Raw genomic sequence first — 461,373 nt, forward strand, 5'->3', positions numbered from 1 at the left:
CTCCCGTTCATGGCGGCCATCCAGCTGATCTGCGCCCGCATCGGCAGGGTCACCGGCAAAGGCCTCGCCGCCAACATCGGCACCGCGTTTCCACCCGCCGTGCTGCGCATCGTCGTGGCACTGCTTCTCGTGGCGAACACCCTCAACATTGCTGCGGATCTGGCCGCCATGGGCGAGGTGGCGGAGCTCACCAGCGGCATCGACCGGCACTGGATGACGATCGGCTTCGCCCTCGGCACGCTGCTGCTCCAGGTATTCGTGCCGTATCACCGGTATGTGATCTTCCTCAAGTGGATGACCATGTCGCTGCTCGCGTACGCGGCTGTCCTGCTTACCGTGCACGTGCCATGGCACACCGTGGCACTGCGAACGGTATGGCCGGCGTTTCGCCTCGATTCCGCCAGCGCGGCCGTGATCGTCGGGGTCTTCGGTACCACGATCAGTCCCTATCTCTTCTTCTGGCAGACGTCGGAGGAGGTGGAGGAAATGGCGAGGCATCCGGACGCTCGCCCCTTGCGAGACGATGTCGCTGCCGCGCCCGACGAGCTGCGCCGCATCGGATGGGACACCTGGACCGGCATGTTCTACTCGAATATCACGGCGTTCTTCGTCATTCTGGCAACGGCGGTGACATTGCATGCGGGTGGGGTCACGAACATCGAGACGGCGGCACAGGCGGCCAGCGCGCTGCGCCCGCTGGCCGGCGACCTGGCGTACGCGCTTTTCAGTCTCGGCATCGTGAGTGTGGGGCTGATCGGCGTGCCGGTGCTCGCGGGCTCGGGCGCCTATGCGCTGGCCGAGACCCTGCACTGGGAAGAAGGGCTCGAGCGCAAGCTCACGAGTGCGCAGGGTTTCTACGCCATCATTGCCCTGAGCATCATGGCCGCCACCGCCATTCAGTACTCCCCCATCAGCCCCATGAAAGCGCTCTTCTGGAGTGCCGTGATCAACGGCGTGGTGGCCGTGCCCGTGATGGCGGTCGTACTGCTGCTGGCAGCTCGGCGTTCGGTGATGGGACCGTTCACGGCCCGCTGGCCGATCCTTGCGCTGGGCTGGATCGCTACCGCGGTGATGGGCGCGGCCGCCGTCGTGATGTTGGTCGCAAGTTGAAGGTTGCGCCGCCGCCGCAAAGCGCGGCGGCGGCGCAAGGACGAGAAGACCCGGGTGCCAAGTCTCAGTGGGACAGCAACACGGGCGTGGACATGTGCTTGAGTACCGTGCGGGTGGCGCCGCCGAAGACGAGCTCGCGGGTTGGTCCGTGTCCGTATGCGCCCATGACAAGCAGGTCGGCCTCGTAGGCTTCGGAGACGGACAGGAGTTGCACACCGTCGCTGGCGTCCGTGTCCTCGCGGATGGATACGGGCTTCGCGCGCAGGCCGTGCGATTCCATGAGCCTCACGATGTCGGCCAGCGAGGGGTCGTCTCCACCGGGCGAGCGATTGATACCCACCACGAAGATATCCTGGGCCCGGCCCAGCATTTGCCAGGCATCCCCGATGGCGCGGCGCGCTTCGCGCGAGCCATTCCATGCCACCACGATGCGACGAATCTCCTGTGGCAACGTCACGTTGTGCGGCAGCCCCATCACCGGCACGCCGCATGAGACGATCACGTCGCCAAGGCCGTCGACACCCAGGGCGCCAACGCCTCCCGGAGCATCCGGCTGACCAACGATACACAGGTCGGTGGCCTTGGCCACGCTCGAGAGAATGGCGACGGCCGCCCCATAGGGACTGTGCCAGTCGCCCTCGATATCGCTTTCGGCGCACACTTGAGAAAACAGGTGTTCGGCAGCGTGCAATGCCGTGCGCGAGTGCGCCTCGGTCTGGAAGTGATCGCCCGACGCTTCGCGTTGGCCCGAGTGAACAGCTCCCGGACGGTGTGGCAGGTAGATGCCGCAGAGACTGGCGTCGTGCTGGCGCGCGAGCCGGGCGCTGAAGCGAACTCGCGCCGCGCCCGTCGCCGTGTCGTCCATATGAACACAAATTCTCCGTAGGCTCATTTCGATCTCCCGACATGGGACTTCGCGAACTCGACCGCGACCTCGCGGCGCACCGAAGCCATGGCTACATTTATAGCGCCGCACACCACTTCGGTGCGCTCGCGCGGGCCGAACGGTTGACGTGAATCAAGCGCCGGCAAGACAGGAGCGCGCGGCCAAAGGCGTCGCGCTAAGGTGAAGAGACCGAAGTAACTGCCCCGACACGGAGACACCTCATGAAAACGGATACCCAGCTCCAGCGCGACGTCATGGACGAACTCGCGCGCGACACCAATATTCATGCCACCGACATCGGTGTAGAGGTTCGCGACGGCATCGTCACGCTATCCGGCGACGTGGGGAGCTTTCTGGAGAAGTGCGAGGCCGAACGCGTGGCGAGCCGCGTGGCTGGCGCACGCGCCATCGTCGTTTCGCTGGAAGTCCAGCCGGCATCGCACGATCGCCATACGGATGCCGACATTGCGCGCGCGGCGCTGGCCATCCTGAAGTGGCACGCCGGACTGCCGCCGGACGGCATGCAAGTGAAGGTGGAGAACGGCTGGGTCACCCTCGACGGCAATGTCGAGCTCTACACGCAACGCGTACAGGCCGAGAGCGCGGTGCGCGCGCTCCGGGGGGTGAAAGGCGTCATCAACGACATCAAGGTGCAAGGCAGCCCGCATCGCCGGGAGATCGTCGGGCACATCACCGCCGCGCTCACCCGTCAGGCACAGCGCGAAGCCCAGCATCTCGACATCTCCCTGCTCGGCAACGGTGAGGTGCTGCTCACGGGCACGGTGCATTCGCTCGCCGAGAAGGAAGCGATTCGGGGCGCGGCCATGTCCACGCATGGGGTCAGCGCCGTGGTCGATCGACTGACGGTCGCCTGACGGGCCTGGCGCGCCTGGCGCAAACCGCGCGCAATGCGCGTCGGTATCGGAGAGCAGCGATGAACACAGACCTGGAAGCCGTTGTCCTGGACATTCTCGACAGTTGTCGGGAATTGTCGCTCGCCACGCTCATGCGCGACGGCAACACGCAATCGGACGTCGTGTGCTTCGTGCACCAGGGGCTCGACATCTATTTCGCCACCGCGCGCGACAGCCGCAAGATCGCCAATATCGAACACGCCGCACAGGTCTCGTTCTGCATCTACAAACCGTACACAGGATGGCCCGACATCAAGGCGATCTCGAGCCATGCGTTCGCGGAGATACTGCCGGACGAGTCACCCGAGCGCTCGCTTGCGATACGTCTGCTCGACACTCGCTTCCCGAACGCGTGGACGCGCATTCCCGAGCACGGGTCAAGTCGCACGACCATCGTCAAGCTGGAATCATGGGCGCTCAAGGTGCTCGACTACAGCCGCGGCTTCGGTCACACGGATATGGTCCCGGTGGCGTCGAAACGCCGCTTCGATTAGGCGCGGCGCGACTGGCCGCACGAACTGTTCAGGCGCAGGGGAGGAGTCATCATGTATCGCAACATTCTGGCGGCGTTCGATGCCAGCGAACCCTCGCAGATCGCGCTCACGCACGCGGCGCGGCTGGCCAAGGCGCTGGGCGCCAGCCTCAGAGTCGCGTATGTAGAGGTTGACCCGGCCCTGTATTTCCCATTGATGGCTGCCGCGTTGCCCTCGATCGCCGATGTCCGCGACTCGGTCGGCGCGGAGACGCTGGCAGTAAGGGAAGCGGCGCTGGACTTGCTTGCGCGAGAAGGGGTTGCAGCGGAATTCGCCACCCTGCCGCTGATCGACAGCCACACCCATATTGCCGACCGGTTGCTCTCGGAAGCGACCCGGATGAAGGCGGATCTGGTCATCTCCGGGTCCCACGGCCGCAAGGGTCTGGCGCGCCTCACGCTGGGCAGCGAAGCGAATCGCCTGCTACAGCACGCCTCGTTGCCCGTGCTCATCGTGAAGTCGCACGCCGCCTGACCCGAACGTCAAGGTCGCCCGGCGGGGCCGAACGCTTCATCCGGCGACATTGACCACCATGAGCGGGCGATCGATCTCGCGCGCCACGCGTTCGTTTTCATGCCCCCTGAACCACGAGAACATACCGCCACGGTCCTGAGCGCCGATGACCACGATGTCGGCCCCCCATTGCGCCGCTTCCCGTTTGATGGCGGCTGCCACGTCTTCGGTCATGCGAGTGTGGGATACGAGCCGCTCGACAGCCATGCCGGCGCCGTATTCGGTCATGATGGCGACCGCACGATCCAGCACGTTTTCCGCCGACTTCACGTCCTGTGCCGGGGAGAGCACGAATTTCCTGAGTTCCGCCAGATCGACACCCCGGTCTTCGATGAACATCGCCATCAAATGAGCACGCGCCGGTGCGAGTTGCATGCCCACGCGCACGGCGTGCAACGACGCTTCGCTGCCGTCGACGGCAAAGAGGATACGCTGCGGCATGCGCAGCGTGGATGCCTCGGCAACGCTGGGCACGACCAGAATTGCCCGGTGCGTATGTTCCGCCAATGAGACGGAAACCTTCGAGGCCAGTAGCGAGAGGATGCCGGCAGACGGCTCCGCGCCAACGATGACCAGGTCGGCATTCCACTCCTCGGCCACGCGTGCGAGACCGGCCGAGATTTCGCCTTTCCCAAGCGCGGGCCCCAGCAACCGCAGTTGCACGGAGGCCCCGCTTCGCTGCAATGTCGTGCGTGCGTGCTCCAGCGCCTCGAGTTCGTCCCGTCTGAGTTCCTCGAAGGCCGCGCTGACATCCGCTTGCGTGCGCGAATGCGGCTTCAGATAAGCGGCCGGGTCTTCGAAGAAACCGAGGACGAGCACGTGCGATTGCGGCGAACACAAGCGGCTTGCGTAGTCGACCGCCTTCATTGAGGCGCCGCCGGCGTCGACGGCCACGATCACGCGTTTGAACGGCCGGGGCGCGCCCTGCGGCGACGCGGGTTTCGATTCGGGGTGCATGGTCGATTTCGCCGGGCAGGGCGATCCGTGTGAGGATGTGAACGATTAGAGCATAGATGTCTGGCTGGCCAAAGCATTGCGCTCCGTCAATATCCGGACACCAGCCAGCGGCGCATGCCTTGCGCGGCGTATGCTGGATGCGTTTCCGAACGCGGTTCGGGCAACTTTCGGTGATTTTCAGGGGACGCGATGACCGGAGCCATGCAAGACCTGTTGCCATTCGCCACGGCGCTGGCGGTCGGATTGTTGATCGGCACCGAGCGCGAGCGGCGCAAGGGCGCCACGCGTGAACGCAATGCGGCCGGCATCCGGACGTTCGCGCTCACGGCAGTGCTCGGCGCGGTGGCCATGCGGGCGGGGGGCGTCTGGATCGTCGCATCGGTCGTGCTGGCGGTTGGCGGATTGCTGAGCATTGCGTATATGCGCTCGCACGACGATCCGGGCATCACCACCGAAACCTCCCTGATCCTGACGTTGCTCCTCGGCGTGCTGGCCCATCGTTCGCCCGGCCTGACGATTGCCATCGGCGTCGCCGTGGCCGGTGTGATGCAGGTACGCTTTCATCTGCATCGCCTGGTCACGCGTGTGGTCACGGAGGCCGAGCTGCAGGACATCCTGTTGCTTGCCGTGGCGGCCCTGGTCATAATGCCCGTGCTGCCGGACCACCCGATCGATACCTTCCAGTCGTTCAATCCGTACACGATCTGGCGATTTACCGTCGTCATGCTGCTGATCGCCGTGGCGGGACATTTCGTGCAACGGGCCATGGGGCCCAATGCGGGGTTGTCGGTCACCGGATTCGCGTCCGGATTTGCGTCGAGTATCGCCACCATCAGCGCGATGGGCTCGAACGCGAAACGCAATCCCGAGTTGGTGATGCCCGCAGCGGCGGGCGCGGTCCTGTCGAGCATTGCCACCATGCTGCAACTGGCCGTGGTGATCAGCGCGATCTTTCCACCGATGCTGGTGCATCTGGCGCTGCCGCTCGGCGCCGGGGCGCTCGTGGCGCTCGTCTACGGACTGTGGGTGCTGTGGCGCGCGAGCCGCGTCGTCGCGCCACAAGCGCTCCCGGTCGGCACTGGCATCGATCTCAAGTCTGCGCTGGCACTGACGCTGAGCATTTCGGTCGTGATGTTCGCGTCGGGGGCACTCACGCACTGGTTCGGCAACGCCGGTCTGCTCGTCGTGGCACTGGTGGGGGGACTCGCCGACGCACATTCCGTTGCCGCCAGCGCCACGGCACTCGCCGAGCAGGGCCATATGAGCCTTGCAGGCGCCAGCTTGCCGATCCTCGCCGGCGTATCCTCCAACGCGCTCGTGAAAGGCATCGTCGCAGCGTTCTCCGGAGGCGCGAGATTCTCCCGGATCGTGGTCCCCGGCATTGCCCTGGTCATCGCCGCCATGTGGGCGGGGTACGCGCTCTCCCTGATGCCGGGGTGAATGCGGCGCCGTCGCGTCTCTTGATCTCGGTCAATCGACCGCACGCCATGGCCTCTAGATTGGATATGTTGCGCACCGGTTCAGACCGGATGCGCACAGCGGCCTTTCAACTTACGGAGTCAGCCATGGCAAACATCACCCGATTCGACCCCCTGAGCTTCGACGAACCCTTCGAAAACTTTTTCCGCAATGCATTCTGGCGTCCGCTCGCAATGGAGAGCAGCAAGCGCATGCAGATCAAGCTCGATGTCGAGGAAGACGACAAGCAGTTCACGGTTCGCGCCGATATGCCCGGGGTGAGCAAGGAGAACATCAAGGTGGCGCTCGACGGCAACCAGGTTTCCATCAGTGCCCACATCAGCAATTCGACGGAAAAGAAGGACAACGGCAACTTCGTGCATCGCGAACGCTACGAAGGCGACATGTATCGCAGCTTCTCGCTGTCGCAAGCCGTCGACAAGGATAAGGCACAGGCGAACTACCGCGACGGCGTGCTCGAACTGGTGCTGCCCAAGCGCGCCGACGCTGGCCAGCGTGAACTGACGATTCAGTAATCGCCGCGAACCGCTGACAGCGTCCGGCATAAACGGGGGGGCGCCGCCGAGGACGCCTTCCGTATGAAGCGAGGGCCGAGTCTCATCCGGCGAGGTCGTGGCGGCAAGAGGTGCCCGCCACGCCCTCCCGTCGGCGACCTCGAACGCACCGTACGCCATGACGTGGAACCCGCTTCGCGGGGTAACGGCCTCGGGCGAAGTCGACATCCCGTCTCATGCCGATTGGCATCCGAACTTCAGCACGGTGCGCACGCGACGCTCATCCGAACATGCATCCGCGATGCGTGGGCCGGCCATGATTAGCCGGCTCCTGCAATTGAGCATGGCATGGCTGTGCCTGCTTGCACAGACGTCATCGGCACAGCAAACCCTGACGGCGAGGGTCGTCGATGCCACCTCCCGTCAACCGATTGCAGGGGCAACGGTGGTCGGTGCGGGGGCTATCGTGCACAGCGCGCCGGACGGTTCGTTCGCCCTCCCGCTGGCGCCGACCGGGGGCGGCGCCAGCGTCCCGTTGTCCCTCAAGGCGGTCGGATTCGCCCGGGTGGAAACCTCGCTTCGTGCCGGCGACGCGAACAACGTCGTCGCAATGTCACGGCTGCGCCCGAAAGCCGTCTACCTGTCGGTATATGGCGTGGCAAATCGGACATTGCGCGACGCAGCGCTCGGCCTGCCGGGGCGCACCGCGATCAACGCATTGGTCATTGATGTGAAGGGCGATCGTGGCATGACGTCCTACCGAAGTCTTGCGCGCGAGCGCATCGGCGCGCAGGCGTATGCGCCGCCCAGGACGCCTCGCATCGAGAATTTCGCGGCGTGGCTCAAGTCGCTGCATGCGCACGGCATCTATCTCATTGCACGCATCGTGGTGTTCAAGGACGACCCGTTGGCGCAGGCGCATCCGGAGTGGGCCGTGCGCGACGCGCAGGGCGATGTGTGGCAGGACCGCGAACATCTGCGCTGGCTCGACCCCATGCTGCCCGCGGTCTGGGCGCATAACCTCGACGTGGCGGAGGAGGCCGCCCGACTGGGATTCGACGAGATTCAGTTCGACTATCTGCGCTTTCCCGACGCCCCCGGCCTGAGATTCGCCAGTCCCAACACCGAACCGCAGCGGGTGGCCGCCATTACCGGCTTCCTGTCGGCAGCCAACGCGCGCCTCGCGCCGTACAACGTCTACACGTCGGCCGACATCTTCGGCTATGTCTGCTGGAATCTGAACGACACGATGATCGGGCAACAACTCGAGACACTGCCGCCGCTCGTCGACTACATTTCGCCGATGCTCTATCCGTCCGGTTTCACCTGGGGACTCCCGGGATGCCGGGCCCCGATCGAACATCCCGGCGAGATCGTGTCGCGCACTTTGGCGCAAGCCGTCGACCGCACCGGGTTGCCCGGCATTCGTTTCCGACCGTGGTTGCAAGCCTTTCGCGATTACGCGTTCGATCGCAGGCCGTTCGGTGCCACGGAAATTCGCGCGCAGATCGACGCGTCGGAAGCCGCGCAAACCGACGGCTGGATGCTGTGGAACCCGCGCAATCAGTACGACCCGGCCACGTTACCGCGGCAGTGACCGCGGCAGTGACCGCGGGCGGCGACGCGCCCCGTGCCATGCCGGGCGGCGCAATGCGAGAGGATTTGATCCAGGCCAAATCGCTCGGACTGTCGTCGCCTAGTGTTGGAGTATCCGGCGCGTGAGCGGCAGGCACGCCGGCATTTCAGCCTAGGTAACACGGGCGCGGCCCGCCGGAACCGGTGCGGAGCCCTCGCCAGACACTCCAGGAGTCGCATCATGAAATTCAGAGCCCGGTCGGCCACGGTTCGCCCCGTGAGATGGGACCACTTTCCGGAAGAGACGGTCCCGGACAGTTACAAGCAACCCGAGGCCGCTCCCGCCCTGGCCGCGTGTCCGGTGTGTCACGCGATTTATCTGCGCGGGCGCTGGCAATGGGGCGTGATTCCGCCCGGCGCGGCCTCGCTCACTTGTTCCGCATGCCATCGCATCGCCGACGGCGTGGCAGCCGCGAGCATCGCCCTGGAAGGGGCGTTCGAAGCGGCGCATCGCGACGAAATTCTGGGGCTCATAAGGCACCGCGCCCAGCGGCTGCATCGGGAGCACCCCGTGGAGCGGGTGATGGCCATCACGTCCAATGAATCCGGAACCACTATCACGACCACCGGTGTACACATCGCGCGCGACATCGCCACCGCCATCCATCATGCCTACGGCGGAAAACTCCACTTCGACTATCAACACGCGAAAGCGCAGCTGCATGTGCGCTGGCAGCGGCCCTGACCTTACGCACTCGGCGCCCGCGTCGGCGGGGCCTTGAAAGGATTCCGACCATGAACGAGCTCAGATTCCCACCCTACGATGCCTTGACGCATGTCCCCAAGGCGAAAGCCGCGTCGGGCTCACCCGCGCTCATCGATCTGCCGCCCCCGATCCTGGGGGGTGGCACGCCGTTGATGGTCGCGCTCGCGCGGCGCAAAAGCGTGCGGGAGTTCTCGCAGGCGTCGCTGAGTATCCAGCAGATGAGCGAACTGTTGTGGGCCGCGGACGGCATCAATCGCGCAGATTCGGGCGGTCGTACCGCGCCGTCGGCGCACGGCGTGAACGAGATCGATGTTTACGCCGCGTTGCCCGAGGGCGTGTATCGCTACGACCCGGCGGCCCACAAGCTGCGCCTGAAGCATGCCGTCGACGCCCGCAATCTCACCGGCTATCAGGACTTCGTGGCCAGGGCGCCACTGGACCTCGTGTACGTGGTCAACCACGCCAGGGCCGATCAATTCCCGCAGACCGAGCGCGACACGTTCGCCGGCGTGGCCATCGGCGCCATTTCACAGAACGTATCGCTCTATTGCGCAGCCTCCGGACTGGCCTGTGTCGTTCGCGGCTGGCTGAATCACCGCTTGCTGGCCAACGCGATGTCGCTCAACGAAGACGAAGTTCCGGTGCTGGCACAAACGATCGGGCACGCTGTCGTTCCGGGCTGAAGGGTTGCCTGATCCGTGTCGTGGGCGCGAGGCGGATCACACCTGATCCTCCTCGTCGCTGCGCACGAGCAGCACCGGCTTGGTACTGGCGCTGACCACGCCCTGAGCCACGCTGCCCACCACGAGTCGCGCGAGTCCGCGCCGGCCGTGCGTGCCGAGCGCAATCAGATCCGCGTGCCAGGTCGCCGCATGCGCGAGGATGGTCTGGGCAATGCGCCCCTTGGCAACCGGACGGGCCACGAGTTCGGTCGAGCAGTTCACGCCGGCGGCTTCGCATAGCCGCTCGCAGGTCTCGAGCACGTCGTGGGCATAAGCCGTCATGCTGCGCACCAGACCGGCCTGATCGATCGCGGCGCTTCCCAACGCAGTGTCGCTGTCATCGGCGACGTAGATCGCGCGGATGGTGGCATGGCTCAGTTTGGCCAGCTCGATCGCCTGCAGCGTGGCCAGACGCGATGCGTGACTGCCGTCGACGGCGATCAGTATCCTGTGCAACATGGCCGTACCTCCGCTGAGATTTTCGAACCCCTTCGTCGCCTCGCGGCCTCTCCGCCGCACTGCTCCGGCGGTCCGGCCCCATGAGGCGATACCCGCTATCCGGCGCGCCGCCGGGGCTTGCGATACCCCCAATACAGCATGAGCGCGGCACTGCCGAGCATTCCCCCCAAATGCGCGAAGTGCGCCACGCCGTTGAGCGTTCCCGTGACGCCAAGGGCCAGTTCGGCAATACCGTAGATCAGGGCGAACAGCCAGGCGGGCATGGGGATCGGCGGCATGAGGATGACGACCGTGCGTCTCGGGAACAGCACGGCGAACGCGAACAACATGCCGAACACCCCGCCTGACGCGCCCACCGTCGGGTAGGGCGATGGAAATACGAAGGAAGTGACAAGCAGTTGCGTGAGCCCCGCACTCAATACGCTCGCGACATACAACGCCAACAGATGCGCCGATCCGATTTCATTCTCGATGTCTCTGCCGAAGAGATAGAGACCCCACATATTGAACGCGAGGTGGACCCAGCCGACGTGCAGCAGGCTGTAGGTCAACAGTTGCCAAAGATGAAACGGCGCGACACCCGTCGAGCCCGTGGGCCAGAGGGCGAGCGCGTTGACTGCCGCATCGGCGGCCGCGAGCTGAAGCAGGAAGGCGACGACGTTGACCAGAACGATGACGAGCGTCATGGCAGTGCGCCCCCGCTTGCCTAATGGAGCGTGCGCGGAAACGGGATGCAGCTCGGGGCCAGGACGGTACCGTCGAACTCGGGAAGCTGTATGCCGTCGATCACGCGACGCGCATAGCCGATCGCGCAGCGTATCGCGCGGTACGGGTCTGAATCCAGCCGATCGTTCAGCGTGATTTCGATGACGACGCCATCGGCCACTCCGTCCTCGGACAGGTCGTCGCCATCGCGCGGCGCAACACCGCGCACGACGGCCACCGGCATATAGCGCCGCTGTGCGCTCGGTACGGTGTACCCGCCGTTACCGACGAGCCTCGCGTGGGCTTCGATCACAAATTCCTTGTAATGCTGTCGCAGCGAAGACATGGACGCTCCTTTGAAAATGAGGGGCATCGGGCGCGCCATCCGAGCGGTGGCCAGCGCCCTCGATATCTGCCATTTATAGCGCGCTTTGCGATGCGCGCCATGACGCAGGTCAAGGCCCGTCACCGCCGCCCCGGGAACGACGGATCGACGCCGCGTTGACTTGCGACAAACCGCAACGGCGAATCGGTGCCAAGCTTCAATCGTCGTTCCGCCGCTGTGTGCCAACGCGAGCCGCCGCTCGGCGGGCCGACCCGGCGCGGCGCGATCCGGCGCAGCGCAAATCCACCGGGGACTCAGGAGAAAACCGAATGAAGATCGAGGAAATCTGTTCGCGTCAGCCCGTGCATATTCCGAGCTCGCGCACGTTGCAGGACGCGGCGATGCAGATGCGCGACAAGCATGTCGGCGCGTTGATCGTGACCGAGGCCGCCCCGGCCGGGGAGCGTGCCATCGGCATGCTGACGGACCGCGATATCGCCCTGAACGCGACCGCCAGCGGCCACGATCCGAGCGAGACGGCGGTCGCCGACGTCATGACGCCGGGGCTCGTTTCCATTGCCGGGAAGGACAACGTGAGCGACGCGTTGCAAGCCATGCTCTCCCACGGCGTGCGGCGTCTGGCCGTGCTCGACGGCGAGGCGGTGGTCGGCGTGGTCTCGCTCGACGACATCATGGGTGCGCTGGCCGCGGACTGGAATATGCTCGCGGCGCTCATTCGCAATGAACAGGATCGCGAGCGCGCAGGTAACGTGCAATCGACGCTCCGGGTCTGAGCGCGCCATGCAATTTCTCGACAGAGCGGACGCCGCACGTCAACTGGCCAAGGCGCTGAGTCCCTACGCGGACCAGCACCCGCTGGTGCTCGGCGTGCCACGTGGGGGCGTGCCGATCGCGGCGATCGTGGCGCAAGCCCTCGGCGGCGATCTGGACGTCGTGCTCGTGCGCAAACTCCGGTCACCCTACGATGAGGAACTGGCCATTGGCGCCGTGGACGAGAGCGGGAACACCTATCTGTTGCCCGACGCGCGGCTTGCCGACATCGAGAGCGCGTATATCGAGCGCGAAAGGGCCGTGCAACTCGAGACATTGCGTCGGCGACGTGCGCATCTCACGCCTGGCCGTCGGAGCACCCGAGCGCAGGGCAGGGTGGTGATCGTGGTGGACGACGGCGTCGCGACCGGAGCGTCCATGCATGCGGCCTTGCAAGCGGTGCGTCGGCAGGCACCGGAGAGGCTGATATGCGCCATTCCGGTGGCGCCGCGCGAGGCCGTGCGCGAACTCGCTCACGACGCCGACGAGGTGATCTGCCTGCAAGTGCCATTGCACTTTGACGCCGTAGGCAGCTTCTATCGCACGTTTTCGCAGGTCGGCGACGACGAGGTGCTGGCATGGCTGCGCGACGCATAGCGCCCAGTGTGCTTCGCGGCGGCACGCCCGCGGACCATCCGCGAGCATCGCGGTGAAGCGTCCGGCGAACAAGTCGGCCGGGCGCAAGACAGCGGCAGATGACACCGTTGCAACCGTGACACCCCCGGTCACGATGGCGGCGGGGACTGGCGGCACGACCAATGCGAGGGTCGTCGCCATCTTCAACGAAATCGCGGATCTGCTGGACGTCGAGCATGCGAATCCGTTCCGGGTTCGGGCGTATCGCAATGCCGCGCGCACGATGGGTGGACTCACGCAGGACGTGAGCGTGATGCTGGCCAACGGCGTCGATCTGGACACGTTGCCGGGCATCGGCGCCGACCTCGCGGGCAAGATCGAGGAAGTCGCGCGCACGGGATCGAGCGAGCTTCTCGAACAATTGCGCAGGCAGACGCCGGGCGAGGTCCAGGCGCTGCTCAGCCTGCCAGGGCTCGGGCCGCGCAGGGTACAGCGGCTCGGCCACGACCTGAATGTGCTGACGATGGACGATCTGGCGACGGCTGCACGCGAGCATCGTATCAGTCCGCTGCCCGGATTCGGTCCCCGCACGGAACTCAGGCTGCTCGAAGCCGTGCAGGCGAGGCTGAACCGTCACCGGCGATTCACGCTGGATGTCGCCTCAAGGGCGGTCGCCCCCCTCGTCGATTACCTGAAGCGCTGCCGCCCCGCGCCAGAGGTGGCCGTCGCTGGAAGTTTCCGGCGAGGACGGGAAACCGTGGGGGATCTGGATATCGTTGCCGCATCGTCCGCGCCGCAGGCGCTGATCGAGGCGTTTCTCGCCTACGGCGAGCGTCGCTCCGTGATCTCGGCGGGGCGCACGCGTGCCAGCATCGTGCTCGCGAACGACATGCAGGTCGACCTGCGCGTGGTCTCTGCCGCGAGTTACGGCGCGGCGCTCGTCTATCTCACAGGATCGAAGCCGCACAACGTCGCGCTTCGGAAAATGGCGCAGGCGCTAGGCCTGAAAATCAACGAGTACGGCGTGTTCCGGCAGGGAAGAAAGCTGGCGGGCAGGGACGAGGCGTCGGTGTACGCGGCGCTGGCGCTGCCCTGGATTCCTCCCGAATTGAGAGAAGACGCCGGTGAGCTGGACGCGGCGCGTGACGAAACGCTGCCGCACCTCGTGTGCGCCGGGGACGTCAAAGGCGACCTGCATGTCCACACGTCGTACAGCGACGGCATCGACACACTCGAGGCCATGGCGACGGCCGCGGGTCGACGCGGCTTTCGGTATCTGGCGATCACGGATCATTCGGCTCACCTTCGGATTGCGCACGGCATGGACGCCAGCCGCCTGGCTGCCCAGTCGGATGCCATCGACGCGCTCAACGCCCGGGGCGGGCTCCCGACAATTCTCAAGGGCATTGAGGTCGACATTCTGGAAGACGGTTCGCTGGATCTTCCTGACGGCGTGCTCGGGAAACTCGACCTCGTGGTCGGCGCGATTCACGATCACTTCGACCTGCCCGCGCAAAAGCAGACCACGCGCCTGTTGCGGACCATCGAGCACCCCCACTTCAGTATCCTCGCGCACCCGTTCGCGCGCCTGATCGACGAGCGCCCTGGCTGCCAGTTCGACGTGGGACGTGTCCTGAAGGCCATGGCGGAGCGAGGCTGCTTCGTGGAGGCCAACGGACAACCCCGCCGGCTGGACTTCTCCGACACAGGTTGCCGGCTGGCGAAGTTGCACGGCGTGAAGGTCAGCGTGGCCTCGGACGCACATCGTGTCGCCGATTTCGACAATGTGGCGTGGGCGCTCTCGCAGGCCCGGCGGGGCTGGCTCGAGGCGGCCGACGTCCTCAACACCCGCTCCGTCGCGCAGTTGCGAACGCTGTTGCGAAGGACGATGTAAGCGGGTGCGGCGCGGGATGGCCCACGATGGCATGCCGGGTCGCCCGATCGTGTCGCCCCGACATTGCGCGAATTTGTCCCATGTCATGGTACGTCGGCACCGACTGCCTATATTGGACTGAGCCGGCGCACCCGCTCCAGGGTGCGCCAACCCTCGCTTGCGGAGTCAGACATGAACGACATTCGTCAAAATGATCCACACGATCGCCAGACGCTCATCAACGATGCCGACGCCCTTCTGGCGGACGTGAAGGCGTTCCTCAAGGACCTTGCCGAGCACGACGAGGCCGGGGTCGCCGAACGTCCCGCCTTCGGCGCACGTCTGCGCGAACTCAATTCGCACCTCGACTCGCTGCGTCACACGAGCCGCGAAACCGCCGCCCGGCTTGCCAGGACGACCGACGGTTACGTTCACGAACATCCGTGGAAGAGCGTGGCCGCGGCAGCTTCCATCGCGGCGCTCGCAGGTGTGGCCGGTGCGATGACGATTCCCATGATCGCGCGACGCCAACACAAGGCGGCGTCGGAGGACGTGCGGCTTTGACGCGCCCACCGGCGCGGTCGCGACCCGGGTCGGCCCGACATGAAAAGCATCCCGGCGCCGGAGATATGCCGCGTCCTACTGAATCAGCGCTACCTGGCGCCGGGCGAGACGACTCATGACGACGTCTTTCGTCGAGTCGCGCACGCGCTTGCGGCGCCGGAACGCGTCGATCAGCGCGCTCGCTGCACACGTCGGATCTACGCGAACCTGATTCGGGGCGCCATCGGTGCCGGGCGAATCATGGCCAACGCCGGCACCCGGAAAGACGCCACGATGGTGAACTGCTTCGTGCATCCGATCGTGGCGCCCGGAGTACGCGTCGCGTCGCCTGAAAGCGTGTCGCTTGCCTTGACGCAGGCATGTCGTACGCTGCGCATGGGCGGCGGCGTGGGGTACGATTTCTCGGCGATTGCGCCGGTGGGTGCCCGGACGCACGCCGCGGGCACCGGGATCGGCGGCGTGTGCGCCGTCATCGAGCGCTTCGACGTCGCCTGCCGGTCGCTGCCATTGCCGGACACGCGAGGCGGCGCCCAGATGGCGGTGTTGCGTTGCGATCACCCGGACCTCGAGGACTTCGTGAGCGCAAAGCGCGGTCGTCGGCGTTGGGCAACGTTCAATGTCTCCGTGGCCGTCACCGACGATTTCATGACGGCCGTCGAATGCGACACCGCGTGGCCGTTGCGCCATGCTGCGCCACCCGACGCGCAACGGCTCGCAAACGGCGCCCGGCTTCTGGCCGACGGGGACTGGTGCTACACGAGCGTGCCCGCGAGACGGCTCTGGCAACGGATCGTCGAGGCGGCGCGCGACAGCGCTGAGCCGGGGCTGCTATTCATCGACACGATTCGTCGCGCCAACGACCTTGCCGATATCGAATCCATCGACGCGACAAATCCGTGCGGCGAACAGCCGCTTCCGTCCTGGGGAAGCTGTGTGCTCGGGCCAATCGACCTCGCGCGCCGGGTCCGTCGTCCTTTCGCGATCGGCGGCTCGCCGGCGTTCGATTTCGTCGAGCTGGGCCGCCTCGTCCATACGCAGGTCAGGATGCTGGACAACGCGATCGACATCACGAAATGGCCGCTGCAAGCCCACGAGGTCGAAGCCAGGAGCAAGCGCCGGATCGGCGTCGGAGTGACGGCGCTGGGCGATACCCTCACGATGATGGGGCTGCGGTACGACTCGCAGGCCGCACGGGAACTGGCGAGCGCAATTGGGCGGTGCTTGCGCGACAATGCCTATGCCGCGTCGGCGGCATTGGCGGCGGAGCGGGGGGCCTATCCGTTGTTTCGCGTCGAGCGCAGCCTGTCGCCCGGTCATTTCGCGTCGGCGCTGCCCGAAGCGGTGCGCGATCTCATCGCCCGGCACGGATTGCGCAACAGCCATCTGCTGTCGTTCGCACCGACCGGCAGTGTCAGCCTGGCATTCTGCGGCAACTGTTCCAGCGGGATCGAACCGGCTTTCGACTGGGTGTACCGGCGCCGGTTGCGCCTCTCGAACGACCCCCAAGTTCTGCCGCGCGATTACCTTCTCGAGAATCGCGCCTATCGCATTTTCCGTGAATTGCGGGGCGATCGCGTCGCCTTGCCTGAAAGCTTCGCGACGGCCGCGCAGATTGACGGCCTCGACCATCTGCGAATGCTCGCCGCGCTGCAACCGTTCGTGGACGGCGGCATTTCCAAGACGGTGCCGTTGGCGCCCAATGCGTCGGCGGAGCAGGTCGCGGCGCTGTTCCGGCACGCATGGCGGGCAGGGCTGAAGGGCGTGACGGTCTTCCGTCTGGAAGCCGCCGACGCCGTGATGCACACGCTGATACCGTCGCACGAGCGCCCGATCTGTGATTGCGGACAATAGCGCCTGCCGTCACGTTGGCAATGCGCCCCGGTGCGCGCGACGGAATAGCGTCGGAAAGTCAGGCGACGGAAAGTCAGGCGCCAGAACGTCAGGCGCCGCGAATCGCGCCAGACGCGAGTACCGGCCCCGTCGGAAGGCCCGTCGGGGAGCCGCCCGGCGGCTCCTGGGAGACAGCGAGTACGGCCTTGTCGTCCATTTGCGCAAGAATCTCCGCCGGTATCGGCATCGACGCCGGTTGATTCGAGGGGAAGACGCCCAGTGCGATCGGCTTGCCGTTGTGCGGAATCAGCCAGAGCTCGGTCGTGTGTCCCGCAGCGACGACTGGCGTCTCGATCGGCACGACGACCATGTTGCTGCGGCGGAGATCGACCGTCGCCGTCCACTGCGTCACACCATCCTGCCGCGCCATGGCCGCCACCATGTAGGTGCCGGTCGTCGCGACTTGCTGCGTGGGCGGAAAGATCAGCGAACTCATGTTGACGGCGACCAGCGCCAGGACGGCGGCACTGGCGGCCAATCCGACCCAGCGCCACAGCCTGACGCTGTCCCACAACGAAACGCGCCTTTCCGGGGCGTCGGGCGCGGCCACATCGAAATTCAAATCGCGCTGAATGCGCTGCCAGACGCGCGCCGTCGGCTCGACCGGCGCCACGTCCTCAGCCAGGCACGCGAGGCGATCCTGCCATTGCGCCAATGCACGTTGCAGACGCGGATCCGCATTGGCGGCTTGTTCGAGCGCTCGCCGTTCGGACGCGTCGAGCACGCCGAGCGCATATTCGGCGCAGCGCAGATCATCGTCGTGGTTGATGGGGCTATTCATTGTTCAAGGCACCGCTTCAGTTGCAACAGGCTGCGACGTATCCAGCTCTTCATCGTCCCTTCCGGAACGTCGAGACGGGCGGCCAGCTCGCTGTAGCTCGCCCCGCCGAAGAAGGCCTCGCGCACGGCGGCGCGCGGTTGCCGGTCGAGTCGTTGCAGGCATTCCTCGAGAAGTCGCCGTTGCTCGCTGGCCTCGGCCAGCGCTGCCGGCGTCGGGTCCTCGGATGGCGGGTCGGGATCCTCGGCGTCATCGAGGTGTGTCTCCCGCGTCTCCCGCAGCCGATCGATCGTTCGGTTACGGGCGAGCGCGGTGAGCCAGGTCATGGCGTTGCCTCGCCCGTCATCGAAGGCGTGCGCCCGACGCCACACGCTCACGAAAACATCCTGAAGCAGATCTTCCGCCTCGGCCCGATCCCGCACCATTCTCACGATGACGCCGAATAGCCGCGAGGCGGTCAGTCGGTAAAGCTCGGCAAATGCCGTGCGATCTTCCTGGGCCACCGCCAGCAACAGCTGGTTGAGGAATTCGCGGCGCGCGGTCATGGCAACGCTGTCTCCGGCCGGTACGGAGCCCGAGGCGATGGTGTGGCCGGAATCCTTTGAAATATCGTTCATGCGGACGCGGTGGTGTCTCGGTTCGGGGCTGGGACGCTCCGCGCAATATATCACCTCGGCTGCGCGGCGGCGCGCAGGCATCGGGGAGCCAGGGCATGCTTGCGTCATGGTGTGGATCCGTGGCATCGGTGCCGCCTGCTGGCGCTGAGCCGGTCGTTGGCGACGTTGCGACGTTGTTCCTTGATGTCGATCTTCAAAGGCACCTCGTGTCGGGCGATCCGCGGGAGTCCACACGCGACGCTCCCAGGGTCTGTCCGAGCCATACGAGGGCGGGGAGGAAGACCGCCCATCCGCACGCCAGCAATGCATAGGCCTGCGCTTCCTTCACGAATCGAACCGCCCCCAGCATCGCCCCCGCCCTGAATGACAGGGCACCTCCCACCGCGCCAAGCAGCATCGAGAGCAGGGGATATGGGCGCAGCCACCCGAGCAACGTACCGACCTGCAGCGCGAATAGCGCCCATAGCCCGGCCATCCAATACGGAGCGCCCCACGCCAGAATCCAGCCGTTCGGATACACGAGAACGCCCGTCGCCTGCACGAAGGATTCCCACGTCCAGCCAAGCACGGTCACGACAAGCACGAACCGCGCCTCGCGGGTGGGAAATGGCGCGAGACGCAAATGGCCCGCCGCGAGGAGCGCCACCGCGCAACACCCCACCCAGCCAACGCCACGCGCCGCACTCGACACGCAGACCAGCCACACCAGTTGCCCGAGAATGAAATAGCACCACCTCTTGCGTGAGGACACCACGCGCGTTGTGGACGAATGCGTCGACGCCATCATTCACGACCCTCCACCAAGCAACCGCTCGCGCAGCGATGGAGCACGGGTGCGGGGGTCGAGCCAGATACCGAAGAACGCGCGGGCGAACGCCTCGTCGTCGACTTGAGCCGTGGCCACGCCGTTGGCATAAAATCGCGCACCCCGCCCGGGCAGGTAAACGCCGCACAGTTCGTCGCCTCGCGATACGTCGCCGAAGGCCCGCTTCATGTCGTTGCGCCAGGCTTGCACCGTCGCGCTCGGCAGCGGCTGCGTTGCCAGCCGCTCGATCTCCGAGATGCCTGTCGCGACCATCTTTTCGGCGCTCACGCTGCGCTCATAGTTGAGCACCAGCGCGAAAGGCGCGTCGGGAGAGAACCGGGGCCGCGCCGACCAGAGTTCCGCCTTGTAGAGGCAGAACCCCAGGACGCAAAACTCCCCCGTGCCCACGCGTGTCGTCGCAGCGATGTCGCCACGACAACCGATGGCCGAGGCCACCGGGACATGGGCGCCGGCGAGCAGCAGCGCGATCAGGCTGGCGTGGAGTGCGCGGGCGGCCATGTCACGCCCCTCGCGTGAGCAGGAACTGATTGACGTCGATGCGCCCCTCGTCGAACGCGGCCTCGCAATACTTCAGGTAAAGGCGCCAGGTGCGGATGAACGCCTCGTCGAATCCTTGCGCACGGACATCCTCGATTCGCGACGAAAAGGCCGCGTGCCAATGATTGAGCGTACGCGCATAGTCCATTCCGAATTTCAACGTCTCGCTGGCCTGCAACCCGCAACCGCGCGCCGCCGCGACAAAACGCGACACGCTCGGCAACATGCCGCCCGGAAAGATGAACTCTCGAATGAAGTCGCTGGAACCGCGGTAGGCATCGAACGCCGCGTCGGCAATCGTGATCGTCTGAATCAACGCCCGTCCTGCTGGACGAAGGCGCTCCGCGAGAGCGTTGAAGTACCGCGTCCAGTAGGCTTGCCCGACCGCCTCGAACATTTCGATCGACACCACGGCATCGAACTGTCCCTGAACGTCGCGGTAGTCCGTGAGCGAGACCGTTGCCATGTTCGCCAGGCCGGCGTCGGCGATACGCGATCGCGCGAGGGCCAGCTGCTCGTGCGACAGGGTGATGCCGTGGACCGAAATGCCCTGGCGTGCCGCATGCAGGGCAAAGCCGCCCCAGCCGCAACCAATCTCGAGCACCCGGTCGCCGGGGCGCAGGCCGAGCGTGTCGACGATGCGCTGGTACTTGGCGCGCTGCGCGTCGGCAAGCGAGCGCTGCGCATCCCCTTCGAACAATGCGCTCGAATAGGTCCAGGTCGAATCGAGCCACAAGCCGTAGAACCGGTTGCCGAGATCGTAGTGGGCATGAATGTTGCGCCGGCTGCCGGCGCGTGAATTCCGGCGCAGGGCGTGCCGCAGGCGGAACCAGATCCGGCTCAGACGCGACCCGACGATGGACCTGTCGATCGACGAATGATTGCGTAGCGCCAGACGAAGCAATGCGGCAATGTCGGGCGTATCGATCCACCCGGCAATATAGGCCTCTGCAAAACCAATGTCGCCTGCGCGCATGATTTGCCGGCAGGCTCGCCAGTCGTGGATCTGAAGCGTGGCGCCGGGCGCCTCGCTGGATTTTCCGAAAACCTGTATCGAGCCGTCGGGGGCGACGAGCGTCAGATGCCCGACGCGAATCCGCTGCAACAGGGCGCAGAAAACGCGGGCGCCAAGGGGAATGTCAGTGTGCGGCGAGAGAAGTCGAAGCAGCGTCATGGTCTGATCTCCTGATCGGATGGCGTGGCAGACGGTGACAATTCGCGCACGCGTCCCGCCCCGTGTGTTGGCGTGTCGACAAGCGGGCCCGACGGCGACTTCCCATGGAACGGCACCCGCTTGAGCGATAACCGCAGCGCCTGCCAATGAATTCGAAACATGACGTTCAGCGCATTGAACGGCGCGCGCACCACGGCGTTGAGCATTCCGGCGCCCGTGAACGGCTCGGCACGCATGCCGATGGCGGTTCGAAGGAGCCACTTGTCGTCCACGCGGTAATCGATGCCTACCGACCATGACCGGCCATGCCGATTGACGCGAAAGACATACTCGCCTTCGACCTTGCAGAACGGTGAAACGTGAAATACCTTGCGGCATTCCAGCGCAACGTCGCCGCGGATGGCGGCCGCGCCGGGCGCGCACAAAAGGTAGCCGTGATGCTGGCCGAATGTGTTGTTCACGTCGGCATAGATCGCGCGCAGCTCGCCATCTTTGTCGTGGCAATACCAGAAACTGACCGGGTTGAAGGCATAACCCGCGATACGGGGAATGGTTTGCAGCCAGATGGCACCGTCGGCGGGTATTGCGGCTTCGGCAAGTCGCTCACGCATCCAGGCATCGAGCGGGCGGCCGTCCCTCGGGCCATAGTCGGACGACCGCAGGCTCAAAATGCGGCGTCGATCCACCGCGAACCACCAACTCGACAAGGCATCCATGCGCGCAACGTCGCATGAGACCTGGAACAACGGGTACGTGAACCTGTGCCGCACGGGGGACAGACGCTCGTGCATTACGCGGCCTCGGAGCAGCCAGGCGGCCGGGGCATCGATCGGATCGTTCTGATTCATAGCGAGGCCCATGACGGGAGTACATCGAAATCCCGTGCCACACGCAGTGCGGATTTGAGGCCGTCCTCGTGAAATCCGTAGCCGGTCCAGGCGCCCGCGAACCAGGTCCGTCGACGACCCTGCAACGCCGGAAGGTGCGACTGGGCGTCGACTGCCGCGAGATCGAGCAGCGGATGCTCGTAAGCGTAGCGGCCGAGCACCGTGCAAGGCGCAGGCTCGCGCACCGGGTTGAGCGTCACGACGACGGGTGTGCTGAAGGGCAGGGCCTGTAGCTGGTTGATCAGGTAACTCACACAGACCGGATGATCGGAAGCGGTCGTCCGGGTCGCGTGGCTCACGTAATTCCAGGCCGACCACACGCGCTTGCGCCGGGGGAGCAGTGTCGGATCGGTGTGGAGGACCGCAATGTTCGGTTGATAGCGCACGGCGCCGAGCACCCGGCGCTCCGTTGGGCATGCGTCTCCAAGCAACTGCAAGCTGGTTGGGGCATGGCTGGCCATCACCACCGCGTCGAAGCGCTCCGCCTGAGCGTTGCCGAACCGAACCATCACCCCGTCGGCGTCGCGCTCGACCTGCCTCACCGGGCTTCCGAGTCGAACGTCGTCGAGCGTGGCGCAGATGCGCCTGACATACTCGCGCCCGCCACCGGCGACCGTACGCCACTGCGGCCGATCCCGGATCTGCAAAAGGGCATGGTTCAGGCAGAACCGCAGGAATGTCACGGCAGGAAACCGCAGAATGTCGGCGGCTCGGCTCGACCAGATCGCCGCCGCCATCGGCAGCAGGTAATGCTGCTGGAACGGCTGGCCATAGCCGTGCGCGAGCAACAGCTCCCCGACCGACTGCCGCTCGCGCGAGGCGCTCTCCAGATGCCGTTCGGCCGACGCGTTGAACCTCAGGATGTCGCGCAGCATGCCGAGAAAGCTGGGCGAGCACAGATTCCTGCGTTGCGCGAAAACGGTGTTCAGGTTGGTCCCCGCCCATTCGAGCGCGCCGCCGCCGACGGACACCGAGAACGACATGTCGCTGGCGATGGAGCGCACGCCCAATTCGTCGAACAGGGCGATGAGGTTCGGGTAAGTGCGCTCGTTGAACACGAGGAAACCCGTGTCGACGGGCGCGCGCATTCCGTCGAGTTGGACGTCGACGGTGTTCGTGTGTCCGCCCGCGTATTGCCCGGCCTCGAATACCGTTACCCGGTACTTTCGTGCGAGGAAATACGCGCTTGCCATGCCCGCGATGCCGGCGCCGATCACCGCGATCCGCTTTCCGGGAGGCAGAACGGCCGTCATTGAGCTCATCGCGCGATCTCTCCGTCAGTGTGGGCCGCTCGAACGGCGAAGTCGACCGTAACGAGGCAGTGGGGGCTTGAAGTCATATACGTGTGCGAGGCCATGTCGGATGCAGAAAAATTTCGGAACCGGGTGTGCTGCGTCGGGTTGCGACGCTCAGTCGTCGCGCCCCGGCGTGGCGAATCCGGGCTGACCGAGCTGTTCCGGCAGTTGCGGCACGCGCCGGAAGCGCGATGTGTCGTAGCCCATGGCCTCGAGTCGGGTCAGCAACGAGCGATACGTCGCATCGTCCATCGTCGGCTCGCGCGAAAATACCCAGCCGAGTGATTTGTCCGGGTAGCCGAGCAGCGTGTAGCGATAATCCGGATCTACGTACAGCGTGAGTTGGGAGACGTAGATCGGCCAGAAAAGTCGTACACGCCAATGGCCGCCACCGCTGCCCGGCACGACACTGTCGAGAAACTGGTAATGGCTCTCGGGTTGGTCGAACCCGCCTTTGCGGCCGTAGAAGTGATCGTCGATGCGCCCGTCTTCCCGAAGCACCCATTCGGCGCGGCTCGCGACGAAGCCGCGCTCGGCGAAGTAGGGAATGTTGGCAATGACGTACCAGCGCCCCATGTAACGGGGCAGATCGACCGATGCCACCTTGAGAGGAACATCGGCGAGCGGATTCGGGTTGGGAGGTGCGCCGGAGCAACTGGTCAGCGTGGCACACGCCAGCACGGCGCCGGCCACCCAGACTCCGCACATCGATTGCGACGCGGCACGCTGCATGCGCGGTGCCAGAGCGACGAGCCTGCCCGCAAGCCGGCGAAGGGTCGTGTAATGTCCGGTCATGCCACGTCTCCTGCGTTCGCGCCGCGCTTTTCGAACAGGTAATGCCCCACACCCCACTGTTGGCCCCCCGCGTAGCCGAACAACTCCGCAACGGCCATGTAGAACATGCGCCAGCGCTGAAATTGAAGCCGCGCCTGCGTCCCATAGTTCGCCTCGAGGATCGGCAGCGTCGTTTCTCTGGACGCATCGAGCGCTTCCAGCCAATCGTTGGCCGTGCGCGCGTAGTGCCGCCCGTCCACCCACCAGCGCTCGACGATGCGCAGGTCGTCCTGGAAGTGCAGCAGCAGGTCGGCGCTTGGCATGGTGCCGCCAGTGAAGAAGTGGCGCGACATCCAGTCGGAGCCGTCACGGTCCTGGAAGTGATAGGCCAGATGGCGATGAGCGAAGATGTGCACGAAAAGCATTCCCCGATCGTTCAGCCAGTGGGCGATCTTCTTCATCAACGCACCGTAGTTCTTCATGTGCTCGAACATCTCGATCGACAGGACCCGGTCGAACTGCGCGGGGACGTCGTCCGAAAAGTCGAAGTCGGCCACATTGCCGGTCACGATCCGAAGGTTGCGCAAGCCCCGCTTGGCGGCAGTTGCCTCGATGAAACGGCGTTGACCATGGGAGTTGGACAGCCCGACGATCTGCGACCCCGGGTAGCGCTCGGCCAGCCAGAGCGCGAGCGAACCCCATCCGCAGCCGAGGTCGAGAATGCGCTGGCCGTCGGCAAGCTGAGCGCGCTCGGCATAGCGGGCCAACATCGCCTGCTCGGCCTGCTCCAGTGTCGTCGCCTCACACTCGTAGTAGCAGCACGAATACTTCATCGCAGGTCCCAGGTGAGCGAGGAAGAACTCGCTCGGCACCTCGTAATGCTGGGCATTGGCTTCCTGGGACGCGATCGCGATGGGGCTAGAGCGCAGTTCCTTCACGAGGTCGGCCAGCGCCGACATGCCACGCTCGACATCGTGCGCGTGCTCCTGCTTCAGCCGTTGGCGCATCAACTGACGCATGCCGGCGCGCAACAGTGCGTCGGGCACCACACCCAGCTCGCAAAGCCGAATGAGTCCCGATTCTTCGGTCGGGTCGGCGCTGGCCGAGGGCGGCCGTGTAAGGGAGACAGTCATAGTGTCGAACTCCATGTGTGCGCGACGTCCGTCATGACGATCGCGTCTGACGAGAGGATTTCGGAGGCCAGGGAACCAGCGAGCTGGTGGTTTGCATGTACTCCCGGTATGCCGGGCGCGTGGCCATGAGGTGCGCCTCCAGCAGCGGGATTCCCGACACTTTCAGCAGCAGCCATGCCATGAGCAGCGGGGGAATGAGCGTTGTCCAGCCCCCCGGCATCGAGATCGAGAGCGCGGCATAGCTGCACCAATGCAGGCACTCGAAGAAATAATTGGGGTGGCGCGAATAACGCCACCACCCCTTGCGACAGACCTGTGCGCGATGCGCGGGATCGCTCACGAAGTCGCGCAACTGGCGATCGGCGCTCGCTTCTCCGATGATCGCCCCCGCCCAGACGACGACGGCGACGATCAGGTTCAGTGGCGACGCCGCCTGCACGCTGAACGCTGGAACGAAGAACGCGACGGCGAGCAGCATCGCCACCACACCCTGGAACTGGAAGAACCAGAACATGTTGCGATCGGCCGCCGCCCCCCATCGTTCGCGAAAGACCCGGTAGCGCGCATCTTCCGGCTTGCCCCAGTTGCGGCGCCAAAGATGCAGGGCGAGACGCGCGCCCCACAGTCCGCCGGCCACGCCGACGAACGTTCGGTTGAGCGCGTGTCCGGTGCCTTGCGCCGCCACGAACATCGCCGCCAAAGCGAGTGCGGCAGCCCAGACGGGGTCGACCAGGCCGGCGTTTTTCGTGCGTTTCTGGAGGAGCCACGCCAACGCGAAGGCGAAGATCATTCCGCAGAAGGTCACTACCGCAGTCGATAGCATGGGAGATGTGTCCGGCAATTGAGTGTCGTTGCGACGTATACGTAGATCGGCAGCTTTCGGATGCACGCTCGATAAAAAAATTTTTTGAGGGCGATCGGCGAAGAATGTGCTCGGCGGGTGCATCCGAAAGTCGGTGTCATCCGTATCTGTGATGGCTTCCACATCGGAGAAGCGCCATCAATCGGGTGAACGAATGAAGACAATCAAGTCAGCCGGATTTCTCGCAGTACTCCTGTCTGTCGGGGCCGCTGCCGGCCTCCAGGCGGTCACGGCCACAGCCGCCATGGATGCGAAGGAGCCAACGGTCATGGTGGGCGGTGCGGCCATGTACCCGTCGAAGAACATCGTCCAGAACGCCGTCAACTCGAAGGATCACACGACGCTGGTTGCGGCCGTGAAGGCGGCGGGACTCGTGGACACCCTCTCGGGTCCAGGTCCTTTTACAGTCTTTGCACCGACAAACGAGGCCTTCGCGGCACTTCCCGCAGGGACGGTCGACGGACTGCTCAAGCCGGAAAGCAAGCCAACCCTCGTCAAGGTGCTGACCTACCACGTCGTGCCGGGCCGCCTCTCGGCACAGGATCTGATGAAAGCGGTAAGCGATGGCGGCGGCAAGGCGATACTGAAGACGGTCGAAGGCGATTCGCTCACGGTGATGCAACAAGGCGATCATCTGACCGTGACCGACGACAAGGGCGATACCGCACGCGTGACAATTGGCGACGTCATGCAATCGAACGGCGTGATCCATGTCGTCGACAAGGTATTGCTGCCGTAACGACATGTGACGAAGTGGCGCACGTTGAGTGCGCCGCTTCCAGCCGCCGCGCGATGAGGTGCTTCATCGCGCGCATCCGACCGGCGGGGAAATGGACCGGCGTTCCCTGCTGAATACTTCACCATGCGCATGGCAAAACTTCATTTCTCCAGCATTCTTTCAGCCCTGTCGGCGTGCGCGACACTTTGCGCCTGCGCGCCGATCAACATGGTCAACGCGCTCACGCCAAGCAAGACCTACCATGCCGTCACCGACGTGGCCTATGGCGATTCGGAGCGGCAACGGCTCGATGTCTATGTGCCCACGCGGGCCGAGGCAGCCGTCGGGGGTATGCCGGTCGTCGTGTTCTTCTATGGCGGCAGTTGGCAAAACGGCGACCGTGCGGAGTACCGCTTCGTCGGTGAAGCCTTGGCGTCGCAGGGTTTTCTGGCGATTCTGCCCGACTACCGGACGTATCCCGAGGTCACGTTTCCGGCGTTCATGGACGATGCGGCAAGCGCGGTGCGATGGGCCGCCGATCACGCCAGGGATTTCGGCGGCGATCCGGGGCGACTGTTTCTGATGGGGCATTCAGCAGGGGCGCAAATCGCGACCTTGCTGGCAACCGACGAACGATACCTGCTCGGCGCCGGCCTAACGACATGCGCGGTCTCGGGTGTAGTTGGTCTGGCCGGCCCTTACGATTTCCTGCCGCTGCAAAGCGCGGCGCTTCGCCGGGTCTTCCCGGCGCCCGTGCGTGACGCGAGCCAGCCGATCCGGTTCGTCACGGGACGGGAGCCGCCGATGTTTCTGGGGGTGGGGGACGCTGACCGCATTGTCGAGCCGGGAAACACCACTCGATTCGGGCAGCGGTTGCGAGAGATGCGGGCCAAGGTCGAGATTCGGCACTACGACCTTGGTCACGCGTTGATGCTGGGTGCGATCAGCGCGCCGCTGCGCCGATTCTTCCCGGTGCTGGACGACATCGCCGCGTTCGTGAACGGAAATTCACAGCGCGCAACCCGTGCGGCCTGCACGCAGACGGACCGGGTCGCCGCTGGCCAGATGTCGCCCCGGTGAAGCGTTGGCGCCTGCGCGACCCTTGCGGCCCGGTGTCATGCCGGGGCCCGATGTCGACGACAACGCTCGGAGCAGTACTTCACGTCGTCCCATGTCCTTGCCCACCGTTTTCGCCAGACGAACGGACGACCGCACGTCTGGCAAATCTTGCTTGGCAGAAAAGGCTTGCGATGCATATCACTGCGCAGGGTCGGTGCGATTGTGGCTCACCCAGATCAGCGACGCCGTATCGACGCCCAGCGCCCGCGCGCGCGCCACGATCTGCTTCAGTTGTGCGTCGTCGAGATGCTTCTCCCGGGCCAGGATCCAGCAGTAACCGGTGTCGGGTCCGAGCACCAGCGCCCATCGATAGTCGGGATCGAGGGCGGCGACATGATAACCACCGTAAAACGGCCCGAAGAACGATACCTTCAACGAGGCGACATCAGGCGCGCCAGTGAAGCGGGCCTTGCCGATCGCCTCCTTCCAGCGTCCGCTTGCCGGATCGAATCCGCGATTCTGCACCTTGACCGTGCCGTCCGGCTCACGCGTGTACGTTGCTGAGACGTCGGTCATGCCACGCTCGAACGAATGGTCCAGTCGTGCCAATTCATACCAGCGGCCCTCGTAGCGCCCGATATCGAAAGGCGATACGGGAACGACACCCGGCGGCGGCTTTGTGCTCGCGCAGGCGGACAGGAAAATCAGCGCAAACGAGATCAGACCCAACAGCGGCAAGCGCAATGATGCCTTGGTGCGAATGTTGTCTCTCATGGCGTACCTCAAAGCGTTGATGAAAAGAAAACGTTCGGAATCGGTCCGGAGTCGGCAAGACGCACAGCCCATGGTATCGGCATGATTCATCCCTTGCGACCTGCATGCGCAGGGAGGGCTCAGTCTTCGGACATGTGGCGTGGAGCGGCCGCCGGCACCGACCAGCCCTCTTGCTCGACAATCGCGGCCAGCGCGTCTTCGAACAGCGCCACGGCACGGTTGGCGGCATCGCCCAGATGCTGGTGGAGCAGGGCGTCGGCGGCGGAGCGCGACACGCATTCGTCGCTGTAGCGCTCGAAGGCGGCGATCTGCATCACCAACTCGACCAGGTGCTTCGGACATTCGCAAGCGATCGTCGTCGACTGTTGCGCCAGTCGGGTCAGCGTCGCTTCATCGAACCGACGTGGCGACCTTGACCAGAGCCGTGCTCGACTCGAGCCGACGCCATCCTTGTGCGCCATCGACTGCACGAAATCGAAAAGTACGTCGTGGGCATGGAGCAGGGCATCGGACGTGCGCGCGAGCTGCATGCCTTCAAGGCGCGCAAGATCGACGGCACGCCGCGTGCCGAATGCGTAGACGACAAGCACGTGATCGCAATGCGCCCGACGCGCCGCCGCGACGACGGACATCACCGTGTCTTCGTGCAGCGCCTCGACCCGCACGACCATGCCGCGAGGCGTGCCGCTCGAATCTTCGGCGACAGGAATCTCTTCGGCTTGATGAAATGCCTGATGCGTGACGCCCTCGGGCAACTCGATCGAGACGCCTTCGCCAAAGCCCACGATGAAGAGATTGGCGCCGTGCGACGCGTCCACCGAAGCGGCGGCCACGGCGGCGCCACTCGCCAATCGGCCCAACTGCGCGTTGTCGAGATGCGCGATGGCGCTGATCGCGTGGCCCTTGTCGACCAGCGACTTGATCGTTCTCAGACGGTTCACATCGACGTCGGAATAAAGACGCTGCCCCGAGGCACTCGTGGGCGGCGAAATCACGCCATATCGCTGTTCCCAGATCCGCAACGTGGCGGCCGGCATGTCGACGAGCTTTGCGGCCTCGCCACTTCGATAACGCCGAACTGAATTCACCGTGTCTTCCATCCCGAGCTTGTTGTCATTTCAAAAAATGCACTTTCACTCAAACCTTAACTCGCGAGCCCGATCGAGTCAATAAATTGACTCATTCCATGTGTCGCCTCACGGCGTGAGTTTGAAAATAGACTCGGCGTCGCGGTCAGCAGTGTTCGAAATGCGCGTGTCACGAGGTTACCGTGCGCTGCGGCAGGTGAACGACACCCGGAATCGACGCCGCGCGATACAGGCATATCGGCGTGCGCGTGCGGATCAGGGATAATGGGGACCGGTCGCGGGTGGATCATCGTTTCGCCGAAGCGATCACCGTCGCGCGACGTCTTTTTTCCAGAGATTCGTAATGCGTGACATCATCGACGGCTTCCTGCGCTTTCAGCGCGAGGCGTTTCCTCAACGTGCCGAGCTTTTCAAGCAGCTCGCCACGAGTCAAAACCCCAAGGCGCTCTTTGTCACCTGCTCGGACAGTCGCGTCGTTCCCGAACTGCTGACGCAGCGTGAGCCGGGGGAGCTGTTCGTCATACGCAACGCAGGCAACATTGTGCCGTCGTACGGTCCTGAGCCCGGCGGCGTTTCCGCCACCGTCGAATATGCGGTCGCGGTGTTGGGCGTGCAGGACATTGTGATTTGCGGTCACTCGGACTGCGGCGCCATGGGCGCCATCTCTCGCTGCACCTGTCTGGACCACATGCCGGCCGTCGCCAACTGGTTGCGTCACGCAGACGCCGCGAAAGCGATCAATGCCGCGCACACGTTCGACGATCCGCGCGCCAAGCTCGACGGTCTGGTGCGCGAGAACGTGATTGCGCAACTGGCAAACCTTCGCACCCATCCGTCGGTGGCGCTCGCGCTGGAGCAGGGGCGCATGACCCTGCACGGTTGGGTCTACGACATTGAAAGCGGCGGCATCGTTGCGCTTGACGGCACCACACGCAAGTTCGTCTCGCTTGCGGATTCACCCAGCACGGTGGCCGTCGCGTCCCGCCGCCCCGACGACAATCCGACAAGGTGAGGCCGACATTCGGCATCGCGGGACTGCCCTGACTCAGCATCCGCCGAACCCGCCATGCGGCGGGGGCTGGCCCGACGTGAACCTCAGAGGCCGAGATCGGACAGTCCCGGATGATCGTCGGGCCGACGCCCGAGCGGCCAGTGGAACTTGCGCTCGGACGTCTTGATTGGCAGATCGTTGATGCTGGAATAGCGATTCGACATCAGACCGTCCGGGCCGAACTCCCAATTCTCGTTGCCGTACGAGCGGAACCAGTTGCCGGAATCGTCCCGCCATTCGTACGCGTAGCGCACCGCAATCCGGTTATCGGTGAAGGCCCACAACTCCTTGATCAGGCGATACTCGAGCTCCTTGGCCCATTTGCGTTCGAGGAATGCCTGGGCGTCGGCACGGTTGTTCACGAACTCGGCCCGGTTGCGCCATTTCGTATCGACGCTGTACGCGAGCGCGACCTTGGCGGCGTCGCGGCTGTTCCATCCGTCCTCGGCGAGGCGAACTTTCTGAATTGCGGTTTCAAGCGTGAACGGCGGAAGCGGCGGGCGGGTTTCGTTTGTGGATGACACGATGGGTGACCTCAAAGTTTGGGTTTGGGTTGGGGCACGGCAAGAAGCCGGCACGCTACGCGTGCGGCAGTGTCGGCGGCTTCAGTGCCGCCGAAAACGAGCGCAACCGAAATCGCGCCGTCAATCAGGACAAGCAACTCGTCCGCAAGCGAATCGGGCTCGGGCAAGCCGCTCGCGGCGGTAAGTTCGCGCAGGTAGTCGCGCAAACGCAGTTTGTGCCATTGCGACACCCGCCGGATGCTGTTGGCCGGGTCGCCGATCTCGCCGGCCGCGTTCAGGAACGCGCAGCCGTGGAAGCCCTCGGAGGCGAACCATGCGCGAAGCGCGTCGAAACACGACTGCAGGCGCTCGACGGGATCGTCTCTTGTCGATGTCGCCGCAATGAACCACTGCATCCAGCGCTCGTCACGCCGCAGGAGCGCAGCCTCAACCAATGCCTCCTTGTTCGGATAGTGCCGGTATAGCGTCTTGCGTACCACGCCCGACTCCTTGACGATGGCATCGACGCCCGTCGCGTGGATGCCGCCCGCATAGACCAGGCGCTCCGTCGTGTCGAGGAGCGCGAGTTGAGCGGGAGAGAGATCGGCGGCTTGGCTGGAGGAAGTCATCACGCAACAGGGAGAATGATCGTTCCCCAGAGTGTAGAACGATCATTCTCCCGAGTCAACGCGATTTTCACTGGGCGCTGTAGCAGCGCCGGAAGCGCCGCGGGACGAACAGCATGGCTGCGGCTATTCCATGTCCGGGGAGCGCTTAGTCGTTTGGCGCCGCACGATGCGCAACAATGCATCGAGGTCCGATGCGTGTTGGGCATTCCTGTAGGCGAGGCCAAATCCGATCCAGAATTCCTTTTCCTTGAGCGGCCTGAAAGTCGCCCCGGCGCGCCGCACTTTGGTCATCGATTTCGGGATGAAACCAATGCCCCGTCCGTTCGCCACCTCGGCCAGCAGCAAGTGATGATCCACGGGTTCCACGAGTCTGCGGCTCGGCGCATGCCCTAGCTTTGCAAAAACTTCCTCGTAATGATCGAAGAATCCGGGATTTGTCCGGCGCTGCGGCCAGAACAGTGTTTGGTCCTTCAACTGCGCGATCGACAGGACTTTGTGCCGCGCGAGCGGATGCCGTGCAGGGATGACCGCGACCAGCGGCTCTTTATGCAACTGTTCAACCACCAGTTCCCCTGTTGCGCTGGGCAGTCCGATCAAGGCCACGTCAAGCGCGCCGCGCTGCAGGCGCCGGATAAGTTCGACGGAAACGCCCGCAACGACAACCAGAGCCCCGTCAGGAACCGCCTTCTTGAAGGCGGGCTCGAGAGAAGGGAAGACCTCCGGATCAAACACCTTCGTGTAACCGATCTTGAGCTGCCGGGACGTGCTCGTGGAATACTGCCGTGCGGTTTCGACCGCCTCCGCGGCTTGACGCAACGTCTTCCTGGCTCCCTTCAGGAAGGCGCGGCCCGCCGGCGTAAGTTGCGCGCCCGCCGAGTCGCGATTGAGCAATGTCACTCCGAGTTCGCTCTCGAGCTGCTTCACCTGACGGCTTAGCGGCGGTTGCGACATGTGCAGTCGCTCAGCCGCGGCGCGGAACGTGCCTTCCTCGGCCACGGCAACGAAGCACTCCAACTGGCGCAGATCGATTCGTATCCTCATGCAGAAAAGGTATCACGAATTTGGTCTTAGCCAATGGCCCCTTGTGCCCATATGCTCGGGGCTACTGAATTCAACAAGGAGCTGATCAGACATGGAAACGCGCAATCGCAGAGATACTTTGCAGAGCACTCCCGCAGCCGGAAAGATGCTGGACGCCGAAGGCATGCCACGGATGAGCGAATCCGAGGCCCAGCCAGACTTGGCGACTCTCTTTAGTGCACGCGCTGGCGAAACCCGTGCAGAACGTTATTCCCGAGGTACCGAGGTACTCAAGCGGATCGGTGGCGCGGGCTACGATATCCCGATCCACCGTCTGGCGCAGGTCGCCCCGGATTTGGCACGATTCACGGTTGAATTTGCCTATGGAGACATCCTCTCGCGGCCGGGGCTGGATCTGGGCCTCCGCCAGGTCGCCACCGTTGCCGCATTGATGGCCAATGGCAGCGTGCAGCCGCAACTGAAATATCACATGACCGGCTTCCTCAATGTTGGCGGCGAGCCGGCGGAACTGGTCGAAATGCTTTTCCTGGCGATTGCAATCCTGGGGTTTCCGGTGGCGATCGATGCGGTGGGCATCGTTCGCGAGATTTTTCGAGAGCGCGGTCTTGTTTTCGATCCGCCGGACCCGGCGTCCGACGATGGCGCAGCACGATACCAGCGGGGCCTCGAGGTGCTCGACGAACTGATGGCCAATCCCGAGGCGTACATGGAAGCGCTGCAAGGCACTTCACCTGAGCTCGCCCGCTGGTCGGTCGAGTTTGCGTTCGGTGAGATATTCGGCCGCAAGGGACTCGATCCAAAGGCAAGACAGATCGCGATCGTCTCGATGCTCGGCGCCGCCGGCAATCGCGATGATCTGTTACGCCTTCATATCGAAGCCGGCGTCAAGGCGGGCCTGTCACCCACGGAAATCACCGAAGCGCTGATGCAACTGGCGATCTATGCCGGATTCCCCAGCGCGCTCAATGCCTTTGGCATTGCGAACGCCGTCTTCACGAAGACAGACCCACAAGAGCGGGAAGGGGCACGCGGCGGGGTAGGCGGGAATGCGATCGTCTCTGAAACTCGCGCGGCTCGCCGCGAACGTGGACTGGCGACACTCGCCAAGACTTCTGCCCAAGCGGGCGCGACCGTGGTCAACAGCTTCAACGACCTGGCTCCGGATATCGGCCGCGCGATCATCGAGCACTCCTACGGCGACATCTTCAGCCGTGCGGGGCTCAACGCGATAACGCGCGAACTCGCCGCATGCTCAGCGCTCGCCGCGGTGGGAAGCAAGGCGACGCAGACGCCGCTGCGGGTCCATGTGAATGCGGCCCTAACTGCGGGCGCGACGCCGGCGGAAATCGTCGAGACGCTGCTAAACGTCCTGCCTTACCGAGGATATCCTGCTGTCGAGGAAAGCATGCGTGTCGCCGGCGAGGAATTCAGAAAGCGCGGCGACAACGGCCAAAAGGCGGCGGCAGAGCGGCAATGAATCCCGGTTTTCCAAACGGAAACGCCGGCCGGTCCTAACCCCTTGCAGCCAAGTTGCCGGTTACCCTCCGTTTGCGCTGCGCACTTTCCTCACCCCGCACCCGCATCCGACACTGATCACGGCCGCGGCACTTGGCGGTGCCCGCCGCGCGACGGCGACGCACCGTTCGCCGACGCCAGGCCCACCCGGCCGGGTCGTCGAACCCTCCGCTAAGGGTTTCCCATCATCTTGACTTCCGATTTTCTTTCGCCAATACTTTGTCCGTACAAAGTAATAAACACCGAACAAAGTCGGTAGACCTGGCCAAGCATCGTATTCAGGAGGAGGGAGACATGGACGGACTACAACCCCAGACGGAGACCACCCGACGCATTCGCGCGAGCTACGGGCGCTATCTCGAGGACTTCGAGATTGGCGACATCTATGAGCATCGCCCCGGGCGCACCATCACGGAAGCCGACAATATCCACTTCTCGCTGCTGACGATGAATTTCCATCCGATGCATTGCGATGCCGCGCATGCAGCCAAGAGCGAATTCGGCCAATTGCTCGTCAACAGCGGCCTGACCGTCGCCATCGTGCTCGGCATGACCGTCAACGACGTGAGCGGAAAAGCCATTGCCAACCTGGGCTGGAAAGAGATCAAGCTCACCGCCCCGGTGTTCTGCAACGACACGCTCTACGCCGAATCGCAGGTGCTTGAAAAGCGCGAATCGCGCTCGCGTCCCACGCAGGGTATCGTCACCGTGCATACCCGCGCCTTCAACCAGCACGGCGTGCAGGTCATGGAGTTCGTGCGCAGCGCACTGATTCCGAAACGCGGCCACGGTGTCGGCGACTGAGCAGGGCAGTGCGGCTCACACGGTAGTTCCAATCGACATCACGCGGGGTGCCCTGAGACGCTTGGCACCCGCCGCTTCACACCCGCGTTACGGCTCGCCGTGATGGCGTGGCGATGGAGGTAAGGATGCAAGGCAATATCCCGCAAGGGGGTACAGCGCCGAAATCCGACTCGCTCGGGCAATCCCGAGACGCCGGTCGGACCGCGTACCGTTCCGCGCCCTCTGCCGAAGGATCCGGCGAACCCGACGCCACCAGCGCCGCGCGCTGGGTCGATCAGTTCGGCTCGGCGCCCCTGAGTCCGGTGCATGCGCTCGCACTCGTCAATGCCGCGCATGGCATTACCGACGCCGCGGCAGGGGCCGCGCGCGCGCTCGACTGGCTGACGCCCGATGCCTTCCATGCCACGCTGCGCCAGCAGGAGACAAACGATGCGAACGCTGCACGCCAAGGATAACGGCCCGGCGACGGACGCCGCGGTGGTGCGCGACTTGTCCGGCGCCGGTTGCGTCGAACGCACGACCGTCGCGCTCGATGAGGCGAGGGCGGCCGGCCTGGCGGGCGGCTTCGTGCGCCTGCGCAACGATTCCGCTCTCGATCAGGCACGAGCCGTCGACCATGCGATCCGCGACGAGGTCGCGCAGCCCAACCGCCGCTTGCTTGGGGCAATCCTCGCGCACAAGGACATGTTTTTCCGCGCCGGCGAACTGAGCGAATGCGGCAGTCGCATCCTCGCCGGGCATCGGCCGTCGCAGACGGCCACGGTGCTCTCGCGTCTCGATGCCGCGGGCGCCGTGGACCTCGGTGCCTTGCACATGGCGGAGTTTGCCATGAGCCCGACAGGCTTCAACGCGCATCTCGGGCACGGCCGCAACGCCTGGTCGCCGGATCACGTCAGTGGCGGGTCGTCCAGCGGCAGCGGCGTGGCCGTCGCGCGTGGCCTGGCGTTCGCCGCCCTCGGCTCCGATACCGGGGGCTCGGTTCGAATTCCCGCAGCAGTCAATGGCGTCACCGGCATCAAGCCGACCCAGCACGCGGTCTCCACGCACGGCGTGATGCCGCTGTCGCCGAGCCTCGATTGTGTTGGCGTGCTGGCACGTACCGCGGCAGACGCGGCGGCGGTGCTTGAAACCATCTGGGGGCCGGACGCCAACGATCCTCATTGCCTCGTCAGTCAGGCGCGCGACTTCACGCGCGCGTTGGCGCAACCCTTGAGCGATCGCGATGTCGTTGCAGTGCCCGAGTTCGACGCCTCGGCGCTGATCTCCGACGAAATTCGTGCGGCCGTTGCCGGGGTGAAGCAGGCGCTCGAAGCCTGTGGCGTGACGATTCGCCAAGTCCCGCTGCCCGATCTGCGCGAGGCCGGAGCGCTGGCCACGCTGATGCTCGGCGCCGAGGCCGCGTCGATCCACGGTCCGTGGCTGCGTGAGCGTCGAGACGCCTACGGCGAGCAGGTGTTGCGCCGGCTGGAGCGCGGCCTGCTGTATCCGGCCACCCGTTACGTCGACGCGCTGCGCCTGCGTGCCGGCTACTCGCAATCGTTCGTCGAACGCTATCTGGCAGGGGCACAAGCGTTGCTGCTGCCGACCTTGCCGTATGCGGTGCCGACGATTGCCGAGACGCTCGACGGCGACGCGGACGCGATTGAGCGACGCTTCGGCGACTTCTCGTACTGGACACGCGGCATCAACTACCTCGGTCTGCCAGCGGTTGCCTTGCCGGCGGGACGCACACAGAACGGATTGCCGACCGGAGTTCAGTTGATCGGTCGCGCATGGCGCGAAGCCGCGCTGCTGCGTCTCGCACACCAGTTGCAACAACACACCGGCTGGCATCTGCCGTCGGTGAACCGAGTTGGACCGCTCGACCGCGCAGCGATGCCGGCGGGTCTTGATACGGCGGGATCGCCAGTGTCGCAGTCATCGATGGAAAGGATGGAGTAACGCAAGCCGGGAACGAGGACGCCGTCGTTCGCCGCACGTCATTTTTTGCTCGCATTACGTTCGCTTCAGACGAACGGATGCCGCCAACGTTCAGGAGACAACCGTATGAACGCAACCTCCGTCAACGCAGGGGCCCGGCTCGACCGGCTTCCCCTGGCGAGGTTTCACTGGAAGATTCTCGGACTCATCAGTGGTGGCGCGCTACTCGACGCCTTCGATGTCTATCTCGCCGCCGGGGTACTCGCGGCGCTGGTCAAGAGCGGCTTCTCGACACTAGAGCTCAACGCGGCCTTCATCTCGGCCACGTTCTTCGGCATGCTGATCGGCTCGGCGCTGGCCGGTTACGTGGGTGACCGTTTCGGTCGACGCTATTCCTACCAAATCAATCTCGCCGTGTTCGGCATCGCCTCGCTGCTCGCGTGCTTCGCGCCGAACATGCCCACGCTGATCGTGCTGCGTTTCATCATGGGCCTGGGCCTTGGCGCGGAGCTTGTCGTGGCCGCCGGTACGCTCTGCGAATTCGTGCCGCCGGCCTATCGGGGGCGCTGGATTTCGTTGATGGGGCTCATCATCAATTCGGGCCTGCTGATCGCCACGAGTGTCGGGTACATCGTGATCCCGAACCTCGGCTGGCGCTGGATGTTCGCTATAGCAGGCGCGGGCGCGCTCGCCATCTGGATCATGCGCAAGCGCATGCCGGAATCGCCGCGTTGGCTCGAATCGGTGGGTCGCACCCAGGAAGCAGAAGCCACGCTCGCCGACATCGAGGGCCAGGTGAAGCGTCAGTTCGGCGCGCTCCCGCCGGTGCCGCCCGCACAGCCGGTGATGGCACGCAACGTGCCCCTGTCGGTGCTGTTCTCGAAGCCCGTGATCGGCCGAACGCTCACCGCCGCGCTCACCTGTGTCGCGATCAATGTGGCCGTGTATGGCTTCGTGGCCTGGCTGCCGACGTTCTTCGTCAAGCAAGGCTTGACGGTGGTGCAGTCGCTCGGATTCACGACGCTGATGGCCTTCGGTGCCCCGGGCGGTGCCTTGGTCGGCTATCTGCTCGGCGATCGCCTCGGGAGGCAGCGCGGCCTCGTGTTGTTCTCGGCGGCCACGATCGTGCTCGGCTTCCTGTACCCCCAGATGCGTGATGCGATGTCGATCTCGATCGTCGGCTTCTGCCTGGTGACGGCGATCTACACGATCGTCACGCTCGGTCTGTACGGGTATATCCCCGAGTTGTTCCCCACGGCGTTCCGTCTGCGCGGTACGGGCTTTGCCGGCGTATGCGGCCGTGCGGCATCGATGAGCACGCCGTATCTGGCAGTCGCCCTGTTCCAGCACTTCGGCATTTCCGGTGTGCTGGCGATGGTGAGCGGCGTGCTTGGCCTGTTGATCGTCGCGCTGCTGGTACTGCGCGTGGAAACCAATCAACAGTCGCTCGAAGATATCAGCGTGCCCAGCGACGCCAGTCTCGGTGGCACCGCCACAACCGCTGCCATGCATGCCGAGCACTAGCCCCAACACCTTACATCCGTTCAGGAGGGAGACAGCATGACTTCAGAAGTGAACCACACGCCCCAGGGGATCTCGGCAACGCTGGCCTCGTTCGCCTTGGGCCTGTCGCTGGACGCCGTGCCTGCGGTCGTGCGCGAGCGCGCCAAGCACCTGCTGCTCGACGCGATTGGCCTGGCCTACGCATCGCAGCCGGCCGACTTCACGCGGGTTACGCTCGACGGCCTCACCGCGCTGAGCGCCGGAGACCAGCCGGTCGCGACGGTGATCGGCCGTGGCCATCGCCTCAACACCCGCGACGCGATGGTGATGAATGGCGTGCTGGTGCATGGCCTCGACTTCGACGATACGCACTCGCGTGGCGTGATCCATGCCACCGCGAGCGTATTGCCGTGCGTGTTCGGCGTCTCGGAGGCGCGCGGCGCCGATGGTGCCCAGACACTGGCGGCTTACATCGCCGGCATGGAAGCGGCCACGCGCATCGGCTCGGTGGCGAAGGGCGGCTTCCACCAGGTCGGGTTCCATCCAACCGGCGTGGTGGGGATCTTCGGCTGCACGCTCGCCGCCTCGCGCCTGCTTGGCCTGAACGCGCACCAGACCGCCATGGCGCAGGGCATCGCGCTGTCGATGGCCAGCGGCAGCCTGGAATTCCTGCAGGACGGCGCCTGGACCAAGCGCATGCATCCGGGCTGGGCCGCACAGTCGGCGTTCACCGCCGCAACCCTGGCAGCGCATGGCTATATCGGCGCATCCGCACCTTATGAAGGGCGCTTCGGTCTGTTCTCGAGCTACCTCGGCGAGCAGCGCGGCAATGCCGATCTGTCGCTCGCTACCGAAGGCCTTGGCGAGCAGTGGCAGATCGAGGAAGTGGCGATCAAGCCCGTGCCGGCCTGTCATTTCACGCACGCCTTCGCCGATGCGGGCACTGAGTTGCACAAGCTATGGCAACAACGCGGCGCGAAGATAAGCGAACTGGCCGAGCGGATAGCCCGCATTCGCGTGAAGGTGCCCGAGGCAGTCGTCAAGACGGTATGCGAGCCGGTGGCGAACAAGCGCCGTCCGGCCAACAGCTACGATGCCCAGTTCAGCGTGCCTTATGTGGTGTCCAGCGCGCTGATCAAGGGCCGCTTCACGCTCGACGAGCTGGAGCCGGGGGCACTGCGCAACGACGCGGTGCTCGCGCTGGCCGCGAAGGTCGAGTACGAGATCGACCCGGCCAGCACCTTCCCGCGCCACTACACGGGGGAGGTCGTGCTGGAATTGCGTGATGGCACCACGCTCGCGCATCGCGAGGCCATTAATCGTGGCAGTGCGGATCGTCCGCTCAGCAACGAGGAAATCGTGGAGAAATACGTTGCCAACGCCGCGCGTGTGTTGCCGCAGGCGCGCGTCGACAAGGTGCGAGAGACCGTGCTCTCGCTCGACCGGTTGCCGGCCGGCGCCCTGCACGCCGTGCTCGGCGAGTCGGTCTGAGCCGCGCATGAATGTCTGGAGATAGTGTGATGACGCAAGTGGAAAACAACATCGCGGGGCAAGGCGAGGACGACACCCTGATCCTCGATATGCTCGAGCGATTCCTCAAGGTCGAGGTCAAGCCCTACGTGCATGCCCTGGAGAAGGCTGACGAGTATCCCTCCGAGATCGTCGAGCAGATGAAGGAGATGGGGCTGTTCGGCTGCCTGATCGCGCCTGAGTACGGCGGATTGGGGCTTTCGACGCGCACCTATGCGCGCATCATCGAGCGCATGTCGGCGGTGTGGATGTCGCTGAGCGGCATCGTCAACTCGCATCTGATCATGGCGATGACGGTGCAGCGCAACGGCACGCCGGACCAGAAGGCGGAATTCCTTCCGCGCTTCGCGACGGGCGAACTGCGTGGCGGCATTGGTCTGACCGAGCCGGATTGCGGCACGGACCTGCAGGCGATCCGCACGAGCGCCACGCGCGATGGCGATCACTATGTGGTCAACGGCGCGAAGACATGGATCACCAATAGCCTGTATGGCAACTGCCTGGTGCTGCTCGTCAAGACCGATCTCACGGCTCAGCCGCGCCATCGCGGCATGAGCTTGCTGATCGCGGAGAAGGGCCCGGGGTTCGAAGTTAGCCGCAAGCTGGAGAAGCTCGGATACAAGGGCATCGACACCTGCGAACTGAACTTCGACAACTACCGCGTGCCGGTCGACCGTCTGATCGGAGGCGAGGAGGGGCGTGGCCTGAAGCAGATTCTGAGCGGGCTCGAGCTGGGTCGCATCAACGTCGCGGCACGCGGCCTGGGCATCGCGGTGGCGGCACTTGACGCCTCGGTGGCCTACAGCCAGCAACGCAAGACCTTCGGCAAGCCGATTTGCGAGCACCAGGCCATCCAGCTCAAGCTCGGCGAGATGGCCACACGCGTGCATGCGTCGCGATTGCTCGTCGATGCGGCGGCGCAGGCGTACGATCGCGGCGAACGTTGCGACATGGAAGCCGGCATGGCGAAGTACTTCGCCACGGAGGCCGGCGTCGAGAACAGCGCGGAAGCGATGCGCATCCACGGCGCCTACGGCTATTCGAAGGAATTCGACATCGAGCGTCTGTATCGCGATGCGCCGTTGCTCGTGATAGGCGAGGGCACCAACGAACTGCAACGCATCATCATCGCGAAGCAACTGATCGAGAGGAATCCGGTATGAGCCTGCCACTTTCCGGACTGCGCGTGATCGCGGTCGAGCAATACGGTGCCGGCCCGTTCGCCACGCAGCACCTGGCCGATCTTGGCGCCGACATCATCAAGATCGAGAACGCGAAGGACGGCGGCGACGTTGGTCGCGCGGTCGGCCCCTACTTCTTCGGCGAGGGCGACAGCCACTTCTACGAGGCGTTCAACCGCAACAAGCGCAGCATTGCGCTCGATCTCAAGAGCGCGGAAGGCAAGGAGATCTTGCTCAAGCTGGTCGAGTCGGCGGACGCCGTGTTCGACAATTTGCGCGGCGATCTGCCGGTCAAGCTCGGGCTCGATTATGCGTCGCTGTCGCGCGCGAACCCTGCGCTGGTATGCGTTCACCTGTCGGCGTATGGCCGCACCGGTTCGCGCAAGGCGTGGCCGGGCTATGACTACCTGATGCAGGCCGAGGCCGGCTATCTGTCGCTGACGGGCGAGCCGGACGGTCCTCCGGCACGCTTCGGCCTGTCGATCATCGACCTGATGACCGGCACGACGGCGTCGATGGCATTGCTTGCCGGGGTGCTTGAAGCGCGCAAAACTGGCAAGGGGCGCGACCTCGATGTGAGCCTGTTCGACGTGGCGATGCACAACCTGGCCTATGTCGCCACCTGGTATCTGAACGGCGGGCACATGACGCGGCGCGAACCGCGTTCGAGCCACCCGTCGCTCACGCCCAGCGAGCTGTATCGCACGCGCGACGGTTGGATCTTCCTGATGTGCAACAAGGAGAAGTTCTGGGGGGTGCTGGCGCAGGAGATCGGCAAGCCGGAATGGATTACCGACCCTGAGCTATGCAACTATGCGGCGCGCCTGAAGCATCGCGACCGCGTGCGTCGCGAGCTCGACGAAGTGTTGATGACCGAGGACACGGCGACGTGGATGGAGCGCTTTGCGGGGAAGGTGCCGGCGGCACCGGTGCACGACGTCGCCCAGGCGCTCGACAACCCCTTCGTTGCCGAACAGGCGCGCGTGAGGGACTTCGAGCATCCGGAACATGGCCCGATCAAGGGCGTGGCGTCGCCGGTGAGAATCGACACGCCGCTGCCGGCACGTGCAGCGCCGCGCATGGGCGAGCATACCGACGAGGTGCTGCGTGAGGCCGGATTCGGTGACGACGCGATTGCTTGGCTGCGCGAGCAAGCTGTGGTGCAATGACATCATTACTCCTCACCGGCAATGCCGACCACGCGCATGACCCCATTGCTCAACCAGCAGCCACGCTATCTGCAACTGGCGCAGACACTGATCCAGGAGATCCGCGATGGCCGATACTCGGTCGGTGACTTCCTGCCGACCGAGTTTGATCTGTGCGAGCAGTTCGGCGCCAGCCGCTTCACGGTTCGCGAGGCGGTCAAGCGCCTGGTGCAGATGGGGCTGGTGGATCGTCAGCCCGGCGTCGGCACGCGCGTACTGGCGCGCGAGGCGGTCAGCGGCTACCAGCAGGTGATGCGGCAGTTAAGCGACTTGCAGCAATACACGGCCGACACCGAGCTGGAGATCCTCGCGCGCGATCTGGTCGAAGTGGACGAAACGCTGGCGCCGGTGCTACGTGCCGGCAATGGCGAGTCGTGGCTGCACATTTCGGCACTGCGGCGCAGTGGCGCCGAGCCGGAGCCGATTTGTGTCAGCGACATTTACATCCACCCGGCATTTCGTGCGCTGGAGGGGATCGAGGGCAGTTCGCATGTGCCGATTTACACGCTGATCGAAGAGCAGTTCGGCGAGCACATCGCGGCCGTGCAGCAGGAGATTCGGGCCACATTGATCACAGCGGCACAGGCACGCTGGCTCAACGTCAAGCCGAAGTCGGCGGCCTTGTGGATTTGCCGGCGGTATCTGAATCGCCGTGAGGAAATTGTCGAGGCGGCGATCAGCATTCATCCGGCCGACCGCTTCAGTTATTCGGAAACATTTCAACGCGACTGGCGCGCCACCTCCTGACAACCCGTCAATGCGTGGGGAAGGGCGCCCGCGCAAAGGGGCTCCCATGCAAGCAGCATCGACGTATCTTTTCGTTCCGGGTGATCGTCCGGATCGCTTCGACAAGGCGCTCGCCACCGACGCCGCCTTTGTGATCCTCGACCTCGAGGACGCGGTGTCTCCCGAGAACAAACCCACGGCGCGCGACGCCTTGTTCACATGGCTGGCGCAGCACGGAGAGGATCCGCGTGTGCTGGTGCGCATCAACGGCGTGCATACGCCCTGGCACACCGACGATATGCGCCTGGTCGAAATGCCGGGTGTCGCCGGAATCATGTTGCCAAAGACGGAGCGTGCCGACGAGATGCAGGCGTTGCGCGCCTGCTTGCGCGAGGCACAGACGTTATATGCGCTGATCGAGACGGTCGATGCGGTGGTGCGTCTGCGCGAGATCGCAGGCGCGCCGGGGGTGACGCGCCTGGCCTTCGGTACGGTCGACTTCTGTGCGGACGCGGGTATCGGCGACGACGGCGCCGCGCTCGATGCGATTCGCACGCAGTTCGTGATCGAGTCCCGCTACGCGCGGTTGCCCGCGCCCATCGACGGGGTCACCGTCGCGATCGGTGACGACGCGGTATTGCGGGCCGACGTGCGCCATTCGCGCAAGTTCGGATTCGGGGCAAAGCTTTGCATTCACCCGAAGCAGATCGCGATTGTACGCGATGGATATCTACCGACACCGCAGGAAACCGATTGGGCGATGCGGGTGCTGGATGCGGTTGCCACAGCGGGCGCAGGCGCGATCGCCGTAGACGGCAAGCTCGTCGACCGGCCTGTCGTGGAACGGGCCAGGGCGATCATGGGGCAGTTGAGCTAGCGGTTGGCACCAAATGCAATTCATTAACCAGAATGGCTTCCGCCGAAGAGACAGAGGCCCCGCGTGTCGGCGGGGGCCTCTTGGCTGGCGCTTCGTCACGCCTCATCCTTCAACGCCTGCGGTGCCTGACGCAGCACGCGGCGGGCGAACATCGCGAAGCTCGCCTTCACGATGCTCGGCTGCAACAGGAAGTCGTGTGACTCTTTCGCCAGCACGGGGTTGAGTTCCGTCACCGGCCCCATCGTTTGCGCCATGATCTGGTTGCGCGCCGCCCGCTCGATCAGCATCGACAGATACGCCGTCTCCTCCACCGACGACGTCGCGGCCAGGAACCCGTGGTGTGCCAGCAGGATCGATCGGCACTTGCCCAACGCTGAGGAAATGATCTCGCCCTCGTCATCCGCAATCGGCAACCCCGGCCACTCCTTCAGGAACGCACAGTCGTCGAAGAACGGCGTCGCATCCATATGCGCCACGCGCAACGGCTGCCCCGTCATCGACAACGTCGACACGTACGGCGGATGCGTATGCACAATGCTCTGCACATCCGGCCGGCGGCGGTACACCCACAGGTGAAAACGCACCGCCGGATTCGGCATGCCTACCCCCTCAAGCACCCGCAGCGAATCGTCCATGCGAATTACGTGGCGCGGCTCGACTTCGTCGAACGCCACCGCCAGCGGCGTCGTCAGGAACGTACCGTCGGCACACCGCACCGTGATCTGTCCCGCCAGCGTCTCCGAGTGATTCTCCATCGCAAGCATCCGGCACGTCAGCACGACCTTTTCCTTCTCGGTCCAGTCGCCCACGTCCAGACGCGACGCCATCTCCGTCACTGCACGATCGGTTACCGCCTGTTTGGCTTCATCCAGCATCCCATCTCTCCTTCGTCAGCAATTACTGCAAACTCTCGTCAGGCATTGCATGTCGCTCATGCCGCCTTCGCCGCCGGCAGCCCCGGCATCGACACGTAGCCCGGCAGCGCCGCAACCCGGTCGATCCACGCCATCACATGCGGAAACTCGTCCAGCGGCAACTTACCCTCGCGCGCCATCGCCACGTACGGCAGGCACGCCAGATCGGCAATCGTCGGGCGCGCCGCCGCCAGCCACGGCTGCTGTGCCAGCCTGGTATCGAGCACGCCCAACACACGCAGGCCTTTCGCCGTCACGGCCGCAATGTCGACCTTCTCGCCAAGCAGGTAATACAGTCGCGCCGGCTGCAGGCTGTTGCCAATCTCGTTCGCGGCAAACGACAGCCACTGCACCACGCGGCCGCGCTCCTCTGCCGAATCGCCCAGCCACGCCGGGTCGTGCTTCCACGCGAGATACGTCAGGATCGCCTGGCTGTCGCACGCGATATGGCCGTCGTCGTCGATCGCAGGAATCTCGCGCAGCGGATTGATCTCGCCGTACCACGGCGCGTGATGCGCCTCGTTCGGCACGTCGACAAACTCGCTCTGCCACGTCAGGTCAAGCATCGACATCAGCAGACGCACCTTGTGGCAATTGCCGGACAGCGGATGGTCGTAAAGGGTGATCATGAATAAGGTCCGATTGAAGGCGCGTCAACGCGCGCCAGGGAACATAAGCGCCATCACTTGCGCGGTGCGGGGTCCGACGGGGACGGTTTCATCTTCCACGCACTGAACGCGCCGATCAGCCCGAGCACGCTGAGATAGATGCCCACCGACCCGATGCCGTCCATGCGTGCCACCAGCGTGGCCGCAATCAGCGGGGCAAGGCCGCCACCGAGGGCTGCGGCCACCTGGATGCCGATCGAAATGCCCGAATACCGCAGCTCGGCCGGGAACTGCGCCGCATACAGGCTCGACTGCGGCCCGAAGATGATCGCGTAGTTCAATGCCAGCGTCAGCACGACAGCGAACGTGTACAGCGGCAGCGACCCGGTACCCATCGCGTGGAACAGCGGGATCGCCGTCACGGCCAGCAACAGCGTGCCGAAGATGTACAGCCGGCGTGCACCGATACGGTCGCCCAGCCAGCCGAACAGCGGAATCGTGAAGACCTGGCACAGCGAGCCGATCAGCACCGCGTTCAAGGCATCGCCGCGAGTAAAGCCGAGTCGTGCCGTGGCATACGAAATCGAGAAAACGATGATCGTGTACACCAGCGTGACTTCGGCCAGCTTGCCGCCGATGGCCTGCAACAGCGGACGCCAGTGCTTGATCAGTACTTCCTTCGCCGGCAACGTGGCGACCTTGCGCCGGGTCTTCACCGCGACGAACTCCGGCGACTCCTCGACTTTCATGCGAATGAACACGCCCACCACGATCAGCGCCGCGCTCGCGAGGAACGGCACGCGCCAGCCCCATGACAGGAACTGGTCGTTCGGCAGCAGGTTGACCAGCGCGAAAGCGCCCGTCGACAGCAGGATGCCGATCGGCGCCCCCGCCTGCGGCAAGCTGCCGTAGAACGACTTGGACCCCGCCGGCGCATGCTCGACGGCCATCAGCACCGCACCGCCCATCTCTCCGCCAAACGAGATGCCCTGGCCGATACGCAACGCCACCAGCAGCACCGCAGCCCAGATGCCGATGTCGGCATAGGTCGGCAGCAGGCCGATCAGCGTGGTGCACACACCCATCAGCACCAAACTCAGGATCAGGATCGACTTGCGCCCGATGCGGTCGCCGAAGTGACCGAACAGAATGCCGCCGACCGGGCGCGCGAACAGGCCCGAGGCAAACGCGCCGAACGCGGCCAGTGTGCCCGTCGACGGATCCAGGCTTGGGAAGAACAGCTTGTTGAATACCAACGCCGCGGCCGTGCCGTAGGCGAGGAAATCGAAGGCCTCGATCGCCGTGCCCGCCATCGACGCCGCCGCCACGCGGAACATGCGCCGATCGGATGGGGCACCGCTTTGCGTCATCGTCGACGCCTCGTGCTGGGTCGTGTCCATGTGAGTTTCGTCCTGTCGTACGCGTCGCCGCGCTGTATTGTTGTCCAGTTTCGTCCATAAGACAACTATGTTGTCCTATGGCGCCCAGTCTATTCGTTTAGAATGCGTTATGCCCCCTGTCAAAATAGGTGTTTACGAGTAATTACAAGCCGTTGCGGACGCTGCTGGGGCAGGGCGACGGCACCAAGCGAGAGACAACTTTTGTCCACAGAAAGACGACGCACGCCGGCGCGCAAGGGCGCTCGGGCGACGGCAGGAACGCAGGGCGGAACCACGGACGCTGCCGCGCAGCATCCGGGCGAACTGGTGCGGGCCATCCGTCAGCGACGCGGCCTCACGCTCGACGAGCTGGCCACGCTGGCCGGCATGAGCAAAGGCCATCTCTCACGCTTCGAGCGGGGCGAGAAGACGGTGTCGCTGGCAGGCTTGATGCGCGTGGCGCAGGCGCTCGACACGTCCGCCGCGTCGCTGCTTGGCGAGCAGGTCGACCGCAGCGTCCTGCACATGGTGCGCGCGGGGGATCGCCATTTCCGCAAGGACACGGGCGGCGAGTACGAGTACGCGCCGCTCAGCCGTGCCAACGGCGGCGACGGTCCGACCGCGATGCTGCTGCGCCTGTCGGCCGACGCGAACGTGAAGGAAGCCGCGTTCCACTCGGGAGATGAAGTGTTCTACGTGCTGTCAGGGGCGATCGAGATCGAGCTGGCGGATCAGTCGCTGATCCTGCGCGAAGGCGATTTCGCGCAGTTCCCCGGGCTGGTCAAGCACCGCATTCGCAGCGTGGGAAGCGACGCCGAATTGCTGATCGTGGTGACCGGAAAGGGGCGGGTCGATCACGAGTGAGAGTTGAGGGCGGCGCGTTCGCCGCTTGCGATTCGCCACGCAATGCCCGCGAGATCCGCGTGTTCAGCGTAGAACCACGACGCCCGCATGTCCCACCAGCACGATGATAGGAATACACCATCGAAGCCGGCTTTCGCGACAGCGATCATCTGATCGCGTTGAAGCCCCGGTGTCCAACCGAACCACTGAAGCACTGGGAAGTGGCGCCGCATATCGCGAAGCAGACGTTGCCATGCGCTGACCGGTCGCGTATCCAGATGGCGCAGGCAGAAACCATCGACGCCTTGCTCCGCCAGCGTGATGATGCGCGAGGCGAGCGCGTCTGCGGCGCCGGATTTCGACGCCACCTGGCCGAGAGTCCCGTGAGCCGAATCGGGCAAAGGTCCTGTCCGGCACACCGCCTTAGGCGAACCACGCCGTGGGTCGGGGGGGAGGTCGTCTTCTTCGGTGCCGGTGGGCAGGTCGGCCAAACCATGCCCCGGCTCGGCTTGCATTACGACATCGGTGGCGAGGCCGCCCAGGTGAGAGACGTTGAGATAATCCGGCAGCGCACTCGAACACGCCGATTCATCGATAAGGATTCGGGAAAATCCGAGCGATCCGACACGGTCTACCAGCGAGCGCCAATCCTCAGGGGAGGGGAGCGATCTTGCCATCAGCGCGTAGATGCGCGGCGGCACCATGCGCTTCCGGGAATCAGACGCCGCACCAGACGCCATGTCGGACGCCGCGTTTGAGACGGCTTCAGGAACAGTATTGTGCGACTGCAAGTTAGACATTGCGACGAGCTCCCTGCCCATAACGAGCACGCGATGCCATCGTCGACGCAACATCTATGCCACCGTCCGCACTCAGACGGCGTCGTGTACCCAGATCGGACTATCGGAGACTATTGGCATGCCTTTGTAGAAACTGCGGGGGAACCGCCGGGTCACGAATATGAGCCGGGGGGCCGAGCGCGGGTCGGGCGTCGCGGTCGATGCGCTACGGTTTCGGTAGAACGCTTCGTTCGAGATCAACCGCCATCGGTAGCTGTTGGAAGTGAGGCGCCGCGAACGGGGGCGCTGGCTTGACAAAATTCTGCAAACAGACGGAAGCCGACTCTCATGTCCGATTGTGCTCGCATATTCATCATTTAACATAATGTACATTATGCGAATCAGTGGTACCAATTCAAAGTGTTGCGTTAGCGTTGGTTTTTTCTAGAGAAACGAGCAACACTTCACGTATGATTCGGCACCATTTTGCAATTGGCTCCGATGCCGTATCAGTACCTATCCCATCCTTCGATTCCTCTCGCGCTAAGAGGTCCAACACTCGTCGACACTCGAGGAGTTCCACGCTACTGGGCTAGCGTATGGTCGACCATGTCACTGGAACATCTTGAACCGCACCGGGAATCGTGGAGGCTGGTTGGTTTAAGTTAATGCGGACACGTCAGCGGCATTTCTGAGTTGCCTGTAGTAGTTTGCCTCAGCTTCAGCAGGCGGGATATAGCTGAGCGGTTCCATCAGCCGATGATGGTTGTACCAGGCGACCCATTCCAGCGTTGCCAGTTCGACGGATTCCCTCGTTTTCCAAGGGGCGCGCCGATGAATCAGTTCCGTCTTGTACAGGCCGTTGATCGTCTCGGCCAGCGCATTGTCGTAGCTGTCGCCCCGGCTGCCGACCGACGGCTCGATGCCGGCCTCAGCCAGCCGTTCGCTGTAGCGGATGCTGACGTATTGAGACCCTCTGTCGGAATGATGAATCAAAGTCCCGTCCTCACCCGGTTGGCGGGCGTACAGCGCTTGTTCAAGTGCATCCAGAACGAAGTCCGTGGTCATCGACGAGCTGACGCGCCAGCCAACAATACGGCGGGCAAACACGTCGATCACGAATGCCACGTACAGCCAGCCTTGCCATGTCGAGACATACGTGAAATCCGACACCCAGAGCTGATTCGGTCGGTCAGCCTTGAACTGCCGGCTGGCCCTGTTTGCAGGGGGCAGGTCAGAAGGACTAAGGCATCTGCGGCGGCCACTGATGGGTCTCGGCCTGCCCCTCGCGACACCAGGCGAACAAGGCGTCGTACATCACCATCCCGTGCGCGAGCATTTCGTGATCGTTCGGAAACATAAGCGAGAGCCCCAGCGAGATGCTGTACAGGCCCGCAGATTGGGGCGTCAGGTCCAGACGGGATGTGTCCGCGCCTCGGACGATTGCCGCGAGTTGGAAAAGCCCCGGCGCCGCGAGTTCGTATTTCCGGATAAACGCGTCGAAGCTGCATAGCTCGCCGTCGTGAGTGAGCTCCACGCCCGGAATATCGTATGGAATGGCACCAGTCGATTCGGCCACCCGCAGCACTTCGCCTGCTGGCACATAGAGGAATTCGGGCGACGCGTCGATGAACCGGGCTACCAGCCACGGGCATGCGATGCGGTCGATCTTGGGGTGCTCTCGGGTGATCCATTTCATGATGTCCTCCCGTTTGAGGCGAGGTTAGCGACGTGACTGTGGCGGCCCGACTCAGGCCACCCAACCCAACAGGTAAATCGCAATGCCAGCCGCACAGCACACCCCAAGGGTCGTGATCATGCCGGCCTTCAACCGGAACAACATGAACGTCGCTACGGCGGCAAGCAGCAGCGACCACGGATCGAGACTCGACAGCACAGGCACTTGCAGCGTGAGGCCGTAGGCGTGCTTGATGTCGACCTTCGCAAATAAGGTATGCAGCGCGAACCAGATGGCGAGATTGAGGATGACGCCAACCACCGCGGCAGTGATCGTCGACAGCGTGGCGCTGAGGGCCTTGTTGTTGCGCAGCGCTTCCATGTAAGGCGCACCGACGAAGATCAGCAGGAACGACGGCGCGAACGTCGCCCACTTGGCGGTGATGCCCCAAGCGTGCCGGCGAGCGCTGGATCCAGTGCGCCGTGCTGGCGGTAGGCCGCCATGAAGCCGACGAACTGCACCACGCTGATCAGCGGGCCCGGCGTCGTTTCAGCCATCCCCAAGCCTGCAAGCATTTCGCCCGGAGCAAGCCAATGGAAGTGCTCGACAGCTTGTTGCGCCACATAGGACAGGATCGCGTAGGCGCCGCCGAACGTAACCACGGCCATCTTGCTGAAAAATGCCGCGATATGCGTGTAGACGCTGTCGCTCCCAAGTGTGGCGTACAGGACGGCTAACGGGCCAAGCCAGATCGTCAGGCTGATTGCGGCGATCTTGATCGCACGCCGATGCGACGGTTTGACGTGCTCAGGCACTTCGACGGCAAACGCCGCGTCGATGGCCGCCAAAGGTCCATCATCTTGCGCGGCGCTACCATGGCCTGCCCCGCCCTTGATGCCCTTCCAACCAAGTGCATTGCCCGTCAGGCCAATGATCGCCGCGGCCGCAATGATGAGCGGGAACGGTACGCCCCCGAAGAAGATGGCGATAAAGGAGAGTGCCGCGACCCCCACCATGGTGCGGGTCTTCAGCGCGCGGCGCCCGACGCGCTGCACCGCCTCCAGCACGACAGCCAGCACGGCCGCCTTCAGACCGAAGAACAGCGCCTGCACGATTCCGACATTACCGAAGCTGGCATAGACCCAGCTCAACACACCGAGGGTCAGCAGTCCAGGGAGGATGAACAGAATGCCGGCGACCAGTCCGCCTCGCGTGCGATGCAGGAGCCATCCTATGTAGACCGCCAGCTTGTGGGCTTCCGGGCCGGGCACCAGCGTGCAGTAGTTCAACGCGTGCAAGAAGCGCGTCTCACTAATCCAGCGCTTCTCCTCGACAAGGATGCGGTGCATCACCGCAATTTGCCCTGCAGGCCCGCCAAAGCTCAGGGCCGCAACGCGAACCCATACCCAGAAGGCGTCGTGAAATGAAACGCCGTGGCGCTCATGCGCGGGTACGTCTGCGGTAGATGTTGCGGCTGATTTGGTCGGATCCATCACGTGCGTTTCCATCACTCCATCCCTGTCTCGTTGATCGATGTACTTCGCCGAGTCAGCCCAGAGGCTCCATTCGGCCGCGAAGTCGGCCCACAGAGAGTTGCGGGCATGACGGACCTCATCACTGACTCAATAGCGCTGCGGCTTTAACACCGGCCTCGTAGCGGCTGGCCACCGCATCCCACTGAATGTTCTTGAAGAACGCGTCCACGTAACGAGCCGCTGCAGCACCGAAGTCCATCTGATAGGAGTGCTCGTACATGTCCATGACGAGCAATGGCAGGGTCGCGGCCGGACCGTGCGCGTGGTCGGCAAGCCAGAAGTTTTCCAACTGCGCCGTGTGCGTGTTCAATCCCAACATAACCCAGCCCGGCCCTCCCCCCAATCCGGCGCCAACGCGACGGAACTCGGTTTCCCAGGTGTCGAAGCTACCGAACGCTTCGGAGATTGCCCGCCGCTCTGTCGCACTCGCCTGGCCGTCACCGCCAAGGTTGTCAAAGTAGTACTCGTGCAGCACCACGGAGCCGTGGCGCAGCGAATGCTCGCGCTTGAGATCGTTGTAGATGTAGGGCGGCGTGTCCGGTTGCTCAAGCGCCTCGGCCAAGTGCCGCTTCACCGTGGTAAGCGCTTTGATCGAGCCGCCGTAGTTATTTTCCCAGTGCGACAGGATCAGGCGTTCGGACAGACCATCCAGTCTTGCCGGATCGAACGCCAAGGGTTTAGGGGCGATCCGATTTTCGAAAGCGGTAAGAGACGACATGACTGTGCTCCATGGATACCTGTGGAAGTAAAGATGTGGCCAGGCAACCCGGAGACGCGTGGCGGCCTCAACTTGGCGCGCGCACGTTGTCATCCTTAGCCGAAAAGGCCGTAAGCAAACCGTCGAAGATGTGCCCAGCGGATGCCACCAACTGGTCATCGTCTTCCAGCACTTGCCGTAAGCCGGCAAGCACCTGCTCTACGCCTGCCGCCTCGGGCGGTTGTATGCCACCGGCATCGAGGTAATGCACAAGCGCACCAACGCGATCGAGGGCCGGGTTACCAAGACCGAAGCTCTCCACCAGCACTTCAAAGCTCACCTTGACGCCCACGTGCGTGAAGCGAGCCCCATCGAAATCAAAGCCCAACGCATCTGACGGGCAGTCCGCGGGACTCTTCAGCCAGAGCATCCGCGCGTCCCGATCGATGAATCGGCGAATCAACCACGCACACGCCAGCCGATCCACCCACGGGCGCCTACGCGTGGCCCAAGTGCGCCCCTGAAAATCCTTGATCGACAACTTCACGATCGCTGCATCGGTCGTTGCATGCGGCTCGTTCGGTGACAGCACCTGGTTGGCGAGCGTCTCAAGCGTCTGCAAAGCCGCATCGGCTTGCCGTCGAGCTTCGCCAGGAAAGAAGTCCAGATCCGAAATCGCCTGAAACCCTTTTCGTAACTTGCGACACTGCTTGAGCGTGTCGAGCGCAGTCTCTGCGTTCAGCGCACTGCGGGCCTGTGTCACGTCCGCCATCAAAGTCGCATAGTCATCGCTACGGTCGAACATCGGAATGAAGTCCACCCGTTCCGGCACCTGCACGTCGAGCAAGTAGGCCGTTCCGCCCGAAGACAACACGTCTTCCTCCACCGCTTGCAGCGTCGCGCGGCAAGCCGCCGTCCCTGGCAGCAGGTAGACGCCATCGCGAAGGACCGCCGCGCCTGAGGCTTTGAGCGCACGCCAGGCTCGCATACGGGCCGTGGCGTTCTCCGTCGGCAGGCTGGTAATGAAGAGGATCCATGAGTCCATGTCATTTACTCTACGTTCATGTAGCCAGAGCTACAAATAATTTCACGAAATATGGAAATAGTAATTTATGCTACATCCAAGTAGCGATTACTGCAATTCAACAGTGTCAGTGACGTGCCCCTACAGCGTGTTGATTAGCGACGCGTAGTATTTTTGTATCTGCGCCTACTCGAGCCCCAAACCTAATGTCAGCAAACCACAACGCCGCGCTCACGGCACTCGCAGCGGCCGCTTTGTTCGGCGCGACAACACCGCTCGCCAAAATGCTCGTTGGCTCGTTCTCACCTTTCATGGTGGCGGGACTCTTCTATTTGGGGAGCGGCATTGGGCTCGCTATCGGGATACTTCTCCGGCGCTTAAGTCGCACCTCAGACAAGCAGAAGCACGAAAGCCGCATCGAGTCAGCGGAGATCCCGTGGCTGCTAGGCGCTATTGTTGCCGGTGGTGTCGCCGGTCCGGCCTTGCTGATGCTGGGTTTGAGTACGACCCCCGCGGCAACGAGCTCCCTGCTTTTGAATCTCGAAGGCGTGCTGACGGCCGTGATCGCGTGGATCGTTTTCCGAGAAAACGTTGATCTGCAGATCTTTCTCGGCATGGTGGCCATCGTGCTAGGTGGTGTTGCCCTGTCGTGGCAACCCGGTACCGCAGGGGTTTCGTCCGGCGCACTGCTTATCATCGGCGCCTGCCTTGCCTGGGCAATCGATAACAACCTGACACGTCGCGTGTCGACCAACGATGCGATGGTCATCGCATGCATCAAAGGATTGGTGGCCGGCTCCGTCAACCTCTGCATCGCATTGCTACTCGGCGCGCGCCTGCCAAGCCTGGGCGGCATGGCCGCGGCGATGCTTATCGGGTTTGCTGGCTATGGTGTGAGCCTGGTGCTCTTCGTTCTCGCGTTGCGCAACCTCGGTACGGCGCGAACAGGTGCGTATTTCTCCGTAGCGCCGATCTTCGGCGTCGCGCTTTCACTCATGCTGTGGCCGGAGGTCCCGTCGCTGCTGTTCTGGATTGCGTTTGCGCTGATGGCATTGGGCGTGTGGCTCCACGTTCGTGAAAGGCACGAGCACACACATACGCACGAGCCCATGGCTCACAACCACCGCCATCGGCATGACGAGCACCACCAGCACCCCCATGACTTCGAGTGGGATGGCACGGAGCCACACACCCACCCGCATCGTCATCTACCGATCACTCACTCGCATGCGCATTTCCCCGACATCCATCATCGGCATACGCACTAAGCCTCGTGTTCTCATAGAGACAGACTCGTCCGGCTGGTAACGCCCAAACAGACCAATCGTCGGCCGCTGCAAGTGTTGCGTTCTGCGCCCCTCCCCCCGCAACAAAGCCCTGAAATCCTGGCACGCAACAGTCAGTGCGCGAAAAAATCGATTAATCCCAGAAAATTTGGGAAGTTCGGGCGCGCAACAGCCTCACTAAGTACCAAGTTTGCGAATTACAGAATGAGGCGACCTTCGATGCAGGTCACGGCGTCGCCGCCGATCCAAACTTTGTCGCCGACCTGCGTGACCTCGATGCAGCCGGCACGCCCCATGGTCAGGCCCTGACTCACGCGGTATCGCGCAGGCGCCAATCCGGCCCCGAGCAGCCACTGGGCGATGCCCGCGTTCAGGCTGCCGGTCGCCGGATCCTCCGGCATTCCGTCGCCGGCGATGAAGGCCCGTACCTCGAACTGTGCGTCGCTGTCGTCGCGCCGCGGATCGCAAGGCGCAATCACGCCGACGGCCAGTCCGAGCAGCGCCTGATAGTCGGGTTTCAAATCCAGCACCTGCTGACGATTGGCCAGCATCACGGCCAGCCAGCCCGCGCCGTTGTCGACCCATTGGGCAGCGACGATCGCCCCCGGAGCCAGCCCCAGTCCCTGACGCACGCGCTCCAGAAGTTCGGGCGCCAGCGCTCCGCTACGCAGCAATGGCGGCGCCAGGAACGCCAATTGCCGCCCCTCACGGCGGATGCGCACCAGCCCCACCGCGCATTCCTGAACAATCTCCTCGCCTTTGGGCTCGCCACCCGACTCGAGCCACGCATGGCAACTGCCAAGCGTTGGATGTCCGGCGAACGGCAGCTCCTCCCGGGTGGTGAATATCCGCAGACGGTAATCGGCCCGCGGATCGGTCGGCGCAAGAATGAAAGTGGTCTCGCTAAGGTTCGTCCAGTTGGCAAATGTCGCCATCTGCTGGTCGTTCAGCGCTTCGGCATCGAACACCACCGCCACCGGGTTGCCCTTTAGCGGCACGGAACTGAAAACGTCGACCTGCTTGAATCTCGTTGAACTCATGGAATGCCTGCCTCGTGCCCTCGTAGGATGGCGAGTCTACGCCCAATTCAATCAGCGCTCCTATCCGTCCTATCCGTCCTATCCGACCAGGCAACAAGCGCGAAACGGCGAAACACGGTTCGCTTGACCCGATCCAAAATCAAAGCGAACACGGCAACCGCCAGGATCAAGGCGCCGACGAGCGCTACGGGAACCGCATCCATCAGCGTCCCGGTCACTGCCAACGCACACACCAAAACCACATCGACGACGCTGACCCACGCCATGAGCTCGCCTGGCGCCACGGCCCACATGGGACCGTCGCTGCGCAAAACGTAAATGTTGGCCTGTGTCGTAAAGACAAGCAGCAGGAAAACCAGCGTTTGTCTCTGTGGCTCGCTCAGCCCCAAGAACGAGCGCGCACCGAAATACAGCGACAACGTGAAAACGAGCGAAACCGCGCCGAGCGCGGCAGCAGCCCCCATGAGCTGTCCGACTCGCCAGCGTTGCGGCATTGCCGCCGGCCGCGCACGATCGGCGGCAATACTCATCGTGACGAAATCGTTCGCGAACAACAACAGCACGAGCAACTTCGGGGAAATGGCGAAGCCATCGGTGAGCCACAGCCCTAGCGTGAGGAAAACTACGATCTCCAACGTCTTCACAATCTTGTTCAGCACATACGTGAGCATGCGCCGGTGGACCTCTCGCCCGGTACGAACTACCATCAGCACGCCGCCCAGGCCCGCATCGGTCAGGACGACGCCCGCCGCAGCCTTGGCTACGTCGGTGGCGCTTGCCACGGCAATGCCGAGCTCCGCCTGCCTGAGCGCCGGCGCGTCATTGACGCCATCCCCGGTCATCCCCGTGACATGCCCTGCCCGCTGCAGCGCGACGACAATGGCGTGCTTTTCCTCGGGCAGGACCCGGGCGAAGATGTCGCACTGCTCCGGCTTGTCAAGATCGTTGCCGCCGGGCACGCAGATCCGCGCTCCCAGCCCGAGTCGGGTTCCCATCGCCCGTGCCGTTTCGAGTGCGTCGCCAGTGGCCATGCAAACGCGCACGCCCAGCCGCCGAAGTGCCGCGATGAGTTCCGCCGCATCGTCCCGCGGCGGGTCCGAGAGCCCGATCAGGCCGATCGGCCGAATTGCCCCTGCCGGCCCCGCGGCAACGGCGAGCACGCGTGCGCCGCCGCCGGCCACCTCCCTCCCCTGCGCCTGCGCCACCTGAAGTTGCACCGCATCGGCTGAGCAATGCTCGAATACCGCCCGGGTCGCGCCTTTTAGCGCATGCCACGGCCGCCCCTCCACGTCATAGATGCCTTCGCTGAATCGAGTCTCCGGATCAAACGGCCGAAAGTCCGTACGTACAGGCAAGCTGTCCGCCTTTGCACTCCCGCGATAAGCCGCAAGAATTGCCAGATCCAGCGGATCTTGCGACGCATCGTCGCTGGCCATCGCGGCAGTGCGAAGCACCGTCTGCTCGTCCACATCCGCCAACGTCCTGACTTCGGAAACGCCAAGCGCATTCTTCGTGAGCGTGCCCGTCTTGTCCGAAAGGAGCGTGTCCATTGCCGCAGCCTCTTCCACCGCGGGCAACCGCGTGACCAGCACGCCCTGCTTCGACAGTTGCATGCTTGCCATCGCGGTGGCCAAGGTATAGGTTGCCGGCAACGCAACAGGGACCGAAGCGACGAGCAACAGCAACGCGAACACCACCGTGTCGCCCGGTGCAAGACCGTGCGTGACAGCATGAAGCGTGACCAGCACCACGAGCACGAAGTCGAAGGCCACCAGCCACTTCACGATGGCGAGAATGGTGCGCTGCATGTGGCTGGGCGCGTTGGATGTGCGCACAAGCTCTGCGGTCCGGCCAAAGCGGGTGCGCGATCCGGTGGAAGTCACTTCGCCGCTCGCTTCACCCCGATGCACGATCGATCCGGCATAGGCGGGCTGCCCCGGGCCCGCGTCGACGGGGAGTGACTCACCGGTCAGCGTTGACTGGTCGAGCGTCACGGCGCCGGCGAAAAGCACGAGGTCCGCCGGGACGATATCGCCGGCTCGCAGATGCACCACATCTCCCGGCACCAACTGTTGCGCGGAAATACGCCCCCATCGGGCGTCGCGCAACACGCGAGCGCTGACCTGAAGCTGCCTGCGCAACAAAGCCAGCGCGTCTTGCGCGCGACGCTCCTGCAGGAAAGCGGCCAACGCATTGAACGCGAGCAGAAGCAGAATGATCAGCGCCTCCTGATCGCGGCGCAGCAACACCTGCAGGACGATCACCCCTTCGAGCATCCACGGTATCGGCCCCCAGAGCTTTCCTAGTAGTTGGCGCCACCCAGATGTGCCAACCGCCTGAACGGCATTCGCGCCATAGGATTGCAGCCGGGACTGCGCCTGCGCGGAGGTGAGCCCCGTCAAGCGGTCCGTCGGCGGCAATGCCGCCGCGGCTTGCGCAGGTGGTTCAGCCATGATCGTCATCGTCGGGCGAGATCCGTTTTCCAGGGCCACAAACGCGCGTGATGTCGGCTCGGGCGACCGCCGCCCGCCTTGGCCTAAGCATACTCCGCGGCAAGGCGCCCGCGGTTCGCCCCGCTAAGGTTTTGCTAAGGCTTCACGCCTACGATCGAATCGAAGGCTCTGCGATGGCTTCGATATTCGCACCTTCCTTTTGATCGTCAACGTTAGGAGCTCAATCATGAAGATGTCATATGTTGCCGTCCTGTTCGCCCTGCTGGGATCGTTCGGCGCCGTTCAGGCAAACGCCCAGGCGGCTTCCCTCCCGTCGTCGATGCAATCGACGATGTCCCTTCCCGCCAACGTCGATTCGCTGACGCCGCTGCCCCGGGCGCAGGTGTATCGACAGCTTGTGAGCGCGGAACGACATGACGTTCTTCAACAAGGCGACACCGTCTATCCGAGGACCGCGACGAGCCATCGGCCGAACGCCAACCTCACACGAGCCTCGGTCGAACACAGCCTGCGCCGCGCCGAGCAGCAAGGCTTGCTGACCGAGCCCCGGAACGCGTACCCTGTTCTCCACGTCGCCCCTCGGACAAGCCTGGCCTGGACGCCAAAGATGCAGGTCGCGGGCGAGGCATCGATCCAGCACCTTTATGAGAATCCGTAATCTCCTGGCAGGACTGCGCCGCTCGCCTTGGGCAACGCGGGACCACCGACGCGGGCACGCTAAGTCTTTGCTAAGCGTCGTGCCTCACAATGTGTCCGAGTGAGGCACGACATTCCGCGGGGAGTGTCGATCGGGCCCAATGCCGGCAACGCGCACCGACGAAAGCGCATCGCCGTGTCACCTCAGAGACCAGGACATGCGAATTTTGCTCGTCGAAGACGATCCGATGATTGGCCGCGTCGTGCGCGACTCGCTCAGAGATGCGACGTTCGCGGTCGATTGGGTCAACGACGGACAGGCGGCCCTCGCCGCCACCGAGTGCCAACATTACGATCTGGTGTTGCTCGACCTTGGCCTGCCTCGCGAGGATGGCCACACCGTTCTGCAAAACCTCAGAGCCAAAGGGCAGCGCGTTCCGGTCATCATCGTTACGGCCCGGGACGCATTGCCGGAACGACTCAAAGGCCTTGACGCCGGCGCTGACGACTACATCCTGAAGCCGTTCGAAATGGCGGAATTGCTCGCGCGCATTCGTGCGGTGATGCGCCGCCAGTCCGGACAGGCGTTGCCCGTCATGACGAACGGGGTCGTGACCCTCGATCCGGCAACGCGCGAGGCGCGGACAACCGCATCGGCCGCGGTGCAACTGTCCAATCGGGAGTTCGCATTGCTCGAGGCACTGCTCACTCGCCCCGGCGCGATCCTGTCGCGCAGCGACCTCGAAGACCGGATTTATGGATGGGGCGAGGAAGTCGAGAGCAACGCGATCGAATTCCTCATCCATTCGCTTCGCAAGAAACTCGGCACGGACACGATCCGGAATGTGAGAGGCGCAGGATGGATGGTCACAAAGCGCGACTGAGCGACTCGCTTCGGCTTCGCCTGAGCCTGTGGCTCTCGGTCGCCATCCTGGTGTTCGCCGGCATTGCCGGCGTGATCTCGTTTGGCGCCGCCTTCGACGAAGCCCACGAACTCCAGGACGACATCCTGCGGCAGGTCGCCGCGCTCGTCGACAATAACCATCTCCCCGCGAGCGAGTTTCAGGACATCCAGGCGCCGCAGGCAAACAGCGACGACGCACGCGTCGTCGTCCAGCGCCTCGGGGTCTCCCCGCCGCCCGGCAGCGGTCCAACCGATGGCGACGACAAGCTGCCGCTGCCGTTGACGTTGTCGATTCCGGACGGGCTCGCGACAGTGAAGGTCGGCGGAGAACCTTACCGTGTGCTCGCCAAGACACTGAAATCCGGCGAGCGCATCGCCGTCGCGCAGGAAACCGACGTCCGGGACCAAATCGCACGCACCAGTGCCATTCGCACCGTCATGCCGCTGATCGCCTTCGTCCCGGTATTGCTGCTCGTGGTCGGCTGGCTCGTTCGGCGAGTATTCCGCCCAGTGGCCAGCCTCTCGCGCGAGATCGATCAGCGTCAGTACAGCGAACTGCATGCCGTTCCGACGGAACACCTGCCCAACGAAATTCGGCCGTTCCTTCACGCGATCAACAACCTGTTGGCGCGCGTGTCCACGTCGGTCGATGCCCAGCACCGCTTCGTCGCCGACGCCGCCCACGAGCTTCGCACACCGCTCACGGCGCTTTCCCTGCAAGCCGAGCGGCTCGCCGAAGCGCCGATGTCCGAGTCCGCAAGCGAGCGTCTGGTGGAATTGCGGCAGGGCATCGAGCGAAATCGACATCTTCTGGATCACTTGCTCGCGCTCTCCGGTGTGCAGGCAACACAGCAAGACGCCAATGCGCGCACCGACTCCGCCCTCAAGATATTCCGCCGCACGCTCGAAACCCTGCACCCGCTTGCCGAAGCCAAACAGATCGACATCGGCATCGAGGCGCAGGAGGACGCCGCCCTGCCGGTGAGCGAGACGGACCTGGAGATGCTGATGAAGAATCTCGTCGACAATGCGATTCGCTACACGCCGTCCGGTGGGCGCGTCGACCTCGTGCTCGAGTCGGATTCCCGTCAGGTCGTGCTTCGGGTCAGGGACACCGGCCCCGGCATTGCCCCGGAAGAACGTGAGCGTGTGTTCGATCCGTTCTATCGCGTCCTTGGAACACAGACCACGGGCTCGGGCCTTGGGTTGGCGATTGCGAAGGCCGTCGCCGACAAATCCGGGGCGCGGATTCGTCTTTCCTATATCAACGAAAGCACTTCCGACGAAAGCGCCCGCTACGGCTTGGACGTGAGCGTCATTTTCCCGCCAGTCTCCGTCGCCAATACCAAGGGATAATGCGCTGGCGCGTCTGCCGGCACCGACCGGAATACGGCTACACTGGGCATTCGGTGACGTACGGGCAGCACGAGCCTCGTCGTTCCGCAGCCGCACGGGCGCTCACGAAAACGACGCACATGACGCGCACGGCAACCCGCCATGGAGAGTCCCCACATGAAACGCCATTTGTACGCCGCTGCCGCGGCATCTCCCATTCTTCTGCTGGGCACCCTCGCGCTTGCAGCGTCGGCGCGTGCCAACGATACGCCGCGCCAGATGGATGTGTCGCGACGCGGCGCCGATGTCATGCCGTTCTCCCTTGCGGCGACGACCCACGTCTTCTCGAAAACTGCCGACGGCGGCATCCAGCAGGTCGTGACCAAGACACACGATCCGAAGCAGGTCACGCTGATTCGCGAACACCTGTCGGCCATCGCCCAGCGTTTCTCCGCCGGCGATTTCGGAGCGCCCGGTCAGATCCATGGCGCGGACATGCCCGGTTTGGCCGCACTGCGCGCAGCGAAGCCGGGGGAACTTGACATTCGCTATCGCGACTTGCCCAACGGCGGCGAAATTGCGTACCGTTCGAAACACGGGCGTCTGGTCGCCGCGCTGCACCAGTGGTTCGATGCCCAGTTATCAGACCATGGCCACGACGCAACCGACAAACAGGACGCCGGCATGACCCACCATCACTCGATGGACATGCCGACGAAATAGTCGAAGATCCCGGGCAGACTGCCAACCTCCCCTCGCCTTGCGCGCAGGCCTCGACCAAGCGACGATCGCGCCGTGCCGGGAGGGTTGATCCACATCAACGCGCGATGCCGGGCGTGATCTACGCTTGCGTATCATGCGCTGCGCATGGACAGGAGGTCGCCCGTGAACGCCAACGTTCTGATTTCGCCGGCAGCATTGTCCGCCATGCTGAACACGGAGGCCGCCGTCGTCGTCGACACGCGCGACGCGGCCAATTACGCCGAAGCCCACATCCCGGGGGCCGTCAATATTCACGAGATCTTTACCTATCTTGCGACCTCGACGCCCGAGGGCCTGAATGCGCTTCACGACACGTTTGCCAACGCCTTCGGCAAGGCCGGGCTGTCCGGCAAGGAAACCGCCGTGATCTACGAGCAATCGATGGAAACGGGGTTCGGGCAATCCTGTCGGGGTTATGTCCTGCTGCGCTTTCTCGGCTACCCGCGCGACAAGATCAAGGTACTCCACGGCGGCTTTGCGGCGTGGCGCGCGGCCGGGCTGCCCAGCTCGACCGAGGTTCCGCATCCGGCGCCGGTGGCGTTTCCGGAGAACGCCGGCGCGCGCGACATTCTCGTCGATCTCGCCGCAATGAAGATCGCCGTCGCCGATAAACGCATCGTGAAACTCGATGTGCGTGACGTGGACGAATGGATCGCCGAGAGTTCATCGCCGTACGGCAAGGACTTCTGCCCCCGCAAAGGGCGAATTCCCGGTTCGGTATGGATCGAATGGTATCGAATGATGAAGCCGACCCCGACGGGCAAGATGTTCAAATCGCCCAGCGAAATTCTCGCCGAATGCGCCACGGTGGGCATTTCGCGCGACACGCCGGTCATCGTGTTCTGCTTCAAGGGCGCGCGTGCATCCAACACGTTCGTCGCGCTCGAAGAGGCCGGGATCAGGAATGTTCGGTTGTACTTCGGCTCCTGGAACGAGTGGTCCCGCGACCCCTCGCTCCCGATCGAGGAAGGGCTTCCCTACAGGATGTGACGGGCATATCCCCTGCCCCCGGGCCAGGAGGACATGCCCCGCCGGTCATTTGACCGACCGGATGAATCCCGTGTGCCGGTTCACCTCGTAACGCTGCACGAGCACGTCTTTCTCCGCAGTGACCACATCGGCGGTGATCGTATCGGCATCGCGCTCCGCGACCTTGCCAAGCTTCAGGCGTGAATTGCCGGACCGTTTGAGCCACTGTTCCATGTTGCTCCGAACCTGGTCCACGCTCAGGTTCAGGTTCTCTCGCTGGGGTGCCCCATCCGGCCCCGCACAGGGCCCGCATCCGCCCGACCAGTCCATCATGCCGGGCCCCATCATGCGACCGGCGTACCCATCGCGCATCATGCCGGGGCCATAGCCCTGTGCGCAGCCCCAGCCGCCGCCCGCCGGCTGCGCCATGGCAGGTGCTGCCGCGACGGCCAGGGCGCCCAGGGCGACCCGAAGGGCGACGGAAAAGCCTCGTTGTTTCATTTCACGTTGCATGGCAATCCTCTCCTCTGCGTTGAAGGCGGGGGCATGGGCACCCGCCGCGCGCACCGATCATGGGCACGTGTATCAACGCTAGTCGCGCCACACACGCGCGACTTGAGGCACGTCAAGAGAACAACGCCGAACACGCGCCGACCCTCGCCATGCGTGCGGCAATCCGTCCGGCGTTGATATCCATCAACATGCGACCGGCCGGCGATGTCCATGCTTGAGGTATCGATTCGTCTGGAGAATTGCCATGTTCCGGGAAGCTCGCCACATGACGCGCCTGCTCGCGCTCGCGCTCCTTGCCTGCTGTCTCACGTCGCTGGCGGCAAGGGCGGCGCCAGGCCAGCCCGTTCAGGCCGGCGACGAGGTCAGCTATATCACCGGCGGCATCGGCGAAGACGAGGTGCGCGAATTCCGTGAAGTCGCGCCGAAATACAACCTTCGCATGACGTTTGCCTCGAAAACGGGAAGCTATCTTTCCGACGTCGACGTCACCATCACGACGCTGGCGGGACACCAGATGCTGGCCGTGCGGACCGAGGGCCCGTTCCTTTTCGTCCGCATTCCCGCGGGCGGCTACCGGATCGTGGCGCAAACGGCGCGCAACTCGGAAGTGCGAAAGGTGCGAGTGCCGACGCGCGGCAACCTCGATCTGCACTTCGCATGGGACGATCCCGACTACTTCGGGAATATGTATCTCTGCAAGGGTTGCCCGAAGCCGCGACGCTGATCGGCGAACGGCCTCCCCCCGACATCCGGCGCTCCCGTGCTCAGAACGCGCGAATCGTTGGCACCCCCGCTTCCCGAACCGGCGGCTGGCATGGAATGCGCGCAGCTGCCTTGCGTCGACGCCGATCGCGGGCTCTCGACGCTTCAGGTGACGCAGCAACGCGCCCGCCATGGCAGCAATGTGGTGGACGCCCGAAGTCGCGGCGACTGGCGCTTCGTGCTTGCCGACGTCCTTCGCGAGCCCATGTTCCTGCTGTTGCTCGCGGCCAGCGGCGTCTACTTCGCCCTGGGTGACCGTACTGAAGCGTTGACGCTGTGTGCCTTTGTGCTCGGCGTGGTGAGCCTGACGGTTTATCAGTCCCGCAGGGCCGCGCGAGTCCTCGATTCCCTGCGGGAGCTGTCCGCGCCGCGCGCCGAGGTGCTGCGTGACGGTGAGCGGCGATGGGTGCCCGCCACCGAACTGGTCCCCGGCGATATCGCCTTTGTGGACGAGGGCAACCGCGTTCCGGCCGACGGCATCGTCATCGAAGCCCACGAACTCAGCGTGGACGAAGCCTTGCTCACCGGAGAGTCCACGCCGATCGACAAGCGTGGCGGCGACACACCCGCCGGCGCCGATGCTTCAACTGACCGCCTGCTGTACCTCGGGTCGATGGTCGTGCGCGGACAAGGGCGCATGCGCGTGATCGCCACCGGACCCGACACCGCCCTCGGTCGCATTGGCAAGTCGCTGGGCGACATCTCGGAGGCGCCATCCCCCCTTCAGCGACAGGCCAAATCGTTGGTGAACGGGTTTGCGCTCATTGCGCTGTTACTGGTCGTGGCGCTGAGCGTCATCTATCGGTGGCGTTTCGAGCAGTGGCTGCCCGGGTTGCTCGCCGGCATCACGCTGGCGATGGGCATATTGCCGGAGGAAATTCCCGTCATCTTCGCCGTATTCTTTGCGCTGGGTGCGCGACGCATCGCCGGGGAAGGTGTGTTGACGCGGCGGATGAACGCCATCGAGACGCTGGGACAGACAAGCGTGCTGTGCGTGGACAAGACCGGGACACTCACGCAAAACCGGATGTCGGTCAGTGCGTTGTCGATCGACGGCCGGATGCTCGACATCGGTCCGGACACGGCCCACATTGAAGAACCCTTTCACGAGCTCATCGAATACCTCGTGCTCGCCAGCGAGATCGACCCCGTCGATCCGATGGAGCGCGCGTTTCACGCCGTGGGCCGGTCGGCGCTTGCCGGCACGGGGCGCCTGCACACGGACTGGTCGCTGGTGCACGAATACGCCTTGACGCCTGAGCTGCCCGCCATGTCGCATGCCTGGCGCACGCAGTCGGACAGCGCGTATCACGCCATTGCCTGCAAAGGCGCGCCGGAGGCGGTGTGCGCCCTGTGCCGGATGAGCGTGACACAGACCGGGCAAGTCCTCGAGCGGGCGCGCAACATGGCCGCGCGCGGTCTGCGCGTGCTGGGTGTCGCGAAATCGGAATACCTGCCCGGCGAATGGCCCGCGCATCAGCACGGCTTCGCGTTCGCGTTCGTCGGACTCGTGGGCCTGTCCGACCCGGTTCGTCCAGAGGTCGCGGGCGCCATCGCCGAATGCAGGACCGCCGGCATCCGCGTGGTCATGATGACGGGCGATTACGCCACCACGGCGCAGGCCATCGCATCCGACGTGGGGATCGACAATCGCCGTGTCGTCACTGGACGCGATCTGGCGTCCATGAGCGGCGCGGCGCTTCGCGAGGCGGTGAACGCGTCGGAGATCTTCGCTCGCATCAGCCCCGGGCAAAAGCTGCAACTGGTGAACGCGCTGCGCGAAAACGGCGAAATCGTGGCAATGACGGGCGACGGCGTGAACGATGCCCCCGCCCTCAAGGCCGCGCATATCGGCATCGCCATGGGATTGCGCGGCGCGGAGGTCGCCCGCGAGGTCGCGGCATTGGTGCTGTTGCGCGACGATTTCAGCCCGATCGTCGCGGCGATTCGCCTGGGGCGGCGCATTTACGCCAACATCGTGCTCGCGATCAATTTCACGGTCGCCGTGCATATTCCGATGGTCGCGGCCGCGACCTTGCCGGTCGTCGCCGGTCTGCCGCCGATGCTCGCGCCCGTGCACATCGTCTTCCTGCAGTTGATCATCGATCCCGTCTGTTCGATCGTCTTCGAAAACGAGCCGGGGGCTCGGAACCTGATGCGCTTGCCGCCTCGCCCGGCCCAGGCACGCCTGCTCGACGCGCGTGCGCTGGCGAGCAGCGCGGTGGCGGGCACGTTGAGCGCGCTGCTTGTCCTTGCCGCCTATGCGACGCTCCTGAGACTCGACGGCGAGGTCGCCCGGGCGCGCACGCTCGCCTTCGTGCTCCTCGTTGTCGCCAACGTGGCGCTGATCTTCGTGACCCCCGCCCTTTCCGGCCTTGCAACGACCGGAGACAGACCCCTGGTGCGCAATCGATATCTCTGGATCGTGCTGGTCGGTACTGTCGTGAGCCTCACGCTCGTGACATGCGTGCCGTCGTTGGCGAGGATTTTCGGGTTCGTCGCCTTGTCGGGCGGAGCGTGATCTTCGATACCGGCGGTCAGATGCGCCCCACGAGCCCCCGACCGACCAACCCCGCAGCGCGTTGCCCTCGATGCATGGAAGGCGCTTGCGCCGAGCCAAACAATTCCATAAAATTGGAAATATAGAAACAACTACCTTCCGCAAGCCGTCATGACATCCTGCATTGCCCTGGATTCGCCCCTTCCCGCCATCAAGCCGGCGTTTCTCGATACCGCCATCGCGGCGAAACTCGGCATGCCGGGCGCCGCACCTCCGCGCATTCTGATGCTCTATGGCTCGCTGCGCGAGCGCTCCTATTCGCGATTGCTGATCGAAGAGGCGGCGCGCCTGCTGCAACGCATGGGTGCGGAAGTTCGCATCTTCGACCCACGCGGCCTGCCCATGCCCGACGAAGTCCAGGCTGACACGCATCCCAAGGTGAAGGAACTCCGTGACCTGTCCCTCTGGTCGGAAGGCCACGTGTGGTGCAGCCCCGAGCGGCACGGCACGATTTCCGCCGTCATCAAGAACCAGATCGATCATTTGCCGCTGTCGATGGGCGGCATTCGTCCCACGCAAGGCCGAACACTGGCCGTCATGCAAGTCAGCGGCGGCTCGCAATCGTTCAATTCGGTCAATCAGCTCCGCCAGCTCGGACGATGGATGCGCATGTTCACCATCCCCAACCAGTCGTCGGTCGCGAAGGCGTTCGAGGAATTCGACGAGGCTGGCCGGATGAAGCCGTCCGCGTATTACGACCGCGTCGTCGATGTGATGGAAGAGCTGGTGAAGTTCACCCTCCTGCTGCGCGGCAGGAGTGACTATCTGGTCGACCGTTACAGCGAGCGCGTCGAGGCGCAAACACCGCTCGACGTGTCGACGGATCTGTCGGCGATCGCGATCGGCGCACGCGCGACGCCGCCCTCGGAAGAAGGAAAATGATGCAACGGATCAGCACTTCCGGGGCGACGACGGCTCGCACAGCCCCGGTACGCCCTGGCAGCAATTCTCGGTCAGAAACGCAATGAGCGCGTTCATCCTGTCGATGGACGCCGAATAGAAGACAAATCGGCCCTCCTGACGAGAGGCAATGAGACCGGCGTTGGCCAGCTCCTTCAGGTGAAACGAAAGCGTGGCGTTGGCCAGGCCCAGCGCCTCGGCAATGTGACCGACGCTGAGGCCGTCGGGGCCCGCGACGACAAGCAGCCGGAAGACGGCAAGACGGTGGCCCTGCGCCAGGGCGGCGAGGGCTTTGACGGCGTCGGAATCGTTCAAAGTGGCTTTTGGCAAGGATGGGACGGTGTTTTCAATCGCGAGGCAGCGACACGCCCATGGGTCGTGAAAGGCCTCGTTAAATTTCGATATTTCTGGAATTCTAGTCAAATATGAGTCAAGCGGATACCACCAAACGCAACGTGCTGTTCCTGTGCACGCACAATTCGGCCCGCTCCATCCTGGCCGAGGCCATTCTCAATGAGATCGGCAGCGAACGCTTCGTCGCGTTCAGTGCGGGCAGCCAGCCGTCCGGCAAGCCCAATCCGTATGCCCTCGAGCTGCTGGCTTCGCGCGGCATCGACACGTCGGGCTTGCAAAGCAAGTCCTGGGACGTGTTCGCGCAACCCGGCGCCCCGGTCATCGATTTCATCTTCACGGTGTGCGACAACGCCGCGGGTGAAGCCTGTCCGTTCTGGCCGGGTCATCCGGCCAAGGCGCATTGGGGCGTGCCCGACCCGTCGCAAGCGACGGGTTCGCCCGACGACATTCGCAAGGCATTCGTGCAGGCATACCTGCAACTGCGCACGCGAATCGAGTTCCTGGTGGACTTGCCGCTGGATAAGCTCGACCCGGCTGCCGCTCATGGCGAACTGCAGCAAATGGGCGATGCGCTTCGCGCCAAGGGGCAGTGATGTCAGGATTGCAGCCTTCTCAAGCCCCCGAGGGCGCGCGCCCCGCAGCGATGGGCACGTTCGAGCGATACCTGTCGCTATGGGTCGCGCTGTGCATGGTCGTGGGCGTTGGGATCGGTCATGTCGCGCCGACCCTCGTGGTTCGGCTATCGCACCTGGAAGTCGCGCACGTGAACATCGTGGTCGCCGTGTTGATCTGGGCCATGATCGTGCCGATGCTGCTCAAGATCGATTTCGGCTCGCTCGGCCGGGTTGCCGAACATTGGCGCGGCGTGGCAGTCACGGTGGCCGTAAACTGGCTCGTCAAGCCGTTCTCGATGGCGCTGCTCGCGTGGCTGTTCATCCGCCACCTTTTCGCCACCTGGCTGCCGGCGGATCAGTTGGACAGCTACACCGCCGGGCTCATTCTGCTTGCCGCGGCGCCTTGCACGGCCATGGTTTTCGTCTGGTCGCAACTCTGCAAGGGCGACGCGTACTTCACCCTCTCGCAGGTGGCCCTGAACGACGCCATCATGGTGGTCGCCTTCGCCCCCATCGTGGCATTGCTGCTCGGCGTGTCGGCAATCACCGTGCCATGGGAGACACTGATCGTTTCGGTCATCGTGTACATCCTGATTCCGGTCGCCATTGCGCAAGCCCTCCGGCGAGGGCTTCTGCGCCGCGGCCAGCGGGCGTTCGACACAGCGGTATCGACTGTCGCGCCGTACTCGATGAGCGCCCTGCTCGCGACGCTCGTCCTGCTTTTTGCCTTTCAGGGAGAAGTCCTGCTCGCCGAACCGCGTGTCATCGCACTGCTGGCCGTGCCGATCGTCGTACAGGTCCTGCTCAACGCCGGACTGGCCTATCTCGCGAACCGCAAGCTTGGCGTCGCTCACTGCGTGGCGGGGCCGTCGTGCCTGATCGCGGCGAGCAACTTCTTCGAGCTGGCAGTGGCCACCGCCATCGGCATCTTCGGCTTGCGCTCCGGCGCGGCCCTCGCGACGGTCGTCGGTGTGCTCGTCGAGGTGCCGCTCATGCTGCTCGTCGTGCGCATCGTGAACAGCACGAAGGGGTGGTACGAGGCGACATCGCAGCGCACGCGCTGACGCAGTCGCTCATGGTTGCGTGCACGGGCGGAGGGCCTGCGATCCCCCACGCCGCAGCACCCGGTCCCGGGGCGGCGCTCATCGACGCGTCGAGGGCAAAAGCGGCGCCACGAACCGGGTGGCGACGTCCAGATTGACGCGGGCGAGCGCCCGGAAAGCTTCGGGAATCGCCACCGGCGACTCGCTGCGGTGCACACGCCCCCAGAAGTCCTCCGCAGCCCGAAACGCGCGCTCCCACACGACCGGGCGCGCGCCGATCGTGCCCACGCCTGGCGTGACCGGCAGCAGATCCGGATCGACGTCGCCGCCCAGCGGAGCGTATCGCATCGGCAGCATGTCGTATGCGGGCGCGACGCGTGTAAAGCGCCCGCTTGCGTCCAGGAGCAACGAAATGTTCTCGAAATGGCGGTCACCGTTACCGATCAGTTCGCTGAACGCGGCCATGACGTGAATCTTCGCCGCCTCGCGCTCCGACAAAACGCCCGCCTGTTCGCAACGTGTCGCGAATTGCGACCAGGTATCGCGCCGTCCGAAGCGCTCGTCGTCGATGGCGCCCGCGGACAGCATGCCGATGCGGCCGTAACGGCCCACGCGATCGAAACGCTGTACCTCGAGAAAGACGTAGCGCTCCGACATGAGGACCGTCGTGGATGCGGCCGGCACGTCGGCAAGCGACAACGATTGCTGCGCGATGTGCTCCAGCAGCAGCAGGTCGGCCATGCGTCCACCGCGCTTCGCGAACTTGACGATCACGTGCCCCACGTCCTGCGTGAAGCTCAGGAACTTCGGCTGCTCACCACCGGCGCTGGACCCATACGACGCATCCTTCAACTGGTTCGCCATGCTCTCGTAATAGGCAAGCTTCTCGTCACGCGGCACGGGCGGCAATTCGCGAAACTCCATTTCCCGCTGCAGCGACGCGTCACCATAGACGAGATTGCCGGGCAAGTTCAGCCCCCGCGAGAACAGATACGCGATACGGTGCTCGTCGCTCCAGTCGCGCAAACTCTCCGGAAATTGCTTGTCCATGGCCACTGAGCGGGCCACCTGACGTCCCAGGAAGCCCGACGGCGACGCGAAATGCATGTAAGGCGGCAATCCGTCATAGAGGACATTGCCCCGGTCCGACAGCTCCAGTGTTGCGCCGCCCCCGAGAAACTCGATCCCCGCGAACGGCCCGATGGCCCCGGCTTCGTTGATCTGGTACACCGATTGACGCGGACCCAGCCCTCCCGGCAACTGCCGCAGCAGTCCGTATTTGGGCGTACGCTCACCTGCCACCCGAAAGTTGGTGAATAGTTCAGGTGCGCTTCGAACCAGGCGAGAAAGCGTTGGTTGGCTGATGGCGAGGACTGACGTGATTTCCGCTGCCGTCCTTATTCCATGGGACAAGAGGCGGCGCAGTTCGTCGACTCGCGGCAAAGGATCCGGCATGACTGCCCTCCCGGCGCATTGACCATTGAATAGTTTGTGAATAGTTCAAGAATAGCACAAACGATCCACCGCCTTGTCGCGTCGCGCCAACGCATTGCCCCACGACGCCAATCAGGCGGCCGCGGCCGACCCGGCGGGCGACTGCCTCGGCGACCCATGCTCGTGCAACACCGGAATTCGGTAAACTATCGGTCTTTCCGGGCCGCTTCACCGCCCGCAGCAAATTCAGCCCCCATGTCGAAAACGCCCCTGACACCGCCCGCACCGAACACCCACGAGATCCGCCCTGGACAGTCCGTCGAGTTGCTCAAGGAACTGCACATCCTGACTCGCGACGGCAAGATGAACCAAGACAGCCGTCGCAAGCTCAAGCAGGTCTATCATCTGTTCCAGTTCATCGAGCCGCTGCTTCAGGAAGTCAAGAACGACCGCGGTCGCGTCACGCTCGCCGATCACGGCGCCGGCAAGTCTTATCTGGGCTTCATTCTTTACGACCTCTTCTTCAAGGTGCTCGCCGACGACTCGCATATCTACGGCATCGAAACGCGCGAGGAACTGGTCAGGACGTCGCAGGCACTGGCGCAGCGCCTCGGCTTTCCAGGGATGTCGTTCCTGAACCTGTCGGTGGCGGATTCGATCACGTCGCCCGAGCTGCCGGCGACGATCGATGTCGTCACCGCGCTGCACGCCTGCAACACCGCGACCGACGACGCCATTCGTTTCGCGCTGGCCAAGCAGGCGCGCCACATCGTGCTGGTGCCGTGTTGCCAGGCCGAAGTCGCCGGCGTATTGCGCAAGCACAAAGGCAAGCAGTTGGCAGGCAATCCGCTGACCGAGATCTGGCGGCATCCGCTGCATACGCGCGAATTCGGCAGCCAGGTCACGAATGTGCTGCGCTGCCTCCAACTGGAGGCGCATGGCTACCAAGTGAGCGTGACCGAGTTGGTGGGCTGGGAACACTCGATGAAGAACGAACTGATCGTCGCGCAGTACAAGGATCTGCCGCGCCGCCGCCCGGCGGAGCGACTCGAACACGTGCTCGAATCGCTGGGGCTCGAAGAACTCCGTGAACGGTTCTCGACGGCGCCTGTCGATGCCTGATTCAAGTCGGGTTCAAGGCTGACGCAAACCGGCTTCCCCCTGGTTCACACCGGCTTCGCGCGCGAATCGAGCTTGAATCAGGCCAGAAAGCCAGGCTGACGCTTCGGGTGGGCATCCGCGAACGCTGGCAGCGCGAAGCAGCGCTCGGACAGCGCGGCCACACGCCCAAACGCGCTTACGTCGATACCGTAGAGATCGGCGATGACGACCTGCCCGGCAATGCAGATGTCTGCAAGCGTCGGCGTGTCGCCCATCACAAATGGCGACGCCGGTCGTTGCCCGAGCATACGCTCGTACGTGGCGAGACCCTCCTCGCCCCAATGGCGGCACCACGCCTCGATTGACTCCTTGTCCGCCCCAAACGCCTGCGCCAGATGCTTGCGCACTCGCGGCACGACCAGCGGATGCGAGTCGGCGGCGCTAACCGAAGCCAGCGCGCGAACATGAGCCCGATCCTTCGCATCGCCAGGCACCAGGCGGGGCTCGGGGTACAACTCGTCCAGATACTCGATGATCGCCAGCGACTGGAACACTCGATGCCCATCGTGAACCAGCGTCGGCACCATATGCCCGGCATTCACCTCGGCGTACGCCGCATCGAACTGCCGTCCCGCCAGCAAGTCCACGCCGATTTCTTCGTACGGCAAACGTTTGAGTGCCAGCGCCACGCGAACGCGAAACGCCGCGTTCGAACGCCAGAATCCATAGAGTTGAAGCGCCATTTGAAATGTCCTTATTCAATGTCCGGAGGGAAGGAAACCGGCGACACCCGAGCGCACGCCCGAGTGCACGCCCACCATACGATTGCATTTGCAATTCATCGCCGTCGATCATGCCATGCGCCAATTGCAATTGCAACGCACTCGTTCCCCCTCCGCTTCCGCGTTGCCTTGCGCATTTCCCGCCGCCCCGCCCGCAAGGTGACAAATCGGCGCGCTTCAGACAGAATTTCCCCGGCTGCCGACCGCCCCGAAAGTTCGGCGTGTCAACTCCGGGTTGCACCGACCCAATCAGCTAAAGGCTCAAGACATGTCCCATCCTGTCTTTCTCGAGAGTCCGCCGTGGCCACGCATGCCTGAGGGTCGCAAGGGGGAACTGAAGCCATACTTCGCCGCTGGCGGTCCGTCGCTGGAAGCGAATGCCTGCCTGCCCCTCTTCTGGCGTACGCTGTTCAGTGTTGAAGACGTTCATTTCGCGCATGTCATCGACGACTTCGACCCTGAAGATGAAGCCATCGAACTGGAGGAGTTCCTGGAAAGCGTGCCCCCGGACGAAAGGGATGCGACATATCCCTATCTGGTGACGACCAAGGCGCTGGCACTCGAGCGCACCGCCCGGCGGCGCGAGGCGCTTGTCGCGTTGCTGGGCGAACGTTATCGCCTCATTCATGACGCCTTCGTCGATTACATCCGCACGGCGTATGGGCCTTTCGTTCTGGTGCGCACGAGCGGGCTGCCGGACGTCACGGACGCCACCGGTTGGTTGACGGATCAACTGGAGCGCATGGGCGCACTGGAGCATGGCACGCCGATCGATGCCGGTCTCGCTCGAGACGTCGAAGAGGCGCGCCGCGCGTCCGATGGCAACGCGGTCTGGCTCACCACGGGCGTGGGCGATCCGCGCGCCGAGGTCAACCCGTGGCCGAGCCCCCGGCTCGTGGAAGCCTTCCCCGCCTGTGCGCCCCGCCCTCGCGGCACAGCGAGGGGATCCACCGACGCCCCCAAAGCCGGGGGCAAATACACCTACCGCGACCAGACCTCGCTGGACAAGACGCTCGAGTGGCTGGCAATCCTCCTGTTCGGCGTCTCCGCCGCAGCCACCTGGGTGCTCACGCACTCGCTCTGGAAAGCCGTGCTCGCGACCGTGCTGATCACCGCCGTGATGGTCTGGTTGATGCTGCGCGTGCGGCGTGTCGGGTAAGGCATCCGTCCGCTCCGATCATGCCGTCGAGGCTGATGAGCCTTTGCAGGCGCGCGGCGCTTTCCCCCTCACAGCGCCACGACCTCCAGAATCGCGTCGGCGAAAGCTTTCGGCGCCTCCTGCGGGAGGTTGTGGCCCACGCCGCCGCCAATGTTGCGATGTTGGTACTTCCCGGTGAATTGCTTCGCGTAAGCGGCCGGCGCGGGATGCGGCGCCCCGTTGGCGTCACCCTCCATCGTAATGGTCGGCACGGCAATCTTCGGCGCCGCCGCCAGACGCTGCTCGAGCGCATCGAAGCGCGGCTCGCCCTGCGCCAGCCCGAGACGCCAGCGATAGTTGTGGATCACGATGGCCACGTGGTCGGGATTGTGGAACGCGGCCGCCGAGCGTGCGTAAGTGGCATCGTCGAACTGCCACTTCGGCGACGCCAGTTGCCAGATGAGCTTGTTGAACGCATCGGTGTTCGCCGCATAACCTTGTGCGCCACGCGCCGTGGCGAAGTAGAACTGATACCACCACTGAAATTCGGCCTGCGGCGGCAACGGTGCGCGGTTGGCCGCCTGGCTGCCGATGAGATACCCGCTCACCGAGACTAGCGCCTTCACCCGCTCCGGCCAGATCGCGGCCACGATATTGGCGGTGCGCGCTCCCCAGTCGTAGCCGCCGAGAATCGCCTGATCGATCTTCAGGGCGTCCATGAGGGCAATGACGTCGGCCGCCACCACGGCCTGCTGACCGTTGCGCGGCGTCGCCGCCGACAGCAACCGGGTCGAGCCATAGCCGCGCAGGTACGGCACGATCACACGGTAACCTGCCGCGGCCAGCAACGGTGCCACGTCGACATAGCTGTGAATGTCATACGGCCAGCCGTGCAGCAGGATCACGACCTTGCCGTCTTCCGGTCCCGCTTGCGCATATCCGACGCTCAGGTCTCCCGCTTCGACCTGGCGCATCGCCTCGAACGAGGCATGCCCTCCGGCCGAGCTCGAGACGGATGCCCGCGCAAGCGATGAAAAGCCGAGTTCCGCGAGCGTGGCGCCCGCCAGCGTGGTGCCCAACAGACGTCGACGGCGAAGATTGATCGATTCCGACATGATGGTTGTTGTCCTCAGTAAGTGATGGTCCGGCGCGTGCCGGAAAAGCGAAGCCAACACGCCCTGGGGCCAGCCGTTTCGATGCCTGCCGGGCGCGTAGTCAGAGTTATATCCGCGCGCCCGCCGCCGTTTGTGTCCGAATGTATCCGTTCGAAGCATCGACACAAACGGATTCAAAATTCCCTCGTGATAGCATTCCGGCTTTCCGCTCGCTACGGCATCCTTCGCTGTCCAATGCACCTGACCGCCCACAAACGACGCCTGTTCGCATGGCTTGGCCTCGTCGCCATGTGCCTGGCAATCGGCATGCCGGTCGTGAGTCAGGTAATGGCGGCGCATCGCGCTGAGCAGGCGCGATGGCTGGACGTCGCGCTGTGCCGCGTGGACGGGCCCTTGAGCTCGAAGTCGGCATCGCGCGCATCGGCCATGCATGACAGCCACGAGGCGTCGATGCCCCACGCCTCGCACGACAGCGCCGGGGACGTTTGCGGCTATTGCTCGCTGCTCGCGAATCACCCGCCGCTCACGATGGCGTCGCTCACGGGCGCCGTTGCCTTCGCCTGGGTTGCCCGCGCCGGCCCCGTCGGCGACACGCTCGCGCCCTCCCCCCGCCTCGCCTTCGCGCCGCCAGCACGCGCGCCGCCCGCCCTCTCCTGATCTCGCGCTCAGTCCGACGCCCCACCCACGGCGGTGGTGGCGTCGCTCTTCATTTGCGCCTGCCGTGCACGTCGACGTCTGGACACGACGTCACGCGAGGACGGCATGCGCATGCCGCGGCACTCGCATCGCGCAGCCCGCGGCGACACGAGAGGGAATCGTTGCCTCATGCATCCCCCAAATATCCCCTTTGCCCGTGCGCAACGGGCGCAACCGGGCACAGCCGCCGGACAATATCGCACCCTCTGGCGCTGGCACTTCTATGCGGGCCTCTTCGTCATGCCATGGCTCATGGTGCTGGCCCTCACCGGCACGCTGTATGTCTTTGCCCCGCAAATCGAACCGTGGCTCTATCACGACAGGATGATCGTCGAGGCGTCCGATTCGCCGCGAATCGCCGAGCAGACGCTGATGGAACACGCAGCGTCCGCGTTGCCCACCGGCGCGCGGATCAGCAGCGTCGAAGTCAACCGCGCCCCCGGGCGCAGCGCCGAGTTCATCTTTCGCCTGCCCGACGGCACGCGCCAAAGCGTCTACGTCAATCCCTATACGGGGACGGTGCTCGGCACACTGAGCGTCGAACACCGGCTGATGCAACAAGCGCGCAACCTGCATCGCTCGCTCATGCTGGGCAAACCCGGCGAGTGGCTCATGGAGCTGGCCGGCTGCTGGACGCTAGTGATGCTGGGCACCGGTCTCGCACTCTGGTGGCCGCGCGCCGGTGCGACGTGGGCGAACGCGTTGCGACCGCGCTGGCAACTGCGCGGCCGGGCCCTGCTGCGTAATCTGCACGGCGTGATGGGCCTCTGGCTGGCGGCCGGCGGGCTGGCGTTCGTGCTGACCGGGCTGCCGTGGACCGGCTTGTGGGGCGCCCAGTTCAAGGCACTCGCGACGCAAGCCGGGATGGGCTCGCCACCCGGCGCCTGGGGCAAGGCGCCTGTGCGCTCAACGGTGCCCGAAAAGCCGACGACGATGGACGACCTGCCCCTCTCCCAGATTCCGTGGGCCGTCGGCAATATGCCCGTGCCGCGGTCCGGCGCGCCGGACATGGTGGGTATGCCACATGCCGCGCCGAGGCAGGCGACGCCTCGCGCGGCGGGCGCTCCCACGGACCATGCCGGGCACGACGGCATGGCCGACGCGACAGGCATGACGCCCGCGCGCTTGCGCGCGACGGGCGCGCTTTCCATCGACGAGGTCATGGCCATCGCTGCGCGGCGCGGCGTTCAGAACGGCTACAGCCTCGTCGTGCCATCGACGGCGGACGGCGTGTACACCGTGTCGTACTTCCCGGCCGACCCGCGCGCCGAGCGCACCATGCACATCGACCAATACAGCGGCACGGTACTTCGCGACATCGACTACAGCGCTTACGGCGGCATCGCACAAGCGATCTCCTACGGCACCTCGCTCCACATGGGCAAGTACTTCGGCGCGGCGAATCAATGGCTTTGTGCAGCAATCTCGATGGGGTTGCTCGCGATGTCCGTGACCGGATTCGCGATGTGGTGGATGCGCCGCCCGGCCCGGACGCTGGGCGCGCCCGCTCGTGCGGCGTCGCGCCCGCCAATGCGCGCCTGGGTCGCCGGCATGGTCGCGCTCGGCGCCATCTTCCCGCTAATGGGCGCGACGATGGCACTCGTCTGGGCGGCCGATCGCATCGCGTTCCGGCGCCAGGTCGCGACCTGAAGGGATACCCGAGGCCTTATCGCGTCACACGCGGGAGATCGGCGCGGGTCTTACGCCCACGTACGCCGCGCGCGGGCGAATCAAGCGGGTGCTTTCGCGTTGCTCAAGCGCATGGGCGATCCAGCCAATGGTGCGGCCCAGCGCGAACAGGCCGAACGCCGAGCCCACCGGCAGCCCGAGGTGACGCCGCACCGCCACCAGCGCGAAATCGAGCGACGGGCGCTGCCCGACCAACGTGTCGGCCGCTTCGATCATGGTCTGCCATGTCGGGTGCGACGGCAGCACCCGCGCAAGCATCGCGCTCGCGCGAATATCACCGGCCGGATAAAGGTGATGCCCGAAGCCAGGCAGCTTCTCACCACGCGCGAGCCGCTCTCGCAGGCGCGCGGCAACGTGCGTCTCGCCCACCTCATCCCACATCGCCTCGTTGCGCGCGGTGGTGCCGCCGTGACGCCCCCCGGTCAGCGCCGACAGACCGGCGACGACCGCCGCGCGCAGGCTGGCGCCCGTCGATGCCACGCAACGCGCCGTAAAGCTCGACGCGTTCAACTCGTGATCGGCACACAGCACCAGCGCCATGCGAATCAGATCCGCCCCCGACGCATCGCGAACGCCCCACGCGTGCGCGCATTGCTCGTGAACGGGGGCGTCGCTCGGCGTGGTGCCCAGCAGGCAGGCCGTCATCAACCTCAGCAGTTCGGCGCTTCCCCGCGCGACACGCGTCGCATCGCGCTGCCAGATGCCTGTGGCGGTATCGTCGCTCGCGACCGTAAATGCCGGCAGCAACGCCGATTCGGCACGTTGCCCGCGATATCGATCGAGCAGCAAGGCGGGCCAATCGTCCGGGCCGGATTCGCGGTCCTCGCGCGCGGCGAACGCCGTTGCCTCGTCGCATTGCCACAACCACGCCGCCGTGGCTTCGACCGAGGTCGACTCCGCCATCGTCAGGGCATCACGCCCCCGGTAGTAGCATCGTCCGTCCTCGATCAGCGTGATCGAGGACTCGAGCACCGGCATCCCCCAGTCCAACGCCGCCTTGGCGACCTCCCTGGGCTTGCGACCACGGGTGCGTTGCGCCGCCAGACGCTCGACATCGGCGACGCGATAGCGGCGCTCGCGGTGCGTTTTACCGGGCTCGGCGTGAAGCAATCCACGGCTTACGTAGGCATAAAGCGTCTGGAGGGACACGCCAAGACGCTCGGCGGCCTGTGCGGCGGTGAAGTAGTTCATGTGGCGTGACGGACGTTCCGGGAAGTCCAGGTGAAAGCAACAGATTGATTAATCTAATCAATATTGACAATAAAATCCATCGGCATAAGCTTCCATTCGCCGGCAGTCCTGTATCGCGACGCGTTGCGATGCCCCACATCGAATTCATCGAGGATTCCCCATGTCTCTCGCCGTTTCCGGTCGCGCCATTGCCCTTGCCGACGACACCGGCTTCGTCAAACCCTATCTGAACGAAATGCGATGCGCGCTCGACGCTTCGAGCACCGCGACGCCACCCGAACTGACGCTAAGCGGCCACGGTGCACTTCCCTGCGTATTTCCGTATACCGATTTCGCCACTGCGGCGATCGCCAACGCAACCCTTGCCGTCGCCGGTCTGTCCGCCGGCCCGGCGGCGGATTTCGGACTCGATGGCGCATCTTCGCTGCCGGCGGTCAATGTGGACCGGCGCCTGGCGTCGTTCTGGTTCCAGACATCGTTGCGCGCCCAAGGCTGGACGTCGCCCCCGATCTGGGATCCGATCGCGGGCGACTATCGCACGTCCGACGGCTGGATTCGCCTGCATACCAACGCCCCGCATCATCGTGCCGCAGCGCTGAAAGTGCTCGGCGTGCCGGCCGAGCGAGAGGCCGTGACGCGAAAGGTCGCGAGCTGGCAGGCCGACGCGCTCGAAACGGCCGTCATCGTCGAAGGCGGATGCGCAGCGGCGATGCGCTCGATGACGCAATGGGACGCGCATCCGCAAGGCATGGCGGTTGCCGGCGAACCCCTGCTCCACTGGGAAACGTTCGATGCCGGCGTTCAGGCGCGCGGCCGCGACTGGCAGCCGATGCGCGAACGACCGCTGAGCGGCATTCGCGTGCTCGATCTCACGCGCATTCTCGCGGGACCGACGGCAACGCGGTTTCTGGCAGGCTTCGGCGCGCAGGTACTGCGCATCGATCCCCCCGGATGGGACGAACCCGGCACGGTGCCGGAAGTCGTGCTGGGCAAGCGTTGCGCGCGGCTCGATCTGAAACACGACGATGGCCGCACAGTGCTCGAGGCGCTGCTGCGCGAGGCCGATGTCCTCGTACACGGCTATCGGCCGGATGCGCTCGAGCGTCTCGGGCTCGGCAAGGCGCGACGCCGCGAACTCAATCCCGGACTCATCGACGTCTCGCTCGACGCCTATGGCTGGAATGGCCCCTGGCAGGCGCGGCGGGGATTCGACAGCCTGGTACAGATGAGCGCGGGAATCGCCGACGCCGGCATGCATGCGGGAGGTACCGGGCGGCCAGTGCCGCTGCCCGGCCAGGGTATCGACTACGCAACCGGTTATCTGATGGCCGCGGCGGCCATCCACGCGTTGAAGCGCCGTCAGACCCAGCGCCAGGGCGCCACCGTGCGCGCCTCGCTCGCCAGAACGGCACGACTGCTCGTCGCCCACCGTACGCCGCCCGCCGCGCCTTCACCGCTTGCCCCGGAAACGGCGCACGACCTGTCGGCGCGGATCGAGGATACGTCGTGGGGACCGGTACGTCGCGTGGCCACGCCCATGTCGATCGAGGGCACCTCCGTCGACTGGGCCCTGCCAGCCCTTGCACTGGGAACGGCCACGCCGCGATGGGCGTAAGCGGCCGGGGCCCCGGACCGGGGGCCCGGCCGTCGCCCCGGGCATGGCTTCACACGTCGAAAATGCCGCTCAATCGAGTGCATGCCGCCGCGCCTGACGAGCGGCATGCAATTGACGTTCAGCCTGGCTCAGCAACGCCGACACGTTCGTCGGCATACCGAGCGCCCGACCTTCGGCGTCGAACGTCACCGGATCGGCCATCGCAATACCGAAGCTGGCCGACAATGGCAGCGCATCGCCGTCAGGCAAGGTGAGCGTGGTCGCCTCGATACGCCCGCGCAACAATTCCGCGAACTGTCGTGCCCGGGATTCGTCGAGCACCCGCGCGAGAATGACGAAAGCGTCAGCCCCGAGCCGTGCAACGACATCTCCGGGCTGACATGTGTTCAGGCACACGGCACCGACACGGCGCAGGACGTCGTCGCCAAGCGCATGGCCGTATGTCGCGTTGAGATTCGTGAAGTGGTCGATGTCGAACTTGATCAGTGCCACGCGCCCCGGCGAGTTCGTCGCGCACAGCGCCTGCGCCTGACGCTCGAACGCCCGCCAGTTCATCAAATGCGTCAGTGGATCGGTGTCCGCGCTCATTTCCAGTTCGCCCAGCAGACGGGCCCGCTCGCGGCGCAGTTGCGCCAACTCGACGGCGTTCAGGCGCAGCACCCTCAGCGCATCGAACACCGCACGCACCTGAGGACGACACTTCGGCAGGCGTTCGTCGCGCACCGCGACGTCGAGATTGCCCTGGGCCAGCGCGTCCACGAATCGCGCCGCGGCCTCGAAAGGCTGGACCACGCTGCGGCGGAAATTGCGCAACACGAGAGCGATCACCAGTACCAGCGCGGCTTCGGCAAGCGCCGTGTAAATCACCCGTCGCAATGCGGATGAATACTGCGCGTCGACCTTACCGCGGGCGATCGACAGCATGTTGTCGCGAAAATCGGTGATGGCACGCATCATCGGCACGTAAGTGTGCGCGAATTCGGCCGTCGTCGGCGCCTTCGGGTGCGGCTGGCCGGCCAGCGCTCGCACGGCGGCGACGTAACGCAGACCGGCCCCAAAATACTGGGTGTTCAGCGCATCGAGCGTCTGGGGGCCAAGCACTGCCGTGTCCGTCATGCGCGACGTGATCATGTCGCGCAGTTGCTCGATCCTGCCGAGCGTCCGTTCGATGGCACGTTGATCGGTATCGCTGAGAGACTGCCCCGTCGTGAGTGTGGCGGTGAAATGAGAACCGAGCTGCCCGGCGTACTCGCGCAGATCGGCCGCCAGCCGCGCGAGCACGAGGAAGTGAAGCGCCTCGGGCGCCCCGCGCGAGACCACGTTGATGCGCGACGAGGCCACTGGCGTGAAGTCGGCGATGACCCGGACCATGCGATCGACCGCGTCACGCACGGCGGCGTCGCTGCGCATCTCGCGCGGACGCTGCGCCAGCAAGTCCACGTTGGCGCTGGCGGCGGCGAGGTCAAGCCTGGCCCGCTCGACAGCGCGCAGGCTGGGACCGCACTGTTCGCAGCGGCTGGCCGAGAGCGCCGAGAGCAAGGCCTGCAAGCGTGCGTTGGTCACTTCGCGGGCGCCGCGCAGCGCGGCGACGGATTCGTTGGGAAGCGGAAGATCGGCACCGAGTACCGCGTTGGCCGGGCCACGCTCGGCGGAAGCCTTCTCCATGGCGAGCAATGTGGCTTGCAGCGCATCGAGGGCCGCCCGGGCATCGCTGGCTCGCTGAAACGCACCCCATGCCATCGCAAACAGGCCGATACAGAGGATGGCGACGACAGAGACAACGGCAAGGTTCTGAAGTCGCAGGCGGCCGGTGAGCGAAGCAGCGGAAAGTAACGTGCGTTTCATTGACGACGACACCGTCGGCCACACGGTACGGATTCCCACGGGGACCGCATCGGACGATCCCGCGCGGCAGCGATCTGCGCCCATGCCCGGCACACGGCAATGACGCTTTGACGTCGCAGACACGCCGGTGGAAGGCGAACGCGACGATGCGTAATTGTCGCACAACGATCTGCCGCCGCCCGCGTGGCTCCCTAAAGTTACAGGTCGATCGCGAGCTCCGTTCCCTGCTTGATCGCACGTTTGGCGTCGAGCTCCGCCGCCACGTCCGCGCCACCAATGACGTGCACGCGCGCTCCCGCGGAACGAAGGCCATCCGCCAATTCGCGCAGCGGCTCCTGGCCCGCGCACAAAACTACGTTATCAACGGGCAGCACGTGCGAGGTGTCGTCGATGGTGACATGCAGTCCTTCGTCGTCGATGCGGCGATAGGTCACGCCTGGAATCATTTCGACGCCCCGATGCTTGAGCGACGTGCGATGAATCCATCCGGTGGTCTTGCCCAACGCGTCGCCAACCTTGGATGTCTTGCGCTGCATCAGGTAAACCTTGCGTGGCGACGCCTCCGGCATGGGCGCCCGTAGGCCACCCGCGTGGGCATACGCCGGATCGATTCCCCACTCCGCGTAGAACTTTTCGGGTACCAGGGTGGCGCTCTCGCCGGCTTGCGTGAGGAATTCCGCCACGTCGAAGCCGATGCCCCCGGCACCGATCACGGCGACGGTCTTGCCCACGGCCGCGCCGCCACGCAGGACATCGATATAGCTGAGCACCTTCGAATGGTCGATGCCGTCGATGGCCGGCGTGCGCGGCACGACGCCCGTGGCCAGCACGATGTCGTCGTAACCGCCGTCGAGCAGCGATGCGACGCTGGCGCGCGTGTTGAGGTGGAGTTTGACGCCGGCGGCGTCGAGCTCATGGCGGAAGTAGCGCAATGTTTCGTGAAACTCTTCCTTACCCGGAATGCGCTTGGCCATGTTGAACTGGCCACCGATCTCCGAGTCTGCCTCGATCAGGGTGACGTCGTGCCCGCGGCGCGCCGCCACGGTCGCGGCGGCCAGACCGGCAGGCCCGGCACCGATCACGGCGATCCGGCGTACGCGCTGGGCGGGCTCGATGCGCAGCATCGTTTCGTGGCAGGCGCGCGGATTGACCAGACACGACGTGATTTTGCCGCCGAATGTGTGATCGAGGCATGCCTGATTGCAGCCGATACAGGTGTTGATCGTCTGCGCGCGACCCGCCGCGGCCTTGTTCACGAACTCGGGATCGGCGAGTAGCGGCCGAGCCATCGACACCATGTCGGCCTGCCCCTCGGAAAGCAGGCGCTCGGCCACCTCCGGCGTGTTGATACGATTGGTCGTGATAAGCGGAATGCCGACGTGCCCCTTGAGCTTGCCGGTGACCCAGGCAAACGCCGCGCGTGGAACGCTCGTCGCGATTGTCGGAATGCGGGCTTCGTGCCATCCGATGCCGGTATTGATCAGCGTTGCACCGGCGGCTTCGATCGCGCGCGCCAGTTGCGCCACTTCGTCGAAAGTCGAGCCACCCTCGACCAGATCCAGCATCGACAACCGGTAGATGATGATGAACTCGCGGCCCACCTTCTCCCGCACCCGTCGCACGATCTCCACCGGGAAACGCATGCGGTTCGCGTAACTGCCGCCCCAGGCGTCGGTGCGATGGTTGGTACGCGCCGCGATGAATTCGTTGATGAGATACCCCTCGGAGCCCATGATCTCCACGCCGTCGTAACCGGCTTGCTGCGCGAGCGCGGCGCAGTTCACGAAGTCATCGATGGTCGACTCGATTTCCTGCGCCGAAAGCTCGCGAGGTTTGGCCGGCGTAATCGGCGCCTGGAGCGCGCTCGGCGCCACGAGATCGGGATGGTAGGCGTAGCGCCCGAAATGCAGGATCTGCATGGCGATCTTGCCACCGGCCGCGTGTACCGCGTCGGTCACGACCCGATGCCTGGCAGCCTCCTCCTCCGTACTGAGCTTGGCGCCGCCCGCATATGGGCGCCCGGCGTCGTTCGGTGCAATACCCCCCGTCACCATCAATGCCACGCCGCCGCGCGCCCGCTCGGCATAGAACTCGGCCATCCGGGCGAAGCCGTCGCGCGCTTCTTCCAGTCCGACGTGCATCGAACCCATCAATACCCGGTTTCGCAACGTCGTGAAACCCAGGTCCAGGGGCTGCATCAGGTGGGGATATCCGCTCATCGTTGTCTCTCTCGTCGTCCGGCGAACGCCGTGGGTTTCGGGGGCAGATGCCGGCAAGCATGGGGCACATCGATATCGCGGCTCGATGGTATGCAACCGGTTGCATAGTTGGATGCCGATTCTATGCGGCCATTTTCAACTATGCAACGGGTTGCATAGTTAGTGGCGAGTCTCTACACTGCCGCACATGCCGCTCGCCCATGCCCTGATGACCTCGTTGCTGGAGAAGTCCTCCTCCGGGTATGACCTCGCTCGCCGATTCGACAAGTCGATCGGGTTCTTCTGGCACGCCACCCACCAGCAGATCTACCGCGAGCTGGCGCGCATGGAGGGGGCAGGATGGATCGATTCGATGGCCGCGCCGGACGGCGGGCGCACGCGCAAGCGGATGTACCGGGTGCTCGACGCCGGGCGCGACGAACTCCTTGCCTGGGCCGCCACCGACACCGCGCCATCGGATCTGCGCGACGACCTCATGGTCCGATTGCGCGCGGATGCCGTCGTCGGACCGCTCGGCCTGCAACCCGAACTGCAACGTCGTGCAGCCGTTCATGCCCAGAAGCTGGCGGCCTACCGGGCCATCGAAGCCCGCGACTTCCCCCCCGGGCGAGCGCCGACCCGCGAGGCGGCGCTGCAGCGGCACATCCTCCGCCTGGGCATCCGATACGAACAAGGTTGGCTCGACTGGACGCAGGAAGCGCTGGCGCTGCTGGTCGAGTGGGACGGCGCCGCCGTCGAAAGCACCTCGTCCGCTCCCTGACGGCCGTCGGCCGACCTGGCACGGGCACCTTGCCCGCGCCACAGCGCACTTTCGGAGGCCGGCCCCGTTGCCGCCGACTCGCGGATCGACGCAATTTCGTCCCATTTTCCTGTCAACGAACCGGCGCCATGGCGCGTTTAACGTGAGAATCGGCGTGTCGCTTACCGGCGCGCGTCTCCGTTTTTCGCCCTACCCTAGGCATTCATGGTGTTTTCCTCCAAGCGCTTCACGCTTTCCCGGCTGACCGGCCGCGCTCGCAAACTCGGAGCGCTCTGCGCCCTCGCCGCCGGCTCCCTTCCGCTTCTGCCCGCCCATGCCGGGACAGTCATCGTGCTCGACTCCGGCGCCGCCCAGTTGTCGCTGATCGACCAGGCCTCGCACAAGGTCGTCGGCACGATGCCCACGGGCAAAGAACCGCATCACCTGATGATCACGCCCGACAAGCGCTCGCTGATCATCGCGAACTCGGTTTCGAACAGCCTGATGTTCCTCGACCCGAATACCGGCAAGCTGCAGCGGCAGGTCGCGGACATCGACGACCCTTACCAGCTGGGTTTTTCGCCCGATCGGAAGTGGTTCGTGACGGCCGCGCTGCGTCTGGACCGGGTCGACGTCTATCGCTACGACGGCGAGAACGTGTCCGTCGTCAAGCGCATTCCGCTGGCCAAGACACCCAGCCACATGACTTTCACGTCCGACAGCAAAACGGTGTTCGTCACGCTGCAGGACTCGGGCGAACTGGCGGCCATCGATCTGGCCACCCAGACGGTGAAATGGCGCATGCCGGTCGGCAAGACGCCCGCCGGTCTGTGGATGACGCCCGGCGACAAGTACCTGCTCGTGGGCATGACCGGCGAGGACGACGTGGCCGTGGTCGACTGGCGTGCCCAAAAGGTCATCAAGCGGATCCAGACCGGGCGCGGCGCGCACAACTTCCGCTCGCTGTCCGACGGGCGTCACATCGCCGTGAGCAACCGCGTCGAGAGCACCATCAGCATCCTCGATTACGAATCGCTCACCAAGGTCGCCGACATCACCGGCCTGATGCCGGGCCCCGACGATATGGAATTGTCCGCGGACAAGCGGTATCTTTGGGTGACGTTCCGGTTCGCACGCCATGTCGGCGTGATCGACCTGACGACGCGCCAGCTGGTCGACCGCATTGCCGTGAACCGGTCGCCGCACGGCATCTTTTTCGCCGAGCGCGCGCCCGTCCTCTCGCCGAATCCGGACTGACGAGACTGCCAGATGATTCAGGAAGCGATCAATTTCGTCGATAACGGCATTTCCGCCGCCCAGACGCTCGTCTATGTGGACGTGGTGCAGCCGCTGCTGTTCCACTTCAACCTGATGGGTTACGACGACGATATCTACGACGCCCTGTATTGGGTGCTGATCGGGGTGTTGCAGATCGGACTGACCTACGTGCTGCTGCGCCCGCTCGAGATGCTACGCCCCGTCGAGCGCTGGCAGGACCGCCGCCAGGTGCGCGCCGACGTGATCTACACGTGGATTGCGAAGCTCGGCATCCTGAATCTGCTCTTCTTCATGGTGCTCCGGCCCGCATTCGACGCGCTCCAAAGCCTGATGGTCATGCACGGTCTGGCCAGTATCGACCTCGACAGCCTCTATCCCGGGGTGACCGACCAGCCGCTCGTCTCATTCCTGATGTACCTGACGGTGCTGGACTTCGCGGGCTATTGGTATCACCGTTGGCAGCATCGATTCGGCGTATGGTGGGAATTGCACGCGGTGCATCACAGCCAGCAGCAGATGTCGTTGTGGTCCGACGATCGCAATCATTTCCTCGACGACATCCTGCAAGCCGCCTTCTTCGCCGCGATCGCCCTGTTCATCGGCGTGCAACCGGGGCAGTATGTGGTGCTCGTCGCGGTCGGCAACTTTCTGCAGAGCGTGCAGCATGTCAACGCCCGGCTGCCGTACGGCCCGGTGCTCGAGCGCCTGATCGTGAGCCCGACGTTCCACCGTCGCCATCACGCTATCGGCTACGGACACGAAGGCACCCGCTACGGCTGCAACTTCGGCGTGCTGTTCCCCTGGTGGGACATGCTGTTTCGCACGGCATCCTGGGAACGCAAGGTCGAGCCGACCGGCATTCGCGACCAGCTGCCCGCGCCGCAGGGCCGCTCGCGTCGATACGGCACGGGGGTGATCGCCCAGCAACTGCGCGCCTTCGGCCGCATCGCCAAACGCCTTGCGCCACGGCGCACGGCGGGTCGTCCCGCTGTCTGAGACCGGCATTCCATCGATACATCGGCACTTCGGTAACGCGTTGCGGCAGACCCTCGACGCGTTGCCGCCCGACGCGCGAACAGGGCCGGGGCGGAGCGAATCGGCCCCGTCGAACAGGCGGACAGGGCCACGCGTCCCACGCCCCCGACGAGCGCCGTGATCCGAAGCACGTTCGTGCGCGTTCGCCAACGCGGCGTCAGCGCCCCGGCCCCATGAATTCTCCTGAAACACAGTGCGCCACCGGCTTGTCGACGCCGGGGCGCACTGGACTCTGACGCATCCCAGACGCGTTCTGCTGGTATTCTTCTGCGCTTGGCATGACTGCCCGGCATCGCCGGACTTCCGCGAATATGGTGCAACTGCAATCTCACGCCGGCGATGCCCTCGCCGGTCCTATCGCGTGGTACGTCTATGTGCTGCGTGCGTTTCTCGCGCTGATCGTTCTGGGGGCATGCGCCTGGGGCGCCATGGCCCTCGCCTATCGTTGTCCCGGCCCGGCGCCGGCGCGCTACCTCGTGATCGCCCTGTGGGTGTCCCTCGGCGTGGCCGCCGTGGTGGCATTGCTGCGCGTGCGCGCAGGGGTGCCGCTCAAGGGATGGCCCCTCGCGTTCCTTGTCGCGACGATCCTGCTTGTCGGATGGTGGCAGACGATTCGGCCATCCAACGATCGCGATTGGGCCGCCGACGTCGCCCAGTTACTCGATCCGCGGCAGGACGGCTCGCACGTGACCCTGCACAATGTGCGCAACTTCGCCTGGCGTACCGAGACCGACTTCACTCCCCGCTGGGAGACGCGCACGTACGATCTCGACAAACTCGACAGCGCCGATCTCGTACTCTCCTACTGGATGGGCCCCGCCATCGCGCACACGCTGGTGTCGTTTGGGTTCTCTGACGGCCAGCGCGTGGTGTTCTCCATCGAGATCCGCAAGAAGCAGGGGCAGAAGTTCTCCGCGGTCGGAGGCTTTTTCAAGGACTTCGAAGCGACGCTGGTCGCCGCCGATGAGCGCGACATCCTGCGCGTGCGCAGCAACGTCCGCGGCGAGACCGTCTATCTGTACCGCCTGAACATTCCACCCAGACAATTGCGCGAGGTCTTTCTCGGCTACCTCGAGCGCGCACGCGATCTTCGCCGACACGCGAAGTGGTACAACACGCTCACCAGCAACTGCACAACCATCGTGTTCGAACTGGCTCGCATCATCGCGCCGGGCCTGCCACTGGACTACCGCCTGCTCCTCTCGGGCTACTTCGCCGAGTACGCCTACGACCAGGGCGGCCTCACGCCGGGCTTCACTTATTCACAACTGGCCGAACGCGGCAATTTCGTCGCCCGCGCGCTGGCCGCCGGTGACGCGGCCGACTTTTCGGCACGGATCCGCGAAGGCGTACCGGGCGACGACCCGAAGGTGACGCCATGACGTCGCACCGTCTGGCGGGACCTGCCCGCTTCCCCGGCGGCGCGCTCTGGCGACGCATCGCCCTATTGAGTGCGGCCGTCTGGCTCACGGGAATTTCCGGCTGCGCAATGGTGGAAGTCCGCTCGCTGGGACCGGAGCAGTACATCGCCATGAAGCGAGGCGACATTCTCTCCACCGGCAAGCTCAGCACCTCGACGGATGAAACGATCCGCGTCGCGGGTCTGGACGATACGGTCTGTGCCAGATCGTCGCTCGACTGCATCGACGCGCTGGGTCGCGCGAAGGAAATCGACATCGACCGGCGCCTGGCGGCGATGGCCGAAATGTCGATGCAACTCGCCATTGCGCAAACGCCGACGGGCGACAAGCCCTGGAACGACGCTCAGTTCGATCTCTGGCTGCGCTCCGCGCGCTACGCCTACGCGTATCTCTTCTATAGCGACAGGCCGTCGAGCGAGCGGGCTTTCGAGGATCGGCAGACACAGGTTCGGGACTACTACAACTACGCCGTGCAGTCCTTTGCCGTGGCGCTGTTCCGCCGCGCCAAGACGACCGGCAACGGCACCATTTCGGGTTGGACCCTGCCGGTCGACGCCAGCAGCGTGAACTTCGACGGCCGGCGCATCGACCCGAGAGAGGTCCTGCCGGCTTCCACGCTGTCGTTCGCCGGACTACGCAGCCCGTATCGCCGGGACGGCTTCGGCGCCGAGCTCGTCGCGGTACTCGACGACAAATCGGCAGCCGAAGCCCTGTGGTCGTCGACGACCCGCACGCCGGCGCCGCGCGGCGACGCCTCGACCGGCCCCGACAACGACAACGTCTACTCGACGCGCGAAGACGACCGCGCCCGGGGGGCGCGCAACGCCCGCGAGCGAGAGGCATCGCGCGACTTCCGGCGCGCCATCGACCCGAAGGCCGGGCAGGTCTACAGCGAAATGCCGTCGCCGTCGCTCACGCTGCTGCTGCGCTTCGACGGCACAACGCTCGAGGACGTACTCACCACGCACATCGCCACACTGGTCGTCTATGACCCGTATCGCGAATCGTCCGTCGAGATCAACCATCAGACCGTGCCTCTGGCGGGCAATTTCACGGCTGGGTACGGTCTCTGGCTGGCCCGCTCGGGCTTCGCGGAACAGTCGCTGCGCACACTGTTCGGGCGCGACCGCGGCATTGTTCGCCCGCATATCTACCTGATGCAGCCCTTCGACCCCGGGCGCCGCGTGATTCTCATGCTGCACGGCCTGGCAAGCAGTCCGGAGGCATGGGTGAACCTGGCCAACGAGATCCAGGGCGACGCCACGTTGCGGGAACATTTCCAGATCTGGCAGGTGTACTACCCGACGAATTCGCCGATTCTCGTGAATGCGATGGCGATTCGCAACGCCTTCGAGACCACGCTCAGGCACTTCGATCCGGACGGAGTGTCCGCGGCGTCGCACGACGCCGTCATCATCGGGCACAGCATGGGCGGCGTGATCGCCCGGCTGATGGTCTCGAGCGCGGACGACGAGCTTTGGTCGGTCTTCCAGAACGACTACCACCTGGATGAAGACAAGGTCGACCGAGCGCGCAACCGGCTCGATCCGCTGTTCCACTTCGGGCCGGTGCCGCAGTTCGAGCGCGCGATCTTCATCGCGTCGCCGCATCGCGGCACACCGTTCGCGCGCAACCGCCTGGGTCGCTGGATATCGAACCTTATCAAGTTGCCGGTCACGCTGCTCTCGGGCATCGACGACGTGCTGCATTTCGCCACCGGATCGGAGGACGATCCCTCGGAGGGCAAGACCCGCTACGTACCGAACAGCGTCGACCAGTTGCGCGACACCGATCCGTATGTGGTTGCGTCGGCGGGACTCAAGATTTCCCCCAAGGTCCAGTACCACTCGATCATCGCGCGCCGCTCCGCCAAGGGACCATTGAACGAATCGACGGATGGCGTGGTGCCATACAACAGCGCACATCTCGCGGGCGCGCAGTCCGAGCGGGTGATCGTGGCCGGTCACAGCGTGCAGGAAACGCCGCAGGCGATTCTCGAGATTCGCCGGATCCTGCATGAAGACGTGAACGCGCTCGACCCGATCAAACTCCGTGGGCGCCCGGGACCTTACCAGCCCATCGACCCGCCCGCGCTTGCCGTGCCGGCCGCACCCTCGTCGAAACCGGCAACGGCGGGCACCGCCAATGCCGCTGCCGGTGGCAAGGCCACCATGGGGCGCGCCACGGCCCGTTGACGCCGGGGCGATCGGCCCGGTCAGGACACGGCGTTAATCTGGATGTGGTAAATGCCCCAGGGACACAAGGCGAACCGCTCCTTGAGCGGCTTGTCCGCGAGCGCGGGGATGGCTGCGGGCTCGTAGACCGCCCAGAGCGGGCCGAGGCCGCCAAGCGCCAGCGGCTTGTCGTCCAGATGCGTCGCGAGCAGGAACCGATACTCGGCCAGTTGCTCCAGCGTGCTCGCCACCACGTAACCATCGATGGCGCGCAAAAGCACCTGCGTCAATGGATGACCGGGCACGCCCACCACTGAGAGCACATCGGTCAGGCGCGGGCCTCGCAGCGTGTGCGGCTTCGCATCGTACTCGAGTGTCGGCCGGATCGTCTGCGCGGGAAGGCGCGCCAGCATCCCGAAGTCGAACGCGAACGCGCCGTCGAACTTCACGAGTTGCTTGTGAAACAGCTGATCCAGCGCGGGATCGACCGGGCCGCGATTGCGGTGGTCGATGGCCCCGCTGATCGTGACGAGGGGTGTCGACGCGGGTGCGCCTGACTGGGCGGATGCCCGGCCCGGCCTGGCGAGCGCGGGCGCCGAGGCGCCGAGCGCCACGGCGCCGGCCAGAAAGTCTCTTTTTTTCATGACGTTGGCGAAAACGGTGGATCATCGTGCGCGCGGCATCGAGCGCCGCGCGCGAAGTCGCACGAGCGTACCACCGATGCCGCGCATCCGGCCAATGTCCAGCGTGTCCGCGATCTTGCGGGGACCTCAGCCAGCCGCCGACTCGAACGTGAAATGCACGCGACCGTCGCGAATGGGCAGGATGTCCGGGCGGTCCTCCCCCACTTCAGCGTCGAGCCGGTCGTTGAGCCGGGCGTTCATCGCCATGAGCAACGCGCCGTTGGCGCGCGAGTCGAGCGCGAGGTTGTTCGACTCTGTCGGATCGGCGTGAAGATCGTAGAGTTCGACGTCATTGTTCGCGAAAAGCGCCTCGAGCGATGTCGGTCGGTTGAACTGCGTCGGAGAGAAGTAGCGCGAGAACCGGTAACGCCCGTCGAACACGCTGCGAATCATGCCGCGATGCCGGAAGTCGGGCTGCCGGGCGATCACGCGACGATGAATTTCCTCGATGGGCATGCCCTTCGTGCGCAGCGTCGCATACTCCTGCGCGACCCACTCGCTGTCATAGAACAGCAGCATGGCGTAGTTGAACAAGGCGTCGGCACGAACGGCATCCACCGCGTGCCGCTCGGGACGCCGCAGCAGGGGCGTGAGATCGTGCCCTCTTACGGCGTCGCCCGCGACGCGCGCAATACTGGCCGCGTCGAGGCCGGTCAGGCCGAGCAGCGTCGGGGTGATGTCCACATGCGAGCTGAGGGCCGCGCATTGCTTGCCGCCCGGATAGGCCGGATGACGAATCACGAGCGGCACGTGGTTTTGCTCGCGATACGTCGTCGGCCCCTTGCCGACGAGCTTGTGCGCGCCCACGTGGTCGCCATGGTCCGCGCTCATCACGACGATGGTGTTCTTGTCCAGCCCCAGCTCCCGCAACGTGTCGAGCAGCGTCACCACATGCGTGTCGCAGTCGCGAATGCAGTTGAAGTAATAGTCCTGATACACCTGCAAGCGCGCATCGTCGAGCGGATAGTCGCCGACGAGCACGCCTTCGGACGCGTTGTAGACGCCATGTGCCGCCGGTCGTCCCGGCGCATCGTAGGCCTGCTTGCGGGTGGAGGCGAGCGGCACGTTCCAGTGCGTTTCGTAGAGGCGGTCTTTCGGGGGACGCGCGTTGCCAAGCGTGGGACGGCTGTCGTTCTGCGCATTCACGCCGACCGGATCGGTGTTCAGGAACATGGCGTCGTGCGGATTGACCAGATTGACCGCCATGAACCACGGCTTCGACTCACCGGCGAGCTGAGCGCCACGCCCGCGCAGCCACGATACGGCCGACGACGTCGTCAGCCCATCGTAGGTGTAGCCACCGCGCACGCGTCCGATCAGATCGCCCACGCCAAAGTAATCGTCGAAGCCGTAGGCCTTGATGAGGTCGTGGTATTCCTGCGTCGGCGTGTCGTACGGCGTGTGATTGTGGTGCAGCTTGCCGCTCAGGTGCCATTTGCCAAGATAGGCGGCGTGGTAACCCACGTCGCGCATCATGTGCCCGATCGTGCGGATGTCGGTCGACATGTCCGGTTGCCACGGTATGCCGCAATTGTCGAACACCCGCGTGTGCTGGATGTGCTGCCCCGTGTATACGGTAGAGCGCGAAGGCGAGCAGACACACGCCGCGATCTGATGATTCACGAACGTCACCCCCTCGCGGCGCAGGCGCTCGCGCCCGGGCACCGGGAATGGCCACTTGTCGAAGTGGCGCTCCTGATCCGTGAGAATGAACAGGATGTTGTAGCCCTTGGGCGCCACGGACGGCGCCTCCTGCGCCATGACGTAGCCGTCGTCGTGCGCCCCGCCCGGCGGGCGCGGTCCGTCGGGCGCGGATTTGGCCGCCGCGAGCACTGGCGACGCCAACCCGGCCGAGGCGACGGCCGCACCGGCCTGCTTCAGAAAATGGCGCCGCGATGGGCGACTGCCGGAAAGCGCATCATGGGCTGTCGGCGTGCCTGTTGCCGCACTGGCCTGCGAATCGTCCGACGGATTTCCGGACTCGCCCGGCGTCGATGGGGACTTCCTGAGGGTCATGTGTCTCGCTCCTGAAGGGCGCCCGCGTCGTGTGTCGCGCGGGCTACCGGGATGGGAGTCTCATTATTTGGCTGGACTCGTCACACACCGATGAAAAGTCGCGGTACATTCATTACCAAAATGACATCAATATGTGGCTCGGCCGACCGCCCGCGGCCGCTCCTTACCGCTTCTCGCCAACATGATCGACACCCCCCAAGCGTTGCAGACCGACCCTTCGCACCCTGCCCGCGCAATCCCGGCAGCGCTTCGCAAGCTGCGCATCCGGGATCTGGAAACATTGCGCTGGCTGGGACGAACCCGCAGCTTCGCACGCACCGCCGAAGCCGCCGCCATTACCCAACCCGCGCTCTCCAAATGGCTGCGCGAAATCGAGCAGGCGCTCGGAGTGGCGCTGTTCGAGCGCACCACGCGACGCGTAACCCCGACCGCCTATGGCGATGCACTGCTCGAGCGTGCCGAGCGCATGCTGACAGATCTCGCCGGCGTCGCCCCCGCCCTGGAGGCCTTGCGTGACGGTCTGGCACACCCGGTCAACGTGGGGATTCTGCCGGGCATGGCCAGCGTGCTGATGCCGCAGACGCTCGCCCGGATCGCGCACACTGGCCCGGCCCTGCGCGTCAATCTGTTCGAAGAGACACTCGATCGGCTGCTGCCGCGCGCACGCTGGCACGAAATCGATCTTCTCGTGTGCCGCCTCGACGAGACGGCCATGAACGCGGGTTTCGGCGTCGTTGCGCTCTATGACGACGAAGTCCGTGTCTACGGCGCGAAACACCATCCCCTTGCCGCCAGCACGACACCGAGCTGGGCCGACGCCGCCCGCTACCCGTGGATCGTCCCGCCGCCGGGCACCCCGATGCGGCGCGCCATCGACACCGAATTCGCCCATCAAGGATTGCCGATGCCGAACGTGGTGATGGAATCCGTATCGCTCATGACCAATGCCAGCACCGCGCAAGCCATGCCGTGCCTGTTCCTCGCCTCGACGCTGGGCGTCGCGCGATCACCGCTGCGCGCCGCGCTGCACGACTTCGGACTTCGCTTCGCGCATGTCGCCCCCACCGTAGGCGTGTTGCACGACCCCGCGCCCAATGCGGCGGCACTCACGCTCATCGATCATCTGCGCCATGTCGCCCAAATGCTCTCACCACCAGCATCACGCTCAACATGAATGAAATTGAAGTTAGTTCAAAATAAGAACATTTTCATTCATGAATCGAAGTCTCTATGATCGTCGGCAAGCATTCATTCCAATGGCGACAACGGTCAAGAGAGCACATGGCAAAGACACACAATCTGGGATATCCGCGCATCGGCGCGAAACGCGAACTGAAGTTTGGTCAGGAGGCGTATTGGAAGGGCCAATCGTCACGCGACGAACTCAAGGCGCTTGGCGCGTCGCTGCGCCTGCGCCACTGGCAGGACCAAGCGGCGCTCAATCTGGTGCCGGTCGGCGACTTTGCCTTTTACGATCAGGTGCTCGACATGAGCTTCACGCTGGGCAACCTGCCCGAGCGCGTGCAAGGCTTTCATGGCGATGCACTGGACAATTACTTCCGCGTGGCGCGCGGGCGTTCCGCCCTGGGTACGGATGCGCACGCGCATTGCTGTGGTGGCGTGACCGCCGGCGAAATGACCAAGTGGTTCGATACGAATTATCACTACATCGTGCCGGAATTTACCGCCGCCACGACCTTCGCCCTCGACGCGTCGCGACTCGTCGAGCAAGTTGCTGAAGCTCGCGCCGCCGGCGTGAGGGCGAAGCCCGTGATCATTGGCCCGGTCACGTATCTGTGGCTGGGCAAGGCCAAGGACGACAGCGACAAGCTGGCTTTGCTGCCGAGGCTGCTCCCGGTGTACGCGGCGCTGCTCGAGACATTGGCCGCGCAGGGCGTGGAATGGGTCCAGATCGACGAACCGATTCTCGTCACTGAACTGAGCCCAGAATGGCGCACGGCGTTCGAGACGACGTATGCCGCGCTTGCCGACGCACCGGTCAAGCGCCTGCTGGCCACGTACTTCGGTGAGCTTCAGGACAATCTCCCGCTCGCCTGCCGCCTGCCCGTCGATGGTCTGCACCTGGATGCCGTGAACGCGCGGGGCGAAGTCGACGCTGTTGTCGCCGCCTTGCCCGCACACAGCATCGTGTCGCTGGGCGTGGTCAATGGCCGCAACATCTGGAAGGCGGACCTCGCCGCCACCCTCGACTGGCTCGAGCCGCTCGCGAGCCGATTGGGCGGGCGCCTTTGGATTGCGCCGTCGTGCTCGCTGCTCCATGTGCCCGTCGACCTGGACAGCGAGGAGAAACTCGACGCGGACATCAAGTCGTGGCTCGCATTCGCCCGGCAGAAGCTGGCCGAAGTCGACGTGCTCGCGCGCGCCATCAATTCAGGGCGCGACGCGGTGGCCGCCGAACTTGCCGCCAACGCCGCAGCCATCGCGAGCCGCCGCGCTTCGCCGCGCGTGCACAACCCCGAGGTGAAGACGGCGGTGGCGAAGATCGAGGCTTCGCTGGGACGCCGCCTGAAGCCGTATGCCGAGCGCGCCCCGAAGCAGGCGGCCAGGCTGAAGCTGCCGCTCTACCCGACCACGACCATCGGTTCGTTCCCGCAAACAGCGGAAATCCGTACCGCCCGCAGCCGCTTCAAGGCGGGCGAGCTGGATCAGGCCGGCTACATCGCGGCGATGCAGGCCGAGATCGCGCGCAGCGTGCGCGAGCAGGAGGCACTGGGGCTGGACGTGCTTGTGCACGGCGAAGCCGAGCGCAACGACATGGTGGAGTACTTCGGCGAGCAACTGGAGGGCTACGCGTTCAGCCAGTTCGGGTGGGTGCAGTCGTACGGTTCGCGCTGTGTGAAACCGCCCATCATGTTCGGTGACATTCGCCGTCCCAAGGCGATGACCGTGGAGTGGATCCGGTACGCCCAGTCGCTCACCGACAAACCGATGAAGGGCATGCTGACCGGCCCAGTCACGATTCTGAACTGGTCTTTCGTGCGCGACGACCAGCCTCGGTCGGTCTCGTGCTTCCAGCTCGCCCTGGCGATTCGTGAGGAGGTGCTCGATCTCGAACGCGCCGGCGTGCGCGTGATCCAGATCGACGAAGCCGCCCTGCGCGAAGGCCTGCCGCTGCGGCGCGCCCAGTGGCAGGCGTATCTGGACTGGGCGGTGGAATCGTTCCGCATCACCGCCAACGGGGTGCGTGACGACACGCAGATCCACACGCACATGTGCTATTCGGAGTTCAACGACATCATCGCGGCAATCGCCGCGATGGACGCCGACGTGATCACCATCGAAACGTCGCGCTCGGACATGGAGTTGCTCGACGCGTTCGACTCGTTCCAGTACCCGAACGAGATCGGGCCGGGCGTGTACGACATCCACTCGCCGAACATCCCGTCCCAGGCGCAAATCGTGGCGCTCATGAAGAAGGCGGCCGAGCGCATTCCCGCCACGCGACTCTGGGTCAATCCGGACTGCGGGCTGAAAACGCGCCAATGGTCCGAAGTGGTCCCGGCGCTGCAAAACATGGTGGCGGCGGCAAGGACGCTGCGCGCGCAATAGGCAACAAACGCGGTGCCCGGCACCCCTCGCGCACCGCGACTTTCTCTGCCCCGGGTCGAAGGGCCGGCCATTGCCGGCCTTTCAACGTTCCAACATCCCCAAGGACAACGCTTTCGAGCCGCCACGGCCAGCCCATGCGCCGCCCACGGACGCCATCGGACCCCGGCCGACCGGATCGCAACGCGATTGTCGCGCCACCGAGGCTGCGCTCCCACATGAAATATCTTTGCTAAGTCATTGTTTAAAGGTGAGTTTTCATGGCATAGTCGCGCGAGTGCACGCAGACGAAAACTAAGTTTCTCCTAAGTTTCGCGCGCTATCGTGCGCCCGTACCGTCGTGTCAGGCGGGCAAGGATTGCGCGTGCGCCGCTGGGGCCACGCGGTGGAGCCTTCGGAAAACATGCGGATATTGCTCGTAGAAGACGACGCCATGATCGGCGAGGCCATGATGCAGGCGCTCAAGGACGCCTCGTACGCGGCCGATTGGTGCCGTGACGGCGATGCCGCCCTCGCTGCGCTCGCCGCTCACACGTACGACCTCATGCTGCTCGACCTGGGTCTGCCGGGGCGTGACGGCTGGGAAGTCCTGCGCGCGCATCGCGGTGCGGGCGGACGCACGCCGATCATCGTGGTGACCGCGCGCGACGGTGCGGAAGACATCATTCAGGGTCTCGATCTCGGCGCCGACGACTTCGTCGTGAAGCCGTTCGAAGTCGGCGAACTGCTCGCGCGCATGCGGGCCGTGATCCGGCGCCAGGCAGGGGTCGCCGTGCCGGTGCTGACCAACGGCGCCCTCGCCCTCGATCCCGCGACGCATCAGGCCACTTACGGCGACATCAGCTGCACGCTCTCGGCAAAGGAATACGCGCTGCTGCACGCGCTCATGCTTCGCCCCGGCACGATTCTCTCTCGCGACGCGCTCGAGCACCGTCTGTACGGCTGGGGCGAGGAGATCGAGAGCAACATGATCGACTTTCTCATTCATTCGATTCGCAAGAAACTGGGATCGGACGTGATCCGCAACATCCGCGGCGCGGGCTGGCTGGTGCCCAAGGCATGATGCGCTCGCTGCAGTCGCGCCTGGTGGTCACGCTCTCGGCCTGCGCGCTGGTGTTGGCGATCGTCGCGGGCTTCGTTTCCTACGCTGCGGCCTTTCGCGAAGCCTATCGCTTCCAGGACGACCAACTGCTGCAACTCGCCGCGCTGGTCGACACCCGCAACCTCGCCGGCGCCGATCACGCCGTGCATGGCCTGCCGATTCAGGACCACGATTACCGCCTGACCGTACAACGGCTCGGGGGCACCTTTCCGGTCACGCTGGCCGACGGTTTCCACACCGTCAACACCGGCGGGCACACGTGGCGCGCGTTCGTGCGTACCGTCGAACCCGACTTGCGCATCGTCGTCGCCCAACCGACCGAGGGCCGCAACGAGATCGCCCGCAACAGCGGCCTGCGCACGGCCTTGCCCTTCATCGTCTTCGTGCCACTGCTGATTCTGGCCATCGTGTGGACGGTGCGCCGTGCATGGCGCCCCGTGCAACGGCTGGCGGCCGAGGTCGACACCCGGCGGGACACGGACCTGCGGGCGCTAGCCACGCAAGGCGCGCCGACCGAAATCGAGCCGTTCATCGTATCCATCAACCGACTGCTGGCACGTCTGGCCAAGGCGCTCGACGAGCAGCGCCGGTTCGTGGCGGACGCCGCGCACGAACTGCGCTCGCCGATCACGGCGCTGGTCATCCAGTCGGAGAACCTCGACCGGGCGCTCGCGCCCACGAGCATCGACGCCGAGACCCGCAACCGCCTGACCAAGCTCAAGAGCGGCTTGCAGCGCACCCGCACCCTGCTCGAGCAGTTGCTGACGCTCGCCCGCGCGCAAAGCGCGCCGACGGCGCCCGCCGCGCCGCTCGCGCTGCTGCCGGCCGTGCACGAGGCGCTGGAAGACGTGTTCGTGCTGGCCGACCGCAAGCAGATCGCCCTGAATCTCGTCGGCCCGACGCTCGGCGTGCCGGGCCGGCCGAACCTGCGCGTCGTAGGCGTCAAACGCGACATCGTGACATTGCTGGGCAATCTCGTCGGCAATGCCGTGCGATATACCCCGGCGGGCGGTACCGTCTCGGTTCGGTTGTCATCCTCCGGCCCTGACGTCGTCATCGACGTCATCGACTCGGGGCCCGGCATCGATGCCGACAAGCGCGAGCGCGTCTTCGACGCCTTTTACCGGGCGACCGACCAGCGCGAATCGCGCGAGCATGGCGGAGAAGGCACGGGCCTGGGTCTGGCCATCGTGCGCGCGATCGTCGACCGCCTCGGCGGTCATATGCAGCTGAAAGACGCGAGCCCGACACCGCCACGCGGGCTTCACGTTCGCGTGAGTCTGCCCAATCCGGATATTTCGCAACCGCCAAGTCGTTGATTGCCGCAAGACACCGTTAAACTGCCGTACCCCATTCATCAAGACCGGAAGCCTCGTATTCATGTCCATACGTTCTCAACGTGACGCCGGGTTGGAACCCTGGCCGATCTCCCCCACCGCCCTGCTCTGGCTGCTTGCCGTGTTCGCGTTGGTCTGGTTCGGTGTGCTGAACCTGCGCCACCTGGTCCCCAGCGACGAAGGCCGATACGCCGAGATGGCTCGCGAAATGCTCGCCACGGGCGACTGGGTCACGCCGCGTTACAACGGCTATCTGTACTTCGAGAAGCCGCCGCTGCAGACCTGGATGAACGCGCTCACGTTCATGATCTTCGGCCTCGGCGACTGGCAGGCCCGCCTGTGGACGGCGCTGACCGGCTTCGGCGGCGTGCTGCTCGTGGGCTACACCGGCCGTCGCATTTTCGGCGCACGCGCGGGATTCTTCGCCGCACTCACGCTCGCCAGCGCCCCGCTGTGGGCGCTGCTCGGCCATTTCAACGTGCTGGACATGGGCCTGTCGTTCATGATGGCGCTCGTGCTGTGCTCGCTGCTGCTTGCCCAGCGGCCCGGCCTGACCGACACGCAAACCCGCAACTGGATGTGGCTGTGCTGGCTCGCCATGGGGCTGTCGATCCTCAGCAAGGGGTTGATCGGCGTGGTGCTGCCCGGGGCGGTGCTGGTGATCTACACGTTGATCTCGCGCGACTGGGCGTTATGGAAGCGGCTGCACATCGCGAGCGGCCTGATCGTGATGCTGGCCGTCACGGTGCCGTGGTTCGCCGCGGTAATGGCACGCAATCCGTCGTTCTTCGACTTCTTCTTCATCAACGAACACTTCAACCGCTTCCTCAAGCCGGATCACCATCGTCCCGGCGCGCTCTGGTATTTCGTACCGGTGCTGATCGTGGGCTTCCTGCCCTGGCTGTCGATGATTCCGCGCACGATCTCCGCTTCCCGTGCGGTACCCCGTCAGGCCAACGGCTTCCGACCGGTGTTGATGATCACCGTGTGGACCGTCTTCATCTTCTGCTTCTTCTCGATCTCGCACTCGAAGCTCATCTCGTATGTGCTGCCGATCGCGCCGTCCATCGCCTTGCTGTTCGGGCTGGGGCTTGCCGGCATGTCGCGCGAATCGCTTCGCAAGCATCTGATCGTGTCCGCCGTGCTGTTCGTGGCAACGATCGTGACTTGCCTCGTTTTCCTGTCCCATCATTCGGACAGCCGCAACCCGGTCGAAGCGTATCGTCAGTTCTCGTATTACCTGTACGCGGCAAGTTTCGTGGGGCTGATCGGTCTGGGCGTCACGCGCTGGCTCAGCTCCCGTAGCGCCAAGCAGGCGTTGATCGCTTTCGCCGGCACGTGGCTGGCGTTCACGATGATCGGGGGAACGGGTCACGAAGCGTTCGGGCGCGGCAGCTCGGGCATCGACCTCGTACCCGCCGTGCGCGCGGAAATGGAGCGACTCGGGCCGGACACGCCGTTCTATTCGGTGGGCACGCTCGACCACACCATGCCGTACTACCTGCGCCACACGATGATCATGGTCGCCGTGCAGGACGAACTCGAATTCGGCATATCGCAGGCGCCGGACAGCTGGATTCCGACGCTCAACAAGTTTGCCGAGGTCTGGATGTCAGCGCCCAAGGCGCTCGCGCTGGTCGATCCGGAGAAGTTCACTGTCCTCGAGACGCTGGGACTGCCGATGAAGGTCATCGCCCGCGACAATCGCCGGGTCATCATCGAGAAGCCGATGCCCGCCGACGCGCCGGCACCGGGTGTTGCACCGGCAGCCAACTGAGCCTCACGAGCCCGATGACAGGCCCAATGAAAAATGGCCGGGAGCGATCTTCGCCCCGGCCATTTTTCTTTTCCTTTCAATAAGCTAGCGAGCTTACTTCGCCTTCTTCTTCACGCCGACCGGCTTGGCCGGACCGACCGACACGCCGGCCTCGGCGGTCAGCATCAGGAACGTGAACGTCTCTTCCAGGTACAGACGAACCGTCGTGGCCGTGTGGTCCAGGTAGCCGATCGACACGTCCTGACCGATGTGCATTTCGTAGTCGCCGCCGCGCGTGGAGACGATGCAGCCGCCATCGATGGCCGGCGCCCAGATGATCTCGCCGCTCACGATATGGCCGATGTGCTCCAGAATCGGGTACCCCTGATCGTTGGCCTCGGCCACGGCCGTGTAGGCATCCGCGCCGAGCAGCACGCTGTACGGGCCGTCCACGCCTTCCAGACGCAGTTGCTCGAGCGCCTTGGCGATCACCGTCGGATAGTCCGCGATATTGTCCGGCAGCGGCAGCACCGGGTTCGACGTGCCTTCGCGCACGCCCGTGATTCGGGCAGCCGGATAGCCGTCGAAAATCGCGCGATCCTCGGCATACGCCAGCTTGATGGCGGCGTCCTTGGCTGGTTGCCAATCCGAGTCGTTCGCGCCGCGCTCGACGTCGTCGATCGCTTCGCGCGAGAGTTCGAACGGCACTCGCAGTGCCACGAGCGGCATCACTTCGCGCTGACGCGCGCCCACGCCGTCGAGCGGCGCGTCGATGGCCGTCTGATGGCCGGTGCCCACGCCGGCGAGCGACAGGCCACCGGGACCCTTGACGTCGACGACACGGCGGCCGGCGACGGTACGCTTGAACGTGCGTGCCACCTCTTCTTCGATCTGCGCCCATGCGGCGCTCGAAATGGGGGCCAGTTCGCGATGCAGGTTATTCATGCCTGAGATACTCCTTTAAGCGATCCGATTTGCAGTGAGCCGTCCGCCGGCGCGGGGCTCGGTGAAATGAGAGACGACACCGTCACATCGACCACGGGTGTGGACGTCGACGGCGTGTCGATGAGGGTGCGGATGGATTCCGGTCCGGCTTCCGCCAGCGGCGCCTCGCGCTCGGCGAGCGCTTCGAGCATCGGCACCGAGGGGACGAAGAACAGACCGCCGGTCACGGCGTTGCTGAAGTCGAGCAATCGGTCGTAGTTACCCGGCGGACGGCCCACGAACATGTTTTCCAGCATCTGTTCGATGGGCCGGGGCGAGCGCGCGTAACCGATGAAATACGTGCCGAACTCAGCGGATCCGGGACGACCGAACGGCATGTTGTCGCGCAGGATCTTGATCTCCTTGCCGTCTTCTTCCAGCGTGGTGAGCGCGCTGTGGGACCAGCTTGGCTTGACCCCGTCGTCGAGCTCCACGTCGCTGAGCTTGGTGCGGCCGATGATGCGTTCCTGCGCCTCGACCGGCAGCGCGTTCCAGCCGGCCATGTCGTGCAAATACTTCTGCACCAGCACGTAGCTGCCGCCCGCGAATTCGGGATCTTCGTCGCCCATCACCGTGAACTCGAGCGCCTCCTGGCCCTCCGGGTTCTCCGTGCCGTCGACGAAGCCAATCATGGCGCGCATGTCGAAATAGCGGAAACCGTGCACCTCGTCGACCACCGTGACGGCATCGCCCAGCTTGTTCAGCAACAGCGTGGCGAGTTCGAAGCACAGATCCATCTGCTCGGCACGGATGTGCAGCAGCAGGTCGCCGGGCGTGGCCGGCGCGTGGCGTTTGCCGGCGCCGAACTCGCGAAACGGATGGAGCTCGGCAGGACGCGGATCGCCGAACAGGCGCCCCCAGGCGTTGTCGCTGAAGCCGACGACACACGAGAGGTTGCCGGACGGCACGCGCTTGCCGACGGCGCGGACATAGGCGCCCACATCGGCGCACCAGCCGCGCACGTTCGCATGGGCGGCAGGATCGTCGCGCACGGTGGCCACGAGAAAGATCGCGCTACGGGTGACGGTGCCGGAAACCGGCTGTGGTTCCGGAGGGGAAGTCGGACGTTCGGTCATTGCGTTCCTGCGTGGGGCTTGAGTTCGTGACGCCGGTTGCCGCAACCTCGGATCGAACGGCGACCTTAGGCTATCGGTTGGCGACTTTCAGTACGTCAACTTTATCACGCAACAGACCGTAATACGCCACCGCTGTCGATACAACGTGGCGTAAAGCCTTATGCGACAAGGCTTTGCGCCAGCACGCGGCAATTCTGTCAATTTCGCCATTTTCGCGCCATTTTGGCGTTGGGGCGTCGCCCATACCATGGCAGCGTTCCGTTCCGGCACCGGTGCGGCGCCGCATTGTGCGCGCCGGTCGGCCCTTGTCCTTACGCTTGCGACTGCGCCCGAGCGCGATTGAATCATGTGGATTGTCAACGTTGCGCTCAAACGGCCATACACGTTCATCGTGATGGCCATTCTGATTCTGCTCGCCACCCCACTCGCGCTCATGCGCACCCCGGTCGACGTGCTGCCGGAGATCAATATCCCGGTGATCAGTGTCATCTGGACCTATAACGGCCTGTCCGCGCAGGACATCGCCGATCGGATGATCTCCGGCAACGAACGCGGACTCACGACCACCGTCAACAACATCGAGCACATCGAATCGCAGTCGCTGCCCGGCATCGGAATCATCAAGATCTTTCTGCAACCGACGGCCAATTTCCAGACTGCCCTCGCTCAGGTCGTGGCCGTCGAGCAGGCGCAGGTCAAGCAGATGCCCCCCGGCGCGACACCGCCGCTCATCATCAGTTACTCGGCGTCGTCCATCCCGGTGATGCAGCTTGGCCTGTCGAGCCCCAGCCTGTCGGAGCCCGCGCTCAACGACACGGCCCTGAACTTCCTGCGCCCCCAACTGGTGACGATTCCCGGCGCCGCGGTGCCGTACCCCTACGGCGGCAAGACCCGCCTGATCTCGGTCGACATCGACTCGCGGGCCCTGCTCGCCAAGGGTCTGACGGCGCAGGACGTGGTGGCCGCCGTCAATGCGCAGAACCTGATCCTGCCCACCGGCACGGCCAAGATCGGCCCGCGCGAGTACACCGTCGACATGAACGGCTCTCCGCCAACCGTTGAAGGGCTGAACAACATTCCGGTGCGCACGGTCAACGGCGCGACGACCTACCTGCGCGAAGTTGCCCACGTCCGCACCGGTTTCTCGCCGCAGACCAACATCGTTCGCCAGAACGGCCAGCGCGGCGTGCTGATCTCCGTGATGAAGACGGGCGACGCCTCGACGCTCTCGGTGGTCGACTCGCTCAAGGCCCTGTTGCCCGAAGCACGCGCGGCCTTGCCGGAAGATCTGCACATCTCCGCATTGTTCGATCAGTCGGTCTTCGTGAAGGCCGCCGTGCAGGGCGTGATCCACGAAGCGCTGATTGCCGCCGCGCTCACCGCGGCCATGATCCTGCTGTTTCTCGGCAACTGGCGCAGCACGTGCATCATCGCGATCTCGATTCCGCTGTCGATCCTCTCCTCTTTGCTGGCGCTGCATGCCCTCGGGCAGACCATCAACATCATGACGCTGGGCGGGCTGGCGCTGGCCGTCGGGATTCTCGTGGATGACGCTACCGTCACCATCGAGAATATCGAGCGCCACCTGCACATGGGCACGCCGTTGCACGAGGCCATTCTCGAAGGGGCGGGTGAAATCGCCGTGCCGGCGCTCGTCTCGACACTCTGTATCTGCATCGTGTTCGTGCCGATGTTCTTCCTCACGGGTGTGGCCCGATACCTGTTCGTGCCGCTTGCCGAGGCAGTGGTGTTCGCCATGCTCGCGTCGTACATCCTGTCGCGCACGCTGGTGCCCACACTGGCCATGCTGCTCATGGGGCACGCGCATCAGGCCGATCCGAATGCCCGGCCCGGCGCCTTCCGACGCCTGCATCAGCGCTTCGACGCCGCCTTCGAGCGCATGCGCGGGGCCTACATCTCGGTGCTCTCGACCCTGCTCGTGCGCCGCCGGGTGTTCGCCACGAGCTTCCTGGCATTCTGCGTGCTCTCGATGGGGCTGGTGTTCGTGCTCGGCTCGGACTTCTTCCCGTCGGTCGATGCCGGCAACATCCGCATGCACATGCGCGCACCGACGGGTACCCGCATCGAGGAAACGGCGCGGCTGGCCGACGAGGTCGAGAAAGTCGTTCGGGAAATCGTTCCAGCCAACGAGCTGGAGACGATTCTGGACAACCTCGGCCTGCCGTACAGCGGGATCAACCTGTCGTACAGCAACGCCGGCACCATCGGCACGCTCGACGGCGAGATCCAGATCGCGCTCAGGCCCGGCCACCAGCCCAGCGCGACCTACATCGACAAGTTGCGCGCGATCCTGCCGCAACGCTTCCCCGGCGTGGAGTTCTTCTTTCAACCCGCCGACGTCGTCACGCAGATTCTCAACTTCGGCCTGCCCGCGGCCATCGACATCCAGATCAGCGGCAACCAGCAACTGGCGAACTTCGGGGTTGCAACGAAGTTGCTCAAGCAGGTCCGTCTGGTACCCGGCACGGTCGACACGCACATCCAGCAACGGATCAACGCGCCGGCGCTGCACCTGGACATGGACCGCACCCGCTTGCAGCAACTTAACCTGAATGCCAATGCCGTGGCCCAGAACGTGCTGATCTCGCTCTCGGGCAGCTCGCAGACGTCGCCGGGCTTCTGGTTCAACCACCAGAACGGCGTGGAGTACAGCCTTTCGGTGCAATCGCCACAGTACCGCATCAGTTCCATCGACGACCTGCTGCGCCTGCCGGTCGCGGGCACGGGCAACAACGGCCAGCCCCAGTTGCTCGCCAACTTCGTTCAAGTCCGGCCGCAAGAGCGATTTGCCGTGGTTAGCCACTACAACATCCGGCCGGTCATCGACATTTTCGTGAGCGTGGAAGGCCGCGATCTCGGGAGCGTGGCGCGCGACATCGACAAGCTGGTGGTCCAGGCGCGCAAGGATCTGCCGCGCGGCAGCCAGATCGTGGTGCGCGGTCAGGTCAGCACCATGCAAAGTTCGTATTTCGGGCTGGGCGTGGGCGTGGCGATGGCCATCGTGCTCGTGTATCTGCTGATCGTGGTGAATTTCCAGTCGTGGGTCGATCCGCTCATCATCGTGAGCGCCCTGCCCGCCGCCCTCGCCGGCATCGTCTGGATGCTCTTTCTCACGGGCACGCGACTCTCCGTGCCCGCGCTCACGGGGGCCATCATGACGATGGGCGTAGCCACGGCCAACAGCATTCTCGTGGTCGCCTTCGCGCGGCAACGGATGGAGGCCGGCATGGCGCCGCTCAAAGCCGCGCTGGAGGCTGGCGCGAGCCGGATCCGACCGGTGCTGATGACGGCGCTGGCCATGATCATCGGCATGGTGCCGATGGCGCTTGGGCTGGGCGAAGGCGCCGAACAGAATGCCCCGCTGGGCCGGGCCGTGATCGGCGGCCTGCTGTTCGCCACGATCTCCACACTGTGCTTCGTGCCGCTGGTCTTTGCGGGCGTGCACACCCGACTCGTTCGGCGCAGGGCGCGGCGAGCGGTACAAGGCCAGCGCACCGAGACCGGCGGTTCGGGCAGGCCCGCGAGAGACGCCGGCGATGGCGACGATGGCGACGATGGCGCCACCTGAGCCCAGTTCGCACAACGACCGACACCTCGCCTACCAGATGACAAAGCATTGACGGGTTGAACGACATGACCGAGAAACATCACGCCGAACTGGCCATTCCGGAGCACGACCCCGCCGACGGCAGGCAGATTCCGCCGCGCCAGGGTGAATTCCGCCGCGCGAAAATCGTGCTGATTGTCGTGGCGTTGCTGCTTGCGGCGGGTGCCGCGCGCACCATCGTCGCCAACGTGCTCCAGCGACGGGCCGTGGCCAGCGCCACGCTGGAAAACGCCAGGCAGTACGTGAGCGTTGTCACGCCGCATGCCAGCGCCGCGAGCGAGACCGTGCTGCCCGCCACGCTGCGCGGCGCCGTCGAGTCGCCGATTTACGCCCGGGCGACTGGCTATCTGCTGCACCGCTATGTCGACATTGGCGCGCGCGTGAAGTCGGGGCAGTTGCTGGCCGATCTCGACACACCGGAAATCGACCAGGAGCTCGCCCAGGCCATCGCCCAGCGCAACCAGATCAACGCCAGCCTGGGGCTCGCGAAATCGTCGCTCGAGCGGTGGCAGCAACTGCGCCAGCGCGATGCCGTCTCCCAGCAGGAACTCGACGAGCGTCAGAGCGCCTACACGCAAGGAATGGCGAATCTCGCCGCGGCCGACGCCAACGTCAAACGGCTGCAGCAGCTGGAATCGTTCAAGCGGATCGTGGCCCCGTTCGATGGCGTGATCACGCAGCGCAACGTCGACGTCGGCGATCTCATCGATGCCGGCAGCGGCAACAGCCGCGCGCTGTTCTCGCTGGCACAGACGGACCCGCTGCGGGTCTACGTCCAGGTGCCGCAGGCCTATGCGCAAGGCGTGGCGGTCGGCCAGCCTGTGGTGGTCACGCAGGCCGAACTGCCCGGCCGGCATTTCCACGGCAGGATCACCCACGTTTCCGGAGCCATCGACGTGGCGACGCGCTCGCTGCAAATCGAAGCGGCGCTGCCCAACCCCGACAACGAATTGCGCCCGGGCGCCTACGTGCAACTGGCGTTGCCCAATACCACGCAGGCGCATCTGAGCGTGCCCGCCAATGCGTTGCTGTTTCGCGCGGAAGGCCCGCGCGTGGCGGTCGTGGACGATCGGGGCATCGTGCATCTGAACAAGATCGTGATTGCGCGGGACCTCGGACAGACGCTGGAACTCGCCGACGGCGTATCGGCTACTGATCGCGTCATTGTCAACCCGAGCGACTCGATCGACGACGGCGACCACGTGATGGCCAAGGCGCTGGCCGTCAAGGGGCCGACCGGCGGCCGGGCGTCGGGCACGTCGCAGGGAGACAAATCGTGACCCTCGGCACGCACCGCGCCAAGCGGCCGGGACATTCGAGACGATTGGCCTGCCTTCGGTCATGCGCATCGGTGTTCGCCGCCGCGGCGGCGCTCGCGGGGTGTGCGGTCGGTCCCGACTACCATCGGCCCGACGTTGCCGCCCCGCCCGGCTGGAAGACCGACGGATTCTGGCGACTCGCGCAGCCATCGCACGCACCGTTGCAGCCCGACTGGTGGAAGGCGTTCGACGAACCCGCGCTCGACGCGCTCGAGACGCAGGCGCTTTCGCGCAACCAGACGCTCGCCGCCGCCGTGGCGCACTACGACCAGGCGCAGGCCGCGCTGGCGGGTGTCTCCGCCCAGCGTCTCCCCGAGATCGACGCATCTGTCGGACTGGCGCGACAGCGCATTTCGGCAAACCGTCCGCTCACGAGTTATTCGTCGGCAAGCATGTCGACGGTGCAGAACAACGTGCAGATCGGCCTTGGCGTGTCATACGATACCGATCTCTTCGGGCGAATCCGCCGTCAGGTCGAGGGCGCGCGGGCGAGCGCCGAACAGGCGGGCGATGATCTCGCCAATGCCAGGTTGGTCCTCACGACGCAACTGGCGAGTGCCTATTTCCAGTTGCGCGGGCTCGATGCCGAGATCCGCGTGCTCGACGAATCGGTGGCGCTACAACAGCGCGCGCTCGATTACGTGGGCGCGCAGCACGATCTGGGGGCGGTCTCGGGACTGGACGTTCTCCAGCAAAAATCGCAGCTCGACGCAACGCGCGTGCAGGCCAGGTTGCTTCATCAGCAGCGCGACCAGTACGAGCACGCGATTGCCGCGCTCGTCGGCGTGCCCGCCCCTGCCTTCTCCGTGCCGGTGGGAGCGTTACCCGCGTCGCTGCCGCCGATTCCGCTCGGCGTGCCGAGCGACGTGCTGCAGCGGCGCCCGGACGTGGCCTCCGCCGAGCGCAGCATGGCCGCCGCGAACGCGCAGATCGGCGTGGCGAAAGCGGCGTTCTTCCCCAGCCTGACGCTCAATCCGGGCATCGGCTGGCAAAGCACGGAGTTCGCCAACCTCCTCTCGGCGCCAAGTCTGCTCTGGACGCTGGGGACGATGGCCACGCAGGCGATCTTCGATAGCGGACGCCGTCAGGCGGGGGTCGATTACGCCAGCGCGGGCTACCGCGCCGTTGAGGCGAACTACCGCCAGACGGTACTCACCGCCTTCGAGCAAGTGCAGGACGGCGTGAGCGGGCTGTCGGTGCTCGACGCCGCCGCACATGAATCGCGGGCCGCGGTGGTCGACGCCCAGCGGCTGCTGAGTCTGGCCAACGATCGCTATTCGGGCGGCCTCACCGCCTATCTGAGCGTGATCACGGCGCAACAGGCGCTGCTCGCGAGCGAGCGTCAGGACGTCCAGATTCGCGTGCAGCAATGGGTGCTGTCGGTGGCGCTTATCAAGGCGCTGGGCGGCGGATGGCAACCTTCGGACGCATCCTCTGACTCGTATAATGCGCAAAGATGAGGTGACGAAATGAAAGTACTGATCGTTGAAGACGAACACAAGGTCGTGGACTACCTGCGCACGGGGCTGACCGAGCAAGGGTGGGTGGTCGATGTGGCGCTCGATGGCGAGGAAGGCACGCATCTGGCACTCGAGTTCGACTACGACGTGATCGTGCTCGACGTCATGCTCCCCAAGCGCGACGGCTTCGCCGTGCTCGGCTCGCTGCGCGAGCGAAAGTCCACGCCTGTCATCATGCTCACGGCACGCGATCATGTGAACGATCGCGTGCGCGGCCTGCGCGAAGGCGCGGACGACTACCTCACCAAGCCGTTCTCTTTCATCGAACTGGTGGAGCGGCTCCACGCACTGGCACGCCGCACGCGTGTACAGGAGTCGACGCTGATCTCGGTCGGGGACCTCTATGTCGACCTGATCGGCCGGCGCGCCTCGCGCGAGGGCCAGCGGCTCGATCTCACGGCCAAGGAATTCCAGTTGCTTTCGGTCCTGGCACGGCGTCAGGGCGACATCCTGTCGAAGACGGCCATCACGGAACTGGTCTGGGACGTGAACTTCGACAGCCACACGAACGTGGTGGAAACCGCGATCAAGCGCTTGCGCGCCAAGCTCGACGGCCCGTTTCAGACGAAACTGCTGCACACGGTTCGCGGCATGGGCTACGTGCTGGAGGTGCGCGAGGCCTGAGCGCCACGCGCCCGGATACGCCCAACGCATCGCGCCTCATGGTGAAACACTCGATCTCGCGCCGCCTCGCCGCCATGTTCGCCGTGGTCGCGCTGTCGGTGTTCGCGTTGGTGGGCGCCGCCCTCGACGTGATGCTGCGCGTCCAGCTCGAGCGGCACCTGCGCGAGTCGCTCGACGACCGGGCCCAGATCGCCCATATCATCGTCTATCACGGCAGCACGCCCGAGAAGTGGCAGTTGGTACGAGAGAAGCTGAGCGACATGACGCCGCGCGACGGCACCACCACTTATGCCGTGACGAGCGATGACCCGAATTACACCTATGGCACGCCGGTGATCGGGATGTTCGTCAAGCGACTGTCGAACGGCTACGTGCGGCTGCGGCCGGACGAGGGGGACGACGACATGCTGACCACGCGCGAAATTCTGCCGCCGTATGGCACTCGCCCCGCCGTCACACTACAGGTGGCCGCCAGCTATTCGCCCAATGAGCGCACGCTGCGCGCCTTCGGGCTGGGGCTGGCCGCGCTGTCGGCACTCGGCAGCCTGGCGGTGCTGATCCTCAGCTATTCGGTCACGAGACTCGGGCTCGCGCCACTGACCCGGCTCACGCGCGAGGCTTCCGAAATCCGCCCAGACAACCGGTCACAGCGACTCGACACGCGCTCACTGCCGGTGGAGCTCAACGACCTCGCCCACTCGTTCAACGGCGCGCTGGCCCGCCTCGACAGCGCATACGAGCGTCTGGAATCGTTCAACGCCGACGTGGCGCACGAACTGCGCACGCCAGTCACCATCCTGATCGGCCAGACCGAAGTCGCGCTCACGCGCGAGCGGCCGGTCGAGGACCTTCGCGTGCTGCTGCAATCCAACCTGGAAGAGCTCGGGCGCATGCGCACCATCATCAACGACATGCTCTTCCTGTCGCGCGCCGACCAGGGCGAGCGAGCCACGGGCCTCACCGGGCTGTCGCTGGCGAGCGAAGCTGCCCATACGCTGGAGTTTCTCGAAATTCCGCTGGAAGAAGCCCGGGTCACCGCGCGCTTGCACGGCGCGGCGTTTGCCCAGGTCAACAAGGCGCTGTTCGGACGTGCGCTGGCCAATCTGGTCATGAACGCCGTCGAACACTGCGCGCCCGGCGCCAATATCGATGTCCACATCACGCCGCTCGCCGCCGGAACCGAGGATGCCGGTCAGGTGCGCATCGAGGTGGTCAACCCCGGGGCGCCCATCCCCCGCGAGGTGCTTCGACACCTGTTCGATCGCTTCTTCCGGGCGGAGCCGTCGCGCACGAACAGCCGCGAGAACCACGGTCTGGGGTTGGCGATCGTCAAGGCAATCGCGGAGATGCATGGCGGCACCGTCTGGGCGCGCAGCGCCGACGGTCTCAATACCTTCGGGTTTTCGATCGCCACGGGGCGCGGGACGGGAAGGCCCGCCGGCGATCTCCCCCTTTTCTCCCAGGGGCATGAGAGCGCGGGCGTGCCAGCGCCCGTTGCGCGTCAAACGCCGTGAGATCTTCGGCCGCCCACGGTGTCGGCGTGCGATCCGGTGTGCGCTGGGCGCCGTAGATCCGATGCGCGGCGAGCCAGGCATCGGACAGGAACGCGTCGAGAAATGCGGGGTTGTCGTGAGGGTGCGCCGTGTCCGCATCGCGGGCGGCGGCGAGCAAGGCGACGTAGGTGCCATCGTCGAACTTCAAGGCAGACCGTGCCATGGCGATCTCCGGGACGCCAGCTTTACCAGGGGGCGTCGTCTCGCCGGCTCGCCTGACTGGCGATGCCGGCGAGACGGCCGTGACAGCAGCCGCACTCGCCCATGCCGTCGGGGGGTGCTCGCCGGGAGCGCTCAGGGCTTCGGCGCGGATGCCGGAACCGGCGGCACCCACTTGCGCTTGGCGTCCGGAGCTTGCGTGACGGCCAGGGCAACGGCCTCGGTGTAGTTCACTGTCACGGTATCGCCCACTTTCACCCCTTCCAGCAGCTTGGGATCTTCAACGGCGACATCCACGGTGCGCGAGGGACCGCGCACCGTGATGACGTTCGCGTTGCGGTCGATCTTCTGAACGGTGGCCACGACCGTCAGGTTGCGCGCGGCGTCAGCGCCCGGTCGCTGCCCCGGTGCCGCGCGATCAGCGCCTTCGGTCAGCACGCGGCTGCGAATCCCGTCGTTGCCGGGCGTGACGGAGATGGCCACGGAGCGCCGATACGCCACGACAACCTTGTCGCCCTTGCGCATCTGCTCGAAGTTCTTCACGTCCGGGCCGACGATGAAGGTCACCGGCTTGCCACGGTCGTCCGCGACCTGAATGGTGCGCTTCCTGGTATCGACGCCGAGCAGCGTGGTACGGAACTCGACGATGCCGCCCGCGACGATTGGCGCGGGACGCACAGGCTCCTGTGCGTGCGCCAACGTTCCCAACGACAACAGACCAGCAAGAATCATGGTTTGCGTGAGCTTCATGGAATGTCCTTTTGTTATCAATGCATGCGATTCCGCATTTCTGATTGCATTTTAATTAATTGTCCAAAATAAAACATCCGTCCGATCGCCCGTCAAAACAATCGCGATGTTTCCATCGGATAGTAACAAAATATTTCAAATCCGCGATGCAATTTTAAGCTGCATGCCAAATGCCAGTATTGCCTGCCGCGCCCGGGTCACCATGAAAATCTCGCCTGCAAATCAGGCAAATTCATGATTTTCAAAACATAAAAATATCATTACTTGATGCAAATCAAACTTCTTCCACTCCAGAAGGGAAATTTTTTCTTGGCCCTTCAGATGCCAGACACAATTTGTTACAGAATCACCTTTGGCATTCAAGAAATCCTTGGCTCTTTCGGATGATTGAAAATTTCCATAAAATTTGTCATCCAAATTACTTTTCATTCCGATACCGCTTGCTCCGCTGCCCCGTCTCGAAGGCCAGGCGGGAATTTTTTCCGGAAAGCGCCGGGGGAGATTCCTGCGATGCCGCTTGTACCGACGACAGCGAGAACGTTATCCTTGCGACATGAACCGTCGCATCCTCATCGCGCCCGAAGATGTTGAACTCACTGCCATGCGCGCCCAGGGCGCGGGTGGCCAGAATGTCAACAAGGTCTCCAGCGCCATTCACCTTCGCTTCGACGTAATGCGCTCGTCCCTGCCCGACGACGTCAAGTCACGTCTGCTTTCCCGACTCGATCAACGCATCACGCAGGAAGGCGTCATCGTCATCAAGGCCCAGCAGCACCGCTCGCAGGAACTGAACCGGGCCGACGCGCTCGCGCGTCTCCAGGCACTGGTCGACGCGGCGGCCGTGCCGCCGCGACGCCGCGTCCCTACCCGCCCCACGCTCGCCAGTCAGGTGCGCCGTCGCGATGCCAAGCAGGTGCGCTCGCGCGTGAAAGCGTCGCGAGGCAAGATTCACGCGAGTCACGACTAAAGATCATCATAGTTAGCTTTTATCGAAAAAAGATAATAACCACTATCTTTTCGATGGCAGCCAGCAAGATTGATGCTAATATAAAGCATCATTTTCTGAATAATGCTAATTATCATGAGCTTTATCGAACCGTTGATTGCGGCCCGAAAGGCGGCTGCGCTCACACAGGCGGAGTTGGCCGATCTGGCGGGACTGTCACGCATGACCGTGCAAAAAGTGGAGTCCGGCGCCCTCGACCCCCGCGTGTCCACCGTTCTGGAGATGGCGCGCGCGCTCGGCCTCGAGCCCATGCTCGTACCTGCCACCCTGCGGCATGAAGTCGAGGCCTTTCTGCGCTCCGGCGGCAAATATCTCGCCCAACCGAGCGGCGTGTCCGCCCCGCCCTCCATCGTCGAGACGCTCGCCGGCTGACCCGAGGCCCCGCATCGGACTTCCCGCCTATGAACATCAAATATCTGCGCGCCTACCTGTACATGCCCGACGGCACACGTCGCGCGATCGGATATCTGTCGCAATACGGCGACATCCTGCGCATGTCGTTCGATGAGGACTACATTGCCGATGCTCAGCGGCCAGTGCTCTCGCTCGCCTATCGCGGTGCCAATGAAACCGCCACGCGAGAGATTCTGGCGTCACCGCATGATGCCCGTCTCGTGCGTACCGACGGCCGCTGGCCTGTCTACTTCGAGAATTTGTTGCCCGAAGGACACAATCGGGAACGGCTCGCCGCCGAGCGCCGTTGCCCGCCTGATGACGAATTCGAATTGTTGGCGGCCGCCGGCCACGATCTGATGGGGGCGTTCGAAGTCGAGCCGGTCCCGGAACGCGAAGGCGTGCCCGACGTCGTCCATCGGTGGCACACGGCGCTCGGCCTCGAAATGGTGGAACCCGGCTTCGTGGACACGCCGGTGGAAGATGCCGCGTCGCTGCCCGGCGTCGTGACGAAGTTCTCGGCGATTCGCGACGGACGGCGCTATGTCGTGAAGCGCCACGGTCGCGCGGGATCGGTCATTCTCAAGTTGCCGACGACACGCCACCCCGATCTCGTGGAGAACGAATACACGGGCTATCAGCTCTGCGAAGCCCTGGGACTGGACTGCGCCAAGGCCGAGATCGTCTCTCGGCGCGACGCGGAGTTACCGGAGCAAGTGCCGTTCGAACACATCCTCGCCGTGCCGCGTTTCGACCGTCTGGCCGACGGACGGCGCGTGCACATGGAAGAGTTCGCCCAGGTGCTGCAATACCCGCCGCGAAGCAAATACGGGCGTGGCCTGAACGTCGACTACACGACGATGCTGCGGGTGCTGGACCAGTTGTCCGCACAACCCGTTCGCGATGTGCGAGAGTTCCTGCGACGCCTGATCGCCTTCATTCTGATCGGCAACACCGATGCCCACCTCAAGAACTGGGCGTTGACGTATCCCGACGCCCATACACCGCAATTGGCCCCCGTCTACGATCCCGTGTGCGTTGCTGCCTTCTTCCATGACGTGCCCGAGTCGCACTACGGCGTGAACCGGGCCATCGACAAGACCTTGCGGGCATTCGACTGGACCGCGCTCGACGGTCTGCTCAAAGGCGCCGGCCTGCTTCGCGTGAGCCGGCTGACGGCAATCGCGCGCGAAACGGTGCGCGACGCCCAGGAAAGATGGCCGGCACTGCTAGAGAACGCACCTCCCGCCGTACGCGCGACGGTGCTTGAGCGCCTGAATGGCGGCGTCGCCCTGACTGCCTGAGCTGGCCGACGTTTGCCGAGCACAACAGATCCAAAAAATATTACCCGGGTAATATTGAAAATCAATTAACACCCGGGTAATATTCGTCGGTATCGACATTCATGTCATCGTTACCGGAGTCTGCCGTGCCCTCTGCTTCACTCGGATATACCGTCTTTCGCGACTCGCGCCGTATTGCGTCGGGCTCGCTCGCCGATGCCGCCATCGCCTGCCAGCAGGCACTGATCGCCGACCCGCACGCCAGCGTGCTGATTTTCGACGATCGCACCGGCGATACGCGCGATGTCGACGTGCGCGGCACCGCTGCCGACATTCGCGCACGCTACCCGGCGCCGCACGACGCCGCGCCGCCTCCGGAGGACGCGCCCGCCAAGGGACGCGGCCGCCCGAAGCTTGGCGTGGTCGCGCGCGAAGTCACGCTGCTGCCGAGACACTGGGACTGGTTGGCCGAGCAACCGGGCGGCGCCTCGGTCGCGCTGCGCAAGCTGGTCGACGAAGCGCGTCGCCAACATGCCGGGCGCGACCTGCGCAGGCGAGCGCAGGCACGGACCTACAGCTTCATGTCCACAATGGCCGGAGATCTGCCGGAGTTCGAAGAGGCTTCACGCGCGCTCTTCGCGCACGATCTCGATGCGTTCGGCATGCGGATCGCGGCATGGCCCGATGACGTTCGCAGCCATCTGCTGCGACTGGCCTCCATGGACGATCTGGCAGACGACGTCGCGTAGTCCCCGCCATCGCCGCACCGTATGACGACGTGACCCTGGCGTCCCCGGTCTGATCGCCGGGGCGCCGGTCAACGACCGCCCCACTGATCCGAACACCCCATGCACCGGCGGACCGCCGCACCGGACGGGCCTCGCTTTGCCTGTCGTTTGGCACACGGCTTCGCGCCGCTTCTCCCCATCCCCCCACGATCAAGGATCGCCTCATCATGACACCACCGCTTGCTTCCCCACCCCGCCCGCTTTGGCGCACCTGGCTACTGATTGCCCTGCCGATGATGATGACCAACGCGCTACAGTCCCTGGCGGGTACCGTCGACGGCGTCTATCTCGGCCATCTGATCGGCACCGATGCCATCGCCGCGGTCTCGGCATTCTTTCCCGTCTTCTTCTTTTTGCTGGCGATCGTGATCGGTCTGTCGGCCGGCGCCACCGTGATGATCGGGCAGGCCTGGGGGGCGCGCGACGTGGTTCGCGTGCGCAACATCGCGAGTACTGCGCTGATGATGATGTTGGCTGCGGGCGTTGCCGTCAGCGTGCTTGGTGGCCTGCTCGCGACACCCATCATGCACGCCCTGGGCACACCCGCTCGCGTATTCGACGCGGCGACCGATTACGCCCGATGGATGTTCATCGGCATGCCCGTGGTTTTCGCGCTATGGCTCACGACGTCGATGAGTCGCGGTACCGGCGACGCCATTTCGCCGCTCTTCGCCCTGCTCGTCGCCACGCTGCTGTCGCTGATTCTCACGCCGGCGTTCATTTTCGGATGGGGGCCGCTGCCGCCGTTGGGTGCGACCAGCGCCGCCGCCTCAACCTTGCTCGCGTTCGGGATTTCGCTGCTCTGGATGGCCGCTTACTGGCGTCGCAAAAACCACCCGCTGGCGCTCGCGGCCAAATTCTGGCGCCACGTGAAATGGCATCCCGCGCTGGCGCGGGGCATTCTGCGCATCGGCGTGCCAACGGCCATGCAAATGCTGACGATGGCCGTCGCCGAGATGCTGTTGCTCGGCATGATCAACCGCCACGGCGCTGACGCGACCGCCGCGTATGGCGCCGTCACCCAGGTGCTTGGCTGGCTGCAGTTGCCGGTCATGACGCTGGGCATCACGGCATCGATTCTTGGCGCGCATGCAATCGGCGCAGGCCGAGGCGATCGCGTCGACGCGATCGTTCGCACGGGCATGCTGTGCAATCTGGGACTCACGGGCAGCCTGGTCGCCCTGGTCTACCTGGCGGCACCGACAATCATGGGTGGCTTCCTGACCGATCCGGCGGTGCTCGCTCTCGCCACGCGCCTGCTCCATACAGTGGCCTGGAGCGTGCTGGTCATGGGGATGACGGCCGTCCTGACGGGGGCGATGCGCGCCAGCGGCAAGGTTTGGGTGCCGATGTTGCTCGGCGCCCTCGGGCTGCTGGGCGTCGAGGTGCCGGCCGCCGTGATGTTCGAGCGGATCGCCGGGTTACCGGGCATCTGGTGGGCGTATCCGCTGGCGTTCATTGCAACGCTGGTAATGCAAAGTCTTTGCTACCGCAACTTCCGGCGCGCATCATGGCGCGCCCAGAGGAACATGAGCATGCCGGCACAGGACAGCAAGGCACCGACCCAGCCCGTCGACGTCCAGCCGTAGCCCGCCGAAATCGCCACGCCGCCGAGCCATGCGCCGGCGGCGTTGGCCATGTTGAACGCCGAATGGTTGAGCGCCGCCGCGAGCGTCTGGGCCTCCCCTGCAACATCCATCAGCCGAATCTGTAACGCCGGCCCGATGATGATGATCGTGCCGATCGCGAGCACGTTGACGCCGGCCAGCCATGGGCTCGCCGACGTGAAGGTGAACGCCGCGAGCAGCAACGCGGACCAGATGAGCGTGCCGCCGATGGCACGCATGAGCGACGCCGCGGCGACCAGCCGCGGGCCGATGACCGTACCGGCGACCATGCCGACACCGAACAGGGCCAGATAAAACGGCACCCAAGGTTCGGGTACCCCCGCCACCTGCATGAGCGTGGGCTTGATATAGCTGAACACCGCGAACATGCCGCCGAACCCGATCGCGCCAATCCCCAGCGTAAGCCAGACTTGCGAGCTTCGCAGTGCGCTCAGCTCGCGCAGCGGACTGGCGCCGTGCGGCGCCGGAGCGTCCGGTACCCACCGCCAGACCATCACAGCCGTCAATGCGCCAATCACACCTACCAGCACGAACGCCGCGCGCCAGCCAAGCCATTGGCCCAGACCGGCAGCGAGCGGCACACCAAAAAGCGTTGCCAATGTGAGCCCGAGCATGACCTGCCCCACCGCATGAACACGCCGGTGCGGCGGCACGAGCGACGCGCCCACCAGGGCCGCCACACCGAAATAGGTGCCATGCGGCAAGCCGCTCAGGAAGCGCAACACAATGAGCGCCACGTAGTTCGGCGCCAGTGCACTGGCGAAATTACCGACGGCAAACATCGCCATGAGTGCGATCAGGAAGGCCCGGCGCGGCAATCGCACCCCCAATACCGCGAGCAACGGTGCGCCGATCACCACCCCGAGCGCATAGGTACTGATGGCATGTCCCGCCTGCGGTATGGAAATATCGAGCCCACGGGCAACGTCGGGCAACAAGCCCATGATCACGAACTCACCCGTGCCGATGCCGAAGCCGCCCATGGCGAGTGCGACGAATGACAACCAGACAGGAATGGACGACGGCGGCAAGGCCTCATCCGCGTCAGCGGGAAGAACTTGGGGGTGCTCATTGCGATTCGGTGATGGCCGCCGGCGCGGCGCCGGTCAGACGGTCGATGACGGCAGGAAAAACGGCATCGGGGCGACGCAATGCCGCCACCCCGTTCGAGGGTGCCGATTTTACGTCAACACTTCGCCACCTGCAGGAAACGCTGTGCAACGCAGCATTACCAAAACCTCACAAATCCGGAGACTTTCTCCATTGCTGCGCGCCACATTACCGCATCGCAGCATTCACCCATAAAAAAACCGGCCCAGTGGGTGGGCCGGCAAGGTACGGTTGCGCTCCGGTTGCGGGAACCGGATGCAATCGTATTGGGGGTCTGCGAAGCCTACGAATCGCGGCGCGCGCACGTCGGCGTCGCACCGCGCGCTGGCCCGAGCGTCAGTGGTGATGTTGCTTCGCGTGCCACTGACCGGACTTGTCGTCCTTCTCGTACGTCTTTTTCACAGCAGTCCACGCTACTTTGTGAGCCGTTTCTTCGCGCGATTCATGATCCCGCCTCTCACCGGGATCCTTGTATTCGTCCCAGGCGGAATTGAAGGCCTTCAAGTAGATTTCCTGCGCATGAGACGGCAAATGGTCCTTGACGCTCGCGGGCAGTTCGTGAGTCTGTCGATAAGGCATGACGATCCTCCTTGCATATGCGATTCACGTGCAACTCAAGCACGATCCAAACGCGCCAATCGCTTTACGCACACTTTGCGTACGCCGTTCGTACGGCTTCGATGTCAGGCACCGCACGTTCCGGCCCCGCCGCATTCGCTCATATGTGCCCCATCAGCACCAGCAACACGACGATCAGCACGATCAGCCCAATACCGCCCGATGGGTAGTAGCCCCATCCGCGGCTATACGGCCAGGCGGGTACCGCACCGATCAACGCAAGAATCAAAACAATCAACAGGATGGTGCCAAGCATGACTTTCCTCCCTTGCCGATCCGACCTCAGTGAAGCAAACGCGCCACCACGCCAACCCATCGAGCACGCCTGCCCTCGGAAACATATTTTCCGGGAGGCCGCGTGGGCGGCTCCTCGACGGGCGGATCCAGCGGTCTGTCGGGCGGGGCATCGGCGTCGGTTCGTCGTCATCGGGCGGCGATTTCGGCGGCGGTGTCCCCGGCGGCTTACCCGGGTCATGGGGCTCGGGCAGGTGGGCGTACAGGCGGAGGGCCTGCGTCAACCGGCAAAATTCGAATTGACCCGGCATGCGCAATGTCTCGCCGCGCTCAATGCCAGTAAGGGTCGACGGTGTAATACGTATGCACCTGTTCGGCCCATTGCATGTCAGCCATGCTCGGCCAGTGATCCTTGTCGAACCCGGGCGCCTTCTTGAGCGCCTCCTTGTCGAGATTGAGAATGAAGCGCTTGTGCTCGACGTCGAGCTGGAGCGCATGCCAGGGAATGGCGAAGAGCTTGTCTCCCATGCCAAGAAAGCCGCCGAACGACAGCACCGCGTAGGCAACCGTGCCGCGCTGCACATCGAGCATGATGTGCTTGACCTTGCCGAGGCTCTCCCCGGCGGGATTCACCACATCTTCGGCATCGAGCGAGTCGGCGGCCATCACCGACGGGCCCGGACCGTCGGGCAACTCGTGCGAAGTTCCAACGATGCGGGCGCCTGATTGGGGCGTTTGTCCCCGTTCGGATTGCATGGTCATCATTTCCTCCTTCGTCCAGTGAATTGGGGACGCGCGAGCGCTTGCGGATCGCGAGACCTCGCGCGCCTTCGACGTGGCGAGAATGCGATTACTTGCCCGACACCTTGATGTCGTCCTTGACGTCGACAACCCCGTCAACGCCCTTGACCGTATCCACGACCAGCGTCCTCTGCGCCGACTGCGGCACCGACCCGGTCAGGTGCACCACGCCATGGCGCGTCGTGACGTGGACCTTGGTCGACGGCACGTCCTTCTTGGCGAGCAGCTCGGCCTTCACCTTCGCGGTCAGCGCGGCGTCGTCGATCTTGCGCCCGGTATCGCCCATGGCACCGCTTGCCGTCGCGTTGTCGGCGATCTTGATGATCCCGCCCTGGTCCAGGGCATGCGCGGCAATGCCGGTCGTTGCGAGCGCACCGGCCATAACGAGCTTGAGCAGATTGGCGTGTTTCATTGTTGACCTCCCGAAGTTGAGTGAAAAAAGCAAATGCGGTGTTGCCGCGTCAGATCTTGTGGCCCTCCTGACTCTCGCCGGGCCGGCTCATGGCCTTGCCGCGGCGTTCGTGCAACTGGTTGTCCACGCCTCGCACGCCGGGGACTTTTGAGACCACGGTCTGCACGACGTGCTGCATCCATCGTTCGGGCACATGGCCCGTGAGCAGGGTCAGCCCCGAGGTCACCGTCACGTCGACGTGCGAGACGTCCAGATCGTGCGCGTCGCGCAAGGCCGCGCGCACCTGCTCCCGCACGGCGACATCGGAGGGCGACGGGCCACGCGAGCGGGCCTGAACCGATGCATGAGCCGTCTGCTGCGGCGCTCCCGACACACCGGACACCTTTGCTGCCGTCCCGCTCACGCGCCCTTGCCCACCGCTACGGCCCCGACTCCCTTTTGCCTGTCCGTCCTGTCCCGCCTGTCCCGCCGATCGCGGTTCGGCCTTCGCATGCTGTTGCGCCGTGTCGGCGCCGACCGTTCCCTCGGGCCATTCGACCCGGCGGGCCTGCGAGAGGCTGCTGCCCGGCGGTACCTGGCCCGCGGTATCCCGCCCCGTGCCCGCGTAATCGTCGTGCGGTCCATATGCGCTTTGCCGCCCGAATCGCGGGTGGTCGCCCGGTGCGGCATCCGCGGGCCCGTAGCCGCTCTCCTCGCCATGAGCGATCTCCGGGGCATACCCGTGACCGCCCGCCAAATCCTTTGCGACGCGCTTCGCCTCGCCCGCCTTGGGGGACGACGCCCCCAACCAGGCGGGATCCGATTGCGCCTGCGCATGGGCGATTTGCGCGTCGCGGGCGACCGACTGGCGCGCCTCATGCGATTGCCCTTCGCTTTCGTTGTCGAATGCCGACGCCTGCGCACCGTGCGTCTCGGCGTCTCCATCTTCATGCGTGAGGGCATGCTGCTGGTGCTGCATCCCCTCGTCCTCGTCGGGCAACGACGGCACCGCACGCGTACGCTTCGCCATGACAACCTCCTCGACTGCCGCTCGGGTCCCGGCAATGGCTTCTGCATTCGGATCCGAACTGTTGAAATCGATTGTAGATAGCCAGGTTTCCCAAGCGAATCGGCGGAATCTGAAAGATGTGTAGGTGGACGCTGGCACGCTTCGATGCGTAGAAACGCCATCGAAACGCCCCCATCTCAACGATAGACAAAGCGCTTGAAAATCAAAGGACTGCAAGACCTACTAAAAGTCTTGCTCGAGCATGGGTGCGGGGCCGGGTATGGACGAATCGCGCCCTTCGGATCGTGCAACATCGGAGAATTCCTACAGGCAGCCGCAGGCGCCGCATTGCGCGGCGCCTCCCTCGCCTTCGGCGCGCCGGTTCAGTCCGCGTCCGAAGATGTCGGTGTTGCGTCCGACGGTGCCGCGACAACGCAATTCCGTCCTGCTGCCTTGGCCCGATAGAGGGCCTCGTCGGCCGCCTTGACGAGCGCGTCGACGGTTTCGTTGCCTCGCGGCCGGCGGCATGCCACGCCGACACTTACCGTCACGTGCCCGAAGTCGCTCGAGGGATGCGCCAGATTCAGTTGCTCCACCGAATGCCGGATCGCTTCGGCAACTCGCGTTGCGCCTGCGGCGTCGGTATCCGGCAGCACGGCGATGAACTCTTCTCCGCCGTAGCGGCCCGCCGCGTCCGACGGACGATTGAGCGCCGCCCCAATGGCGCCGGCCACCGCGGCGAGGGCCACATCGCCCGCCTGGTGGCCCTGCGTATCGTTGTAGCGCTTGAACCAGTCGATATCCACGAATGCCACCGCCATCGAGCGCTTCGCGCGGCGCATTCGCCGCCATTCGCTGGCAAGAATCCTGTCGAGCGAGCGCCGGTTCGACAGGCCGGTCAGCCCGTCGGTCCGCGCCAGCAGACGCAACTCCCGCTCGGCGCGCAAGCGCCGCCGCAACTGGGCGGCCAGCAAGATCGACGTCAAGATGAAACCCACGTTGAGCACCACGAAGAGCGCGCCGAATTCGACGGCGCGTCTGTGCCACGGCGCCAGCGCTTCGTTGCTCGACGTGACCACGATCAGCGTGAGCGGCGCATTGCCGAGCATGCGGCGCGACAGCAGGCTCTCGCGACCGAGGAAACGGATGGGATAGATTCGCTGGTCGTCGTTGCCTGATGGGAGCGCTTCGTAGCGACCGGTCTGCGCCATCGTCAGGCCCAGCACGCTGGCGTCGTAAGGCTTGCGCATCAGAATCGCGCCGTCCTTGCCGAGCAACAGGATCACGCCTTCCTTGCCGACCTCGACATGATCGAAGAGTTGCCGAAAGTAGTCGATGTCGACGGCCAGCGAGACCACACCGCCGAACGAACCGTCCGGCCGGCTGATCCGGCGGCTGAGCACCATCGTCGGCCGCCCCTCGCGTAAGCGTGAGCGGATGAACCCGCTGATGTACACGCCCTCATTGGGGTCGTCGCGGGGCACCGTAAAGTAATCGCGATCGGCAAAGTTGTACGGCCGCGGCACTTCGCTCTCCGCATCGATCACGATGTTGCCCTGGGGATCGAGCACCACCAGCGAGCCAATATAGCGCGAGGCGCGCGAGCGCTCGAAGATCAGTTCGCGACGCAGGGCGGGCGACAGCGCGTCGACGTCGCGGCGCGCGAGCAGATTCACCACCGCGTCGAGCGAAGCCTCGTAGAGCTGGAAGTTCAGTTCCAGATCGCGTTCGAGCACAGCGGCGATACTGCGCTGGTTATCGGCCGCGCGCGCGAGCACGAGCAACCGGCCCTCGTAGAGCAGCGCCACGGCAACCGCCGTCACCAGCGCGGAGATGCCCACGCCACTCCAGACGATCAGTGTGGGCGTGCGCGAGACCCACCGCACCGCCGACTTCACCTGCAGCACGATACGCGTCCGCCATCGTTGCATCGACATCCTTCCATCGTCTCCTGTAGTCTCGCCCGGCGATGATCACTGCATCGGGCTGCCCACGCGGCACGCCGACGGCCGCGGGTGAGCGCAGGCGGCACTGGCCCGCCGACGCTCAGGCGGTGAAGTCGGCCGCCATGTCGGCATCCGTGCGCGCCTCGAGCCGGCCGTCACGGCAAGCCTTGCGAAAGATGTCGTAATCGCGCTCGACCTGGTCCGCATACCCCGTCGAATAATGGACCAGCGCCGCACCCAGGCGAGCGCCCTTGCCGACGTATCCCACCAGCTCCGCCGCGCACCCGCCCGCCTTGGCATGCGCGCGCGCCAGCACCCAGCCACACAGGCGGGCGTACTCCCGAAAGCCGTCGGCGCGAAAAAGTTCGAATTGCGCGGATATCTTCATATCGCGCAACTGACGTCCGTAGATGGATCGCCCGAACGGACCGCTGCCCCATCCGAGAAATGCGTCGGATGCCGCCTGCATGAGGCGTTGCCCCTCCACCACGCGCCGCCCGTCATGCCTTGACGCCGTGCCTTTGAAGAAGCGCGAGACTACCGATTTCGATGCCTCCTTGAACTGGAGAAAGAGCGGCTGCTCGTGGGTATCCATCAACAGCAGCACCAGGCATCTCGTGCCCACGCTGCCCACCCCCACGACCTTGAAGGCGAGGTCCTCCCGGGTATAGGCCGAGAGCATGCTCGCGCGATCCGGCGGCAACGAATTCAAATAGCTCTGGTAGACGGGGGAAAACAGCGTACGCCAGTCGCCCAGCCCCAGCCAATCGTCCTCGGGGCCGAACAGGGTCGTGGCGCCGTGCACGTGAAACACCGTTGGCGGCGTATCGCGGATCAGCCATTGGTCGCCGATCTGCTGCGCGAACTTGGGCAGTACGTTCTCGTGCGTACGACCAGACGCCCGGGCAATCCCGCGTTTGACGCCCTCGCGCACCCGCTCGGTCTGTGCGAGATTGAGCATGCGCTCGAAAGTGACCTGCTCGTGCCACAGCGCGATGGTCGGCATGTGCGCGTATTCGTCCAAACGCTTCGCATAGCTGTCAACGGCCGCGCGCACCATCTCCACGCCCAGCGTGTCGCCGAAGCCGAACTGGCGGGCGGCGAGCACCAGACTGACGCATAACCGCTTGAGATCCCACTCCCACGGCCCGGGAGCGGTTTCGTCGAAATCGTTCAGATCGAAGATCAGTGTGCGCTCGGGCGTGGCGAACCCGCCGAAATTGGCCAGATGGCAGTCCCCGCAAATCTGCAGGGTCAGCCCGCTGTTCGGCGTGCCGGCCAGATCGTGCGCCTGCACGATGGCGCTTCCCCGAAAGAAGGCGAATGGCGACGCCAGCATGCGGCCATAACGCAGCGGGACCAGGGCGGCGACGCGTCCTTCGCTGCTGATGCGCAACAACTCGACGGCGTCGCGATCAGTCCTGCCCAGATGCGAGTGGCTGCGTCGAGGCGTCGTCTCACGAAGCTTGCGCCCCGCGGCAACACGCGCCTCGAAAGGCACCGCGGGGGGTGTCGCCGTGCCGGAATCCGCGAGCGCAGACGAGGTATTCGACTGCATCGACCTCGCGGCCGGTTTGAGTTTCAACGCGGCAAGACCGGCCGCCGGCGCCGACGGCGCAGGCAATGGATTAGCGGGCATGTCCGACTCCTTCTTCCAATGGGACCGCCGCGGACTGCGCTGGCGCGGGGTACCACTGGGCCGGTCGAAGCGTCAATGGCGAGTCCGGTTGTGCCTGGAAATGCGGCGACATGATCTGCACGCCGTATTGGTTGAAAACGTCCTGGATGTTCTCATGCAGTGCCGAGATGGCCGCGAACCGGGTGGAGGGATCCCGCAAGGTCGCAAAGACCTCATACTCCACGTAGAAGTCGGACAACGCTCGTTGCAGCACGAACGGCGCCGGTTCAGAGACGACCTGTGGCGTCTTCCCGGCCGCCTCGATCAGCATGGCGTGGACCTGGCGCCAGGGCGTGTCATAGCCGATCGTGAGGGAGGTGCTGATCGCCGCGCCACGCTCGCGCCCCTGCGCCGAAAAATTGCGCACGGTCGACGCCACGACAACCGCGTTGGGAATCGTCAATTCCTCTTTCGCCAGATTCACGATCTTCACCGACAAGGCATCCACCCCCACCACCACACCGGTGGCGTCACCGATCGAGACGAGATCCCCTTTCCTGAGCGCGCGGCTGTATATCACGACCATGCCGCTCATCAGTTGATTCACGATGCCGCTCGAGCCCAGTGTCACCATGAGACCCAGAAGGACCGAAAGGCCCTTGAAGACGTCGCTCTGGGCCCCCGGCATGTATGGGTAGGCGAAGGTCAGCGCCAGTCCCCAGACGACGACCGACACCAGGCGACGCGTCGCACCGGCCGTCTCGGGGTGCATGCCGGGAATGGTCAGACGCCCGCTTTGGACGGCATCGAACACATTGTTGATCAGACTTTGCAACGCCCGCGTGAGCAGGAAGATGACGATGACGGTCACGATCCCCGGAATTGCACCTGCCACGCCAAGGCCGAACCGATCGACCAGCGTCCAGAGAAAGTCGGACAGGCGCCCGGCCAGCGGCTGGCTTGCCGGGAATTGCATCAGCACGAAGATCAGGTAGAGATAGGCGAACGCCAATGCCAGGCAGACCGCACCGATCTGCACGACCTGATGGACCAGATGGACGGCCGAGCCCGTCCAGTCGAAGCTACGGGTGGTTCGCTGAAGGACACGCTTCTCGAAAGCCGTCCGCAAGCGCGTCTCGAGCCGTGTACGCATGCGGCCCACGCCGATCACCAGTAGCGCCAGCACGCCCGCGCCGAGCGCGCTGAGCGCCACGCCGCGCAGGATGGTCGGCCAGTGCAGTTGTTCGCGCCGGGCAGCGAAGGCCACCTGCAGGCGCCCACGGATCTCGTCCGCGACGACGTCCAGCGCGCGTGGATCGCCCGGCGCCAGGTCTTCGGTCGTCAGCGCGAAAAGAATGCGGTCCTGAACCCGGAATGCGACGCCCGACATCCCGCCGAGCGAGGCGTGCAGCACGTCGACCGGCGCGTCGAGCGCCCGCGGCGGCAGGCGCTCGAGGACTGACCGCGCCCGGGCCGCACGCACCGCCGGGGTGGCGCCGCCGAGCGTGCCGCGAAAGGTCGCCACGGGTCGATCCATGAAGCGCAATTCGACCCCGTCCTGAGTGTCGGCGCTCGCGGCCGCGCCGGTCGGTCCGCCAGCAGCAACCTGGACGGGCGCCTCGGCCGCATCCCCATGGGTGTTCGGCGCAGCCCCCGCTGTTGCCGCCATTGCCGGGACGGATCCCAGCCCCGGCGCGACGCTCATTGCACACACCACCAGCACTTGCAACAGCCTCATGCGAAGGCGCATATCACGGCTCCCGCGGGCAAGTTGGCCACCAAGAATTGACGCAGTGCGAGGAAATCCGACGGAAATCAGGCAAAATCGAGGGCTGCCGTATTCTGCCCCCGACCGTTCCCGGATCGTTGTCCCCGAATTCCGAAAATTCCGAATTCGCGGTCCCGACGGTTACCGGTTGCCGCCGGCCCGGCGCATGGGCGATGCACGCTGGATTCAGCCCGGTACGTACATCGCAGGCCACGTCCGGCCGGAGCGGGGTATGGACGGATTATTCACTATGGCATCGGCACTGTCGAGCATCGGCGCAGCACGCGCGCATGCCAGCCGATTCCGTTGTGCCCGCGCCCCGGGAATGTCGGAAAAATTCCGACATGGAATCCTCAACTATGGGCGATATCTGCCGATAAACAGATTGGCGGGACCTTTCAGTCGGTTTTCATATGTCCAGTTCGTACAGTGGTTGGCTCGTAGCGTTATCGCTTGCAGTTGCGGTACTGGCGTCATTCACGGCGCTCGACCTCTCGGGTCGCATCTATCTCATGACGCGCCGTGGCATGCGCCACGCCTGGCTCGCCGTGGGCGCGACAGCCATGGGTATCGGCATCTGGTCGATGCACTTCATCGGCATGCTCGCCTTGTCGCTCTCGCCGTCCTGGTCGCCATTCGCGTCGCACACCGCGATCCCGCTCGGCTACGATCCGGTGCTGACCGCCGCGTCGCTTGCCATCGCCATCGTCATTGCGTGGGCCGCCCTGTGGATGATCGCCAGCGAGCACTTCACCCGCCGGCGCGTCGCGGCCGCCGGTGTCACGCTGGGCATCGGCATTGCCGCCATGCACTACAGCGGCATGGCGGCAATGAAGATGAACCCGGCGATCGAATACGATCCGCTGCTCTTCTCGGCATCGATCCTCATCGCGATCCTGGCCGCCACCGCAGCACTCTGGATCGCGCGCACCCTGCGCGACGGCAGCCTGCGCTACGTGATGTCGAAACGGGTCGGCGCGGCCGTGGTCATGGGGCTGGCGATCACGGCAATGCATTACACCGGCATGGCGGCCGCGAACTTCGCGCCGGGCGCCGTCTGCGGCGCCGCGACCGGCGTGAGCTCTCAATGGCTGGTCACCACGGTAAGTCTGTTCACGTTCCTGATTCTCGCGACCACGCTGCTCGTCTCCCGGCTGGACGCACGCACCAGTTTCCTGGCCAATTCCGTCATGCAGCTCAATTCGCAGATCGCGCGCATGGCGACGTACGACTCCCTGACCGACCTGCCCAACCGCCGGGCGCTGCATGACGCAGCGGCGCGCATGCTCATCAACTCGCGTCGCGACCAGCGTCGCTTCGCGGTGCTGTTCATGGATCTGGACGGCTTCAAGACGATCAATGACTCGCTCGGGCACAACGTGGGCGACGACGTCCTGCGCGCCTTCGCCAAGCGTCTGCGCAAGAACGTGAACGGCGACGATGTGGTCGCCCGGCTGGGCGGCGACGAATTCGTCGTGCTGCTGGGCTCGCTGTCGTCGCCCGAGGTCGCGGGCCGCGTCGCCCAGCGCCTGCTCGATGACATGCGCGACGGCCTGCGCGTGGGCGATCAGTCGCTGCACGTCATGCCGAGCATCGGCGTGGCCCTGTTCCCGGACGATGGCGACAGCATCGATCTGCTGCTCAAGCACGCCGATACGGCCATGTACGAGGCCAAGCGCGCCGGGCGCGGCATCTTCCGCTACTTCGAGCCGCGCATGAACGCCGCCGCGCAGCGCACCTGGGAAATCCAGCAGGCGTTGCACGACGCGCAAGCGGAACAGTATTTCTCGCTTCACTTCCAGCCGAAGTACCGAGGCGACACGGAGGCGCTCGCTGGCGCGGAAGCCTTGCTGCGCCTCACGCACCCGACCTTCGGCGAGCTGCAGCCGGTCGATTTCATCCCGGTGGCCGAACGCACGGGGCAGATCGTGCAGATCGGCTATTGGGTCGTGCGCGCCACCTGCGAGCACATCAAGCAGTGGGACGCGGCCGGACTGCCGCCAGTGAAGGTCGCCATCAACCTCTCACCCCGGCAGTTGGCACAGTCGCAACTGGTAGAGAATATTCTGGAGATCGTGCACACCGCGGGCGTGTCGTGCGACCGGCTGATGTTCGAGATCACCGAGACGGTGGCGATGTTCGACGCCCAGCACACGATCGACGTGATCCGCGCATTTCAGGAGCACGGCTTCGAAGTCGCCATCGACGACTTCGGAACGGGATACTCCAGTCTGGCGTACCTGCAACGCTTTCGCGTCAAGCAACTGAAGATGGACCGCTTCTTCACGAACGGTCTCGATACCTGTGGGCGCGAAGGCAGCGCCGTCGTATCGGCCATCATCGCACTGGCCCACTCGCTGGATATGGACGTCGTGGCCGAAGGCGTGGAGACGGCGTCGCAGCGCGAAGCACTGAAGACACTCGATTGCGACGAGTTGCAGGGCTTCCTGCTGGGCAAGCCGCTTACCGGTGAAGCGTTCGCGCGGCTGCTCGCCTCGCGGCCTGGAATGCCGGGCACTCCGGCGATGGCCTGAGCGGCTGCCGCGCCCATTCGGCATCGCGCTGACGCACACGACCCGCGGGCAATGGCGGCAATCCGCCAGGCAGGCCCTGCCCGGCGGTTGCCGTCGCCAGACCCGGCCACTCAGCGCCCGGCGACTTCCGCTGCCACCGCCGTACCGCTGTCGTCGACCGGTTCTCCGCTGGCAAACGCCGCCGCGCGGGCGAGCCGCGCCTTCATGCTCTCGCTCGCCGCCGGGCCCGCGGCCGGCACATGACGCGCCGGGTCCAGCCGCACCCCCGTCACCGCATCCACGACGACCGGTTCCACCACCTGGCCCGTCTGCCGGTCAATCAACTGCGCCGAGATGCCCTCCGGCGCGAAGTGACGATTTCCCCAGGCGAGCAACGCCCACAGCACCGGCCGGAAGTCACGCCCGGCATCCGTGAGCACGTATTCGAAGCGTGGCGGCCGGTCGGAATACTGTCGGCGCGCCAGCAAGCCTTCCTCCACCAAGGCGTTCAGGCGGCGGGTCAACATGTTGGGCGCGATCTCCAGACGGCGCTGAAAGTCATCGAAACGGGTCGTCCCGTAGCCGGCTTCGCGCAGGATGAGAATGCTCCACCATTCGCCCACCCGTTCCAGGCTTCGGGCGATCGGGCACTGCATGTCCCGGAAGGTCTTTCGTTGCATACGGACTCCTTGCGTGCGGAAGCGAAGAACGCTGCCTATTACCATGCAAGTGAGCATAAGCGCGTCGCCCCCCGGGAGCAAGCCGGTCGACCGCGCTTGGCGTCGCTCATCGGCAGATCACGTCGCCACCTAAAAATATACTCGATATAAATCAATTGATTACGATGCATTCCTGAAGTCGGTTATTTGAAGTGAATTCTTCTGCCGACACACTCAATGCGCGTCGGCACTTGGCGTCGCGGGAGGCGCAACCCGCCGCAGGAGCGGCACCATCAGCGTCACGCAAACGAAGATCACGCCAAGTCCCGTGTAGACGTCACCGAACGTCATCGTCTGGGCCTCGCGCAGCGTCAGCGTCCAGAGCTGGCGCAGCGCCGCCGTGTGCGCGTCGACGGCGTCCAGCCCGGCCACCGACATTCGCGCCCCCACACCGGCAAGCCACTCCCCGACCGCCGGGCTTCCCTCACCCATGCGCTCCGCGAGGCGGAAGAAATGCAGATTGGTGCGATCGTTGAGTACCGTCGTGCACACGGCAATCCCGATGGCGCCGCCGAGATTGCGCATCAGGTTGAACAGGCCGGACGCCAGACGAAGCCTTGCCGGAGGCAGACTGCCCAGCGTCAGCGTGACGATCGGGGCGACGGCAAATTGCTGCGCCGCGCCGCGAAGCGCCTGCGGGAGCATCAATTGCCACGCACCCCAGTCGTGCGTGATTGGCGCGAACTGCCACATCGACAAAGCAAAGGCGCCCAACCCCACCATCATGAGCCACCGCAAATCGATCCGATTGGCGAGCATGGCGTACAGGGGGATCGACATGAGCTGGAACACGCCCGTCGAGAACACCGCCATCCCTATCTCGAACGCGGAAAAGCCGCGCACCCGGCCAAGGAACAACGGCGTGAGATAGATCGTGGCAAAAATGCCGATCCCCGTGGCAAACGAGAAGAAGCAGCCCAGCGCGAAGTTGCGCTGCCGCAAGGCACGCAGGTCCACGATCGGTTGCGCGTAAGTCAGGCTGCGCCAGACGAACGCCACGCCACAGACAGCGGCCAGCCATGCGGTCGTACGAATGGTGTCGTCGCCAAACCAATCCCAGCGAGGCCCTTCTTCCAGCGTGTACTCCAGGCACCCCAGGCTCACCGCCATCAGCGCCATGCCCAGGTAATCGGCGCCGCGCAACAACGACCAGTCGGCCCGGTCGATGCGCACCAGCAGCGGCACGGTAACCGTGACGAAAATGCCGGGCACCAGGTTGACGAAGAACAGCCAATGCCACGAGTAGTTGTCGGTGATCCATCCGCCGATGGTCGGCCCGAGCGTGGGCGCCAATGACGAGAGCCCACCGACCACCGCTGCCGCCAGCACGCGCTGCGGCCCGCTGAAAAACGCGAACGCCGTGGTAAACACCAACGGAATCATCGACCCGCCGAGAAACCCCTGCAGCGCGCGAAACGCGATCATGCTCTGGATATTCCACGCCGCGCCGCACAGCAAGCTCGCCACCGTGAACCCGGCCGCCGAAGCCGCGAAGATCCAACGCGTGGACATCACGCGCGAGAGCCACCCCGAGAGCGGGATCACAATGATCTCCGCGATCAGGTAGCTGGTCTGCACCCATGCCGTTTCGTCCGCGCCGGCCGACAGGCCGCCACCGATGTCGCGCAAGGAGGCCGATACGATCTGGATATCGAGCAAGGCGATGAACATGCCCACCACCATGGTGGCAAAGGCGATCACCTTGGCGCGCGTGGACATGGCACCGGCCGAGTAGCCACCGCCCGGTGCCGGCGCCACGGCCCGCTCACGGCCATCGTTGGCGGACCGGGCCGGGCGCGGCGCGGGAGCCGGATTGCCGACCGGCACCGGCTGCGGCAGCAACCCGCCTGTTTGCGTGGCGCTCATCGTGCGGCGACCTTGGCCGAACCGGCGTCTCGACGTTCGGTTGCTCCGGTGCCGTCATCGCCTCGCGCATCGACCACGGCCGTCACCGACAGCCCGGGACGCAAGGTGCCAAGACGACCGTCGGCATCATCCAGCCTCACCCGAACGGGCACACGCTGGACGATCTTGGTGAAGTTGCCTGTCGCATTTTCCGGCGGCAGGACACTGAACTGCGCGCCCGTGGCCGGTGCCAGGCTTGCCACGCGACCATGGAAGACGCGGCCCGGCAGCACGTCGGCCTCGATCTTCACCGGCATGCCGGGTCGCAGGTGAGCGACCTGTCCTTCCTTGAAATTCGCGTCCACCCAAAGTCCGTGGGCGGGAACGATGGCGAGCAGTTGACTGCCCACCTGCGCGTACGCGCCAGCGCGGGCACGCCGGTTGCCGACGGTGCCGTCCACGGGCGCGCGAAGCACCGTGTCATCGAGATTGAGTTTCGCGATATCGCGCTCGGCCACCGCCTGGGCCAACGCCGCCTGCGCCTGCTGCTTTTGCGTGCCGATGACGTCGAGTTGTCGTTCGGCGGCCGTCACACCGGCGTCGGCCCGCTCGCGATTGGCCACGAGCTGCTGGTAGTCCGCCTCCGCTCTCTGCGCACTTTGGACCGACACCGCCGACTTGGCGACGAGATCCCGGTATCGCGCCTGATCTTCGCGAGCACGACGCGCGTCCGCGGCAATGGCCGCCACACCGGCGCGCGCCTGCGCGATCACCGCCGTCTGCAGCCTTGCCGTGGCGTCCAGATTGGCGAGCAACGCGCGCTGCGCGGCGACAGCGCCTTCTGCCTTGGCGAGCGCGGCACGGTAGTCGCGGTCGTCGAGCCGCACAAGGACATCCCCGGCATGGACAGCCTGGTTGTCCGTGACCAATACCTGCGCGATGTAGCCCGGCACCTTCGGGCCGAGCGCGGTGACGTCCCCCCGACATAGGCATCGTCCGTCGATTCGAGATGCCGAGCCGTCGTCCACCAATACGCGCCGTACCCCAATACCGCCAGGACGGCCACGACCGCCGCGCCGCGCATCACAAGCTGAGACCCGACGCTTGACTTGCGAATCCGGCCGATGGGTTCTCCTGTATCAGGGGTAGGCGTGCTGGGGGATGTCATGGGTCCTTCCTTCTTGCTCTTAAGTGTGTGATGAAGTGCGCAACTCGGTGTTGCTTTCATAATGGAAGTGAGTATAGAGTTGTGACTATCATATTGCAAGTAACTGCGCGAACTCCCCTCCTTCGATCATGAATTCACACGCCTCGACGTCATTCGGCATTCCCCCTTCCGTCCTTCGCGCCGCCTGCCTTGCCGTGTGCGTCGGCTCCCTGGCCGGTTGCGCGGTCGGCCCGGATTACGTGCCACCCGGCAACGCGCTGCCTGACCACTTCGCCGGAGTCGTCCGGCTCGCCCAGCGAGACGCCTTTCGCACCGGGGTATCGGACGCACCGGGCAGTGCGCCGCCGAGCCGCGCTCACGAAACGCTCGATACCTGGTGGACGCGTTTTCACGACCCGGCGCTTACGTCCATCATCGAACAGGCGCTTGCACAGAATCTCGATTTGCAGGCAGCCATGGCCCGTGTCGTCCGGGCACGCGCGCAGGCCAGCGCAGCGGGTGCACGGCAACTGCCGTCACTGCGTCTGGATGGCGACATCAGTCGGGAACATCAATCGCTCGACAGCCCGCAGGGCGTCGTCGCGAGCACGCTGCCGGGATACAACCGCAACATGACCGTGTACGACATTGGCTTGGGCGCAAGCTGGGAGCTGGACCTGTTTGGGGGATTGCGACGCTCGGCGCAAACGGCAAGCGCGCTGGCGCAAGTCGCGCAGGCGCAGCGCGACGGCGTGCGCGTGAGCCTCGTCGCGGAAGCCGCCGATGCGTATTTTCGCGTGCGTGCGGCACAGCGCCGCCTGGCCATCGCACAGGATCAGATCGCCACGGACGAACGCCTGCTGGACATCGTGCGCCTGCGCTTTGGAGATGGCCTGGCCACCGAACGCGAGGTGGCACAGTCCGAAGCACTGCTGGCCCAGGCGCGAACGACGCTGCCGCCGCTTCGCATCGAGCGCGAAAGCCAGCTCAACCGTCTGGACGTACTGATGGGCGTGGCGCCGGGCACCTACGCGCACAAGATCGACGCGACAACGCCGGCGGACGACCGGCACGTACGGCCAATTGCGATCCCGCCGATTGGCGATATCGGCAAGCCGGCCGATCTGTTGCGCCGACGCCCCGACGTGATTGCCGCGGAACGTCGGTTGGCCGCGTCGAACGCCCAAATCGGGGCTGCGCTGGCCGAGTATTACCCCAAGCTCTCGCTCTCGGGGGTGCTGGGATTCGAAACGCTCGCCGGCGGGCGAGTGCCGGGCGCTGATACGTTCCAGCCGCTCGCGGCACTGGGCCTGCGCTGGAGACTGTTCGACTTTGGCCGGATCGACGCCGAAGTCGCGCAGGCACGCGGCGCCAATGCCGAGGCCCTGGCCGAGTACCGGTTGGCCATGCTGCACGCCACCGAGGATGTGGAAAACGCCATCGTCACCCTCGTGGAGATCGAGCAACAGCGCAAGGATCTGGCCAAGGCGGTGGACGCGCAGACGCGCGCACGCGACAGCGCGCAAGCGGCCTACACGGGGGGAGCGGTCAGCCTGTATGAAGTGCTCGACGCCGACCGACAACTACTGACCGTGCGCGATGCCGACGCGCGGGCACAGGCTGACAATGCCCGTGCCGCGGTGGCGACATTCCGGGCGCTGGGCGGCGGCTGGCAGGCCGATGCGCCTGCGCTGGCGCTGACCTCACCGCGCGCATCATCCCCTTCGCGCCCGTCGCAAGACTGACGTCGCCGCCGCGCTCGCGGCGCCTGACCGGCGCCTGCGCCCCGGCGTCGGGCCGCGCGCAATGCCGACGCCCGTCGACGCCGACGCCGACGCCGACGCCGACAGCATCGACTGGTACGTGGCGGCGAGCGCTTCCTGCGTCGTCACCTGCTCGCGCAAACGCGCGATCACCGCATCCTGCAATGCCTTGGCCGACCGCATCTCGTGTTGCGCCTCCGTCATGGCGGCAAGACTGGCCTGCGCCTCCTGCAACTCTCGCTGCACCTGACGGCGCTCCTGCTGAAGCGACTTGACAGACGCTCTCGCCGCATCGAGCTCCAGCATGAGCCGTCGCTCGTTGGCCTCGGCGCGCTCGGTGAGCCGGACACGCTCGGCGTCCCAACCTGCGCGCTGACCCGCGTGCACTTCCTGCAATGCCTGCATCGCGTCGCGCGCCGCGGAGAGTGCTTGCCGGGAGGCCACCGCATCGGCCTGCGAATCGATGAGCTGCGCCTCGGCGCGACGTGCCTGCGCTTGCGCTTCGTCTCGCGCCTGACGGGCATCGGCCGCCGCCGTCTCCGCCGCCGCGATGCGCTCGTGCAGGACGGCGCGCGCCTGCACCAACGCTTCGCGCTCAGAAGCCAGTTCCGCCTCACGGGCATCGAGCGCCGCCCGGCGCTCGGCCGCCTCTTGCGCCAGTACAGCCCGGCTCTCCTCCAGCGCGAGCGTCCACAAATCAATCGCCGCGCGAGCCACCGTATCGGGCATCGAAATGCCCTCCGGCAGTCCGGACATGGCCGCGCCACCGCCCTGCAAACGTGTGCCGAGCCCCGCGAACCAGGCATCGAGATATGGGCTCACGGTATTCGGCGATCCCCGTCCCAACTGTTGACGAATGCGCTCGATGGTGGGGCGCTGCCCTTGCATCAGCAACGCATCGGCTGCGGCCCACACATCCTGCTCGGAGATACCGCGCCCACCCGCTCGGGACGACGGTGCGATCGCGGCGGATTTCAAGCCTTGAGACGTAGTCATGACGCAGCACTCCTTGATTTCGTCGGCATTGCCAAATAACCCTCGATAATGGAAGATTATCGTGACTTATTTGCTTTGTGCGTTATATTAATTACATGTTACATATGAAATCATATGTTCGGTAGAAAAATCATTGATTCCGGCCCGTCGGCTTCCCCATCCGCATCCGACGCGGTTGCAAGCGTCACATCCGGCGAGAAACTGCCCGAGGTCCTCGATCCGGGCAAGCTGAACGACGATGCCCGCAAAGCCGCTCAGGCGCTCGCCCGGGAAGGCGACTCCGCGAATACGCGACTCAGTTATCAATCAGCCATGCGCTATTGGCTGGGCTGGTATCGACTACGTTACGGGGAAGCCTTGCCGACGCCGTTGCCGCCCGCCGTCATCATCCAGTTCGTCGTGGATCACGCCGTGCATCAGAGCAAACAGGGTTTGCGCACGGCGATGCCCGAAGCGCTCGATGTGGCACTTGTCTCGCAGGGCCTCAAGGCGCGGGCGGGTCCCCCGGCGCTCGCCACCCTCCTTCACCGTCTGAGCGTCATGGCCAAACTGCACACGTCGCGCGATCTGCCGAACCCGTGTGCCGAACCCGTCGTGCGGGAATTGCTCGCGAAAACGCGGCGCGCCTACGCCAGGCGCGGCGCGCGGCCAGCCAAAAAGGACGCCTTGACCCGGGAGCCACTGCGCGCGCTGCTTGACACGTGCGACGACTCGCTGCGCGGCAAACGCGACCGAGCCTTGCTGCTGTTCGCCTGGGCGAGCGGCGGACGGCGCCGCTCCGAAGTCGTTCGTGCCACCTGCGAGAACGTCCGCCGCGTGGCGCCGGACCGCTATGTCTATACGCTCGGGTGGTCGAAAACCAATCAGCAAGGTGCCGATCTCCCGGAAAACGAAAAGCCCGTGACCGGTGCCGCCGCGGCCGCGCTCACCGATTGGCTTGCCGCCGCGGGGATCGTCGAAGGTCCGATCTTCCGCCGGGTGCGCCGGGGCGGGCACCTCGGCGACGCGCTGTCAGAGGCGGCGGTGCGCGACATCGTCCGCGAGCGGTGCACGCTCGCCGGCCTGAACGGCAACTTCTCCGCGCATTCGCTCAGGGCGGGTTTCGTCACCGAAGCGGCGCTCCAACAAGTCCCGTTGGCCGAAACCATGACGATGACGGGGCATACGAGCGTCGCGACCGTCGTCGGCTACTTTCGTCGGGCCGACATGCTGCGTTCGCGCGCGGCCGATTTGATGGGCGGTCCGCCCGCCGACGAAGACATCGACACCCCGAATGCGCCGGAGAACAGCGGCATGTGACGATCGGCAGCAACGTCGACGCGCTGCGCAGCGCCAGCGATCGGCCGCGCAAATTCCTGGGGTAGCCGACATAAAGATGCATTTAAGTGATATCTTTTACGGCGTCGGGCGTATGCCATAGTGGACATACCGCCTGCTGTCACTGCCGCTGTTCCCCCCATTGAACACTCAAAGGTGCAGATCGTCATGCCTAGCTCCACCGCTTCCCGCTCGCGCAATCGCGCGCTCATCGAACGACTCGGCCTGCTCGCGCCGATCATCCAGGCGCCGATGGCCGGCACCAGCACCCCCGCGCTGGCGGCCGCCGTCTCCAATGCCGGCGGGCTCGGCTCGCTGGGCGTGGCTTCGGTCAACGCCGATGCTGCACGCAAGTCCATTCATGACACTCGCGCCCTGACCCGTAAGCCGTTCAACGTCAACGTGTTCTGCCATGCGCCGGCCACGCTCGACGCGTCGCGCGACGCCGCTTGGCTGGCCTATCTCGCCCCGGAATTCGCGCGCTTCGGCGCCACCGCGCCGGCGGCACTGAGCGAGATTTACAAAAGCTTCGTGGCCGACGATGCCATGTTCGCCATGCTGCTCGAGGAACGTCCGGCGGTTGTGAGCTTCCATTTCGGGCTGCCGTCGCAGGAGAAGATCGACGCCCTGCATGCGGCCGGCATCCTGCTGTTCGCCACGGCCACGAACCTCGCCGAGGCCCGGGAGATCGAGGCGGCGGGTATCGACGCCATCGTCGCGCAAGGATACGAGGCCGGCGGTCACCGCGGCCGCTTCGAGGATCTCGGCGATCGCGTGCCGACCGACGACGAGCAACTGGGGACGCTGGCGCTTGTGCGGCTGGTCGTCACGCACACCTCGGTGCCCGTGATCGCCGCGGGCGGCATCATGGACGGCGCGGGCATCGCCGCGGTGCTGGCGCTCGGCGCACAGGCCGCGCAACTCGGCACTGCCTTCGTTGCCTGTCCGGAATCGTCGGCAGATGCCGCGTATCGCGAACGCCTTTGCGTCGGACAGCCACCGCGCACGGCACTGATTCGCGCCATCTCCGGACGTCCGGCGCGTGGTTTCGTCAATCGGCTATATGCACTCGAGCAAAAGGCCGAGCGCCCTGATCTCCCGGCCTATCCGGTGGCCTACGATGCCGGAAAGGCGATCAATGCGGCGGCAAAGGCCAAGGGCAATCACGACTATGCCGCGCAGTGGGCCGGACAAGCCGCGCCGCTTGCCCGCGCCATGCCGGCAGCAGAGCTCGTCGGCGTGCTGCGCGCCGAGCTCCACGAGACTTTCGACGCGCTGCGCGAACTGGCATCGACCTTCTGAGCGAGGCCGTCCATGTCTCCAACGCTACGCATCACCCGGCGGCCCGGCCTGTCGACGCCGATCATTCAGGCGCCGATGGCCGTGGCATCGACGCCGGCGCTCGGGGCCGCCGCGTTCAACGCGGGCAGTCTCGGCTCGCTCGCGGTCGGCGACATGGACGCGACCGCCTGAAGCGATTCGCCCCCCAACCGCGCGCACTCGCCGCGCTTCGGAGACACATGACATGTTCAATGCGGTTCTGCTGACCCAATCCGACGGCAAGACGCACGCGGCCGTGGCGGCATTGGATGACGATGCGCTGCCCGCCGATGGCGACGTCCTGGTCGCGATCGACTACTCCACCGTCAACTACAAGGACGGACTCGCGATTACCGGCAAGGCGCCGGTCGTGCGGTCATGGCCCATGGTGGCCGGCATCGACGGGGCCGGGACGGTGCTCGCCTCGAAGCACGCCGCGTGGCGTCCGGGCGAGCGCGTGGTGCTCAACGGCTACGGCGTTGGCGAAACTCACTGGGGATGCCTCGCGCAAAAGGCCCGGCTGCGAGGCGACTGGCTGGTGAAATTGCCCGAGCGTTTCTCGTCGCGCGACGCCATGATCATCGGCACGGCCGGCTACACCGCCATGCTCTCGGTCATGGCGCTGGAGCGCAGCGGTGTCGTGCCGCATCACGGCGACGTGCTCGTGACCGGCGCCTCGGGCGGCGTCGGCTCGGTGGCCGTCGCGCTGCTGAGCTCGCTCGGCTATCGCGTGGTGGCCTCGACCGGCAAGCTCCACGAGGCGGAGTATCTTCAGGCGCTCGGCGCGGCCGAAGTCATCGACCGGCGCCTGTTGTCCGAGCCGGGCAAGCCGCTGCAAAAGGAACGCTGGGCGGCCGTGGTCGACTCGGTCGGCTCACACACGCTCGTCAACGCAATCGCGCAATTGCGCTACGGCGGCGTCGCCACCGCATGCGGACTTGCGCAGGGCATGGATTTTCCGGCGAACATGGCGCCATTCATTCTGCGCGGCGTCACGCTGCACGGCATCGACAGCGTGATGGCGCCGCGCGAATTGCGCGAGGAAGCCTGGCGGCGCCTCGCGCACGACCTCGAACCGCAAAAGCTAGGCGGGATGTCGCATGATGTCGGCCTGGCCGACGCCATTGCCGTCGCGCAACGCATCGTCCGAGGCGAAATCCACGGCCGCGTGGTGGTCGACGTCAACCGCTGAGCGGCTCAGTGACTGCCGCCGAGGTAGGCGGCACGCACCTTGTCGTCGTTGCGCAGGCTCTCGGCCGGACCGTGCACGGAGATGCTGCCGTTCTCCAGCACGTAGCCGTAATCGGCCACCGCCAGCGCCGCGGCGGCGAACTGCTCCACGAGCAGCATCGTCACGCCCTCCGCCTTCAGGTTGCCGATGATGCGAAAGACTTCATCGACCAGAATCGGCGCCAGCCCCATCGACGGCTCGTCGAGCAGCACGATATCCGGGCGCAACATGACCGCGCGCGCCATCGCGAGCATTTGCTGCTCGCCGCCCGAGAGTGTGCCGGCCAACTGATTGCGCCGCTCCTTCAACCGCGGGAACAGGTCCATCGCACGCTCCAGATCGGCGGCGACATCGCCGCGCGGGCGACTGCCTGTCAGGCGCGGGAAGGCGCCCAGACGCAGGTTGTCGGTCACCGACATGGTCGCGAACACGCGACGCCCTTCCGGCGAGTGCGCCAGCCCGAGCTTTGCGATGCGATGCGAATCGAGTCCGTCGATACGCTTGTCGCCCAGCGTGATTTCGCCCGACGTGGGTTTGATCATCCCGGACACGGCGCGCATGGTGGTCGTCTTGCCGGCGCCGTTCGAGCCGATGAGCGTGACGACCTGGCCGCTCGGCACATCGATGTCGATGCCGTGCAGCACCTGCACTTTGCCGTAGCCCGCCTGCAGATTACGAATGGAAAGCATAGGGGTTCCGTTGATGTCGTCAGTGCGTCGTCGATGCGCCGCCCAGATACGCTTCGATCACTTTCTCGTCGGCCTGGATCTGTGCCGGGAGCCCTTCGGCGATCTTCTGCCCGAAGTCCAGGACCGACACGGTCTGGCAGGTGCTCATCACCACGTCCATGTGGTGCTCGATGAGAATGACCGTGATGCCGTGGTCGCGAATCTTGCGAATGATCGCCAGCAACTCGCGAATGTCCGGCGCGGTCAGGCCGGCCGCCGGTTCGTCGAGCAGCAACAGGCGCGGATCGAGCGCCAACGCACGCGCGATCTCCAGAAGACGCTGCTTGCCGTACGGCAGGTTGCGTGCTTCCTCGTCGGCCAGCGAAGCCAGCCCCACGAACTCCAGCAATCGCATCGCCCGCGCCCGGGCCCCGGTTTCCTCGCGCTTGTAGCGCGGCAATCGCAGCGACACGTCGACCAGCGTGGAAGCGAACGTATGGTGCAGCCCGACGAGCACGTTCTCGAGCGCCGTCATTTCTCCGAACAACTGCACGTTCTGGAACGTGCGCGCCACGCCCGAGAGCGCGATGTCCGACGACGTGCGGCCCGCGAGCGACTGTCCCGCAAACTCGATGCTGCCGGCGGTCGGCACGTAAATGCCCGTGAGCACGTTCATCATGGTGCTCTTGCCCGATCCATTCGGGCCGATCAGCCCATGGATCGTGCCGCGCCTGACGGTGAGATCCACCTGGTTGAGTGCCTTGAGGCCGTCGAACTGCATGAGCAATTGGCGCACCTTGAGCAGTTCGTCCGGACCGCTTGCCGCCGCCATGAGCACCGGATCGGTGTCGCCGCCGGCCGATTCGTCGACTTGCGTGGCCGAGACCGAAAGCGTGCGGCGGCGATGCAGAATACGCGAGCGCAGGAAGCCCACGATGCCGTCGGGCAGGTAGTACACGACAAACAGAATCATCAGACCGAAGATCGTCAGACGCCAGTCCGTGATGCTGTCGAGCCACCATGTCACCGCGGCCAGCCCCACGGTGCCGACGACCGGCACGGCGGCCTTGGCCAGCGTGGTGCGCGCCTTGGCAATCGCCGTCACGGCGACCACCGTCGTCAACGCCGCGATGACCGTGGCAACGATACGGAAGATGCCGATGTCGTCAAGCAGTTGCGGCAGCAGCACAATGATCGCCGCACCCAGCAGCGAACCGGAGCGGGTCTTGCGCCCGCCCATGATCACGGCCAGCAGGAACAGGATCGTGAGTTCGAAGTTGTACGTATTCGGCGAGATGTACTGCTCCGAATAGGCGTAGAGACTTCCCGCCAGCCCCGCGAAACCGGCGCTGATCACGAACGCGTAGACCTTGTAGCGGTACACCGACACGCCCATGCAGTCCGACGCCACCGGCGAGTCGCGCAACGCTTCGAAGGCGCGGCCGAGGTGCGACTTCAGAATCCGGTGCGCCACGAGAATACTGACGAGCAGCAGCACCGCGACGAGCCAGTAGTACTCGACTTCGTCGATCGGATGCCCGCCGATGACCGGCTTCGTGAGCGTGATGCCCATCGGCCCCGACGTCAGGAAGTCCATCTCGTTGATGAGAATCTGGATGATGGTGCCGAAGGCGAGCGTCACCATGGCAAGATACGGGCCGATCACGCGTAATGCCGGCAACGCGAGAATCGCCCCGAACGCCGCCGTAATCAGAATGGCCGCCGGCAGCGCGAACCAGAACGACAGCCCGAGCTTGGCGAAGAAAACCCCCGCCACGTATGCGCCGATACCGAACAACCCGGCATGGCCCAGCGATACCTGCCCCGTATAACCCACGACGATATCCAGCCCGAAGAGCAGGATCGCATAGATCATGATCGTTTCGATCATGTGGATATAGTACGGATTGCTGACGGCAACGGGGAAGCCGAACAGCGCGACGATACCCACGATCGCCGCGAGCTTCGTGGTCACGCGCAGGCTGCCGGTGTCGGCGGCCCCGCGTGCATGGGAGGACTGTGCGGTCATGGTTACACCTTCTTGATGGCGGTCTTGCCGAACAGGCCCGCCGGCTTCACGGCCAGCACAAGCAGCAGCAGTACGAGACCCGGCACGTCTTTGTAGCCGGTCGAAATGTAGAACGCGGTGGTCGTCTCCGCCACGCCGAGGATCAGGCCGCCCACGAGCACGCCCATGCCGCTCGACAGACCGCCGATGATCGCCACGGCGAATGCCTTCAGGCCGAGCACGGCCCCCATGGTGGCGCCGGTCAGCGTGAGTGGCGCCACGAGCACGCCGGCAAATGCGGCGGCCATCGACGACAGCGCGTACGAGAACGTGATCACGAGACTCGTGTTGATGCCCATGAGTCCGGCCGCGTCGCGGTCGTTGGCCGTGGCCACGACCGCCTTGCCGTAGATGGAGCGACGATTGAAGAGCTCGACGGCCGCCATCATGAGCAGCGCGCCGACCACGACAAGCAGTTCCATCGGCAGGACGTTCGCGCCCATGAGCTTGATCGGCGACTCCGGCAGCGGCGACGGGAACTTCAGGTCGTCGCGGCCCCAGAGATTTTCGGCGACGTTGCGAAAGATGATGCCCAGCGCAATGGTGGACATGATCCAGCCGAACTCCGATTTGATGCGCAAGGCCGGCTTCACGCCGATGCGCTCGACGAAGGCGCCTTGCACCAGGCCGAACAGGCAGACGATGGGGATCATGAGCCAATAGTTCAGTCCGAGCGTTTCCACCAGGGTCAGGCCGACCAGTGCGCCGAGCATGAGCGCCTCGCCCTGGCCGAAGTTCAGGGTGCCGGACGTCGCGAACGTCAGTTGGTAACCGAAGGCGATCACGGCGTAGATCATCCCCAGCGCGATACCGCTGTAGATGAGTTGAATCAGGATGGTCATGCGGTCCTCTCTCGCGAGTGCGAGCCTACGAGCGATGCACGGGAGGCATTCAATGCATGTGCCGCGCGCCGGTCCCGCGTGCCGGCGTCTGGCGCGGGTGCAAAGACGGCGCGCGTGCCGCTCCCGGACGCCCCGTTGCCAGGGGCCCGGGTCACGAGCGGCGCGCGCCGTCGTTCACCCGTCATGGCTGCAAGGTGCAGCGTCGGGACGACGCCCGGTTACTTCGAGGCCTTCTCGCGAACCTTGCTGCCGGCCTTCAGATCGGTGTCGTACGCGTACACGACTCGGCCACCCTTCACCTCGCCCATCACCGGGATATTGGCGGTAATGGCATCGTGATCGTCATGCGTGAACGGATGATCGTAGGTCGTGACCACGCCCTCGACCGGCGTCTTCAGATCTTCGAGCGCCGCGCGCACCTTCGGGCCATCGGTCGTGCCGGCCTGCTTGATGGCCGCGGCCAGCAGATAGACCGAGTCGTAGCCCTGCGCGGCCGAGACCGCCGAATCGATGCGATTGTTCTTCGGCTTGAACATGGCCAGGTAGGCGTCGATGAAGGCCTTGCGCTTGGGCGTGTTCGGCTCCTGGATGAACGTCTGCGGCATGCGCGCACCTTCGCCGTTCGCACCCGAGTTGTCGATGTAGTTCGCCATCGCCAGCGTCCAGCTGCCCACGAGCGGCAGCTTCCAGCCGAGTTTGCCCATGCCGTTCGCGATCTGCGCGAGCTCAGGTCCGATGCCGTACGTGAGAATCACGTCGGCGCCGGCCTGCTTGGCCTTGAGCAACTGGGCCGTCATGTCGACGTCCTTGATGTTGAACTTCTCGACGGCCACCGGCGTGATGCCCTTGGCCTTGAGCGCCTTTTCGAGATCCTCGCGACCCAGTTGCCCATAGTTCGTCGAGTCCGCCAGAATCGCCGGCTTCTTGAAGCCGCGACGCGTGATCGCCTCTTCCACGATCATCGGCGCCTGGATGCTGTCCTTGGCCGAATTGCGGAAGACATAGTTATCCGGATACTTGGGCGGCTTGAACTGCTCGGTGATGACCGTGCCCGTGGCCACGTTGTTGAACACCGGAATCTTGGCGTCCTGATAGAAGCGCTGCGACGCCAGTGCCACGCCGGTATTGATGAAGCCGACGGTGGCGACCACCTTCTCCTTGTTGATCAGCTCCTGCGCCACTTGTACGCCACGCTCGTTTTTGGCTTCTTCGTCGCGCTCGACCAGCACGATCTGACGACCGAGCACGCCGCCCGACTTGTTGATCTCCGCAGCGGCCAGACGTACGCCATCGCGCATGGAAACGCCCATCGACGACGAGCCGCCGGTGAACGGGCCGGACACGCCGATCTTGATCGGATCGGCCGCGATGGCCATCGAGGCGGACAGGGCGAACGCCACAGCGCCGGCCATGAGCTTGAATCGGAATTGCATAAGGGTCTCCTTCGGTGCGATGCGTTTCGGTATGACGCTTTTCTCTTGCGATTTCCTGATGTCGCAGGCCCTGCCGAGGAATGCATGCGCACGGGATCTCACAGCCCCGCTGCACCGCCCCGGTGTTGTATTTCGTGTCAGGGCGATACCCGTAACGCACGCTTCGAACGACCAACCTAGCGCGCCGATTATGTGTTCGCTGAGTTTCGCGCGCAAAGGCGGGAATACCCCTACCGGGACGCGGGTTTACGCGTTGCCATCGCCATTTGGCGCGGGTTTCCGGAGGGTTTTGTGGCACGCGCCTTGTACGGCGCGTGTCTGGACATCGGCACGGAGTGCCAAAGAGTTCGACTCGGGCGGCGGGTCGTAAGGTAGATGTAAGCGACGCGGATTAGTCGCCGGAGACGATCACTTCGCGCGCCCCGTTTCGCCCCATCGGACTGACGAGCCCGGCGGTCTCCATCTGCTCGATCAAGCGCGCCGCACGGTTGTAGCCGATGCGCAACTGGCGCTGCACGGCGGAAATCGATGCGCGGCGGGAATTGAGCACGAATGCGGCAGCCTCGTCGTACAGCGGATCGGCCTCGGCGTCGCCCGACGTCTCGCCGAAGAGATCGGCCGACGCCGCATCGCCCGGATCGCCCGCGAGAATCGCCTCGTCGTAGTCCGGCTCGCCGTACTGTTGCCAGTGCTGCACGACCCGGTGCACTTCGTCGTCCGCCACGAACGCCCCGTGCACGCGCTGTGGATACCCGGTACCGGGCGGCAGGAACAGCATGTCGCCCTGACCGAGCAGCGACTCCGCGCCCATCTGATCGAGGATCGTGCGCGAATCGATCTTCGACGAGACCTGGAACGCAACACGCGTCGGAATGTTCGCCTTGATGAGCCCCGTGATGACGTCGACCGACGGTCGCTGCGTGGCGAGAATCAGGTGAATGCCCGCCGCGCGCGCCTTTTGCGCCAGTCGCGCGATCAGTTCTTCGATCTTCTTGCCCGCCACCATCATGAGATCGGCAAGCTCGTCGATGACCACCACGATGAACGGCAGACGGTCAAGCGGCTCGGGGGCGTCGGGGGTGAGCGAGAACGGATTGCTCACCTTCTCGCCCGCCGCGCGTGCCGCGTCGATCTTCTCGTTGTAGCCCGCCAGGTTGCGCACGCCGAGCGCCGACATCAGGCGATAGCGCTTTTCCATTTCTCCCACGCACCAGTTCAGGGCATGCGCGGCCTGCTTCATGTCGGTGACGACCGGCGCCAGCAAGTGGGGGATGCCGCCGTAGACCGAGAGCTCGAGCATCTTCGGGTCGATCATGATGAGCCGAACGTCGTCCGGCGTCGCCTTGTAGAGCAACGAGAGGATCATCGCGTTGACGGCGACCGACTTGCCCGAGCCGGTCGTGCCGGCCACCAGCAAGTGGGGCGCGCGCGCCAGATCCGCCACGACCGGCTCCCCGGTGATGTCCTTGCCCATCGCCAACGCGAGACGCGAACGATGTGCGTCAAACGCCGAGGCCCTCAAAATCTCCGACAGGCGGATCATCTGGCGCTGCGCATTCGGCAGTTCGAGCCCCATGCAGGTCTTGCCCGGAATGGTCTCGACCACGCGGATCGACGTGACGCCCAGGGCCCGCGCCAGATCCTTCATCAGACCGACGACCTGGGCGCCGCGCACGCCCACCGCCGGTTCCACCTCGAAACGAGTAATGACCGGGCCGGCCGACGCGCCCACCACCGTGACCGGCACCTTGAATTCGGCCAGGCGCTGTTCGATCAGTTGGCTCACCGCAGCCAGGGATTCGTCGGACACGACGCTCGCCACGTCCTGCGACGTGGCCGGCGCAAGGAGGTCGAGCGGCGGCAGGTCGTAATCGACGGGCACACGCGGAGACGGCAATTCGTAGGGCGTGTCCGATGAAAAACTGGCGCTCGGCGGCTCAGCCGCGCTCGCGGCGGCGAACGACGGGATGGCGGGAACTGCCGGGGACGACAAGATCGGCGGCGCCGCGTCGGGCGTGGCGACTACCGGCGAGACCTGAACCGCCGGCGAAGTCGTGTGCAGCGACACCGGTGTCTCGTCGGCGCGCGCCCAGGTGCCGTCCGCGCGCAGGACATAATGCGGCTTCGATGCGCCGCCCTCCCCCTCGTCGTGCGGATCTGTCACCGGCTTCGCCTCGGCGGCGTCAGCGGGAATTGCGTCGGATAGCGCTACGGGCAGCGCGTCGGACAGCGCATCGGGGAGCTCGCCGGGGGCTGCGCCCGGCACCAGTGCTGGCAATGCCTGGGACAAGTCCCTCACGTCCGAAGCGACATACGACGGGCTCGGCGTGGGCACGGCAGCGCGTTGACGCGCATCGACAGGTTCCACGCTCGCCGGCACATCGGCAAAAACGAAGGGGCGCGGCAGTTCGACAGGTATTTCCGTCGACGGCGCGTCGGGCGCATCGACGACCGGCGTTCCCGCGGTCACGGACGAGACGTCAGGCACGTCGAGCGCGCGGCTCGCGGCATCCGCGTGTGGCGGTACGTCGGCCGACGTCCACTCGCGCAAGTCGCGAAGCAAGGCCTGCGCCTCATCCCGCAACGCAGCCATCGCCCTGGCGTGCGCCAACGCTGCCAGTTCAGCCTCACGCGCGGCCAGGCGCTCGGCTTCGCGCGCCGCTTCCTGCTGCGCCAGCATTTCGGGTGTCGGTGCCGGCGGCAGCACGTTGGCGCCGGTCCCGGCATCCCCGCTCGACAGTTCAACGGGTGAGAACGCCGCGAATTCGGAAGACAGTGGTGTCGCCGCATCCGTGGCCGACCACCGAGCGGCCCCACGAATCACAGGGGCGGCCGGCGGCGGCGCCGGCCGTGCGTCGACGGCAGGTGCTCCGGACGTCGCCACCGCATCATCTGCCGGCATGGTCTGCGCAGACGTCGGCGGCGCGGCCGCCTCGCGGGCGCGCAACGCCATGGGGGCCGCGCCGCGCGGCGGCACGTCTTCGAGCCCCAGCTGAGGCTTGCGGAACGGACTGTGGACGATCGTGCCTCGCAAATGCGCGGGCGCCATGCCAACCGGACGGCGATATCCGCTCACACCGGGAATCGACGTGGAATGCAGCGGATCGGCAGATGCGTTGGGCGCAGCCGAATTGGGCGCGGCAGCGGCATTGGATACGCCGGGTACGTTCACGGCACCCGACGTGCGGGGCCCACCCTGGGGCGCTGCTGCCGGCGACGCGGTACGCGTATCTCGTGCGGGCAAGCCGGGTTCGCGACGCACGAACTCGGACACGCGCAGGGCATCGCCAACGCTGTCGTCCGATGCGTAACTGCCTCGTGACGGCACAGCACGCGCGCCTGCGGAGGCTGAAGCACCGACACTCGCCACTGCGCCGGTCACCGCCGCGACGCCCGGTCGAGTCGCGGACACGCCCTTGCCCGGGGTGGCCACGCCCCGAGGTGTCCTTGCGAAGGCGGGCTCCGCACGCGGCGCGCCGCGCGGCGCCAACGGCGGTGGCTGCATCGCGTCCAGACGCGCGCGCTCTTCGTCGGAAAGCTTCCATCGCGGCTGCGCGGCCAGACCGCGACGACGCGGCACCGGCGCTTCCGTCAGGCTGCCAACGTTGTGGTGCCCTTGCCCGAGTGTCGGTTGATACCGCTGCGCGCGCTCGCCCCGCTCGCCGATATCGAACGCCGCGCGCGACATACCGCGCACCGGTTCACGGGTCGCGCCGTCGAGACGTGTTTCGTAGGACGGCTCGTCGACGCCGCCGTCATCGGGACGACGGCGCATGAACATGCCCCACCAGGTGGTGCCGAAGACCATCGGAATGGAAAACAACAGGACGAGGCCCGCAACGCCCATCGCGAGCGTACCGCCCAATGCGACGTGCAGGCCGTGAGAGAGCGATTGGCCGACGCTGCCGCCAGCCGTATTGCCGTCGCCGCCCGTGAGCGCGGCGAGCGTGGCGCTCGACACCATCGCGAGCGGAACGCCAAGCAGCATGCGGAGTGTGCCGGGGCCGAAGATCCGTATCTCACCGCCAAGCAGACCCCGTACGCCAGGCCAGCAAAGTGCCAGCAACCAAAACGTCGACAGTCCGAACCAGCCAAACCCCATAATCGCTCATGCTTCAGGAAAACCCGGAGTGCGATTGTATCAGGTAGGCCGCGGCGCGGCGGCCCTGTCACCCTGGGGCGGCAACATGGCTGAGCCCGCAGCACTTCGTTACGCGTGACCGTGCGTGCCGGTGGAACGACGGGGCGATGTCGTGCCGGCGTCCGTCGCGGCCATCGAGGGCAGTACCGCCTCATTCGGCACGACCAGGCTCAGATTGCGACGACGCAGCGAGCGCCAGTCGACCTTCGCAAAAATGTCTTCGCCCAGGGCGCTGGTGCTCGAGAGATTCTCGACGCGCACGCCGCGCGCACGCAGAATTTCCGACGCATGACGGAAGGACGGTTCGATAAGATCGGCGAATTCGGCGTCCAGCTGGGTCGGTGCGCGGGTTTGCATCGTCTCGTAGAAGCGCGGCGTTTGCGCGGCCTGCCGCAAGTCAACGCCGTGGAGATAGATTTCGGTAAAACCGAGCCACGTCGCCACCTGAAGCGCGAAATACGCCACGGTGCCGCCATGAAAGAAACCGTTGTCGATGTCGAAGCTGAAGCCGAGACGGCCGTCGTCGCCGAGAAACGTCGAACTCGCGGCGACCCGCGCATTCGCGCGTAGCGTGCGGGGGGTACTCGCCGCCTCCATGCCGCGCTTGAAAATATCGTCCACGAGATAGAAACGGCACCCGAATGCCGACGACGGAAACATTTCCAGCAAGCGGGCCAACACCACCGGCGTGACGAACAGCACGAGATCGCGTGCCACGATGCGCCGCGCAAGATCCGGGCGCTGGCGCACGAAGCCCGCATCGAGGATGCAGTAGTAATCGAATTTGACCGCGGCGCGCTCGGTAAGCGCGATGGCGCCATTCACGCCCATGACGTGATGCATCGGCAACGCGTCGTAATCGATCTCGGCAATCGACGGACCGCTGGCGATGAGATGGCAGGGAAAACGTCGCAGGCGCTGCAGTTCGGCGCGCCGCGCGAGCGGCACATTGCGCCCGCGCCACGTAAAGCGCTCGATGGCTCCCATGGCGTCGCGCTCGATACGCGCGTGCGGCCACAGCCGCTCGTTATGCCGCCACTGCGCCGAATGGCTGTAGCGGTAAACGAGCTTCAGAAAAGTCGAGATCATTGTCATTGTTCTTGGTTAGGTCATCCGGTTGCGCCAACGCCATCGCATGGATGACGCCGGTCCTAACCCCGTTGCATATCGCGTGTCTGTCTTGATGGAACCCCCGACGAGCCTTGTCGAATTTCACGTTTCCCCCCGCATGCGGAAACGACTCGTCGGTTCATGGAGCGTTGCCCCATCACGTCGATGGACAAATTCTGCCACCCGAGCTTCGCCCCGGACAAGATTTATTCCAACTGGAAATCTTACTTCGGGTTACGTCCCAACGACGTCCACGGCGAAATCGCTTGACACCGAAACCCTGTGTACATGCGGGTTTTCGCCAGATTGTACGGCACGTCCCCACGCAAGATGGGCAATTGGCGGTGAAATACAGCATTGTGGGAAATACAGACAATTCGCCACGCGGATCACCGATCGATGCACCAAACGACGGGATCCGCGGGGTCGCTCAATGCAGCGTTGCGCTGCTGCCAGGGCGCGGATAGAACGCCTGACCCAGTTCGACGAGCAATGTGGCGAGTTCCGGATCGCGAACGAAACTCGCCGCCGAATCCGCCGCCAGAATGGCCTCGGGCGTCTGCGGGCGGGCGATGAGAAAGCCCTGCACATAATCCACACCGAGTTCCGAGAGGGCTTCGAGCGTCGCGGCGTCTTCCACCCATTCCGCCACGCTTCGGATCCCCAAATTCTTGGCCAGCGCCACGATCGCCTCGACGATGGCCAGGTTGGCCGGGTGCGCCGCCATGCTCTTGACGAAGGCGCCGTCGATCTTGATGGCGTCGACCGCGAGATCCTTGAGGTAGGAAAACGAACTGAAGCCCGCACCGAAGTCGTCGAGCGCAATGCGCCCGCCCAGTTGATGGATGCGGTCGACGAAGCGGCGCGTATTGTCCAGATCGTGCAACGCCACCGTCTCGGTGATTTCGATGCACAACAGGGCAACCGCGCGCTCGTGCGCGGCCAGCGTGGCGAAGATGTCGCGTACGAAATGCTCGTCGTTGAGCGATGCACCGGACAGGTTCACACAGACGAACCGCGTCTTGCCCAACTGCTCGCGATGCGTATCGATCCAGGTCAGCGTGTTCGTGAGCACCCATTTGTCGATCATGCCGATGGTGCCGTTCTCCTCGGCCGCACTGATGACGCGCGAGGCAGGCACGATGTTGCCGTCGGCGTCACGCATGCGCAGCAACACCTCGAAGTTGAGGGAGTCGCCCGGCGACGCCATCTCCATGATCGGCTGCATCTCGAGAAACAACGTGTTGGGCGTCAGACCGGCGTCGAGCGCATCGATCAGACGCAATTCGGCCAGCCGCTCCCGGAACGCCGCGGCACCACGCTCGTACACGACCAGTTCGCGACGCCCCTTCTTGGCTTCGCGGCAGGCCCGGTCCGCGGACGAGATCGCGTCCGGCACGCGCATGTCGGCAGTGAGCTCGATCACGCCGGCCGACGCGCGCACCTGGAACGCGCGTTCGCCGATTTGATAGGGCTCTCCCGCGATGGCATCGACCAGACGCCGGGTCACGGCCGCAGCTTCCTTGATCGTCGCATCGCGAAACACCACGATGAACTCGTCGCCGCCGGTGCGCCCCACGCTCTGATCCAGCGACAACCGTGCCCGCATCCGGTCGCAGGCCTGGCGCAGCACTTCGTCGCCCGCCGCATGCCCGAAGAGGTCGTTCACCAGCTTGAAGCGGTCGAGATCCAGATACGCCAGCGCCGCCGGTCGCGTATCGGACAGCGTCCGGATCGCCTCCGCAAGCGCCTTCTCGATCCCGCGCCGGTTCGATACCCCCGTGAGCGGATCGTTCTCGGCGAGATAGCGCAACTGCTCCATCGTGCGGGCGCGTTCGGTGATGTCCTGCAACGAGCCTTCGATGCGTCCGGCGGAGAAGATGGCCTTGACGAGGTACCGGCTCACCCGCCCGTCGTCGCGCGGCAGCGACAGGATCTCGAGCTCGGACTCGTCGCTGTTCTGCGCCATGTCGAGCAGCATACGCCATGTGTTCTGGCCGAAGTACTGGTCCCAGCGATACGCGCGCCCCTCGGTGTTCGGAATGCCCAGCATGGTGTGCAAAGCGGCGTTGCCACGCACGAACACGCCTTGATCGTTGAGCGTGAACAGACCGACAGGCGTCACGTCGTAGGCATTGCGCAGTTCGGTCTGCGCCTCGAGCTTGCCCTTGTGTTCCAGTCGCATCTGCTCCGCGATGGCGAGTGCCGCCATCAGGCTCGAGAACAGGGCCGCCGTCACGCTGTTGAGCGCAGACGACAGCGCCCGCGCGTTGAATGCGGCGGCGATCACTTCAGAGAAAGTGGCAAACAGCACGATGGCCAGCGACGCGCTGTACCAGACCGCCACGCGAGAGCGCGTGAGCACCAGAATGCGCACGAGCAACGCCAGCACGATCGCAATGCCAAGCGCCGCCACGGTCCAGAGCACGGGGATGAAGTGTGCGTAAGGCAGCGCAATGGCAGCGCAGCACAGCACCACGCCGGCCCATTGCAGCACCATCACCATCCAGCGCAGCCCGATCACGCGCAGCTCGCGTTTGAAGAGCTGCGTGAACAGTGAGTACGTCAGGACGTAGTAGATCGCGAAGGTCGCCTTGCGCACGAGGGCGTCCCAGTCCGTCGGGATCGCGCGCTCGAGCCATTGCGTGTCGGCGCCGAGCGAGTTGGCGGCCAGCCGCAGGTTGCCGATCAGCCAGGCGGCGAAGAGCACGTACAGCCATTCCTTGTTGATGATGGCCGTGACGAGCACGAATGCCGAAAGTGTCAGCAAGCCGCCTTCGAGCAATCCGTTGCTGCGATGGAACTCCCGCTCGGACACGCGCAGTTGCGACGCCGGCCACGCGACCAGCGTGAGATGCGCCGGACCGGAGAACGTGCCCTCGCAAAGCAGCGACACCGGACTGGCGAGACGACCGAGGTCGATCGCGAACCCGGCCTTGGACATGCGGATCGCCCCGCTCACTTCGCTTCGGTCGGCGCGGCCGATCGGCGCGGCCGCCGGATCGCGCCAGCAGGCCAGCGTCTGCGCGTGGCGCGACGGGAATTCGATGACAGTGTGTTCCGTGTCGCCCACCGGCGGCACGCTCACGCGGAACCAGACCGGGGCCTCGGACAAACGCGTGCTGAATTGATGGACCGCGCCCGCACGCTCGAGCGAGCCAAGCACCATGGGCGGACCGAGCGTGGCCGGCACGTCGCCGAGCGCCTGGAAGCTCAGTGGCGTCGCGCCGCGCACGGCATATTGGCTCTCCTGGAATAGCAACACGATCCCCGAGAGCAGCATGATCGCTGCGGGGACGGCGTAAAGGGAAATGCTGCGAAAGAGTTCGTCGAGCCGCGCGGTGATGCGCCAACGGCGTCGCTTACCGGTGAGCTCAGCCAACTCGTCGGCGAAATCGTTCGCATTGCGGCCGTGATCGTCACGCTCGTTGCCGAGTTCCCCCGCCATATGACTCTTATGCCCTTATCTCGTTGGTCACCCCCGCCTTCGGTGCCGCGCAAGGCCTCACCTTTCGGCAAGTCCGCCGGCCGGGCCCGCCCTGTCCCGTGCCGCCGGGAATCCCCGGCAGGCACGGGCAGGTGTCTCTTGCCCGTACTGCTCGCTACCGCCGTCGCCGCAGAAGTTGCCGAACGCATGCGACGGGATAACGTTTTGTCGTATAACGGCATTACACCGCCAGGCTGTAGCCTGCTGCTACGCATCGTACCTCGTCGGCACTAAAAGATAAATCCCGCAAATGCGCGCCAACACTGGCTTCAACCGGCGATGCCCCGTCGCCACGAACGATGCCCGGCAGTCCCAGGCGCAAGTCGGGGTGATGGGTGAGACACATGTAGGCGAACAGCGGATGCTCCGCCGCCTGCCAACGTGCGCGCGCCTGCCCCACGTCGAGCGCCAGGACCCGGTGCCCGATGTCGCCCACGTGCGCCATCGGAATCAGTCCCTGTGAGGGGAAAACATCGACGAACATCAGCGCTTCGTACTGCCGATGCAGCGGCGGACGCGCCGTGATCACCATCCAGTCGATGCCGGAAAGCAGGCAGTACTGATAGAACGCCTTGAAAAGCGCCGTCTTCACCACCCGCCCGACCGGACCTGCCACCACACCCAGGCGGGTTGCCTCGGCCAGCGCGGCCGAGCCAAGCCATGCCGGCAGCGGTGCCGAGTCTTCGAGATGCAGCGGGGCAAAACGGTTCGTCTGGATGCGCATGGTCCCCAGGACTGCGCCGTCGAGCCGCGCCCGAGCCACCAGCACGATGGCTCCCGGCTCCCGGTCGCTCTGCTCCGGTTCGCCAAGCGTGGCCGCAAGCGCCGGCAAGTGCCGTCCGTAGGCCGCCTGGCGCATGGCGACGGCATCACGCAACGACGCTTCGTCGCTCGCAATGGTGATGGTGAAAGGCAGACGCTCCTCGCGCATCGCGTCGAGCGACGCCGCGGCGACGGGCGTGTGCACCGGCGCGCGCGCGGCGGCCGGCGAAGCCACCGGGCGCACGTCGGCGTCGGTGATCGACAGGACATCCGAGGCTTGTGAAAGGTCAAACATGAGTGACACTCCTTAGTAAGGTCAATAGAGGGCTGGTGCCATGTCCCGGCGTTCTGCCGGTGCATCGCACAATGCCTTTCTTGATCCGCCGAGGCGAAGTGTCAAGTGCTTATTTTTGCTGGCTTTTTCACATTTTCCCGGACGGACCCGCCGGGGCGGGGTGGCCGCCGTGTCGCTGCGCCGGCCAACCACCCGGGAAAGCGCATCGCGTCAGGCGAAACCACCTTCCCGCCGCGTCCCGCGGCCGCCCCCGCCCCTTCGGTGTCACCTATTTGCGACAGTTGCCGTCCGAAGAAAGACTCTGGCAAAATGATAAACCTGTTTATCAATTAACCCTGCCGACCGGCCCGAATGTCCCGAATGGCCCGGCCGGCATGCCATGACCTCATGCCGAAAATCGATTGGTCTTCCCGCTTCGGCACGTTGGTGCACGACGTGGCGCGCGTGTATTCGCGCCTGTTCGACCGGCGCGCACGAGGCAATTTCGATCTCACCCGGGCGCAGTCCCGCGTGCTCGTCATGCTGCACCGCTATGGGGTTCAGACCCAGGCCGAGCTGGCCGAACGCATGGAGTTGACGCCGATGGCGCTGGTCAGACTGCTGGACCGACTCAGGGAAAAAGGACTCGTGCGCCGTGAGCGCGATCCGAACGACAAGCGGGCCCACCTGCTCTACCTGACCGAGGCGTCGGAGGCAAAGATCGACACCATCGTGGCCTTTGCCAATGTGACCGAGCGCGAAGCGCTCGCGGACCTCACCCCCGACGAACGCGCCGAGCTGGCGCGCCTGCTGGGCAAGGTACTGGTCAACCTGACGCGTGCCGAGGCGCAATGCCCGACGCCCGTGCGGCGTCAAGAGCCCGGTCCGGAATAAGGTCGCCAATAAAGACGCAAAGACCGACGCGACAATGCGCGGCGCGCCCGGACGCGCTGGGACAGGTGCCCGGGTGCGAACGCGATGTCCGCCGCCCCCGCAATAACGACAAGCACTACGACCCACCAGAGGAACTACCGTGGCATCCCCCGAAAAGGCTGACGATCCCGGCAAGCACCGGGCGCTCGTCAGCATGTCCGTCATGCTTGCGACGATCCTGCAGACGCTCGACAGCACCATCGCCAATGTGGCACTGCCTCACATGCAGGGCAGTCTGGCCGCCTCGCAGGACTCCATCACCTGGGTACTGACCTCCTACATCGTGGCGGCCGCCATCGCCACCCCGCTCACCGGCACGCTGTGCGCGCGCTTCGGCCGCCGTCGCGTGTTCCTGTGGTCGGTCGCCGGCTTCACGATTGCGTCAGCGTTGTGCGGCATGGCGCATTCGCTGACGGAGATCGTGGCGGCGCGTCTTCTGCAAGGCATCTGTGGCGCGGCGCTCGTGCCGCTTTCGCAGGCGACGATGCTCGACATCAATCCGCCACACAAGCACGGGTCGGCCATGGCGGTGTTCGGCATGGGCGTGATGGTCGGCCCGATCCTGGGTCCGTCGCTCGGTGGCTGGCTTACCGACAGCTACAACTGGCGCTGGGTGTTCTATATCAACCTGCCGATCGGGCTGATCGCGTTCCTCGGCATTGCCGCCTACCTGAAAGAACCTGCCGAGCAGAAGGCGGGGAAATTCGACGTGCTGGGCTTCGTCACCCTGAGCCTGGCAATCGGCCTGCTGCAATTGCTGCTCGATCGCGGGGAACAGCAGGACTGGCTGAACTCCACCGAGATATGGCTGGAGATGCTCGGCGCGATTGTCTGCTTCGCCTACTTCATCGTCCATACGTGGACGGCCGGCGAACACTCCTTCTTCAACCGCGCCTTGCTGCGCGACCGCAACTTCAACACCGGTGTCGTCTACATCTTCGTCGTCGGGATTATTCTCTACGCAACGCGTGCCCTGCTCCCACCGATGCTGCAAAGCCTGTTCGGCTATCCCGCGATCCTGACCGGGCTGGTGACGGCGCCCTCCGGCGCAGGCACGATGGCGGCCATGCTGATCGTCGGGCGGCTGGTGGGCAGGGTCGACGTGCGTTACCTGCTGGGATTCGGCTTCGCGCTGACCGCGTACTCGCTATACATGATGGCGGGCTATCCGCTCACGCTCAGTCCGTCGGACATCGTGTGGCCCGGCGTGATTCAGGGTTTCGGGCTGGGCTTCGTCTTCGTACCGCTGACGACTGTCACCTTTGCCACGCTGCCCGGCCAGTTGCGCGCCGATGGCGCCGCGATCTACAGCCTGTCGCGCAATATCGGCAGCAGTATCGGCATTTCCGTCGTGCAAACGCTGCTCACGCAGAACACCCAGGTCAATCACGCCGTGCTGTCCGAGCGAGTCACGCCGTTCACGCAAGGACTGGAGAGCTACCTGCAGACGTACGGCAACGCGGCAATGGCCGCGATCAATGCCGAAGTGACCCGTCAGGCGGCGATGATCGCGTACCTCGACGATTTCCGGCTGATGATGGTTCTCACGATCGTGGTCATGCCACTGCTGCTGTTCATTCGCATGAAGAAGAAGGTGCCAGGCGAAGCCGAGGAGATGGTGCACATCGCAGCCGATTGAACGGATCGCGGCGAAGGGTGGCGGATGGTGGCGGATGGTGGCGGATGGTGGCGGATGGCGGCGGATGGCGGCGGACGTTGGCGGATGGCGGCGGATGGCGGCGGACGTTGGCGCATCGCAACGTCGGCGTGCCGCCATCGCCGGGTGCCGGCCCGGCCTGGCCGCGCGCCCGCGTTCACGGCAACGGCCGCGAACGCCTCGCAGCCTTGCGTGGCTTGCGTGGCCGGGGCTCGATGCCGATGCGCGGGTCGCCCGCCAGCACCAGCGCCACGACATGCTCGGCCACGGCCTCGAAATCCGGGTCGGACTGCGACACGTAGAGCCATTTCCCCAATACGGGATGCGGACGCAACGTCGGTATCTCCTCGCGCAACGACGCATGGTGCTCATGCGACGTGCAGACCAGCAGGCCATCCCACGGCGCATCGCGGTCGATCACCCCAAGGCATTGCAACCCGTTCACATACGCGGCGTCCGAGCCGAACATCCGCTTTCGCAAATACGTTTCGTTGCGCTCGAGTGGGTCGAAAACCCAGAGAAGTGAATTGCGAACGGTGGGCGGCATGGCGAAAAACGTCGGCGGCGGCGCAGGGAAAGCGTTCACTTTACACGACGCTCAGGCCGCTTCTCCGACCGCGTCGGGCACTTCGTTTGGAACACCACTGAAAACGGCCCGAATCCAGCCGATCCCGCTGAAATCCTGAACGCAACACACCTATCTCGAGACGCGAGCGAACCGTAACAAATTATTACATTCATCGATGAAACAACGTCGATATTTGTCCAGGAGTCATTCAATCCCTTATTTGAACGCAATTCGGATGAATCAAATGAATTAAAACCGTCATCCTCAGGAGCGCAAAATGAGAAGACCGATGCGCGCAGCGGCATCCGCGAATGCCGTCCCCCATCCGTTGCCGCTCAAGCCGTTGATCCTGGCCGCGTCGCTGTGCGTATCCGCCCAGGCCAGAGCCGTTTGCGACAACGTCGCCCCCGCGAGCAACACCACGGTCACCTGCACCGGCACCGATACGACCGTCACCGCGCAAGCCGGCAGCACGGGCGTCACGGTCAACGTGGCGCCGGGCGCGACGGTTGCGTCGGTGCGTAGCGCGGCAGACGTGGCGACGATCACGGTCGATTCGTCGAGCACCATCAGCAATTCGGGCACGGTCGGCATGAGCGGCACCAATACCGCGGGACGCGGCGCCGCCATGCTCGGCGCGCATGACGGCAATACGCTCATCAACACGTCGACGGGCGTCGTCACCACGACCGGCTACGAAAACGACGGCATGGCCATCAACGGCAACCGCGGCACGCTGACCAACAACGGCACCATCACCGTCAATGGCCCGAACGCCTTCGGCATGACCGCCGCGTGGGGTCAGTCGTCGGGTCTCGGCCTGAACAATACGTTCATCAACACCGGCACCATCACCGCCAACGGCGGCGGCGGCCGGGCCATCAGCGTCGTGGGCGGCCAAAGCACCGTCGCCAACAGCGGCACCCTGATCACGACCGGCGGCACCGCCTCGAATCGCTCGTTCACGGTTTTCATGCAGGGGAACAACAACCGGCTCGCCAACAGCGGCTATATCGAAGCCCGCGGCGTGAACAGCGACGCCGTCGTGTCGAACACCGCGTCGGGTTTCACGTCATCGATCGTCAATCAGGCCGGCGGCCAGATCATCAGCCGCCAGGGCTACGGGGTGCGAACCGTCAACGGCACGATCACGATCACGAACGCCGGGCTGATCGAAAGCGATGTCGGCACCGCGATCGCAATGAATGCGGCGGCGCGCTCGAATACGCTCATCCTGCAGACCGGCTCGCAGATCGTGGGCACGGCCAACGGGGGATCGAGCGCCGCGAGCCGACTGATCCTGCAAGGCTCGGGCACCGCGAGCAACGCATTCGTCAACTTCGGCAACCTGCTAGCACAAGGCGACAACTGGACGTGGACGGGCAGCGGAGACTTCAACAACGTGCAGTTTCAAAGCGGCGTGTTCAACCTCGCGAGCACGCTGGGCGGCGCCACGACCACCGTCGCGTCGGGCGCTACGCTGACCGGCACCGGCACGCTCACTGGCAACGTCACCAATGCCGGGACGATTCACCCCGGCGACGGCAGCGGCAATGGCTCGCTCACGCTCGTTGGCAATTACACCGGCAACGGCGGGACCCTCGCCATCGATTCGGTGTTGGGCAATGACACCTCGCGCGTCGCGCCGCTGACCGTGAACGGCGGCACGATCGCCGGCAATACCACGCTCGCCGTCAACAACATGGGCGGTCTCGGCGCCCTCACGACGGGCAATGGCATTCCGATGGTCCAGGCGGTCGGCGGCGCCACATCGACGACGGATGCGTTCACGCTTGGCACGCCGGTGAGCGTGGGCGCCTATACCTACTATCTCTACAAGGGCGGTACCACGCCAGGCAGTACGAACAACTGGTTCCTGCGCTCGACGGTGCCGGTCGCCACCGCGCTCACGTACGTCGACCCTGTCACCGGACAGGTCGTCAGTACCGTGCTCACCCCGGTCGGTGCGGCAGGCAGTCCGCCCGCGGCCGCCCCAGGGTCGACCTCCCTGCCCATCTATCGTGTGGAAGTGCCGGTATATTCGGTGATGCCGGAGATCGCGCGCGCGGCAGGTTTCGCGCAAATGGGCACGTTTCACGAGCGGCAAGGCCAGCAGGGGCTGCTCACGGAACGTGGCTGGCTAAGCGCTGGATGGGCGCGTGTGTGGGGGCAGACGGAACAACTGCGCAGCAAGGGGGACGTATCGCCGCAGTTCGACGGCAACCTCGGCGGCGTGCAAATCGGACACGACCTCTTCGCCCGCCAATCCGACAGCGGGCACAGCGACCACATCGGGGTTCTGGGGGGCTGGACGCGCGCCTCGGGGGATACCCAAGGGCTGGCGCTGGGCGCGATGGATACGCACACGGGTTCGCTCGGCCTGGACATTTACAGCGCGGGCGCCTATTGGACCCACGTGATGCCGGGAGGCGCCTACACGGATGCCGTCGTCCTCGCCTCGAGTCTGCAATACGAGTCGAAGCCGATCGGCGGCGCCGCGCGCAGCACACACGGCAGAGCGCTTGCGGCATCGCTCGAGACCGGCGTGCCGATCCCGCTGACATCCACGCTTTCGCTGGAACCGCAGGCGCAGGTGGTGTGGCAGCACCAGTCGCTCGACGACCTGACGGATAACGTCTCGACAGTGTCATTCGACAGCACCAACAGTTGGCTCGTACGCATCGGCGCACGGCTCGAAGGCAACTACGATGGCGCGCGCGGCCTGTTGCGCCCCTATCTGTTGTTCAATCTGCTGCATACCTTCGGCAGCGATGGGCGAGCCGTCTTCGGCGGCACCACTCCCATTGTCACCGGTGCGAACAGCACCGCCGCACAGTTCGGCGTGGGGGTGGCCGGGCGCTTCAACCGCCACGCAAGCGTATATGCCACCGTCGCCTATCTCACGCAACTCGACGACACGCGTCAGCAGAGTGTGTCAGCGACGTTGGGATTGCGCTGGCGCTGGTAAGGCAACACAGCCTTGGTCACCCGCCCGCCGCGCTCCGCAACGGCGGCACATCGACGCGCGCTTCCACGGATGGCATGGCGGTCTCGGGCGTGTAGCGCACACAGCGGTTGCGGCCGTCTGCCTTGGCCTGGTACAACGCCCGGTCCGCGCGCTGCACGAGCGACGAGAGTTCGCCGCGCGAACGTTCTTCACAGGCGATCCCGATACTGACGGTCGCCGCCACCGGCTCGCCTTGCACCGTGCGTGCCGCGCGCTCGAACGCTTCACGCACACGCTCGGCGATTGCCTGCGCTTCGGACGCGCCCACGCCCGGCAGGAACAGTGCGAATTCCTCGCCGCCGTAGCGGCCGAAAATGTCGTCGGCGCGCAGTTGCTGTGCGGCCGTGCGGGCGAACAACCGCAGCACGGCGTCACCGAACGGATGACCGTAGGTATCGTTGATTCGCTTGAAGTGATCCAGATCGAGCAGCAACAGCGCGACCGGCGCGCCATGCCGACGGATCTGCTCGCGCGCGCGGCGCGTAAACTCCGGCCGATTGAAGGTCTGTGTCAGACCGTCGCGCGTGGCGGCACGATGCAAGGCGATTTCGGAGCGCTCCTTGCCGAGCGAAACCATGAGAAAGCTCGCCACCACGATCAACACCAGCATTTCGGTCGTCGAGACCTGTGGGCCGAACCACGCGAGGAAAACCGGATCCGACGCACCGAGCCACACCAGTGCCACGGCGCGTGCCGTATAGAATCCGCCATGCAGGACAGCCACGACCGCCAATACCGCACTGCTCGGCAGGCGCAGGCCCGAGGCCTGCCAGAACTCTCTGGCCGCCATCAGGCTGTAGCAGGCCAGCAGCGCGTAGAACAGTACCCCGCCGCTCCAGGCATCGAGCGGACGCGCGAACAGCCAGGTCCCCCACAACAGCACCGCCGGACCGCCGAATACGGCCACCCACTGCACGTCGCGCGCGTAGAAGCGTCGTGCACCGCTCCATACCATGGCGAACGCGAGCGTCGCCACGGCATTGCCCAGCGGATACAGGATGGCAAGCCGTGAACTTCGCGCGGCGAGCAGATAGAGCACGGGAGAAAAGGTGGCGAGCAGAAATGCCAGGCTCCACCATCGCGGGGATTCGGCCTCATCGCGACGCAACGCGTCGAGCATGAAGAGAATGCCTGTGGCGATACTCAACAGGAAGGTCACGAACTGCAGTGTCGGCAGATCCAATGCCGGCAACGACAAACCAAGAGCCATGGCTCCGTCCCCCGTACGCATCGGCGATCGACGAGCTGAACAGCCCTCGGCGCGATGCGCAGTTTGAAGTGCGGGGAATGAGAACCATTCTGAAAAATCAGCGCTTGCGTGTGCTGGATGGAATGTCTGGCAGTAACTCGCGCACCGTGTGCGGTGCACCGTCTGGCCGCCCCGGTCCGGCCATCGGTTTCTCCTGGAATCCGGCACCTCGTGCCCCAGCGCACGTCGTCCCTGCACACCCGGTTCAGAGGTGCCGTAACGCGCGATGTCCGAATTCCGGGAATCGGTCCTGCCCCATACCCATGCGGCGGGATTCTAGCACGTCGATTTGAGAGGGCAACCGGTCGACCAAATGATCGGATGGTTGGACGAAGCAAGGCCCGGGGCTGCGGGGCCCTACATCTCCTGGCGGCGCCGCGCGGACAACGCACCCGCCGTCTGGATGACGAGATCGGCGAAGCGGCGCTCGTCGCGCCCGGCGTTCCAGCGCACGCGCGGCACGGCGATGTTGATCGCCCCGATGGCACGGCCGTCCTGATTGACGACAGCCGCCGCAGTCGAAATATCGCCCATGAAGAACTCGTCTTCCGTATGGGCGTAGCCCTGCTTGCGAATTCTGGCCAAACGCTCCTTGATCTTGCGCGGTTGCGCGACAGTCGCCGGCGTGAACTGCACGAGGTTCGTGCGCGACAGGATGTCGTCGATCTCGGCATCGTCCAGTGTGGCAAGCATCGCCAGCCCGGGCGCCGTGCAGTAGGCCGGCAGGCGCGATCCGACGATGACGTTGGCATTGAACACACTGCGACTCACGATGCGCAGCACGAATACGATGTCGGTATCGAGGCGCACCGTGAGGTTCGTCGCCTCTTCCGTCTCGGCCGCCAGTTGCTGGAGATAAGGTGCCGCACGGCTCACCAACTCATTGGACACGAGGTAGTGGTACGTGAAGTCGAGCAACTTCGGCGAGAGTTCGTACTTTTTGCTCTGCGGATCCTTGAGCAGATAACCCAGCGCCGAGAGCGTGAACGTGAAACGCTGCGCCGCGCTGATGTCGAAGCCCGTAGCCGCCGCAATCTCGGACAGCGAGAGGTGCCGCTTCGAGCCGTCGAACGCCGTGAGCACCTTCATCGCCTTTTCCACCGACTGGACGTAAAGCGTGGATTCGGTGGACGCGGCAGCCGCCGTCTCGGCGGCAGCGGCCGCTTTGACGCGGGTGCGGGGGGTCTTAGTGGTGGCCACGGTTGATATCGGATTGAGGCGATTGAGGCAAATAGAGACGAATTATCTCATAAAAATAACCATCTATTTTTATACGATAAACCTGAAATCCTTGCTGTCATCGTTACCGACGCCTCGGCTGTCGCGCCCCCCCCCTCCCCCCGGCTTGCACCTGCTCAACGATTCTACTTTGTCGACGACAACGCCCAAGCGCCTGCCGTCTCGCGCGACAAAAGGTGCTTCCGAATCCGCTCCGACGGCGTGGTCTCGAACCGCAACGCCTCGCGATAGTAGCGCGGCCGCTGGTAACTCGCGAGTTTGTCCGCCGCCCACGCCGATAACTCGTGCCAATCGACGGCCTCGCCCGCACGGAACTGGACGTACAGCATGACGTCCTGCTCGCCGATCTCGCTGTCGACCCCCACGGCCGCGCACGCCGCCACCGCCGGATGCCGCGCGAACACCCGCTCGATCTCCCACGCCGAGACATTCTCCCCGCGCACACGCATGCTGTCCGTGCGACGGCCGATGAAGACCAGACTGCCATCGGCATTGCGCCGCGCGCTGTCGCCCGTGTACAGCTTGCCGCCCCGCAAGGCCTTCGCTGTTGCCTCCGGATTGTCGAGATAACCCGGCAGGAATACCCCTTCCACGTCGCTCGACAATACGATTTCGCCCGGCTCGCCGTCGGCGACAGGCTGCCCCGCATCGTCGAGCAGTTCGACGGTGAGCCACGGCAAAGCCCGGCCGATGGAGCCCGGCACGTCGGCGTCGTTCAGCGTGGCAAAGCTCGAGCATTCGGTCATGCCGTAACACTCGCGCAAGGCGCACTGCAGACGCTCGCGCGTCGCTTGCCAGGCGCTTGCCGACACGCCCGCCCCCCACGCCACGCGCAGCGAATTCCGTACCGGCTGCGACTCGCGCGGCAATTGCATCAGGATGTCGAGAATGCCGCCAAGATAGTGCAGATGCGTAGCCTGCGCCTGCTCGCACTGCTGCCAGAAGCGGCTCGCAGAGAAGCGCTCCACGATGTGCATCTCGAGGTCAGCGAGAAACGGCAGCAAGAGCATCTGAGCCCCGCCGATATGGCACAGCGGCTCCCACAAGAACAGGCGGTCGCCATCGTGAGCATCGGCCACGCGCAACGCGGCTTCGCTCGCGATGCGCATCATTCGATGGGTGAACAACACACCCTTGGGGGCCCCCGTCGTGCCGGAGGTGTAAATGATACAAAGCACCGAAGCCGGCGTGAGCGCCGCCGCGACCGGCTGCGCACCGTGGTATTCGCCCGCCTGCGCCATCACGTCCGCGAGCCAGTGACGCACCACCCTCGTGCCGTGATGGTCTGCCTGCTGGGCCGCCAGCGCAATCCCGGCATCAAGCACATCGCCGAACGACGGTTCGGCGATGAGCAACCGGGGCTTGGCATGGCCGAGCAGGTATTCGATCCCGTCGCCCTTCAGGCGCGTATTGACGGGCACCCACACCAGACCGGACAGCATGAGCGCGTAGATCAATGCGACCTGCGCCGAACTGTTACCGAGCATGACGGCCACGCGATCGCCGGGCACGAGCCCCTGCGCCGCCAGCCAGGCCTGCATGGCCCCCACACGCGCGGCCATCTGCGCGCGGTCGATGGCCTCGCCCTCGAACACGACGACCGGCTTGGCGCAAACGCCGCGCAGGCCCGCCATGAGCAGGGGCGCGACGTCGAGCCGATCGCCCTCGGCCCGATGCGGAAAATAACGCGTGAAGGCGTGAGGGGCCGGATGAGAGGTCGGGTGGGAGGCCGGATTTGAGGCGGAACCCGCCCCCTGACGCGAATCTGACATCGACTGCGCGCCTGCCGGCGCGCATCGGGCAACGTTGGACTTGGACATTCGGTAATCCGCGGATATCAATAGCTTTTACGTTTGAAGATGGAAGACAGCCATACGATGAACACCATCAGGAAGACCAGCGATGTCGCCACGGCCGCCAGCGTCGGCGTGACCGCGAGCTGGATGTCGTCCCACATCTGCTTGGGCAGCGTGGTGTTGATGCCGCCGGAAACGAAGATGGCGATGGTCAGGTCGTCGAATGACACGATGAAGGCGAACAGGAACGCCGACCCGAGGCTCGCGGCAAGCAATGGCAGGAGCACGGTGCGAACCCGGGTGAAGGCCGACGCGCCGAGCATCTTGGCGGCATCGTCCAGACGCCAGTCGAAGCGCTTGAAGCTCGCGCTGAGCGTGACCACCACGTAGGGAATGGCCAACACGGTGTGGCCGATGACAAGCCCTGCGTTGGTGCCCGCCAGCTCCCAGCGGGCGAACAGATACAGCAGGCCGACGGCCACCACGATGCGCGGCACGATCAGCGGGGCAATGAATACGGCGAACAGCGGCTTGCGCCAGCGTGACGGCAGACGTACCAGCGCGAGGCTGGCGCCGAAGCCGAGCACCAGCGCGAGGGCCGCGGTCGCAAAACCCACGCCGAGCGAGCGCAGCAACGCCGCCTGCCACACGCTCGACTCGAGGAATGCGACGAACCACTTCATCGTGAACAACTGGGGCGGAAATGCCACGAACGACTGCTTCGTGAACGCCAGCGGCACGATGAACGCGATCGGCAAGACGAGCGCGAGCACCACGGCCCACGTGTAGGCCTTGAGCCCGAAGCCGCCATCGGCGCGTTCACGACCACGCGAGAATGAGAAGCGGCCCGCGAGACGCCCGATGGCAATGAGTGCGGGCAGCATGCGCCCCCCTGCCCCGGCGCGTCGCTCGGGCGCTTCGCCAGCGAGCGACGACAGCCCGACCACGCGGTCGTACACGTAGAACACGACGATGGAGCACAGCAGCAGCACGGTCGAGAGCGCACCGGCGAAGCGCAGGTCGAACAGCTCCAGCACCGAGGAGATGACGAGCTGCGCCACCATGGATTCGCGCGGCGAGCCGAGCAGCGCAGGCACGATGAAGAAGCCCAGACTGGAGATGAATACGAGCAGCCCGGCCGCCGCCGCGCCGGCACCCGACAGCGGCAGGAACACGGTGAAGAAGCCGGTCGCGCGATCTGCGCCGAGCGTCTGTGCGGCCTGAACGAGCTGCATGTTGATGCCGCGCATGATGGGCAGCATCGTCATAACCGCGAGCGGCAGCATGGCGTGCACCATGCCGATGAGCACGCCGGTGAGGGACGGTGCGAGCGTACCCGCACTGTCGATCAGCCCCAGATGGGTTGCCACGACGGTGAGCAATCCGGTCTTGGACAACAGCAACATCCAGGCGTAGGTCTTGACGAGATAACTCGTCCAGAACGGCAGCACGATCCAAAGCAACCAGCGCTCGCGCGAACGCGCCGAGAGCCGCGCGAGCAGATAGGCCACCGGATAGCCCAGCAGTACCGAAAGCGCAGCCGTCAGAAAGGCAATCCAGAATGTCGAGGCCAGCACTTTGACGTAGACGACCGAGTGCGTCATGCGCGCGAACTGCGCGACCGAGAGCACGCCGTCGGCATCGTAGAGCCCGCCTTGCAGGATCTCGACGACCGGCACGATGAAGAACACCGCAAGAAACAGCAACGCGGGCACCGCCGGCAACCACCGGGCCAGGTGCTGCGGCCAGGCAATACGGGGCCCCGCCTGAGGCAGGCGTTGAACAAGCCACATGACAAATACTCCTGAAGCGGATGACTGGGCGTCGATTACAGCGATGCGTCGTGACGCGTCGTGGTGCGTGATGGCGCGCCGTGATGCCGGCGGGCCGACTCAGCGCGTGAGCAACGTCGCGCGCCCGTGGTCCCACGCCAGCCCGACCTGCTCGCCGACGCGCGGCGTGAGCTCGCGCGGACAACGCACGGTGAATTCGGCAACGCCGTCGGCCTGCATGTCCGTCGTTCCCAGCGACACGATGGCGCGCGTGTCCGAGCCGAGGAATACGACTTCGCGAATCGTGCCGGCCAGCGCGCCCGCCTCGGGCGATGTCAGTCTCGCGGCCTCGGGACGCACCAGCAGACTGGCGTTGCCGGCGGCCGGCAGATCCGGGCTCGGGCCGATGGGCACCAGACGGCTGCCCACGCGCAGCGCCACACGACCGTCGGCCAGTCGCTCGACCACGCCGTCGAGCAGATTGGAATGACCGAGAAAGTCGGCGGCAAAACGCGTCGCCGGCCGGTCGTACAACTGCGCCGGCGTGCCGATCTGTTCGATGCGGGCCTGGTTCATGAGGCAGATGCGGTCTGACAGCGTGAGCGCTTCGTCCTGATCGTGCGTGACGTAAATGAACGTCGCACCCAGCTCCTGATGCAACCGCCGGATTTCCAGTTGCATGTGCTCGCGCAGCTTCTTGTCGAGTGCGCCGAGCGGCTCGTCGAGCAGGATGATCGAGGGACGGAAGGCGAAGCATCGCGCCAGCGCGATGCGCTGCTGCTGGCCGCCCGAAAGCTCCGAGGGCAAGCGCTGTGCGAAGGCCTGCATCTTCACCATCGCGAGCGCCGCATCGACAGCCGGCGCGAGTTCGGCGCGCGGCAGCTTGCGCATGCGCAGGCCGTAGGCCACGTTGTCCCACACGGTCATGTGGGGAAACAGCGCGTAGCTCTGGAAGACCATCCCGATGCCACGTTTGCCCGGCGCGTCGTGCGTGGCGTCGCGTCCGTCGATCAGCAATTGGCCGGCGCTGGGCTCGACCAGCCCCGAGATCATTTGCAGCAGCGTGGTCTTGCCCGAGCCGGACGGCCCGAGCAAGGTAAGGAATTCTCCGGCCGCGACCCGCAGGTCGGTCGGCAGGAGCGCGGGGGTCTCGCGATACGTCTTGGCAAGCCCGATGGTTTCCAGTTTGGTACTCATGTCTCGACTCATCCTGCTCTGTGGCTCCGACGGTTTACGACAACAGCCAGGCGTTGAAGCGCTCGGTGGCCTTCGTGCGGTTCTCGGCCCACCACTGCGGGCTCGGCAAACGCATGCCCTTCAGGTTGGCCGGCGCGGTGGGCAACAGCGGTACGCGATCTTTCGGAATGCCGTCGAACGCCTTCAGGTTGGTCGGACCGTACGCGAGGTCCTGCGTAATGAGCGCCTGACGCGCCGGATCGCCGCAGAAGCGCACGAACTGCTTCGCGAATTCGGCACGCGGGGTGCCCTTCGGAATGCCCCACCCCTCAATGGAATACAGCCCCTGGTTCCACACGATCTTCACCGGCGCCTTGTTGTCGATGGCCGCCTGCGCGCGACCGTTCCACGTCGACATCATGTCCACGTCGCCGCTCTGGATGGCCTGCATGGCCTGGGCGCCGGACGTCCACCAGAGATTGATGTGCGGCTTGATCCTGTCGAGCGACTTGAACGCGCGGTCGAGATCGAGGGGGTACAGCTTGTCGATGGGCACCCCGTCGGCCATGAGCGCCTGTTCGAGCGTGTCGAGCGGACTGCGACGCAGCGAGCGGCGGCCGGGGAAGCGCTTCACGTCCCAGAAGTCGGCCCAGGTCTGCGGCGCTTCCTTGGGGAACTTGTCGGTGCGATACGCCAGCACGGTCGAATACACGTCGACACCGAGCCAGTCGGGCGTGACGGCCTCGGGCATGATCCCTGGGAAGTCGGCGGCCTTCATGCCGACGGGCTCGAGAAAGCCCTTCGACTCGAGATACGGAATGTCGGCGGAGAGCGTGAGTGTCGTCACGTCCCACACGAAGTTCTTCGTCTGCACCATGGCGGCAAACTGCGCCACCGGCTGCGAATCACGCGCCACACTCACCACCTTGATGCCGGTGGCCTTCTCGAACGGGTCGTAGAACGCACGGCGGTAAGCCGAGGTGTACGGCCCCCCCGGGTCGGAGACGATCAACTGGCGCGCCTGCGCGAAGGCGGTGCGCGAGGCGGCCAGCGGCAAGGCGGTGGCCAGCGCGGTGGCGCCAGCCATTTGCATCAGACGGCGGCGGGACGGATTGTGCGGGTCATGCGAGTGGGACATGGGGAAACTCCGCTAGCGTGTGGACAGACGCGGCGCGCTTGTCCTGTTCTGGTGACCGCCCGGTCTCACGCGAAGCGAGACGAGGCGGTGGGCATCGTCAGACGGTACCGGCCGCGGCTCAGGCCTTGACCGCCTCGGCCTTGGCCGCGCGCTTGGCAAAGAATGCCGCCATCATGCGCGCCGGCTCGCCCGACTCGTACGACTCGCGCTGGATGCGCATGCCGGCTTCGATGGCGTCCTGGAACGTGGCTTCGGTCATTTCGCGGAAGCGTTGCTTGTCCAGGCGCATCGCCACCGGCGGCTTTTCCGCCAGCTCCGAGGCAATCTCCATGGCCTTTTCGAACACCTTGTCCTCCGGCACGAGGTGATGGATGAGCCCGAGGCGATGACACTCCTCGGCATCCATCAGCCGACCGGTGAGCGTGAGCTCGATCGTGCGCGACAGACCCAGCATGTGATTCATGATCCACGGGCCGGTGGTACTGGCGATCCCGGCGTTGATCTCCGGTTGTCCCATGCGCACGCCCGGGTGTCCCACGCGAATGTCGCCGAGCAGCGAGACCTGGAACGCCGACCCCGCGGCGGTGCCGTTCAGCGCCATGACCAGCGGCTTCTTCAGGCTGCGGATCACGTCGTAGTAATGCTCCCAGCCCTTGATCCATTCGATCGCGGTGTCGCCATCGAAGTGCTTGGCTTCGGCCAGATCCTGACCGGCCGAGAACGCGCGCCCGGCGCCGGTCATGATCACGGCCGCCACGTTGTCATCGGCGTTGAATCGCTCCAGCGCGGCGATGATCAGCTCGCGCATGGCGATGGTCCAGGCGTTGAGCGCCTGCGGACGATTCAATGTGATCACGGCGACCTTGCCGACCTGCGTGAACAGCACTTCCTGCTCGGTTTGCTTACCTGTCTCGCTCATTTCAACTCCAAGGACCCGCACGCGTGACCTCACACGTGCATTGAGAAGGCGACGATGCGACCGATGCACCCCGGGAGGTACGGCTCGATGCACCTTCGACGATTTATCGCTAAACAGTTATCTCAGTGCAATAACTGTTATTTGACTGAAATATAGTTATTTCAAAAAAATGGCGCAAGTCGAATCGCTTCAGGGTTTACCTCATGGGGTTGCACCTTCGACGGCCAGGGACGCATGGGGCCAGGCAAGGTGCTTCGCGTGCCCTGCGTTCGATGGACGAAAAAAAAGCAGCCCATCAGGGCTGCTTTTTCGTCTTGCTGCGTGGCCGCCGCGGAACGCGGCCGACGGTTCAGCGCACTTCTTTCTGCTTGCGCATGCGACGTATTGCCTGCAACTGGGCGACCGCCTCGGCCAGCTCCGCCTGCGCCTTGGCATAGTCGATATCGCCCGACTGCTGTTCGAGCAGTGCCTGGGCCTCCTCGCGGGCGCGTTCGGCACGGGCGTGATCGAGACTGTCGGCGCGCATCGCTGTGTCGGCCAGCACGGTCACACGATCCGGCTGAATTTCGACGAAGCCCCCCGCGATATACAGATAGGTCTCGCTGCCGTCGGCGGCCTCGATGCGCACCGTCCCCGGCCGCACGCCGGTGAGTAGCGGCGTGTGTCCGGGGAGCACCCCAAGTTCACCCTGTGCGCCGGGGACTTCCACGAAACGCGCTTCGCCTGAAAAAATCGAGCGCTCGGTACTGACTACATCCACCATGAGCAATGCCATGTATTTCTCTTCTCCCTGCGATGACGCAAATCTGTCGGTGATTTCGCCTGCATCGCGAAACGCGTCGGCGCATCGTTGGCGCGACGGATCCGGCGAACGGGGTGCGGCAGCCGCCGCAGTCCCGGACGTTACAACGTACGCGGCGGCGCCACGCTCAGGTCGGCAGCCATTTTCATCAGCGACTCCCAGATCGGGAGTGTCAGATCGACATGATCGTGATGCTTCCTGCGATTCTCCGCTTCGTACTCGCCCGGATACTGCACCCGGTCGAAGCCCGGTTGCGGCGGACACGATGTCAGATAGTCGATGAACGCCTCGACCTCGTGCGAGCGCCAGGTCGCCGCGAAGTCGACTTGCGGGTTGAGCACGATGGCGAACATGTTGTTCGTCGCCACGCCCGCACGCGGATGTTCCGGCTGGATCGTGCCACCCCCGGAGAGCACGCCCGCGAGCAGTTCCGTCACGATCCCCAGCGCATAACCTTTGTGTCCGCCGAACGGCAGTAGCGCACCAAAGGGTTCGGTGAACAACGCACTCGGATCGGTCGACGGGTTACCGTAGCCGTCGATGAGCGCCCCCGGCGGCGCCTGCCTGCCTTCGGCGGCCAGCACTCTCGCCTTGTTGATCGCGATTGCGCTGGTTGCCATGTCCACCACCAGCGGCGCACGGTTGTTGGGCAACGGGCCCGCAAAGCAAAGCGGATTGGTCGTGAGCCGCGGCTCGGAGCCACCGTACGGCGCCACCATCGGCTGACGGTTCGTGACGTTCGTGAACGCCATGAACACCAGCCCCTGGTGCGCGCACATCTCGCCGTACTGGCCCATGCGGCCCAGGTGATGGCTGTTGCGCAACGTGAGAATCGCCACGCCCTTGTCGAACGCACGCGCAATGGCGCGCTCCAGCACGACCTTGCCCACGTGCTGCCCGAAGCCGCGATTTCCCTCGTACAGCAGCAGGTTGCCGTGGTCGGTCAGCACGCTCGGGCGTCCGATCGGATTGACCTGGCCGTCCTCGAGCACCTTCCGGTAGGTCGGCAGGATCGAGAGTCCATGGCTCGCGTAGCCCACCCGGTCGGACTCCACCAGGTGCTGCGCGACGTCGACCGCAATGTCCTCGGGTACACCTTGCGCGAGCAGCAGTCGTTGGCCGAACTCGACGGCATCTTTCAACGGGATTCGCATATCGCCTCCTTGCGCTTCGGCGCCGGTCACAACCAGCCCAGCCAGCGCCAGTAAGTTGCTGCGAAGGCCAGCAGCAATACGTAGCCCACCAGGGTGATCACGATCCCCACGCGCGCGAACTGCTTCGCCGTGAAGGTATCGGTCCCGAGACACACCATGTTCTGCGGCGCATTGATCGGCAGGATGAAACCGAAGCTCACGGTGAAACCGAGCAGCATCGTCATGCCCAGCCGGTTGAAGTCGCCCGGCAATGTTTGCAGCACCGAGATCAGGATCGGCAGCATCGCGGACGTCAACGCCGTCGCGCTGGCGAAGCCGAGGTGAATCAGGATGAGGAAACCGGCGAGAATCGCGAAGACCCACAGCGTGGAGAGCGAATCCAATCCGGTGGCGGCGACCACGTGGTTGCCCAGCCACTGCCCTGCCTGCGTGGTCAGCAGCGCGGTGCCCAGACTGATCCCCACGCCGAACACGATCACCGTGCCCCAGGGAATGCGCGTCTGTACCTCCTTCCAGGTCATCACGCCGAATCGCGGCAGCATCAGCACCACGAGACCGACATAGGTCACCGAAGTGGTATCGAAGCGGTGCAGCTTGCCCTCGGTCGCCCAGAACAGCAGCAGGCCGATCGACACGGCGAGCAGGCGCTTCTGGGCGCTCGTCATCGGGCCCATTTCACGCAACTGCGCTTCCACGGCCTCCTTGCCGCCGGCAATGGCGTCGGCTTCCGGGGGCATCAGCTTGAGCACGAGCACGACGAGCACGATCGACATGATGATCGCCCACGGCGCGCCGGCGACCAGCCACTCGGCCCACGTGATGCGATCGCCGAGCATTTTGTCCATGAACCCGACGGTCAGCAGGTTCTGTGCCGCCGCGGTCTGAATCCCCACGTTCCAGATACTCGTGGCCTGCGCGACGATGATCATGATGCCGGCGGCGATGTTCGAACGCTTGTCCACGCCGAAGGCGGCAATCACGCCCATCATGATCGGCACCACACACGCGCTGCGGGCGGTCGCGCTGGGCACCACGAGCGAGAGGAGGATCGTCACGGCGATGGCCCCGACCATGACGCGTCGGGTGCTCGTGCCGATTCTTGACAGCGTGACCAGTGCGATGCGGCGGTCGAGCCCGGTGAGCGTCATGGCCGCCGCAATGAACAAGGCGCCGGCCACGAGCGCGAGCGCGGAGTTCGAGAAGCCCGCGAGCGCCATGCTGATCGCGCGCGAGGTCCCGTACTCGACACCGGGATCCTGGATCGTGGGCGCCGTGCCCACGAGAAACGCCATCAGCGAAGTGATGATGATGGCGCTGGCTTCGTACGATACGGCTTCCGTAATCCATACCACCACGGCAAACGCGAGAATCGCGAGCATGCGATGACCCGCGACCGGAAGGTCGTCGGGCATGGGAATGAGGAGCACCGCGATCATCACGATGACACCGGCAATCAATCCGATGGGAATCGCTTTCTTCTGGGGAGGGGTTTGCACAGTCACGTCAGGCGTGCTCATAGGGGGCTCCGGAACGGAATGGCATGCCGGCAGCTGGCATGTCTTGAGGAAAGGCCACGCTTGAACTGCGGGTTAATCCTAACCGCATTGATCTTGGCGAGGCAAGCGCGAGAGAAAGTACGGGAGCGCGACGCGGCCCGGCAGACCGCCGCACATGCCAGGCACGCGGCGATGGGTCATGCGGGAGAGGTATCCGGCAGACGTGCGTACGGCGCCGGACCAACGCGCGGAACAACGACTCAGGACGGCCTAGAAACGCAGTCCGAAGTATTCGGGCGAGCCGATGAAGAGTTGTGTGCTGAGGATGGGATTGGACAACGCACGATGCCAGACGGTCTGGTACAGGCCGGTCAGCCCGGCACGAGGCCCGGTGATCGCACCGTCCGTTGCGCCCGCGACACCGGCGCTGCCAATCGTGTGCCCGAGCGTGCTGCCATTCACGATGATCGGTTCGGACGCCCACGCCCCCGCTTCCTCGAACACGTCGCGCCAGGGCGCCGGCGCGGCGCCGGCAATGGCTGCGGGAGGGGAACCCGGTGGGGCGAAGGCCGGCGCTCGGGCCGCACGCTTCACGCGCGCGGCCCGCGACGGCCGGGTGCCGTGCCGGGCGCTGGCCGACGTGGTCTTCTTGCCTGCCGAAATCCCCGAACGCACGCCGGGGTCCGGCAGATTCGCGGCATGTGCCGATGCCGGAATCCAGAAGCCACACGCGATCGTCAGCGCCACCATGGCACCCATCAGACGGGAGAGCGACTTTGTCATGACATCCTCGTGTGCCGGCGGTGCGTTCCGCCTGTCTTGCGATGGACGACGCAACTTTCGGGCCACGAGCGGCAACTTGTTGATTCTTATGCACTTCCAATTTCACCATTCGCGCAACACCGAGCGTATTCCCGAGAAGTGTTTCATTTCAGAAACGTCCGGCCGTCGCGCGTGACCCGGCGGCGACACCTCGTGAACGGCCTCGTGGGCCGCGCATCCCGTGCGCCGACGGCGTCCTGTTCGACTTTCGACGTCTCCGATTGTCGACTTGCGTTTCATCTGACGCATTGATGTGAGTCAACAAAAATGTACGACCGTGCGAAAACACCGATTGACGAAAGCATGTGGATCCATGTGTCCCCGTAGGGGCAACATCCGACGCGGCTTCGGACAGATCCGAAAGCGCGATGCGCCTGCCACGCGGGGCCCGCGTCTCTGGCACAATCGGTCAACGTCATCAGCGACCCACATTGCGGCACCTCGGATTGCTTCGAGGCCCGACATATGTGTCGCAGACCTTCAGGAGTCAGCAATGCCCCAGTTCGATGTGGATCTGTTCGTGATCGGTGCCGGTTCGGGCGGCGTGCGCGCCGCGCGTGTTGCCGCGCAATATGGTGCCCGCGTGAAAGTGGCGGAGGAATTTCGCGTCGGCGGCACCTGCGTCATTCGGGGTTGCGTGCCGAAAAAGCTACTCGTCTACGCGAGCCGCTTTGCCGACGAATTCGAGGACGCTGCCGGCTATGGCTGGCAAGTGCCGCCGCCGCGCTTCGACTGGAGCACCCTCATCGCCCGCAAGGACAGCGAGATCGCACGACTGGAGAACATCTATCGCACCAATCTCGAACGTGCGGGCGCGGCGCTCGTCGAGGCGCGCGCCGTGGTGGAGGGGCCGAATACGGTCGTGCTGCCGGCCACGGGCGAGCGCATCACCGCACGCCACATCCTGATCGCCACCGGCGGCAAACCGGCCGATCAACCGCACTTCGTCGGCCGGGAGCATGCGATTTCATCCAATGAGGTGTTTCATCTGGAATCGCTGCCTGAGCGCATCACGATCATTGGCGGCGGCTATATCGCGCTGGAATTCGCGGGTGTGTTCGCCGGCCTCGGCTCGAAGGTCACGCTGGTGCACCGTGGCCCTCACCTGCTGCGCGGCTTCGACGAAGAAGTTCGCACCTCGCTCGAAGCCGCCTATCGCGAGCGCGGGATCGACGTGCTGCTCGAACGCACGATCGAGCGCGCGGACAAATCGCACGACGGCCTGAAAATCACCCTGTCCGATCGCAGCACGCATGTCACCGATGTACTCCTGAGCGCCGCCGGCCGCGTGCCCTATACACAGGGATTGGGATTGGCCGCGAGCGGCGTCGCACTCAACGACAAGGGAGCGGTCATCGTCGACGAGTTCTCGCGCACCAACGTGCCCTCGATCTTCGCCGTGGGCGACGTCACCGACCGGGTCAATCTCACGCCGATGGCGATCCGCGAAGGTCAGGCGTTTGCCGATACGGTATTCGGCGAACGCCCCACTCGCGTCGATCACAGGCTGATTCCGACGGCGGTGTTCAGCACGCCCGAGATCGGCGTCGTTGGGCTGACCGAGAGCGAAGCACGCGCGCTCCATCCACAGCTCAAGGTCTACAAGGCGTCGTTCCGTCCGCTCAAGGCCACACTCTCGGGCCGCACGGAGAAAACGCTGATGAAGCTGCTCGTGGACGGAGCGACAGACAAGATCGTTGGGGCGCACATGGTGGGTGACCATGCGGGCGAACAAGTCCAGTTGCTCGGCGTGGCATTGTCGATGGGCGCCACAAAGGCCGATTTCGACCGCACGCTCGCCGTGCACCCCACGGCCGCGGAGGAATGGGTCACCATGCGCACGCCCGTGGCCTGACGTGCCGTCGCGCTCATAGCCCCTGGTACCACACGCCGACAATCGCGACCGGCGTGAGCGCCAGCAGCAGCAAGCGCCATAGCGGTGCAAACCACTGCGAGCGCGAGCCGTCCAGGACGCTGCGCGCCGTCGGCCAGATACACGCCCCGACGAAGTAAGCCACGCATAGTCCGCCCGCGGGCATCAGCAGATTGACGGTCACGTAGTCCATCAGGCCGAAAATGGTGCGGCCGAAGATTCGGATGTCCGACCAGACACCGAACGACAAGGCCGCCGGTGCACCGAAAACCAATGTCGCGCCAAGGACCGCGGTGACCGCGGACCGACGATGCCAGTGATATTCGTCGATCAGGAAGGCAGTCACCGGCTCGAACAGCGAGACGGCCGACGTGAGTGCTGCGAAGAGCAGCAGCAGGAAGAATGCGATGGCCACGAGATGGCCGAACGGCATCTGCGCGAAGATCGCGGGCATGGTGATGAACGTCAGCCCCGGCCCCGCATCAGGCGCAACGCTGAACGCAAAGACGGCCGGGAGAATCATCAGGCCTGCCAGGCAGCATGCCAACGTGGCCAGCGTTGCGACCCACACGGCCGACCCTACCAGTCTCGCGTCGCTGGGAAGATAGGACCCGTAGGCGACGATCATGCCTGCGCCGAGCGACAGCGAGAAAAATGCCAGCCCAAGCGCTTCGATCAGCGTGCCGCCGGAAATCGCGGAAAAGTCGGGCGTCAGGAACCAGGCAACGCCGGCCATCGCTCCCGGCAATGTCAGCGCGCGCGCGCGCGCGATCACCAGCAGCATCAGCAGGAAGAACGCCGGCATGAGCCACTTGCCCGCCCGTTCTATGCCTTTTTGGACACCCGCCGCGACAACGACGGCCGTCAGCCCGAGAAACGCCCCCATGCTGCCGAGCGATGCCGCAGGGTCGGAGATGAACGCGGAAAATTCGCCGACGAGTCGATCCGTATCGTTGGCCAGTATGCCGCCCGTGACGGCGCGCCACAGATAAGCCACGGTCCAGCCCCCCACGACAACGTAGAACGACAGGATCGCGAACGCATTGAACGTGGCAATTCGGCCGACCCACGCCCAGCGCCGACCACCCAGCGCTCTCAACGCCGTGGTCATCGACTTGCCTGTGAGGCGTCCGATGGTCATCTCGGCGAGCAACAGCGCCACGCCGAGCGTCAGCACGCAAGCGAGATAGATCATGAGGAATGCCCCGCCCCCGTGCGCTCCCACCACATAGGGAAACTTCCATACGGCGCCGAGACCGACGGCCGAACCGGCCGCAGCCAGCACGAAGCCGAGCCGGGATCCCCAGGTAGCGCGGACGGTGGTGTCGTCGGTCTCCGACGCCATGGACGATGGCGCCGGACTCGCGGGCGGACGGATGGGCATATGAGACACGTATTTCCTCCGGAAACGGACGTGCGCGCCTCGCGAAACGTTGTCCGCTGAGGTCACGACATGGCATGGAACGTGGCGTCAGGCAGATTACCGGCACGACGCGGCATCGCCGCCAGCGTGCTGCGGCGCGTGTGCATCGGTGCGCGACACCATGGGGTGGCCGAAGAGTCTACGCGGGAAGGGTTGCGCAAAGCTTTAGGAAAGCGCCCAAAAGCAGGACGGCACCCGGGCACTGTGGGCTCACGCCCGTCCCGCCAGGCGCCCGCTGGGCGGCAACGCCGGGGCGCCTCGTCAGAAAGCGGGCGACGTCAATGACCGAGCGGAACTTCGCCGGCCGACGCGGAACGGGTACCCGGTGTGGGGGGATTACTCTCGCCGCGATACGCGAACACGACGGAGAACTTCGTGGTGTCGCCTTCATTGCGACCTGCGGCATGGAAAAGCCCGCTATGGAACAGCACGACGTCGCCCTGCGCGAGTTCGACCTGTTTGCCGCGCGCAACGAGCGCCTGGTTGGCGGGCTCGTCGGGACGCAGAAAGTCGAGCGAATCGAGTTGATGGGGCTGCAATTGCTCGCGGTGCGAGCCCGGAATGAAGCGCAGTGCACCGTTGGCACGTGTTTCCGGTCCCAGTGCGAGCCATACCGAGACCAGCGAATTGTGCGGAAACGACCAGTAACGGATATCGCGATGCCAGCCGGTCGCCGTGCCGAAATGCGGATGCTTGGTCATGACGCAGTTGTGGTGTGCCAGTGTGAGCACTACGTCTTCGCCGAAGATCTGGGCGAGCGATTCGATCAGGTCCCGGCGCGTCGCCCAACGTCGCAGCGCATCGCCCCGATCGTAGGCCTTGAGCAGTCGCCGCACGGTCTGTCCGCCCTCGGCTTCCCGCGACGACGGCGCGCCGGCATAGCCTACATCCGCCTCGAATTCCAGCGGCGGCGTCGCCGACGCCAGTTGCGCTCGTGCATCGGCCAGAATCGCCTCGCAGTCGGCCTGCGCCACATAGTGCGGGAGAATCAGATAACCGTCGTTACGGAAGGTTTCGAGCTGCGATGCGGTAAGCGCCATGATGGTCGGCGAAGCGGAGGGAAAACTGGACGTTGAGGGGGATTCGCTGATGTTACCGGGTAATTCGAAAAGACGTGCGCCACCTGGGTCGGGACGTGGTGTCTCGATGCACGCTCACGCCGCGCGCTTGCGTCGTCGTGGCGGCAGTTCGGCAGCGCGCTTGCGTGCGGACTGGAGTTCGGGCTGAAGTTCGGGCTGCGGCACGTCGGTGCCCGGCAGCGATGCCTGAGGGTTGCCGGTGGGGCGCGGCGTGTCGACCACACTGCGCAGACGGTCAAGCTCGCGAGTGAGTTTCGCCAGTTGGTATTCGAGCTGGCAGTTCCGCCGGTACAACGTGCGCATCTTCTGGCTGAGCGCCTGCGTCTGTGTCCAGTACTCCGGATACATGACGAAGCGCCCATCCGGACGCTCGACGACGCCCAGCCCGCTCTGCCCCATCACATCGATGGTTTCCAGCGCGTAGCGTCGAACCTTTTTAACCGTACCTGCCGCCATTTGTGTCCTACAGTCCCAGCCTGAGAAAGTCAGGCGCGGCATTTTGCCATGAATTCGGCCCGGCCGGGCGTCAAACCCGGGCTGGGCCAGAGATATATTTTCGGTCGACGGCCCCGTCAGGCGGGCCTGTGCGCCCAACCCACCGGGATTGGCGCGCAATCGGCCGACATTGCCTGCCAATACGCGGCAACTGCGAGCGCGGCAACTGCGAGCGCGGCAACGGCGAGCGCGGCGCCAAACCTGCCGGCACCGTCGTCGCATCATGGCTTCGGCGTCTTGCCGGTATCGATCGATACCGGATCGCTCGCCGGGAACGTTTCCTCGAGTCCTTCGTCGAGCCGTCCGGACGTTGTGGGTTTGCTCGCCGCCGGATGCCTGGGCTTGTCGATCTCGATGGACACGGGGTCGCTCGCCGGGAACGTTTCCTCGAGCGCTTCGTCGAGGTCGCGTTCCACTTCATCCTCCTTGTGAGGAGGCTGCTGCCCGGGCTTGCGCGTAGGGGTATCGCTCATCAAGTCCTCCGCTCGTTAAAGGCCGCGCCGCAGCACGGCCGACACCCCTACTATACCGCGAGCAGCGTACCCTCGGAGCCGAAGCGACCGTCGCTGGCTCAGGCGGCCGGCGCTAGCCGATCGCGATAGCGCGCGAGCGCTTCGCGCACCAGCGGATGCATGTCCTCGGCCTCGGACGTCTGCAACATCGCCAGAATCTGAGCGCGCATGCGGGGGTCCCAGAACTTGCGCAGATGCGACGCCACTTCGCTCAGCGCTTCCTCACGATCCGGAAGCGATTCGAAAAAGTCGGCGATGCGGTTGGCCATGCGCACGAGGTTGTTGCCGTCCATCTCAAATCTCCCTGTCAGACACGCTCGTCGAGCGTCGCACCGCCCGTATAGATCACACACTGCTCGCCACGCACGAACCCCACCAGCGCCACGCCGGCCGCAGCCGCCGTGCGCACCGCCAGCGCCGTCGCGGCAGACACGGCGGCGACCATCGGAATCCCGACCTGCGCCGCCTTCTGCACGATTTCCACGCTGGCGCGACTCGTCATGAGCACGAACCCGCTATCGAACGCCGTTCCTTCTCGCGCGAGCGCACCGATCAGCTTGTCGAGCGCGTTATGCCGTCCCACGTCCTCGCGCAGGCAAAGGATTTCCCCCTCAGGCGAACACCACGCCGCTCCATGCACCGCCCCGGTCACGCCATTCAGCGGCTGGCGTCGCGACAACCCCTCGTGCGCCGCGGCAAGCGCCGCGTGCGTCATGCGCAACGGCTCGCCGGCCGCGGGCAGCGGGCGCAACACCTGATCGAGGCTCTCGGTGCCGCACAAGCCACAGCCTGTGCGGCCAGTGAGATTCCGGCGACGTTCCTTGAGTCCGGCAAACGCGCGCGACGACACTTCGAGATGCGCGGTAACGCCCAGCGACGTCGCCGAGACATCCACGCCATAGCACTCGCGCCGGTCGTTCAGAATCCCCTCCGACAACGCGAATCCCAAAGCGAAATCCTCGATATCGGCGGGCGTGGCCAGCATCACCACATGCGAGATCCCGTTGAACTCCAGCGCCACCGGGACTTCCTCGGCCAATTCGTCGCTCGCGTGTTGCCACGCGCCGCGCCGGAAACGGCGCACGGCAAAAGTCGCGTGCGACGCAAGACTCTCGGGAGCGATGGCGGCAGGCGCCACATCGCACACCGGCGCGGCAATATCGTCGACGCCCGCGACGCGGGCAGTATCGCCCGGGCCGGATTCACGTAATGCGTTGGTGGTGCTGGACATCGTCTGACGCTGACTCCCTGCGGTTTGACCGACCCCACCCTACTTCGCCGGTGCCGGCTCGGACGCCCCGGAGGCGCTGCGAGCCGCATCGAGCAATTCGAGCTGCGTGCGGTTGAATGTCGAATATTTCGCCTGCCATGCGGAGGGTTGCACCACCGGCAACACCTGCACCGCGGTCACCTTGTACTCCGGGCAGTTGGTCGCCCAGTCCGAGTTGTCGGTCGTGATCACGTTCGCCCCCGACTCGGGGAAATGGAACGTCGTGTACACGACGCCCGGCTGCATCCGTTCGCTGATGACCGCGCGCAAGACCGTTTCGCCCGCCCGGCTGCGAATGCCGACCCAGTCGTCGTTCTTGATCCCCCGCTCCTGTGCGTCGTGCGGGTGGATCTCGAGCCGGTCCTCATCGTGCCAATGAACGTTGTGCGTGCGTCGTGTTTGTGCCCCGACATTGTATTGCGAGAGGATGCGACCCGTTGTGAGCAGCAGCGGATAGCGCGGCGTGACCTTCTCGTCCGTGGGCACGTAGCGTGTGATGATGAAACGCCCCTTGCCGCGAACGAATTCGTCCACGTGCATGATCGGCGTGCCGTCCGGTGCCTCGTCGTTGCATGGCCATTGGAGGCTGCCCGCCTCATCCAGACGCCGATAACTCACGCCACGGAACGTCGGCGTGAGCCGCGCGATCTCGTCCATGATCTCCGACGGGTGCGCATATGGCATGTCGTATCCCAGCCGCTTGGCCAACGCGATCGTCACTTCCCAGTCGGCCATGCCCGGCAGAGGTGCCATCACGCGTCGCACACGCGAAATCCGGCGCTCCGCATTGGTGAACGTGCCATCCTTTTCGAGGAACGTCGTGCCCGGCAGCAGCACGTGCGCGTACTTGGCGGTCTCGTTGAGGAAGATGTCCTGCACGACGATGCACTCCATCGCCTCCATCGCCGCCGCCACATGCTGGGTGTTCGGATCGGACTGGACAATGTCCTCGCCCTGGCAGTACAGCCCTTTGAAGCTGCCGTGGATCGCCGCATCGAACATGTTCGGAATGCGCAATCCCGGCTCGGCCTGCAGCGCCACGCCCCATGCCGCCTCGAATTCCTCGCGCACCAGCGTGTCCGACACGTGGCGGTACCCCGGCAATTCGTGCGGGAACGAGCCCATGTCGCACGAACCCTGCACGTTGTTCTGCCCGCGCAGCGGGTTCACGCCCACACCTTCCCGTCCGACGTTGCCCGTGGCCATCGCCAGATTGGCAATGCCCATGACAGTGGTCGAGCCCTGCGCGTGCTCCGTTACACCCAGTCCGTAATAGATCGCGGCGTTGCCGCCGGTGGCATACAACCGTGCCGCGCCGCGAATCTGGTCTGCCGGCACACCGGTCACCACGCTCACGGCTTCCGGCGAATTTTCGGGCAGCGCCACGAAGTCGCGCCACTGAGCAAACGCCCGATCCTCGCAGCGCTCTGCAATGAACGCCTCGTCGAGCAGTCCCTCGGTCACGATCACATGCGCAAGCGCGTTGACCATCGCCACATTGGTGCCCGGGCGAAGCGGCAGGTGGTAGGCGGCCTTCACGTGCGGCCCATCGACGATATCGATGCGGCGCGGATCGATCACGATCAGCTTCGCCCCCTCGCGCACGCGGCGCTTCAGGCGCGAGGCGAAAACCGGGTGCCCGTCGCTCGGATTGGCGCCCATCACGAGAATGACGTCGGCGTGCTCGATCGACTTGAACGTCTGCGTGCCGGCCGACTCGCCCAGCGTCTGCTTGAGCCCATAACCCGTGGGCGAGTGGCACACGCGCGCACACGTGTCGACGTTGTTGTTGCCGAAGGCCGCGCGCACAAGCTTCTGCACGAGATAGGTCTCTTCGTTCGTGCAACGCGAAGACGTGATGCCGCCGATCGCGTCGCGTCCATACTTGGCCTGGATGCGCCGGAACTCCGACGCGGCGTGGTCGAGCGCCTCGTCCCACGACACTTCACGCCACGGGTCCGTGATCTTGCTGCGAATCATCGGCTTCGTGATGCGCTCCTTGTGCGTGGCATACCCCCACGCGAAGCGCCCCTTCACACAAGCGTGCCCCTCGTTCGCACGACCGTCCTTGTAGGGCGTCATGCGCACCACTTCGCCGCCCTTCATCTCGGCCTTGAACGCGCACCCCACGCCGCAATAGGCACACGTCGTGACCACGGCGTGCTCGGGCTGCCCCATCTCGATCACGGTCTTCTCCTGAAGTGTCGCGGTCGGACACGCGCTCACGCACGCCCCGCACGACACGCATTCCGAATCCATGAACGGCTGGTCCTGACCGGGCGAGACGCGAGCCTCGAAGCCCCGCCCCGAGATCGTCAGCGCGAAGGTGCCCTGCGTTTCCTCGCAAGCACGCACGCAGCGGTTGCAGACGATGCACTTCGACGGGTCATACGTGAAGTACGGATTCGACTCGTCCTTCGCGCTGTGAATGTGATTCTCGCCGTCGAAGCCGTAGCGTACTTCGCGCAGTCCGGTCACCCCGGCCATGTCCTGCAATTCGCAATCGCCGTTGGCGGCGCACGTCAGGCAATCGAGCGGGTGATCGGAGATGTAGAGCTCCATCACGTTGCGCCGCAAATCCTGGAGTTTCGGCGATTGCGTACGCACTTTCATGCCCGCTTCGACCGGCGTGGTGCACGACGCCGGGAAGCCGCGCCGCCCCTCGATCTCGACGAGGCACAGACGGCACGACCCGAACGGCTCCAGGGAGTCGGTCGCGCACAGTTTGGGGATGTTGACGTCGGTACCCGCCGCCGCGCGCATGATCGACGTGCCGGCCGGCACGGTCACGGTCTGACCGTCGATCTCCAGCGTGACCTCGACCTCGCTCTTGCGCGCCGGCGTGCCCATATCCGGGCCATGGCCGGGCATGACTTGTACATTCGGATGGATCATCTGTCGTCCTCCTCTTGGGCCGCACGTGCGTCAGGCGGCTTCGGCGCATCCCGCGCCATCGGGCAGACCGAAGTCCGCCGGGAAATGTTCGAGCGCCGAGCGCACGGGGAACGGCGTCATGCCCCCCATGGCACACAGCGAGCCCGAGACCATCGTGTCGCAGAGATCGTGCAGCAGCCTGACCTGACGCGGCGAACTGTCGCCGTGCCGGATCCGATCGATCACCTCGACACCGCGTGTCGACCCGATGCGGCATGGCGTGCACTTGCCACACGACTCGATCGCGCAGAACTCCATGGCGTAACGGGCCAGCCCGGCCATGTCCGCCGTATCGTCGTGCACGACCACGCCGCCGTGACCGACCACCGCGCCCAAAGCCGCGTAGGCCTCATAGTCCATCGGCACATCCCACTGTGCGCTCGGCAGATACGCGCCTAGCGGACCACCGACCTGAATGGCCTTGGCCGGACGCCCGCTTGCCGTACCGCCGCCGAAGTCGTCGAGCAGCGCTCGCAACGTCACCCCGAACGCCAGTTCCACGAGCCCTCCGCGTCGGATGTTTCCGGCGAGTTGCACGGGCAGCGTGCCCTGCGAGCGGCCCATCCCGTACGAACGGTAAGCCTGCGCACCGTGCGCAAAGATGAATGGCACGCTCGCCAGCGTAATCACGTTGTTGATCAATGTCGGCTGACCGAAGAGGCCGGACAGAGCAGGAATCGGCGGCTTGGCCCGCACCACGCCCCGCTTGCCTTCCAGGCTCTCGAGCAACGCCGTTTCCTCGCCGCAGATATAGGCGCCGGCCGCCTTCGCGACCCGCAATTCGCAGGCGCGTCCCGAGCCAAGCACGTCGGCGCCGAGCCACCCTTCGCGGCGGGCAACGGCGATCGCGGCTTCCATCGCGGCGATGGCGTGCGGATATTCACTGCGCACGTAGACGATGCCTTCGCTCGCCCCCACGCTCAACGCCGCGATGATCATCCCTTCGATCAGGACGAACGGGTCGCTCTCCATGATGAGCCGGTCGGCGAACGTTCCCGAGTCGCCTTCGTCGGCGTTGCAGACCACGTATTTGCGCGACGAGTCGGCGCGGCTCACCGTCTGCCACTTGATGCCCGCCGGAAACGCCGCTCCGCCGCGGCCCCGCAGACCGGAGTCGAGTACGGTCTGGCACGCTGCCTGCGCGTCGAGAGCAAGACAGGCGCGCAGGCCGGCCAGCCCGCCATGAGCCTCGTAGTCCGCCGGGTCGAGCGGGTCGGTCACGCCCACGCGGGAGAACGTGAGGCGCTGCTGGCGCGCCAGATAGGGAATCGCGTCGACCCGCCCGACACAGGCGGGCACGGGCGCCTCCCAACTTCCGTCGGGATCGCCGGCCAGCACCGTCTGCGCGGCGTCCTGCGTCGCTCTCGCGGGCCACCCACTGTCAAACAACGTGGCGACCTGCGAAGCCTGCACGTTGCTGTAGCCCACCCGTCCCGCCGGCGTCTGCACTTCCACGAGCGGTTCGAGCCAGAACAAGCCGCGCGAACCGTTGCGCACGATGTCGAGCGCCACGCCGCGGCGCGCCGCTTCCGCCGCGACGGCGGCGGCGAGCCTGTCGGCCCCCAACGCGAGAGCCGACGAGTCGCGAGGTATATAGACGCGGTACGGGCCGCTCGCAGCCGCTGCACCGGCGCTTTGCATGACCGAATCAGGCATCACGAGTCTCCTCCTTCGCGGAAGCGAGCAGCGCGTCGAATCGGACCGGACTCACGCGCGCGTGCAATTCGCCGTTGATCGTCACTGCCGGCGACAGGGCGCATTGCCCCAGGCAATAGACCGACTCGACGCCGACGCCGCCGCATGCCTCACCGTCGATTCGCGCACCAGTGCACGCTTCGACATGCGCGACGAGCGCCTCGCCGCCGCGACTGCGGCAAGCTTCCGCGCGGCAGACCTGCACCACCGTTGCCGGCGGCGGCGCGCTTCGAAAGTGGTGATAGAACGTGATCACGCCATGGACTTCGGCGCGAGAAAGATTCAGGGCGGCGGCGATCGCGGGCACATGGGCCGGATCGACATAGCCTTCGCTGTCCTGCAACGCATGCAGCAGCGGCAACAACCCATGTGCGCTGCCGGCGTGGCGAGCCAGCAGCGGCGCGAGCGTCGCGTGGGGTGTGGGCACCATCTCGAGTATCTCCTGGGGCGAACCGCGTCCCATATGTTTCTCATTGCATATGATGACCGCCGGTTCCTGGGGGCTCAACACTTAGGACAGTAGTCCAAATGGCCCGCGCCAACAAGCCTCGTGGAAACACCGATGGCTCGGCGATGGCCCGGCGATGGCTCGATTATCGAGCCTTTGCTGCGCAGCACCATGCAACAACCTCGCAACCCGCGCGGACCGGAGCTTTCTCACTCGGAATTGTTGTGCACACAATATGCACGACAATTCATATGAAAAACTTACCCCAGCGAAGGAAACGCTTCGGACAACGGCGCCACCTGTCCGGTCGCGGCCTCGCTGTATCCCGGTATGGCATGCACCGCCTGCCGGTACTCGCCACTCTGAAGAATCTCGAGCAACGCCTGAAGGTGCGGCGATTCGCTGCCGCTCTCGGGGAACATGAGGCAATACCGTTCCGTGAGGATCGGCAGAAAGTCGAGCCCGAACTGGCTCGCAGCCGCCTCGATGGCCAGACCGGCGTCGGCGCGACCGCTCGCGATGTAGGCGGCGACGGCGGCGTGCGTGAACTCGATGTTCTCGGCGCCCGCGATCGCGCCCGGATCGATCCCTTCGCGCGCGAGCAACAGATCGAAGATGATGCGCGTACCCGACCCGCGCTCGCGATTGGCGAAACGCGCACCGGTGCGGGGCAGATCGGCCAGCGAGTGAATGCCCAGCGGGTTGCCGCGCGCGACGATCAGCCCCAGGCGTCGCGACGCGACGTCCGCCACGCGATACGCCTTGCCCTTGAGCAGCGGGCCATAGTGATCGAGCACCGGCGCGGCCAACGGTCCGATGGGCACATGAAAGCTCGCCACTTCGCATTCATGCTTCGCCAGCGCCGCAATTGCCTCGATGCTGCCCCGATAGCTGACGTCGATCGGCAGACCGGCCCGCCCCGCGAAGTCGACCAGCGCCGCCACGGCCAGGCCGTGGCTGGCAAACAATCGCAGTTGATCGCTCTCCTGAAGCAGCAGATCGTCGAGTTCCGATTGCAACTCCGAGGCCATCGTCTCGAGCAGCGGGCCGAGCCGCGCCTGCAATCGCTTTTGCCCCCACAGCAGACGCTGCGCCAACGGCGTAAGCACCGCCCCCCGCCCACGCGCCATGGTCAGCAGCGGCGCACCGATGAGCGCCTCCACCTCCTTCACGTGCCCCCATGCTCCCCGGTACGACTGCCCGAGCGCCTGACTGGCCGCCTGAAGGTTGCCGTGCGCCTGGACCTGCGTTAGCAACGACAGCACCTTGTCCAGCGCAAGATCGTCCGCGTCGTGACGCAAACGCAGTTGCGGTGCAATCGAAATGCGCTTCATCGAGCCCCCTTATATGCTATTAATTGCATAAATCAATTTATGCGAATTCCTGATAAGATGCCAACAAACACCGAATTTAAAGGGATTCATGCTTGCGCATCGAGATGAATTTTACGTTTCGATGCAATTAATTATGCATTAATTTTCCTATTTCGGTACTCATCGTTTGCCCTGAGATGCGGCGCCTCCCCCGATATCGACGCCGCGCGCCAACCACTCTGCCCGAATACGCTTCATGTCCACCCCGAAGATTTCTCCCTACGATCGCCCCGCCGGTGGCTGGGGTGCGCTCAAAAACGTCGCCATTCAACTCGTTACGCAGGGCATTCCGCTCAAGGGCGCGCGCACACTGCTGAGCGCAAATCAGCCGAGCGGCTTCGATTGCCCGGGGTGTGCCTGGCCGGACCGCGAGCACGCCTCGACCTTCGAGTTCTGCGAAAACGGTGCCAAGGCGGTTGCCGCCGAGGCGACCAAGCGTCGCGTTACCCCCGAATTCTTCGCCGCGCACAGCGTGACCGACCTGCTCGCGCTGGACGATTACACGCTGGAAGGCTATGGCCGCCTCACGCATCCCATGCGTTACGATGCCGCAACCGACCGCTATCGACCGGTTGCCTGGCACGACGCGTTCGCGCTCATCGGCGAACACCTGCGCGCCTTGCCCGATCCGGACCAGGCAGCGTTCTACACGTCGGGACGCACGAGCAACGAGGCCGCATTCCTTTACCAGCTTTTCGTTCGCCAGTTCGGCACGAACAACTTCCCCGACTGCTCGAACATGTGCCACGAACCGACCAGTGTCGGCCTGCCACCGGTGGTTGGACTCGGCAAGGGCACCGTCACCCTGGACGATTTCGAGCATGCCGACACGCTCCTGCTGTTCGGGCAGAACCCCGGCACGAACCACCCGCGCATGCTCGGCGAACTGCGCGAAGCCGCGCGACGCGGCGCGACGATCGTCTCGGTGAACCTGCTGCACGAGCGCGGACTGGAGCGCTTTGCCGACCCGCAGAGCCCGACCGAAATGCTGAGCCTGGGCGGCACGCCGATCAGCGCGCACTACGTCACGCCCGCGTGCGGCGGCGACTTCGCGTTCGTGAAGGGGGTCGTCAAGCACGTGCTGGAGCGCGACGCCGAGGCCCGCAACAACGGCGAGCCCGCCCTGCTCGACGACGCCTTCCTGGCGGAACACACGCATGGATTCGACGCCTTCGCCGCCGACGTACGCGCCGAGCGCTGGGACGATCTCGAGCGCGCCTCGGGCGTGTCGCAGGCGCAGATGTGCCGCATCGCCGACGTGTACCTGCGCGGCGAGCGCGTGATCGCCACCTGGGGCATGGGCATCACGCAGCACAAGCACGCCGTGGCGACCATCCAGATGATCGTCAACCTCATGCTTCTGCGCGGCAACATCGGACGCGCAGGCGCCGGACTTTGTCCGGTGCGCGGCCATAGCAACGTGCAGGGCGACCGCACCGTCGGCATCAATGAGAAGCCCTCGGCCGCGTTCCTGGCGCGGCTCGGCGAGGTCTTCGGCTTTGCGCCGCCCCAACGCGAAGGACTCAGCGTCGTCGATACGATTTCCGCCATGCTTGCCGGGCGAATCAAGGTCTTCATCGGGATGGGCGGCAACTTCGCGATGGCCACGCCCGATACGCCGCGCACCTGGGAAGCTCTGCGCCAGTGCGCGCTGACGGTGCACATTGCCACCAAGCTCAATCGCAGTCATCTGGTGCACGGCCGCGACGCGCTGATCCTGCCCTGTCTCGGCCGCACGGAAATCGACATGCAGGGCGGTGTGGCGCAAGGCGTCACCGTCGAGGACTCGATGAGCATGGTGCACCTCTCTTACGGGATCAACGCCCCGGCATCGGCGCACCTGCGCTCGGAGCCGGCCATCGTTGCCGGCATGGCGCAGGCCACGCTGGGGCGCGCACCCGCGGGCCACGCGGACTGGCATTGGTACGTCGAGGACTACGACCGCATTCGCGACGCCATCGCCGCGACTTTCGACGACTTCGCCGACTTCAATCGCCGCGTGCGACGTCCAGGCGGCTTCCGTCTGGACGTGCCGCCCGCCGAACGCCGCTGGCTCACCCCCAACGGCCGCGCCAACTTCACCACGCACCCACTGCCCGACGAAATGCCGATCGACAGCGCGCGTCGACATGCGGGCGCGCGCGGCGCCGAAGTCCTGCGACTTGCCACCATTCGCTCGCACGACCAGTACAACACCACGATCTACGGCCTGAACGACCGCTATCGCGGCGTGTTCGGTCAGCGGCGCGTCGTCTTCGCGAACCTCGAAGACCTCGACGCGCTCGGCTTCCGCGCGGGGGAACGGGTCGATATCGTCGGGGTGTGGCATGACGGGATCGCGCGCCGGGCGGATGACTTCCTGCTCGTGGCGTATGACATTCCGCGCGGCTGCGTTGCCGCCTACTATCCAGAGACCAACGCTCTGGTGCCGCTCGATGCGCTCGCCGACGGTGCGGGCACGCCTACCTCCAAATCCGTTCCCGTACTGCTGGAGCGCCGTCATGGCTGACGTGGCCGCCGCGTTCGCGCAGTGCTCGGGCGCAACGCCCGCCGATCCGTGCCTCGATCCGTGCCTCGATTCGCGTCCGGATTCACAGGCCGACCCCCTCGCCCGCGCCGAAGCAGAACTGGCGCGCGTGCTCGCGACGCTGGCAGACGGGCAGCGGGAGGGGCGGGAGTCGCTCTCGTTCGCCCGTCTGGCCAAGCGCAGCGCACTGCCGATGAGCACGTTGCTGCGCTACCTCGGCGTACTCGCCGACGCGCGCTGGGTCGTCATCGAGACATCCGAGCCCACACGGCAACACGTTCGACTCACACTTGCCGGCCTCGCGCAGCACGACAGCCTTGCGACACACGCATCGCTCGCCATGTCGTCACTGGGATCGGATGGTCTTCCACCGTAAGGAACCGCAACGCGGCTGACATATTTCCATCCCATGACGCGACATACACTCTCGTCGCAACCGTGACGCTCCATCCTCGCCAGGCGAGCATGCGGCGCCCGGCACGGCCTTCACGTCACGGAGACCTCATGGAGAATGTCGTCATCGACACCGCCTCGTGCGCCGCTGTTTCGATCGCCCCAGGACCGATGGGCGAGCCGGCCTCCCTGGCCGGCGACATGACACCCTCCCCGGCGCTATGGCGCCACGCCCGACCTTCGCGCTGGAATCCATGGCTTATCGGCGTCGCCGGATTCACCGGCCTCTGGCAATGGCTCGGGCTTGGCTGGGCGCTGCGCCACTGGGGCGACACGGCCGCGTGGTCGCTGCTTCCGGTCCTGCTTCTCACCCCCATGCACTGGGGGTTGATTCACGAATCGATCCACGGACAGTTGCGTCTGAAGCCACGCGCCAACGAGCGCGCCGGCCGAGTCCTGGCCTTGCTGCTGGGGCTGCCGTTTGAAATCATGCGGTTCGGCCACCTGCTGCATCACCGCTTCACCCGCCAGCCATACGATCGCCCCGACATTTCGGCGTTGCCCGCCGACGCAACGATGGCAGCGCGCGCGCGCCGGTGGCTGGGCTATCAACTTCGGCTGCTGGGCGGCATGTGGCTGGCGGAAGTCTTCGCACCGCTCATCGCCTGGGTGCCCGCTCGGCACTTGCCCGAGCTGGCCGCGCGCACGCTCGGCACCGATCCGCAGGACGCCGACGTGCGCCGCCGCGTGGTGATGTTCGCCGCCGATCCGGTACGCCGACGCCGAATTCGACGCGACTTCGCCCTCCTCGTCGTCTTGGCGATCGCTGCCCTGTGGGCCTACGGCGCGTGGTGGCCAGTGTTCGCGGCGACGTTCGTGGCGCGCGGCGTTTGGCTATCGATCGCGGACAACCTGCCGCACTACGGCGTATCGATGGACGAACCCGCACGGGCTCGCAACTTCCGCGCGTGCGTCCCGGTACGGGCCCTGCTGCTCAATCAACACCTGCATCGCGTGCACCATCTTTATCCGACCGCGCCGTGGCACCTCCTGCCGGCGATCGATGCCGCGCAACCTCCCGGCGCGCCGGCGATACCTTACTGGCGTGGCGCCTTGCGCCAATTCGGCGGACCGCTTCCGGCCAGCTCGCTCATGGACCACGCCGAACGCGTCTCATAACAACCACTCGCCCCTCGCTTCGCACACCTTGCGAACCGACGCTCGGCACACGGCGCATCGGGCGCCGTTGTCCCGATACCACGCCGATCATGCCGTCGCCTGTCGTGTAACGCTCGGAATGCTTCGGGAATTATCCGAATCGTGATATAAATGCGAATCGTTTTTGTTAACGTTTGCGTTCACACGATTTGTCGTGCGAAGCGTTTGCACAGGGTTCGCATGTTGATTGGACTGGCCATCGCACTGGCATGGCTTGCGGGCGGCGCCTGCTACCTCACCTCGGAACACCAGCGTCTGCGAGCGCAGCGTCTGGCGACGCAGCCCGCACGCGCGGTCTCGCTCCTCGCCGCGATCGCATGTCTCGTTTGCTGGTGGCTGGCGGCGGGTCCGTCGGCAGGTGTCGCTTCCGCGTTCATGTCGCTGTGCTTCGGTCTGCTGTTCTGGCCCTACGCCGCTGGCGGCTGGCACTGGCTGCGTGGAGACGTGCATGTGGAGTAGAACCGTCGCCGGCCTCGTGCTCGGCTTTCTCGCGGCCATCGCGCTATGCGGCGCGATCGCCTATCTCACGCCAGCGGGCTGGCAAACGGCCGTCATTCCGGTGATCGCGCTTTTCCCGCTCTTGTGGCTCGGCCTGTTCGCGGTGGTCTACGCGAGCCGCACTGCGCGGCGCGCATGGATCGGCCTTGGCACCACCACGGTCGTTGCCTGGGTCGCGCTGCTGCTCGCGCGCGCCGTTTGGTGAGTTTCGCAAGGAGTCTTCGATGCGCGCCCAAACCCTGCGCCAATACCTGAGTGTCCACACGTGGGCCGGCATCGTGGCCGGTTTTGCACTGTTCGTCGCCATGCTCGGCGGGGCACTGACCGTCTTCCATCACGAAATCGAGCGCTGGGAACAACCGGCCACGCGTCATGCGCCACTCACGCTTGCGCAGACGGAGCAACTCGCCGAGATGGTTCGCGAGAAATACCCGGCCGCGCGCGAGCAAATGGGGGTGGTGCTCCCGAATCACTCGCCGACCCCGTTCGCCTACTGGCAGCAACCCGACGGCGAATGGATGCAGGCGCGGCTGCGGCTCGACGCCGACGGCTCGGCGCCGTCGCTGGTCACCGGCGACGCCCGCCCCGGCCTGTCCGCCACGATCAACGCGCTGCATTACTCGCTGTCGATTCCGACGGTCGGCCTGTACCTGATGGGGGTCGTGTCGCTGTTCTACGGCATGGCACTGATCTCCGGGGTGATCGTGCACCTGCCGCGCGTCACCCGCGACATCTTCGCGTTGCGCCCGGGACGCAACCTCAAGCGCTTCTGGCAAGACGCCCACAATGCCATCGGTGTGCTCAGCCTGCCGTTTCACATCGTCTTCGCCGTCACAGGCGCCCTGCTCTGCCTGAGCCTGCCGCTCATGATGGCGTTCAACGTGATCACGTTCGAGAACAAACTGATGTCGCAGATCCCGCAGATCACGGGATCCGTACCGGCAAAGGTCGCCCCCGTCGACGGCAAGCCGCTCGATCTGCCGGCCATCCTCGCGCACGCCGGCCGCGCCGCTCCGGACATGGAGGCGACCGCCGTTGCATGGTCCCGCTATGGGAAGCCGGATGCCGTCGCGGAGGTCTATGGCGAAGCGACCGATTCGCTTGGCGTGTTCGCGGCCGTTGCCGTTCGTCTGAACGATGGGCAAATCGTTGGCCAGCACAGCCCCGGCACACGCGACGCCAACCATGCCGTGCTCAGCATGATTTACGGTGCGCACTTCGGCAATTTCGCCGGCGACGCGATGCGCTGGGTGTACTTCGTACTCGGCCTGATGGGCGCAGTGCTCGTCTACAGCGGCAACCTGCTCTGGCTCGAATCGCGACGCAAGCGCAACACGGCCATCCAGCCCGCCAATCTGCGCTGGATGGCGAAGGCCACCGCCGGCGTTTTCCTGGGGACCTGCCTGGGGATCGCCGTAGCGTTTGTCGGCGCCGTCGTCGCGCCGGGCGCGACGGCACTGTCGATTTTCGTGGCCACGCTGGCCGTCTCGCTGGGCATCGCCGCCGTTGCCGCACCGGCCGTGGCCGCCACCGGCCTGCTCGCGGCGACAGCGCTTGCCTGCCTCGCGATCCCGGTGGCCGATGCCGCGTTCACGTCCGACAACCTCGTGAACTCGATGGCGGCCGGCGACTGGGTGCTGGCGGGGATCGATCTCGCCGCCGTTGCGTTTGCCGTGGTTTTTGCCCTGTTCGCCCGCGCCACGTGGCGACGCGCGCGGCACGGCGACCCCAACAGCGTTTGGGCACACCCGGCAACCGGCGCGGCGCAAACGTCGTCGGCCGCCAGCGCGACGAACAACGCGGCGACGCGGTAATTCGTCGCCCGCGCCCCCTAACGTCAGGGCTGCCCGAGCAGTCGCCCGCGTGAGCCGCCTGCGGCTCACGCCTCCCCATGAAGCATTCGATCGTTTTCAAAACGTACCCGTCGGCACACGACGCATCACAAATAGGGAGAGTCACTCCGATGTCGCACCACCGCCCCCTCGCAGGGCGCGCCTTCGCCTGCTCCGCACGCGAGCGCACCACGCATGACACGCTGTCTCGTTTGACTTCGTCGCGCCTGCCTTGCGAACCGTCATCGGTCACACGCGCTGTGACCGGCGTATTCCCCGCGCGGGCGGCTGGCGTCATTTGGGCCGCATCGCTCACCCTGGCCGCTGGCAATGCGATGGCGCAGCAGGCACCGGCCACGGCTGACGCGGCGCAAGGCACCGCCGCCCTGCCTGCTACCAGCGTGTCGGCTGGGCGCGATGACGATGTGCGCGTCGAGCGGGTTTCGAGCGGCGCGCTGGGCACGCGCCGCGCGGTGGACACGCCGTTCTCCGTGGTCGCGGTCAACAGCGAGCAGATCAAGAACCAGATGGCGCAGACCGCCACGGACGCCTTCAAGTGGGACCCCGCGGTGAGCACCCTGTCGGAGAACAAGCGCAACGAAAACGCGTATTTCGCGGTGCGCGGCATGCGCGTCGACATGCTCGACGGGACCAAGGTCGACGGTCAGAATTTTGTGTCGTGGCAGGCCGACATTCCGCTCGAACCGTTCGAGCAGGTCGAGCTGCTCAAGGGCCTGTCGGGATTCATGTATGGCTTCGGTGCGCCGGGCGGCATCGTCAACTATGTGCTCAAGCGCCCGACGGACGAACCGCTGCGCCAGTTCTCCGTCGGCTACGAAGCCAGCAACGTCTGGAGCCAGAAGCTCGATCTGGGCGGACGCTTCGGCCCGGACAACCGTTTCGGCTATCGCCTGAATCTCGTGAACGAAGAAGGCAACACGGCCGAACCCAACAACCACGTGCGCCGCAAGACGATCTCGTTCGCGACGGACTTCCGCATTACCCGCGATCTCACCTGGTCGGCGGACGTGGCGTACTGGAAGCGCCAGACGACCGGCACCCTGTTCGGCCTGAACTTCGCGGGCGCCGGCGCGGTGCCCGATGCCAGCAAGGTCGCGCGCAATCTTGCCCAGCCCTTCTCGTATTACGAGACCGATGCCCTCACCGCGGGCACCGCGATCGACTATCGCATCAACGATCGGTGGAAGGCGAACTTCAAGTACCGCTTTGCCCGGCAGAACCGCCTGAACGGCGACAGCTTCCTTTCGGTGCTCAATGCCGCGGGCGACTATGCGGATACGCAGTACAAGTGGAAGACGGCCTATTACTACCAGGCCTGGGACGGCATGCTGCAAGGCAAGTTCGACACCGGCCCGCTCAGGCACGACGTGGTGTTCGGGGTCTCGTACCAAAGCCAGGTCAAGCTCAACGACAACGGTCTGGGCGGCAATGGCATCGCCCTTGGCACGAGCAACATCTACAATCCGTCGCTGCTTCCCAACCAGGACATCGGACTCGATTACGAACCGTATCGCAGCGAGAAGATTTCGCAGCGCGCGATCTTCGCGAGCGACACGGTGGGCATCACGCCGCGCATCTCCGCCCTGGTCGGGCTGCGTTATACGCAGTTCAATGACGATCTGTACAACATTGCCGGGCAGACGAGCACCTCTTATCGCGCGAAGCCGGTCACGCCCACGCTCGCATTGATGTACAAGACGGACTCGGATTCCACGGCTTATGCGAGCTACGTCGAGTCGCTCGAACCGGGCGGCTCGGCAGGCGTCACCGACAATAACTATCCGCAGACGTTTGGCCCGCTCAAGAGCAAGCAGTACGAGGTAGGCTGGAAAGCAGACAAGCAGCGCTGGGGCGCGAATCTCGCGCTGTTCCGCGTGGAGCGCGGCTATGCTTACACGAACCAGGCGAACGACTTCGTGCAGGACGGTACGCAACGCTTCCAGGGGCTCGATGCGAGTGGCTGGGTACGCGTTGCGCGCGACTGGCGGGTTCTGGGCGGCGTACTGCTGCTCAACACGAAGGCCGTGGGCGTTGACGATCCGAGCGTGGCGGGCAAGCGCATCTTCGCCACGCCGAAGTATGTGGTGACCGGTCGCGTCGAATACGACACGCCGTTCGTGCGCGGCCTGACCCTGGCCGCGGGCGTGAAGGTCACCGGCCAGCAGGAAGTCGATGCCGCCAACACGCTGTCGATTCCGGCCTACACCACCATGGATGTGTCGGCGAAGTACGCCACGCGCATCGCCGGCAAGTCGGTCGTGTTGCGCGCCGCCGTCAACAACCTGACGGACAAGCACTACTGGACGACGACCTACAACGGCTTTGTGCTGCCGGGTTCGACCCGCACCGTCCTCGCCAGCGCCACGATGGACTTCTGAGCGTCGGCCGGAGAAACGACAAAGCCCCCGTGGGCTGGACTCGCGTCCGGCTCACGGGGGCTTTTCGCTGACAGCGGCGCGCTTGCCCGGCGGTCACGTCACGACCGGGCAACGATGCGGTGACGACCACGCCGCGATCAGGCGATGCTCGTCACCGCGTGAGGCAACGTCCCCTGTCAGCCGACGAACGCGCGCTCGACGAGGTAGTGACCCGGCGCGTGGTTGTGACCTTCCACAAAGCCGCGCTTTTCCAGCAACTCGCGCGTGTCCTTGAGCATGGCCGGGCTACCGCACAGCATGACGCGGTCGTTTTCCGGAGTGAATTCCGGCAGGCCGATGTCGGCGAACATCTTGCCCGATTCCACCAGCTCCGTAATACGGCCCTGGTTCTCGAATTCTTCGCGCGTGACGGTCGGATAGTAGATCAGCTTGTCGCGGACATACTCGCCCAGATACTCATGCTCCGGCAGGTGCTGGGTAATCAGATCGCGATACGCCAGTTCGCTGGCGAAGCGGCAGCCGTGCACCAGAATGATGTGCTCGTAGCGGTCGTAGACTTCCGGATCTCGAATGATGCTCATGAACGGCGCGAGGCCCGTGCCCGTCGAGAGCAGATACAGATTCTTGCCCGGCAGCAGATTGTCGTTGATGAGCGTGCCGGTCGGCTTGCGGCCGACGATGACCTTGTCGCCCGGCTTCAAATGTTGCAGACGCGAGGTCAGCGGACCGTCCTGCACCTTGATGCTCAGGAACTCCAGCTCTTCCTCGTAATTCGCGCTCGCCATGCTGTAGGCGCGCAGCAGCGGCTTGCCTTCCACTTCCAGACCAATCATCGTGAACTGGCCATTGACGTAACGGAACGAAGCGTCGCGAGTGGTCTTGAAGCTGAACAACGTATCAGTCCAGTGGTGGACTTCCAGCACGGTCTGTTGATTCTGAGTACTCATATTGGCTTGACGTTAGACAAAGGGCGACGCGGCACATCGGCAAAAACGGCGGCGCTGACGGCCGGGAATGCCTGCGTTGCGTGTGCACGGGCCGTCCTTGATGGCCCCGATGCCCGAGCGCCTGGTGCATCGGATCGACGCACTTTCGGTTTTGGGCGGGAAAACCCGACTATTTTACCCGAATTGGGAATTGCTTTCATTTGTCCGTGTGGGCCGCCAGGGGGCTCGGGCGGGGGGGGCGATGGCGACCCGGCGCCTGCCGCGGCCGGCGGCGGGCTGCCCGATATAGGGTCGTATCCCTGCGCGCCAAGATGCCAGGCCAACCGGCGAGCGCCGAGCGGCGGCGCGCACAGCAGGGCCGTCGCGAAGCCGGTCCCGTAAAGCGGCGGCCCGTTTAGCTGGCTGATCCACGTGAAGCCCGTGTTGAGCACCACGAGCAGCGCCTTGATGGGAATGCGCTTTACACACGGCGGGTCCCAGCGCGCCAATTTTTTTCGCCGTTGCGCCGTGCAAAATCCGTCAGGAAACCGACGCACCGTCGAAGCGGTACGGCCCATCGAACGGGCCGACAAAGGCGTGGTGTGTTCGCACGCCGGCCCCGGGTTGCCAGAGATGCAATGCGAAGCCGGGCGGTTCGAGCGAGATCGTCTCCGGAGCGCCAGGTGCCAGACCGAGCGAAATCTGATGCGCGGTGGACACGCACGTGCTGGCCATGACGTTGGGCGCACCGGGGACCTGGGCCTGGATGCTGCGGTGCAGGTGCCCGCAGATCACCCGCTCGATATGACCGTGGCACGACGTCACGCGCGCGAATCCCTCGCGCCCGGCGCTGGACAATCCGTAGCCGTCCATGAATTCGATGCCCGTCTCGAACGGCGGATGGTGCATCGCAATGATTGTCGGGCGTCCGGCGCAGGCGTGCAATTGCGCGTCGAGCCAGGAGAGCCGCGACTCGCAAAGGTGGCCGCTCGCGCCCGGCGGGTCCTGAGTATCGAGCGCCAACACGGTCGTCGGGCCCAGGTCGACACGATATTGTAAAAATTCGTAACCGGTTCGCAGATAAACGTGCTCGGGAAACGCGTCGCGCAACGCCTCACGATGGTCATGATTGCCCACGACCAGGTACAACGGCATGGTCAGTTCCGCGAGACACTCCCGGAGTACTTCGTATTCCGACGGATGCGCCGTATCGATGAGATCGCCGGTCGCGATCACGGCATCGGGACGCGGCGTCAGGTGATTGATGGCGGCGATCGCGCGACGCAGCGCAAGTGCGGTGTCGACACGCCCACACGCCAGCGCGCCGGGACGCGTGACGTGAAGATCGGTGATCTGGCAGAGCAGCATGAGACTTTCCTTGATGACGAATGGCGCCGCCATTCGAGTGTAGGACGCGCACGCTCGCGCGCGGTCCACTGGCCGCGGACACGCTAGACGTCGCAGATGACAAGCCAGTGACGCCCCGACGATCGCCGCTGCCGTGCACGCGCGGTGCAACCAAAAGTCGCCCCGCCGCGCAAGCCCCGATCAGCTAGGGAAACTCCCAAAGCCCGCCCGGCAAGGGATTGCAGGCGGGCATGACCGAAGATGCCCGCAGTTACCGGGGTTTTGCCATCAAGAACAAGAAAGTACGCGGCATAGCGCAACAAAATCGCCGCAAACCGTTGTCAGGACTGGCCCACAGCGCGCCGATGGCTCTATAATGCGGCTGCCCGGCCAGTGCCAGCGCCCTCACGATATGTGACGAAACCGATCCCCGGATCGGGTTCGCGTAACGTGCCGCGAAGGCGACATTCTGGCGTGAGCCGCGTGCCTTATGGCGCGGATACAACACCGGCACTCGCCAAATGGCGAAAGTGTTAGAGTTGTCGCCGGTATTCACCACCTCTCAAGGGAAACACACATGAACAAACAGGAACTGATCGACGCCGTCGCCGGCGCTACGGGTGCCAGCAAGGCTCAAACCGGCGAGACCATCGATACGCTAATCGAGGTTATCAAGAAAGCCGTCGCCAAGGGTGATACGGTTCAGTTGATCGGCTTCGGCTCGTTCGGTTCGGGCAAGCGTGCCGCGCGTACCGGCCGCAACCCGAAGACCGGCGAAGCGATCAAGATCCCGGCCGCCAAGACCGTGAAGTTCACGGCTGGCAAGGCGTTCAAGGACGCTGTGAACAAGAAGTAAAGCCAGTTGCGCGCAGGCCGGCCTTCGTGCCGGCCTATCTTTTTTGCTCGCCCGGCCATTCGCGGTAGGCGGCAACAAATGGACGTTGCATCATCCTCTAGCGAGGTCCACGACTGATGTAACGCTGCGCGCCTCGCGGGTGTCCTGCGCACCGATTCCCGGAGATCCGGGCGCCCGCGACAAATTCCCCTCGGTAGTTCAAGGGCCCTCGGCCCGCAATCCCTCTTCCCGCTCTTCCCGCTCTTCCCGCTCTTCCCGCTCTTCCCGCTCTTCCCGCTCTTCCCGCTCTTCCCCGCGTACCGATCCACGGCATCGTGTCGCAGCGTATTTTTTCGTCACGCTTGCCCCCGAGTCTTCTATGCTATGTTGCGTGACATGACACGCGCGACGACTGCGGCCATTGCCGCCTCTGCCGAGGGATCGCCCGCCGATGGCCATACCGAAGCGGCTGCGACGTCCCCGCCCGGCGCCAAACAGGCGCGGCGCACGTCGGCCGCACACCTGCTCGTCGCCCTCGCCGCGCTTGCGCTGACGCAATGGCCGACATCGCGGGGGGCACACGCCGGCGCCCCACCCGCCGAATCGATCGATCCGGAAGCACTGCACGCCTTGCGAATTACCGCGCGCCGCCTGCGCACGTTGCTCGACGTCTTTTCGCCGTGGATCAAACCGCGGTGGCGCCGCGAGTTGACGGAAGAATTGCACTGGCTCGGCGAGTCGACCGGCCTGACACGAGACGCCGATGTGTTCGCCACGTCCACGTTACCCGCACTGCGCATCGACCATCCGGCTATCGACTGGCCCGCCATCGACGCACATGTCGCGAAACTGCGTGGGGACGCCAACAGAAAGGCCGCCGAAGCCTTGACGAGCGATCGTCAGCGTGCACTGCACTCGTGCTTGCGCGACGCTTTTGGCATACAGAACGACGGCAGTGCCGACCCGCGCGCCGCCAAAGCCCTGCGACGCCCGTCGCGCACTCCCGGCAAGCGCCCTCGCGCGCTGGCCAAACATGCACACAATGTGCTGCGCGCGCGATACATCGCATTGTTTCCGCAAGCGCGCCAGCTGGCGATGCTCGACACCGAACAACTGCACGCCTTGCGCGTGAAGCTGAAGCAAGCTCGCTACAGCACCGAAGCGCTGGCGCCATGGATGCGCAAGGCGGTCCGCGCGCCGTATCAGGATACGCTTCGCGTCGCGCAGGAATTGTTGGGGCAAGTCAACGACGCGGTCGTCGCGCAACGTCTTCTCGAAGCCATGGCCCTGAGCGCTGCCCACCGCGACACACTCACGGGTCGCCTCGACAGCCTGATCGTGAATACCACGAGTCGTGCGGCCCATGTGCTGTGTCATCTACCTGACGCCCACACCCTCGAACGCGGCATGCGTCCGGGGCGGGGATGAAGCGGGCGTCGGCAAGTTCGCTCGGCCCGCGCCGTGCGTCACACCACTTTCGTGCGCAGCAGACGCATGCCATTGGCGATCACCAGCAGGCTCGCGCCAACGTCGGCGAACACGGCCATCCACAGTGACGCCAGGCCAACGACAGCCAATGCGAAGAACACGACCTTGATGGCCAGTGCCATCGCGATGTTCTGCTTGAGCACCGTCGCAGACCGTCGGGACAACATCAGGAATGCCGGCAGCTTTCGCAGATCGTCGTCCATCAGAGTGACGTCGGCCGTCTCGAGCGCGCTATCGGTCCCCGTGACCCCCATCGCAAACCCCACGTCGGCTGCCGCCAGTGCAGGCGCATCGTTGATGCCATCGCCGACCATGCCCACGTGACCGAACTTTTCGCGAAGCGACGACACTGCCTGCCACTTGTCCTCGGGCAGCATCTCGGCACGCACATCGCTCACGCCGGCCTGCTCGCCGATCACCTGTGCGGTCGCGCGATTGTCGCCCGTCAGCATGACGGTGCTCACGCCCATGGTCGTCAATCGCGCAACGGCCTCCCGGCTTTCTTCCCGCAACGTGTCGGCCACGGCCAGCACCGCGAGCGCCTGCGTTTCGCTGGCCAGCACGATTGCCGTGCGCGCCTGCGCCTCGAGACGCGCGAGCTCGGCTTCCACGGTCGCATTGCACACGCCCAGCGACTCGATCAGACGATGATTGCCCAGGTAATACAGCGCCTGTCCCACGCGCCCCTTCACGCCCATGCCAGCAAGCGCCTCGACATCGGTCACTTCCGGCAGATCTCCCAGCTTCGCCTGCCGGAACCCGTCGACGACGGCGCGCGCGATGGGGTGCGTGGTCTGGGCGTCGAGGGCAGCGGCGAGCGTCAGCACGTCGTCGTGCGACGCACTCCCCAGTGGCACCACGTCGGTGAGGTGTGGCTCCCCTCGCGTGAGGGTGCCCGTCTTGTCGAGCGCCACCGCCCGAATCAGACGGCCGCTCTCGAGGAACGCGCCGCCCTTGATCAGAATGCCGGCGCGCGCCGCAGCGGTCAGACCGCTCACCACGGTCACTGGCGTGGAGATCACCAATGCGCAGGGACACGCGATGACCAGCATCACCAGCGCCTTGTAGATCCACGGCGACCACGCAAGACCGAAGGCCAGCGGCGGCACGATCGCCACCAGCAATGCGCAGAGCACGACGACCGGCGTATAGATGCGCGAGAACTTATCGACGAAACGCTGCGTGGGCGAGCGTTGCTGCTGCGCCGTCTCGACGATGCGTACGATGCGCGCGAGCGTCGTGTCACCGGGCGCCACGTTGGTGCGGTAGACGATCAGCCCGCTCTCGTTGATGCTGCCCGCGTAGACGTCGTCGCCCACGGTCTTGTCGACGGGCACGCTTTCGCCCGTGATCGATGCCTGATTGAGCGCCGAACTCCCTTGCTCGATGACGCCGTCGATGGCGATGCGCTCTCCCGGACGAGCGCGCACGCGCGCACCGATCGGCAGCGTCGCCGCAGGCACCTCGCGCCAGCTGCCGTCAGGCTGCTCGACCGATGCCTGATCAGGTGCCAGGCGCATGAGTGCCTCCACGGCGCGCCGTGCACGCGAGAGCGACGCCGCTTCGAGCTTCTCCGATAGCGCGAAAAGCACGATCACCATCGCCGCTTCCGGCCACTGCCCGATGACCATCGCGCCGATGACCGCGAGCGACATCAGGAAATGTATGTTCAGCGTGAGGTGACGCAGTGCGATCCAGCCTTTCTTGAGCGTCGGCAGGCCGCACGCGAGAATCGCGGCGACCACCATGGCGCCGACCCATGGGCTATGCTCCGGCACGCCCGACCAGACGACGATCTCGCTCGCCGCGGCGAGTACGCCGCCAGCAACGAGACCCGCCACGTCGGACTTGCGACCGGCCGGCGGCGGCGGTGCGGCTTCGCCTTCAGTGAGCGGAACCGGCGTCATGCCAAGTTTGCGCAGGGTGTCGGCCACCGCGTCGCCATGACGGCTGACGTCGTCCGTCGAGCTACGGGCGTCGAACACGACCGTCAATTCACGTTTCAACAGGTTGAAGTACAGGCCGTCGACCCCCGGGCGCCGCTCCAGTTGGTCACGGATCAAACGCTCCTCCGTGGGGCAATCCATCTGATCGATACGGAAGCGCGCCTGCGGCGCGTTGGCGTCGGGCGTGCCTGTCGGCGCCGACGGGGCGAACGCGGCGCCAGCGGCACAACACGAAGCCGTCGAATGGCCGTTTGCCCCACCCGGCGCGCAGGCATCGCCATGATCATGCGCGTGATCATGCGAATGGCCATGCGAGGCGTCATGATCGTGCCGATGCGCATGCCCGTGGTCGTGGCCATGCGCGTGGCCGGAAACGTCGCCGCGGTGACCCGGCGCCGCGCCATCCGTCACGCTCGCGCCCGCCAGACGTGTCACATCCGAGGGATCCGAGGGTTTGGACATGTGAACTCCTGGTTTACTGATTCGTGTTACTCTCCATTGAAAACCCTGTAGTGACTACGGAGTCAAGCATGAAAATCGGAGAACTGGCCCGGGCGGCGGGTACCGATGTCGAAACGATCCGCTATTACGAGCGTGCCGGCCTCCTGTCGGCCCCGCCGAGGACCGACACGGGCTACCGCGCCTACGGCGAAGACCATCTGGAAGCGCTGCGCTTCATTCGCCACTGCCGCTCGCTCGACATGCCGCTCGCCGACGCGAAGCGTTTGAGCGAACTCGCCTACGATACGAACGTGACCTGCGAAGACGCCAACCACCTGATCGAGGCACATCTGGCCCGTGTCCATGCCCGCATCCATGAGTTGCAAGCGCTCGAGCAGCAGTTGCTGCATCTGCAGGCACAATGCCAGAGCCGACACGAAACGAGCGATTGCGGCATCCTGCGCGCGCTCATGCAAGGGGCTCATGGCGAAGCCTGCGCCTGCCACAGCGAAAGCGATCCCGTCGACGTCGCCTGCGACCACGATCCTCTGCATGCGTGATCCAGGCGCGCGCCGCCCTCCCGGTGCCTGACCAGCGCCGTCCCGCCTCCATGGGCGAGTGACGCCCCCCTCGTAAACCAATCGACGTCGCCTGCGCGAGCGTCGCTCCCTCCAACGGCCCCCCCTGCGCTGCCAGGGTTGCCCGCGCGGGCGCCGATGCGTCGGACATCGCTTGCCGAACGCGACATCCCCCGACGAACGGGATACGCCACGCGCTCCCTGGGATGATCGCCTCGACCCAGCGCACCGGGCGATCGTGGCGATTCACCGCGCCCGCCCTGAAAACAGGGGCAAAACACCGCAGTTTCTATACAATGTTCCGCACGCGTCGCGACGCAGGCCTTTCGTTCGTGCAAGGCCCTGCGGTTCGATGCTCAGGATGCGCACGAATATGTCGTAATCCGTTCCAATTCTTGCTTCTTTGTCGGAGATCTTATGTCCAGCGATGTATCCGCGACGCCCGTGCCCGCGACGCAAAGCAGCGCCGACATCGTCATCATGGGTGCGGGGGCTGCCGGCATTTCCGTCGCGGCCAGCCTGCGCCGCCGCCGGCCGTCCCTGACGATCACGATCGTGGACCCGGCCGACACGCATTACTACCAGCCGGCATGGACGCTTGTGGGTGCGGGTGAATTCGATCCTGCGCGCACGGCCCGGCCGATGGCAAGCGTCATCCCCGAAGGCGTCGATTGGATTCAGGCGGCCGTCATGGCTTTCGCGCCGGAACGTTCGCAGATTCTTCTCTCCAACGGACGTCCGTTGACCTACCGCTACCTCATCGTGGCGCCGGGACTGCAACTGAACTGGGAAGCGATCGACGGCCTGACCGATACGCTCGGGCGTAATGGCGTCACTTCCAACTATCGCTTCGACCTCGCACCGTACACCTGGTCGCTGGTACGCGACTTCAAGGGCGGCAACGCCCTGTTCACGCAACCGCCCATGCCGATCAAATGCGCGGGCGCACCACAGAAGGCGATGTATCTGTCGGCCGACACCTGGCGCCAGCGCGGCGTGCTCGACAAGACCAAGATCGAATTCCATCTGGTGGCGCCGGCGCTGTTCGGCGTGAAGGAGTACGTTCCCGCGCTGATGGCGTATGTGAACCGCTACGGCATTTCGCTCAACCATCTCTCCCATCTGCGCGCGGTCGACGGTGAGCGCCGCGTGGCTCGCTTCGAGATTTTCGATGCTGACGGTCAGTCGCAGTTCGTGGACAAGCCGTTCGATCTGCTGCATGTCGTGCCGCCACAAAGCGCGCCCGACGTATTGCGCGCAAGCCCGCTCGCCGATGCGGCGGGTTGGTGCGAAGTCGATCACGCCACGCTGCGTCATCCGCGCTACGCAAACGTCTTCGGGCTCGGCGACGCCATTTCGGCGCCCAATGCCAAGACCGCTGCCGCAGCCCGCAAACAGGCTGTCGTCGTGGCTGAAAATCTGCTCGCCACCATGGACGGCCGCCCCCTTCCCCTGCATTACGATGGTTATGGCGCTTGCCCGCTCACGGTGGAACACGGCAAGATCGTGCTCGCCGAGTTTGGCTATGGCGGCAAGCTGCTGCCCACGTTCCCTATCGATGGCACGCGTGCGACCCGCACCGCCTGGATGCTCAAAAAGTACGTACTGCCCAAGGTCTATTGGGATTACATGCTTCGCGGGCGCGAATGGCTGGCACGACCGAGCCGCCCCCGACCATAGGTGAAACCCCAACTCAATTTTCAGACACGGGTGCCGTTAAAAACGAAAGAACCCGGTTTCGCGACCGGGCACGAGCTTCTAGTCGGGCCACGCCTTGCGCGCGGTCTGCCGGAGCGCGGGAGGATGGCACGTGGTGGCGCGACGGCGCTCACGCGCCCCCCGTTCCCCGCACGATGGCCGACACATTTACGCGTCTTATGCAGAACATGATTCAAGGGTTTTCTGGCGGCACGACCTGTTCGACGCGCGGGCTTGCGATGCCCTGCGGCTTTACACGCGGCAATGACCAACGTTCAACCGAGCGGACACCCGGTGCCCGCCTGCCGAGATGAACGATACGAACGCGCTGCGCCGGCAAGTCGTTCTCGCCGACCTCCTGCTGGACCGCCAGCGGCTCCTTCGCGCCCTCAGCCTGGAGTTGCGAACCCCCAGCCCCCCCAACAGCCACAGCGCGCTGGTGGTGCTGCACGTCGGGCGAGGTCAGCGCACGGCGACCAGCCAATCCGCCGTTTCCGACGCCGATCTGCTCGCGACCATCGCGTTCAGAATCGGCTCGCGTATCCGCCGGCGCGATCTCATTGGCCGGGTATCCGATCAGCAGATAGCCATCCTCCTGCGCGATCTCGGCAGCCGTGAGGCGGCGGTGCAAGTCACCCGTCGCTTCATCCGCTCGGGCGAGTCGCCGGTGCCGTGCGGCAACGGCCTGCTTTACCCGATCCTGTCCGCGGGCATCACGCACCTGCCGCAGGTGCCCGTGTGGCCCGCCACGCTGCTCGAACACACCTCCGACGTCGCCGATCAGGCCATCCGCGAGAGCGCGTCGCGCTTTCTTGTCACGGAAGCCCCTTGCGCGCCGACCGAGGGCATCAACCCGCCGGACGAGGCAGGCAACGAACACCATTGGCGCAGTGCCATCGGACGCGCGCTGTCGGATTCGGAATTCCGCCTGCATTACCAGCCGCAAATCGATATGCGCACTCACCGGCTCACCGGACTCGAGGCGCTGATCCGCTGGCAGCGCGACGACGAACTGATCATGCCCGGCGAGTTCATTCCGGCAGCCGAACGGTGCGACGTGATCGGACCGATCGGCGACTGGACGCTCCAGGAGGCCTGCCGGCAACTCGATCAGTGGCACAAGGCGGGGGAGGAATACCCGCGCGTGGCCGTCAACCTGTCCGCGCAGCAGATGCGCGTGCAGACGCTGGAGACCGTGCGTTACGCCCTTCGGCACCATCGCGTGCCGCCGGACAAGCTCGAAATCGAAATCACCGAATCGTCGCTGATCTCGCACCTCGACGAAGCCGCCACGTTGATGAACGAACTCGTGGCCATGGGCGTGCGGTTGTCGCTCGACGATTTCGGCACCGGCTATTCGAGTTTCGTGCGTCTGAAACGCTGGCCGTTCGGCACCGTGAAGATCGATTACCAGTTCGTGGCCGGCGTACTGCTCGGTGGCTACGACACCGAACTCATCCGTGCGATCATCGCCATTGCCCGCAAGCTCGAAATCGAAACCGTCGCGGAAGGTGTCGAGACCAGCGCGCAACGCGATGCCCTCGCCTCGATGGGCTGCCACGCGTGGCAGGGTTATCATTGCACACGTCCCCTTCCGCCCGGACACATCGAGACATTCATCCGAGACTGGCACGGGCGCCTGTAAGCGCGTCTGCACCCGCATTTGCCGTTGCTCAACGCTTTGTTCAATCGCCGCCGCACCGTTTCCGCCCTGCTAAGCGGCACGACCATCCTGCTGGGTGTGCTTGCTGCCTGGGCCTTCTCCCGCTTCGCCGCCGATCAACTCGTGGCGAGCCGTTCGGCGCGCCTGCTCTTCGAAGAGCGCAGTATCGCCAGCCGGCTGGCTCATGGTACGGTCCATACGGTCAATCAGGACCTGATGCTCATTCGCGGCATTCCCCGCGTGCTTGCGCAGATCGGGCAGATTCAGGATGCCGCCGCCGCCATCGACGCCCAACCGGTGAAGCGCCTGCCGCCAAAGGTGGCCAGACACGCGCTGCTTGCCAACCCGCAACTCAAACCCGTGAACGCGCTGCTGAGCGCCGCGCAACAGTACTTCGGCGCCGATCTCGTCTGGCTGGGCACGTCCGACGGCGTGACGATCGCCTCGAGCGACGCCGACACGGCGAATCCGCTCGTCGGCGACAACTTCGGCGACCGCGCGTACTTCAATGCGGCCGTGCTCGGCGGAGCGGGCCAGCAATACGTCATCGGACGCAAGACGGGGCTCCCCGGGATCTACTTCACGGCGCCGGTCTATCACGACGGCCGTCTAGTCGGCGTGGTGGTGGTCAAGCTCGGCATTCGCAGACTGTCGCACTGGGTGGATACCGGTGCTTCGTTTGTTACGGACCCCAATGGCGTCATCCTGCTCGCCAACGATCCGACATTCACCGGCTTGGCCGTGCCCGGCGCCAGGGTCTTCCGCATGACGCCCGACGAACGGCGTCATCTGTACAAGCGGGAAGACTTCACCGTAGTCCCCATCGAGGCATACGATCTTGCGCCCGGCACGCCCGCGATCTTCCGGCACAGGGGCAGCGGCGACACCGGAAAACACGTGGCCCGTCTCGTTCGCATACGCCCGGACAACCAGCCGTTCCTGCTGGAAGCCGAGGTGTCGACCGACGACGATCTCGTGATCTACACCATGAGCGAGGCGCCCACGCTCGGCAGCCTGTCCATCGAACGCCGCCGCTACGCAGTCCTGGTGTTTGCCTTGCTGCTAAGCTCCGCTGGCGCGCTGTACCTGCTGGTTAGGTACCTGCGTCGAGAAAAACTTCAACTGTCCGACACTCTCGCCAAGAATGCCGCGCTCGAGCATGAAGTCAAATACGATGCGCTCACAGGGGCGCTGTCGCGCGGCCACTTCCTCAAGCGCCTGAATTCGGAAGTCGCACGGGCCGAGGCGACCGGCATGCCTGCCTGCGTCATACTCGTGGATCTCGACCATTTCAAGCAGATCAACGACACCTGGGGGCATGCACGCGGCGATACGGTTCTGGCCCACTTCGTCCACCTTTGTCACGAATCGTTACGCGAAGATGACATTTGTGGTCGTTTGGGTGGCGAAGAATTCGCTATCATCCTGAGTGGTGCAACGGAGGCCCGAGCCTTTGAAGCCGCCGAGCGGCTGCGCGACGCCGTTCACACCAGCCGCATTCCCGTCGACGACCGGACGCTTCAATTCACGATCAGCGCCGGTGTCGCGCAATGGCACCCTCGCGATGACGCCAATGCATGGCTCAGACGTGCCGATGCGGCGCTTTATCTTGCCAAATCTCACGGACGCGATCGTTGCGCCCGTGAATCCGACCTCCGGGACCTCACCCGAGGCGGATCGTAACGGACTTCGGGCTCACCGGCCCGGGGTCGCCAACCCAGACCGGACCGATGCCCAAGACGAATTTCGCCACATTCGCCCCATCGCCGCTGCGCGTCCTGCAATGCGGGGCGACGGCGCTCTGCCTGGCCCTGAGCCAGACAGCCCACGCCGATCTCTCGCTATTGCAACCGCCACGCGCGCTGGCCGGCGGCGCACCGCTCCAGCTCATCCTGCTCGCCACCCAGGACACCCCCGGGCGCAAGACGATCAAAGTACCGGCCGAGATCGTCGTGCGCGTCTCCAACGACGACTTCAAGCCCACGCTGCTGCACCTCAAGCGCGCCGCGCTCGAGCCGTCCGAAGTCACGCTCTCGAACGGCCAGTTTCGGCGCATTTCGTACTCCGCAGTATTGCCCGCCGAATGGCGCGGTTCGGTGCGTATCGAGCCCGTCGACTGGGATGCATCGACGACCACCATCGTGCTCGATCGGGCCGCGCCGGCAGAGCCGATGGTGGCAGCCGCACCGGCGCCTTCGGGCACGGGCGGTGCATCGTCGGCCGTGCCCGCCGCCCCTTCGGCTCCTGCCGCCTCCGGCGCATCGGCCGCGGCATCCCCCGACGTGATTGCCCCCACCAGCGACACCGAGTTCGCGCGCATCTCGTCCAATGAGCCGATGTACATTGCCTTTGGGAAGAACGGCGATGCCAATGCGCGCTTCCAGTTGAGCTTCAAGTTCCACATCCTGAAGCCGGACAATCCGACGTCGAAGGCCTTCCTCGACAATCTGTATTTCGGCTATACCCAACTGTCGATCTGGGATCTCGAAGCCGAATCGGCCCCGTTCCGGGATTCGAACTACCGGCCGAGTCTGTTCTACTACGTCCCCGATACCGGCGTACGCGCCGGCTGGTTTTCGTCGCTGGGCGTCGCCGCCGGGTTCGAGCACGAATCCAATGGCAAGGCCGGCACCGATTCCCGAAGCATTAACACGGTGTTCGTCAAACCCATCTTCAAGTTCGGCAATCTGTCCGACTATCACTGGACGATCGCGCCAAAGTTCTATGCGTATGTCGAGAAAAAAGACAACCCCGACATCCAGAACTATCGCGGCTACATGGATCTGCTTGTTTTGTGGGGCAAGCCGAACGGTTGGCAGATCGGCGCAACGCTGCGCAAGGGCATGAAACGCAACTACGGCAGTGTGGACGTTCAGGTGACGTATCCCCTGGGCAAGCTGATCCCAGGAACCGGCGGCTATCTCTGGCTCGGTTACTTCACAGGCTACGGCGAAGACATGCTCGACTACAACCGGCATTCGCCGTCACAGGTGCGGATCGGTTACAGCGTATTCCGTTGGTAGCCCCGCCGCGGCAACGGCAACCATCGCCCGTCTACCCCAAATCCGTCCGCAATGTCCACCCGTCGCCCCCCGGACATAGGGAGAATCGAAACCGGCATCGCCATCGGTGAGATAATGGCGCGACGCCACCCTCCCTCGCAGCCCAATCCGAAATATCCTTTATGTCCGAACTGCACGACCGCCCCGACAGCCCTTGTATTGGCGTTTGCTCGACGCTCTTCGACGACGTCTGCAAGGGGTGCGGCCGCACCGCCTCCGAAGTGTCCAACTGGGTGTTCTTCAGCGACGAGGAGAAAGCGGCCGTGTGGGAACGCATCACGCGCGACGGCACGGCCATGCGTTTCTGCGACAACGGCGCTACGACTTCGCCGACTTGAACTGAAGCGACTTGTATTCGAGGAATTCCTCGAAGCCATAGACACCGTTCTCACGGCCATGCCCGGACTGCTTGAAACCGCCGAACGGTGCCTGAACGTTGAACTCCCCGCCGTTGATGTCGACCTGCCCCGTGCGGATCTGACGCGCCACGCGCACCGCCCGCGCCTCGTCGCCTGACCACACGCCTCCGCCCAATCCGTAGATCGAGTCGTTGGCAATGCGCACGGCATCGGCCTCGTCCTGATAGGTGATGATCGACAATACCGGGCCGAAAATTTCCTCCTGCGCCACGGTCGCGTCCGGCGTGACACGCCCCAACACCGTCGGCTGCACGAAAAAACCCGCTTCGAAGCCTTCGGGCACGGCATCGCCGCCGGCAATCAGTTCCGCCCCCTCCGCCAATCCCTTGCGAATGTAGTGCTGCACGCGCTCGCGTTGTGCCGCCGAAGCCAGCGGCCCAAGGCGCGTCGTTTCCTCGCGCGGGTCGCCCAGCGTGAAGCGCGCAACGGCATCCTTCACCAGCGCCTTGACCTCGTCGTAGCGCGACGCCGGCACCAACATGCGCGTATGCGCCGAGCAGGTTTGCCCCGAATTGAGATAGCAGGCGTTGAGCGTCCCCTTCACCGCCGCGGCAAAGTCGGCATCGTCGAGCACCACGGATGCCGACTTCCCGCCCAACTCCAGTGCTACGCGCTTGACCGTTTGCGACGCCACTTCGGATACGCGCTTGCCCGCTCGCGTCGACCCGGTAAACGAGACCATGTCGACATCCGGATGACGTGCCAGCACTTCGCCAACGACCGGGCCGAGTCCCGTGACCAGGTTGAATACGCCAGCCGGCAAGCCCGATTCGGCGATCACCTCGGCAAGAATGAAGGCATTGAACGGCGCCACTTCGGACGGCTTGAGCACCACCGTGCAACCGGCCGCCAGCGCCGGCGCCACCTTGAGCGTGATCTGGTTCAACGGGTAGTTCCACGGCGTGATCGCCCCGACAACCCCCACCGGTTCGCGCACCACCAGCGAATTGCCGACGCGCGCCTCGAACTCGAACGTCTGCGCCAACTCCGCGTACTTGTTCCAGTGATACACGGGCCCACCGACCTGAATCGCACGCACCAGCTTGATCGGCATGCCGGTCTCGCCGGTCATGACCTCGGCCAACGCGTCGGTGCGGGCCTTCAGGCCCGCCGCGATCTTGCGCAGGTAACCCGCTCGTTCCGCCGGCGTCGTTGCCGCCCAGGCATCGCGCGCCTTGCGCGCTGCGGCGATGGCCGCCTCCGCATCGGCCGCATCGCCTTCGGGAATGCGGCCCATGAGCGTGCCATCGGCCGAGTGAAAGACGTCCAGCGTGCCGCGCCCGATCGGGGCAACCCATTGACCGTCGATGAAAAACTTGTCGTACGTCATCATGCAATGTCTCCTGAAGGGAGTTCCGCAACGAACACCCATTGTAGTGCGCCCACCCCGCGCTTTCGCCACTTCGCGCCGAAATCGGCGAAGGCCGATACGCGACTTCCGCTATTCCCAGGAGGCCATCAGACAGAAAGCGCGGTTGCAACGTCTGCCCCGGCGCCAGTGCGCCATGCACGCGGTGGGTCGATATCGGCCGGATGGTGCACGGATTTCACCCGCAAACAAAAACGGGGCGCCTGCCATGCAAGCGCCCCGTCAGGGGACCCCACCTGTCGCGCCCGGTCGGCAACCCGGCACACACGACGCGCACCAGGATGCTTTCGCCGATTCCGGAGACGCCTTAGACCTCGACGCCCTGGCTCGCCAGGTATTCGTCGTAAGTGCCCTGGTAATCGACCAGGGTGCCGTCGCTCTTCACTTCGATCACGCGCGTGGCGAGGCCCGACACGAATTCACGGTCGTGCGACACGAAGACCAGCGTCCCCGGATACTTGTCGAGCGCGATCTGCAGCGATTCGATCGATTCCATGTCCATGTGGTTGGTGGGCTCGTCCATCATCAGCACGTTGTGGCGGCCCAACATCAGCTTGCCCCAGATCATGCGCCCCTTCTCGCCGCCGGAGAGCACGCGAACCGACTTGCGCACATCGTCACCGCCGAAGAGCAGCCGACCGAGCGAGCCGCGGATCACCTGGTCGTCGTCGCCCTCCTTGCCCCACTGCGTCATCCAGTCGGTCAGCGTGACGTCTTCCGGGAACGCCTCGGACGTGTCCTGCGGCATGTAACCGATGTTGGCGTTTTCGGCCCACTTCACGTTACCCGCGTCGATCGGCAAATCGGTCATCAGACTGCGCAGCAGCGTCGTCTTGCCGGCACCGTTCTCGCCGATGATCGCGACGCGTTCGCCGGCACGCACCGCGCCCGTGAAGTTCTTGAAGATCTGACGGTCGTAAGCCTTCGAGATCCCTTCGAATTCGAACGCAAGGTTGTGCAGCTTCTTCTCGAACTCGAAGCGGATGAACGGGTTCTGGCGCGAGGACGGCTTGACGTCCTCGACCTTGATCTTGTCGATCTGCTTGAGACGGCTCGTCGCCTGACGCGCCTTCGACTTGTTCGCCGAGAAGCGACGCACGAAATCCTGAAGGTCGGAGATGCGTTCCTTCGCCTTCGTGTTCGCTGCCATCTGCCGCTCGCGGGCCTGCGCCGACGCCAGCATGTAGTCGTCGTAGTTGCCCGGATAGATGGTCAGCGTGCCGTAATCCATATCGGCCATGTGCGTGCACACGGCGTTCAGGAAGTGGCGATCGTGCGAAATGATGATCATGGTGGAATTACGCTCGTTGAGCACGTCTTCCAGCCAGCGGATCGTGTTGATGTCCAGGTTGTTGGTCGGTTCGTCGAGCAGCAGCACGTCCGGATTCGAGAACAGCGCCTGCGCCAGCAGCACACGCAGCTTCCAGCCAGGCGCGACGTTGCTCATCAGCCCCTGGTGCTGGTCCGTCGGGATGCCCACGCCCAGCAGCAGTTCGCCGGCACGCGCCTCGGCGGTGTAACCGTCGTACTCGGCGAACTTCGCCTCGAGCTCGGCGGCGTGCATGTAGTCGTCGTCCGTGGCTTCCGGATTCGCGTAGATGGCATCGCGCTCGCTCATGGCGGCCCACATTTCGGTGTGCCCCATCATCACGACGTCGAGCACGCGCATGTCTTCATACGCGAACTGGTCCTGCTTGAGCTTGCCCAGACGCACGTTCGGTTCGAGCATGACATTGCCGCTGCTCGGCTCCAGATCCCCGCCCAAAATCTTCATGAATGTCGACTTGCCGCAACCGTTGGCGCCGATCAGGCCGTAGCGGTTACCCCCGCCAAATTTGACGGAGATGTTCTCGAAGAGCGGCTTGGCGCCGAATTGCATCGTGATATTGGCAGTAGACAGCACAGGCGGTATCCGGGAGATGAGGTGCGGTGGCACAAAATTGCACCACGAAACCGGACATTTTAACACCGATGCGTGTCGTGCGCCCCCTGCGCCCCCTCCCGTCCTGTGAACGTTCCCAAATTTGACGCGCAGCACGGACACGGGCGCCCACCGGCCTTAGGCTGCCTCGCGCCGTCACGGCTCGCTCGCTCCGACGACGCCTCGCGTCGGGGGCGACAAGGCCCCCCGGTCCAATGCCCCGGTGCCACCGAGCGGTCGCACCGGCGACACCACCCTGTCAGAGAACCTTCACATGACTGTCAACCTCGGCGCGACGTCGCCTTCCCACCTGTCACACCTGTCACGCCACATGCGCCACGTGCGCCCGCAGCCTCCCCAGTGCCCCTCTCGCCCGACGCGCACCGAACGGCAGCCGCTGTCGTTGCCGGCGGGTAGCGCAGACAATTCCGCTCAGGCATCCGTCCCGACCGCGCCATCGGTCCAGCCGGCTCGACCGGTGCCACCGGCCGTCGACGCGGCCCGCGCCGCCCAGGAGTGATCAGCGGCGTCGACAAGCCGCAGCGGCGTTCAGCACCATAAAAAAACCGCCGGCAAGACCGGCGGTTTTCCGTCATCGCGCTGCGCCGTCGCAAGACGGCCCACTGGCTCACTGCTTCGGTAGCGAGCCTTCCACGCCCTCGACGAACCAGTTGATCTGGTGCTTCTCGTCGTCGTTGAGCGTCTTGCCGGCCGGCACGATTTCCTTGCCGTCCTGCCCCTTGATCGGGCCGGTGAACGGGTCGTACTTGCCGTCTCGGATCGCGTCGTGGCGTGCGGTCACGGCCTTGCGCACCGCTTCAGGCACCGCCTTGTCGTTGATCGCCACCAGGTTGATCTCGTCTTCCTTGATGCCACCCCAGACCGGCGTGTTCTTCCACGATCCCTGCATCACTTCCTCGACCGTGCGGACGTAGTACTTGCTCCAGTCGATGGCGGCCGACGCCAGATGCGCATTCGGGCCGAACTTGCTCATGTCCGAGTCCCAGCCGAAGGCGTGGATCTTCTTCTCTTCGGCCACTTGCATGACCACAGCCGAGTCGACGTTCTGCATCAGTACGTCGGCGCCCTGACCCACGAGCGATTCAGCGGCCTGACGCTCCTTGCCCGGGTCGAACCAGCTGTTGATCCATACGACCTTCACCTTGACCTTCGGATTGACTTCGCGCGCGGCAATGGTGAAGGCATCGATGTTGCGGATCACCTCGGGAATCGGCACCGATGCCACGTAGCCGATCACGTTGGTCTTGGTCACATGACCGCCGACCACGCCCGCCAGATGCGCGCCTTCATACGTGCGCACGTCGTACGTGCCGAGATTTGGCGCGGTCTTGAAGCCGGTGGCGTGCTCGAACGTCACATCGGGAAAGTCAGCCGCGGTCTTGACCATCGAATCCATGTAACCGAACGACGTGCCGAAAATCAGCTTGTTGCCCTTGCTCGCGAGATCGCGGAACACGCGCTCGGAGTCGGCGCCCTCGGGCACGTTCTCCACCCGGGTCACGCTCACCTTGTCGCCGAACTTGGCCTCGACGGCCCTGGCGCCCTGCTCGTGGGCATAGGTCCAGCCCGCGTCGCCCGGGTTGCCGATGTAGACAAATGCCACGCCCATGGGGCCCTTGCCCGCCGCGGCGGCCGACGCCTGCGCATCCGAAGCTGCCGCCGGCGCACTGGCCGTGTTGTTCTCCTGCTTGCCGCAGGCGCTCACCAGCATGGCCGCCGCCAGGCTGGCCATCGTGATCAGGACTTTACGTCGCATCGATTCTCTCCTCGTCATCGATTGTTTCAGGTTGATTCTGTTGTCGCACACCGAACGGGCACCGCCGGCCCGGGGTGTCAGGACCCGGCGAAGAACGGCTTGCCGAGCGATGCGGGCGCGTTCAGGCGAATCGTCTGCCGATTGCGCGAGATGACCACCAGCACCACGATCGTGGCGAGATACGGCAGGCTTGCCAGCACCTGCGAAGGAATCCGCACGCCCATCGCCTGCGCCTGAAACTGAAGCGCCATGACCACGCCGAAGAGCAATGCCCCCAGCGCCGTGCGGCCGGGACGCCAGGTGGCGAACACCACCAGCGCCAGCGCGATCCAGCCACGCCCGGCCGTCAGGTTCTCCTGCCACAGCCGCAGATAGCCTACCGAGTAATAGGCGCCCGCCAGTCCCGACATCGCGCCGCCGAACAGCGTCGCGAAATACCGGATACGCACCACCGGATACCCGATGGCATGGGCCACGGCGGGCGCTTCGCCAATCGAGCGCAGCAACAGACCGGCGCGTGTGCGATACAGGAACCCGGCGATCGCCGCGAGCAGCACGATCGACAGATAGCCGAGCGGGTTGAGCGAGAAGATCGACGGCCCCAGCACGGGAATCGACGACAGGCCCGGAATCGGCATGTCGCGCAGCATCGGGATCGTGGCGTCGGTGTAAGGACGGCCCACATAGGCGGACAGGCCGACGCCGAAGATCGTGAGCGCAAGTCCCGTGGCCACCTGATTGGCCATCAACGACAGCGTGAGCCAGGCGAACACGCCCGACATCGCAACGCCGGCCGCCACGCCCGCGAGTACGCCGAGCCAGAGGCTGCCCGTTTGCACGGTGACGGCGAATGCACCGATGGCGCCCATGAGCATGGTGCCCTCCACGCCGAGGTTGAGCACCCCCGACTTCTCGGTGACCAGCTCGCCCAGCGCGGCGAGCATCAGGGGAATGGCCGCGATCACGGCACTTGCCGCCAGCGGTGTGAGCCAGTGAATCCAGTCCATGCGCCGCTCCTCAGGCTTCGCTCGCCTGCGCGCGGACGCGGCGGCGAAGTCGGTAAGTCACGAAAACGTCGCAGCCCAGCAGACTGAACAGCAACAACCCCTGGAAGACGCCACTGATGGCCTTGGGCAATTGCAGCGACGTCTGCACGGCTTCGCCGCCAAGGTACAGCAGCGCCATGAGCAGGCTCGCCAGCACGATGCCCACCGGATGCAGACGCCCGACGAACGCCACGATGATGGCCGTGAATCCATAGCCCGGCGCCCACGTCGCCTGAAGCTGGCCGACCGGCCCGGCGACTTCGCCCGTTCCCGCAAGCCCCGCCGCCGCCCCGCCAATGAGCAACGCAAGCCAGACCGCGCGCGGTTCCGAATATCCCGCGTAGCGCGCGGCCAGCGGCGCGAGGCCTCCCACCTCCATGCGATAGCCCGCGAAACTCTTGCGCATGAAACACCACGCCGCGGGGACCGCCAACACGGCCATGAAGACGGACGCGTTCAGTCGCGTGCCGCGCCACGGCGCCCAGTGCCAGTCGCCGAAGAAGCGTGGAAACAGCGCGTCGCGGCCGAAGCTGATGGACTGCGGGAAGTTCATGCCGTGCGGGTCCTGCCACGGACCGCTCACGAGGTAAATCAGCAATTGCGTGGCCACGTACGTCAGCATCAGGCTCACGAGAATTTCGTTTGCGTTGAAGCGCACGCGCAGCAATGCGGGAATCGCCGCCCACAGCATGCCGCCCAACGCACCGGCGACCATCATCAGCGGCAGCAGCCAGGGCCCGCCGTGGCCGTCGAAATGGATGGCAACGCCGGACGCGAAAATCCCGCCGAGCAGCAACTGCCCTTCCGCGCCGATGTTCCAGACATTCGCGCGATAGCCGATGGCAAGTCCCAGCGCGATGAGACACAACGGCGACGCCTTGAGCAACAGTTCCGACCAGCCATTCAGACTGCTGATGGGCGCCAGGAAGAACGCGGCCATGGCCTGGGCGGGGTTCTTGCCGAGAAAACTGAAGATGAGCACCCCGCCGGCGAGCGTGATGAGCGTGGCGATGAGCGGCATCACAAGCCGCATGCTGCGGGAGGGACTGGGCCGCGGCTCAAGCATGAGATCGAACATGGTGTCTGGTGATCGATGGAAACCGATAAATACGTTTGGGCGGCGGCAGCCATATTCACGGCGCCAGCGCCGACGATGGCAATGGCGTCTGACTCAGGCGGCGCGCTCGCCCGGCCCGCCGGGGAACATCCCGGCCATCCACAAGCCGATCTCGCGCGAATCGGTCTGCTCGGGCTGGCGCACGGGCGACAGACGTCCCTGTGCCAGCACCGTGATCCGGTCACAAATTTCGAAAAGTTCGTCGAGTTCTTCGGATAGCACCAGCACTGCCACACCGCGCGCCGACAGATCGAGCAGTTGCTGGCGAATGAAGCTGGCCGCCCCTACGTCGACGCCCCAGGTGGGTTGCGCAACCACCAGAACCCGGGGCTCCTGCAGAATCTCGCGCCCGACGATGAACTTCTGGAGGTTCCCGCCCGACAGACTCTGGGCCACGGCGTCGGGGCCGCCCGCCTTCACGTTGAACCGGTCGATGCACAGCGAAGCGAACCGGCGCAACGCGCCGCGACGAATCCATCCGCCGCGCAGCAATCCGAGATGTGCCGTGCCGGACGCGCCCAGCAACGCATTGTCGGTCAGCGACATGGCGGGCACGGCCCCGCGCCCGAGGCGTTCCTCCGGCACGAAAGCCAATCCGAGACGCCGTCGCGTGGCAGCACCCATGCGCCCGACGGCGCGGCCGTTGAGCCGAATCGCGTCGGCCAACGGGGCCCTGACCTCTCCCGAGAGCGCGGCGAGCAATTCGGCCTGGCCGTTGCCGGAGACGCCGGCAATGCCCACGATCTCGCCGGCGTGCACGTCGAGATCGATGCGCTGGAGCGCGGTGCCAAACGGGTCGTCGCTCGCCATGCTGAGCGAGCGCAGCGACAGCAGTGCCTCGCCCGGTTGATGCGGGCGCCGCTCGATCCGCGGCAAGGCGCGCCCGATCATCAGTTGCGCGAGCGTCTCGGCCGTCTCGTCGCGCGGCACCGCGTGGCCCGCCACGCGTCCGCCGCGCAGCACTGTGGCGCGGTCGCACAGATCGCGGATTTCGTCGAGCTTGTGGCTGATATAGACGATGCTGCAACCCTCCGAAGCCAGGCGGCGCAGCGTGGCGAACAACTTCTGGACAGCTTGCGGCGTGAGCACCGAAGTGGGCTCGTCCATGATGAGCAATCGCGGATTCTGCAACAGGCACCTCACGATTTCCACGCGCTGGCGCTCCCCCACGGACAGGCTATGCACGTAACGCATGGGATCGACTTCGAGGCCGTACTGGCCGGACACGTCGCGGATGCGGGCCGCGAGCGCCCTGAGATCGTGCCCGGCGTCGTCCAGCGCAAGCGAGATGTTCTCCGCGACGGTGAGCGTCTCGAACAGGGAGAAATGCTGGAACACCATGCCGATGCCGAGCTTGCGCGCGGCGGCCGGGCTGTCGATGCGGACCGGTCGTCCTTCCCAGCGGATTTCCCCCGCGTCGGGGCGCACCGCGCCGTAGATGATCTTCATCAACGTGCTTTTGCCCGCCCCGTTTTCGCCCAGCACGGCGTGGATCTCGCCGGGCAACACGCACAATGCGATGTCGTCGTTGGCCACCACGCTCGGGTAACGTTTGGTGATGCCGGTCAGCGCCAGACGTGGCGTGGCTTGCGCGGCTTGCGAAGGGGATGTCACTGGCGCGGTCTCGGTCGGGGTCTGCTGGCTTGGCCGGCCTGACAGGTCAGGCTTCGGGCGGGGACGAAAATACCCAATTCGCGGCGAAATGTCGAGCGTGTATCAATAAGACGGCAACGCCCCATGCGACGGGCGCGACAAGCGTCGACTTTGGTGATAAGGGTTTTCGCTATGGAGCCCCGGCAGCTTGTGCTTCATAATGATTTACTTATGCAATTCCGGGTCCGACATATTCGGATCGTTATATTTCTCATGAGCCAAAACCGCGAACCGATCGACACCTATTTGCTGCGCGTTCTTCACACGCTGTTGATCGAGCGCAGTGTGACGCGGGCGGCCGTCAAGCTGAATCAATCGCAACCGGCGATCAGCGCGGCACTGCGCCGCTTGCGCGACATCACCGGCGATCCGCTGCTGGTGCGCGGCAAATCGGGCATGGTGCCCACGGAATACGGTCAGTCGTTGCTCGAGCCGACGCAAAACGCATTGCGTGAGATCGAACGCATTACGGTGCAGCAATCGAATTTCGATCCGGCAACCACCGTGCGCACGTTTCGCATCGGGTCGCCCGATTATCTGAACACGCTGTTCGTGCCCACGGTAGTCGAACGTTTCCGTCAGCAGGCGCCCAACGCGCAACTCGAACTGCATTCGCTCGGCCCCGCCTTCGACTACGAGCACGCGCTCGAGGACGGCAAGGTCGACATCGTCATCGGCAACTGGCCGGAGCCGCCCGAGCAGTTGCATCTCTCGAACCTGTTCGTCGACCAGATCGTGTGTCTGGTGCGTAATACGCACCCTTACGCCAAGCGCGGCCTTACGCTGGAGCAGTACCTCGGCAGCCCGCACCTCGCGCCCACACCGTACTCGGTCGCCCAACGCGGCGCCATCGACATGCACCTGGCGCGCGAGCGTCTGAAGCGCAATGTCGTAGTCACGATTCCGTACTTCAATCTGGCACCTTACGTTTTGCTCAAGTCGGACCTGATTTTCACGACGACACGCCTGTTCGCCGATCACTACGCCGAATTCCTGCCGCTCACGGTGGTCGAGGCGCCCATCGATTTCCCGCCGATGCAGTATTACCAGTTGTGGCATGAGCGCACGCACTATTCGGACGAGGTGCGCTGGCTGCGCAGCGTGATCTCGGATGCAACACGCACGTTGCTCGAAGCCCGCACTCCGTCCTGATCCGTCCTGAGCTTTCTCGATCCGTCATTGGCCGTCGTTGGCGCGCCGGTTTTACCGGCGGAGCGGCCCCCACCGCTCCGCCGAACCGCACGGCGGCGTTCCCCATGCACGGGAACTCCACCCCGACGTCCCGCTTGCTCGGTGTCACGCCGAGTCCCACACCATGAATATGGCACCGGCGTGGCAACGCGCTATCGGGAGGCCTCGGCCAGTTGCCGCGCCAGCGCGTTGTGACGCGTGACGAGCGACGGCAGGTCGAGCGTCGCCAGACGCCCTTCCCGCACCACCACCCGACCGTTCACCACGCTGTACGCAGCTTGTCCAGGATTACAGAAGACGAGCGCCGCCACGGGATCGTGCAGGCCGCCAGCCATGCCGATACCGCGTGTGTCGAACGCCACGAAGTCGGCGGCCATGCCAGGGGCGAGCCTGCCAATGTCGTCGCGGCCCAACACGCGCGCACCGCCCAAGGTGGCGATCTCCAGCGCCTCGCGCGCCGTCATCGCGTCCGGGCCGAACCCGACACGCTGCAGCAGCAGCGCCTGACGCGCTTCGTTGATCATGTTGCCCGCGTCGTTCGACGCCGAGCCATCGACACCGAGACCGACCGGCACGCCGGCGTCGCGCATGCGGCGAATCGGGGCGATGCCCGAGGCGAGACGCATGTTGGAGCATGGGCAATGCGCTACGCCCGTGCCTGTCCTGGCAAAGAGCGCGATGCCGGCGTCGTCGAGTTGCACACAGTGCGCGTGCCAAACGTCGTGGCCGACCCAGCCGAGATCCTGCGCGTACTCGGCGGGGGTCATGCCGAACATTTCGCGGCTATAGGCAATGTCATTGACGTTCTCGGCCAGGTGCGTGTGCAGCGACACCCCGAAGTGGCGCGCCATCGACGCCGATTCCCGCATCAGGTCGCGGCTCACGGAAAACGGCGAGCACGGCGCCACGACCACGCGCAGCATCGCGTAACGGCCGACGTCGTGGTAAGTCTCGATGAGTCGCTGGGTGTCTTTGAGAATCTCGTCTTCGCGCTCCACCACGCGATCGGGCGGCAGGCCGCCCTGGCTCTGCCCCACGCTCATGCTGCCGCGGCTGGCATGAAACCGCATGCCGATCTCGGCGGCGGCTTCGATGCTGTGATCGAGCCTGCAGCCGTTCGGGTAGATATACAGGTGATCGCTCGACGTGGTGCAGCCGGAGAGCAGCAGCTCGGCCATGGCGGTTTGCGTCGAGACGCGAATCATTTCCGGCGTGAGGTTGGCCCACACCGGATACAGGTTCGTGAGCCAGTTGAACAGTTCGCCGTCCTGCGCGGCGGGCAGCGCGCGGGTGAGGCTCTGGTACATGTGGTGATGCGTGTTGACCAGACCGGGGATGACAACGTGCCCCGTCAGGTCGAGCACTTCGTCAGCACTCGCCGGCAGCGCGTCGCTGGTGCCCACCGCCACGATCCGGTTGTCCTCGACGTACAGCCCGCCACGCGCGATTTCGCGGCGGCCTGCGTCCATCGTCACCAGCACATCGGCATTCTTGACGAGCAGCGTTTTCATCAATGCGCCTCCAGCCCCATGCCATTGCCGTTCGTCTCGCCGTGGCCGTTGGCCTCCGGGGCCTTGAAGCCGTTGAAGTAGGCGTTCAAGATCACGGCCGAGAGCGTGGCGAGCAGAATCCCGCTATGCAGCAGCGGCGCGAGCTGTTCGGGCATCTTCGAGAAGAACTTGTTCGATGCGACCGGAATCATCGCCATGCCGACGCTGATGGCCACAATGTACAGGTTGTAGCGATTTTTCGCGTAATCGACCTTGGCAAGGATCTTGATGCCGGTGGCGAGCACCATGCCGAACATCACCACACCGGCGCCACCCAGCACGAATTGCGGGATCGACGCGACAACGACGGACATCTTCGGAATCAGCCCGAACACGAGCAGGATAACCCCGGCCGCCGCGCATACCCAGCGGCTCTTGACGCCCGTCACCCCCACCAGCCCGATGTTCTGCGAGAACGACGTGTGGGGGAACGTATTGAACACGCCGCCAATGACGGTGCCCAGGCCATCGACGCGCAGGCCCGCAACGAGGGCCTTTTCATCGACGGGCTTGCCGACGATCTCGCCGAGGGCGAGGAACATGCCGGTCGACTCGATGAAGGTGATCAACATGACGATGGTGAGCGTGACGATGGCCCACGGATCGAACACGGGCATGCCGAAGTGGAACGGCAGCACGACGTCGAACCACTTCACCTGGTCGAGTCCGTCGAAGTTGACCTTGTGGAGCATCAGCGCGATGGCGAATCCGAACAGAATGCCGAGCAACACCGCGATGTTCGAGAAAAAGCCTTTCACGAAGCGCGTAATCAGCAGGATGAAGATGAGCACCGCGAACGACACGCCGAGATATACCGGGTCGCCGTAGTCGGGATTGCCCACGCCGCCGGCGGCCCAGTTGATACCCACGCCGATGATCGTCAGGCCGATGGACGTGATGACGATGCCCGTCACGATCGGCGGAAAGAAACGCAGCAGTTTGCCGATCACGGGCGCGAGCAGCGTGCCGATGATCCCTGCCGCGATCGTTGCGCCGAAGATCCCGGGCAACCCCAGTGACGGATTGGTGCCGATGGCGAGCATGGGGCCCACGGCCGCGAAGGTCACGGCCATGATGACGGGCATGCGAATGCCGAAGCGGCCCACGCCCACGCTTTGCAGCAGCGTGGCGATTCCGCAGCACATCAGGTCCGCGGAAATGAGAAAGGCAATCTGATCCTTGGGCAGTCCAAGGGCGCCGCCGATGATGAGCGGCACGGCTACCGCACCCGCGTACATCACCAGCACGTGTTGCAGGCCCAGCATGAACAATTTTCCGATCGGCAGTCGCTCGTCGACCGGATCCACGGCTTTGGTTGTCACACTCATTGCGTCTCCGTCCCAGGGGGGCTGTTTGATTGATTTTTTGGGGTGGCTCAATGGTGCAGGTCGACGCCTTTCGCGGCAAGACCGCCGGGGCTATAGTGTTTTTTTCATGGAACGTATGCATGAATACGTATCCTGCCTCTCGGGTTTTCCCCGAGAATGTACGTACCCATTGGGCTTTCCGGGCGATGCGTCTCTCCTCGCGATAAGGCTTCATATGAATCGTGTTATGCGCGAGATAACAAAAGCCCATAGTGGTCCTCGGATACCCCAATGCGAGGCATTCGACCTACGCTTGCCCCCATGGCAATGCGCGTTTGATGCCGGTCATCTTTTTGTCTGGCGCGACATGGTATGTGCGCGTTTTTATCTTTGGTATTGCGCGCGTTGCCCGGCTGCCATCTCCCTACAATGCACCCATCCATCACAGGAGACACCATGGGACGACTGACTACCCACGTACTTGATACATCGCACGGCAAGCCCGGCTCGGGCATCCGAGTGGAGCTGTGGCGCGTGGACGGCGAGCGCCGCGCGCTGCGCGACGTGCACACGAACAGCGACGGCCGCTGCGACAAGCCGCTGCTCGAAGGCGACGACTTCGTCGCGGGCGAATATGAGCTGGTGTTCCACGCGGGCGACTATTTCGCCGCGCAAGGCGTGGAAGTGCCGTCGCCGCGATTCGTGGATCGCGTTGTCCTGCGATTCGGCATTGCCGAGCCGTCCCAGCATTACCACGTGCCGCTTCTGGTGTCGCCGTGGAGCTTTTCCACGTATCGCGGCAGCTGACAAGCGCGAGCGTGAACGTCAGGCAGTTGAGGAGAACATAAGATGGAAGCGTTTATTACCGACTGGGTCAACCTGTTGCTTCGGTGGTTGCACGTAGTGGCAGCCATCGCCTGGATTGGCGAGTCGTTCTATTTCGTGATGCTGGACAACGGGCTGAAGCCGCCCAAGGCCGCCGAGGACAAGCAGAAAGGTGTGTTCGGCGAGATGTGGTCGGTGCACGGCGGCGGCTTTTACCATGCCCAGAAGTATCTGAACTCACCACCACAGATGCCCGAGGACCTGCACTGGTCGAAGTGGAAGTCGTACACCACGTGGCTGTCGGGCTTCGCGCTGTTCTGCGTGCTGTACCTGCTCCAGCCGCAGACGTACCTGATCGACAAGAACGTCATGGACCTGCAACCGGGTCAGGCGGTGGGGATTGCGCTGGCATTCCTGATCGGCGGCTGGTTCGTCTACGATTTCCTGTGCCGCATGCTCGGCAAGAACGAACGTGTGCTGGGCATTGCCGTGGCGCTGTTCGTGGTGGCCGCCACGTACGCGACGACGCATATATTTGCCGGTCGCGCCGCGTATCTGATCGTTGGCGCGATGATGGCGACGTCGATGTCGGCGAACGTGTTCTTCTGGATCATCCCGGGGCAGCGCAAGAGCGTGGCCGCGCTGGCCAAGGGCGAAGTGCCTAACCCGATCTGGGGCAAGCTGGGCAAGCAGCGGTCGGTGCACAACACCTATTTCACGCTGCCGGTCGTGTTCATCATGATCAGCAACCACTACGCGTTCACGTACAGCAACCCGTACAACTGGGTGATCCTGACGATCATCATGGCCGCGGGCGCAATGATTCGTCAGTTCTTCGTGCTGCGTCACGCGGGCAAGAACCTTTACGCACTTCCCGTGGCGGGCGCCGCATTGCTCGCCGGCGTTGCCGTGTTCGCCGCACCGCGCCCCACGCCGGCGCCGGCTGCCGGGGCACATGGCGAAGCCGCCGCACCGGCGGTGAAGCTCTCGGAGATCCAGCCGATTCTCACGCAGCGTTGTGCCACGTGCCACTCGGCCAAGCCGACGATGATGGGCAGCGCCCCGGCTGGCGTGATGCTCGATACGCCGACCGAGATCTCGCAGAACGCACAGCGCATCTATCAGCAAGCCGTGGCGCTCAAGTCGATGCCGCTGGGCAACGTGACCCAGATGACCGACGACGAACGCCAGAAGATCGCCGCCTGGTTCAACGGCGGTGCACAACAATAACGCGAGCGACTGTCTTTCTTGCTGGACCCATGTTGGGGCGCTTCGGCGCCCCTTTTTTTCGCTCGCCTTTCGCAGCCTCCCACCATGGGAGCCAGAGCGAACTCACTGGGGAATTGGCCAGCGCATCCTGTGGCGGCGGGACCGGGGAACTCCGGCATGAAGGTTGGTGTCTGTCAGAGGCGCCCGTCACTCGGACGCGATCGACAAACATCATGAATTTCCTTCTTTTCTGTGCCTCCCGCCAGGGCGTCGTGTGGGTGCATCTGCACCAGGCGATGTTCCCTCCGTCCGCCCGCCTGCCTCGCTGAACGCGCCAACGCGCGCATCGGCGAGGCGGAGCGCTCACGCCATCGCTTGCGCGCGAGCGGCAACCCTCCCCCATTCCGACGTCTTTCATGTCCCGGATATGCAAGCCACGGTGAGCCGCGTCCCGACACGACGCGGTGCAATGTCATCGAGGGGACCATGTCTCTTTCCAATACAACCCATCACTGCAACCCAACGCAGGGCGCGAGGACGTCCCTGCTCAAGGAATTTACCTCGCTCGCCGTGCCGACCATCCTTTCGGGCTGGGTCTACACGGTCTATACGCTGATTGACGGCATCTTCATCGGCCGATACGTCGGTGAACAGGCGCTCGCCGCGCTGAATCTGGTGGTGCCGCTGCTTTACGTGCCTTATGCGCTCAGCGTGATGGTCGGCGTCGGCGGCGCGACGCTCATCGCGCGCCTGCTCGGCGAGGCGCGTCCCGCCGAAGCCCGTCGCGCATTTTCGCAGGTCCTTTGGGTGATGTTTGCCGCGGGCGTCGCGATGAGCGCGGGTGTGCTCGCGTTCAAACACGACATCGCCGCTGCGTTGGGTGCGAGCGGCGCCATCACACCGCACGTCGTCGCCTATCTGTCTGGCTGGGGCTGGTTTGTGCTGTTCGCGAACGGACTCTATGCAATGGAGTTGTTCCTTCGCGTCGAAGGCGCCCCCGCGGCGCGTTTCGGCCTGTACGCGATGGTGCTCGGTGCGCTGGCCAACGTCGCACTCGATTATTGGTTCATCGCGGTTCGCGAGATGGGCATGTATGGTGCGTCGCTCGCGACCGGGTTGTCGATGATGGTGTCGAGCAGTGTCATGTTCGCCTACCATCTCGTGCTCGCAAAACGTGTCGTGCCCGCGCGTCGGGCATTTGGCGGCAACGGACAAAACCACGTATGGCGCGCCATGTACAACGGCGCGTCGGAGTTTCTCGGCGCCATCGCCCCGGCGTTGACGGTGTTCGTCTTCAACCGGGTGATTCTCGTGCACTTCGGCGAGCCCGGGCTGGCCGCCTACGCCATCCTGGAATACATGACGCTCGGCGCGACGGTCACGATGGTCGCGCTCGTGCAGAGCATGCAGCCGATGATCAGTTTCTACCGCGGCGCGCGCAACGCGCAGGCGTTGCGCGCCTCGTTCCGGTTAGGGGCGTTCGCCGTCATCGGATTTTCGTTCATCGTCGCGCTCGCGATGGCAACCTTGGCACGTCCGCTGACGTTCCTCTTCCTGCCGGCAGGCGGCGCGGCATGGTCGATCCTGGAGCATGCGGTCGTCTGGTATGCGCTGGCGTTTTTGCCAGCGGCGGGCAACCTGGTCGTCGCGGGCTATCTGACAGCGCTCGAAGCGCCGGGACCGTCGGCGGTCATCGCCATGCTGCGAAGCTGGATTCTGCTGCTGGGCATCCTTTGGGTGCTTGACGCCCTGCTCGGGGGCGACGGCATCTGGTACACGTTGCTGGCCACGGAGGCGGTAACGCTGGCGCTGAGCGTGTGGCTGTATCGCAAGCAGCATCGCCACCACGGCGCGACGCCGGCATAGACGCCCCTATCCGGCACGCCCGCATCCACAGGCCCATCGCGCGTGTCAGCCGGATGCGGCGGCCTCTCCCGCCGCCCGCTCAGGATGGCATGCGAAGCGACACCGTCTGCGCGAGCGACTGGACGCTCCCGGCGTCCTCCGCACCGGGCATGCCGTCTGGGGGGGCCGCGCGTGGCGGCAGCGACGCGGGCACATTGGCGGTGTCGCTCGCCGCCCATTGCGGCTCGGGCAACTCGTCGAACACCTGACGCAATCGCGAACCCCACGTGTCGTGAATCATCTTGTAGTAGACGTTATCGTCATCGAGCGACGCGAAACGCGTCACGCGCAGGCTGTCCTCCTCGTAGACGAGCAAGTCGAGCGGCAGTCCCACGGAGATGTTGGAGCGCAACGTCGAGTCCATCGAGATGAGCGCGCACTTGGCGCCATCGTCAAGCGACGTGGCGGGCGTGACGAGCCGGTCGATGATCGGCTTGCCGTATTTGGATTCGCCGATCTGGAAGTACGGATTGACGGACGACGCCTCGATGAAGTTGCCTGCCGAGTACAGCTGGAACAGTCGGCTCTTCGCGCCGGCAATCTGTCCGCCGAGCAGGAAGCTGCAATTGAAGTCGACGCCGAACGCCTCGAGCGATTTGGCGTCGCGGGCATAAACGTCGCGAATGGCCTGCCCGACCACACGGGCCACATCGCCCATGGTCTTGGCGGTCCATAACGTTTCGGTATCGCGCGCTTCGACGAGTTGCTGGCGCACCGCCTGCGTGAGCGCAAGATTGCCCGCCGAGAGCAGCACGATCACGCGCTCGCCGGGACGCTCGAAAACGAGCATCTTGCGGAAGGTGCTCACGTGATCGACGCCCGCGTTGGTACGGGTATCGGAGAGAAAGACCAGCCCGGCATCGAGCTTCATGGCCACGCAATACGTCATGTCGTTCCTGTCTCGCCGTGCGAGGCGCGCCGCCTCGTCACGTGTCACGCTATTGTTGTTGATCGGGCGGCACGGTGTCGACGCTGACCGACACGTGCAGCGCCTCGCTCGCGCCGCCGCTGCGCATGCCTCTCACGGGGGCGGCGGATTCGTAGTCGCGTCCCACCGCCAGACGGCAATAGTTGCCGCTGGCGAAGCACGCATGGGTCACGTCGATGCTCACCCAACCCGCCCCGTCCACCCACACGTCGACCCAGGCGTGACTGGCGGCGTGCGGCACGTCGCCCGGATCGATATAGCCGCTCACGTAGCGCGCCGGCACGCCACGCGCCCGGCACACGGCAAGCATGAGATGGGCGTGATCCTGACACACGCCCCGCCCCAGCGCCAGCGCCTGCGCGGCGGTGCTGGTCACGGCGGTGATGCCGGACGCATAGTCGACCCGCTCGCAAATGGACGCCGCGAGCGCGAGCAACCCCGCGGGCGTGCCCACCCCGGCATCGGCGGCAAGCGCGTCGATCGCGTCACTGCGCCCGGTCAGCGGTGTGGCGCTGGCGAAGCATAACACCGGCACGGCGTGGCTCGTTTCGTCGAGCCTGCCGTCGGCGAGCGGCGTGGTGTCGACTTCGCCCTCGGCGAGCAGATGGATCTCGTCGTGCGCCTGATGCAGCACCAGCGTGTGCATGTCGTTGCCGAATGCGTCGCGCGACGGCGTGAGTTTTCCCGGTGCGCTCAAGCGCCATTGCAGCACGCGCTGCGCCTGCGAGGCGCCCGGCGTGAGCCGAAGCTGCTGGATGGTGTAGCGCACCGGTGTGTCGTACCGGTAGGTGGTTTCGTGACGGATGATCAGGCGCATGGTGTCAGGCCGCCAGCGGGATCAGGAATGTCTGGCTGATCTTGTTGCCGAGCACGGAGACTCGCTCGAGAAACTCGGTCAGGACGGGATGCAGGCCTTGCTGCTGGATTTGCCGGATGTCGGTGTACTTGAGCTCCGCGTGGAGTTTGCCGGCATAGCGCTCGACATCGCCGGACTGCGCGTTGGCGAGCGTTGCGAGGTTTTCGCACACGCCGTTGAGCGACGCGAGCAACGAGCGCGGCATATGGGCATTGAGCATGAGCAACTCGACGACGCGCTCGGGCGTGATCACGTCGCGATACACCTTCCGGTAGATCTCGAATCCGGACACGCTGCGCAACACGGCAGACCAGTAGTAGAAGTCCGTCGGATGCGACGCGTCGGGGCCCGCCTTGTCGGCCCGCACAGCCTCGTGAAAGCGCACGTCGAGGATCCGGGCGGTGTTGTCCGCGCGCTCGAGGAACAGGCCCAGGCGCGTGAAGTAGAAGGCATCGTCCTGGAACAGCGTGCCGAAGCTCACGCCGCGCGAGAGATGCGAGCGAACCTTGACCCATTCGAACAGGTGGGCCGGATCGCGCTCCAGCAGATCGAGCATGCGTGGGAACTCGAGCCAGGTACTGTTGACGGTTTCCCAGAGCTCAGTCGTCAGCGTGCCCCGCACGGCGCGCGCGTTCTCGCGGGCGGCGGCCAGGCAGCACGCAATGCTCGACGGGTTGTCGCGATCGCGCACCACGAAGTCCAGAACATTGGCCCGGGTCGCGCGTGCGTGCTTGCGATTGAATGCAGGCTCCAGCTCGGAGATGCGCAACGTGGCGCGCCATCCCGCCTCGTTGTCGATGCCCGCCGAGAGCGCGTGCGCGATGTCGACATCGTCGTCTTCGTCGCCGAGGTCTTGCGGCAGCAGCAGGTTTTGCAGGTTGACGTCGAGCAGGCGCGCGGTATTCTCGGCCCGCTCCATGTAGCGAGCCATCCAGAACAGGTGGTCGGCGGTACGGCTTAGCATGATTTCTTCCCGTTGGGTTGCGAGGGATCGCCGGCAGGCATGCTCATTTCTCCAGAACCCAGGTGTCTTTCGTGCCCCCGCCCTGCGAGGAATTGACGACGAGCGATCCTTCGGTCAGGGCAACGCGCGTGAGCCCACCCGGCACCATGGTCACCCCCTTGCCCGACGACAGCACGAACGGGCGCAGGTCGATGTGCCTGGGCGCGATACCCGCCTCGACGAAAGTCGGACATGCCGACAGCGCCAGGGTGGGCTGGGCGATGTAGCCGTCGGGCCTGGCGACGAGCCGCTCGCGAAACGCCTCGATTTCGGCTTTCGTCGCCGCGGGACCGACCAGCATGCCGTAACCGCCGGCGCCGTGGACTTCCTTGACGACCAGATCCCCCAGATGGTCCAGCGTATAGGCAAGATCGCCCGCACGCCGGCACTGGTACGTCGGTACATTGTTCAGGATCGGCTTCTCGCCGAGATAGAACTCGATCATGTCCGGCACGAACGGGTAAATGGATTTGTCGTCGGCAACGCCGGTGCCGATGGCATTGGCCAATGTGACGCGCCCCGCCCGGTAGACGCTCAGCAGTCCCGGCACGCCGAGCGTGGAGTCGGCGCGAAACGCGAGTGGGTCGAGGAAGTCGTCGTCGATGCGGCGGTAGATGACGTCCACACGCCTGGGGCCGTTGGTCGTGCGCATGTAGACGAGATTGTCTTCGACGAAAAGGTCCTGCCCCTCGACGAGCTCGATACCCATCTGCTGCGCAAGGAATGCATGCTCGAAATATGCCGAGTTGTAGATGCCCGGCGTCATGACGACGACCGTGGGATCGTCAACGCCCGCGGGGGCGACCGCGCGCAGGCTGTCGAGCAGCAGGTCGGGGTAGTGCTCGACCGGTGCGATGCGATTCCTCGCGAACAGCTCGGGGAACAATCGCATCATCATCTTGCGATTCTCCAGCATGTAGGACACACCGGACGGAACACGCAGGTTGTCTTCGAGCACGTAGAACTCGCCGTCGTCGCCCGTGCCGGCCCGCACCACGTCCACCCCCGCGATGTGCGAGTAGATGTCGCCCGGGACATCCACCCCCTGCATCTCCGGACGATACTGCGCGTTCTTCAACACCTGCTCCGCCGGAATGACGCCGGCGCGCAAGATGTCCTGATCGTGATACACGTCGTGGATGAACTTGTTCAGCGCCTCGACCCGCTGGCGCAAACCGCTCTGCAAGGTTTGCCACTCGTGCGCCGGAATGATCCGGGGAATCAGGTCAAACGGAATGAGGCGCTCCGTTCCGGCTTCGTTCCCATATACGGCAAAGGTGATTCCGACGCGACGAAATGCCAGATCGGCCTCGGCGCGCTTGTGGTGCAGGACATCGTCGGACTGACATTTGAGCCAGTCGTCGAACCGCCGGTAGTGCGAGCGCGTCGTCCCCGTGATGCTCGCCATCTCGTTGTAGCTCTCGACCATACGCTTCTCCGCAGATTGCCGTATCGAGATCGAGCAATATCCATGCCCGGCGGGGCGCCCTGCGATTCTCGCGCCGACCCGGTGCGCTTTTTCGGTGCGACCGCCATTTCCGCTCCGCTACGCGCGCCCCCGCATCGCTTCTTACGCCGGCCATGCACCGCTTTCGTGCCGACTGCCACGCACCATGCCGGTGAAAAATCTCCCGCTACCAACGCAAAACGCCGAGGATCTCTCCCCGGCGTTCTCTCTTGCAGCCCGCTTCCAATGTCTCGCCTGCCTCAAAAACACACGCAGTCTTAAGCAGCCTTTCGCGCCTTCTGCACCGCATCCAACGCCGCCTGCGTCAGCAGATACGCGCCCGGCAAATCCTGCTCGTCACAGTTGTGCCCCTCGCCACCCCGATCCACCACCACGAAGTCACTCACTTCTTCCAACGCCAACAACGGGTGATGCCATACCCCCCTCGCATAATTCACGCCCTGCCATCCATCCGAGACGAACGCCCGCATGCGACTCACGTCCAACTCGCCCGCCGGTGCCACCACCACCAGATACGGCGTCGTCTTCAACGGGATGAACGCCTGGCTACCCAGCGGGTGACGCTCCAACATCCTCACCTCGTACGGCAACTGCCTCGGCTGACCCCGGAAGACGTTCACCAACGGTCGCCCACCCTCCGGCCCCAAATCCACCGCCGCCAGATCGTGATAACGCTCGGTCGTCCCCCCATTGATCGCGAAATGCTTCGCCCCCTCCAGCTCGATCACGTCGCCAAACTCCGCAAACGCCTCTCGCGTCAACCGCTCGATCTTCAACGCCGCACCCGCCATGTCACGCCCCCCTTTTCCACGCATTTGCCATCCCGTCCCGCGAACCATCGGCTCGCAGCAAGGACACCATGCTTCTGAACCCCTCATCGCGCCCGTCATGCGCGTCATGCCCGCGCGACGAGTGGGTCCGGTGCCGCTCGCGCCGCCCCTTTTTGCTGCGCCTGCCTACGCCTTCCTGTCGCTCAATCGCCCCCACAAACGCAGGCGCGATACGCCCCCGTCCGGAATGATGTTGAACCGGATGTGCGTGATCGCACCGAGCTTCTGCACCGGCGCCTCGAAGTGGAACTGCTTGTCCATCGCCAATTTCTGCTCGGGCAACAACACCGGCCAGAACATGGACTGCGTGATCAATGACTGCTCGGTGCCTCCAGTCACATACGCCGCCTGTATCGAGCACCGGTCGGGGAAGTTGCCCTTGAAGTGCGCGGTGTCCACTTCGATCTTCGCGATCTCGCCCGGCTGCGCCAACGCAATGATCGCCCAGTCGTTGCCCGGCTCGCGACGCCGACGCGTCTCCCATCCATCGCCCATGTTCACCCCGCGACCCGGCATCAACAGGTTCGACGCCAACCCGAAGTGCTGGTTGTTCGCGGCCACCACGTATCCCCCGTTCTCCATCGCGATGAGGTCGATGAGCTCGTCACGCGAGCGTCCCGCCCAGTCGCTCTGCGGCAGGCCGTACAGGCGCAGACGCGCCAGACCACCATCCGGATACAGGTTCACGCGCACATGGGTGGCCGGACGCTGCTCGGCAATGGCATGGTAGTGGTGCGCGTTGCCCTGCAACGTGGTCGACGGCAACAACTCGAACCACTGCGCCGATTCTCCCGGCGCGCCCTCGGGGCTGTAGCACCCCTCGAGCGAGGCCGCCGGCGGGAAGTTGCCGGTGAAGTGGCTGGTGTCGAGATCGACGCCGAACAACACGCCCGGGCGCGCCAGCTCGACGATGCACCAGTCGTATCCGTTCACGCGCTTGCGACGCGTCTCCCAACCGTCCATCCACTTGCCGTTGTCGTCGTACTTGCCCGGGATGAACACGGCCGGCTCGGGATTGAGCATGCGCTCCTTGGCCGCGAAGAACTCGTCGCTGGCCTCCAATGCCTGCGCGCCAAGGCGAGGATCGGCCAGATTCACGTATCGGCGCACGAATTCCGGTGCGTTCGGATCTTGCGGGGCGAGGGCCATGCCAACTCCTTGGTACTTGAATGACGAAAACCACTGATGCAAAAAGAGGATGGCCGCCGCGGCAAGCATGTGCTCGCCCCCCGGCAACCGTCGTGTCAGTCGCGCACGAGGTCCTGCAACCGGAACCCCGCGATTCGGAAGATCTGACGCAGGCACTCTTCGATTTCGTCGGCGCGACTGTTCTCGAGCCGGTTAGAGAAATTCTCGATGATGCTGGCTCGCGTATGACCGCGCACCGCCAGAATGTATGGGAAACCGAACTTGGCTTTGTACGCGTCGTTGAGCTGAGTCAGACGTGCAAACTCTTGCGCGCTGCATTGGTCCAGACCGGCACCGGCCTGCTCGCGCGTGGACTCGGCCGTGAGCTCGCCGCGCACCGCCGCCTTGCCCGCCAGTTCCGGGTGCGCGCGAATGAGGTCGAGTTGCGGGCCTTCGCCCGCGTCGACGACCGCCTGACAAAGGGCGTCGTGCAGCGCGTTGACGGTCGCGAACGGACGATCTTCCCAGGCGGACTCGGCCACCCAGGGGGAATGCTCGAAGATGCCGTCGAGCGCGGCAACGAACTCGACACGCGGCAACGCCGAGAGCTCGGCAACGGTACGCTGGGTCATGGGCAACGGGGCATTCATTAACTGCTCTCCTGGAGAACAACGGTGGCGCCCCGCCGCACGCTTGGCACGGCCCGATGACGCCTGTCGGATTCGATTTCGATATTGGCGACCGCATCGCTTGCCGATGCGGTCGCCGATTCATGGAGTCAAGCCATCACGGATTCACGGATTCAGGCCACCACGAACGGATGACGCGCCTGCCAGTGGCGCGCCACGTCGATTCGCCGGCACACCCATACGCGGTCGTGCTTTTCAATGTGATCGAGGAATCGTTGCAACGCGGCAAAACGGCCCGGACGCCCCAGCAAGCGGCAGTGCATGCCGATCGACAGCATCTTCGGCGCCTCGTCGCCCTCGGCGTAGAGCACGTCGAACGCGTCGCGCAGGTAATGGAAGAAATGATCCGCCGTGTTGAAGCCTTGCGGCGCCGCGAAACGCATGTCGTTGGAGTCGAGGGTGTACGGCACGACCAGATGCGGCTTGACGTCGCCATTGGCGGTCTGCACCTGCGTCCAGAATGGCAAATCGTCGCCGTAGTTGTCCGAGTCGTAAACGAACCCGCCCTGCTCGACCACCAGGCGACGCGTATTGGGGCTGTCGCGACCGGTGTACCAGCCCAGCGGCGCGCTGCCGGTCAATTCCTTGAAGATGTCGATGGCAATGCGCATGTGCTCGCGCTCGGTCGCCTCGTCCATGTTCTGATAGTGAATCCAGCGCCAGCCGTGGCACGCAATCTCGTGCCCCAGCTCCTGGAACGCTGCCGTCACCTCGGGGTGACGCTGCATGGCCATCGCAACGCCGAAAACGGTCAGCGGCAAGCCACGGCGTTCGAATTCGCGCAGAATGCGCCATACCCCTGCACGCGAACCATATTCGTAGATCGACTCCATGCTCATGTGGCGCGCTTCATAAGCGGCCGCACCGATGATCTCGGAGAGGAATTGCTCGGAGGCGCGATCGCCGTGCAACACGCAGTTCTCGCCGCCCTCTTCGTAGTTGAGCACGAACTGCACGGCGATACGCGCGCGCCCCGGCCAATCGGCAAACGGCACATGGCGGCCATAACCGATCAGATCGCGCGGGTAATCCTTGGCATTTGCGGGGTTGCTGGCCATGATGTCTTGGCATCCTTCTGATGGCGAAACGATCGAAGAAGTGTAGCCAAATCCACCTGCCCGAAACATAGCGATATTCAGATATTCAGGCTCCGCTTACACGTATAGTCACCCCGCCGGCGCGACACTGTGGCGCCGGCCAGCGTCTCGGAATCGTCGTCTTGCGTGAGACGCCCCCTCCCGTACCGAATCGCCGAATTCCGGCGAAACCGCCGCCAACCACCCTCGAAATCGCGCCAATCCCGGGGCAACAGACGATTGAACAAAAAAACGCGCCGGGCCGCGTTATCGACCCGGCGCGCTTTCGCTCGCCTGTCCGGCCATTTTCGGCCGGCTCGCCGTCGGGGATCAGGCGATATAGGGATATCCCGTAAGCGTGAGCCGAACCTGAGCGCCCGCCGTCTGCAATCGGCCCTGCCCACCCACCGGGAGGGTGAGCTTGTCGGGGCAGTGTCCGAACGGCAGGTCGGTGACCACGGGAATACCGATCACTTTGCGCACGCTCTCGATCATGGCCACCATGTCGTAACCGTTGTCGTAGTCGCTCAACCGGTATTGCGAGAAGTCGCCAAGGACCAACGCACGCTGGCGCGCGAGAATGCCGCTCTGATGCAACTGGTACAGCATGCGCTCCACACGATACGGCGGCTCGTTGACATCTTCGACGAACAGCACCCCGCCCTCGATCTGTGGCAGATATCGCGTGCCGATCAGGCTGCACACCATTGCCAGATTGCCGCCCCACAACGTGCCGGACACGTCGATGTCGCCGCTCGCGCCATCGCCCTGCCACTCGACCACGTGGCTCGGCGAGCGCAGAACCGTCTGGAACTGGTTCAGCGTGAAGTCGCTCAGCGCTTCCGCCCCAAAGTCCGCCAGCAGCATGGGCCCGGCAAACGTCGTCAGGCGGGACTGCGCGAGCAGCGCCAACTGGATGGCCGTGAAGTCGCTGTGGCCGATGATCGCCACCGGCGCCCCCGCCAGCCGACGATGCAGGCCTTCATAGTCGAGTTGTTCCAGCAGATGCACCGCCCCGTATCCGCCGCGTACCGCCAGCACGACGTCCGGTACCGGATGGTCGCGCCCGGCCAGTTGGTTGATCTCCGCAACGCGCTGCGCGTCGGTGCCCGCGAAGCGCAGGTAGCGGCGATCGAGCGCCTCACGATTGCTCACCGTGTAGCCGAGCCGCTCCAGCACCTCGACGCCGCGTGCCGCCACGTCGACATCCGGCGCGTAGCCGGACGGCGCAATGAGTTCAAGAAGCCTGGTCTGCATCAATGGGGGGATCCGGATGAGGAAGTTGGAGGAGTGTTGCCGACGATCTCGGTGCCCGCCGACAGCCGCCGTGCCTTCGCCGCCGCGCGCCGTTCGCTGAAGAATGCCTGGAGAACGCCGACGCAGGCGTCGTGCATGACGCCGCCGAGCACTTCGGCATGATGATTCAGACGCGGCTCGGCGAACAGGTCGACGACACTGCCGCAAGCGCCCGTCTTGGGGTCGGCCGCGCCGTAGACGACGCGCTTGATGCGCGCATGCATGATGGCGCCTGCGCACATGACACACGGCTCGAGTGTGACGTACAGCTCGCAATCGGGCAGCCGGTAATTGCCCAACGCCTTCGCAGCGGCACGCAAGGCCTGCATCTCGGCGTGGGCCGACGGATCGTGGCCGCCAACCGGACAGTTGTGGCCGACCGCCACGACCTGACCGTCGCAAACGACGACGGCCCCCACGGGCACTTCACCCTGCGCCATCGCGGCGCGCGCCTGCTCGAGCGCCAGGCCCATGTAGGTCTCGTCGGTCGCGGGTAAATCTCGATTCATGAAACGTTGACGAAAAGCCGCGGTGCATCGCCCGCCCCGGGGAACGGCGCGCCATACCGCGCAATTGGCCGCTATCGGCAATACGCTATTCTCGCACGCCCCGATCATGTCAGTGCGCCGCTCGCACGTCCCGGCACGCCCGCTTCGGGCGAACCGGGCTTCCGATTGACGCAAGCGTGGATCGGCCCCACACCTGCGGGCCAGCTCACGACGACGAGCAACAGCGACGCGAATGATCAGAGCGATGCGCGCGACAGGAAGCCCACGTCTTCGCGTGCCAGGGCCTTGATCTCGTTGCGCGTGGCGACGATGTGGGACTCGAGCATCGACACGACGGCCGCCACGTCGCGTCGGCGGCAGGCCGCCAGAATCTCGTAGTGGTCGTGCTGCGGCTTTTCCTTGCCCGTGGCCTGCGACATCGCAAGATGCGAATAACGGTCGGTATTGAGGCAGTACGCTTCGATCAGCATGCGCAGGCGCCGGTTGTTGGCGGGCGCGCACAGCGCCAGATGAAAGCGCCGGTTGTATTCGGCCCATTCCGAGACGACTTCCGAGGCCGAATAGTCGGCCAGGATCTGCTCCATGACCTGAAAGTCGCGCCCGGCCATGTTGGGCACGGCCAGCTTGGCCGCATGACATTCGAGCGCCACGCGAATGTCGAGCAGCTCGCACAACTGCTCGATGTCCATGCTCGCCACGGTGGCACCGCGGTTGAGATGGTGCACGACCAGCCCCTCCGCTTCCAACTGCCGCAACGCTTCGCGTACCGGCACGCGGCTCGAATGAAAGCGCTCGGCTAGCGCTTCCTGACGTAGTTGATACCCACCCGGCAGCACGCCACTCAAGATCTCGTCTCGAAGCGTGTCGCGGATGGACTGGTGAAGGGCTTGGGGTCCGGAGGTTCGCATGGCGCGATTAAAACACATAACATGACGTCGATGCGATTCTGGATCCAATCAAAGCGCAATTGGATCCAGAGCGGGATTGCGTCTCGGCGACCGGCATTGGGCGGTTACTTGCCGGCACGCGCCTCGGCCAATGCGATGGTCAGGTGAGCCACCTTCTTCTTGAGCGCGTCGCGCTCGGCCGTGATCGCCTTGAGCTCCTTCGACAGGCGCGCGAGTTCGTCGGACGGGTCGGCGGTCGTATCCCACGGCGGCGTGCCGTCGTCGTCTTCGATCACCTCGTCGTCTTTCTTCTTGCGCGGCTTGACGGGACGCGCCTCGCGCACCTGGCGTGCCAACTCGCGCAACTCCTGCTTGCCGGCGACCACGGCCGCGACCTGCGCCGCCTGCGGCAGCGTCGAGACGGCTGCCGCCGCGTTGATCGAGACTTCGCCTCGCTTGACGGCATCGACCAGCTCGGGTGCCGCGGCATTGTGGATCTGCTCGATCTGCCCAAGCGTATTGCTCGACAGACGGGCCGCGCGCGCGAGCGCTGCGCGGGTGAGCGCCATCGTGTGCGCATGCCCGGGGACCAGCGTGTTGCCGCTGTCCGAACCGCCGCCGTCTCCCTGCGGGCCTGGCGCGGCCGCCTGCGGCGTGTCCGGGTCGACCGGCGCCCCGGCGGTGGCGCCCGCACGCGCCTCGAGAATCGTCTTCTTGCGCAATGCCAGAACGCCGCGCTGGTAATCGGACACGCTGCGGCGTCCGAGATGGTTGTCGATCATCCACAGACGGACATCGTCCATCGACTTGAACGACGGATTCTGAACGGTGCGGAATTCGATGCTGTGCTTGCGGCAGATTTCGTAGCGGTTGTGGCCGTCGACGAGGACATCGCCCCAGAGGACCAGGGCGTCACGGCACCCTTCGGCAAGCAGACTCTGTTCGAGCGACGCGTATTCGTCAGGCGTGAGCGGATCGATGTACGCCTTGAGTTCTTGGTTGATCTGGACTGTCATGGATGTGGAATAACGTTGCAGCGCGCATTATCGCCTGTTCCGTGCGATGCCATAAGACCGGGCGTCAGGATCACGCGGCATCCGGAGCGCCGCCACGGCTCAGGACAGCACGCCGTGATCGGTCAGAAATGCCTGAATGCGCGCCAGGCGCGCCACCGGATCCGCCATGCCCAGCAGCGTCTCCTTCTCGTTTGGCGGCAGCGGCAGCAGCTCGGCCCAGCGATCGGCTACCCAACCGCATTCGTCGAGCCGGTAAGGCGGCGCCAGCGGCAATTTTGCCGCCCGCGCGGGGTCGCGCTGCAGACCGGCGATCAGTTTGCCCAAAGTGTCGGCGCTGACCTGAAGCGTGTCGGGAATCGCGACGCCCGGATCGTCGGGCAACATTTGCGCCTCACCCATCCACAAACCGTATTTCCCCAGTTCGACGTGAGAGAGCGAGAACTTTGTCGTGCCGCGGCACACCAGTTCGAGCAGTGCCGGCATGGGTGCACGCCAGTCCTCGATGCGCGCCATCGTGCCGATCATCGCAGGCTCCTCGACGGCGTCCGGCAGGCGTACCTCACTGCCCTGTCGCAGGATGACGACGCCGAACTCGGTGCCGTCAGCCAGACATCGCTTGATCATGTCGAGATAGCGCACTTCGAAGATGCGCAGATGCAACACCCCGGCGGGAAACAGGGCGTTACCGAGCGGAAAGAGTGGGATCTGGGCCATGCCATATGATGACACGAAGTCCGGGAATCACACGCGTCGGTCAGGCGATCGGGCGCCGGGAAGCTTGCAACAGCCACGCCTGCACGTCGGCGATCTGTGCGGCGTGCCGGGTGCGCCGTGGATACACGATGTAGAAGCCCGCGCCGGTACGCAGCACCGTATCGAACAGGCGGACCAGTCGACCGGCTGCGACATCGGCCGCCACGAAGTCGACATGCGCCAGCGCAAGGCCCTGCCCCGCAACGGCGGCGTCGATGGCGAGCGCTGTCTGATTGAACCGCACGTTCTTGGCAACTGACAGTGACACGCCGGGCAGCGCTTGTTCTAGGTATTGCGGCCAGGCGTTGTGTGCGTCGTGCAGCAGGGCGTGCCCACGCAGGCTTGCATGCTCCGCGGGGTGTCCGAGTGTGGTGATCACTTGCGGTGAGGCCACGGCCACCTGCGCTTCGTCGAACAACGGCTCGACGGTCAGCCCCGCGCCGAACGGCGGCCGGCCGTAGCGAACGGCGAGATCGACGGCATCCGCCTGAAAGTGCGACAGCCGGTCAGTCGCAAGAATGCGCAGATCGATGTCCGGATGCGCCTCGAGAAATGCCGGCAGACGCGGAATCAGCCACTTCGACGCGAACGTCGGTGTCACGCTGATCGTCAGGCGCAGCGGTTCCGGTCGCAGCGCCTGCGTAGCATCCGCCAATATTTCGAACGCACGGCGTACGCCGCCCGCATAGCGGCGCCCGTTCTCCGTAAGCGTCAATGCGCGCGCGTGCCGCTCGAAGAGCTTCATGCCCAGTTCGGCTTCGAGCCCGCGAATCTGCTGGGCGACGGCCCCCTGGGTCACGCCGAGTTCTTCGGCGGCGATCCGAAAATTGAGATGCCGGCTCGCCGTCTCGAAGGCGCGTAGCGCGTTAAGCGACGGCAGACGTCCGATGGCTTCGGTCATGATGTAATTTTTCTACTGGATAAAGCACCAAAATCTGATGCATCCGTCTGGCATGAGGATGTTACGCTGTCAGGCATGAATCGCGCGATCTGGCAGCCATTGAGGCTTGTGCCAACGTCTTCGGAGGATAGCAGCATGACAGTAGAAAAAGTGGCGTTGATTACTGCGGGTGGCAGTGGCATGGGCGCGGCGGCCGCGCGGCGTCTGGCGGCGGAGGGGTTCCGGGTCGGCATTCTGTCGTCGTCCGGCAAGGGCGAGGCATTGGCCGCGGAACTGGGTGGCGTGGGGGTGACCGGCTCGAACCAGTCGAACGAGGCGTTGGCCAGGCTCGTCGAGCTTTCGCTCGAACGCTGGGGACGTATCGACGTGCTGGTCAACAGCGCCGGTCATGGTCCGCGCGCGCCGATTCTCGAGATCACCGACGAGGACTGGCATCGCGGTATGGACACCTATTTGATGAACGTGATCCGGCCGACGCGCCTTGTCACGCCGATCATGCAGAAACAACGCTCGGGCGTGATCATCAACATCTCAACGGCATGGGCGTTCGAGCCGAGCGAGATGTTTCCGACGTCGGCCGTTTTTCGCGCCGGCCTCGCGGCGTTTACGAAGCTTTTCGCCGACAAATACGCACAGGACAACGTGCGCATGAACAACATCCTGCCGGGATGGATCGACAGCCTGCCACAACAGGAGACTCGGCGCGAGACCGTGCCGATGCAACGCTATGGCAGGGCGGAGGAAATTGCCGCGACGGTGGCCTTCCTTGCGTCTGACGGCGCGGGCTACATCACCGGCCAGAACATTCGCGTGGACGGCGGGTTGACGCGCTCGGTGTGAGGTAAACGCTGCGCGCCGGGATCGCGTTTGCCCGGCAGTGGGGGTGCCATGCCGGCGAGGCGTCCGAGGCGGCGTCGACCTGGCCAACGCCCGGTCACGTTACGCAGGCACCCGCGCAAATACCGACACCAGGTGATCGACAAACATCCGCACCCGCGCCGGCAGGTGACGGCGCGAGGCGTACTGCACCGTTATCGGTGCGCGTGCTCCCGCCCATTGCGGCAGCACTTCCACCAGCTGGCCGCTGGCCAGTTCGTCCGCGACGTCGATGGACGACCTGCGCACCAGCCCGAAACCCGCCAGCGCCCAGTCGTGGGCAAGTTCGCCGTTATCCGTTGCGAATCGCCCCCTGACGCGCACGGTGGTGCGCGTGCCCGTATCGCGCTGCTCCAACCGCCAGTCCGCGTGAGCGGCGCCGCCGCGGCTCATCACAATGCAATCGTGCTCGGCCAGCGCCTCGGGCGTTTGCGGCGTGCCGCGTTGGGCGAGGTATGACGGAGCCGCGCAGATGATGCGTCGATTGTCGGCGAGATGCCGCGCAATGAGCCGCGAGTCAGGCGCTCCGCCGATACGGACCACACAATCGAGGCTGCCCTCGATCAAATCGACAATCTCGTCGGACAGCGTCAGATGTACGGTCAATCGCGGCGCCATCGCCGCCAACTCGGCCAGCGCCGGTCCGATCCAGCGGCGCCCCAGCGCCACCGGCGAGGACACGCGCAACACGCCCTGCGCTTCGTGCCGGCCTCGACCCACCGCGGCTTCCGCGTCGGCCACCTCGGCCAGGATCGTCTGGCACCGCTCGAAGTAGATCGCCCCTTCTTCCGTGAGCGCGAGGCGACGCGAGCTGCGCTGTAACAAGCGTACGCCCAGATCGGCCTCCAGCCGCGACAGGCGTTTGCTGCCGACCGCCGGGGAAAAGCCCAGCTCACGTCCGGCCGCCGACAAGCTGCCTCGAGTCACCGCGCTCACGAAAAGGCGCATATCGGACAGTTCCACCATGATCTCGCCGCTCGCTTTCGTTTCTGAAATGGAATAGATGGTGATGCAATTTTCGCTATTTTATTCCAATGTCGAAAAGACAAAAATGTTGGCACGTCAGCAAACCGCTGACGGCTTATCACGAAGGAACCACACCATGATCCCATCGAAGATTCGGCATTTGGCCATCGCTCTCGCGTTGACACTCACGGGTACAGCCGCCTGGGCCGACGACGCCGCCGTGCTGCCCCGAGCGTCATCCGTCGTTGTCGATAGAAGCTTGGCGGCGCCGCAGCGCGAAGCCATGATGCTGGCGGCTCGCCGCTACTACGCGTTCTGGAACACAGGCGATGCAAGCTACGCCAAGGCGGCACTTGCCGGCGACTTCGTCGACCGCACGTTGCCGCCGGGCCGCCCGCAAGGCGCGGAAGGTCCGGTGTTCGCGTCGCATCACTTTCGTGCCGCGGTGCCCGATCTGGCCATGTCGGTCGACGAAATGCTCCTCGTTGGCGACCGCGTCGTCGGCCGCCTGCATTTCACCGGGCATTTCACCGGAAGCTTCAATGGCATTCAAGGCAAGGGGCAGAAGGTGGACTTCATCGCGACCGATATCTACCGCATTGCCAATGGGCGCATCGCCGAGAACTGGCATCTGGAGGACAACCTGACGTTGTTGCAGCAATTGGGGGTGGTCAATCCGTAGTCCGAGACAGCATCAGGGAACCCATCAGACGCGCAACGGCTAGCCGATCCGTACCGCCGCTGAAATGTGACGCCGCGACCCGCTCGCCCCGCATCATGACGACTGGGTCGACGCCATGAAAAAATGCCATTGACGACGGCCTCGCATCATCAATGGCATCGAAACCATCAAGCCGGTCAATCACCGACAAAATGGCTTTATTCGTGAGGGGAGATTATTCCCACTCGATCGTCGCCGGCGGCTTGCCCGAAATGTCGTAAACAACCCGATTCAAACCGCGCACTTCGTTGATGATGCGGTTCGAGACCTTGCCGAGCAGTTCGTGCGGCAGATGCGCCCAGTGTGCCGTCATGAAGTCCTGCGTCTGCACGGCGCGCAGCGCCACGACCCACTCGTACGTGCGGCCGTCGCCCATCACGCCCACGCTCTTGACCGGCAGGAACACCGCGAACGCCTGGCTCGTCAGCTCGTACCACGTCTTGCCGGTGTTCGGCTCGACCGTGTTGCGCAACTCCTCGATGAAGATCGCATCGGCACGACGCAGCAAATCGGCGTAATCGCGTTTCACTTCGCCTAGAATCCGCACGCCCAGGCCCGGACCCGGGAACGGGTGGCGATAGACCATGTCATGCGGCAGACCCAGCGCGACACCCAGCTCGCGCACCTCGTCCTTGAACAGGTCGCGCAGCGGCTCGAGCAGCTTCAGACCCAGTGTCTCCGGCAGACCGCCGACATTGTGGTGACTCTTGATCGTCGTCGCCTTCTTGGTCTTGGCACCACCCGATTCGATCACGTCCGGGTAGATGGTGCCCTGCGCCAGCCACTTCGCATTCTTCAGCTTCTTCGCTTCCGCCTGGAACACTTCCACGAACTCGCGGCCGATGATCTTGCGCTTCTGCTCCGGATCGGTCACGCCCTTCAGATGCCCCATGAACTGCTCGGACGCATCAACGTGCACCACCTTCGCATGCAGACGGCCCTGGAACATCTCCATGACCATCTGACCCTCGTTCAGGCGTAACAGACCGTGATCGACGAATACGCAAGTCAGCTGATCGCCGATGGCCCGGTGAATCAGCGCCGCCGCCACGCTCGAATCGACCCCGCCAGACAGGCCGAGAATCACTTCCTCGTCGCCCACTTGCTCGCGAATCGCCTTCACGGCTTCCTCGATGTGGTCCCGCATGATCCAGTCCGGCTTGGCGCCGGCGATCTCCAGCACGAAACGCTCGAGCAGCTCGCGACCCTTCACCGTGTGCGTGACTTCCGGATGGAATTGCACCGCATAGTAATGACGCTTCACATCGGCCATGCCCGCAATCGGGCAGCTCGGCGTCGATGCCATCAACGCAAAGCCTTCCGGCAACCGCGTGACCTTGTCGCCATGGCTCATCCACACCTTGAGCATGCCGTGCCCTTCAGCCGTGCGGAAGTCCTCGATGCCGTCGAGCAGCGGCGTATGGCCATGGGCGCGCACTTCCGCATACCCGAACTCGCGGTGGTTGCTCGCCTCGACCTGACCGCCCAACTGCACCGTCATCGCAAACATGCCGTAGCAAATCCCCAGCACCGGCACACCCAGATCCCACACCGCCTGCGGCGCGCGAAGATCCTGATCCTCGTACGTGCTCGCATGGCTGCCCGACAGAATGATCGCCTTCGGATTGAACTCGCGAATGAATTCGTCGGAGACGTCGTTCGGGTGAATCTCGCAGTAGACGTGCGCTTCGCGAACGCGGCGTCCGATGAGCTGGGTGACTTGCGAGCCGAAGTCAAGAATGAGGATTTTGTCGTGCATCGTGAGGTACGGATGAAGTGGATTCGTTGGTCGTCGGCGCCGTGTCGGAAGGCACGGGCGTGACAATGCCGGTGGTGCCCGCAGGCGCGACCGGCGTGGGATTGACGGAAGCGGAGCCGCCACGAGGGGGTTGAGGCGTCTCCATGCGCGGCTCGGCGCGCGCGCCCCGGGGCGCGTCGACATCCCGAGGCTCGTAATAATCTCTCGGCGGATCGCGCCGCGTGTCGCTCACGACACCGCCTCGCACTCGCTCTCCCGACTGCTGGGCGGCCTGCACGCGCTCTTTCGTGCGCACGCTCGACGCCAGCTTCACGAGAATGCCGCCTACCACCAGCAGCACAGCCCCGAGCGCCGGCATCAGCAACTTGCCGCCGCCCGTCACCGAAAGTTGGCCGGAAATCAGCCAGCCCAGCACGAACGCACCGGTCACCCAATTGATATGCCCCGTCACTTTCGCGACGGTCGCCGTCAACTGGCCGTTCACGGTGGCGTGCCATTGCAGCCAGGCCACGCCGATGAAGGCCACGCCCAGCGCCTGCGCATAGAGCACGGGCGATGGCGCGGGCACTTCAATGGCCGCATACAGCGATGACCAGAACGACGCAATCAATAGCACGCCAAGTGCCAGATTCAACGCCGCATCGAGGAACAGTACCGTACGCAACATGGCCTTCATGGGCAATTACTCCACGTGGTAGTTGGGGGCTTCCTTCATGATCTGGACATCGTGCACGTGCGATTCGCGCATGCCCGCTGCCGTGATTTGGACGAATTCCGCTTTCTCATGCAGGTCCTGGATCGTCGGGCAGCCCAGATATCCCATCGAGGAACGGATACCGCCGGTCAGTTGGTGAAGGATCGCGTTCACGCTACCCTTGTACGCCACCCGCCCCTCGATGCCTTCGGGCACGAGCTTGTCCGCGTTGTTGGCCGGGTCCTGGAAGTAACGGTCAGCCGCGCCATCCTTCATCGCGCCCACCGACCCCATGCCGCGGTAACTCTTGTACGAACGCCCCTGATACAGGAACACTTCGCCCGGGGCTTCTTCCGTCCCCGAGAACATGCTGCCCATCATGACAGTGTGCGCACCCGCAGCCAGCGCCTTGGCGACGTCGCCCGAGTAGCGAATGCCACCGTCGGCGATCAGCGGAACGCCCGTGTCCTTGAGCGCCTCGGCCACATTGGCGATCGCCGTGATCTGCGGCACGCCGACACCGGCGACGATACGCGTCGTGCAGATCGAGCCCGGACCGATACCGACCTTGACCGCATCCGCCCCATGCTCGACCAGCGCCACGGCAGCACTCGCCGTCGCGATGTTGCCGCCAACGACCTCGATCTGCGGGAAATGCTTCTTGACCCACTGCACGCGGTCGAGCACGCCCTGGCTATGGCCGTGCGCCGTGTCGACCACGATCACGTCGACACCGGCAGCAACCAGCAACTCGACGCGTTCTTCATTCTCAGGACCCACGCCGACGGCGGCGCCAACGCGCAGCTTGCCATGCTCGTCCTTGCTCGCGAGCGGATACTCGGTCGCCTTCGTGATGTCCTTGACCGTCATCAGGCCGCGCAGCTCGAATGCGTCGTTGACGACCAGCACGCGCTCGAGGCGGTGATCGTGCATCAGTCGCTCGGCATCGGCCGGCGAGGCGCCCTCACGCACCGTGATGAGCTTGTCCTTCGGCGTCATGATCACGCGCACCGGCTCGTCCAGGCGGCTCTCGAAACGCAGGTCGCGATTGGTGACGATACCGATGAGCTGTGCGCCCTCGACCACCGGGAAACCGGAAATGCCATGCTGGCGCGACAGCGCGATCACGTCGCGCACCTTCATGTGCGGCGGGATCGTGATCGGGTCGCGCAGAACGCCCGACTCGAAGCGCTTGACCTTCGAGACTTCCCGCGCCTGCTCGGCCGGCTTCAAATTCTTGTGAATGATGCCGATGCCACCCTGCTGCGCCATGGCAATGGCCAGACGCGCTTCGGTCACCGTATCCATGGCGGCCGACAGCAAAGGCATGTTCAGGGTGATGTTGCGCGTGAGCTTGGTTTTCAGGCTGGTGTCGCGCGGGAGAACGGCAGAGTAGGCCGGGACGAGGAGCACGTCATCGAATGTGAGTGCTTTTTGGATCAGACGCATGGCAAATCCTATAGGCGCAAAACCGAATTATACAGAAATCGCGAACCGCATGGCACGTCCGCCCCACATGTCAAGGGGCTTTTTCCCGAGCCGTCGCCCACCGATGCCAACGAACGCCAATCATTGCCATCGACGCCCCGCGCGGCTGGCGCCCTAGCGCCCTAGCGCCCTAGCGCCCTAGCCCCTAGCCCCTAGCCCCTAGCTCCTAGCTCCTAGCTCCTAGCTCCTAGCTCCTAGCTCCTAGCTCCTAGCGCCATTGGGCCATTGGGCCGGCGCGCCTGCCAAATGCCGACATGGCGGCATTCCCGATAGCCCCGGGTGCCGGATTTCACAATAGCCGGACGCGAGGCGCGTGCTACGCTTGCGCCCGGCTCGTGCTGACTCGATGCAACGTCAATGATGGCGGGGACGGCACGAAACCCGGCATTTCGACATCACACCATTGGCAAGGCGCGCATGGGGCAAGGCATTTCATACGGATTGGCGGCAGGCGCCCTCTGGGGATTGGTCTTTCTGGCCCCGCGTCTGTTGCCCGGGTTTTCGCCGCTGGAGCTGTCCGCCGCACGATACGTCCTGTACGGGGTGGTGTCCGTAGTGTTGATCGCCCCGATCTGGGCGCGCCTGCGCCACAACATTACCCGCAGCGACTGGCGCGCGCTTTTCCGGCTGAGCCTGGTCGGCAACCTCATCTATTACCTGTTCGTCGCCGCTTCGGTACAGATGGCGGGCATCGCTCCGGCCTCGCTGATCGTCGGCGTGCTGCCGGTGACCGTCACGCTGGTTGGCAGTCGCGACCACGGCGCCCTGCCGCTGTCACGGCTTGCCGGACCGCTGGCGCTGGTCGCCGCCGGCATCGTCTGCATCAACGTGGACGTTTTCTCGCATGCCTCGACCCGTGGGGGCGACTGGCGTCTGACCCTCGCCGGGATTGTCTGCGCCATGGGCGCACTGGCCAGTTGGACCTGGTACGCGGTGGCCAACGCCCGGTATCTGGCGCGGTTCGGGCATTTCACCAGCCGGGAATGGTCGCTGCTCACCGGCGTGGCCACGGGTGCGCTGGCCCTCGTGCTGGCGATACCGGCCGCGCTGATGCCGCATCCGGTCGCGACGGATGCGCCACGGGACTGGCAGATGTTCCTGCTGGTGAATGCTGCCGTAGCAGTGGGGGCATCGACGATCGGCAACGCGTTCTGGAATGCGGCGAGCCGACGGCTGCCGCTCACCCTGTCGGGACAACTGATTGTGTTCGAGACGCTGTTCGCCCTGCTCTACGGCTTCATTTACGAACATCGCATGCCGCGATTGCTGGAACTCGCTGCCATTGTCCTGCTGCTGGTCGGCGTCAGCGCTTCGGTTCGGCTGCATGCGCGAGGGTCGACCCATTGACGTTGAGCGCCCCGGAAGACGACCGCACGGAACACTTGTCCAGCGTGCTCGCCCGGTTTCGGCCTGGCGCCGAATCGACCATGCGGCATCCCGGAGGGCTTAGCTGCCGCGGCGACTCCCGAGCCACTTCTGCCCTTCGCGGCTGCCTTCGTTGCGCACCTTTTCGACCCGCCGTTGACGGGCCACTTTCGGGTCGGCTCTGAGCGCCCGGTAGATCTCCACTCGATCACCCGACTCAACCGCCGCATCGAGCGCACGCACCTTTCCGAATACACCGACCTTCATGCGCGCGAGATCCAACTCGGGGAACCGCTGCAACAGGCCGCTGCGCTCGATCGCCTCGCGCATGGTGCCGCCCTGCGGCACCGCAACGGCGACGATCGTTTGCTGATCGGGCAGCGCATAGCAGACTTCGACGTGAAACTCACTTGGCATAGACCGTCTCCGCACGTTTGACGAAGGCGTCGACGAACGTGTTGGCGATGTGACTGAACACCGGACCGATCACCTTCTCGAGCAGGAAATTCGCGAATTCGTAGTGAAGGCCGAACTCGATCTTGCAGGCGTTTTCGCGCAGCGCCGTGAATTTCCACGTACCGTGAAAACGCTTGAACGGCCCTTCGACGAACGTCATCTGAATCGAATGCGGACGCTCCTGCAGATTGCGGGTCGCGAACGAATGCTTCAGCCCCTTGAAGTCAATGATCAGCGACGCCTCCATGCTGTGCTCGTCCTGATGTCGAATTTCGACACCACCGCACCAGGGCAGGAATTTGGGGTAATCGGCGACATTGGTCACCAGGTCGTACATTTGCTCATCGGAGAAATGCACGAGAACGGTTTTACTGACTTCGGCCATCGTCTGTCGGGCGAGGCGAACACATGGCGCGGGCACCGATACGGAATCGATCCGCACGCGTCGCAAGCCGCCTCTTGCCGAGACTCTTTGTTAAAATCGCTATTTTACCCGAGCCCGACTCACCGGGTCCGACCAAGTTACCCGCCAAGGATCCATGAGCATCATCGACAACAAGAAAGCCTTCTTCGACTACTTCATCGAGGAGCGATACGAAGCCGGGATCGCGCTCGAAGGGTGGGAAGTCAAGGCCATCCGCGCCGGGCGGGCGCAGATCAAGGAAGGTTACGTCGTCATCAAGAACGGCGAAATCTTTCTGATCGGCGCGCACATCAGCCCACTGACCTCGACGTCGACGCACGTCAAGGCAGACCCGGTGCGCACGCGCAAGCTCCTGCTCAAGGCCGACGAGATCAAGAAACTTATCGGCAAGGTGGAGCAACGCGGCTACACGCTCGTCCCGATCAACCTGCACTACAGCAAAGGGCTCGTGAAATGCGAGATCGGGCTGGCCAAGGGCAAGAAGCTGCATGACAAGCGCGAGACGGAGAAGCAGCGTGACTGGGAGCGCGAAAAGGCGCGCCTGATGCGCACCCCGACCTGACGCGTCGTCAGCGACATCCTTTGAGCGAACCGCGACGCGAGCCGCCGCGTCGCGCCAAAAAGCAACGGCCCATATCGCGCTATGGGCCGTTTTTCTTGATATCGGGCCTTCAGCCCTTCCGGCAATTCGCGGCGGCGATTATCGACGCGCGCCGGCATTGCCGAAGCCGCCGGGCGTGCCGTCGACGGGTGCGCTCGAACCACCCTCCGCACCACGCACGATCTTGAGCGCCGAGGCGATCATGCCACTCATGTCCGACAGATTGCCAGGCACGATCAGCGTGTTGTTGGTCCTGGCAATCTTGCTGAAGGCGTCAACGTACTGCTCGGCAACCTTCAGGTTGACGGCCTCCATGCCACCCTGCGTCTGAATCGCCGTCGCGATCTTGTGGATGGCTTCGGCATTGGCTTCGGCCACCGCGAGAATCGCTGCCGCCTCGCCCTGCGCCTGATTGATGGCCGCCTGCCGCTCGCCCTCGGACTTCTGGATCGCCGCCTCCCGAGCACCCGACGCCAGGTTGATCTGCTCCTGCTTCTTGCCCTCGGACGCCGCGATCAATGCGCGCTTCTCGCGCTCCGCCGTGATCTGGGCCTGCATGGCGTGGAGAATCTCCTTCGGCGGCGTGAGATCCTTGATTTCGTAGCGGAGCACCTTCACGCCCCAGTTCGACGCCGCCTCGTCGAGCGCATTCACCACGCTGTGGTTAATGAACTCGCGCTCCTCGAACGTCTTGTCGAGCTCGAGTTTGCCGATCACGCTACGCAACGTCGTTTGCGCCAACTGCGTGATCGCGACAATGAAGTTGCTGGAACCATACGACGCCTTCATCGGGTCCGTCACCTGGAAGTACAGAATCCCGTCGACCTGCAGCTGCGTGTTGTCCTTGGTGATGCAGATCTGGCTCGGCACATCGAGCGGCACTTCCTTGAGCAGGTGCTTGTATGCGACGCGATCGACGAACGGCACGACGATCGACAGGCCCGGTGTGAGCGTCGCGTGATACTTCCCGAGACGCTCCACCACCCACGCGTGTTGTTGAGGCACGATCTTGATCGAACGTGCCGCGATGATCACGGCGATGATGAAGAGAATAAACGCGACGTTGGATAACATGTTTCCCCCAGAAAGCGCCCGCGATACACGGCGGGCCGGTTGACTTCCCCGCAACTGCGGGTCAATGCCTCTTCACATTCGCACGACGCACCGCGCCGCCGCCGTCAAGCTTCAGGCACGCGCATGCGCGACATAGAGACGGCTGCCGCGAACCTCGCGAATGACGAACCATCCTGCGTCCGGCGACTCGCCCGGCAGCAACTCCACGTCCCATTCCGCGCCGCGGTACATCGCGCGAGCGAGACCGTCCGCCTGCCAGTGATCGACATGCAGGCGCTGACCGATATCGAGAATGGTGTTCGGGTCCGCCGTGGCGTCGACCTTGATGCGACGCCGCCCGAAACGGCTTCGACGCAACATCCAGACGGCAACGCCCGCAACGATTGCCGCCGCAACCCATTGCAGCGGCCAGTCCGCGCGCAACAGCGCCGCAATGCCGCCCGCCGCCATGCCAAGGGCAACCATCAGCAGATAGAACGTCCCGCTCGCCAGCTCCAGCACCACGACCAATCCGGCGACGCCGAACCAAAGCCAAGCCTGCTCCATCGCAACTCCCAGACACAAAAAAACCCCAGTGTGATACCGGGGTTTATAGCATGAAACCCACCGATCGGCGTATGCGTCCCAAGGGAGGCACCTGCCTTTCGGTGGCGTCCGAGATGCCGCTCGGACGCTTCCGACTACCGACGTCAGATCGTGATCGTGACGCTTACTTCGCCAGCTTGGCGAGTTGCTGCCACGTCTCGATGACCGTGTCCGGGTTGAGCGACATCGATGCGATGCCTTCCTTGGCCAGCCACTCGGCCAGGTCCGGATGATCCGACGGACCCTGCCCGCAGATGCCTACGTACTTGCCTTTCGACAGACAGGCCTTGATGGCGCGGCTGAGCATGAACTGCACCGCCGGGTCGCGTTCGTCGAAATCCTTGGCCAGCAGCTCCATGCCCGAGTCGCGATCCAGACCCAGCGTGAGCTGCGTCAGATCGTTCGAACCGATCGAGAAGCCGTCGAAGTACTCGAGGAACTCGTCGGCCAGAATGGCGTTCGACGGCACTTCACACATCATCACCAGCTTCAGGCCGTTTTCGCCGCGCTTGAGGCCATACTCGCCAAGCATGCCCACCACGCGCTCCGCCTGACCCAGCGTACGCACGAACGGCACCATGATCTCGACGTTCGTCAGGCCCATCTCGTCACGCACGCGCTTCAGTGCACGGCATTCCATCTCGAAGGCTTCGGCGAAGTCTTCCGAAATGTAGCGCGATGCGCCGCGGAAGCCGAGCATCGGGTTCTCCTCGTCCGGCTCGTAACGCGAGCCGCCGATGAGCTTCTTGTACTCGTTGGACTTGAAGTCCGACAGACGCACGATCACGCTCTTCGGGTAGAACGCCGCCGCAATGGTGGCGATCCCTTCAGCGAGCTTGTCGACGTAGAACGCACGCGGCGAGGCGTGACCGCGTGCCACCGACTCGACCGCCTTCTTCAGGTCGGCGTCGATGTTCGGGTATTCGAGAATCGCGCGCGGGTGCACGCCGATGTTGTTGTTGATGATGAATTCCAGACGCGCCAGACCCACACCTTCGTTCGGCAGTTGCGCGAAGTCGAAGGCGAGCTGCGGGTTGCCCACGTTCATCATGATCTTCACCGGAATCTTCGGCATTTCGCCGCGCTGGATCTCGGTGATTTCCGTCTCGAGCAGACCGTCGTAGATCTTGCCCTCGTCGCCTTCGGCGCAGGAAACGGTCACGAGCGCGCCGTCCTTCAGGACGTCCGTTGCGTCGCCACAGCCGACCACCGCCGGCACGCCGAGTTCACGCGCGATGATCGCAGCGTGGCAGGTACGGCCGCCGCGATTCGTCACGATCGCCGATGCGCGCTTCATCACCGGCTCCCAGTTCGGGTCGGTCATGTCGGCCACCAGCACGTCGCCCGGCTGCACACGCTCCATTTCGCTCGGGTCCATGATCACGCGCACGGGACCGGCGCCGATCTTCTGACCGATGGCGCGGCCCGTGGCCAGCACGGGTGCATCGCCCTTGAGCTTGAAGCGCTGCTCGACCTTGCCGGCCGACTGGCTCTTCACCGTTTCCGGACGCGCCTGAAGAATGTAGATCTTGCCATCCTTGCCGTCCTTGCCCCACTCGATGTCCATCGGACGACCGTAGTGCTTCTCGATGATCAGCGCGAACTTGGCGAGCTCGGCGCAATCCTCGTCGGTGATCGAGTAACGGTTGCGCAACTCCATCGGTACGTCGATGGTCTTCACGCGGCCCGGCTCGCCCGGTTGCGTGAACTCCATCTTGACCAGCTTCGAGCCGAGCGTGCGGCGAATGATCGGGTACTTGCCGGCCTTGAGCGTCGGCTTGAAGACATAGAACTCGTCAGGGTTCACGGCGCCCTGCACCACCGTCTCGCCGAGACCGTAGCTGGCAGTGATGAACACGACGTCCTGGAAGCCCGACTCGGTGTCGATCGTGAACATCACGCCCGAGGCACCGCAGTCCGAACGGACCATGCGCTGCACGCCGGCCGAAAGTGCCACTTCGGCGTGCGTAAAACCCTTGTGAACGCGATACGAGATGGCACGGTCGTTGTACAGCGACGCGAACACGTGCTTCATGCGATCGAGCACGTCTTCGATGCCGACGACGTTCAGGTAGCTTTCCTGCTGACCGGCGAACGACGCGTCGGGCAGGTCTTCGGCGGTGGCCGACGAACGCACGGCGAACGAAGCATCCGGCTGGTCAGCCGTCAGGCGTGCGAACTGCTCACGGATATCCTTCTCGAGTGCCGGCTGCAGCGGCGCGTCGACGATCCATTGACGGATCTCGGCGCCGGCTTCCGCGAGGGCCTTGACGTTGTCGACGTCGAGGCCCTCGAGACGCTTGGCAACGCGCTCGGTCAGGTTGTTGTGCTGGAGGAATTCGCGGAAGGCGTGCGACGTCGTGGCGAAGCCGCCCGGCACGCGCACGCCGGCGCCGGCCAGTTGGCTGATCATTTCGCCAAGCGATGCATTCTTGCCGCCGACCGACTCGACGTCGGTCATGCGCAGATGCTCAAACGGCACCACGTAGGCGCCGTTGTGTGCTGCGTTAGTCATAAAAGCCCCTAAGGTAAGAAAAAAAATTCTCGGCGGACCGGCTGGGACTGACGTGGGCCGGTCGACCTGTTGGATAAGGAATCGCGCATTGGCGGCGTCGTGTACCAGGGGCCAGCACCCGACGACCTGCCCCGAACCATCCCGATTCCCGCCGCGCCCCGCCAGACGGGCCTGAGGCCGGGCGGCGCGCGATGGTCGCGCAATTGCTTATCCAACAAGTTGCCGCTATTCTACCGTGCAACGCACCATTTTGCGATTCTGCGCATGACTGACGCCCCCAATACCGGAAATTCCCCGACATCCCCCGCCCCACAAGCCAAACCGGCCGCCGCACGCCCGGTCTTCATTGTGTCCGACGGGACAGGGATCACGGCCGAGACATTCGCGCATTCGATTCTCGCGCAGTTCGAGATGCGTTTCCGTCAGATTCGCGTTCCGTTCGTGGATTCCGTCGATAAAGCCTATGAAACGGCGCAACGGATCAATGAAATGTATCGCAGCGAAAACGTCCGCCCGATCATTTTCAGCACGCTCGTCGACGCTCGCGCCAACGAGATCCTGCGCAATAGCCAGGGCGTGGTCCTCGACATGTTCCAGACGTTCATCGAACCCCTTGAAGTCGAGCTGGGACTCAAGTCGATGCATGCCATCGGACGGGTGCACCAGAACGCCGACAGCGAGGCGTATAAGAACCGGATCGAGGCGGTGAATTTCTCGCTCGCGCACGACGACGGCCAGTCGAACAAGAACCTGCAAAGCGCCGACGTGATCCTCGTAGGCGTATCGCGCAGCGGCAAGACGCCGACCACGCTCTACCTCGCCATGCAATACGGCGTGAAGGCCGCCAATTATCCGCTCATCCCGGACGACTTCGAGCGCGAAAAACTGCCTTCCACGCTCGACCAGTACAAGGACAAGATTTTTGGCCTGTCCATCGATCCGCTTCGCCTGTCCGAAATTCGCAATGAACGTCGACCGGGGAGCAAATACGCTTCGCTGGAGAACTGTCGCTACGAAGTGAACGAAGCCGAAGCGATGATGCGCCGCGAAGGCATCAAGTGGCTGTCGTCGACCCACAAGTCGATCGAGGAAATCGCCACCACGATCCTGCAGGAAATCAAGCTGGAGCGCGACGTCTACTGACGCCTCAGACACGCTCACGACCCGCCGAGAATCGAAAAGGGACGCCTCGAGCGTCCCTTTTTCATCCCTGCCGACAACAATCGCCGAACAACCGCCGAACATCCGCCGGCGCGTCAGTCGAGCCGCTGCCGCACCGCCTCGAACAGGCAGATCGCCGCGCAAGCCGCCACGTTGAGCGACTCCATGCCACCCGGTTGCGGAATGCGGATCGGCGTGCGTACGCGTTCGAGCCACTGTGGCGAAACCCCCGCCCCTTCGTTGCCGAAGACCCACGCCACGGGTGCGCGCAAGTCCTGCTCGTAGAGCGACGTGCTTGCCTGCAGGCTGGTCGCGAGCAACGGCACCGACAGGCGCGGCGCGAGCGAATCCGGAGTGCAATGCTCGACGATGTTCAATGAGAAATGCGCGCCCATCCCGGCGCGCAATACCTTGCTCGACCAGGCGAGTGCCGTGCCCGACATGCAAAACACATCGCGTACGCCGGCGGCGGCCGCACTGCGCAAGATAGAGCCGACGTTCCCGGCATCCTGCACTGCATCGAGAATCACGCAATCCGTGATTTGCGATGCCGGCAAGTGCCCGGTCGGCATTTCCACGACGAACACCAACGGCACCCCGTTGACCAGCGTCGACAACGGCTCGAACAATGCGTGCGGCAGGCAAACCCGGCGATCGGGATCGACCCTCGACCAGATCTGCGCGACTTCGTCGTTTTCCAGCGCCGTTTCCGGCGCCACGCAGACAAGCGGCTGTCCGAGCGCGCCAAGATAGGCGTCGGCCAGGTGCACACCCTCTAGCAGCGTCTGCCCCAGCTTGCGGCGCTGCGCGCTCGACTGCGCCAGTTGCTTCAGGCGCTTGTAGAACGGGTTGTCTTTGGAACTGATGAGTTTCATGAGGACCGGATGACGCGAGAAACGGTGAGCGCGCCGAACATCTCGAAGGCTTCGCGCACCGGTGCGAACGACTGGCGATGGTGCGGGCTCGGCCCGTGCCGCCGCAGCGCCTCCAGATGACGTGGCGTGCCGTAGCCGACGTGCTCGTCGAAACCGTACTGCGGGAATTCCTCGTGCAGCGCGATCAACTGACGGTCTCGCGTGACCTTTGCCAGAATCGACGCCGCCGAGATCGCGGGCACCTTGTCGTCGCCCTTGATCACGGCCTCCGAGCGCATCGGCAACACCGGGCAGCGATTGCCGTCGATGAGCGCCAGCGTCGGCACGCGCGACAAGCCATTGACGGCACGCTGCATGGCCAGCATCGTCGCGTGCAGAATGTTCAGCGAATCGATCTCGCCCACGCTCGCCTCGGCAATGCAGTACGCGAGTGAACGCTCGACGATTTCCTCGTAGAGCGCCTCGCGACGCTGCGCGGTGAGCTTCTTCGAGTCCGCGAGTCCCTTGATCGGACGCGCCGGATCCAGAATGACCGCCGCCGTCACGACAGGCCCGGCGAGCGGCCCACGCCCCACTTCGTCGACGCCGCACGTGAGGTCGGCCGCCACCTCGGCGAACAGGTCGAGCGCCATCTGCGGCAGCGTCGCTTTCGACGTGCGGGCGCGCGACTTCTCATCCGACGGCACCCCTTTTCGGGGGGCACGGCGCGCTTTGATTTCGTCGCTCATATCCGCCCCTTCTCGCGCAGTACCCGCTCGATCACTTCCGCCGAACGCGCCGCAGTGTTCTGGCGGAGTTGCTCGTGAATCTTCGTGAAGCGCGCCTGCAACGACGCCCGCAGCACCGGATCGGACAACTGCTGCCAGACGGCGTCGGCGAGCGCTTCGGGCGTGGCGAAGTGCTGCAACAGCTCCGGTACGACGAACTCACCGGAGAGGATATTTGGCAAGCCCACGTAAGGGAGATAGCCCTGCCGCTTCATGATCTGCGCGGTGAGCCAGGGCACCTTGTACGAGATGACCATGGGCTTCTTGTACAACGCGGCTTCCAGCGTCGCCGTTCCGCTCGCGAGCAGCACGCTGTCCGCAGCTTCGAGCGCCAGCGGCGCGCGACCGTCGATCACCGTCAGGTTCAGATCGCCGTGCGCGTCGACGATCGGTTGCATCATCGAACGCAAACGCGGTGTGGCCGCCGGCAGCACAAACCGAATCGATGGCTCCCGTTTGGCGAGCAATCGCATGGCGGCGAAGAAGACCGGTGTGAGGCGCTGCACTTCCGAGGTGCGGCTACCCGGGAGAATCGCGACGACCGGCCCGTTACCCGTCAGCGCCAATCGGGCCCGCGCGCCGGCCACGTCGGGCACCATCGGAATCTTGTCCGCCATCGGATGCCCGACGAACGTCGCGTCGATGCCCGCCCGGTGATAGATCTCCGGCTCGAACGGGAACAGGCACAACATGTGGTCCACGGCGCGCCTGATCTTCTTGATGCGCCCGCCGCGCCAGGCCCAGATCGACGGGCTGACGAAATGGATGGTGGGAATGCCGGCCTCGCGCAGCTTGATTTCGAGGTCGAAATTGAAGTCGGGAGCGTCGAATCCGACGAACGCCAGCGGCTTTTCCGCCAACCAGCGCTCGCGAAGCTGCCTGCGAATCGAGAGAATCTCGCGCAGATGCTTGATGACTTCCACGTAGCCCATCACGGAGAGCTTGTCGATCGGCCAATAGGCGTCGAACCCCTCTTCCGCCATATGCGGGCCACCGACACCCGCGTAGGCGATGTCGGCCGGAAGACTTTGCTTGAGTCCGGCAAGCACGTTACCGGCGATGAGATCGCCCGACAGCTCCCCGGCGACCATCGCCAGGGTTCGCTGGCCGGCGCCGGGAAGGGTCAGCGGCATGGAGATCAGCGCACGATACCGCGCGTGCTGGTGTTGAGGAAGTCGAGCAGCACACGCACGGCGTCGAAGACGTCCGGTGCGCCAGCGTTTCCAAACGCTTCGATCTGGACCTTCGCCTCGTCGAGCGTCAGGCCGCTCTTGTAGAGCAGCTTGTACGCATGGCGCAGCGCGGTGATCGCATCCGCGGAAAATCCGCGGCGACGCAGACCTTCGACGTTGATGCCATACGGTACCGCGCGGTCGCCCGACGCGATGACGTACGGCGGCACGTCCTGCACCAGCACGGAAGCCCCACCCACCATCGAGTGCGCACCGATGCGCACGAACTGGTGCACCCCCGTCATGCCGCCGATGATGGCCCAGTCGTCCACGTGCACGTGGCCTGCCAGCTGCGCGTTGCTCGAGAACACGGTGTGGTTGCCCACGTGGCAATCGTGCGCGATGTGCACGTAAGCCATGATCCAGTTGTCGTCGCCGAGCCCGGTCAGACCGCCGTCCTGCACCGTGCCCGTGTGGATGGTCGTGAACTCGCGAATCGTATTGCGGTCGCCGATGACGAGCCGCGTCGGCTCGCCAGCGTACTTCATGTCCTGCGGCGCGCCGCCAATCGACGCGAACGGGCCAATCTTGTTGCCCGCGCCGAGCGTCGTATGCCCGTCGACGATCGTGTGCGCCAGGATTTGCGTGCCTGCACCAACAGTGACGTTCGGCCCGACGATCGCGTACGGACCCACGGTAACGTCGTCGGCCAGTTGCGCCTTCGGATCGACGACCGCGGAGGGATGAATATTCGTCATGAGCGTCTCGGTTCCGGTTATTCGCCGTTCTTCTTGACCATGCACATGAACTCGGCTTCCGCCGCGAGCTTGCCGTCGACCAGCGCCTTGCCCTTGAACTTGAAGAAGCCGCGGCGCTCGCTAAGGAAGTCCACGTCCAGGATCAATTGATCACCCGGTTCGACAGGACGCTTGAAGCGAACGTTCTCGATCCCCACGAAATAGTAGAGCGTGTTTTCGTCGTGCACCGCTTCTTCTGAGAACGTGAGCAGCGCGGCGGCCTGCGCCAGCGCTTCCACGATCAGCACGCCCGGCATGACCGGACGCTGCGGATAATGGCCGGTGAAATACGGCTCATTGATCGTGACGTTCTTGATGACCTTGATATTGGCGTGCGGCTCCAGGCTGATCACGCGGTCCACCATCAGCATCGGATAGCGATGCGGCAGCAGCTTCATGATCTTGTGGATGTCGATATTGATGTTGGTCTCGCTCATTTCTCTTGCAGGTCTTTGACCTTCGCTTCAAGTTGTCGCACGCGATCGCGCATCTTGTCCAGATTGCGCATGATGGCCGCGTTCTTGTTCCATTCGGCGTTCGGAATCGCCGGAAACGCGCTGGTGTAGGTGCCCGGGCCGGGAATCGACTTCGACACCCCCGACTTGGCCGTCACGATGACCCGGTCCCCGATCGTCACATGCCCGGCCACGCCGACGGCGCCCCCCAGCATGCAGAATTTCCCGATGGTGCTGCTGCCGGCAATGCCCGTGCAGGCGGCGATCACCGTGTAGGCGCCCACGCGCACGTTGTGCGCGATCTGCACCTGGTTGTCGATCTTGCAACCGCGCTCGATGACCGTGTCGGCCATCGCGCCCCGATCGATCGAGGTCGACGCGCCGATTTCGACATCGTCTTCGATCACGGCTCGCCCGACCTGCGGAATCTTCACCCATTCGCCGCCGGTGGCAGTGAAGTCAGGCGCGAACCCGAATCCGTCGGAGCCGATCACCGCCCCCGCATGGATGACGCAACGCGCGCCGATCACGCTCGTGTGATACAGCGTGGCGTTGGGGTAGACGAGCACGTCGTCGCCGATCGTGGTGCCGCGACCGACGAACACGTTTGCCACCAGCCGGACACGTTCGCCCAGCCTCACGCCGGCTTCGATCACGACATTCGGACCGATGACGCACGAGGCCGGCACCGTCGCCGACGGATCGACGACCGCGCTCGGGTGAACCCCCACCGCCGGCACTGGCGTGGCCGCCTGCGCAAACATCTGGGCCACGCGTGCGAAGTACGCGTACGGGTTCGGCGCGATGATCCACGCGCGCCCTTCGTGCGAGGGCAGCTTGTCGAAGTCGGCCCTGGAGAGAATCACGGCCGCGGCGCCCGAATTGGGTACTTCGGCGAGATAGAGCGGATTGGACAGGAAGGCGAGCTGGCGTGCGCCGGCGCGATCGAGCGGTGCCAGACCGTCGACGGTGACTTCACCGTCCCCGACGAGGTCGCCACCGAAGCGCGCGACCAGTTGCGCCAGCGAGACTGAAGGGAGCGACGGCTGGGAAGCGTGGGACGACGCCGCCGACATGGACTGCGCGCCCGTCACTTGCCGCCGGTGCCGCTACCCGAACCTGCGTTCAGGGTCTTGAGCACCTTGTCCGTGATGTCGATGCGCGGGCTCACGTAGACCGCTTCCTGCACGATCAGGTCGTACTTGTCCGCCTCGGCAATCTGCTTGATCACGCGATTGGCGCGATCGAGCACGGCGGCGAGCTCCTCGTTGCGGCGCTGATTCAAATCTTCCCGGAATTCGCGCTGCTTGCGCTGGAATTCGGTGTCGGCGGCTGCCAGGTCACGCTGGCGCTTGGCGCGTTCGGCATCGGACAACGTGGGGTTGTCCTTGTCGAGCTTGTCCGACATCGCCTTCAGACGTTGCGCCATCGCCTGGAGATCCGAGTCCCGCTTGGAGAACTCCGCCTCGAGCTTGGCTTGTGCGGCCTTGGCCGGTGCGGAATCGCGCAGAATGCGATCCGAATTGACAGCGGCGATGCGCGCATCCTGAGCCATGGCGGCAAATGCCGCGCCAGCCAGCAACGCCGCGGCGATGCCGCGAAGGCAATGCTTACGGATACCGTTCAATGTATTACCCCTTGCAACGATGAAACATTCGGGACCAGTCGGGTCGCGCTCGTTAGAACGACGTACCGACCTGGAACTGGAATTTCTGGTACTGGTCGCCCGTCTTCTTGGCGAGCGGGAAGCCCATCGAGAGCTTGAGCGGGCCGATCGGCGAAATCCACGACAGACCGAAGCCGTAAGAATAGCGCAGGTTATTCAAGGTAATCGCCTGCCCGTTATCGAAGACGTTACCGCCGTCGAAGAACGTAAAGATACGCAGCGTACGGTCATATCCGGTGCCCGGCAGCGGGAACGTCAGCTCCACGTTACCGATGAGCTTCGATGCGCCGCCCAGCGGTTCGCCGTTGGTGTCCTTCGGACCCAGCGAGCTCGGCTCGTAGCCACGCACCGAGCCAATACCGCCCGCGAAGTAGTTCTTGAAGATCGGGAACGGCTGACCGCCCATGCCGTGGCCGTATCCGACTTCACCGTTGAGCGCGAGCGTGAAGCCGCGGCTGACCGGATAGTAGTACTGGTGCTGGTAATAGGCGCGGATGTACTTGGTCGTTCCGATCGGGGTGCCGATTTCGATGTTCGCCTGCTGATAGTGACCGCGGTTCGGAATCAGGGCGCTGTCACGCGAATCGCGCGACCAGCCGATGGTCAGCGGGTAGTTGTTGCTGACGTATCCGAATTGGTTGGCGTAGTCGATGTAGCGCTGCGGCGTAGTGCCGTCGCTCGTCAGATGCAGACGCGTCTGTTCGAAGCCGATGCCGAAGAACACCGTATCGACTTCCGAGAACGGCACACCGAACTTGAGGTTGCCCCCCAGCGTGTTGATACGGAAGTCCGAATCGCTGGTCAGCAGCAGCGGCTGGTACGTACGGTAATAGATGTCCGTAATACGGCTCACGCCGTCGACCGTGAAGTACGGATCGACCTGCGTCACCGCCAATGTCCGATACGTCTTGCCGGTGTTGACGTTCACCGACAGCGAAGTCCCCGAACCGAACACGTTGTCCTGGCTGATACCGGCCTGCAACACCACCTTGTCGGTCGACGAGAAGCCTGCGCCCACGTTGATCGTGCCGGTCGGCTTTTCTTCCACCTTCACCTGGAGGTCGACCTGGTCGTTCGAACCGGGCACCGGTTCAGTGGTCACGTTCACGTCGGTGAAGTAGCCCAGACGGTTGATACGGTCCTGCGACAGCTTGAGGCGATCGGCGTCGTACCACGAGCTCTCGAGCTGACGCAGCTCGCGACGAATCACCTCGTCGCGCGTGCGCGAGTTGCCGACGATGTTGATCTTGCGAACGTAGACGCGGCGGCCCGGATCGATCGTCAGCGTCAACGCCACCGTGTGGTTGTTGCGGTCGATCGTCGGCTGGGCGTTCACGTTGGCGAACGCGAATCCGTAGTTGCCGAGCATGTCCGAAATGGCTTTCGTGCTCGCCTGGAGCTTGGCGGCCGAGAACGTGTCGCCGGCCTTGAGCTGCACGAGCTTCTGGATGTCGTCCTGCTTGCCGAGCATCTCGCCGGTCAGCTTGACGTCCGACACCTTGTACGGCTCGCCTTCGTGCAGGTTGATCGTCAGGAACATCTCGTCCTTGTCCGGCGTGATCGAAACGTCGGTGGAGTCGATGTTGAATTCCAGGTAACCGCGGTTCAGGTAGAACGAACGCAGCTTTTCCAGATCGCCCGTGAGCTTGTCCTTGGAATACAGATCGTTCTTGGAGTACCAGGACAGCCAGTTCGGCGTGCCGAGCTCCATTTCGGACGTCAGGTCCGACGAAGAGAACGCCTTGTTGCCAACGAAGTTGATTTGCTGGATCGTGGCCTTGGGGCCTTCGGTCACCGCGAACTGAATGCCCACACGGTTGCGCTCGAGCGGCGTGACCGTGGTCTTCACCTGCGCTGCGTAGTAACCGCGCGTGAGGTATTGACGCTTGAGCTCCTGTTCCGACTTGTCGAGCAGGTTGCGGTCGAAGCTGCGACCCTCGGTCAGGCCGACCGAGCGCAGTGCCTTCTTCAGACCGTCCTTGTCGAATTCCTTGATGCCGAGGAAGTCGATGGAAGCAATGGCCGGGCGCTCGTTGACGTGCACCACCAGCACGTTGCCCTGCGTCTCGACGCTCACGTCCGAGAACAGGCCCGTTGCATAAAGGGCACGAATTGCTTCGGTGCCCTTATCGTCGTTGAACTTGTCGCCCGGCTTGACCGGCAGATACGAGAAGACCGTTCCGGGTTCGATCCGCTGCAAGCCCTCCACTCGGATATCCTTGACCACGAACGGCTCGACGGCGCGTGCCAGGAAACTGTGTGCCGCCAGAACCGCAATCACCAGGGTCTTCGGAACAAGGTGGTATTTATTCGACAACTTGCTTCCCCAAGAAACAATTGAATCGTAAAAAACTCGGATTTGCCTGCGACCGGCAGGCGCGTGACGCTGTCTAGTGCAGCAACTTCGACATGTCATTGAAAAGTGCTACGGCAGAGAGCGCGAGAATGCAAACGATGCCCACTCGTTGCAGCACACCCTGCCACCGCTCGGAAACAGCCCGGCCGGTAATCGCTTCGACCGCATAATATAACAGATAGCCACCGTCCAGAACCGGAATCGGCAACAGATTCAATACGCCAAGGCTAATGCTGACAAGCGCCAGAAAGGCGACGAAATAATCCAGTCCCAGTCGCGCGGAGCGGCCCGCATAGTCCGCAATCGTCACCGGACCGCTCAGATTCTTGAGCGATGCCTGCCCCGTGATCATTTTCCCAAACATGCGCACGCTGAATGCCGTCACGTCCCATGTGCGCTGCGCACCACGGCCAATGGCCTCGAACAGGCCGTAACGCACGGTCACCGAGTCGACCTGACTGGCCAGCGCGGCCCCGATCTTGCCCACGCGCGCCCCGCCCGCCTCGGCGGAGTCGACTTCCGCCGCGGGCGTGAGGGTGACATTCATCAGCGCGCCATCGCGCCGCACCGTGAACGTCATCGGTTTGCCCGGATGCGCACGCACGGCATCGACCAGCCCCTTGGCCGACGTCACCGCACTGCCGTCCACCGCCGTGATTTCGTCTCCCACGCGCAAGCCCGCCGCCCCGGCCGCGCCCCCCGCGATAAGCTGCCCCACCTTCACGCGCGCCGACGGCACCAGGCCCAGCCGCTGCATGAAGTCCTGCTCGCCGTCGGCATCGAAGTGCTGCCCTGCGGCGTCCAGCGTGTATTCGGCGCGGCCGTCGCGCGTGCGCGCGATCAGGGTGACGCGCTGACCGTCGATCATCGGATCGACCAGACGCCAGCGAAGATCCTCCCACGAGCGCACTGGCATGTCGTCGCCGACAGCTTCGTCGGAACTCGTTCCATTCTCGCGGACACCGGTAATGAGCTCGCCGCCGGCCAATCCGGCGCGCGCCGCGAGCGTGCCCGCCGCCGGCGGCGCCACGCGGGCGACCGGCTCCGTGACACCCACCAGATTCAGCCCGGCGTAAAGGGCAATGGCAAGCAGGAAGTTCGCGACCGGTCCGGCGGCCACGATGGCGAAGCGCTTGTAGACGGATTGCCGGTTGAACGCACGATCGCGGTCTTCCGGGGCGACGATCTGCGTATCGTCACGCTCGTCGAGCATCCGAACATAGCCGCCGAGCGGCAGTGCGCAGACGGTCCACTCCGTGCGATCGCGGCCCATCGTCCACTTGAGCAGGGGGGTGCCGAACCCCACCGAGAAACGCAGCACCTTGACGCCGCACAACCGCGCGACCGAGTAATGGCCCAGCTCATGGAACACCACCAGCACGCCAATGGCGACGGCAAACGCAAGCAACGTGGACAGCAGAGTCATGAGCGAATCGGGCCCCGAGGACGTTACGACATGAGTTCAGGCGTCAGGAAGACGCCGGGGCCGGCAGCTTGGCGACGATGGCCGCCGCCAGTTCGCGGGCGCGGCGGTCGGCTTCGAGCACCACGTCAAGCGACGTGGCCTCGCCAACGGCCACCGCGTCGAGCACCTGTTCGACCACCTGGGCGATGGCCGTAAAACGAATGCGCCCTTCGAGGAAGGCCGCCACGGCGATCTCGTTGGCCGCGTTGAGCAGCGCCCCGGCCGTGCCACCGCGATGCAACGCATCGAACGCCAGGCGCAGGCATGGGAATCGACGCAAGTCCGGCGCCTCGAAGGTCAATTTGCCGATGTCGGCGAGATTCAGCCCCGCGACGCCCGACGTCACCCGGTCCGGGAATGCCAACGCATGCGCGATCGGCGTGCGCATATCCGGATTCCCGAGCTGCGCCAGCGTGGAGCCGTCCGTGTAGGTGACCATCGAGTGAATCACGCTCTGCGGATGGATCAGCACTTCGATCCTCTCCGGCGGCATATTGAAAAGCCAGTGTGCCTCGATGACCTCGAGCCCCTTGTTCATCATGCTGGCGGAATCGACCGAAATCTTGCGGCCCATGACCCAGTTCGGATGAGCGCAGGCTTCGTCCGGCGTGACATTTTCCAGCGACGCCAACTCGCGCTCGCGGAACGGGCCGCCCGAGGCGGTCAGCACCAGCTTTTCGACGCCGCGCGTGGAAATGCCATGCTCGCCGGCCAACTGCGGCAGGCATTGGAAAATGGCATTGTGCTCGCTGTCGAGCGGCAACAACGTGGCGCCGGCGCGTTCGGCCGTTGCCATGAACAGTGCGCCGGACAGGACGAGCGACTCCTTGTTGGCCAGCAGAATGCGCTTGCCGGCACGGGCGGCCGCCAGCGTCGATTGCAGGCCAGCGGCACCCACGATCGCCGCGACAACCATCGTTGGCTCGGAGGCCTCGGCGATCTCCACCAGCGCCCGCGGTCCGTGCGTGACTTCGATCTTCAGGCCCGCGTCGGCCAGGCGGGCGGCGAGCACGCCTGCCCCGTCGGCGTCGGCCACCACCGCCACCTTCGGACGGTGCGCAACGCATTGCTCGAACAAACGGTCGAGATTGCGGTGCGCCGACAAGGCGTAGACGGAGAAACGGTCGGGATGACGCCCCACCACATCGAGCGTGCTTACGCCGATGGAGCCAGTGGAGCCGAGAATGGAAAGACGTTGCGACATGATCAGACGAAGAGCAGAGCCAGCGGAAGCACCGGCAGCAAAGCGTCGATTCTGTCGAGCACGCCCCCGTGGCCGGGCAGCAGCGCGCTGGAATCCTTCACGCCGGCTTGCCGTTTGAGTTGAGATTCGAACAAGTCGCCAACAACCGAGAAAGCGACCAGGGCGGTCAAGGCCAGCGCGCCGAGGCCAGGGCCCAGGGAGCTGGCGAGATGCGAGACGATCGTGGGCGCCTGCAGGTCCGACGCGAGCACCGCGGCGGCCGCGACGAGCACCAGCAGCCATCCGCCGATCGCGCCTTCCCATGACTTGCCCGGGCTGATGGAAGGGGCCAGCTTGCGACGGCCGAAGGCGCGGCCGGCGAAATAAGCCCCGGTGTCGGCGATCCAGACAATGACCAACACCGACAGGAGGAAGGCAACACCGCGCTCACGCGCGAGGCACAGCGCCTGCCATGCCGCGATCAGCAGCACCGGGCCGGCCACCAGCAGCAAGCCGCGCCAGGCGCCCTGGGTCGCCGGCTTGCGCGCCAGCGTGTACGGACCGGCCAATACCCAGAAGACGGCGGCCGGCTTGAGCCAGATCGACGACAACGTCCAGCCCCCCGCCCACGTCAGGCCGACACCGAGCAGCGCCAGCGCGCCGTAAAAGATCGCGCCCGTGCCGTTCAGACCGACGAGGCGCCCCCACTCCCAACCGGCGGCCGCCACGATCACGGCCGCAAGACATGCGAACTGCGCCGGCGTACCGACGAAGATCACGGGCAAGAGAATGGCAAGCAGTACGACAGCGGTAATAACGCGCGTCTTGAGCATCAGGCGGATTGTCCCGAGGGGTTCTGGACTTGCGCGCTGGTACGGCCGAAACGGCGTTCTCGCTGCTGAAACTCGGCAACCGCGCGCTTGAGCGTATTGGCGTTGAAGTCCGGCCAGAATTCTTCGGTGAAATAGAGCTCAGTGTACGCCAGTTGCCAAAGCAGAAAATTACTGATCCGCTGGTCGCCGCCGGTCCGGATGAACAGGTCCGGCTCCGGCGCGTACGCCATGCTCAGGTACGGGGCGAGATCCTCTTCGGCAAACGACGTCTCGAGTGCCGCCGCCCCCCCCTGCGCGACACGTGCCGCGGCAAGTTTGCGGGCAGCCTGCAAAATGTCCCACCGCCCGCCGTAGTTGGCGGCGATGGTCAGCGTGAGCCCCTTGTTGTCCTTTGTGCGTTCCTCGGCACGGCGGACCAGTTCCTGGATGCGCGGCTCGAACGCCTCGAGGGCGCCGACCACGCGCAACCGAATACCGTTGTTGTGCAGCTTCCCAACCTCGCGCTCGAGCGCGAGGATGAACAGTTGCATCAACGTGGAGACTTCGTCCTGAGGCCGGCGCCAGTTCTCCGAACTGAAGGCGAACAGCGTCAGATACTCGACGCCGAGCTCGGCACACGCCGTCACCGCCTCGCGCACGGCATCGACACCGCGCTTGTGTCCGGCAACGCGAGGCAATTTACGACTGGTAGCCCAACGCCCGTTGCCATCCATGACGATGGCGACGTGGCGCGGAATGCTCGCTGTTTCGGGAACAGAAAGCGTGGAGCTGAGAAAACCCATTGAGGTGCGGCGCGGGAATCGAGCGCGAAAGTCAGCGGAGATCTTGCGGTGAGTGCCGGGGCACTCAAACCGTCATGATGTCGGCTTCTTTCTGCTTGACCAGCTCGTCGATCTCGGCGACGAACTTGTCGGTGAACTTCTGGACTTCGTCACCGCCACGGCGCTCGTCGTCCTCCGAGATTTCCTTGTCCTTCACCAGCTTCTTGAGCTGCTCGTTCGCGTCGCGGCGCAGATTGCGCACGGCCACCTTGGCGGTCTCGCCTTCCGACTTGACCAGCTTGGTCATTTCGCGCCGGCGCTCTTCGGTCAACTGGGGCATCGGCACGCGGATGAGATCGCCCTGCGTGGCCGGATTCAGACCCAGATCCGATTCGCGAATGGCCTTCTCGACCTTGGCCACCATGTTCTTTTCCCACGGCTGAACGCCGATCGTGCGGGCATCGACGAGGTTCACGTTGGCAACCTGAGCGATGGGCACCATCGAACCGTAGTAGTCGACCTGGACGTGATCGAGCAGACCCACGTGGGCGCGGCCGGTACGAATCTTCGCCAGGTTGTTCTTGAACGACTCGATCGAGCTCTTCATCTTTTGCTCGACATTCTTCTTGACGTCAGCAACGCTCATGACAACCTCCAAACCTTGAATTGTTACGCAAACATAAATGATACGGCGTCGGCGTGCCAATGCACGCCGACGCCGCAATTTGAACTCAAACGTGGACGAGCGTTCCCTCGTCCTCGCCGAGAATGACGTGCTTGAGCGCACCCGGCTTCACGATCGAGAACACGCGCACGGGCATCTTCTGATCGCGGCACAGCGCAAAAGCCGTCGCGTCCATGACCTGCAGGTTCTTCGAGATGGCCTCGTCGAAGCTGATGGTCGAATACTTTACCGCGTTGGGATCCTTCTTGGGATCCGCCGAGTACACGCCGTCGACCTTGGTCGCCTTGAGCACCACTTCGGCGCCGACCTCCGATCCGCGCAGCGCGGCGGCCGTGTCGGTGGTGAAGAACGGGTTGCCCGTGCCGGCGGCGAAGATCACGACTTTGCCCTCTTCGAGCTGACGGATCGCGCGCGGGCGGATGTACGGCTCGACGACCTGGTCCATACGCAGCGCGGACTGCACACGCGCTTCGATGCCGGCGTGACGCATGGCGTCCTGCAGCGCCAGCGCGTTCATCATGGTGGCCAGCATGCCCATGTAGTCGGCCGTGGCGCGATCCATACCGGCCGCGCCGCCCGCCACACCCCGGAAAATATTGCCGCCGCCGATCACGACGGCCAGCTGCGTGCCCAGGCGAACGACTTCGGCGATATCGCCAACCATGCGCTCGATCGTCGCACGATTGATGCCGAATGCATCGTCACCCATGAGGGCTTCACCAGAGAGCTTGAGAAGTACGCGTTTGTAAGGAGTAGACATGGCGGTCCTTAAGAAATCTGGTCGGGCACTGTGTGGGTATTCTGGATGAAACAACGGGGACGGCACCGCCGCCCCCGACTACTACGGTACTGCGAAAATTACGACTGCTTGGCTGCGGCGACTTGCGCGGCCACTTCGGCGGCGAAGTCGTCCTGCTTCTTCTCGATGCCTTCGCCGACCACGAACATGGTGAAGCTCTTGACCGTGGTGTTGTTGGCCTTGAGCATCTGCTCGACGGTCGACTTGTCGTCCTTCACATAAGCCTGGTTGAACAGCGACACTTCCTTCAGGAACTTCTGCACGCTGCCTTCCACCATCTTCGCGACGATCTCGGCCGGCTTGCCCGATTCGGCAGCCTTCTCGGCAGCGACCTTGCGCTCCTTCTCGATCAGTTCCGGCGAGACCTGATCGCCCGACACGGCCACCGGCTTCATGGCGGCGATGTGCATGGCGACGTTCTTGCCCACTTCGGCGTCGGCGCCTTCGTACTCGACAACCACGCCGATGCGCGTGCCGTGCAGGTAGGCGGCGAGCTTGCCCGACGTCTCGTAGCGCTGGAAGCGACGGATCGTCATGTTCTCACCGATCTTGCCGATCAGGTCGGTACGCACCTGCTCGACGGTCTTGCCCTCGAGCGGCAGCGCCGACAGGGCAGCTACGTCGGCCGGGTTGTTCTCGGCGACGAGCTTGGCCAGTTCGTTCGCGAACTTCAGGAAGTCGTCGTTCTTCGAGACGAAGTCGGTTTCGCAGTTGATTTCAACCACGGCGCCCTTGCCGCCATCGATGTAGGCGGCGATCACGCCTTCGGCCGTGATACGGCTGGCGGCCTTGCTGGCCTTGCTACCCAGCTTGACACGCAGGATTTCTTCAGCACGACCCATGTCGCCATCGGCTTCGGTCAGCGCCTTCTTGCACTCCATCATCGGCGCATCGGTCTTGGCGCGCAGTTCGCCCACCATTGCTGCAGTAATTGCCGGCATATCGTTACTCCTGTATATCGAATCAGTCGGACCGGGTGTCGCCCGGACGGCCGCATTGCCCGTCCTCGGCTCCCCGCAGATCCGACATGGGGAAATCGGACTAAAAAAAAGGGGCGCCACAAGCAGCCCCTTTTGTCACGCAGCGGTGGCCGCTTACGCCTCTTCGTTCACTTCGACGAACTCGTCGCCGTCGCCGCGCACGGCTTCCACGACTTCCTTGACGGCGTTTGCACGGCCTTCGAGGATCGCGTCGGCAACGCCCTGAACGTACAGCTCGACGGCCTTGCTCGAGTCGTCGTTACCCGGGATGACGTAGTCCACGCCGTCCGGCGAGTGGTTCGTATCGACCACGGCGATCACCGGAATGCCCAGCTTGTTGGCTTCGGTGATGGCGATCTTGTGGTAGCCGACGTCGACGACGAAGATGGCGTCGGGCATGCCGCCCATTTCCTTCACGCCACCGATCGACTTTTGCAGCTTGGCCATTTCGCGATCGAACAGCAGCGCTTCCTTCTTGCTCATGCGCTCTTGCTCGCCGGCTTCCAGGGCCTGCTCCATGTCCTTGAGCTTCTTGATCGACGACTTCAGGGTCTTGAAGTTCGTCAGCATGCCACCCAGCCAACGGTTGTTGACATACGGCATGCCGGCACGCGTTGCGGCTTCCGCAACGATTTCACGCGCCTGACGCTTGGTGCCCACGAAGAGGATCGTGCCGCGGTTTGCTGCCAGTTGACGCACGTACTTCAGCGCGTCCTGGTACATCGGCAACGTCTTTTCGAGGTTGATGATGTGAATCTTGTTGCGATGGCCGAAGATATAGGGGGCCATCTTGGGGTTCCAGAAACGGGTTTGGTGACCAAAGTGGACGCCCGCTTCCAGCATCTGACGCATCGTGACAGACATGTGATTCTCCGTGAGGGTTGGGTCTTAGACCGGCTGCCGTACCCGTTCCGTCGGACTGTCATACAGCTTTGCATGACCCGTCCGCGAAGTTCGGGCACCCTGGGTGCGCCGGCCCGCGATTTCAAAATTTCCAAGCCGATGATCTTCGATGCCACCCGGAACCTCACCGAGCGCGGCGCCATTCGGCACCAGGTTGGGGCGAATTACCCCGAACAATTCGGTGAAGACCCTTGAAAACCAAGGGAAAACCCTCGGGTTTATTGACAACTCGTCCTCGACTTAGCCCGAGATTATAGCATCGCAGCATGCCTGCACTCAAGTGACGCGTGAAGTGCCGACGACGCGCCCGAAATCCCCGGCATGCGCGGCATTCCGGCCGGTTTGGCCCGCGATCCGGGCACGCCATCGGAGCTGCGGAAAATCGGCCTCGGAATTCGCCGAAATCCGCGCCCAACGGGGCGGAAACCGTCCATTGATGCGATAATGCGGCACTGTTTCCGCAATTTGCCCGATTCCGCAATGGCCATCACCCTCAAGAATGCCCACGACATCGAAATGATGCGCGTCGCCTGCCGTCTGGCCAGCGAGGTGCTCGATTTCATTACGCCGCACGTGCGCGCCGGCGTCACCACCGGGGAACTCGACCGGCTTTGCCACGAGTACATGATCAAGGAACAGGGCACCGTGCCGGCGCCGCTGAACTATCAGCCGCCCGGCTATCCGCCCTACCCCAAGGCGACCTGCATCTCGGTCAACGACGTGATCTGCCATGGCATTCCCGGCGACAAGACGCTCAAGAACGGCGACGCGCTGAACATTGACATCACCGTGATCAAGGACGGCTACTTCGGCGACACGAGCCGCATGTTCATCGTCGGCGAGGGGTCGATCCTCGCCAGGCGCCTCGCCCAGGTCACCTACGAATGCATGTGGCTCGGCATCAATCAGGTCCGGCCCGGCGCGCATCTCGGCGACATCGGCCAGGCGATCCAGACGCACGCCGAAGCACAGGGGTATAGCGTGGTGCGCGAATATTGCGGGCATGGCATCGGTCAGGTCTTTCACGAAGATCCGCAGATCCTGCACTATGGCCGCCAGGGGACTGGACTGGAACTGCAGGCCGGCATGATCTTCACGATCGAGCCGATGATCAACGCCGGCAAGCGCGAAATCCGCACGATGCCCGACCAATGGACCGTCAAGACGCGCGATCGCAGCCTGTCGGCACAATGGGAGCACACTGTCCTCGTGACGGAAACCGGTCACGAGGTGCTCACGCGCTCGGCGCTCACGCCGCCGCCGCCGCCCGGTTCGTCGTTTGTCACGTCGTTCGCGACCGCTGCCTGAGTCGCCGACGACTGTCGGCGACCGGCAACCACCCCCAAAGGCTGTCGTGTCGTCGTCGCAACATCGTTTTGAACGTCCGGTCGCCGAGCATTTCGGCGGCCGCCCGGCCTGACCCGATTATTCACCCCAGGAAGCCGTCATGCACGCACGTGCGCACGCCCCCTCCCCACTCCGTCAGGCGCTCAAGGAACGCAAGGCCGAGCTCGTCGAGCGCTTCTCCGCGCACGGCAAGATCGACGTGCTCCTGCACGGCCTGTGCCAGGCCGTCGACCAGGCCATGCGCGACGCGTGGGCCGAGTGCCAGATGCCGGGGGAGTTCGCGCTCGTGGCCGTGGGCGGCTACGGACGCGGCGAGCTGTACCCGTACTCGGACGTCGACATTCTCGTGCTGCATCGCGGCACCGACGGCGACGCGCTCACGTCTCACGTGGAGCCGTTCATCGGGTTCCTCTGGGACATCGGCGTCGAGATCGGATCTTCCGTACGCACGGTCGACGAATGCCTGAGCGAAGCGCAGGCTGACATCACGGTGCAGACGAGCCTGCTCGAAGCGCGTCTCATCACCGGCGACCGGGCGCTTTTCGAGGCATTCGAGCAACGCTTCGCCGTCGATCTCGATCCCCTGGCATTTTTTCGCAGCAAGCAGCTGGAAATTCGTCAGCGCCACGCGAAATACCAGGACACGCCCTACAGCCTCGAGCCGAACTGCAAGGAAAGCCCCGGCGGGTTGCGTGATCTGCAGGTCATCCTGTGGATGACCAAGGCCGCGGGGCTCGGCAACAGCTGGTCGGAACTGTTTGCGCGCGACCTGCTCACCGATCGCGAACTCAAGGAGTTGCGTCGCAACGAACAGTTCCTGAAGGGTCTGCGCGCGCGCTTGCACTTGCTGGCGCGCCGCCGCCAGGACGTGCTCGTGTTCGACATGCAGACGCCGCTCGCCCAGAGCCTGGGGTTCGATGCAACGGCCACCAAGCGCGCCAGCGAGCAGCTCATGCGCCGATACTACTGGGCTGCCAAGGCCGTCTCGCAGCTCAATACCGTACTGCTGCTCAACGTCGAGGCCCGGCTGTTCCCGCAAACGAGCGGCGTGACGCGCGTGATCAACGAACGCTTCGTCGAGAAGCAGGGCATGATCGAGATCGTCGATGACGAGCTCTACCAGCGGCATCCGAACGCCATTCTCGAGACGTTCCTGCTCTACGAACAGGTCGTCGGCGTGAAGGGCCTCTCGGCGCGAACCCTGCGGGCGCTCTACAACGCCCGGGAGTTGATGAATGCCCAATGGCGCACCGATCCCGAGAACCGTCGCACGTTTCTCGCGATCCTTCAGCAACCGCAAGGGATCACGCACGCCCTGCGCCTGATGAACCAGACCAGCGTGCTCGGGCGGTACCTGATCAATTTCCGCCGCGTGGTCGGCCAGATGCAGCACGACCTTTACCACGTGTATACGGTCGATCAGCACATCTTGATGGTGGTGCGCAACATTCGCCGTTTCGCCGTTGCGGAGCACACGCACGAGTACCCGTTCTGCAGCCAGTTGATTGCGAACTTCGACCGGCCGTGGGTGCTGACCATCGCCGCGCTATTCCACGACATCGCGAAAGGGCGCGGTGGCGACCACTCCACGCTGGGCATGGTCGACGCACGGCGTTTCTGCACCCGTCATGGCATCGACAAGGAGGACACCGATCTGATCGTCTGGCTGGTGGGCGAGCATCTGACGATGAGCACCGTCGCGCAGAAGCAGGACACCACCGACCCCGACGTCATTCGCCGCTTCGCCGAGAAGGTCGGCAGCGAGCGACGCCTGACCGCGCTCTATCTCCTGACGGTAGCGGACATTCGCGGCACAAGCCCGAAGGTCTGGAACGCATGGAAAGGCAAGCTGCTCGAGGACCTTTACCGGCTGACGCTGCAGGTACTCGGCGGCGCGAATCCGGATCCGCATTCGCAGTTGAAAACCCGCAAGGAAGAAGCGCTCGGCCTGCTGCGGCTTTATACCGTGCCCGAACGCGCTCAGGAAGCGCTCTGGAATACGCTCGACGTGGCCTACTTCCTGCGCAACGATCCCGCGGACGTCGCGTGGCAGACGCGCCATCTGTGGCGGCACGTCGACAGCCCGGCCCCCATCGTCAAGGCGCGACCGTCGCCGATCGGCGAGGGGCTGCAGGTGATGGTCTACGTGCGCGACCAGGTCGACCTGTTCGCGCGCATCTGCGGCTATTTCGAGCGCAAGGGCCTGTCGATTCTCGATGCGAAGGTGCACACCACCAGCCACGGTTTCGCACTGGATAGTTTTTTGCTGACGGACCCCGGCCTGGACACCAGTTACCGCGACATCATCAATCTCGTGGAAAGCGAACTGGTGTCGCTGCTTACGCGTGCGGAGCCCCTGGCCGAGCCGAGCAAGGGGCGCCTGCCGCGCCGCTCGCGCAGCTTTCCTGTTACACCGCGCGTCGATCTGCGACCGGACGAACGCGGTCAGTACTACCTGCTCTCGGTGTCGGCCAACGACCGCACCGGCTTGCTCTACGCGGTTGCGCGCGTGCTTGCGCGTCACGGCGTGAGCGTGCGCACCGCACGTATCAATACCCTCGGCGAACGTGTTGAAGACACGTTCCTGCTCGACGGCAGCCGCTTGCAGGACAATCGCCTGCAAATCGCCGTCGAGACCGAATTACTCGAAGCACTGGAACCATGAGCGATACCCCGCGCGCCAAACTGAGCGCCAAACACCCCCGCACCCTCGACAAGACGCGCGCCCCCGTGCGTTCGTCGGGCGCCTTGCGTCGTCCGACCAAGGCGGTGCCCGCGTCGATGCTCGACGCTGGCGGCACGAAGAAAGCCGCTGCGAAACCGGCGCGCCCGCGCCCGGCGGATGACGCGTCGGCGCCAGCAGGGGCGCGGCGCCCTGCCGGCAATGCCGCTGTCCCGCGCAAATCCGTGGCCAACGCGGCCAACGCGGCCAATACGACCAATGCGGTCAAGCCGTATGAGAAGCGCGCAACAGGCGATCGTCCGCCCCAACGCGGCCAGCGCGAGCGCGTGGCCGGCGGCCGCGCGGTCCGTGGCGCCGAGGGTACCCCGAGGCGCTTCGACGAGGACCGCCCGCGTCGCGCCGGCGAAGGTAGCGCGGGTGGCGCACGGGGCGATTACGCCCGCCCGGTCAAACGCGGCGCCGATGACCGCGCGCCGCGCCGTTTCGACGAAGACCGTCCGCGTCGCGCCGACGAAGGTGGCGCGCGTGGCGGCGCACGGGGTGATTACGCCCGCCCGGTCAAACGCGGCGCCGATGACCGCGCGCCGCGCCGTTTCGACGAAGACCGTCCGCGTCGCGCCGACGAAGGTGGCGCGCGTGGCGGCGCACGGGGTGATTACGCCCGCCCGGCCAAACGCGGCGCCGATGACCGCGCGCCGCGCCGTTTCGACGAAGACCGTCCGCGTCGCGCCGACGAAGGTGGCACGCGTGGCGGCGCACGGGGTGATTACGCCCGCCCGGTCAAACGCGGCGCCGATGACCGCGCGCCGCGCCGTTTCGACGAAGACCGTCCGCGTCGCGCCGACGAAGGTGGCACGCGTGGCGGCGCACGGGGTGATTACGCCCGCCCGGCCAAACGCGGCGCCGATGACCGCGCGCCGCGTCGTTTCGACGAAGGTGGTGCACGGGGTGCACGTGGTGATTACGCCCGTCCGGCCAAACGTGGCGGTGAAGACGCACCACGAGGGCGCTTCGCCCGCGAGGACCACAATGCGCGTCCGGCACGCCCGGCACGCGCGGCGCGTGTCGAACGCGACGACGATGACGACATCAAGGTCCATCACGACGCGGCAGGCTCACTGCGCCTGTCCAAGCGCATGTCAGAGCTGGGCCTGTGCTCGCGACGTGAGGCGGATGAGTGGATTGCCAAGGGGTGGGTGCGCGTCGACGGCAAGGTCGTGACGGAACTCGGCACCAAGATTCTGCCGACGCAGGAAATCACGGTTGTCCAGGCCGCGCACAAAGAGCAGGCCAACCGCGTCACGATCCTGCTTCACAAGCCCGTGGGCTATGTCTCCGGACAAGCGGAAGACGGGTACGAACCCGCCGTCGTTCTGGTCACGCGAGAACACCATTGGGCCGAAGACGATGCCGGCGTGCGTTTCTCGCCATCGCACCTGCGTAGCCTGGCGCCCGCCGGGCGTCTCGATATCGATTCGACCGGCCTGCTCGTCCTGACGCAGGACGGGCGCATCGCCAAACAACTGATCGGCGAAGATTCCGAGATCGAGAAGGAGTATCTCGTGCGCGTGTCCTACAACGAGCATTCGCAGAACGTTCAGGCACACTTCCCGGCCGATCGCCTGGCGCTGCTGCGCCATGGACTGTCGCTCGACGACCAGCCGCTCAAGCCGGCCCAGGTCGACTGGCAGAATCCGGAGCAACTGCGATTCGTGCTCAAGGAAGGCAAGAAGCGTCAGATCCGCCGGATGTGCGACCTCGTCGGCCTGCACGTCACGGGACTCAAGCGCGTTCGCATGGGACGTATCACGCTCGGCAATCTGCCCGTCGGCGAGTGGCGCTACCTTCGCGCCGGCGAGGGATTCTGAGCGGAACGGCGACCTCGCCAATGAAAAAGCCCGCCAACAGGCGGGCTTTTTCTCGGCCATTTGCCGGTTACTCCGGTGTGCCGTCGCGCCGTCCCCACGCGGCGTCGGCGCAACGCCCGGCACCCGACCTCACCGCACGGCCCCGGCGTCAGGCCATCGACCGCTCGACCAGCCATGGCGTCTGAGATCGACGCGACAAATCAGTCGTCGCTCTTCGGATCGAGCCCCGGGAACAGGATCTCGGTAAAGCCGAACTTGCTGAAGTCGGTAATGCGCATCGGATACAACTTGCCGATGAGATGGTCGCACTCGTGCTGGACCACCCGCGCGTGAAATCCCTCGGCAATGCGATCGATGACACGTCCGTACTGATCGAACCCCTCATAACGCAGCATCGAATAACGGTTGACCATGCCTCGCAGCCCGGGAACCGACAGGCAACCCTCCCAGCCCTCTTCCATGTCCTGCGTCAGCGGCGTGATCACCGGATTGATGAGCACGGTCTCAGGCACTTCGGGGGCGTCGGGGTAGCGCTCGTTGTGCTCGAAACCAAAGATCACCACCTGCAGGTCGACGCCGATCTGCGGCGCGGCCAGTCCCGCGCCGTTGGCGTGCTTCATGGTGTCGAACATGTCGGCGACGAGTTCATGCAACTCGGGCGTATCGAAATGCTCCACGGCCTTGGCGAGGCGCAGCAAGCGCGGATCGCCCATCTTCAGAATGTCGCGAATCATCGATTGAGTCCTCACATCAAAGCGCGGCCAACATCGCGCGCATAGCGTCTTCGTCGAGCACCGGCACACCCAGCGACTCGGCCTTCGCCAACTTGCTCCCTGCGTCGGCTCCCGCCACGACATAATCGGTTTTCGCGGAAACCGAACCGGCAACCTTCGCCCCTTTTTCCTCGAGCATCGATTTCGCCTCGTCACGCGAAAGCGTCGGCAACGTCCCCGTCAGCACGAAGGTCTTGCCGGCCAACGGCAACGGGGCCGCCGCCGCCGGTTCCGACTCGGGCCAGGTGACGCCCGCCGCGCGCAGTTGCTCGATCACCTCGACATTATGCGGCTCACCGAAGAAATTGGCGATGGACTGGGCCACAATGGGTCCGACGTCAGGCACGGCGAGCAGTTCCTCGGTCGAGGCCGCCATCACATTGTCCAGCGTGCCGAAATGACGGGCGAGATCCTTCGCCGTCGCCTCACCCACATGCCGGATCCCCAGTGCGAAGATGAAGCGCGCGAGTGTAGTGTGACGCGCCGCCTCCAGCGCCGCCACCAGATTGGCCGCCGATTTGTCGGCCATGCGATCGAGCGCCGCCAGCTTGGCCACGCCGAGCTTGAACAGGTCGGCCGGCGTGCGAATGATGTGCTGGTCGACAAGTTGCTCGACGAGTTTGTCGCCAAGCCCTTCGATATCGAGCGCGCGGCGCTGCGCAAAGTGCAGCAAGGCCTGCTTGCGCTGCGCGGCGCAGATCAACCCGCCCGTGCAACGCGCGATGACCTCGTCGGGCAGCTTCTCGATGGCCGAACCGCACACCGGGCACGCCGTCGGCATCACAAACGCCCGCGCGTCGGCAGGACGTCGCTCCAGCACCGAACCGACCACCTCCGGAATCACATCCCCCGCACGGCGCACAATCACGGTGTCGCCGATCATGACATCCTTGCGCCGAATTTCGTCCTCGTTGTGCAGCGTGGCGTTCGTCACCGTCGCCCCGCCCACGAAGACCGGCGCCAGACGCGCCACCGGCGTGATCGCGCCCGTGCGCCCCACCTGCACCTCGATGTCGAGCAGCGTCGTGAGTGCCTCCTGCGCGGGAAATTTGTGCGCCAGTGCGAAGCGCGGCGCGCGTGACACGAAGCCGAGGCGCTCCTGCTCATCGCGTCGGTTGACTTTGTAGACCACGCCATCGATGTCGTACGGCAGCGACGGGCGCGCCTCGCCCACCGTTCGATAGAACGCGAGCAATCCGTGCGCCCCCTGCACCACCTCGCGACGGTCGTTGACCGGAATGCCCAGTGTGACGTACCAATCGAGCAGCGCGGAATGGGTCTGAGGCATCGGTGCGCCAACCAGTTCGCCGATCCCATAGGCAAAGAACGACAGCGGGCGCCTGGCGGTGATTCTCGAATCGAGCTGGCGCAGGCTACCGGCCGCCGCATTGCGCGGGTTGACGAAGACCTTCTCGCCGGCGGCTTCCTGCATCCGATTGAGCTTGTCGAAGTCAGCCCGGAACATCAGCACTTCGCCACGCACTTCAAGCACTTCGGGCGGATCGTCCGTCTCCAGGCGCAGCGGAATCTTCTTGATGGTGCGGATGTTGGCGGTCACGTCCTCGCCGGTCGTGCCGTCACCGCGCGTGGCTGCCTGCACGAGCACACCGCGCTCGTAACGCAGCGCGATCGCCAGGCCGTCGAACTTCAGCTCGGCCGCGTATTCGACCGGTGCGCCGAACAGATCGCCCGAGGCACCCGCCGCATTGCCATCGCGTAGCCCGTCCGTCACGCGACGATCGAACGCCTCGACGTCCTCGTCGGCAAAGCCGTTGTTCAGCGACAGCATGGGCACACGATGCACGACCGGAGCGAACCCCTCCACAGGCTTGCCGCCAACGCGCTGCGTGGGCGAATCTGCACGCTGCAATTCGGGGAAGCGGGCTTCGAGTGCGACGAGTTCGGCGAACAGACGGTCGTACTCGGCATCGGGAATCAGCGGGGCGTCCTCTTCGTAATAGGCGCGATTGTGTCGCGCCAACTCGCGACGCAGCTCGGCGGCGCGCTGCGCGCCGACCGTCGCATCGTCAGACAAATGGGCGTTCGCGCCCTGACCCGGAACGGAAGTTTGGGACATGCGTGGAGACTCGGGTACGGGAATTCAGACCATTATGCCTTCGACGCACGCGCCTGCGCGCCGTCGAGAGCGGGAATCCTTCGGAACAAAAACGCCGCTCACCCGACGGTGAACGGCGTGCATCGAACAGGCAGGGCGCGACGGAAATCGCCCGCCGCCTGCCGGCCTGTGCTTACTGGCTGAACAGACGGCGCGTGACGGGCGAGCCCGCCGGCAGTCCACGTGCCTCCAGGCGTTCGTAGAGCTTGAGAAGCTGCTTGTCAACGTTTTGCAGCGCAGCATCCGAGAGCGGTCGGCGCTGATCGTCCACCACCCGCCCGCCGATGCGCTGTCCGATGGAGCGCGCGTAATCGCACATCAGACGGAACGGCAGCAGGTCTTCGTCGGCCACCGGCACGTCCAGTAGCATGGTGATCAGGTCGCCGCCCTTGTATGTCAGATCGTCGCGCAGAAAGTTGGTGTCGCCGAATTGCAGCATGAACACCGGGTTCTGACGCGTGTCGAGCTTCACGAAGCGCATCCCGTCGCGCGAGAGCAACAGGCCGTCTTGCGTGGCCACCGCCTGCACATAATTGGCGGACCACGGCGCCCCATCGGAGAGCACGTTGACCGACAGTTGAGCGTCGCATTGCGCGGCAAAACTGTCCAGCTCGCGCGCTCGCGCCACCGTTTCCATCATGTCGGGCAATTCGGGCAACGCGTCGACGGCGTCCGCGAGCGTCTGGACGAGGTTCGAGAATTCGGAGAATTCGACCTCATTCAACGCCCCGGCACGGTTGGCGAGTTGGACGGCCATGCGGAGCTGGTGGTAGCGACCGCCGGTGCGAATCAGTTCCCACGGCGAATGCTCGTCCGCACGGCCTTCGATGTTGACCGGCTTGCTGCCGGCGCGGCGCATGCGCATGGTCAACGGCATGAGACGCTCGGCGGCAATCACGTTCGCCAACGGCAACGCCACGATGCAGTCGATGCGCTCGTCGATGACCGCCGGCGGACCGCTCGGCGTCGCCTGGCGAGTGGCGGCAGCGGGCGCCGCCGGCGCGACCGTCGAGGCGGTCGAGGCGGGCACCTCCGCCGTATCGGAGGTCGCAACGGTATCGGCGGCGGCATCGGCACCGTCGGTCTTTGCAACGGGTTCCGCGTCCGGCGCACCGGCTACCGACGCAGCTGCCCCCGCCGGTGCGGCGTCGACGGTGTCGTCCGCGGCGAGTTCGGCATCCATGCGCGCCACCGCGCCGGCGGCGGCCGCTTGTTCCGCATCGCGCGCCGCCTCACCGGCAGCGGCGCCGCCGACGTGGGGCGCGGCGGCGGGGGTATTGCCCGACGGCACGCTTGCCTCATGCGCAGCGACGACACCGCCTGCCTCGCTTGCGGCGGCCTTCTCGGCCGCTTCCTGCGCCGCCCGCTTGCGCGCGGCAGGCGGGGCGTCCCAGGCGTCTTCATTGATGGCAAACGCGTCCTGCACGGACGTGCCGGCAACCGTCGCCGGGCCCAGCGTCGGCTCGCGACGCTCCCCCGACTGTGCCGGCACTCGCGGCGGCGACAGCGTGGGCTCGATAAACGGGCGATCGTCGTCCGCGTCCGGCGCGCCGGCCGTCGCATCGATGCCCGCCCCATCGGCCGGCATGCGACGCGGTATGCGCGCACGCGCCTTGCTGCCTTGCCAGGCGTTATAAGCCACTACCCCCAGCAGTACCACTACCCCTGCGGCAATCAAACTAAGCTGCAGTTCATTCATGCGCGGCGTTCCTCTCTCTTCTCCATCGTGGGCGCGGGGTCAGGCGATCTCGGCCAGATTGATCGCTGACTCCATGTCCACCGCCACGATCCGCGACACCCCTTGTTCCTGCATGGTGACGCCGATGAGCTGATTAGCCATTTCCATCGCGATTTTGTTGTGCGAAATAAATACGAATTGGGTGCGGTCCGACATGCGCGCCACCATCTTGGCGTAGCGCTCGGTGTTGGCGTCATCGAGCGGCGCGTCCACCTCGTCCAGCAGACAGAACGGCGCCGGGTTGAGCTGGAACATCCCGAACACGAGCGCAATGGCGGTAAGCGCCTTCTCCCCACCAGACAGCAAATGAATCGTGGAGTTCTTCTTGCCTGGCGGCTGCGCCATCACCTGCACGCCGGCGTCGAGAATTTCGTCGCCGGTCATGATGAGCTTTGCCTGGCCGCCGCCGAACAGCATCGGGAACAGTTCGCCGAAATGCTTGTTCACTTCGTCGAACGTACCTTGCAGCAGCACGCGCGTCTCTTCGTCGATCTTGCGAATCGCGCCTTCGAGCGTTTCGATGGCGTCGTTCAGATCGGCCGACTGGGCGTCGAGGAAGACCTTGCGCTCGCGCGCCGTTTCCAGTTCCTCGAGCGCCGCCATGTTGACCGGGCCGAGCGCGTTGATGGCGTTGTTGATGCGCGTGACTTCGCCCTGCAGATACGACGGCTTCATATCCGCCGTGAGCTTGGCCGACAATGCCTCTTCGTCGACCTGCGCGGTCGTGAGCTGCTCGGCGAACTGCTCGCGGTTCAGGCGCGCGGCCTGCTCCTTGAGCTGCAATTCCGTGATGCGGTCGCGCAGCGGTTGCAACCCGCGCTCCGCCGCCAGACGCTCCTCGTCGCTTTGACGCAGCTTCTGCGTGAGGGCTTCCAGCTCCATGCGGGCGGCCCCGAGAATCTCTTCCTTCTCGGCGCGAAGCTCCAGCGCGTCCTGCAAGCCGTTCTCCGCTGTCTGCTCGGTGATTTGCGCGAGCTCGGCCTGCGCCTGCTCGATCGAAACGACCAGACGCTCGGCCTGCTCCAGCGCCGTCTGAATACTGCGGCGATGCTCGTCGATCTTGCTCGCGATCCCTTTCTGCCCGTAAGTCGCGTCCTGTGCGAGACGTTCGAGCTCGCGCGCACGATTGCGAGCGTCGGACAGTTGACTGTCGAGCGATTCGAACTCGAGCTGACCGTCTTCGAAAGTGGCCTGCAACTCGGCCAGCCGGGCATCGCTGTGCTCGAAGTTCGCTTCCGACTCGGCGCGCATGGCCAGTTGCTCTTCGATCTGGGCCGCGATTTCGCGCAGTTCCTCGTCGATCTGCGAGCTGCGCGCGTTATAGCGCTCGTAGGCCTGAGTCAGCTTGAGTACGTCCAGCTGCAACGCATGCACGCGCTGCGTGGCGCGCTCAGCGCGCCCGCGCACCTCCGTGAGCGACTGGGCGGCCTGGCTGTAGGCGGCTTCCGCACGCACGGCCGCCGACTTGGCTTCGTCCGAGAGCAGCGCCTGCGCGCGCAGTTGCTTGCCGAGATTCTCGATTTCCTGCTGACGCGCGAGCAAACCGGCCTGCTCGGAGTCGGCGGCATATAGCTGCACGCCCACGCGGGTGACCTGATGCCCGGCCTTGACGACAATCGATGCCCCTTCGGGCAACTGCGCGCGGGCCGTCATCGCCTGTGCGAGGTCGTCGGCGACGTATGTGTGACCGAGCCATTCCTGCAACACGGCGCGCAGGCCCGGATCGTCGATGCGCAACAGCGAGAGCAGCGGACGCAGCGAGGCCGGCGCCTCCGGTGGTCGCGCGGCCGGCGGCGGCGAGTAGAACGCCAGCTTGGCCGGCGGAGCGTCGCTCGCGAAGGCCTTCACCCAGTCGAGGTTGCTGATTTCCAGCGCGGCAAGGCGCTCGCGCAGTACCGATTCGAGCGCGTTTTCCCAACCCGGCTCGATATGCAGTTTCTTCCAAAGTCGCGGCAGTTGCGCCAGCTCGTGCTTGTCGAGCCACGGCTGCACCTTGCCCTCGGTCTGCACGCTTTCCTGAAGCTGCTTGAGCGCACTCAGGCGAGCCTCGAGCTGCGCGATGGTCGCCGCCTCGGACTGGACCCGGGCCTGCGCCTCGGCGCGCTCCGCCTCCAGACGCGGCAGCCGTTCCTGCGCCTCGGCAAGCTCGGCCTGCGCATCCTCGAGCATCGCCTGATGTTCGGCGAGTTCGGCGCGCTGCATCTCCAGCTCGGCCTCGTCAGGCTTGTCGAGCCCACGCGCCTCACCTTGCAAGCGCTCCTGACGCTGCTGCAGTTGCTGCAGGGCCTGGTCGGCGTTGCGTTGGTGCGCGGCTTCGAGTTTCAGGCTCTGCTCGACCTGTGCGATCTCGCTGCGCTGCTCGTTGAGCAGGTTCTGCGCGTCGCGCCAGCGTGACTCCAGTGCAGGCAGGGCGTCGTTCTGTTCGGCCGCCTGATCCTGGGCCGTCGCCGCCCGCTCCTCCGCGATGACCAGTTCTTCCTCGGCAAGGGCCAGCGCCTCTTCCGATTGCGCACAGCGGGCCTGCCACTGTTCGCGTTGCGAGGTCAGCGCCGCCAGTTGCGCCTGCACGCGATTGCGCGACTCCACAACGTAACGGATCTCCGCTTCGAGGCGGCTCACCTCCGAATTCGCCTCGTACATGGCGCTCTGGGCGGCCTGCACGGCATCGGTGGCGGTGTAATGCGCGGCGCGCAGCGTCTCGAGGTCGGACTCCGACCCGCGCAAACGCGCCATCTGCGCCTCCAGGTCGACCTGTGCCGACTCGATGGCGCGTTGCTGGCGTTCCTGTTCGTTCTGGGCCTCGTTCTTGCGCAACAGCCACAACAGTTGCTGCTTCTCTTCGCCGTCGCGCTGCAAGTCCTTGAATCGATTGGCCACGACGGCCTGCGATTCCAGCTTTTCGAGGTTGGTGCCGAGTTCGCGCAGGATATCTTCCACGCGGGTGAGGTTCTCACGCGTGTCCTGCAGACGATTCTCGGTCTCGCGGCGTCGTTCCTTGTACTTGGAGACACCCGCGGCTTCTTCGAGGAATACGCGCAGTTCTTCCGGCTTGGCCTCGATGATGCGCGAGATCATGCCCTGCCCGATGATGGCGTAGGCGCGCGGCCCGAGGCCGGTCCCGAGGAAGATGTCCTGGATGTCGCGGCGACGCGCCGGGAGATTGTTGATGTAGTAGCTGGAGGTCCCGTCGCGCGTGAGCACACGCTTGACGGCGATCTCGGCGTATTGGCTCCACTGCCCGGCGGCACGTCCGGCGCTGTTGTCGAACACGAGCTCGACGCTGGCGCGGCTTGCCTGCTTGCGGGCGGTCGACCCGTTGAAAATCACGTCCTGCATCGATTCGCCGCGCAGCTCCGAGGCGCGCGACTCGCCGAGCACCCAGCGCACGGCGTCGATGATGTTGGACTTGCCGCACCCGTTCGGGCCGACAATGCCGACCAGTTGACCGGGCACCGCAAAATTCGTCGGATCGACGAACGACTTGAAGCCAGCGAGTTTGATGGATGTCAGACGCACGGCAGGTTCGCTTTTTCGGTCATTGAATGAGAGGAAAGACGCGGAACGCGCTAGCTGGTCCTGTCTGGCCTCGCGCACGCTGGCGCGCGCAGGCCGCATTTCTTGCTGATTACAGCGGTATCACGACGGTACGCATCATACCATCGCATCCCCCGCCGTCGCGGATTTACAACGCCCCGGATCCGGCAAAATACCCGACAGCACGCCGGCCGCCACGATGCACAACCCGCCCGCGATTTCCCGGGCCCCCAATCCTTCGCTCGCCAGCCACCAGGACGAGATCGCCGCCACCACGATTTCGAAAAGCATGATGAGCGCCGCCTGGTTCGCCGGCACCCGCGCCAGTCCGAACTGGACGATCACGTTGGTCAGGGCGATCGTGCAGCCCAGCGCCAGCGCGACGGACGCCGCACCCGCGTCCGATGCCAGGGCCGAGATGGCGGCATGCCCGCTTTGCACGCCGCCGTCGAAGGGCATGACCAGCAGCCCGCCGACCACGCACCCGAGATACAGGGTCCAGCTTCGCATCTCCGCCCGCACGTCGGGCAATGCCTGGCTCACGCGACGCAGCAGCACGTTATTGAGCGCAAAGGCCGCGCCCGCAACGGCGCCGGCCCATTCGCCCGCGTTGTTGGGCACCGGCCAGCCCAGCTCGGGCGACCAGAGCATCAGCCCCGCCCCGCCCAGCGCCAGCGCGATGAGCCCACCCCCGCGCAGGCCGACCCGCTCGCCGAGCAGCCAATGGGCGAAGAGCGCCGTCCAGACCGGGGTCAGGTAGAAGAGCAGCAACACCCGCATCACATGGCCGTGCGTGGTACCCCATACGAAGGCGACGTTGGTGGTCCCGCCGGCGAACGCCACGCCCACGAGCAGCCACGACCAGCGCAGCGTGTCAAGCGAGCGGCGATAGACGAGCGTGAGCAGCAACAGGGCCACGCCGGCGGTGCATATCTGCGCGGGAATCGCAGCCACGCCCCACTGGGCCAGCACGCGATAGGGAAACCAGGCCAGGCCCCACACCGACGAACCGATGAGAATGGCCAGGGCAGGTGCCGCCCGGGTGCGCAACGAGACCCCGGAAGTCGAAGCCGGGCCGTGCGCGCCGTTGCCGGCTACGGTCATACTGCTCTCTCCTGAAAAACCTGAGATACTCCGCCGGCTTGCCCCACTGGCGCCTCGGAATATGCTGAATTACGCGGCGCGCGCGCTTTGGGCGCGCCGTGACGGTATAATTTTCGCTTCGCCGATCTTGCCATTCTTGCGCGCGTCCGGGAACCCCTTTCTCCGTCGCCTCGCCTGATGTCGTGAATCAGCGAGGTTTGATAGCGGGCCGCCGCCGTGCTCCCGGACGACTTGAGCAAGCCCGGCCCCGGGGAACGTGTCGCCGCAAAACGCGCCGGACGCCGGAAAGTCGCCAATCTCGTCCAGCCGCCGCGTGCGGCTCCGAATCGCCGTGAACGCTGCCCTCACCGGCAGTGCGAACCCTAGCCCTGAGTCTGTTTGAATTCTCGTGAACCCATTACTCGACAAGCTCCAGCCCTACCCCTTTGAACGCCTGAAGTCGCTCGTGGCGGACGTCACGCCCGCCGCCGCGTACAAGGCCGTCAGCTTCGGCATCGGGGAGCCCAAGCACCCAACGCCGCAATTCATCAAGGAAGCGCTGATCGAAGGTCTGGGCGGTCTCTCGAACTACCCCGCCACGGCGGGCGGCGAGCCGCTGCGCGCGGCGATCGCGCAGTGGCTGGAGCGCCGCTACGCGCTGCCGAATGTAAATCCGGCGACCGAAGTCCTGCCCGTGACCGGCTCACGCGAAGCGCTGTTCTCGTTCGCCCAGGCGGTCGTCGACGGCAGCAAGCCCGGCGCCCGCGTGATGTGCCCGAATCCGTTCTATCAGATCTACGAGGGCGCCACGCTGCTCGCCGGCGCAACGCCCTATTACGTCGACAGCGACCCGGCGCGCAATTTCGCGCCGGACTACGACAGCGTGCCGGCCGACGTCTGGCGCGATGTCCAGCTGGTCTACCTCTGCTCGCCGGGCAACCCGACGGGCGCCGTGCTGGGTCTGGCCGACTGGAAGCGCCTGTTCGAACTCTCGGACGAATACGGCTTCGTGATCGCGTCCGACGAGTGCTACTCCGAAATCTACTTCGACGAAGAGCGCGCACCGCTGGGCGGCCTCGCGGCGGCCCATCAGCTCGGCCGCGGTTTCGAGCGCCTGGTCGTGTTCTCGAGCCTGTCCAAGCGCTCCAATGTGCCGGGCATGCGCTCCGGTTTCGTGGCCGGCGACGCCGCGATTCTCAAGAAATTCCTGCTGTACCGCACGTACCACGGCTGTGCCATGAGCCCGGCCGTGCAGGCGGCGAGCGTGGCCGCGTGGAACGACGAGGCCCATGTGCGCCTGAACCGCAGCAAGTACCTGAAGAAGTTCCAGACCGTCACGCCGATGCTCGCCGAAGTGCTCGACGTGCGACTGCCGGATGCGGGCTTCTACCTGTGGGCCAAGGTCGACGCCAGGACAGGCATGTCCGATACGGAATTCACGCGTCGATTGCTGGCGCAATACAATGTGGCCGTACTGCCCGGTTCGTATCTGGGCCGCGCCGCACACGGCGCGAACCCCGGCGAGCACTATGTTCGCATCGCCCTCGTGGCCGACGTGGACGAATGCACCGAAGGCGCGCAGCGCATCGTGCAGTTCTGCCAATCCCTTTAATTCCAACTGCAACTGATTCTCGCCATGTCGCAACAACTGCAAACCACCATCGATCAAGCCTGGGAAAACCGTGCCGAGATTTCGGCCAAGTCGGCACCCGCCGACGTACGTGAGGCCGTCGCCCACGTCATTGCCGAACTGGACAAGGGCGCCCTGCGCGTGGCCCAGAAGCATGACGGCAAGTGGATCGTGAACCAGTGGATCAAGAAGGCCGTGCTGCTGTCGTTCCGCCTGGAAGACAACGCCGTGATGCCCGCCGGCGGCTTCAGCCAGTTCTACGACAAGGTGCCGAGCAAGTTCGCCAGCTACACCGCGGAAGACTTCGCCCGCGGCGGCTTCCGCGTGGTGCCGCCGGCCGTCGCACGCCGCGGCTCGTTCATCGGCAAGAACGTGGTGCTGATGCCCTCGTACACGAACATCGGCGCGTATGTCGACGAAGGCACGATGGTCGACACCTGGGCCACGGTCGGCTCCTGCGCGCAGATCGGCAAGAATGTTCACCTCTCGGGGGGCGTCGGTATCGGCGGTGTGCTCGAGCCGCTGCAGGCCAACCCGGTCATCATCGAAGACAACTGCTTCATCGGCGCGCGCTCGGAAGTCGTGGAAGGCGTGATCGTGGAGGAGAACTCGGTGATCTCGATGGGCGTATATCTGGGTCAGTCGACCAAGATCTACGACCGCGAAACCGGCGAAGTGCACTATGGTCGCGTGCCGGCCGGCTCTGTGGTCGTGCCGGGCAACCTGCCCTCGAAGGACGGCAAGTACAGCCTGTACTGCGCCGTGATCGTGAAGAAGGTCGACGCCCAGACGCGCGCCAAGACCGCCATCAACGATCTGCTGCGCGGCGAGTAATCCCGCGAGGCTTTGACGGGGCATCGCTGTCGCTCGCGCGGCAGCGGTGCCTCCGACTTGCAGTCCCGAGACACCAGGAGTTCCGGCGATGACGGCAGTGCTTTACGGCATTCCCAACTGCGATACCGTGAAGAAGGCGCGCACATGGCTCGACGAGCACGGCGTGGCGTACGAATTTCACGACTTCAAGAAGGCAGGCGTGAACGACGCACTGCTGGGCACCTGGCTGGCCCAGGTGCCGCTTGCCACCTTGCTCAACCGCAAGGGCACCACATGGCGCAAGCTCTCGCCCGAACAGCAGGCTGCGGCCGCCGACGCGTCGGCGGCACGCGCCCTGATGATCGAGAACCCGTCGCTCATCAAGCGCCCCGTGCTGGTGGCCGACGGCAAGGTTTCCGTGGGCTTCACGCCCAACAGCTACGCTTCACGATTCTGACTTCATGACTTCCTCCCAGGGCGCCACGCTGGCGCTTACCGAGCAACTGATCGCCCGTCACTCGGTGACGCCCGAAGACCGCGACTGCCAGACGATCCTCGCGCGCCGCCTCGAGGCGATCGGCTTCGCGTGCGAGACCATCGCCTCGAATGGCGTGACCAACCTCTGGGCGCTCAAGCGGGGCACGCGCGGCACCGATGGCAAGCTGCTCGTCTTCGCCGGTCATACGGATGTCGTCCCGACCGGGCCGCTCGATCAATGGCATTCCGACCCGTTTGCACCGACGCATCGCGACGGCATGCTCTACGGCCGGGGCGCCGCCGACATGAAGACCTCGCTCGCCGCGTTCGTGGTCGCGTCGGAGGAATTCGTCGCCCGGCATCCCGCGCACGAGGGCTCCATCGGCTTCCTCCTCACGAGCGACGAGGAAGGCCCGGCCACCGACGGCACGGTAAAGGTCGTCGAGGCGCTGAGCGCGCGTGGCGAGCGACTGGACTACTGTGTGGTCGGCGAGCCGACGTCGAGCCAGCGCCTGGGCGACATGGTCAAGAACGGTCGGCGCGGATCGATGTCCGGCAAGCTCGTGATCAAGGGCGTGCAAGGCCACATCGCCTACCCGCATCTGGCGAAGAACCCGACGCATCTGTTTGCACCGGCGCTCGCCGAACTCACGCAAACGGTGTGGGACAACGGCAACGAGTATTTCCCGCCCACCACCTGGCAGATTTCGAACATTCATGCCGGCACGGGCGCGACCAACGTCATTCCCGGCGAGCTGACGGTGATGTTCAATTTCCGCTTCTCGACGGCGAGCACCTCGGACGGCCTGCAAAAGCGCGTCCACGAACTGCTCGACCGCCACGGCCTGACGTACACGCTCGACTGGTCGATCAGCGGCCAGCCGTTCCTCACGCCGCGTGGCGACCTCTCGCAGGCGCTCTCGAGTGCCATTCGCGAGGAAACGGGCCTGGAGACCGAATTGTCGACGACCGGCGGCACTTCCGACGGCCGATTCATTGCGCGCATCTGCCCGCAGGTGATCGAGTTCGGGCCGTGCAACGCGAGCATCCACAAGATCGACGAGCATATTGCGGTGGCCGACATCGAACCGCTCAAGAACATCTATCGCGGGGTGTTGGCGCGTCTGGTGGCCTGAGGCTTCCGACACAACGACCGGCACGAGACATTCACCATGACACCCCAAGCCACTCACCCTTTCCGCACGCTGCGCGATCTGCTGCGCTACGCCGTCTCTCGCTTCACCGAGGCGGAACTGGCCTTCGGCCACGGCACGGCGACCGCCTATGACGAAGCGGCGTATCTGCTGCTGCACACGCTGCATCTGCCAATCGACACGCTCGACCCGTTTCTCGACGCCCGCTTGCTGCCCGAGGAAATCGAGCGTGCACTGTCCGTCATCAACCGTCGCGCGGGCGAACGCGTGCCGGCGTCGTACATCACCAACGAGGCCTGGATGCACGGCCACCGGTTCTACGTCGACGAGCGTGTCATCGTGCCGCGCTCGTTCGTCGGCGAACTGCTCGAAGACGCGCTGCAACCCTGGGTCGACCATCCCGACGACGTCGCCGACGTCCTGGAGCTCTGCACCGGTTCGGGCTGCCTTGCGATCCTTGCGGCCGAAACCTTCCCGGCGGCTCGAATCGACGCCGTCGACATCTCCGCCGACGCGCTGGCCGTCGCCGCCATCAACGTGGCCGACTATGGCCTCGAAGACCGTATCGCGCTGCATCACGGCGATCTTTACGCGCCGCTGCCCAAAGGCAAGCGCTACGAAGTCATCATCACCAACCCGCCGTACGTGAACGAAGGATCGATGCAGGTGCTGCCGGCCGAATATCTCCATGAACCGCGTCTGGCGCTCGCCGGAGGCGACGACGGCATGGATGTGGTCCGACGCATCATTGCCGGCGCGCGCGAGCACCTCACGGATAACGGGGTGCTGGTCGTCGAGATCGGCAACGAACGGCATTTCGTGGAAGCCGCCTTCCCCGATCTGCCGATGACCTGGCTCGCCACGAGCGCAGGCGACGATATGGTCTTCCTCGTTCAGGCCGCCGACCTGTCCTGAGTGCATGCCGAAACAGCCGAGGGCGGTCGCGACTGCCCTCGGATACGCCTCGCCTAACTTCACGCCCTCCGGTTACACTCGGGTTCCCGGGCCAGCGCGGCTCACGGTATGGAGGAAGGTAACCGCCCATGGTGCTCAACTGGCTCGACGTCGGCTTTGCCGTCGCCTGCATCCATGCGCTCGGGATCGCCGCCGCGATCCACGCCGTTCTGACGGTGCGCACGTCGCAAGGCGCTGTCGCGTGGGCGGTATCGCTCGTGACGATGCCCTACCTCACGCTCATCCCCTACCTCTTCCTTGGCCGGTCCAAGTTCATCGGCTACGTGGAAGCGCGCCGCGCACGCAACCAGGTCCTGCAGTCACGCATGGGCGAGACGCAGTGGAGCGGCGAGCCGCCTGTCGCCGTGGAAGCCCACCCCGAATTCGCCGCACTCACGGCGATGACCGGCATGTCGTTCGTCGCGGGCAACCGGGTGCGTCTGCTCGTCAATGGCCGGGCAACGTTCGACGCGATCTTTGCCGCCATCGACCGGGCGCGCGACTACGTGATCGTCCAGTTCTTCATCGTCAAGGACGATGCCCTCGGCCGCGCGCTGGCCGCACGCCTGCTCGCCCGCGCCGCCACGGGCGTGAAGGTCTACTTCCTCTACGACCGCATCGGCAGCCACGACCTGCCACGCAGCTACTGCGAGAAGCTGCGCCAGGGCGGCGTACTCGTGCATGAATTCGCCGCCGCCAGGCGCGGCATCTTCGTCAATCGTTTCCAGCTCAACTTCCGCAACCACCGCAAGATCGTGGTGATCGACGGCAATGAAGCGTTCATCGGCGGGCATAACGTCGGCGTGGAGTACCTCGGCGAGAAACCGCCACTGGCGCCCTGGCGCGACACGCACATTTCCGTGCGCGGCCCGGCGGTAGTCGGCATTCAACGTGCGTTTGCCGAAGACTGGCACTGGAGTACGGGCCTCGTGCCCGAGCTCAACCGGCAGCCGGTCGCGTCCGGCGAGGACATGCACTGTCAGGTGGTGCCGAGTGGCCCGGCGGATCGCCTCGAGACCTCGTCGCTGTTCTTCGTCAATGCGATCAACGCGGCGCAAAAGCGCGTGTGGCTCACCACCCCCTACTTCGTGCCAGACGAAGCTGTGTTTTCTGCGCTGCGCCTGGCGGTGCTACGCGGCGTCGACGTCCGTCTGCTGATCCCCGATCGCGCCGATCACTACGTGGTGTTCGAGGCGACCACGTCCTATGCCTTCGAGGCGGCGCGCAGCGGCATCCACGTCTATCGCTACCATCACGGCTTCATCCATCAGAAGGTCGTGCTGATCGATGACAGCGCCGCCGCCGTCGGCAGCGCCAATCTCGACAACCGCTCGTTCCGGTTGAACTTCGAGATCATGCTGCTGACGGTCGACCGGGCGTTTGCCGACGACGTCGCTTACATGCTGGCAGATGATTTCGGCAAGGCATCGCTGCTCAACAAGGACGACTTCCGCCTGATTCCCCGGTGGCGGCAACTCGCCATGCGCATTGCGCGACTGTTCGCGCCCATCCTGTGAAAGCCGGCCGTGGGCCGCAGCCGACGCCGTTCCCCGAGCGCCGCATCGCCGCACCGCCGCAATAGATTTCCGCCTCGGGCATGACACCCGGTAAAATGCGCGTTTGGCCGCCAGTGCGCGGCCTGGCTCGTATTCTTACCGCCCTCCCGTGATCCGATTCGAACACCTCACCCTCGCGCGCGGCACCAAACCGCTTTTCGAGGACACCTCCGTCACGCTCAACCCCGGCGAGCGCGTCGGTCTCGTGGGCGCCAACGGCGCCGGCAAGTCCACACTGTTTGCCCTGTTGCGCGGCCAGTTGCACGCCGACGGTGGCGACGCCTTCGTGCCGGGCCACTGGCGCGTTGCACACGTCATGCAAGAGACGCCCGCCGTCGAACGCACCGCGCTCGCGTATGTGCTCGACGGCGATACACGCCTGCGCGATATCGAAGCGACGATTGCCGCTGCCGAAGCCGCGCATGACGGCCACGCGCAGGCCGAGGCCCACGCCGCCTTCGCCGACGCCGACGGCTACACCGCGCCCGCACGCGGCGAGGCGCTGCTGCTTGGCCTGGGTTTCACGCTCGCTCAGACGCAACTGCCCGTTGCCAGCTTCTCCGGCGGATGGCGCATGCGCCTGAATCTGGCGCAGGCGCTCATGTGCCCGTCGGACCTGCTGCTGCTCGACGAACCGACCAACCACCTGGACCTGGACGCGATCGTCTGGCTCGAGGACTGGCTCAAGCGCTATGCGGGCACGCTCATCGTGATCTCGCACGATCGCGAATTCCTCGACGAGGTCTGCAACGTCACGCTTCACATCGAAAACCAGCAGATCAAGCGCTACGGCGGTAACTACAGCCAGTTCGAAATCCTGCGCGGCCAACAACTGGCGCTGCAACAAAGCGCGTTCGACAAGCAACAGAAGACGATTGCCCACCTCGAGTCGTACATCACGCGCTTCAAGGCCAAGGCATCGAAGGCGCGCCAGGCGCAAAGCCGCATGAAGGCACTCGAAAAGATGGAGCGCATCGCGCCCGCGCACGTCGCGTCGCCGTCCACATTCGAGTTCCGCCCCGCCGACAGCGCGCCGAACCCGATGCTCGTGCTCGAAGGCGTGCGTTGCGGATATACGCTCGACGACGGCAGCGAGAAAGTCATCCTGCCGCACGTCACGATGTCGGTGCAGAACGAGCAACGCATCGGTCTGCTCGGCGCCAACGGGCAAGGCAAGTCGACCCTGATCAAGACGCTTGCCAACACGCTCGCGCCGCTGTCCGGGGTCGTGAAGACCGGCAAGGGATTGCAGATCGGGTATTTCGCGCAGCATCAGGTCGAAACGCTGCGACACGACGACTCGCCGCTGCAGCACCTTCAGCGCCTGGCCCCCGACACGCGCGAGCAGGAGTTGCGCGACTTCCTCGGTGGCTTCAACTTTCGTGGCGACATGGCGACGTCGTCGATCGCGCCCTTCTCCGGCGGCGAGAAGGCGCGGCTCGCGCTGGCGCTCATCATCTGGCAAAAGCCGAACCTGTTGCTGCTCGACGAGCCGACGAACCACCTGGACCTCGAGACGCGCCACGCGCTGACAATGGCCCTTGCCCAGTTCGACGGCACGCTGATCCTCGTCTCGCACGACCGGCATCTGCTGCGCGCGACGACCGATCAGTTTCTGCTCGTGGCCGCCGGCGAAGTCAAACCCTTCGATGGCGACCTCGACGACTACCGCGACTGGCTGCTGCAGCACGCGGCCGACCAACGCGCCGCCGCGCGCGAGGCGAGCACCGGCTCGAGCGGCGACGGCATGCAGGCGGGCGACGGTGCCAATCGCAAGGACCAGAAGCGCGCCGAGGCGCAGGAGCGCCAACGGCTGTCACAACTGCGCAAACCGTTGCAGCGCAAGATCGAAAAACTGGAGCAGTCGATGGCGAAGCTCTCGGACGAGAAAGCCAGACTCGACGCCATCCTTGCGGACAGCGGCACGTACGAAGAGGCAAAAAAGACGCTGCTGACCGACAGTCTGAAGCAACAGGCGGAAGTCACGAACCGGCTCTCGGACGTCGAAGCCGAATGGCTCGAGGCCCAGGAAGCGCTCGAACAGATCGTCTGACGGGACGTCGCTCGTGCCCGCTGTGCCGCTGTGCCGCTGTGTCGCTGTGTCGCCCAGCGGCCACAAAGAAAAAGCCCGGTCACGCAGACCGGGCTTTTTTGTTCGCCAGATTCAGCGAAGTCGGCACGTGCGCCGCGAGCGCGTGCGACTACAATCCGGCCACGACCGAAATCGCCTGCTCCAGACGGTCGACGGCATGCACTTCAAGACCGTCGATGGGTTGTTTGGGCGCGTTCGCCTTCGGAATGATGGCAATCGAGAAGCCGAGCTTCGCGGCTTCCTTGAGACGATCCTGCCCCCGCGGGCTCGGCCGGATTTCCCCGGCCAGCCCGACTTCGCCAAACGCGACGATGCCGCGCGGCAAGGGCTTGTTGCGCAGCGACGAGTGGATCGCCAGCAGCACGGCCAGGTCGGCCGCCGGCTCCGAAATCTTCACACCGCCCACGGCATTGAGGAACACATCCTGATCGAAGCAGGCGATGCCGGCGTGACGATGCATGACCGCCAGCAACATCGCCAGCCGGTTCTGCTCCAATCCCACCGCCAGACGACGCGGATTCGGCACCTGGGCCGTATCCACCAGCGCCTGCACTTCGACGAGCAGCGGACGGGTGCCCTCCTGGGTCACCAGCACGCAGGAGCCCGGCACGCTCTGCTCATGCTGCGAAAGGAACAGGGCCGACGGATTCGCCACCCCGCGCAGCCCTTTTTCCGTCATGGCGAAAACGCCCAGTTCGTTGACCGCGCCGAATCGATTCTTGAACGCGCGAACGAGGCGATAGGACGAATGCGTGTCGCCTTCGAAATACAGCACGGTGTCGACGATGTGTTCAAGCACGCGTGGCCCGGCCAGACTGCCCTCCTTCGTCACGTGGCCGACCATGATGACGGTCACGCCGCTTTGCTTCGCACTGCGTGTGAGTTGGGCCGCACACTCGCGCACCTGGGCCACCGAACCGGGCGCCGAGGTGAGGGCTTCGGAGTAAATGGTCTGGATCGAATCGATCACCACGACATCCGGCTTTTCCGATTCGATCGCGCCGAGAATCTTCTCCAACTGGATTTCGGCAAGCAGATCGAGCTCACCGCCGCCCTCGCCCGCCGCACCGAGGCCCAGTCGCTGCGCGCGCAGCGCAATCTGCGCGCCGGACTCTTCGCCGCTCACGTAAAGCGCGCGGCGCTCGCGCGCCAGATGCGCCAGGGACTGGAGCAGCAGCGTCGACTTGCCGATTCCGGGATCGCCGCCGATCAGCACCACGCCGCCGGCGACGAGCCCGCCGCCGAGCACCCGGTCGAATTCACTCACACCGCTGGAAAATCGCGGCACGTCGGCCGCTTCGATCTGCGCGAGCTTGCGCACCGGCGTGCTCTTGGCGAGCGACTGGTACCGGTGGCCGGTCGACGTTTCGGCCACCGACTCGACGAGGGTATTCCAGCCGTTGCAGTTGGGACATTGCCCCGCCCACTTGGGCGTCTGCCCGCCGCACTCGGTACAGATATAGACAGTCTTGGCTTTGGCCATGCGTGGAGATCCCGTCGTGACGCTCAGTTCGCGTGCACCGGCACGCGGCGCGCCACGGCGCACATGAGCTCGTAGCCGAGCGTGCCCGCCGAGGCCGCCACTTCGTCGATGCTCAGGCCACGGCCCCAGAGCGTGACCGGCGTGCCGACGCGAGCCTGCGGCACCGGCGTGAGATCGACCGCGAGCATGTCCATCGAGACGCGCCCCACCGTGCGCGTACGCACCCCGTCGACCAGCACGGGCGTGCCCGTGGGCGCGACGCGCGGATAGCCATCGGCGTAGCCACAGGCCACCGTGCCCACGCGCATCGGCGCATCGGCGCGGAACAGGCTGCCGTAGCCGACCGAGCCGCCGGCCGGCACTTCCTGGGTACCGATCAGCTCGGCTTCGAGCGTCATCGTGGGTTGCAGATCGAGTTCCGCCGCAGGCACGTCGACGCCCTTGGGCGAGGAACCGTAGAGCATGATGCCCGGGCGCACCCAGGCGCCATGCGTGCCCGGATGAAACAAGGTGGCCGCCGAGTTGGCCAGGCTGCGCTCGCCCGGCACGTCGCAGGCGCCGCGCTCGAACGCCTCCATCTGATAGGCGATGCCGCGCGGGCCGTCGGCATCCGAGAAGTGCGTCATCAACACGATCTGGCTCACGCCGGGAATCGCACGGGCGCGCTCCCATGCGGCACGAAAACGCTCTGGCGCGAACCCCAGGCGGTTCATGCCGGAGTTCATCTTGAGCTGCACGTTGAGCGGCTTGGTCAGCCGCGTGGTCTCGAGCATACGCAGCTGCTCGTCGCAGTGCACCGTGGTCGTCAGGCCGTACTTGTCGACGACGGCAAGATCCTCGGGCTTGAAAAAGCCCTCCAGCAGCAGAATCGGGCCGGCCCATCCGAGCTCGCGAAGCCGAACGGCCTCGTCGAGGTCGAGCAGGCCGAAGCCATCGGCGTCGCGCAACCCGGGATAGGCGTTCTCGATGCCGTGCCCGTAGGCGTTGGCCTTGACCACCGCCCAGACCTTGGCGTGGGGCGCGTGGCGGCGGGCGACATCGAGATTATGGGCAAGCGCTGCGGTGTGAATGGAGACTTTGATCGGACGGGGCATGGGCGGAAACGGAATCGGAGGAGAAGCTTGCCGGGACAGGCCGACGGCATAACGCATGGGCATATTTTCGTGTTATAAAGCCGTGCGCACAACTTGTTTTGCCGAAATCTTTCTCCCGATAAGAATATGGGTCTCAGACCGAGGGCGACCGGGCGCCCGACACGGGGGCTTCGAGACCGAATATACGGTCGAAAGACGTCATTTGGATGGTCGAAGCGCGCAGATACCCCTGTGTTCAAGCCCGGTTTCTTCCCGTATGGGGGCCCCACTCGGGCACCGCGGATTCCGACAACCGAGACACGCAAGTTTTACGCCGCACGGGATCGACTCAAGTACCGATGAAGAAAGGCTTTTACACCATCATGGCCGCGCAGTTTTTTTCGTCGCTGGCCGACAATGCACTGCTCATTGCCGCAATCGCTCTCCTGAAGGACCTGCATTCACCGCAGTGGATGACCCCGCTGCTCAAGCTCTTCTTCGTTCTCTCGTACGTCATTCTCGCTGCCTATGTGGGCGCGTTCGCCGACTCGATGCCCAAGGGCAAGGTCATGTTCATCAGCAACTCGATCAAGGTCGCGGGCTGTCTGATGATGCTGTTCGGCTCGCATCCGCTGATCGCCTATGGCGTCGTGGGCTTCGGTGCTGCCGCCTATTCGCCGGCGAAGTACGGGATCCTGACCGAACTGCTCCCCGCCGAGCGGCTCGTGGCCGCCAACGGATGGATCGAAGGACTGACCGTCAGCTCGATCATCCTCGGCACGGTGCTCGGTGGCGCGCTCATCAGCCCCCACATCGCCGAATGGATACTGCACCGCACCCCTGAGGTGATCAGTTCGCCGGCAATGGCCGCGATGGTCGTCATCATGGGCATCTACGTGATTGCGGCGTTGTTCAACCTGCGCATTCCCGACACGGGCGCCCGCTATGCGCGCCAGGAGCGCAACCCCGTCAAGCTCGTCTCCGATTTCGCCGATTGCTTCGTCACGCTGTGGCGCGACAAGCTCGGCCAGATCTCGCTGGCCGTCACCACGCTCTTCTGGGGCGCCGGCGCCACGCTGCAGTTCATCGTGCTGCGCTGGGCCGAGAAGGCGCTTGGCATGACGCTGTCCGAAGGCGCGATCCTGCAGGCCGTCTCGGCGGTCGGCGTGGCGATCGGGGCGATCGTCGCCGCGTCGCGCATTCCCCTCAAGCGCTCGCTCTCGGTGCTGCCGGTCGGCATCGCCATGGGGATCGCGGTGATGGCGATGGCCTTCTTCTCAAAGGACCTGCTGCCGTGGGGCACCGAGTGGAAGGTGCCGCTCTACCTGATCATCTCGTACATCTTCCTCATCATCGTTGGCGCGCTCGCAGGCTTTTTCGTGGTGCCGATGAACGCGCTGCTCCAGCACCGCGGCCACGTGCTGCTCTCGGCCGGTCACTCCATCGCCGTCCAGAACTTCAACGAGAACCTGTCGGTGCTCGTGATGCTCTGCCTCTACGCGCTGCTGATCTGGTGCAACGTGCCGGTCGGGGTCGTCATCGTTCTGTTCGGTGTGTTCGTCTCGGGCACGATGTGGCTCGTGATGAAGCGTCACCAGGCCAACCAGCGCGAATTCGATTCGGTCGCGCTCATTGGCGAAGTCAAGCATTGATATGAATTCGCGTCAGTCGCCCGCTCATCCCGTTCCCATCGCCCTCACCATCGCCGGCTCGGACTCCAGCGGCGGTGCGGGCATTCAGGCCGATCTCAAGACGTTCTCCGCGCTCGGCGCCTACGGCGCCAGTGTGATCACCGCCCTCACCGCGCAGAACACGCGCGGCGTCACGGGCATTCACACGCCGCCCGCGAGCTTCGTGAGCGCACAAATGGACGCCGTGTTCCAGGACCTCGATGTCGATGCCGTCAAGCTCGGCATGCTGGCCAACGCCGAGGTCGTGCGCGCCGTCGCCGCCGGATTGCGCAACTACAAGCCCCGCTTCGTCGTGCTCGATACCGTGATGATCTCCAAGAGCGGGCACGCGCTGCTATTGCCCGATGCGGTGGCCGCCCTGCGTGACGAATTGCTGCCGCTCGCCGATCTCATTACGCCGAATCTGCCGGAGGCGGCGGCACTGCTCGGCGTCGAGCCGGCCACCGACGAGAGCGAGATGGAGCAGCAGGCGCAGGCCTTGCGCGCCCTCGGGGCGCGCAACGTGCTGGTCAAAGGGGGGCATCTCGCAGGCGACCTGAGCCCGGACTGGCTGGTAAGCGCCGCGGGCGTGCAACGTTTCAACGCACCACGTATTGCCGCGCACAACACGCATGGCACCGGCTGCACGTTGTCCGCAGCCCTTGCGGCGCTGCGCCCATGCCGCACCGACTGGTCCGACACGGTGCGTGACGCCAAGGCCTATCTCAATGGCGCGCTCGCCGCGAGCGACGATCTGCGCATCGGTCACGGTATCGGGCCGGTACATCACTTCCATGCGGTCTGGCCCAAGCGCTGACACGCGACGCAGGCGGATTCAGAGCGACGGCGCGCTGTCGTCCGCGCTGCGAGCAAGCGCCCGACGCGCCGCCGCGTCCGCCCGCTCGCTCAGCTCCTCGATACGATGCCGTGCGCGCGGCGCCCAATAGTCCGGCACGATAAATCCCCGGTCGCATTCGAACCAGTCGCCCGCGTCCGTGCGGCGTGTCAACGCAACGATCAGCAACGGTTCCGCCACGCCGCGCTCGCGCCAGTGCGCCTCGATGCGCGCATGCATTGCCGCCAGCGTGAAGGCGTGCGCGTCGTCGACGCGCGCCGGGGCGAGCCATCGCGCGCGCGGCAGCATCGCCCATGCGCGCTCACCGCGGGCGTCTGACTGGACCACCGGGACAGGGAACGCTGTCTGCGCGCCGGCCCACCATTCCTCCAGCGTCGCCCACCAGCCCTGCCCATGCGTTTCCGCAACCACTTGCGGCAATCGCCCCCGCTGAGCGAGCGGATGGAACAACCACCCCTTGAGATAGACCTGAGGCAACCACGGGCCAACGGCGGGCAAGGCACTGCGCGCGGCGTCGAGCGTGGTCAGCCGAAGTTGATGCTCGAGCAGGCGCGCCACTTTGTCGGCGAGGCTGTCGGCCAGATTCGGCCCAAGCCAGTGAAACTGTACGTCGCGCTCGCCGAGCGTCGCGGGGGCATCCGCAGGTGGAACGAACAGGTACAGCTTCACCGCCAGTTCCCAATGGAGCAACTGACGGTCCGCGCGGCGCATCAGCAGGAAGTCGCATTCGCCCAGCGTCATGTTGCCTCGCCGGGCGTCGCGTACCTGCAGGCCCGCGGCGAGCAGGTCGAAGTGAGGACTGTGCAGCAACGCGAAGTGCAGCAGTTGCTCCGCGTAGCGCCCCAAGCGGTGACTCTCGCCACGCGACAGGAACTCGCGCAGCGGCGCGGGATTCGCATCGCACGCAAGTAGCCAGTCGTGCAGCGCACGGGAATGCAAGACGGATTCGCCGGTACCGCATTGGCCGGACCGGCCGGACCGGCCCGATTCGCTGGACCGACTGAGCACGGCCGCTGGGAGCGGTGGCGCCGAAGACAATGCGGGTGACGCAGATGACGAGGGCGATGGCGGCGCCGATGGGGACGAAACAGCTTCGGCCGCCCGCATGCCATCGAAATGGGCGAGCGGTGCCGGGAAACGGGCAGCGCTCAGCAGATCGGCGGACAACAGCAGCCACGCGAGGTCGCGCACGGGCGCCTCGCGCAACGCTTCAATCAGTTCGCCGTAGGCGTGTTGGCCGGAGTCGATTCGCACACCGCCTCGTAGGTCGCCCGCGCCAGGCACCAATCCGTCCAGGCCTTGGCCTTGTCGGGCAGGCTGCGTAACAGATAGGCCGGATGGTACGTCACGATCACCGGCACCCCTTCGTACTCATGCACACGTCCGCGCAAGCTGGCGATGCTCGCCTGGGTACGCAGAATACTCTGCGCCGCGAAGCGCCCCATGACAACAATCACCCGGGGCCTAAGCAGCGCGACCTGACGCTTCAGGTAAGGCTCGCAGCTCGCGACTTCGTTGGGTTCGGGATCGCGATTGTTGGGTGGGCGGCACTTGAGCACGTTGGCGATGTAGACGTTCTCGCCACGCTGCAACGTCACTGCGCGCAGCATGTTGTCGAGCAGCTTGCCCGCCTGACCGACAAAGGGCTCGCCCTGCAGATCCTCCTGCTGCCCCGGCGCCTCGCCGATGAGCAGCCAGTCGGCCTCGCGATCGCCCACACCGAAGACCGTTTGCGTACGCTTCTCGCACAACCCGCAAAGGCGGCAATCCGCCACGCGTCCGGCGAGCGCGTCCCAGTCGAGCGTTTCCACGCCCGGCGGGGCCGCACGCGCCGTTGTCGCGCTCTCGCCTGCATCACGCATGATCGACCACAGTGCGGCATCGGCGGCGGCGTCGCCGTCCCCGTTGCCCTCGCTGTCGAGCCACATGGGAATGTCGTCCGGCGGCGCGTCTGCGGTGCGCCGGCCGGTGCTGCGCGAGGTCGGCGCCGGTTCGTCCCGCACAGGCGCCACAGGTCTGCCGGCTACCGCAGGATCGCGCTCGGGTCGGACCGCCCGGCGCGCCGCCTCGGGGGCTTGCGACGTCGCCAAGTCCCAGGGCGGCATATCGTCCGCCGCAGCATCGTCTCGTGCCGCCACCGGCTCGGCGAGCGTCGCCACATCAGTGTCGCCGGCCATCGTCGAGCGGGCTTCGGCTTGCGCCGCGGCCCGGGCCGCGGCGTCATGCGACATCCACACCGGCCACAGCCCGAACTCTTCCAGAATCGCTTTAGGCCACGGCACGGTCGGTCTCCCAAGTCAGGCGCATCACGATGGCGTCTTCGCGACGCCCACTCGCCGGATAGTATCCCTTGCGCCGGCCGATCTGCTCGAAGCCGAAACGCTCGTAAATGCGCAACGCGCGCACATTGGACGGCCGCACTTCCAACAACACGCCGCCCATGCCTTGCACGCGCGACACACGCACCACCTCTTCGAGCAATTGCACACCAAGCCCGTTGCCCTGCATCTCCGGCACCACACAGACATTGAGCAGATGCGACTCGTCCACCACGGGCATCAAGAGGAAGTAGCCGAGCAGCGTGCCATCCACGGCGCGCAGGCAAACGCCCTGATGCCCGGCGTCGAGCGAATCCGAAAAGTTCTGGCGCGTCCAGGGAAACGGATACGCGCGCACCTCGACGGAAACGACCTCATCGAGATCGGCAAGCGTCATTGGCGAAAAATGATTCGGGCCGACCTGGCGCATCACGGCGCCTCCTTGCCGGGCCCATGTGACGCGGCCTGCCGGATGGCGTCACGCTCGGCCGTCGTTTGCGCCACCTTGTTGCGAACGTAGACCGGCATGGCCCGGTCGGCGGGAATCGCCTCGCCGCGCGCAAACGCGCGCGCTGCCAGCGTGGCAACGTAACGGGCGCGCGGCATGGCGTCAGCCAGCACCGCCTGAGCCTGCAAAGCGGCCTGGAGCCGTTCGCCGAAGGCGGTCACGGCGTTCCCGGCCACGACAAACTCGGCATCGGGTGTGCGCACCTGTTCGGCGGCATCGAGTGAGGGCGCCTGAACTTCGCGCCAGTCGCCGGCATCGACGTCCCACGCGTAATCGGCCCAATAGGCCTCGTTCATGCGCGCATCCAGCGCAACGAGCACGCGCCGGGTGTCGACGCGCAGCGCGCGCGCCGCCTCGGCGCACGCCAGCAGCGTGCCGACCGGCACCACCGGCAATGCCGCGCCAAACGCCAACCCCTGCGCAACGCCGCACGCGGTACGCAGCCCGGTAAACGAGCCCGGACCGGCGCCGAAGGCGATCGCATCGCACTCGGCGAGCGTCACGCCGGCCTCACGCAGCACGTCGCGCGCGGCGGGCAGGATATGCGTACTGGAAACGGGGCCGGTATCGAGGTGGCGCTCGACCATCAGGGCGGGCACCCCACCGGCAGGATCGTGGCGATACACGGCGACCGAGCAGAATTCGGTCGAGGTATCGAGGGCAAGAAGCGTAATCGAAGACATGGCGTTATTGTAATCGGGCCTGCAGCGCGCCACCTAGTGGGATCGAGAGCGAACGCCGCTGTACCCCGAGCCGTCGCCGACCGACCCGTCGCGCGCGGGCACCGCGGACAGGCATTTCACTCGGTGCAAATCCGAACGTGCACTTTTCCAAAAAGACAGGTATAATGCGCGCTTCGCCTCGCAAGGATCTATGCATTTTCCTTCAGGCGACGAAAAACCGCGTTTTGCCCCAATCCTGTGATAAGCCATTGTAGTTTTTGCCGGTACTGGCGTTCCTGAGGAACGACCCGCCGCCGTCCCCTCCCTGGCTTACGATACGGATTTCGATCCGCTTTCTGCCCCATCCGCGATTTGCTTCCTGCTTGCGACGAATTGGGTTTGCCGATTGGCGCCAACGCCCCGACACAACCCATCCATCCGCAAGAGGATACATGGAACAGACTTCCAAGCAGTCTGCGCTCGCGCAGACGTACTTCCCTTCGTCCGAAGAAAATGCTGACGCCATCGTCGAGACGGCGACCGCCGCTGAAAACGACGGCCAGCCCACGTTCGCCGAACTCGGCCTGAATCCGGCCATCCTGAGCGCGCTTGCCACCGCCGGCTATAACCACCCGACGCCCGTGCAGCAGCGCGCGATTCCGGCCGCGCTCGCCGGACGCGACCTGCTCGTGTCGAGCCCGACCGGCTCCGGCAAGACGGCGGCATTCATGCTGCCGGCGATCCATCGCTTTGCCGAAATGCAGGCGAGCGGCGAACTGAACAGCCGCGCGCCGGCCGCACATCCGCGCAATCAGCCGGCCGCACCGGGCGAGAAGCCCCGCAAGGGCCAGCGCGTGCGCCGCGTGGCCGCCCAGCCGCTGCTGCTCGTGCTCACGCCGACGCGCGAACTCGCGCAACAGGTCTCGACCGCCGCCGATACGTATGGCAAGCAACTGCGCCGCCTGCGCACCGTGAGCATTCTGGGCGGCATGCCCTACCCGCGTCAGCTCGAAATGCTGGCCAAGCAGCCCGAGATCATCGTGGCCACGCCGGGCCGCCTGCTCGATCACATCTCCAGCGGCAAGATCGACCTGTCGCAGCTGATGATGCTCGTGCTCGACGAAGCCGACCGCATGCTCGACATGGGCTTCATCGACGATATCCAGACCATCGTCGACGCCACGCCCGAAACGCGCCAGACGCTGCTTTTCTCTGCAACGATCGATGGCCGCATGGGCGAAATCACGCGTCGCCTGCTGCGCGATCCGGAAACCATCGAAATCACGCGCGGCAGCGAGCAACGTACCAATGCCAACATCGAGCAAACGCTGCACTACGTGGACGACCGCGCCCACAAGGACCGTCTGCTCACACACCTGCTCGGCAACGACGCCCTGGATCAGGCCATCGTGTTTACGTCGACCAAGCGCGACGCCGACCTGCTGGCCGACCAACTCGAGCAGGCCGGCTTCGACAGCGCGGCACTGCACGGCGACATGCCGCAAGGCGTGCGCAACCGCACGCTGCGCGCCCTGCGCGAGCGTCGCGTTCGCGTGCTGGTCGCCACCGACGTGGCCGCGCGCGGCATCGACGTGCCGGGCATCACGCATGTGTTCAACTACGATCTGCCGAAGTTCGCGGAAGACTACGTTCACCGTATCGGCCGCACCGGCCGCGCCGGGCGTCGCGGTGTGGCCGTGAGCCTCGCCGCACACGCCGAAATCGGCGCAGTGCGCCGCATCGAGCGCTACACGCGCGAGCCGTTGCCGGTCAACGTGGTTGCAGGCTTTGAGCCGCGTCGCTCGCCCCCCAAGGCGGGCGCGGGCGGCAAGCGCCCGGGTCCCGGCCGTGGCGGTCCTCGTCATGGCCAGGGCAACGGCGGCGGCGGTCGCTGGAGCAACAACGGCCCGCGCCAGGGCAATGGCGGCGGTTATCAAGGCGGCCAGCGCTTCGGCGGTAACAAGCCGGCCGGCAGCCCGTTCGAGCGTCGCGAAAGCAATGGCTTCCACGGCGGCTATCAGCAGAACGAAGGTGCCAACGGCTTCTCGAACGGCAGCGCCACCGACCGCTTCGAGCGCCGCGCGCCGCGCCCGTTCGAGGGCAACCGTCAGGACCGCGGCAACCGCAGCTTCGATGGCGCACGCCAGGATCGTGGCTACGGCAATCGCGGCAATGGCGGCGGCTTCGGCAATCGCGGCAACGGTGGCGGCTTCGGCAAGCGCCGCGGCGACTGAGCCAACGGGTAGCCCTCAGGACGTGCAGCCGCGCGTCCTCGCCAGGACACACCGAACCCCGGTATCGACGTCAAATGTCGGTACCGGGGTTTTGTTTTGGACCGTCCGTCACGGGCACTGCGATTCGCGAACCGCAAGCCGATCAGATCAGGTCGCGGCGAACCGGTCAGTCGCTTCGATGAGCCAATGCAGGACGGTAGGCTCGCTGAATGCGTGTCCGGCGTCGGCGGCCCAGAAAAAATCGGCCTCGGGCCAGGCCTTGTGCAACTCCCAGGCCGTGCGCGCGGGCGTTGCCACGTCATAACGGCCCTGCACGATCACACCCGGCACGTCGCGCAGCACTGGCGCGCCGCCGATCAGTTGATTGGGCTTGAGAAAGCCGTCGTGCACGAAGTAATGATTCTCGATGCGAGCAAATGCGATGGCATAGTGCGGATCTCCGAACGCTTCGGCGAGATGGTCATCCGGCAGCAACGTAATGGTGCTGCCCTCCCACAAGCTCCATGCGCGGGCCGCCTCGATTCGCACGGCCGCGTCGGGACTCGTGAGGCGCTTGCGATAGGCGCGCATCAGGTCGCCGCGCTCCTCCAGCGGAATCGGCGCGAGAAACTTCTCCCATCGGTCCGGGAACAGCCACGACGCGCCTTTCTGGTAGTACCACTGCAACTCCTCGCGACGCACCGTGAAAACGCCTCGCACGACCAGTTCGCTGACCCGTTCAACGTGCGTTTGCGCATAGGCCAGCGCCAGCGTGCTGCCCCAGGACCCGCCGAAGACGAGCCACCGGTCGTAACCGAATTTCGTTCGCAACCGCTCGATATCGTCGACGAGGTCCCACGTCGTGTTGTAATCGAGACTCGCATGCGGGGTCGAACGCCCGCAACCGCGCTGATCGAAAAGCGTGACGCAATACTTCGTCGGGTCGAAGAGTCGTCGGTGCTCCGGCGAGCAGCCGCCGCCCGGACCGCCGTGCAGGAACACCGCGGGCTTGCCGAGCGGATTCCCGCACCGTTCCCAATAGATGCTGTGTCCGTTGCCGACGTCGAGCATGCCATGCTCATAGGGCTCGATAGGCGGGTACAACTCCCGCAATACCGAAGGGAGTGTCTCGATCACCTTGCCGGGACCGCGCGGCTTGCGCGCAGCGTGCGGCGCCAACGCATGCGCATCGGTGCGTGTGCTGCCCGGGGCGTCATCGGGAAAATCGGCTGGCATCGGCATCCTCGAAAGAACCTGTCACTACAGGTTGAGTGTAGCGCGGCGCCTCAAACAAGACAAAGCAGGCCCAAAATGAAATGGGACGATGTCGCCATCGTCCCATTCGGGATACCCGCAGGCGCCCCGCCACCGTCGTGGCCACCCCGGGTATGCCGGACCGCTTTCAGGGTCAGACTTCTTCGTAAAGCGGCAACGTGAGGAAGTCGACGAAGTCCGCACTGGTGCTCATCTGCTCGAAGATGACGGCGGCGCGATCATACGTCGGCGCGACCTGCCCGACCAGTGCCTTCACATTGGCCAGCTCCTGGGGAATCAGTTCTCGCACCAGTTCGGCGGTGACCTTGCGGCCGTCCTCGAGCTTGCCCTTCGGCGAGCGAATCCATTGCCACACCTGCGAGCGCGAAATCTCGGCCGTGGCCGCGTCTTCCATCAGGTTGTGAATCGGCACGCAGCCGTTGCCCGCGAGCCAGGCGCCAAGATAGTGGATGCCAACGTTGATGTTGTTGCGCAGGCCCGCTTCGGTAATCGGCGCTTCGGGCTTGAACTCCAGCAACTCACGCCCCTTGACCGTCACGTCATCGCGCTGCTTGTCGATCTGATTCGGACGATCCCCAAGCACCTTCACGAACTCTTCCATTGCGACCGGCACGAGACCCGGATGCGCCACCCATCCACCGTCGTAGCCGTCGGTCGCATCGCGCGCCTTGTCCGCGCGAATGCCCGCCATTGCCCGTTCGTTGGCCTGCGGATCGTTCTTGATCGGGATCAATGCGCTCATGCCCCCAATGGCCGGCGCGTTGCGGCGATGGCAGGTCTTGAGCAGCAGCAACGCGTAGGCGCGCATGAATGGCACGGTCATGTTGATGCGGCTGCGGTCGGCCAGACAGAAATCGGCATCGACCTTGAATTTCTTGATGCACGAGAAAATGTAGTCCCAACGCCCGGCGTTCAGGCCGGAGCTGTGCTCGCGCAGTTCATACAGAATCTCGTCCATTTCGAATGCGGCGAGTATGGTCTCGACGAGCACCGTCGCCTTGATCGTTCCCTGCGCCACGCCCAGCGCATTCTGCGCGAGGACGAAGACATCGTTCCAGAGGCGCGCCTCGAGATGGCTTTCGAGCTTCGGCAGATAGTAGTACGGACCGAATCCTCGCTCGAGCGACGCCTTGGCGTTGTGAAAAAAATGCAAACCGAAATCGAACAGGCTGCCCGACATGCGCTCGCCATCCACGCTCACGTGCTTCTCGTCGAGATGCCAGCCGCGCGGGCGAACGATCAGCGTGGCGACCTTGTCGTTGAGCCGGTACTGCTTGCCGTTCTGCTCCAGGCTGATGGTTCCGCGCACGGCGTCGCGCACGTTGATGTGGCCCTGCATCTGGTTGTGCCAGTTCGGCGCATTCGAGTCCTCGAAGTCGGTCATGTAGCTGTCCGCCCCCGAGTTCAGCGCGTTGATGATCATCTTGCGCTCGACCGGTCCCGTGATTTCGACGCGGCGGCATTGCAGCGCCTGCGGCAGCGGCGCGATGCGCCAGTCGCCGTCGCGAACGGCCTGTGTCGCGGGCAGGAAGTCGGGCACCTCGCCCGCGTCGAGCCGCGCGGCGCGTGCGACGCGCTCGGCGAGCAAGGCCCGGCGCCGCGGCTCGAACGTACGGTGCAGATTGGCGATGAAGGCGAGCGCCTCGGGGGTCAGGATCGCCTCGTAATCGGGGTGAATATCGGCAGCATCGACATGCAGTTGCATGCCGGGGGGCAGGCTAAGGGACATCGGGAATCTCCAGCTATCTTGATTTATGTAGGGGAGTGCGCCGCAAGGAGAAACATCAGGGGCTTTGCACGAGGCCTCACACCACACGGGGTGTCAGGCGCGCGCTCCCGTCAATGCCTCGACGAAACGCTGCAAGTCGCGCATGTCGCGCCCCATCCCTTGCGGCGTGACGCCGAGTTGTTCGACCGGCAGCCCGGCACGATTGACCCAGAACGTCGGGTAACCGAACCAGGTGGCACCGGCCACGTCCCAGCCGTTGCTGGAGACGAAAACGATGGCGCCGGCGCTCACGCCGAACGCGTCGGGGCCTAGTTGGTAGGCCTCGGGAGCTGTCTTGAATTTGCGCACGGCGTCGACCGACAGCACATGATCGAACAGATCCAGGATGCCGCCACTCTTCAGGCCGACATCGAGCATGCGCGGATCGCCGTTGGACAGCACCCCGAGGCGGAACCCCATCGCACGCAGCGCGCGCAGTACGGGCGGGTTTTCCGGGAACACCGACAGGCAGGTGTACTCGTCCATCAAGCGCTTCTCCGCCACCGGCGAAAGCGTGAGATTCAGTCGGGCGGCAGCGTAGCGAAGCGCATCGGCGGTAATGTCCCAGAACGGCCGATAGCGCTCGCCGCGCGGGCCCGAGAGCGAGCGCAGTTGCGTGTACTCGATCTGTTTCACGCGCCACAGGTCAGCGAGCGCCGCCCCGTGACCGGGGAACTGCTGCTCGGCGGCCGCAGCAACGGAATACACGTCAAAGAGCGTGCCGTACGCGTCGAAGATCACTGCCTGAATGCGGGAGGCCATATGCCGGTTCCTGGGGAATACTGGGTATTACGCAAACATGCTTGCCATTGCGATTCGATTGTATTATTGATATTGGCCAGCATAAAAGAACGCATTAATCACTTTATCTGTGACTTTTTAGTACATAATCGGCTACATGGATCGCTTCAAACAGATCGAGACGTTTGTCGCCGTGGCGGCCAAGGGGAGCCTGTCGGCCGCCGCCGCGCTCGAGGGCGTGGCGCCGGCCGTGATCGGACGTCGCATCGACGCGCTCGAATCGCGTCTGGGCGTCAAGCTGCTCGTGCGCACCACACGCCGCGTGACACTCACGTTCGAGGGCTCGGCGTTTCTCGAGGACTGTCAACGGATCCTCAACGACATGCACAATGCCGAAGCCGCCGTGTCGGCAGGCGGAGTCAAGGCCAGTGGACATTTGCGGCTGTCGGCGCCCGCCGGATTCGGGCGGCGGCACGTCGCACCGCTACTGCCGGTGTTCATCGAAACGCACCGGGACGTCAGCGTCACGCTCGATCTCTCGGATCGTCTGGTCGATCTGGTGAACGAAGGCTTCGACTGCGCCATCCGTCTGGGCGAATTGCCCGATTCGAGCCTCGTGTCGTTACGCCTCGGCGAGAACCGGCGGGTGTGCGTGGCTTCGCCCAGCTACCTTGCGCAACACGGTCGCCCCGCGTCGCTCGACGAGCTCGCCCACCACAATTGCCTCGCGTTCGGCTCGACCGCCAACCAACAGCGCGGCTGGACCTTCTCGCAGGACGGCAAGGTCGTGACCATCCGCGTGAACGGCAACATGGAGTGTACGGACGGTGCCGTGCTGCACGATTGGTGTCTGGACGGTTACGGGCTCGCGTGGCGCTCGTGGTGGGAGGTGGGCGACGACATCCGCGCCGGACGACTCGTCACGGTGCTGGACGCCTTCGCCGCCCCACCCATCGGCATTCACGCCGTATTCGCGCAGCGCCGCCATCTGCCGTTGCGCGTCAGGTTGTTCATCGACCATCTCAAGCATCACTACAGTAGCCCCGCCTACTGGCGGGACGACTCGGCATAAGGTTCGCAATTCGCGCGCGGCATTCATGGGCGCGTGTCGATCGGACACGTCCGGTGGCGGAAACGTCGGCGGCGTGGGCGTCGTTTTATGGGCAGACGGGGTACCGGCACCGAGGCGATGGCGGATGGCGCAACGTCCACGGTATCGAATTCGCGGGTTTCGCACGCACTGGGGGCGCGCCGGGTGCCGCCGCGCCCGGGTTTGGGCTTTACTGGAGACGGCGGCGGCGCATTGGCGGCACGCCATCGGGTTTGCACCCGTTGTTGCGTCGCGCCAAAGCCATAGAATCGAAGCGAAGGATCCGCGGACGATGCGCGGGAATCGGCATCGAGAACTCCGAAACAGCGTGCCGGACGCGAGACCGCGATATCCGCGCGAGCCTGTGAACGCTTGTTCAGCAACGCCAACTGAGGGAGGTCATATGCTGTTTACCCACATCCTCATTCCGACCGACGGCTCGGAGCTATCCGAGAAGGCCGTGACCGGCGGACTCGAACTGGCACGTGCACTGGGCGCGAGAGTGACCGGCTATTGCTGCCTCGCGGAGTATCCCTACTCGCCGTTCAGCGAATATGTGCTCGAAGCGCCAGCCACGTTCAGCGAGCGCATTGCCGAAGAGGCGTGCGCGCACCTGGACAAACTGGCCGAGGCGGCGGCGGCGGCGGGCGTGCCGTTCGACCGTTGCAGTTCCACCTTTCCGGCGCCCTATCTGGGCATCATCGATGCGGCGGAGCGTCATGGGTGCGACGTCATTCTCATGGCCTCGCACGGACGGCGCGGACTGACCAGCCTGTTGCTCGGCAGCGAGACGCAACGGGTGCTCGTGCACTCGAAGATTCCGGTGCTGGTTTACCGGTGAGGCGACGGCCCGTTGAGGCCATGGCGCAGGCTCGCCGGCTCGGCGAAAGTGCATGAAAAAAGGCCCGCGAGCGGGATAAGCTCACGGGCCTTTTCTCGTTCAGGCGTGCTTTGCAGCCCTGACTGCGACGGGACCGCAGTGCGGGCCGCCCCGGCCGGATAGGCCGGACGCGCGGTCATGGCGCGGTGTCGTTCCGGGTTCGGCGATGTGCCCCCACGCCCATCGCCGCTCACGGGCGCACCGCGCCCTCCCTCAGCCCTGTCAGGCTGCCTTGACCTGCGCCTTCTTCTCGTCGAAGAACTGTTCGTCCTCCGTCGAACCCTTCAGGGCCGTGGTCGATGCGTCGCGCTCGATCGTTTGCGTGACGGCATCGAAGTAGCCCGTACCCACCTCGCGCTGGTGCTTGACTGCCGTGAAGCCCTTGTCGGCAGCGGCGAATTCGGCTTCCTGCAACTCCACGAAGGCGCTCATCTGACGACGGGCGTAGCCGTGTGCCAGGTTGAACATCGAGTAGTTCAGGCTGTGGAAGCCGGCCAGCGTGATGAACTGGAACTTGTAGCCCATGGCGCCGAGTTCCTTCTGGAACTTGGCGATGGTGGCGTCGTCGAGGTTCTTCTTCCAGTTGAACGACGGCGAGCAGTTGTACGAAAGCATCTTGCCCGGGAAGTGCTTGTGAATGCCCTCGGCGAACTGCTTCGCGAATTCGAGATCCGGCTTGCCGGTTTCGCACCACACCAGATCGGCGTACGGCGCATAGGCCAGACCGCGGGCGATGGCCTGGTCGAGACCGTTGCGGGTGCGGTAGAAGCCTTCGACCGTGCGCTCGCCGGTGCAGAACGGCTGGTCGAGCGGATCGACGTCCGCGGTGATCAGGTCGGCGGCTTCAGCATCGGTACGGGCGATCAGCACCGTCGGCACGCCGAGCACGTCGGCGGCCAGGCGCGCGGCGACCAGCTTGGCCACCGCCTCGCGCGTCGGCACCAGTACCTTGCCGCCCATGTGGCCGCACTTCTTCACCGAAGCGAGCTGGTCTTCGAAGTGCACGCCACCGGCGCCCGCTTCGATCATTGCTTTCATCAGTTCGAAGGCGTTGAGCACGCCGCCGAAGCCGGCTTCGGCATCGGCCACGATCGGCGCGAAGTAATCGATGTAGCCCTCGTCGCCCGGGTTCTTGCCTTCCGACCACTGAATCTGGTCAGCGCGCGTGAAGGTGTTGTTGATGCGGCGCACGACCTGCGGCACCGAGTTGGCCGGGTACAGCGACTGGTCGGGGTACATCTCGCCCGCGAGGTTGGCGTCGCCCGCCACCTGCCAGCCCGACAGATAGATCGCCTTCAGGCCGGCCTTGACCTGCTGCATGGCCTGGTTGCCGGTCAGAGCGCCCAGGGCGTTCACGAACGGCTCGTCGTTGATCATGCTCCACAGGCGCTCCGCACCGCGGCGGGCAAGCGTTTGTTCCGGCTGGATCGACCCGCGCAGACGCACCACGTCCTCGGCCGAGTAGCCACGCTTGATGCCCTTCCAGCGCGGGTTGTTCGCCCAGTCCTGCTCGAGTTGCTTCACTTGCTCTTGACGGGTCGTCATGATGATCTCTCCTGGTTTCTCGATACAAATAAAAGGGGGGTGACGCTTGCTGCCGGATCGTCTCTGGGACGCCAGTGACCGCTTTCGGCGTGTCCTGATCGGCAGGTCTTGTATAAGAGTTTAGGGATTTCTCATGCGACGCAACAGAAGGAATTGCGGGATAGAACAATATTTTTTATCAAATAAAATCATATAGATAGCAAAATATTTTCTTAATATGAAACGATATTTCCCTTCCTGAAATCATCACTTTGTGCCAAGCAGCGCAAATTTTTACGCACCGCAAAGGCATTCCGCATCATGAAAAAAGCCGGTCGTGCGCACGACCGGCCCTTGGGAAAGCGATAGGATGCGATGGCGACGCCCGGCGCCTCGCTAGGAGGGAGCGCGCTGCGTCGACGCAACGGCTCTGGGGGGTTTGCAGACGAGCCACACGGCCAGCGCGATGAAACAACCGCCGACGAGGTGGGCCAGCGTGACGGCTTCGTTCAGGAAGAGCGCTCCCCAGAGCACGCCGAACGGCGGTATCAGGAACGTGACCGTGAGCGAGCGCAACGGGCCGAGATCGGCGATCAGACGAAAGTACAACATGTAGGCGATGGCGCTGCAGAGGAAGCCGAGCGCCGCCACCGCGGCCCAGACGCCGCCCGTGGCCTGTCCCGGCATGCCGGAGGTGACCGACACGTAGCCGAAGAACGGCAGCAGCACGAGCGCCGCCCCCAACTGACTGCCGAACGCGACCAGCTTCGCGTCGAGACCGCCTCGCTCGGTGATCCAGCGGCGCGTGAGATAGCCCGCAAGGCCGTAGCACGATGTGGCCACCAGGCACGCCAACGCCCCCATCGCGACCGGCCCCGACATCGTGACCGGTCCCGTGCGCGTGAGCACTGCCACGCCGGCCAGCCCGACCAGCACGCCCAGCGCCTTCGCCCCGGTGAGCCGGTCGTGAAAGCACATGGCGCCGATCACCACGCCCATCAGCGGCGTGGTGGCGTTGAGAATGGCGGAGTAGCCGGCTGGCAGCACGCGCGCCGCGAGGCAGTACATGACGAAGGGGATGCCCGAATTGATCACACCCAGCAGCATCGAGGCGCCGAGCAGGCCCTTGAACGCCCAGCGCACCCGCAGCGCGAGCAGAATCACCGCCAACCCGACGGCGCCCAGCGCCACGCGAAGAAATGCCGTGGGCAGCGGCCCCAGCGCCGGCACGATGATCCGCATGAACAGGAAGCTCGCCCCCCAGATGGCGGAAAGCGACAGTAAACGGGCAATGTCTGACGAACGCATGATCGGGAAGACGGCGCATGCGGCCGTCGCGAGGAATGGGAACGGCTGCATCGTCCCATATCGCCGCGCCCCCTGCTGGTCAAATTCGGACATGGAGATGCGTGCCGCATGCGCCCCGCGAGCCGGCTACGACGACGGTGTCTCGTTCAAGCCGTTCCGGGTCGGTTCGGACGCGCCGGCCGCACCTGACATCCCTGACGCGTCCGACGCGTCGCGTGCGCGGCGGTAAGCCACCCAGTCGCCGCCGTCGATACGGGGCAACCGGACGACCGCCGATTCGCTGACCGGGTACACAATGCATGCATAGGTCTTGCCGGCGCACTCGACGTCGCGACGTTCGCGCACGAACAGGCCGGACTCGCCCGGATACACTTCCTCGATTTCGTCGAGCACGGGAATGAGCGCCGCCGGTATGCGGTACACATCGCCGACGACGCGGCTCGCGCCGCGCTCGTCGGCACGCGGGAACACCATGCCGGGGTAGGCGCCGAAATCGTAGAGACGGCCCCCCAGCGAAGTCGTACCGACGAGCGTCGGCGCGGCAATGCCGTGGCGCGCCGCGGCCAGACGCATGTCGTTGATTTCGCCCGCGCGCAGCGTGCCATATACGAACGCGTAGCACGCGCCGTCGCGTGCCGTCTCGTGACCGCCGTCCTCGTTCGTCTCGTCGATCCCGCCGGAGCCGTGCATTGCCGCCGTCATTGCCTCATCCTGTTCGGAATTCATCGGCATCAAGCTTACACTTACGGAACCCGAATTGTCGCGCCGACAGCATGCCCAACCTCACGCTCCCGAAGGTCGGGGCGCCCGAGCCGGCGGGTGCCCGATGAAAGCTTCGCCGCCGTGCCCGCCCCTACATCTGCCGGAACAGGTGCGCGTACTGCCGACTGACGGCGACACGGTCCTTGCGGCGCCTGAGCTTGAGCGTGAGGCGCCCCAGCGGCGTATGCTGCGCGCTCACGACTTCGGCAACATTCACCACCGTGCTGCGATGCACCTGCCAGAAGCGCGACGGATCGAGTTGCGGCAATAGCTCGCGCAGACTGGTGCGAATGAGCAGATCGCCATCGGTCGTCGCCACGACGACGTACTTGTCCGCCGCCTCGAAAAAGCAGACGTCCTCGACCGGCACGATTCGAACCTCGTCCTTCACCGACGCCCGCACGAAGCGCAGGTAATCGCGCCTCTCGCGCGCGACCGTCAGCACCGCCGGCTCGTTGGCCTCCTCCACCTCCGCCGCCACCTCTGTCGCCCCCTGCGCCGTAGCGATACCGTGCACCTCGCCTGGCGCCGCATCGTTCGCCACACCGTCCGCGCGACCGTTCACCGGCAGGGAGCTGACTTGCAGCCGCGTGCGCAATGTCGTCAACAGTTGCGCGAGCGCGCCGTCATCGGGAGCATCAAGCCGGTCACGCAGGCGCGCGACCGTGCGTGCGAGGCGATCGGGTTGCACCGGCTTGAGCAGATAATCGACGGCGGCCGCGTCGAACGCGTCAAGTGCGAACCGGTCGAACGCGGTCACGAACACGATCTGCGGGGGCCGGCTCAGCCGTGCACAGGCGCGTGCCACGTCGAGCCCCGTCGCGCCAGGCATCGCGATGTCGAGAAACACGACTTCGGGCTGATGCTGGACGATGGCGGCAATCGCCGACGTGCCATCCAGCGCGACCGGCAGCACACGCAACTCGGGCCAGGCCTGCGCGAGCATGGCGCGCAGCGCCTCGGCCAGCAGGGGTTCGTCTTCGGCAATCAGGGCGAGGGGGGATGTCATGCACGCCACGCTCCGGGACCAGAAACCTGTGTCGGTGCCCCATCGGCCGGACCGCCGGCGCTCATGGGCAAGCGCAACGTGGCGACAACGCCACGCGGCACGCCTTCGGCAAGTGTCAGACTTGCCGCGTCGCCGTAGCGCACGCGCAGGCGCTCCCGGATATTCATCAACCCCACGCCGTCGGCGCCTGTGTCGGCATGAAAGCCCGCGCCGTCGTCCGCAACGCGGATGACGACGTGTTGCGAATCCTCGCCGGACGCCTCGAGCCATGCCTCGACGTGCACGGCGGCGCCTTCGGGGAGTGGCTCCACGCCGTGCTTGAGCGCATTTTCGACCAGCGGCTGGACGAGCATCGGCGGCACGCGCAGGGCGCGGCAATCGTCGGGCAGGTCGAACGCGTAGCGCAGGCGTTCTCCGAAGCGCACCTGCTGGATGGCGAGCAGCGCGTCGAGCAACACGAATTCGTCGGCCAGCGACGTGACCTCGGCACGCGTGGCCGCCAGCGAAGCCCGCAGGAACCGGTTCAGGTGGGCCAACAGCATGCGCGCACGCGCGGCGTCGCTCGCGATCAACGCGTCCAGATTGGCGAGCACGTTGAACAGGAAATGCGGTTCGAGTTGCGCCTGCAGCGTCTTCAGGCGCGCCAGCACGAGTTGCCGCTCCACCGACGCCTCGCGCAATGCCTGCCGCGCCGCCGCTTCACGCAGTTGCGACAGTCGGGCCCGCGACCAGCCGTGATACGTGCCGATGCCGGTGCCGGCCAGGGCGACCGCCAGCACGATGGACACGGAATGATTGCCCACGGGGCGCCACATCGACATCGGCAGACCGAGCAGCGCCGTGCCCATGCCGACGCCAGCCGCCAGTCCGCCAAGGCAGCCCAACGCCACGAGCACGAGAAACGGCCCCATGGGTGGCACACCCTCGCGCCAGATCACGCGGCGCCCACCGTCCACCAGCGCGGCAATCGAGAGGCCGATGCACTGGCTGAACACGAAGTTTTGCGCAAAGGTCCCGCCAAAGCCGATCAATCGCAGCCCCAGTGCAATGAGGGTGTTGAAGATCATCACGCCGGCGAGTTCGCGCCAGAAGGTCTGCCACAGGCCACGCTTCGCCCGTAGGGGCGCCGCCTGTATGGGCTGAGCGGATTGCGGTTGTCTCATCGTCGGCGTCGCTCTCACGCGTGTGTCCCGTCGATCGTCACGGGCAGCCCCGACCCGACCATCGGTGCACGTCGCGTTTGTTGTCCGGTTGCCGCTGGCTTGTCGGTATTGCTGCAGGTGTCGCTGCTCGTGCCGCTGGCACTGTCCTTGTCTATGATTCGTTCGATCGCCGCGTCGGACACGGCAGCGGTTGCGTGGATGCTTGCCCCGGGTCGACGCGAGCACAGTCCGCGCGGGCCTGCGCCAATTTCGCGTCATGGTGCCACAGCTGCACGAGCGCACGGTTCAGCAGGCGCCCCGGCACCGCCACGGCGGCCACGCCCGCGATCACCAGCCCGGCGTACAGACCGAGCATGCGTCGCCGATGGCTCGCCACCCGCCCCTGGCGAATCGCCCGCGCGGCCAGCACCAGGTTCACCAGCACAAACGACGAGAGGACGTGCAGCCAGGAAAGCTGCATACCGCCCGATCCCTCGCCCCCACCGACTCCGCCGATGCCACGGATGCCGAAACTCGAGAGCGCCGTCACCGCCATCGCCGCAACCCACAGACGCCCCAGCCATCGGTGTCTCGACGTGCCCCGCCGCATGAACAGGATGCCGATGCCAAGCCCCACCGCCGCCCCTGCGGCGGCCAGATGCATTACCAGAATCGTCTCCATGATGTCCTTGCTGTGATGGGATCATGGTGTGACGATAGGGCGCGGGGTCATCCACCGCATGCGTGGTGCGACGAACGACACCGGCGCGGCGCCAACGGTTGCCGGTCGGCGCGAACGGCACGGCGTTTGCGCCGTCGACGCACGCGGCCGCGTATTGTCGCCGACGATTGTGACACGACGAAAAAATCACCGCGATCGGAAAGGACGTATGCCCAAATGGCAAATCGTTGGCCGAGGGGGCTACCAGTGGATGGTCTTCGCAAAGTCCACGAATGCGCGCAATGGCGACGGCAGGTAGCGGCGGCCCGGATAGTACAGCAACGGACCGGTGAAGCTGGGCCACCAGGGCTCCAGCAACGGGTCCAGTTCGCCGCGGTCGATATAGGGCTGCAGCCATTCCTCGAATAAATAGATCACGCCCGCGCCAGCCACCGCCGAATCAACGGCCAGGTCGGCGGCGGCGCCAAGGTTCACGATCAACGGTCCGTTCGTTTCCACCGTCAACGATTTCCCTTTGCGCGTAAAGTGCCAAGGCGGCATGGCACCACTGGAAAAGCGTCCGCGCAGACAAATATGCTCGCGTAGATCGTTCGGATGGCGCGGTCTGCCGTGTTGCGCGAGATAGCCTGGCGAAGCCGCCAGGGCCATGCGCTGACGCCGCGGGCCGATGGGGACCGCCACCATGTCCTGATCCATTCCTTCTTCGTATCGGATGCCGGCGTCACAGCCTGACTGCAGCAAATCCACAAAGCGATCTTCCACGATCACCTCAAGACAGATGTCGGGGTACTCAGCGAGGAACTGCGGAACGATGCGCGGCAATACCAGTTTGGAGGCGGCCAATGGAACATTCAGTCGCAAGCGTCCAGCGGGACGGTCGCGAAAGCCATTGACCACGTCCAGCGCCGATTCGACGGCGCTCAGCGCAGGCGTCAGATGTTCCAGCAGGCGCTGGCCCGCATCGGTGGTCGCCACGCTGCGTGTCGTGCGATTAAGAAGTCGCACGCCGAGACGCGACTCCAGCCGGCGCACCGCCTCGCTCAGTTGCGAGGCGCTGGTACCCGAGATACGTGCGGCGCTGCGAAAGCCACCCTGCGTGGCTACGGCTACGAAGGCGGCAATGTCCTGCAAATCGGCCATGGCGATTAGATTGTCTGGAATTTCGCACAAGCTGTCTTATTGCGCGGGATTGTCGCACACCGAGCAAGCTCCTAGACTGCGCTGACATTACCGCTTTGCGCAACCGAGGAGAAACGATGTATCAAGCCAATCAAGCCGGCAGCTACATGCTCGGTGACCTCGAAGTCATCCGCATGGGTTATGGCGCCATGCAGCTGGCGGGCCCACATGTATTCGGCCCCCCTGGGGACCGGCAGCAAGCCATCGCTGTATTGCGTTCGGCGTTGGAGATGGGCGTCAATCACATCGACACCAGCGATTTCTACGGTCCGCATATCACCAACCAGATCATTCGCGAGGCGCTGCATCCCTATCGCGACGATTTGGTGATCGTCACCAAAATTGGCGCACGTCGCGGCGCAGATGGCTCGTGGCTGAAGGCGATGTCGCCTGCCGAACTGGAATCTGCGGTGTACGACAATTTGCGCAACCTGGGCGTGGAAGTGCTGGATGTCGTGAACCTGCGCCTGATGTTCGACGTGGCGGCACCGGCGGAGGGAGATCTGGAAGCCCCTCTGGCAGCGCTTGCGGAGTTAAAGCGCAAGGGTATCGTTCGGCATATTGGCCTGAGCAACGCGACGGCCAATCAGATCGCTCAGGCACGGACCATGACCGATATCGTCTGCGTGCAAAACCAGTACAACCTTGCCCACCGGGGCGACGACCCGCTGGTGGCGCAACTGGCGAGCGCAGGTATTGCCTATGTGCCGTTCTTCCCGCTGGGTGGGTTCTCGCCACTGCAGTCGGCAACGCTTGAGCAGGTAGCTGCCGACTGCGGGGCGACGCCTTTGCAAACGGCTCTGGCGTGGCTACTGCAACGTTCTCCCAATATTCTGCTGATTCCGGGAACCGCGTCGGTTGGCCACCTGCGGCAAAACATCGCTGCCGCAGCCTTGCATTTGTCGTCCGACGCGGTAGCCGCGCTCGACACCATCGGTGGCATTGGCGGCATCGGTGGCATCGGCGCCGCAACTCCGGAGACAGCGTCGCAATGCGGTGGCTGAATCCGTCGAGCGCCGGAACGATAAAAAAACACCCCTGCGAGAGGGGTGTCCTATCAGGTTGACCGCCGGGAGAGCCGATCTCCCGGGCCGACGGCTTATTCCGCTGCCGCCTCCGTCTCGCGGCCGACCTGTGCGGCCGTCTCGCCTTCGAAGGTGAAGCGGCCGTTGCGCCAGTCGACCGGGATCGTATCCTTCGGCCCGAACTTGCCGGCAAGCACCAGCTTGGCGACCGGATTCTCGATCTCCTGCTGGATAGCCCGCTTGAGCGGACGCGCGCCGTACACCGGATCGAAGCCCTCGCGCGCCACATGGGCGAGCGCCGACTTGCTGACCTCCAGGTGCATCTCGAGCTTGGCCAGACGCTGGCGCAGGATCTCGATCTGAATCGTGGCAATCGACTCGATGTGCTTCTGGTCGAGTCCGTGGAACACCACGACTTCGTCGATCCGGTTGAGGAATTCCGGACGGAAGTGCTCCTTGATCTCCGTCCACACGGCATCCTTGATCCGGTCTTGCGGCTCGCCGACCATCGACTGAATCATCGACGACCCGAGGTTCGACGTCATCACGATCACCGTGTTCTTGAAGTCCACCGTACGGCCCTGTCCGTCGGTCATGCGGCCGTCGTCGAGCACCTGCAAGAGCACGTTGAACACGTCCGGGTGCGCCTTTTCGACCTCGTCGAGCAGGATCACGCTGTACGGCTTGCGACGCACGGCCTCGGTCAGATAACCGCCCTCTTCATAGCCGACATAGCCCGGGGGCGCACCGATCAAACGCGCCACGCTGTGCTTCTCCATGAACTCGCTCATGTCGATGCGGATGAGGTGATCTTCCGAATCGAACAGGAACATCGCCAAGGCCTTGCACAGCTCGGTCTTGCCCACGCCGGTCGGCCCGAGGAACAGGAACGACCCGTACGGGCGGTTCGGATCGGCCAGCCCCGCGCGCGAACGACGGATGGCGTCGGCCACGGCGGTAATCGCCTCGTCCTGGCCCACCACGCGCTCGTGCAGCTTGGCTTCCATGTTGAGCAGCTTCTCGCGCTCGCCCTGCATCATCTTCGAGACCGGGATACCCGTGGCACGAGAAACCACTTCGGCGATTTCCTCGGTGCCTACCTGCGTGCGCAGCAGTCGCGGATGCGCCTGTTGGCCCGCGGCCTCGGCCGCATCGGCGTCCTTCAGTTGCGCTTCGAGTTGCGGGAGCTTGCCATATTGCAGCTCCGCCACCTTGTCGAGCTTGCCCTCGCGCTGCAACTTCGCGATCTCGGCGCGCACGCGGTCGATCTCTTCCTTGACCTGCGCACTACCCTGCACGGCGGCCTTTTCCGCCGTCCAGACTTCCTCCAGGTCGGCGTACTCGCGCTCCAGGCGCGCGATCTCTTCCTCGATGAGCGCCAGCCGCTTCTGCGAGGCCTCGTCGGTCTCCTTCTTGACGGCCTCGCGCTCGATCTTCAACTGGATGAGACGACGGTCGAGCTTGTCCATCACTTCCGGCTTCGAGTCGATTTCCATCTTGATCTTCGACGCCGCCTCATCGATCAGGTCGATGGCCTTGTCCGGCAGGAACCGGTCGGTGATGTAGCGCTGGCTGAGTTCCGCCGCCGCCACGATGGCCGGGTCGGTGATCTCCACGCCGTGGTGCAGTTCGTACTTTTCCTGCAGACCGCGCAGAATCGCGATCGTTGCCTCGACGCTCGGCTCGTCGACGAGTACTTTCTGGAAGCGGCGCTCCAGCGCGGCATCCTTTTCGATGTACTTGCGATATTCGTCGAGCGTGGTCGCACCGATGCAGTGCAGCTCGCCCCGTGCGAGCGCCGGCTTGAGCATGTTGCCCGCATCCATTGCGCCTTCGGCCTTGCCCGCGCCCACCATCGTGTGAATCTCGTCGATGAACAGGATCGTGCGGCCTTCGTCCTTGGCGATGTCATTGAGCACGGCTTTCAGGCGCTCCTCGAACTCGCCGCGGAACTTGGCGCCGGCGAGCAGCCCCGCCATGTCGAGCGCGAGCACACGCTTGTTCTTGAGCGACTCCGGCACTTCGCCATTGACGATACGCTGCGCCAGGCCCTCCACGATCGCGGTCTTGCCTACGCCCGGCTCACCAATGAGCACCGGGTTGTTCTTGGTGCGACGCTGGAGAATCTGGATTGTGCGGCGAATTTCGTCGTCGCGCCCGATCACCGGATCGAGCTTGCCCTGCGCCGCGCGTTCGGTCAGGTCGAGCGTGTATTTCTTGAGGGCCTCGCGCTGGCCCTCGGCATCCTGGCTATCGACGGACTGACCGCCGCGCACACCCTCGATGGCCGCCTCCAGCGACTTGCGCGTGAGGCCGCGAGCGCGGGCGAGCTTGCCCGTCTCGCCCTTGTCGTCGGCGAGTGCGAGCAGGAACATTTCGCTGGCGATATAGGTGTCGCCATGCTTTTGCGCTTCCTTGTCGGCCTGGTTGAGCAAGCCTGCGAGTTCGCGGCCGACCTGCACGTTGCCGTCGGTGCCCTGCACCTGAGGCAACTTTGCGATGGCCGTCTCGAGGTCGTGCGCCAGCGGCTGGACCTGAACGCCCGCGCGCTGCAGTAGCGAACGCGCCGCCCCCTCGGGTTGAGCGATCAGCGCGGCCAGAAGGTGCAGCGGCTCGATGTATTGCTGGTCGCGACCGACTGCCATGCTTTGGGCATCAGCCAGCGCTTCCAGGAACTGCGTGGTGAATTTGTCTTGTCGCATCTCGTGCTCCGGTAAGAATTCATTTCTGCATCGGATGTGCGGACAATCCCCTGTGGTTTCAAGGGGCATTACGGCGCGAGATCGACCTTTCTCACGTAGCCCGAGGCACGCCGGAATCACGGGTCACGGCACGCGCCGGGGGCGCCGCGGAACCACGTCCGGGAATGCGTGGGACACGCCCGGGTTTGAAGCTCATAATAGTCATTTTAAGCACGCCGCACCATGAGTCATCCTGACACACAGCCCCCGGTCGACAGCGCGACGTCCGGCCGTGCGGCATCGGAAATGCCGCCCGGAACGGGGCCAGACGCCCTTCCCGGCGTTGCACCGCAAACCACGGCCGAATGGCCGTCGGCACGGCTGGCGGCCATCGACGAAGACGCCGTGCGCCTGCTCGTGCATACGTTCTATGGGCGTATCCGCGACGACGACATGCTCGGGCCCGTCTTTCGCGAGGCGCTCGAAGGCCGCTGGGATGGGCATCTCGAGAAAATGGTGTCGTTCTGGGCCAGCATCGTGCTCGGTGCCAAGCGGTACCGCGGCAATGTGACGCAGGCGCATCAGCCGTTCGCGCATCTGAGCGGCGAGCATTTCAGCCGCTGGCTCGCCCTGTTCTTCGATACGCTCGACAAGATCTTCGAACCGCAGGCCGCGTTCGCCTTTGCGGAGCCCGCCATCCGGATCGCGGAGAGCCTTCAACTGAACCTGTTCGGGTGGGAGTATTCGCTGCCACCGGCGCAACGTCTGTTGCTCGATAGCGTGAAACAAGCCAGACCGTCTCGACCGCACAAATGAAACGATCGGCGAATTTTGCTTAAATTCGCCGATTTTTCCTGAAAAAAGCGTATTTCCGACGCGCCCTGGCGCGACCGCGCTCGGGGGTCGTCCCGGCCGGTTACCGACCGTCGCCCTTCGTCCAGCGCTCCCGCGCCGCGGTGTCGGTCTCCCGGGCATCGACCCAGCGCTCACCCTGTGGCGTGGACTCCTTCTTCCAGAACGGCGCCTCGGTCTTCAGGTAGTCCATGATGAATTCGCACGCCGCGAACGCATCGCCCCGGTGGGCCGACGTCACCGCCACCAGCACGATCTGGTCGCCCGGCCCGAGATCGCCGTAACGATGGATGACCAGGGCGTCGAACAGGCGCCAGCGCTCTTGCGCCTGGGCGACGATCGCCGAGAGCGCCTTCTCCGTCATGCCGGGATAGTGCTCCAGCGTCATGCGGGACACATCCTTGCCATCGTTCAGATCGCGCACGGTGCCGACAAAGCTCGCCACGGCACCCACGCGCAGGTCGTTGGCACGCAGTTGGCGGATTTCCTCCGACAGGTCGAAATCCTCGGTCTGTACGCGAATCGGCATGGTGTCGATGTGCTCTGTATAGGGTTGGCGGGCCGGGTTGCCGCATATCCGAGGCCGGCTGCCGCCCCGGCGCGCCCCCGGATGCAAACCTGAACTTGTCAGCCGCCGGTGACCGGCGGGAAGAAGGCGACCTCGCAGCCCGTCGTGAGCCGCGTGCCGGCCGGCACCATCTCGTGATTCAGCGCCATGCGAAGCGCGCGCTGCTCGCCGAGCGTCTCGGCCCAGACGGGGCCGCGATTGCACAACCACCGACGCACGTCTCCCACTGTGGCAACCCCCTCGGGGACTTCCACGTTCGGCTCCTCGGCAACGTTCAGCGCCTCGCGGACACTGGCAAAAAAGCGAAGATTGATCTGCATGGTTGCTTCCCCGGCGCGCCGCATGGGCGGCGCCCCTGTCTCTCAATATAGAAGATCGGAAAACGGCAGGAATGCCACCGTCTGCCCCGCTTCGATGCGGTGCCCGGGCGGGTTGTCGATGAGGCCGTCGCCCCAGACGGTCGAGGTGAGCACCGCGGAACTCTGGTTCGGAAACGCCTCCAGACCGCCCTGATCGTTGACACGGGCGCGCACGAATTCATTGCGACGGTCCGCCTTCTTCTGCGTGAAATCGGCTCGCATCGCGATACGGCGCGGCGCCACGTCCGCCACGCCCTGCAAGCGCAGAATGAACGGGCGCACGAACAGCAGGAACGTCACGAAGCTCGACACCGGATTGCCCGGCAAGCCGATGAAGTGCGCCGTATCGCCGCCCGCACCGTGCCCGCGATTCGCGTCAGTCGCGTCAGTCGCGTTCGTCGCATTACTCGCGCCACGCGGACGGTTCACCTCGCCGTATGCGAGCGGCTTGCCCGGCTTGAGTGCGATCTGCCAGAGGTTCAGTCGCCCTTCGGCCTCCACCGCCGGCTTGACGTGATCTTCCTCGCCCACCGACACACCGCCCGACGTGATGATCAGGTCATTGCCGCGCGCCGCGTCACGCAGAATCGCACGCGTGGCCGCAAGATTGTCCGGCACGATGCCGTAATCCGTCATCTCGCAGCCAAGGTTCTCCAGCAGGCTGCGCAGCACGAATCGGTTCGAGTTGTAGATGCCGCCCTCGCGCAGCGGCTCGCCCGGCATGGTCAGTTCGTCGCCGGTGAAGAACACCGCCACGCGCAGGCGGCGCGCCACCTGCAACTTCGCGATGCCCACCGAGGCCGCCAGCCCGAGCGACTGGGCGCGCAGGCGCGTGCCCGCCGCGAGGATCACGCTGCCGCGACGAATGTCCGCGCCCTGACGATTGATGAACTCGCCGGCCGCGGGCATATGACGAATCACGACCTTGCCGTCCTCGCGCGCCTCGCATTGCTCCTGCATCACGATGGCGTCGGCGCCCGGCGGCACCGGCGCGCCGGTGAAGATGCGCGCCGCCGTGCCCTCGGCCAGCGGCGCCGGTGCGTGACCGGCGGGAATGCGCTGCGAGACGGGCAAGACCGTCTCGGCGTCACGCAGATCCGACAACCGGACGGCGTAGCCGTCCATGGCGCTCGTGTCCATCGGCGGCACATCGAGCGTGGCAATCACGTCGGCGGCCAGCACGCGACCGTTCGCCGCGAGCGTGTCGACCGTCTCGTGGCGGCCGAGCGCACGCGCGGCGCCCAGCACGGCATCGAGAGCTTCTTGGGTACTCAGCATGAGGGTGGGCCCGGAAGTCTGAGAACAGCGCACGCCGGCTTACAGGCCGGTGTGCTCCGCAATGTACGCCTTCACGCGCGCAACGTCGTTCGGCACGGTCTCGAAGCGCTGCGGCAGCGATTCGAGCTGCTCGAAGCCCGCGGGACGCGGCGGCTCGCGATGCAGCGCCTCGCGAATGGTCTCGGCGAACTTCGCCGGCTGCGCCGTCTCGAGCACCACCATCGGCACCCCGGGCTCGAGCGCTTCGCGCGCGACCTTCACGCCATCGGCCGTATGGGTGTCGATGACCACGTCGTAGCGACGGGCCACGTCCTGGATCGTGGCCACACGGTCGTCGTGCGTGCTGCGACCCGAGACGAACCCGAACTGCGCCACGCGCGCGAACGCCTCGGTGCCTGAGAGATCGAAACCGCCCTCGCGCTCGACCTTCGACAGCAGCTCGGCCGTTGCCTGGGCGTCGCGCCCCAGCAGGTCGAACAGGAAGCGCTCGAAGTTCGACGCCTTCGAGATGTCCATGCTCGGACTGCTCGTATGGAACGTTTCGGCGGACTTGCGCACGCGATAGCGTCCGGTGCGGAAGAACTCGTCGAGCACGTCGTTCTCGTTGGTGGCCACCACCAACTTGCGAATCGGCAAGCCCATCATGCGCGCGATGTGACCGGCGCAGACGTTGCCGAAGTTGCCCGAGGGCACGGTGAACGACACTTCGCCGTCCTGGCCCGACTTGCCGCCCGTGGCCGCGAAGTACCCCTTGAAGTAGTACACGACCTGCGCCACGACGCGCGCCCAGTTGATCGAGTTGACCGTGCCGATCTTGTAGCGCGCCTTGAAGGCGTGATCGTTCGACACCGCCTTGACGATATCCTGCGCGTCGTCGAACACGCCTTCGACCGCAAGATTGAAGATGTTCGGGTCCTGCAGGCTGTACATCTGCGCCGTCTGGAACGCACTCATCTTGCCGGCGGGCGAGAGCATGAAGACCCGAATGCCTTCCTTGCCGCGCATGGCGTACTCGGCCGCGCTGCCCGTGTCGCCGGACGTGGCGCCCAGAATGTTCAACGCATCGCCGTGCTGAACCAGCGCGTACTCGAACAGGTTGCCGAGCAACTGCATGGCCATGTCCTTGAACGCGAGCGTCGGACCGTTCGAGAGCGCCAGCAGCGAGAGCGGCGTGCCATTCTCGACGCCGAGCGGCAGCAGCGGCGTGATCTCGGCGGCATCCTCGCCGGGACGCACGTTGCGGTAGACCTCGGCGGTGTACGTGCGCAGGGTCAGATCCGCAAGGATTTCGGCGGGAATGTCGCCGGCGAACTTGGTCAGCACCTTCGCCGCGAGCTCGGCGTAAGACAACTGGCGCCAGGCGCGCAGTTCGTCGGCCGTCACCCGCGGATATTCGGTCGGCAGGTACAGGCCGCCGTCGGGGGCCAGGCCACCGAGGAGAATGCTCGAGAACGATTGCGGCTCGCCGGAGTTCAGGCCCGCGCCGCGCGTGGAGATGTATTTCATGTGGGTCGTGTCCTGTCGAATGGGTTCGTGCAGCGGGTCGTCGGCGCGCCTGCCTGCGGGCGCGCGCGACCGACTCAGCTCAGCGCCTCCATGCGGATGCGCGTGACCTTCGAGAGCACCGTCTCCATCGCCTCGATCTTGGCGATGGCCGCGTTGATGTGCTTCTCCTGGGTCTGATGCGTCAGGATGATGATGTCCGTCTGATGTTCGCCTTCGCGCGATTCCTTCTGCAGCAATGCGTCGATCGAGATGTCCAGGTCCGCGAGAATGCGCGTGAGTTCGGCCATCACACCGGCACGATCCACCACACGCAGACGCAGGTAGTAGCTGGTGGTGACTTCGCCGATCGGCAGCACCGGCGTGTTCGACAGCGCGTCGTGCTGGAACGCCAGGTGCGGCACGCGATGCTCCGGGTCGGCCGTCTGCAGACGCGTCACGTCCACGATGTCGGCCACCACGGCCGAAGCCGTCGGCTCGGCGCCCGCGCCCTTGCCGTAGTACAGCGTGGCGCCCACGGCGTCGCCCTGCACCAGTACGGCGTTCATGGCGCCTTCCACGTTGGCGATGAGGCGCTTGGCGGGGATGAGCGTCGGATGCACGCGCAGCTCGATACCCGCCTCCGCGCGACGCGTGATGCCCAGCAGCTTGATGCGGTAGCCCAACTCCTCGGCGTACTTGATGTCGAGCGCCGAGAGCTTGGTGATGCCCTCGATGTAGGCGCGATCGAACTGCACCGGTACGCCGAACGCGATGGCGCTCATGAGCGTGAGCTTGTGCGCGGCATCGACGCCTTCGATGTCGAACGTCGGGTCGGCCTCGGCATAGCCCAGACGCTGTGCGTCGGCAAGCGCCACGTCGAAGTCGATGCCTTTGTCGCGCATCTCCGAGAGGATGAAGTTCGTGGTGCCGTTGATGATGCCGGCGATCCACTGGATGCGGTTGGCGGTGAGCCCTTCGCGCAGCGCCTTGATGATGGGAATGCCGCCGGCCACCGCGGCCTCGAAGGCCACCATGACGTTGGCCTTGCGCGCCGCGGCGAAGATTTCGTTGCCGTAGACGGCCAGCAGCGCCTTGTTGGCGGTGACCACGTGCTTGCCGTTCTCGATCGCCTTGAGGACCAGTTCCTTCGTGAGGTCGTAGCCGCCGATGGTCTCGACCACGACATCGATGTCCGGATCGTTGACCACCTCGAACGGGTCACCCGTCACGACAGCCGCCTGGCCGACGAGACCGCGCGCGCGTTCGACGTTGCGCACCGCAACCTTCGTGATCTCGATACCCCGGCCGGCACGACGTTGAATTTCTTCCTGGTTGCGAGCCAGTACCTGGAAGGCGCCATAGCCTACCGTGCCAAGGCCGAGGAGGCCCAATTTGATCGGATTCATGCAGTTTTACTCAAAAGTCGAAATCGGTTGGCGCGCATCACTTGCCGTGGCGACGGCGATAACCGTCAAGGAAGCGGGCAATGCGACTGATGGCGTCTTCCAGGTCGCCCTCGTGAGGCAGGAACACGACACGGAAATGGTCGGGGTGCATCCAGTTGAAACCGCTGCCCTGCACCAGCAGGACCTTTTCTTCGAGCAGCAACTGGAGGATGAATTCCTGGTCGTTGGCGATGGGGTACACCGCCGGATCGAGACGCGGGAACAGGTACAGCGCCGCCTTCGGCTTCACGCAGGTCACGCCGGGAATAGCGGTGAGCATGCGGTGCGCGATTTCGCGCTGCTCGTACAGGCGCCCGCCCGGCACGATCAGGTCCTGAATGCTCTGGTAGCCGCCCAGCGCCGTCTGGATGGCGTACTGCCCCGGCACGTTGGGGCACAGCCGCATCGAGGCCAGGATGTTCAGCCCTTCGATATAGTCGCGCGCCGGGCGCTTGTCGCCGGACACGATCATCCAGCCCGCGCGGTAACCGCACGCGCGATAGCTTTTCGACAGGCCGTTGAAGGTAATGGTGAGCACGTCCTCGGACAACGAGGCGATCGACGTATGCTCGGCGCCGTCGTAGATGATCTTGTCGTAGATCTCGTCGGCGTAAATGATGAGCTTGTGCTCGCGTGCGAGCGCGACGATCTCCTTGAGCAGTTCGTCGGAGTAAAGCGCGCCGGTCGGGTTGTTCGGGTTGATGATGACGATGGCGCGCGTGTTCGGCGTGATCTTTTTCCGAATGTCCGCGAGGTCGGGCTGCCAGTCCGCCTGTTCGTCGCAGACGTAGTGGACCGGGGTGCCGCCCGAGAGGCTGACCGCCGCCGTCCACAGCGGATAGTCGGGCGCGGGCACGAGGACCTCGTCGCCATCGTTGAGCAGTGCCTGCATGGCCATCACGATGAGCTCCGACGCCCCGTTGCCGAGGTAGATGTCGTCGAGCTGCACATCCTTGATGCGCTTTTGCTGACAGTAATGCATGATCGCCTTGCGCGCCGCGAACACGCCCCGCGAGTCCGAATAGCCGGCCGAATTCGGCAGGTTGCGGATCATGTCCTGCACGATCTCGTCGGGCGGCTCGAAGCCGAACGGCGCCAGATTGCCGATGTTCAGCTTGATGATGCGATGACCTTCGTCTTCCATGCGCTTGGCATGTTCGAGCACGGGCCCACGAATGTCATAGCAGACATTCTGCAATTTCTGCGATTTGAGGATCGGTTTCACGGCGGTTGTGGTCTTGGCGGGCGACGCAGGGGCCGGTCGGGCCGGCAGCAGGCGGGACGCACGACGCACCGGCGGCGGCGCGAACCGGCGCGCAAAGCGCACGGGACACCGCTTTTCCCCGATTTCGGCGTGGCAAATGCCGCACTGCAACGGTTTTGCCGTGCTGCGTACGGCAAAAAGCTATAATTTAGCCAATTATGACAGAGTTCGGCAATGCATCATTGACGGTTTGCAAGACGCGAGGCAAGATGCCCGGCCGTCGTACACCGCGCCGACGCTCATCCACCACCGGGCAACCCCTGGTAGGGAATCTTTCGAAAGTGAAACTGCATCAAGACCCGTCGCAAGCCCTGAACACGGTGACCGGCTACGGCCGCGGCTATGTCGAAGTCAACAAGATTCGCCACGACCAGAGCGTGATCATTGCGCCCGAGGGCGAGATCCAGCACTGGCCGGTGTCGCGCTTCGACGCGCTCACGCCCGCCGACTTCGACCTGTTGCGCCGCCTCGACCCCGAGGTCGTCATTTTCGGCAGCGGCTCGCGCCTGCGCTTCGCCCATCCCAGACTGACCACGTCGCTGACGAGCGCACGCATCGGCGTGGACTCCATGGACACGCAAGCCGCCTGCCGCACCTATAACATCCTGATGAGCGAGGGGCGGCGCGTCGTGCTCGCCCTGCTCATCGAGCCAGAGGCGACTGAGTGAGTCGCCGCCCGCTCGCATCCGGCCTGCCGGGCACGGACCCACTCGCTGCGCCCGCCTTGCCGCCCGCGTCCCCTCGCGACGCAACGCCGTCCGCCTATCCCCTGTCGCCCGCCGCCTTCTGGCTGCTGCTTCTGGGCTTCGCCCTGGTCTGGTTCGGCGTGCTCGACTATCGCCACCTGATCGCGAGCGACGAGGGCCGCTATGCGGAAATGGCGCGCGAGATGTGGGTGACCGGCGACTGGATCACGCCACGCTATAACGGCTACAAGTACTTCGAGAAGCCGCCGCTGCAAACCTGGATGAACGCGCTCACCTTTGCCGCCTTCGGGCTCGGCGAGTGGCAGGCACGGCTTTGGACGGCGCTCACCGGCTTTGCCGGCGTGCTGACGGTGGGCTACACCGGCCGCCGCGTGTTCAATGCGCGCGTCGGCCTGTTCGCCGCAGCCGCGCTGGCCAGCGCGCCGCTGTGGTCGCTGCTCGGACACTTCAACGTGCTCGACATGGGCCTGTCGTTCTTCATGGGGCTGTCGTTGTGCGCGCTGCTGCTGGCCCAGCGCCCCGGGCTCGATCGCGGCGCGGTGCGCGGCTGGATGTGGTTGTGCTGGGCGGCCATGGCGCTTGCCGTGCTGAGCAAGGGCCTCGTCGGCGTCGTGCTGCCCGGCGCCGTGCTGGTGATCTACACACTCGTGGCTCGGGACTGGGCCTTGTGGCGGCGACTGTATCTGGGCAGCGGCCTGATCGTCTTTCTCGCAATCGCCGCGCCGTGGTTCGTGCTGGTGCAGTTGCGCAACCCCGAATTTTTCGATTTCTTCTTCATCAACGAGCACTTCCGCCGCTTCGCGATGGAAGGCCATAACCGCGACGGCGCCCCCTGGTACTTCGTGCCGGTGTTCCTCGTCGGCTTCCTGCCGTGGCTGTCGGTGCTGCCGGGCACCGTGCGCGCCACGCTACGCATGCCCCGCCAACCGAACGGCTTCGCGCCGGCGCTGATGCTCTGGGTCTGGTCGGCGTTCATTTTCCTGTTCTTCAGCGCGTCGCATTCCAAGCTGATTTCCTACCTGCTGCCCATCGCGCCGGCCATGGCGCTGCTCTTCGGACTGTATCTCGCGCAGTTGCGTCGCGACACCGTTCGCCTGCACATGGCCGGCTATGCGATTTTCCTGATCGCGGCGCTCGTGATGGTAGCGATCTTCGTCGGCCGCGCCGGCAGCGTGCGCAATCCGAACGAGCTCTACAAGGCCTTCCAGGTCTGGTTGTACGTGGCCGTGGGCCTCGGCCTGGCGGGAACGCTCGTGGCGTGGCGGCTCGCGCGTCACAGCGCGCGGCGTGCCCTGCTCGCCTTCTCGGGCGCCATGCTGCTGCTCGTGACCGTGGGCGGCATGGGACACGAGGTGTTCGGCCGCCAGAGTTCGGGGGTGCTGCTGGTGCCGGCCGTCCAGGCCGAGATGGCCCGCCTCGGGCCGAACGTCCCCTTCTATTCCGTGAACGTGCTCGATCACACCATGCCCTACTACCTCGGGCACACGATGATCATGGTGCAGCATCCGGATGAGCTCGAATTCGGCGTGAAGCAGGAGCCGCAGAAATGGCTGCCCACGCTCGCCGACTTCTATGCGCGGTGGCGGTCCGACCCGAAGGCGCTCGCGCTGGTCGATCCGGGTACGTTCGGCAAGCTGGAGGCCGAACGCCTGCCCATGCGCGTCGTCGCGCGCGACACGCGGCGGATCGTGATCTCGAAACCTCAGCCGGAAGACGACGTAAAATAGCGCGCTAATTGTTTCGGCCGGCGCCACACGCATGAATACCGCCGGCAATGACAAGATCGGGGAAAGGGCCTCGCGCCGCACGACGGCGCCAGGACTGGCCAATTTGCAGCGTCCATAATTATTCACAAACGTTCACAAACGTTCCATGAATCTCGCTACGTTTTCACTTATTCTCACGGGCGTGCTGCTCAATGCATGCGCTCAGTTGCTGCTCAAGGCCGGCGCGAACGCCATCGGCGCCATGGAATTCACCCGCGCGAACATCGTGCCGATCGGCATCAAGCTCGCAACGCAGGTGCCGATCATGGGCGGCCTCGTCTGCTATGCGATCAGTGTGGTCGTCTGGATTCTGGCACTCTCGCGCGTCGAGGTCTCGATCGCCTATCCGATGCTCTCGCTCGGGTACGTCGTCAACGCGATCGCCGCGTGGTACCTGTTTGGCGAGACGCTGTCGATGCAGCGGCTCGTGGCCATCGGCATCATTCTGGTCGGTGTTTATATTCTGGCCCGCAGCTGACGCTGCGCGCCTTCGTGGGTTCGACGCCATCGCCTGCCCCCGGGCGCACGCGTTGCTCCACGCTTACCTGAGGCTTCGTCTTACATCATGAGCGACTCGGCAACCCCTCAATCGAATCAACCGTTCCTGCCGTTCACGCGGCCGAGCATCGACGACGCCACCATCGCCGGCGTGACCGAGGTGCTGCGCTCGGGCTGGATCACCTCGGGCCCGCAGGTGCAGGCCTTCGAGAAGGCGCTGTCCGAATATTTCGGCAACCGCCCCGTGCGCGTCTTCAATTCGGGCACCGCAACGCTTGAAATCGGGCTGCGCATCGCGGGCGTCAAGGGTGGCGACGAAGTCATCACCACGCCGCTGTCGTGGGTTGCCACGTCCAACGTCATTCTCGAAGTGGGCGCCACGCCCGTGTTCGTCGACGTGGACCCCGTCACGCGCAATCTGGATCTCGATCTGCTCGAAAAGGCAATCACGCCCCGCACGCGCGCGATCATCCCCGTCTATCTGGCGGGACTGCCCCTCGACATGGATCGTCTGTACGACATCGCGCGCCGGCACGGGCTGCGCGTGATCGAGGACGCCGCGCAGGCCATGGGCTCGACGTGGCGCGGCGAGCGCATTGGCGCCATCGGCGACCTGGTGTCGTTCAGCTTTCACGCCAACAAGAACCTGACCTCGATCGAGGGCGGCGCACTCGTGTTCAACAATGAAGACGAAGCGCGTCTGGCGGAAAAGTACCGCCTGCAGGGTGTGACCCGTACGGGCTTCGACGGCATGGACGTGGACGTGCTTGGCGGAAAATACAACCTGACGGACGTTGCCGCACGCGTGGGACTTGGCCAGATGCCGCATCTGGCGCAGTTCAACCGCCGCCGCACGGCGCTGGCACAGTGCTATTTCGACACGCTCGCGGGCGGACCGGCCGTGGCGCTCGGGCTCGGCCTGCCGCCGGCCGACTTCACGAATTCGAACTGGCACATGTTCCAGATCGAACTGCCGCTCGACAAGCTCACGATCGACCGCGCCGGCTTCATGGAAAAGCTCAAATCACGCGGCATCGGCAGCGGCGTTCACTACCCGGCCATCCACCTGTTTACAATGTACCGGGCGCTTGGCTTCCATGAGGGGCAGTTCCCGAACGCGGAACGTCTCGGCCGCGCGATTCTCACGCTGCCGCTTTTCCCCGCCATGACGAATGCCGACGTCGCTCGCGTCTGCGAAGCCGTTAACGCCATTTGCGCTGATCATCAAAAATGAATTGTCCACAACTCTCCGTCGTCATCCCGGTTTATAACGAAGAGGCCGGCCTCGCCGCGCTCTTCGCCCGGCTGTACCCGGCCCTCGACCAGTTGGGTGTGACTTACGAAGTGGTGTTCGTCAACGACGGCAGCCGCGACCGCTCGGCCGCGCTGCTTGCCGAACAATATCGCGCGCGTCCCGACGTCACGCGCGTGGTGCTGTTCAACGGCAACTACGGCCAGCACATGGCCATCCTGGCCGGCTTCGAACATACCCGCGGCGAATGGGTCGTCACGCTCGACGCCGACCTGCAGAACCCGCCCGAGGAAATCGGCAAACTCGTCGCGCAACTGGCGGCCGGTCACGACTACGTCGGCACCGTGCGCATGAATCGTCAGGACACCTGGTTCCGCCGCAATGCCTCGCGCGCCATGAACCGTCTTCGCGAGCGCATCACCCGCATTCGCATGACCGACCAGGGTTGCATGCTGCGCGGCTACAGCCGCCACATCGTCGACACGGTCAATCAGTGTCGCGAAATCAACACGTTCATTCCGGCGCTGGCGTACACCTTCGCGCAGAACCCCACCGAAGTGGACGTCGCCCACGAGGAGCGCTTTGCGGGCGAGTCGAAGTACTCGCTCTACAGTCTGATCCGCCTGAATTTCGACCTCGTCACCGGCTTCTCGGTCGTACCGCTGCAATGGCTGTCGGGCGTGGGCATCACGTTGTCGGTGGCCTCGGGCCTGCTGTTCGTCGTGCTCATCGCGCGACGCTTCATTTTCGGCTCCGAAGTCCAGGGCGTGTTCACGCTGTTCGCCGTCACGTTCTGCTTGCTGGGTGTGATTCTGTTCGGCATGGGCCTGCTCGGCGAGTACATCGGTCGCATCTACCAGCAAGTCCGCCAGCGCCCGCGCTATCTGGTGCAGGCCGTGCTCGAAGCCCCGCCGGCCGGTCGTGCGGGCAGCGGCGCGAACACGGCCGAGCCGGGCGTCGCCCAGGCGCAGGCCGCCAGTGCCGCCGAGCTGGGATCGCAAACGTCATGAGCGCTCAGACCCCCAACACCGCCCGCGCCGTCGTCTTCGCCTATCACAACGTTGGTGTTCGCTGTCTGCAAGTGCTGCTCGCACGCGGCGTCGATGTCGCGCTTGTGGTCACGCATCAGGACAATCCGAACGAGAACATCTGGTTCGGCAGCGTTGCCGGCGTCGCCGCCGAGCACGGCATCCCGGTCGTCACCCCCGACGACCCCGCCGATCCCGCGCTCGCCGCGCGCATCCGCGAGGCTGCACCGGATTACATCTTTTCCTTCTACTACCGCCACATGATCCCGGTGACGGTGCTGGAGATCGCCCCGCGCGGCGCCTTCAACATGCACGGCTCGCTGCTGCCGAAGTACCGGGGACGCGTGCCGGTGAACTGGGCGGTTTTGCGCGGCGAAACGGAAACCGGCGCCACGTTGCACGAAATGGCCGCAAAACCCGATGCCGGCGCGATTATCGACCAGACGGCCGTGCCCATCCTGCCAGACGATACGGCGGGCATGGTGTTCGAGAAGGTCACCGTGGCCGCCGAGCAAACCCTCTGGCGCTGCCTGCCGGGCCTGATGGCGGGCACGGCGCCGCGTCACGTCAACGAGCTCGCCTCGGGCAGCTACTTTGGCGGACGCAAGCCGGAGGACGGCCGGATCGACTGGTCGCAACCCGCGCAGCATGTCTACAACCTGGTTCGCGCCGTCGCCCCGCCCTATCCGGGAGCATTCACCGATCTGGCAGGCCGCCGCTGGGTGGTCGCACAGGCCCGTCTGTCACGCGCGCCGGCACCGGCCGGTTTGCCCTGCGGACTGCAAGTAGTGGATAATGCGCTCCTCGGCATTTGCGGCGACGGAAATGCCATCGCCATTCATGAACTAACGCTGGACGGCAAGCCTGTCACGCCGGAACAGTTTTCCCAGCTCAATCACTGACCGCAATATGAAAAAAGTCCTGATTCTCGGTGTCAACGGGTTCATCGGCCACCATCTGTCGAAGCGCATCCTGGAGACGACCGACTGGGAAGTTTATGGCATGGACATGCTCACCGATCGCCTCGGCGATCTGGTCAACCACGAGCGCATGCACTTCTTCGAAGGCGACATCACGATCAACAAGGAGTGGGTCGAGTATCACATCCGCAAGTGCGACGTGATCCTGCCGCTCGTCGCCATCGCCACGCCGGCCACGTATGTAAAGGCGCCGCTGCGCGTGTTCGAACTCGACTTCGAGGCGAACCTGCCGATCGTGCGCTCGGCCGTGAAGTACGGCAAGCACCTGGTGTTCCCGTCGACCTCCGAGGTCTACGGCATGTGCACCGACAGCGAATTCGATCCGGAAAACTCGCCGCTGATCTACGGCCCCATCAACAAGCCGCGCTGGATCTACGCCTGCTCCAAGCAACTCATGGACCGCGTGATCTGGGGCTATGGCATGCAGGAAGGCCTGAACTTCTCGCTGTTCCGCCCGTTCAACTGGATCGGCGCCGGCCTGGACTCGATCTACACGCCGAAGGAAGGTTCGTCGCGCGTGGTCACGCAGTTCCTCGGTCACATCGCCCGCGGCGAGAACATCAGTCTGGTCGACGGTGGCCATCAGAAGCGCGCCTTTACCGACATCGACGACGGTATCGACGCCCTGGTGCGCATCATCGACAACAAGGACAACGTTGCCAGCGGCAAGATCTACAACATCGGCAACCCGAAGAACAACTTCTCGGTGCGCGAGCTGGCCAACATGATGCTCAAACTCGCGGCCGAATTCCCGGAATACGCCGAGACCGCCAAGAAGGTGCAGCTCGTCGAAACGTCGTCGGGCGCCTACTACGGTAACGGCTACCAGGACGTGCAGAACCGCGTGCCGAAGATCGACAACACGATGCAGGAACTTGGCTGGGCGCCGACCACGTCGATGGACGACGCGCTGCGCAAGATTTTCGAAGCGTATCGCGGTCACGTTGCCGAAGCTCGCCGTCTGGTCGAGGGCGAATAACGCGATATTGCGCGCCATTCCGCCTCATTCCGCGCTATCTCACGATATTCGCGAATGACCGCGGCAACGGTCCGGCCCGCCACTCAGGTGTTGCAGGCCGCGACGGTGGCACACGCACTGCACGCCCGGTGCGCCCTTGGCGCATCGGGCGTTTTTCCATCGGCAATGGAATTCGACATTCCCGGCATCGCGTCGCATGCCTGCGATGCCCCACACAAGGGCGGCTATGGCCAAGATTGTCCTGAAGATCGACGTCGACACGCTGCGCGGCACGCGTGAAGGCGTGCCCAACCTGCTCGCCGCGCTGGCGGAGCACCATGCGCAGGCGACGTTCCTGTTCAGCCTCGGACCGGATCACACCGGGTGGGCGCTCAAGCGCGTCTTTCGCCCCGGTTTCCTGAAGAAAGTCTCGCGTACGTCCGTCGTCGAACACTATGGATTCAAGACGCTGATGTACGGCACGCTCCTGCCCGGCCCGGACATCGGCCGCCGTGCGGCGGATGTGATGCGCACGGTGCAAGGCGCCGGCCACGAGACCGGCATCCACACGTGGGACCACACCTATTGGCAGGACAACGTGCGCACCCGAGACGCCGCCTGGACCCAGCGACAAATGTCGCAGGCATACGCGCGCTTCATGCAGATCTTTGGCACGCCGCCACTTACGCATGGTGCCGCGGGCTGGCAGATGAACAACGATGCCTTTCGCCAGATCGATGCATGGGGCATGAAGTATGCGTCGGATGGTCGTGGACGTGCGCCGCACTATCCCATCGTCGACGGCGTGCGTCTGAATCACGTGCAAATGCCGACGACGCTGCCCACCGTCGACGAGCTGCTGGGCGTCGACGGCCGTGACATCAACGGTGTGGCCGAGCATCTGCTTGCCCTGACTCGCGATCCGGCGCAAGATCACGTGTTCACGTTGCATGCGGAGCTCGAAGGCCAGAAGCTGGCCCCGCTGTTCCGTCAGGTGCTGGCCGGATGGCGTCGCCAGGGGCACGATCTGGTGACCATGGGCCAGTATTACGAGACGCTCGACCTCGCCGCGCTGCCCGCGCATCCGGTCGTCTGGGGTGAAATCCCGGGCCGCTCCGGCGATCTGATTCTCGAAGGCCGGGCGGCGAGCGCCTGAGCCCCGATCCACTTCCCCGTTCCGGCCTCGCAAGGCCACCCAAGGAGACCATAGTGACGGTAGCCATCGACACCCTCGTGCCCGATTTCACCGCACCGGCCACCGGCGGCGATTTTTCGCTCAACGCGCATCGCGGCCAGAAAGTCGTGATCTATTTCTACCCGAAGGACAACACGCCCGGCTGCACCACGGAGGGCATGAACTTCCGTGACATGTACGACCAGTTTCAGGCAGCGGGTGCGCAGATCGTCGGCGTGTCGCGAGACAGCCTGCGCTCGCACGAGAACTTCCAGAAGAAGCTCGGGCTGCCCTTCCCGCTGATTTCGGACGCGGATGAAGCGGTGTGCCAGTTGTTCGGTGTCATCAAGTTGAAAAAACTGTATGGCAAGGAACACATGGGCATCGAGCGCAGCACATTCCTGATCGACGAGAAAGGGGTATTGCGCCAGGAATGGCGTGGCGTGCGCGTGCCCGATCACGTCGCGGAAGTCCTGGCCGCCGTCCAGGCGCTCTGATCGGTCGCGTCCGGCGACGGCGTTGTCCCGTGCCTGTTGCAACCAGGCCGGTGGCGCCCGCCGGCAAGGGCATTCAACGCTATACAAGCACGGCGAGAGACGATATAGTCAGCCGTAATGATCAAGCGCATTGAACGAGACTATTGCAGGCGTCGCCAAGGCGGCGCCTTCAGCCAAGCCGCCTCTCCGGTGCGTCCGGGCAGGCGGCTTTTTTGTTGCCGGGACGTGTTGCACCGCCGTCTGTCCCGGCCGAGTTGTGTTGTGTTTTCTTGAACGGGAAATCTATGCCATTGCCATCGGCGCCGACCAAACCGGGCTCGCTGCTTGCCCCGGAACAATTCCCCACTCGCCTCAAACCTTCGCGCACGGAGGCCAAGAAACCGATCCCCTCGTCTGAACAACATGCACTGGGCGAGACGTCCGGTGCAGCGGGTACCGCCGGATCCCCCGGCACGGCCGAACTGAAGGTTGTCCCCAAGACACCCCCAGCGACGCAGACTGCACCACAACCGTCGCCCGTCGCACGCTCGCCCCAGTCGCCGCCGTCGACAGACTCTGCCGGCGCGTCCACCTCGCTCAAGGCGGTGAAGCCGTCGGTGGCGGGCCCGGGCTCGAAGCGCGCACGCAACAAGGATATGGAACCGGCCAAGCTCTTCGTGCTCGACACGAACGTGCTCATGCACGATCCGAGCAGCCTGTTCCGCTTCGAAGAGCACGACGTCTATCTTCCGATGATGACGTTGGAAGAGCTCGACAATCACAAGAAGGGTATGTCGGAAGTGGCGCGCAATGCGCGTCAGGTGAGCCGCACGCTCGACGGGCTGGTCGCGGAAAGCGGCACGAAGTCGATGTCCGAAGGCATTCCGCTTTCGCGCCTCGGCAACAAGGACGCCACCGGACGCCTGTACTTCCAGACCGACCTGCCCGAGGTACCGCCGCTCGAAGGACTGCCGCAGGGCAAAGCCGACAACCAGATTCTGGGCGTCGTGCGTGCCTTGCAGGACAAGTTCCACGATCGACAGGTCGTGCTGGTGTCGAAAGACATCAACATGCGCGTCAAGGCGCACGCGCTCGGCCTGCCCGCGGAAGATTACTTCAACGACAAGGTGCTCGAAGACAGCGATCTGCTGTACTCGGGCGTGATGGCCCTGCCGCCGGATTTCTGGACCAAGCACGGCAAGGGCATGGAAAGCTGGCAGGACAACCGGACCGGCACCACCTTCTACCGCATTACCGGCCCGCTGTGCGCCAATTTCCTCATCAACCAGTTCGTCTACCTGGAGACGAACAACGGCGAGGCGCCCTTCTACGCGCAAGTCAGGGAAATCAACGGCAAGACAGCGCTGCTCCAAACGCTGCGCGACTACGGACACCACAAGAACAACGTGTGGGGTATCACGGCGCGCAATCGCGAACAGAACTTCGCGCTGAACCTGCTGATGAATCCCGAGGTCGACTTCATCACGCTGCTCGGCCAGGCAGGCACGGGCAAGACACTGCTCGCCCTGGCCGCCGGGCTGGCGCAGACACTCGACGAGAAACGCTACAACGAGATCATCATCACGCGCGCCACCGTGCCTGTCGGTGAAGACATCGGTTTCCTGCCGGGTACCGAGGAAGAGAAGATGCAACCGTGGATGGGCGCGTTCGACGACAACCTCGAAGTGCTGCAGAAGACCGACGACTCCGCCGGTGAATGGGGTCGCGCGGCCACGCAGGAGCTGATTCGCTCGCGACTCAAGGTCAAGAGCATGAACTTCATGCGCGGTCGCACGTTCGTGAACAAGTTCGTCATCATCGACGAGGCGCAGAACCTCACGCCAAAGCAGATGAAGACGCTCGTCACGCGCGCCGGCCCCGGCACCAAGCTGATCTGCCTGGGCAACATCGCGCAGATCGATACGCCGTACCTCACCGAAGGCAGCTCGGGGCTCACCTACGTGGTGGACCGCTTCAAGGGCTGGGGACACAGCGGACATGTCACGCTCGCTCGCGGCGAACGCTCTCGCCTGGCCGATTACGCCGCCGAGATTCTCTGACGACGTTACGCGGTAAGCGAGCTGCCATGCTCGAGACGACGGCGCCTTCGGGCGCCGTTTTTTTGCATCCTGTCAGCACCGCCGCCTCCCCGGCGGCATCCCGTCAGCAGGGCGCGTGGACGACGAAATCGCCCCGGAAGTGGTGAATTTGTGACATCGATGCCACAGAATGTCCATGATTCGGCACTTATGCGATGCATTCGCGCAGCAAGCATCGTAAACTCGGCGCATGCGAAACCAGCGCTCACTCAGCCCATCTCGCTTTGCGGCTCGCCACGCAACGTCGTTGGCGACGCTGCCCGGTGCGTCCTGGCGAAGTGTCGCCGTGCTGGCGCTCACGCTGCTGGTTGCGGCTTGTTCGTCCGGTCCTGCGATCAGATCGGGCAGCAGTGCCAACTATGGCAACCGCACGATGGGCCCCGAGCACAGCGCCGGCCAGGAGGAGATCACGCTCGAAGCGATGAGTCTCGTCGGCATTCCCTATCGCTACGGCGGCAACACCCCCGATTCCGGATTCGATTGCAGCGGTCTCGTGCGTTATGTGGTGGCGCGCGCCGCCGGCGTCAATCTGCCGCGCACCACGGCTGACATGAGCGGTGTCGGCACGGTGCTCGATCGCGACGAGCTCGCCTCCGGCGATCTTATCTTTTTCAATACGACCGGACGCGCGCACTCGCACGTCGGCATTTACGTCGGTCAGGGAAAATTCGTGCACGCACCGAACACAGGCGGGACAGTGCGTCTGGAGAGTCTCTACATCCCGTATTGGGCGAGACGGATCGACGGTGTGCGCCGCGTTGCAGCCAACAAGGCGCCCGCGGGGAATACAACCTATGTGAACCGGACGCCGTCGCCCGCGCCTGTCGAGACGCAAAAGCCGAACGCGCCCGCCAGCATCGCTGCCTACACCGCCGGCACCCCCGTATCGCCGACGACTGCCGCACCGGCAAACCGGCCGCTCACGGCCTCGACATCCTCGCCGATGGATACCCCGCAGGTGTCGCCGCCGAGCAGCACAGCCAATCTCTCGACGCCGCCGTCGCAGGACGACGACCCCATCGCCCGATTCGCCAACAGTTCGATGTAGTTCACCTGCGGCCGACGAGGTACATCACCCCTGTCGGTCCGTAGCGCTCGGCGTGCGGTTCGTTGGCGCGCAAGTGAAAGACGTCGCCCTCGCGGTAGACACGCTCGTGCGCGCCGACACGAATCGCTATCTCGCCCGACAGAATCAGCGCCTTTGCCTCGAAGGGATGCACGTGCACATCCAGATCGCCGGCGTCGCGCGTTACCGTCACCCGTTGCGTGAAGCCCTCGCGGTCCAGTTCTCGTTCGAATACGTCCCGTTGCATCACTGCCTCCTTGCGGCGCAGGCGAGTGGGTCAGCGCAGATGTGCGAGCAAGGTTGCCGCACCACCCATGTTGATCGCTACGCCCATGAGCATGCTCAGTGGGCGGTTGCGCAGCGAGCGGTGGATCAATGCAGCCATGGTAGCCTCCTCGAGAAATATAAAAAACTATGGATAGATAATATTCAATCGCAATAAACTATTGAAATTGATTATCCCGATCGAGGCGATACGCGGTCTCAATGCCGGCATGGCGCGTTGCGCGACAGACCGACGCAAAAAAAGCGGCCGAAGCCGCTTTTCTCGCCGTCTGGCGGGGCGCTCCGCGATCGCCGCGGCGCGCATCCCCGCTCAGGGATTACAGGATCTGCTTGCCGACCCACCAGGCGATAGCGGCGATGAACGCCGAGGCAGGAATCGTCAGGACCCAGGCCCAAACGATGTTGCCGGCCACGCCCCAGCGAACAGCGGAGAGCTTGCGCGTGGCGCCCACGCCGACGATGGCGCCGGTGATCGTGTGCGTGGTCGAGACCGGCACACCGAGCCACGACGCGAAGAACAGCGTGAAAGCGCCGCCCGTTTCCGCGCAGAAGCCCCCCACCGGCTTGAGCTTGGTAATCTTCTGGCCCATCGTTCGCACGATGCGCCAGCCACCGAACATCGTCCCCAGACCGATGGCGAGGTAGCAGCCGACGATCACCCACAGCGGAGGCTCGGCCGCTTCCTGCGGCCACAAGCCCGCCGCGATCAGCAACATCCAGATAATGCCGATGGTCTTCTGGGCGTCGTTACCGCCGTGCCCCAGGCTGTACATGCCGGCCGAGACCAATTGCAGGCGACGGAACCACCGGTCCACGCGCGCGGGCGGCGTTCGGAAGAACAGCCACGACACCAGCAGCATGAAGAACGAACCGAGCACGAAGCCGAGCAGCGGCGAAAGAAAGATGAAGGCCACGGTCTGGAGCAGACCGCTCGCCACGAGCGATCCCGTGCCGGCCTTGGCCACCGCGGCGCCGACCAGACCACCGATCAGCGCGTGCGACGAACTCGACGGGATGCCGTAGTACCACGTGATGATGTTCCAGGCGATGGCCCCGACGAGCGCGCCGAAGATCACGTAGTGATCGACGATCTCGGGATGCACCGTGCCCTTGCCCACCGTCGCCGCCACCTTCAGGTGGAAGATGAACAGCGCGATGATGTTGAACATGGCGGCGAAGGCCACCGCCTGATGCGGCTTGAGCACGCCCGTCGACACCACCGTGGCGATGGAGTTGGCGGCATCGTGAAAGCCATTCATGAAATCGAACAGGAGCGCGAGTGCGATCAGTAGTCCGACCAGCCAGAGGCTGATGTGCAGCGTTGCCATCGACAGTCTCCGCTCAGGCGTTTTCCAGCACAATGCCTTCGATGATGTTGGCAACGTCTTCGCACTTGTCGGTCACCGACTCGAGCAGTTCCGACACGGCCTTCTGCTTGATGAGCTCCTTCACGTCGGACTCTTCGCGGAACAGCTTCGACAGCGACGCACGTAGCAGCCGGTCGGCCTCGGATTCCAGGCCGTCGATTTCCTCGCACAGCTTGAGAATCTCGCTCGCGCGATCCATGTCGCTGAGCAGCGCCACGGTGCTTTGCACACGCTCGCAGCATTTCACGCAGATTTCGCCCAGCGTACGCGCCTCGGCGGGCACGCTCTTGACGTCGTACATCCACACGGCCGTCGCCACGTCTTCCATCAGATCCAGGATGTCGTCCATGGTGCTGATCAGCTTGTGGATCTCATCGCGGTCGAAAGGCGTGATGAACGTCTTGTGCATCAGATCGATGGTCTCGTGCGTGATGCGATCCGCTTTCTTCTCGCTGTTCTGCACGGCAACGGTGCGTGCCTCCGCATTGGGCAGGTCGTTGAGCATGGCGGACAGCTCGCGGCTGCCGGCAACCATGCACTCGGCGTGCTGGTTGAACAGGTCAAAGAACTTGCCCTCGGTGGGCATGAAGCGACCGAACATTATTGGAAAACTCCGGGTATTGATTGGGGACGGGTCGACACAAAAACGTCACATTCTACCTCGTCGCGGGCGCGCTTCACCGCACGCCCTTTCACACGAGGGGAAATCGGGGCGTCAGTACTGCGGTCCCGCCAGATTGTCGAACTTGGTATAGGCACCGATGAACGCCAGACGCACGTGCCCGATCGGACCGTTACGCTGCTTCGCGATGATGATCTCGGCAGTGCCCTTGTCAGGCGTGTCAGGGTTGTACACTTCGTCGCGATAGATGAACAGGATGATGTCGGCATCCTGTTCGATGGCGCCCGATTCACGCAAATCCGACATGACCGGACGCTTGTTCGGGCGTTGTTCGAGGCTTCGGTTGAGCTGCGAGAGCGCAATCACCGGCACGTTCAGCTCTTTGGCGAGCCCCTTGAGCGAGCGCGAGATTTCGGAGATCTCGGTCGCCCGGTTTTCGCCGCCGCCCGAGCCGCTCATGAGCTGCAGGTAATCGATGATGATCAGCCCGAGCTTGCCGCACTGACGCGCCAGTCGACGCGCCCGCGCCCGCAATTCCATCGGGTTCAACGCCGGCGTTTCATCGACGAACAGTTGCGTCTCGTTCATCTTCTGCATCGCGTGCGTGAGCTTGGGCCAGTCCTCGTCGACCAGCTTGCCGGTGCGCAACCGATGCTGGTCGAGGCGCCCGACCGAACCCAACATACGCATGGCGAGCTGCGTGCCCGGCATTTCCATCGAAAACACCGCGACAGGCAACCCCTCCTCCACGGCGATGTGCTCGCCGATGTTCATCGAGAAGGTGGTCTTGCCCATCGACGGACGACCGGCCACGATGATCAGGTCGCCGCCATTGAAACCCGACGTCATGCGATCCAGATCGACGAAGCCCGTCGGAATGCCCGTGATGTCGCTGCCGCCCTCGCGGTGATACAACTCGTCGATGCGCTCGACCACCTGGGTGAGCAGCGGTTGCAGCTCGAGAAACCCACTCGTGCTTCGCGAGCCCTCTTCCGCGATGGCAAAGACTTTCGCCTCGGCCTCGTCGAGCATCTGACGCACTTCCTTGCCCTGAGGGTTGAAGGCGTCGGACGCGATCTCGTCGGCCACCGTCACGAGCTTGCGCAGCACGGCCCGGTCGCGCACGATCTCCGCATAGCGACGGATGTTCGCGGCGCTCGGCGTGTTCTGCGCGAGGGCGTTCAGGTAGGCGAGACCGCCCACCTCTTCGCCCTTGCCGGCGGAACTGAGCGATTCGAAGACGGTAATGACGTCGGCGGGACGGTCGCTCGCAATCAGACGACCGATGTGCTGGTAGATGATCCGGTGATCGTAGCGATAGAAGTCGGATTCGGCCACGAAGTCGCCGATACGATCCCATGCGCTGTTATCGAGCAGCAACCCGCCGAGCACGGATTGCTCCGCCTCGATGGAGTGCGGCGGCACCTTGAGCGAATCGAGCTGGGGATCGGGCGCGTTCATGCCGGGCATTATACCGTTCCCGCGATCCCGGTCCGACCCGGCGAAATCCCGCTTGCGCGACGACTTTTCCGAGCGGGGTTTGTTCAGCAGTTTCCCTGGAGGCAGCATAAGACGGAGCTATCGAGCGGTGACAAACGTGCAAGGGGAAGGCGCGGCCGGGAGTCGATCGGCAGAGACAACAGCGCATGACCGGCAACCGGGCGTTCCGGCAGCCTACACGACAGAACGGACAGACATAAAAAAACGGAAGCCGGCGGGACCGACTTCCGTCTTTTGTTCGCGTCGGAAGCTGACGCGGGTACGACTTAGGCGTGCTCGCCGAGCACCGACACGTTCACGTCGACGAGGACGTCCGTGTGCAATGCCACCTGGACCGGGAAATCGCCCACGGTCTTGAGCGGGCCGTTCGGCAGACGCACTTGCATCTTCTCGACCTTGAAACCTTGGGTGCCCAGGGCTTCTGCGATGTCGAAGTTGGTGACCGAGCCGAACAGACGACCGTCAACGCCGGCCTTCTGCGAGATTTGCACGGTCAGGCCAGCCAGCTTCTCGCCTTCGGCTTGTGCGGCGGCCAGCTTCTCGGCGGCGGCCTTTTCCAGTTCGGCGCGGCGAACTTCGAATTCGGCGATCGCGTCCTTGGTGGCGCGGCGAGCCATCTTGCTCGGGATCAGGAAGTTACGTGCGAAACCGTCCTTGACCTTCACGATGTCGCCCAGGTTACCCAGGTTGACGACCTTTTCCAGCAGAATCACTTGCATTATCTATTCTCCTTCGTCGACTGGCGATTAAGCACCGTGCAGGTCGGTGTACGGCAGCAGCGCCAGGAAACGCGCGCGCTTGATGGCCGTATCGAGCTGGCGCTGGTAGTGCGCCTTGGTACCCGTCAGGCGAGCCGGGGTGATCTTGCCGTTGTCGCCGATGAAGTCCTTCAGCGTTTCGACATCCTTGTAATCGATCTGCTCGACACCGGCGACGGTGAAGCGGCAGAACTTCTTGCGCTTGAACAGCGGGTTTTGCTGTTGGCGGCGGCGATCAAACTTCTTGTTTTTACCGTTAGGACGCGGCATGTTCAACAATCCTTTTCAAATGCTTGCAATGCAGTGATGTGAAACACCAGGGTGCGGCTATTGCGATGCTTCTTGGCGAGGAACCCTGCCCACTGAGCCGGTTTCTCGAGTCCCAACGCCATGACGTTGGCGCTGATGGGACCGATCGCAACTGCCGGTATCGAGAATTCCACCTGACGGGCCACGCCCGCCTCTTCGGTGGTTCCCGCATGGGCCAATGTCACATCGATCACGGGGAGCCCGGCCGGGGTATGGCGCAGCGTGCCGATTTCGACGATGCTGGCCTCGAGCCGTAAGCGATTCACGCGGTCGACGGTTCCGTTGGCGCCCTGATGCGTTCCGGTGCGCTAATTACGAAGCGGCGGCTTCGGTAGCGGGCGTCGCGGCAGCCTTCTTGGCTTCTTCGCGGGCCACTTCCTTCATCATCGGCGACGGTGCCGTCTCGGCCTTCTTCATGCGGACCACGAGGTGGCGCAGAACGGCGTCGTTGAACTTGAATGCGTGTTCCAGCTCGTCCAGGGTTTCCTGGTCGCACTCGATGTTCATGCACACGTAGTGAGCCTTCGCCAGCTTCTCGATCATGTAGGCCAGTTGACGACGGCCCCAGTCTTCGACGCGGTGAATCGCGCCCTGACGGCCTTCGACCGTGCTGCGGTAGCGTTCGATCATCGCAGGCACCTGCTCGCTTTGATCGGGGTGAACGATAAATACGATTTCATAATGACGCATATGAGCTCCTTATGGACAAAGCCGCCTGGGCGTCAGAACCAGTGCAGCAAGGTTGCAGAACCCGCGATTCTAGCGGATTTCATGTCGATCATCAACTCCCGCCCTATCGGTACCATCCGGCCGCCCCCTGGCGGCAGCCCCGAGGGGCCCGCCGTCGCGCCGTCCGGCGGCCCTGTCGCCACTGTCAGCCCCGCCCTCGAACCGCCCGGGTCGCGGGGCCGACCGGGTTGCGGTCGCCGCCTCAGACGTTTTCCAGCCAGTAGTTCGGACGTGCGTAGATCTGACGCAACTGGTCAATGAAGAGCCGCACCCGGGCCGGTTGGAATCGCTGCTGGGGATAGACCGCGAGAATGTCGTAGTCGGGCAGCGCATATTCGTCGAGCACCGTTTCGAGCTCGCCGGAGAGCAGCTCGCGCTGGATTTCCCAGGTCGAGCGCCAGCCGAGGCCCAGGCCCTCCAGCGCCCAGCGGTGCAGCAACTCCCCGTCGTTGCAGTCCAGGCTGCCCGCCACGCGAATCGTCACCAGCTTGCCCTGGCGCTTGAAGTACCAGCCTCGCTGCTGTCCCCCCTGAAGGTTGAATGCGAGGCAATTGTGCTTCGACAGGTCTTCGAGCGTCTTCGGGCGGCCGTGCCGTGCGAAATACGCCGGAGTGCCGCAAACCACGCGCCGGTTCTGGGCGAGCTTGACCGCCACGAAGTTCGGGTCGACCGATCCGCCGATGCGGATGCCCATGTCGTAGCCCTCGCGCACGATGTCGACCACGCGATCGGTCAGGTTGAACGAGATCTGGACCTCGGGATGCTGGCGCAAAAACGCCGGCGCGTGCGGCGCCACGTGTTTGCGCCCGAAGGCCGCCGGCGCCGAGACGATCAGGTGTCCCGAGACCGCGTGGCGCCCCGCGCTGATTTCGTTCTCGGCCATCTCCCAGTCGCCCAGCAACTGCTTGCAGCGCTCCAGGAACGCGCCCCCCTCTTCCGAGAGCGCGAGCCGCCGCGTCGAGCGATACATGAGCTTGATCCCGAGGCGCTTCTCGAGCGCATCGATGCGCCGCCCGAGAATCACCGGCGAGACGCCCTCCTTCAGTGCGGCGGCGGCCAGACTGCCGGCCTCGGCCACCTGCACAAAGGTTTCGATCTGTTTGTAGCGATCCATCACGTCTCCATTCGATACTTTTTGTTCTTAAAAAAACGATCTTTTGTGATCTTATCAAACAAATCGTACCGGCTTAAAGTGACCTCCAAGCTCAATACTCATTACCCATTGGAGGAGTCACATGGCCAAGATGACCGCCGTAGAGGCCGCCGTCCGCGTGCTGGAGAAGGAAGGCATCACCACCGCGTTCGGTGTGCCCGGTGCTGCCATCAACCCGTTCTATTCGGCGCTGCGCAAGGCAGGCAGCGTGGAGCACGTGCTCGCGCGCCACGTCGAGGGCGCATCGCACATGGCCGAAGGCTACACTCGCGCCGAGGCGGGCAACATCGGCGTGTGCATCGGCACCTCGGGCCCGGCGGGCACCGACATGATCACGGGCCTGTATTCGGCGTGGGCCGACTCGATCCCCATCCTGTGCATCACGGGTCAGGCGCCGCGCGCCCGTCTGTACAAGGAAGACTTCCAGGCCGTCGACATCGAGTCGATCGCCAAGCCGGTCACCAAGTGGGCCGTGACGGTGCGCGAACCGGCCCTCGTGCCGCGCGTGTTCCAGCAAGCGTTCCACCTGATGCGCTCGGGCCGTCCGGGTCCGGTGCTCATCGATCTGCCGTTCGACGTGCAGGTCGCCGAGATCGATTTCGATCCAGAGACGTATGAGCCGCTGCCGGTGTACAAGCCCGCGGCCACGCGCGCGCAGATCGAGAAGGCGATCCAGATGCTGGTCGCCTCCGAGCGTCCGCTGATCGTCTCGGGCGGGGGCGTGATCAATGCCGACGCGGCCGACCTGCTCGTCGAGTTCGCCGAAACCGTCAATGTGCCGGTCGTGCCCACGCTCATGGGCTGGGGCACCATCGCCGACGATCACCCGCTCATGGCGGGCATGGTCGGCCTGCAGACGTCGCACCGCTTCGGCAACGCCACGATGCTCGCGTCCGACTTCGTGATGGGCATCGGCAACCGTTGGGCCAACCGCCACACGGGCAGCGTCGACGTCTTCACCAAGGGCCGCAAGTTCGTCCACGTCGATATCGAGCCGACGCAAATCGGCCGCGTGTTCGGCCCGGATTACGGCATCGTCTCCGACGCCAAGGCCGCGCTCAAGCTGTTCGTCGAGGTGGCACGCGAGCTCAAGGCGGCCGGTCGCCTGCCGGATCGCTCGCAGTGGGTGGCGGACTGCCAGAAGCGCAAGCGCACCATGCTGCGACGCACCGACTTCGACCAGGTGCCGATCAAGCCGCAGCGCGTGTATCAGGAAATGAACGCCTTCTTCGGCCGCGACGTGCGCTACGTCTCGACCATCGGCCTGTCGCAGATCGCGGCCGCCCAGTTCCTGCACGTGAACAAGCCGCGCCACTGGATCAACTGCGGCCAGGCGGGCCCGCTCGGCTGGACCGTGCCGGCCGCCATCGGCGCAAAGGTCGCGTCGCCGTCGTCGGACGTCGTGGCAATCTCGGGCGACTACGACTTCCAGTTCATGATCGAGGAACTGGCGGTGGCCGCGCAGTTCAAGGTGCCCTACATCCACGTGGTGGTGAACAACTCGTATCTGGGCCTGATCCGTCAGGCGCAGCGCAACTTCGACATGGACTACTGCGTGCAGCTCGCGTTCGAGAACGTGAACTCGCCGGAAGTGAACGGTTATGGCGTCGATCACGTGAAGGTGGCCGAAGGCCTCGGCGTGAAGGCGATCCGCGTGTTCCAGCCGAACGACATCCAGCCCGCGTTCGAACAGGCCCGCAAGCTGATGGCCGAGTTCTCGGTGCCGGTCATCGTGGAAGTGATTCTCGAGCGCGTGACGAACATCGCCATGGGCACGGAAATCAACAACGTCAATGAATTCGAGGAAATCATCGACGTCGTGGAGGAAGACAACACGGTCACGGCGTAAGCCGCGCACGTGAAAGGAATTGCGGGGCGCGCGCGTCCCCTCCGCTTTCGGCTAGACCCCGTGAACGGCCCAGGCGCGCGCTCCGCAACCCGGCATCACCCTTGCATCGAAATCGTCGAAACCACCCCCTGAAAAGAGAAAGAGAGGAGTCAGCGCAATGCCGAAATTTGCCGCCAACCTGACCATGCTGTTCAACGAGGTGCCGTTCCTCGACCGCTTCAAGGCGGCCGCCGCAGCGGGCTTTCGCGGCGTGGAGTTCCTGTTCCCGTACGCATTCCATCGCGACCAGATCGCCGACAAGCTCAACCAGTACCAGCTCGACCTCGTGCTGCACAACCTGCCTGCGGGCAACTGGGACGCCGGCGAGCGCGGCATCGCCATCTTCCCCGAGCGCGTTGCCGAATTCCGCGACGGCGTGGGCGAAGCGATCACCTACGCCAAGGCGCTCGGCGTGAAGCAGCTGAACTGCCTCGTGGGCAAGCAAGGTGCCGATCTGTCGACGCAAACCGCACAGGAAACGCTCGTGGGCAATCTGCGCTTCGCGGCCGACGCCCTGAAGGCCGAGGGCATTCGCTTGCTGGTCGAGCCGATCAACACGTTCGACATCCCGGGCTTCTTCGTGAACCGCACGAAGCAGGCGCTGGAAATTTTCGATGCCGTCGGCTCGGACAACCTGTTCCTGCAGTACGACATCTATCACATGCAGCGCATGGAAGGCGAACTCGCCAAGACCATCGAAACGAACCTGGCGCGCATCGCCCACGTGCAACTGGCCGACAACCCGGGACGCAACGAGCCGGGCACGGGCGAAATCAACTACGCGTACCTGTTCGCATTCCTCGACCGCATTGGCTACAACGGCTGGATCGGCTGCGAGTACAAGCCCGCCACGACGACCACCGAAGGCCTCGGCTGGTTCAAGGCAGCGGGCCTTCGCGAAGCGGCGTGATCGACCAGGGCATGGTCGCGCCGCACGTCGGATAGACCGCGGCGCGACATTGCCGGCAATCCCCCCATAGCCGCGCGTCGCCTCCCCCGGCGGCGTGCAGACGAACGACGGAGCGCCCACCCCATCCGGCGAGGGCGCTCCGGCTGACCGGGTTTCGACGAGGAAGGGCCCCGCCGGCCGCATGCAGGGGGCATGCGGCCGGAGTCCGGGGCGCGCACGCGCATCACGACGCGCGCGACGGCCTCACCCGTTCCGGCATCAGCGACAACACTTCAAACTTTGGCAACAAGGAGTCTCGAAATGGCACAACTCGGTTTCATTGGTCTGGGCATCATGGGCGCGCCGATGGCAAAGCATCTGCAAAACGCCGGTCACAAGCTGTTCCTGTACGAGCGCCGCACGCCCCCGCAAGACCTGATCGACGGCCAGGCAACGGTTTGCACGTCGGCCAAGGAAGTCGCCAAGCGCGCCGACATCGTGTTCGTGATGGTGCCGGATACCCCTGACGTGGGCGCCGTGCTGTTCGGTCAGGACGGTCTGGCCGAAGGCCTGTCGGCCGGCAAGATCGTGGTCGACATGAGCTCGATCTCGCCGATCGAAACGAAGGAATATGCCAAGAAGATCAAGGCACTTGGCTGCGAATACCTCGACGCTCCGGTCTCGGGCGGCGAAGTGGGCGCGAAGGCCGCGACGCTGTCGATCATGGTCGGCGGCTCGCAAGCCGCGTTCGACGACGTGAAGCCGTTCTTCGAACTGATGGGCAAGAACATCACCCTCGTGGGCGAGAACGGTGCGGGCCAGACCTGCAAGGTCGCCAACCAGATCGTCGTCGCCCTGACGATCGAAGCCGTGGGCGAGGCCCTGCTGTTCGCCTCGAAGGCCGGCGCCGATCCCGCCAAGGTGCGCGCCGCGCTCATGGGCGGCTTTGCGTCGTCGCGCATTCTCGAAGTGCACGGCGAGCGCATGGTCAAGCGCAACTTCGAACCGGGCTTCCGCATCGCGCTGCACCAGAAGGATCTGAACCTGGCGCTGCAAACGGCGAAGACCCTGGGCGTGTCGCTGCCGAACACGGCCACTGCGCAGGAACTGTTCAACGCATGCGCCGCCAATGGTGGCGCTGCGTGGGATCACTCGGGCATGGTGCGCGCGCTGGAAATGCTCGCCAACCATACCGTCGCGTAACCGGGGGCGTTAGCGAGAAGACGAAGGAAGCGGCTGTCAGAGCCGTGTGCAGGACGTCTGAAGACATACCGGAGTGGACTGGCAGCGGTGCCGACCGGCACCCTGCCAAGCATCACGGCGCAGGTCGGCGAACGCCCGACGGCGCCGTATTTTTTTGTGCGCGACGTACGAGACGCACCGCCCCGCGCCGGCGGATGCGGCGGCGCCGCTGGCGACTCAGTACTCGTCGAACACGCTCTGCATGCGCTCGCTGGGCACGCCCGCCTGCAACGCCAGCATGAGCAGCACCCGCGCCTTGAAAGGGTGCAGATTCCCGGCGCTCACGAAACCGTACTGATCGTCCGGCGCCGCGCCGTTGCGCATGACGTGCCCGCTGCCCACTCTCGCCGAGCGCACCACGGTCACGCCGCGCTGCACGGCCTCGGCCAGCGCCTGCTGCAACAGCGCATGCAGCGAACCGTTGCCCGTGCCCGCCACCACGATGCCCTGCACGCCGGCCTCAACGAGGGCATCCACGGCAATGCGCGAGACGCCGGCGTAGCTCGACACCACCTCCACCGCCGGCAACTCGCCCGAGAGACCCACGAACTCGCTCTCCACGGTGTGGTACTGCAACGGGGCGCGCTGAAAGGCCACGCGTTCGTCCTGAACCCAGCCCAGCACGCCGATCTCCGGCGATTGGAACGCATCGACCTTGTAGGTGCTGGTCTTGATGACGTCGCGCGCGCAGTGGATCTGATTGTTGATGGCGACCATCACGCCGCGTCCGGCGGAAATCGGATCGGTCGCCACGCGCACGGCGTTGAGCAGATTGAGCGGGCCATCCGCCGAGAGTGCCGTGGCGGGCCGCATGGCCGCCGTGAGCACCACGGGCTTGCGGCTGTTGACCGTCAGATGCAGGTAATACGCGGTTTCCTCGAGCGTGTCGGTCCCGTGCGTGATGACCGCGCCTGCGACGTCCGGCTGCGAGAGCAACGCGTTCACGCGGGCGGCAAGCTTCTGCCAGAGCGCCACGCTCATGTCCTTGCTGTCGATCTGCGCGACCTGTTCCGCATGGATGTGCGCCACACTGCCCAACGCCGGCACTGCCGCGAGCAGGTCCTGAACACCGAGCGCCCCGGCCTGATACCCGGCCGTGCGCGTGGCATCGGGCGCGCTGCCCGCGATCGTGCCGCCGGTGGCGAGCACGGCCACGCGTGGCAGGTCGCCCGACGACACGGTGTAATGAGGAATGGGGTTGAATGAGGTCAGGGTCATGCCAGCGATTGTATCCAATACTGCGGCGCTTCCCAATCGCTGAAAATATCGATCCCCCGGCCGCGCCGGATCGATATTGCACCGTGGCGAGGTGCGACCGCGCCGGTACCCGCCCTCCCCCCGGCACGAGCCACTGACGCGTCACGCCCCCATCAGGCGGCGAATTCCAGCGCTTCGCGCAGCTGCGTCGAAATTTCCCGCTCCTTGAGCGCGGGTGCGAGCATCTCGATGAACCGGTAGGCGTAGGACCGCAGAAACGCGCCACGGCGCAGGCCAATGCGCGTGGTGCTGGGCTCGAAGGCGTTATCGAGCGCCAGCACCGACAGATCCTGGTCCTTGCGGGGATCGACGGCCATTGCCGCCACGATGCCCACCCCCAGCCCGAGTTCGACGTACGTCTTGATCACGTCCGTATCGAGCGCGGTCAGCACGATATCCGGCACCAGCCCCTGCTCGGCAAACGCCTTGTCCACGTGTGAGCGCCCCGTGAAGTCGCCGTCATAGGTAATGATGGGATATTCGGCAATGTCGGCGAGCGTGACATTCTCGCGGCCAACCAGCGGATGCGCCTTCGGCACGACTGCCACGTGATGCCACGAGTAGCACGGGAACGTGACGATGTCGGGAAAGCGGTCGAGCGCCTCGGTGGTGATGCCGATGTCGGCCTCGCCGTCGATGACCATCTGCGCGATCTGCCGCGGGCTGCCCTGGCGCAGCGCGAGGTGCACCTTCGGGTACACACTCGTGAACTGCTTGATGACCTGCGGCAGCGCGTAACGCGCCTGCGTGTGCGTGGTTGCGACGACCAGGTGACCGCTGTCCTGATCGGCGAATTGCCGCGCCACCCGGCGCAGATTCTCCGCGTCGAGCAGCATGCGCTCGATCACCTGCAGCACCGCCTTGCCCGGCTCCGTCAGCCCCGTGAGGCGCTTGCCCCGTCGCACGAACACGTCGACCCCGAGTTCATCCTCCAGGTCCTTGATCTGCTTGCTCACCCCCGACTGCGAGGTGTAAAGCGCGCTTGCCGCTTCCGTCAGGTTGAGGTTCTGGCGCACCGCTTCACGCACGTAACGCAATTGCTGAAAATTCATGATGTCACTCCGCCCTGTGGCTTTCCTGTCCCGTTGCCGGGCAACGCCCGGCGCACGACGTATCCTGTCTTGTTCGCGATGCGTCGCGGAGTCGCTTCCGCTTGTTCCGCTTGTCACGCTTCATGGCTGTGCGCAGAACACCCGTAGTTGACGCGGCACGGCCCTGAGCGCCGCGCCGTCGTGCGCGCCAAGCGCCTGCCAGCCGGCCCGCGTCAGCTCGGCCTCCCAAACGACGTTGCCGGGCGCGGCAAGCTCGACGCGCACAGTGCCTCCGAGCGGGATCGCGCGGCGCACCGCGACATCGATGCCCGGGCTGCGGTCGCTCGACGGCAGCAGCGCGAGGTCATGGGGGCGCACATAGGCGATCGCCCGTCCGTCGCGCGGGGTTGCAGGCAAATCCTGTACGGGCACCGTTACGCGATACGCCCCGGCGTCCGCGATGAAATCGCTCGTGCGCAGTTCGCCCGGCAGACGATTCGCCGAACCGAGAAACTCGTAGACGAAGGCACTTCGCGGCGTGTCGTAGACGTCCTGCGGCGCGCCGATCTGCTCGATCGCGCCGCGATTCATCAGCACGATGCGGTCGGCCACGTCGAGCGCTTCTTCCTGATCGTGCGTGACGAAGATCGTGGTGATGTGCAGCTCGTCATGCAGCCGGCGCAGCCAGCTGCGCAATTCCTTGCGAACCTTGGCGTCGAGCGCGCCGAACGGCTCGTCGAGCAGCAACACCTTCGGCTCGACGGCCAGCGCGCGCGCGAGTGCGATGCGCTGGCGCTGCCCCCCGAGAGTTCCGCCGGGTAGTGATCGGCCAGCCAGTCGAGTTGCACCAGGCCGAGCAACTCATGCACCTTGCGGCGAATCTGCGTGTCCGGCAGCCGCTCGCGGCGTGACTTCACACGCAGCCCGAACGCCACGTTCTCGAACACCGTCATGTGGCGAAACAACGCGTAGTGCTGGAACACGAAACCGACTTCGCGCTCGCGGGTGCCCACTGACGCCACGTCCTCGCCGTTGAGCACCACGCGCCCCGCGTCGGCAAATTCCAGGCCCGCCACGATGCGCAGCAAGGTGGTCTTGCCGCATCCCGACGGCCCGAGCAGCGCGACCAGCTCGCCGGTGGGGAATTCGAGACTGACGTCGTCCAGCGCCGCGAATTCGCCGAAGCGCTTCGAAACATGTTGTACCTGAATGCTCATCTGTCCTGCTCCTCGATGCGATGTCCGGGTGTTGCCACTCAGGCCGACAAGGCGTCTTCGCGACGCGCCGCCTTGTCCTGCGCCAGCTTGCGCTCGGCCCACAGCTTCAATGCCAGCGTGGCCAGGGCGAGCAGCGCGAGCACCGACGCCGCCGCGAACGCGCCGACCGTGTGATAGTCGTTGTATTCGATCTCCACATGCAGCGGCAGCGTGTTCGTCTCGCCGCGAATGTGGCCGGAGACCACCGACACCGCACCGAACTCGCCCATGGCGCGCGCGTTGCAAAGGATCACGCCGTACAGCAACCCCCATTTGATCTTGGGCAGCGTCACGCGTGTGAACACCTGCCATCCGCTCGCCCCCAGCACGCGGGCGGCCTCCTCCTCCTCGCCGCCCTGCGCCTGCATCAGCGGAATCAGCTCGCGCGCAACGAACGGGAACGTGACGAACACCGTCGCCAGCACCAGTCCCGGGAGCGCGAAGACGATCTTCAGGTCGTGCGCCTCAAGGAAATCCCATAGCGGCCCCTGACGACCGAAGATCAGCAGAAACGTCATGCCGGCGATCACGGGCGAGACCGAGAACGGCAAGTCGATGAGCGTGGTCAGCACGCTCTTGCCCCTGAAGTCGAAACGCGCGATCGCCCAGGAGGCCGCCACGCCGAACACCAGGTTCAGGGGCACGGCGATCGCCGCGATCGACAGCGTCAGGCGCATGGCGCCAAGCGCATCGTCGTTCGTCAGCCCCGCCCAGTACGCCGTCGCGCCCTTGCCCAGCGCGGTCACGAAGACCGACGCGAGCGGCAACACCAGAAACAGCGCGAAGAACACGAGCGCCACCGCGATGAGCAACACCTTGACGAGGGCGGGCTCGTCGGTCGGATCGGCCTTGCGCGTGTGTGCCGACCGCGGCATGGCGCGCGATATTGCGAGGGAATCGGACATGCTCTGGACGTTCTCCGAAGTCATGCGCCGCCGACGCGGCGTCCCGAATGACGGCGTTGCAGCCACCATTGCAGGGTATTGATCAGAAGCAGCAATACGAACGAGATCGCCAGCATCACCACGGCCAGCGCGGCAGCGCCCGCATAGTCGAATTGCTCGAGCTTGGTGACGATGAGCAGCGACGTGATTTCCGAAACCATCGGGATGTTGCCCGCGATGAAAATCACCGAGCCATACTCGCCAACGGCGCGCGCGAAGGCCAGCGCGAAACCGGTCAGCAAGGCGGGCAGCACCGCCGGCAGGATCACGCGACGCAACGTTTGCCAACGCGTGGCGCCCAGGCACGCGGCCGCCTCCTCCTGTTCGCGCTCGAACGCTTCGAGCACCGGTTGGAGCGTACGCACCACGAACGGCAGCCCGATGAACGTGAGCGCCACGAAGATGCCCAGCGGCGTGAACGCGATCCTGATGCCGAGCGGCTCGAACCAGCGTCCGATCCAGCCGTTGGGGGCATAAATTGCGGCCAGTACGATACCGGCCACGGACGTCGGCAGCGCGAACGGCAGGTCGACCAATGCATCGACGAAGCGCTTGCCGGGAAAGGTGTAACGCACCAATACCCATGCCAGGACGAAGCCGAACACGGCGTTGAGCACGGCAGCCGCGAGCGAGATGCCGAACGTGAGGCGGTACGACGCCAGCACGCGCGGCGAGCTCACGGCGGCCACGAAACTCGCCGCGTCGAGCGAACTCGCCTTGACGAAGATCATCAGCAACGGCACCAGCACCACGAGGCTCAGATATGCCACGGTGTAGCCCATCGTCAGGCCGAAGCCGGGCAAGGCGCTGGGCTTTCGCCAAACCGGAAACCATGCGGTACTCATGCGAGGATCCTCAAGCGCGCGCGTCGCTCACTTCTTGGTGTAGATCTGGTCGAAGATGCCGCCGTCGGCAAAATGCTTCGCCTGCGTCTTCGTCCAGCCGCCCAGGTCGGCGTCGACGGTGTAGAGCCGCAGCTTCGGATACTGCGCCTCGTACTTCCTTGCGATTTCCGGTGAACGCGGACGATAGAAGTGTCTGGCGGCAATCTCCTGCCCCTGCGCAGAGTAGAGCCACTGCAGATACGCCTCGGCGACCTTGCGGGTACCGTGCTTGTCCACGTTCCTGTCGACCACGGCGACCGGCGGTTCGGTCAGAATCGACGACGACGGCACGACGATGTCGAACTTGTCCGGGCCAAGATCCTTCACCGAGAGCAGTGCCTCGTTCTCCCACGCGATCAGCACGTCGCCGATACCGCGCTCGACAAAGGTGGTCGTGGCGCCGCGCGCGCCCGAATCGAGCACGCCGACATTCTTGTAGAGCGCCTTGACGAAGTCCTGCGCCTTCTGCTCGTTGCCGCCCGGCTGCTTGAGGGCGTAGAGCCACGCGGCGAGGTAGTTCCAGCGCGCGCCGGCCGACGTCTTGGGGTTCGGCGTGACAACGCTGATGCCCGGCTTGACGAGATCGCCCCAATCCTTGATCTGCTTGGGATTGCCCTTGCGCACGAGCAGCACGATGGTCGACGTGTAGGGCGTGGCGTTGTCGGGCAAGCGCTTCTGCCAGTCCTTGCCCACCAGTCCGGCCTGCGCCAGTTCATCGATGTCGGCCGAAATGCCGAGCGTGACTACGTCGGCCGGTGCGCCGTCGAGCACGGTGCGGGCCTGCTTGCCCGAGCCCCCGTGCGACGCCTTGACCGTGACCGTGTCGCCGGTGGCCTGCTTGTAATGGGCTTCGAATGCCTTGTTGTAGTCCGCGTAAAGCTCGCGCGTCGGGTCATACGATACGTTGAGCAGCGAGAGACTCGCCGCATGCGCCTGCACCGTCATCGTCGCGGCAAGCGCCAGTGCGCCCATCGCGACTGCCAGCCTGTTAGCTTTCCATCCCCGTGCTGCATTGCTCATGACTTGCACTCCTTGTTTGCTTCTCGTGTGTAGGAGGCCAGTCTATGAGGGCGTCTAAATAATTAAAAATAATATTTTTGCTTTTGTTTATACCGGAATATGGATTAGAGATTTTGTGCTGAAGACGATCGCCACGCGGGGCGCATGGCGTTGGGGAACGGCGCAATCGGTGGGAGAGATGGCAAAAGCGCACGAACCTCATGCACTACATGAAGTTTTCCCTTGCCTTTTTGCAAACACTGTACAAAAATACAGCCACCTGTGCTTCCATACAGTGATGCCATGATCAAACTTACCGCCCGTCAACAGCAGGTCTACGAACTGGTTCAGCAAGCCATCGAGCGCACCGGCTTTCCGCCAACGCGTGCGGAGATTGCCGCCGAACTCGGCTTCTCTTCCGCCAACGCCGCGGAGGAGCACCTGCGGGCATTGGCGCGCAAAGGCGTGATCGAACTGGCCGCCGGTCAATCGCGCGGCATCCGCCTCAAGCGTCTGGACGAAGCCGGCGGTTCGCATCAGTTCACGTTGCCGCACATGGGCCTGATGCAACTGTCGCTGCCGCTCGTGGGTCGAGTCGCGGCGGGTAGCCCGATTCTGGCGCAGGAGCACATCGAGCGCAATTTCCAGTGCGATCCGAACATGTTCGCGCGCCAGCCCGACTACCTGCTGAAGGTGCGCGGGATGTCGATGCGCGACGCCGGCATTCTCGACGGCGATCTGCTGGCCGTGCAGAAGGCGGCCGACGCCCGTGAGGGACAGATCGTGGTGGCGCGTATCGGCGACGACGTCACCGTCAAACGTTTCCATCGCGTGCCTGGCGGTGTCGAGTTGATTGCCGAGAACCCCGACTTCGAGAATATCAACGTCGACGAAGGCAGCGGCGACTTTGCGCTGGAAGGCATTGCGGTCGGCCTGATTCGCAGCAACGACCTCTAAGCGCGATCACGGGATCGGCGTTACCTGACGCCGCCCCCGACTCCCAGAAGACTTTGCTTTTCCGACTGCGCCGGGCTGGGTCCGGCGCCCGTGTCCTGCTGCGCTCGCGATTCGTCAAAACCGCGGCAGGACGCGCCCCTCAGACCCACATTGGAAGAAGGATTGCATCATGGCTCGACTCTTTGGTTTGCTGCGTACGTCGTTTGGTCAACCGCGCGTTCGTGCGACATCGCAGACCCGGTTGTCGGCGGTCTACGGCCTCTCCGCACTCTCCGGCCCCTACGCTTCGGCACCCGCCATCGCCCGTTCCTACACCGTGCCTGCCCGAACGCGCACGACCGCCCTGCCCCGCACGCTCGTGGCGGCGACGTCGTCCGCAACACGTCGCACCTGCCCTGCGGGCAAGGCCGCCAAGGCATCGCGCGACGTGCGCGAGTTGCCGCGGCGCGATCTCGCCGCATCGGCCGAAGCCCACGATGTCCGCGTGTACCGCGACGTGTCGCATATCGTGATGGTCGGCAGCATCGCCGATATCTGCCGCAAACTCGATCAGGCCGTGGGCGAGCAATTCTGTCAGGCCGCCGTGTGACGCATCACCCCGGCGAGCGCGGTGCTGCCCGCTATTGCCCGAGGTCGCGCAACGGATGGTCCGCGCCTTGGCGCTCGCCGTCGAAAAATCGCGCGATGTCCGCGGGCTTCACGTCCTCGATGCGCTCATGCTGCCAGCGCGGCTTGTGATCCTTGTCGACGACCATCGCGCGGATCCCTTCCACACCCTCGGCCCCGCTGCGGCCGTCGAGGTTGAAGACACTACGCATCATCAACCACTCTTCTCGCAAATCGTCCGCCAGCGGCATATGTCGTGCGCGGCGAACTTGCTCGAGCGTCACGCATACCATCAGCGGCGAACGTTTGGCGCGCAACAGGTCTTCCGTTTCCTGCGCCCAGCCAGAATACTCGCAGCGCGCCTCGCGCTGGAGCGATTTCAGTATTGTCGGCATGTCGGCCAGACCGAAGTGGCTGTCGATGACATCGCGCAACGGGGCGAGCTTGCCCGGTGCGAGCCCCGCGGGCGGCAGGCTTTCACGCACGAACGTGCGAGCCGCATCGAGTACGGCGTCGCTGTCGCCCCATGCCCCGTTCGCCAACCGGTCACACAACACAGGCAGCAACGCGCGCGGCAGCACGACATCGGCCAGACCGATTTCGCAGGCATCGACGGCGCCGAATACGATCCCCGTGGTACCGAGATACTCCCCGAGATGACCGGCGAGATTCGCGAGGAAGTAGCCTCCGCCGACATCGGGAAACAGGCCGATCGCCGTTTCCGGCATTGCCATGCGCGTGGCCTCGGTCACGATACGCAGTGCGGCCCCTTGCGAGATTCCCATGCCACCGCCCATCACCACACCGTCCATCAGCGCGATATACGGTTTGGGATAGGTGGCGATTGCGTAGTTCAGCCGGTATTCGTCGGTGAAGAAGTCCATGATGTCGGTACGACCCGCGCTCACGGCTTCGTGGAAGTAGCGAATGTCGCCGCCCGCGCACAAACCCTTTTCGCCCTCCCCTTGCAGGACGACACCCAGCACCTTTGGGTCGTCGCGCCAGGCGTCGAGTGCCGACGCCATCGCCCGAATCATGTCGTGCGACAACGCATTGAGCGCCTTCGGGCGAGTCAGGGTGATGAAGCCGATACGGCCACGGATTTCGGTGCGAATGAATTCGGTCATGTCGGGGGCGGATGCTTCGAAAACGTCAAAGTGGGATGCGAAAAAAAAGCCGGCGCTAGGCACCGGCTTTCTTTCCAACTGACTGGCGTCGCTACGCGGCGGACCCGGGTCTGCCGCACACCGAAACCATCGCCGGCTTTTACTTCTCTTCGCGCGACGCACGCTTACGCTCGTGCTCCTTGAGGAAGCGCTTGCGCAGACGGATCGTTTGCGGCGTGACCTCGACCAGCTCGTCGTCGTCGATGAATTCGACGGCGTATTCGAGGCTCATGGCGATCGGCGGCACCAGGCGCACGGCTTCGTCGGTACCCGACGCGCGCACGTTCGTGAGCTGCTTGCCCTTGATCGGATTGACCACGAGGTCGTTGTCGCGGCTGTGAATACCGATGATCATGCCTTCGTACAGCGCGTCGCCCGGCGACACGAACATACGACCGCGGTCCTGCAGCTTCCACAGCGCATAGGCCACGGCAGCGCCATCGTCCTGCGAGATCAGCACGCCGTTGCGACGCTCGCCCAGCGAACCATCCTTGAGCGGAGCGTAGGCGTCGAAAATGTGGCTCATCAGGCCCGTGCCACGGGTCATCGACAGGAAGTCGCCCTGGAAGCCAATCAGGCCACGTGCCGGGATGCGGTATTCAAGGCGGGTACGGCCGCGGCCGTCCGACACCATGTCCAGCATTTCCCCCTTGCGACGGCCGATTTCTTCCATGACCGCGCCCTGGTGTTCATCTTCCAGATCGATGGTCAGCATTTCGTACGGCTCATGCTTCACGCCGTCGATTTCCTTGAGCACCACACGCGGACGCGACACGGCCAGTTCGTAGCCCTCGCGACGCATGTTCTCGATCAGAATCGTCAGGTGCAGCTCGCCACGGCCCGACACTTCGAAGACGGAATCCTCGTCCGTGTCCTTCACGCGCAGCGCCACGTTGTGGTTCAGTTCCTTGTCCAGGCGATCGCGAATCTGACGGCTCGTCACGAACTTGCCTTCGCGGCCGGCCAGCGGCGACGTGTTCACGCAGAAGTTCATCGTGAGCGTCGGCTCGTCGACGGTCAGCAGCGGCAGTGCTTCGGGCGTATCCACGTCGCAGATCGTGGCGCCGATGCCCACGTCTTCGATACCGTTGATCAGCACGATGTCGCCGGCTTCCGCGCCGTCTTCCGACATCACGCGCTCCAGCCCCTTGAAGGTCAGCACCTGGTTGATCTTGCGCTTGAGAATTTCGCCGTCCGGGCCCGAGCGCATCACCACTTGCTGGCCCGGCTTGATGCGGCCGCGCGTGATGCGACCGATACCGATACGGCCGACGAACGTCGAATAGTCGAGCGAGCTGATCTGCAGTTGCAGCGGCGCGTCCGGATCGGCGTCGCGCACGGGCACATGTTCGAGGATCGCGTCGAACAGCGGCTTCATCGTGCCCTCGCGCACATTCGAATCGAGGCTCGCGAAGCCGTTCAGGGCCGAGGCGTACACCACCGGGAAATCGAGCTGCTCGTTCGTGGCGCCGAGCTTGTCCATCAGGTCGAAGGTCTGGTCGATGACCCAGTCCGGACGAGCGCCCGGACGGTCGATCTTGTTGACCACGACGATCGGCTTCAGGCCAAGGCCCAGGGCCTTGCGCGTGACGAAGCGCGTTTGCGGCATCGGGCCTTCGACGGCGTCGACCACCAGCAGCACGCTGTCGACCATCGAGAGCACGCGCTCGACTTCACCGCCGAAGTCCGCGTGTCCCGGCGTATCGACGATGTTGATGTGGGTGCCTTCGTACTCGACGGCACAGTTCTTGGCGAGGATCGTGATGCCGCGCTCTTTTTCAATGTCGTTCGAGTCCATCACGCGTTCAGCGACTTGCTGGTTTTCGCGGAAGGTGCCCGACTGGCGCAGCAACTGGTCGACGAGCGTGGTTTTGCCGTGGTCGACGTGCGCGATGATGGCGATATTACGGAGAGCGCGGGTCATGAAGAAGGTGCTCGAAAAAGCCTTTGGAGAATCCGCGATTCTACCACTTGCGCATGTCCGGCGTCATGGCCTTTCTGCGATGCAACAACGCGCGGCGTCGCCGGCGGTCACGGCGTCCCGAAATCCATGCGGCCGTCCCGGCTCGCCGCCGCCCCCCCTCGAACCGGGCCCGGGCTGCCGCCATGCAGCATCCGGCATCTTTCCCTCTGATCCGGCCACAATATTTGCCTAGTCAACTATTGCATTGACTTGCAATTTATTAAGTGAACGCTATAATCGTGACTAGTCAACTATTGCAGCAACACGAAACATGTCCGAACCGCCCGTCTCCGTTTCCCCGACCGCGCCGACGTCGCAGCCCGACGCGCCGCACGGCGATCCCCCGCGCAACGCCTACGACATCGACGATTCCCTCGGGTATCTGGTCGCCCGCGTGCGTCAGTTGATTCTCGCGGAATTGACCAAGGAGACGTCGCAATACGGGTTGACGAGCACCCAGGCGACCATGCTGTACAAGGTCGCCACCGGCAAGAGCAAGACGGCGGCCGACCTGGCGCGCGATTACTGCATCGACGCGAGCGCCGTGACCCGGTTGCTCGACAGGCTCGAGGCGCACGGCCTGCTCGAGCGCGAGCGCAGCAAGATGGATCGGCGCACGGTGAACCTGAGCGCCACCGAAGCCGGCCATGCGATGGCCGACCGCATGCCGGACATCTTCGTGCGCGCCGCCGATCATCTGTTGCAGGGCTTTACCCCGGAAGAAGTAGGATTTCTGAAGAGCTTGCTGCGACGCGTGATCGTCAACGGCGAAGCCGGATGACGACGCGTCCGCGCCAACGCCTCAAGAAAAGCATGCCGAGTCCACGGTTTCACGCGCTCGTGCCGGCCCGAATTCCCGATCAATGTCAGTAGAAGACTTCACTCGTAAAGGTTTTGCGATGAAAGCGGCCTCACCTTTCCTCCCGCGTCAGCGGGTCCGCTCAGCGATTTCCGCCCTCAGCCTGGCGGTTGTCACGCTGGGCTTTGCCGGTTGTGCGAACTTCGCCGGCATCCATAGCGACAAGCAGATCAGCACACCCGATCAGTACCAGACCCAGCGCAGCCTGCCCTCCGAAGGCGGACAATGGCCGGGCACCGATTGGGCGCAGCGTTTCGGCGATCCGCAACTCGTGTCCCTGATCGACGAGGCGCTCGCCGGCAACCCGGACCTGGCGATGGCCGCCGCCCGCCTGAAGGCCGCGCAAGCCCAGACCGAAGGCGCCGCGGCGGCCCTGCTGCCCTCGGTCGGTTTTCAGGGCGACGTCTACCGCGAGAAGTTCACGGAGAACACCATCTATCCACCGGGTTACGGCGGCACGTGGTTCACCCAGGGCGACCTGACGGCCTCGCTGTCGTGGGAGCTCGACCTGTGGGGCAAGAACCGGGCGGCCCGCGCCCAGGCCACTTCGGCCGAGCGCGCGGAAGAGGCCGAAGACCAGGAAGTGCGGCTCGCGCTGGCCACCGCCGTGGCACGTTCTTACAACCAGCTGGCGCAGCAATACGCCCTGCACGACGTGCTCGAACGCGTCGCCAGACAGCGTGAGAACCTCGGCAAGCTCACGGCCGATCGCGTGCGTGCGGGCCTCGACACGCAGGTCGAACAGAAGCAGGCCGACAGCAACACGGCCGACATTCAGACCCAGATCGCGCAGCTCGACGGCCAGATCCTGCTCACGCGTCACCAGTTGGGCGTGCTGCTCGGCAAAGGGCCGGATCGCGGCCTCGATATCTCGCGACCGACGCTTGCCAAGCTGCCCACGCCCGCCCTGCCCGACAACCTGCCGCTGGCGCTGCTCGGCCGCCGCCCGGACATCGTCTCGGCCCGCTGGGGCGTGGAAGCCCAGCTCAAGGGCGTGGACGTGGCCAAGGCCCGCTTCTATCCCGACGTCAATCTCAACGCCGCCTTCGGGTTCTCGACGTTCGGACTGGGCAAGCTGCTCAACGCCAGCAGCCAGACCATTCAGGCCGGCCCGGTCATCTCGCTGCCGATCTTCGACGGCGGCCGGTTGCGCGCCAATCTGAAGGGCCAGTACGCGGCGTATGAAAGCGCCGTCGCGAACTACGACTCGACGCTCAACAAGGCGCTCGGCGACATCGCGGATCGCATGTCGTCGATTCGTTCCGCCGACAAGCAGATGGTGTCGCAACGCGTGGCGCAGGACGCCGCCCAGCGCGCCTACGATCTTGCGGTCGATCGCTACAAGGCCGGCCTCACGCCGCAGTTGACCGTGCTCACCGCCGAATCGTCGCTGCTCGCACAGGAACAGGCCCGCGTGAATATCGACAGCGCGCGCCGTGATCAGCAGATCGGCCTGATCAAGGCACTCGGCGGGGGATTCGATGCACAGGCCGCAGGCCTCGTCGTGGGACAGGCGCCTCCGGCCAAGGCCGAGGACGGCGCCATGCAGACGCACTGAACGGCCCCCGTCACACAGAACAGACAACGTCAAAGCACATTAAGAGATTAGTACGGAGCAAATGATGAGCGAGAACCAACAACAAGCGCCTGCCCAGCCGGCCCAGGGCAACGGCAAGCGCCGCCGAATGATGCTGACGCTGACGGCCGTGATCGCGATCGCGGCGATCGGCTATGGCGCCTACTACGCGCTGTATGCGCGTTACTACGAAGACACCGACGACGCTTACGTCGCGGGCAACGTGGTGCAGATCACGCCGCAGGTGGCCGGCACCGTGACCGGCGTGAAGGTCGACGACACCCAGATGGTCAAGGCCGGTCAGCCGCTCGTCACGCTCGACCAGACCGACGCCCGCGTGGCACTGCTGCAAGCCGAGGCGAATCTGGCGCAGACAGTGCGCCAGGTGCGCACATATTTCGTGAACAACGATGCGTACGCCGCGACGGTGGCCATGCGCGAATCGGAACTCGCCAAGGCACAGGCCGACGTGAAGCGTCGCGAAATGGCGATCGCCACGGGTGCCGTGTCGCGCGAGGAACTTGCCCACGCCCAGGACGCCGTGAAGTCCGCGCGCGCCGCGCTCGAACAGGCCCGCGCCCAGCTCGTGTCGAACAAGGCGCTCACGGACAAGACGTCGGTCACGACGCACCCGAACGTGCAGCAGGCCGCCGCGAAGGTGCGCGCCGCCTACCTCGACTACGCCCGCACCTCGATTCCGGCGCCGGTCGACGGCTATGTGGCCAAGCGCTCCGTGCAGGTCGGCCAGCGCGTGGCCACCGGCGCGCCGCTCATGGCGCTGGTGCCGCTCAACCAGGTGTGGGTCGACGCGAACTTCAAGGAAGTGCAGATCGCGCACATGCGCGTGGGCCAGCCGGTCACGCTCACGGCGGACGTGTATGGCTCGTCGGTGGAATACAAAGGCACGGTCGCCGGCTTCTCGGCGGGTACCGGCAGTGCGTTTTCGCTGCTGCCGGCGCAGAACGCCACGGGCAACTGGATCAAGGTCGTCCAGCGTCTGCCGGTGCGCATCGCGCTCGATCCGAAGCAGTTGCAGGCGCACCCGCTGCGCGTCGGCCTGTCGATGCAGGTCAAGGTGAACGTGCGCAACACGGACGGCAAGGAACTGGGCGAAGCCCCCGCCCTGCCGGTCTATTCGACCGATGTGTATGACAAGGTCGGCCACGACGCCGACGATATCGTCGCCAAGATCATCACCGAGAACGCGGGTCCGGCAGGATCGGCCTCCGGTGGCGCCAGCGACACGCGCAATCAGCCGGCCCGCGCACGTCCCCTGTAAATCGGAGGGGGGTGCCCCCCACCCCCTTTGACATCTCATGGCAAATCAAAACGCTCCTGGCCCGCTCACGGGCGGCCAGCTGGTACTCGGCACCATTGCGTTGTCGCTCGCCACGTTCATGAACGTGCTCGACACCTCGATTGCCAACGTATCGATCCCCGCCATTTCCGGCGACCTAGGCGTCTCGTCGAGCCAGGGCACCTGGGTGATTACGTCGTTCGCTGTTGCCAATGCCATTTCGGTGCCGCTCACGGGCTGGCTGACGGAACGCTTCGGCGCGGTGCGCTTGTTCATCACCTCGATCCTGTTGTTCGTGCTGGCGTCGTGGCTGTGCGGCATGGCGCCCACGCTCGAATTCCTGCTCGCGGCCCGCGTGCTGCAAGGCGCCGTGGCCGGACCGATGATTCCGCTCTCGCAATCGTTGCTGCTCTCGAGCTATCCGCCGGCGAAGAGTTCGATGGCCCTCGCCCTATGGGGCATGACGACACTCGTCGCCCCGGTCATGGGGCCGATTCTCGGCGGCTGGATTTCCGACAACTACCACTGGCCCTGGATCTTCTACATCAACATTCCGGTCGGCATCGCCGCCGCGTATGTCACGTGGATGATCTACGCCAAGCGGGAAACGCCGACACAGCGCAAGCCGATCGACACCGTCGGACTGGCGTTGCTCGTCCTGTGGGTGGGCTCGTTGCAGGTGATGCTCGACAAGGGCAAGGAACTCGACTGGTTCAATTCGTCGACCATCGTGATCCTCGCACTGGTGGCCCTCGTGTCGTTCTGCTTCTTCGTCATCTGGGAGATTACGGAGCAGCATCCGGTGGTCGATCTCACGCTCTTCAAGCGCATCAACTTCACGGGCGGCGTGGTGGCGATCTCGGTCGGGTACGGACTGTTCTTCGGCAATCTGGTGATCCTGCCGCAGTGGCTGCAGATTTACCTCGGTTACACCGCCACCGAAGCCGGGCTCGTGATGGCGCCGGTGGGTCTGTTCGCCATCATCCTGTCGCCGGTGATCGGCAAGTTCCTGCCCAAGCTCGACGCGCGCTGGGTCGTGACCGTCTCGTTCCTGCTGTTCGCGCTCGTGTTCCTGATGCGCTCGCACTTCAACACGCTGGTCGACACGCGCACGCTGATGATTCCGACCTTCCTGCAGGGTGTGCCGATGTCGATGTTCTTCATCCCGCTCACGGCCATTATCCTGTCGGGCCTGCCGCCGCACCGGATTCCGGCCGCCGCCGGTTTGTCGAACTTCGTGCGCATTACGTGCGGGGCCGTCGGCACATCGATCGCCACGACGGTCTGGGACAACCGGATCACCCTGCATCACGCGCAGCTGACCGAGCATCTCACGCCGTACGATCCGACGTTCAATGGCTCGGTGCAGACCCTCAATCAGCTTGGCATGACGACGCCGCAGGCCAATGGCTTCATTGACCGGCTGGTCACGCAGCAATCGGCCATGCTCGGCGCCAACGACATCTTCTGGATCTCGGCCGTGCTGTTCGTGCTCATGATCGTGATGGTCTGGGTCACGCGCCCGATCCGTGGTGGCGGTGGCGCCGATGCCGCGGCCGGCGCGCACTGATTCAACGACTTCCCCCCGAGTGCCCGGACCTGCTCTGTACGACCGGGCACTTCTTGAACCCCGCTGAACCTGGCGGGGTTTTTTTATTGGGAATCCGCCTCGACCGTCCGCGCAATGTCGCGCGGGTCGACGCAGACGCACACCAGTTCGTCCTCCAGGGACGCGTCAGCCTCCGCGCTCGGGCGCGACGACACGAGCGACCCGGACAAGGCCGCAGCCAGCTTCGTTCCCGCGCCGAGCCTTTCAAGCCACTGATAAAACTCGGACAGGCCCTTCGGCAATTCGCTCACGTCGTCACTGAACGGCAGGCGGGCGATCAGCCACACGAAGACCCCGGTCGACAGGAGACGAATCCGGGCCGCGAGCGCCTTTTGCCAGACCGGATCGTCGTGCGCGACGAGTGCCGTGCGCAGCTTCGCAACCATCCGCTCCAGCACGCGCACTCGCTTGACGGCGGCGAGGATTGCAGCGTCATTTGCCCCGAGGGCGGCGTGCACCCGCTCGAACGCGCCACGCGCGTTGAGCCAGTACATCAGATTGGCAAGGCTGTCCCCCTGAAACGGCAACGTGCCCGGGCGGTGAAACTCGACACCCCAGCAAATGAGATCGCCCAGCGCAAGCAGCGCGAAGTACGGCGCGACCATCATGCCCGGGGTGAAAATCGCCCTGCCGATGCGCAACACCTTGCATCGCCCGCCCCGGCCCGCGAAGGTTGTCGACGAACGCACTCGCTCGCACACACGTGCGCCCGCAAGTCCCGCAAAGACATCGGGCGCCAGATACGGCGACGCAACGCTGACCATTTGAACGCCAAGACTGGCGGCGTGGGCAAGCAACACCCCGGAGCGCACTGGACAGGCATAGCCGGGGGGCTCGACCACCGGCGGCGTCGCGCCATCCGGCACTGAGGCTGAAGCGCGCGACATGCCGGAGGCGGGCGGAAGGCACACGGCCTCATGGGGCGTTTTTCCGCTCGAACGGTCGTGCGCCCCGTCCTTCGATTCACCGCCGATCAGCACGCGCATTTCGTCGTGCGTTCGCGCCGCCTCGCGGGCGTCTCGCGCACGCAGGCGGAGTGCGCGAAGCTGTGCATGCGTGTCGTCACCGATCCGCTCGATGGGCGCCCCCCCTTGCGCGGACGCAGCGTGGCACGCTTCGGCGGCTTGAATGCAAGAGACGCGTTGCACCTCGATGTCGACCTCGGCATGACCGTTCGACTCCGATGGGCGAGCGTCGGCCAGCGGTCGGTCCGGCAAGAGAAACGGCGGCATCGCAGGCACGACACGCCCCGCGCTGCCGGCACACGTGATCATGGAGCACCTCCCGTCGCCGACGTGCCGTCGGACCACATGGCCCACGCCCACCACGCCATGTCGCATCCACTGTGCGCCGCGTCGGCGTCGGCGCGCTTGCAGATTGTGCGCTCGACATTACGGGGCATGACGCAAAAGGCCCCCCACGGAAGTCACGCGCCGGGATTCCTGGGACGATCCACGCCCCGACGGGCACGGGCAGGACGGTTCCAATCGCAGTATCATTGCGCATCCCCGCCGACGCGACATTTTGCCGCGCCCGGACACGATCCATCCGCCCCCGATAACACGCACCATGACCGTCCCGCAGAACCCGAACGACCGCTCCGAGATCACCTTCCGTTTTCTGGCCGAACCGGCCGCCGTCAACTTCGGCGGCAAGGTGCACGGCGGCTCCCTCATGAAATGGATCGACGAGGTGGCCTACGCCTGCGCCGCAACGTGGTCGGGACGTTATTGCGTCACGGTGAGCGTGGGCAACATTCGTTTTCGCCGTCCGATTCTGGTGGGCAATCTGGTGGAGCTGCGCGCGCGCATCGTTGCCACGGGCCGCACCAGCATGCATATCCACGTGTCGGTCCACGCCGGCGATCCGAAGTGGGGAGAACTGCGCCAGACGACCGATTGCCTGATGGTGTTCGTCGCGGTAGACGAGAGCAATCACCCGGTAAGCGTGCCGTCGTTCGAGCCGAAGACCGAGGAACAGAAGGCATTGGCGAAGTACGCCATGGATGTGAAGGCAGCACTCGACGCCATCGTCGAGCTCAAGCCGGAGAATGTTGCAGGCTGACGGGGATCGTCATGGGCCTCTGACGTCCGCGCGCGTGTCCGCTGCGCGCTGATGCGGGCCTCGATGCATGGCCCGAACGCCAATGGCCCGGCATGGCCCCGCGGCATTGGTGACGGGTGACGGGCGTCATCGGCACGCCACCCGGCGCGCTCACGATGACTGTGTCTTGAGCAGTCGCTGCGGTGTGAGCAACGCTTCGCCATCGAGTCGCGCGACCCCCAGCAAGCGCGAAGTGGCTTCGCTCGTGGCCTCCGTGTAGACCTTGACTTCGATGTCGCCGTGCGCGGCTGCGTACGCACGCAATGGCGTCGGACAGCGGATATCGTCGAGTCGCAGACGCTGGCCGTGACTGAAGCGTCGCGCCAGCGTTTCGTCGAGCATGATCGCGGGCAGCGTCTTGAGCAATGCATCGACCGGTGCGAGCTTCGCCACGCGTTGCGCATGATCCAGCGCGCTCAGGTCTTCGAGCGTGACGGCGCCGTCGAGTGTCAGCGGTCCCACCGCCGTGCGACGCAAACCGCGCAGGTGAGCACCGCACCCCAACGCTTCCCCGATGTCTTCCGCCAGCGTGCGCACGTACGTGCCTTTACTGCACGTCACACGGAACGTGAATTCGTTCGTGTGCGGCAGTGCGCTTTGCGTCAGCGCCAGTGCATGGATGGTGACCTCGCGCGCCTCGCGCTCGAGCGTTTGGCCCGCGCGCGCATATTCGTACAACGGTTTGCCGTCGCGCTTGAGCGCCGAGTACATCGGCGGGACTTGCGAAATCCTCCCCATGAAACGAGGCAATATGGCACGGATCGCCGCATCGTCCACCGTCACCGGCCGCGTTTGCAACACCTCGCCTTCGGCGTCGCCCGTCGTGGTCGTCTCCCCCAGGCGCACGTGCGCTTCGTAGGTCTTGTCGGCCTCGAGCAAGTCCTGCGAGAACTTCGTCGCCTCGCCGAAACACAGCGGCAGCAACCCGGTCGCCAAGGGATCGAGCGTGCCCGTGTGGCCTGCCTTGAGCGCCTGAAGCAAACGCTTGGCCTTGATCAGGGCATCGTTGGATGACAAGCCGAGCGGCTTGTCCAGCAACAACACGCCATCGAGTGCGAAACGGGGGAGCTTTTGGCGGGGTGCCTGCGAACGCGGGTCCGTCATGGTGCGGAGATTGCCTGAGAAATTCTGGTGGGAGTCAATGCCTGCCCCGTCACGCCGTCAGCAGCGCGGCGCACGGGCATCGCAACGCCGCCGGGCTTGCCATGGGCCGCCCGGCAGGTTGCGCTTATCGATCGACGGCTTACTTCTCGTCGCCGTCCTTGCTGCCTTCGTCACTGCCTTCGCCCGCCTCGTCCCTCGCGCGCGTCGCGTTGGCCGTATCGATCAGGCGCGACATCTCGATCGCGCGTTCGATCGACTGGTCGAAGTGGAAATGCAACGTCGGCACGGTATGAATGTGCAAACGCTTGAACAGCAGATTGCGCAGGTAGCCTGCCGCCTCGTTGAGCGCCTCACCGGTGGCCTTGGGATCGCCGGTCAGCGTCGTATAAAACACTTTCGCATGCGCATAGTCAGGCGTGACTTCCACGCTTTGCAGCGTGACCAGACCAATGCGCGGGTCTTTCACTTCGCGCTGAATCAACTCCGACAGATCGCGTTGGATCTGGTCGTTGATACGAAGATTGCGACCCGGAACGCCACGTTTCTTTGCCATAACAAACTCGCTAATAATGCAATGGCCCACGCCGCCGGTTTCCCGGCTCGGTGGGCCATTCCACATCCATTGTGTCGACCGCGTTACAGCGAGCGCGCAACTTCCGTGATTTCAAACGCTTCCAGTTGGTCGCCTTCCGTGATGTCGTTGAAGTTCTTCACCGACAGACCACACTCGAAGCCGGACTTGACTTCCTTCACGTCATCCTTGAAGCGCTTGAGCGAATCGAGCTCGCCCGTGAAGATGACCACGTTGTCGCGCAGCACACGCACGTGCGACGAACGCTTGACGAAGCCGTCGAGCACCATACAGCCGGCCACCGTACCGACCTTCGGCACACGGAACGTCTGACGCACTTCGATGAGACCCGTGATCTCTTCCTTCTTCTCGGGCGCCAGCATGCCCGACATTGCCGCCTTCACCTCATCCACGGCGTCGTAGATGATGTTGTAGTAGCGGATGTCGATACCGTTCGACTCGGCCAGCTTGCGCGCCAGCGCATCGGCACGCGTATTGAAGCCGATGATGACCGCCTTCGAAGCGGTGGCCAGGTTGACGTCGCTTTCGCTGATGCCACCCACCGCCGCGTGAACGATCTGCACGCGCACTTCCGGCGTCGAGAGCTTGTTGAGCGACTGCGCGAGCGCTTCCTGCGAACCCTGAACGTCTGCCTTGATGATGAGCGGCAGCGTCTTGACTTCGCCTTCGGCCATCTGCTCGAACATGTTCTCGAGCTTGGCGGCCTGTTGCTTGGCCAGCTTCACGTCGCGGAATTTGCCCTGACGGAACAGCGCGATTTCGCGCGCCTTGCGCTCGTCCTGCACCACCAGCACTTCTTCACCCGCACCCGGCACTTCCGACAGACCCTGGATTTCCACCGGGATCGACGGGCCCGCTTCCTTCGCGTTCTTGCCGGTCTCGTCGAGCATGGCGCGCACGCGGCCGTAGGCCTGACCCGCCAGTACCATGTCACCGCGGTTGAGCGTGCCCGACTGCACCAGAATCGTAGCGACCGGACCCTTGCCCTTGTCGAGCTTCGCTTCGATCACGATGCCCTTGGCCGGCGCGTCCACCGGTGCCTTCAACTCCAGCACCTCGGCTTGCAGCAACACGTTCTCGAGCAAATCGTCGATCCCCGTGCCCGTCTTGGCCGACACCGGCACGAACGGCGAATCGCCACCGTACTCTTCCGGCACCACACCTTCGGCCACGAGTTCCTGCTTCACGCGGTCCGGGTTGGCTTCCGGCTTGTCGATCTTGTTGATCGCCACCACGATCGGCACACCGGCCGACTTCGCGTGGGCAATCGCTTCCTTCGTCTGCGGCATCACACCGTCGTCGGCCGCCACCACGAGAATCACGATGTCCGTTGCCTGGGCACCGCGCGCACGCATGGCCGTAAAGGCCTCGTGACCCGGGGTGTCGAGGAACGTCACCGTGCCGCGCGGCGTATCGACGTGGTACGCACCGATGTGCTGCGTGATCCCGCCGGCTTCGCCCGCCGCCACCTTGGCGCGACGGATGTAGTCCAGCAGCGAGGTCTTGCCGTGGTCGACGTGACCCATCACGGTGACCACCGGCGGACGCGGCAGCGCTTCCGCTTCGGTCGCCTCGTTGCCCAGATCCAGCAGCGTTTCCGGATCGTCGAGCTTCGCGGCGATGGCGCGGTGGCCCAGCTCCTCGACCACGATCATGGCCGTTTCCTGGTCCAGCACCTGGTTGATGGTCACCATCTGGCCCATCTTCATCATCAGCTTGATGACTTCCGCGGCCTTGACCGACATCTTGTGCGCGAGATCGGCAACGCTGATCGTCTCCGGCACGTGCACATCGCGCACCACCGGCTCGGTCGGCGCCTGGAACGCCTGACGGTCGTCCTGCGCATGACGGTCGCCACGACGCCCGCCACGACCACCGCCGCGCCAGCCGTCCGAACCACCGCTGGTGTCGCCACGCGTCTTCATGCCGCCGCGCTTGTTGCGGTTATCGGCGTCCTTCTGCCAGGCACCGCCCTTCTTGTCCTTCTTGTCGGCCGCACCGGCCGTCGTCGTTGCCGGCGCAGCAGCGGCCGGCTTCTTGTCCGCCGGCTTGGCGGCCGCGGCACCTTCCGGCCTGGCCGGCTTGTGCAGCGTACCCTTCGCCTCGGGCTTGGCCGCCGCGGCAGCCGCGGGGGCCGGCTCCGGCGCCTTGAGCACACGGCGCGGGGCATTCATCATTTCGCGAATCGCACGCGCTTCGGCTTCCGCCGCGGCACGACGCTTGCGAATGGCTTCTTCTTCAGCACGCGCCTTGTCGGCAGCCGCACTGGCCTTCTCGGCGGCCGCGCGCGCTTCTTCGCTGGCCTTGCGTGCCTGCTCGCGCTCGGCCTCGGCCTTGGCGGCGGCAGCCTTGTCGGCATCGGCCTTCTCGGCTTCGGCCTTGGCAGCCTTTTCGGCATCCACGGTGGCCGCCTTCTCGGCTTCGGCGTCGGCCTTGGCTTCCGCCGCCTTCGCCTTTTGCTCTTCGGCCGCCTTGGCCGCGGCTGCGCGGTCCGCTTCCTCGCGCGCACGGCGCTCGGCAGCTTCCTTCTCTTCGCGCTCGCGGCGCTCGGCTTCCTCGCGCTCCAGTTGCTCCTGGCGACGCTTGAGCTCGGCAGCCTCGGCCGCCAGGCGCTCCGCCTCGCGGCGTGCGTCTTCCTCGCGCTGACGCAGCGCTTCGTCTTCCGCCGCGGCGGCTGCGCTGTCCACGCCTTCGGCCACGTCGTCACGCTTGACGAAAGTGCGTTTCTTGCGCACTTCCACCTGAATCGTGCGTGCCTTGCCGGTTGCGTCGGCTTGCTTGATTTCCGAAGTCTGGCGACGCGTCAGAGTAATCTTCTTTTTGTCGCCGTCGCCCGCGCCGTGGGCGCGGCGCAGGTGTTCCAGCAAACGGGCCTTGTCGGCTTCCGTCAGTGAATCGTCGGCGCTGAGTTTGTCCACGCCGGCGGCCTTGAGTTGCTCCAGCAACACGCCGGCCGGCATTTTCAGTTCTGCAGCAAATTGGGCTACGTTGATGCTCGCCATTCAAACCTCTTCAAGCAAGGCCAGACGCCTTGCGGTTAACTTCAAAGTTCACTGTTCCATATGCGTGCCGGGGCAGGTCATCATTGGAACCAGTGCTCTCGCGCTTTCATGATCAGGGCCTTTGCGGCTTCCTCGTCGACGCCGGTCATCTCGGTCAGTTCGTCGACGGCCAGCTCGGCCAGATCATCGCGCGTCTGAATTTCATGCTCGGCCAGCTTGGCCAACAGCTCGGACGTCATGCCGTCGAGGCTCTTCAGATCGAGCGCAACGCCCTCGACCTTCTCCTCGGTGGCAATCGCCTGCGTGAGCAGTGCGTCGCGCGCACGATTGCGCAGCTCGTGCACCGTGTCCTCGTCGAACGCTTCGATTTCGAGCATTTCGTTCAGAGGCACGTAGGCGATTTCTTCCAGGCTCGAGAAACCTTCCTCGATCAGGATGTCCGCCACTTCCTCGTCCACATCGAGACGCTGCATGAACAAGGTGCGCAGCGTGCCGCGCTCTTCGTTCTGCTTTTCGGCCGACTCGTCCGGCGTCATGATGTTGATCTGCCAACCGGTCAGCTCCGACGCGAGGCGCACGTTCTGACCGCTGCGGCCGATCGCCACCGCGAGTTCGTTCTCGTCGACCACGACATCCATGCTGTGCTTTTCTTCGTCCACGACGATCGACTGCACCGCCGCCGGCGCCAGGGCGCCGATCACGAATTGCGCCGGGTCTTCCGACCACAACACGATGTCGACATTCTCGCCGCCCAGCTCGTTGCGCACCGCCTGGACACGCGTGCCGCGAATACCCACGCACGTGCCGATCGGATCGATACGCTTGTCATACGCGACCACGGCGATCTTCGCGCGCACGCCCGGATCGCGGGCTGCCGATTTGATCTCCAGCAGGCCTTGCTCGATTTCCGGCACTTCCATGCCGAAAAGCTCGATCAGGAATTCCGGCGCCGTGCGCGACAGCTCGATCTGCGGGCCACGCGCCGTGCGATCGACCTTCACGATGAAGGCACGCACGCGATCGCCGATGCGCAGGTTCTCTTTCGGAATCAGCTGATCGCGGCGCAGCAGCGCCTCGACACGGCCCGACTCGACGATCAGGTTGCCCTTGTCGAGACGCTTGACCGTACCGGTCATGATCTTTTCGCCGCGCTCGAGGAAGTCCGACAGGATCTGCTCGCGCTCGGCGTCGCGAATACGCTGCAAAATCACCTGCTTGGCCGCCTGCGCGCCAATGCGGCCGAACTCGACCGACTCCACCGGCTCCTCGATGAACTCGCCGATCTCGACGGAGGGGTTCTCTTCCTTGGCTTCGAACGACAGGATCTGCTTGTCCGGCTCCTGCAGACCCGCCTCGTCCGGCACTACCAGCCAGCGACGGAAGCTCTCGTGCTCGCCCGACTCACGGTCGATGTGCACGCGAATGTCGACGTCTTCGGTGTAGCGCTTCTTGGTGGCCGAAGCCAATGCCGCTTCCAGCGCGCCGAACACGACATCCTTGTCGACGTTCTTTTCGCGCGCGAGCGCATCGACCAACAGCAATACTTCGCGACTCATCGTTTGCGACTCCTAAAATCAATCTGCGGCACAAGGCGCGCACGGTCTATATCCGCGAGGGTGAATTCGAGCAGCGCCGGGCCGCCCTTGCCTTCGAACTCAAGGCTCAAGTTTTCGCCTTGCGGCGCCTGCAGAATGCCGCGGAACTGCTTGCGGCCTTCGAGCGGCACACGCAACGTGAGACTCACTTCCGTGCCGGCGAAGCGCTCGAAGTCACGCAGCTTGCGCAGCGGACGATCCAGCCCCGGCGACGACACTTCGAGTCGGTCGTAATTGACGTTCTCGACCATCAGCACATGCGAGAGCTGACGGCTCACCGTCTCGCAGTCATCGATCGTGATGCCCTCCGGCTTGTCGATGTACACCCGCAGCAGACCGCCACCGGCGCGTTCAAGATCGACCAGCTCGTAACCCAGGCCTTCGACCGTGGTCTCGATCAGTTCTGGCAATTGCAACTTTGCTCACCCTAGAAAAACTCGCGCGCATCAACAGCGCCCGACATGTCTGCGCGCCCCGCATGGGACGGCGCACGATACCTGCCTCGACCGTCCGGGCCGGCATGCCTGAGTCGACACACCCACTCCCCGACGCGGCGGCATCGGCCGCGAAACGCTCGCGGCAAAAAAAAATGGGCGAAACGCCCATTTCTTGCAGCCTCATTGCGCATGAGGTGCGCGCCGCAACAGAACGTGCGACACGCAATACAGCTTATTATTTGATTTTATATGGTTTTGGGCCGATTTGCAACGCTTGCGCCCGCAAATGCCCGAAGGACGGGCGCCGGAGCGGCGTTGCCGCAGTGCAACATGCGAGCCGGCAAAGCCCGCCCCGCGCCATTCGGTCGGGGCGCCTTCGGCGCCCGATCCGGCCGACGCCTGCGGCGCGCCGATCCCATCAACGAGAACGGTTGCCGCCGCGGTTGCCACGGTTACCGGAATTGCCGCCGCCGTAGTTGCCACCACCGGCGCGGTTGCCGCCACGGCTGCGATTGCCATTGACGTTTCCATTGCCGTTGCCTCGCGGCTGACCACTGTAGCCGCCACCGCCCGCTGCGTTGCCGCCGCCGAAACGCCGGCCTTCTCCGCGAGGCGAAGACGTCTGCCCCGGGTAGCCGCCGCTCGGGCCGACGAACGCCGTAAGCGGATTGGCACGCGGACGACGCGACTGCCCCGGCTCGCGGCTGAACACTCCCAGCGCGGTCTGCATCGGATCCGGCTGTCGGCGCGGCTCCTTGACGGCGCCGGCCTTGCCGCCACGGCCCGGCTTGCCGCCCTTGTCGTCCGCGCTCGCTCCCGGCATTTTCATGCCGACGGCGGCGAACAGCGAACGCACCTGAGCGTCGTCAAGTTCCTCGTAACGTCCTCGCTTCAAGCCGCGCGGCAGCGTGAGCGGGCCATAACGCGTACGAATCAGACGACTGACCATCAATCCCGCGGCATCGAACATGCGACGCACTTCGCGGTTGCGACCTTCCGTCAGTGCCACGTGATACCAATGATTCGAGCCCTCGCCACCGCCGTCCTGCAAGCGCAGGAAATTGGCCTGACCGTCGTCGAGCTCGATGCCGCGCAGCAGCTGCTGGCGCGACGATTCGCTCAGTTGGCCGACAGTGCGCACGGCGTACTCGCGCTCGATGCCGTAACGCGGATGCATGAACCGATTCGCCAGGTCGCCGGACGTCGTCAGGATCAGCAGACCTTCCGTATTGAAGTCCAGTCGTCCGACGGCGAGCCACTTGGCCGTCTTCATCGGCGGCAGACGGTCGAATACCGAGGCGCGACCTTCCGGATCGGCGTGGCTGACGATCTCGCCCGCCGGCTTGTGATACAGGAGCACGCGCGGCGGCTTGCTGGTGATGCGGCGCTTGACGAGCTTGCCGTTGATACGCACCTGATCGGTCGGGAGAATACGCTGGCCGATATGCGCCGGCTCGGCGTTGACGGACACTCGCCCGGCAAGGATCAGCTCCTCCATCTCGCGACGCGAGCCCATGCCGGCCTCGGCGAGCACCTTGTGCAGCTTCGGCGCTTCGTCGTCCGGCGACAGGACACGACGATCGGCCGGTCGACGGCCGCGCTTGGCAGCTGCCTTGGCGTCGCCGTCGGCGTCGTCGTTATCGAACCCGCCCGACGTCACGAACGCGAAGAGGTCGTCATCGCCATTCTTGCCGCCCTTGCCACCCCTGCCGCCCCGGCTCACCTTGCCGGCCCCGGCGCTTCGGCCACCGACGGCGGCGGCACCCTTACGGCCGCGGCCCTTGCCGTCACCCGGTTGCGCCTTGCCCGCCGGTTCGCCACCGGTCGCGGCGCCTGAGGCCTGCGCGGGCTTCGCCGCTGGCGAGGCGCCATCGCGCTGCTTGCCGCCGCGCGGCTTGCGGGCGCCCTGGCGGCCACGCGCTTGCGCCGCGGCGGGCGCCCCGTCGGCGACGGGCGCCTGGCTGTGCGACGTTTCGCCGGACGGTACGCCCTGCGAAGCGTCGGACGCGGCAAATTCGCCCGTGCCGCTGTCGTCGCCCTCTCGCTTGGCTTGCTGCGCCGCGCGACGACGCGCGATCAGACTACGCGGTCCGCGGCGCAAGCCGCGGCGCGACGCCTTGTCGTCACCACCCTCGCCTTCCGGCGCACGTGCTTCGGCACCGGCATCGCGTGCGTGCAGGTCCTGGGATTCTTCGTTCTGTTTCAACACAACCTCATTGGAAAACGGGATCGTTGCTGGCCGGCATGTTGAGCCGCCCTGATCCGTGTTCGCACCATGAATGCGCGGCAAATCCTTGCCGCGACTTCGTTCTTAATCGCTAACGGCCCTGCTGTTGCGCGCGACGCAATGCGCCGGTGCCTCAGGTGCCCGTGACGAGAGTCTTGTCGTCCCCGTCGTTCTCGTCGTCATCCATCCCACCGGACATGGGCTGACCGGTGGCGGCTTCGTTCGCTGCCGGGTCGACAGCGCGCGGGGAAACCTCCTGCGTGACCGGCGCTGCGGGATCGTCCGCCTGCGTCGGTGCATCGTTTGCCTCACTTGCCAGGTACTGCGCATCTTGCGGCGGATCGTCGCCTTCCGCAGCCGCACTCCCCAAATCTTCGGAAAATTCCTCGACGCTCTGACGGCCCCGCACCTGCTGGCCGCCCTCGCCGAGCGACGCGTCATCCTGCGGCGCCGCGACCTGCTCACTGACGCGTCCCGCCGGTACGAGTTCCTCGGCATCCGGCGGAATTGCCCCGACGTCACCATCGGCATTGGCAAGCGCCGCCTCGGATTCGCCGGAATACGCCGCATCCGCGGGGGCGTCGCCTTCAGCCATGACCGCGTCGAGCAGCGCCTCTTCCGTCACCGCATCGTCGCCGGACGTCGGCCGTTGTCCTTCCGGCAGGCCCTGCGCGAGCGGCAGATTGTCGGCGCGATCCTGCGCCAGGCGCGCCAGCGCTTCGGCGTCGGCCATCGGCGCGTCGTCCGACGCCACGTCTTCTCCCGCTTCGCCTTCGGCCCGCTCGCCGAATTCGATGTTCTGCTGCGCGAGCAGGTCGATCTGCGCCTGCGCCGCCGGATCTTCGAGCGGCGGCAGCGCGTCGAGCGCGCGCAGCCCGAGATCGTCGAGGAAGTCCTTGGTCGTGGCGTACAGGCCGGGGCGCCCCGGCACGTCGCGATGGCCGATCACCTCGATCCAGCCGCGGTCTTCGAGCTGCTTGATGATCTGGGTATTGACCGTCACGCCGCGAATCTCCTCGATATCGCCACGCGTGACCGGCTGGCGATAGGCAATGATCGCGAGCGTCTCCATCACGGCGCGCGAATACTTCGGCGGCTTCTCCGGATTGAGACGGTCAAGGTATTCGCGCATGCGCGGACGGCTCTGGAAACGCCAGCCGGTGGCCAACGCCACCAATTCCACACCTCGGCCGTCCCATTGCATGCGGATTTCCTCGAGCAGCGCGCGCACCGTGTCGCCGGACACGGCGTCATTGAAGAGCTTGCGCAGATCGCCGACCTTGAGCGGCTCCTGCGCGCAAATCAACGCGGTCTCGAGGACGAGTTTCGCCTCTTGGGTATTCATGTGCGACTAAGCAAACCGGGGGCTTGGCAACCCGGAATCAGGAATAAATGGATGCTTGGAACACGAGAAACGGCCGTAGATCGAAAAAACAACCGCTTCGCATAAGCGCGCGCCCGTTTGTGTTCGGTCGTAGTGACGGCGGCGCAACCTGGATGCTTCGAAACGACCTGCCGGGAAAACGCCCAGGCCGATAGTGCGGCGAGACGGACGTCCGGTATGTGCGCAATTATTACTGAAACACTGTCGCCCGTAAAGCGTCGTGCAAACCCTCGCCATTCCTGGCGCGGAATCGACAGGTCGACGCCCCATGGTAAACTCTCAAAATAACTTCAGGGGCCTCCATGACCACAGAAATCGGTCGCATTCCCGTCGTCCAGCCCCGCTGTTCCACTTGCTCGCTGGGCCAGTTCTGCCTGCCCGTCGGCATTCCGGAAGCGGAACTGGAGCGACTGGATGCACTCGTGAGCGAGCGCCGTCGCCTCAAGAAAGGCGAGGTGCTCTATCACGCCAACGATGACCTGAGCGCCGTCTACGGCATCCGCTTCGGGTCGCTCAAAAGCTGCGTCACGGCGCCCGACGGCCGTGAGCAGGTCGTCGGTTTCCACCTTCAGGGCGAGCTGATCGGCCTGGATGCGGTGGCCGACAGTCATCACCCCAGCACTGCCATTGCGCTCGAGGACAGCGAGCTGTGCATTGCGCGTTTCGGCGAACTGGAGACGCTTTCGCGTCAGGTACCGTCGCTGCAACGCCAGCTGCATCGTCTGATGAGCCAGGAAATCCGCAACGAGCATCAGCAACTGCTCGCCCTGGGCACCATGCGCGCCGAAGAGCGGCTGGCGGTCTTCCTGCACAACCTGTCCGAGCGTCTTTCGGCGCGGGGCTACGCCGCCAACGAATTTGTGCTGCGCATGAGCCGCGAAGAAATCGGCAGCTTCCTCGGCCTCAAGCTGGAGACGGTCAGCCGCCTGTTTTCGCGCTTCGCGCAAAACGGCATGATCGAAATCCGCCAGCGGCACGTCAAGATCATCGACGCTGCCGCCCTGCGCGAACTCGCCGGCGTGACCGGCATTCACTGCTGAGACCGGTCACCGGGGGCGCGCAGGCGTCCCCGCCCTTGGTTTGCCTCGCACGCCCCCTTCACCGGTTACGCTTCCCCGCGTTACCCCCATACGCTACCGGCCAACGACACCCACCGCCTTGCGCCAGATCAAGAGACGCGCATGAACGCCCGCACTCTTGCCGCCGGCCGTTCGACAAGCCCGGGCAAACCCTCCATAATCGGCGCGATCGCCGGACGGCGCATTCGCCGCCCGACGCCACATTCCGACGGAGGCCGCCGATATGCCCGCTGCCATTTTTCTGAGTCCGGAAGACGCCGAGCACGCCTATTACGAGGCGCTGCGCACGGGCGACGCCGATGCGCTGATGGACGTCTGGTCGGAGGATGAGGAAGTCGTTTGCATTCACCCGTCCGGCCCCCGCCATGTCGGCCCCGCGGCCGTGCGCAGCAGTTGGCGACAGATCCTGGCCAACGGTGGGCTACAGGTGTCGGTCAGTCACCTGCAGGTGGCCAACAACCCGCTGTGCGCCGTTCACAACGTGCTCGAGCAGATCCAGGTGGAATCACATCCCGAAGCGCGCTACGCCTTCGTACTCGCCACCAACGTCTATCTGAAGGAAGCGGACGGCTGGCGACTCGTGCTGCATCACGCCAGCCCCGCGATCGGGCACGAGGATAGCGCCGCGCCGCTCGCTCGCACCCATCATCTTCACTGAGGCACACGCCCCGCCCCGCTCGGGCCCCTTGCCCCGGCGCCCCGCTACGAGGCGTCTGGCCGCGCATCCCAGTACGGCACCGGCCCGGGACCGAAGCGGGCTTGCAGAAACTCGATCAGCGCGTGCGTCTTGGGGGGCACGAACGCCCGGCTGGGGTACACGCCCCAGATGGCGACCTCCTCGGCCAGGGGATAGGCGGGCAGTACCGCCACCAGGTCCCCGCGCTGCAGGTGCACGCCGACGTCCCAAGTCGATTTCAGCGCAATTCCCATCCCTGCGAGCACTGCGTCGCGCAGCACCTCGCCGTTATCGGAAACCAGCCGCCCGCCCACACGCACATTCAACTCGCCGCCCGGCGTGACGAACCGCCAGTCGCGCTGTTCCGCCAGAATCAGACATTCGTGCGAGGCGAGATCGCCCGGATGCTTCGGCGTGCCGTGGGCCGCCAGATACGCAGGGGACGCGCACAGCGTGCGGCGATTACTCGCGAGTTTGCGGGCAACGAGCGTCGAGTCGCGCAGCGCCCCCACGCGAATCGCCAGGTCAACGCCCTCTTCCAGCAGATCGACCACGCGATCGGTCAACCGGAAGTCCAGCGAAATCCCCGGGTAGCGATCGAGAAATGCCGGCAAGGCGGGCGAGACATGCTGACGTCCGAACGACGAGGAGCATGACACCCGCAAGCGTCCCTGCGGCGCCGCGCGCCCCTGCCCAACACTCGCGAATGCCTGCGCCTCGGCAGCCAGCAACGTCTGGGCCTGCGCGAGAAACATTTCGCCTTCCTGCGTGAGCGCCACGCGTCGGGTCGTGCGATGCAGCAGACGCGCCCCAAGCCTGGCCTCGAGTTGCGCCAATCGGGTGCTGGCCGTGGCAGGCGATAGCCCGCGTTCGCGCCCGGCCGCCGAGACGTTGCCCAGCGCCGCCACCCGAACGAACAACGCCACGGTATCGAGGTCCAATGCCATTTAACGGATTCTCCGAAAAATCTTTTCGGCATTATGCGAATTTTCAATGCAATCCACTAGCGGTAGTCTTTCGCTATTGCTTCGCGCGGCCCGCCGACGACATCCGGCCGGCCACCATCAACGTAATGGAGAGTACTCATGAAAGCTGTTGGATTGACCCGTTATCTGCCGATCGACGATCCCGAATCCCTCGTTGACATCGAATTGCCGACGCCCACCCCTGCGGGGCGCGACATCCTGGTCAAAGTCGAGGCCATCTCGGTCAATCCGGTCGACACCAAGGTGCGCGCGCCGAAAGCCAAGGTCGACGACACGCCGCGCGTGCTCGGATGGGACGCCGCGGGCACGGTCGCCGCGGTGGGCCCGGACGCCACGCTCTTCCGGGTCGGCGACCCGGTCTATTACGCGGGGAGCATCACGCGCGCGGGCGCGAACAGCGAATTCCATCTGGTGGATGAGCGCATCGTCGGCCATATGCCGACGTCGCTCGACTTCGTGAGTGCGGCCGCCCTGCCGCTCACGACGATCACGGCCTGGGAAGCGCTGTTCGACCGCCTCGGCGTGGCGCCCGACGGCAGCGATGAAGGAAAGTCGGTGTTGGTCGTCGGCGGCGCGGGCGGCGTCGGTTCGATCGCCATTCAGCTCGCCCGGCGCGTGGCGCGACTGACGGTGGTGGCGACGGCGTCGCGGCCGGCGTCGGCCGACTGGTGCCGGCAACTCGGCGCGCAACACGTGATCGACCACTATCAGGACATTCCGGCGCAGTTGCTGGCCGCTGGCGTGCCGCAGGTGGACTTTGTCCTGTGCCTGAACGACACCGACGAGCACTTCCCGGCGTTGGCGCAGGCCGTCGCACCGCAGGGCAAGATCTGCTCGATCGTGGAGAACGCCCGGCCGCTGGACGTCGGCCTGCTCAAGAACAAGAGCGCGACATTCGTGTGGGAGTTCATGTTCACGCGCGCCATGTACGAGACGCCCGACATGATCGCGCAGCACAAGCTGCTCACTGAAGTCGCGCGCCTGGTCGACGCCGGCACCCTTCGTACCACGCTCGGCGAGGTGATCGGTCCGATCAACGCCGTCAACCTGCGGCGCGCCCACGCCCAGCTCGAAGGCGGACGCACCATCGGCAAGCTCGTCCTGAGCGGCTTCTGAGTCCCCTCTGGGCGGCTCGACCGGGCGGTCTCCCTGGTGGCCGGGCGGTCGGGCCGTCATTGCGTCAATGAGACGTCACTGGGCCGAAGGCGCCGTCCCCTCGGGCAAGGCGGCGGCGTCCGCCGGATGGACGATCTCCCCATTGAGCGCGCTCACGCCGGCCAACAAGCGCTCGAATGCGGCCCCGACGAGAGCAGGCTCGCCCTTCACACCCAGGTCGATATGGCGGCGCGCGTAGACCGGGCCGCGTTGTGCGTCGCCCACGCTCGGCAGGCTGAACACCTTCACCCCCGGATATTCGGCCTCGATGGCCTCCATGAGCGGCGTGAGCGTCGATTCGGCCAGCCCGAAGACCAGCACCGATCGTTCGGCGTGCCTGGTGAGGTGGTGCAGATCCGCGTAACAGGTGTCGAGCACCCAGGCCATCATCGGCCAGGCCATCACGGGGAAACCCGGCATGAAATGATGGCGCTCGATGGAGAACCCGGGGATCTTGTTGTAAGGGTTGGGCAGCACGCGTGCGCCGACCGGAAATTCGCCCATCTTGAGACGGTGCCGGTTATCGGGCTGCGTCATGTCGGCACGGCCGTCCGGACTCGTGTCGGCGATGCGCTCCATGATGAGCGCCTCGGCTTCGGGCGTGAGTACCAGCGGCACATTGAGCGCGGCGGCGGCGCATTGACGCGTATGATCGTCCGGCGTGGCGCCGATGCCGCCGGTCACGAAAACGATGTCGTCGCTTGCGAACGTGCGTTGCAGGGTGGCCGTGATGCGCGCGGGATCATCCCCCACGTACTCGGCCCAGCCGAGCTGCATGCCACGCTCCGTAAGCAGTTCGATGAGCTTGGGCAGATGCTTGTCCTGGCGGCGTCCCGAGAGAATCTCGTCGCCGATGATGATGATGCCGACCGCCATGATGCTTCCTTTTCTTGTCGTCAGGGCCTTGGGGGGAGAAAAGCGCGGCGCCGCCGGGATTCAGACGACGAAGGTCCAATCCGGCAGCGCGCGGTGTGACGATTGTGCCACTTTCAGGGCGAACCGTTGGGGCTGCCCGGAGGGGGCAGTGCCGGCGGCAGGTCTTCGGTCTCCGGCCGGGCATCGTCGACCACCGGCAGGACCGTACCGGCGAGCGTCGGCTCATGCCGGGCATCCTCCGCGCGAAGGCGCGAGAGTGCGCGCAGGCAGTAATGGGCGAACCACAACGCCGAAAAGACGAAGATCACCACATAGAGCCAGATCGCGAGCAGCGCGATGACCGGGAACAGCACGATCATGATGACCGACGAGACCCACAGCAATGTGGGCAGCGAGCCGAGCAAACCGGTTGCCACACCGATCACGAGCAGCGGCAGACGCTTCTCCCGGACGATCCGGCGCCGCTCCTCGGCCGTGGCGTGGTAAGCGAGCGCGTCGTACGTCATCACGCGGTAAGTGAGCCAGCCCCACAGCAGCGGCGGCACGATGGCGAAGAATGGTGGCACCAGCCATAACGGCAGTGTGACGAGCGCGGCGACGAGGAAGATGAGCGTGGCCCCGAGCGACTGGCCCAGGCTGCCCCAGAACGAGCCGCCCTGACGCGCCTCGAGATGAATGAAGTGCCGGCGCGAGAGATGGCGCAACACCGCCGGCATCGACCATCCCGCAATGAGCAGCAGCGACGTGACGACGATCAGCGGCACGAGCAGCGCCACCAGAATGAACGGCGCGAGCGCCATGCGCACGCTGTCCACGCCGAAGAAGCCGAAGAAGCGGTAGATCCACTGGGTGAATTCCCACTGTTCGAGCCACACGCGCAGGAAGTCGGTGAATGGTTCCCAGCCGAACCAGATCACGGCGCCCCAGATCAGTCCGGAGACGACGAAGGGCATGGCGGTGAGCCAGAGCATGCGCGGATGCAGCAGGCTCACGAGCGCGCGCCCTAGCGCGCGAAGAATATCGTTCATGCAGAAACAGGACCGGGCGTCGACGACGCCCGGCGAGTGAAGCCCTTACGGCAATGCCCCGATGTTACAGCACCGGCGCACGGTCGTAGAAATAGATCCCGTGCGGCGAGCGTCCGACGGCAATCGTATTGATCAGCTTGCGCGAGGCCAGGTCGATGATGCCGACCTTGCGCGCCCAGCGGAACGTGACCCACAGCGTCTTCTTGTCGGCCGAGAGCTCCATGTCGTCGGGGCCGGGCAGCAGACCGGTAATGTTGCCGACATTCGTGAGCGCGTCCTGATCGATGATGCTGATCGTGCTCGACACGCGATTGGAGATCAGCACGTGCTTGCCGTCGGCGAGCGAACGGAAGTTGTGCGCCCCCCTTCCGGTCGGGATCGTCTTGATCACCTTCCGTGCGCGCCAGTCGATCACCGCCGCGTAGTCGGCGCCGGTCATGCCCACGAGCAGGTACTTGTCGTTGGGCGTGAGCCACACGCCGGCGGGGCTGTCGCCCACTTTCAGCGTCCACAGCACCTTCTGGCTGGCCAGATCGATGGCGGCGATCTCGTTCGACTCCTGCAACGAGATGAACACGAGCTTGCTGTCCTGAGTGAAGACCAGGTGGCTTGGCATCTTCTTGAGCGGGATGCGCTGCGCCACGCTCAGGTTCTTGCCGTCGAAGCGGTAGACGTCCACGCGGTCCAGGCGCAGCGCGTTGGCCACGAACCACTTCTTGTCCGGCGAGAAGCCGATCTGGTACGGATCTTCAATGTTTTCGATCTTGCGCTGGATCTGTCCCGTCTTCGGATCGAGGAACACGAGATTGTTGCCCACCGAGTTCGCCACGATGAGCGACTGGTTATCGGGCGTGGCCATCAGGTGATGCGGCTCCTTGCCCACGGGAAACGTCTGGACGACCTTCTGCGTGGCCTTGTCGATAAGGCTTACGCTGGCGTCGGCCGAATTGAGCACGACCACCACGCTGTCGGGTGCCGGGGCTGCCGCCCGCGCCGGGCCGGCCAGCGCCGTCAGGCCCAGGGAAGCGGCCAGACCGGCGGCGATCAGAAGTTTGCGCATTGCAGGATCTCTCGGGAGAAAAAGGTGCGGAGAATGTCGAAAAAACGAGGCCAGGGAAGCCGCGGGTGCCGGGCGGGAAAGCGCTCGGGTGAAAACGACGAGCGACGAGCGACGAGCGACGAGTGGCGCCTGGAACCGTCGCAAAACGGTGCCGCTATTGTAGGGCCGGAAAGCCCCCGCAACGCGTCGGCGGCGCACCTTTTTTGATCAGGCGAAACAACATTCCAACACTTTCTGACCCAGCGCAAACCGGCGCGGGCATTGCATGCAAAATTGGCGTCCGGGCATACGCGTCGAACGCCAACGGATGGCATGTCACCGACGGCCACCGCTCAGCGCTGCAGCGCCTCCCAGACCTTGTGGAGCCGCTTGACCGACACCGGCATCGGTGTGCGCAGCTCCTGTGCGAAAAGCGAGACGCGCAATTCCTCGAGCAGCCAGCGAAATTCGTCGAGTCGCGCATCGCCCTGATCCCGGCGTTGCGACGTGGCCCGCTGCCAGTTCTGCAACAACGGGCCAAGCTCGCTCATGGCACGCGCGTCGCGCGACGGATCGGCCTTGAGCTTGTCGATGCGCGCGGCCATCGCCTTGAGGTAACGCGGAAAGTGCGCCAGCTGGGCATAGGGCGTGTCGATCAGGAAGCGCTTGCCGACCAGACGTTGCAACTGCGCCGTAAGATCCGCATGCGCCTGCGCGAACGGCTTGGCCTGCGCGAGCTTCTTCTGCAACGCCACGTACTCGGCCAGAATCTGCCCGGCCAGGCGCGCGATTTCCTGCGCGAGCAGCGTGAGACGTCCACGCCCCTCGTCCTTGCGCGCGACGAACGAGGCGTTGTCGCTCGGCCATGGCAACTGAAGGCAGGCGCGCTCCAGCGCCAGATCCACGATCTGATCGCGCAGTGCCTCCTGTGTCCCGAGGTGCAGGTACTGCATGGCCATCTGCTGCAGTCCGGGGATGTTTTTCTCCAGGTACTTAACCTGCTCGCGCAACTGAATCGCGAACAGTCGCCGCAGTCCTGCCCGATGCTGACGTTGCGCTTCGTCCGGATCGTCGAATACTTCGAGGTCGCAGTGATCGCCGCGATCGACCAGCGCGGGATAGCCGAACAGCGTCTGGCCGCCGCGGCGAATCTCGAGCATCTCCGGCAACTCACCGAAGCTCCAGGTCGTCAGGTTGTCGTAGCGACCGGGCTCGACCGCCGCGGCGCCCGTGCCCGATGCCGCGGACGCCCCCGGTACGGCCTGCGCGCCGGTCTTGCCGCCTGCCTTGCCATCGCCGCGCGGCGCGGGGCCGCCGCGTGACGAAGATTCCGTCGCGGTGCCGCCGGTGGGCGTGGCACCGCTTCGGGCGGCCAGCGCCTGGAACGTGCGTTGCGCCTGCTGCCCGAGTTCGGCGCGCAACTGCGAGAGATTGCGTCCCATGCCGAGCTGACGCCCGTGCTCGTCGATCACCTTGAAGTTCATCGACAGGTGCGCCGGGAGCATTTCCAGTTTGAAATCGCTCGCCTTGAGCATGACACCGGTCTGCTCGCGCGCATCGGCCATCAGCGCGTCGAGCAGTGCGCCCTGGCCGAACGTGGCGCGATCGACAAACCCGGCCGCGTATTCGGGCAATGGCACGAAGTGACGGCGCAGCTTCTGCGGCAGCGACTTCATCAGCTGGTGCGCCTTCTCCTTGAGCATGCCCGGCACGAGCCATTCGCATCGGCGCGCGTCGACCTGATTGAGCGCATAGAGCGGTACTGCCAGCGTGACCCCGTCGCGCGGCGACCCCGGTTCGAAGTGGTACGTGAGCGCCATTTCGACGCCCGCGATCGCCGTCTTCTTCGGGAACAGGTCGGTCGTGACACCCGCGGCCTCGTGGCGCATCAGGTCGTCGCGCACGAGGTAGAGCAGTCTGGGCGTGCCCTTGGACGTCTCGCGATACCAGTGCTCGAAGCTGGCGCCGTCGTAAAGGCCGGCGGGCACGTGTGCGTCGTAGTAGGCGTAGATCAACTCGTCGTCGACGAGCACGTCCTGGCGCCGCGACTTGTGTTCGAGCTGTTCGATGTCCGCGATCAGCTTGCGATTGTGCGCGTAGAACGGCAGCTTCGTTTCCCAGTCGCCCTCGACGAGCGCACTGCGAAGGAAGATCTCGCGGGCGCGACGCGGATCGCGCGGGCCGAAGTTCATGCGACGGCGGGCGTAGATCGTCAGCCCGTAGAGCGTGCCGCGCTCGTACGCCGTGACTTGCGCGGCCTTCTTTTCCCAGTGGGCGTCGGACAGCGAGGTCTTCACGAGGTGCTTGCCCACACGCTCGATCCATTCCGGCTCGATGCGCGCGATGCAGCGCGCGTACAACCGGCTCGTCTCGACGAGTTCACCGGCCATGACCCAGCGCCCGGCCTTTTTCACGAGCGAGGAGCCCGGCCAGATGTGGAACTTGATGCCGTGCGCGCCAAGGAAGTGCGGATCGTCGTCGGCCTTGCAGCCGATGTTGCCGAGCAAGCCGGCGAGCAGCGCGAGGTGCACCTGCTCGTATGTGGCTTCGGACTCGTTGATGCGCCAGCCCTGCTCGCGCACCACGGTCAGCAACTGGCTGTGAACGTCGCGCCATTCGCGCAGACGCAGTTGCGAGAGGAAATTCTCGCGGCAGGCCTGTGTCAGCAGGCGGTTCGACTTCTTGTGAGCAATCGCCTCCTCGAACCACTTCCATATCTTGAGCCAGGAGAGGAATTCTGACTTCTCGTCCGCGAATTTGCGGTGGGCGTTGTCGGCGGCATCCTGGGCTTCGATGGGCCGGTCGCGCGGGTCCTGCACGGCCAGTCCGCTCGCGATGATGAGGACTTCGCGCAGCGACTGCTGGTCGCGCGCGGCCAGGATCATGCGCCCGACGCGCGGATCGAGCGGCAAACGCGCCAGCTCACGACCAAGCGGCGTGAGCTGGTTGGCGTCGTCGACCGCACCCAGTTCGCCCAGCAACTGGTAGCCGTCCGCAATCGCGCGGCCCGGCGGTGGTTCGAGGAAGGGGAATTCCTCGACTTTCGACAGGCGCAGCGACTGCATGCGCAGAATTACCGCGGCGAGCGACGAGCGCAGAATCTCGGGGTCGGTGAATCGCGCGCGCGACTGGAAGTCCGCTTCGTCGTACAGACGAATGCACACGCCGTCGGCCACGCGACCGCAGCGCCCCGCGCGCTGATTGGCCGCCGCCTGCGAGATCGATTCGATCTGAAGCTGCTCGACCTTGTTGCGGTAGGAGTAGCGCTTCACCCGCGCGGTGCCGGCATCGACCACGTAGCGGATGCCCGGTACGGTCAGCGAGGTCTCGGCCACGTTGGTCGCGAGCACGATGCGACGGGCGTTCGACGGCCTGAACACGCGCTCCTGCTCGGCGGCGGACAGGCGCGCGAAGAGCGGCAGAATCTCCGTGTGCGGCGGATGATGTTTGCGCAGCGCCTCCGCCGCTTCGCGAATTTCGCGCTCGCCGGGCAGGAACACGAGCACGTCGCCCGCCCCCTCGCGGCAGAGTTCGTCCACGGCATCGACGATACCGTCCATGAGATCGCGCTCACGATCGCGGGCGCTGGCGCGACTGTTCTCGCGGCCTTCCGCGTTGGCGATGCGCGCGTCGTCCTGAATCGGCCGATAGCGCACTTCCACCGGGTACAGCCGGCCGCTCACTTCGATGACGGGGGCCGGACGCAGGGTCTCGCCTTCGCCGGTGCCGAAGTGGCGCGCGAAGCGATCCGCATCGATGGTGGCCGACGTGATGATGACCTTCAGGTCCGGACGCCTGGGCAGCAACTGCTTCAGATAGCCCAGCAGGAAGTCGATGTTGAGGCTGCGTTCGTGCGCCTCGTCGATGATGATGGTGTCGTAAGCACGCAACAGCGGGTCGGTCTGCGTCTCGGCGAGCAGGATGCCGTCGGTCATCAACTTGACCGATGCCCCATTGGACAGCGTGTCGTTGAAACGCACCTTGAAGCCGACGATTTCGCCGAGCGGGGTGCCGAGTTCGTCCGCGATGCGGCGCGCGGTGGCCGACGCGGCGATGCGCCGCGGCTGCGTATGCCCGATCAGGCCGGTGCCGCCGGCGCCGAGGCCACGCCCAAGCGCGAGGCAAATCTTCGGCAGTTGCGTGGTCTTGCCCGAGCCGGTCTCGCCGCTCACGATCACCACCTGGTGGTCGGCGACGGCACGTGCGATCTCCTCGCGGCGTGCGGACACCGGCAGTGCCTCGGGGAATGCGATTTCGGGCACGCGGTTGGCGGCGGCCTGCCGTGCGGCGAGTCGCTCGGCGTCGCGCGCGGCACGCTCGGCTGGCGACGGCCGACGTGCGGCCGTCGCGGCATTGCCCGGCCCCGTTGCGGCTTTGGTCGCGCGGTTGCCCGCGGCGGCGCCCGCCTCGCCGCCGCGATCCGGTTGGCGGGAGCGTCCGGGGCGATGGCCCGCGTTCGCAGGCGCGCCGCCCGGATCGGACGTCGTTTGCGATTGCGCCGGGTCCCTGGGTTGGGCGCGCGTTTGCCCCGGCGCCGTCACTTTCGGCTTCGGGGGCTGAGATTGTCGATTTCGTTCGTCACTTGCCATGGGCGCGCATTATATAATCTGCGCATGTTTGCGCACGTACACCCATGCTGACCGAACCCGACCCCGCCGTACAAGACGAAGAGACCGCCCACCAAGCCCAGTTCGTGGACTGGCTGCGATCGGTCGCCCCCTACATCCATGCGTTTCGCGACAAGACGTTCGTGGTCGCCTTCGGCGGCGAGCTCGTCGCGGCGGGCGGGCTCGACTCCCTGATTCAGGACGTCGCCCTGCTGTGCGCCATGGGCATGCACATCGTGCTGGTGCACGGTTCGCGACCGCAGGTCGAGGAGCAGATGCGCCTGCGACACATCGAGTCGCACTTTTCGCAGCAGTTGCGCATCACCGATGCCGCCGCGCTCGAAGCGGTCAAGGAAGCGGCCGGCGAATTGCGTCTGGACATCGAAGCGTCGATCAGCCAGGGGCTGCCGAATACGCCGATGGGCAACGCGCGCATCAGCGTGGTCTCGGGCAACTTCGTCACGGGCCGCCCCGTCGGCATCGTCGACGGGGTCGACTTCCAGCACACGGGCGTGGTCCGCAAGGTCGACGCGGAATCGATCCGCCTCTCGCTGGCCAACGGCAAGATCGTGCTGCTCTCCCCGCTGGGCTTTTCGCCCACGGGCCAGTCGTTCAATCTGACGATGGAAGACGTGGCGTCGTCGGCCGCCATTGCGTTGCGCGCCGACAAGCTGATCTTCATTACCGAGACGCCCGGCGTTCTCAACGAATACAACGAGTTGCAGCGCGAACTCACGCTCGAGGACGCCCAGCGCCTGCAGTCGCAGGGCACGCTCGACCGCGATTCGGCGTTCTATCTGAAGTACGCCACGCGCGCGTGTCGCGCCGGTGTGGGTCGTGCGCACATCGTGCCGTTCTCGCTCGACGGCAGCATGCTGCTCGAGCTGTTCTCGCACGACGGCGTGGGCACGATGATCTCGTACGAGAATCTGGAAAGCCTGCGCGAAGCCACGATCGACGACGTCGGGGGCATCCTGCAACTGATCGAACCGCTCGAAGCCGACGGCACCCTGGTGCGCCGCGGCCGCCACCAGCTCGAACGCGACATCGATCACTTCTCGGTCATCGAGCACGACGGACGCCTGTTCGGCTGCGCCGCGCTCTACCCCTACCCGAGCGAGCGCATCGGCGAGATGGCCTGCCTGACCGTCGATCCGGAAGCGCAGGGCTCGGGCGACGGCGAACGCCTGCTCAAGCACATCGAGCAACGTGCCCGTGCACGCGGACTGGAACGTCTGTTCGTGCTCACGACCCGCACGGAGCACTGGTTCCTCAAGCGAGGCTTCGTCAAGGCCGGTGTGGACGACCTCCCGGCCGACCGCCGCCGCCTGTACAACTGGCAGCGCCGCTCGCTGGTGCTCATCAAGAAGCTGTAATTCAGGACGGCCGGGCGCGCAATCATCGGCATCCGTCGGTGCCCTTGCATATTGCGGCCCTGCCCCCATTTCCGGATATCGGCCGCCGCTTCGCCCGAGCCGTCCGTCGACATGACGCGGCCCACGTGGCAAGCCCGGCTTCCACTCAAGCCTCAACAAAGACTACGAAGGAGTCCTCCCATGGCCCGCATGGTTCAATGCATCAAGCTCGGCAAAGAAGCCGAAGGTCTCGATTTCCCCCCGATGCCCGGTGAACTCGGCAAACGCCTCTGGGAAAGTGTCTCCAAGGAAGCCTGGGCCGGCTGGCTCAAGCAACAGACCATGCTCATCAACGAAAACCGCCTGAACATGGCCGACCCGCGCGCGCGCCAGTACCTCGTGAAGCAAACCGAGAAGTACTTCTTCGGCGACGGCGCCGATGTGGCGCAAGGCTACGTTCCTCCGACTACGGAATAAGGCGCCCTCTCCCGCGGCCCGACACCGTCCCGCGCACGGCTCCGGGCCCTCGCCAGGAGATTGCACGTGCGCCGCGCGAAGCGGCGCACCGGGCATTGGAGCCGATTGAATGGAAGCGCCGGAGCCGGCCGCCTGTCAGCCGGCCCGGGCAGGACCGCCCTCGGTCTGGATGCCTGCGGATCGGGCACCGCAATGGTGGCAAAAGTGGGCGAACGCGTTCTTGCGCGTACGGCACGCGCCGCAACGGTCGAACAGGCAAATGCCGCAATGCACGCAGAAGTCCCGGTCGGGGTCATCAAGCTTCACCGGCCGCTCGCACCCCGGACATACGGACTTGGCCAGTCGTGCCTGTGCCAGATCGTAAGACAGCGTCTTGCGCCGCTCTTCGTCCGGCAATTGTTCTTCCGCCTTCTGCTTCGCCAGATAGCGCTGCAGCGACACGATGGCGTAGCGTCCGACCAGAATCGTGAGCACGATACCCACGAGGTAGCGCACGTAGCCGCCGTAGTCCGGAAGATAGGGGACCAGCTCCACGAAGAACGCGAATAGCGCAAAGAAGATGAAGCCCCAGACGAACGGCCACCACGTGCTCTTGCGCTGACGTGCGAACAGCCAGCCCGCCACGGCAAGCAACGGCAAGGTCAACGCCAGCCGGATGCCGAACACCTTCAGTTCCTGCGAACGCTGGATCGCCGCGAGGCGCTCACCCGCGTCGGCATTGAGGGCATAGCGCGTCGCACGCGCCGACTGCAGGCCGCGTTGCGCCTCGAGCTGCTTTGCTTCGAGCGCATCGACCTGCGTTTGCGCGTCGCGCTGCGCGGCCTTGAGCGAATCGAGCGCCCGCGTGCGGGCGACCAGTTCGGCATCCTGACTGGCCTGCGCCGTGGCCGTGCGCGTGGCTACCCAGTCGTTGAACGATTCGCGTGCATTGCGATAGGCCGTGCTGCGCGCCTTGAGCTGCAGCCGCGCCGTCTCCAGCTGGCTCTGCACGTCTTCAAGCTGGGTTTCCGCCTGTTTGATCGCCGCATCGGCGCGATCGGCCTGCGCGCGATCGACGAACGAGTCGAGCGTGGGCGCTGGCGCGACGCCCGGCAATTTGTCGACGACAAGACCGCCCAGACCGATCAGAAATACCGCGAACAGTACGGCGATCAACCATAGTCCGCGGCGGAACCAGGTTTCGGGAAGACGACGTGATCCGGCCATCCTGCCCTCCCGGTATCAGTTTTTGTAGTCGATGGTGCGCACCCCTTGCGGTGTGCCCATCAGCGTGATGTCCGCGCCGCGCTTTGCGAACAGGCCGACCGTGACCACGCCGGCGATCTGATTGACCTGCGTCTCGAAGGCCACGGGATCGAGAATCTGCAGACCGTGCACGTCGAGAATGGCGCAGCCGTTGTCGGTCACGTACGGACTGCCGTCCGCGCGCACGCGCGCCTGCGGCTTGCCGCCGAGGGCGACGAGTTCACGCGCCACGCTGGCCTGGGCCATCGGAATGACTTCCACCGGCAACGGGAAAACGCCGAGCACGGCCACCTCCTTCGAGGCGTCGACGACGCACACGAACTGCCTGGCCACCGAAGCCACGATCTTCTCGCGCGTGAGCGCGCCGCCACCGCCCTTGATCATGTGCCCCAGGGCGTTGATCTCGTCGGCGCCGTCGACATAGACGGGCAGGCTTTCGATCTGGTTGAGGTCGAACACTTCGATGCCATGCTTGCGCAGACGCTCTGTGCTGGCCTCGGAGCTCGACACGGCGCCGCGATAGCGACCCTTGTGCGCGGCAAGTGCGTCGATGAAGCAATTGGCGGTGGACCCGGTGCCCACGCCGATCACGCTGCCCTCGGGCACGTGCTGGTTCACATAGTCGGCAGCGGCCTGGCCGACCAGGCGTTTGAGTTCGTCCTGGGTCATGGGGAATTCCGGCAAAGTTTGGTAAAGTCGGAAGTTTACCGGAGTCGGGCCCGACGCGCCGTCTTTTGCGTCCTTTGAGCGTCCCCTGAACGTCTCGAGGGTGCCATCGGGGCGTCGCCCGAACGCCATCCGGCCCCTCGCCGGACTTCATGTCACGCAGTGCATTTCTCGCAAGGCCGTCCTCATGAATCAGCTCGATACCCTCAAACGCCACACCATCGTCGTGGCCGACACCGGCGACTTCCAGGCGATGGACGCCTACAAGCCGCAAGACGCCACCACCAACCCGTCGCTGATCCTCGGCGCGGTGCAGAAGGACGCCTACCGCCCGATGCTCACGCGCGTCGTCGCCGAGCATCGTGCCGAATCGACCGACGAGATCATCGACCGCCTGCTGATCGCCTTCGGGCGTGAAATTCTCGACATCGTGCCGGGCCGCGTATCGACGGAAGTCGATGCCCGCCTGTCGTTCGATACGGCCGGCACGGTCGCACGCGCGCGCAAGCTCATCGCGATGTACCAAGCCGAAGGCATCGAGCGCGATCGCGTGCTCATCAAGATCGCGTCGACATGGGAAGGGATTCGCGCGGCCGAGATCCTGGAGCGCGATGGGATCCGCTGCAACATGACGCTGCTCTTTTCGCTGGTGCAGGCCGCCGCCTGCGCCGAGGCCGGCGCCCGGCTGATCTCGCCGTTCGTGGGCCGCATCTACGACTGGTACAAAAAGTCGGCGGGCGCCAATTGGGACGAAGCGGCCAATGCGGGCGTGAATGACCCCGGCGTGCGTTCGGTCGCGTCGATCTATCGCTACTACAAGCACTTCGGCTACGACACCGAAGTCATGGGCGCCAGCTTCCGCTCGACCGGCCAGATCCTTGCACTTGCCGGGTGCGATCTCCTCACCATCAGCCCCGCCCTGCTCGAACAGTTGCGCACGACCGAAGGGGAAGTGCGCCGGGCGCTCGATCCGAAGGAAGCGCGCTCGGCCGCCATCGACCGCGTGAAGACCGACGAGCCGTCGTTCCGCTTCGCCCTGAACGACGACGCCATGGCCACGGAGAAGCTCGCCGAGGGCATTCGTGCGTTCGCCGCCGACGCCGTCAAGCTCGAGGGCCTGATCGACGCCGCTCGCTGAAGCCGGTCCGGCGTTGCGACACCACGGCGCGTCTCGTGCGAACGCCGTCGATCGCGCAGGCGGCGCCAGACTTGCCTGAAGCGTCGGGAGCAGGCGAATAATAGAAGTGACCCGACGTTGCACCGGCGACACTGGAAGCGTCAATCACTTCTTGCCGCATGACAGGCCGATCGCCGCCGAGCCGGTTACCCGGTGGCGCGACGCCGGTTCGCGCTCCGCCCCTTGATTTCAGCAAGCCGTCACGGGCAATCGCCCACATCGCCGGCGTCCGCGCAGATGCCGACGCCGCCGGAGACCCGCTCAAACGTCCCGCATCCGGCTTTCGACGACGACCTGGCTACCGTCGGTACGTCGCGATCCACGCCCTGTGGCGCGCCCTCGCTGGTCGCGTTCGTATCGCCGCGAAAGCCGTCCGACTTCGTCGTCTCGGCCGCGGGGACAGCGCCGGTGGGCTCGTCCCCGGCCATCCGGCGTCTTGGCTTCGACGCCCCGCCGAGTACCGAATCCTCGGCGGCCTCATTGTCGCGCGTCACCGTTCGTCCAGCATTCGCAAGGACCGTGGCGTCCGCGCACGGGGACAAGGACGATGCGGCGGGTGCGAGATCGACTGCGCCCCCCTTCTATGTCTTCGTGCAGGACGGCAGATACCTCAAGGCGAATGCAACCGGAAAGCAAGTGTCGCCGCTGTCCCGAAAGGAGGCGGAACGACTCGGTTTGCCGCCGGCGCCCGCGCTGAGCGGGACGATTCACGGCACCATCGACGCCGTCAGTCCCACGCCCCTGCCGCTCGCCAAGGACGGCAGCCGCCTCGTTCCGGTGACGCTGCGCGACCTCGTCCAGGAGGTCCCGTACGAGCGCGAGGTCCATGGCCTGCAATTTGCCGATCGTCAGGCAACGGTCGTGGTCCAGGCCGATTCCGGCCGGTTGTATGCCTGCGCGTCGGCGCACCAACGCTGCGGCACTGGCGCCTTTCGCGAACTCGACCCGGAAGTCCCGGACGACCAGCAGTTCATCGACGCCTTCCATGAATGCCGGCAACAGCTCAAGGCCACGCCCTCGTCGCTCGGGAACGACGGCAGCTTCCGCAATATCGTTCGCCATATCGAACAGCGTATCGCGCAGCCGACCGCGCCATGGAACGCCAACGCCACTCCGCCGCAAGACGCGCGCGATGCGGCTTACGAAGTCTTTACGTCCGCCCCCGCGCAGCGGCGCTTCGTCGACGACATCAAGGCGAGCCTGCGCCGCCGCGAGCGGTTCGACGCCGGCAAACACGAGTTCGATATTTCGGTCTACCGCGCGATTCTGGGACCGGAGCTGGTCTTCGAAGCGGACGGCCAGTGGAATATCGGCACCGCCGCCGGCATTGCCGATCTGCGTACCCATCTGCGCGACGGCAATCTGGCCTTCGCGGGCGTGGACACGGCCAAGGGCGGCAGCGCGGTCTACTTCGCATTGTCCGGCGGCAACCACAAGGACACGTTGCAGTTGCGCATTCACGACGCGATGGGCGAGAACGACGAAGTGCGCATCGGACGCGTCAGGTTCGTCGACGCCAGACGCAGGCGCGCCCGGTTACGCGCCGACCCGGGAGCCCGGGTGGGCGAGGATATCCAGGTCAACCTTCCGTCGCTCGACCCGACCTGCAAGACGTTCATCGACCGCGTCAACGACGCGGAGCAGATTATCGCGTCGGTGCTCCTTCACGATACGCGCGACGATCCCGTCACGCACCGCATTCACGTCAACAGTCTGCTCGACACCTGCGACGCGTGCGCGAGCACGCTCTCGATGTTGCAGACGGCCACGGGTCAGTCCGTCAACCTCATCTACCACCATGACTACGGCGTGAAGACGGCCAACAGCGCGGACCGCAAGATTCGGGCAATGCAGCGCCTGGCGGCGACGGCCAATGCCATACGCGAGCATCTCATGACCGGCGATTTCCCCGCATTGGCCGCCGTGTCGCGCCGACTGCCGACGCCCGACATGGTCGAGGCGCTCTCGCACTGGCTGATCGTCGATCGTACCGAATTCAGCGATGCCGCCAGGCTCGCGCACAGGAGCAACGCCCAGTATCTGCGAATGCTGGCATCGCTCACGCGCAACGCCGCATTGGCACCGCACGACGTGACCGCCATGCTTTTGTCGCCGCAAGGCCGGGCGTACGTGGCGCTGCTGGGCCGACGCGTTGCGATGCACCCCGAATTGGCGAGCGCCTGGGCCAGCCTGCTCGGCGAATTGCGCGAAGCCGGATCGCCCCGCGCCACGCTGCTGCGCGTATTGCTGAGCAAGCCCGAAGGGCTGCACCGATGCTTCTACGTCGAACTGCTGCGCGCGCCGCACGTGGCCGGTGACGCGCGCAATGCTCTCGTCGCATGGCTGAAGTCCGCGAATCTGATCCCCACGCCAGCGGAACTCCCGGCGTATGTCAGCCTTCGCCGAGCCGTCACGCTGTCGATTCGGCTGGCACTGCGCACGCGGTCCGCCGAGGCGCCGCTGACATTCCACTATGTTCCCCTGAAGGACGCGCTCGACACCGTGCGAACCCTGCTCTCCGAACGCACCATCGTCGAGTCCGAGGGCGAGCGCCTAGCCACGAAACTGCGCGAAGTCATGCCGACCGTCACGATCGCCGAGCAGTACGAATTTCGCGAGATGATCCACGACGCGGTCTCGCAGGCGTGGAAGCAGACGCTGCCGGGGACCGCCCCCCCATCCGACATTGCACGGCGCATCATGTCCGATACCAGTCCCGACTATCGTCGCGCACTTGGCAGCGCCCGCCGCAGTCTTGTCGACGCCGTCATCGTTGACGAGGTACAAGCCTACGCCGCGTTCCAGCGCGATCACCCTACCGCGAGCCCGGCGGCGTTGCAGGACGAGTTCGACGCACGGTTTCGATCGGGCCGGGCGGCTTATCGCGACGCCGTGCTGGGTTCGGGTGACTCGCCTCGGGACGCGGACATCCCGGGGGGCGAGCACGCCAGGGCGTCGGCCCAGGCGCAGGCCGCGAAGGTGACGGCAGCGCGGAGTCGCGCGTTGGCGCGGCAGCAGGCGAATGCCGCGGCACGAACGGCGCAACTGGCCGCCGACGCTCGCGCCGCATCGACCGCGCGCGAGTCGGCCATGGCGAGCGCGGCGCACGAGGCTCGCGAGGCGTCGCAGCGCGAGGCGAAACGCGTCGCTCTGGAACAAGCGCGACAAGCGAGCCTTGCGGCCAGTCTCGAAGCGAGCAAGCAGGCCGCCCAACATGCGCTGGAGAAAGCCCGCAGCGAAGCCTTCGACCGGGCCGAACGCGAAAGGCGAGCCCGTGACGAACAGGCGGCATGGCTCTATCCGCTCGAATTTGCGCCGCCCGCCTGCAATGACTTGCTACCCAACGCGTTTCCCACGCCCCCGTCTGAATCGCCGGGACCGTCACGCCGGCAAAAACGTGCGACAACCGGACGCATCGCCGGGCGGCAATTCGAGGAATCGGGCCATGTCGGCACGTCGTACGGAACGTAGTTCGCAATTTCGGACACGACTGCGCAACCGCCGACGGCCGCCCGGCGACAATCTGACGCCCTCGGCATGGAGGTTCGCCGGACGTGGCCGGCGCCACGCGCGGTGCCATCATTACGCCCCGCTTGTAATGCGGTTGTCGCCCGGCCCGCTCCGGCCTCACCCCATGACCCGTATCGAGCATGCAGGCGATATCCACTGCCCACACGCCTTCCCCCATCCCCGACGTGGCGACCGATCGGTCGGTCATGCCTCGGGACCGACCGGCGGCGCGTCGCCGCTTCGCGAGCGGATTCAGCGCAGCGCGTGCATCGCACGAGCGGCTTGACACGGATCGGGACCAGGATTGGCCATCGATCGGCGCGCGCGAATTGCGTCCACGGCTCAGCGATCTCGTAGCCCTCGGCACGGCGGCACCCCGGCACGACACGATGCCGACATGCGCCGCTCGCGACGCCGTCGGCACTTGCGCCTTCCCTCAGGAACGAACACCGGATGCACGGGCGCAGTCGCGAACCGGTGATGTCCGCATGCGAATCTTGCCCGCGCAGGTCCGTGCGGCACGCGGCACGAACGATCGCCCCTCGATCCTGCCACCGCCAACGCATCCGGCACCGCATCCCGATAAGGACTTCGGCATGTTCGTCCACCAAGGCCGATACGTGAGCATCTCCGTGCCCGGCCACAACATCTGCCCCGTCCCGTTGAGATGGCTGGCAACACTTGGCCTTCCCGACGCGCCTCGCTACGAACCCCTCATCGTCGGCATCCCGCGAAACGCCTCTCGCACGCCATCCCCCGGTCCCGATGTCGACGCAAGCGACACGGCGGACAGCACTGACAGCACCCACAACGCAGACAATGCCGCCACCGTGGAAATGGAACTCAGGGGACTCGTCGCGAGCGTGCCGTTTGCGAAGATCGTTCAAGGCGTGCGTATCGGAACACCCTCGACAGCCGCACCGGGCGGCACCTCTCCGCACATCGTGGTCGAGGCCGACAACGACGTGTTCTATGTTGCGAGCACGTTGCCCAGCACGGCCGGCGCGATCGCCCTGCGCCGTCTGGATCCGGCCATCGCGCAAGACAATCGATGCATCGACCTGTACTGGCAACACTGGCGCCGTTCGGGCACCTTCCCCTACCCGATTGGCACGGCCGACAGCTATCGCAACGCGACCCATCACCGGCAGATTCTCGATCGATGCCTGCGTGCGGATCCGGCGTCGAGCGCAGCAACGATGGGCGATGTCGACCCATTCGACATCGTGTCTTCGCGACAAGCCCAGCGTGACTACATCGACACCTGCCGATCCAGTCTTTTCAAGCGCCGCGCGTTCGATCCGGTCGAGCATGAGTTCGATCTGCGCATTTACCAGACCTTGCTCGGCAACACGCACGTGTTCCGCATCGGCGATCGCTGGAACCTCGAGCTGCCCAGCGGCATAAGAGACTTGCGCAAGCACCTGTTGATGTCGAACCTGGCATTTGCGCGATTGGGCCACCATCGGTGCATGCAAACGGTGTACTTTTCGTTGTCCGGCGGCCGGCGCGTGCAGGATATGAAACTCGCCATTCACGACCTCATGGGCGACGACGACGAGATCACCCTGGGCAATGTGCGGTTCATCTGCGCGAAGCGCCGCCTCGAGCGCCTCGGCGTCACGCGCGACCGGCTCACTGCCGGCGCGACGCATGTCGATCTGCCGGAGCTCGCATCGTCGCCACTGCACCGGCACGTGCGCACCACGGATGCCGAGCAGCTCGTCGCGGCCGTCGTCGAACACGACATGCGACGGGTGCCGATGGTGACCGACATTCACGTCAACAGCCTTCTCGATACCTGCGACTCCTGTGCCAGCTCGCTGTCCATTCTTCAGACGCTCACGGGATGCCCCATCACGTTCGTCTATCACCAGCCCTACGGCGTGCACCGCGCCAATGCCACCGAAGGGATCGTGCGCGCCATGCAGACGCTGGCGGTGACGGCCCGGCAGTTGCAATGGCATTGGGCACTTGGCGAAATCCCGGCAATGACGCCTCTCGCGCGCAAACTCATCGAGCCCGCGCTCGTGCAAATGCTCACGCACATGCTATTCGCATCGCACACGGACAGCGAGGCGCGCGAAGCCCTCAAGATTCAGTGCAATGCGCATTATCTGCAGGTGCTGAGCGCCCTGCTCACTACCGGGGCGCTCCGGGCACAATCGGTCGTCGAGATGTTGGCTTCGCCGACGGGATTGCGATACCTGTCCCAACTCGGGCGGCGCGTAGGCCAGGGATTTGCGCTAGGACGACGTTGGGCTGGACTGACGCAGGCATTGCTCGACGCCGGCCAGCCGCGCGACGCATTGATACGATTGTTGCTCACCAAGCCCGACGGACTGTGCCGCAACTTTTACGTCGAATTGCTCGACGCCGTGCACCTTCGCGGCATTGACTGCCGAAATGCCCTGCTCGCCCGACTGAGTGCGCAGGGCCTCAGGCCCGCCTACGCTCAAATCGTCGAAATGATGGGGCACGTTCGCGGCGTCGGCCTGCGACTCCGGCTCGGCATGGCGGCGTCCAGGGCGTCGGCCGCACTGGCATTGGACAAGCGGCTCCCGGCGCAGGCATTCCGGCAAGCCGTCGAACTCCTGCGCGACACCGCGCTGAACCGCTTGCAGGCTGAGCGTCTGGCCGCCGGGCTGCGCGAAATCATGCCCGTCGTGACAGTCGACGAACAACGCCGGTTCCGCGCGTCGCTCGCCGACGAGGTCAAACGGGCCTGGCGCGACATTCTGCCTGGCGAGGACCCGCCGTCCACGCTCCTGCGCGAACTCCTCGACGACGCCGCGCCAGCGTTCAGGTCCGCCCTCGTCAACCTTCGTGGCGAGGCAATCCGCACGCTGATCGACGACACCACGCAGGCCTATGTCCGATTTCTCGACGAGAATCCCGACGCCGCGCCCGAGGCCGTGCAGCGCGAATTTGACCGGCAATACGAACTGGCGAAGGCACGCTACCGCGAGATCGTCGACGACGATCCGCCGTCCGCCGCCTCGCGGCAAGCCGCTCAGCACGTGGCAAGCCAGGCATCGACGAGCGCCGAAGCCGCGAAGGCCGGCCGCGCTGCGACAACGGCGGCAAGCGTCGCGGCGGCGAAGACCCAGGCCACACGCGTCGCCGCCGAGCCCGCGCGAAAAGCCGCGGTGCAGCGCGCGGACGAGGCGCGCCAAATCGCGCTGGCCGCCTTCGAGGCCAGCGAGGCAAAGGCAAGGGAACGAGCGAAAAGTGCGAAAGAAATGGCGACTCAGGCGACTCAGGCGACTCAGGCAACTCAGGCAACCCTGACGGCACGCGCCCATTGCGCGCGCGAGACCGCCGCGAGCCAGGCGACCACGGCAGCGTTGACGGCCCGCTCCGACGCGCGGCACGGGAGCGATATCGCGACGCTCGAGCGCCGGCTGAACGACCTGAAACAGGAACGTCGCCAGATAGGCCTGCACGACGCCGCCGCATCCGAGACGCGGGAAAGGAAGCGCGAGCCGGCGGTGTAACCTCGTCGAAATCGTCCCGCCGACAGACAGGCCGCTGAATATCGTGCCACGCGCGACCGCCGGCTGCGAGGGCCGACGAAGATCGCTGCTCGCGCGCGACCTCGCCGTTAGCGGTTACTTGCCAGCCTTCGTCGATTGCGCCCCCGCGCCGCGTTGACGCACAGCCTCGTAAAGGCATACCGCGCTCGCCACGGAGACGTTCAGGCTTTCGCAGCCGCCGGCCATCGGGATGCTCATCAGCGAGTCACAGGTTTCGCGCACCAGACGGCGCATGCCCTCGCCTTCCGCCCCCATGACGATTGCCATGGGCCCGGTAAGCTGCGTGCCGTAAATGTCCGCCGGGGCATCGTCGGACGTCCCGACCACCCAGATGCCACGATCCTTGAGCTCGCGCAACGTGCGCGAGAGATTCGTCACCATGATGTACGGCACGGTCTCGGCCGCGCCGCTGGCGACCTTGGCTGCCGTCGCATTGAGGCCGACCGCCCGGTCCTTCGGTGCGATGACGGCATGTGCGCCGGCGCCGTCTGCCACGCGCAGGCACGCGCCGAGGTTGTGCGGATCGGTCACGCCATCGAGCACGAGCAGCAGCGGCGGGCCGGAAATGCCGTCCAGCAGTTCATCGAGGTTGAGCGCGAGCGACACTTCCTGGGCACGCGCCACCACGCCCTGGTGGCGCGACGAACCGGCCATGCCGTCCAGACGCTTGCCGTCCGCCTGAATGACCTTGATCTTCACGCCAGGCGCGCCCTTGGCCGACTCCACGGCCTTCAGGAAGTCGGTCATGCGGCGATCGCGGCGGCTCGGGTCGTAGTAGATCTCTTCGATGCTGCTCGCATCGTGACGCAGACGCGCCGTCACCGCGTGGAAGCCGAACAGCAGTTTCAATTGACTCATTTCACATCCTCAAAAATTGCGTGTGCCGGTGCGCCAGAGGGTCGCGGCGCGCTCGCCTCGCCGCACAAAGCACGACGGCGGCGGAGCCCGCATGGGCCACCGCCGCCGCAATCCAACGCGGGCGCCAGGCGCCGGTCGCGGCCGGCACAGGGCGCTCATCTTACTGCAATCCGCCAGAAGCCCTGCGCGCCGAGCGCGGTTTTGCACCGCCGACGGCACGCAGCGGACATCCGGTCAGCGGCGCGGCTTCTTCGCCGGACCTCCCGGACGCTTCGCCGGCGCCTTGCCACCACCGCCGCCGCCACTGCCACCGCCACGCTTGGCCGGGGCCGCGCCGCGCTCGGCGCGCGCGGCCTTCACCTTTGCGGACTTCGGCTTGGCGGGATGCTTGCCGGTCGGTGCAGGCTGCACCCCGTTGAGCAGCGCACCGCCCTTGGGCAACTGGCGAATGGTCGGCCCCGCGCTCGCGGATCCGGCCAGCCCGGGCGTGCCGGCCGCCGGTGCGGGGACCGGCGCGCCGCCACGTTCCGCGCGCCCCGACGTCTTCGCAAGCGTGCGGGCATTGGGCTCGCGCACGAGACGGAAGTCGATCTTGCGCGCATCGAGATCCACCCGGCTGACCTGCACCCGTACGCGATCGGTCAGGCGATAACGGATGCCGGTGCGCTCGCCGCGCAGTTCGTTGCGCACTTCGTCGAACTGGAAATAATCGCTGCCCAGCTCCGTGACGTGCACCAGCCCCTCGATGAAGAGGTCGTCGAGTTGCACGAAGATGCCGAACGAAGTGACGGCGCTGATGGTGCCGCCATATTCCTCGCCGAGCTTGTCGCGCATGAAGTAGCACTTGAGCCAGGCTTCGACGTCGCGTGACGCTTCGTCGGCCCGGCGTTCGTTGGCCGAACAGTGCAGACCGAGTTCGTCCCAGATCGCATCGCGCTTGCGCGCGCTGGGCGACTTCTTGCTCTTGGTGTCATCGTCCTTCTGAAGCTTGCGCGCGTGCGGCGAAAGGCCCGTCGTGAGTTCCACGCCTTCGGGAATCTGCGGCTCGTACTTCTTGCCCGCCAGAATTGCCTTGATGGCGCGATGCGTGAGCAAATCCGGGTAGCGGCGAATCGGGCTGGTGAAGTGCGTGTAGGCCGGATAGGCGAGACCGAAGTGACCGATGTTGTCCGGGCTGTAGACGGCCTGCTGCATCGAGCGCAGGAGCATCGTCTGCAGCATGGGCGCGTCGGGACGCGATTCGATCTGCGTCATCAGCTCCGAATAGTCTGACGTTGCCGGCTCGTCGCCACCGCCCAGCGACAACCCGAGCGTCTTGAGGAACGTACGCAGCACCTGAAGTCGCTCGCCCGACGGGCCGGCGTGAATACGATACAGCCCCGGCTGTTTGTGGCGTTTGAGCAAGTCCGCCGCGCACACGTTGGCCGTGAGCATGCATTCCTCGATGAGCCGGTGGGCGTCGTTGCGCGTGCGGGGCAGGATCTGCTCGATCTTGCCCTGTGCATTGCACACGATGTACGTCTCGGTCGAATCGAACTCGATGGCCCCGCGCGACTTCCGGGCTTTGGCCAGCACCTTGTAGAGCTCGTAGAGGTTCTGGAGATGCGGCAGGAGTGCGGCGCGGCGCTGGGCCTCGGCGCCCTTCGTGTTGCCGAGCACCGCCGCCACTTCCGTATAGGTCAGGCGCGCGGCCGAGTGAATCACGGCCGGGTAGAACTGATAGGCCTTCACGTCGCCGTTCGGTGCGACGAGCGCATCGCATACGAGCACACAGCGATCGACGTCGGGATTGAGCGAGCACAGGCCGTTCGAGAGCTTCTCCGGCAGCATCGGAATGACGCGGCGCGGGAAATAGACCGACGTGCTTCGGGTCAGGGCATCGGCATCGAGCGGCCCGCCCGGCGAGACGTAATGCGAGACGTCCGCAATGGCGACGATCAGACGGTAGCCGTTGACGCGACCGACCTTGGCGGGCTCGCAATAAACGGCGTCGTCGAAATCGCGCGCGTCTTCGCCGTCGATCGTGACGAGCGGGACGTCGCGCAGGTCGATGCGATGGCGCAGGTCGGGCGCGCGGACTTCATCGGGCAACGCGCCGGCGGCGGCGAGCGCCTCGGCGGAGAACTGATGCGGCACGCCATACTTGCGCACGGCGATCTCGATCTCCATGCCCGGATCGTCGATATCGCCGAGGACCTCCGACACCCGCCCGATCGGCTGGCTGTATCGGCTGGGGTAATCCGTGAGTTCGACCGAGACGACCTGCCCCACCTTGGCCTTGCCCTGGGCGCGGGGCGGGATCAGGATGTCGTGGCTGATGCGCTTGTCTTCCGGGGCGACCACCATCACGCCGTTTTCGTTGAGCAGTCGGCCAATGACATGGGTATTGGCCCGGCTCACGACCTCGACGATGTGACCTTCCGGGCGGCCCCGGCGATCGTAGCCGGCGATGCGAAGCAGCACGCGGTCGTTGTGCATGACCTTCTTCATCTCCTCGTTGGGGAGGAAGAGGTCGTCGCCGTCGTCATCGCGCACGGCGAAGCCGTAGCCGTCGCGGTGCCCGATGACGCGCCCGGCGATGAAATTCGAAGGATGGGTCAGTTGATAGTAACCGCGACGATCGAGTCGAATTTGGTCATCGCGTTCCATGGCGGCGAGGCGCTTGAAGAAGCCTTCGCGTTCCTGCTTCTTGATGGCCAGCGATTCGGCGATGTCGTTGGCGGACATCGCGGATTCGGCGGTACGCAGGACGCCGAGGATTTCTTCTCGGCTCGGGATCGGATAGGGATATTTGCTCAAAGGTCGGTAGCGTTACTGTGCCGGTTGAGTCCGGCCGAGTGGCGCACCATGCGCCCTGCGGTCCGTGTCGATGTGCGGTAGCGCGGATAGCGGCGGCGCACGGTCAGGGACAATCATACGGCAAACCTCGCGAAAACTGCCACCTGTGCGGAATTTGAGCGCGCGGGCGGGAATGGGCGAGGGAATCGAAAATTTTTTCCTCGAAAGTGTTGACACTCCCGCGTCACAACCGCATAATCTCACTTCTTCGCAGCAAGCAGTAAGCGAGCTGACGGGGCCCAGATGGCGGAATTGGTAGACGCACTAGTTTCAGGTACTAGCGGGTAACACCGTGGAGGTTCGAGTCCTCTTCTGGGCACCAACAAAATACGAAAAGCCGATGATCGAAAGATCATCGGCTTTTTTCATTCCCTCCCGAAAAGCCCCCCCCTCCTCTGCGCAAAGGCGTCGCGCAAGGCACGCACGGCATCGTCCACCCGAAGATGCCATGGCGCGCCATGTGACCCACGTCCCCGCGCCTCATTGTCGCGTTTGCGTCACGAAGCACGCTCACACCTCCGCATTGGAAAAAGAACTCGGTAGAATTTACCTCATAAAAACGTGAATATTGCTCAACGGGTATTTCGCACGTCGGGCACGCGTTGGATGTCAGTTGTTTTCGTTGCTAGCTACTTGTTGGGAAATACATGCCTGCTTTCACTCGCGGCGAGCTTGCCGATCTGAACGTCTTCGTCACCATCTGCCGTCGGCAGAGTTTCCGGGAGGCCGCCACCGAGTTGGGCGTGACCACTTCGGCCTTGAGTCACGCGATGCGCAATCTGGAAGCGCGCCTGGGCGTGAAGCTGTTGAATCGCACGAGCCGCTCGGTGTCGCCGACGGCGGCGGGCGCGGCGCTGGCCAAGGAGCTCGAGCAGGGGCTGGAGCAGATCGCATCGGCCATCGGTGCGCTCGATCGTTACCGTGCGTCGCCGGCGGGACGGCTGCGCCTGAACGTGCCGCGCGATGCGGCGCGTTTGTTGCTGGATCCGATTCTTCCGCGTTTCGTCGCGTCGTATCCGGACATCGAACTCGATGTCACCGTGGATGACCGAATGCTCGATATCGTGGCCGAGGGGTTCGATGCCGGCATGCGGTATGGCGATACCGTACCGGGGGACATGATCGCGACGCCGCTCACCCCCACCCTGAAGTGGATTGTCGTGGGATCGCCTGAATACCTGGCCAAATACGGCCGCCCGAAGACGCCGCAGGACCTGATGTCCCACAACTGCATCCGGATGCGACTGGGAGACAACACCCTGTACAAATGGGAACTGGGCAACGGGCCGACGGCGATCGAACTGGATGTGCCTGGCGCCTTGAGCATCAACGAGAGCGACGGCGTGATTGCGGCGGCGGTGGGCGGACTCGGGCTGGGGTACGTGCTCGAGCGCAACGTGTCGACCGAGCTCGCGAGCGGCAAGCTCGAAGCGGTGCTGACGGATTGGGCGGTGGATGGACCGCCGTTGTCGATGTACTATCCGAGTCGCCGGCAGACATTGCCGGGATTACGCCATCTGATCGACATGATCCGCGCGGAACACATGGGTCGGGCGGCGTGAGATCCGGGGCGGGATGAGGGGGGACGCCGCCATGCGGCGGTGCAGTTCATTTTTGAACATTTTCGCGATTTCGCTGTTGACAGCATGTGAGGTCCTCGGCATAATCTCACTTCTTCGCAGCAAGCAGTAAGCGAGCTGACGGGGCCCAGATGGCGGAATTGGTAGACGCACTAGTTTCAGGTACTAGCGGGTAACACCGTGGAGGTTCGAGTCCTCTTCTGGGCACCAACAAAATACGAAAAGCCGATGATCGAAAGATCATCGGCTTTTCTCATTTCCGCCCCACTCCGGCGCATCTGGCCTGCCCGGCTTATCCGGAATAAGCATCCAACAAAAAAATAGTTGTCTCCCGTCATGTCGGTAGGGAGGATGGACGTTTTGCTGAAGGTCAGCAGGTACGGGGGTGGGGGCTGCCATGCAGCGAGACACGGGGAACGACACAGGCCAGGCGACGACAGCGCCGATGACAGCTTCGGCGCACCCGGGCGATCCCGACCGGGTGGCCGACTGGTTGCTGGCCGGGCTGGAATTGAAAAGTACGTTATTCCACGTCGGCGAATATTGCGGCCTGTACCAGGCGTCCACGGCAGGCCATCAGCGCGCGAGCTTCCATGTCGTGCTCGATGGCGGCTGCTTCCTGCACGTCGGTGCGAACGGCTCGTTCGCCGCGCGCACCTTCACGCTGCGGCGTGGCGACGCCGTCTTCCTGCTCTCCGACATCCCCCACTGCCTGTCTCCGCACGCGACACCTCCCGCCGACTTCACGGCGCGCGCGGGCACGATGACGCCGCTGCCGGCGCTAGCGCGTGACGCTTCGGCGTCGCCCGCCGGGGCCGTCTCGCTGGCCTGTGGATTCTTCGACTTTCGCACGGACCTCGATGCACTGGTGCTCGGCATGCTGCCGAACCCGATCGTCGCGCGGCGCGACAGCGGTCGTCTCGAGGGCATGACGCAGATCTTCACATTGATCCAGGCGGAAGCGCGGCGCCCGGGCGATGCGCCGTCGCCGCTGCTCGCGCGCCTGACCGACCTGCTCTTCTACTATGCCCTGCGTGAAGCGGTGCATGCGGAAGACGTGGCGCCCGGAATGTGGCGTCTGATGCGACGCGATGCGTTCGGGCGTCTTGCCGCGGCGATCATCGAGTCGCCCGGCGAGCGCTGGACGACAGACGCGATGGCCGATTTCGTCCACATGTCGCGCGCGCGGTTCTGCAAGCAGTTTGCCGAGATCGGCGGACAACCGCCGGCGCAATTCGTCACGCTGGTCAGAATGAAGACGGCGGCCGCGTTGTTGCGTGAAGGCGTGTCGTTGCCGGATGCCGCGGAACAGGTGGGCTACCAGTCGGAATCGGCGTTCGCGCAGGCGTTCAAACGGGTCACGGGGATTCAGCCAGGCGCGTGGCGCCGTCAGGCGGCCCGGACAAACACATCGGACGCGAACGCATCGGCCCCGATCGCCGTGCAGCCGGCCACCCTGCCCTACCCGTTGCACTGAGGCAGGACATCGCATCCGCTCGGAAACTCCCGACGCGTGGCGAGACAAATCCGCAGAATTTCCAGACAGGAACGCATTGAGCCCACGACGTGTCCTGCGCACAATGCAAGCTCGACTGTAAGGAGCCCGATATGAGCCGACTGCCGCTGCATACCCTGGAAACCGCCCCCGAGGCGAGCCGCCCATTTCTCGAAAAATCGCTCGCCGCGAATGGCTTCCTGCCGAATCTGGTGGCCTCCCTGGCCAACGCGCCGACGGCACTCGAGACCTACCTGACCGTGGGCGGCATCAATGCGCGTGCGAGCCTGACCCTGGCCGAGCGCGAAGTCGTGCAAATCACGGCCGCGGGCATCCACGGCTGCGGCTTCTGCGTTGCCGGCCACACGGCAGTGGCGCTGAAGAAGGCGCAACTGCCTGAGTCGCTCGTGGAGGAGATTCGAGACCAACGTCCGCTCTCGGACGCCAGACTCGATGCGGTCGCCGTGTTCACGCGCGCCGTGATCGCCACACGCGGCGCAGTGTCCGATGCCGAACTCGCCGCGTTCAAATCCGCGGGCTTCGACGACGCCGCCGCACTCGAGGTCGTGCTGGGCGTGTCGCTGGCCACGCTGTGCAATTTCGCGAACAACCTGTCGCAAAACGAACTGAATCCGCAGCTGGCGGCGTACCGCTGGGCGCCGAAGGAACGCGCGGCATGAGCGCGTCGGCCGGCCTGCGCGGACTCGCCGCACGTGCCCCGTCGCTCGCGACGTGGCTCGACACCCACGCAGAGACACTCGACACGGACGCCACGCTTTGCGGCGACGTCGTGCCCCGACTCGCCGAAGCGGGCTTGCTACACATCGGTGTACCGACGACATTGGGCGGGGGCGGAGGCACGATCGGCGACGCGATCGACAGCGTGGCCGAGGTCGCCGAACATTCCTTCGCGGCCGCCTTCGTGCTCTGGGGACAGCGGACTTTCATCGAATATCTGCTCCAGAGCCCCAATCACGGACTGCGAGATCGCCTGCTTCCCGCCCTGCTGGCAGGTGAACTGGCCGGCGCCACCGGCTTGTCCAACGCCATGAAGTACCTGTCGGCGATCGAACCGCTGCAGATTCGCGCGACCCAGGTTCCGGCGGCGTCGGGTGCGACGCGCGTGCCCGCCTGGCGCGTGACGGGCGCGCTGCCGTGGATCACGAACCTGCGCAAGCAGGGCTTCGTTGCCGCCGCCGCAGCCGATCACGAGGCAGGCGGTCCGCCGTCGATTTTCGCCATCGCGCACAATGCGCCGGGTGTGACACGCAGCGACGATCTGGATCTGATCGGGCTGCGGGGCACCAACACCGCCGCACTGCAAATGACGGACACGCCGCTGACCGACGACGATCGCGTGACCGACAATGCCCCCGCCTGGCTGGTTCGCGTGCGGCCGGCGTTCCTCGGTTTGCAGTGCGGGATGTCGCTGGGTCTGGCGCGCCGCAGTCTCGCCGGCACGTACGACGGCGGGCCAGGGGCCCGCGCCGCAGTGGCCGAGGAAGCGGCGGCACTCGCCGAACAGCTCGATACCCTCGCGGCACGACTGAAATCGGGCGTCGCACAGGGCGAATTCGTTCAGGCGCCGGCGCATCTTTTCGAACTGCGCATCGCACTCGCGGGCGTGGTACACGACGCCGCCTCGCTCGAAGTGCAAACAGGCGGTGGGCGCGGCTACCTTCGCGGGTTGTCGGGCGTCGCACGCCGTCAGCGTGAAGCGGCCTTCGTGCCCATCGTCACGCCAAGCCTCGTGCAACTGAAAAACCAACTTGCGGCCCAACGCACGCAACAACGCCCAACCGGAACCGCGCCATGACGCAAACCACGGCAACGCAGCGCGCGCGCCCCCACCCGCTTGTCGGCGCCGCACGCGAGGCGACCTCGCCAGCGTCGCCGTTCCTCACGCTGCGCGGCGTCGGACTGTCGTATGGCAGCCGCGAGGTTCTCCGCAATGTGGACCTGAGCGTCGCCCCCGGCGAACTGGTGTCCGTGCTCGGGCCGAGCGGGTCGGGCAAGTCGACCCTGCTTCGCATCGCCGCCGGGCTGCTGCCGCCCAGCCACGGCGTCGTCGATGTCGATGGGGCAGCCCTGAGGGGGCCGCGACCGGACGTCGCGCTCGCCTTTCAGGATCCATGCCTGCTGCCGTGGCTCACGGTCGAGCGCAACGTTGCCTTCGGCCTCACCTTCGCGCGCCAGCCGTCGATCTCGCGCGATGCCCGACGGGTGCGCATCGATGCCGCGCTGGCGGAAGTCGGCCTGGCCCACGCCCACGCGTTGCGCCCGCGCCAACTCTCGGGCGGGATGGCACAGCGTGTCGCGCTCGCGCGCTGCCTCGCCCGTCAACCGCGTGCACTGCTGCTCGACGAGCCGTTCGGCGCACTGGACGAAGTGACGCGCGCCGACATGCAGCGTCTGCTCGTGACAGTGGTACGCGATACCGGCGCGGCAACGGTGCTCGTGACGCACGACATCGACGAGGCGCTGCTCGTCTCGGACCGCGTCGTATTGCTCGGCAATCAGGGACGCACGCTGGCGCAGTGGACGCTCGACATGCCGGCGCCGCGTGAAGCGCAAGTGCAGGCGCTCGGCGCGCTGCGCATCGAGATTCTGCAAGCGCTGCAGCAAGCCATGTCCCGCGACGCGACTGCCACGCGGCTGCCACGCGGCTGACGCCCTGAATCACACGACAACATCTACGGGGACTCCCAGACCATGTGCCAAATTTCCCGCCGAGAATGGCTGAAACTCGCATCGATGATGACCGTCGCCGGCGCCGCGCCCCTGCTGGCGTCGGGCGCCGCACGTGCCGCCGCCGAGCCGGATGCCCCGCTGCGCATCGGCTATCTGCCGATCACGGACGCCACGCCGCTGCTCGTGGCACACCACTACGGATTCTTTGGGCAGGCCGGCATCAAGGCGGAAAAGCCCACGCTCCTGCGTAGCTGGGCCCAACTGATCGAAGCCTTTCTGTCCGGACAGGTCAACGTTGTCCACCTGCTCTCGCCGATGACCGTCTGGGCGCGGTACGGCAGCCAGGCCAAGGCCAAGGTCGTTGCGTGGAACCACGTCAACGGCAGCGCCATTACGGTGACCAACGACATTCAGAAAGTGAGCGACCTCGGCGGCAAAACCGTCGCGGTGCCCTTCTGGTATTCCATCCACAACGTGGTGCTGCAGGGACTGCTCGCCGCCAACGGCCTCACGCCCGTGCTCAAGAAAAGCGGCGCGCCCGCAGCCAACGAGGTCAATCTGATCGTGATGGCGCCGTCCGACATGCCCCCGGCGCTTGCCGCAAGGCAGATCGCCGGATACATCGTGGCCGAGCCGTTCAACGCCGCGGCCGAGAACCTGAAGGTCGGCAAGATCCTGCGCTTTACCGGCGACGTGTGGAAGAACCACGCATGCTGCGTTGTCACCATGCACGAGCGCGACCTGGACTCGCGCCCCGAGTGGTCGCAGAAGGTGGTCGATGCCATCGTCAAGGCGCAGGCGTGGACGCGCGCACACCCGGACGATGCAGCGCGCCTGTTGTCGAAGGAAGGCGAAAATCGCTATACGCCGCATCCGTTCCAGGTCCTGCAGCGGGTGCTGGCACCGGCCGCGTCGGAGCAGGGTCGCTACCTCGCCGACAAGGCAATCGTGCATGCCGACTGGCACGAGAAGCGCATCGACTTTCAACCGTATCCTTACCCAAGCTACACCGAGGCGCTGGTGCGTCACATGCAGAAGACGCAGGTCGAGGGTAACGCGCAATTCGTCGCGAAGCTCGACCCGGCATTCGTGGCACGCGATCTCGTGGACGATCGCTTTGTGAAGAAGAGCATTGCGGCGGTGGGCGGCATGAAGGCCTTCGGATTGCCCGAAGGGTTCACGCGTCAGGAGGTCATCGTTGTCTGATTTCGCATCGCATCGCGGTGCCGCGGAGTCGCCGAACGTGCCGGACGTGCCGGACGTCGTGGATGCCCGCGCGACCCCACGCTCGCCTGGCGACGTCACTGCCGCGCGTCTCGCCCCACAAGGATGGCTCGGCATTGCCGGTCTCGTCGGTATCGTTCTGGCGTGGTGGCTGGGCATTGCGTGCCTGACGACACCGGGGTCGCTCGCTGCCCAGTTCTCGCCAGCCGCGGCATTGCATGCCCTGCCCGACCTGTTTCGCGACGAACAACTGAGTCTGCACATCCTCGCGAGCCTGCGGCGCATCGGCGTCGGCCTGGCAGGCGCCATCGTGCTGGGCGTGCCGCTCGGCTTCCTGATCGGCCGCGTCCGTTGGCTCGACAAGACCTTGACCCCGTCGTTGCAATTCCTTCGGATGATCTCGCCGCTGTCATGGATGCCGATAGCGGTGATGTCGCTCGGCGTTGGCGACCCGGCAGTCTATTTCCTGCTCGCGTTCGCGGCGCTCTGGCCGCTCGTCATGAGTACGGCGGCAGGCGTGACGCACATCGACCGTCGCTGGGTGCAACTCGGCGAGAGTCTGGCGGCAACGCGCTGGGAAATGCTCTGGCATGTCTACGTTCCGGGCATCGCCGCGCATGTACTGACGGGCGTGCGCCTTGCCATCGGGATTCTGTGGATCGTGCTGGTACCGGCGGAGATGCTCGGCGTGAACGCTGGCCTGGGGTATCTGATTCTCGACACCCGCGATCGCCTTGCCTACTCGGAGCTCACGGCGGTGATCCTCGTGATCGGGGTGCTGGGGTTCGCGCTCGACTGGGCGGCCCGCTACGTTTATCGCCGCTTCAGCGGCATCCAGCCGGAGGAATAAGCGCATCCCGTCAGGGCCGTTACAATAGCGGCCTGAATTCACGATGCCTGACGGAGAACGCATCATCGAGCTAGATCGCTTATTGCAATCGCAGGGCTTCGGCAGTCGCAAGATGTGCCGCAAGCTCATCGCGACCGGCGCATTCGCCATTGACGGCGTGGTCCATGACAACCCGCGCGAGTCCATTGACCCGTCGGGGCTTCGGTTCACGCTGGACGGCGAGCCATGGGAGTACCGCGAGCACGTCTACGTGCTGCTGAACAAGCCTGCCGGCTACGAATGCTCCACGAGCCCCACGCATCATGAGGGCGTGCATTCGCTCCTGCCTCTACCGCTCGCCGTGCGCGGTGTGCAACCGGCCGGACGCCTCGATCAGGACACCACCGGCATGCTGCTGCTGTCCGACGACGGCCCGTTCCTTCACGCAATGATGTCGCCGCGGCGGCACGTGCCCAAGCGTTACGTGGCCACCACGAAGCATCCGGTCACGGAAGACATGCTCAAGGCATTGCGCGAAGGCGTACTGCTGCGCGACGAGACGGAACCGCTCGCGGCCACGGACGTCATGAGTCCTTCGCTGCATGAGATCGCCCTGACGATCACCCAAGGCAAATATCATCAAGTCAAACGGATGGTCGCCGCGGCGGGCAACCGCGTGGAGGGTCTGGTCAGAACGGCGATCGGCGGCCTGCCAATGGGCACGCTCGGGCCGGGCGAATGGCGTTACTTGTCGCCGGAAGAGTTGCTGTCCCTGCCCTACGACATTCCCGCATCGGGAAAATGAGCCCCGCCCGGACGGACCGCCAGGATCAGCTCTGGCGGCCTTCGAGCAGGAATTGCGCGCCCTTGTCCTGGCCCAGCGTCTTGACCAGATAAGGCATCGTGGTCTTGAGGGTGTCTTGCAGCATGTACGGCGGATTCACGACGAACATGCCGCTGCCGTGCAGGCCAAGGCCGCCCGGCACCGGATTGCATACGGTGAGCGCCACATGCACCCAGTTCTTGATCGGCTGCCCGTTGATCGTGAGACGCTTCATGCGCTCTGGCAACTGCGAGGCCTCACGGCGCTGTACCAGCGGATACCACACGGCGTACATGCCGGTCGGGAAACGGTCGAGGCCTTCCTGCACGGTCTGCGTCGCGCGCGCGTAATCCCGCTTGTCCTCATAAGACGGATCGATGAGCGTGAAGGCACGGCGCGAGGCTGGCGGCAAAATCGTTTTCAGCCCCGCAAAGCCGTCCGCGCCGAATATCATCGTGCGGCGCGCCACCGCCCGTCCCTGCGCTTCAAAGTTCTCGCGCAGCACGTCCTGCTCGGTCGGGTGCATCTCGAACAGTCGCAGGCGGTCCCGATCCCCCAGCAGTTGCAGCGCGAAGTAAGGCGATCCGGGGTAATAGCGCAAATGGCCATCGGGATTGAATTCGCGCACCAGCGCAACGTAGTCGGCAAGCGCCGGCGGCAAGTCGTCACGCCCCCACAGGCGACCGATACCGGTCTCGTACTCGCCCGTCTTGTCGGCCCATTTGCCGTCGAGCGCGTAACCGCCCGCCCCCGCATGCGTGTCGATGTACCAGAACGCCGTATCCTTTTGGCGCATGTAATCGATGCATTCAACGGCGATAAAGTGTTTGAGTACGTCGGCGTGATTGCCGGCGTGAAAGGCGTGGCGGTAGCTGAACATTAGGCAGATCCTGATTCGTCAGGCGCGATTGTAGCCGACGACGCCCCCGCCCGGCGTTTCCGGGGAGGCGACACACGCAACAAGCTCGTTGCGCCCGGATGCGATTTGACGGCCTTGTGCCGCGGACATGCGACCAGATGGTCGTTCACCATGCCGCTCGCCTGCATGAACGAATAGCAGATGGTCGAGCCCACGAACGTGAATCCGGCCTTCTTCAGCGCCTTGCTCATTGCGTCGGACACGGCGGTGCTCGCAGGCACCTCGTTGAGCGATGTCCAGCGATTTTGTAGCGGCTCGCCTCCGACGAATTGCCAGACGAAATCGCTGAAACGCGTGCCCGAGGCCTCCATCGCCAGGTACGCCCGTGCCCCCTTGATGACGCCCGCGACCTTGAGACGGTTACGCACGATGCCCGCATTCGCCATCAGGCGCGCTTCGTCATCCGGGCCGTAGGCGGCGATGCGCATCGGATCGAAGCCGTCGAAGGCCTCGCGATAGTTTTCGCGCTTTTTCAGGATGGTGGACCACGACAACCCCGCCTGGGCGCCTTCGAGCATCAACAACTCGAACAACGCCTGCGAATCGCGCAGCGGCACCCCCCATTCCTCGTCGTGATATCGACGATATTGCTCGAAGCCCTCGCTCCACGGACAGCGTTCCATGCGTTCCATGCGTTCCTTGCCTCTCGATAGTTGCGTTCGCGCGACTGCGCCGCGAAACGATGCAGACGAATGGAGCCAGTTTGCCAGCAATCGCCGGCGAAGCGAAACGACATCCCGTGCTTGACGCGATTTTGCGTCACGAGGCTATATCGGTACGGAATCTTCCGCGGCCCGCGCCAGACAATGCCCAAGCCGCGCGGGCCGGCAGAGGCCGGCGCAGCAGCCCGTGACCGCCCCGCCCATTCGGCACAGACCGGCAATCCGGTGCTCTCTGACGCTCCGACGCTCCGGCGCTCCGGCCCTCGCCACGCCACCTCCCCGAGGCACACTCGCAGGCGGGGGACGTCGTCCAGACGCCTATACCATCAACTGCCCACCGTTGACCTCGATGATCTGCCCCGTCACATAGCTCGCCAGCGTCTCCGACGCGAGGTACAGAAACGCGCCGGCGCATTCGTCCGGCTCGCCCAGACGCCCCATCGGAATGCTCTGGCGGAAAGCCTCGATCTGCGCTTCGGTGCTGAACTGCTCGTGGAACGGCGTCATGATGACGCCGGGCGACACGGCGTTCACACGGATGCGATCAGGCATGAGCTCCTTGGCCATGCCGCGCGTGAGCGTGCTCACGAAGCCCTTGGACGCCGCGTAGATCAGCGCGCCGGGCCCGCCACCGTGGCGCGCGGCAATCGACGTCACATTGACGATCGCACCGCCGCCCTGCCTGCGCATGGCGGGCACGACAGCGCGCGAGAACGCAACGACAGAGCGTGCGTTGACGTTGATCACCTCGTCGAAGTACGCGTCCGTCACCTCGGTGAACGGCGTTCGCCGGACCAGACTGCCCGCATTGTTGATGAGGACATCGATGCGCCCGAACGTGTCGAGCACGCGCGCCACGGCCGCGTCCACCGCGTCGCTGTCGGCCACGTCCGCGGCCACTGTCATGGCCTGCACGCCATGCGCGCGAACCGCCTGCGCCACCGCTTCGGCCTTGCCCTCCGAACGGTTGTAGTGCACGGCCACGTTCGCGCCATGCGCCGCGAACGCCCTGGCCGCCGAGGCGCCAATGCCGGTGCTGGCGCCGGTGACGAGGACAAACTTGCCTTTCAGATCTTCCATGATGAATCGCTCCCGCGACGGTCTGGTCTCAAGGTGAGGACGATCGCGACGCTCCGCGCCGCGCAACGTCCTTCACCGTACACGATGCAGATGACGAGAATCGGGCACGCGCTCAATCGAGCCAGTGCGTGTCGTACGCAACGACTTCCTGCGTCTGCTCGCCCAATCCGTCGATGCCCAGGCGCATGACGTCGCCCGGCTTGAGGTACAGGGGCGGCTTGTGCCCCATGCCCACCCCCGGCGGCGTCCCGGTCGTCACCAGATCGCCCGGCCTGAGCGTGGCGAACTGGCTCATGTAGTGCACGAGGTAGGCCACGTTGAAGATCATCGTCGACGTATTGCCGGTTTGCCGGCGCACGCCGTTCACGTCCAGCCACATGCCCAGTCGCTGCGGATCGCGAATCTCGTCCGTGGTGACGAGCCACGGCCCGACCGGCCCGAACGTGTCGAAACCCTTGCCCTTGTCCCACGTGCCGCCGCGCTCGATCTGATACTCGCGCTCGGACACGTCGTTCACGATGCAGTAGCCCGCCACGTAATCGAGCGCGCTCTCCAGCGGCACGTAACGCGCCGTGGTGCCGATCACGAACCCGAGCTCCACTTCCCAGTCTCCCTTCACGGCGCCTTTGGGTAGCACCACGGGGTCGTTCGGACCGTTCAGACAGTTCTCCCACTTCGTGAAGAGTACCGGCTCGGACGGTGCGGCCAGCCCCGCCTCCGCCGCGTGATCGCTGTAATTGAGGCCGACGGCAAGAAACTTGCCGACCCCCGAATACGGCACGCCCAGCCGACCCGGCGAGCGCACGACAGGCAACGCCGCGACATCGAGCGCGCGCAATGCCGCCAGTCCTTGCGGACTGAGCGTCTCCGGCGTGATGTCGGCGAGCACATTGGACAGATCACGCACCTGGCCGTCGGCGTCGAGCAGGCCCGGCTTTTCCTGGCCCTTCGGGCCGTAACGCAGCAGTTTCAAAGCAAATCTCCTTGCGACATCAATTGGACCAGCCACCATCGATCACATGGCTGGCACCCGTGGTAAAAGCGGATTCGTCGGAACCCAGGTACACGGCCAGCGAGGCGATTTCGTCGGGAGACCCAACGCGGCCCATCGGCTGACGCGCCACGAATTGCTCGCGCACCGCGGCCAGCGTTACACCCGCGGCCTGAGCCTGTGTCGCGATACGCTCACGCAGCGAAGGCGACTCCACCGTGCCCGGACAAATCGCGTTGCAGCGAATCCCCCGGCCGACGAAGTCGGCGGCGATCGACTTCGTCAGTCCGATCACGGCCGCCTTCGTCGTGCCGTAGGCGAAGCGGTTGGCCACGCCCTTCACGCTCGACGCGGCCGACGACATGTTGATGATCGCTCCGCCGCCTGCCGCCAGCATCGCGGGCAGGAACGCGCGCGTGGTGCGGTACATGCTCTTGACGTTCAGATCGAACGAGAAGTCCCATGCCGCGTCGTCGCATTCGAGAATCGAGCCGTGATGGACGAAACCCGCGCAGTTGAATAGCACGTCGATCGCACCCAGTTCATGCGCGATCGCCGCGACCGCTGCCTGATCGGTAACGTCGAGCGGACGGCGCAACAGGTTCGCATGGTCGTCGAGTTGCGCGAGCGTCTGCGCGTTGAGATCGGTCGCGATCACCCGCGCGCCCTCGCACAGGTAGGCTTCGACAGTGGCGCGGCCGATGCCTTGCGCGGCTGCCGTAATGACCGCGGTCTTGCCCGCCAGTCGTCCATTCATGGATGCTCCTCCCGGGCCAGCGAGGCCGATGCGGCATAGGCGTCACGCACGCGACAGAGATGACGTTGCATCGCCCGCGCCGCATGTTCCGGGTCGCGTGCTTCGAGCGCGTCGAGAATCCCTCGATGGTCCTCCAGACTGCGCGCCAATACACCGGCCACCTGCGACGTGACGCCACGGCTTTTCTTGCCCAGTAAATAAAGGCTGTTTGCGATGCTCTGCAGGAACGGGTTCCCGCAGGCGTCGATGATCGCCTCATGAAAGGCCATGTCCGCCGCGGCAAACTGCTCGGGGCTCGCCAGCAGCGCCTGCTCGTCGTCGACGAGCGCATGCAGGCGCGCCAGATCCGCGCCGTGCATCCGCGTGGCCGCGAGCGCGGCAACCCCCGGTTCGATCACCAGACGCGCATCGAATAACGCCTCGAGCGTGCCCGCATTGAGCTCGATCACCATCTCGAGCGGCTCGAGCAGTTCGCGCATCTCCAGCGAGCCGACGAAGGTGCCCTCGCCCTGCCGGATGCGCAGCAGCCCGAGCAGCGCCAGGCCACGAATCGCTTCGCGTACCGCGGGACGCCCGACGCCGAGCATGCTCGCGAGGTCGCGCTCGGGCGGCAACTGCTGGCCGGGCTTGAGCAGACCGGTGCGGATCATCGTGAGCAAGCGCTGCGCGACCTGCTCCGAGACGGAAACCTGCACGATGGGTTCGAAAGACATGTATTGAGGATGCAAGCCAGCGAAAAACCGCCCACGCCCGCATTCAGTGGTAAGACCAATGACCGGAACACTACGCTTGTCACTGATGATGTGTCAACGGCGGCGCGTCCATCCGCTCGCCCGCCGCGCCTGCCGTCCCTGCGCACGCAGCACCGTTTGTCCGGGGAATGCCGTAGTGCATGCCGGACCAGGGTCATGGGTGTGAGCGGTGCAAATCGAGCGGCCATGCGCCTTACAGCGCCGCCGTGACTGGCGGGTCGCCGCGCTCGCGAACCACGTCTTTCGGTTGTCGGGGTGTCATTTTTCTGCGACCATGGTCCGCCGCCTCGACGTTCTCATCGGGGCAATGTTCCCGCCGTTGCCTGATCCGCCGTATCTCGCGCCGCACCCGTTTCCCGAATTCTGGAGTCTCCGACGATGTCCTCCTCAAAGACCGCCAAGCTGGGCCACTGGACCATGTATATGCCCATCGTGGCCCTCGTTGTCCTGGGTATTGCCGGCTTCATGCCCAATGGCGCCGCGCTCGTGTTGTGCGCGGCCGCGTTGGCAGGCGCCGTGTTCGCCGCCGTGCACCACGCCGAGACCGTCGCCCACAAGGTCGGCGAGCCGTTCGGCACGCTGGTGCTTGCTGTCGCCGTGACGATCATCGAAGTGGCGCTGATCGTGTCGGTCATGCTCTCCGGTGGCCCCGACAAGGCAGGTCTCGCGCGCGACACGGTATTCGCCGCGATCATGATCGTGTCGACCGGCATCGTCGGCCTGTGTCTGCTGTTCGGGGGTGTGCGCCACCACACGCAGGGCTTTCACGTGGAAGGCGCGAGCGCCGCGCTGGCGGTGCTGTGCGCCCTGTCGGTCCTCACGCTGGTATTGCCGAATTACACGAGCTCCGTGATCGGCCCGGGCCTCACGGCCTCGCAACTGGCCTTCGAAGGGATGATCTCGCTGGTGCTGTACATGGTGTTCGTGTTCGTGCAGACGGTGAGCCACCGCGATTACTTCCTCGCCAAGGCGCCCAGCGAAGAGGTGCACGTTCCCCCGCCGTCGCGTCGCACGGCGGTGCTGAGCCTGGGGCTGCTGGTCGTTGCGCTGCTCGCGGTCGTGGGGTTGGCGAAGAAGCTCTCGCCGGCGGTCGAACAGGCCGTCGCGCAAGCGGGTGCGCCCAAGGCCGTCGTCGGTATCGTGATTGCCGCCCTGGTCTTGTTGCCGGAAGGATTGGCGGCATTGCGCGCCGCACGGGCGAATAAGCTTCAGACGAGTCTGAATCTGGCGTTGGGCTCGGCGCTGGCCAGCATCGGCCTGACGATCCCCACGGTAGCGGCGGTCTCGCTGGTGCTCGATCAGCAGATCGAACTCGGCCTTGCGCCGAAGGAAACGGTGTTGCTGGCCGTCACGCTGCTCGTTGGCGTGATCACGCTGGGCACCGGCCGCACCACGGTGCTGCAGGGTGCCGTTCACCTGGTGCTTTTCGCGGCCTTCCTGTTCCTGGCGATCGTGCCCTGAACCGGGCGCGGCGCAGAAGCGAGGGCGACACGACGACAGACGGGCCCGGCATCGCCGACGGCGTTGCGCCGGGCCCACACGCCGAAATGCCCGACGTCCGGTCGACGTGCCGCCGGGGTCGGCCAGCGCCCTGCCGGCACGCTCCCGCTCAGTCTTTCTTGTCCTGCTGCCCGTTCGCGTCGACAGGCGTCGCGTCATCGGCCGGTGCGCCGAGCAGTGCGCCCAGCAGCTTGCTGCCCCCGGCGCCGCGCTTGCCCTGGGCGCCCACCTGCTTGCCGGTCGGCGGGCCTCGACGCACACCCGCGCCGATCTTCAGACCGCGGCGCTTCTGAAGTTCAAATTTAGTCTGTGTCATGTTGCAGTCAGTGATGGGCGGGCCTGCGCGGCCCGCGGAACCGTTTTCGTTTTCCTTTTCGCTTTCGGCTTTCAGCAATCGATCCCGAGCGCGCCCTCGGCCACCAGCGATGCTGCCAGTGCGTGAGCCGCTTCGAGGGCGTCGCCGGCCCAGCGATATGGCGCCGGGGTCACGTGGGTAAGCACCGGATCCAGCGTTTCGATGACGTCGTCAACGTCACGCCAGCCGGTGAAATGCACCACGCCGTGGAATTGCCCTTGCGGCGCGGGCGACGTCTCGGCCCAGTAGTAGAAATTCTCCGCCAGCAGGCAGCCTTCAAAACCCATATCGATCAATCGAAACGCCGCCGGACCATGCATTTCGCGCGAAACAGCGGAACGGCACAAGCGGCGGAAACGGTGGAAACAGCGGAAAAGGCGGCATCGTAGCACGACGCGTTGCGAGCGTCATATCGCCGCGAGGCAGTAGAATACGGCGTCATCGCCCTTACGACCTCATTTTACCGACATCACGATGTTCACCGGAATTGTTCAAGGCACGGCCACGCTGTCGTCCATCGAAGATCGCGACGGCATGCGCACGCTCGAGCTGGCGTTTCCCGAGGGTTTCTGTGAAGACCTCACCCTGGGCGCGAGCGTCTCCGTCGACGGCGTGTGCCTGACGGTCACACAACTGCTCTCGCCCACCGCGGCGTCGTTCGACGTCATTCTGCAAAGCCTGAACGTCACCACGCTCGGCGGCTTCGGCGCCGGGGCACAAGTCAATGTCGAGCGCGCGGCCAAGGATGGCGCGGAAATCGGCGGCCACCCGCTTTCGGGTCACATCGATTTCTCAACCGAGATCATCAGCGTGCGCACGTCGGACACGAACCGCGTATTGCGCATTGCGATACCCGAAGCGTTTCGCAAGTATGTTTTCGCCAAGGGCTATATCGCGATCAACGGCGCGAGCCTCACGGTGTCGGAAGTCAACCGTCAGGAGGGCTGGTTCGAGGTCTGGCTCATTCCGGAGACGCGTCGCATGACGACGTTCGAGGAAAAGGTCGCCGGCACGCGCGTGAATATCGAGATCGAGCGCAGCACGCAGGTCGTGGTCGATACGGTGCGCGAAGCGGTGCAGGAAAGCCTTGGCCGCCTGCAACCGGTGCTCGAAGCCTTGCTCAAGGAAAAGGGACTGTCGCTGGACGACTTCGTGCAGGCGCCGCAATTGCCGGCCGCGAGCGCCGCGGGATCCGACCAGCCTAGCCACGCCACGCCCGCCAAGGGCTGAGCCCGACGCCCAACTTCGAAGGACATTCATGCAATTAGCCACCTGGAACGTCAATTCGCTCAAGGTCCGTCTCGGTCATGTGCAGGATTGGCTGCGCAGCAATCCGGTCGACGTGCTGTGCCTGCAGGAACTGAAGCTCACCGACGAGAACTTCCCGATCACCGAGCTTGCAGCGCTTGGCTATACCTCTCACTTCACGGGGCAAAAGACGTACAACGGCGTCGCGCTGCTGGTCAATCACGCCAAGGTCGGCGAAGCGCAGGATCTCGTGAAGAACTTGCCGAATTTCGCCGACGAGCAACAGCGGCTGATCACGGCGACCGTCGGCGGCGTGCGCGTCGTCTGCGGTTATTTCCCCAACGGTCAGGCCGTGGGCTCCGACAAGTTCGCCTACAAGCTCAACTGGCTGGACGCCCTTACCCATTGGCTCTCCGACGAAATGGAGCGGCACCCGCAACTCGCCGTGCTGGGCGACTACAACATCGCCCCCGAAGACCGCGACGTGCATGACCCCGCGAAATGGGAGGGCCAGAACCTGGTGTCGCCTCAGGAGCGTCAGGCGTTCGCCCGGCTGCAAGGCCTCGGACTGCGCGACACGTTCCGCATGTTCGACCAGCCGGAGAAGACCTTCAGTTGGTGGGACTACCGAATGGGCGCGTTCCGCCGCAATGCCGGACTGCGGATCGATCACATTCTCGTGTCGTCGACGCTCGCCGAGCGTTGCACGGCGTGCGAAATCGATCGTGTGCCCCGGACCTGGGAACAGCCGTCGGATCACGCGCCGGTGGTCGCCACGTTCAAGGACTGAACCGCGCCCGCGCGCCGATCACTGACCGGCGCGCGGGTCCGCCAGGCGGGATTCGTAGACAAAGCAGCGGATTGCCGCCTTGTTACGCATGTCCATTTGCATGAATTCCACACCGTAGGCCCAGGTTCCGTCAGCCCGTGGGCCCTCCCCACTTCGCACGGCCGCCATACCGACGATCGGCACGACATCGGCGCCGATCGGTACCCGCAATTGCAACGCGACGTGCCGACAATCGGGCGGCAGCGGCGCCTTCGCCACAATGCCCGCGCCGTCGGCACTAATGTCGCGCACCAGCACGAGCCATTCGGGCGTGTCCCGCGGTTCGGCCAGCATGCGTGTGAACGATGCCCGCGTCGACTCGTCGAGCGGCGACAGGCGCGCCACCAGACGCGTATCGACGCGGGGCGTGCGGCGCACCGGAGTCTCGCGCACCTGCGACGGGCGCGACAGCACCAGATACTCGAACGGACCTTGATGCACGCTGTGGACTTCGCAGGTGAACTCGTAGAGGTTGTCGCCGGGAAACGTCCACATGGCGAGCTTGTCGCCCGCCTGCACCGGCAAACGCAACTGCGCCGACGACGGTGGCGTGACGATCAGCATGCCGTTCGGCGCGCGGCCGATGAGTCGAGCCCGCACGCGCGTCGTGTCATCCTCGGGCGACAATCGCACCTGAACCCACGCCCCGATCGGCAACGGCACCGGCAAACCCTGCAAGTACACGGTCGACGCCCCGCCAGCCAGCGGCGATGCACCGTTCGCCGCCTCGGTGCGGCCGGCAGCCTCCCCGGTCGCCGCGACCTCGGGCAGCGGCCGGTGCGGCGCGAACATGGTAAACAGCCAGTCCAGATCGGCTTCGGACGGCAAACGCTCGCCCGCGGCCAGCAACGGCGTGCCATCGGCGTCGAACAACGGCCAGGAAAGCGGAACGTGTGCGTCAAGATCGCGACGGTTGACCGCCACGAACCCCGGATAGCCTGACGCGATACCAGTCGAGTGCATGATGCCTGAGAGGGGGTGAGCCCCTGGAAAGCCTGGAACGAGGCTCCGGTCTTCCCCGCATTCCCGCGCACGGGGACGCGTCTTGGGCGACCCTCTTCGCACTGGCATCCGTGACCAAAACCCACCAATGTCGGCGACTTCGAAAAACCCACGCCCCGGCCGGACGGAACCGCTGCCCCCTTGAGGCAACGGAATGCGCGTACCTATTTTTACCATGAAACCCCTCGGCGCCCGAGGGCGAAATACGGGGCAAAAAGCAGGTCAATTACTCGCTCATCCAATCTCGGCAGCGGGGTCGGATATTGCGCCGGCGCCGTCGATCAGCGATATCGGGGGCCCGGCAGCGGCAGACGGATGGCCCAGAACCACGGCAGTGTCTGTGCGCATGCCTGCGCCAGCGCCGGCAATTGCCTCACCTCGTGGCACGTCAACCAATCGGCCAACCGTTCCGCCAGGCGACCAGACGTGCTGTCCGGATCGGCCAGGCATGCCCGCAACGCCAGCGCCTGTGGCAAATGTCGCGACGCAACGGCATCGGTCATGGTTTCGTTGAGCGCGGCGATCGCGTATGCGCGGCAGGTGTCCAGCGCGTCTGGCGGGCACGCGTCGCCGGAACGTCCCGGTGCGACACACCACGCCGGTTGCGTGGCCTGCCAGCTCAAGGCAGCGGCGAGGGCGGCCCACCGAGCCCGGCGAACGGCTTCGGGACCAGGCGCCGCTTCGTGCGCCGCTTGGTGCGCCGACAGGCCTAAAAGGCCCGAATGGCATAGGGGAGCGTCCCGAAAAACGTCGTCGACGTCGGCCTGCGCGGCGGGCAGCCAACGGGCGTGCTCCGGCGAACGTCCAGCACGCAGCAGCGCTTCGCGGCGGTCGGCAAGGCTCAGGCGGCCGTGCTCATCAGGGCCGGCCATCGACGCCTCCGGCCCGTCCATGCCAGCCATGACGGCCTCGGAGGACCGCGAAAGCCCTTGCTCCGTGCACGCCGAAACGGCGCGATGCCGGCCTGCTTCGCCGAACCAACGCCCCATCAGGCGAAAAAACGCGTCGAGCGGCGGTTCCGGCGGCCAGATCCCGGACAGGAAACCGAACTCGCGCAACAGGCTCCGAAGGTGCGCGATGGTGCCGGGCCCATAGCCCATCGCCGAATCCGGATCGCGGGTCACGACCCGTACGCCCCGCCAGCGCCAGCCCGGCAGCGTCTCGCACGCGAGCGACATGTCGCTCGCCTCGGGCATGCCGCCATCAACCGATCCGAGAACGCACCGGATCAGCGCGCTCGGCAACCGGGCCGCCACCTCGCCATCTCCCCGGATCAGTACCGAGTCGCCGGGGCCGAACGGATCGCCCCCGTCCGCCGACAATGCAGCGCGGACGCCTGGCGGCAACGCGCCGAACCAGGCGTCTCGCAACGCGTTCATGTGCCGCACATCGGTCTGGCCTACGCCCTCTTCCGTCCAGTGGAGCGTCTGGCAGATGGCACCGGCAAGCGGCCAGACGGCTTTCCCGACCTCGTCGCCCGCACGGCGGCATCGCCCATGCAGTTCCACGACGAGCGGCGCGGTGACCCATTCGGCACGCTGGCGGGACAACGGCGTCTCGCCGAGGTCGTGCAGCGTCTGTGCCAGCCATTGCCCACGCAGCACCGCAAACGCCTCATGGGCGCCAATCCCCCCCGCTTCGCAAGATGCCGTCAGCAAGGCGCCAAGCCAGTCGCCATGCCGCACGTGCCCGGGTAGACAATGCATCGGCGGAACCGCTTCCGGCGCCATTTCCAGCAAGCCGGGTTTCGGGCCGAGCGCGATCAACAATTGCCGGAAGACCTCCGCACGTATGGCGGGCCGATCGGGTGGCAACGTCATCCAAGATTGCACGACGCCCTCGAGCGCCGACGGTGCCAAACGTCGCAGCCACGCGTCGTCGAGTCGAATCCGAGCCCCATGCCACTGCGTGCCGCCCAATTGGCAGCCCGCGCCAAGGCGGACGCGCTTCAGCGTCGCGCCGGCAAAGCGCACGTTACGGAGATCGCACCGGTCGAAGTGTACGTCGCTGAGTTTCGCGCCCCGCAGGTCCGATTCGCGTAGATCGCACTGACCGAATTCCGCACCTCGCAGGTCGGCGCCTACCCACCTCGCGCCGCGCATGGCAACAGCCGTCCATTGCGACCGGGCCGCCGCCACACCCACTAGCCGCGCGCCGTGCGCACTCCCCCGAGTCAGCGACGCTCCACGCAGGCTGGCACGGTGAAACGACGACTCGTCGAGCTGCGCGTTGGTCGACACCAGTCCATCGCATCGGGCCTCGCTGAAGTCGGCATTGCGCGCCACCGTATGGACGAAGACCGCGCCGCGCAGATCGGTCGCAACCAGCCGCGCCTCGCTGGCATCGGTCGCCCGGAAACAGCTGTCGCGAAGATCGGCACGCTCGAAATCGGTGCGAAGCAGGTTGGCGTACGTCAGGCGCGCGCCGCGCAACGAAGCGCCGTCCCAGCGTGCGCCGTTGAAATGACTGCCACGGAAGTCAGCGCCCGGGGCCACGAGTCCGCGCAAATCCGCGCGCGGAAGATGCAGATCGGGTAACGCGGCGTTGCGCAACTTCGAGAGAGTCAGCGCAACACCAAGCACCGGTGCCGGCCAGTCGCGCATGACGCGTGTCGCGCAGACGGACGCTTCCGCAGCCGCCTTCTCCGCCAGCGGCAGCCAATGCCAGAGCGACGTGGCCCCAGCGCGTGCGCGATGCCCGCGACACCATGCGATCAGGTCCCTGACGGCCGGCCCGGCCCGGCCATCGTCCAACAGGTGTGGGAATTGCGTGGTCCACGCTCGTTTCAGGGCCGCCTTGTCGAAGGGCAAGTCACCTCGCACGGCATCGGCGCCAGCGCTCGGCCGCCCGCACGCGTGAGCGCATGGTGTCCTGCCATCGTGCCTGAACACGTGAACCATCCACGCCACCTGCAGCGATATCACGCGTCGTTCGTCGCCATTGGCACGCAGGAATATGCGCCGCAGCGTCTCGGGCGGCGCGGCAGTCGCGTCGGAGGTCAATGCCGGATCGCGGGAAACACTGCCTGCATCCCGCGGGTGGGCGGCATTCGACGCGTGTCCCCAACGGGAAACGGCATAGGGAATCGGCATGCTGCATCGCTCCTTCGCACGCGCTCGGACGCGCGCAAAAAGCGACCATAGTGCCCAACGAACGAAGCGCTGCGTGCTAAGGAATTTCCGATTTCACGCAGCGCCGTGAGAGCGCGTCAACGGCGCGGCGGGTCAGGCGAGACAGAGCGCGAGCGCGTCGCGCCAGTCGGGTGCCCGCAGGCCGAACGTACGCGCCAGCTTGTCGTTGTCCAGCACCGAATACGCCGGACGCTTTGCCGGCAAGGGATAAGCGGAAGTCGGAATCGGCACAACGTTTGGACGCTTCTCCGGTTGGCTCAAGTCGAGGATTGCCTCGGTAAAGCCGTGCCAGGTCGTCTGTCCTGCGGCCGTCAGGTGGTAAAGACCGCCATGCTCGCGCCAGAAGTCGGCGTCGACCCCGGATTCGCCCATGCCCTGCACCAATACCTGGGAGGTCAGCTCGGCGATCGTTCGGCACCAGGTCGGCGCGCCCTGCTGATCGGCGACGATGCGCAGCTCGTCACGCTCGCGTGCGAGCCGTTGCACCGTGAGCAGGAAGTTCGCCCCGCGCGTCCCGTAGACCCAACTGGTGCGCAGAATCAGATGATTCGCGCCACTGGCCGCGATGGCGGCCTCGCCGGCCAGTTTGGTGCGACCGTAGGCATTTTGCGGATGGGTGGGCTCGTCTTCGCGGTACGGCGTGGTGGAGGTGCCGTCGAAAACGTAGTCGGTGGAGTAATGCACGAGGAGCGCGCCGAGGCGCCGGGCTTCTTCGGCCATGATTCCCGGCACCACGGCGTTGACCTGGTACGCGGCCGCCTCGTCCGTCTCCGCCCGGTCGACGGCCGTATAGGCCGCCGGATTGACAATCACGTCGGGCGCGAAATCGCGCAAGGTGCGCACCACGCTGTCGGTATCGAGCAGGTCCATTGCCTGTCGGCCGGGCGCAAGCACCTCACCCATACCCTGCAGGCAACGCGCCAATTCCCAGCCCACCTGCCCGGTAGCGCCCGTCAACAGAATGCGTTTTGCCATATGCCCCGGCCTCCTCGTCGCTCGATCGTAAAGCCTGCGAGGCTACCGCGATTCGTCTCAGGTTTCCAGCCCGAGCTCCTGGATCTTGCGCGTGATGGTGTTCCGACCGATGCCGAGACGGCTGGCCGCCTCGACCTTTCGTCCACGCGTGAAATCGAGGGCCTCGTTGATGAGGGCCGTCTCGAAGCGGCGCGTGAGCTGGTCCATGACGTCGGGCGACGCCGAGCGCAACAGCCGGGCAACCTCACGACGCAAGATCGGCTCCCAGCTCTCCGCGCCGGCCATGTCCCCCGGCGTCGCGCCCACCCCGGCAGGCGCGGACGCGCCCGATGCCATCGGCATCCCGTTCGCCATGCCCGCCACGCCTGACACCGACGCGCCGCCTCCGACGCCATAACCGGGCGCGCCAGCGCCAGCGCCCGCGGGCGCGGCCCCGGCCGGTGCCCCGGCATACGCGGGAGCACTTGCCACTGCGGAAATCGATGCGGGCGCGAGCGTCTGGAATTCGGGCGGCAGATCCTTGATCTCCACCGTCTGCGCCGGGGCCATGACCGTCAGCCAGTTGCTCAGGTTTTCCAGCTGGCGCACGTTGCCCGGGAACGGGAAGCGCGTCAGATGCGCCAGCGCCGCCTCGCTGATGCGCTTGGTCTCGACGCCCAACTCCCGCGCGCTCTTTTGCAGGAAATGGCGCACCAGCAGCGGGATGTCCTCGCTGCGCTCGCGCAACGACGGCAAGCGCAGACGAATCACGTTAAGCCGGTGATACAAGTCCTCGCGGAACAGGCCCTGACGCACGCGGTCTTCAAGATTCTGGTGCGTGGCGGCGATGACGCGCACATTCGCCTTGATCGGGCTGTGCCCGCCCACGCGGTAGTAATTGCCGTCCGAAAGCACGCGCAACAACCGCGTTTGCAGATCGAGCGGCATATCGCCGATTTCATCGAGAAACAGGGTGCCGCTCTCGGCTTGCTCGAAACGGCCGCGACGTGTGGCCTGCGCGCCCGTGAACGCACCGCGCTCATGACCAAACAGTTCGGACTCCAGGAGGTCCTTGGGAATCGCCGCCGTGTTGAGCGCAATGAACGGGCCGGATGCGCGCGGCGAATGCCGGTGCAGCGCCCGCGCGACCAGTTCCTTGCCCGAGCCCGACTCGCCGGTGATCAGCACCGTGGCGCTCGAGTGGGACAAGCGCCCGATGGCGCGAAACACGTCCTGCATCGCGCTCGCCTGACCGAGAATCTCGGGTTCTTCGGTGATGCGCTCATCATCCGTGGCTTCACGCAGACTTTCTTCGACCGCGCGCAGGATCAGCTCGACCGCGCGATCCACGTCGAACGGCTTGGCCAGATACTCGAACGCACCGCCCTGAAACGCGGCAACCGCGCTGTCGAGGTCCGAGAACGCCGTCATGATGATGACCGGCAGGCCCGGATACCGCTGCTTCACGGTTTGCAGCAGCTCGAGCCCGGACCCGCCCGCCATGCGGATGTCCGAGACCAGCACCTGCGGCGAGTCGTGCTCGAGTGCCGCGCTCGCCTCGCGCGGGCCCGTAAAGCTGCGCACCGGCAAGTTGGCGCGCGTGAGCGCCTTTTCCAGCACCCATCGAATCGATTGGTCGTCGTCTACTATCCAGATCGGCTTCATTGTTCACCGTGTAACGTCTATGCCCGGCCGCAGGTGCTACGGCCAACGGCGTGAGGGCCGAATCAGCCCAGGGGCAGCAGGATTCGAAAATCCGTCCGTCCGGGCCGGCTTTCGCATTCGATCAGACCGTCGTGACGCTGCACGAACGACTGCGCCAGCGTGAGTCCCAGACCGCTTCCTCCCTCGCGCCCGGAAACGAGCGGGTAGAAGATGCGATCGCGAATGTCGGCGGGAATGCCAGGCCCGTTGTCGATCACATGCAATTCCAATGCCAGCTTGTGCAGTCGCTTGGCAATCGTGATCTTTCGCGCCACGCGCGTGCGCAGCACGATGCGTGCATCGCCGCGCGCGATCTGCTCGCGCAAGGCTTCCGCGCCGTTGCGCACGATGTTGAGCAACGCCTGGATGAGTTGCTCCTTGTCGCCGCGAAAATCGGGCAGGCTCACGTCGTAATCCCGCTCGATCGACAGACCCTGCGGGAACTCCGCGAGCACTACGGAGCGCACTCGCTCGCAGACTTCGTGAATGTTCACGTCGGTGGCGATATACGGGTGCCGGTGAGGTTCCAGCAGGCGGTCGACCAGCGTTTGCAACCGGTCGGACTCCTTGATAATGACCTGCGTGTACTCGCGCAACTCGCGTTGATCGAGCTCGAATTCCAGCAACTGCGCCGCCCCGCGAATCCCGCCCAGGGGATTCTTGATCTCATGCGCCAGATTGCGAATGAGCTGCTTGTTCATCAGCGCCTGATCGATGATGCGTTCTTCGCGCTCGTTTTTGAGCTTCTGCTCGTTCTCGATCAGCTCGACGATCACGAAATCGGGCGCCGACTCGGGGGCCGCGACGATCGCATGCGTGTGCAAAGGCTCCTGCGCGGTGCGCTCGAGCACCAGATCGAGGCGTGTGGTCTGAAAGCGGTTGGCGATGAGGTCGACCATCGTCGACGCCAGCACCTCACCGTTCGTGAACACGTCGTTCCACGTCATCTGCGACAGCGAACGGCGCGAGAGCGCGAGCAGGGCCTCGGCCGCCGGGTTCGCGAAGACGACACGCAGCGAGTGCTTTTCGAGCACGAGCAACACGGTGGGCAAGGCTTCGAGGCCGGGCAGGATGCCGGTGGCCGCGAGCTTCGCCTCCCACGGATCGACACTCGCAGGCAACGCCGGCGCCTGGCCAGGCGCGGCGCCGACGCCGGAGGGCGAATCGTCAGTGGCAGGCGCGCGCGGACTTGCGGTCGGTTTCGCACCAGCGCGGACACTTTTCATCAAGGATCGAGGCGATAGGTTCATGACCCGCTACGCAGGAATACGCCTTGCGGCGACGGATAAAAAAGGGGGACGGCCGCGGCCATCCCCCTTGCATGTCGAGCATGACGGTCGGCCGCTGGCGTTCCGTCATGCCGGCGCATTCCCTGCGCAGCGATTCGATTACAGCGAGTAGTACAGTTCGAACTCGAGCGGGTGCGTGGTCATGGCCACACGGCGCGCTTCGTCCGTCTTCAGTGCGATGTACGAATCGAGCATGCCGTCGGTGAACACGCCACCGCGCGTGAGGAACTCGCGGTCTTCGTTCAGATACTCGAGGGCCTGTTCGAGGCTCGCGCACACGGTCGGGATCTTTGCATCCTCTTCCGGCGGCAGGTCGTACAGGTTCTTGTCGGCAGCCTCGCCCGGGTGGATCTTGTTCTGCACGCCGTCCAGGCCGGCCATCAGCATGGCCGAGAATGCCAGGTACGGGTTGGCCATCGGGTCCGGGAAGCGCGCTTCGATGCGGCGGCCCTTCGGGTTGGCAACGTACGGAATGCGGATCGAGGCCGAACGGTTACGGGCCGAGTAGGCCAGCTTCACCGGCGCTTCGAAGTGCGGCACGAGACGCTTGTACGAGTTCGTCGACGGGTTCGTGATCGCGTTCAGGGCACGGGCGTGCTTGATGATGCCGCCAATGTAGTACAGCGCGAACTCCGACAGACCGCCGTAGCCGTTACCGGCGAACAGGTTCTGACCGTCCTTCCAGATCGACTGGTGGATGTGCATGCCCGAACCGTTGTCGCCAACGATCGGCTTCGGCATGAACGTGGCCGTCTTGCCGTAGCTATGCGCCACGTTGTGCACCACGTACTTCAGGATCTGCGTCCAGTCGGCGCGCTGGACCAGCGTCGAGAACTTCGTGCCGATTTCGTTCTGGCCCTGGCCTGCCACTTCATGGTGGTGGACTTCGACGGGCACGCCGAGTTGCTCGAGCAACAGGCACATTTCCGAGCGCATGTCCTGGAACGTGTCGACCGGAGCGACCGGGAAGTAGCCGCCCTTCGTGCCCGGACGGTGACCGGTGTTGCCGCCTTCGAAGTCTTGCGACGACGACCACGGGGCTTCTTCCGAGTTGATCTTCACGAACGTGCCCGACATGTCGGTCTTCCACTGGACCGAGTCGAAAATGAAGAATTCCGGCTCCGGACCGAAGAAGGCGGTGTCGCCCAGGCCCGTGCTCTTCAGATACGCTTCGGCGCGCTTGGCGATCGAGCGCGGATCGCGGTCATAGCCCTTGCCGTCGGCCGGTTCGATCACGTCGCAGGTCAGCACCAGCGTGCTTTCTTCGTAGAACGGGTCGACGTACGCGGTGTTCGCGTCCGGCACCAGCAGCATGTCCGAGGCTTCGATGCCCTTCCAGCCTGCGATCGACGAACCGTCGAAAGCGTGGCCGCTCTCGAACTTGTCTGCGTCGAAGTGCGACACCGGCACCGAGACGTGTTGTTCCTTACCGCGCGTGTCGGTAAAGCGGAAGTCGACGAACTTGACGTCTTCTTCCTTGACCAGATTCATCACATCTGCCACAGATTTGCTCATGCTATCTCCCGAAAGATTCAATCTGGCGCTGCTGGCGCTCATCGCCCGCGTCGCCGCACCCTCTTAACGAACTCCGTGTTCGGATTCGCCTGTGTTAAGCAGGAAGCGTGCCAACGTGGCACCGACCCGCGTCGCATCATCCTCACCCACTGATTTCTAAGGAAATATTCGATTCTGGTGCGACCAGCGCCGAATTCCCGCTTGTGGACCGCGATTCTCCATTTCGGTGCGTCACGCCCCAAAACATCACCGATATGGTGCATTCAGAGATTATGCACCTTTTCGGTGCCGCCATCGGTTACCGACGAACCGAAGTTGTGCAGCGACTCGCACCGTCCGGATGCGCATTACCGCGCCACGCCTTTGCACGTCCGCCTCCCGACCACCGCCGGGCGACATTTGTCCGATTGACGGAATGCGCACCTCCCGTAAAGTGCACGCTAGAATGAAGGACGACCTTCGACCAGCGAGATCACAGCAATATGACAAGCGCCAAAGCCATTCTCGAACAAGCCGAACAACGCCGTGCCACCGGACAACTCGCCTACGCCGGGGCGGTGACGCCCGAAGAAGCGATGGCGCTGCTCAATGCCGACGCGAACGTGCGTCTGATCGACGTGCGCACCCGCGCCGAACTCGACTGGGTGGGCCGCCCGCAAGTGCCGGACGGCCAGTACGCTAACGTCGAATGGGTGCGGTATCCGGGCGGCGTGCCCAACGAGCATTTTCTGGAGCAGCTGACGTCGCAGGCCCCCGACAGGAATGCACCGCTGCTGTTCCTGTGCCGCAGCGCCGCGCGCTCCAAGGCGGCTGCCAAGGTCGCCTACGAAGCCGGGTTCACGAAGTCGTTCGACATCCTCGAAGGCTTCGAGGGCGACAAGGACAGCGCCGGCCACCGCAAGCACGTCAGCGGCTGGTGCTTCCGCAATTTGCCGTGGATCGGCGCCTGAGACGCCCGCCCCGCCTGGTGCACTGTCATCGCGCGCACGGGTAAGCGTCGGCGTCCGGTAAGCGCCCCCCTTTCGAATCATTCCGATCGTCATCACCGCGAGGAGACACCGCGATGGACTGGACACATTTGCTGACTTTCGCCCTGGCGCTGTTCGTGGGCGCAGGTACGCCCGGCCCGGGCATCGCCGCAATCGTGGCGCGCGTGCTCGGACGCGGCACGCAAGGCGCGATCGCCTTCTCCGCTGGCGTCGCGATCGGCGACGTTGTCTGGCTCACGCTCGCCGTGCTCGGTGTGGCCGCGTTGGCGCACACGTTCTCGGGCGTTTTCCTGGCGATCAAGTACGCGGGTGCCGCCTATCTCCTGTATCTCGCCTGGAAGATGTGGCACGCGCCCGCCAGCGCCCCCGCCGAGCCGTTGAGCGCCGCGCCGCGCGAACAATCGTGGCGCCTGTTCCTTGGCGGCCTGTCAGTGACGATGGGTAATCCCAAGGTCGTCGTTTTCTACTTCGCCCTGCTGCCCAACCTGCTCGATTTGCAACGCGTCACGGCACTCGGTTACGTCGAAGTCGTCGGCGTCACACTCGCGGTGCTCGCCATTGTGTTCGGCTCGTACATCGCGCTCGCCGCGCGGGCGCGAAGACTGCTAAGCTCGGCCCGCGCGGTGCGGCGATTGAATCGCGCGACAGGCACGGTCATGGCCGGCGCCGCCGTCGCGATCGCCACGCGCTGAGTGCACCACGCGGCCCCGGGGCCGCGCAGCGCCGCTGCATCGGGAACGAATACGCCACCCTCGAGGTGGCGTTTTTTTCGCCTCGCTTAGGGCTACACAAGGGCCCATTGTTGCGATTTACGTAATGATTCCTTGGCGCAATCGCTGTTTTTCTGCGATAGCCGAAAGCCTATCCTGCTTTCAACGGCCACAGGCAATGCCTACCGCACCTGCTCCAGCAGGGTGCCGGTACCGATGCACAGCCCGCCCGCAGTCGAAGAAAACAGGAAACCTCATCATGAATCGCCAACGCATTGCCTCAGCCCTGATGTCGGCCGTGCTGATCACCGCCGCCGGAACTGGAACTGCCCTTGCACAGGCAGGCCGCACCAGCGACGCGTACCCTGAAGGTCCGCAGCTCGCCTGGATCGCACAAACTTCATCCGCTTCACCGGCATCGCAAGTATCGCGCGAGAAGGTACGCGCGGAACTGGCCGAAGCCCGCGCACAAGGCCTCATCCCGCAAAACGATTACGAATACCCGGCGTTCGCCGATCGCGCCAGCGCGTCGACGAAGACACGTGCACAGGTGTACGAGGAACTGATCCGCGCCCGCGAGAGCGGCGAGATGCGGCACTCGAACCCCTGAACTGCGCCCGGCACGGCATCGCCGTGCGCTTGCGGCCCCTCGCCGTGTCGCCGTACCCCGGTGGCGCGGCATGACGCGCACAGGCCGGACGGCATCGCCGGCCTGTGCTGCGTCACCTCTTCTCCGACACCGACCTCGGGCGTTGCCCTTCACTTGTCGCGACCTGCCCGGACTGCGTGCTACCATGCAGCCGTTTCAATTTGCATAGACAGGATCATCCGGTGAGTCAGATCGAATTCGATATCGAGTGGACCGAACGTGCGGCCAAGAAGGCCGAGCGACTCGTCCCCAAGGGCACCCCTCTCGCGTTGCCGCCGATCGAATGCATGCCGGCCGAAGGCGACGTGCTGTTCCTCGGCCAGGGCGAGAAGAAGCAACCGTTTATCGTGGTGGAGCGTCAGTACCACCACGAAGGCGAGGACGCATGGACCATCATTCTGATTCTCGATCTGCCTGAGTAACTTCGAATCGTAGAATCCGGGCAAGACGTTGGCGAAACGCCGGCACGGCAGCCGAGGAACGCAACGCATCGGAATATTCGTAACGCAAGCACGCACGGCGCGGCCACTGGGGAAATCCCGGTTGCCGCGCCGCTTTGCTTGGAGAGTGCCGCTTTCTATACTTGAAGCGCGTTCCACATCGCGTAATCCAGGCAGGGAGATTCGACGATGCTCATGCCCAACCTCTCCAACGCCCAACTCGTCACCATGTTCGCGATCGCGGTATTCGGTGCGATCGCGGTCGGCGCCATGCCTTGCAAAGGCACCCTGCGAATGTGCTGGCGTTCGCTGCTCGTCGTGGTCGGCGCCGTGCTCGCGGTGCTCGCCTTCGAGCTCGTCCCGCTGCTCGCCTGAGCCATTTTGCGGATTTTCATCATTAAGGGTTGACCCCATGCGGAAGAGCCGATATTATCTCGGTCTCGTTGGGGCGTTAGCTCAGTTGGTAGAGCAGCGGACTCTTAATCCGTAGGTCGAGTGTTCGAGTCACTCACGCCCCACCAAACGAATTTTGAAAAAGGCTGCTGCGCCGTGCAGCCTTTTTTATTCCCGGTTGTATCGGGGCGTTAGCTCAGTTGGTAGAGCAGCGGACTCTTAATCCGTAGGTCGAGTGTTCGAGTCACTCACGCCCCACCAGACCACATCAAAAAGGCTGCACCGCTTGCAGCCTTTTTTGTTCCCGGTAGCACCGGGGCGTTAGCTCAGTTGGTAGAGCAGCGGACTCTTAATCCGTAGGTCGAGTGTTCGAGTCACTCACGCCCCACCAAGCCATTCGACAAAAAGCCCGCCGCTTCGGCGGGCTTTTTGCTTCTCCACGCGGACACTCCCCCGTCTCGCCCCCCGCTTTCGCACCGCCTCGCGTTCCGCGCGCCACCTCCGCCGCGAATGCACCGCGATATTCACTCTCCGACGTCCGCTCGCACGTGGCGCGCCCCGCACACCATGGGCCGATCGCAGACACCGGCACACGCCCCACTGTCGTCCATGTCCTACACGCGATTCAGTCGCCACCGATAGTCCGCGCTCGAGACGCACGCTATGCTGATTCCATGTCGCTGCTGTCCGTTGCGTCGGATGCAGCGAGCCCGTCAAAGGAGACGCATCATGAAAGCAGCGAAGTCGATTCTGGTGGTTCTCGCCGCACTGACCATGGGCACGTCCATCTTCGGATGCACGCTAGGTGGCGCAGCCGCAGGCGGCGTCATCGGTCACGAGGCAACCGGTGGGAGTACCGCCGGCACGATCGGCGGCGCCGTCGTCGGCGGTGTCATTGGCCACGAACTGGGCAAGTAACGTCCAGCGCGGCACCCGCGCCCCATGACCTCACGCAGTCAACGCCCGACGATGTAAAGCGGGCCGTTGGCGGCGTAACCATACATGACCAGGACGTCCCCCACCACGCCGTCGCCGGCCGCTCTGGCTTGCTCCACGCTCGCATACCGCTTCGCCTGCCCCGTGCACGCGACAAACTGACGACCGCCCCCGGAAAGCGCGCCGTCGTGTCGGCCGATGAATCCGGCCTGACGCGCGCTCCACAAAAAATAGCCCTCGCATTTCGCCACGTCCGGCGGACGTCGCACCGCCGGCGCATCGGCGGCATTGCCCCCCGCTTTCTGATGCAATCGCGTCAGACGCCTGATCACCGCCTCCGACAGGCGCCCCATTCCAATGTCCTTTCCTCGGCTCCTGGCCATCACTCCCTCCCGAAATTCGCCTGCGGCACTGCGCGCGCGGGCACTCCGATAATGGTGAACAATAACGAGGTCAATGGGGTTGGGGAGTGTCCGATATGCGATGCCACACCCCGTGGCCACGCTCCACACGCACCGAGACTCGCCACGCGTCATGCAAAGGGCACCAAATACGCTCCAGATGGGCCAAATAGAACGCAATCCGCGTTATTTATGGAGCAACATAGCGCTGCGAACACGCAACATTCGCACGACGCCCGGTGTGCGGGCGTTCCTCATTGTCTACACTGAAAGCCTCACACGCGCGGTCTCACTGGCACCCTGACCCCGGCCTCGGCCTCATGGCCGGGTCCATCGGCCTCGGCAACTTCCGTACGGCAACGCCATGGCGACGGTAACTTTCGCACCTGCAATCCAGCGTCACGTGTCTGTCGACGAACAGGACGTCGACGGCGCGACGGTGCGCGACGCGCTGGCGCACTGCGTCGGCGCAACCCCGGCATTGCGCGGCTACCTGTTCAACGATCAGGGACGCCTGCGAGCGCATGTGGCGGTCTTCGTCGACGGTCGCCTGATCCGCGACCGCAGTGCGCTGAGCGACACACTGAATGCCGCCAGCCGCGTTTATGTCGCGCAGGCGCTCTCGGGCGGATGACGCCCTCGGCGGCCTGCGCGCGCCAAGGAGGCAGATCGTGGAACATGTCATTGGAGCGACACTGCTGGTCGCGACCCGCAAGGGGTTGTTCACGTGGCAGCGCACGGCAGACATCTGGCAATTGACGTCGAGCACGCCCGATTTCCCGGGCGAACCGGTCAGCATGGTGATGCACGACGCGCGCGACGGCACCGATTATGCGGCGCTCAATCTGGGGCACTTCGGCGTGAAGCTCTGGTGCCGCGAGCGCGAAGCGAGCACGTGGACCGAGCTTGCGCCGCCCGCGTTCGCGCCGGACGATGCGCAGCCCGAATCATGGGTCGCGCCCACCGCGAATCGTGCGGAGACCGCGACACCGGCACACGAGTCGCAAACCCGGGCGCCCTCCGTCGATCTGCTCTGGTCGCTGGAAGCGGCAGGCCCCGACGCGCCCGGCGTGCTCTGGGCCGGTACCATTCCCGGTGGTCTTTTCCGCTCGGGCGACCGCGGCCGGCACTGGGAACTGGTGCGCGGCCTGTGGGACCGTCCGGAACGGGCTGACTGGATGGGCGGCGGCTACGATCATGCGGGTATCCATTCGATCTGCATCGACCCGCGTGACAGCCGGCAGGTCATGGTGGCGGTGTCGACGGGCGGCGTCTGGCGCACGCGCGACGACGGTCGTACCTGGGCGCTCGCCGCATCCGGCATGGAGGCGGACTACATGCCACCCGAGCGCCGTCTCGACCCGAATGCGCAGGACGTTCACCGGCTCGTGCAATGCCACGACGCCCCCAACGCCTTGTGGGCGCAGCACCACAACGGCATCTTCCGCACGCTCGACTACGGCACGACATGGCGGCGCATTCACGCGTCACCGTCGAGCTTCGGCTTCGCGGTCGCCGTCGATCCGCATGACCCCGACGTCGCGTGGTTCGTGCCCGCGCAACGCGACGCCTGCCGCATGCCGGTCGACGCCCGGCTCGTCGTGACCCGCACGCGCGACGGCGGCGAGTCGTTCACCTCGCTCTCGCACGGACTTCCGGAGACCCCCTCCTACGATCTCGTCTATCGCCACGGTCTCGACATCGACGCCACCGGCCGCACCCTCGCCATGGGCTCGACGACCGGCGCCCTGTGGATCGGCGATAACGCCGGCGAACGATGGCAATGCCTCACCGCGCACCTGCCCCCCGTCTACGCGGTGCGATTCGTCTGACCCGAATGTCGGAATTTTCGCCCTGAGTCCGTCGCGATTCCGCCCCGTCTGTCCGACGGAAACCTTAAGAAGTCGCATTTTCTGTCGTATACGAAGGTAGACGGACTGGCTTCATCGAATCCCCCCGTCGCGCGTCACCGGACACGTCACCCGTGTCGAACGGGCGCGTGAGCCAACGTCGCGTCGTGCACTATCCGTCGTATCGACGCGTTCCGCGGCAGTCCGGCGACCACTCCTCGCAACGCCGACGGCAACCCATCCCTCGTTGCCCGGCTTCCCATCCCTAAAGGAGTCATCCCGTATGCGAATCGCCGATCTCAGAATCCGAACCCGCCTGGCCATCGGCTTCGGCACATTGCTGCTTTTGCTGCTCGCCATGCTGGTCATCGCGCTCGTGCGTTTCGTTGCCATCGAGCGCGCCAACGAAGCCCTGATCACCAGCGCCTGGGCGAAAGCCGACGCCGCGCACAACATCGACGCCATGGTTCGCGGCAACGCACGCCGCCTGCTCGAAGTCGTGGCTGCGCCGGACGCCGCCCGGCGCGATGCACTGAATGCGCGTATCGATGCCAATCTCGCGCGCATCGCCCACGCACAGGCGGTGCTCGACAAGTACGTATCGACGCCGCAAGGCCGGCAGCTCATCGCGGCGGTCAGGCAGCACAACGATGCCTTCGTCAAAGCCCGGGCCGCCGCGCTCTCGCAGTTGCGCTCGGGTCAGCAGCCGGGCGCGCTGGAGATCGCGGAGCGCGACGCCCTGCCCGCGCTCGACGCCATGCAGGAAGAGGCCGTCGAGCTCGTCGCGCTCCAGCAGAAGATCGTGGACGACACCGGCGCGGCAACGAGCGCCGACATCGCGTTCGCCAAATGGCTGCTCGCCGCCATCGGGATGACGGCCGTGATCGTGGGCATCGGCGCCGCCTGGTCGGTCACGCGCAGCATCACGCGTCCGATCGCACGCGCCGTGCAGGTCGCGCAGCGGGTGGCGCAGGGCGACCTTACCAGCCGCATCGAAGTCACGAGTCGCGACGAGACCGGACAGTTGATGGCCGCGCTCAAGCACATGAATGAAAGCCTCGATCAAATCGTGCGGCGCGTTCGCAGCGGCACCGCCGCCATTGCCTCGGCCTCGGGCCAGTTGCTGGCGGGAAACACCGATCTCTCGGCGCGCACCGAAGAGCAGGCCGCCTCGCTCGAAGAGACGGCATCGTCGATGGAAGAGCTCACGGCAACGGTTCGCCAGAACGCCGACAACGCACGACAGGCCAGCCAACTCGCCACGAATGCGTCGGAGATCGCCGACGAAGGCGGCCGCGTCGTCGAACGCGCGGTGAGTTCGATGCACGACATTGCCGAGCGCTCGACGAAGATCAACGACATCATCGGCGTGATCGACGGCATCGCGTTCCAGACGAACATCCTCGCGTTGAACGCGGCCGTGGAAGCGGCGCGCGCGGGCGAACAGGGACGCGGCTTCGCCGTGGTGGCGGGCGAAGTCCGCACGCTCGCCCAGCGCAGCGCCGCCGCGGCCAAGGAGATCAAGGCGCTCATCGAAACGTCGGTCGGCAAGGTGCAGGACGGCTCCGCGCATGTGCGCGATGCGGGCCGCACGATGCATGACATCGTGCAGGCGGTGCAGCGCGTAACCGACATCATGGGCGAAATCTCGGCCGCGTCCGCCGAGCAGTCGGGCGGCATAGAACAGGTGAACACGGCCGTCATGCAGATGGATCAGGTCACGCAGCAGAATGCCGCGCTGGTCGAGCAGGCTACCGCCGCCGCCGGGTCGCTCGAAGACCAGGCGCGCCATCTGCGCGAAGCCGTCGCGGTGTTCCGCCTGGCCGACGGCGATGCCATCTCGACGAGCTGGGGTGCTCGCGCGGGCGACGGCGACAGCGCCGCCAATGCCGGCCTTTCCGACGACGCGGCACGCGCGAGCGTGGTCGCGTTCGCGCGTCGGCGCCATGTGGCCTGATCGCTGACGCCGCATCGGTCATCCACCGCAAATCCCCGTCCGCGCTGGCCTTCGGGCCGACGATGCGCTCAGCGCGGCGTTGCGACATTGGAGTATGATGGCTGCTGCTATGCTTTTTCCCCACCGTCTGGAAAAGAGGTGTACCGTGGCCCGAAAGACCCCCATCGAGCGCTACCGAAACATCGGCATCAGTGCTCACATCGACGCTGGCAAAACGACGACGACCGAGCGGATCCTGTTCTACACCGGCGTCAATCACAAGCTCGGCGAAGTCCACGAAGGCGCTGCCACGATGGACTGGATGGAACAGGAACAGGAGCGCGGCATCACGATCACGTCGGCCGCCACCACCTGCTTCTGGCGCGGCATGGCCGGCAACTATCCTGAACATCGCATCAACATCATCGACACGCCGGGACACGTCGACTTCACCATCGAAGTCGAGCGCTCCATGCGTGTGCTCGACGGCGCCTGCATGGTCTACGATTCAGTCGGCGGCGTGCAGCCGCAATCCGAAACCGTCTGGCGCCAGGCCAACAAGTACAAGGTGCCGCGCATCGCGTTCGTCAACAAGATGGACCGCGTGGGCGCCGACTTCTTCCGCGTTCACAAGCAGATCCACGAACGCCTGCGCGGCAATGCCGTGCCGATCCAGATTCCGATCGGCGCCGAAGACAATTTCCAGGGTGTGGTCGACCTGGTGAAGATGAAAGGCATCGTCTGGGACGAGGCGTCCAAGGGCGTGAAGTTCGACTACGTCGACATTCCCGCCAATCTCAAGGACACGGCCCAGGAATGGCACGACAAGATGATCGAGGCCGCGGCCGAGGCCGACGAGGCCTTGCTCGAAAAGTACCTCGGCGGCGAAACCCTCACGGAGGATGAGATCCGGGCGGGCCTGCGCAAGCGCACGGTCGCCGGGGAAATCGTGCCGATGCTGTGCGGCACCGCCTTCAAGAACAAGGGCGTGCAGGCCATGCTCGACGCCGTGATCGATTACCTGCCCTCGCCGGTCGACGTGCCCGCCATCGCGGGTCACGATGAAGACGACAAGGAAATCGAGCGCCACCCGTCGGACGACGAACCGTTCTCCGCACTCGCCTTCAAGATCATGACCGACCCGTTCGTCGGCCAGTTGATCTTCTTCCGCGTGTATTCCGGTGTAATCGAGTCGGGCGGCACCGTGCTCAACCCGCTCAAGTCCAAGAAGGAGCGTCTCGGACGCATCCTGCAAATGCACGCGAACACGCGCCAGGAACTCAAGGAAGTGCGCGCGGGCGACATCGCCGCCGCCGTGGGCCTGAAGGAAGCCACGACCGGCGATACGCTGTGCGACCCGAACCACGTGATCATTCTGGAAAAGATGGAGTTTCCGGAGCCGGTGATTTCGCAGGCGGTGGAGCCGAAGACGAAGGGCGACCAGGAAAAGATGGGCCTCGCGCTCAACCGCCTGGCCCAGGAAGACCCGTCATTTCGCGTGCAGACCGATGAAGAGTCCGGCCAGACCATCATCTCCGGCATGGGCGAACTGCACCTCGAAATCCTGGTGGACCGCATGCGCCGCGAGTTCGGCGTGGAGGCGACCGTCGGCAAGCCGCAGGTCGCCTATCGCGAGACCGTGCGCAGGAAAGTCGAGGATGTGCAGGGCAAGTTCGTCAAGCAGTCGGGCGGACGCGGGCAGTACGGCGACGTGGTCATCACGCTCGAGCCGGACAAGGAGAAGCCTTACGAATTCGTCGACGCCATCAAGGGCGGCGTGGTGCCGCGCGAATACATTCCCGCGGTCGACAAGGGCATTCGCGAGACGCTCACCAACGGCGTGGTCGCCGGCTATCCGGTCGTCAACGTCAAGGTCACGCTGACGTTCGGCTCGTACCACGACGTCGACTCCAATGAAAATGCGTTCCGCATGGCAGGTTCGATGGCATTCAAGGAGGCCATGCGACGTGCCGACCCCGTCCTGCTCGAACCGATGATGGCCGTCGAAGTCGAAACCCCGGAAGAGTTCATGGGCAACGTGATGGGCGACCTCTCGGGGCGACGCGGCATCATGCAAGGCATGGACGACATCGTGGGCGGCGGCAAGATCGTGCGCGCCGAGGTGCCGCTGTCCGAAATGTTCGGGTACTCGACGTCGCTGCGCTCGCTCACGCAAGGGCGCGCGACCTACACCATGGAGTTCAAGCACTACGCCGAAGCCCCGAAGAACGTGGCCGACGCCATCATCACGTCCAAGAAGTAACGTGTCGGGCATCGCGATGCGGCATTCGCCGCGTCCGGTGACCTGACGGTCAACGCCCGCGACGGGCGCGATTTCGTCTCCGGACGGGAGCGCACCGCCAGCGGGCGTTGTCCTTTTTCCGTCACCTCATGAAAAACATTCTCAGCATCCAGTCACATGTCGTTTTCGGCCACGCCGGCAACAGTGCCGCCGTATTTCCCATGCGTCGCCTAGGGATCAATGTCTGGCCGATCAACACGGTGCAATTCTCGAATCACACGCAATACGGCAAATGGGCCGGACAGGCGCTGCCGAGCGAAGAGATCCTGCATCTCGTGGACGGCATCGCCGACATTGGCGAGCTGGGCCGCTGCGACGCCGTGCTCTCCGGCTATCTCGGCGCCCCGGAGCAGGCGGGTTTCGTGCTGGCGGCCGTGCAGCGGGTCAAGACCGCCAATCCGGGGGCGATCTACCTGTGCGACCCGGTCATGGGACATCCGGAAAAGGGCTGCCGGGTCAAACCGGGCATCGAGCAGTTTCTGGTCGAGCACATGCCCGCGGCGGCGGACATCATGACGCCCAATCATCTCGAACTGGAGAAGCTGTCGCAGCATCCGATCGAAACGTTCGACGATGCGCTTGCCGCCTGCCGCGCCCTGCTCGTTCGCGGACCGAAGATGATTCTGGTGAAGCACCTGGAATACGCGGGCAAGCCCGCAGACCAGTTCGAAATGCTGGTCGTCACGCAGGATCAGGCGTGGCACGGCCGGCGGCCGCTCTACCCCTTCTCGCGTCACCCGGTGGGCGTTGGCGATCTGACGTCCGGCATTTTTCTCGCGCGATGGCTCAAGGGCGATTCGGTGCGCGACGCCTTCGAGCACACACTGGCCGCAGTCGACGCCGTGCTGCACGCCACGCATCGGGCCGGAAGCTACGAATTGGAGATCGTGCGGGCGCAGGACGACATCGTGGCGCCGCCGAACCGGTATGTCGCGCACGCGGTCTAGACCTGTGCGCGGTCGCAATCCCCGCCGGGGCTGGCTACCGTCAACCGGCTCGACGACCGCAATGGCGCGCCCGGCGGCCGCGGGCGGGAGAATGACGCTCAGTACGCGCGCAGTTGCCCGGCGTGATGCGTCAGGTGGTCCGCCATGAAGGTCTGGATGAAGTAGTAGCCATGGTCGTAACCATTGTGGCGACGCAGGTTCAGCGGCTGACCGGCGTCGCGGCAGGCGCGTTCGAAGATGTCCGGATGCAGTTGCGCCTCGAGGAACTGGTCGTTGAGGCCCTGGTCGACGAGGATGCCCTCGGGGAACACCGCCCGCCCCGCCTGGGCGATCAGCTCGCTCGCATCGTACTGGCGCCACGCCTGGCGGTCCGAGCCGAGATACCCGGTGAACGCCTTCTCGCCCCAGGGACAATGCATCGGCGCGGCAATCGGTGCGAAGGCCGACACCGAGCGGAATTTGTCCGGGTTGCGCAGCGCCAGCGTGAGCGCACCGTGCCCCCCCATCGAATGTCCGAAGATGCCGATACGTCCGGCATCGATCGGCAACGACGCGCTCACCAGCCCGTACAGTTCGTCGACGATATAGCTGTACATGCGGTAGTGCGTCGACCATGGCGCCTGCGTGGCGTCGAGATAGAAACCCGCGCCGACGCCGAAATCCCACGCGTCCGTCTCGCCCGGCACCCCCGCGCCCCGCGGGCTGGTGTCGGGAGCGATCAGCGCCACGCCGTGCTCGGCGGCCAACCACTGCGCGCCGCCCTTGATCATGAATGTCTCTTCCGTGCAGGTCAGACCCGCGAGATAGAACAACGCAGGCACCTCGCGACCATCGCGCGCCTGCGGCGGCATGAACACTGAGAAGCGCATCGGCAGGCCGATGACGGACGAAGCGTGGCGATAGAAGCGTTGTGCGCCTCCGAAACAGCGGTGTTCGGAAATGAGTTCGAGCATGACGGAATCCGGAAATCCTCAGGGAGTCGGCAATGGCGGCGCGCGGCACTCGCGCCGCCGGCCATCGCGATGGGTGGCAGCTATCTTACCTCGCCGTACGACGCGTGACACCGCCGGCGTGCCCCCGCGCCGGGACGCGTCGACGCCGCGCGCCGCCCGCGGTGGGCGCAGGCCGCCGGCGCGTCGTTCGACGCTTTCGGCCTGTGTCGAAAAAAAATCGTCACGATTTCTAAACTTTTCCGCGCGCGCGTCGCTATACGTAGAAGGACGTGAAACGGCGTCGGCGAACCCGGTGCACACGGCCGGTCGAGCGTGCGACGACAAGTTGTCACATGCGCCGGCTATGATGCGTCGCGCAATGCGTGGCGCTGCGACACGTCCGGGGCATCCGGTGCACCGGGTCCCGTCCTGTCAGGCACGTCAGGCAGTCGCGTCAGAGTTGTCCGTCAAGCAGTGCACTACAGAAGCGTCGCGCCACAAGCACCGGCACGGTTCCACCACGAGAACCGGTCAGGATGCGGACGACGACGCATAAATCCGACCAGATCGACCAGAGACTCACCCGGGGGCCATATGAAGCTGATCCTGCTGGCGCTTGCCGCCTCGCTGTTTACGCTCGTCATGATGGTGCAGGCGCGCAGCGAAACGAGCGACGTCGCTGCCAACGACAAACGCACGTCGTCCGGCATCTCCGTGAACGACCGAACACCCACACGCAAGGACATGGCCATGTGGAACGCGCGCCGCAAGATGCACGCGGTGCGTCAGGAGGACTGACGGCCCCGCTACACGTTCCCGCACGGACCGGGGGCTCGCCTGCCGCGCCCCTCCCGTACGCGCAGCGCAACATGTTGCGTCGCACCAAACTTGGGCATCCTCCAACACCGTCCTATAGTGGAAAGGCGATTCAGGTGAGGAGACAAAAAGATGCCCGCATTCCACTTCAATCTTTACGACCTGACGTTGTTCCTGCCGATGGCGGTGGCGGGTGCGCTGCTCGTCGGCGGTATCCCCGTCGCGACCCGCACCACGCGCTACAGTTTGCGCGCCGTCGGTGCCGTGGTCGGCGCGCTCGTCGCGTTCCTCGTGGTGGAGGCGTTGCCCGTGCTCGTATAGCCGGCACCACGCACCGACCACTCCCGGACGTCGCATGGGGCGATCGACGCGCGGTGCGCGCGGCGGGTCGCCTTTTCCCGTTTGTATCCCCGCCTCCCATGCGCGCCACATGCGCCCCCCATGCGCCCCCCATGCGCCTCACGTCGCCGTCGTCGGCACGCGCGAGGATCGTCTTCGGCAACTTCGGTTGCGCTGTCACTCTCCCCGTTGTGCCGCCGACACGCCCGGCGGCTTTTTCATGCGCTGTCGCCTTCTGCGCGGCATCATCGTTTTGTCCCGACACGCGCACGGCCATCGCCTACAATCAGCGGAAGTGCACCGCGGGGTGCGCGACATCGGCGCCCGTCGTCCGGCATCGCGCAGCTCGCCGTCAAAGGAGGTCCCCGCATGTCCGACGCGTTCTCCCGCGCCTTTGCCGTTGTCATCAACCAATACCGCTCGCCGCGCCAGTACACCGTGTCCGTGGAGCGCGCGAGCGAGATGATCGCCAAGAATGTCGGATTGTTCTCCGACGGGTTCGCTGCGGAACCCCACCTCATCGTCGGCCTGTTCGAACGCGAGGCCGATGCCTGGGCGCTTGCCCGCCGCCTCCAGCGCACGCGCACGACCGTCCAGGCGCTGCTGCAAACGCCGGCGCGGGCCGCCACCGTCTCTCCTCCTGAACTCGACGCGAGCGACTGAGTTCGCCATCGGGCGAGGCACTGCCGCACCGCGTCGCCGGGTGTCGCCGCGTCCGGTCCCACCTGCGTCATTTCTCGGCTCGGGTCAGGCGCGTGCCCCTTCCCTCATTCGCCGTCATTCCGAAATAAGCCTCGCCCACATCGGCGCACTCACGTAGAATTCGGAATTCCAGATATCACAAATACCGGCGACGACCGGCATCCGATGGCCCACCTCACATCTTCCGGCGCGTCGGCCGAGGCGTCCTGCGTGCCGGACTCGCCGGACTCGCCACTACCGCCGCTCGAACCGGTGACCAATGCCCCGGTCCTCATCGATCAGGTCTACGCGCGTCTGCGCGACGCCATTGCCGACCTCACCCTGCCGCCGGGCGAGCGCATCCGGCAGGCCGAACTGGCCGACTCACTGGGCGTGTCGCGCCAACCCGTGAGCCACGCACTGCAATTGCTCAAGCGCGACGGGCTGGTTTGCGACAGCGGGCGTCAGGGCCTTGAGGTCGCGCCCATCGACGCCGATCATCTGCGCCGTCTCTATGAAGTGCGCACTGCGCTTGACGGTCTGGCCGCACGCCTGGCGGCGACACGAGTCGCGGCGGACGCGATGACCGACGCCGAGTTGCGACGATTGCACGACGCCATCGCCGCGGGGATGGCCATGACGCACGGCACGCCGGTGGCGCGACAGGTCCGCGTCGAGGTGGCGTTTCACACGGCGCTGCACGACGCGTCGGGCAATCCGTTGATCGCGCAGACCGTTGCACCGCAATGGCCGCACATCATGCGCGCCATGGCCGCCACGCTCGGAGCGATGCCGATGCAGGAAGTCGTGTGGCACGAGCACGGCGACATCGTGGCGCGCATCATCGCAGGCGACGCGCGAGGCGCTGAAACGGCAGCCCGCGAGCACACCGAAGCCGACGGCGGCAATGCACGCCGCGAATGGCTCGCCCGACTGGCGACGGGGCGCTGATCATGCAAGCCGTCATCTCCGCCGCATTGCCCGTGTTCGGCCTGATCCTTGTCGGCTATCTCTGCGCGCGTCGCGCATGGCTCGGCGACGCGGCACTCGACGCGCTCAATCGGTTTGTCGTCTATCTCGCCCTGCCTGCCGTGCTGTTTCAGTCGATGGCGCAGATCACCTGGGCGGAACTGGTCAATCCCGGCTTTCTGGGCGCATTCGGCGGCGGCATGGCCGCAACGTTCGCGCTCTCGCTACTGCTCGACCGCACAGTGCGCGGGCGCCTGACCGACGCGAGCATCGAAGGCATGGGCGCGGCGTATCCCAATGCCGGTTTCATGGGACTGCCGCTTTGTCTCGTGGCCTTTGGTCCCGCCAGCGTTCCCGCAGTGGTCGTGGCCATGCTGCTCACCGCCACGGTGCTCTTCGCGATCTCCATCGCAATCATCGAGACGGATCTACAGGCCACGCCCGACTGGCGCCGCACGGCTGGCTTCGTCGCACGCGCGCTCGCGCGCAATCCGTTGGTCGTCTCGCCATTCGTCGGCATGGCCTTTGCGGCGCTCGGCCTGACGCTGCCGGCGCCGGTGCTGCACTTCACCACACTGCTCGGCGGCGCCGCCAGTCCCTGCGCACTGGTGGCCATTGGCATGTTCCTCGCACAGCGTTCCGTCAAGGTTCGCGAGCCGCGCATCGCCCGCGCCGTAGGTCGCCTGGTCGGGCTAAAGCTCGTGTTTCAACCGGCTGTGACGGGCTTTCTTGCGTTTCGCGTGTTCGACCTGCCCCCGATCTGGGCGCACAGCGCGCTGCTGCTCTCTGCATTGCCGATCGGCACCGGGCCGTTCATGCTGGCACAGCTGTATGGACGTGAAGCGGCTGTCGCGTCGCGGGCGATCCTCATCTCGACAGTGCTGTCGGTGGTAACGGTGTCGTTGCTGATCGGGTGGTTCAGTTTGCGCTAGACGTGTGCGTCAGTCGCGCATACGTCTATCGGCCCGATCGTTGCGCCACCCGGGAAGGTCCCCCTCGTACCAGCGAGATACCCGATCAATGCCGCCTCAGAGCACTCTGAGCACTCGGAGCACTCAGAGCACTCAGAGCAGACTGGCCGCGGGTGCCACGACCACGCGGTCGCGCCCGGAGCGTTTCGCGGCATAGAGTGCGGCGTCGGCAGCGCCGAGCAGCCGCATCGGCAACGTGTCGTGATCGGTCATGTCGCGCGGATGCACGCTGGCCAGACCGATGGAAATCGTCAGCGGCACCGGCGTGCCGCCATCGTCGGGCACTTCGAGTCGGGCGACGGCACGCCGCACGCGCTCGGCCACGGTGCCCGCCCAGTTCTGTTCCGTCTGCACGAGCAGCGCCGCGAACTCCTCACCGCCATATCTCGCGAGCGTATCCGTCACGCGCAATTGCGCCCGCATGCACGCGCTTGCGGCCCGCAAGGCGCGGTCGCCGGTGGCATGCCCATAGCTGTCATTGACACGCTTGAAGTGGTCGATATCGATCAGCAGGCAAGCGAGCGGCGCCCCATAGCGCGCGCCTCGCACGACCTCCTCACGAAGACGCTGATCGAAGTAGCGTCGGTTCGACAACCCGGTGAGCGGGTCCGTCAGGCCGATGCGCTTGAGTCGCTCGCGATTCCACATGTTCTCGAGGCACACCGCCACCACGGCACCGAAGCGCTCGATGAAATCGGTCGCCATCTCGGCGGTAAAGCGGCGCGCGTCGCGGCTGCCCAGGGCGATCACCCCGAGATGACGGCCATTGCGCGCGAGCGGCATGATCACCGCGCTTGCCGGAATGCGCGCCCCGAACAACGGCGCATGACGCTCGCGCGGTGCGCCGATCCAGAGCTGCCCATCGCCGCAGACGGCGGAAAACGTACCGGCATCCTGTGCAATGCACAGACCCGAATCGAGCGCGCGGATACCCTCGGCCGTGTCGATGAGGTCGCGCAGCGTGTCGTCGACCTCCGCGAGCATCAGGTGAACGCCGGAGAGGTCGAAATCGTGGCGCAGGCGATTGAGCACCACTTCCAGGAACTGGCCGAAATCGGGCGCCCCCATGAGCGCCAGCTCGATGTCCTGAAAACGTTTTAGCGAGCGCTCATTGCGCTGGACGGTCGCCAGCAGCGATTGCAGTGCGTCGAGCATCGGTGCCTGGTTGGTTGCCACGTAAGGTCTCGAAAGACACGCGGCACTTCGCGGCCGCCTAGCGTGCTTGCCCGGTATCTCGCACCTTGTGGGCCCGGCGTTGCGACGAACGCGCCGGAACAAGAGCGGGCCTCAGCGATCGTTTCGTCCGCCGGACCTGGGTCGAGGCCTCGATGGCGCCGTGTCGAAACGGCCGCCATGAGGCCGTTAACGGCAATCGCCGATCATTTTGTAGGGTGGACAGATCGAATTTTGCCGCCCCGAAATCAAGCTGTGGCGCGGTTTTCTTTACTCCTAGGGAAAATACTTAGTCAGCGTGCAATCAATGTGGCACCGCACCAAATTTCCATCGATCGATGTCATGTGCCGCGCGGCCGGTCGGACGACCCTCTCGACAAGCGAATATGGCGGCCCGGCATGCGCCGCCGCCTCCGCCCGCCACGCCAAAGTCCACACCGTCGCACAGGTCGCGACCGGCGATCGCCGGTCGTCGCCACGCTCACGCTCGCTCCCGTATGAGGCAGCCATCGCGTGCAGTACGCCTCGGGATGACGTAACCGCGCTATAGTGGTTGGCGCAGGACGGCAGACGCTCGGACGTCGTCACGCTCCCCATTCGCTCGGACCGCATAACGCGGTGACACCTCCATGACACGCCGGCATGTCGGCGCACACGTTGCGCCTACGCCACAAGACATGCGCCCGGAATCCTTTTCCGGCGCGGTCTTCTGGGTCTCGTTTTTCTGCATCCCCGGTTCTCAACTCAATCGATGCGCTTCCCGCCAAGCAGGAATGCGAGGTACGGCGGCATGACGACGACTCGCATTCTGGGTGCGACGATGCAGGACGTCGCCGACATTGCCGCGCTGCATGCCAGCAGTTGGTACGCCACATACGCACATGCGCTTCCCGCTGAACCTATGCGCATGCAGCTGCAACAGGAACACGCTGCGTTGTGGCGCGAGCGGCTACTGCGTGCCGATGACCCCGCGTTGCGTATATGGAAAGCCTGTCCCGATACCGACAACGGACCGTTGGCGGGCTTCGTGTGCGCCCTGTCGGGCACGGACGGCATCCTGCTCGACAACCTTCACGTGGCGGCCGCCTGGCAGGGACAAGGCATCGGCCGCGCCCTCTTCCACCGCGTGCGGGACTGGGCGTTTGCGCTCGATCCGCACACCTCGCTGTATTTGTGGGTCCTGGCGGGAAACGTGCGAGCGCGCCGCTTCTACGAGCGGCTCGGCGGCATCGCCGGTGCGGTACACCCGATTGCGGTGTCGCCTGGTATCGAAGTCCCGGCGTTACGCTATGTATGGCTTGCGGAGATGCCATAACTACCCCTCACAGATATGAGAGGATCGGTAAGTGACCCGGCCGGTCGTCCGTTAATGGAACACGCATGTCGCATCGCAGCGAAAGCGGTAGGGAAACTGGCTGGAAACTGGCGTGGATCAACAATCCAAAAGTTTCCCTGCTTGACACCTTCCAGCCTTTCCCGTAAAAAAACGGGTGCATGAACGTTGTATGGCGAGTCTTGTGTTCATCTAATGTCGCCCTCTGCGTCACCTCGGTTGTACCTGATCAGCTTTAATGTCATGCGCTCGCTGAGCTTCTCGCTCGCTCATTTGAAAACTTTAAGGATTTAAGAAATGGCAACTGGTACCGTCAAGTGGTTCAACGACGCCAAGGGTTTTGGTTTTATTACGCCGGACGAAGGTGGTGAAGATCTCTTCGCCCACTTCTCGGAAATCCAGGCAAAGGGCTTCAAGTCGCTGCAGGAAAACCAGAAGGTCAGCTTCGAAGTGAAGGATGGTCCGAAGGGTCGCCAAGCCAGCCAGATCACGCCGCTGTAAGCGACGCATTCGCTGCCGATCGCGCAAGCGGTCGATGCGACTCGGGCAACGCGTCAACGCCTGCCCGAACCGAAAACCCCGCTAATGCGGGGTTTTTTCGTTATTGCAGGTATGCTGAACGTTTCCGTCAGGAGGTGATGCGATGGGTTTGTTGATCGACGGCGAGTGGCACACCGACTGGTATGACACCCGCGCCACCGGCGGCCGCTTCGAGCGCCGCCCCGCGACGTTCCGTCATTGGGTGACGCCCGACGGCGCTCCCGGCCCCAGCGGCGACGGCGGCTTCGCCGCGCGGCGTGGCCGCTACCTGCTTTACGTGAGTTACGCCTGCCCCTGGGCGCACCGCACGCTCATCATGCGTGCCCTGAAAGGCCTTCAGGACATGGTGCCTGTCGCGGTCGTCAACTGGCTGATGCTCGACGACGGCTGGACCTTCAAGCCCGGGCCGAACGTGACCGGCGATCCCGTAGGCGACGCCGCGTTCCTGCGCGACGTCTATCTTGCCGCCGACAGGCGCTTCACCGGCCGCGTGACCGTGCCGGTGCTCTGGGACACCGAACGAAGCACCATCGTGAGCAACGAGTCGTCCGAGATCCTGCGCATGTTCAACAGCGCCTTCGACGGACTCGGCGCAATCCCCGGCGACTACTATCCGCTGGCCCAGCGCGAGGAGATCGACGCGCTGAACACGCGTATCTACGACACGGTCAACAACGGCGTGTACAAGGCCGGATTTGCGACCACCCAGGCGGCCTACGAGGAAGCCGTCACGCCGCTGTTCGACACTCTCGACATGCTCGACGCGCGTCTGGCCACCCGCCGATTTCTCACCGGCGAGCGCATGACCGAAGCGGACATCCGACTCTTCACCACACTGATTCGCTTCGACGCCGTCTACGTCGGTCACTTCAAGTGCAACGTGCGTCGCATCGTCGACTATCCGAACCTGTACGCCTATACGCGCGACATCTATCAGCAACGCGGCGTTGCCGCGACGGTGAATTTCCAGCACATCAAGGGGCATTACTACGAGAGCCACCGCACGATCAATCCGACCGGCATCGAACCGCTCGGCCCACGACTGGATTTCGACACCCCGCACGGTCGAGGGCAGATGATCACGCTGCAGCAGCCCTGAGACGTGGCACCACTCCATCGTTGTTCGGCAAATGGCGGAACGAAGCCCTTGCGACGTGGCGAATCAACGCGATGGTGAAACGACAAAGCGGGCGTGGTGGGCCGATGCCCACCACGCCCCCTTTGTCCCTGCGCTCGAACGTCGCAGCCGCGCGGAAGCGTCAGACCGCCCGCGGCTTGACCCGGCTGGCCGCCTCGACGGCATGACTGCGCGCCACGTCGAGATTGTCGTCATACGCGAGCGCCACGCCCATGCGGCGCTTGACGAAGCTCTCCGGCTTGCCGAAGAGGCGAATGTCCGTGCGCGGCACCTGCAGGGCGCGCTCGACGTCGTCGAACACAATGCCCTTCGCGTCCACGCCGCCGTAGATCACGGCGCTCGCACCCGGCGTTTTGAGCGTGGTGTCGACGGGCAGGCCCAGAATCGCGCGCGCATGCAACTCGAACTCGTTCTGCCATTGCGTGATCATCGTGACCATGCCGGTGTCGTGCGGACGCGGGCTCACTTCGCTGAACCACACCTCGTCGCCCTTCACGAACAGTTCCACACCGAAGATGCCCTGTCCGCCAAGATTGTTCGTGACCTCGCGTGCAATGTGCCGCGCACGCTCGAGCGCCACGGACGACATCGGGTGCGGCTGCCAGCTCTCGACATAATCGCCGCTCACCTGCTTGTGGCCGATCGGCGCGCAGAAGTGCGTTTCGACCTGTGCGTCCATGCCCCGGGCCCGCACCGTCAGCAGCGTGATTTCGTAGTCGAAATCGATGAAGCCCTCCACGATGATGCGGCCGTGGCTCACACGGCCGCCGGCCATCGCGTAATCCCAGGCCGCCTTGACATCGGCGGGGCCGTCGATCTTGCTCTGCCCCTTGCCGGAGCTGCTCATCACCGGCTTGACGATGCACGGATAGCCGATGCCGCCATCGATGGCCGCCTGCAACTGTTCGAGCGAATCACAGAACTGGTACGGGCTCGTCGGCAGGCCGAGCGTTTCGGCGGCCAGGCGGCGGATGCCTTCGCGATCCATCGTCAGGCGTGCGGCGCGCGCCGTCGGGATCACGCGCACCACGCCGTCGGCCTCGAACGCTTCGAGCATCGGCGTGGCAATCGCCTCGATCTCGGGCACGACCAGGTCGGGCTTTTCCGCCTCGATCAACGCCTTGAGCTGCTCCGGGTCGGTCATCGCAATGGTGCGCGAATGATGTGCGACCTGCTGACCCGGCGCGTTTTCGTAGCGATCGACGGCAATCGTCTCGACGCCCAGTCGCTGCAGCGCGATCAACACTTCGCGGCCAAGTTCGCCAGCGCCCAACAGCATGACTTTCGTCGCGCTCGGCGACAACGGGGTTCCGATAGTGGTCATGTCCGACCTTTGAAGAGTGAGAAATTCGGGGCGGCGACGCACGCGGGCGTCGCTCGCAAAAAGCGTATTGTAGCGAGCATGCGTGGCCGTGCGTTCGTATGCGCTCGCGCAGAGCCGGACATTGGCGAAGCGCGCGGCGACGACACGCCCGGTGAGACGATGTCGCCGCCAGCACCACGCGGCAGCCGCGGCATCACTCGGACGCGCCGAGGGCACCGCGCAGCACGCGGCGGCACGCCGCCACCATGCAGGCTTCGCTGTCCTGGTAGCCCATGAGCACCCACGCGATGCCCGCGTTGGTCATGGCGCCCACGAGTGCGAGGCCGACGATGCGCGCCTGCGCCTGCGCCGCCTCGTCCGAAGGCGGCGGCGCCACCGCCATGCCGAGAATCAGCCGGGCGAATTCGAAGATGTAGCGTTGATAGGTCAGATCGGTCTCGGCACTCACGCCCATGACTTCGAGCAACACCACCCGGGCCGCATGCGGTTGCCGCAGGAACGCAAAGAAGGCGCGCAGACCGGCGTCGAGCCGTGCATCGAGCGTCGGCGCGCTCGCGGCCACCGCCGTCCGCAAGTGCGTGAGCAGGGCCTGCGCGTGATGCGCGTACGTCGCCCGCAACAGATGCTCCATGTTTTCGAACGCCGCATAGAAGTACCGGTCGTTGAGCTTCGCCAGCCGACATACCGAACGTACCGTCGCACGACGAAACCCCACGGTGCCGAAGACTTCCGTCGCCGCGTCGATCAGCGCGGCGCGTCGCGCCTGTTCCCGCTGCGCCTGCGCCACGCCGCCATAGCGCCGCCCTCCGGCCTTGACCGGACGCGGCGCAACGTCCCCCGATTCGAGTCCTTGTTCCATTTCGCTATTTGACATCACCCTGACCGAAAACTAAAGTGGTGACACACAACACCAAATTATAGACCCCACGGTCGATACTTCCCGGGCGCGACCGCGCGGGGATCAGCGGCACACCGGGTTGCCCCGACAGGAGACGGCACGATGAAGACGTTCGCGGACAAGGTCGCGGCCATTACCGGCGCCGGTTCCGGCATGGGGCGCTCGCTGGCGCTGGCACTGGCGCGTCACGGGGCGCATCTCGCCCTGTCCGACATCGACGAGGCCGGTCTCGCGGCCACCGTCGCCGCTTGCCGGGACTTCGGCGTACGCGTGACATCGCAACGGCTCGACGTGGCCGAGCGCGACGCGGTCTTCGCCTGGGCTGCGCGGAGTGCGGCGGCGCACGGCAAAATTCATCTGCTCTTCAACAACGCCGGGGTCTCATTGTCCGTTCCGGTGGCCACGGCCAGGCTCGAGGACATCGAGTGGCTGATGAACATCAACTTCTGGGGCGTGGTGCACGGCACGCAAGCGTTTCTCCCCTATCTCACGGCATCCGGCGAAGGCCATCTCGTGAACACGTCGAGTCTGTTCGGTATCATCGCGATGCCCACGCAGTCGGCCTATAACGCGAGCAAATTCGCGGTGCGCGGATTTACCGAGGCGCTGCGCATGGAGCTCGACCTCATGCACTCCCCTGTGTCCTGCACATGCGTGCATCCCGGGGGAGTTGCCACCAACATCGTGCAAACCTCCCGCATCGACGACAGCATTGCCGCCCTTACCGGCCTCGATGCACAAACGCACCGCCGACGTGCGAACCGTCTGATCGACGTGACGAGTGCCGATGCGGCGGCCAACCAGATCCTCGCAGGGGTGCGGCGCAACGCCCGGCGCGTGCTCGTGGGCGCCGACGCCCGCCGCGTCGACAAGCTCGCGCGCCTGCTCGGCGCCGGCTATCAGGCTGTCGTCGTGTGGCTGTACCGCCGCACCGCAATGTCGCGCACTTCGCGCCTCCCGCACGAGCACCCCACCGCGGGGACGGACGCGACAACCCGCTCCACGGCGGCAGAATAACGCCATCCCCCCGATGGCCGGAGACCCCTTTCATGACGGCACACCGCACCGCCTCCGAGACGCCCGACACAGCGCCGACCGCACTCGACGTCATCGTCGTCGGCGCGGGCTTGTCGGGCATTGCCGCCGCGCACTACCTGCGCGAGCGCTGCCCCGGCACCCGTTTCGCCATGCTCGAAGCCCGCGCGTCGCTGGGCGGCACCTGGGATCTCTTTCGCTACCCGGGCGTGCGCTCGGATTCCGACATGTTCACGCTGGGCTTCAGCTTCCGGCCGTGGGCGAGCCATCAGGCCATTGCCGACGGCGGCAAGATTCTCGACTACCTCAAGGACACCGCGCACGCCGAAGGACTCGACGGGGTGATTCGCTACGGCCACAAAGTGCGCGAAGCGCGTTGGGACTCGGACATCGCGCGCTGGACGGTGGATGTCGAGCGCACACACGCCGACGGCCGCAGGGATTCGCAAACGCTCACCTGTCGCTTCCTTTTCATGTGCAGCGG

The 461,373-nt window shown here is 65.0% G+C and carries 394 protein-coding genes, 5 tRNA genes and 5 pseudogenes (2 of these 404 cut by a window edge); 182 read left to right on the top strand and 222 right to left on the bottom strand.

The window, feature by feature from the left end; translation table 11 throughout:
- Positions 1-1,110 carry the 3' portion of an NRAMP family divalent metal transporter gene (locus tag LV28_RS36035; RefSeq protein WP_048806344.1) on the top strand. It extends 198 nt beyond the left edge of the window, so the window shows 1,110 of its 1,308 coding nt (coding positions 199-1,308); the start codon falls outside the window, past its left edge; its stop codon occupies positions 1,108-1,110.
- Positions 1,111-1,174: 64 nt separating this feature from the next.
- Here LV28_RS36035 and LV28_RS36040 read toward each other — a convergent pair whose 3' ends face one another.
- Positions 1,175-1,975 carry a universal stress protein gene (locus tag LV28_RS36040; RefSeq protein ID WP_023596001.1) on the bottom strand — a complete coding sequence of 267 codons (801 nt, stop codon included), beginning with the start codon at positions 1,973-1,975 and terminating at the stop codon, positions 1,175-1,177.
- A 242-nt stretch (positions 1,976-2,217) separates the two neighbouring features.
- Here LV28_RS36040 and LV28_RS36045 point away from each other — a divergent pair, with 242 nt between their 5' ends.
- The 3 genes from LV28_RS36045 to LV28_RS36055 are packed head-to-tail and all read left to right on the top strand — an operon-like array spanning position 2,218 to position 3,917.
- The gene (locus LV28_RS36045) at positions 2,218-2,871 is read left to right on the top strand and encodes a BON domain-containing protein (protein WP_023874340.1); all 654 of its coding nucleotides are present in this window, start codon (positions 2,218-2,220) and stop codon (positions 2,869-2,871) included.
- Positions 2,872-2,930: 59 nt separating this feature from the next.
- Entirely contained in the window at positions 2,931-3,404 is a 474-nt protein-coding gene (locus LV28_RS36050) for a pyridoxamine 5'-phosphate oxidase family protein (protein WP_023596003.1), read from the top strand.
- 51 nt (positions 3,405-3,455) lie between these two features.
- Entirely contained in the window at positions 3,456-3,917 is a 462-nt protein-coding gene (locus LV28_RS36055; RefSeq protein WP_023596004.1) for a universal stress protein, read from the top strand.
- Positions 3,918-3,953: 36 nt separating this feature from the next.
- On the opposite strand, the gene LV28_RS36060 is transcribed toward LV28_RS36055, so the two are convergent.
- Entirely contained in the window at positions 3,954-4,913 is a 960-nt protein-coding gene (locus LV28_RS36060) for a universal stress protein (protein WP_023596005.1), read from the bottom strand.
- A gap of 189 nt (positions 4,914-5,102) precedes the next feature.
- On the opposite strand from LV28_RS36060, the gene LV28_RS36065 reads away from it, so the two are divergent.
- The 5 genes from LV28_RS36065 to LV28_RS36085 all read left to right on the top strand — a co-directional run bounded on the left by LV28_RS36065 (position 5,103) and on the right by LV28_RS36085 (position 9,910).
- Positions 5,103-6,353, top strand: a complete 1,251-nt coding sequence (locus LV28_RS36065) for an MgtC/SapB family protein (RefSeq protein ID WP_038617530.1) — start codon at positions 5,103-5,105, stop codon at positions 6,351-6,353.
- A gap of 125 nt (positions 6,354-6,478) precedes the next feature.
- Complete coding sequence (locus LV28_RS36070; protein ID WP_023596007.1) at positions 6,479-6,907, top strand: Hsp20/alpha crystallin family protein; 429 nt, start codon at positions 6,479-6,481, stop codon at positions 6,905-6,907.
- 295 nt (positions 6,908-7,202) lie between these two features.
- Positions 7,203-8,483: a putative glycoside hydrolase gene (locus LV28_RS36075; protein WP_038621073.1), complete on the top strand. Its 1,281-nt coding sequence runs from the start codon at positions 7,203-7,205 to the stop codon at positions 8,481-8,483.
- A gap of 219 nt (positions 8,484-8,702) precedes the next feature.
- Positions 8,703-9,206 carry a BCAM0308 family protein gene (locus LV28_RS36080; protein WP_023596009.1) on the top strand — a complete coding sequence of 168 codons (504 nt, stop codon included), beginning with the start codon at positions 8,703-8,705 and terminating at the stop codon, positions 9,204-9,206.
- A gap of 50 nt (positions 9,207-9,256) precedes the next feature.
- A complete protein-coding gene (locus LV28_RS36085; protein WP_023596010.1) occupies positions 9,257-9,910 on the top strand; it encodes a nitroreductase family protein in 654 nt (217 codons plus the stop codon).
- 36 nt (positions 9,911-9,946) lie between these two features.
- Here LV28_RS36085 and LV28_RS36090 read toward each other — a convergent pair whose 3' ends face one another.
- The 3 genes from LV28_RS36090 to LV28_RS36100 form a co-directional block, all read right to left on the bottom strand.
- Positions 9,947-10,408 carry a universal stress protein gene (locus tag LV28_RS36090; RefSeq protein ID WP_023874336.1) on the bottom strand — a complete coding sequence of 154 codons (462 nt, stop codon included), beginning with the start codon at positions 10,406-10,408 and terminating at the stop codon, positions 9,947-9,949.
- 95 nt (positions 10,409-10,503) lie between these two features.
- Positions 10,504-11,094 carry a rhomboid family intramembrane serine protease gene (locus LV28_RS36095; protein ID WP_038617526.1) on the bottom strand — a complete coding sequence of 197 codons (591 nt, stop codon included), beginning with the start codon at positions 11,092-11,094 and terminating at the stop codon, positions 10,504-10,506.
- Positions 11,095-11,114: 20 nt separating this feature from the next.
- Entirely contained in the window at positions 11,115-11,459 is a 345-nt protein-coding gene (locus LV28_RS36100) for a hypothetical protein (RefSeq protein WP_023596013.1), read from the bottom strand.
- A gap of 308 nt (positions 11,460-11,767) precedes the next feature.
- On the opposite strand from LV28_RS36100, the gene LV28_RS36105 reads away from it, so the two are divergent.
- The 5 genes from LV28_RS36105 to LV28_RS36125 all read left to right on the top strand — a co-directional run bounded on the left by LV28_RS36105 (position 11,768) and on the right by LV28_RS36125 (position 17,133).
- Positions 11,768-12,232 (top strand): CBS domain-containing protein, encoded by a 465-nt coding sequence (locus tag LV28_RS36105; RefSeq protein ID WP_023596014.1) that lies wholly within the window; start codon positions 11,768-11,770, stop codon positions 12,230-12,232.
- Between the two features lie 7 nt (positions 12,233-12,239).
- The gene (locus LV28_RS36110; RefSeq protein WP_023596015.1) at positions 12,240-12,866 is read left to right on the top strand and encodes a phosphoribosyltransferase; all 627 of its coding nucleotides are present in this window, start codon (positions 12,240-12,242) and stop codon (positions 12,864-12,866) included.
- A gap of 52 nt (positions 12,867-12,918) precedes the next feature.
- Positions 12,919-14,739 carry a DNA polymerase/3'-5' exonuclease PolX gene (gene polX, locus LV28_RS36115; protein WP_255315161.1) on the top strand — a complete coding sequence of 607 codons (1,821 nt, stop codon included), beginning with the start codon at positions 12,919-12,921 and terminating at the stop codon, positions 14,737-14,739.
- 171 nt (positions 14,740-14,910) lie between these two features.
- Positions 14,911-15,282, top strand: coding sequence for an ElaB/YgaM/YqjD family protein (locus LV28_RS36120; protein WP_023596017.1), 372 nt, complete (start codon positions 14,911-14,913; stop codon positions 15,280-15,282).
- Between the two features lie 39 nt (positions 15,283-15,321).
- A complete protein-coding gene (locus LV28_RS36125; protein WP_038617523.1) occupies positions 15,322-17,133 on the top strand; it encodes an adenosylcobalamin-dependent ribonucleoside-diphosphate reductase in 1,812 nt (603 codons plus the stop codon).
- Positions 17,134-17,221: 88 nt separating this feature from the next.
- Here the strand turns inward: LV28_RS36125 and LV28_RS36130 are convergent, their stop codons facing one another.
- The 10 genes from LV28_RS36130 to LV28_RS36175 all read right to left on the bottom strand — a co-directional run bounded on the left by LV28_RS36130 (position 17,222) and on the right by LV28_RS36175 (position 26,016).
- Positions 17,222-17,953 (bottom strand): anti-sigma factor, encoded by a 732-nt coding sequence (locus LV28_RS36130; RefSeq protein ID WP_038617520.1) that lies wholly within the window; start codon positions 17,951-17,953, stop codon positions 17,222-17,224.
- Positions 17,950-18,495, bottom strand: a complete 546-nt coding sequence (locus tag LV28_RS36135) for a sigma-70 family RNA polymerase sigma factor (RefSeq protein ID WP_224785244.1) — start codon at positions 18,493-18,495, stop codon at positions 17,950-17,952. Before LV28_RS36135 ends, LV28_RS36130 begins: the two co-directional genes overlap by 4 nt.
- Before the next feature lie 265 nt (positions 18,496-18,760).
- On the bottom strand, positions 18,761-19,354 hold the full coding sequence (locus LV28_RS36140) for a DUF2878 domain-containing protein (RefSeq protein WP_048806343.1): 594 nt from the start codon (positions 19,352-19,354) through the stop codon (positions 18,761-18,763).
- The gene (locus LV28_RS36145; protein ID WP_023596022.1) at positions 19,355-19,891 is read right to left on the bottom strand and encodes a chalcone isomerase family protein; all 537 of its coding nucleotides are present in this window, start codon (positions 19,889-19,891) and stop codon (positions 19,355-19,357) included.
- 1 nt (position 19,892) lies between these two features.
- Positions 19,893-21,104 (bottom strand): SAM-dependent methyltransferase, encoded by a 1,212-nt coding sequence (locus tag LV28_RS36150; RefSeq protein WP_023596023.1) that lies wholly within the window; start codon positions 21,102-21,104, stop codon positions 19,893-19,895.
- Positions 21,101-21,952 carry a DUF1365 domain-containing protein gene (locus LV28_RS36155; RefSeq protein WP_023874325.1) on the bottom strand — a complete coding sequence of 284 codons (852 nt, stop codon included), beginning with the start codon at positions 21,950-21,952 and terminating at the stop codon, positions 21,101-21,103. Before LV28_RS36155 ends, LV28_RS36150 begins: the two co-directional genes overlap by 4 nt.
- On the bottom strand, positions 21,949-23,253 hold the full coding sequence (locus LV28_RS36160) for an NAD(P)/FAD-dependent oxidoreductase (RefSeq protein WP_038617514.1): 1,305 nt from the start codon (positions 23,251-23,253) through the stop codon (positions 21,949-21,951). Before LV28_RS36160 ends, LV28_RS36155 begins: the two co-directional genes overlap by 4 nt.
- 147 nt (positions 23,254-23,400) lie before the next feature.
- Positions 23,401-23,994 carry a lipocalin family protein gene (locus LV28_RS36165; RefSeq protein ID WP_048806643.1) on the bottom strand — a complete coding sequence of 198 codons (594 nt, stop codon included), beginning with the start codon at positions 23,992-23,994 and terminating at the stop codon, positions 23,401-23,403.
- Positions 23,995-24,077: 83 nt separating this feature from the next.
- Positions 24,078-25,193, bottom strand: a complete 1,116-nt coding sequence (locus LV28_RS36170) for an SAM-dependent methyltransferase (RefSeq protein ID WP_038621067.1) — start codon at positions 25,191-25,193, stop codon at positions 24,078-24,080.
- 31 nt (positions 25,194-25,224) lie between these two features.
- A complete protein-coding gene (locus LV28_RS36175; protein ID WP_038617511.1) occupies positions 25,225-26,016 on the bottom strand; it encodes a DUF1295 domain-containing protein in 792 nt (263 codons plus the stop codon).
- Positions 26,017-26,209: 193 nt separating this feature from the next.
- On the opposite strand from LV28_RS36175, the gene LV28_RS36180 reads away from it, so the two are divergent.
- Positions 26,210-26,794, top strand: coding sequence for a fasciclin domain-containing protein (locus LV28_RS36180; protein ID WP_038617508.1), 585 nt, complete (start codon positions 26,210-26,212; stop codon positions 26,792-26,794).
- Positions 26,795-27,001: 207 nt separating this feature from the next.
- The gene (locus tag LV28_RS36185; RefSeq protein ID WP_257125728.1) at positions 27,002-27,853 is read left to right on the top strand and encodes an alpha/beta hydrolase; all 852 of its coding nucleotides are present in this window, start codon (positions 27,002-27,004) and stop codon (positions 27,851-27,853) included.
- A gap of 35 nt (positions 27,854-27,888) precedes the next feature.
- Here the strand turns inward: LV28_RS36185 and LV28_RS48390 are convergent, their stop codons facing one another.
- The 3 genes from LV28_RS48390 to LV28_RS36195 all read right to left on the bottom strand — a co-directional run bounded on the left by LV28_RS48390 (position 27,889) and on the right by LV28_RS36195 (position 29,694).
- Positions 27,889-28,029: a DUF2256 domain-containing protein gene (locus LV28_RS48390; protein WP_081256013.1), complete on the bottom strand. Its 141-nt coding sequence runs from the start codon at positions 28,027-28,029 to the stop codon at positions 27,889-27,891.
- 1 nt (position 28,030) lies between these two features.
- Complete coding sequence (locus LV28_RS36190; protein WP_023874318.1) at positions 28,031-28,606, bottom strand: lipocalin family protein; 576 nt, start codon at positions 28,604-28,606, stop codon at positions 28,031-28,033.
- 119 nt (positions 28,607-28,725) lie between these two features.
- Positions 28,726-29,694, bottom strand: coding sequence for a MerR family transcriptional regulator (locus LV28_RS36195; RefSeq protein WP_160117951.1), 969 nt, complete (start codon positions 29,692-29,694; stop codon positions 28,726-28,728).
- 343 nt (positions 29,695-30,037) lie between these two features.
- Between LV28_RS36195 and LV28_RS36200 the strand changes: the two genes are divergently transcribed.
- Positions 30,038-30,706 (top strand): carbonic anhydrase, encoded by a 669-nt coding sequence (locus LV28_RS36200; protein WP_023874316.1) that lies wholly within the window; start codon positions 30,038-30,040, stop codon positions 30,704-30,706.
- A gap of 83 nt (positions 30,707-30,789) precedes the next feature.
- Here LV28_RS36200 and LV28_RS36205 read toward each other — a convergent pair whose 3' ends face one another.
- The 3 genes from LV28_RS36205 to LV28_RS36215 all read right to left on the bottom strand — a co-directional run bounded on the left by LV28_RS36205 (position 30,790) and on the right by LV28_RS36215 (position 32,918).
- On the bottom strand, positions 30,790-31,269 hold the full coding sequence (locus LV28_RS36205) for a nuclear transport factor 2 family protein (protein ID WP_023596034.1): 480 nt from the start codon (positions 31,267-31,269) through the stop codon (positions 30,790-30,792).
- An 11-nt stretch (positions 31,270-31,280) separates the two neighbouring features.
- Positions 31,281-31,877, bottom strand: a complete 597-nt coding sequence (locus LV28_RS36210; RefSeq protein ID WP_023874314.1) for a TetR/AcrR family transcriptional regulator — start codon at positions 31,875-31,877, stop codon at positions 31,281-31,283.
- 123 nt (positions 31,878-32,000) lie between these two features.
- Positions 32,001-32,918 (bottom strand): LysR family transcriptional regulator, encoded by a 918-nt coding sequence (locus LV28_RS36215; RefSeq protein ID WP_038617501.1) that lies wholly within the window; start codon positions 32,916-32,918, stop codon positions 32,001-32,003.
- A gap of 91 nt (positions 32,919-33,009) precedes the next feature.
- Between LV28_RS36215 and LV28_RS36220 the strand changes: the two genes are divergently transcribed.
- The 10 genes from LV28_RS36220 (at position 33,010) to LV28_RS36265 (ending at position 44,182) form a co-directional block, all read left to right on the top strand.
- Positions 33,010-34,395: a carboxymuconolactone decarboxylase family protein gene (locus LV28_RS36220; RefSeq protein ID WP_081326872.1), complete on the top strand. Its 1,386-nt coding sequence runs from the start codon at positions 33,010-33,012 to the stop codon at positions 34,393-34,395.
- A 332-nt stretch (positions 34,396-34,727) separates the two neighbouring features.
- Entirely contained in the window at positions 34,728-35,237 is a 510-nt protein-coding gene (locus tag LV28_RS36225) for a MaoC family dehydratase (RefSeq protein ID WP_023596038.1), read from the top strand.
- Between the two features lie 125 nt (positions 35,238-35,362).
- Positions 35,363-35,692 (top strand): hypothetical protein, encoded by a 330-nt coding sequence (locus tag LV28_RS36230; RefSeq protein WP_023874311.1) that lies wholly within the window; start codon positions 35,363-35,365, stop codon positions 35,690-35,692.
- Positions 35,667-37,178, top strand: a complete 1,512-nt coding sequence (locus LV28_RS36235; RefSeq protein WP_048806342.1) for an amidase — start codon at positions 35,667-35,669, stop codon at positions 37,176-37,178. The genes LV28_RS36230 and LV28_RS36235 overlap by 26 nt, the downstream gene beginning before the upstream one ends.
- Before the next feature lie 105 nt (positions 37,179-37,283).
- Positions 37,284-38,681, top strand: a complete 1,398-nt coding sequence (locus LV28_RS36240) for an MFS transporter (protein WP_038617498.1) — start codon at positions 37,284-37,286, stop codon at positions 38,679-38,681.
- Between the two features lie 36 nt (positions 38,682-38,717).
- On the top strand, positions 38,718-40,151 hold the full coding sequence (locus tag LV28_RS36245; protein WP_038617495.1) for an MmgE/PrpD family protein: 1,434 nt from the start codon (positions 38,718-38,720) through the stop codon (positions 40,149-40,151).
- Positions 40,152-40,180: 29 nt separating this feature from the next.
- The gene (locus LV28_RS36250) at positions 40,181-41,353 is read left to right on the top strand and encodes an acyl-CoA dehydrogenase family protein (RefSeq protein ID WP_038617492.1); all 1,173 of its coding nucleotides are present in this window, start codon (positions 40,181-40,183) and stop codon (positions 41,351-41,353) included.
- Positions 41,350-42,540 (top strand): CaiB/BaiF CoA transferase family protein, encoded by a 1,191-nt coding sequence (locus tag LV28_RS36255; RefSeq protein ID WP_025249185.1) that lies wholly within the window; start codon positions 41,350-41,352, stop codon positions 42,538-42,540. Before LV28_RS36250 ends, LV28_RS36255 begins: the two co-directional genes overlap by 4 nt.
- A gap of 36 nt (positions 42,541-42,576) precedes the next feature.
- Positions 42,577-43,326, top strand: a complete 750-nt coding sequence (locus LV28_RS36260; protein WP_024788882.1) for a GntR family transcriptional regulator — start codon at positions 42,577-42,579, stop codon at positions 43,324-43,326.
- Positions 43,327-43,372: 46 nt separating this feature from the next.
- Positions 43,373-44,182 (top strand): HpcH/HpaI aldolase/citrate lyase family protein, encoded by an 810-nt coding sequence (locus LV28_RS36265; RefSeq protein ID WP_038617489.1) that lies wholly within the window; start codon positions 43,373-43,375, stop codon positions 44,180-44,182.
- A gap of 95 nt (positions 44,183-44,277) precedes the next feature.
- Here the strand turns inward: LV28_RS36265 and LV28_RS36270 are convergent, their stop codons facing one another.
- The 3 genes from LV28_RS36270 to LV28_RS36280 are packed head-to-tail and all read right to left on the bottom strand — an operon-like array spanning position 44,278 to position 47,104.
- Positions 44,278-45,057 (bottom strand): aldolase, encoded by a 780-nt coding sequence (locus LV28_RS36270; protein WP_024788880.1) that lies wholly within the window; start codon positions 45,055-45,057, stop codon positions 44,278-44,280.
- Positions 45,058-45,113: 56 nt separating this feature from the next.
- Positions 45,114-45,725, bottom strand: coding sequence for a glutathione S-transferase family protein (locus tag LV28_RS36275; RefSeq protein ID WP_029753995.1), 612 nt, complete (start codon positions 45,723-45,725; stop codon positions 45,114-45,116).
- 53 nt (positions 45,726-45,778) lie between these two features.
- Positions 45,779-47,104 (bottom strand): MFS transporter, encoded by a 1,326-nt coding sequence (locus LV28_RS36280; RefSeq protein WP_255315160.1) that lies wholly within the window; start codon positions 47,102-47,104, stop codon positions 45,779-45,781.
- 201 nt (positions 47,105-47,305) lie between these two features.
- On the opposite strand from LV28_RS36280, the gene LV28_RS36285 reads away from it, so the two are divergent.
- Positions 47,306-47,947, top strand: coding sequence for a helix-turn-helix domain-containing protein (locus LV28_RS36285; protein ID WP_048806341.1), 642 nt, complete (start codon positions 47,306-47,308; stop codon positions 47,945-47,947).
- Here LV28_RS36285 and LV28_RS48740 read toward each other — a convergent pair.
- From LV28_RS48740 to LV28_RS36315, 7 genes and pseudogenes are all read right to left on the bottom strand, one after another.
- Entirely contained in the window at positions 47,938-48,726 is a 789-nt protein-coding gene (locus LV28_RS48740) for a hypothetical protein (protein ID WP_147291564.1), read from the bottom strand. The two genes, LV28_RS36285 and LV28_RS48740, sit on opposite strands and share 10 nt — an antisense overlap.
- A gap of 639 nt (positions 48,727-49,365) precedes the next feature.
- Positions 49,366-49,923: pseudogene (locus LV28_RS36295) on the bottom strand (IS3 family transposase); the annotation flags it as partial.
- A gap of 25 nt (positions 49,924-49,948) precedes the next feature.
- A complete protein-coding gene (locus LV28_RS36300; RefSeq protein WP_038617481.1) occupies positions 49,949-50,404 on the bottom strand; it encodes a chromate resistance protein ChrB domain-containing protein in 456 nt (151 codons plus the stop codon).
- Between the two features lie 51 nt (positions 50,405-50,455).
- Positions 50,456-50,764, bottom strand: coding sequence for a hypothetical protein (locus tag LV28_RS49525; RefSeq protein ID WP_371328127.1), 309 nt, complete (start codon positions 50,762-50,764; stop codon positions 50,456-50,458).
- 20 nt (positions 50,765-50,784) lie between these two features.
- Positions 50,785-51,876 carry a chromate efflux transporter gene (chrA, locus tag LV28_RS36305; RefSeq protein WP_306628863.1) on the bottom strand — a complete coding sequence of 364 codons (1,092 nt, stop codon included), beginning with the start codon at positions 51,874-51,876 and terminating at the stop codon, positions 50,785-50,787.
- Positions 51,877-51,997: 121 nt separating this feature from the next.
- Positions 51,998-52,636 (bottom strand): superoxide dismutase, encoded by a 639-nt coding sequence (locus tag LV28_RS36310; protein ID WP_038617479.1) that lies wholly within the window; start codon positions 52,634-52,636, stop codon positions 51,998-52,000.
- A gap of 67 nt (positions 52,637-52,703) precedes the next feature.
- Positions 52,704-53,660, bottom strand: a complete 957-nt coding sequence (locus LV28_RS36315; RefSeq protein ID WP_038617476.1) for a chromate resistance protein ChrB domain-containing protein — start codon at positions 53,658-53,660, stop codon at positions 52,704-52,706.
- A 185-nt stretch (positions 53,661-53,845) separates the two neighbouring features.
- Between LV28_RS36315 and LV28_RS36320 the strand changes: the two genes are divergently transcribed.
- Positions 53,846-54,907: a DMT family transporter gene (locus LV28_RS36320; RefSeq protein ID WP_038617473.1), complete on the top strand. Its 1,062-nt coding sequence runs from the start codon at positions 53,846-53,848 to the stop codon at positions 54,905-54,907.
- 215 nt (positions 54,908-55,122) lie between these two features.
- Here LV28_RS36320 and LV28_RS36325 read toward each other — a convergent pair whose 3' ends face one another.
- On the bottom strand, positions 55,123-55,965 hold the full coding sequence (locus LV28_RS36325; protein ID WP_023596049.1) for a PhzF family phenazine biosynthesis protein: 843 nt from the start codon (positions 55,963-55,965) through the stop codon (positions 55,123-55,125).
- 47 nt (positions 55,966-56,012) lie between these two features.
- Positions 56,013-58,427 (bottom strand): plasma-membrane proton-efflux P-type ATPase, encoded by a 2,415-nt coding sequence (locus tag LV28_RS36330; RefSeq protein WP_081326875.1) that lies wholly within the window; start codon positions 58,425-58,427, stop codon positions 56,013-56,015.
- A 217-nt stretch (positions 58,428-58,644) separates the two neighbouring features.
- Here LV28_RS36330 and LV28_RS36335 point away from each other — a divergent pair, with 217 nt between their 5' ends.
- From LV28_RS36335 to LV28_RS36355, 5 genes are all read left to right on the top strand, one after another.
- A complete protein-coding gene (locus LV28_RS36335; protein ID WP_058371655.1) occupies positions 58,645-59,076 on the top strand; it encodes a DUF4148 domain-containing protein in 432 nt (143 codons plus the stop codon).
- A gap of 196 nt (positions 59,077-59,272) precedes the next feature.
- Positions 59,273-59,938: a response regulator transcription factor gene (locus LV28_RS36340; protein ID WP_023874290.1), complete on the top strand. Its 666-nt coding sequence runs from the start codon at positions 59,273-59,275 to the stop codon at positions 59,936-59,938.
- The gene (locus LV28_RS36345; RefSeq protein ID WP_023596053.1) at positions 59,914-61,314 is read left to right on the top strand and encodes a sensor histidine kinase; all 1,401 of its coding nucleotides are present in this window, start codon (positions 59,914-59,916) and stop codon (positions 61,312-61,314) included. The genes LV28_RS36340 and LV28_RS36345 overlap by 25 nt, the downstream gene beginning before the upstream one ends.
- A gap of 156 nt (positions 61,315-61,470) precedes the next feature.
- On the top strand, positions 61,471-62,016 hold the full coding sequence (locus tag LV28_RS36350) for a hypothetical protein (RefSeq protein WP_038617467.1): 546 nt from the start codon (positions 61,471-61,473) through the stop codon (positions 62,014-62,016).
- Positions 62,017-62,178: 162 nt separating this feature from the next.
- Positions 62,179-63,045, top strand: coding sequence for a sulfurtransferase (locus LV28_RS36355; RefSeq protein ID WP_023596055.1), 867 nt, complete (start codon positions 62,179-62,181; stop codon positions 63,043-63,045).
- Between the two features lie 45 nt (positions 63,046-63,090).
- Here the strand turns inward: LV28_RS36355 and LV28_RS36360 are convergent, their stop codons facing one another.
- A complete protein-coding gene (locus LV28_RS36360) occupies positions 63,091-63,537 on the bottom strand; it encodes a hypothetical protein (protein WP_058371656.1) in 447 nt (148 codons plus the stop codon).
- 244 nt (positions 63,538-63,781) lie between these two features.
- Between LV28_RS36360 and LV28_RS36365 the strand changes: the two genes are divergently transcribed.
- The 3 genes from LV28_RS36365 to arsH all read left to right on the top strand — a co-directional run bounded on the left by LV28_RS36365 (position 63,782) and on the right by arsH (position 67,741).
- Positions 63,782-64,261, top strand: a complete 480-nt coding sequence (locus LV28_RS36365) for a hypothetical protein (protein WP_081255998.1) — start codon at positions 63,782-63,784, stop codon at positions 64,259-64,261.
- Positions 64,262-64,351: 90 nt separating this feature from the next.
- A complete protein-coding gene (locus tag LV28_RS36370) occupies positions 64,352-66,820 on the top strand; it encodes a cation-translocating P-type ATPase (RefSeq protein ID WP_048806340.1) in 2,469 nt (822 codons plus the stop codon).
- Between the two features lie 150 nt (positions 66,821-66,970).
- Positions 66,971-67,741: an arsenical resistance protein ArsH gene (arsH, locus tag LV28_RS36375; protein ID WP_038617456.1), complete on the top strand. Its 771-nt coding sequence runs from the start codon at positions 66,971-66,973 to the stop codon at positions 67,739-67,741.
- A 9-nt stretch (positions 67,742-67,750) separates the two neighbouring features.
- Here the strand turns inward: arsH and LV28_RS36380 are convergent, their stop codons facing one another.
- Positions 67,751-68,074 carry an ArsR/SmtB family transcription factor gene (locus LV28_RS36380; protein ID WP_023596060.1) on the bottom strand — a complete coding sequence of 108 codons (324 nt, stop codon included), beginning with the start codon at positions 68,072-68,074 and terminating at the stop codon, positions 67,751-67,753.
- A gap of 110 nt (positions 68,075-68,184) precedes the next feature.
- On the opposite strand from LV28_RS36380, the gene LV28_RS36385 reads away from it, so the two are divergent.
- Both LV28_RS36385 and arsB read left to right on the top strand, forming a co-directional pair.
- Positions 68,185-68,706 carry an arsenate reductase ArsC gene (locus tag LV28_RS36385; RefSeq protein ID WP_023596061.1) on the top strand — a complete coding sequence of 174 codons (522 nt, stop codon included), beginning with the start codon at positions 68,185-68,187 and terminating at the stop codon, positions 68,704-68,706.
- Positions 68,706-69,791: an ACR3 family arsenite efflux transporter gene (gene arsB / locus LV28_RS36390; RefSeq protein WP_023596062.1), complete on the top strand. Its 1,086-nt coding sequence runs from the start codon at positions 68,706-68,708 to the stop codon at positions 69,789-69,791. The genes LV28_RS36385 and arsB overlap by 1 nt, the downstream gene beginning before the upstream one ends.
- A gap of 78 nt (positions 69,792-69,869) precedes the next feature.
- Here arsB and LV28_RS36395 read toward each other — a convergent pair whose 3' ends face one another.
- The gene (locus tag LV28_RS36395) at positions 69,870-71,225 is read right to left on the bottom strand and encodes a HipA domain-containing protein (RefSeq protein ID WP_080685384.1); all 1,356 of its coding nucleotides are present in this window, start codon (positions 71,223-71,225) and stop codon (positions 69,870-69,872) included.
- Between the two features lie 234 nt (positions 71,226-71,459).
- Here LV28_RS36395 and LV28_RS36400 point away from each other — a divergent pair, with 234 nt between their 5' ends.
- Complete coding sequence (locus LV28_RS36400) at positions 71,460-72,326, top strand: class I SAM-dependent methyltransferase (RefSeq protein WP_038617449.1); 867 nt, start codon at positions 71,460-71,462, stop codon at positions 72,324-72,326.
- A gap of 77 nt (positions 72,327-72,403) precedes the next feature.
- On the opposite strand, the gene maiA is transcribed toward LV28_RS36400, so the two are convergent.
- Complete coding sequence (gene maiA, locus LV28_RS36405; RefSeq protein WP_023596065.1) at positions 72,404-73,048, bottom strand: maleylacetoacetate isomerase; 645 nt, start codon at positions 73,046-73,048, stop codon at positions 72,404-72,406.
- Positions 73,049-73,355: 307 nt separating this feature from the next.
- On the opposite strand from maiA, the gene LV28_RS36410 reads away from it, so the two are divergent.
- The gene (locus LV28_RS36410) at positions 73,356-74,246 is read left to right on the top strand and encodes a hypothetical protein (RefSeq protein ID WP_147291563.1); all 891 of its coding nucleotides are present in this window, start codon (positions 73,356-73,358) and stop codon (positions 74,244-74,246) included.
- A gap of 68 nt (positions 74,247-74,314) precedes the next feature.
- Here LV28_RS36410 and LV28_RS36415 read toward each other — a convergent pair whose 3' ends face one another.
- Complete coding sequence (locus tag LV28_RS36415) at positions 74,315-75,340, bottom strand: alpha/beta hydrolase (protein ID WP_025249198.1); 1,026 nt, start codon at positions 75,338-75,340, stop codon at positions 74,315-74,317.
- Positions 75,341-75,574: 234 nt separating this feature from the next.
- Between LV28_RS36415 and LV28_RS36420 the strand changes: the two genes are divergently transcribed.
- Positions 75,575-75,997 (top strand): DUF2946 domain-containing protein, encoded by a 423-nt coding sequence (locus LV28_RS36420; protein WP_024788897.1) that lies wholly within the window; start codon positions 75,575-75,577, stop codon positions 75,995-75,997.
- 168 nt (positions 75,998-76,165) lie between these two features.
- Positions 76,166-77,686: a PepSY-associated TM helix domain-containing protein gene (locus LV28_RS36425; protein ID WP_038617442.1), complete on the top strand. Its 1,521-nt coding sequence runs from the start codon at positions 76,166-76,168 to the stop codon at positions 77,684-77,686.
- 24 nt (positions 77,687-77,710) lie between these two features.
- Here the strand turns inward: LV28_RS36425 and LV28_RS36430 are convergent, their stop codons facing one another.
- Positions 77,711-78,916, bottom strand: coding sequence for a citrate synthase family protein (locus LV28_RS36430; RefSeq protein ID WP_038617439.1), 1,206 nt, complete (start codon positions 78,914-78,916; stop codon positions 77,711-77,713).
- A 235-nt stretch (positions 78,917-79,151) separates the two neighbouring features.
- On the opposite strand from LV28_RS36430, the gene LV28_RS36435 reads away from it, so the two are divergent.
- On the top strand, positions 79,152-80,531 hold the full coding sequence (locus LV28_RS36435) for a CoA transferase (RefSeq protein WP_048806638.1): 1,380 nt from the start codon (positions 79,152-79,154) through the stop codon (positions 80,529-80,531).
- A 69-nt stretch (positions 80,532-80,600) separates the two neighbouring features.
- Here the strand turns inward: LV28_RS36435 and LV28_RS36440 are convergent, their stop codons facing one another.
- Together LV28_RS36440 and LV28_RS36445 are read right to left on the bottom strand one after the other, a co-directional pair.
- Positions 80,601-82,376: a GGDEF domain-containing protein gene (locus LV28_RS36440; protein ID WP_038617437.1), complete on the bottom strand. Its 1,776-nt coding sequence runs from the start codon at positions 82,374-82,376 to the stop codon at positions 80,601-80,603.
- A gap of 197 nt (positions 82,377-82,573) precedes the next feature.
- A complete protein-coding gene (locus tag LV28_RS36445) occupies positions 82,574-84,595 on the bottom strand; it encodes an NADPH-dependent 2,4-dienoyl-CoA reductase (RefSeq protein ID WP_038617433.1) in 2,022 nt (673 codons plus the stop codon).
- Between the two features lie 187 nt (positions 84,596-84,782).
- Here LV28_RS36445 and LV28_RS36450 point away from each other — a divergent pair, with 187 nt between their 5' ends.
- The 5 genes from LV28_RS36450 to LV28_RS36470 all read left to right on the top strand — a co-directional run bounded on the left by LV28_RS36450 (position 84,783) and on the right by LV28_RS36470 (position 91,263).
- Positions 84,783-85,355 (top strand): PadR family transcriptional regulator, encoded by a 573-nt coding sequence (locus LV28_RS36450; RefSeq protein WP_038617430.1) that lies wholly within the window; start codon positions 84,783-84,785, stop codon positions 85,353-85,355.
- Between the two features lie 204 nt (positions 85,356-85,559).
- Complete coding sequence (locus LV28_RS36455) at positions 85,560-86,591, top strand: YVTN family beta-propeller repeat protein (protein ID WP_038617428.1); 1,032 nt, start codon at positions 85,560-85,562, stop codon at positions 86,589-86,591.
- 12 nt (positions 86,592-86,603) lie between these two features.
- Positions 86,604-87,608 (top strand): sterol desaturase family protein, encoded by a 1,005-nt coding sequence (locus LV28_RS36460; protein ID WP_023596076.1) that lies wholly within the window; start codon positions 86,604-86,606, stop codon positions 87,606-87,608.
- 350 nt (positions 87,609-87,958) lie between these two features.
- Positions 87,959-89,029 (top strand): Lnb N-terminal periplasmic domain-containing protein, encoded by a 1,071-nt coding sequence (locus LV28_RS36465; protein WP_115344337.1) that lies wholly within the window; start codon positions 87,959-87,961, stop codon positions 89,027-89,029.
- Entirely contained in the window at positions 89,026-91,263 is a 2,238-nt protein-coding gene (locus LV28_RS36470) for an esterase/lipase family protein (protein WP_218026206.1), read from the top strand. The genes LV28_RS36465 and LV28_RS36470 overlap by 4 nt, the downstream gene beginning before the upstream one ends.
- Before the next feature lie 20 nt (positions 91,264-91,283).
- Here LV28_RS36470 and LV28_RS36475 read toward each other — a convergent pair whose 3' ends face one another.
- Positions 91,284-91,886 (bottom strand): putative pterin-binding protein, encoded by a 603-nt coding sequence (locus LV28_RS36475; protein ID WP_038617426.1) that lies wholly within the window; start codon positions 91,884-91,886, stop codon positions 91,284-91,286.
- 126 nt (positions 91,887-92,012) lie between these two features.
- Entirely contained in the window at positions 92,013-93,941 is a 1,929-nt protein-coding gene (locus LV28_RS36480) for a sulfatase family protein (protein WP_081326878.1), read from the bottom strand.
- A gap of 181 nt (positions 93,942-94,122) precedes the next feature.
- On the opposite strand from LV28_RS36480, the gene LV28_RS36485 reads away from it, so the two are divergent.
- From LV28_RS36485 to LV28_RS36505, 5 genes are all read left to right on the top strand, one after another.
- Positions 94,123-95,115, top strand: a complete 993-nt coding sequence (locus LV28_RS36485; protein WP_023596081.1) for a LysR family transcriptional regulator — start codon at positions 94,123-94,125, stop codon at positions 95,113-95,115.
- Between the two features lie 107 nt (positions 95,116-95,222).
- A complete protein-coding gene (metE, locus tag LV28_RS36490; protein ID WP_038617417.1) occupies positions 95,223-97,511 on the top strand; it encodes a 5-methyltetrahydropteroyltriglutamate--homocysteine S-methyltransferase in 2,289 nt (762 codons plus the stop codon).
- Positions 97,512-97,911: 400 nt separating this feature from the next.
- Positions 97,912-98,571 carry a response regulator transcription factor gene (locus LV28_RS36495; protein WP_023596083.1) on the top strand — a complete coding sequence of 220 codons (660 nt, stop codon included), beginning with the start codon at positions 97,912-97,914 and terminating at the stop codon, positions 98,569-98,571.
- Positions 98,568-99,929: a sensor histidine kinase gene (locus LV28_RS36500; protein WP_048806339.1), complete on the top strand. Its 1,362-nt coding sequence runs from the start codon at positions 98,568-98,570 to the stop codon at positions 99,927-99,929. The genes LV28_RS36495 and LV28_RS36500 overlap by 4 nt, the downstream gene beginning before the upstream one ends.
- Positions 99,930-99,990: 61 nt before the next feature.
- On the top strand, positions 99,991-101,724 hold the full coding sequence (locus LV28_RS36505; protein ID WP_023874255.1) for a glycosyltransferase family 39 protein: 1,734 nt from the start codon (positions 99,991-99,993) through the stop codon (positions 101,722-101,724).
- 93 nt (positions 101,725-101,817) lie between these two features.
- On the opposite strand, the gene LV28_RS36510 is transcribed toward LV28_RS36505, so the two are convergent.
- Positions 101,818-102,648 carry a family 1 encapsulin nanocompartment shell protein gene (locus LV28_RS36510; protein WP_023596086.1) on the bottom strand — a complete coding sequence of 277 codons (831 nt, stop codon included), beginning with the start codon at positions 102,646-102,648 and terminating at the stop codon, positions 101,818-101,820.
- Complete coding sequence (locus LV28_RS36515) at positions 102,645-103,763, bottom strand: Dyp-type peroxidase (protein ID WP_023874253.1); 1,119 nt, start codon at positions 103,761-103,763, stop codon at positions 102,645-102,647. Before LV28_RS36515 ends, LV28_RS36510 begins: the two co-directional genes overlap by 4 nt.
- A gap of 346 nt (positions 103,764-104,109) precedes the next feature.
- Between LV28_RS36515 and LV28_RS36520 the strand changes: the two genes are divergently transcribed.
- The 5 genes from LV28_RS36520 (at position 104,110) to LV28_RS36540 (ending at position 112,368) form a co-directional block, all read left to right on the top strand.
- Positions 104,110-107,352, top strand: a complete 3,243-nt coding sequence (locus LV28_RS36520; protein WP_023874252.1) for an efflux RND transporter permease subunit — start codon at positions 104,110-104,112, stop codon at positions 107,350-107,352.
- Positions 107,353-107,417: 65 nt separating this feature from the next.
- On the top strand, positions 107,418-108,671 hold the full coding sequence (locus LV28_RS36525; protein ID WP_038621041.1) for an efflux RND transporter periplasmic adaptor subunit: 1,254 nt from the start codon (positions 107,418-107,420) through the stop codon (positions 108,669-108,671).
- Positions 108,672-108,715: 44 nt separating this feature from the next.
- Entirely contained in the window at positions 108,716-110,170 is a 1,455-nt protein-coding gene (locus tag LV28_RS36530; RefSeq protein WP_038621039.1) for an efflux transporter outer membrane subunit, read from the top strand.
- A 9-nt stretch (positions 110,171-110,179) separates the two neighbouring features.
- A complete protein-coding gene (locus LV28_RS36535; protein WP_023596091.1) occupies positions 110,180-110,854 on the top strand; it encodes a heavy metal response regulator transcription factor in 675 nt (224 codons plus the stop codon).
- A 41-nt stretch (positions 110,855-110,895) separates the two neighbouring features.
- Entirely contained in the window at positions 110,896-112,368 is a 1,473-nt protein-coding gene (locus tag LV28_RS36540) for a heavy metal sensor histidine kinase (RefSeq protein WP_115344524.1), read from the top strand.
- Between the two features lie 333 nt (positions 112,369-112,701).
- On the opposite strand, the gene LV28_RS36545 is transcribed toward LV28_RS36540, so the two are convergent.
- A complete protein-coding gene (locus LV28_RS36545) occupies positions 112,702-113,316 on the bottom strand; it encodes a hypothetical protein (protein WP_025249208.1) in 615 nt (204 codons plus the stop codon).
- 553 nt (positions 113,317-113,869) lie between these two features.
- Between LV28_RS36545 and arfB the strand changes: the two genes are divergently transcribed.
- From arfB to LV28_RS36570, 5 genes are all read left to right on the top strand, one after another.
- Positions 113,870-114,283, top strand: coding sequence for an alternative ribosome rescue aminoacyl-tRNA hydrolase ArfB (gene arfB, locus LV28_RS36550; RefSeq protein ID WP_023596094.1), 414 nt, complete (start codon positions 113,870-113,872; stop codon positions 114,281-114,283).
- A gap of 114 nt (positions 114,284-114,397) precedes the next feature.
- Positions 114,398-114,694 carry a helix-turn-helix transcriptional regulator gene (locus tag LV28_RS36555; protein WP_023596095.1) on the top strand — a complete coding sequence of 99 codons (297 nt, stop codon included), beginning with the start codon at positions 114,398-114,400 and terminating at the stop codon, positions 114,692-114,694.
- A 29-nt stretch (positions 114,695-114,723) separates the two neighbouring features.
- Positions 114,724-116,019 (top strand): type II toxin-antitoxin system HipA family toxin, encoded by a 1,296-nt coding sequence (locus LV28_RS36560; RefSeq protein WP_023596096.1) that lies wholly within the window; start codon positions 114,724-114,726, stop codon positions 116,017-116,019.
- Between the two features lie 125 nt (positions 116,020-116,144).
- The gene (locus LV28_RS36565; protein ID WP_025249210.1) at positions 116,145-116,747 is read left to right on the top strand and encodes a DUF2239 family protein; all 603 of its coding nucleotides are present in this window, start codon (positions 116,145-116,147) and stop codon (positions 116,745-116,747) included.
- Between the two features lie 206 nt (positions 116,748-116,953).
- Positions 116,954-118,375: an MATE family efflux transporter gene (locus LV28_RS36570; RefSeq protein WP_023596098.1), complete on the top strand. Its 1,422-nt coding sequence runs from the start codon at positions 116,954-116,956 to the stop codon at positions 118,373-118,375.
- Here LV28_RS36570 and LV28_RS36575 read toward each other — a convergent pair.
- The 9 genes from LV28_RS36575 to LV28_RS36615 all read right to left on the bottom strand — a co-directional run bounded on the left by LV28_RS36575 (position 118,273) and on the right by LV28_RS36615 (position 127,879).
- The gene (locus LV28_RS36575; protein ID WP_023874244.1) at positions 118,273-119,445 is read right to left on the bottom strand and encodes an MFS transporter; all 1,173 of its coding nucleotides are present in this window, start codon (positions 119,443-119,445) and stop codon (positions 118,273-118,275) included. The two genes, LV28_RS36570 and LV28_RS36575, sit on opposite strands and share 103 nt — an antisense overlap.
- Positions 119,446-119,860: 415 nt before the next feature.
- Complete coding sequence (locus LV28_RS36580) at positions 119,861-120,103, bottom strand: ChaB family protein (protein WP_023874243.1); 243 nt, start codon at positions 120,101-120,103, stop codon at positions 119,861-119,863.
- Positions 120,104-120,242: 139 nt separating this feature from the next.
- Positions 120,243-120,398 (bottom strand): DUF3309 family protein, encoded by a 156-nt coding sequence (locus LV28_RS36585; protein WP_023596102.1) that lies wholly within the window; start codon positions 120,396-120,398, stop codon positions 120,243-120,245.
- A gap of 308 nt (positions 120,399-120,706) precedes the next feature.
- The gene (locus LV28_RS36590) at positions 120,707-121,132 is read right to left on the bottom strand and encodes a PRC-barrel domain-containing protein (RefSeq protein WP_369798647.1); all 426 of its coding nucleotides are present in this window, start codon (positions 121,130-121,132) and stop codon (positions 120,707-120,709) included.
- Between the two features lie 94 nt (positions 121,133-121,226).
- Positions 121,227-121,589, bottom strand: a complete 363-nt coding sequence (locus tag LV28_RS36595) for a BON domain-containing protein (protein ID WP_023596103.1) — start codon at positions 121,587-121,589, stop codon at positions 121,227-121,229.
- Between the two features lie 49 nt (positions 121,590-121,638).
- Positions 121,639-122,598, bottom strand: coding sequence for a BON domain-containing protein (locus tag LV28_RS36600; RefSeq protein WP_048806338.1), 960 nt, complete (start codon positions 122,596-122,598; stop codon positions 121,639-121,641).
- A 362-nt stretch (positions 122,599-122,960) separates the two neighbouring features.
- Entirely contained in the window at positions 122,961-124,514 is a 1,554-nt protein-coding gene (locus LV28_RS36605; RefSeq protein ID WP_023596105.1) for a sensor domain-containing diguanylate cyclase, read from the bottom strand.
- Positions 124,515-124,623: 109 nt separating this feature from the next.
- Positions 124,624-126,162 (bottom strand): DUF2252 domain-containing protein, encoded by a 1,539-nt coding sequence (locus LV28_RS36610; RefSeq protein ID WP_025249213.1) that lies wholly within the window; start codon positions 126,160-126,162, stop codon positions 124,624-124,626.
- Positions 126,152-127,879 (bottom strand): mechanosensitive ion channel family protein, encoded by a 1,728-nt coding sequence (locus LV28_RS36615; RefSeq protein WP_160117950.1) that lies wholly within the window; start codon positions 127,877-127,879, stop codon positions 126,152-126,154. Before LV28_RS36615 ends, LV28_RS36610 begins: the two co-directional genes overlap by 11 nt.
- A 443-nt stretch (positions 127,880-128,322) precedes the next feature.
- Here LV28_RS36615 and LV28_RS36620 point away from each other — a divergent pair, with 443 nt between their 5' ends.
- Positions 128,323-130,443, top strand: a complete 2,121-nt coding sequence (locus tag LV28_RS36620) for a putative bifunctional diguanylate cyclase/phosphodiesterase (RefSeq protein ID WP_038617405.1) — start codon at positions 128,323-128,325, stop codon at positions 130,441-130,443.
- A gap of 110 nt (positions 130,444-130,553) precedes the next feature.
- Here the strand turns inward: LV28_RS36620 and LV28_RS36625 are convergent, their stop codons facing one another.
- From LV28_RS36625 to LV28_RS36635, 3 genes and pseudogenes are all read right to left on the bottom strand, one after another.
- Positions 130,554-131,102 carry a winged helix-turn-helix transcriptional regulator gene (locus LV28_RS36625; protein ID WP_023596109.1) on the bottom strand — a complete coding sequence of 183 codons (549 nt, stop codon included), beginning with the start codon at positions 131,100-131,102 and terminating at the stop codon, positions 130,554-130,556.
- Positions 131,103-131,315: 213 nt separating this feature from the next.
- The gene (locus LV28_RS36630) at positions 131,316-132,860 is read right to left on the bottom strand and encodes a DHA2 family efflux MFS transporter permease subunit (RefSeq protein WP_048806632.1); all 1,545 of its coding nucleotides are present in this window, start codon (positions 132,858-132,860) and stop codon (positions 131,316-131,318) included.
- A gap of 143 nt (positions 132,861-133,003) precedes the next feature.
- Positions 133,004-134,154 (bottom strand): annotated as a pseudogene (locus tag LV28_RS36635) (HlyD family secretion protein).
- A 128-nt stretch (positions 134,155-134,282) separates the two neighbouring features.
- On the opposite strand from LV28_RS36635, the gene LV28_RS36640 reads away from it, so the two are divergent.
- Entirely contained in the window at positions 134,283-135,878 is a 1,596-nt protein-coding gene (locus LV28_RS36640; RefSeq protein ID WP_081326880.1) for an efflux transporter outer membrane subunit, read from the top strand.
- Here LV28_RS36640 and LV28_RS36645 read toward each other — a convergent pair.
- Entirely contained in the window at positions 135,849-136,892 is a 1,044-nt protein-coding gene (locus LV28_RS36645) for a DNA-binding protein (RefSeq protein ID WP_081326881.1), read from the bottom strand. The two genes, LV28_RS36640 and LV28_RS36645, sit on opposite strands and share 30 nt — an antisense overlap.
- 369 nt (positions 136,893-137,261) lie before the next feature.
- On the opposite strand from LV28_RS36645, the gene LV28_RS36650 reads away from it, so the two are divergent.
- From LV28_RS36650 to acuI, 4 genes are all read left to right on the top strand, one after another.
- Positions 137,262-138,191 (top strand): site-specific integrase, encoded by a 930-nt coding sequence (locus LV28_RS36650; protein ID WP_371328128.1) that lies wholly within the window; start codon positions 137,262-137,264, stop codon positions 138,189-138,191.
- Between the two features lie 186 nt (positions 138,192-138,377).
- Complete coding sequence (locus tag LV28_RS36655; protein ID WP_038617402.1) at positions 138,378-139,511, top strand: NAD(P)H-dependent flavin oxidoreductase; 1,134 nt, start codon at positions 138,378-138,380, stop codon at positions 139,509-139,511.
- A gap of 12 nt (positions 139,512-139,523) precedes the next feature.
- Positions 139,524-139,682, top strand: a complete 159-nt coding sequence (locus LV28_RS48745) for a hypothetical protein (protein ID WP_155765752.1) — start codon at positions 139,524-139,526, stop codon at positions 139,680-139,682.
- A gap of 52 nt (positions 139,683-139,734) precedes the next feature.
- Positions 139,735-140,721: an acrylyl-CoA reductase (NADPH) gene (acuI, locus tag LV28_RS36660; protein WP_038617400.1), complete on the top strand. Its 987-nt coding sequence runs from the start codon at positions 139,735-139,737 to the stop codon at positions 140,719-140,721.
- 5 nt (positions 140,722-140,726) lie between these two features.
- Here acuI and LV28_RS36665 read toward each other — a convergent pair whose 3' ends face one another.
- The 8 genes from LV28_RS36665 to LV28_RS36700 all read right to left on the bottom strand — a co-directional run bounded on the left by LV28_RS36665 (position 140,727) and on the right by LV28_RS36700 (position 155,566).
- Positions 140,727-141,449, bottom strand: a complete 723-nt coding sequence (locus tag LV28_RS36665) for an ABC transporter ATP-binding protein (RefSeq protein WP_023596118.1) — start codon at positions 141,447-141,449, stop codon at positions 140,727-140,729.
- A gap of 19 nt (positions 141,450-141,468) precedes the next feature.
- Positions 141,469-143,457: a branched-chain amino acid ABC transporter ATP-binding protein/permease gene (locus LV28_RS36670; protein ID WP_023596119.1), complete on the bottom strand. Its 1,989-nt coding sequence runs from the start codon at positions 143,455-143,457 to the stop codon at positions 141,469-141,471.
- Between the two features lie 2 nt (positions 143,458-143,459).
- Positions 143,460-144,338, bottom strand: coding sequence for a branched-chain amino acid ABC transporter permease (locus LV28_RS36675; RefSeq protein ID WP_023596120.1), 879 nt, complete (start codon positions 144,336-144,338; stop codon positions 143,460-143,462).
- A 218-nt stretch (positions 144,339-144,556) separates the two neighbouring features.
- A complete protein-coding gene (locus LV28_RS36680) occupies positions 144,557-145,771 on the bottom strand; it encodes an ABC transporter substrate-binding protein (protein ID WP_023596121.1) in 1,215 nt (404 codons plus the stop codon).
- Between the two features lie 391 nt (positions 145,772-146,162).
- Positions 146,163-149,759 carry a DNA translocase FtsK gene (locus LV28_RS49380; protein WP_023874226.1) on the bottom strand — a complete coding sequence of 1,199 codons (3,597 nt, stop codon included), beginning with the start codon at positions 149,757-149,759 and terminating at the stop codon, positions 146,163-146,165.
- 222 nt (positions 149,760-149,981) lie between these two features.
- Positions 149,982-151,001, bottom strand: a complete 1,020-nt coding sequence (locus LV28_RS36690; RefSeq protein WP_023596123.1) for a WaaZ-like lipopolysaccharide core biosynthesis protein — start codon at positions 150,999-151,001, stop codon at positions 149,982-149,984.
- Positions 151,002-151,452: 451 nt separating this feature from the next.
- Positions 151,453-154,470, bottom strand: coding sequence for a putative bifunctional diguanylate cyclase/phosphodiesterase (locus LV28_RS36695; RefSeq protein ID WP_052408598.1), 3,018 nt, complete (start codon positions 154,468-154,470; stop codon positions 151,453-151,455).
- A 220-nt stretch (positions 154,471-154,690) separates the two neighbouring features.
- Positions 154,691-155,566, bottom strand: coding sequence for a hypothetical protein (locus LV28_RS36700; RefSeq protein ID WP_023596125.1), 876 nt, complete (start codon positions 155,564-155,566; stop codon positions 154,691-154,693).
- Positions 155,567-155,953: 387 nt separating this feature from the next.
- Between LV28_RS36700 and LV28_RS36705 the strand changes: the two genes are divergently transcribed.
- Together LV28_RS36705 and LV28_RS36710 are read left to right on the top strand one after the other, a co-directional pair.
- Entirely contained in the window at positions 155,954-156,439 is a 486-nt protein-coding gene (locus LV28_RS36705) for a MarR family winged helix-turn-helix transcriptional regulator (protein ID WP_023874220.1), read from the top strand.
- Between the two features lie 193 nt (positions 156,440-156,632).
- Positions 156,633-158,117 (top strand): MDR family MFS transporter, encoded by a 1,485-nt coding sequence (locus LV28_RS36710; protein ID WP_051610642.1) that lies wholly within the window; start codon positions 156,633-156,635, stop codon positions 158,115-158,117.
- 175 nt (positions 158,118-158,292) lie between these two features.
- Here LV28_RS36710 and LV28_RS36715 read toward each other — a convergent pair whose 3' ends face one another.
- Positions 158,293-158,682, bottom strand: a complete 390-nt coding sequence (locus tag LV28_RS36715) for a hypothetical protein (protein WP_023874219.1) — start codon at positions 158,680-158,682, stop codon at positions 158,293-158,295.
- 298 nt (positions 158,683-158,980) lie between these two features.
- Between LV28_RS36715 and LV28_RS36720 the strand changes: the two genes are divergently transcribed.
- Positions 158,981-161,671: an autotransporter family protein gene (locus LV28_RS36720; RefSeq protein WP_255315159.1), complete on the top strand. Its 2,691-nt coding sequence runs from the start codon at positions 158,981-158,983 to the stop codon at positions 161,669-161,671.
- Between the two features lie 16 nt (positions 161,672-161,687).
- Here LV28_RS36720 and LV28_RS36725 read toward each other — a convergent pair whose 3' ends face one another.
- The 11 genes from LV28_RS36725 to LV28_RS36775 all read right to left on the bottom strand — a co-directional run bounded on the left by LV28_RS36725 (position 161,688) and on the right by LV28_RS36775 (position 175,234).
- A complete protein-coding gene (locus LV28_RS36725; protein ID WP_023596131.1) occupies positions 161,688-162,920 on the bottom strand; it encodes a GGDEF domain-containing protein in 1,233 nt (410 codons plus the stop codon).
- Positions 162,921-163,316: 396 nt separating this feature from the next.
- Entirely contained in the window at positions 163,317-164,159 is an 843-nt protein-coding gene (locus tag LV28_RS36730) for an IclR family transcriptional regulator (protein WP_024788687.1), read from the bottom strand.
- Positions 164,160-164,323: 164 nt separating this feature from the next.
- The gene (locus LV28_RS36735) at positions 164,324-166,018 is read right to left on the bottom strand and encodes an AMP-binding protein (protein WP_081326883.1); all 1,695 of its coding nucleotides are present in this window, start codon (positions 166,016-166,018) and stop codon (positions 164,324-164,326) included.
- A 17-nt stretch (positions 166,019-166,035) separates the two neighbouring features.
- Positions 166,036-167,787, bottom strand: coding sequence for an ABC transporter permease subunit (locus LV28_RS36740; protein ID WP_023596134.1), 1,752 nt, complete (start codon positions 167,785-167,787; stop codon positions 166,036-166,038).
- Between the two features lie 99 nt (positions 167,788-167,886).
- A complete protein-coding gene (locus tag LV28_RS36745; protein WP_023596135.1) occupies positions 167,887-168,963 on the bottom strand; it encodes an ABC transporter ATP-binding protein in 1,077 nt (358 codons plus the stop codon).
- A 34-nt stretch (positions 168,964-168,997) separates the two neighbouring features.
- Positions 168,998-170,080, bottom strand: coding sequence for an ABC transporter substrate-binding protein (locus tag LV28_RS36750; RefSeq protein ID WP_023596136.1), 1,083 nt, complete (start codon positions 170,078-170,080; stop codon positions 168,998-169,000).
- A 118-nt stretch (positions 170,081-170,198) separates the two neighbouring features.
- On the bottom strand, positions 170,199-170,999 hold the full coding sequence (locus LV28_RS36755; RefSeq protein WP_023596137.1) for an enoyl-CoA hydratase/isomerase family protein: 801 nt from the start codon (positions 170,997-170,999) through the stop codon (positions 170,199-170,201).
- A 349-nt stretch (positions 171,000-171,348) separates the two neighbouring features.
- On the bottom strand, positions 171,349-171,774 hold the full coding sequence (locus LV28_RS36760) for a F0F1 ATP synthase subunit epsilon (protein ID WP_023596138.1): 426 nt from the start codon (positions 171,772-171,774) through the stop codon (positions 171,349-171,351).
- Positions 171,775-171,902: 128 nt separating this feature from the next.
- Positions 171,903-172,955 (bottom strand): Ldh family oxidoreductase, encoded by a 1,053-nt coding sequence (locus LV28_RS36765; RefSeq protein ID WP_023596139.1) that lies wholly within the window; start codon positions 172,953-172,955, stop codon positions 171,903-171,905.
- A gap of 26 nt (positions 172,956-172,981) precedes the next feature.
- Positions 172,982-174,472 carry a DASS family sodium-coupled anion symporter gene (locus LV28_RS36770; RefSeq protein WP_023596140.1) on the bottom strand — a complete coding sequence of 497 codons (1,491 nt, stop codon included), beginning with the start codon at positions 174,470-174,472 and terminating at the stop codon, positions 172,982-172,984.
- 249 nt (positions 174,473-174,721) lie between these two features.
- On the bottom strand, positions 174,722-175,234 hold the full coding sequence (locus LV28_RS36775) for a hypothetical protein (protein ID WP_038617392.1): 513 nt from the start codon (positions 175,232-175,234) through the stop codon (positions 174,722-174,724).
- Positions 175,235-175,766: 532 nt separating this feature from the next.
- Between LV28_RS36775 and gor the strand changes: the two genes are divergently transcribed.
- The gene (gene gor / locus LV28_RS36780; RefSeq protein WP_023596142.1) at positions 175,767-177,128 is read left to right on the top strand and encodes a glutathione-disulfide reductase; all 1,362 of its coding nucleotides are present in this window, start codon (positions 175,767-175,769) and stop codon (positions 177,126-177,128) included.
- Between the two features lie 13 nt (positions 177,129-177,141).
- Here gor and LV28_RS36785 read toward each other — a convergent pair whose 3' ends face one another.
- The 10 genes from LV28_RS36785 to LV28_RS36830 form a co-directional block, all read right to left on the bottom strand.
- Entirely contained in the window at positions 177,142-178,530 is a 1,389-nt protein-coding gene (locus LV28_RS36785; RefSeq protein ID WP_081326884.1) for a sodium-dependent transporter, read from the bottom strand.
- Positions 178,531-178,847: 317 nt separating this feature from the next.
- Positions 178,848-179,609 (bottom strand): phytanoyl-CoA dioxygenase family protein, encoded by a 762-nt coding sequence (locus tag LV28_RS36790; RefSeq protein ID WP_023596144.1) that lies wholly within the window; start codon positions 179,607-179,609, stop codon positions 178,848-178,850.
- Positions 179,610-179,723: 114 nt separating this feature from the next.
- Positions 179,724-180,104, bottom strand: a complete 381-nt coding sequence (locus LV28_RS36795) for a hypothetical protein (RefSeq protein WP_023596145.1) — start codon at positions 180,102-180,104, stop codon at positions 179,724-179,726.
- A gap of 260 nt (positions 180,105-180,364) precedes the next feature.
- Complete coding sequence (locus LV28_RS36800) at positions 180,365-180,616, bottom strand: hypothetical protein (protein ID WP_023596146.1); 252 nt, start codon at positions 180,614-180,616, stop codon at positions 180,365-180,367.
- A 98-nt stretch (positions 180,617-180,714) separates the two neighbouring features.
- Positions 180,715-180,948, bottom strand: a complete 234-nt coding sequence (locus tag LV28_RS36805) for a formate dehydrogenase subunit delta (protein ID WP_024788684.1) — start codon at positions 180,946-180,948, stop codon at positions 180,715-180,717.
- Between the two features lie 14 nt (positions 180,949-180,962).
- Complete coding sequence (fdhD, locus tag LV28_RS36810; RefSeq protein WP_052408647.1) at positions 180,963-181,814, bottom strand: formate dehydrogenase accessory sulfurtransferase FdhD; 852 nt, start codon at positions 181,812-181,814, stop codon at positions 180,963-180,965.
- 111 nt (positions 181,815-181,925) lie between these two features.
- Positions 181,926-184,820 (bottom strand): formate dehydrogenase subunit alpha, encoded by a 2,895-nt coding sequence (gene fdhF / locus LV28_RS36815; protein WP_038617386.1) that lies wholly within the window; start codon positions 184,818-184,820, stop codon positions 181,926-181,928.
- 30 nt (positions 184,821-184,850) lie between these two features.
- On the bottom strand, positions 184,851-186,500 hold the full coding sequence (locus LV28_RS36820; protein ID WP_048806625.1) for a formate dehydrogenase beta subunit: 1,650 nt from the start codon (positions 186,498-186,500) through the stop codon (positions 184,851-184,853).
- Positions 186,501-186,507: 7 nt separating this feature from the next.
- Positions 186,508-186,984, bottom strand: coding sequence for an NAD(P)H-dependent oxidoreductase subunit E (locus tag LV28_RS36825; RefSeq protein ID WP_023874204.1), 477 nt, complete (start codon positions 186,982-186,984; stop codon positions 186,508-186,510).
- Positions 186,985-187,262: 278 nt separating this feature from the next.
- Complete coding sequence (locus tag LV28_RS36830; RefSeq protein WP_023874203.1) at positions 187,263-188,336, bottom strand: substrate-binding domain-containing protein; 1,074 nt, start codon at positions 188,334-188,336, stop codon at positions 187,263-187,265.
- A 235-nt stretch (positions 188,337-188,571) separates the two neighbouring features.
- Between LV28_RS36830 and LV28_RS36835 the strand changes: the two genes are divergently transcribed.
- The 7 genes from LV28_RS36835 (at position 188,572) to LV28_RS36865 (ending at position 197,242) form a co-directional block, all read left to right on the top strand.
- Complete coding sequence (locus LV28_RS36835; protein ID WP_038617383.1) at positions 188,572-190,884, top strand: FdhF/YdeP family oxidoreductase; 2,313 nt, start codon at positions 188,572-188,574, stop codon at positions 190,882-190,884.
- Complete coding sequence (locus LV28_RS36840) at positions 190,877-191,278, top strand: helix-turn-helix domain-containing protein (protein ID WP_038617381.1); 402 nt, start codon at positions 190,877-190,879, stop codon at positions 191,276-191,278. The genes LV28_RS36835 and LV28_RS36840 overlap by 8 nt, the downstream gene beginning before the upstream one ends.
- Positions 191,279-191,406: 128 nt before the next feature.
- The gene (locus LV28_RS36845; RefSeq protein WP_023596154.1) at positions 191,407-192,474 is read left to right on the top strand and encodes a fatty acid desaturase family protein; all 1,068 of its coding nucleotides are present in this window, start codon (positions 191,407-191,409) and stop codon (positions 192,472-192,474) included.
- Between the two features lie 219 nt (positions 192,475-192,693).
- Positions 192,694-192,972, top strand: a complete 279-nt coding sequence (locus LV28_RS36850) for a hypothetical protein (RefSeq protein ID WP_023596155.1) — start codon at positions 192,694-192,696, stop codon at positions 192,970-192,972.
- Positions 192,962-193,216: a hypothetical protein gene (locus LV28_RS36855; protein ID WP_023596156.1), complete on the top strand. Its 255-nt coding sequence runs from the start codon at positions 192,962-192,964 to the stop codon at positions 193,214-193,216. Before LV28_RS36850 ends, LV28_RS36855 begins: the two co-directional genes overlap by 11 nt.
- Before the next feature lie 19 nt (positions 193,217-193,235).
- The gene (locus LV28_RS36860) at positions 193,236-194,825 is read left to right on the top strand and encodes a PepSY-associated TM helix domain-containing protein (RefSeq protein ID WP_023596157.1); all 1,590 of its coding nucleotides are present in this window, start codon (positions 193,236-193,238) and stop codon (positions 194,823-194,825) included.
- Between the two features lie 149 nt (positions 194,826-194,974).
- Positions 194,975-197,242: a TonB-dependent siderophore receptor gene (locus LV28_RS36865; RefSeq protein WP_255315157.1), complete on the top strand. Its 2,268-nt coding sequence runs from the start codon at positions 194,975-194,977 to the stop codon at positions 197,240-197,242.
- A 176-nt stretch (positions 197,243-197,418) separates the two neighbouring features.
- Here LV28_RS36865 and LV28_RS36870 read toward each other — a convergent pair whose 3' ends face one another.
- The gene (locus LV28_RS36870) at positions 197,419-198,189 is read right to left on the bottom strand and encodes a ferredoxin--NADP reductase (protein WP_023596159.1); all 771 of its coding nucleotides are present in this window, start codon (positions 198,187-198,189) and stop codon (positions 197,419-197,421) included.
- A gap of 519 nt (positions 198,190-198,708) precedes the next feature.
- On the bottom strand, positions 198,709-199,536 hold the full coding sequence (locus LV28_RS36875; protein WP_038620996.1) for a phosphodiesterase: 828 nt from the start codon (positions 199,534-199,536) through the stop codon (positions 198,709-198,711).
- 230 nt (positions 199,537-199,766) lie between these two features.
- Here LV28_RS36875 and LV28_RS49385 point away from each other — a divergent pair, with 230 nt between their 5' ends.
- The 3 genes from LV28_RS49385 to LV28_RS36885 all read left to right on the top strand — a co-directional run bounded on the left by LV28_RS49385 (position 199,767) and on the right by LV28_RS36885 (position 201,778).
- Entirely contained in the window at positions 199,767-199,892 is a 126-nt protein-coding gene (locus LV28_RS49385) for a hypothetical protein (protein WP_255315156.1), read from the top strand.
- A 200-nt stretch (positions 199,893-200,092) separates the two neighbouring features.
- Positions 200,093-200,371 (top strand): HU family DNA-binding protein, encoded by a 279-nt coding sequence (locus tag LV28_RS36880; RefSeq protein WP_023596162.1) that lies wholly within the window; start codon positions 200,093-200,095, stop codon positions 200,369-200,371.
- Between the two features lie 363 nt (positions 200,372-200,734).
- Positions 200,735-201,778, top strand: coding sequence for a CHAD domain-containing protein (locus tag LV28_RS36885; RefSeq protein ID WP_038617378.1), 1,044 nt, complete (start codon positions 200,735-200,737; stop codon positions 201,776-201,778).
- A gap of 38 nt (positions 201,779-201,816) precedes the next feature.
- On the opposite strand, the gene LV28_RS36890 is transcribed toward LV28_RS36885, so the two are convergent.
- Positions 201,817-204,246 carry a heavy metal translocating P-type ATPase gene (locus tag LV28_RS36890; RefSeq protein ID WP_048806333.1) on the bottom strand — a complete coding sequence of 810 codons (2,430 nt, stop codon included), beginning with the start codon at positions 204,244-204,246 and terminating at the stop codon, positions 201,817-201,819.
- Between the two features lie 68 nt (positions 204,247-204,314).
- Between LV28_RS36890 and LV28_RS36895 the strand changes: the two genes are divergently transcribed.
- The 6 genes from LV28_RS36895 to LV28_RS36920 all read left to right on the top strand — a co-directional run bounded on the left by LV28_RS36895 (position 204,315) and on the right by LV28_RS36920 (position 211,564).
- Positions 204,315-204,785, top strand: a complete 471-nt coding sequence (locus tag LV28_RS36895; protein WP_023596165.1) for a Cd(II)/Pb(II)-responsive transcriptional regulator — start codon at positions 204,315-204,317, stop codon at positions 204,783-204,785.
- 435 nt (positions 204,786-205,220) lie between these two features.
- Positions 205,221-206,483 carry an NAD(P)/FAD-dependent oxidoreductase gene (locus LV28_RS36900; RefSeq protein WP_048806332.1) on the top strand — a complete coding sequence of 421 codons (1,263 nt, stop codon included), beginning with the start codon at positions 205,221-205,223 and terminating at the stop codon, positions 206,481-206,483.
- A 328-nt stretch (positions 206,484-206,811) separates the two neighbouring features.
- Positions 206,812-208,146 (top strand): putative bifunctional diguanylate cyclase/phosphodiesterase, encoded by a 1,335-nt coding sequence (locus tag LV28_RS36905; protein WP_023596167.1) that lies wholly within the window; start codon positions 206,812-206,814, stop codon positions 208,144-208,146.
- Between the two features lie 24 nt (positions 208,147-208,170).
- Positions 208,171-209,847, top strand: a complete 1,677-nt coding sequence (locus LV28_RS36910; protein WP_038617375.1) for a sensor domain-containing diguanylate cyclase — start codon at positions 208,171-208,173, stop codon at positions 209,845-209,847.
- Between the two features lie 47 nt (positions 209,848-209,894).
- Entirely contained in the window at positions 209,895-211,187 is a 1,293-nt protein-coding gene (locus tag LV28_RS36915; protein WP_038617372.1) for a phospholipase A, read from the top strand.
- A 161-nt stretch (positions 211,188-211,348) separates the two neighbouring features.
- On the top strand, positions 211,349-211,564 hold the full coding sequence (locus tag LV28_RS36920) for a DUF1289 domain-containing protein (RefSeq protein ID WP_023596170.1): 216 nt from the start codon (positions 211,349-211,351) through the stop codon (positions 211,562-211,564).
- On the opposite strand, the gene LV28_RS36925 is transcribed toward LV28_RS36920, so the two are convergent.
- The 6 genes from LV28_RS36925 to LV28_RS36950 form a co-directional block, all read right to left on the bottom strand.
- A complete protein-coding gene (locus LV28_RS36925; protein WP_038617369.1) occupies positions 211,545-212,978 on the bottom strand; it encodes an aldehyde dehydrogenase family protein in 1,434 nt (477 codons plus the stop codon). The genes LV28_RS36920 and LV28_RS36925 overlap by 20 nt on opposite strands.
- A 343-nt stretch (positions 212,979-213,321) precedes the next feature.
- A complete protein-coding gene (locus LV28_RS36930; protein ID WP_023596172.1) occupies positions 213,322-214,917 on the bottom strand; it encodes an ABC-F family ATPase in 1,596 nt (531 codons plus the stop codon).
- A gap of 646 nt (positions 214,918-215,563) precedes the next feature.
- On the bottom strand, positions 215,564-216,712 hold the full coding sequence (locus LV28_RS36935) for a BMP family ABC transporter substrate-binding protein (protein ID WP_023596173.1): 1,149 nt from the start codon (positions 216,710-216,712) through the stop codon (positions 215,564-215,566).
- A gap of 77 nt (positions 216,713-216,789) precedes the next feature.
- On the bottom strand, positions 216,790-217,719 hold the full coding sequence (locus LV28_RS36940; protein ID WP_025249239.1) for an ABC transporter permease: 930 nt from the start codon (positions 217,717-217,719) through the stop codon (positions 216,790-216,792).
- A 10-nt stretch (positions 217,720-217,729) separates the two neighbouring features.
- On the bottom strand, positions 217,730-218,836 hold the full coding sequence (locus tag LV28_RS36945; protein ID WP_023596175.1) for an ABC transporter permease: 1,107 nt from the start codon (positions 218,834-218,836) through the stop codon (positions 217,730-217,732).
- 93 nt (positions 218,837-218,929) lie between these two features.
- Entirely contained in the window at positions 218,930-220,489 is a 1,560-nt protein-coding gene (locus tag LV28_RS36950; protein ID WP_023596176.1) for an ABC transporter ATP-binding protein, read from the bottom strand.
- 252 nt (positions 220,490-220,741) lie between these two features.
- Between LV28_RS36950 and LV28_RS36955 the strand changes: the two genes are divergently transcribed.
- Positions 220,742-221,680 carry a LysR substrate-binding domain-containing protein gene (locus LV28_RS36955; RefSeq protein WP_023596177.1) on the top strand — a complete coding sequence of 313 codons (939 nt, stop codon included), beginning with the start codon at positions 220,742-220,744 and terminating at the stop codon, positions 221,678-221,680.
- A 191-nt stretch (positions 221,681-221,871) separates the two neighbouring features.
- Here LV28_RS36955 and LV28_RS36960 read toward each other — a convergent pair whose 3' ends face one another.
- Positions 221,872-223,230, bottom strand: a complete 1,359-nt coding sequence (locus tag LV28_RS36960; protein WP_038617364.1) for an 8-oxoguanine deaminase — start codon at positions 223,228-223,230, stop codon at positions 221,872-221,874.
- Positions 223,230-224,597, bottom strand: a complete 1,368-nt coding sequence (locus LV28_RS36965; protein WP_023596179.1) for a nucleobase:cation symporter-2 family protein — start codon at positions 224,595-224,597, stop codon at positions 223,230-223,232. The genes LV28_RS36960 and LV28_RS36965 overlap by 1 nt, the downstream gene beginning before the upstream one ends.
- A gap of 435 nt (positions 224,598-225,032) precedes the next feature.
- Between LV28_RS36965 and uraH the strand changes: the two genes are divergently transcribed.
- From uraH to LV28_RS36980, 3 genes are all read left to right on the top strand, one after another.
- Complete coding sequence (gene uraH / locus LV28_RS36970) at positions 225,033-225,383, top strand: hydroxyisourate hydrolase (protein WP_023874183.1); 351 nt, start codon at positions 225,033-225,035, stop codon at positions 225,381-225,383.
- Positions 225,384-225,425: 42 nt separating this feature from the next.
- The gene (locus LV28_RS36975) at positions 225,426-226,631 is read left to right on the top strand and encodes a urate hydroxylase PuuD (RefSeq protein ID WP_038617359.1); all 1,206 of its coding nucleotides are present in this window, start codon (positions 225,426-225,428) and stop codon (positions 226,629-226,631) included.
- A gap of 465 nt (positions 226,632-227,096) precedes the next feature.
- Entirely contained in the window at positions 227,097-228,476 is a 1,380-nt protein-coding gene (locus LV28_RS36980) for an MATE family efflux transporter (RefSeq protein ID WP_048806331.1), read from the top strand.
- A gap of 79 nt (positions 228,477-228,555) precedes the next feature.
- Here LV28_RS36980 and LV28_RS36985 read toward each other — a convergent pair whose 3' ends face one another.
- From LV28_RS36985 to gcvA, 14 genes are all read right to left on the bottom strand, one after another.
- On the bottom strand, positions 228,556-229,404 hold the full coding sequence (locus LV28_RS36985; protein WP_023596184.1) for a proteasome-type protease: 849 nt from the start codon (positions 229,402-229,404) through the stop codon (positions 228,556-228,558).
- 49 nt (positions 229,405-229,453) lie between these two features.
- On the bottom strand, positions 229,454-230,260 hold the full coding sequence (locus LV28_RS36990; protein WP_038617356.1) for a transglutaminase family protein: 807 nt from the start codon (positions 230,258-230,260) through the stop codon (positions 229,454-229,456).
- Positions 230,261-230,264: 4 nt separating this feature from the next.
- Complete coding sequence (locus LV28_RS36995; protein WP_023596186.1) at positions 230,265-231,263, bottom strand: alpha-E domain-containing protein; 999 nt, start codon at positions 231,261-231,263, stop codon at positions 230,265-230,267.
- 43 nt (positions 231,264-231,306) lie between these two features.
- Positions 231,307-232,731, bottom strand: coding sequence for a circularly permuted type 2 ATP-grasp protein (locus tag LV28_RS37000; protein ID WP_023596187.1), 1,425 nt, complete (start codon positions 232,729-232,731; stop codon positions 231,307-231,309).
- Positions 232,732-233,027: 296 nt separating this feature from the next.
- Positions 233,028-233,585 carry an ureidoglycolate lyase gene (locus LV28_RS37005; RefSeq protein ID WP_048806330.1) on the bottom strand — a complete coding sequence of 186 codons (558 nt, stop codon included), beginning with the start codon at positions 233,583-233,585 and terminating at the stop codon, positions 233,028-233,030.
- Between the two features lie 141 nt (positions 233,586-233,726).
- Entirely contained in the window at positions 233,727-234,749 is a 1,023-nt protein-coding gene (gene alc / locus LV28_RS37010) for an allantoicase (RefSeq protein WP_038620982.1), read from the bottom strand.
- A 95-nt stretch (positions 234,750-234,844) separates the two neighbouring features.
- On the bottom strand, positions 234,845-235,378 hold the full coding sequence (gene uraD, locus LV28_RS37015; protein WP_023596190.1) for a 2-oxo-4-hydroxy-4-carboxy-5-ureidoimidazoline decarboxylase: 534 nt from the start codon (positions 235,376-235,378) through the stop codon (positions 234,845-234,847).
- Positions 235,379-235,530: 152 nt separating this feature from the next.
- Complete coding sequence (puuE, locus tag LV28_RS37020; protein ID WP_038617351.1) at positions 235,531-236,475, bottom strand: allantoinase PuuE; 945 nt, start codon at positions 236,473-236,475, stop codon at positions 235,531-235,533.
- 348 nt (positions 236,476-236,823) lie between these two features.
- On the bottom strand, positions 236,824-237,750 hold the full coding sequence (gene ldcA / locus LV28_RS37025) for a muramoyltetrapeptide carboxypeptidase (protein ID WP_036642531.1): 927 nt from the start codon (positions 237,748-237,750) through the stop codon (positions 236,824-236,826).
- A complete protein-coding gene (gene tadA, locus LV28_RS37030; protein WP_115344330.1) occupies positions 237,750-238,298 on the bottom strand; it encodes a tRNA adenosine(34) deaminase TadA in 549 nt (182 codons plus the stop codon). The genes ldcA and tadA overlap by 1 nt, the downstream gene beginning before the upstream one ends.
- A gap of 236 nt (positions 238,299-238,534) precedes the next feature.
- Positions 238,535-239,224 carry a GntR family transcriptional regulator gene (locus tag LV28_RS37035; RefSeq protein ID WP_023874168.1) on the bottom strand — a complete coding sequence of 230 codons (690 nt, stop codon included), beginning with the start codon at positions 239,222-239,224 and terminating at the stop codon, positions 238,535-238,537.
- A gap of 86 nt (positions 239,225-239,310) precedes the next feature.
- On the bottom strand, positions 239,311-240,201 hold the full coding sequence (locus LV28_RS37040) for a ParB N-terminal domain-containing protein (RefSeq protein WP_025249247.1): 891 nt from the start codon (positions 240,199-240,201) through the stop codon (positions 239,311-239,313).
- A 99-nt stretch (positions 240,202-240,300) separates the two neighbouring features.
- Positions 240,301-240,915: an LON peptidase substrate-binding domain-containing protein gene (locus tag LV28_RS37045; RefSeq protein ID WP_038617348.1), complete on the bottom strand. Its 615-nt coding sequence runs from the start codon at positions 240,913-240,915 to the stop codon at positions 240,301-240,303.
- 40 nt (positions 240,916-240,955) lie between these two features.
- The gene (gcvA, locus tag LV28_RS37050; protein WP_174234920.1) at positions 240,956-241,855 is read right to left on the bottom strand and encodes a transcriptional regulator GcvA; all 900 of its coding nucleotides are present in this window, start codon (positions 241,853-241,855) and stop codon (positions 240,956-240,958) included.
- A 135-nt stretch (positions 241,856-241,990) separates the two neighbouring features.
- Between gcvA and LV28_RS37055 the strand changes: the two genes are divergently transcribed.
- Positions 241,991-242,695 carry an SDR family oxidoreductase gene (locus tag LV28_RS37055; RefSeq protein WP_038617346.1) on the top strand — a complete coding sequence of 235 codons (705 nt, stop codon included), beginning with the start codon at positions 241,991-241,993 and terminating at the stop codon, positions 242,693-242,695.
- 99 nt (positions 242,696-242,794) lie between these two features.
- Here the strand turns inward: LV28_RS37055 and LV28_RS37060 are convergent, their stop codons facing one another.
- The gene (locus LV28_RS37060) at positions 242,795-243,697 is read right to left on the bottom strand and encodes a LysR family transcriptional regulator (protein WP_023596199.1); all 903 of its coding nucleotides are present in this window, start codon (positions 243,695-243,697) and stop codon (positions 242,795-242,797) included.
- Positions 243,698-243,833: 136 nt separating this feature from the next.
- On the opposite strand from LV28_RS37060, the gene LV28_RS37065 reads away from it, so the two are divergent.
- Positions 243,834-244,379 carry an ester cyclase gene (locus LV28_RS37065; RefSeq protein WP_038617344.1) on the top strand — a complete coding sequence of 182 codons (546 nt, stop codon included), beginning with the start codon at positions 243,834-243,836 and terminating at the stop codon, positions 244,377-244,379.
- Between the two features lie 214 nt (positions 244,380-244,593).
- Here the strand turns inward: LV28_RS37065 and guaA are convergent, their stop codons facing one another.
- Genes guaA through guaB form a run of 3 tightly spaced genes read right to left on the bottom strand, consistent with a single transcriptional unit; the run spans position 244,594 to position 248,320 of the window.
- Positions 244,594-246,177: a glutamine-hydrolyzing GMP synthase gene (guaA, locus tag LV28_RS37070; RefSeq protein WP_023596223.1), complete on the bottom strand. Its 1,584-nt coding sequence runs from the start codon at positions 246,175-246,177 to the stop codon at positions 244,594-244,596.
- On the bottom strand, positions 246,152-246,853 hold the full coding sequence (locus LV28_RS37075) for a hypothetical protein (RefSeq protein ID WP_048806328.1): 702 nt from the start codon (positions 246,851-246,853) through the stop codon (positions 246,152-246,154). Before LV28_RS37075 ends, guaA begins: the two co-directional genes overlap by 26 nt.
- Before the next feature lie 6 nt (positions 246,854-246,859).
- Complete coding sequence (gene guaB, locus LV28_RS37080) at positions 246,860-248,320, bottom strand: IMP dehydrogenase (RefSeq protein ID WP_023596225.1); 1,461 nt, start codon at positions 248,318-248,320, stop codon at positions 246,860-246,862.
- Between the two features lie 456 nt (positions 248,321-248,776).
- Here guaB and LV28_RS37085 point away from each other — a divergent pair, with 456 nt between their 5' ends.
- Positions 248,777-249,706, top strand: a complete 930-nt coding sequence (locus LV28_RS37085) for a DMT family transporter (RefSeq protein ID WP_038620968.1) — start codon at positions 248,777-248,779, stop codon at positions 249,704-249,706.
- 99 nt (positions 249,707-249,805) lie between these two features.
- On the opposite strand, the gene LV28_RS37090 is transcribed toward LV28_RS37085, so the two are convergent.
- Positions 249,806-250,141 carry an RnfH family protein gene (locus LV28_RS37090; RefSeq protein ID WP_023596227.1) on the bottom strand — a complete coding sequence of 112 codons (336 nt, stop codon included), beginning with the start codon at positions 250,139-250,141 and terminating at the stop codon, positions 249,806-249,808.
- Positions 250,131-250,565: a type II toxin-antitoxin system RatA family toxin gene (locus LV28_RS37095; RefSeq protein ID WP_023596228.1), complete on the bottom strand. Its 435-nt coding sequence runs from the start codon at positions 250,563-250,565 to the stop codon at positions 250,131-250,133. The genes LV28_RS37090 and LV28_RS37095 overlap by 11 nt, the downstream gene beginning before the upstream one ends.
- A gap of 151 nt (positions 250,566-250,716) precedes the next feature.
- Here LV28_RS37095 and smpB point away from each other — a divergent pair.
- Positions 250,717-251,166, top strand: a pseudogene (smpB, locus tag LV28_RS37100) (SsrA-binding protein SmpB); the annotation flags it as partial.
- Between the two features lie 138 nt (positions 251,167-251,304).
- On the opposite strand, the gene LV28_RS37105 reads toward smpB, so the two are convergent.
- The 3 genes from LV28_RS37105 to ppsA all read right to left on the bottom strand — a co-directional run bounded on the left by LV28_RS37105 (position 251,305) and on the right by ppsA (position 255,379).
- Positions 251,305-252,279 carry an SPFH domain-containing protein gene (locus LV28_RS37105; protein WP_025249253.1) on the bottom strand — a complete coding sequence of 325 codons (975 nt, stop codon included), beginning with the start codon at positions 252,277-252,279 and terminating at the stop codon, positions 251,305-251,307.
- Positions 252,280-252,390: 111 nt separating this feature from the next.
- Positions 252,391-252,825: an NfeD family protein gene (locus tag LV28_RS37110; protein ID WP_023596231.1), complete on the bottom strand. Its 435-nt coding sequence runs from the start codon at positions 252,823-252,825 to the stop codon at positions 252,391-252,393.
- A 163-nt stretch (positions 252,826-252,988) separates the two neighbouring features.
- Positions 252,989-255,379, bottom strand: coding sequence for a phosphoenolpyruvate synthase (gene ppsA, locus LV28_RS37115; RefSeq protein ID WP_023596232.1), 2,391 nt, complete (start codon positions 255,377-255,379; stop codon positions 252,989-252,991).
- A gap of 264 nt (positions 255,380-255,643) precedes the next feature.
- Between ppsA and ppsR the strand changes: the two genes are divergently transcribed.
- On the top strand, positions 255,644-256,522 hold the full coding sequence (gene ppsR, locus LV28_RS37120; protein WP_072619141.1) for a posphoenolpyruvate synthetase regulatory kinase/phosphorylase PpsR: 879 nt from the start codon (positions 255,644-255,646) through the stop codon (positions 256,520-256,522).
- A gap of 113 nt (positions 256,523-256,635) precedes the next feature.
- On the opposite strand, the gene LV28_RS37125 is transcribed toward ppsR, so the two are convergent.
- From LV28_RS37125 to rpsB, 16 genes are all read right to left on the bottom strand, one after another.
- On the bottom strand, positions 256,636-257,415 hold the full coding sequence (locus LV28_RS37125) for a TrmH family RNA methyltransferase (RefSeq protein WP_038617337.1): 780 nt from the start codon (positions 257,413-257,415) through the stop codon (positions 256,636-256,638).
- On the bottom strand, positions 257,412-258,047 hold the full coding sequence (rnhB, locus tag LV28_RS37130) for a ribonuclease HII (protein WP_048806620.1): 636 nt from the start codon (positions 258,045-258,047) through the stop codon (positions 257,412-257,414). The genes LV28_RS37125 and rnhB overlap by 4 nt, the downstream gene beginning before the upstream one ends.
- Positions 258,048-258,139: 92 nt before the next feature.
- A complete protein-coding gene (gene lpxB / locus LV28_RS37135; RefSeq protein ID WP_371328144.1) occupies positions 258,140-259,309 on the bottom strand; it encodes a lipid-A-disaccharide synthase in 1,170 nt (389 codons plus the stop codon).
- 11 nt (positions 259,310-259,320) lie between these two features.
- Positions 259,321-260,112, bottom strand: a complete 792-nt coding sequence (gene lpxA / locus LV28_RS37140; RefSeq protein WP_023596237.1) for an acyl-ACP--UDP-N-acetylglucosamine O-acyltransferase — start codon at positions 260,110-260,112, stop codon at positions 259,321-259,323.
- Positions 260,113-260,129: 17 nt separating this feature from the next.
- A complete protein-coding gene (gene fabZ / locus LV28_RS37145) occupies positions 260,130-260,588 on the bottom strand; it encodes a 3-hydroxyacyl-ACP dehydratase FabZ (protein ID WP_023596238.1) in 459 nt (152 codons plus the stop codon).
- Positions 260,585-261,682 (bottom strand): UDP-3-O-(3-hydroxymyristoyl)glucosamine N-acyltransferase, encoded by a 1,098-nt coding sequence (gene lpxD, locus LV28_RS37150; RefSeq protein ID WP_025249255.1) that lies wholly within the window; start codon positions 261,680-261,682, stop codon positions 260,585-260,587. The genes fabZ and lpxD overlap by 4 nt, the downstream gene beginning before the upstream one ends.
- A 14-nt stretch (positions 261,683-261,696) precedes the next feature.
- Positions 261,697-262,161, bottom strand: coding sequence for an OmpH/Skp family outer membrane protein (locus LV28_RS37155; protein ID WP_062802181.1), 465 nt, complete (start codon positions 262,159-262,161; stop codon positions 261,697-261,699).
- 124 nt (positions 262,162-262,285) lie between these two features.
- The gene (bamA, locus tag LV28_RS37160; protein ID WP_028731367.1) at positions 262,286-264,589 is read right to left on the bottom strand and encodes an outer membrane protein assembly factor BamA; all 2,304 of its coding nucleotides are present in this window, start codon (positions 264,587-264,589) and stop codon (positions 262,286-262,288) included.
- A 73-nt stretch (positions 264,590-264,662) separates the two neighbouring features.
- Positions 264,663-266,054, bottom strand: a complete 1,392-nt coding sequence (gene rseP, locus LV28_RS37165) for an RIP metalloprotease RseP (protein ID WP_023596242.1) — start codon at positions 266,052-266,054, stop codon at positions 264,663-264,665.
- 43 nt (positions 266,055-266,097) lie between these two features.
- On the bottom strand, positions 266,098-267,297 hold the full coding sequence (gene ispC / locus LV28_RS37170) for a 1-deoxy-D-xylulose-5-phosphate reductoisomerase (RefSeq protein ID WP_023596243.1): 1,200 nt from the start codon (positions 267,295-267,297) through the stop codon (positions 266,098-266,100).
- Positions 267,298-267,299: 2 nt separating this feature from the next.
- Positions 267,300-268,109 (bottom strand): phosphatidate cytidylyltransferase, encoded by an 810-nt coding sequence (locus LV28_RS37175; RefSeq protein ID WP_023596244.1) that lies wholly within the window; start codon positions 268,107-268,109, stop codon positions 267,300-267,302.
- A complete protein-coding gene (gene uppS / locus LV28_RS37180; protein WP_023596245.1) occupies positions 268,109-268,891 on the bottom strand; it encodes a polyprenyl diphosphate synthase in 783 nt (260 codons plus the stop codon). The genes LV28_RS37175 and uppS overlap by 1 nt, the downstream gene beginning before the upstream one ends.
- Positions 268,892-268,955: 64 nt before the next feature.
- Complete coding sequence (frr, locus tag LV28_RS37185) at positions 268,956-269,516, bottom strand: ribosome recycling factor (RefSeq protein WP_023596246.1); 561 nt, start codon at positions 269,514-269,516, stop codon at positions 268,956-268,958.
- Between the two features lie 85 nt (positions 269,517-269,601).
- Positions 269,602-270,315 carry a UMP kinase gene (gene pyrH / locus LV28_RS37190; RefSeq protein ID WP_010803863.1) on the bottom strand — a complete coding sequence of 238 codons (714 nt, stop codon included), beginning with the start codon at positions 270,313-270,315 and terminating at the stop codon, positions 269,602-269,604.
- Positions 270,316-270,413: 98 nt separating this feature from the next.
- Positions 270,414-271,295, bottom strand: coding sequence for a translation elongation factor Ts (tsf, locus tag LV28_RS37195; RefSeq protein ID WP_023596247.1), 882 nt, complete (start codon positions 271,293-271,295; stop codon positions 270,414-270,416).
- Between the two features lie 153 nt (positions 271,296-271,448).
- On the bottom strand, positions 271,449-272,198 hold the full coding sequence (rpsB, locus tag LV28_RS37200) for a 30S ribosomal protein S2 (protein WP_023596248.1): 750 nt from the start codon (positions 272,196-272,198) through the stop codon (positions 271,449-271,451).
- A 519-nt stretch (positions 272,199-272,717) separates the two neighbouring features.
- Here rpsB and map point away from each other — a divergent pair.
- The 3 genes from map to LV28_RS37215 all read left to right on the top strand — a co-directional run bounded on the left by map (position 272,718) and on the right by LV28_RS37215 (position 278,135).
- Complete coding sequence (gene map, locus LV28_RS37205; protein ID WP_023596250.1) at positions 272,718-273,545, top strand: type I methionyl aminopeptidase; 828 nt, start codon at positions 272,718-272,720, stop codon at positions 273,543-273,545.
- 139 nt (positions 273,546-273,684) lie between these two features.
- Positions 273,685-276,249 carry a [protein-PII] uridylyltransferase gene (locus tag LV28_RS37210; protein ID WP_023596251.1) on the top strand — a complete coding sequence of 855 codons (2,565 nt, stop codon included), beginning with the start codon at positions 273,685-273,687 and terminating at the stop codon, positions 276,247-276,249.
- The gene (locus LV28_RS37215; RefSeq protein ID WP_038617324.1) at positions 276,246-278,135 is read left to right on the top strand and encodes a pseudouridine synthase; all 1,890 of its coding nucleotides are present in this window, start codon (positions 276,246-276,248) and stop codon (positions 278,133-278,135) included. The genes LV28_RS37210 and LV28_RS37215 overlap by 4 nt, the downstream gene beginning before the upstream one ends.
- Before the next feature lie 200 nt (positions 278,136-278,335).
- Here the strand turns inward: LV28_RS37215 and def are convergent, their stop codons facing one another.
- From def to LV28_RS37240, 5 genes are all read right to left on the bottom strand, one after another.
- Positions 278,336-278,869 carry a peptide deformylase gene (gene def / locus LV28_RS37220; protein ID WP_023596253.1) on the bottom strand — a complete coding sequence of 178 codons (534 nt, stop codon included), beginning with the start codon at positions 278,867-278,869 and terminating at the stop codon, positions 278,336-278,338.
- Positions 278,870-278,885: 16 nt separating this feature from the next.
- On the bottom strand, positions 278,886-280,985 hold the full coding sequence (ligA, locus tag LV28_RS37225) for an NAD-dependent DNA ligase LigA (protein ID WP_023596254.1): 2,100 nt from the start codon (positions 280,983-280,985) through the stop codon (positions 278,886-278,888).
- A gap of 172 nt (positions 280,986-281,157) precedes the next feature.
- On the bottom strand, positions 281,158-282,723 hold the full coding sequence (locus LV28_RS37230; RefSeq protein ID WP_025249259.1) for a cell division protein ZipA C-terminal FtsZ-binding domain-containing protein: 1,566 nt from the start codon (positions 282,721-282,723) through the stop codon (positions 281,158-281,160).
- A gap of 39 nt (positions 282,724-282,762) precedes the next feature.
- Positions 282,763-286,278, bottom strand: a complete 3,516-nt coding sequence (smc, locus tag LV28_RS37235) for a chromosome segregation protein SMC (RefSeq protein WP_023874153.1) — start codon at positions 286,276-286,278, stop codon at positions 282,763-282,765.
- A 135-nt stretch (positions 286,279-286,413) separates the two neighbouring features.
- Positions 286,414-287,400 (bottom strand): DMT family transporter, encoded by a 987-nt coding sequence (locus tag LV28_RS37240; protein ID WP_023596257.1) that lies wholly within the window; start codon positions 287,398-287,400, stop codon positions 286,414-286,416.
- Positions 287,401-287,788: 388 nt separating this feature from the next.
- On the opposite strand from LV28_RS37240, the gene dapC reads away from it, so the two are divergent.
- The 7 genes from dapC (at position 287,789) to LV28_RS37275 (ending at position 296,016) form a co-directional block, all read left to right on the top strand.
- Entirely contained in the window at positions 287,789-288,991 is a 1,203-nt protein-coding gene (dapC, locus tag LV28_RS37245) for a succinyldiaminopimelate transaminase (RefSeq protein ID WP_025249261.1), read from the top strand.
- A 24-nt stretch (positions 288,992-289,015) separates the two neighbouring features.
- The gene (gene dapD / locus LV28_RS37250) at positions 289,016-289,843 is read left to right on the top strand and encodes a 2,3,4,5-tetrahydropyridine-2,6-dicarboxylate N-succinyltransferase (protein WP_023596259.1); all 828 of its coding nucleotides are present in this window, start codon (positions 289,016-289,018) and stop codon (positions 289,841-289,843) included.
- An 88-nt stretch (positions 289,844-289,931) separates the two neighbouring features.
- Positions 289,932-290,279: an ArsC family reductase gene (locus tag LV28_RS37255; protein WP_038617321.1), complete on the top strand. Its 348-nt coding sequence runs from the start codon at positions 289,932-289,934 to the stop codon at positions 290,277-290,279.
- A gap of 4 nt (positions 290,280-290,283) precedes the next feature.
- Positions 290,284-291,435 (top strand): succinyl-diaminopimelate desuccinylase, encoded by a 1,152-nt coding sequence (dapE, locus tag LV28_RS37260; protein WP_023596261.1) that lies wholly within the window; start codon positions 290,284-290,286, stop codon positions 291,433-291,435.
- A 36-nt stretch (positions 291,436-291,471) separates the two neighbouring features.
- Positions 291,472-292,368, top strand: coding sequence for a 50S ribosomal protein L3 N(5)-glutamine methyltransferase (gene prmB / locus LV28_RS37265; protein ID WP_023596262.1), 897 nt, complete (start codon positions 291,472-291,474; stop codon positions 292,366-292,368).
- Between the two features lie 128 nt (positions 292,369-292,496).
- Positions 292,497-293,924 (top strand): cardiolipin synthase, encoded by a 1,428-nt coding sequence (cls, locus tag LV28_RS37270; protein WP_023596263.1) that lies wholly within the window; start codon positions 292,497-292,499, stop codon positions 293,922-293,924.
- Positions 293,925-294,072: 148 nt separating this feature from the next.
- Entirely contained in the window at positions 294,073-296,016 is a 1,944-nt protein-coding gene (locus LV28_RS37275) for an ATP-binding cassette domain-containing protein (RefSeq protein WP_038617318.1), read from the top strand.
- A 148-nt stretch (positions 296,017-296,164) separates the two neighbouring features.
- Here LV28_RS37275 and radA read toward each other — a convergent pair whose 3' ends face one another.
- Both radA and alr read right to left on the bottom strand, forming a co-directional pair.
- Positions 296,165-297,538, bottom strand: coding sequence for a DNA repair protein RadA (gene radA / locus LV28_RS37280; protein WP_023874151.1), 1,374 nt, complete (start codon positions 297,536-297,538; stop codon positions 296,165-296,167).
- A 23-nt stretch (positions 297,539-297,561) separates the two neighbouring features.
- On the bottom strand, positions 297,562-298,632 hold the full coding sequence (gene alr, locus LV28_RS37285; RefSeq protein ID WP_023874150.1) for an alanine racemase: 1,071 nt from the start codon (positions 298,630-298,632) through the stop codon (positions 297,562-297,564).
- A gap of 338 nt (positions 298,633-298,970) precedes the next feature.
- On the opposite strand from alr, the gene lplT reads away from it, so the two are divergent.
- Positions 298,971-300,263, top strand: coding sequence for a lysophospholipid transporter LplT (gene lplT, locus LV28_RS37290; protein WP_023596267.1), 1,293 nt, complete (start codon positions 298,971-298,973; stop codon positions 300,261-300,263).
- A 1-nt stretch (position 300,264) separates the two neighbouring features.
- A complete protein-coding gene (thiD, locus tag LV28_RS37295; protein WP_038617315.1) occupies positions 300,265-301,098 on the top strand; it encodes a bifunctional hydroxymethylpyrimidine kinase/phosphomethylpyrimidine kinase in 834 nt (277 codons plus the stop codon).
- 18 nt (positions 301,099-301,116) lie between these two features.
- On the opposite strand, the gene LV28_RS37300 is transcribed toward thiD, so the two are convergent.
- From LV28_RS37300 to tsaB, 4 genes are read right to left on the bottom strand one after another with little or no spacing between them, the layout of a single operon-like run.
- Positions 301,117-302,391 (bottom strand): DUF1853 family protein, encoded by a 1,275-nt coding sequence (locus LV28_RS37300; RefSeq protein WP_048806327.1) that lies wholly within the window; start codon positions 302,389-302,391, stop codon positions 301,117-301,119.
- On the bottom strand, positions 302,352-303,419 hold the full coding sequence (locus LV28_RS37305) for a uracil-DNA glycosylase (RefSeq protein ID WP_081326888.1): 1,068 nt from the start codon (positions 303,417-303,419) through the stop codon (positions 302,352-302,354). Before LV28_RS37305 ends, LV28_RS37300 begins: the two co-directional genes overlap by 40 nt.
- Positions 303,406-303,885 carry a ribosomal protein S18-alanine N-acetyltransferase gene (rimI, locus tag LV28_RS37310; RefSeq protein WP_023596271.1) on the bottom strand — a complete coding sequence of 160 codons (480 nt, stop codon included), beginning with the start codon at positions 303,883-303,885 and terminating at the stop codon, positions 303,406-303,408. The genes LV28_RS37305 and rimI overlap by 14 nt, the downstream gene beginning before the upstream one ends.
- The gene (gene tsaB / locus LV28_RS37315; protein ID WP_038617312.1) at positions 303,885-304,646 is read right to left on the bottom strand and encodes a tRNA (adenosine(37)-N6)-threonylcarbamoyltransferase complex dimerization subunit type 1 TsaB; all 762 of its coding nucleotides are present in this window, start codon (positions 304,644-304,646) and stop codon (positions 303,885-303,887) included. The genes rimI and tsaB overlap by 1 nt, the downstream gene beginning before the upstream one ends.
- A gap of 431 nt (positions 304,647-305,077) precedes the next feature.
- Here tsaB and LV28_RS37320 point away from each other — a divergent pair, with 431 nt between their 5' ends.
- Positions 305,078-306,859 carry a DEAD/DEAH box helicase gene (locus tag LV28_RS37320; RefSeq protein ID WP_048806326.1) on the top strand — a complete coding sequence of 594 codons (1,782 nt, stop codon included), beginning with the start codon at positions 305,078-305,080 and terminating at the stop codon, positions 306,857-306,859.
- Positions 306,860-307,006: 147 nt separating this feature from the next.
- Here LV28_RS37320 and pip read toward each other — a convergent pair whose 3' ends face one another.
- The 3 genes from pip to LV28_RS37335 all read right to left on the bottom strand — a co-directional run bounded on the left by pip (position 307,007) and on the right by LV28_RS37335 (position 310,643).
- Entirely contained in the window at positions 307,007-307,942 is a 936-nt protein-coding gene (gene pip, locus LV28_RS37325) for a prolyl aminopeptidase (RefSeq protein WP_023874142.1), read from the bottom strand.
- A gap of 304 nt (positions 307,943-308,246) precedes the next feature.
- On the bottom strand, positions 308,247-309,842 hold the full coding sequence (gene aceB / locus LV28_RS37330; protein WP_038617309.1) for a malate synthase A: 1,596 nt from the start codon (positions 309,840-309,842) through the stop codon (positions 308,247-308,249).
- Positions 309,843-309,935: 93 nt separating this feature from the next.
- Positions 309,936-310,643, bottom strand: a complete 708-nt coding sequence (locus tag LV28_RS37335; protein WP_038617306.1) for a haloacid dehalogenase type II — start codon at positions 310,641-310,643, stop codon at positions 309,936-309,938.
- A gap of 136 nt (positions 310,644-310,779) precedes the next feature.
- Here LV28_RS37335 and LV28_RS37340 point away from each other — a divergent pair, with 136 nt between their 5' ends.
- A complete protein-coding gene (locus tag LV28_RS37340; protein WP_038617303.1) occupies positions 310,780-311,694 on the top strand; it encodes a LysR family transcriptional regulator in 915 nt (304 codons plus the stop codon).
- A gap of 424 nt (positions 311,695-312,118) precedes the next feature.
- Positions 312,119-312,553 (top strand): universal stress protein, encoded by a 435-nt coding sequence (locus tag LV28_RS37345; RefSeq protein ID WP_023874136.1) that lies wholly within the window; start codon positions 312,119-312,121, stop codon positions 312,551-312,553.
- A gap of 261 nt (positions 312,554-312,814) precedes the next feature.
- On the opposite strand, the gene aceA is transcribed toward LV28_RS37345, so the two are convergent.
- The 7 genes and pseudogenes from aceA to LV28_RS37380 all read right to left on the bottom strand — a co-directional run bounded on the left by aceA (position 312,815) and on the right by LV28_RS37380 (position 320,159).
- Complete coding sequence (gene aceA, locus LV28_RS37350) at positions 312,815-314,137, bottom strand: isocitrate lyase (RefSeq protein WP_023596279.1); 1,323 nt, start codon at positions 314,135-314,137, stop codon at positions 312,815-312,817.
- 375 nt (positions 314,138-314,512) lie between these two features.
- Positions 314,513-315,424, bottom strand: coding sequence for a DMT family transporter (locus tag LV28_RS37355; RefSeq protein ID WP_023874134.1), 912 nt, complete (start codon positions 315,422-315,424; stop codon positions 314,513-314,515).
- A 207-nt stretch (positions 315,425-315,631) separates the two neighbouring features.
- A pseudogene (locus LV28_RS37360) lies at positions 315,632-316,096 on the bottom strand (gamma-glutamylcyclotransferase family protein); the annotation flags it as partial.
- Between the two features lie 181 nt (positions 316,097-316,277).
- Positions 316,278-317,195, bottom strand: a complete 918-nt coding sequence (locus tag LV28_RS37365; protein ID WP_023596282.1) for a LytR/AlgR family response regulator transcription factor — start codon at positions 317,193-317,195, stop codon at positions 316,278-316,280.
- Positions 317,192-318,358, bottom strand: coding sequence for a sensor histidine kinase (locus tag LV28_RS37370; protein WP_023596283.1), 1,167 nt, complete (start codon positions 318,356-318,358; stop codon positions 317,192-317,194). Before LV28_RS37370 ends, LV28_RS37365 begins: the two co-directional genes overlap by 4 nt.
- A 151-nt stretch (positions 318,359-318,509) precedes the next feature.
- On the bottom strand, positions 318,510-319,019 hold the full coding sequence (locus LV28_RS37375) for a DUF2306 domain-containing protein (protein ID WP_048806325.1): 510 nt from the start codon (positions 319,017-319,019) through the stop codon (positions 318,510-318,512).
- A 240-nt stretch (positions 319,020-319,259) separates the two neighbouring features.
- The gene (locus tag LV28_RS37380; RefSeq protein ID WP_023596285.1) at positions 319,260-320,159 is read right to left on the bottom strand and encodes a LysR substrate-binding domain-containing protein; all 900 of its coding nucleotides are present in this window, start codon (positions 320,157-320,159) and stop codon (positions 319,260-319,262) included.
- 116 nt (positions 320,160-320,275) lie between these two features.
- Between LV28_RS37380 and LV28_RS37385 the strand changes: the two genes are divergently transcribed.
- The gene (locus LV28_RS37385) at positions 320,276-321,202 is read left to right on the top strand and encodes an aldo/keto reductase family oxidoreductase (protein ID WP_048806324.1); all 927 of its coding nucleotides are present in this window, start codon (positions 320,276-320,278) and stop codon (positions 321,200-321,202) included.
- Positions 321,203-321,297: 95 nt separating this feature from the next.
- Here LV28_RS37385 and clpB read toward each other — a convergent pair whose 3' ends face one another.
- Positions 321,298-323,925, bottom strand: a complete 2,628-nt coding sequence (clpB, locus tag LV28_RS37390; protein WP_023596287.1) for an ATP-dependent chaperone ClpB — start codon at positions 323,923-323,925, stop codon at positions 321,298-321,300.
- Between the two features lie 222 nt (positions 323,926-324,147).
- Between clpB and LV28_RS37395 the strand changes: the two genes are divergently transcribed.
- Positions 324,148-324,720: a group III truncated hemoglobin gene (locus LV28_RS37395; protein WP_231107066.1), complete on the top strand. Its 573-nt coding sequence runs from the start codon at positions 324,148-324,150 to the stop codon at positions 324,718-324,720.
- Positions 324,721-324,820: 100 nt separating this feature from the next.
- Here LV28_RS37395 and moaE read toward each other — a convergent pair whose 3' ends face one another.
- From moaE to LV28_RS37425, 6 genes are all read right to left on the bottom strand, one after another.
- Entirely contained in the window at positions 324,821-325,285 is a 465-nt protein-coding gene (gene moaE / locus LV28_RS37400; protein WP_025249272.1) for a molybdopterin synthase catalytic subunit MoaE, read from the bottom strand.
- A gap of 98 nt (positions 325,286-325,383) precedes the next feature.
- On the bottom strand, positions 325,384-325,644 hold the full coding sequence (gene moaD, locus LV28_RS37405) for a molybdopterin converting factor subunit 1 (protein ID WP_023874129.1): 261 nt from the start codon (positions 325,642-325,644) through the stop codon (positions 325,384-325,386).
- Positions 325,645-325,686: 42 nt separating this feature from the next.
- Entirely contained in the window at positions 325,687-326,961 is a 1,275-nt protein-coding gene (locus LV28_RS37410; RefSeq protein ID WP_038617299.1) for a molybdopterin molybdotransferase MoeA, read from the bottom strand.
- Positions 326,962-327,000: 39 nt separating this feature from the next.
- Positions 327,001-328,467: a threonine synthase gene (thrC, locus tag LV28_RS37415; protein ID WP_038617297.1), complete on the bottom strand. Its 1,467-nt coding sequence runs from the start codon at positions 328,465-328,467 to the stop codon at positions 327,001-327,003.
- 74 nt (positions 328,468-328,541) lie between these two features.
- Complete coding sequence (locus LV28_RS37420) at positions 328,542-329,852, bottom strand: homoserine dehydrogenase (protein ID WP_023596293.1); 1,311 nt, start codon at positions 329,850-329,852, stop codon at positions 328,542-328,544.
- A gap of 37 nt (positions 329,853-329,889) precedes the next feature.
- Positions 329,890-331,116 (bottom strand): pyridoxal phosphate-dependent aminotransferase, encoded by a 1,227-nt coding sequence (locus tag LV28_RS37425; RefSeq protein WP_023874125.1) that lies wholly within the window; start codon positions 331,114-331,116, stop codon positions 329,890-329,892.
- A gap of 320 nt (positions 331,117-331,436) precedes the next feature.
- Between LV28_RS37425 and LV28_RS37430 the strand changes: the two genes are divergently transcribed.
- From LV28_RS37430 to LV28_RS37480, 11 genes are all read left to right on the top strand, one after another.
- On the top strand, positions 331,437-331,823 hold the full coding sequence (locus LV28_RS37430; protein ID WP_023596295.1) for an Mth938-like domain-containing protein: 387 nt from the start codon (positions 331,437-331,439) through the stop codon (positions 331,821-331,823).
- Between the two features lie 56 nt (positions 331,824-331,879).
- Complete coding sequence (locus LV28_RS37435; RefSeq protein ID WP_038620941.1) at positions 331,880-333,589, top strand: glycosyltransferase family 39 protein; 1,710 nt, start codon at positions 331,880-331,882, stop codon at positions 333,587-333,589.
- A 145-nt stretch (positions 333,590-333,734) separates the two neighbouring features.
- A complete protein-coding gene (locus tag LV28_RS37440; RefSeq protein WP_023596297.1) occupies positions 333,735-334,106 on the top strand; it encodes an SMR family transporter in 372 nt (123 codons plus the stop codon).
- 87 nt (positions 334,107-334,193) lie between these two features.
- Positions 334,194-335,360 (top strand): DegT/DnrJ/EryC1/StrS family aminotransferase, encoded by a 1,167-nt coding sequence (locus LV28_RS37445; protein ID WP_023874122.1) that lies wholly within the window; start codon positions 334,194-334,196, stop codon positions 335,358-335,360.
- Positions 335,357-336,388 carry a glycosyltransferase gene (locus tag LV28_RS37450; RefSeq protein ID WP_025249275.1) on the top strand — a complete coding sequence of 344 codons (1,032 nt, stop codon included), beginning with the start codon at positions 335,357-335,359 and terminating at the stop codon, positions 336,386-336,388. Before LV28_RS37445 ends, LV28_RS37450 begins: the two co-directional genes overlap by 4 nt.
- The gene (locus tag LV28_RS37455; RefSeq protein WP_023596300.1) at positions 336,385-337,308 is read left to right on the top strand and encodes a formyltransferase; all 924 of its coding nucleotides are present in this window, start codon (positions 336,385-336,387) and stop codon (positions 337,306-337,308) included. Before LV28_RS37450 ends, LV28_RS37455 begins: the two co-directional genes overlap by 4 nt.
- A gap of 7 nt (positions 337,309-337,315) precedes the next feature.
- Positions 337,316-338,365 carry a bifunctional UDP-4-keto-pentose/UDP-xylose synthase gene (locus LV28_RS37460; protein ID WP_023596301.1) on the top strand — a complete coding sequence of 350 codons (1,050 nt, stop codon included), beginning with the start codon at positions 337,316-337,318 and terminating at the stop codon, positions 338,363-338,365.
- 226 nt (positions 338,366-338,591) lie between these two features.
- The gene (locus LV28_RS37465) at positions 338,592-339,500 is read left to right on the top strand and encodes a polysaccharide deacetylase family protein (protein WP_023596302.1); all 909 of its coding nucleotides are present in this window, start codon (positions 338,592-338,594) and stop codon (positions 339,498-339,500) included.
- A 53-nt stretch (positions 339,501-339,553) separates the two neighbouring features.
- Entirely contained in the window at positions 339,554-340,015 is a 462-nt protein-coding gene (locus tag LV28_RS37470; protein ID WP_023874116.1) for a peroxiredoxin, read from the top strand.
- Between the two features lie 284 nt (positions 340,016-340,299).
- Positions 340,300-342,054 carry a PhoH family protein gene (locus tag LV28_RS37475; RefSeq protein ID WP_023596304.1) on the top strand — a complete coding sequence of 585 codons (1,755 nt, stop codon included), beginning with the start codon at positions 340,300-340,302 and terminating at the stop codon, positions 342,052-342,054.
- Between the two features lie 286 nt (positions 342,055-342,340).
- A complete protein-coding gene (locus LV28_RS37480; protein WP_023596305.1) occupies positions 342,341-343,141 on the top strand; it encodes a C40 family peptidase in 801 nt (266 codons plus the stop codon).
- A 1-nt stretch (position 343,142) separates the two neighbouring features.
- Here LV28_RS37480 and LV28_RS37485 read toward each other — a convergent pair whose 3' ends face one another.
- The 9 genes from LV28_RS37485 to LV28_RS37525 all read right to left on the bottom strand — a co-directional run bounded on the left by LV28_RS37485 (position 343,143) and on the right by LV28_RS37525 (position 349,843).
- Positions 343,143-343,406 carry a cupin domain-containing protein gene (locus tag LV28_RS37485; protein WP_023596306.1) on the bottom strand — a complete coding sequence of 88 codons (264 nt, stop codon included), beginning with the start codon at positions 343,404-343,406 and terminating at the stop codon, positions 343,143-343,145.
- A gap of 355 nt (positions 343,407-343,761) precedes the next feature.
- Positions 343,762-344,772: an inorganic phosphate transporter gene (locus LV28_RS37490; RefSeq protein ID WP_023596308.1), complete on the bottom strand. Its 1,011-nt coding sequence runs from the start codon at positions 344,770-344,772 to the stop codon at positions 343,762-343,764.
- Between the two features lie 13 nt (positions 344,773-344,785).
- Complete coding sequence (locus LV28_RS37495; RefSeq protein ID WP_023596309.1) at positions 344,786-345,412, bottom strand: DUF47 domain-containing protein; 627 nt, start codon at positions 345,410-345,412, stop codon at positions 344,786-344,788.
- A 114-nt stretch (positions 345,413-345,526) separates the two neighbouring features.
- Complete coding sequence (locus LV28_RS37500; RefSeq protein ID WP_023874113.1) at positions 345,527-346,894, bottom strand: replicative DNA helicase; 1,368 nt, start codon at positions 346,892-346,894, stop codon at positions 345,527-345,529.
- Between the two features lie 305 nt (positions 346,895-347,199).
- Entirely contained in the window at positions 347,200-347,652 is a 453-nt protein-coding gene (gene rplI / locus LV28_RS37505) for a 50S ribosomal protein L9 (protein WP_023596311.1), read from the bottom strand.
- Between the two features lie 27 nt (positions 347,653-347,679).
- A complete protein-coding gene (gene rpsR / locus LV28_RS37510; protein WP_010803800.1) occupies positions 347,680-347,961 on the bottom strand; it encodes a 30S ribosomal protein S18 in 282 nt (93 codons plus the stop codon).
- Positions 347,962-347,963: 2 nt separating this feature from the next.
- Positions 347,964-348,266, bottom strand: a complete 303-nt coding sequence (priB, locus tag LV28_RS37515) for a primosomal replication protein N (protein ID WP_023596313.1) — start codon at positions 348,264-348,266, stop codon at positions 347,964-347,966.
- A 46-nt stretch (positions 348,267-348,312) separates the two neighbouring features.
- A complete protein-coding gene (gene rpsF, locus LV28_RS37520) occupies positions 348,313-348,690 on the bottom strand; it encodes a 30S ribosomal protein S6 (protein ID WP_023596314.1) in 378 nt (125 codons plus the stop codon).
- Between the two features lie 241 nt (positions 348,691-348,931).
- On the bottom strand, positions 348,932-349,843 hold the full coding sequence (locus LV28_RS37525) for a LysR family transcriptional regulator (protein ID WP_023596315.1): 912 nt from the start codon (positions 349,841-349,843) through the stop codon (positions 348,932-348,934).
- 121 nt (positions 349,844-349,964) lie between these two features.
- Between LV28_RS37525 and gcl the strand changes: the two genes are divergently transcribed.
- From gcl to glxR, 3 genes are all read left to right on the top strand, one after another.
- Positions 349,965-351,731, top strand: a complete 1,767-nt coding sequence (gene gcl / locus LV28_RS37530; RefSeq protein ID WP_023596316.1) for a glyoxylate carboligase — start codon at positions 349,965-349,967, stop codon at positions 351,729-351,731.
- A 157-nt stretch (positions 351,732-351,888) separates the two neighbouring features.
- A complete protein-coding gene (gene hyi / locus LV28_RS37535) occupies positions 351,889-352,680 on the top strand; it encodes a hydroxypyruvate isomerase (protein WP_038617290.1) in 792 nt (263 codons plus the stop codon).
- Positions 352,681-352,872: 192 nt separating this feature from the next.
- The gene (gene glxR / locus LV28_RS37540) at positions 352,873-353,862 is read left to right on the top strand and encodes a 2-hydroxy-3-oxopropionate reductase (RefSeq protein WP_369798657.1); all 990 of its coding nucleotides are present in this window, start codon (positions 352,873-352,875) and stop codon (positions 353,860-353,862) included.
- A gap of 216 nt (positions 353,863-354,078) precedes the next feature.
- On the opposite strand, the gene LV28_RS37545 is transcribed toward glxR, so the two are convergent.
- The 7 genes and pseudogenes from LV28_RS37545 to LV28_RS37570 all read right to left on the bottom strand — a co-directional run bounded on the left by LV28_RS37545 (position 354,079) and on the right by LV28_RS37570 (position 360,293).
- Complete coding sequence (locus LV28_RS37545; RefSeq protein ID WP_048806323.1) at positions 354,079-355,119, bottom strand: asparaginase; 1,041 nt, start codon at positions 355,117-355,119, stop codon at positions 354,079-354,081.
- Positions 355,120-355,271: 152 nt separating this feature from the next.
- The gene (locus LV28_RS37550) at positions 355,272-356,210 is read right to left on the bottom strand and encodes a CysB family HTH-type transcriptional regulator (protein WP_023596320.1); all 939 of its coding nucleotides are present in this window, start codon (positions 356,208-356,210) and stop codon (positions 355,272-355,274) included.
- 120 nt (positions 356,211-356,330) lie between these two features.
- Complete coding sequence (locus LV28_RS49580) at positions 356,331-356,621, bottom strand: TOBE-like domain-containing protein (protein ID WP_371328145.1); 291 nt, start codon at positions 356,619-356,621, stop codon at positions 356,331-356,333.
- A 50-nt stretch (positions 356,622-356,671) separates the two neighbouring features.
- Positions 356,672-357,406: pseudogene (locus tag LV28_RS37555) on the bottom strand (sulfate/molybdate ABC transporter ATP-binding protein); the annotation flags it as partial.
- A 38-nt stretch (positions 357,407-357,444) separates the two neighbouring features.
- Positions 357,445-358,374: a sulfate ABC transporter permease subunit CysW gene (gene cysW, locus LV28_RS37560; protein ID WP_048806322.1), complete on the bottom strand. Its 930-nt coding sequence runs from the start codon at positions 358,372-358,374 to the stop codon at positions 357,445-357,447.
- Complete coding sequence (gene cysT / locus LV28_RS37565; protein WP_038617287.1) at positions 358,371-359,234, bottom strand: sulfate ABC transporter permease subunit CysT; 864 nt, start codon at positions 359,232-359,234, stop codon at positions 358,371-358,373. Before cysT ends, cysW begins: the two co-directional genes overlap by 4 nt.
- Positions 359,235-359,261: 27 nt before the next feature.
- Positions 359,262-360,293, bottom strand: coding sequence for a sulfate ABC transporter substrate-binding protein (locus LV28_RS37570; RefSeq protein ID WP_048806321.1), 1,032 nt, complete (start codon positions 360,291-360,293; stop codon positions 359,262-359,264).
- 282 nt (positions 360,294-360,575) lie between these two features.
- Here LV28_RS37570 and lexA point away from each other — a divergent pair, with 282 nt between their 5' ends.
- Both lexA and LV28_RS37580 read left to right on the top strand, forming a co-directional pair.
- On the top strand, positions 360,576-361,229 hold the full coding sequence (gene lexA, locus LV28_RS37575) for a transcriptional repressor LexA (protein WP_038617281.1): 654 nt from the start codon (positions 360,576-360,578) through the stop codon (positions 361,227-361,229).
- 169 nt (positions 361,230-361,398) lie between these two features.
- A complete protein-coding gene (locus LV28_RS37580) occupies positions 361,399-361,818 on the top strand; it encodes a hypothetical protein (protein ID WP_023596325.1) in 420 nt (139 codons plus the stop codon).
- Between the two features lie 31 nt (positions 361,819-361,849).
- Here LV28_RS37580 and LV28_RS37585 read toward each other — a convergent pair whose 3' ends face one another.
- A complete protein-coding gene (locus LV28_RS37585) occupies positions 361,850-362,962 on the bottom strand; it encodes an enoyl-CoA hydratase/isomerase family protein (protein WP_038617278.1) in 1,113 nt (370 codons plus the stop codon).
- A 139-nt stretch (positions 362,963-363,101) separates the two neighbouring features.
- Positions 363,102-364,925 carry a translational GTPase TypA gene (typA, locus tag LV28_RS37590; protein ID WP_023596327.1) on the bottom strand — a complete coding sequence of 608 codons (1,824 nt, stop codon included), beginning with the start codon at positions 364,923-364,925 and terminating at the stop codon, positions 363,102-363,104.
- Between the two features lie 310 nt (positions 364,926-365,235).
- On the opposite strand from typA, the gene LV28_RS37595 reads away from it, so the two are divergent.
- The 4 genes from LV28_RS37595 to LV28_RS37610 all read left to right on the top strand — a co-directional run bounded on the left by LV28_RS37595 (position 365,236) and on the right by LV28_RS37610 (position 370,266).
- The gene (locus LV28_RS37595) at positions 365,236-365,745 is read left to right on the top strand and encodes a MarR family winged helix-turn-helix transcriptional regulator (protein WP_023596328.1); all 510 of its coding nucleotides are present in this window, start codon (positions 365,236-365,238) and stop codon (positions 365,743-365,745) included.
- A 118-nt stretch (positions 365,746-365,863) separates the two neighbouring features.
- Entirely contained in the window at positions 365,864-367,381 is a 1,518-nt protein-coding gene (locus tag LV28_RS37600) for an efflux transporter outer membrane subunit (protein ID WP_023596329.1), read from the top strand.
- 64 nt (positions 367,382-367,445) lie between these two features.
- Complete coding sequence (locus tag LV28_RS37605) at positions 367,446-368,678, top strand: HlyD family secretion protein (protein ID WP_023596330.1); 1,233 nt, start codon at positions 367,446-367,448, stop codon at positions 368,676-368,678.
- Between the two features lie 37 nt (positions 368,679-368,715).
- Entirely contained in the window at positions 368,716-370,266 is a 1,551-nt protein-coding gene (locus LV28_RS37610) for a DHA2 family efflux MFS transporter permease subunit (RefSeq protein ID WP_023596331.1), read from the top strand.
- Between the two features lie 83 nt (positions 370,267-370,349).
- Here LV28_RS37610 and LV28_RS37615 read toward each other — a convergent pair whose 3' ends face one another.
- Entirely contained in the window at positions 370,350-371,579 is a 1,230-nt protein-coding gene (locus LV28_RS37615; RefSeq protein ID WP_038617275.1) for a hypothetical protein, read from the bottom strand.
- Between the two features lie 295 nt (positions 371,580-371,874).
- Here LV28_RS37615 and LV28_RS37620 point away from each other — a divergent pair, with 295 nt between their 5' ends.
- Positions 371,875-372,369: an acyl-CoA thioesterase gene (locus LV28_RS37620; RefSeq protein WP_038617272.1), complete on the top strand. Its 495-nt coding sequence runs from the start codon at positions 371,875-371,877 to the stop codon at positions 372,367-372,369.
- A gap of 150 nt (positions 372,370-372,519) precedes the next feature.
- Here the strand turns inward: LV28_RS37620 and truB are convergent, their stop codons facing one another.
- The 7 genes from truB to scpB all read right to left on the bottom strand — a co-directional run bounded on the left by truB (position 372,520) and on the right by scpB (position 382,710).
- Positions 372,520-373,512, bottom strand: coding sequence for a tRNA pseudouridine(55) synthase TruB (gene truB, locus LV28_RS37625; protein ID WP_048806320.1), 993 nt, complete (start codon positions 373,510-373,512; stop codon positions 372,520-372,522).
- A 139-nt stretch (positions 373,513-373,651) separates the two neighbouring features.
- Positions 373,652-374,065: a 30S ribosome-binding factor RbfA gene (gene rbfA / locus LV28_RS37630; RefSeq protein ID WP_025249283.1), complete on the bottom strand. Its 414-nt coding sequence runs from the start codon at positions 374,063-374,065 to the stop codon at positions 373,652-373,654.
- Positions 374,066-374,148: 83 nt separating this feature from the next.
- Positions 374,149-377,106: a translation initiation factor IF-2 gene (infB, locus tag LV28_RS37635; RefSeq protein WP_023874103.1), complete on the bottom strand. Its 2,958-nt coding sequence runs from the start codon at positions 377,104-377,106 to the stop codon at positions 374,149-374,151.
- Positions 377,107-377,186: 80 nt separating this feature from the next.
- Positions 377,187-378,662, bottom strand: coding sequence for a transcription termination factor NusA (gene nusA / locus LV28_RS37640; protein ID WP_023596337.1), 1,476 nt, complete (start codon positions 378,660-378,662; stop codon positions 377,187-377,189).
- Complete coding sequence (rimP, locus tag LV28_RS37645) at positions 378,659-379,117, bottom strand: ribosome maturation factor RimP (protein WP_023596338.1); 459 nt, start codon at positions 379,115-379,117, stop codon at positions 378,659-378,661. The genes nusA and rimP overlap by 4 nt, the downstream gene beginning before the upstream one ends.
- Positions 379,118-379,556: 439 nt before the next feature.
- On the bottom strand, positions 379,557-381,317 hold the full coding sequence (locus LV28_RS37650) for a pseudouridine synthase (protein ID WP_038620929.1): 1,761 nt from the start codon (positions 381,315-381,317) through the stop codon (positions 379,557-379,559).
- Between the two features lie 181 nt (positions 381,318-381,498).
- Positions 381,499-382,710: an SMC-Scp complex subunit ScpB gene (scpB, locus tag LV28_RS37655; RefSeq protein WP_038617266.1), complete on the bottom strand. Its 1,212-nt coding sequence runs from the start codon at positions 382,708-382,710 to the stop codon at positions 381,499-381,501.
- A gap of 341 nt (positions 382,711-383,051) precedes the next feature.
- Between scpB and fnr the strand changes: the two genes are divergently transcribed.
- Positions 383,052-383,789 (top strand): fumarate/nitrate reduction transcriptional regulator Fnr, encoded by a 738-nt coding sequence (gene fnr / locus LV28_RS37660; protein ID WP_023874100.1) that lies wholly within the window; start codon positions 383,052-383,054, stop codon positions 383,787-383,789.
- A gap of 262 nt (positions 383,790-384,051) precedes the next feature.
- Positions 384,052-384,486 (top strand): YybH family protein, encoded by a 435-nt coding sequence (locus LV28_RS37665; RefSeq protein WP_023596342.1) that lies wholly within the window; start codon positions 384,052-384,054, stop codon positions 384,484-384,486.
- Positions 384,487-384,530: 44 nt separating this feature from the next.
- On the opposite strand, the gene LV28_RS37670 is transcribed toward LV28_RS37665, so the two are convergent.
- A complete protein-coding gene (locus LV28_RS37670; RefSeq protein WP_024788532.1) occupies positions 384,531-385,451 on the bottom strand; it encodes a LysR family transcriptional regulator in 921 nt (306 codons plus the stop codon).
- Positions 385,452-385,589: 138 nt separating this feature from the next.
- Here LV28_RS37670 and LV28_RS37675 point away from each other — a divergent pair, with 138 nt between their 5' ends.
- On the top strand, positions 385,590-386,606 hold the full coding sequence (locus LV28_RS37675; RefSeq protein WP_038617261.1) for a zinc-binding alcohol dehydrogenase family protein: 1,017 nt from the start codon (positions 385,590-385,592) through the stop codon (positions 386,604-386,606).
- A gap of 75 nt (positions 386,607-386,681) precedes the next feature.
- On the opposite strand, the gene LV28_RS37680 is transcribed toward LV28_RS37675, so the two are convergent.
- The 4 genes from LV28_RS37680 to hrpA form a co-directional block, all read right to left on the bottom strand.
- Positions 386,682-387,521, bottom strand: coding sequence for a competence/damage-inducible protein A (locus LV28_RS37680; RefSeq protein WP_023596345.1), 840 nt, complete (start codon positions 387,519-387,521; stop codon positions 386,682-386,684).
- A gap of 113 nt (positions 387,522-387,634) precedes the next feature.
- Positions 387,635-388,549, bottom strand: coding sequence for an EI24 domain-containing protein (locus tag LV28_RS37685; protein ID WP_023874095.1), 915 nt, complete (start codon positions 388,547-388,549; stop codon positions 387,635-387,637).
- A gap of 64 nt (positions 388,550-388,613) precedes the next feature.
- Complete coding sequence (locus LV28_RS37690) at positions 388,614-389,609, bottom strand: YVTN family beta-propeller repeat protein (RefSeq protein ID WP_023596347.1); 996 nt, start codon at positions 389,607-389,609, stop codon at positions 388,614-388,616.
- Positions 389,610-389,941: 332 nt separating this feature from the next.
- Positions 389,942-394,177 (bottom strand): ATP-dependent RNA helicase HrpA, encoded by a 4,236-nt coding sequence (gene hrpA / locus LV28_RS37695; RefSeq protein ID WP_048806319.1) that lies wholly within the window; start codon positions 394,175-394,177, stop codon positions 389,942-389,944.
- A 44-nt stretch (positions 394,178-394,221) separates the two neighbouring features.
- Here hrpA and argA point away from each other — a divergent pair, with 44 nt between their 5' ends.
- Both argA and LV28_RS37705 read left to right on the top strand, forming a co-directional pair.
- Entirely contained in the window at positions 394,222-395,571 is a 1,350-nt protein-coding gene (gene argA / locus LV28_RS37700; RefSeq protein ID WP_023596349.1) for an amino-acid N-acetyltransferase, read from the top strand.
- Positions 395,572-395,751: 180 nt separating this feature from the next.
- Positions 395,752-396,027: an oxidative damage protection protein gene (locus tag LV28_RS37705; protein WP_023596350.1), complete on the top strand. Its 276-nt coding sequence runs from the start codon at positions 395,752-395,754 to the stop codon at positions 396,025-396,027.
- A 135-nt stretch (positions 396,028-396,162) separates the two neighbouring features.
- Here LV28_RS37705 and LV28_RS37710 read toward each other — a convergent pair whose 3' ends face one another.
- Together LV28_RS37710 and rpiA are read right to left on the bottom strand one after the other, a co-directional pair.
- On the bottom strand, positions 396,163-397,233 hold the full coding sequence (locus LV28_RS37710; RefSeq protein ID WP_038617253.1) for a serine endopeptidase: 1,071 nt from the start codon (positions 397,231-397,233) through the stop codon (positions 396,163-396,165).
- 15 nt (positions 397,234-397,248) lie between these two features.
- Positions 397,249-397,941 (bottom strand): ribose-5-phosphate isomerase RpiA, encoded by a 693-nt coding sequence (gene rpiA, locus LV28_RS37715; RefSeq protein ID WP_023596352.1) that lies wholly within the window; start codon positions 397,939-397,941, stop codon positions 397,249-397,251.
- Between the two features lie 184 nt (positions 397,942-398,125).
- On the opposite strand from rpiA, the gene tal reads away from it, so the two are divergent.
- Entirely contained in the window at positions 398,126-399,076 is a 951-nt protein-coding gene (gene tal, locus LV28_RS37720; RefSeq protein WP_038617250.1) for a transaldolase, read from the top strand.
- 239 nt (positions 399,077-399,315) lie between these two features.
- Here tal and LV28_RS48750 read toward each other — a convergent pair whose 3' ends face one another.
- Positions 399,316-399,609: a hypothetical protein gene (locus tag LV28_RS48750; RefSeq protein ID WP_141571447.1), complete on the bottom strand. Its 294-nt coding sequence runs from the start codon at positions 399,607-399,609 to the stop codon at positions 399,316-399,318.
- A 142-nt stretch (positions 399,610-399,751) separates the two neighbouring features.
- Between LV28_RS48750 and LV28_RS37725 the strand changes: the two genes are divergently transcribed.
- Both LV28_RS37725 and LV28_RS37730 read left to right on the top strand, forming a co-directional pair.
- Positions 399,752-402,586 (top strand): hypothetical protein, encoded by a 2,835-nt coding sequence (locus LV28_RS37725; RefSeq protein ID WP_145929456.1) that lies wholly within the window; start codon positions 399,752-399,754, stop codon positions 402,584-402,586.
- Positions 402,587-403,113: 527 nt separating this feature from the next.
- Positions 403,114-406,122 (top strand): coiled-coil domain-containing protein, encoded by a 3,009-nt coding sequence (locus LV28_RS37730; protein ID WP_058371659.1) that lies wholly within the window; start codon positions 403,114-403,116, stop codon positions 406,120-406,122.
- A gap of 114 nt (positions 406,123-406,236) precedes the next feature.
- Here LV28_RS37730 and rlmB read toward each other — a convergent pair whose 3' ends face one another.
- Both rlmB and rnr read right to left on the bottom strand, forming a co-directional pair.
- Positions 406,237-407,019: a 23S rRNA (guanosine(2251)-2'-O)-methyltransferase RlmB gene (gene rlmB, locus LV28_RS37735; protein WP_038617238.1), complete on the bottom strand. Its 783-nt coding sequence runs from the start codon at positions 407,017-407,019 to the stop codon at positions 406,237-406,239.
- A gap of 234 nt (positions 407,020-407,253) precedes the next feature.
- Positions 407,254-409,818, bottom strand: coding sequence for a ribonuclease R (rnr, locus tag LV28_RS37740; protein ID WP_038617236.1), 2,565 nt, complete (start codon positions 409,816-409,818; stop codon positions 407,254-407,256).
- A 276-nt stretch (positions 409,819-410,094) separates the two neighbouring features.
- Between rnr and LV28_RS37745 the strand changes: the two genes are divergently transcribed.
- From LV28_RS37745 to LV28_RS37790, 10 genes are all read left to right on the top strand, one after another.
- Positions 410,095-410,179, top strand: a tRNA-Leu gene (locus LV28_RS37745).
- 325 nt (positions 410,180-410,504) lie between these two features.
- Complete coding sequence (locus tag LV28_RS37750) at positions 410,505-411,419, top strand: LysR family transcriptional regulator (RefSeq protein ID WP_023596359.1); 915 nt, start codon at positions 410,505-410,507, stop codon at positions 411,417-411,419.
- Positions 411,420-411,562: 143 nt separating this feature from the next.
- Positions 411,563-411,647 (top strand) — tRNA-Leu (locus LV28_RS37755).
- A gap of 235 nt (positions 411,648-411,882) precedes the next feature.
- Positions 411,883-412,914 carry an AraC family transcriptional regulator gene (locus tag LV28_RS37760; RefSeq protein ID WP_023596360.1) on the top strand — a complete coding sequence of 344 codons (1,032 nt, stop codon included), beginning with the start codon at positions 411,883-411,885 and terminating at the stop codon, positions 412,912-412,914.
- A gap of 131 nt (positions 412,915-413,045) precedes the next feature.
- Entirely contained in the window at positions 413,046-413,612 is a 567-nt protein-coding gene (locus tag LV28_RS37765) for a carboxymuconolactone decarboxylase family protein (RefSeq protein ID WP_038617231.1), read from the top strand.
- Complete coding sequence (locus tag LV28_RS37770) at positions 413,609-414,748, top strand: acyl-CoA dehydrogenase family protein (RefSeq protein ID WP_048806318.1); 1,140 nt, start codon at positions 413,609-413,611, stop codon at positions 414,746-414,748. Before LV28_RS37765 ends, LV28_RS37770 begins: the two co-directional genes overlap by 4 nt.
- Positions 414,745-415,602: an ABC transporter ATP-binding protein gene (locus tag LV28_RS37775; RefSeq protein ID WP_081326891.1), complete on the top strand. Its 858-nt coding sequence runs from the start codon at positions 414,745-414,747 to the stop codon at positions 415,600-415,602. The genes LV28_RS37770 and LV28_RS37775 overlap by 4 nt, the downstream gene beginning before the upstream one ends.
- 42 nt (positions 415,603-415,644) lie before the next feature.
- Positions 415,645-416,829, top strand: coding sequence for an ABC transporter substrate-binding protein (locus LV28_RS37780; RefSeq protein WP_038617228.1), 1,185 nt, complete (start codon positions 415,645-415,647; stop codon positions 416,827-416,829).
- A 46-nt stretch (positions 416,830-416,875) separates the two neighbouring features.
- Positions 416,876-417,697 carry an ABC transporter permease gene (locus LV28_RS37785; RefSeq protein ID WP_048806613.1) on the top strand — a complete coding sequence of 274 codons (822 nt, stop codon included), beginning with the start codon at positions 416,876-416,878 and terminating at the stop codon, positions 417,695-417,697.
- A 64-nt stretch (positions 417,698-417,761) separates the two neighbouring features.
- The gene (locus tag LV28_RS37790) at positions 417,762-418,481 is read left to right on the top strand and encodes a pseudouridine synthase (protein ID WP_023874082.1); all 720 of its coding nucleotides are present in this window, start codon (positions 417,762-417,764) and stop codon (positions 418,479-418,481) included.
- Between the two features lie 25 nt (positions 418,482-418,506).
- Here the strand turns inward: LV28_RS37790 and LV28_RS37795 are convergent, their stop codons facing one another.
- The 6 genes from LV28_RS37795 to LV28_RS37820 form a co-directional block, all read right to left on the bottom strand.
- On the bottom strand, positions 418,507-419,379 hold the full coding sequence (locus LV28_RS37795; protein ID WP_038617225.1) for a 23S rRNA (adenine(2030)-N(6))-methyltransferase RlmJ: 873 nt from the start codon (positions 419,377-419,379) through the stop codon (positions 418,507-418,509).
- Positions 419,379-420,041, bottom strand: a complete 663-nt coding sequence (locus LV28_RS37800) for a DNA-3-methyladenine glycosylase I (protein WP_023596368.1) — start codon at positions 420,039-420,041, stop codon at positions 419,379-419,381. The genes LV28_RS37795 and LV28_RS37800 overlap by 1 nt, the downstream gene beginning before the upstream one ends.
- Before the next feature lie 357 nt (positions 420,042-420,398).
- The gene (locus tag LV28_RS37805) at positions 420,399-421,160 is read right to left on the bottom strand and encodes an SDR family NAD(P)-dependent oxidoreductase (RefSeq protein WP_023596369.1); all 762 of its coding nucleotides are present in this window, start codon (positions 421,158-421,160) and stop codon (positions 420,399-420,401) included.
- 112 nt (positions 421,161-421,272) lie between these two features.
- Positions 421,273-422,133: a fumarylacetoacetate hydrolase family protein gene (locus LV28_RS37810; RefSeq protein ID WP_038617217.1), complete on the bottom strand. Its 861-nt coding sequence runs from the start codon at positions 422,131-422,133 to the stop codon at positions 421,273-421,275.
- A 19-nt stretch (positions 422,134-422,152) separates the two neighbouring features.
- A complete protein-coding gene (locus tag LV28_RS37815; protein WP_038617215.1) occupies positions 422,153-422,908 on the bottom strand; it encodes an SDR family oxidoreductase in 756 nt (251 codons plus the stop codon).
- The gene (locus LV28_RS37820; protein WP_038617207.1) at positions 422,905-423,621 is read right to left on the bottom strand and encodes a FadR/GntR family transcriptional regulator; all 717 of its coding nucleotides are present in this window, start codon (positions 423,619-423,621) and stop codon (positions 422,905-422,907) included. The genes LV28_RS37815 and LV28_RS37820 overlap by 4 nt, the downstream gene beginning before the upstream one ends.
- 417 nt (positions 423,622-424,038) lie before the next feature.
- On the opposite strand from LV28_RS37820, the gene LV28_RS37825 reads away from it, so the two are divergent.
- On the top strand, positions 424,039-425,121 hold the full coding sequence (locus tag LV28_RS37825; RefSeq protein WP_023596373.1) for a calcium:cation antiporter: 1,083 nt from the start codon (positions 424,039-424,041) through the stop codon (positions 425,119-425,121).
- A 148-nt stretch (positions 425,122-425,269) separates the two neighbouring features.
- Here LV28_RS37825 and LV28_RS37830 read toward each other — a convergent pair whose 3' ends face one another.
- Both LV28_RS37830 and LV28_RS37835 read right to left on the bottom strand, forming a co-directional pair.
- Positions 425,270-425,476, bottom strand: coding sequence for a hypothetical protein (locus tag LV28_RS37830; protein ID WP_036656219.1), 207 nt, complete (start codon positions 425,474-425,476; stop codon positions 425,270-425,272).
- A gap of 71 nt (positions 425,477-425,547) precedes the next feature.
- Positions 425,548-425,802, bottom strand: coding sequence for a hypothetical protein (locus LV28_RS37835; protein ID WP_023874077.1), 255 nt, complete (start codon positions 425,800-425,802; stop codon positions 425,548-425,550).
- Positions 425,803-425,989: 187 nt separating this feature from the next.
- On the opposite strand from LV28_RS37835, the gene LV28_RS37840 reads away from it, so the two are divergent.
- Both LV28_RS37840 and xth read left to right on the top strand, forming a co-directional pair.
- A complete protein-coding gene (locus LV28_RS37840; protein WP_023596376.1) occupies positions 425,990-426,745 on the top strand; it encodes a riboflavin synthase subunit alpha in 756 nt (251 codons plus the stop codon).
- Between the two features lie 28 nt (positions 426,746-426,773).
- Positions 426,774-427,553 (top strand): exodeoxyribonuclease III, encoded by a 780-nt coding sequence (gene xth, locus LV28_RS37845; protein WP_023596377.1) that lies wholly within the window; start codon positions 426,774-426,776, stop codon positions 427,551-427,553.
- A gap of 18 nt (positions 427,554-427,571) precedes the next feature.
- Here xth and LV28_RS37850 read toward each other — a convergent pair whose 3' ends face one another.
- The 6 genes from LV28_RS37850 to glnA form a co-directional block, all read right to left on the bottom strand.
- On the bottom strand, positions 427,572-428,555 hold the full coding sequence (locus LV28_RS37850) for a flagellar brake protein (protein WP_023596378.1): 984 nt from the start codon (positions 428,553-428,555) through the stop codon (positions 427,572-427,574).
- 320 nt (positions 428,556-428,875) lie between these two features.
- The gene (locus LV28_RS37855; protein ID WP_081326893.1) at positions 428,876-431,686 is read right to left on the bottom strand and encodes a pentapeptide repeat-containing protein; all 2,811 of its coding nucleotides are present in this window, start codon (positions 431,684-431,686) and stop codon (positions 428,876-428,878) included.
- A gap of 132 nt (positions 431,687-431,818) precedes the next feature.
- Positions 431,819-432,700 (bottom strand): dTDP-4-dehydrorhamnose reductase, encoded by an 882-nt coding sequence (gene rfbD / locus LV28_RS37860; RefSeq protein WP_023596380.1) that lies wholly within the window; start codon positions 432,698-432,700, stop codon positions 431,819-431,821.
- Positions 432,701-432,757: 57 nt separating this feature from the next.
- Entirely contained in the window at positions 432,758-434,344 is a 1,587-nt protein-coding gene (gene ntrC, locus LV28_RS37865; RefSeq protein WP_023596381.1) for a nitrogen regulation protein NR(I), read from the bottom strand.
- Positions 434,345-434,406: 62 nt separating this feature from the next.
- On the bottom strand, positions 434,407-435,504 hold the full coding sequence (gene glnL / locus LV28_RS37870) for a nitrogen regulation protein NR(II) (protein ID WP_024788533.1): 1,098 nt from the start codon (positions 435,502-435,504) through the stop codon (positions 434,407-434,409).
- A gap of 267 nt (positions 435,505-435,771) precedes the next feature.
- The gene (glnA, locus tag LV28_RS37875; protein ID WP_023596383.1) at positions 435,772-437,187 is read right to left on the bottom strand and encodes a type I glutamate--ammonia ligase; all 1,416 of its coding nucleotides are present in this window, start codon (positions 437,185-437,187) and stop codon (positions 435,772-435,774) included.
- Positions 437,188-437,669: 482 nt separating this feature from the next.
- On the opposite strand from glnA, the gene LV28_RS37880 reads away from it, so the two are divergent.
- From LV28_RS37880 to LV28_RS37920, 9 genes are all read left to right on the top strand, one after another.
- Complete coding sequence (locus LV28_RS37880) at positions 437,670-438,137, top strand: rhodanese-like domain-containing protein (RefSeq protein WP_023596384.1); 468 nt, start codon at positions 437,670-437,672, stop codon at positions 438,135-438,137.
- Between the two features lie 113 nt (positions 438,138-438,250).
- Positions 438,251-438,868, top strand: a complete 618-nt coding sequence (locus tag LV28_RS37885; protein WP_023596385.1) for a LysE family translocator — start codon at positions 438,251-438,253, stop codon at positions 438,866-438,868.
- 277 nt (positions 438,869-439,145) lie between these two features.
- A complete protein-coding gene (locus LV28_RS37890) occupies positions 439,146-439,496 on the top strand; it encodes a DUF4148 domain-containing protein (RefSeq protein ID WP_048806317.1) in 351 nt (116 codons plus the stop codon).
- A gap of 221 nt (positions 439,497-439,717) precedes the next feature.
- On the top strand, positions 439,718-439,957 hold the full coding sequence (locus LV28_RS37895) for a hypothetical protein (RefSeq protein ID WP_023596387.1): 240 nt from the start codon (positions 439,718-439,720) through the stop codon (positions 439,955-439,957).
- A 207-nt stretch (positions 439,958-440,164) separates the two neighbouring features.
- Positions 440,165-440,350 carry a hypothetical protein gene (locus LV28_RS37900; protein WP_023874072.1) on the top strand — a complete coding sequence of 62 codons (186 nt, stop codon included), beginning with the start codon at positions 440,165-440,167 and terminating at the stop codon, positions 440,348-440,350.
- A gap of 70 nt (positions 440,351-440,420) precedes the next feature.
- Positions 440,421-440,496: transfer RNA gene (locus tag LV28_RS37905), tRNA-Lys, on the top strand.
- 57 nt (positions 440,497-440,553) lie between these two features.
- Positions 440,554-440,629 (top strand) — tRNA-Lys (locus tag LV28_RS37910).
- 54 nt (positions 440,630-440,683) lie between these two features.
- Positions 440,684-440,759 (top strand) — tRNA-Lys (locus LV28_RS37915).
- A 338-nt stretch (positions 440,760-441,097) separates the two neighbouring features.
- Positions 441,098-441,286: a glycine zipper 2TM domain-containing protein gene (locus tag LV28_RS37920; RefSeq protein WP_023596389.1), complete on the top strand. Its 189-nt coding sequence runs from the start codon at positions 441,098-441,100 to the stop codon at positions 441,284-441,286.
- 38 nt (positions 441,287-441,324) lie between these two features.
- Here the strand turns inward: LV28_RS37920 and LV28_RS37925 are convergent, their stop codons facing one another.
- A complete protein-coding gene (locus tag LV28_RS37925) occupies positions 441,325-441,657 on the bottom strand; it encodes a hypothetical protein (protein WP_023596390.1) in 333 nt (110 codons plus the stop codon).
- Between the two features lie 412 nt (positions 441,658-442,069).
- Between LV28_RS37925 and LV28_RS37930 the strand changes: the two genes are divergently transcribed.
- The 5 genes from LV28_RS37930 (at position 442,070) to pdxY (ending at position 448,740) form a co-directional block, all read left to right on the top strand.
- Entirely contained in the window at positions 442,070-442,339 is a 270-nt protein-coding gene (locus LV28_RS37930; RefSeq protein ID WP_023596391.1) for a MoaD/ThiS family protein, read from the top strand.
- Positions 442,340-442,376: 37 nt separating this feature from the next.
- Positions 442,377-443,537, top strand: coding sequence for a WD40/YVTN/BNR-like repeat-containing protein (locus LV28_RS37935; RefSeq protein ID WP_081327007.1), 1,161 nt, complete (start codon positions 442,377-442,379; stop codon positions 443,535-443,537).
- Positions 443,538-443,838: 301 nt separating this feature from the next.
- Positions 443,839-445,512 (top strand): methyl-accepting chemotaxis protein, encoded by a 1,674-nt coding sequence (locus tag LV28_RS49530; RefSeq protein WP_038617199.1) that lies wholly within the window; start codon positions 443,839-443,841, stop codon positions 445,510-445,512.
- A gap of 145 nt (positions 445,513-445,657) precedes the next feature.
- Complete coding sequence (gene fusA, locus LV28_RS37945; RefSeq protein ID WP_023596394.1) at positions 445,658-447,754, top strand: elongation factor G; 2,097 nt, start codon at positions 445,658-445,660, stop codon at positions 447,752-447,754.
- Between the two features lie 128 nt (positions 447,755-447,882).
- Entirely contained in the window at positions 447,883-448,740 is an 858-nt protein-coding gene (pdxY, locus tag LV28_RS37950; protein ID WP_023596395.1) for a pyridoxal kinase PdxY, read from the top strand.
- A gap of 98 nt (positions 448,741-448,838) precedes the next feature.
- On the opposite strand, the gene fghA is transcribed toward pdxY, so the two are convergent.
- Positions 448,839-449,693, bottom strand: a complete 855-nt coding sequence (gene fghA / locus LV28_RS37955; protein ID WP_038617195.1) for an S-formylglutathione hydrolase — start codon at positions 449,691-449,693, stop codon at positions 448,839-448,841.
- A 573-nt stretch (positions 449,694-450,266) separates the two neighbouring features.
- On the opposite strand from fghA, the gene LV28_RS37960 reads away from it, so the two are divergent.
- The 5 genes from LV28_RS37960 to LV28_RS37980 all read left to right on the top strand — a co-directional run bounded on the left by LV28_RS37960 (position 450,267) and on the right by LV28_RS37980 (position 453,409).
- Complete coding sequence (locus tag LV28_RS37960) at positions 450,267-450,470, top strand: hypothetical protein (protein ID WP_023596397.1); 204 nt, start codon at positions 450,267-450,269, stop codon at positions 450,468-450,470.
- Positions 450,471-450,620: 150 nt separating this feature from the next.
- Positions 450,621-450,809, top strand: coding sequence for a hypothetical protein (locus LV28_RS37965; RefSeq protein ID WP_023596398.1), 189 nt, complete (start codon positions 450,621-450,623; stop codon positions 450,807-450,809).
- A 387-nt stretch (positions 450,810-451,196) separates the two neighbouring features.
- Positions 451,197-451,490: a hypothetical protein gene (locus LV28_RS37970; protein WP_023874068.1), complete on the top strand. Its 294-nt coding sequence runs from the start codon at positions 451,197-451,199 to the stop codon at positions 451,488-451,490.
- A 204-nt stretch (positions 451,491-451,694) separates the two neighbouring features.
- The gene (locus LV28_RS37975; RefSeq protein ID WP_081326895.1) at positions 451,695-452,459 is read left to right on the top strand and encodes a GntR family transcriptional regulator; all 765 of its coding nucleotides are present in this window, start codon (positions 451,695-451,697) and stop codon (positions 452,457-452,459) included.
- Positions 452,460-452,461: 2 nt separating this feature from the next.
- Positions 452,462-453,409, top strand: coding sequence for an AEC family transporter (locus LV28_RS37980; RefSeq protein ID WP_023874066.1), 948 nt, complete (start codon positions 452,462-452,464; stop codon positions 453,407-453,409).
- Between the two features lie 132 nt (positions 453,410-453,541).
- On the opposite strand, the gene LV28_RS37985 is transcribed toward LV28_RS37980, so the two are convergent.
- Positions 453,542-454,624, bottom strand: a complete 1,083-nt coding sequence (locus LV28_RS37985; protein WP_023596402.1) for a GGDEF domain-containing protein — start codon at positions 454,622-454,624, stop codon at positions 453,542-453,544.
- 787 nt (positions 454,625-455,411) lie between these two features.
- Here LV28_RS37985 and LV28_RS37990 point away from each other — a divergent pair.
- From LV28_RS37990 to LV28_RS38000, 3 genes are all read left to right on the top strand, one after another.
- Positions 455,412-455,936, top strand: coding sequence for a GNAT family N-acetyltransferase (locus tag LV28_RS37990; protein WP_025249306.1), 525 nt, complete (start codon positions 455,412-455,414; stop codon positions 455,934-455,936).
- A 315-nt stretch (positions 455,937-456,251) separates the two neighbouring features.
- Positions 456,252-456,455 (top strand): cold-shock protein, encoded by a 204-nt coding sequence (locus tag LV28_RS37995; RefSeq protein ID WP_023596404.1) that lies wholly within the window; start codon positions 456,252-456,254, stop codon positions 456,453-456,455.
- A gap of 142 nt (positions 456,456-456,597) precedes the next feature.
- The gene (locus LV28_RS38000) at positions 456,598-457,593 is read left to right on the top strand and encodes a glutathione S-transferase family protein (RefSeq protein ID WP_038617190.1); all 996 of its coding nucleotides are present in this window, start codon (positions 456,598-456,600) and stop codon (positions 457,591-457,593) included.
- Between the two features lie 160 nt (positions 457,594-457,753).
- Here the strand turns inward: LV28_RS38000 and purT are convergent, their stop codons facing one another.
- A complete protein-coding gene (gene purT, locus LV28_RS38005; RefSeq protein ID WP_023874059.1) occupies positions 457,754-458,956 on the bottom strand; it encodes a formate-dependent phosphoribosylglycinamide formyltransferase in 1,203 nt (400 codons plus the stop codon).
- A 193-nt stretch (positions 458,957-459,149) separates the two neighbouring features.
- Positions 459,150-459,830, bottom strand: a complete 681-nt coding sequence (locus LV28_RS38010; protein WP_025249307.1) for a TetR/AcrR family transcriptional regulator — start codon at positions 459,828-459,830, stop codon at positions 459,150-459,152.
- A gap of 126 nt (positions 459,831-459,956) precedes the next feature.
- Between LV28_RS38010 and LV28_RS38015 the strand changes: the two genes are divergently transcribed.
- Positions 459,957-460,871 (top strand): SDR family NAD(P)-dependent oxidoreductase, encoded by a 915-nt coding sequence (locus tag LV28_RS38015; protein WP_023874057.1) that lies wholly within the window; start codon positions 459,957-459,959, stop codon positions 460,869-460,871.
- 32 nt (positions 460,872-460,903) lie between these two features.
- On the top strand, positions 460,904-461,373 hold the start of the coding sequence (locus LV28_RS38020; RefSeq protein WP_081326896.1) for a flavin-containing monooxygenase. The gene runs 1,156 nt beyond the window's last position; only the first 470 of its 1,626 coding nucleotides appear in the window; its start codon is at positions 460,904-460,906; its stop codon lies off the right edge, out of view.

This window comes from Pandoraea pnomenusa (assembly GCF_000767615.3).
GTDB lineage: Bacteria > Pseudomonadota > Gammaproteobacteria > Burkholderiales > Burkholderiaceae > Pandoraea > Pandoraea pnomenusa.

Bases quoted from the DNA above. Each gene is read 5' to 3' on its own strand.
- LV28_RS37355 (WP_023874134.1), bottom strand. From the start codon at position 315,424: ATGCGTTCGTCAGACATTGCCCGTTTACTGTCGCTTTCCGCCATCTGG.
- moaD (WP_023874129.1), bottom strand. From the start codon at position 325,644: ATGCAGATCAATCTTCGCTTTTTTGCCAGTGTCCGCGAGGCGCTGAAC.
- tsaB (WP_038617312.1), bottom strand. From the start codon at position 304,646: ATGTCTTCGATTACGCTTCTTGCCCTCGATACCTCGACCGAATTCTGC.
- LV28_RS36585 (WP_023596102.1), bottom strand. From the start codon at position 120,398: ATGCTTGGCACCATCCTGTTGATTGTTTTGATTCTTGCGTTGATCGGT.
- LV28_RS38000 (WP_038617190.1), top strand. From the start codon at position 456,598: ATGGGTTTGTTGATCGACGGCGAGTGGCACACCGACTGGTATGACACC.
- LV28_RS36920 (WP_023596170.1), top strand. From the start codon at position 211,349: ATGTCCGAACTGCACGACCGCCCCGACAGCCCTTGTATTGGCGTTTGC.
- LV28_RS36845 (WP_023596154.1), top strand. From the start codon at position 191,407: ATGGAGAATGTCGTCATCGACACCGCCTCGTGCGCCGCTGTTTCGATC.
- LV28_RS37920 (WP_023596389.1), top strand. From the start codon at position 441,098: ATGAAAGCAGCGAAGTCGATTCTGGTGGTTCTCGCCGCACTGACCATG.
- LV28_RS37970 (WP_023874068.1), top strand. From the start codon at position 451,197: ATGTCCGACGCGTTCTCCCGCGCCTTTGCCGTTGTCATCAACCAATAC.
- LV28_RS37410 (WP_038617299.1), bottom strand. From the start codon at position 326,961: ATGCTGAGTACCCAAGAAGCTCTCGATGCCGTGCTGGGCGCCGCGCGT.
- maiA (WP_023596065.1), bottom strand. From the start codon at position 73,048: ATGGCGCTTCAACTCTATGGATTCTGGCGTTCGAACGCGGCGTTTCGC.
- LV28_RS36725 (WP_023596131.1), bottom strand. From the start codon at position 162,920: ATGGCTCTTGGTTTGTCGTTGCCGGCATTGGATCTGCCGACACTGCAG.
- LV28_RS37085 (WP_038620968.1), top strand. From the start codon at position 248,777: ATGGGGCAAGGCATTTCATACGGATTGGCGGCAGGCGCCCTCTGGGGA.
- LV28_RS37585 (WP_038617278.1), bottom strand. From the start codon at position 362,962: ATGACCGAATTCATTCGCACCGAAATCCGTGGCCGTATCGGCTTCATC.
- pdxY (WP_023596395.1), top strand. From the start codon at position 447,883: ATGAAAAACATTCTCAGCATCCAGTCACATGTCGTTTTCGGCCACGCC.
- LV28_RS37685 (WP_023874095.1), bottom strand. From the start codon at position 388,549: ATGAACGATATTCTTCGCGCGCTAGGGCGCGCGCTCGTGAGCCTGCTG.
- aceA (WP_023596279.1), bottom strand. From the start codon at position 314,137: ATGACGACCCGTCAAGAGCAAGTGAAGCAACTCGAGCAGGACTGGGCG.
- LV28_RS37420 (WP_023596293.1), bottom strand. From the start codon at position 329,852: ATGAATCCGATCAAATTGGGCCTCCTCGGCCTTGGCACGGTAGGCTAT.
- LV28_RS36445 (WP_038617433.1), bottom strand. From the start codon at position 84,595: ATGAGCGGATATCCCCACCTGATGCAGCCCCTGGACCTGGGTTTCACG.
- LV28_RS37825 (WP_023596373.1), top strand. From the start codon at position 424,039: ATGTCCTCCTCAAAGACCGCCAAGCTGGGCCACTGGACCATGTATATG.
- LV28_RS36825 (WP_023874204.1), bottom strand. From the start codon at position 186,984: ATGGTGCCCACACCCCACGCGACGCTCGCGCCGCTGCTGGCTCGCCAC.
- LV28_RS36775 (WP_038617392.1), bottom strand. From the start codon at position 175,234: ATGACAAAGTCGCTCTCCCGTCTGATGGGTGCCATGGTGGCGCTGACG.
- glnA (WP_023596383.1), bottom strand. From the start codon at position 437,187: ATGAGCAAATCTGTGGCAGATGTGATGAATCTGGTCAAGGAAGAAGAC.
- LV28_RS36605 (WP_023596105.1), bottom strand. From the start codon at position 124,514: ATGTCGATGCAACGATGGCGGACGCGTATCGTGCTGCAGGTGAAGTCG.
- LV28_RS36765 (WP_023596139.1), bottom strand. From the start codon at position 172,955: ATGCGAATCCCGTTGAAAGATGCCGTCGAGTTCGGCCAACGACTGCTG.
- LV28_RS36190 (WP_023874318.1), bottom strand. From the start codon at position 28,606: ATGAGAGACAACATTCGCACCAAGGCATCATTGCGCTTGCCGCTGTTG.
- LV28_RS36370 (WP_048806340.1), top strand. From the start codon at position 64,352: ATGGAATGCGCGCAGCTGCCTTGCGTCGACGCCGATCGCGGGCTCTCG.
- LV28_RS36590 (WP_369798647.1), bottom strand. From the start codon at position 121,132: ATGCAATCCGAACGGGGACAAACGCCCCAATCAGGCGCCCGCATCGTT.
- metE (WP_038617417.1), top strand. From the start codon at position 95,223: ATGGCAAAGACACACAATCTGGGATATCCGCGCATCGGCGCGAAACGC.
- LV28_RS36270 (WP_024788880.1), bottom strand. From the start codon at position 45,057: ATGCTGGATGAAGCCAAACAGGCGGTAACCGATCGTGCAGTGACGGAG.
- LV28_RS37075 (WP_048806328.1), bottom strand. From the start codon at position 246,853: ATGAAGGCCATGTTGCGTACGGTACTGTTCCTCGATGCGGCGTTGAAT.
- LV28_RS36795 (WP_023596145.1), bottom strand. From the start codon at position 180,104: ATGGCGGCAGGTACGGTTAAAAAGGTTCGACGCTACGCGCTGGAAACC.
- LV28_RS37490 (WP_023596308.1), bottom strand. From the start codon at position 344,772: ATGGCAACGCTGCACATCAGCCTCTGGCTGGTCGGACTACTGATCGCA.
- argA (WP_023596349.1), top strand. From the start codon at position 394,222: ATGCTGACCGAACCCGACCCCGCCGTACAAGACGAAGAGACCGCCCAC.
- LV28_RS37090 (WP_023596227.1), bottom strand. From the start codon at position 250,141: ATGCCAAGTGAGTTTCACGTCGAAGTCTGCTATGCGCTGCCCGATCAG.
- lpxD (WP_025249255.1), bottom strand. From the start codon at position 261,682: ATGTCGGCGGCGTCGTCCCACGCTTCCCAGCCGTCGCTCCCTTCAGTC.
- LV28_RS37765 (WP_038617231.1), top strand. From the start codon at position 413,046: ATGAGCCGACTGCCGCTGCATACCCTGGAAACCGCCCCCGAGGCGAGC.
- LV28_RS37760 (WP_023596360.1), top strand. From the start codon at position 411,883: ATGACAGCTTCGGCGCACCCGGGCGATCCCGACCGGGTGGCCGACTGG.
- LV28_RS37385 (WP_048806324.1), top strand. From the start codon at position 320,276: ATGTATCAAGCCAATCAAGCCGGCAGCTACATGCTCGGTGACCTCGAA.
- LV28_RS37035 (WP_023874168.1), bottom strand. From the start codon at position 239,224: ATGTGTTTTAATCGCGCCATGCGAACCTCCGGACCCCAAGCCCTTCAC.
- hrpA (WP_048806319.1), bottom strand. From the start codon at position 394,177: ATGGCAAGTGACGAACGAAATCGACAATCTCAGCCCCCGAAGCCGAAA.
- LV28_RS37930 (WP_023596391.1), top strand. From the start codon at position 442,070: ATGGCGACGGTAACTTTCGCACCTGCAATCCAGCGTCACGTGTCTGTC.
- LV28_RS37005 (WP_048806330.1), bottom strand. From the start codon at position 233,585: ATGCGTGGAAAAGGGGGGCGTGACATGGCGGGTGCGGCGTTGAAGATC.
- LV28_RS36130 (WP_038617520.1), bottom strand. From the start codon at position 17,953: ATGAATAGCCCCATCAACCACGACGATGATCTGCGCTGCGCCGAATAT.
- LV28_RS36460 (WP_023596076.1), top strand. From the start codon at position 86,604: ATGATTCAGGAAGCGATCAATTTCGTCGATAACGGCATTTCCGCCGCC.
- fabZ (WP_023596238.1), bottom strand. From the start codon at position 260,588: ATGAGCGAGACCAACATCAATATCGACATCCACAAGATCATGAAGCTG.
- LV28_RS36715 (WP_023874219.1), bottom strand. From the start codon at position 158,682: ATGCCGCCCACCGTTCGCAATTCACTTCTCTGGGTTTTCGACCCACTC.
- LV28_RS36400 (WP_038617449.1), top strand. From the start codon at position 71,460: ATGTCGAAAACGCCCCTGACACCGCCCGCACCGAACACCCACGAGATC.
- frr (WP_023596246.1), bottom strand. From the start codon at position 269,516: ATGAGCGTTGCTGACGTCAAGAAGAATGTCGAGCAAAAGATGAAGAGC.
- LV28_RS36805 (WP_024788684.1), bottom strand. From the start codon at position 180,948: ATGGACGGCAACAACCTCGTGCGCATGGCCAACCGCATCGCCGACTTT.
- lexA (WP_038617281.1), top strand. From the start codon at position 360,576: ATGATCAAACTTACCGCCCGTCAACAGCAGGTCTACGAACTGGTTCAG.
- gcl (WP_023596316.1), top strand. From the start codon at position 349,965: ATGGCCAAGATGACCGCCGTAGAGGCCGCCGTCCGCGTGCTGGAGAAG.
- LV28_RS36835 (WP_038617383.1), top strand. From the start codon at position 188,572: ATGTCCACCCCGAAGATTTCTCCCTACGATCGCCCCGCCGGTGGCTGG.
- LV28_RS36535 (WP_023596091.1), top strand. From the start codon at position 110,180: ATGAAAGTACTGATCGTTGAAGACGAACACAAGGTCGTGGACTACCTG.
- LV28_RS36080 (WP_023596009.1), top strand. From the start codon at position 8,703: ATGAAATTCAGAGCCCGGTCGGCCACGGTTCGCCCCGTGAGATGGGAC.
- LV28_RS36280 (WP_255315160.1), bottom strand. From the start codon at position 47,104: ATGGACACGACCCAGCACGAGGCGTCGACGATGACGCAAAGCGGTGCC.
- LV28_RS36985 (WP_023596184.1), bottom strand. From the start codon at position 229,404: ATGACGTATTGCGTGGCCATGAAGCTCGATGCCGGGCTGGTCTTTCTC.
- LV28_RS36480 (WP_081326878.1), bottom strand. From the start codon at position 93,941: ATGACCCTCAGGAAGTCCCCATCGACGCCGGGCGAGTCCGGAAATCCG.
- LV28_RS37240 (WP_023596257.1), bottom strand. From the start codon at position 287,400: ATGACCGTAGCCGGCAACGGCGCGCACGGCCCGGCTTCGACTTCCGGG.
- LV28_RS36840 (WP_038617381.1), top strand. From the start codon at position 190,877: ATGGCTGACGTGGCCGCCGCGTTCGCGCAGTGCTCGGGCGCAACGCCC.
- LV28_RS36430 (WP_038617439.1), bottom strand. From the start codon at position 78,916: ATGAACTACTTCACCGCCGCACAGGCCGCCGAGCGTCTTGGCGTGTCC.
- LV28_RS48740 (WP_147291564.1), bottom strand. From the start codon at position 48,726: ATGTCTAACTTGCAGTCGCACAATACTGTTCCTGAAGCCGTCTCAAAC.
- LV28_RS37125 (WP_038617337.1), bottom strand. From the start codon at position 257,415: ATGAAACTCATCAGTTCCAAAGACAACCCGTTCTACAAGCGCCTGAAG.
- LV28_RS37580 (WP_023596325.1), top strand. From the start codon at position 361,399: ATGGCTCGACTCTTTGGTTTGCTGCGTACGTCGTTTGGTCAACCGCGC.
- guaB (WP_023596225.1), bottom strand. From the start codon at position 248,320: ATGCGTCTGATCCAAAAAGCACTCACATTCGATGACGTGCTCCTCGTC.
- alc (WP_038620982.1), bottom strand. From the start codon at position 234,749: ATGGCCCTCGCCCCGCAAGATCCGAACGCACCGGAATTCGTGCGCCGA.
- hyi (WP_038617290.1), top strand. From the start codon at position 351,889: ATGCCGAAATTTGCCGCCAACCTGACCATGCTGTTCAACGAGGTGCCG.
- LV28_RS36090 (WP_023874336.1), bottom strand. From the start codon at position 10,408: ATGTTGCACAGGATACTGATCGCCGTCGACGGCAGTCACGCATCGCGT.
- uraH (WP_023874183.1), top strand. From the start codon at position 225,033: ATGGGACGACTGACTACCCACGTACTTGATACATCGCACGGCAAGCCC.
- puuE (WP_038617351.1), bottom strand. From the start codon at position 236,475: ATGGCCAGCAACCCCGCAAATGCCAAGGATTACCCGCGCGATCTGATC.
- LV28_RS36125 (WP_038617523.1), top strand. From the start codon at position 15,322: ATGAAAAGCATCCCGGCGCCGGAGATATGCCGCGTCCTACTGAATCAG.
- LV28_RS37370 (WP_023596283.1), bottom strand. From the start codon at position 318,358: ATGAGACAACCGCAATCCGCTCAGCCCATACAGGCGGCGCCCCTACGG.
- LV28_RS36495 (WP_023596083.1), top strand. From the start codon at position 97,912: ATGCGGATATTGCTCGTAGAAGACGACGCCATGATCGGCGAGGCCATG.
- LV28_RS37340 (WP_038617303.1), top strand. From the start codon at position 310,780: ATGGATCGCTTCAAACAGATCGAGACGTTTGTCGCCGTGGCGGCCAAG.
- rplI (WP_023596311.1), bottom strand. From the start codon at position 347,652: ATGCAAGTGATTCTGCTGGAAAAGGTCGTCAACCTGGGTAACCTGGGC.
- LV28_RS37000 (WP_023596187.1), bottom strand. From the start codon at position 232,731: ATGGTCGAGAGCTACAACGAGATGGCGAGCATCACGGGGACGACGCGC.
- LV28_RS37450 (WP_025249275.1), top strand. From the start codon at position 335,357: ATGAATTGTCCACAACTCTCCGTCGTCATCCCGGTTTATAACGAAGAG.
- LV28_RS36255 (WP_025249185.1), top strand. From the start codon at position 41,350: ATGAGCCTGCCACTTTCCGGACTGCGCGTGATCGCGGTCGAGCAATAC.
- LV28_RS37605 (WP_023596330.1), top strand. From the start codon at position 367,446: ATGAGCGAGAACCAACAACAAGCGCCTGCCCAGCCGGCCCAGGGCAAC.
- LV28_RS36250 (WP_038617492.1), top strand. From the start codon at position 40,181: ATGACGCAAGTGGAAAACAACATCGCGGGGCAAGGCGAGGACGACACC.
- ppsA (WP_023596232.1), bottom strand. From the start codon at position 255,379: ATGACTAACGCAGCACACAACGGCGCCTACGTGGTGCCGTTTGAGCAT.
- LV28_RS36710 (WP_051610642.1), top strand. From the start codon at position 156,633: ATGTCCGTCATGCTTGCGACGATCCTGCAGACGCTCGACAGCACCATC.
- LV28_RS36515 (WP_023874253.1), bottom strand. From the start codon at position 103,763: ATGACCGAACGTCCGACTTCCCCTCCGGAACCACAGCCGGTTTCCGGC.
- LV28_RS36760 (WP_023596138.1), bottom strand. From the start codon at position 171,774: ATGGCATTGCTCATGGTGGATGTAGTCAGTACCGAGCGCTCGATTTTT.
- LV28_RS36070 (WP_023596007.1), top strand. From the start codon at position 6,479: ATGGCAAACATCACCCGATTCGACCCCCTGAGCTTCGACGAACCCTTC.
- LV28_RS36750 (WP_023596136.1), bottom strand. From the start codon at position 170,080: ATGTCCCACTCGCATGACCCGCACAATCCGTCCCGCCGCCGTCTGATG.
- LV28_RS36785 (WP_081326884.1), bottom strand. From the start codon at position 178,530: ATGCCCATCCGTCCGCCCGCGAGTCCGGCGCCATCGTCCATGGCGTCG.
- LV28_RS36600 (WP_048806338.1), bottom strand. From the start codon at position 122,598: ATGGCGAAGCGTACGCGTGCGGTGCCGTCGTTGCCCGACGAGGACGAG.
- LV28_RS36560 (WP_023596096.1), top strand. From the start codon at position 114,724: ATGAACATCAAATATCTGCGCGCCTACCTGTACATGCCCGACGGCACA.
- LV28_RS36620 (WP_038617405.1), top strand. From the start codon at position 128,323: ATGTCCAGTTCGTACAGTGGTTGGCTCGTAGCGTTATCGCTTGCAGTT.
- LV28_RS36215 (WP_038617501.1), bottom strand. From the start codon at position 32,918: ATGAGGATACGAATCGATCTGCGCCAGTTGGAGTGCTTCGTTGCCGTG.
- LV28_RS36570 (WP_023596098.1), top strand. From the start codon at position 116,954: ATGACACCACCGCTTGCTTCCCCACCCCGCCCGCTTTGGCGCACCTGG.
- LV28_RS36245 (WP_038617495.1), top strand. From the start codon at position 38,718: ATGACTTCAGAAGTGAACCACACGCCCCAGGGGATCTCGGCAACGCTG.
- LV28_RS36140 (WP_048806343.1), bottom strand. From the start codon at position 19,354: ATGATGGCGTCGACGCATTCGTCCACAACGCGCGTGGTGTCCTCACGC.
- LV28_RS37960 (WP_023596397.1), top strand. From the start codon at position 450,267: ATGAAGCTGATCCTGCTGGCGCTTGCCGCCTCGCTGTTTACGCTCGTC.
- map (WP_023596250.1), top strand. From the start codon at position 272,718: ATGGCCATCACCCTCAAGAATGCCCACGACATCGAAATGATGCGCGTC.
- LV28_RS37045 (WP_038617348.1), bottom strand. From the start codon at position 240,915: ATGGCCCAGATCCCACTCTTTCCGCTCGGTAACGCCCTGTTTCCCGCC.
- LV28_RS36880 (WP_023596162.1), top strand. From the start codon at position 200,093: ATGAACAAACAGGAACTGATCGACGCCGTCGCCGGCGCTACGGGTGCC.
- chrA (WP_306628863.1), bottom strand. From the start codon at position 51,876: ATGGATCCGACCAAATCAGCCGCAACATCTACCGCAGACGTACCCGCG.
- LV28_RS36235 (WP_048806342.1), top strand. From the start codon at position 35,667: ATGCGAACGCTGCACGCCAAGGATAACGGCCCGGCGACGGACGCCGCG.
- tadA (WP_115344330.1), bottom strand. From the start codon at position 238,298: ATGAATCGAGATTTACCCGCGACCGACGAGACCTACATGGGCCTGGCG.
- LV28_RS37680 (WP_023596345.1), bottom strand. From the start codon at position 387,521: ATGGCGGTCGGCATCATCATCATCGGCGACGAGATTCTCTCGGGACGC.
- moaE (WP_025249272.1), bottom strand. From the start codon at position 325,285: ATGCCGATTCGCGTACAGACCGAGGATTTCGACCTGTCGGAGGAAATC.
- LV28_RS37850 (WP_023596378.1), bottom strand. From the start codon at position 428,555: ATGCACTCGACTGGTATCGCGTCAGGCTATCCGGGGTTCGTGGCGGTC.
- LV28_RS36345 (WP_023596053.1), top strand. From the start codon at position 59,914: ATGGATGGTCACAAAGCGCGACTGAGCGACTCGCTTCGGCTTCGCCTG.
- LV28_RS37175 (WP_023596244.1), bottom strand. From the start codon at position 268,109: ATGCTCAAGACGCGCGTTATTACCGCTGTCGTACTGCTTGCCATTCTC.
- rnhB (WP_048806620.1), bottom strand. From the start codon at position 258,047: ATGGCGCTCGACCTGTTCGCCGAGGTGGCGGCCGACCTCACGTGCGGC.
- LV28_RS37775 (WP_081326891.1), top strand. From the start codon at position 414,745: ATGACGCAAACCACGGCAACGCAGCGCGCGCGCCCCCACCCGCTTGTC.
- LV28_RS37465 (WP_023596302.1), top strand. From the start codon at position 338,592: ATGGCCAAGATTGTCCTGAAGATCGACGTCGACACGCTGCGCGGCACG.
- LV28_RS49380 (WP_023874226.1), bottom strand. From the start codon at position 149,759: ATGCTGCTTGGCGTTCCGCTCGCGATGGTGTCGAGCGCCACGCTCGCC.
- LV28_RS37595 (WP_023596328.1), top strand. From the start codon at position 365,236: ATGTCCGAACCGCCCGTCTCCGTTTCCCCGACCGCGCCGACGTCGCAG.
- LV28_RS37320 (WP_048806326.1), top strand. From the start codon at position 305,078: ATGGAACAGACTTCCAAGCAGTCTGCGCTCGCGCAGACGTACTTCCCT.
- LV28_RS36105 (WP_023596014.1), top strand. From the start codon at position 11,768: ATGAAGATCGAGGAAATCTGTTCGCGTCAGCCCGTGCATATTCCGAGC.
- LV28_RS36470 (WP_218026206.1), top strand. From the start codon at position 89,026: ATGACGTCGCACCGTCTGGCGGGACCTGCCCGCTTCCCCGGCGGCGCG.
- LV28_RS36830 (WP_023874203.1), bottom strand. From the start codon at position 188,336: ATGAAGCGCATTTCGATTGCACCGCAACTGCGTTTGCGTCACGACGCG.
- LV28_RS36325 (WP_023596049.1), bottom strand. From the start codon at position 55,965: ATGAGTTCAACGAGATTCAAGCAGGTCGACGTTTTCAGTTCCGTGCCG.
- LV28_RS36135 (WP_224785244.1), bottom strand. From the start codon at position 18,495: ATGACCGCGCGCCGCGAATTCCTCAACCAGCTGTTGCTGGCGGTGGCC.
- LV28_RS37365 (WP_023596282.1), bottom strand. From the start codon at position 317,195: ATGACATCCCCCCTCGCCCTGATTGCCGAAGACGAACCCCTGCTGGCC.
- LV28_RS37670 (WP_024788532.1), bottom strand. From the start codon at position 385,451: ATGGCATTGGACCTCGATACCGTGGCGTTGTTCGTTCGGGTGGCGGCG.
- LV28_RS36505 (WP_023874255.1), top strand. From the start codon at position 99,991: ATGTCCATACGTTCTCAACGTGACGCCGGGTTGGAACCCTGGCCGATC.
- LV28_RS36705 (WP_023874220.1), top strand. From the start codon at position 155,954: ATGCCGAAAATCGATTGGTCTTCCCGCTTCGGCACGTTGGTGCACGAC.
- LV28_RS36330 (WP_081326875.1), bottom strand. From the start codon at position 58,427: ATGACGATCATGGCTGAACCACCTGCGCAAGCCGCGGCGGCATTGCCG.
- LV28_RS37055 (WP_038617346.1), top strand. From the start codon at position 241,991: ATGACAGTAGAAAAAGTGGCGTTGATTACTGCGGGTGGCAGTGGCATG.
- LV28_RS36230 (WP_023874311.1), top strand. From the start codon at position 35,363: ATGCAAGGCAATATCCCGCAAGGGGGTACAGCGCCGAAATCCGACTCG.
- LV28_RS36870 (WP_023596159.1), bottom strand. From the start codon at position 198,189: ATGAGTACTCAGAATCAACAGACCGTGCTGGAAGTCCACCACTGGACT.
- LV28_RS37485 (WP_023596306.1), bottom strand. From the start codon at position 343,406: ATGCAACGGGACGTATTCGAACGAGAACTGGACCGCGAGGGCTTCACG.
- LV28_RS37750 (WP_023596359.1), top strand. From the start codon at position 410,505: ATGCCTGCTTTCACTCGCGGCGAGCTTGCCGATCTGAACGTCTTCGTC.
- LV28_RS48390 (WP_081256013.1), bottom strand. From the start codon at position 28,029: ATGCATCGCAAGCCTTTTCTGCCAAGCAAGATTTGCCAGACGTGCGGT.
- LV28_RS36085 (WP_023596010.1), top strand. From the start codon at position 9,257: ATGAACGAGCTCAGATTCCCACCCTACGATGCCTTGACGCATGTCCCC.
- rpsR (WP_010803800.1), bottom strand. From the start codon at position 347,961: ATGCCGCGTCCTAACGGTAAAAACAAGAAGTTTGATCGCCGCCGCCAA.
- LV28_RS36350 (WP_038617467.1), top strand. From the start codon at position 61,471: ATGAAACGCCATTTGTACGCCGCTGCCGCGGCATCTCCCATTCTTCTG.
- LV28_RS37475 (WP_023596304.1), top strand. From the start codon at position 340,300: ATGCCATTGCCATCGGCGCCGACCAAACCGGGCTCGCTGCTTGCCCCG.
- fdhF (WP_038617386.1), bottom strand. From the start codon at position 184,820: ATGATCCATCCGAATGTACAAGTCATGCCCGGCCATGGCCCGGATATG.
- LV28_RS36995 (WP_023596186.1), bottom strand. From the start codon at position 231,263: ATGCTAAGCCGTACCGCCGACCACCTGTTCTGGATGGCTCGCTACATG.
- LV28_RS37230 (WP_025249259.1), bottom strand. From the start codon at position 282,723: ATGAATGAACTGCAGCTTAGTTTGATTGCCGCAGGGGTAGTGGTACTG.
- LV28_RS37925 (WP_023596390.1), bottom strand. From the start codon at position 441,657: ATGGGGCGCCTGTCGGAGGCGGTGATCAGGCGTCTGACGCGATTGCAT.
- clpB (WP_023596287.1), bottom strand. From the start codon at position 323,925: ATGCGACAAGACAAATTCACCACGCAGTTCCTGGAAGCGCTGGCTGAT.
- rlmB (WP_038617238.1), bottom strand. From the start codon at position 407,019: ATGAGTCAATTGAAACTGCTGTTCGGCTTCCACGCGGTGACGGCGCGT.
- LV28_RS36120 (WP_023596017.1), top strand. From the start codon at position 14,911: ATGAACGACATTCGTCAAAATGATCCACACGATCGCCAGACGCTCATC.
- LV28_RS36220 (WP_081326872.1), top strand. From the start codon at position 33,010: ATGGAAACGCGCAATCGCAGAGATACTTTGCAGAGCACTCCCGCAGCC.
- LV28_RS37215 (WP_038617324.1), top strand. From the start codon at position 276,246: ATGAGCGATACCCCGCGCGCCAAACTGAGCGCCAAACACCCCCGCACC.
- rseP (WP_023596242.1), bottom strand. From the start codon at position 266,054: ATGACTCTGCTGTCCACGTTGCTTGCGTTTGCCGTCGCCATTGGCGTG.
- purT (WP_023874059.1), bottom strand. From the start codon at position 458,956: ATGACCACTATCGGAACCCCGTTGTCGCCGAGCGCGACGAAAGTCATG.
- LV28_RS36240 (WP_038617498.1), top strand. From the start codon at position 37,284: ATGAACGCAACCTCCGTCAACGCAGGGGCCCGGCTCGACCGGCTTCCC.
- LV28_RS48745 (WP_155765752.1), top strand. From the start codon at position 139,524: ATGTCTCCAACGCTACGCATCACCCGGCGGCCCGGCCTGTCGACGCCG.
- LV28_RS36045 (WP_023874340.1), top strand. From the start codon at position 2,218: ATGAAAACGGATACCCAGCTCCAGCGCGACGTCATGGACGAACTCGCG.
- LV28_RS36075 (WP_038621073.1), top strand. From the start codon at position 7,203: ATGATTAGCCGGCTCCTGCAATTGAGCATGGCATGGCTGTGCCTGCTT.
- rbfA (WP_025249283.1), bottom strand. From the start codon at position 374,065: ATGGCAAAGAAACGTGGCGTTCCGGGTCGCAATCTTCGTATCAACGAC.
- LV28_RS37780 (WP_038617228.1), top strand. From the start codon at position 415,645: ATGTGCCAAATTTCCCGCCGAGAATGGCTGAAACTCGCATCGATGATG.
- LV28_RS36050 (WP_023596003.1), top strand. From the start codon at position 2,931: ATGAACACAGACCTGGAAGCCGTTGTCCTGGACATTCTCGACAGTTGT.
- LV28_RS37525 (WP_023596315.1), bottom strand. From the start codon at position 349,843: ATGGATCGCTACAAACAGATCGAAACCTTTGTGCAGGTGGCCGAGGCC.
- LV28_RS36700 (WP_023596125.1), bottom strand. From the start codon at position 155,566: ATGTTTGACCTTTCACAAGCCTCGGATGTCCTGTCGATCACCGACGCC.
- arfB (WP_023596094.1), top strand. From the start codon at position 113,870: ATGAACCGTCGCATCCTCATCGCGCCCGAAGATGTTGAACTCACTGCC.
- LV28_RS37545 (WP_048806323.1), bottom strand. From the start codon at position 355,119: ATGACCCTGACCTCATTCAACCCCATTCCTCATTACACCGTGTCGTCG.
- LV28_RS36545 (WP_025249208.1), bottom strand. From the start codon at position 113,316: ATGAAGCTCACGCAAACCATGATTCTTGCTGGTCTGTTGTCGTTGGGA.
- cls (WP_023596263.1), top strand. From the start codon at position 292,497: ATGGTGCTCAACTGGCTCGACGTCGGCTTTGCCGTCGCCTGCATCCAT.
- LV28_RS36465 (WP_115344337.1), top strand. From the start codon at position 87,959: ATGGTGCAACTGCAATCTCACGCCGGCGATGCCCTCGCCGGTCCTATC.
- LV28_RS36895 (WP_023596165.1), top strand. From the start codon at position 204,315: ATGAAAATCGGAGAACTGGCCCGGGCGGCGGGTACCGATGTCGAAACG.
- LV28_RS37440 (WP_023596297.1), top strand. From the start codon at position 333,735: ATGAATCTCGCTACGTTTTCACTTATTCTCACGGGCGTGCTGCTCAAT.
- LV28_RS37805 (WP_023596369.1), bottom strand. From the start codon at position 421,160: ATGGAAGATCTGAAAGGCAAGTTTGTCCTCGTCACCGGCGCCAGCACC.
- LV28_RS37455 (WP_023596300.1), top strand. From the start codon at position 336,385: ATGAGCGCTCAGACCCCCAACACCGCCCGCGCCGTCGTCTTCGCCTAT.
- LV28_RS37060 (WP_023596199.1), bottom strand. From the start codon at position 243,697: ATGGTGGAACTGTCCGATATGCGCCTTTTCGTGAGCGCGGTGACTCGA.
- LV28_RS36170 (WP_038621067.1), bottom strand. From the start codon at position 25,193: ATGACTGTCTCCCTTACACGGCCGCCCTCGGCCAGCGCCGACCCGACC.
- LV28_RS36210 (WP_023874314.1), bottom strand. From the start codon at position 31,877: ATGACTTCCTCCAGCCAAGCCGCCGATCTCTCTCCCGCTCAACTCGCG.
- tsf (WP_023596247.1), bottom strand. From the start codon at position 271,295: ATGCCGGCAATTACTGCAGCAATGGTGGGCGAACTGCGCGCCAAGACC.
- LV28_RS36960 (WP_038617364.1), bottom strand. From the start codon at position 223,230: ATGAAAACGCTGCTCGTCAAGAATGCCGATGTGCTGGTGACGATGGAC.
- LV28_RS36450 (WP_038617430.1), top strand. From the start codon at position 84,783: ATGCCGCTCGCCCATGCCCTGATGACCTCGTTGCTGGAGAAGTCCTCC.
- LV28_RS36610 (WP_025249213.1), bottom strand. From the start codon at position 126,162: ATGCCCGCTAATCCATTGCCTGCGCCGTCGGCGCCGGCGGCCGGTCTT.
- LV28_RS36890 (WP_048806333.1), bottom strand. From the start codon at position 204,246: ATGTCCAAACCCTCGGATCCCTCGGATGTGACACGTCTGGCGGGCGCG.
- LV28_RS36680 (WP_023596121.1), bottom strand. From the start codon at position 145,771: ATGCAATTCCGATTCAAGCTCATGGCCGGCGCTGTGGCGTTCGCCCTG.
- LV28_RS36690 (WP_023596123.1), bottom strand. From the start codon at position 151,001: ATGATCTCGACTTTTCTGAAGCTCGTTTACCGCTACAGCCATTCGGCG.
- LV28_RS36485 (WP_023596081.1), top strand. From the start codon at position 94,123: ATGATCGACACCCCCCAAGCGTTGCAGACCGACCCTTCGCACCCTGCC.
- LV28_RS36580 (WP_023874243.1), bottom strand. From the start codon at position 120,103: ATGCCTTATCGACAGACTCACGAACTGCCCGCGAGCGTCAAGGACCAT.
- LV28_RS36420 (WP_024788897.1), top strand. From the start codon at position 75,575: ATGCACCTGACCGCCCACAAACGACGCCTGTTCGCATGGCTTGGCCTC.
- LV28_RS49530 (WP_038617199.1), top strand. From the start codon at position 443,839: ATGCGAATCGCCGATCTCAGAATCCGAACCCGCCTGGCCATCGGCTTC.
- LV28_RS37820 (WP_038617207.1), bottom strand. From the start codon at position 423,621: ATGTCTTTCGAACCCATCGTGCAGGTTTCCGTCTCGGAGCAGGTCGCG.
- LV28_RS37610 (WP_023596331.1), top strand. From the start codon at position 368,716: ATGGCAAATCAAAACGCTCCTGGCCCGCTCACGGGCGGCCAGCTGGTA.
- alr (WP_023874150.1), bottom strand. From the start codon at position 298,632: ATGCCCCGTCCGATCAAAGTCTCCATTCACACCGCAGCGCTTGCCCAT.
- LV28_RS37395 (WP_231107066.1), top strand. From the start codon at position 324,148: ATGAGTCATCCTGACACACAGCCCCCGGTCGACAGCGCGACGTCCGGC.
- uppS (WP_023596245.1), bottom strand. From the start codon at position 268,891: ATGGGTTTTCTCAGCTCCACGCTTTCTGTTCCCGAAACAGCGAGCATT.
- LV28_RS37855 (WP_081326893.1), bottom strand. From the start codon at position 431,686: ATGCCGATTCCCTATGCCGTTTCCCGTTGGGGACACGCGTCGAATGCC.
- uraD (WP_023596190.1), bottom strand. From the start codon at position 235,378: ATGAATGCCCCGTTGCCCATGACCCAGCGTACCGTTGCCGAGCTCTCG.
- LV28_RS36790 (WP_023596144.1), bottom strand. From the start codon at position 179,609: ATGGCGCTTACCGCATCGCAGCTCGAAACCTTCCGTAACGACGGTTAT.
- LV28_RS36860 (WP_023596157.1), top strand. From the start codon at position 193,236: ATGCGCGCCCAAACCCTGCGCCAATACCTGAGTGTCCACACGTGGGCC.
- LV28_RS37975 (WP_081326895.1), top strand. From the start codon at position 451,695: ATGGCCCACCTCACATCTTCCGGCGCGTCGGCCGAGGCGTCCTGCGTG.
- ppsR (WP_072619141.1), top strand. From the start codon at position 255,644: ATGACTGACGCCCCCAATACCGGAAATTCCCCGACATCCCCCGCCCCA.
- pyrH (WP_010803863.1), bottom strand. From the start codon at position 270,315: ATGTCTACTCCTTACAAACGCGTACTTCTCAAGCTCTCTGGTGAAGCC.
- LV28_RS36630 (WP_048806632.1), bottom strand. From the start codon at position 132,860: ATGTCCACGCGCGCCAAGGTGATCGCCTTTGCCACCATGGTGGTGGGC.
- radA (WP_023874151.1), bottom strand. From the start codon at position 297,538: ATGGCCAAAGCCAAGACTGTCTATATCTGTACCGAGTGCGGCGGGCAG.
- LV28_RS49385 (WP_255315156.1), top strand. From the start codon at position 199,767: ATGACCGAAGATGCCCGCAGTTACCGGGGTTTTGCCATCAAGAACAAG.
- LV28_RS36980 (WP_048806331.1), top strand. From the start codon at position 227,097: ATGTCTCTTTCCAATACAACCCATCACTGCAACCCAACGCAGGGCGCG.
- LV28_RS37380 (WP_023596285.1), bottom strand. From the start codon at position 320,159: ATGGCCGATTTGCAGGACATTGCCGCCTTCGTAGCCGTAGCCACGCAG.
- infB (WP_023874103.1), bottom strand. From the start codon at position 377,106: ATGGCGAGCATCAACGTAGCCCAATTTGCTGCAGAACTGAAAATGCCG.
- LV28_RS38010 (WP_025249307.1), bottom strand. From the start codon at position 459,830: ATGTCAAATAGCGAAATGGAACAAGGACTCGAATCGGGGGACGTTGCG.
- LV28_RS36800 (WP_023596146.1), bottom strand. From the start codon at position 180,616: ATGAGCGATACCCCTACGCGCAAGCCCGGGCAGCAGCCTCCTCACAAG.
- LV28_RS36625 (WP_023596109.1), bottom strand. From the start codon at position 131,102: ATGCAACGAAAGACCTTCCGGGACATGCAGTGCCCGATCGCCCGAAGC.
- LV28_RS36265 (WP_038617489.1), top strand. From the start codon at position 43,373: ATGCAAGCAGCATCGACGTATCTTTTCGTTCCGGGTGATCGTCCGGAT.
- LV28_RS36850 (WP_023596155.1), top strand. From the start codon at position 192,694: ATGTTGATTGGACTGGCCATCGCACTGGCATGGCTTGCGGGCGGCGCC.
- LV28_RS36900 (WP_048806332.1), top strand. From the start codon at position 205,221: ATGTCCAGCGATGTATCCGCGACGCCCGTGCCCGCGACGCAAAGCAGC.
- LV28_RS36315 (WP_038617476.1), bottom strand. From the start codon at position 53,660: ATGGACTCATGGATCCTCTTCATTACCAGCCTGCCGACGGAGAACGCC.
- LV28_RS36455 (WP_038617428.1), top strand. From the start codon at position 85,560: ATGGTGTTTTCCTCCAAGCGCTTCACGCTTTCCCGGCTGACCGGCCGC.
- LV28_RS37990 (WP_025249306.1), top strand. From the start codon at position 455,412: ATGACGACGACTCGCATTCTGGGTGCGACGATGCAGGACGTCGCCGAC.
- rpsB (WP_023596248.1), bottom strand. From the start codon at position 272,198: ATGTCTGTCACGATGCGTCAGATGCTGGAAGCGGGCGTCCACTTTGGT.
- LV28_RS36065 (WP_038617530.1), top strand. From the start codon at position 5,103: ATGACCGGAGCCATGCAAGACCTGTTGCCATTCGCCACGGCGCTGGCG.
- LV28_RS36925 (WP_038617369.1), bottom strand. From the start codon at position 212,978: ATGATGACGTACGACAAGTTTTTCATCGACGGTCAATGGGTTGCCCCG.
- LV28_RS36915 (WP_038617372.1), top strand. From the start codon at position 209,895: ATGCCCAAGACGAATTTCGCCACATTCGCCCCATCGCCGCTGCGCGTC.
- lplT (WP_023596267.1), top strand. From the start codon at position 298,971: ATGAAGAAAGGCTTTTACACCATCATGGCCGCGCAGTTTTTTTCGTCG.
- LV28_RS36665 (WP_023596118.1), bottom strand. From the start codon at position 141,449: ATGCTTTCCATTCGTAATCTGCAGGCGGGCTACGGCAAAGTGCAGGTG.
- LV28_RS36755 (WP_023596137.1), bottom strand. From the start codon at position 170,999: ATGAGCGAGACAGGTAAGCAAACCGAGCAGGAAGTGCTGTTCACGCAG.
- LV28_RS37550 (WP_023596320.1), bottom strand. From the start codon at position 356,210: ATGAATTTTCAGCAATTGCGTTACGTGCGTGAAGCGGTGCGCCAGAAC.
- LV28_RS36095 (WP_038617526.1), bottom strand. From the start codon at position 11,094: ATGACGCTCGTCATCGTTCTGGTCAACGTCGTCGCCTTCCTGCTTCAG.
- LV28_RS37615 (WP_038617275.1), bottom strand. From the start codon at position 371,579: ATGATCACGTGTGCCGGCAGCGCGGGGCGTGTCGTGCCTGCGATGCCG.
- LV28_RS37705 (WP_023596350.1), top strand. From the start codon at position 395,752: ATGGCCCGCATGGTTCAATGCATCAAGCTCGGCAAAGAAGCCGAAGGT.
- LV28_RS36150 (WP_023596023.1), bottom strand. From the start codon at position 21,104: ATGACGCTGCTTCGACTTCTCTCGCCGCACACTGACATTCCCCTTGGC.
- LV28_RS36155 (WP_023874325.1), bottom strand. From the start codon at position 21,952: ATGAATCAGAACGATCCGATCGATGCCCCGGCCGCCTGGCTGCTCCGA.
- LV28_RS36165 (WP_048806643.1), bottom strand. From the start codon at position 23,994: ATGTGCGGAGTCTGGGTGGCCGGCGCCGTGCTGGCGTGTGCCACGCTG.
- LV28_RS36670 (WP_023596119.1), bottom strand. From the start codon at position 143,457: ATGACCGCACAGTCCTCCCATGCACGCGGGGCCGCCGACACCGGCAGC.
- LV28_RS36145 (WP_023596022.1), bottom strand. From the start codon at position 19,891: ATGGCCGCCCGCGCACTCCACGCCAGCCTGATCGCGCTGCTGCTCGCC.
- LV28_RS36275 (WP_029753995.1), bottom strand. From the start codon at position 45,725: ATGATCACCCTTTACGACCATCCGCTGTCCGGCAATTGCCACAAGGTG.
- LV28_RS37065 (WP_038617344.1), top strand. From the start codon at position 243,834: ATGATCCCATCGAAGATTCGGCATTTGGCCATCGCTCTCGCGTTGACA.
- LV28_RS36875 (WP_038620996.1), bottom strand. From the start codon at position 199,536: ATGCTGCTCTGCCAGATCACCGATCTTCACGTCACGCGTCCCGGCGCG.
- LV28_RS36425 (WP_038617442.1), top strand. From the start codon at position 76,166: ATGCATCCCCCAAATATCCCCTTTGCCCGTGCGCAACGGGCGCAACCG.
- LV28_RS36310 (WP_038617479.1), bottom strand. From the start codon at position 52,636: ATGTCGTCTCTTACCGCTTTCGAAAATCGGATCGCCCCTAAACCCTTG.
- LV28_RS37570 (WP_048806321.1), bottom strand. From the start codon at position 360,293: ATGAGCAATGCAGCACGGGGATGGAAAGCTAACAGGCTGGCAGTCGCG.
- LV28_RS37795 (WP_038617225.1), bottom strand. From the start codon at position 419,379: ATGTTCAGCTACCGCCACGCCTTTCACGCCGGCAATCACGCCGACGTA.
- LV28_RS37335 (WP_038617306.1), bottom strand. From the start codon at position 310,643: ATGGCCTCCCGCATTCAGGCAGTGATCTTCGACGCGTACGGCACGCTC.
- arsB (WP_023596062.1), top strand. From the start codon at position 68,706: ATGTCAGGATTGCAGCCTTCTCAAGCCCCCGAGGGCGCGCGCCCCGCA.
- fghA (WP_038617195.1), bottom strand. From the start codon at position 449,693: ATGCTCGAACTCATTTCCGAACACCGCTGTTTCGGAGGCGCACAACGC.
- LV28_RS36865 (WP_255315157.1), top strand. From the start codon at position 194,975: ATGTCGCACCACCGCCCCCTCGCAGGGCGCGCCTTCGCCTGCTCCGCA.
- LV28_RS36740 (WP_023596134.1), bottom strand. From the start codon at position 167,787: ATGTGGCTTGTTCAACGCCTGCCTCAGGCGGGGCCCCGTATTGCCTGG.
- glxR (WP_369798657.1), top strand. From the start codon at position 352,873: ATGCGGCCGGAGTCCGGGGCGCGCACGCGCATCACGACGCGCGCGACG.
- typA (WP_023596327.1), bottom strand. From the start codon at position 364,925: ATGACCCGCGCTCTCCGTAATATCGCCATCATCGCGCACGTCGACCAC.
- LV28_RS36675 (WP_023596120.1), bottom strand. From the start codon at position 144,338: ATGACCATCCTGATTCAACTCATCTACAGCGGTATCGCGCTGGGGATG.
- truB (WP_048806320.1), bottom strand. From the start codon at position 373,512: ATGACGGACCCGCGTTCGCAGGCACCCCGCCAAAAGCTCCCCCGTTTC.
- rfbD (WP_023596380.1), bottom strand. From the start codon at position 432,700: ATGGCAAAACGCATTCTGTTGACGGGCGCTACCGGGCAGGTGGGCTGG.
- LV28_RS36745 (WP_023596135.1), bottom strand. From the start codon at position 168,963: ATGAGTACCAAACTGGAAACCATCGGGCTTGCCAAGACGTATCGCGAG.
- LV28_RS36410 (WP_147291563.1), top strand. From the start codon at position 73,356: ATGTCCCATCCTGTCTTTCTCGAGAGTCCGCCGTGGCCACGCATGCCT.
- prmB (WP_023596262.1), top strand. From the start codon at position 291,472: ATGACACCCCAAGCCACTCACCCTTTCCGCACGCTGCGCGATCTGCTG.
- LV28_RS36360 (WP_058371656.1), bottom strand. From the start codon at position 63,537: ATGCAACGTGAAATGAAACAACGAGGCTTTTCCGTCGCCCTTCGGGTC.
- ligA (WP_023596254.1), bottom strand. From the start codon at position 280,985: ATGTCCCAAACTTCCGTTCCGGGTCAGGGCGCGAACGCCCATTTGTCT.
- LV28_RS37995 (WP_023596404.1), top strand. From the start codon at position 456,252: ATGGCAACTGGTACCGTCAAGTGGTTCAACGACGCCAAGGGTTTTGGT.
- LV28_RS36855 (WP_023596156.1), top strand. From the start codon at position 192,962: ATGTGGAGTAGAACCGTCGCCGGCCTCGTGCTCGGCTTTCTCGCGGCC.
- ispC (WP_023596243.1), bottom strand. From the start codon at position 267,297: ATGTCGCAACGTCTTTCCATTCTCGGCTCCACTGGCTCCATCGGCGTA.
- xth (WP_023596377.1), top strand. From the start codon at position 426,774: ATGCAATTAGCCACCTGGAACGTCAATTCGCTCAAGGTCCGTCTCGGT.
- LV28_RS37445 (WP_023874122.1), top strand. From the start codon at position 334,194: ATGAGCGACTCGGCAACCCCTCAATCGAATCAACCGTTCCTGCCGTTC.
- ntrC (WP_023596381.1), bottom strand. From the start codon at position 434,344: ATGAAGCCGATCTGGATAGTAGACGACGACCAATCGATTCGATGGGTG.
- LV28_RS37500 (WP_023874113.1), bottom strand. From the start codon at position 346,894: ATGAACGCGCCCGATCCCCAGCTCGATTCGCTCAAGGTGCCGCCGCAC.
- LV28_RS37040 (WP_025249247.1), bottom strand. From the start codon at position 240,201: ATGACAGTCCAGATCAACCAAGAACTCAAGGCGTACATCGATCCGCTC.
- LV28_RS38015 (WP_023874057.1), top strand. From the start codon at position 459,957: ATGAAGACGTTCGCGGACAAGGTCGCGGCCATTACCGGCGCCGGTTCC.
- thiD (WP_038617315.1), top strand. From the start codon at position 300,265: ATGAATTCGCGTCAGTCGCCCGCTCATCCCGTTCCCATCGCCCTCACC.
- LV28_RS36820 (WP_048806625.1), bottom strand. From the start codon at position 186,500: ATGCAAAGCGCCGGTGCAGCGGCTGCGAGCGGCCCGTACCGCGTCTAT.
- LV28_RS36720 (WP_255315159.1), top strand. From the start codon at position 158,981: ATGAGAAGACCGATGCGCGCAGCGGCATCCGCGAATGCCGTCCCCCAT.
- LV28_RS36965 (WP_023596179.1), bottom strand. From the start codon at position 224,597: ATGAGTGTGACAACCAAAGCCGTGGATCCGGTCGACGAGCGACTGCCG.
- thrC (WP_038617297.1), bottom strand. From the start codon at position 328,467: ATGAAATACATCTCCACGCGCGGCGCGGGCCTGAACTCCGGCGAGCCG.
- LV28_RS37375 (WP_048806325.1), bottom strand. From the start codon at position 319,019: ATGGAGACGATTCTGGTAATGCATCTGGCCGCCGCAGGGGCGGCGGTG.
- LV28_RS36060 (WP_023596005.1), bottom strand. From the start codon at position 4,913: ATGCACCCCGAATCGAAACCCGCGTCGCCGCAGGGCGCGCCCCGGCCG.
- LV28_RS36935 (WP_023596173.1), bottom strand. From the start codon at position 216,712: ATGCGACGTAAAGTCCTGATCACGATGGCCAGCCTGGCGGCGGCCATG.
- LV28_RS36180 (WP_038617508.1), top strand. From the start codon at position 26,210: ATGAAGACAATCAAGTCAGCCGGATTTCTCGCAGTACTCCTGTCTGTC.
- LV28_RS36365 (WP_081255998.1), top strand. From the start codon at position 63,782: ATGTTCCGGGAAGCTCGCCACATGACGCGCCTGCTCGCGCTCGCGCTC.
- LV28_RS36885 (WP_038617378.1), top strand. From the start codon at position 200,735: ATGTTGCGTGACATGACACGCGCGACGACTGCGGCCATTGCCGCCTCT.
- LV28_RS36645 (WP_081326881.1), bottom strand. From the start codon at position 136,892: ATGACTACGTCTCAAGGCTTGAAATCCGCCGCGATCGCACCGTCGTCC.
- LV28_RS37495 (WP_023596309.1), bottom strand. From the start codon at position 345,412: ATGTTCGGTCGCTTCATGCCCACCGAGGGCAAGTTCTTTGACCTGTTC.
- rpiA (WP_023596352.1), bottom strand. From the start codon at position 397,941: ATGACCCAGGACGAACTCAAACGCCTGGTCGGCCAGGCCGCTGCCGAC.
- LV28_RS37690 (WP_023596347.1), bottom strand. From the start codon at position 389,609: ATGCGCAAACTTCTGATCGCCGCCGGTCTGGCCGCTTCCCTGGGCCTG.
- LV28_RS37675 (WP_038617261.1), top strand. From the start codon at position 385,590: ATGAAAGCTGTTGGATTGACCCGTTATCTGCCGATCGACGATCCCGAA.
- LV28_RS37210 (WP_023596251.1), top strand. From the start codon at position 273,685: ATGCACGCACGTGCGCACGCCCCCTCCCCACTCCGTCAGGCGCTCAAG.
- LV28_RS37600 (WP_023596329.1), top strand. From the start codon at position 365,864: ATGAAAGCGGCCTCACCTTTCCTCCCGCGTCAGCGGGTCCGCTCAGCG.
- LV28_RS37105 (WP_025249253.1), bottom strand. From the start codon at position 252,279: ATGTTATCCAACGTCGCGTTTATTCTCTTCATCATCGCCGTGATCATC.
- LV28_RS36040 (WP_023596001.1), bottom strand. From the start codon at position 1,975: ATGGACGACACGGCGACGGGCGCGGCGCGAGTTCGCTTCAGCGCCCGG.
- LV28_RS36695 (WP_052408598.1), bottom strand. From the start codon at position 154,470: ATGGCGGGGGAACTCGGCAACGAGCGTGACGATCACGGCCGCAATGCG.
- LV28_RS36320 (WP_038617473.1), top strand. From the start codon at position 53,846: ATGTCAGCAAACCACAACGCCGCGCTCACGGCACTCGCAGCGGCCGCT.
- LV28_RS36615 (WP_160117950.1), bottom strand. From the start codon at position 127,879: ATGAGGCTGTTGCAAGTGCTGGTGGTGTGTGCAATGAGCGTCGCGCCG.
- LV28_RS37460 (WP_023596301.1), top strand. From the start codon at position 337,316: ATGAAAAAAGTCCTGATTCTCGGTGTCAACGGGTTCATCGGCCACCAT.
- LV28_RS37110 (WP_023596231.1), bottom strand. From the start codon at position 252,825: ATGGAGCAGGCTTGGCTTTGGTTCGGCGTCGCCGGATTGGTCGTGGTG.
- LV28_RS36940 (WP_025249239.1), bottom strand. From the start codon at position 217,719: ATGGACTGGATTCACTGGCTCACACCGCTGGCGGCAAGTGCCGTGATC.
- LV28_RS36160 (WP_038617514.1), bottom strand. From the start codon at position 23,253: ATGAGCTCAATGACGGCCGTTCTGCCTCCCGGAAAGCGGATCGCGGTG.
- rimI (WP_023596271.1), bottom strand. From the start codon at position 303,885: ATGCGCCAGGTCGGCCCGAATCATTTTTCGCCAATGACGCTTGCCGAT.
- LV28_RS37840 (WP_023596376.1), top strand. From the start codon at position 425,990: ATGTTCACCGGAATTGTTCAAGGCACGGCCACGCTGTCGTCCATCGAA.
- LV28_RS36335 (WP_058371655.1), top strand. From the start codon at position 58,645: ATGAAGATGTCATATGTTGCCGTCCTGTTCGCCCTGCTGGGATCGTTC.
- guaA (WP_023596223.1), bottom strand. From the start codon at position 246,177: ATGCACGACAAAATCCTCATTCTTGACTTCGGCTCGCAAGTCACCCAG.
- LV28_RS37885 (WP_023596385.1), top strand. From the start codon at position 438,251: ATGGACTGGACACATTTGCTGACTTTCGCCCTGGCGCTGTTCGTGGGC.
- LV28_RS36055 (WP_023596004.1), top strand. From the start codon at position 3,456: ATGTATCGCAACATTCTGGCGGCGTTCGATGCCAGCGAACCCTCGCAG.
- gcvA (WP_174234920.1), bottom strand. From the start codon at position 241,855: ATGACCGAAGCCATCGGACGTCTGCCGTCGCTTAACGCGCTACGCGCC.
- LV28_RS36555 (WP_023596095.1), top strand. From the start codon at position 114,398: ATGAGCTTTATCGAACCGTTGATTGCGGCCCGAAAGGCGGCTGCGCTC.
- acuI (WP_038617400.1), top strand. From the start codon at position 139,735: ATGTTCAATGCGGTTCTGCTGACCCAATCCGACGGCAAGACGCACGCG.
- LV28_RS36475 (WP_038617426.1), bottom strand. From the start codon at position 91,886: ATGAAAAAAAGAGACTTTCTGGCCGGCGCCGTGGCGCTCGGCGCCTCG.
- cysT (WP_038617287.1), bottom strand. From the start codon at position 359,234: ATGAGTACCGCATGGTTTCCGGTTTGGCGAAAGCCCAGCGCCTTGCCC.
- LV28_RS37980 (WP_023874066.1), top strand. From the start codon at position 452,462: ATGCAAGCCGTCATCTCCGCCGCATTGCCCGTGTTCGGCCTGATCCTT.
- LV28_RS36520 (WP_023874252.1), top strand. From the start codon at position 104,110: ATGTGGATTGTCAACGTTGCGCTCAAACGGCCATACACGTTCATCGTG.
- LV28_RS36770 (WP_023596140.1), bottom strand. From the start codon at position 174,472: ATGAGCACGCCTGACGTGACTGTGCAAACCCCTCCCCAGAAGAAAGCG.
- dapD (WP_023596259.1), top strand. From the start codon at position 289,016: ATGTCGCAACAACTGCAAACCACCATCGATCAAGCCTGGGAAAACCGT.
- tal (WP_038617250.1), top strand. From the start codon at position 398,126: ATGAATCAGCTCGATACCCTCAAACGCCACACCATCGTCGTGGCCGAC.
- LV28_RS36340 (WP_023874290.1), top strand. From the start codon at position 59,273: ATGCGAATTTTGCTCGTCGAAGACGATCCGATGATTGGCCGCGTCGTG.
- LV28_RS36945 (WP_023596175.1), bottom strand. From the start codon at position 218,836: ATGTTCGATCTCATGCTTGAGCCGCGGCCCAGTCCCTCCCGCAGCATG.
- gor (WP_023596142.1), top strand. From the start codon at position 175,767: ATGCCCCAGTTCGATGTGGATCTGTTCGTGATCGGTGCCGGTTCGGGC.
- LV28_RS36655 (WP_038617402.1), top strand. From the start codon at position 138,378: ATGCCTAGCTCCACCGCTTCCCGCTCGCGCAATCGCGCGCTCATCGAA.
- lpxA (WP_023596237.1), bottom strand. From the start codon at position 260,112: ATGACGAATATTCATCCCTCCGCGGTCGTCGATCCGAAGGCGCAACTG.
- LV28_RS36260 (WP_024788882.1), top strand. From the start codon at position 42,577: ATGACCCCATTGCTCAACCAGCAGCCACGCTATCTGCAACTGGCGCAG.
- LV28_RS37800 (WP_023596368.1), bottom strand. From the start codon at position 420,041: ATGGAACGCTGTCCGTGGAGCGAGGGCTTCGAGCAATATCGTCGATAT.
- LV28_RS36440 (WP_038617437.1), bottom strand. From the start codon at position 82,376: ATGAAACGCACGTTACTTTCCGCTGCTTCGCTCACCGGCCGCCTGCGA.
- LV28_RS36200 (WP_023874316.1), top strand. From the start codon at position 30,038: ATGCGTGACATCATCGACGGCTTCCTGCGCTTTCAGCGCGAGGCGTTT.
- LV28_RS37730 (WP_058371659.1), top strand. From the start codon at position 403,114: ATGCGAATCTTGCCCGCGCAGGTCCGTGCGGCACGCGGCACGAACGAT.
- LV28_RS37155 (WP_062802181.1), bottom strand. From the start codon at position 262,161: ATGGCTCAGGATGCGCGCATCGCCGCTGTCAATTCGGATCGCATTCTG.
- fnr (WP_023874100.1), top strand. From the start codon at position 383,052: ATGACCACAGAAATCGGTCGCATTCCCGTCGTCCAGCCCCGCTGTTCC.
- nusA (WP_023596337.1), bottom strand. From the start codon at position 378,662: ATGAGTCGCGAAGTATTGCTGTTGGTCGATGCGCTCGCGCGCGAAAAG.
- LV28_RS36595 (WP_023596103.1), bottom strand. From the start codon at position 121,589: ATGAAACACGCCAATCTGCTCAAGCTCGTTATGGCCGGTGCGCTCGCA.
- LV28_RS36905 (WP_023596167.1), top strand. From the start codon at position 206,812: ATGAACGATACGAACGCGCTGCGCCGGCAAGTCGTTCTCGCCGACCTC.
- scpB (WP_038617266.1), bottom strand. From the start codon at position 382,710: ATGAATACCCAAGAGGCGAAACTCGTCCTCGAGACCGCGTTGATTTGC.
- LV28_RS49525 (WP_371328127.1), bottom strand. From the start codon at position 50,764: ATGGAAGCGCTGCGCAACAACAAGGCCCTCAGCGCCACGCTGTCGACG.
- LV28_RS37965 (WP_023596398.1), top strand. From the start codon at position 450,621: ATGCCCGCATTCCACTTCAATCTTTACGACCTGACGTTGTTCCTGCCG.
- LV28_RS36525 (WP_038621041.1), top strand. From the start codon at position 107,418: ATGACCGAGAAACATCACGCCGAACTGGCCATTCCGGAGCACGACCCC.
- LV28_RS36735 (WP_081326883.1), bottom strand. From the start codon at position 166,018: ATGTCCAAGTCCAACGTTGCCCGATGCGCGCCGGCAGGCGCGCAGTCG.
- LV28_RS36415 (WP_025249198.1), bottom strand. From the start codon at position 75,340: ATGTCGGAATCGATCAATCTTCGCCGTCGACGTCTGTTGGGCACCACG.
- LV28_RS36990 (WP_038617356.1), bottom strand. From the start codon at position 230,260: ATGCGCCTGATCATCCGTCACGAAACCACCTACCGGTACGACACACCG.
- LV28_RS36225 (WP_023596038.1), top strand. From the start codon at position 34,728: ATGGACGGACTACAACCCCAGACGGAGACCACCCGACGCATTCGCGCG.
- LV28_RS36385 (WP_023596061.1), top strand. From the start codon at position 68,185: ATGAGTCAAGCGGATACCACCAAACGCAACGTGCTGTTCCTGTGCACG.
- LV28_RS36500 (WP_048806339.1), top strand. From the start codon at position 98,568: ATGATGCGCTCGCTGCAGTCGCGCCTGGTGGTCACGCTCTCGGCCTGC.
- dapE (WP_023596261.1), top strand. From the start codon at position 290,284: ATGACTTCCTCCCAGGGCGCCACGCTGGCGCTTACCGAGCAACTGATC.
- rpsF (WP_023596314.1), bottom strand. From the start codon at position 348,690: ATGCGTCATTATGAAATCGTATTTATCGTTCACCCCGATCAAAGCGAG.
- def (WP_023596253.1), bottom strand. From the start codon at position 278,869: ATGATTCGCGACATTCTGAAGATGGGCGATCCGCGCTTGCTGCGCCTC.
- LV28_RS37815 (WP_038617215.1), bottom strand. From the start codon at position 422,908: ATGAATGGACGACTGGCGGGCAAGACCGCGGTCATTACGGCAGCCGCG.
- LV28_RS37620 (WP_038617272.1), top strand. From the start codon at position 371,875: ATGACCGTCCCGCAGAACCCGAACGACCGCTCCGAGATCACCTTCCGT.
- LV28_RS36640 (WP_081326880.1), top strand. From the start codon at position 134,283: ATGAATTCACACGCCTCGACGTCATTCGGCATTCCCCCTTCCGTCCTT.
- LV28_RS37665 (WP_023596342.1), top strand. From the start codon at position 384,052: ATGCCCGCTGCCATTTTTCTGAGTCCGGAAGACGCCGAGCACGCCTAT.
- LV28_RS36395 (WP_080685384.1), bottom strand. From the start codon at position 71,225: ATGCCGGATCCTTTGCCGCGAGTCGACGAACTGCGCCGCCTCTTGTCC.
- cysW (WP_048806322.1), bottom strand. From the start codon at position 358,374: ATGACTTCGGAGAACGTCCAGAGCATGTCCGATTCCCTCGCAATATCG.
- LV28_RS36975 (WP_038617359.1), top strand. From the start codon at position 225,426: ATGGAAGCGTTTATTACCGACTGGGTCAACCTGTTGCTTCGGTGGTTG.
- LV28_RS37830 (WP_036656219.1), bottom strand. From the start codon at position 425,476: ATGACACAGACTAAATTTGAACTTCAGAAGCGCCGCGGTCTGAAGATC.
- aceB (WP_038617309.1), bottom strand. From the start codon at position 309,842: ATGTCCCTTAGCCTGCCCCCCGGCATGCAACTGCATGTCGATGCTGCC.
- LV28_RS37890 (WP_048806317.1), top strand. From the start codon at position 439,146: ATGAATCGCCAACGCATTGCCTCAGCCCTGATGTCGGCCGTGCTGATC.
- ldcA (WP_036642531.1), bottom strand. From the start codon at position 237,750: ATGCAGACCAGGCTTCTTGAACTCATTGCGCCGTCCGGCTACGCGCCG.
- LV28_RS36110 (WP_023596015.1), top strand. From the start codon at position 12,240: ATGCAATTTCTCGACAGAGCGGACGCCGCACGTCAACTGGCCAAGGCG.
- LV28_RS37880 (WP_023596384.1), top strand. From the start codon at position 437,670: ATGACAAGCGCCAAAGCCATTCTCGAACAAGCCGAACAACGCCGTGCC.
- LV28_RS37770 (WP_048806318.1), top strand. From the start codon at position 413,609: ATGAGCGCGTCGGCCGGCCTGCGCGGACTCGCCGCACGTGCCCCGTCG.
- LV28_RS36185 (WP_257125728.1), top strand. From the start codon at position 27,002: ATGGTCAACGCGCTCACGCCAAGCAAGACCTACCATGCCGTCACCGAC.
- LV28_RS37095 (WP_023596228.1), bottom strand. From the start codon at position 250,565: ATGGCCGAAGTCAGTAAAACCGTTCTCGTGCATTTCTCCGATGAGCAA.
- LV28_RS37900 (WP_023874072.1), top strand. From the start codon at position 440,165: ATGCTCATGCCCAACCTCTCCAACGCCCAACTCGTCACCATGTTCGCG.
- LV28_RS36955 (WP_023596177.1), top strand. From the start codon at position 220,742: ATGAGCCAAAACCGCGAACCGATCGACACCTATTTGCTGCGCGTTCTT.
- LV28_RS36435 (WP_048806638.1), top strand. From the start codon at position 79,152: ATGCGATGCGCGCTCGACGCTTCGAGCACCGCGACGCCACCCGAACTG.
- arsH (WP_038617456.1), top strand. From the start codon at position 66,971: ATGACATCCTGCATTGCCCTGGATTCGCCCCTTCCCGCCATCAAGCCG.
- LV28_RS36510 (WP_023596086.1), bottom strand. From the start codon at position 102,648: ATGAATAACCTGCATCGCGAACTGGCCCCCATTTCGAGCGCCGCATGG.
- LV28_RS36300 (WP_038617481.1), bottom strand. From the start codon at position 50,404: ATGAAATGGATCACCCGAGAGCACCCCAAGATCGACCGCATCGCATGC.
- LV28_RS36175 (WP_038617511.1), bottom strand. From the start codon at position 26,016: ATGCTATCGACTGCGGTAGTGACCTTCTGCGGAATGATCTTCGCCTTC.
- LV28_RS37835 (WP_023874077.1), bottom strand. From the start codon at position 425,802: ATGGGTTTTGAAGGCTGCCTGCTGGCGGAGAATTTCTACTACTGGGCC.
- LV28_RS37710 (WP_038617253.1), bottom strand. From the start codon at position 397,233: ATGGCCGGATCACGTCGTCTTCCCGAAACCTGGTTCCGCCGCGGACTA.
- LV28_RS36100 (WP_023596013.1), bottom strand. From the start codon at position 11,459: ATGTCTTCGCTGCGACAGCATTACAAGGAATTTGTGATCGAAGCCCAC.
- LV28_RS37255 (WP_038617321.1), top strand. From the start codon at position 289,932: ATGACGGCAGTGCTTTACGGCATTCCCAACTGCGATACCGTGAAGAAG.